This is a genomic window from Sulfitobacter sp. S223, from assembly GCF_025143825.1.
In the GTDB taxonomy this organism is placed as follows: Bacteria; Pseudomonadota; Alphaproteobacteria; order Rhodobacterales; family Rhodobacteraceae; genus Sulfitobacter.
The window spans coordinates 2,339,898-2,801,270 of the sequence record NZ_CP083560.1 but is presented as its reverse complement, the minus strand read 5'-3'; the positions used below and the strand labels follow the sequence as shown (position 1 = coordinate 2,801,270).

426 protein-coding genes, 3 tRNA genes, 7 pseudogenes and 3 riboswitches (1 of these 439 cut by a window edge) are annotated in these 461,373 nt (G+C 56.6%); of the genes and pseudogenes, 225 read left to right on the top strand and 211 right to left on the bottom strand.

Annotated features, from left to right (window positions below; all coding sequences use genetic code 11):
- Positions 1–28: 28 nt before the first annotated feature.
- The 7 genes from K3757_RS13385 (at position 29) to K3757_RS13355 (ending at position 4,535) form a co-directional block, all read left to right on the top strand.
- Positions 29–292, top strand: coding sequence for a Rho termination factor (locus K3757_RS13385; RefSeq protein ID WP_259996219.1), 264 nt, complete (start codon positions 29–31; stop codon positions 290–292).
- A 16-nt stretch (positions 293–308) separates the two neighbouring features.
- Positions 309–704: a cupin domain-containing protein gene (locus tag K3757_RS13380; RefSeq protein WP_259996217.1), complete on the top strand. Its 396-nt coding sequence runs from the start codon at positions 309–311 to the stop codon at positions 702–704.
- Positions 701–1,078, top strand: a complete 378-nt coding sequence (locus K3757_RS13375; protein ID WP_259996215.1) for a DUF6497 family protein — start codon at positions 701–703, stop codon at positions 1,076–1,078. The genes K3757_RS13380 and K3757_RS13375 overlap by 4 nt, the downstream gene beginning before the upstream one ends.
- A gap of 214 nt (positions 1,079–1,292) precedes the next feature.
- On the top strand, positions 1,293–1,439 hold the full coding sequence (locus K3757_RS13370) for a hypothetical protein (protein ID WP_259996214.1): 147 nt from the start codon (positions 1,293–1,295) through the stop codon (positions 1,437–1,439).
- An 81-nt stretch (positions 1,440–1,520) separates the two neighbouring features.
- Entirely contained in the window at positions 1,521–1,868 is a 348-nt protein-coding gene (locus K3757_RS13365) for a hypothetical protein (RefSeq protein ID WP_260001277.1), read from the top strand.
- 298 nt (positions 1,869–2,166) lie between these two features.
- Positions 2,167–2,373 carry a hypothetical protein gene (locus K3757_RS13360; protein WP_259996213.1) on the top strand — a complete coding sequence of 69 codons (207 nt, stop codon included), beginning with the start codon at positions 2,167–2,169 and terminating at the stop codon, positions 2,371–2,373.
- A gap of 116 nt (positions 2,374–2,489) precedes the next feature.
- Complete coding sequence (locus tag K3757_RS13355) at positions 2,490–4,535, top strand: acetyl/propionyl/methylcrotonyl-CoA carboxylase subunit alpha (protein ID WP_259996212.1); 2,046 nt, start codon at positions 2,490–2,492, stop codon at positions 4,533–4,535.
- 183 nt (positions 4,536–4,718) lie between these two features.
- Here K3757_RS13355 and K3757_RS13350 read toward each other — a convergent pair whose 3' ends face one another.
- Complete coding sequence (locus tag K3757_RS13350; RefSeq protein WP_259996211.1) at positions 4,719–5,171, bottom strand: DUF4174 domain-containing protein; 453 nt, start codon at positions 5,169–5,171, stop codon at positions 4,719–4,721.
- Positions 5,172–5,270: 99 nt separating this feature from the next.
- Between K3757_RS13350 and K3757_RS13345 the strand changes: the two genes are divergently transcribed.
- From K3757_RS13345 to K3757_RS13315, 7 genes are read left to right on the top strand one after another with little or no spacing between them, the layout of a single operon-like run.
- A complete protein-coding gene (locus tag K3757_RS13345; RefSeq protein WP_259996210.1) occupies positions 5,271–6,308 on the top strand; it encodes a hypothetical protein in 1,038 nt (345 codons plus the stop codon).
- Positions 6,256–8,400: a methylmalonyl-CoA mutase gene (gene scpA, locus K3757_RS13340; RefSeq protein ID WP_259996209.1), complete on the top strand. Its 2,145-nt coding sequence runs from the start codon at positions 6,256–6,258 to the stop codon at positions 8,398–8,400. The genes K3757_RS13345 and scpA overlap by 53 nt, the downstream gene beginning before the upstream one ends.
- Positions 8,397–9,011, top strand: coding sequence for a VOC family protein (locus K3757_RS13335; RefSeq protein ID WP_259996208.1), 615 nt, complete (start codon positions 8,397–8,399; stop codon positions 9,009–9,011). Before scpA ends, K3757_RS13335 begins: the two co-directional genes overlap by 4 nt.
- Positions 9,005–9,487, top strand: coding sequence for a GNAT family N-acetyltransferase (locus K3757_RS13330; protein ID WP_259996207.1), 483 nt, complete (start codon positions 9,005–9,007; stop codon positions 9,485–9,487). Before K3757_RS13335 ends, K3757_RS13330 begins: the two co-directional genes overlap by 7 nt.
- Positions 9,488–9,517: 30 nt before the next feature.
- Entirely contained in the window at positions 9,518–10,198 is a 681-nt protein-coding gene (locus K3757_RS13325) for a molecular chaperone DjiA (protein ID WP_259996206.1), read from the top strand.
- Positions 10,198–11,223 (top strand): endonuclease/exonuclease/phosphatase family protein, encoded by a 1,026-nt coding sequence (locus tag K3757_RS13320; protein WP_259996205.1) that lies wholly within the window; start codon positions 10,198–10,200, stop codon positions 11,221–11,223. Before K3757_RS13325 ends, K3757_RS13320 begins: the two co-directional genes overlap by 1 nt.
- A 37-nt stretch (positions 11,224–11,260) precedes the next feature.
- Positions 11,261–11,629 carry a hypothetical protein gene (locus K3757_RS13315; RefSeq protein ID WP_259996204.1) on the top strand — a complete coding sequence of 123 codons (369 nt, stop codon included), beginning with the start codon at positions 11,261–11,263 and terminating at the stop codon, positions 11,627–11,629.
- Here the strand turns inward: K3757_RS13315 and K3757_RS13310 are convergent.
- The 4 genes from K3757_RS13310 to K3757_RS13295 form a co-directional block, all read right to left on the bottom strand.
- Positions 11,626–13,194, bottom strand: coding sequence for a Ppx/GppA family phosphatase (locus tag K3757_RS13310; protein WP_259996202.1), 1,569 nt, complete (start codon positions 13,192–13,194; stop codon positions 11,626–11,628). The two genes, K3757_RS13315 and K3757_RS13310, sit on opposite strands and share 4 nt — an antisense overlap.
- Before the next feature lie 89 nt (positions 13,195–13,283).
- Positions 13,284–15,458 (bottom strand): RNA degradosome polyphosphate kinase, encoded by a 2,175-nt coding sequence (locus K3757_RS13305; RefSeq protein ID WP_259996201.1) that lies wholly within the window; start codon positions 15,456–15,458, stop codon positions 13,284–13,286.
- 49 nt (positions 15,459–15,507) lie between these two features.
- Positions 15,508–16,194 (bottom strand): chromosomal replication initiator DnaA, encoded by a 687-nt coding sequence (locus tag K3757_RS13300; protein WP_259996200.1) that lies wholly within the window; start codon positions 16,192–16,194, stop codon positions 15,508–15,510.
- Position 16,195: 1 nt separating this feature from the next.
- Positions 16,196–17,281 carry an AI-2E family transporter gene (locus tag K3757_RS13295; protein WP_259996199.1) on the bottom strand — a complete coding sequence of 362 codons (1,086 nt, stop codon included), beginning with the start codon at positions 17,279–17,281 and terminating at the stop codon, positions 16,196–16,198.
- Between the two features lie 254 nt (positions 17,282–17,535).
- On the opposite strand from K3757_RS13295, the gene pepT reads away from it, so the two are divergent.
- The 8 genes from pepT to K3757_RS13255 all read left to right on the top strand — a co-directional run bounded on the left by pepT (position 17,536) and on the right by K3757_RS13255 (position 26,260).
- Complete coding sequence (pepT, locus tag K3757_RS13290) at positions 17,536–18,780, top strand: peptidase T (RefSeq protein WP_259996198.1); 1,245 nt, start codon at positions 17,536–17,538, stop codon at positions 18,778–18,780.
- Positions 18,781–18,901: 121 nt separating this feature from the next.
- On the top strand, positions 18,902–20,254 hold the full coding sequence (gene proS / locus K3757_RS13285; RefSeq protein ID WP_259996197.1) for a proline--tRNA ligase: 1,353 nt from the start codon (positions 18,902–18,904) through the stop codon (positions 20,252–20,254).
- Positions 20,255–20,327: 73 nt separating this feature from the next.
- Positions 20,328–21,491, top strand: a complete 1,164-nt coding sequence (locus tag K3757_RS13280) for a PQQ-dependent sugar dehydrogenase (protein WP_259996196.1) — start codon at positions 20,328–20,330, stop codon at positions 21,489–21,491.
- 241 nt (positions 21,492–21,732) lie between these two features.
- A complete protein-coding gene (locus tag K3757_RS13275; RefSeq protein ID WP_259996195.1) occupies positions 21,733–22,227 on the top strand; it encodes a DUF2937 family protein in 495 nt (164 codons plus the stop codon).
- Positions 22,228–22,411: 184 nt separating this feature from the next.
- Positions 22,412–23,698 carry a lipoprotein-releasing ABC transporter permease subunit gene (locus K3757_RS13270; protein WP_259996194.1) on the top strand — a complete coding sequence of 429 codons (1,287 nt, stop codon included), beginning with the start codon at positions 22,412–22,414 and terminating at the stop codon, positions 23,696–23,698.
- Positions 23,691–24,374, top strand: coding sequence for an ABC transporter ATP-binding protein (locus K3757_RS13265; protein ID WP_259996193.1), 684 nt, complete (start codon positions 23,691–23,693; stop codon positions 24,372–24,374). The genes K3757_RS13270 and K3757_RS13265 overlap by 8 nt, the downstream gene beginning before the upstream one ends.
- Positions 24,375–24,469: 95 nt before the next feature.
- Entirely contained in the window at positions 24,470–25,216 is a 747-nt protein-coding gene (locus K3757_RS13260) for a hypothetical protein (protein WP_259996192.1), read from the top strand.
- A 63-nt stretch (positions 25,217–25,279) separates the two neighbouring features.
- Entirely contained in the window at positions 25,280–26,260 is a 981-nt protein-coding gene (locus K3757_RS13255; protein ID WP_259996191.1) for an Ldh family oxidoreductase, read from the top strand.
- A gap of 1 nt (position 26,261) precedes the next feature.
- On the opposite strand, the gene K3757_RS13250 is transcribed toward K3757_RS13255, so the two are convergent.
- Positions 26,262–26,942, bottom strand: coding sequence for a hypothetical protein (locus K3757_RS13250; protein ID WP_259996190.1), 681 nt, complete (start codon positions 26,940–26,942; stop codon positions 26,262–26,264).
- 184 nt (positions 26,943–27,126) lie between these two features.
- On the opposite strand from K3757_RS13250, the gene K3757_RS13245 reads away from it, so the two are divergent.
- Positions 27,127–27,522, top strand: a complete 396-nt coding sequence (locus tag K3757_RS13245) for a cytochrome c (RefSeq protein WP_259996188.1) — start codon at positions 27,127–27,129, stop codon at positions 27,520–27,522.
- A gap of 89 nt (positions 27,523–27,611) precedes the next feature.
- On the opposite strand, the gene K3757_RS13240 is transcribed toward K3757_RS13245, so the two are convergent.
- Both K3757_RS13240 and K3757_RS13235 read right to left on the bottom strand, forming a co-directional pair.
- A complete protein-coding gene (locus K3757_RS13240; RefSeq protein ID WP_259996186.1) occupies positions 27,612–28,484 on the bottom strand; it encodes a HEPN domain-containing protein in 873 nt (290 codons plus the stop codon).
- Entirely contained in the window at positions 28,481–30,442 is a 1,962-nt protein-coding gene (locus K3757_RS13235) for a DNA topoisomerase IV subunit B (RefSeq protein WP_259996185.1), read from the bottom strand. The genes K3757_RS13240 and K3757_RS13235 overlap by 4 nt, the downstream gene beginning before the upstream one ends.
- Positions 30,443–30,622: 180 nt before the next feature.
- Between K3757_RS13235 and K3757_RS13230 the strand changes: the two genes are divergently transcribed.
- Positions 30,623–31,291: a dimethylsulfoniopropionate lyase gene (locus K3757_RS13230; protein ID WP_259996184.1), complete on the top strand. Its 669-nt coding sequence runs from the start codon at positions 30,623–30,625 to the stop codon at positions 31,289–31,291.
- A 246-nt stretch (positions 31,292–31,537) separates the two neighbouring features.
- Positions 31,538–31,768, top strand: a complete 231-nt coding sequence (locus K3757_RS13225; protein ID WP_259996183.1) for a hypothetical protein — start codon at positions 31,538–31,540, stop codon at positions 31,766–31,768.
- A gap of 448 nt (positions 31,769–32,216) precedes the next feature.
- Here K3757_RS13225 and K3757_RS13220 read toward each other — a convergent pair whose 3' ends face one another.
- Entirely contained in the window at positions 32,217–32,396 is a 180-nt protein-coding gene (locus tag K3757_RS13220; protein ID WP_259996182.1) for a hypothetical protein, read from the bottom strand.
- 350 nt (positions 32,397–32,746) lie between these two features.
- Between K3757_RS13220 and K3757_RS13215 the strand changes: the two genes are divergently transcribed.
- Entirely contained in the window at positions 32,747–33,355 is a 609-nt protein-coding gene (locus tag K3757_RS13215; protein ID WP_259996181.1) for a carboxymuconolactone decarboxylase family protein, read from the top strand.
- On the opposite strand, the gene K3757_RS13210 is transcribed toward K3757_RS13215, so the two are convergent.
- Both K3757_RS13210 and K3757_RS13205 read right to left on the bottom strand, forming a co-directional pair.
- Positions 33,352–34,221 carry an alpha/beta fold hydrolase gene (locus tag K3757_RS13210; protein WP_259996180.1) on the bottom strand — a complete coding sequence of 290 codons (870 nt, stop codon included), beginning with the start codon at positions 34,219–34,221 and terminating at the stop codon, positions 33,352–33,354. The two genes, K3757_RS13215 and K3757_RS13210, sit on opposite strands and share 4 nt — an antisense overlap.
- Positions 34,214–35,392 carry a dienelactone hydrolase gene (locus K3757_RS13205; protein WP_259996179.1) on the bottom strand — a complete coding sequence of 393 codons (1,179 nt, stop codon included), beginning with the start codon at positions 35,390–35,392 and terminating at the stop codon, positions 34,214–34,216. The genes K3757_RS13210 and K3757_RS13205 overlap by 8 nt, the downstream gene beginning before the upstream one ends.
- A gap of 129 nt (positions 35,393–35,521) precedes the next feature.
- On the opposite strand from K3757_RS13205, the gene K3757_RS13200 reads away from it, so the two are divergent.
- Positions 35,522–36,892 carry an MATE family efflux transporter gene (locus K3757_RS13200; RefSeq protein WP_259996178.1) on the top strand — a complete coding sequence of 457 codons (1,371 nt, stop codon included), beginning with the start codon at positions 35,522–35,524 and terminating at the stop codon, positions 36,890–36,892.
- Here the strand turns inward: K3757_RS13200 and K3757_RS13195 are convergent.
- On the bottom strand, positions 36,889–37,290 hold the full coding sequence (locus tag K3757_RS13195; RefSeq protein WP_259996175.1) for a hypothetical protein: 402 nt from the start codon (positions 37,288–37,290) through the stop codon (positions 36,889–36,891). The genes K3757_RS13200 and K3757_RS13195 overlap by 4 nt on opposite strands.
- 197 nt (positions 37,291–37,487) lie before the next feature.
- Complete coding sequence (locus K3757_RS13190; protein ID WP_259996173.1) at positions 37,488–38,690, bottom strand: pyridoxal phosphate-dependent aminotransferase; 1,203 nt, start codon at positions 38,688–38,690, stop codon at positions 37,488–37,490.
- A gap of 136 nt (positions 38,691–38,826) precedes the next feature.
- Here K3757_RS13190 and K3757_RS13185 point away from each other — a divergent pair, with 136 nt between their 5' ends.
- From K3757_RS13185 to K3757_RS13175, 3 genes are all read left to right on the top strand, one after another.
- Positions 38,827–39,225 carry a helix-turn-helix transcriptional regulator gene (locus K3757_RS13185; protein ID WP_260001276.1) on the top strand — a complete coding sequence of 133 codons (399 nt, stop codon included), beginning with the start codon at positions 38,827–38,829 and terminating at the stop codon, positions 39,223–39,225.
- Positions 39,218–39,508 (top strand): succinate dehydrogenase assembly factor 2, encoded by a 291-nt coding sequence (locus tag K3757_RS13180; protein ID WP_259996171.1) that lies wholly within the window; start codon positions 39,218–39,220, stop codon positions 39,506–39,508. Before K3757_RS13185 ends, K3757_RS13180 begins: the two co-directional genes overlap by 8 nt.
- An 80-nt stretch (positions 39,509–39,588) precedes the next feature.
- Entirely contained in the window at positions 39,589–40,107 is a 519-nt protein-coding gene (locus K3757_RS13175) for a MarR family winged helix-turn-helix transcriptional regulator (RefSeq protein ID WP_259996170.1), read from the top strand.
- 105 nt (positions 40,108–40,212) lie between these two features.
- Here K3757_RS13175 and K3757_RS13170 read toward each other — a convergent pair whose 3' ends face one another.
- The gene (locus tag K3757_RS13170) at positions 40,213–40,668 is read right to left on the bottom strand and encodes a YHS domain-containing (seleno)protein (protein WP_259996169.1); all 456 of its coding nucleotides are present in this window, start codon (positions 40,666–40,668) and stop codon (positions 40,213–40,215) included.
- 173 nt (positions 40,669–40,841) lie between these two features.
- On the opposite strand from K3757_RS13170, the gene K3757_RS13165 reads away from it, so the two are divergent.
- Positions 40,842–41,663 carry a class II aldolase/adducin family protein gene (locus tag K3757_RS13165; protein WP_259996168.1) on the top strand — a complete coding sequence of 274 codons (822 nt, stop codon included), beginning with the start codon at positions 40,842–40,844 and terminating at the stop codon, positions 41,661–41,663.
- A gap of 42 nt (positions 41,664–41,705) precedes the next feature.
- Here K3757_RS13165 and K3757_RS13160 read toward each other — a convergent pair whose 3' ends face one another.
- The 5 genes from K3757_RS13160 to K3757_RS13140 all read right to left on the bottom strand — a co-directional run bounded on the left by K3757_RS13160 (position 41,706) and on the right by K3757_RS13140 (position 46,174).
- Entirely contained in the window at positions 41,706–42,422 is a 717-nt protein-coding gene (locus K3757_RS13160; protein WP_259996167.1) for a DUF1194 domain-containing protein, read from the bottom strand.
- Positions 42,419–43,159, bottom strand: coding sequence for a DUF1194 domain-containing protein (locus K3757_RS13155; RefSeq protein ID WP_259996166.1), 741 nt, complete (start codon positions 43,157–43,159; stop codon positions 42,419–42,421). The genes K3757_RS13160 and K3757_RS13155 overlap by 4 nt, the downstream gene beginning before the upstream one ends.
- The gene (locus K3757_RS13150; protein ID WP_259996165.1) at positions 43,126–43,560 is read right to left on the bottom strand and encodes a VOC family protein; all 435 of its coding nucleotides are present in this window, start codon (positions 43,558–43,560) and stop codon (positions 43,126–43,128) included. Before K3757_RS13150 ends, K3757_RS13155 begins: the two co-directional genes overlap by 34 nt.
- Before the next feature lie 77 nt (positions 43,561–43,637).
- Complete coding sequence (locus K3757_RS13145) at positions 43,638–45,086, bottom strand: surface lipoprotein assembly modifier (RefSeq protein ID WP_259996164.1); 1,449 nt, start codon at positions 45,084–45,086, stop codon at positions 43,638–43,640.
- Positions 45,083–46,174 carry a hypothetical protein gene (locus tag K3757_RS13140; protein ID WP_259996163.1) on the bottom strand — a complete coding sequence of 364 codons (1,092 nt, stop codon included), beginning with the start codon at positions 46,172–46,174 and terminating at the stop codon, positions 45,083–45,085. Before K3757_RS13140 ends, K3757_RS13145 begins: the two co-directional genes overlap by 4 nt.
- Positions 46,175–46,365: 191 nt before the next feature.
- Here K3757_RS13140 and thyX point away from each other — a divergent pair, with 191 nt between their 5' ends.
- The 3 genes from thyX (at position 46,366) to K3757_RS13125 (ending at position 48,730) form a co-directional block, all read left to right on the top strand.
- On the top strand, positions 46,366–47,286 hold the full coding sequence (gene thyX, locus K3757_RS13135) for an FAD-dependent thymidylate synthase (protein ID WP_259996162.1): 921 nt from the start codon (positions 46,366–46,368) through the stop codon (positions 47,284–47,286).
- Positions 47,283–48,191, top strand: coding sequence for a GIY-YIG nuclease family protein (locus K3757_RS13130; RefSeq protein ID WP_259996161.1), 909 nt, complete (start codon positions 47,283–47,285; stop codon positions 48,189–48,191). The genes thyX and K3757_RS13130 overlap by 4 nt, the downstream gene beginning before the upstream one ends.
- 236 nt (positions 48,192–48,427) lie before the next feature.
- On the top strand, positions 48,428–48,730 hold the full coding sequence (locus K3757_RS13125) for a hypothetical protein (RefSeq protein ID WP_259996160.1): 303 nt from the start codon (positions 48,428–48,430) through the stop codon (positions 48,728–48,730).
- Positions 48,731–48,784: 54 nt separating this feature from the next.
- On the opposite strand, the gene K3757_RS13120 is transcribed toward K3757_RS13125, so the two are convergent.
- Complete coding sequence (locus K3757_RS13120; RefSeq protein WP_260001273.1) at positions 48,785–48,991, bottom strand: cold-shock protein; 207 nt, start codon at positions 48,989–48,991, stop codon at positions 48,785–48,787.
- Between the two features lie 179 nt (positions 48,992–49,170).
- Here K3757_RS13120 and K3757_RS13115 point away from each other — a divergent pair, with 179 nt between their 5' ends.
- Entirely contained in the window at positions 49,171–49,491 is a 321-nt protein-coding gene (locus K3757_RS13115; protein ID WP_260001271.1) for an ArsC/Spx/MgsR family protein, read from the top strand.
- On the opposite strand, the gene K3757_RS13110 is transcribed toward K3757_RS13115, so the two are convergent.
- The 6 genes from K3757_RS13110 to K3757_RS13085 all read right to left on the bottom strand — a co-directional run bounded on the left by K3757_RS13110 (position 49,488) and on the right by K3757_RS13085 (position 55,424).
- Complete coding sequence (locus K3757_RS13110) at positions 49,488–50,036, bottom strand: DoxX family protein (RefSeq protein WP_259996159.1); 549 nt, start codon at positions 50,034–50,036, stop codon at positions 49,488–49,490. The genes K3757_RS13115 and K3757_RS13110 overlap by 4 nt on opposite strands.
- Positions 50,033–50,785: a DNA-binding domain-containing protein gene (locus tag K3757_RS13105; RefSeq protein ID WP_259996158.1), complete on the bottom strand. Its 753-nt coding sequence runs from the start codon at positions 50,783–50,785 to the stop codon at positions 50,033–50,035. Before K3757_RS13105 ends, K3757_RS13110 begins: the two co-directional genes overlap by 4 nt.
- The gene (locus K3757_RS13100) at positions 50,785–51,645 is read right to left on the bottom strand and encodes a DUF692 domain-containing protein (protein ID WP_259996157.1); all 861 of its coding nucleotides are present in this window, start codon (positions 51,643–51,645) and stop codon (positions 50,785–50,787) included. Before K3757_RS13100 ends, K3757_RS13105 begins: the two co-directional genes overlap by 1 nt.
- Before the next feature lie 72 nt (positions 51,646–51,717).
- Positions 51,718–52,020 carry a DUF2282 domain-containing protein gene (locus tag K3757_RS13095; protein WP_259996156.1) on the bottom strand — a complete coding sequence of 101 codons (303 nt, stop codon included), beginning with the start codon at positions 52,018–52,020 and terminating at the stop codon, positions 51,718–51,720.
- Positions 52,021–52,216: 196 nt separating this feature from the next.
- A complete protein-coding gene (gene thrS, locus K3757_RS13090; protein ID WP_259996155.1) occupies positions 52,217–54,163 on the bottom strand; it encodes a threonine--tRNA ligase in 1,947 nt (648 codons plus the stop codon).
- 85 nt (positions 54,164–54,248) lie between these two features.
- A complete protein-coding gene (locus K3757_RS13085; RefSeq protein ID WP_259996154.1) occupies positions 54,249–55,424 on the bottom strand; it encodes an MFS transporter in 1,176 nt (391 codons plus the stop codon).
- Between the two features lie 109 nt (positions 55,425–55,533).
- Between K3757_RS13085 and K3757_RS13080 the strand changes: the two genes are divergently transcribed.
- The 6 genes from K3757_RS13080 (at position 55,534) to K3757_RS13055 (ending at position 60,000) form a co-directional block, all read left to right on the top strand.
- Positions 55,534–56,808, top strand: coding sequence for an MFS transporter (locus K3757_RS13080; RefSeq protein ID WP_259996153.1), 1,275 nt, complete (start codon positions 55,534–55,536; stop codon positions 56,806–56,808).
- 50 nt (positions 56,809–56,858) lie between these two features.
- Positions 56,859–57,089: a hypothetical protein gene (locus tag K3757_RS13075; protein WP_259996151.1), complete on the top strand. Its 231-nt coding sequence runs from the start codon at positions 56,859–56,861 to the stop codon at positions 57,087–57,089.
- Positions 57,090–57,382: 293 nt separating this feature from the next.
- The gene (locus K3757_RS13070) at positions 57,383–58,129 is read left to right on the top strand and encodes an alpha/beta fold hydrolase (protein ID WP_259996146.1); all 747 of its coding nucleotides are present in this window, start codon (positions 57,383–57,385) and stop codon (positions 58,127–58,129) included.
- 43 nt (positions 58,130–58,172) lie between these two features.
- On the top strand, positions 58,173–58,598 hold the full coding sequence (locus K3757_RS13065; RefSeq protein WP_259996144.1) for a VOC family protein: 426 nt from the start codon (positions 58,173–58,175) through the stop codon (positions 58,596–58,598).
- Between the two features lie 17 nt (positions 58,599–58,615).
- A complete protein-coding gene (locus K3757_RS13060) occupies positions 58,616–59,224 on the top strand; it encodes a hypothetical protein (RefSeq protein ID WP_260001269.1) in 609 nt (202 codons plus the stop codon).
- A 65-nt stretch (positions 59,225–59,289) separates the two neighbouring features.
- A complete protein-coding gene (locus K3757_RS13055) occupies positions 59,290–60,000 on the top strand; it encodes an alpha/beta fold hydrolase (RefSeq protein ID WP_259996142.1) in 711 nt (236 codons plus the stop codon).
- Between the two features lies 1 nt (position 60,001).
- On the opposite strand, the gene K3757_RS13050 is transcribed toward K3757_RS13055, so the two are convergent.
- Together K3757_RS13050 and phaZ are read right to left on the bottom strand one after the other, a co-directional pair.
- Positions 60,002–60,571 (bottom strand): DUF6151 family protein, encoded by a 570-nt coding sequence (locus tag K3757_RS13050; protein WP_259996140.1) that lies wholly within the window; start codon positions 60,569–60,571, stop codon positions 60,002–60,004.
- A gap of 7 nt (positions 60,572–60,578) precedes the next feature.
- A complete protein-coding gene (gene phaZ, locus K3757_RS13045; RefSeq protein WP_259996139.1) occupies positions 60,579–61,862 on the bottom strand; it encodes a polyhydroxyalkanoate depolymerase in 1,284 nt (427 codons plus the stop codon).
- A 112-nt stretch (positions 61,863–61,974) separates the two neighbouring features.
- On the opposite strand from phaZ, the gene K3757_RS13040 reads away from it, so the two are divergent.
- The 3 genes from K3757_RS13040 to phaR all read left to right on the top strand — a co-directional run bounded on the left by K3757_RS13040 (position 61,975) and on the right by phaR (position 65,091).
- On the top strand, positions 61,975–63,780 hold the full coding sequence (locus K3757_RS13040) for an alpha/beta hydrolase (RefSeq protein WP_259996138.1): 1,806 nt from the start codon (positions 61,975–61,977) through the stop codon (positions 63,778–63,780).
- Positions 63,781–63,955: 175 nt separating this feature from the next.
- Positions 63,956–64,405 carry a phasin family protein gene (locus K3757_RS13035; RefSeq protein ID WP_259996137.1) on the top strand — a complete coding sequence of 150 codons (450 nt, stop codon included), beginning with the start codon at positions 63,956–63,958 and terminating at the stop codon, positions 64,403–64,405.
- 137 nt (positions 64,406–64,542) lie between these two features.
- Positions 64,543–65,091, top strand: a complete 549-nt coding sequence (gene phaR, locus K3757_RS13030) for a polyhydroxyalkanoate synthesis repressor PhaR (protein WP_259996136.1) — start codon at positions 64,543–64,545, stop codon at positions 65,089–65,091.
- 92 nt (positions 65,092–65,183) lie between these two features.
- On the opposite strand, the gene K3757_RS13025 is transcribed toward phaR, so the two are convergent.
- From K3757_RS13025 to K3757_RS12965, 13 genes are all read right to left on the bottom strand, one after another.
- Positions 65,184–66,344, bottom strand: a complete 1,161-nt coding sequence (locus K3757_RS13025) for a DegT/DnrJ/EryC1/StrS aminotransferase family protein (protein WP_260001267.1) — start codon at positions 66,342–66,344, stop codon at positions 65,184–65,186.
- Positions 66,345–66,452: 108 nt separating this feature from the next.
- Entirely contained in the window at positions 66,453–67,757 is a 1,305-nt protein-coding gene (locus K3757_RS13020) for an FAD-binding oxidoreductase (protein ID WP_259996135.1), read from the bottom strand.
- 35 nt (positions 67,758–67,792) lie between these two features.
- Positions 67,793–69,151: a glutamine synthetase family protein gene (locus tag K3757_RS13015; RefSeq protein ID WP_259996134.1), complete on the bottom strand. Its 1,359-nt coding sequence runs from the start codon at positions 69,149–69,151 to the stop codon at positions 67,793–67,795.
- Entirely contained in the window at positions 69,151–69,834 is a 684-nt protein-coding gene (locus K3757_RS13010) for a type 1 glutamine amidotransferase (protein WP_259996133.1), read from the bottom strand. The genes K3757_RS13015 and K3757_RS13010 overlap by 1 nt, the downstream gene beginning before the upstream one ends.
- A gap of 4 nt (positions 69,835–69,838) precedes the next feature.
- Complete coding sequence (locus K3757_RS13005) at positions 69,839–71,173, bottom strand: glutamine synthetase family protein (protein WP_259996132.1); 1,335 nt, start codon at positions 71,171–71,173, stop codon at positions 69,839–69,841.
- A gap of 98 nt (positions 71,174–71,271) precedes the next feature.
- Positions 71,272–72,078 carry an ABC transporter permease gene (locus tag K3757_RS13000; RefSeq protein ID WP_259996131.1) on the bottom strand — a complete coding sequence of 269 codons (807 nt, stop codon included), beginning with the start codon at positions 72,076–72,078 and terminating at the stop codon, positions 71,272–71,274.
- Between the two features lie 85 nt (positions 72,079–72,163).
- On the bottom strand, positions 72,164–73,045 hold the full coding sequence (locus K3757_RS12995; RefSeq protein ID WP_260001265.1) for an ABC transporter permease: 882 nt from the start codon (positions 73,043–73,045) through the stop codon (positions 72,164–72,166).
- Between the two features lie 108 nt (positions 73,046–73,153).
- The gene (locus K3757_RS12990; protein ID WP_259996129.1) at positions 73,154–73,891 is read right to left on the bottom strand and encodes a transporter substrate-binding domain-containing protein; all 738 of its coding nucleotides are present in this window, start codon (positions 73,889–73,891) and stop codon (positions 73,154–73,156) included.
- Positions 73,892–73,922: 31 nt separating this feature from the next.
- Positions 73,923–74,699 (bottom strand): ABC transporter ATP-binding protein, encoded by a 777-nt coding sequence (locus K3757_RS12985; RefSeq protein ID WP_259996128.1) that lies wholly within the window; start codon positions 74,697–74,699, stop codon positions 73,923–73,925.
- A gap of 110 nt (positions 74,700–74,809) precedes the next feature.
- The gene (locus tag K3757_RS12980) at positions 74,810–75,244 is read right to left on the bottom strand and encodes a TerB family tellurite resistance protein (RefSeq protein WP_259996126.1); all 435 of its coding nucleotides are present in this window, start codon (positions 75,242–75,244) and stop codon (positions 74,810–74,812) included.
- 26 nt (positions 75,245–75,270) lie between these two features.
- Positions 75,271–75,711 carry a TerB family tellurite resistance protein gene (locus K3757_RS12975; protein WP_259996125.1) on the bottom strand — a complete coding sequence of 147 codons (441 nt, stop codon included), beginning with the start codon at positions 75,709–75,711 and terminating at the stop codon, positions 75,271–75,273.
- A gap of 80 nt (positions 75,712–75,791) precedes the next feature.
- Positions 75,792–76,088, bottom strand: coding sequence for a DUF1330 domain-containing protein (locus tag K3757_RS12970; protein WP_259996123.1), 297 nt, complete (start codon positions 76,086–76,088; stop codon positions 75,792–75,794).
- A gap of 30 nt (positions 76,089–76,118) precedes the next feature.
- Entirely contained in the window at positions 76,119–76,898 is a 780-nt protein-coding gene (locus K3757_RS12965) for a 23S rRNA (adenine(2030)-N(6))-methyltransferase RlmJ (protein ID WP_260001263.1), read from the bottom strand.
- Positions 76,899–77,083: 185 nt separating this feature from the next.
- On the opposite strand from K3757_RS12965, the gene K3757_RS12960 reads away from it, so the two are divergent.
- Both K3757_RS12960 and K3757_RS12955 read left to right on the top strand, forming a co-directional pair.
- Entirely contained in the window at positions 77,084–77,557 is a 474-nt protein-coding gene (locus tag K3757_RS12960) for an NUDIX hydrolase (RefSeq protein WP_259996122.1), read from the top strand.
- 70 nt (positions 77,558–77,627) lie between these two features.
- Positions 77,628–79,112: an inorganic phosphate transporter gene (locus K3757_RS12955; RefSeq protein WP_259996121.1), complete on the top strand. Its 1,485-nt coding sequence runs from the start codon at positions 77,628–77,630 to the stop codon at positions 79,110–79,112.
- Between the two features lie 29 nt (positions 79,113–79,141).
- On the opposite strand, the gene K3757_RS12950 is transcribed toward K3757_RS12955, so the two are convergent.
- Together K3757_RS12950 and secG are read right to left on the bottom strand one after the other, a co-directional pair.
- On the bottom strand, positions 79,142–80,788 hold the full coding sequence (locus K3757_RS12950) for a CTP synthase (protein WP_259996120.1): 1,647 nt from the start codon (positions 80,786–80,788) through the stop codon (positions 79,142–79,144).
- Positions 80,789–80,983: 195 nt separating this feature from the next.
- Entirely contained in the window at positions 80,984–81,343 is a 360-nt protein-coding gene (gene secG, locus K3757_RS12945; RefSeq protein ID WP_259996119.1) for a preprotein translocase subunit SecG, read from the bottom strand.
- A 135-nt stretch (positions 81,344–81,478) separates the two neighbouring features.
- Here secG and nthA point away from each other — a divergent pair, with 135 nt between their 5' ends.
- The 3 genes from nthA to K3757_RS12930 are packed head-to-tail and all read left to right on the top strand — an operon-like array spanning position 81,479 to position 83,096.
- Complete coding sequence (nthA, locus tag K3757_RS12940) at positions 81,479–82,099, top strand: nitrile hydratase subunit alpha (RefSeq protein WP_259996117.1); 621 nt, start codon at positions 81,479–81,481, stop codon at positions 82,097–82,099.
- Complete coding sequence (gene nthB, locus K3757_RS12935) at positions 82,096–82,770, top strand: nitrile hydratase subunit beta (protein ID WP_259996115.1); 675 nt, start codon at positions 82,096–82,098, stop codon at positions 82,768–82,770. The genes nthA and nthB overlap by 4 nt, the downstream gene beginning before the upstream one ends.
- Complete coding sequence (locus K3757_RS12930) at positions 82,767–83,096, top strand: nitrile hydratase accessory protein (protein ID WP_259996112.1); 330 nt, start codon at positions 82,767–82,769, stop codon at positions 83,094–83,096. The genes nthB and K3757_RS12930 overlap by 4 nt, the downstream gene beginning before the upstream one ends.
- Before the next feature lie 32 nt (positions 83,097–83,128).
- On the opposite strand, the gene K3757_RS12925 is transcribed toward K3757_RS12930, so the two are convergent.
- Positions 83,129–83,524, bottom strand: a complete 396-nt coding sequence (locus tag K3757_RS12925) for a DUF6524 family protein (protein ID WP_259996109.1) — start codon at positions 83,522–83,524, stop codon at positions 83,129–83,131.
- A 164-nt stretch (positions 83,525–83,688) separates the two neighbouring features.
- Between K3757_RS12925 and K3757_RS12920 the strand changes: the two genes are divergently transcribed.
- Complete coding sequence (locus tag K3757_RS12920) at positions 83,689–84,981, top strand: adenylosuccinate synthase (protein ID WP_259996107.1); 1,293 nt, start codon at positions 83,689–83,691, stop codon at positions 84,979–84,981.
- Between the two features lie 71 nt (positions 84,982–85,052).
- On the top strand, positions 85,053–85,286 hold the full coding sequence (locus K3757_RS12915; protein ID WP_259996105.1) for a DUF2842 domain-containing protein: 234 nt from the start codon (positions 85,053–85,055) through the stop codon (positions 85,284–85,286).
- 79 nt (positions 85,287–85,365) lie between these two features.
- Here K3757_RS12915 and K3757_RS12910 read toward each other — a convergent pair whose 3' ends face one another.
- The 3 genes from K3757_RS12910 to K3757_RS12900 all read right to left on the bottom strand — a co-directional run bounded on the left by K3757_RS12910 (position 85,366) and on the right by K3757_RS12900 (position 88,889).
- Entirely contained in the window at positions 85,366–86,070 is a 705-nt protein-coding gene (locus K3757_RS12910; RefSeq protein ID WP_259996102.1) for a L,D-transpeptidase, read from the bottom strand.
- Between the two features lie 52 nt (positions 86,071–86,122).
- Complete coding sequence (locus tag K3757_RS12905; protein WP_259996101.1) at positions 86,123–86,461, bottom strand: hypothetical protein; 339 nt, start codon at positions 86,459–86,461, stop codon at positions 86,123–86,125.
- Positions 86,462–86,657: 196 nt separating this feature from the next.
- Positions 86,658–88,889 (bottom strand): hypothetical protein, encoded by a 2,232-nt coding sequence (locus K3757_RS12900; RefSeq protein WP_259996097.1) that lies wholly within the window; start codon positions 88,887–88,889, stop codon positions 86,658–86,660.
- Between the two features lie 138 nt (positions 88,890–89,027).
- Here K3757_RS12900 and K3757_RS12895 point away from each other — a divergent pair, with 138 nt between their 5' ends.
- Positions 89,028–89,720, top strand: a complete 693-nt coding sequence (locus tag K3757_RS12895) for a thiamine diphosphokinase (protein ID WP_259996095.1) — start codon at positions 89,028–89,030, stop codon at positions 89,718–89,720.
- Here the strand turns inward: K3757_RS12895 and K3757_RS12890 are convergent.
- From K3757_RS12890 to K3757_RS19130, 8 genes and pseudogenes are all read right to left on the bottom strand, one after another.
- Positions 89,656–90,576 carry a DMT family transporter gene (locus tag K3757_RS12890; protein WP_259996093.1) on the bottom strand — a complete coding sequence of 307 codons (921 nt, stop codon included), beginning with the start codon at positions 90,574–90,576 and terminating at the stop codon, positions 89,656–89,658. The two genes, K3757_RS12895 and K3757_RS12890, sit on opposite strands and share 65 nt — an antisense overlap.
- A gap of 84 nt (positions 90,577–90,660) precedes the next feature.
- Entirely contained in the window at positions 90,661–91,332 is a 672-nt protein-coding gene (locus tag K3757_RS12885; RefSeq protein WP_259996090.1) for a type 1 glutamine amidotransferase domain-containing protein, read from the bottom strand.
- 102 nt (positions 91,333–91,434) lie between these two features.
- A complete protein-coding gene (locus K3757_RS12880; protein WP_259996087.1) occupies positions 91,435–92,808 on the bottom strand; it encodes an L-serine ammonia-lyase in 1,374 nt (457 codons plus the stop codon).
- Positions 92,808–93,509: a glutathione S-transferase family protein gene (locus K3757_RS12875; protein ID WP_259996085.1), complete on the bottom strand. Its 702-nt coding sequence runs from the start codon at positions 93,507–93,509 to the stop codon at positions 92,808–92,810. The genes K3757_RS12880 and K3757_RS12875 overlap by 1 nt, the downstream gene beginning before the upstream one ends.
- Before the next feature lie 75 nt (positions 93,510–93,584).
- Positions 93,585–93,824 carry an isoprenylcysteine carboxylmethyltransferase family protein gene (locus K3757_RS12870; protein WP_260001261.1) on the bottom strand — a complete coding sequence of 80 codons (240 nt, stop codon included), beginning with the start codon at positions 93,822–93,824 and terminating at the stop codon, positions 93,585–93,587.
- The gene (locus K3757_RS12865; protein WP_259996083.1) at positions 93,825–94,079 is read right to left on the bottom strand and encodes a hypothetical protein; all 255 of its coding nucleotides are present in this window, start codon (positions 94,077–94,079) and stop codon (positions 93,825–93,827) included. It abuts the gene before it with no gap.
- Positions 94,080–94,218: 139 nt separating this feature from the next.
- Positions 94,219–94,545: a hypothetical protein gene (locus K3757_RS12860; RefSeq protein WP_259996081.1), complete on the bottom strand. Its 327-nt coding sequence runs from the start codon at positions 94,543–94,545 to the stop codon at positions 94,219–94,221.
- Between the two features lie 23 nt (positions 94,546–94,568).
- Positions 94,569–94,655 (bottom strand): annotated as a pseudogene (locus tag K3757_RS19130) (hypothetical protein); the annotation flags it as partial.
- Between the two features lie 606 nt (positions 94,656–95,261).
- Here K3757_RS19130 and rpiA point away from each other — a divergent pair.
- From rpiA to hflC, 4 genes are all read left to right on the top strand, one after another.
- On the top strand, positions 95,262–96,050 hold the full coding sequence (rpiA, locus tag K3757_RS12855) for a ribose-5-phosphate isomerase RpiA (RefSeq protein ID WP_259996079.1): 789 nt from the start codon (positions 95,262–95,264) through the stop codon (positions 96,048–96,050).
- Between the two features lie 11 nt (positions 96,051–96,061).
- A complete protein-coding gene (gor, locus tag K3757_RS12850) occupies positions 96,062–97,423 on the top strand; it encodes a glutathione-disulfide reductase (RefSeq protein WP_259996077.1) in 1,362 nt (453 codons plus the stop codon).
- Positions 97,424–97,503: 80 nt separating this feature from the next.
- The gene (gene hflK / locus K3757_RS12845) at positions 97,504–98,730 is read left to right on the top strand and encodes an FtsH protease activity modulator HflK (protein WP_259996076.1); all 1,227 of its coding nucleotides are present in this window, start codon (positions 97,504–97,506) and stop codon (positions 98,728–98,730) included.
- The gene (gene hflC / locus K3757_RS12840; protein WP_259996075.1) at positions 98,730–99,629 is read left to right on the top strand and encodes a protease modulator HflC; all 900 of its coding nucleotides are present in this window, start codon (positions 98,730–98,732) and stop codon (positions 99,627–99,629) included. The genes hflK and hflC overlap by 1 nt, the downstream gene beginning before the upstream one ends.
- Before the next feature lie 117 nt (positions 99,630–99,746).
- On the opposite strand, the gene K3757_RS12835 is transcribed toward hflC, so the two are convergent.
- The gene (locus K3757_RS12835) at positions 99,747–101,075 is read right to left on the bottom strand and encodes an aspartate aminotransferase family protein (RefSeq protein ID WP_259996074.1); all 1,329 of its coding nucleotides are present in this window, start codon (positions 101,073–101,075) and stop codon (positions 99,747–99,749) included.
- A 231-nt stretch (positions 101,076–101,306) separates the two neighbouring features.
- Between K3757_RS12835 and K3757_RS12830 the strand changes: the two genes are divergently transcribed.
- The 4 genes from K3757_RS12830 to K3757_RS12815 all read left to right on the top strand — a co-directional run bounded on the left by K3757_RS12830 (position 101,307) and on the right by K3757_RS12815 (position 107,148).
- The gene (locus K3757_RS12830) at positions 101,307–102,794 is read left to right on the top strand and encodes a DegQ family serine endoprotease (RefSeq protein WP_259996073.1); all 1,488 of its coding nucleotides are present in this window, start codon (positions 101,307–101,309) and stop codon (positions 102,792–102,794) included.
- 248 nt (positions 102,795–103,042) lie between these two features.
- Entirely contained in the window at positions 103,043–104,344 is a 1,302-nt protein-coding gene (locus K3757_RS12825) for a cytochrome c (protein ID WP_259996072.1), read from the top strand.
- A gap of 16 nt (positions 104,345–104,360) precedes the next feature.
- Positions 104,361–104,834: a (2Fe-2S)-binding protein gene (locus K3757_RS12820; RefSeq protein ID WP_259996071.1), complete on the top strand. Its 474-nt coding sequence runs from the start codon at positions 104,361–104,363 to the stop codon at positions 104,832–104,834.
- Positions 104,827–107,148 carry a xanthine dehydrogenase family protein molybdopterin-binding subunit gene (locus K3757_RS12815; protein WP_259996070.1) on the top strand — a complete coding sequence of 774 codons (2,322 nt, stop codon included), beginning with the start codon at positions 104,827–104,829 and terminating at the stop codon, positions 107,146–107,148. The genes K3757_RS12820 and K3757_RS12815 overlap by 8 nt, the downstream gene beginning before the upstream one ends.
- Before the next feature lie 94 nt (positions 107,149–107,242).
- Here K3757_RS12815 and K3757_RS12810 read toward each other — a convergent pair whose 3' ends face one another.
- Positions 107,243–107,779, bottom strand: a complete 537-nt coding sequence (locus K3757_RS12810) for a peptidoglycan-binding protein (protein ID WP_259996069.1) — start codon at positions 107,777–107,779, stop codon at positions 107,243–107,245.
- Between the two features lie 154 nt (positions 107,780–107,933).
- Between K3757_RS12810 and K3757_RS12805 the strand changes: the two genes are divergently transcribed.
- The 3 genes from K3757_RS12805 to K3757_RS12795 are packed head-to-tail and all read left to right on the top strand — an operon-like array spanning position 107,934 to position 109,400.
- Entirely contained in the window at positions 107,934–108,257 is a 324-nt protein-coding gene (locus tag K3757_RS12805) for a 2Fe-2S iron-sulfur cluster-binding protein (RefSeq protein WP_259996068.1), read from the top strand.
- Positions 108,258–108,276: 19 nt separating this feature from the next.
- On the top strand, positions 108,277–109,005 hold the full coding sequence (locus K3757_RS12800; RefSeq protein WP_311201733.1) for a VCBS repeat-containing protein: 729 nt from the start codon (positions 108,277–108,279) through the stop codon (positions 109,003–109,005).
- The gene (locus tag K3757_RS12795) at positions 108,996–109,400 is read left to right on the top strand and encodes a hypothetical protein (protein ID WP_259996067.1); all 405 of its coding nucleotides are present in this window, start codon (positions 108,996–108,998) and stop codon (positions 109,398–109,400) included. The genes K3757_RS12800 and K3757_RS12795 overlap by 10 nt, the downstream gene beginning before the upstream one ends.
- A 38-nt stretch (positions 109,401–109,438) precedes the next feature.
- Here the strand turns inward: K3757_RS12795 and purD are convergent, their stop codons facing one another.
- The gene (gene purD, locus K3757_RS12790; protein WP_259996065.1) at positions 109,439–110,704 is read right to left on the bottom strand and encodes a phosphoribosylamine--glycine ligase; all 1,266 of its coding nucleotides are present in this window, start codon (positions 110,702–110,704) and stop codon (positions 109,439–109,441) included.
- 72 nt (positions 110,705–110,776) lie between these two features.
- On the opposite strand from purD, the gene xseA reads away from it, so the two are divergent.
- Positions 110,777–112,270, top strand: a complete 1,494-nt coding sequence (gene xseA / locus K3757_RS12785; RefSeq protein WP_259996063.1) for an exodeoxyribonuclease VII large subunit — start codon at positions 110,777–110,779, stop codon at positions 112,268–112,270.
- A gap of 85 nt (positions 112,271–112,355) precedes the next feature.
- On the opposite strand, the gene K3757_RS12780 is transcribed toward xseA, so the two are convergent.
- Positions 112,356–112,751, bottom strand: coding sequence for a hypothetical protein (locus K3757_RS12780; RefSeq protein WP_259996061.1), 396 nt, complete (start codon positions 112,749–112,751; stop codon positions 112,356–112,358).
- Between the two features lie 168 nt (positions 112,752–112,919).
- Here K3757_RS12780 and K3757_RS12775 point away from each other — a divergent pair, with 168 nt between their 5' ends.
- On the top strand, positions 112,920–114,620 hold the full coding sequence (locus K3757_RS12775) for an NAD(P)H-dependent oxidoreductase subunit E (protein ID WP_259996059.1): 1,701 nt from the start codon (positions 112,920–112,922) through the stop codon (positions 114,618–114,620).
- A gap of 12 nt (positions 114,621–114,632) precedes the next feature.
- Here the strand turns inward: K3757_RS12775 and K3757_RS12770 are convergent, their stop codons facing one another.
- Positions 114,633–115,523 (bottom strand): lytic transglycosylase domain-containing protein, encoded by an 891-nt coding sequence (locus tag K3757_RS12770; RefSeq protein ID WP_259996055.1) that lies wholly within the window; start codon positions 115,521–115,523, stop codon positions 114,633–114,635.
- A 104-nt stretch (positions 115,524–115,627) separates the two neighbouring features.
- On the opposite strand from K3757_RS12770, the gene ftsY reads away from it, so the two are divergent.
- The 3 genes from ftsY to K3757_RS12755 are packed head-to-tail and all read left to right on the top strand — an operon-like array spanning position 115,628 to position 118,709.
- Positions 115,628–117,178 (top strand): signal recognition particle-docking protein FtsY, encoded by a 1,551-nt coding sequence (ftsY, locus tag K3757_RS12765; protein ID WP_259996054.1) that lies wholly within the window; start codon positions 115,628–115,630, stop codon positions 117,176–117,178.
- An 11-nt stretch (positions 117,179–117,189) separates the two neighbouring features.
- A complete protein-coding gene (locus tag K3757_RS12760) occupies positions 117,190–118,092 on the top strand; it encodes a DMT family transporter (RefSeq protein WP_259996052.1) in 903 nt (300 codons plus the stop codon).
- A 2-nt stretch (positions 118,093–118,094) separates the two neighbouring features.
- Positions 118,095–118,709, top strand: coding sequence for an inner membrane-spanning protein YciB (locus K3757_RS12755; RefSeq protein WP_259996051.1), 615 nt, complete (start codon positions 118,095–118,097; stop codon positions 118,707–118,709).
- A 53-nt stretch (positions 118,710–118,762) separates the two neighbouring features.
- Here K3757_RS12755 and K3757_RS12750 read toward each other — a convergent pair whose 3' ends face one another.
- Positions 118,763–119,197, bottom strand: coding sequence for a glutathione binding-like protein (locus K3757_RS12750; RefSeq protein WP_260001257.1), 435 nt, complete (start codon positions 119,195–119,197; stop codon positions 118,763–118,765).
- Positions 119,198–119,297: 100 nt separating this feature from the next.
- Positions 119,298–119,374: riboswitch (SAM riboswitch) on the top strand.
- Positions 119,375–119,468: 94 nt separating this feature from the next.
- Between K3757_RS12750 and metZ the strand changes: the two genes are divergently transcribed.
- From metZ to K3757_RS12725, 5 genes are all read left to right on the top strand, one after another.
- The gene (gene metZ / locus K3757_RS12745; protein WP_259996050.1) at positions 119,469–120,653 is read left to right on the top strand and encodes an O-succinylhomoserine sulfhydrylase; all 1,185 of its coding nucleotides are present in this window, start codon (positions 119,469–119,471) and stop codon (positions 120,651–120,653) included.
- 100 nt (positions 120,654–120,753) lie between these two features.
- Complete coding sequence (gene folE2, locus K3757_RS12740; RefSeq protein ID WP_259996049.1) at positions 120,754–121,848, top strand: GTP cyclohydrolase FolE2; 1,095 nt, start codon at positions 120,754–120,756, stop codon at positions 121,846–121,848.
- Between the two features lie 214 nt (positions 121,849–122,062).
- Complete coding sequence (locus K3757_RS12735; protein WP_259996047.1) at positions 122,063–122,341, top strand: hypothetical protein; 279 nt, start codon at positions 122,063–122,065, stop codon at positions 122,339–122,341.
- Between the two features lie 130 nt (positions 122,342–122,471).
- A complete protein-coding gene (locus tag K3757_RS12730) occupies positions 122,472–123,917 on the top strand; it encodes a TrkH family potassium uptake protein (RefSeq protein ID WP_260001256.1) in 1,446 nt (481 codons plus the stop codon).
- Positions 123,917–125,515, top strand: a complete 1,599-nt coding sequence (locus tag K3757_RS12725; RefSeq protein WP_259996046.1) for a 5-guanidino-2-oxopentanoate decarboxylase — start codon at positions 123,917–123,919, stop codon at positions 125,513–125,515. Before K3757_RS12730 ends, K3757_RS12725 begins: the two co-directional genes overlap by 1 nt.
- Before the next feature lie 79 nt (positions 125,516–125,594).
- Here K3757_RS12725 and K3757_RS12720 read toward each other — a convergent pair whose 3' ends face one another.
- Entirely contained in the window at positions 125,595–127,385 is a 1,791-nt protein-coding gene (locus tag K3757_RS12720) for a serine protease (protein ID WP_259996045.1), read from the bottom strand.
- A gap of 189 nt (positions 127,386–127,574) precedes the next feature.
- Between K3757_RS12720 and K3757_RS12715 the strand changes: the two genes are divergently transcribed.
- The 8 genes from K3757_RS12715 to glmM all read left to right on the top strand — a co-directional run bounded on the left by K3757_RS12715 (position 127,575) and on the right by glmM (position 137,969).
- Complete coding sequence (locus K3757_RS12715; RefSeq protein ID WP_259996044.1) at positions 127,575–128,504, top strand: glycine--tRNA ligase subunit alpha; 930 nt, start codon at positions 127,575–127,577, stop codon at positions 128,502–128,504.
- A 22-nt stretch (positions 128,505–128,526) separates the two neighbouring features.
- Entirely contained in the window at positions 128,527–129,063 is a 537-nt protein-coding gene (locus tag K3757_RS12710; protein ID WP_259996042.1) for a DUF6446 family protein, read from the top strand.
- Between the two features lie 29 nt (positions 129,064–129,092).
- On the top strand, positions 129,093–131,156 hold the full coding sequence (gene glyS, locus K3757_RS12705; protein WP_260001254.1) for a glycine--tRNA ligase subunit beta: 2,064 nt from the start codon (positions 129,093–129,095) through the stop codon (positions 131,154–131,156).
- Positions 131,157–131,222: 66 nt separating this feature from the next.
- Positions 131,223–133,790 carry a pyruvate, phosphate dikinase gene (locus K3757_RS12700; RefSeq protein ID WP_260001252.1) on the top strand — a complete coding sequence of 856 codons (2,568 nt, stop codon included), beginning with the start codon at positions 131,223–131,225 and terminating at the stop codon, positions 133,788–133,790.
- A 114-nt stretch (positions 133,791–133,904) separates the two neighbouring features.
- Entirely contained in the window at positions 133,905–134,597 is a 693-nt protein-coding gene (locus K3757_RS12695; protein WP_259996040.1) for a cell wall hydrolase, read from the top strand.
- Between the two features lie 93 nt (positions 134,598–134,690).
- Positions 134,691–135,614, top strand: coding sequence for a dihydroneopterin aldolase (locus K3757_RS12690; RefSeq protein WP_259996038.1), 924 nt, complete (start codon positions 134,691–134,693; stop codon positions 135,612–135,614).
- Between the two features lie 2 nt (positions 135,615–135,616).
- Complete coding sequence (gene folP, locus K3757_RS12685) at positions 135,617–136,618, top strand: dihydropteroate synthase (RefSeq protein ID WP_259996036.1); 1,002 nt, start codon at positions 135,617–135,619, stop codon at positions 136,616–136,618.
- Between the two features lies 1 nt (position 136,619).
- Positions 136,620–137,969, top strand: coding sequence for a phosphoglucosamine mutase (gene glmM, locus K3757_RS12680; RefSeq protein WP_259996034.1), 1,350 nt, complete (start codon positions 136,620–136,622; stop codon positions 137,967–137,969).
- A 63-nt stretch (positions 137,970–138,032) separates the two neighbouring features.
- Here glmM and K3757_RS12675 read toward each other — a convergent pair whose 3' ends face one another.
- Positions 138,033–138,953, bottom strand: a complete 921-nt coding sequence (locus K3757_RS12675) for a DMT family transporter (protein WP_259996032.1) — start codon at positions 138,951–138,953, stop codon at positions 138,033–138,035.
- A gap of 145 nt (positions 138,954–139,098) precedes the next feature.
- On the opposite strand from K3757_RS12675, the gene K3757_RS12670 reads away from it, so the two are divergent.
- Positions 139,099–139,242, top strand: a complete 144-nt coding sequence (locus K3757_RS12670) for a hypothetical protein (RefSeq protein WP_259996030.1) — start codon at positions 139,099–139,101, stop codon at positions 139,240–139,242.
- Positions 139,243–139,323: 81 nt separating this feature from the next.
- Here K3757_RS12670 and ilvC read toward each other — a convergent pair whose 3' ends face one another.
- Complete coding sequence (gene ilvC / locus K3757_RS12665) at positions 139,324–140,346, bottom strand: ketol-acid reductoisomerase (RefSeq protein WP_259996029.1); 1,023 nt, start codon at positions 140,344–140,346, stop codon at positions 139,324–139,326.
- 130 nt (positions 140,347–140,476) lie between these two features.
- On the opposite strand from ilvC, the gene K3757_RS12660 reads away from it, so the two are divergent.
- The 3 genes from K3757_RS12660 (at position 140,477) to K3757_RS12650 (ending at position 142,640) form a co-directional block, all read left to right on the top strand.
- Positions 140,477–140,932 (top strand): Lrp/AsnC family transcriptional regulator, encoded by a 456-nt coding sequence (locus K3757_RS12660; RefSeq protein ID WP_259996028.1) that lies wholly within the window; start codon positions 140,477–140,479, stop codon positions 140,930–140,932.
- Positions 140,929–141,384 (top strand): Lrp/AsnC family transcriptional regulator, encoded by a 456-nt coding sequence (locus K3757_RS12655; RefSeq protein ID WP_259996025.1) that lies wholly within the window; start codon positions 140,929–140,931, stop codon positions 141,382–141,384. The genes K3757_RS12660 and K3757_RS12655 overlap by 4 nt, the downstream gene beginning before the upstream one ends.
- 131 nt (positions 141,385–141,515) lie before the next feature.
- Entirely contained in the window at positions 141,516–142,640 is a 1,125-nt protein-coding gene (locus tag K3757_RS12650) for an aminotransferase class V-fold PLP-dependent enzyme (protein WP_259996024.1), read from the top strand.
- 392 nt (positions 142,641–143,032) lie between these two features.
- On the opposite strand, the gene K3757_RS12645 is transcribed toward K3757_RS12650, so the two are convergent.
- Positions 143,033–144,397 carry a sensor histidine kinase gene (locus K3757_RS12645; protein WP_259996022.1) on the bottom strand — a complete coding sequence of 455 codons (1,365 nt, stop codon included), beginning with the start codon at positions 144,395–144,397 and terminating at the stop codon, positions 143,033–143,035.
- Between the two features lie 2 nt (positions 144,398–144,399).
- Positions 144,400–145,068 carry a response regulator transcription factor gene (locus tag K3757_RS12640; protein WP_259996021.1) on the bottom strand — a complete coding sequence of 223 codons (669 nt, stop codon included), beginning with the start codon at positions 145,066–145,068 and terminating at the stop codon, positions 144,400–144,402.
- 138 nt (positions 145,069–145,206) lie between these two features.
- Between K3757_RS12640 and K3757_RS12635 the strand changes: the two genes are divergently transcribed.
- From K3757_RS12635 to K3757_RS12620, 4 genes are all read left to right on the top strand, one after another.
- A complete protein-coding gene (locus K3757_RS12635; protein ID WP_259996020.1) occupies positions 145,207–146,313 on the top strand; it encodes a tricarboxylate transporter in 1,107 nt (368 codons plus the stop codon).
- A 69-nt stretch (positions 146,314–146,382) separates the two neighbouring features.
- Positions 146,383–148,410 (top strand): tripartite tricarboxylate transporter permease, encoded by a 2,028-nt coding sequence (locus tag K3757_RS12630; RefSeq protein WP_259996019.1) that lies wholly within the window; start codon positions 146,383–146,385, stop codon positions 148,408–148,410.
- Positions 148,407–149,498 (top strand): 4-oxalomesaconate tautomerase, encoded by a 1,092-nt coding sequence (locus K3757_RS12625; RefSeq protein ID WP_259996018.1) that lies wholly within the window; start codon positions 148,407–148,409, stop codon positions 149,496–149,498. Before K3757_RS12630 ends, K3757_RS12625 begins: the two co-directional genes overlap by 4 nt.
- A 26-nt stretch (positions 149,499–149,524) precedes the next feature.
- Positions 149,525–150,493: a D-2-hydroxyacid dehydrogenase family protein gene (locus K3757_RS12620; protein WP_259996017.1), complete on the top strand. Its 969-nt coding sequence runs from the start codon at positions 149,525–149,527 to the stop codon at positions 150,491–150,493.
- Here K3757_RS12620 and K3757_RS12615 read toward each other — a convergent pair.
- From K3757_RS12615 to K3757_RS12605, 3 genes are read right to left on the bottom strand one after another with little or no spacing between them, the layout of a single operon-like run.
- The gene (locus K3757_RS12615; RefSeq protein WP_259996014.1) at positions 150,490–151,170 is read right to left on the bottom strand and encodes a transporter substrate-binding domain-containing protein; all 681 of its coding nucleotides are present in this window, start codon (positions 151,168–151,170) and stop codon (positions 150,490–150,492) included. The two genes, K3757_RS12620 and K3757_RS12615, sit on opposite strands and share 4 nt — an antisense overlap.
- Before the next feature lie 2 nt (positions 151,171–151,172).
- Entirely contained in the window at positions 151,173–152,204 is a 1,032-nt protein-coding gene (locus K3757_RS12610) for an AbrB family transcriptional regulator (protein ID WP_260001250.1), read from the bottom strand.
- A complete protein-coding gene (locus tag K3757_RS12605; RefSeq protein ID WP_259996012.1) occupies positions 152,204–152,854 on the bottom strand; it encodes a GntR family transcriptional regulator in 651 nt (216 codons plus the stop codon). The genes K3757_RS12610 and K3757_RS12605 overlap by 1 nt, the downstream gene beginning before the upstream one ends.
- 60 nt (positions 152,855–152,914) lie before the next feature.
- Between K3757_RS12605 and tcuA the strand changes: the two genes are divergently transcribed.
- Positions 152,915–154,384, top strand: a complete 1,470-nt coding sequence (gene tcuA, locus K3757_RS12600) for an FAD-dependent tricarballylate dehydrogenase TcuA (protein WP_259996010.1) — start codon at positions 152,915–152,917, stop codon at positions 154,382–154,384.
- A 259-nt stretch (positions 154,385–154,643) separates the two neighbouring features.
- Here the strand turns inward: tcuA and K3757_RS12595 are convergent, their stop codons facing one another.
- Together K3757_RS12595 and K3757_RS12590 are read right to left on the bottom strand one after the other, a co-directional pair.
- The gene (locus K3757_RS12595) at positions 154,644–154,937 is read right to left on the bottom strand and encodes a DUF1330 domain-containing protein (protein WP_259996009.1); all 294 of its coding nucleotides are present in this window, start codon (positions 154,935–154,937) and stop codon (positions 154,644–154,646) included.
- Between the two features lie 205 nt (positions 154,938–155,142).
- Entirely contained in the window at positions 155,143–156,519 is a 1,377-nt protein-coding gene (locus K3757_RS12590) for a M20/M25/M40 family metallo-hydrolase (protein ID WP_259996008.1), read from the bottom strand.
- Between the two features lie 311 nt (positions 156,520–156,830).
- On the opposite strand from K3757_RS12590, the gene hemA reads away from it, so the two are divergent.
- From hemA to ispG, 3 genes are all read left to right on the top strand, one after another.
- Positions 156,831–158,054 (top strand): 5-aminolevulinate synthase, encoded by a 1,224-nt coding sequence (gene hemA, locus K3757_RS12585; protein ID WP_259996007.1) that lies wholly within the window; start codon positions 156,831–156,833, stop codon positions 158,052–158,054.
- 119 nt (positions 158,055–158,173) lie between these two features.
- Complete coding sequence (locus K3757_RS12580) at positions 158,174–159,448, top strand: helix-turn-helix domain-containing protein (RefSeq protein WP_259996005.1); 1,275 nt, start codon at positions 158,174–158,176, stop codon at positions 159,446–159,448.
- 96 nt (positions 159,449–159,544) lie between these two features.
- Positions 159,545–160,669: a flavodoxin-dependent (E)-4-hydroxy-3-methylbut-2-enyl-diphosphate synthase gene (gene ispG / locus K3757_RS12575; RefSeq protein WP_259996004.1), complete on the top strand. Its 1,125-nt coding sequence runs from the start codon at positions 159,545–159,547 to the stop codon at positions 160,667–160,669.
- On the opposite strand, the gene K3757_RS12570 is transcribed toward ispG, so the two are convergent.
- Entirely contained in the window at positions 160,666–161,862 is a 1,197-nt protein-coding gene (locus tag K3757_RS12570) for a UbiH/UbiF family hydroxylase (protein ID WP_259996003.1), read from the bottom strand. The genes ispG and K3757_RS12570 overlap by 4 nt on opposite strands.
- Before the next feature lie 12 nt (positions 161,863–161,874).
- Positions 161,875–162,522, bottom strand: coding sequence for a pyrimidine 5'-nucleotidase (locus tag K3757_RS12565; protein ID WP_259996002.1), 648 nt, complete (start codon positions 162,520–162,522; stop codon positions 161,875–161,877).
- A 106-nt stretch (positions 162,523–162,628) separates the two neighbouring features.
- Between K3757_RS12565 and K3757_RS12560 the strand changes: the two genes are divergently transcribed.
- Complete coding sequence (locus K3757_RS12560) at positions 162,629–163,294, top strand: GntR family transcriptional regulator (RefSeq protein ID WP_259996001.1); 666 nt, start codon at positions 162,629–162,631, stop codon at positions 163,292–163,294.
- On the opposite strand, the gene K3757_RS12555 is transcribed toward K3757_RS12560, so the two are convergent.
- Together K3757_RS12555 and carA are read right to left on the bottom strand one after the other, a co-directional pair.
- Positions 163,291–165,168, bottom strand: a complete 1,878-nt coding sequence (locus K3757_RS12555) for a glycosyltransferase (RefSeq protein ID WP_259996000.1) — start codon at positions 165,166–165,168, stop codon at positions 163,291–163,293. The two genes, K3757_RS12560 and K3757_RS12555, sit on opposite strands and share 4 nt — an antisense overlap.
- Before the next feature lie 124 nt (positions 165,169–165,292).
- A complete protein-coding gene (gene carA, locus K3757_RS12550; RefSeq protein ID WP_259995997.1) occupies positions 165,293–166,450 on the bottom strand; it encodes a glutamine-hydrolyzing carbamoyl-phosphate synthase small subunit in 1,158 nt (385 codons plus the stop codon).
- 236 nt (positions 166,451–166,686) lie between these two features.
- Here carA and K3757_RS12545 point away from each other — a divergent pair, with 236 nt between their 5' ends.
- Positions 166,687–167,148, top strand: coding sequence for a GatB/YqeY domain-containing protein (locus K3757_RS12545; RefSeq protein ID WP_259995996.1), 462 nt, complete (start codon positions 166,687–166,689; stop codon positions 167,146–167,148).
- Between the two features lie 2 nt (positions 167,149–167,150).
- On the opposite strand, the gene K3757_RS12540 is transcribed toward K3757_RS12545, so the two are convergent.
- Both K3757_RS12540 and ctaD read right to left on the bottom strand, forming a co-directional pair.
- The gene (locus K3757_RS12540) at positions 167,151–167,633 is read right to left on the bottom strand and encodes a DUF2244 domain-containing protein (protein WP_259995995.1); all 483 of its coding nucleotides are present in this window, start codon (positions 167,631–167,633) and stop codon (positions 167,151–167,153) included.
- A 137-nt stretch (positions 167,634–167,770) separates the two neighbouring features.
- Complete coding sequence (gene ctaD, locus K3757_RS12535; protein WP_259995994.1) at positions 167,771–169,444, bottom strand: cytochrome c oxidase subunit I; 1,674 nt, start codon at positions 169,442–169,444, stop codon at positions 167,771–167,773.
- A gap of 296 nt (positions 169,445–169,740) precedes the next feature.
- Here ctaD and K3757_RS12530 point away from each other — a divergent pair, with 296 nt between their 5' ends.
- Both K3757_RS12530 and K3757_RS12525 read left to right on the top strand, forming a co-directional pair.
- Positions 169,741–171,021, top strand: a complete 1,281-nt coding sequence (locus tag K3757_RS12530) for a PAS domain-containing sensor histidine kinase (protein WP_259995990.1) — start codon at positions 169,741–169,743, stop codon at positions 171,019–171,021.
- A complete protein-coding gene (locus K3757_RS12525; RefSeq protein ID WP_259995988.1) occupies positions 171,008–171,439 on the top strand; it encodes a response regulator in 432 nt (143 codons plus the stop codon). The genes K3757_RS12530 and K3757_RS12525 overlap by 14 nt, the downstream gene beginning before the upstream one ends.
- Positions 171,440–171,443: 4 nt before the next feature.
- Here the strand turns inward: K3757_RS12525 and lipB are convergent, their stop codons facing one another.
- Together lipB and K3757_RS12515 are read right to left on the bottom strand one after the other, a co-directional pair.
- Positions 171,444–172,109, bottom strand: a complete 666-nt coding sequence (lipB, locus tag K3757_RS12520) for a lipoyl(octanoyl) transferase LipB (RefSeq protein ID WP_259995986.1) — start codon at positions 172,107–172,109, stop codon at positions 171,444–171,446.
- A gap of 41 nt (positions 172,110–172,150) precedes the next feature.
- A complete protein-coding gene (locus K3757_RS12515) occupies positions 172,151–172,828 on the bottom strand; it encodes a DsbA family oxidoreductase (RefSeq protein WP_259995984.1) in 678 nt (225 codons plus the stop codon).
- 238 nt (positions 172,829–173,066) lie between these two features.
- Between K3757_RS12515 and K3757_RS12510 the strand changes: the two genes are divergently transcribed.
- Positions 173,067–173,152 (top strand) — tRNA-Leu (locus tag K3757_RS12510).
- Between the two features lie 143 nt (positions 173,153–173,295).
- Here K3757_RS12510 and K3757_RS12505 read toward each other — a convergent pair.
- A complete protein-coding gene (locus K3757_RS12505) occupies positions 173,296–174,567 on the bottom strand; it encodes a flavin-dependent oxidoreductase (protein ID WP_259995982.1) in 1,272 nt (423 codons plus the stop codon).
- A 381-nt stretch (positions 174,568–174,948) separates the two neighbouring features.
- Here K3757_RS12505 and K3757_RS12500 point away from each other — a divergent pair, with 381 nt between their 5' ends.
- Both K3757_RS12500 and K3757_RS12495 read left to right on the top strand, forming a co-directional pair.
- A complete protein-coding gene (locus tag K3757_RS12500) occupies positions 174,949–176,757 on the top strand; it encodes an autotransporter assembly complex family protein (protein WP_311201732.1) in 1,809 nt (602 codons plus the stop codon).
- A complete protein-coding gene (locus K3757_RS12495) occupies positions 176,757–180,908 on the top strand; it encodes a translocation/assembly module TamB domain-containing protein (protein WP_259995980.1) in 4,152 nt (1,383 codons plus the stop codon). Before K3757_RS12500 ends, K3757_RS12495 begins: the two co-directional genes overlap by 1 nt.
- Here K3757_RS12495 and K3757_RS12490 read toward each other — a convergent pair.
- Entirely contained in the window at positions 180,902–181,402 is a 501-nt protein-coding gene (locus tag K3757_RS12490) for a flavin reductase family protein (RefSeq protein ID WP_259995978.1), read from the bottom strand. The two genes, K3757_RS12495 and K3757_RS12490, sit on opposite strands and share 7 nt — an antisense overlap.
- 219 nt (positions 181,403–181,621) lie before the next feature.
- Positions 181,622–183,574, bottom strand: coding sequence for an acetate--CoA ligase (gene acs / locus K3757_RS12485; RefSeq protein ID WP_259995975.1), 1,953 nt, complete (start codon positions 183,572–183,574; stop codon positions 181,622–181,624).
- A gap of 280 nt (positions 183,575–183,854) precedes the next feature.
- Here acs (K3757_RS12485) and K3757_RS12480 point away from each other — a divergent pair, with 280 nt between their 5' ends.
- The 3 genes from K3757_RS12480 to K3757_RS12470 all read left to right on the top strand — a co-directional run bounded on the left by K3757_RS12480 (position 183,855) and on the right by K3757_RS12470 (position 187,010).
- Positions 183,855–184,871: a C4-dicarboxylate TRAP transporter substrate-binding protein gene (locus tag K3757_RS12480; RefSeq protein ID WP_259995973.1), complete on the top strand. Its 1,017-nt coding sequence runs from the start codon at positions 183,855–183,857 to the stop codon at positions 184,869–184,871.
- Between the two features lie 109 nt (positions 184,872–184,980).
- On the top strand, positions 184,981–185,610 hold the full coding sequence (locus tag K3757_RS12475; RefSeq protein ID WP_259995971.1) for a TRAP transporter small permease subunit: 630 nt from the start codon (positions 184,981–184,983) through the stop codon (positions 185,608–185,610).
- Positions 185,610–187,010, top strand: a complete 1,401-nt coding sequence (locus tag K3757_RS12470; protein WP_259995969.1) for a TRAP transporter large permease — start codon at positions 185,610–185,612, stop codon at positions 187,008–187,010. Before K3757_RS12475 ends, K3757_RS12470 begins: the two co-directional genes overlap by 1 nt.
- A gap of 44 nt (positions 187,011–187,054) precedes the next feature.
- Here K3757_RS12470 and K3757_RS12465 read toward each other — a convergent pair whose 3' ends face one another.
- Positions 187,055–188,194 carry an AI-2E family transporter gene (locus tag K3757_RS12465; protein ID WP_259995966.1) on the bottom strand — a complete coding sequence of 380 codons (1,140 nt, stop codon included), beginning with the start codon at positions 188,192–188,194 and terminating at the stop codon, positions 187,055–187,057.
- Positions 188,195–188,314: 120 nt separating this feature from the next.
- Between K3757_RS12465 and K3757_RS12460 the strand changes: the two genes are divergently transcribed.
- The 12 genes and pseudogenes from K3757_RS12460 (at position 188,315) to ureG (ending at position 198,090) form a co-directional block, all read left to right on the top strand.
- On the top strand, positions 188,315–189,451 hold the full coding sequence (locus K3757_RS12460; RefSeq protein ID WP_259995965.1) for a DNA repair exonuclease: 1,137 nt from the start codon (positions 188,315–188,317) through the stop codon (positions 189,449–189,451).
- The gene (locus K3757_RS12455; RefSeq protein ID WP_259995964.1) at positions 189,448–192,090 is read left to right on the top strand and encodes an AAA family ATPase; all 2,643 of its coding nucleotides are present in this window, start codon (positions 189,448–189,450) and stop codon (positions 192,088–192,090) included. Before K3757_RS12460 ends, K3757_RS12455 begins: the two co-directional genes overlap by 4 nt.
- Positions 192,091–192,193: 103 nt before the next feature.
- Positions 192,194–193,045 (top strand): urease accessory protein UreD, encoded by an 852-nt coding sequence (locus K3757_RS12450; protein ID WP_259995962.1) that lies wholly within the window; start codon positions 192,194–192,196, stop codon positions 193,043–193,045.
- A 3-nt stretch (positions 193,046–193,048) separates the two neighbouring features.
- Positions 193,049–193,351: an urease subunit gamma gene (locus K3757_RS12445; protein WP_259995960.1), complete on the top strand. Its 303-nt coding sequence runs from the start codon at positions 193,049–193,051 to the stop codon at positions 193,349–193,351.
- 21 nt (positions 193,352–193,372) lie between these two features.
- Complete coding sequence (locus K3757_RS12440) at positions 193,373–193,540, top strand: hypothetical protein (RefSeq protein WP_259995958.1); 168 nt, start codon at positions 193,373–193,375, stop codon at positions 193,538–193,540.
- Positions 193,537–193,839: pseudogene (locus K3757_RS12435) on the top strand (urease subunit beta); the annotation flags it as partial. The gene K3757_RS12440 and the pseudogene K3757_RS12435, both read left to right, overlap by 4 nt.
- Positions 193,828–194,205 carry a lysozyme inhibitor LprI family protein gene (locus K3757_RS12430; protein WP_260001247.1) on the top strand — a complete coding sequence of 126 codons (378 nt, stop codon included), beginning with the start codon at positions 193,828–193,830 and terminating at the stop codon, positions 194,203–194,205. The pseudogene K3757_RS12435 and the gene K3757_RS12430, both read left to right, overlap by 12 nt.
- Positions 194,206–194,228: 23 nt before the next feature.
- Positions 194,229–194,552, top strand: coding sequence for an antifreeze protein (locus K3757_RS12425; RefSeq protein ID WP_259995956.1), 324 nt, complete (start codon positions 194,229–194,231; stop codon positions 194,550–194,552).
- Positions 194,553–194,556: 4 nt separating this feature from the next.
- Positions 194,557–196,266 carry an urease subunit alpha gene (ureC, locus tag K3757_RS12420; RefSeq protein WP_259995955.1) on the top strand — a complete coding sequence of 570 codons (1,710 nt, stop codon included), beginning with the start codon at positions 194,557–194,559 and terminating at the stop codon, positions 196,264–196,266.
- Positions 196,267–196,320: 54 nt separating this feature from the next.
- Positions 196,321–196,815, top strand: coding sequence for an urease accessory protein UreE (locus K3757_RS12415; RefSeq protein ID WP_259995954.1), 495 nt, complete (start codon positions 196,321–196,323; stop codon positions 196,813–196,815).
- Positions 196,781–197,449: an urease accessory protein UreF gene (locus tag K3757_RS12410; protein ID WP_259995953.1), complete on the top strand. Its 669-nt coding sequence runs from the start codon at positions 196,781–196,783 to the stop codon at positions 197,447–197,449. The genes K3757_RS12415 and K3757_RS12410 overlap by 35 nt, the downstream gene beginning before the upstream one ends.
- Positions 197,446–198,090 carry an urease accessory protein UreG gene (gene ureG, locus K3757_RS12405; RefSeq protein WP_259995952.1) on the top strand — a complete coding sequence of 215 codons (645 nt, stop codon included), beginning with the start codon at positions 197,446–197,448 and terminating at the stop codon, positions 198,088–198,090. The genes K3757_RS12410 and ureG overlap by 4 nt, the downstream gene beginning before the upstream one ends.
- On the opposite strand, the gene K3757_RS12400 is transcribed toward ureG, so the two are convergent.
- Positions 198,087–199,478, bottom strand: coding sequence for a M20 family metallopeptidase (locus K3757_RS12400; RefSeq protein ID WP_259995951.1), 1,392 nt, complete (start codon positions 199,476–199,478; stop codon positions 198,087–198,089). The two genes, ureG and K3757_RS12400, sit on opposite strands and share 4 nt — an antisense overlap.
- Positions 199,479–199,715: 237 nt before the next feature.
- On the opposite strand from K3757_RS12400, the gene tal reads away from it, so the two are divergent.
- Complete coding sequence (tal, locus tag K3757_RS12395; protein WP_259995950.1) at positions 199,716–200,657, top strand: transaldolase; 942 nt, start codon at positions 199,716–199,718, stop codon at positions 200,655–200,657.
- Positions 200,641–201,180, top strand: a complete 540-nt coding sequence (locus K3757_RS12390; protein WP_259995949.1) for a peptide-methionine (S)-S-oxide reductase — start codon at positions 200,641–200,643, stop codon at positions 201,178–201,180. Before tal ends, K3757_RS12390 begins: the two co-directional genes overlap by 17 nt.
- 9 nt (positions 201,181–201,189) lie before the next feature.
- On the opposite strand, the gene K3757_RS12385 is transcribed toward K3757_RS12390, so the two are convergent.
- The 8 genes from K3757_RS12385 to K3757_RS12350 form a co-directional block, all read right to left on the bottom strand.
- Positions 201,190–201,969, bottom strand: a complete 780-nt coding sequence (locus K3757_RS12385) for an SDR family NAD(P)-dependent oxidoreductase (RefSeq protein WP_259995948.1) — start codon at positions 201,967–201,969, stop codon at positions 201,190–201,192.
- Positions 201,966–203,066 carry an FAD-binding oxidoreductase gene (locus K3757_RS12380; protein ID WP_259995946.1) on the bottom strand — a complete coding sequence of 367 codons (1,101 nt, stop codon included), beginning with the start codon at positions 203,064–203,066 and terminating at the stop codon, positions 201,966–201,968. Before K3757_RS12380 ends, K3757_RS12385 begins: the two co-directional genes overlap by 4 nt.
- Complete coding sequence (locus K3757_RS12375) at positions 203,063–204,499, bottom strand: FAD-dependent oxidoreductase (protein WP_259995944.1); 1,437 nt, start codon at positions 204,497–204,499, stop codon at positions 203,063–203,065. Before K3757_RS12375 ends, K3757_RS12380 begins: the two co-directional genes overlap by 4 nt.
- Positions 204,496–204,777 carry a (2Fe-2S)-binding protein gene (locus K3757_RS12370; protein WP_259995942.1) on the bottom strand — a complete coding sequence of 94 codons (282 nt, stop codon included), beginning with the start codon at positions 204,775–204,777 and terminating at the stop codon, positions 204,496–204,498. Before K3757_RS12370 ends, K3757_RS12375 begins: the two co-directional genes overlap by 4 nt.
- Positions 204,774–205,673: a dihydrodipicolinate synthase family protein gene (locus K3757_RS12365; RefSeq protein WP_259995941.1), complete on the bottom strand. Its 900-nt coding sequence runs from the start codon at positions 205,671–205,673 to the stop codon at positions 204,774–204,776. The genes K3757_RS12370 and K3757_RS12365 overlap by 4 nt, the downstream gene beginning before the upstream one ends.
- Positions 205,674–205,681: 8 nt before the next feature.
- Positions 205,682–206,572 carry an SMP-30/gluconolactonase/LRE family protein gene (locus K3757_RS12360; RefSeq protein WP_259995940.1) on the bottom strand — a complete coding sequence of 297 codons (891 nt, stop codon included), beginning with the start codon at positions 206,570–206,572 and terminating at the stop codon, positions 205,682–205,684.
- The gene (locus K3757_RS12355) at positions 206,569–207,735 is read right to left on the bottom strand and encodes a CaiB/BaiF CoA-transferase family protein (RefSeq protein ID WP_259995939.1); all 1,167 of its coding nucleotides are present in this window, start codon (positions 207,733–207,735) and stop codon (positions 206,569–206,571) included. The genes K3757_RS12360 and K3757_RS12355 overlap by 4 nt, the downstream gene beginning before the upstream one ends.
- A 224-nt stretch (positions 207,736–207,959) precedes the next feature.
- The gene (locus K3757_RS12350; RefSeq protein ID WP_259995938.1) at positions 207,960–208,754 is read right to left on the bottom strand and encodes an IclR family transcriptional regulator; all 795 of its coding nucleotides are present in this window, start codon (positions 208,752–208,754) and stop codon (positions 207,960–207,962) included.
- 70 nt (positions 208,755–208,824) lie between these two features.
- Here K3757_RS12350 and K3757_RS12345 point away from each other — a divergent pair, with 70 nt between their 5' ends.
- Entirely contained in the window at positions 208,825–209,430 is a 606-nt protein-coding gene (locus K3757_RS12345) for a hypothetical protein (protein ID WP_259995928.1), read from the top strand.
- 13 nt (positions 209,431–209,443) lie between these two features.
- A complete protein-coding gene (locus tag K3757_RS12340) occupies positions 209,444–210,118 on the top strand; it encodes a protocatechuate 3,4-dioxygenase subunit beta (protein ID WP_259995927.1) in 675 nt (224 codons plus the stop codon).
- 22 nt (positions 210,119–210,140) lie between these two features.
- Here the strand turns inward: K3757_RS12340 and arsB are convergent, their stop codons facing one another.
- From arsB to paaG, 6 genes are all read right to left on the bottom strand, one after another.
- Positions 210,141–211,148, bottom strand: coding sequence for an ACR3 family arsenite efflux transporter (gene arsB, locus K3757_RS12335; RefSeq protein ID WP_259995926.1), 1,008 nt, complete (start codon positions 211,146–211,148; stop codon positions 210,141–210,143).
- Positions 211,145–212,410, bottom strand: coding sequence for an organoarsenical effux MFS transporter ArsJ (gene arsJ / locus K3757_RS12330; RefSeq protein ID WP_259995920.1), 1,266 nt, complete (start codon positions 212,408–212,410; stop codon positions 211,145–211,147). The genes arsB and arsJ overlap by 4 nt, the downstream gene beginning before the upstream one ends.
- Positions 212,407–213,405: an ArsJ-associated glyceraldehyde-3-phosphate dehydrogenase gene (locus K3757_RS12325; RefSeq protein WP_259995916.1), complete on the bottom strand. Its 999-nt coding sequence runs from the start codon at positions 213,403–213,405 to the stop codon at positions 212,407–212,409. Before K3757_RS12325 ends, arsJ begins: the two co-directional genes overlap by 4 nt.
- Entirely contained in the window at positions 213,402–214,247 is an 846-nt protein-coding gene (locus tag K3757_RS12320) for a helix-turn-helix domain-containing protein (protein ID WP_259995912.1), read from the bottom strand. Before K3757_RS12320 ends, K3757_RS12325 begins: the two co-directional genes overlap by 4 nt.
- Positions 214,248–214,332: 85 nt before the next feature.
- Positions 214,333–214,932, bottom strand: a complete 600-nt coding sequence (locus tag K3757_RS12315; protein ID WP_259995909.1) for a TetR/AcrR family transcriptional regulator — start codon at positions 214,930–214,932, stop codon at positions 214,333–214,335.
- 23 nt (positions 214,933–214,955) lie between these two features.
- On the bottom strand, positions 214,956–215,735 hold the full coding sequence (gene paaG / locus K3757_RS12310) for a 2-(1,2-epoxy-1,2-dihydrophenyl)acetyl-CoA isomerase PaaG (protein WP_259995905.1): 780 nt from the start codon (positions 215,733–215,735) through the stop codon (positions 214,956–214,958).
- A 363-nt stretch (positions 215,736–216,098) separates the two neighbouring features.
- Between paaG and K3757_RS12305 the strand changes: the two genes are divergently transcribed.
- The 3 genes from K3757_RS12305 (at position 216,099) to K3757_RS12295 (ending at position 219,309) form a co-directional block, all read left to right on the top strand.
- Complete coding sequence (locus K3757_RS12305) at positions 216,099–217,139, top strand: TRAP transporter substrate-binding protein (RefSeq protein ID WP_259995901.1); 1,041 nt, start codon at positions 216,099–216,101, stop codon at positions 217,137–217,139.
- Between the two features lie 92 nt (positions 217,140–217,231).
- A complete protein-coding gene (locus tag K3757_RS12300; RefSeq protein WP_259995899.1) occupies positions 217,232–217,816 on the top strand; it encodes a TRAP transporter small permease in 585 nt (194 codons plus the stop codon).
- The gene (locus K3757_RS12295; protein WP_259995898.1) at positions 217,813–219,309 is read left to right on the top strand and encodes a TRAP transporter large permease; all 1,497 of its coding nucleotides are present in this window, start codon (positions 217,813–217,815) and stop codon (positions 219,307–219,309) included. The genes K3757_RS12300 and K3757_RS12295 overlap by 4 nt, the downstream gene beginning before the upstream one ends.
- Positions 219,310–219,505: 196 nt before the next feature.
- Here K3757_RS12295 and cysG read toward each other — a convergent pair whose 3' ends face one another.
- The 11 genes from cysG to K3757_RS12240 all read right to left on the bottom strand — a co-directional run bounded on the left by cysG (position 219,506) and on the right by K3757_RS12240 (position 233,876).
- Positions 219,506–220,945, bottom strand: coding sequence for a siroheme synthase CysG (gene cysG / locus K3757_RS12290; RefSeq protein ID WP_259995897.1), 1,440 nt, complete (start codon positions 220,943–220,945; stop codon positions 219,506–219,508).
- Positions 220,942–221,877 carry a glycosyl transferase family 3 gene (locus K3757_RS12285; protein WP_259995896.1) on the bottom strand — a complete coding sequence of 312 codons (936 nt, stop codon included), beginning with the start codon at positions 221,875–221,877 and terminating at the stop codon, positions 220,942–220,944. Before K3757_RS12285 ends, cysG begins: the two co-directional genes overlap by 4 nt.
- On the bottom strand, positions 221,874–224,453 hold the full coding sequence (locus tag K3757_RS12280) for a nitrate reductase (protein WP_259995895.1): 2,580 nt from the start codon (positions 224,451–224,453) through the stop codon (positions 221,874–221,876). The genes K3757_RS12285 and K3757_RS12280 overlap by 4 nt, the downstream gene beginning before the upstream one ends.
- Entirely contained in the window at positions 224,450–224,785 is a 336-nt protein-coding gene (nirD, locus tag K3757_RS12275; protein WP_259995894.1) for a nitrite reductase small subunit NirD, read from the bottom strand. Before nirD ends, K3757_RS12280 begins: the two co-directional genes overlap by 4 nt.
- Positions 224,782–227,220, bottom strand: a complete 2,439-nt coding sequence (nirB, locus tag K3757_RS12270) for a nitrite reductase large subunit NirB (RefSeq protein WP_259995891.1) — start codon at positions 227,218–227,220, stop codon at positions 224,782–224,784. Before nirB ends, nirD begins: the two co-directional genes overlap by 4 nt.
- Before the next feature lie 3 nt (positions 227,221–227,223).
- Positions 227,224–228,921: an ABC transporter ATP-binding protein gene (locus K3757_RS12265; protein ID WP_259995884.1), complete on the bottom strand. Its 1,698-nt coding sequence runs from the start codon at positions 228,919–228,921 to the stop codon at positions 227,224–227,226.
- A 32-nt stretch (positions 228,922–228,953) separates the two neighbouring features.
- Entirely contained in the window at positions 228,954–230,036 is a 1,083-nt protein-coding gene (locus K3757_RS12260; RefSeq protein WP_259995881.1) for an ABC transporter permease, read from the bottom strand.
- 166 nt (positions 230,037–230,202) lie between these two features.
- Positions 230,203–231,573 carry a CmpA/NrtA family ABC transporter substrate-binding protein gene (locus K3757_RS12255; protein WP_259995879.1) on the bottom strand — a complete coding sequence of 457 codons (1,371 nt, stop codon included), beginning with the start codon at positions 231,571–231,573 and terminating at the stop codon, positions 230,203–230,205.
- Between the two features lie 246 nt (positions 231,574–231,819).
- On the bottom strand, positions 231,820–232,968 hold the full coding sequence (locus K3757_RS12250; RefSeq protein ID WP_259995877.1) for a CmpA/NrtA family ABC transporter substrate-binding protein: 1,149 nt from the start codon (positions 232,966–232,968) through the stop codon (positions 231,820–231,822).
- On the bottom strand, positions 232,965–233,549 hold the full coding sequence (locus tag K3757_RS12245; protein WP_259995874.1) for an ANTAR domain-containing response regulator: 585 nt from the start codon (positions 233,547–233,549) through the stop codon (positions 232,965–232,967). The genes K3757_RS12250 and K3757_RS12245 overlap by 4 nt, the downstream gene beginning before the upstream one ends.
- Positions 233,550–233,642: 93 nt before the next feature.
- On the bottom strand, positions 233,643–233,876 hold the full coding sequence (locus K3757_RS12240) for a hypothetical protein (protein WP_259995872.1): 234 nt from the start codon (positions 233,874–233,876) through the stop codon (positions 233,643–233,645).
- 519 nt (positions 233,877–234,395) lie between these two features.
- On the opposite strand from K3757_RS12240, the gene K3757_RS12235 reads away from it, so the two are divergent.
- From K3757_RS12235 to K3757_RS12200, 8 genes are all read left to right on the top strand, one after another.
- Positions 234,396–235,427 (top strand): LacI family DNA-binding transcriptional regulator, encoded by a 1,032-nt coding sequence (locus tag K3757_RS12235; protein ID WP_259995870.1) that lies wholly within the window; start codon positions 234,396–234,398, stop codon positions 235,425–235,427.
- Positions 235,428–235,545: 118 nt separating this feature from the next.
- Positions 235,546–236,838, top strand: coding sequence for a sugar ABC transporter substrate-binding protein (locus K3757_RS12230; RefSeq protein WP_259995868.1), 1,293 nt, complete (start codon positions 235,546–235,548; stop codon positions 236,836–236,838).
- 150 nt (positions 236,839–236,988) lie between these two features.
- Positions 236,989–237,927, top strand: coding sequence for a carbohydrate ABC transporter permease (locus K3757_RS12225; RefSeq protein WP_259995866.1), 939 nt, complete (start codon positions 236,989–236,991; stop codon positions 237,925–237,927).
- A gap of 12 nt (positions 237,928–237,939) precedes the next feature.
- Complete coding sequence (locus K3757_RS12220) at positions 237,940–238,773, top strand: carbohydrate ABC transporter permease (protein ID WP_259995865.1); 834 nt, start codon at positions 237,940–237,942, stop codon at positions 238,771–238,773.
- Between the two features lie 21 nt (positions 238,774–238,794).
- Positions 238,795–239,799, top strand: coding sequence for an ABC transporter ATP-binding protein (locus tag K3757_RS12215; protein ID WP_259995864.1), 1,005 nt, complete (start codon positions 238,795–238,797; stop codon positions 239,797–239,799).
- A complete protein-coding gene (locus tag K3757_RS12210; RefSeq protein WP_311201731.1) occupies positions 239,796–240,569 on the top strand; it encodes an L-iditol 2-dehydrogenase in 774 nt (257 codons plus the stop codon). The genes K3757_RS12215 and K3757_RS12210 overlap by 4 nt, the downstream gene beginning before the upstream one ends.
- 29 nt (positions 240,570–240,598) lie before the next feature.
- Positions 240,599–242,065, top strand: a complete 1,467-nt coding sequence (locus tag K3757_RS12205; protein ID WP_259995861.1) for a mannitol dehydrogenase family protein — start codon at positions 240,599–240,601, stop codon at positions 242,063–242,065.
- Between the two features lie 9 nt (positions 242,066–242,074).
- The gene (locus K3757_RS12200; RefSeq protein ID WP_259995860.1) at positions 242,075–243,001 is read left to right on the top strand and encodes a carbohydrate kinase; all 927 of its coding nucleotides are present in this window, start codon (positions 242,075–242,077) and stop codon (positions 242,999–243,001) included.
- Positions 243,002–243,150: 149 nt separating this feature from the next.
- Here K3757_RS12200 and K3757_RS19125 read toward each other — a convergent pair.
- A pseudogene (locus tag K3757_RS19125) lies at positions 243,151–243,355 on the bottom strand (integrase); the annotation flags it as partial.
- Positions 243,356–243,445: 90 nt separating this feature from the next.
- Positions 243,446–244,372 carry a LysR family transcriptional regulator gene (locus K3757_RS12195; protein WP_259995859.1) on the bottom strand — a complete coding sequence of 309 codons (927 nt, stop codon included), beginning with the start codon at positions 244,370–244,372 and terminating at the stop codon, positions 243,446–243,448.
- 102 nt (positions 244,373–244,474) lie between these two features.
- Between K3757_RS12195 and K3757_RS12190 the strand changes: the two genes are divergently transcribed.
- Entirely contained in the window at positions 244,475–246,910 is a 2,436-nt protein-coding gene (locus tag K3757_RS12190) for an FAD-dependent oxidoreductase (RefSeq protein ID WP_259995857.1), read from the top strand.
- A gap of 335 nt (positions 246,911–247,245) precedes the next feature.
- On the opposite strand, the gene ugpC is transcribed toward K3757_RS12190, so the two are convergent.
- Genes ugpC through ugpB form a run of 4 tightly spaced genes read right to left on the bottom strand, consistent with a single transcriptional unit; the run spans position 247,246 to position 251,414 of the window.
- On the bottom strand, positions 247,246–248,301 hold the full coding sequence (gene ugpC, locus K3757_RS12185) for a sn-glycerol-3-phosphate ABC transporter ATP-binding protein UgpC (RefSeq protein ID WP_259995855.1): 1,056 nt from the start codon (positions 248,299–248,301) through the stop codon (positions 247,246–247,248).
- Between the two features lie 3 nt (positions 248,302–248,304).
- The gene (gene ugpE, locus K3757_RS12180; protein ID WP_260001245.1) at positions 248,305–249,141 is read right to left on the bottom strand and encodes a sn-glycerol-3-phosphate ABC transporter permease UgpE; all 837 of its coding nucleotides are present in this window, start codon (positions 249,139–249,141) and stop codon (positions 248,305–248,307) included.
- A gap of 20 nt (positions 249,142–249,161) precedes the next feature.
- Positions 249,162–250,043 (bottom strand): sn-glycerol-3-phosphate ABC transporter permease UgpA, encoded by an 882-nt coding sequence (gene ugpA / locus K3757_RS12175; RefSeq protein ID WP_259995854.1) that lies wholly within the window; start codon positions 250,041–250,043, stop codon positions 249,162–249,164.
- 60 nt (positions 250,044–250,103) lie between these two features.
- On the bottom strand, positions 250,104–251,414 hold the full coding sequence (ugpB, locus tag K3757_RS12170) for a sn-glycerol-3-phosphate ABC transporter substrate-binding protein UgpB (RefSeq protein ID WP_259995853.1): 1,311 nt from the start codon (positions 251,412–251,414) through the stop codon (positions 250,104–250,106).
- A 178-nt stretch (positions 251,415–251,592) separates the two neighbouring features.
- Here ugpB and K3757_RS12165 point away from each other — a divergent pair, with 178 nt between their 5' ends.
- From K3757_RS12165 to urtE, 7 genes are all read left to right on the top strand, one after another.
- Positions 251,593–252,507, top strand: coding sequence for a LysR substrate-binding domain-containing protein (locus K3757_RS12165; protein ID WP_259995852.1), 915 nt, complete (start codon positions 251,593–251,595; stop codon positions 252,505–252,507).
- A gap of 298 nt (positions 252,508–252,805) precedes the next feature.
- Complete coding sequence (gene urtA, locus K3757_RS12160; protein ID WP_259995851.1) at positions 252,806–254,086, top strand: urea ABC transporter substrate-binding protein; 1,281 nt, start codon at positions 252,806–252,808, stop codon at positions 254,084–254,086.
- Positions 254,087–254,151: 65 nt separating this feature from the next.
- On the top strand, positions 254,152–256,101 hold the full coding sequence (urtB, locus tag K3757_RS12155) for an urea ABC transporter permease subunit UrtB (RefSeq protein WP_259995850.1): 1,950 nt from the start codon (positions 254,152–254,154) through the stop codon (positions 256,099–256,101).
- A 2-nt stretch (positions 256,102–256,103) separates the two neighbouring features.
- On the top strand, positions 256,104–256,571 hold the full coding sequence (locus K3757_RS12150) for a GNAT family N-acetyltransferase (protein WP_259995849.1): 468 nt from the start codon (positions 256,104–256,106) through the stop codon (positions 256,569–256,571).
- Positions 256,568–257,734: an urea ABC transporter permease subunit UrtC gene (gene urtC, locus K3757_RS12145; protein ID WP_259995848.1), complete on the top strand. Its 1,167-nt coding sequence runs from the start codon at positions 256,568–256,570 to the stop codon at positions 257,732–257,734. The genes K3757_RS12150 and urtC overlap by 4 nt, the downstream gene beginning before the upstream one ends.
- Positions 257,731–258,480, top strand: a complete 750-nt coding sequence (urtD, locus tag K3757_RS12140; RefSeq protein WP_259995847.1) for an urea ABC transporter ATP-binding protein UrtD — start codon at positions 257,731–257,733, stop codon at positions 258,478–258,480. The genes urtC and urtD overlap by 4 nt, the downstream gene beginning before the upstream one ends.
- Positions 258,473–259,168, top strand: coding sequence for an urea ABC transporter ATP-binding subunit UrtE (gene urtE / locus K3757_RS12135; protein ID WP_259995846.1), 696 nt, complete (start codon positions 258,473–258,475; stop codon positions 259,166–259,168). The genes urtD and urtE overlap by 8 nt, the downstream gene beginning before the upstream one ends.
- Before the next feature lie 27 nt (positions 259,169–259,195).
- Here urtE and K3757_RS12130 read toward each other — a convergent pair whose 3' ends face one another.
- The 5 genes from K3757_RS12130 to K3757_RS12110 form a co-directional block, all read right to left on the bottom strand.
- Positions 259,196–260,809, bottom strand: coding sequence for a GMC family oxidoreductase (locus tag K3757_RS12130; RefSeq protein WP_259995844.1), 1,614 nt, complete (start codon positions 260,807–260,809; stop codon positions 259,196–259,198).
- 136 nt (positions 260,810–260,945) lie between these two features.
- The gene (gene modC, locus K3757_RS12125) at positions 260,946–262,040 is read right to left on the bottom strand and encodes a molybdenum ABC transporter ATP-binding protein (protein ID WP_259995843.1); all 1,095 of its coding nucleotides are present in this window, start codon (positions 262,038–262,040) and stop codon (positions 260,946–260,948) included.
- On the bottom strand, positions 262,037–262,705 hold the full coding sequence (gene modB / locus K3757_RS12120) for a molybdate ABC transporter permease subunit (RefSeq protein WP_259995842.1): 669 nt from the start codon (positions 262,703–262,705) through the stop codon (positions 262,037–262,039). The genes modC and modB overlap by 4 nt, the downstream gene beginning before the upstream one ends.
- Before the next feature lie 3 nt (positions 262,706–262,708).
- Complete coding sequence (gene modA / locus K3757_RS12115) at positions 262,709–263,491, bottom strand: molybdate ABC transporter substrate-binding protein (protein ID WP_259995839.1); 783 nt, start codon at positions 263,489–263,491, stop codon at positions 262,709–262,711.
- A 60-nt stretch (positions 263,492–263,551) separates the two neighbouring features.
- Positions 263,552–263,761: a hypothetical protein gene (locus K3757_RS12110; RefSeq protein ID WP_259995837.1), complete on the bottom strand. Its 210-nt coding sequence runs from the start codon at positions 263,759–263,761 to the stop codon at positions 263,552–263,554.
- 264 nt (positions 263,762–264,025) lie between these two features.
- Between K3757_RS12110 and K3757_RS12105 the strand changes: the two genes are divergently transcribed.
- Both K3757_RS12105 and K3757_RS12100 read left to right on the top strand, forming a co-directional pair.
- A complete protein-coding gene (locus K3757_RS12105) occupies positions 264,026–265,552 on the top strand; it encodes a fused MFS/spermidine synthase (protein WP_259995835.1) in 1,527 nt (508 codons plus the stop codon).
- A 305-nt stretch (positions 265,553–265,857) separates the two neighbouring features.
- Entirely contained in the window at positions 265,858–270,540 is a 4,683-nt protein-coding gene (locus K3757_RS12100) for a choice-of-anchor L domain-containing protein (RefSeq protein WP_259995834.1), read from the top strand.
- 118 nt (positions 270,541–270,658) lie between these two features.
- On the opposite strand, the gene K3757_RS12095 is transcribed toward K3757_RS12100, so the two are convergent.
- Positions 270,659–270,874, bottom strand: a complete 216-nt coding sequence (locus K3757_RS12095) for a hypothetical protein (RefSeq protein ID WP_259995833.1) — start codon at positions 270,872–270,874, stop codon at positions 270,659–270,661.
- Positions 270,875–271,009: 135 nt separating this feature from the next.
- Here K3757_RS12095 and K3757_RS12090 point away from each other — a divergent pair, with 135 nt between their 5' ends.
- A complete protein-coding gene (locus K3757_RS12090; RefSeq protein ID WP_259995832.1) occupies positions 271,010–271,759 on the top strand; it encodes a Crp/Fnr family transcriptional regulator in 750 nt (249 codons plus the stop codon).
- 71 nt (positions 271,760–271,830) lie between these two features.
- On the opposite strand, the gene K3757_RS12085 is transcribed toward K3757_RS12090, so the two are convergent.
- From K3757_RS12085 to atpD, 11 genes are all read right to left on the bottom strand, one after another.
- Positions 271,831–273,015, bottom strand: coding sequence for an acetate/propionate family kinase (locus tag K3757_RS12085; protein WP_259995831.1), 1,185 nt, complete (start codon positions 273,013–273,015; stop codon positions 271,831–271,833).
- A 202-nt stretch (positions 273,016–273,217) separates the two neighbouring features.
- On the bottom strand, positions 273,218–274,969 hold the full coding sequence (locus K3757_RS12080; RefSeq protein WP_259995830.1) for an alpha/beta hydrolase: 1,752 nt from the start codon (positions 274,967–274,969) through the stop codon (positions 273,218–273,220).
- A 120-nt stretch (positions 274,970–275,089) separates the two neighbouring features.
- The gene (locus K3757_RS12075; RefSeq protein ID WP_259995829.1) at positions 275,090–275,938 is read right to left on the bottom strand and encodes a F0F1 ATP synthase subunit gamma; all 849 of its coding nucleotides are present in this window, start codon (positions 275,936–275,938) and stop codon (positions 275,090–275,092) included.
- The gene (locus tag K3757_RS12070) at positions 275,935–277,467 is read right to left on the bottom strand and encodes a F0F1 ATP synthase subunit alpha (protein WP_259995828.1); all 1,533 of its coding nucleotides are present in this window, start codon (positions 277,465–277,467) and stop codon (positions 275,935–275,937) included. Before K3757_RS12070 ends, K3757_RS12075 begins: the two co-directional genes overlap by 4 nt.
- Positions 277,457–278,191, bottom strand: coding sequence for an ATP synthase F0 subunit B (locus tag K3757_RS12065; RefSeq protein WP_259995825.1), 735 nt, complete (start codon positions 278,189–278,191; stop codon positions 277,457–277,459). The genes K3757_RS12070 and K3757_RS12065 overlap by 11 nt, the downstream gene beginning before the upstream one ends.
- A 4-nt stretch (positions 278,192–278,195) precedes the next feature.
- Positions 278,196–278,441, bottom strand: coding sequence for a F0F1 ATP synthase subunit C (locus K3757_RS12060; protein ID WP_259995824.1), 246 nt, complete (start codon positions 278,439–278,441; stop codon positions 278,196–278,198).
- The gene (locus K3757_RS12055; protein ID WP_259995823.1) at positions 278,441–279,139 is read right to left on the bottom strand and encodes a F0F1 ATP synthase subunit A; all 699 of its coding nucleotides are present in this window, start codon (positions 279,137–279,139) and stop codon (positions 278,441–278,443) included. Before K3757_RS12055 ends, K3757_RS12060 begins: the two co-directional genes overlap by 1 nt.
- Entirely contained in the window at positions 279,136–279,426 is a 291-nt protein-coding gene (locus K3757_RS12050) for an ATP synthase subunit I (RefSeq protein ID WP_259995818.1), read from the bottom strand. The genes K3757_RS12055 and K3757_RS12050 overlap by 4 nt, the downstream gene beginning before the upstream one ends.
- Positions 279,423–279,716 carry an AtpZ/AtpI family protein gene (locus tag K3757_RS12045; RefSeq protein WP_259995817.1) on the bottom strand — a complete coding sequence of 98 codons (294 nt, stop codon included), beginning with the start codon at positions 279,714–279,716 and terminating at the stop codon, positions 279,423–279,425. The genes K3757_RS12050 and K3757_RS12045 overlap by 4 nt, the downstream gene beginning before the upstream one ends.
- Positions 279,713–280,123 (bottom strand): F0F1 ATP synthase subunit epsilon, encoded by a 411-nt coding sequence (locus K3757_RS12040; protein ID WP_259995815.1) that lies wholly within the window; start codon positions 280,121–280,123, stop codon positions 279,713–279,715. Before K3757_RS12040 ends, K3757_RS12045 begins: the two co-directional genes overlap by 4 nt.
- Positions 280,120–281,571, bottom strand: a complete 1,452-nt coding sequence (gene atpD, locus K3757_RS12035; RefSeq protein ID WP_259995814.1) for a F0F1 ATP synthase subunit beta — start codon at positions 281,569–281,571, stop codon at positions 280,120–280,122. The genes K3757_RS12040 and atpD overlap by 4 nt, the downstream gene beginning before the upstream one ends.
- A 215-nt stretch (positions 281,572–281,786) precedes the next feature.
- On the opposite strand from atpD, the gene K3757_RS12030 reads away from it, so the two are divergent.
- Positions 281,787–282,206: a cupin domain-containing protein gene (locus K3757_RS12030; RefSeq protein WP_259995812.1), complete on the top strand. Its 420-nt coding sequence runs from the start codon at positions 281,787–281,789 to the stop codon at positions 282,204–282,206.
- 65 nt (positions 282,207–282,271) lie between these two features.
- Here the strand turns inward: K3757_RS12030 and K3757_RS12025 are convergent, their stop codons facing one another.
- On the bottom strand, positions 282,272–282,526 hold the full coding sequence (locus K3757_RS12025) for a hypothetical protein (protein ID WP_259995811.1): 255 nt from the start codon (positions 282,524–282,526) through the stop codon (positions 282,272–282,274).
- Between the two features lie 393 nt (positions 282,527–282,919).
- Between K3757_RS12025 and K3757_RS12020 the strand changes: the two genes are divergently transcribed.
- From K3757_RS12020 to K3757_RS12010, 3 genes are read left to right on the top strand one after another with little or no spacing between them, the layout of a single operon-like run.
- Entirely contained in the window at positions 282,920–283,867 is a 948-nt protein-coding gene (locus K3757_RS12020; protein ID WP_259995810.1) for a J domain-containing protein, read from the top strand.
- Positions 283,864–284,193: a hypothetical protein gene (locus tag K3757_RS12015; RefSeq protein ID WP_259995809.1), complete on the top strand. Its 330-nt coding sequence runs from the start codon at positions 283,864–283,866 to the stop codon at positions 284,191–284,193. The genes K3757_RS12020 and K3757_RS12015 overlap by 4 nt, the downstream gene beginning before the upstream one ends.
- Entirely contained in the window at positions 284,194–286,056 is a 1,863-nt protein-coding gene (locus K3757_RS12010) for a heavy metal translocating P-type ATPase (protein ID WP_259995808.1), read from the top strand.
- An 18-nt stretch (positions 286,057–286,074) separates the two neighbouring features.
- Here the strand turns inward: K3757_RS12010 and K3757_RS12005 are convergent, their stop codons facing one another.
- Positions 286,075–286,998, bottom strand: coding sequence for a hydrogen peroxide-inducible genes activator (locus tag K3757_RS12005; protein WP_259995807.1), 924 nt, complete (start codon positions 286,996–286,998; stop codon positions 286,075–286,077).
- A gap of 102 nt (positions 286,999–287,100) precedes the next feature.
- On the opposite strand from K3757_RS12005, the gene K3757_RS12000 reads away from it, so the two are divergent.
- The 5 genes from K3757_RS12000 to K3757_RS11980 all read left to right on the top strand — a co-directional run bounded on the left by K3757_RS12000 (position 287,101) and on the right by K3757_RS11980 (position 291,779).
- Positions 287,101–287,541: a Dps family protein gene (locus tag K3757_RS12000; RefSeq protein WP_259995806.1), complete on the top strand. Its 441-nt coding sequence runs from the start codon at positions 287,101–287,103 to the stop codon at positions 287,539–287,541.
- 74 nt (positions 287,542–287,615) lie between these two features.
- Complete coding sequence (locus tag K3757_RS11995) at positions 287,616–288,488, top strand: MBL fold metallo-hydrolase (protein WP_259995805.1); 873 nt, start codon at positions 287,616–287,618, stop codon at positions 288,486–288,488.
- 201 nt (positions 288,489–288,689) lie between these two features.
- The gene (locus K3757_RS11990; protein WP_259995803.1) at positions 288,690–289,913 is read left to right on the top strand and encodes an HlyD family efflux transporter periplasmic adaptor subunit; all 1,224 of its coding nucleotides are present in this window, start codon (positions 288,690–288,692) and stop codon (positions 289,911–289,913) included.
- On the top strand, positions 289,910–291,082 hold the full coding sequence (locus K3757_RS11985; RefSeq protein ID WP_259995802.1) for an FtsX-like permease family protein: 1,173 nt from the start codon (positions 289,910–289,912) through the stop codon (positions 291,080–291,082). The genes K3757_RS11990 and K3757_RS11985 overlap by 4 nt, the downstream gene beginning before the upstream one ends.
- Before the next feature lies 1 nt (position 291,083).
- Positions 291,084–291,779: an ATP-binding cassette domain-containing protein gene (locus K3757_RS11980; RefSeq protein WP_259995801.1), complete on the top strand. Its 696-nt coding sequence runs from the start codon at positions 291,084–291,086 to the stop codon at positions 291,777–291,779.
- A 24-nt stretch (positions 291,780–291,803) separates the two neighbouring features.
- Here the strand turns inward: K3757_RS11980 and K3757_RS11975 are convergent, their stop codons facing one another.
- Positions 291,804–292,184: a carboxymuconolactone decarboxylase family protein gene (locus K3757_RS11975; RefSeq protein ID WP_259995797.1), complete on the bottom strand. Its 381-nt coding sequence runs from the start codon at positions 292,182–292,184 to the stop codon at positions 291,804–291,806.
- Between the two features lie 344 nt (positions 292,185–292,528).
- Here K3757_RS11975 and K3757_RS11970 point away from each other — a divergent pair, with 344 nt between their 5' ends.
- The 3 genes from K3757_RS11970 to K3757_RS11960 are packed head-to-tail and all read left to right on the top strand — an operon-like array spanning position 292,529 to position 294,730.
- The gene (locus tag K3757_RS11970) at positions 292,529–293,281 is read left to right on the top strand and encodes an amino acid ABC transporter substrate-binding protein (protein ID WP_259995796.1); all 753 of its coding nucleotides are present in this window, start codon (positions 292,529–292,531) and stop codon (positions 293,279–293,281) included.
- A gap of 4 nt (positions 293,282–293,285) precedes the next feature.
- A complete protein-coding gene (locus K3757_RS11965) occupies positions 293,286–293,960 on the top strand; it encodes an amino acid ABC transporter permease (protein ID WP_259995795.1) in 675 nt (224 codons plus the stop codon).
- Entirely contained in the window at positions 293,957–294,730 is a 774-nt protein-coding gene (locus K3757_RS11960) for an amino acid ABC transporter ATP-binding protein (protein WP_259995794.1), read from the top strand. Before K3757_RS11965 ends, K3757_RS11960 begins: the two co-directional genes overlap by 4 nt.
- Before the next feature lie 87 nt (positions 294,731–294,817).
- Here the strand turns inward: K3757_RS11960 and K3757_RS11955 are convergent, their stop codons facing one another.
- The 3 genes from K3757_RS11955 to K3757_RS11945 form a co-directional block, all read right to left on the bottom strand.
- Positions 294,818–296,467: an NAD(P)/FAD-dependent oxidoreductase gene (locus K3757_RS11955; protein WP_259995793.1), complete on the bottom strand. Its 1,650-nt coding sequence runs from the start codon at positions 296,465–296,467 to the stop codon at positions 294,818–294,820.
- Complete coding sequence (locus K3757_RS11950) at positions 296,464–297,288, bottom strand: carbon-nitrogen hydrolase family protein (protein ID WP_259995792.1); 825 nt, start codon at positions 297,286–297,288, stop codon at positions 296,464–296,466. Before K3757_RS11950 ends, K3757_RS11955 begins: the two co-directional genes overlap by 4 nt.
- A 233-nt stretch (positions 297,289–297,521) precedes the next feature.
- Complete coding sequence (locus tag K3757_RS11945; RefSeq protein WP_259995791.1) at positions 297,522–298,169, bottom strand: TetR/AcrR family transcriptional regulator; 648 nt, start codon at positions 298,167–298,169, stop codon at positions 297,522–297,524.
- A gap of 61 nt (positions 298,170–298,230) precedes the next feature.
- Here K3757_RS11945 and K3757_RS11940 point away from each other — a divergent pair, with 61 nt between their 5' ends.
- From K3757_RS11940 to K3757_RS11925, 4 genes are read left to right on the top strand one after another with little or no spacing between them, the layout of a single operon-like run.
- On the top strand, positions 298,231–299,547 hold the full coding sequence (locus K3757_RS11940; RefSeq protein ID WP_259995790.1) for an NAD(P)/FAD-dependent oxidoreductase: 1,317 nt from the start codon (positions 298,231–298,233) through the stop codon (positions 299,545–299,547).
- On the top strand, positions 299,544–300,440 hold the full coding sequence (locus tag K3757_RS11935; RefSeq protein ID WP_259995789.1) for a bile acid:sodium symporter family protein: 897 nt from the start codon (positions 299,544–299,546) through the stop codon (positions 300,438–300,440). The genes K3757_RS11940 and K3757_RS11935 overlap by 4 nt, the downstream gene beginning before the upstream one ends.
- The gene (locus tag K3757_RS11930) at positions 300,437–301,366 is read left to right on the top strand and encodes an SDR family oxidoreductase (protein WP_259995788.1); all 930 of its coding nucleotides are present in this window, start codon (positions 300,437–300,439) and stop codon (positions 301,364–301,366) included. Before K3757_RS11935 ends, K3757_RS11930 begins: the two co-directional genes overlap by 4 nt.
- Positions 301,363–302,133 carry an SDR family oxidoreductase gene (locus K3757_RS11925; protein WP_259995786.1) on the top strand — a complete coding sequence of 257 codons (771 nt, stop codon included), beginning with the start codon at positions 301,363–301,365 and terminating at the stop codon, positions 302,131–302,133. Before K3757_RS11930 ends, K3757_RS11925 begins: the two co-directional genes overlap by 4 nt.
- A gap of 25 nt (positions 302,134–302,158) precedes the next feature.
- Here K3757_RS11925 and K3757_RS11920 read toward each other — a convergent pair whose 3' ends face one another.
- Entirely contained in the window at positions 302,159–302,749 is a 591-nt protein-coding gene (locus K3757_RS11920) for a rhodanese-like domain-containing protein (protein WP_259995783.1), read from the bottom strand.
- Between the two features lie 139 nt (positions 302,750–302,888).
- Positions 302,889–303,191 carry a hypothetical protein gene (locus K3757_RS11915; protein ID WP_259995782.1) on the bottom strand — a complete coding sequence of 101 codons (303 nt, stop codon included), beginning with the start codon at positions 303,189–303,191 and terminating at the stop codon, positions 302,889–302,891.
- Positions 303,192–303,404: 213 nt separating this feature from the next.
- On the opposite strand from K3757_RS11915, the gene K3757_RS11910 reads away from it, so the two are divergent.
- A complete protein-coding gene (locus K3757_RS11910; RefSeq protein ID WP_259995781.1) occupies positions 303,405–305,192 on the top strand; it encodes a histidine kinase N-terminal 7TM domain-containing protein in 1,788 nt (595 codons plus the stop codon).
- Positions 305,193–305,312: 120 nt separating this feature from the next.
- Here the strand turns inward: K3757_RS11910 and K3757_RS11905 are convergent, their stop codons facing one another.
- From K3757_RS11905 to K3757_RS11885, 5 genes are all read right to left on the bottom strand, one after another.
- A complete protein-coding gene (locus K3757_RS11905; protein WP_259995780.1) occupies positions 305,313–306,713 on the bottom strand; it encodes a cell wall metabolism sensor histidine kinase WalK in 1,401 nt (466 codons plus the stop codon).
- 515 nt (positions 306,714–307,228) lie between these two features.
- Positions 307,229–308,206: an ABC transporter substrate-binding protein gene (locus tag K3757_RS11900; protein WP_259995779.1), complete on the bottom strand. Its 978-nt coding sequence runs from the start codon at positions 308,204–308,206 to the stop codon at positions 307,229–307,231.
- Positions 308,203–308,943: an ABC transporter ATP-binding protein gene (locus K3757_RS11895; protein WP_259995777.1), complete on the bottom strand. Its 741-nt coding sequence runs from the start codon at positions 308,941–308,943 to the stop codon at positions 308,203–308,205. Before K3757_RS11895 ends, K3757_RS11900 begins: the two co-directional genes overlap by 4 nt.
- Positions 308,936–309,652 carry an ABC transporter permease gene (locus K3757_RS11890; protein ID WP_259995775.1) on the bottom strand — a complete coding sequence of 239 codons (717 nt, stop codon included), beginning with the start codon at positions 309,650–309,652 and terminating at the stop codon, positions 308,936–308,938. Before K3757_RS11890 ends, K3757_RS11895 begins: the two co-directional genes overlap by 8 nt.
- Before the next feature lie 88 nt (positions 309,653–309,740).
- Positions 309,741–310,334: a Ykof family thiamine-binding protein gene (locus K3757_RS11885; RefSeq protein ID WP_259995773.1), complete on the bottom strand. Its 594-nt coding sequence runs from the start codon at positions 310,332–310,334 to the stop codon at positions 309,741–309,743.
- 10 nt (positions 310,335–310,344) lie between these two features.
- Positions 310,345–310,450: riboswitch (TPP riboswitch) on the bottom strand.
- Positions 310,451–310,934: 484 nt separating this feature from the next.
- Between K3757_RS11885 and dusA the strand changes: the two genes are divergently transcribed.
- From dusA to K3757_RS11865, 4 genes are all read left to right on the top strand, one after another.
- Entirely contained in the window at positions 310,935–311,957 is a 1,023-nt protein-coding gene (dusA, locus tag K3757_RS11880; RefSeq protein ID WP_259995772.1) for a tRNA dihydrouridine(20/20a) synthase DusA, read from the top strand.
- 40 nt (positions 311,958–311,997) lie between these two features.
- Entirely contained in the window at positions 311,998–312,822 is an 825-nt protein-coding gene (locus K3757_RS11875) for a sulfite exporter TauE/SafE family protein (protein WP_259995771.1), read from the top strand.
- A complete protein-coding gene (locus K3757_RS11870; RefSeq protein ID WP_259995770.1) occupies positions 312,819–313,586 on the top strand; it encodes a hypothetical protein in 768 nt (255 codons plus the stop codon). Before K3757_RS11875 ends, K3757_RS11870 begins: the two co-directional genes overlap by 4 nt.
- A 178-nt stretch (positions 313,587–313,764) precedes the next feature.
- Positions 313,765–313,995, top strand: coding sequence for a hypothetical protein (locus K3757_RS11865; protein ID WP_259995769.1), 231 nt, complete (start codon positions 313,765–313,767; stop codon positions 313,993–313,995).
- A gap of 2 nt (positions 313,996–313,997) precedes the next feature.
- Here the strand turns inward: K3757_RS11865 and K3757_RS11860 are convergent, their stop codons facing one another.
- Genes K3757_RS11860 through ccmI form a run of 3 tightly spaced genes read right to left on the bottom strand, consistent with a single transcriptional unit; the run spans position 313,998 to position 315,949 of the window.
- Entirely contained in the window at positions 313,998–314,234 is a 237-nt protein-coding gene (locus K3757_RS11860; protein ID WP_259995768.1) for a DUF1289 domain-containing protein, read from the bottom strand.
- Between the two features lie 3 nt (positions 314,235–314,237).
- Complete coding sequence (gene ruvX, locus K3757_RS11855; protein ID WP_259995767.1) at positions 314,238–314,723, bottom strand: Holliday junction resolvase RuvX; 486 nt, start codon at positions 314,721–314,723, stop codon at positions 314,238–314,240.
- Positions 314,720–315,949, bottom strand: a complete 1,230-nt coding sequence (gene ccmI / locus K3757_RS11850; RefSeq protein ID WP_259995765.1) for a c-type cytochrome biogenesis protein CcmI — start codon at positions 315,947–315,949, stop codon at positions 314,720–314,722. Before ccmI ends, ruvX begins: the two co-directional genes overlap by 4 nt.
- A gap of 235 nt (positions 315,950–316,184) precedes the next feature.
- Between ccmI and K3757_RS11845 the strand changes: the two genes are divergently transcribed.
- The 9 genes from K3757_RS11845 (at position 316,185) to K3757_RS11805 (ending at position 324,370) form a co-directional block, all read left to right on the top strand.
- Entirely contained in the window at positions 316,185–317,429 is a 1,245-nt protein-coding gene (locus K3757_RS11845; RefSeq protein ID WP_259995763.1) for a sarcosine oxidase subunit beta family protein, read from the top strand.
- Between the two features lie 127 nt (positions 317,430–317,556).
- A complete protein-coding gene (locus K3757_RS11840; RefSeq protein WP_259995761.1) occupies positions 317,557–317,811 on the top strand; it encodes a hypothetical protein in 255 nt (84 codons plus the stop codon).
- 96 nt (positions 317,812–317,907) lie between these two features.
- Positions 317,908–318,231, top strand: coding sequence for a sarcosine oxidase subunit delta (locus tag K3757_RS11835; protein ID WP_259995760.1), 324 nt, complete (start codon positions 317,908–317,910; stop codon positions 318,229–318,231).
- Between the two features lie 58 nt (positions 318,232–318,289).
- A complete protein-coding gene (locus K3757_RS11830; protein ID WP_259995759.1) occupies positions 318,290–321,307 on the top strand; it encodes a sarcosine oxidase subunit alpha family protein in 3,018 nt (1,005 codons plus the stop codon).
- Entirely contained in the window at positions 321,300–321,869 is a 570-nt protein-coding gene (locus tag K3757_RS11825) for a sarcosine oxidase subunit gamma (protein ID WP_259995757.1), read from the top strand. Before K3757_RS11830 ends, K3757_RS11825 begins: the two co-directional genes overlap by 8 nt.
- Positions 321,870–321,909: 40 nt before the next feature.
- Positions 321,910–322,338 (top strand): hypothetical protein, encoded by a 429-nt coding sequence (locus tag K3757_RS11820; RefSeq protein WP_259995755.1) that lies wholly within the window; start codon positions 321,910–321,912, stop codon positions 322,336–322,338.
- Between the two features lie 337 nt (positions 322,339–322,675).
- A complete protein-coding gene (locus tag K3757_RS11815; protein ID WP_259995753.1) occupies positions 322,676–322,921 on the top strand; it encodes a hypothetical protein in 246 nt (81 codons plus the stop codon).
- A gap of 249 nt (positions 322,922–323,170) precedes the next feature.
- Entirely contained in the window at positions 323,171–323,770 is a 600-nt protein-coding gene (locus tag K3757_RS11810) for a superoxide dismutase (RefSeq protein WP_259995752.1), read from the top strand.
- 144 nt (positions 323,771–323,914) lie between these two features.
- The gene (locus tag K3757_RS11805; protein WP_259995751.1) at positions 323,915–324,370 is read left to right on the top strand and encodes a host attachment family protein; all 456 of its coding nucleotides are present in this window, start codon (positions 323,915–323,917) and stop codon (positions 324,368–324,370) included.
- A 30-nt stretch (positions 324,371–324,400) separates the two neighbouring features.
- On the opposite strand, the gene K3757_RS11800 is transcribed toward K3757_RS11805, so the two are convergent.
- Complete coding sequence (locus K3757_RS11800; protein WP_259995750.1) at positions 324,401–324,958, bottom strand: TIGR00730 family Rossman fold protein; 558 nt, start codon at positions 324,956–324,958, stop codon at positions 324,401–324,403.
- Between the two features lie 128 nt (positions 324,959–325,086).
- Here K3757_RS11800 and K3757_RS11795 point away from each other — a divergent pair, with 128 nt between their 5' ends.
- Both K3757_RS11795 and K3757_RS11790 read left to right on the top strand, forming a co-directional pair.
- Entirely contained in the window at positions 325,087–326,199 is a 1,113-nt protein-coding gene (locus tag K3757_RS11795) for a LysM peptidoglycan-binding domain-containing protein (RefSeq protein ID WP_259995749.1), read from the top strand.
- A gap of 167 nt (positions 326,200–326,366) precedes the next feature.
- Positions 326,367–328,118: an ABCB family ABC transporter ATP-binding protein/permease gene (locus K3757_RS11790; RefSeq protein ID WP_409202586.1), complete on the top strand. Its 1,752-nt coding sequence runs from the start codon at positions 326,367–326,369 to the stop codon at positions 328,116–328,118.
- 110 nt (positions 328,119–328,228) lie between these two features.
- Here K3757_RS11790 and K3757_RS11785 read toward each other — a convergent pair whose 3' ends face one another.
- The 3 genes from K3757_RS11785 to K3757_RS11775 form a co-directional block, all read right to left on the bottom strand.
- Positions 328,229–328,687, bottom strand: coding sequence for a DUF302 domain-containing protein (locus K3757_RS11785; RefSeq protein ID WP_259995745.1), 459 nt, complete (start codon positions 328,685–328,687; stop codon positions 328,229–328,231).
- Between the two features lie 98 nt (positions 328,688–328,785).
- Positions 328,786–332,625: an efflux RND transporter permease subunit gene (locus tag K3757_RS11780; RefSeq protein ID WP_259995743.1), complete on the bottom strand. Its 3,840-nt coding sequence runs from the start codon at positions 332,623–332,625 to the stop codon at positions 328,786–328,788.
- The gene (locus K3757_RS11775) at positions 332,622–333,857 is read right to left on the bottom strand and encodes an efflux RND transporter periplasmic adaptor subunit (protein ID WP_259995741.1); all 1,236 of its coding nucleotides are present in this window, start codon (positions 333,855–333,857) and stop codon (positions 332,622–332,624) included. The genes K3757_RS11780 and K3757_RS11775 overlap by 4 nt, the downstream gene beginning before the upstream one ends.
- Before the next feature lie 255 nt (positions 333,858–334,112).
- Here K3757_RS11775 and K3757_RS11770 point away from each other — a divergent pair, with 255 nt between their 5' ends.
- The 3 genes from K3757_RS11770 to der all read left to right on the top strand — a co-directional run bounded on the left by K3757_RS11770 (position 334,113) and on the right by der (position 337,776).
- Entirely contained in the window at positions 334,113–334,796 is a 684-nt protein-coding gene (locus tag K3757_RS11770) for a hypothetical protein (protein ID WP_259995740.1), read from the top strand.
- Positions 334,797–334,862: 66 nt separating this feature from the next.
- Positions 334,863–336,236 carry a PQQ-like beta-propeller repeat protein gene (locus tag K3757_RS11765; RefSeq protein WP_259995739.1) on the top strand — a complete coding sequence of 458 codons (1,374 nt, stop codon included), beginning with the start codon at positions 334,863–334,865 and terminating at the stop codon, positions 336,234–336,236.
- Between the two features lie 79 nt (positions 336,237–336,315).
- Positions 336,316–337,776: a ribosome biogenesis GTPase Der gene (gene der, locus K3757_RS11760; protein WP_259995738.1), complete on the top strand. Its 1,461-nt coding sequence runs from the start codon at positions 336,316–336,318 to the stop codon at positions 337,774–337,776.
- A gap of 38 nt (positions 337,777–337,814) precedes the next feature.
- Here der and K3757_RS11755 read toward each other — a convergent pair whose 3' ends face one another.
- Positions 337,815–338,522 carry a tryptophan-rich sensory protein gene (locus K3757_RS11755; RefSeq protein WP_259995737.1) on the bottom strand — a complete coding sequence of 236 codons (708 nt, stop codon included), beginning with the start codon at positions 338,520–338,522 and terminating at the stop codon, positions 337,815–337,817.
- 63 nt (positions 338,523–338,585) lie between these two features.
- On the opposite strand from K3757_RS11755, the gene K3757_RS11750 reads away from it, so the two are divergent.
- Positions 338,586–339,782: a DUF2235 domain-containing protein gene (locus K3757_RS11750; RefSeq protein ID WP_259995736.1), complete on the top strand. Its 1,197-nt coding sequence runs from the start codon at positions 338,586–338,588 to the stop codon at positions 339,780–339,782.
- Here K3757_RS11750 and serS read toward each other — a convergent pair.
- Positions 339,779–341,071, bottom strand: coding sequence for a serine--tRNA ligase (serS, locus tag K3757_RS11745; RefSeq protein ID WP_259995735.1), 1,293 nt, complete (start codon positions 341,069–341,071; stop codon positions 339,779–339,781). The two genes, K3757_RS11750 and serS, sit on opposite strands and share 4 nt — an antisense overlap.
- A gap of 205 nt (positions 341,072–341,276) precedes the next feature.
- Here serS and yajC point away from each other — a divergent pair, with 205 nt between their 5' ends.
- The 11 genes from yajC (at position 341,277) to K3757_RS11690 (ending at position 348,613) form a co-directional block, all read left to right on the top strand.
- Positions 341,277–341,555 (top strand): preprotein translocase subunit YajC, encoded by a 279-nt coding sequence (gene yajC, locus K3757_RS11740; protein ID WP_259995734.1) that lies wholly within the window; start codon positions 341,277–341,279, stop codon positions 341,553–341,555.
- Between the two features lie 31 nt (positions 341,556–341,586).
- Entirely contained in the window at positions 341,587–343,236 is a 1,650-nt protein-coding gene (gene secD, locus K3757_RS11735; protein WP_259995733.1) for a protein translocase subunit SecD, read from the top strand.
- A gap of 1 nt (position 343,237) precedes the next feature.
- Positions 343,238–344,206, top strand: a complete 969-nt coding sequence (secF, locus tag K3757_RS11730) for a protein translocase subunit SecF (RefSeq protein ID WP_259995731.1) — start codon at positions 343,238–343,240, stop codon at positions 344,204–344,206.
- The gene (locus tag K3757_RS11725) at positions 344,199–344,954 is read left to right on the top strand and encodes a sulfite exporter TauE/SafE family protein (protein ID WP_259995728.1); all 756 of its coding nucleotides are present in this window, start codon (positions 344,199–344,201) and stop codon (positions 344,952–344,954) included. The genes secF and K3757_RS11725 overlap by 8 nt, the downstream gene beginning before the upstream one ends.
- A 3-nt stretch (positions 344,955–344,957) precedes the next feature.
- Positions 344,958–345,311: an Mth938-like domain-containing protein gene (locus K3757_RS11720; RefSeq protein WP_259995726.1), complete on the top strand. Its 354-nt coding sequence runs from the start codon at positions 344,958–344,960 to the stop codon at positions 345,309–345,311.
- A gap of 5 nt (positions 345,312–345,316) precedes the next feature.
- Positions 345,317–345,937, top strand: coding sequence for a heme ABC exporter ATP-binding protein CcmA (ccmA, locus tag K3757_RS11715; RefSeq protein WP_259995724.1), 621 nt, complete (start codon positions 345,317–345,319; stop codon positions 345,935–345,937).
- Positions 345,934–346,590 (top strand): heme exporter protein CcmB, encoded by a 657-nt coding sequence (ccmB, locus tag K3757_RS11710; RefSeq protein ID WP_259995722.1) that lies wholly within the window; start codon positions 345,934–345,936, stop codon positions 346,588–346,590. The genes ccmA and ccmB overlap by 4 nt, the downstream gene beginning before the upstream one ends.
- Positions 346,591–346,640: 50 nt before the next feature.
- The gene (locus K3757_RS11705; protein ID WP_259995720.1) at positions 346,641–347,372 is read left to right on the top strand and encodes a heme ABC transporter permease; all 732 of its coding nucleotides are present in this window, start codon (positions 346,641–346,643) and stop codon (positions 347,370–347,372) included.
- A complete protein-coding gene (ccmD, locus tag K3757_RS11700; protein ID WP_409202545.1) occupies positions 347,369–347,533 on the top strand; it encodes a heme exporter protein CcmD in 165 nt (54 codons plus the stop codon). The genes K3757_RS11705 and ccmD overlap by 4 nt, the downstream gene beginning before the upstream one ends.
- Positions 347,520–348,059 (top strand): DsbE family thiol:disulfide interchange protein, encoded by a 540-nt coding sequence (locus K3757_RS11695; RefSeq protein WP_259995718.1) that lies wholly within the window; start codon positions 347,520–347,522, stop codon positions 348,057–348,059. Before ccmD ends, K3757_RS11695 begins: the two co-directional genes overlap by 14 nt.
- A gap of 161 nt (positions 348,060–348,220) precedes the next feature.
- Positions 348,221–348,613, top strand: a complete 393-nt coding sequence (locus tag K3757_RS11690; protein WP_259995716.1) for a hypothetical protein — start codon at positions 348,221–348,223, stop codon at positions 348,611–348,613.
- A 116-nt stretch (positions 348,614–348,729) separates the two neighbouring features.
- On the opposite strand, the gene acnA is transcribed toward K3757_RS11690, so the two are convergent.
- A complete protein-coding gene (acnA, locus tag K3757_RS11685; protein WP_259995714.1) occupies positions 348,730–351,516 on the bottom strand; it encodes an aconitate hydratase AcnA in 2,787 nt (928 codons plus the stop codon).
- Positions 351,517–351,743: 227 nt separating this feature from the next.
- Here acnA and K3757_RS11680 point away from each other — a divergent pair, with 227 nt between their 5' ends.
- Positions 351,744–352,454 carry a thioredoxin family protein gene (locus K3757_RS11680; RefSeq protein ID WP_259995712.1) on the top strand — a complete coding sequence of 237 codons (711 nt, stop codon included), beginning with the start codon at positions 351,744–351,746 and terminating at the stop codon, positions 352,452–352,454.
- On the opposite strand, the gene K3757_RS11675 is transcribed toward K3757_RS11680, so the two are convergent.
- From K3757_RS11675 to K3757_RS11645, 7 genes are all read right to left on the bottom strand, one after another.
- Positions 352,451–353,350 (bottom strand): lysophospholipid acyltransferase family protein, encoded by a 900-nt coding sequence (locus K3757_RS11675; protein WP_259995710.1) that lies wholly within the window; start codon positions 353,348–353,350, stop codon positions 352,451–352,453. The genes K3757_RS11680 and K3757_RS11675 overlap by 4 nt on opposite strands.
- A 68-nt stretch (positions 353,351–353,418) precedes the next feature.
- Positions 353,419–354,492: a flagellar motor switch protein FliG gene (locus K3757_RS11670; RefSeq protein WP_259995708.1), complete on the bottom strand. Its 1,074-nt coding sequence runs from the start codon at positions 354,490–354,492 to the stop codon at positions 353,419–353,421.
- Positions 354,493–354,630: 138 nt separating this feature from the next.
- Positions 354,631–355,149 (bottom strand): hypothetical protein, encoded by a 519-nt coding sequence (locus tag K3757_RS11665; RefSeq protein WP_259995706.1) that lies wholly within the window; start codon positions 355,147–355,149, stop codon positions 354,631–354,633.
- Positions 355,150–355,263: 114 nt separating this feature from the next.
- Positions 355,264–355,419, bottom strand: a complete 156-nt coding sequence (locus K3757_RS11660; protein ID WP_259995704.1) for an adenylosuccinate lyase — start codon at positions 355,417–355,419, stop codon at positions 355,264–355,266.
- 126 nt (positions 355,420–355,545) lie between these two features.
- Positions 355,546–356,850, bottom strand: coding sequence for an adenylosuccinate lyase (gene purB, locus K3757_RS11655; protein WP_259995703.1), 1,305 nt, complete (start codon positions 356,848–356,850; stop codon positions 355,546–355,548).
- A gap of 111 nt (positions 356,851–356,961) precedes the next feature.
- Positions 356,962–358,179: a bifunctional alpha/beta hydrolase/OsmC family protein gene (locus K3757_RS11650; protein WP_259995702.1), complete on the bottom strand. Its 1,218-nt coding sequence runs from the start codon at positions 358,177–358,179 to the stop codon at positions 356,962–356,964.
- A gap of 75 nt (positions 358,180–358,254) precedes the next feature.
- Positions 358,255–358,815: a hypothetical protein gene (locus K3757_RS11645; protein WP_259995701.1), complete on the bottom strand. Its 561-nt coding sequence runs from the start codon at positions 358,813–358,815 to the stop codon at positions 358,255–358,257.
- 157 nt (positions 358,816–358,972) lie between these two features.
- Between K3757_RS11645 and K3757_RS11640 the strand changes: the two genes are divergently transcribed.
- Positions 358,973–360,127, top strand: a complete 1,155-nt coding sequence (locus K3757_RS11640; RefSeq protein ID WP_259995700.1) for a PLP-dependent aspartate aminotransferase family protein — start codon at positions 358,973–358,975, stop codon at positions 360,125–360,127.
- 550 nt (positions 360,128–360,677) lie between these two features.
- Here K3757_RS11640 and dddP read toward each other — a convergent pair.
- Entirely contained in the window at positions 360,678–362,027 is a 1,350-nt protein-coding gene (gene dddP / locus K3757_RS11635; protein WP_259995699.1) for a dimethylsulfonioproprionate lyase DddP, read from the bottom strand.
- Between the two features lie 177 nt (positions 362,028–362,204).
- Between dddP and K3757_RS11630 the strand changes: the two genes are divergently transcribed.
- Positions 362,205–362,870, top strand: a complete 666-nt coding sequence (locus tag K3757_RS11630) for a DUF3445 domain-containing protein (RefSeq protein WP_311201730.1) — start codon at positions 362,205–362,207, stop codon at positions 362,868–362,870.
- Positions 362,871–362,903: 33 nt separating this feature from the next.
- Here K3757_RS11630 and K3757_RS11625 read toward each other — a convergent pair whose 3' ends face one another.
- From K3757_RS11625 to K3757_RS11610, 4 genes are all read right to left on the bottom strand, one after another.
- Complete coding sequence (locus tag K3757_RS11625; protein ID WP_259995697.1) at positions 362,904–363,329, bottom strand: glyoxalase superfamily protein; 426 nt, start codon at positions 363,327–363,329, stop codon at positions 362,904–362,906.
- A 222-nt stretch (positions 363,330–363,551) separates the two neighbouring features.
- Positions 363,552–364,355 (bottom strand): lytic transglycosylase domain-containing protein, encoded by an 804-nt coding sequence (locus K3757_RS11620; RefSeq protein WP_259995696.1) that lies wholly within the window; start codon positions 364,353–364,355, stop codon positions 363,552–363,554.
- Between the two features lie 238 nt (positions 364,356–364,593).
- Positions 364,594–366,003, bottom strand: a complete 1,410-nt coding sequence (gene glnA / locus K3757_RS11615) for a type I glutamate--ammonia ligase (protein WP_259995694.1) — start codon at positions 366,001–366,003, stop codon at positions 364,594–364,596.
- A 40-nt stretch (positions 366,004–366,043) separates the two neighbouring features.
- Entirely contained in the window at positions 366,044–366,382 is a 339-nt protein-coding gene (locus tag K3757_RS11610) for a P-II family nitrogen regulator (protein ID WP_259995692.1), read from the bottom strand.
- 167 nt (positions 366,383–366,549) lie between these two features.
- On the opposite strand from K3757_RS11610, the gene K3757_RS11605 reads away from it, so the two are divergent.
- Positions 366,550–368,304: an NAD(P)H-hydrate epimerase gene (locus K3757_RS11605; RefSeq protein ID WP_259995690.1), complete on the top strand. Its 1,755-nt coding sequence runs from the start codon at positions 366,550–366,552 to the stop codon at positions 368,302–368,304.
- Here the strand turns inward: K3757_RS11605 and K3757_RS11600 are convergent.
- Positions 368,301–368,822 (bottom strand): Hint domain-containing protein, encoded by a 522-nt coding sequence (locus K3757_RS11600; protein WP_259995688.1) that lies wholly within the window; start codon positions 368,820–368,822, stop codon positions 368,301–368,303. The two genes, K3757_RS11605 and K3757_RS11600, sit on opposite strands and share 4 nt — an antisense overlap.
- Before the next feature lie 150 nt (positions 368,823–368,972).
- Here K3757_RS11600 and K3757_RS11595 point away from each other — a divergent pair.
- Positions 368,973–369,056: transfer RNA gene (locus K3757_RS11595), tRNA-Leu, on the top strand.
- 247 nt (positions 369,057–369,303) lie between these two features.
- Here the strand turns inward: K3757_RS11595 and K3757_RS19120 are convergent.
- Positions 369,304–369,528 (bottom strand): annotated as a pseudogene (locus K3757_RS19120) (hypothetical protein); the annotation flags it as partial.
- A 420-nt stretch (positions 369,529–369,948) separates the two neighbouring features.
- Between K3757_RS19120 and K3757_RS11590 the strand changes: the two are divergent.
- From K3757_RS11590 to K3757_RS11565, 6 genes are all read left to right on the top strand, one after another.
- Positions 369,949–370,386 carry a hypothetical protein gene (locus tag K3757_RS11590; protein ID WP_259995687.1) on the top strand — a complete coding sequence of 146 codons (438 nt, stop codon included), beginning with the start codon at positions 369,949–369,951 and terminating at the stop codon, positions 370,384–370,386.
- 100 nt (positions 370,387–370,486) lie between these two features.
- Positions 370,487–373,111: a pentapeptide repeat-containing protein gene (locus K3757_RS11585; RefSeq protein WP_259995686.1), complete on the top strand. Its 2,625-nt coding sequence runs from the start codon at positions 370,487–370,489 to the stop codon at positions 373,109–373,111.
- A gap of 26 nt (positions 373,112–373,137) precedes the next feature.
- The gene (locus K3757_RS11580) at positions 373,138–374,193 is read left to right on the top strand and encodes a hypothetical protein (RefSeq protein WP_259995685.1); all 1,056 of its coding nucleotides are present in this window, start codon (positions 373,138–373,140) and stop codon (positions 374,191–374,193) included.
- Between the two features lie 114 nt (positions 374,194–374,307).
- Positions 374,308–374,493 (top strand): hypothetical protein, encoded by a 186-nt coding sequence (locus tag K3757_RS11575; RefSeq protein ID WP_259995684.1) that lies wholly within the window; start codon positions 374,308–374,310, stop codon positions 374,491–374,493.
- 307 nt (positions 374,494–374,800) lie between these two features.
- Positions 374,801–378,694, top strand: coding sequence for a factor H binding protein domain-containing protein (locus K3757_RS11570; protein WP_259995683.1), 3,894 nt, complete (start codon positions 374,801–374,803; stop codon positions 378,692–378,694).
- Between the two features lie 14 nt (positions 378,695–378,708).
- Positions 378,709–380,052 (top strand): surface lipoprotein assembly modifier, encoded by a 1,344-nt coding sequence (locus K3757_RS11565; protein ID WP_259995682.1) that lies wholly within the window; start codon positions 378,709–378,711, stop codon positions 380,050–380,052.
- Positions 380,053–380,335: 283 nt separating this feature from the next.
- Here the strand turns inward: K3757_RS11565 and gcvP are convergent, their stop codons facing one another.
- From gcvP to K3757_RS11545, 4 genes are all read right to left on the bottom strand, one after another.
- Positions 380,336–383,179 (bottom strand): aminomethyl-transferring glycine dehydrogenase, encoded by a 2,844-nt coding sequence (gene gcvP, locus K3757_RS11560; protein ID WP_259995681.1) that lies wholly within the window; start codon positions 383,177–383,179, stop codon positions 380,336–380,338.
- Between the two features lie 15 nt (positions 383,180–383,194).
- Positions 383,195–383,554, bottom strand: coding sequence for a glycine cleavage system protein GcvH (gcvH, locus tag K3757_RS11555; RefSeq protein ID WP_259995680.1), 360 nt, complete (start codon positions 383,552–383,554; stop codon positions 383,195–383,197).
- Between the two features lie 17 nt (positions 383,555–383,571).
- Positions 383,572–384,693 carry a glycine cleavage system aminomethyltransferase GcvT gene (gene gcvT, locus K3757_RS11550; RefSeq protein WP_259995678.1) on the bottom strand — a complete coding sequence of 374 codons (1,122 nt, stop codon included), beginning with the start codon at positions 384,691–384,693 and terminating at the stop codon, positions 383,572–383,574.
- A 166-nt stretch (positions 384,694–384,859) separates the two neighbouring features.
- Positions 384,860–384,945, bottom strand: a riboswitch (glycine riboswitch).
- A 359-nt stretch (positions 384,946–385,304) separates the two neighbouring features.
- Complete coding sequence (locus tag K3757_RS11545; protein WP_259995676.1) at positions 385,305–385,874, bottom strand: Crp/Fnr family transcriptional regulator; 570 nt, start codon at positions 385,872–385,874, stop codon at positions 385,305–385,307.
- Positions 385,875–385,952: 78 nt separating this feature from the next.
- Between K3757_RS11545 and K3757_RS11540 the strand changes: the two genes are divergently transcribed.
- Entirely contained in the window at positions 385,953–386,501 is a 549-nt protein-coding gene (locus K3757_RS11540; RefSeq protein WP_259995674.1) for a hypothetical protein, read from the top strand.
- Between the two features lie 233 nt (positions 386,502–386,734).
- Positions 386,735–386,888, top strand: a pseudogene (locus K3757_RS11535) (IS3 family transposase); the annotation flags it as partial.
- Between the two features lie 184 nt (positions 386,889–387,072).
- Here the strand turns inward: K3757_RS11535 and K3757_RS11530 are convergent.
- From K3757_RS11530 to K3757_RS11480, 11 genes and pseudogenes are all read right to left on the bottom strand, one after another.
- Positions 387,073–388,497 (bottom strand): annotated as a pseudogene (locus K3757_RS11530) (IS3 family transposase).
- Positions 388,498–388,584: 87 nt separating this feature from the next.
- Positions 388,585–388,743: pseudogene (locus K3757_RS11525) on the bottom strand (IS3 family transposase); the annotation flags it as partial.
- Positions 388,744–388,771: 28 nt separating this feature from the next.
- Positions 388,772–389,602, bottom strand: a complete 831-nt coding sequence (locus K3757_RS11520) for a hypothetical protein (RefSeq protein ID WP_259995673.1) — start codon at positions 389,600–389,602, stop codon at positions 388,772–388,774.
- A 441-nt stretch (positions 389,603–390,043) separates the two neighbouring features.
- Positions 390,044–390,565 (bottom strand): phage integrase central domain-containing protein, encoded by a 522-nt coding sequence (locus K3757_RS19040; RefSeq protein WP_311201729.1) that lies wholly within the window; start codon positions 390,563–390,565, stop codon positions 390,044–390,046.
- Positions 390,566–391,057: 492 nt separating this feature from the next.
- Positions 391,058–391,987: an AEC family transporter gene (locus K3757_RS11510; protein WP_259995672.1), complete on the bottom strand. Its 930-nt coding sequence runs from the start codon at positions 391,985–391,987 to the stop codon at positions 391,058–391,060.
- A gap of 71 nt (positions 391,988–392,058) precedes the next feature.
- Positions 392,059–392,862: an MBL fold metallo-hydrolase gene (locus K3757_RS11505; RefSeq protein WP_259995671.1), complete on the bottom strand. Its 804-nt coding sequence runs from the start codon at positions 392,860–392,862 to the stop codon at positions 392,059–392,061.
- Positions 392,859–393,665 (bottom strand): TatD family hydrolase, encoded by an 807-nt coding sequence (locus K3757_RS11500; RefSeq protein WP_259995670.1) that lies wholly within the window; start codon positions 393,663–393,665, stop codon positions 392,859–392,861. The genes K3757_RS11505 and K3757_RS11500 overlap by 4 nt, the downstream gene beginning before the upstream one ends.
- 28 nt (positions 393,666–393,693) lie before the next feature.
- The gene (locus tag K3757_RS11495) at positions 393,694–394,809 is read right to left on the bottom strand and encodes a DNA polymerase III subunit delta' (protein ID WP_259995669.1); all 1,116 of its coding nucleotides are present in this window, start codon (positions 394,807–394,809) and stop codon (positions 393,694–393,696) included.
- A 107-nt stretch (positions 394,810–394,916) separates the two neighbouring features.
- Positions 394,917–395,552 carry a dTMP kinase gene (tmk, locus tag K3757_RS11490; RefSeq protein ID WP_259995668.1) on the bottom strand — a complete coding sequence of 212 codons (636 nt, stop codon included), beginning with the start codon at positions 395,550–395,552 and terminating at the stop codon, positions 394,917–394,919.
- Positions 395,549–396,709, bottom strand: coding sequence for a D-alanyl-D-alanine carboxypeptidase family protein (locus K3757_RS11485; RefSeq protein WP_259995667.1), 1,161 nt, complete (start codon positions 396,707–396,709; stop codon positions 395,549–395,551). Before K3757_RS11485 ends, tmk begins: the two co-directional genes overlap by 4 nt.
- Before the next feature lie 17 nt (positions 396,710–396,726).
- Positions 396,727–397,608 carry an SPOR domain-containing protein gene (locus tag K3757_RS11480; RefSeq protein ID WP_259995665.1) on the bottom strand — a complete coding sequence of 294 codons (882 nt, stop codon included), beginning with the start codon at positions 397,606–397,608 and terminating at the stop codon, positions 396,727–396,729.
- Between the two features lie 201 nt (positions 397,609–397,809).
- Between K3757_RS11480 and K3757_RS11475 the strand changes: the two genes are divergently transcribed.
- Positions 397,810–397,899, top strand: a tRNA-Ser gene (locus K3757_RS11475).
- Between the two features lie 327 nt (positions 397,900–398,226).
- On the opposite strand, the gene K3757_RS11470 is transcribed toward K3757_RS11475, so the two are convergent.
- Complete coding sequence (locus tag K3757_RS11470; RefSeq protein ID WP_259995663.1) at positions 398,227–399,525, bottom strand: hypothetical protein; 1,299 nt, start codon at positions 399,523–399,525, stop codon at positions 398,227–398,229.
- A 287-nt stretch (positions 399,526–399,812) separates the two neighbouring features.
- Here K3757_RS11470 and K3757_RS11465 point away from each other — a divergent pair, with 287 nt between their 5' ends.
- Entirely contained in the window at positions 399,813–400,169 is a 357-nt protein-coding gene (locus tag K3757_RS11465; RefSeq protein ID WP_259995661.1) for a nuclear transport factor 2 family protein, read from the top strand.
- Positions 400,170–400,358: 189 nt separating this feature from the next.
- On the opposite strand, the gene K3757_RS11460 is transcribed toward K3757_RS11465, so the two are convergent.
- From K3757_RS11460 to K3757_RS11440, 5 genes are all read right to left on the bottom strand, one after another.
- Complete coding sequence (locus K3757_RS11460) at positions 400,359–401,630, bottom strand: Y-family DNA polymerase (protein WP_259995660.1); 1,272 nt, start codon at positions 401,628–401,630, stop codon at positions 400,359–400,361.
- A complete protein-coding gene (locus tag K3757_RS11455) occupies positions 401,627–402,061 on the bottom strand; it encodes a LexA family transcriptional regulator (protein ID WP_259995659.1) in 435 nt (144 codons plus the stop codon). Before K3757_RS11455 ends, K3757_RS11460 begins: the two co-directional genes overlap by 4 nt.
- A 181-nt stretch (positions 402,062–402,242) precedes the next feature.
- Positions 402,243–402,710 carry a type II toxin-antitoxin system VapC family toxin gene (locus K3757_RS11450; RefSeq protein ID WP_259995658.1) on the bottom strand — a complete coding sequence of 156 codons (468 nt, stop codon included), beginning with the start codon at positions 402,708–402,710 and terminating at the stop codon, positions 402,243–402,245.
- A gap of 93 nt (positions 402,711–402,803) precedes the next feature.
- Positions 402,804–403,262 (bottom strand): hypothetical protein, encoded by a 459-nt coding sequence (locus K3757_RS11445; protein ID WP_259995657.1) that lies wholly within the window; start codon positions 403,260–403,262, stop codon positions 402,804–402,806.
- Between the two features lie 16 nt (positions 403,263–403,278).
- The gene (locus K3757_RS11440; RefSeq protein WP_260001241.1) at positions 403,279–403,512 is read right to left on the bottom strand and encodes a recombinase family protein; all 234 of its coding nucleotides are present in this window, start codon (positions 403,510–403,512) and stop codon (positions 403,279–403,281) included.
- Between the two features lie 326 nt (positions 403,513–403,838).
- Between K3757_RS11440 and K3757_RS11435 the strand changes: the two genes are divergently transcribed.
- The 9 genes from K3757_RS11435 to K3757_RS11395 all read left to right on the top strand — a co-directional run bounded on the left by K3757_RS11435 (position 403,839) and on the right by K3757_RS11395 (position 411,898).
- Positions 403,839–404,438, top strand: coding sequence for a recombinase family protein (locus tag K3757_RS11435; RefSeq protein ID WP_259995656.1), 600 nt, complete (start codon positions 403,839–403,841; stop codon positions 404,436–404,438).
- 281 nt (positions 404,439–404,719) lie between these two features.
- Positions 404,720–406,198: an FAD-binding oxidoreductase gene (locus K3757_RS11430; RefSeq protein ID WP_259995655.1), complete on the top strand. Its 1,479-nt coding sequence runs from the start codon at positions 404,720–404,722 to the stop codon at positions 406,196–406,198.
- Positions 406,195–406,602, top strand: a complete 408-nt coding sequence (locus tag K3757_RS11425) for a hypothetical protein (RefSeq protein ID WP_259995653.1) — start codon at positions 406,195–406,197, stop codon at positions 406,600–406,602. The genes K3757_RS11430 and K3757_RS11425 overlap by 4 nt, the downstream gene beginning before the upstream one ends.
- Positions 406,599–407,642 carry a hypothetical protein gene (locus K3757_RS11420; RefSeq protein ID WP_259995651.1) on the top strand — a complete coding sequence of 348 codons (1,044 nt, stop codon included), beginning with the start codon at positions 406,599–406,601 and terminating at the stop codon, positions 407,640–407,642. Before K3757_RS11425 ends, K3757_RS11420 begins: the two co-directional genes overlap by 4 nt.
- The gene (locus K3757_RS11415) at positions 407,632–407,916 is read left to right on the top strand and encodes a hypothetical protein (protein ID WP_259995649.1); all 285 of its coding nucleotides are present in this window, start codon (positions 407,632–407,634) and stop codon (positions 407,914–407,916) included. Before K3757_RS11420 ends, K3757_RS11415 begins: the two co-directional genes overlap by 11 nt.
- A gap of 390 nt (positions 407,917–408,306) precedes the next feature.
- Positions 408,307–408,846 carry a hypothetical protein gene (locus tag K3757_RS11410; protein ID WP_259995647.1) on the top strand — a complete coding sequence of 180 codons (540 nt, stop codon included), beginning with the start codon at positions 408,307–408,309 and terminating at the stop codon, positions 408,844–408,846.
- A 369-nt stretch (positions 408,847–409,215) separates the two neighbouring features.
- Positions 409,216–410,205: an IS1595 family transposase gene (locus K3757_RS11405; protein ID WP_260001239.1), complete on the top strand. Its 990-nt coding sequence runs from the start codon at positions 409,216–409,218 to the stop codon at positions 410,203–410,205.
- Entirely contained in the window at positions 410,193–410,729 is a 537-nt protein-coding gene (locus K3757_RS11400; RefSeq protein WP_259995646.1) for a GNAT family N-acetyltransferase, read from the top strand. Before K3757_RS11405 ends, K3757_RS11400 begins: the two co-directional genes overlap by 13 nt.
- 767 nt (positions 410,730–411,496) lie before the next feature.
- Positions 411,497–411,898: a hypothetical protein gene (locus K3757_RS11395; RefSeq protein ID WP_259995645.1), complete on the top strand. Its 402-nt coding sequence runs from the start codon at positions 411,497–411,499 to the stop codon at positions 411,896–411,898.
- Between the two features lie 466 nt (positions 411,899–412,364).
- Here K3757_RS11395 and K3757_RS11390 read toward each other — a convergent pair whose 3' ends face one another.
- The 3 genes from K3757_RS11390 to K3757_RS11380 form a co-directional block, all read right to left on the bottom strand.
- Positions 412,365–413,003, bottom strand: coding sequence for a glutathione S-transferase family protein (locus K3757_RS11390; protein WP_259995644.1), 639 nt, complete (start codon positions 413,001–413,003; stop codon positions 412,365–412,367).
- A 21-nt stretch (positions 413,004–413,024) separates the two neighbouring features.
- The gene (locus K3757_RS11385; protein ID WP_259995643.1) at positions 413,025–413,969 is read right to left on the bottom strand and encodes a glutathione S-transferase family protein; all 945 of its coding nucleotides are present in this window, start codon (positions 413,967–413,969) and stop codon (positions 413,025–413,027) included.
- A 154-nt stretch (positions 413,970–414,123) separates the two neighbouring features.
- Positions 414,124–414,855: a GntR family transcriptional regulator gene (locus K3757_RS11380; RefSeq protein WP_259995642.1), complete on the bottom strand. Its 732-nt coding sequence runs from the start codon at positions 414,853–414,855 to the stop codon at positions 414,124–414,126.
- A 574-nt stretch (positions 414,856–415,429) separates the two neighbouring features.
- Here K3757_RS11380 and K3757_RS11375 point away from each other — a divergent pair.
- The 8 genes from K3757_RS11375 (at position 415,430) to K3757_RS11340 (ending at position 435,040) form a co-directional block, all read left to right on the top strand.
- Positions 415,430–416,524: a TRAP transporter substrate-binding protein gene (locus K3757_RS11375; RefSeq protein ID WP_259995641.1), complete on the top strand. Its 1,095-nt coding sequence runs from the start codon at positions 415,430–415,432 to the stop codon at positions 416,522–416,524.
- A gap of 120 nt (positions 416,525–416,644) precedes the next feature.
- The gene (locus K3757_RS11370) at positions 416,645–417,238 is read left to right on the top strand and encodes a TRAP transporter small permease subunit (protein ID WP_259995640.1); all 594 of its coding nucleotides are present in this window, start codon (positions 416,645–416,647) and stop codon (positions 417,236–417,238) included.
- 28 nt (positions 417,239–417,266) lie between these two features.
- Entirely contained in the window at positions 417,267–418,634 is a 1,368-nt protein-coding gene (locus K3757_RS11365) for a TRAP transporter large permease subunit (protein WP_259995639.1), read from the top strand.
- Complete coding sequence (locus K3757_RS11360; protein ID WP_259995637.1) at positions 418,631–419,971, top strand: amidase; 1,341 nt, start codon at positions 418,631–418,633, stop codon at positions 419,969–419,971. Before K3757_RS11365 ends, K3757_RS11360 begins: the two co-directional genes overlap by 4 nt.
- A 14-nt stretch (positions 419,972–419,985) precedes the next feature.
- On the top strand, positions 419,986–420,180 hold the full coding sequence (locus K3757_RS11355; RefSeq protein WP_259995635.1) for a hypothetical protein: 195 nt from the start codon (positions 419,986–419,988) through the stop codon (positions 420,178–420,180).
- Positions 420,177–421,136 carry a D-glycerate dehydrogenase gene (locus tag K3757_RS11350; RefSeq protein ID WP_259995633.1) on the top strand — a complete coding sequence of 320 codons (960 nt, stop codon included), beginning with the start codon at positions 420,177–420,179 and terminating at the stop codon, positions 421,134–421,136. Before K3757_RS11355 ends, K3757_RS11350 begins: the two co-directional genes overlap by 4 nt.
- A gap of 17 nt (positions 421,137–421,153) precedes the next feature.
- Positions 421,154–422,023, top strand: a complete 870-nt coding sequence (locus K3757_RS11345; protein WP_259995631.1) for an NAD(P)-dependent oxidoreductase — start codon at positions 421,154–421,156, stop codon at positions 422,021–422,023.
- A 978-nt stretch (positions 422,024–423,001) separates the two neighbouring features.
- The gene (locus K3757_RS11340) at positions 423,002–435,040 is read left to right on the top strand and encodes an Ig-like domain-containing protein (protein WP_259995629.1); all 12,039 of its coding nucleotides are present in this window, start codon (positions 423,002–423,004) and stop codon (positions 435,038–435,040) included.
- Positions 435,041–435,641: 601 nt separating this feature from the next.
- On the opposite strand, the gene K3757_RS11335 is transcribed toward K3757_RS11340, so the two are convergent.
- A complete protein-coding gene (locus tag K3757_RS11335) occupies positions 435,642–436,820 on the bottom strand; it encodes a cytochrome P450 (protein WP_259995627.1) in 1,179 nt (392 codons plus the stop codon).
- The gene (locus K3757_RS11330; RefSeq protein ID WP_259995625.1) at positions 436,813–437,703 is read right to left on the bottom strand and encodes an amidohydrolase family protein; all 891 of its coding nucleotides are present in this window, start codon (positions 437,701–437,703) and stop codon (positions 436,813–436,815) included. The genes K3757_RS11335 and K3757_RS11330 overlap by 8 nt, the downstream gene beginning before the upstream one ends.
- 78 nt (positions 437,704–437,781) lie before the next feature.
- Between K3757_RS11330 and K3757_RS11325 the strand changes: the two genes are divergently transcribed.
- From K3757_RS11325 to K3757_RS11310, 4 genes are all read left to right on the top strand, one after another.
- On the top strand, positions 437,782–438,564 hold the full coding sequence (locus K3757_RS11325; RefSeq protein WP_259995623.1) for a crotonase/enoyl-CoA hydratase family protein: 783 nt from the start codon (positions 437,782–437,784) through the stop codon (positions 438,562–438,564).
- 62 nt (positions 438,565–438,626) lie between these two features.
- A complete protein-coding gene (locus K3757_RS11320; protein WP_259995620.1) occupies positions 438,627–439,664 on the top strand; it encodes a TRAP transporter substrate-binding protein in 1,038 nt (345 codons plus the stop codon).
- A 67-nt stretch (positions 439,665–439,731) separates the two neighbouring features.
- The gene (locus tag K3757_RS11315) at positions 439,732–440,265 is read left to right on the top strand and encodes a TRAP transporter small permease (protein ID WP_259995618.1); all 534 of its coding nucleotides are present in this window, start codon (positions 439,732–439,734) and stop codon (positions 440,263–440,265) included.
- On the top strand, positions 440,262–441,590 hold the full coding sequence (locus K3757_RS11310; protein ID WP_259995616.1) for a TRAP transporter large permease: 1,329 nt from the start codon (positions 440,262–440,264) through the stop codon (positions 441,588–441,590). The genes K3757_RS11315 and K3757_RS11310 overlap by 4 nt, the downstream gene beginning before the upstream one ends.
- Before the next feature lie 59 nt (positions 441,591–441,649).
- Here the strand turns inward: K3757_RS11310 and K3757_RS19035 are convergent, their stop codons facing one another.
- From K3757_RS19035 to K3757_RS11290, 5 genes are all read right to left on the bottom strand, one after another.
- Positions 441,650–442,123, bottom strand: coding sequence for a hypothetical protein (locus tag K3757_RS19035; RefSeq protein WP_311201728.1), 474 nt, complete (start codon positions 442,121–442,123; stop codon positions 441,650–441,652).
- Between the two features lie 474 nt (positions 442,124–442,597).
- Positions 442,598–442,879, bottom strand: coding sequence for a hypothetical protein (locus tag K3757_RS19030; RefSeq protein ID WP_311201727.1), 282 nt, complete (start codon positions 442,877–442,879; stop codon positions 442,598–442,600).
- A gap of 86 nt (positions 442,880–442,965) precedes the next feature.
- Positions 442,966–444,738: a feruloyl-CoA synthase gene (locus K3757_RS11300; protein WP_259995614.1), complete on the bottom strand. Its 1,773-nt coding sequence runs from the start codon at positions 444,736–444,738 to the stop codon at positions 442,966–442,968.
- A 1-nt stretch (position 444,739) separates the two neighbouring features.
- Positions 444,740–445,513, bottom strand: coding sequence for an SDR family NAD(P)-dependent oxidoreductase (locus K3757_RS11295; protein ID WP_259995612.1), 774 nt, complete (start codon positions 445,511–445,513; stop codon positions 444,740–444,742).
- Positions 445,514–445,515: 2 nt separating this feature from the next.
- On the bottom strand, positions 445,516–445,983 hold the full coding sequence (locus K3757_RS11290; RefSeq protein WP_259995611.1) for a MarR family winged helix-turn-helix transcriptional regulator: 468 nt from the start codon (positions 445,981–445,983) through the stop codon (positions 445,516–445,518).
- A 66-nt stretch (positions 445,984–446,049) separates the two neighbouring features.
- Between K3757_RS11290 and K3757_RS11285 the strand changes: the two genes are divergently transcribed.
- On the top strand, positions 446,050–446,529 hold the full coding sequence (locus K3757_RS11285; protein ID WP_259995610.1) for a DUF3237 domain-containing protein: 480 nt from the start codon (positions 446,050–446,052) through the stop codon (positions 446,527–446,529).
- A 697-nt stretch (positions 446,530–447,226) separates the two neighbouring features.
- Here the strand turns inward: K3757_RS11285 and K3757_RS11280 are convergent.
- From K3757_RS11280 to K3757_RS11230, 11 genes are all read right to left on the bottom strand, one after another.
- Complete coding sequence (locus K3757_RS11280) at positions 447,227–448,618, bottom strand: 3'-5' exonuclease (protein ID WP_259995609.1); 1,392 nt, start codon at positions 448,616–448,618, stop codon at positions 447,227–447,229.
- A gap of 1 nt (position 448,619) precedes the next feature.
- Positions 448,620–449,141, bottom strand: a complete 522-nt coding sequence (locus tag K3757_RS11275; RefSeq protein WP_259995608.1) for a hypothetical protein — start codon at positions 449,139–449,141, stop codon at positions 448,620–448,622.
- 20 nt (positions 449,142–449,161) lie between these two features.
- Positions 449,162–450,979 carry a DUF294 nucleotidyltransferase-like domain-containing protein gene (locus K3757_RS11270; protein WP_259995607.1) on the bottom strand — a complete coding sequence of 606 codons (1,818 nt, stop codon included), beginning with the start codon at positions 450,977–450,979 and terminating at the stop codon, positions 449,162–449,164.
- Positions 450,980–451,039: 60 nt separating this feature from the next.
- Positions 451,040–452,839 (bottom strand): sodium:solute symporter family protein, encoded by a 1,800-nt coding sequence (locus K3757_RS11265; RefSeq protein ID WP_259995606.1) that lies wholly within the window; start codon positions 452,837–452,839, stop codon positions 451,040–451,042.
- A 5-nt stretch (positions 452,840–452,844) separates the two neighbouring features.
- Positions 452,845–453,102 carry a DUF4212 domain-containing protein gene (locus K3757_RS11260; protein WP_259995605.1) on the bottom strand — a complete coding sequence of 86 codons (258 nt, stop codon included), beginning with the start codon at positions 453,100–453,102 and terminating at the stop codon, positions 452,845–452,847.
- Positions 453,099–453,839, bottom strand: coding sequence for an adenylate kinase (locus tag K3757_RS11255; protein ID WP_259995603.1), 741 nt, complete (start codon positions 453,837–453,839; stop codon positions 453,099–453,101). The genes K3757_RS11260 and K3757_RS11255 overlap by 4 nt, the downstream gene beginning before the upstream one ends.
- A 3-nt stretch (positions 453,840–453,842) precedes the next feature.
- Positions 453,843–455,804: an acetate--CoA ligase gene (gene acs / locus K3757_RS11250; RefSeq protein ID WP_259995601.1), complete on the bottom strand. Its 1,962-nt coding sequence runs from the start codon at positions 455,802–455,804 to the stop codon at positions 453,843–453,845.
- Between the two features lie 23 nt (positions 455,805–455,827).
- Positions 455,828–457,603: an alpha/beta hydrolase gene (locus tag K3757_RS11245; RefSeq protein ID WP_259995600.1), complete on the bottom strand. Its 1,776-nt coding sequence runs from the start codon at positions 457,601–457,603 to the stop codon at positions 455,828–455,830.
- 85 nt (positions 457,604–457,688) lie between these two features.
- Positions 457,689–458,411 carry an acetoacetyl-CoA reductase gene (gene phbB, locus K3757_RS11240; protein ID WP_259995599.1) on the bottom strand — a complete coding sequence of 241 codons (723 nt, stop codon included), beginning with the start codon at positions 458,409–458,411 and terminating at the stop codon, positions 457,689–457,691.
- 178 nt (positions 458,412–458,589) lie between these two features.
- The gene (locus K3757_RS11235) at positions 458,590–459,774 is read right to left on the bottom strand and encodes an acetyl-CoA C-acyltransferase family protein (protein ID WP_259995598.1); all 1,185 of its coding nucleotides are present in this window, start codon (positions 459,772–459,774) and stop codon (positions 458,590–458,592) included.
- Position 459,775: 1 nt separating this feature from the next.
- Positions 459,776–461,373, bottom strand: partial view of a propionyl-CoA synthetase gene (locus K3757_RS11230; protein ID WP_259995597.1) — the 3' portion only. 325 nt of this gene lie beyond the right edge of the window; only the last 1,598 of its 1,923 coding nucleotides appear in the window; the start codon falls outside the window, past its right edge — the gene reads right to left on this strand; the stop codon is at positions 459,776–459,778.

Sequence of the window (461,373 nt, the reverse complement as noted above, 5' to 3'; positions counted from 1 at the left end):
TCATTGTTGTCTTCGAAAGGAGACAACAATGACCAAAGATCATGGAAGTTCCATCAAGGACGACGAAACCTACGAAGCCCTGCGCGAGCAGGGGGCGTCCAAGCAAAAAGCGGCGGCGATCGCGAATGCGCAAGCCAGCGATTCTCAAGAGCCGTCAAAGAAGGGCGGCAAACAGCCCCCTTACGAGGAGTGGACCAAGGACGACTTGTACGCGCGCGCGCAGGAGTTGGAGATCGAGGGCCGCTCGGATATGGACAAGGATGCGCTGATCGAGGCTTTGCGCAGAAATTGAAAGACGGGGGAGGGGCATGAGTATTTGGTCCACCCCCGGTTTCACAATCAGTCATGCCGACAGCGCTACGTTCGAGGGCGCGGGTCTACGCCCGTTCTTTGAATACCGGCAGCTTGGCGTGACAGAAGCAACCAATGGCAAGTTCGGCGCGCATGTGATCCGCGCAGTGCCGGGAATGGAAAGCCCGGGCACGTGGCATATCCATAAGCTGGACTTTCAGATGGTTTACGTCACTCAAGGGTGGGTGGTTTTCGAATACGAGGGCGAAGGCGAGCATGTCTTGCGCGCCGGTTCATGCGTGTTGCAGCCATCCGGTATTCGGCATCGCGAAGTTCGCCACTCCGACGATATGGAATTAATCGAGATCGTATCGCCAGCCGAATTTGCCACGCACACGGCAGATGCTCCATGAAGTTGGTTTATGCATTGGCATTCTTGGCCGGTCCAATGGCGGCGCAGGATGTCCCGTCAGGGCAACAAGTGCTGCTGCACGAAGTTCTTGTGGACCCGCAGGAGACAGTCACTTGGCTGCGTTTTCGATATCTCGCCCCGCAAATCGCTGCAGGCGACGCACAGATAACGTTCGACACAGCTGGTGAAGACATGCTGCATCTCTGCCGGACATTCGCAGTGGCCTATATGGCAGAACATGCGCTGAGTGCGGATAAGATCGTGATATCCTTCATGGACCGTATAACCGAGTTTGGTCAGCCAGATCCCGAGGCTATCCAGTATTTTGAGTCCTTCCGTGAGGAAGACGGTGTCTGCATATGGGACGACTACTGATGTACATACAATATCTTGCGGCACGGCCTTTTGGTCAGCGTTTAAATGCGGCTTTGGAGTCACAGAATTTGGCGACAGTTTTATCCACATATCCAGAGGCTTCGGACTTCGGTATAATCCGCAAAGGCCGTGCAACTGTGCGGCCTGCATTTATTGCGGGAAATACGGCAGGTTTCGAAAAACCATCCCGTACAACAAGTTACAGGAGCTACAGATGTCGAAGAACATCAAACTTTTGGCAACACTCGGCCTTATGGTCATGGTTGCCGCCTGTGCGCGTGAGCAGCAGGTCGAAGAATTTGTCGTGGTTGATCCAGAGCCGATCAGCCAAGAGCCCGTTTACACAGGCAAATATAAGTAAGCGACAAACAGCAGGACGGGCGTTCGCGGCCGTCCTGACCCGCCCCCTCAGCGCGGAGGGCGTAGCATGGCACTAGCTTACATGCTGAAACACCGTGGATTTCCGGGCCGCTTGCCCGGCACGGATTACCAATTCACCCTACGCCGCGCCAATCCCAAGGGCGCTACAGAGCTTACCCGCCGCGAGCGCCGGTCGGATCGCCGTCCACCGGACCGCCGAGCCGACGAAGCATTCTTTAAGGCGCTTTGGGAGAGTTTCGGCACCGAACCTTTCGAGCGTGGAAATCTGGACGCAGGTCGCCTGTCATGGCTTTTCGGCCGAGAGGTGATTCCCGCCACGGACCCCTTTGATCCTGCTGATTACGAAGCGATGCTGGTCATTGATCTGCAGGCCGCGCAGCAATCCTATCCGCACATCGTGGAAGAGTGATCGGCATGTTTTTGCGTAGCCACTCCATATTTAGGCGAACCTTGGCCGACAACCCTGCCGTGCATCTTGCGGGCTGGGCAGTTGGTCAAATTACGGACAGGGTAGCAGGCGTGATACGTCAGGGCAGTAGCCTTGTGCGTTTCCCGTCTCAAAACGAAACCCCCACTTTTGACGGGCAGCAGGCATGTCCCCCAGCCGCGCTGCCCGTCCTTTTTGGATTGTTTTTTGCTCAGGGACGGGAACGGAACAGCCGCCCGCGCGTATTGTTAGCGAACAACATCAAAAAGGAATACAAGCCATGGGCTTTCCGAAATTCGTACTCGCACTTACAGCCGCAGCAAGCCTCGCAGCCTGTGGGGAATCTTTGGGCGACCAAGCTCTTGGCGGCGCAGCAATTGGTGCAGGCGCGGCCGTTGTTACAAACGGTAGCATCGCGCAAGGTGCCGCATTGGGTGCAGGGGCAAACGTTCTTGCCTGCCAGACCGACCTGGTCAACTGCGACTAATCTGACGAACGGGCTTCGGCCCGTAACAATACACAAACCGAGACCCGCTCAGGCATTCAGCCTGCGCGGGTTTTGTCGTTCAACCAACCTCTTTCACCACCAAAAGGGACAAGCATATGTTCAATAAGATCCTGATCGCTAACCGCGGCGAGATTGCCTGCCGCGTCATCAAGACCGCGCGCAAAATGGGCATCCAGACAGTTGCGATCTATTCAGACGCCGACAAGCAGGCGCTGCATGTGCAAATGGCCGATGAGGCGATCCACATCGGCCCCCCACCTGCCAACCAGTCCTATATCGTGATCGATAAAGTCATGGAGGCCGTGAAGGCCTCTGGCGCGCAGGCTGTTCACCCCGGCTACGGTTTCCTGTCCGAAAACTCCAAATTTGCCGAAGCGCTTAGCGCGGCCGGTGTGGCGTTTGTTGGCCCCCCTGTTGGCGCGATTGAAAAGATGGGGGACAAGATCACCTCCAAGAAAATCGCCAAAGAAGCAGGGGTAAGCACGGTTCCGGGCTACATGGGGCTGATCGCGGACGCGGATGAGGCTGTGAAAATCTCGAATGAGGTCGGCTATCCGGTCATGCTCAAGGCTTCTGCCGGCGGTGGCGGTAAAGGCATGCGGATCGCGTGGAACGACGAAGAGGCCCGTGAAGGTTTTCAGTCTTCCAAGAACGAAGCGGCGAATTCATTCGGCGATGACCGTATCTTTATCGAAAAGTTCGTCACCCAACCGCGCCACATCGAAATTCAGGTGCTTTGCGACGCGCATGGCAACGGCATTTACCTGAACGAACGTGAATGTTCGATCCAGCGCCGTAACCAGAAAGTTGTCGAAGAAGCGCCAAGCCCGTTCCTTGACGAAGCGACGCGTAAAGCGATGGGCGAACAGTCTGTCGCGCTGGCACAAGCGGTGGGCTACACCAGCGCCGGCACGGTTGAGTTTATCGTGGACGGCGACAAGAATTTTTACTTCCTTGAGATGAACACGCGCCTTCAGGTGGAGCACCCTGTGACAGAGCTGATCACCGGCGTTGATCTGGTGGAACAGATGATCCGCGTTGCCAACGGCGAAGCGCTGACAATCAAACAGGAAGACGTGCAGATCAACGGTTGGGCCATCGAAAACCGTCTGTACGCCGAAGACCCGTATCGTGGCTTTCTGCCGTCCATCGGTCGCCTGACCCGCTATCGCCCGCCAGCAGAGATTGCCGCTGGCCCGCTGCTGGATAACGGCAAATGGCAGGATGATGCGCCCGCAGGTGAAACGGCCGTGCGCAATGATACCGGCGTCTATGAAGGCGGTGAAATCAGCATGTACTATGACCCCATGATCGCCAAGCTTTGCACATGGGCACCGACGCGTGGCGAGGCCATTGAGCGTATGCGTGTCGCGCTTGATAGTTTCGAAGTAGAAGGGATTGGCCACAACCTGCCTTTCCTCAGCGCAGTGATGGACCACCCGAAATTCGTTTCCGGTGACATGACAACAGCTTTCATTGAAGAAGAATATCCCGATGGCTTCGAAGGTGTGACACTTGCTGAAGGTGAGCTTCGACGTATTGCGGCTGCGACCGCCGCGATGCACCGTGTTGCCGAAATCCGCCGCGCGCGCGTTTCGGGACGGATGGATAACCACGAACGCAAAGTCGGATCAGATTGGAATGTTGCCCTACAAGATCACAGCTTTGACGTAACCATTGATGCGGACCATGACGGGGCCACGGTCACGTTCGAAGATGGCGCAGCGCTTCGTGTCGCGGGCGCGTGGACGCCGGGTGACCAGCTTGCCACGATGACAGTGGCGGATGCGCCTTTGGTCCTTAAAGTCGGCAAGATTTCCGGCGGCTTCCGTATTCGCACCCGTGGCGCAGACATCAAGGTCCATGTGCGCACCCCGCTGCAGGCCGAAATGGCGCGTATGATGCCTGTCAAAGTTCCGCCAGACACATCCAAACTGCTTCTCTGCCCAATGCCTGGTCTGGTGGTAAAACTGGATGTGGCCGTTGGCGACGAAGTGCAAGAAGGGCAGGCGCTTTGCACAATTGAAGCGATGAAGATGGAAAATATCCTGCGCGCAGAGCGCAAAGGTGTGGTGACCAAAATCAATGCAGGCGCTGGTGACAGCCTTGCTGTTGACGATGTTATCATGGAGTTCGAGTAAGGCTTTGATGCAACCTGCCGATCAGATGCTGATGGCTCCTATGATGCGCCGCGCCCGGAAGGGCGCGGGCAAACTTCTGGACGCTGTGACGTTTGTGATCATGCAGGTAACCGGGTTCAGTCAGCTGAAACCACGGTCTTTTGATCCTGCGTGCGGGCATCTTGGAAACTTGCCGGCAGTTGATCAGCCTTCGGGCGCTTCTTTTGCTTCGCGGATTTCACGCTGGCGCATGGGCATCTTGTCGATGCTGCGGGTGATTTCTCGGACATCCCACGGGAACGGTTTGCGCAGCTTTACACCGCCGTCTTTGCCGAGCAGCGTTAGCATGAAACCACGTGGGCGCATCCGCAGTCTGATCGCACTACGCGCGTCAGGATCGGTATCGATGATTACGACCACATCACGCTCTGTCAGTTCCTCGGCCCCTTTAACGATCAGCTCCATCTGTTCGATGAAGGCTGGGTCGTCCACGCTGTCGGCGAAGACGATTACGGGGCGATATTTCCACTTAAATTCGCTCAAATCCGTATCACTCGCCTCTCGAATGATGAGCGGAAGGTGGGGGCTGAACAGGGTCTGTGCCTGTCCGCTACCTGCAAATATTCCCATAATAACAGCGCCTAACAACGATTTCATAAGCTCTCCCTCTGGGGTATATATAGGTGTTAGTGACGCGATTGCGAATGTGGTTCGCGCCATTTTTACCATTAAGCTTGCCGCAAGGGATAGTGTCGCATGACTGCTGCAGTTTCCTTTTCACGGCTGCCCGGTGCAGCCCCATGGCGCAGAGGCATCAAACGGCTTATGGACATCATTCTTCATGTAGGGGCCCACCGCACTGGCTCGACTAGTTTTCAGCACTATCTGCGGGGTAATCGCGCGCGGCTTGCCGCTGAAGGCACAGCGTTGTGGGAGCCCCATATGCTGCGTAAGGGAATGTTTGACGGGCTGTTCGCCCAGCCCCGCATGCTGAATGGACGTGATCTGCAACGCCGCGCCATGGGGCGGGTGCGTCTGCATGCCGCACAGGCCAAACGTGTCGGTGCAGAGCGTTTGTTGGTCAGCGAAGAAAATATGATCGGCGCCCCACGCGCGTGTCTGCGCGCCGGATCGCTTTATCCCGCGATAGGGGAGCGGTTGGCCCGCTTGGACGCCGCGTTCGAAGGTCGGATCAGCCGAGTGATAATGAGTATTCGGGCACAGGATTTGTGGTGGTCGTCCGTTGCAGCCTATGGTGTCGGGCGTGGTCATGTCATGCCGGATGCCGCGCGGATCGGTATGCTGGCAGCGAATTCACGCAGCTGGCGTGACGTCATCACCGATATGGCCTGCGCCTTGCCAGAGGCAGAGATCAAGGTTTTGCCATTTGAACAATTTGCCGGACAAGCTGACCAAATGCTTGCCGAAGCGACTGGCAAGCCCGCACCGAAGCAGTTTGCGGAAAGCTGGCTCAACCGTTCACCTAACGTAGCCCAGTTGCGTACCAAGATGGCAGAAAACGGAACTTTACTGGCAGAATTGCCCGCGCACCTGGCGCTGCGCGAAGGTCGCTGGAACCCGTTTAACGCAGAACAGGCTGCTGCGCTGCGCGAAAATTACGCCGACGATATGATGTGGCTCACCGCTGGCGCGGGCGGGCTTGCAACACTGACAGAGGATTCCTCCCGCAAAAGAGCAGGCTTTAGCTTGCCACCGGGGGCACTGACAAAAGGACAGTCCCATGACCAACAAACCGACCCAAGCTTCCAAGGACGACTGGCGCAAACTGGCTGAAGCAGAGCTGCGCGGCCGTCCAGTTGAGGACCTGACGTGGAAAACGCTGGAAGGCATTGACGTCTCTCCGCTTTATACGGCCGAAGATCTGGAAGATGTGCCGCATCTGGGTGGCATTCCGGGGCAGGGGCCCTACACACGCGGCGTTAAGGCCACGATGTATGCAGGCCGCCCTTGGACGATCCGCCAGTATGCGGGGTTCTCTACCGCTGAGGAATCGAACGCATTCTACCGCCGTGCCTTGGCGGCGGGCCAGCAAGGTGTTTCGGTCGCGTTCGATCTGGCCACCCACCGCGGATATGATAGCGACCATCCCCGCGTTGAAGGTGATGTGGGCAAGGCGGGCGTGGCGATCGACAGTGTCGAGGATATGAAAATCCTTTTTGACGGTATCCCGCTTGATAAAGTGTCGGTATCGATGACGATGAACGGCGCGGTGATCCCGATCCTTGCGAACTTTATTGTCGCAGGGGAAGAGCAGGGCCATTCCCGTGCGGTGCTGTCCGGCACCATCCAGAATGACATCCTCAAAGAATTCATGGTTCGGAACACCTACATCTACCCGCCAGAGCCTTCGATGAAGATCATCGCGGATATCATTGAATACACTGCCAACGAGATGCCGAAGTTTAACTCGATCTCGATTTCCGGCTACCACATGCAAGAGGCCGGCGCGAACCTGGTGCAGGAGCTGGCGTTCACGCTGGCCGATGGGCGTGAGTATGTGCGCACGGCGATTGCGGCAGGCATGGACGTGGATAAATTTGCGCCACGCCTGAGCTTTTTCTTCTGCATCGGCATGAACTTCTTCATGGAAGCGGCAAAGCTGCGGGCGGCGCGCCTGCTGTGGTCGCGCATCATGGAAGAGTTCAAACCGCAGAACCCGAAATCATCCATGCTGCGCACCCATTGCCAGACATCCGGCGTGAGTTTGCAGGAACAGGACCCCTACAACAACGTCATCCGCACCGCCTATGAGGCGATGTCGGCAGTTCTGGGTGGCACACAGTCCTTGCACACAAACGCTCTGGACGAAGCAATCGCATTGCCGACCGAAAACTCCAGCCGCATCGCACGCAATACCCAGTTGATCTTGCAAGAAGAAACCGGCGTGACCAACGTGGTCGATCCGCTGGCTGGCTCTTACTATGTGGAAAAACTGACGCACGATATGGCCGAAGCGGCATGGAAGCTGATCGAAGAGGTAGAAGAGCTGGGCGGCATGACCAAGGCTGTTGCCTCGGGTATGCCAAAGCTCCGGATTGAGGAAGCCGCGGCACAGCGGCAGGCCGGACAGGACCGTGGCACTGATGTGATCGTCGGGGTGAACAAATACCGCCGCGACAAAGAAGACGCGATCGACATTTTGGATGTGGACAACGTCGCCGTGCGCGACAGCCAGATCAAACGTCTGAAAGCGATCAGGGCCAGCCGCGACGAAGCGGCCTGCACGGCCGCACTGTCGGAACTGTCACGCCGCGCCAAAGAAGGCGGGAACCTGCTGGAAGCAGCCGTAGAAGCGGCGCGTACCCGTGCCACCGTGGGAGAAATCAGCATGGCAATGGAAGATGAATTTGGTCGCCACCGCGCCGAAGTTAAAACGCTGGCTGGCGTGTATGGGGCTGCCTATGAAGGTGATGAAGGCTTTGCTGCGATCCAGAAATCGGTAGAAGACTTCGCCGAAGCCGAAGGCCGCCGTCCGCGTATGCTGGTCGTCAAAATGGGTCAGGACGGGCATGACCGTGGCGCAAAAGTGATCGCCACGGCCTTTGCCGATATCGGGTTCGACGTGGACGTAGGCCCGCTGTTCCAGACACCCGCCGAAGCGGCACAGGACGCCGTGGACAACGACGTGCACGTGATCGGTATCAGCTCTCAGGCTGCGGGGCATAAAACGTTGGCTCCCCAGCTTGTCAAAGCGCTGAAAGAGGCTGGCGCAGAGGATATTCTGGTTATCTGCGGTGGTGTTATCCCGCAGCAGGATTATCAGTTCCTGTACGACGCCGGGGTAAAGGCGATCTTCGGACCGGGCACCAATATCCCGAATGCGGCGCAGGATATCCTGAAGCTGATCCGCGAAGCGCGCGGATGATCGCATTTGACCATATTGCAGTGGCAGGAGAAACTCTTGCCGCTGCAACAGATCACGTAGAGGCCGCTTTGGGCGTGCCTTTGCAGGCGGGGGGCAAGCATGCGGTCTTTCATACGCATAATCGGTTGCTGGGTTTGGAAGACGGGCTTTATCTAGAAGCGATTGCAGTCAATCCGCAGGCGCCGACGCCCGACCGCCCGCGATGGTTTGATCTGGACCGCTTTAAAGGTGCGCCACGCCTGACCAACTGGATCTGCCGCTGCGACGATCTGGATGCCACGCTTGCGCAATTGCCCGAAGGATTCGGCAAGCCCGTAGATTTGCAACGTGGCGATCTGCGCTGGCGTATGGCCGTCCCCGCAAACGGGGTGCTTCCGTTCGACAATTGCGCGCCTGCTTTGATCCAGTGGGTGGGGGATGCCCATCCGGCCCCGCGTTTGATCCAGCAAGGCTGCGGTATTGAAACGTTGACCATCCGTCATCCTGAGGCAGCGTCACTTGCGAAGCTTCTCGGGCCGATACTCACGGATACACGCATCGCGTTCGAGGATGGCGCGGTGCAACTGCGTGCTGAATTCACCACACCGACCGGACCCGCGACACTATGCTGATCCGTGCGGTGTCCGAGGATGACATGCCACAGATCATGGATCTGTGGAACGCCATGATCCGGGACACCACCGCAACTTTCACAACGCTTGAAAAGACAAAGGCCGACCTGAACGCCCTCCGCGCAGACCGCCAAGATGCATTTTTGGTGGCTGAGGTTCAGGGCAGAATTGCGGGGTTTGTAACATGGGGACCTTTTCGGTCTGGACCGGGCTATGCCCAAACTGCCGAGCATACAATCATTACTGCCGAACCACGGCAGGGTGTGGGCCGCGCATTAATGGATGCTGCAATGACGCAGGCAAAGCGCCAAGGTTTGCATGTCATGATCGGTGGCATCAGTGGCGAAAATCCGTCCGCCATCGCCTTTCACCAGCGATTGGGGTTTGCAATGGCCGGTCAATTGTCTCAGGTAGGGCGCAAGAACGGGCGCTGGCTTGATCTCATTTTGATGAGCAAACCTATCGAGGCGCCCTGACAACAGGAGCCGTGCGCGTTAGGATAAACCATGTCGATCTGGAGCCGCATTTCTGAAGCAATTTCCGCGCTCACCTCTGGTGAGGGGTTGTCGACTGTTTTTGACCGTCTGCGTACGCCTCCAGAGCGCTCTGTCGCTTTCACAATCGCGGTGATCGCCTTGGGTGCCAAGATGGCAAAGGCCGATGGCCAGGTGACGCGCGATGAAGTCACCGCCTTCCGCGAGGTTTTTCAGATCGGGGATGCGGATGCGCAGGGCGCTGCACGGGTCTTTAATCTTGCGCGCACCGACGTGGCGGGCTTTGACGATTATGCGCGCCGGATTAAGGGTATGTTCAGCGAGGATGCGAGCATCCTATGTGATCTGATGGAAGGTCTGTTCCATATTGCGATGGCCGATGGCATTTATCATCCAAACGAAAACGCGTTTCTGGAGGAAGTGGCCAAGATATTTGCCCTTCCCGAAGGCAGCTTCGAGACACTGCGCGCACGCTTTGTGCCCAACAGCTCACCCTTACCGCATAGCGTTTTGGGCATCTCGCCCAACGCGACACTTGAAGAAGCGCGCGCAGCTTGGAGCAAGCTTGTCCGCGCCAACCATCCCGATGCGCTGACCGCACGCGGGCTGCCCGAAGAAGCGATCAAAATGGCAGAAAAGCGCATGATCGACATCAACCGCGCTTGGGAAACCTTGTCGGGCAAGGCGGCGTAATGCGGATTGCCACCTATAATGTCGAATGGTTCGCGAGCCTTTTTGACCGGAAGGACAGGCTTTACAATGATGATGGATGGTCGGCGCGCTGGCAGGTAACACGCGCACAGCAGACGCAGGCATTGGCCCATGTTTTCACAGCGCTCGACGCGGATGCCATTATGGTGATCGAGGCACCTGATGCCGGTTCAAAACGCGATGCGGTTGCTGCGCTTGAACGGTTTGCGGATTTTGCCGGGTTGCGTGCAAGGTCTGCGGTGATGGGTTTTGTGAATGATACCCAACAAGAAATCGCACTGCTCTATGATCCCGATGTGCTGAAAGTGACCCATGACCCGCAAGGGGATATGACCGGTGCAAAGGGCGCACGCGGGGCGCCGCGCTTTGACGGGGTGTTGCGGATCGATCTGGATATCGATGCTTCGGAAGACCGCGTCGTGTTTTCAAAGCCGCCGTTGGAGCTGGCTGTGGAAACGGTAGGGGGCTTTGCCTTTCGGATGATCGGTGCACATCTGAAATCCAAAGCTCCGCATGGCGCAAATGATGATTCCGAGGTCATGCAGATCGCCATTTCCAACCGGCGCAAGCAACTTGCCCAAGCGATCTGGCTGAGGACACGCATTGAAAACCATCTGTCAGACGGCGTGCCGCTGATGTTGTTGGGTGATCTCAATGATGGCCCCGGGTTGGATGCCTTTGAGAACCTGTTCGGCCGATCTTCGGTTGAGATCATTCTTGATACTCACGGTGTTCATCCGCTTTTTGATCCGCATGCGGCGCGTGCGCTGGGCCAGCGACTGGGGGCAATGCCAACCACGTCGCGTTTCTGGATCCGACCGGAAAAGCGGTTTTTGCAGGCCCTGCTTGACTACGTCATGGTTTGTCCGCAATTGCGTGCCCGAGAACCAGTCTGGCGCATCTGGCACCCGCTGGATGATCCTGATTGCTGGGCCAATCCCGAGTTGCGTGACGCGCTGGTGACGGCGTCGGACCATTTCCCGGTTACGATCGACATTGATCTGTAATTTGGTTTCCCGTCACCCCTCACCTATATTAGTCAGTATGAAACATAGATTTGCCTTATCTTTTGCCGCAGTACTTTGTGCCGCACCGACCTATGCCCAGGACGAACCATCACTGATGGAGCGGGGGGCGCAGTTGTTTTTTGAAGGTTTGATGCAGGAAATGGCACCTGCCTTGGATGAACTGACCGAATTGATGGAAGAGGCGGGACCAGCTTTGCAGGAGTTCATCACTCAGATGGGGCCGAAGTTGAAAACCGTGTTGGAGGATGTCGAGGACTGGAGCGACTATAGCGCACCAGAGGTCCTGCCGAACGGCGATATTATCATCCGCCGCAAGCCTGACGCACCTCAAGACTTGCCTGAAGATACCCCGCCTGTAGAGGTTGAACCGCAGATTGACCTCTAGCGGCTGACGGTTTTTACGACGGCCTGCGCCCCAAGTGAACTTGCCAGCGAGCTAAACCGCGCTTCTGCGACTTCACCGAATAGCGGCATCATGTCGGTGCTTAAACGCAGATGAAGTTCCTTTTTCTTCGGGTACCACCGCATTTCGCCCAGCTCTTCAAGCTTGTCCATCCAAAGCATTGCGCCGAACCGCAGGGCCTTACCTAGGATTTCGGCCTCGGCGCGGGTCTGTTCGTCAACCATGTCGAACAGGTCGGCAAAGCGGATGTTTTCACGCTTGTTGGAGTATCGGTGCATCAGGGCAAGGCCCATGAAAATACGTTCAGAGTGTTTCAGGCCGCCCAGATTTGCGCGCGTTGCGTTGTCAAAACAAACCTCGGCGCGGTAGTCAGGGTGCGCGCGCCAGCTCACGTCATGCAGCAGACACGCGGCTTTGATCAGGCGTTTGCGCGGCGCAGAGGCAGATTTGTAGATCGGCAAGATGAAGTTATACAGCACGCGCCCGAAACCGGGGGAACGCGCGTCCTTATCTTCGGCAAAACGGCACGCCTCTATCAGCGGATCGCGGTCGCGCAGGCGTTGGGGCATTTGCTCGTACAGCATGCCTTCGCGGATGCCATAGCTTGAAATGGCGATGTCTTTGGGTTTGAAGGTTTTGACCAGACGCGACAGCACTTCGCAGGCATAAGGCACCAGCAGGGCGCGGGCAGAGGAAACACCAGCCTCAACGCGCAGGGTCTCCATGTCTGACTTGCGGATGAATTCAACGGTTTCGCGCACCGATTTGCGCGTCATGCGGTATTCGTGCAGCACGTGCAGGGGATAGCCGCGACGGATCATATCGATCCGCGCAATCGCGCGCCAAGAACCGCCCACAAGGAACAAACGATCGCGCTGGCTGCCCATTTTTTCGGCGAGCCCGTGCATGATTTCCTTGATATGCGCTTCGCGTGCTTTGGCACCACCTGCAATATCGCGCAGCTTGAGCGGCCCGAGTGAGGACGTTACCCGCCGCCCAACGCGGCCACCTGAAATCTCCGCCAGTTCCAGCGATGAGCCACCAATGTCACAAACCAGTCCATAGGCACCGGGCCAGCCCAAAAGCACACCCTGCGCCGACAGCCGCGCCTCTTCCTCGCCATCAATGACCCAAATACGCAAACCGGTTTCTGCGCGGACTTCTTCACAGAATTCCCGGCCGTCCTTGGCATCCCGCACAGCGGCGGTCGCTACTACGGTTAGTTCGGATAGGCCCATACCCTCGGCCAGCTTGGTAAAGCGGCGCATGGCGGACAGGGCACGCACGCGTCCTTCGGGCGACAGATGGCCTGTATCGGCCATACCGGCACCCAGCGCACACATGATCTTTTCGTTGTAGAAATATGCAGGTGATCTGGCGGCACCGTCAAACACCACCATCCGGACCGAGTTTGACCCCACATCAACCACCCCCACACGGCGCAATGCACGCGCACCAGGGTCCTGAAACAAGGGCTTTCCAAACAGGCCCAAGTCGGCGACGCCGGTTTCAGGGACTGCGGCGGGCTGTGGTTTCGGTTCGGTCATGCGCGCTCCGGCTAGAGGGGCGGAAAGTTGGGGCAAACTGGCGCATACCCGCCTCTAGGTCAATCGCTAACCCAAGGGGAATAGCTGCGTTAATCTTCCGTGTGGGTAAGCTTTGGCACGTCTGATGCACCCGCAGAGCCGCGACCGGAAAGGGAGGGGTTCTCCATGAAGAAGCGGTGGCAACTGAAAGCGAACTGCCCTTCCGGGAGGGGCGGACGGGTAAAGCTGCCGTCCGGTGCCATCACCCAGCTCTGCGCAATATCGGCCAGATTGGCCGCCATGATCTGGCTGGTTATCTGGGCCTGCACGGTGGCATTCTCGATCTCGATCAGTGTCTCTACGCGGCGGTTAAGATTGCGCCCCATCCAATCGGCAGAAGACATAAATACGCGCGCCTTCTTGTGTGGCAGCCCGTAGCCGTTGCCGAAACAAACGATGCGGCTGTGCTCAAGAAAGCGCCCGACGATGGATTTTACCCGGATGTTTTCAGACAGACCCTTGATCCCCGGACGCAGTGCGCAAATGCCCCTGATCACAAGGCTAATCTGCACGCCTGCATTTGAGGCGGCATAAAGGGCGTCGATCACTTCGGCGTCCACAATGCTGTTCATCTTGGCCCAGATCACCGCAGGCTTGCCTGCGCGTGCGTGGTCGGCCTCGGCAGCAATCATTTCCAGCAAACGGGGTTTCAGCGTAATTGGCGAAATCGCCAGATTGTCGAGCTGCGCAGGCGGGGCATAGCCGGATAGATAATTGAACACTTTGGTCGCATCGCGGCCAAGTTTCTTATCGCAGGTGAACAGGGACAGGTCGGTGTAAATCCGTGCGGTGATCGGGTGATAGTTGCCTGTCCCGTAATGGGTATAGGTCACCAGCTCGCTGCCTTCGCGGCGCACCACGGTTGATATCTTCGCGTGTGTCTTGAGATCAATGAACCCGTAGACAACATGCGCGCCTGCGCGCTCAAGTCTGCGCGACTGACGGATGTTGGCCGCCTCGTCGAAACGTGCCTTCAGCTCGACCAGCGCTGTCACGGATTTCCCGTCTTCAGCGGCTTCGCACAGTGCTTCGACAATCGGGCTGTCGCGAGATGTCCGGTAGAGCGTTTGCTTGATGGCCACCACATCTGGATCCCGGGCTGCTTGCTGCAAAAAGCGGACAACCATGTCGAAGGTCTCATAGGGGTGGTGCAGCAGCATATCCTTTGAGCGGATCGCCTTGAACATATCTCCATCATGGTCGGTGACCCGTTCGGGGATACGGGGGGTGAATTGGGGCCACAGCAGATCAAGGCGGTCGTCGGTGACCAACTGGGATAAATCGTCAATGCCGATCATGCCCTCGATCTCGATCACATCCTGCGGTTTCGCGCCAAGTTCGTCCATGACCGTCGCAAGCAGCTTGGTCGGTGCTCCGGCAGAGTGGGTCATCCGCACAACTTCGCCGCGACGACGGCGTTTAAGGGCAACTTCAAACTCGCGCACAAGGTCTTCGGCTTCGTCCTCGACCTCAAGATCGCTGTCGCGCAGGACGCGGAATTCGAAATGTGCCTTTAGCTTATAGCCGGGAAACAGATCCGGTATTTTCAGGATAAGCAGCTCTTCGAGCGGCAAAAAGCGTTTGCATCCGTCCGGCGCTGGAAGCGACACAAACCTGTCGATTTGCGCGGGAATTGGCAGCAGTGCCTGCAATGGCTTTTTATCACGGCTACGCTCAAGCTGGAGCGCGAGGGCAAAGCCGGTATTGGGCAGAAAGGGAAACGGGTGCGCAGGATCAATCGCCAACGGTGAGAGGACGGCGAACACCTGATTTAGAAACACATCATCCAATGCTTCTTTGTCAGCCGCGCTTAGATCATCCAGCCCTTCAAGCATGATGTTCTGATCGTCCATTTCGCGCAGCAATTCCACCAGCACGCCTTGCTGGCGCAGCATCAGCGCGCGGGCGTCGTGATTGATCAGCACAAGCTGCTCTGCCGGCGTCAGGCCGTCGGCGGCGGGCGTGGTATTGCCCGCTTGTGCAAGTTCGCGCAGGCCAGCCACGCGCACGGTATAGAATTCGTCCAGATTGTCGGCCGAGATCGACAGGAAGCGCAGCCGCTCAAGCAGTGGCACGCGGGGGTTTTCGGCCTCTTCCACAACGCGCCAGTTAAAGCGGAGCCAACTCAGCTCACGGTTCTGGAAACGGGCAGGGCTGTCCAGATCAAGATCGGGCAGCTCAACAGGAGTATCGTAAGGCGCGGTAAGGAAATCGGCATCGGACATAAGGGGGCTTATCCAATATAAATGTAACGGCAATAAGACAGGATTGTTCTTAGTATCGCGCGTCTGTTTCGGCTTTGTCCAGCACTTGCGCGGCGAGTGCACGGGTGATGGGCCGTTTGCGCGCAAGGCTTTCGCGGTCAAGCGCGGCAACAAAGCGGTTGGCCGCAATAAACGATCGGTCCATTCGGTTCAGAAGGTAAGGGATCAGGTCGGATGGCGGTACCAACTGTCGGTCGGCCAGCAACTTGACCAGCACAGCGGACAAAAGCGCGTCATCCGGTGCGTCGATGGAAACCTCAAGCGCGCCTTGTAGACGGCTGACCAGATCGGGTAGCGACAGGCCCCAGTGAGCCACGGCGCCAACGCCTGTCAGCAGCAGCGAATAACCTTCTGCCAGAACCATGTTGTGCAGGTGAAACAGGGCAGTCTGGGCTTCCGAATTGCCGGAAATTTGCGGCACATCTTCCACTGCGATACTGGACTGGGCCAGTTTTGGCACATCGTCATCGCGTAGGTCGGTCGCATGGATCAGGCGTGCTTGGGCGGTGTCGGCCCAAACATGGGTCAGGTGGGTCTTGCCTGCGCCTTCAGGCCCCGTCAGCACCATCTTGCCGCCTGCCCAGTTACGCCAGTTTTCGATCATTGCAACGGCCATCGCATTGGATGGCGCGACCAGAAAATCGTTTCTGCCCCGCGCGGTACGTACCGGCAGATCAAACCCCAACTGCATGGCCATTTTAAAGTGTGTCTTCGTCTGGGATTGAGATATTTTGTTCGGTTCCCCGGTACAGCAGGCTTTGCTGGTACTGCTCGACGCCAAAGCGCGCAATCACACCCAATGCAGCGGCCATGGGCACAGCGACCAACATACCCACAAATCCAAAGAGCGTACCGAATACCGCCAATGCAAGGATCAGCCAGACGGGGTGCAACCCGACGGAATCGCCAACCAGTTTGGGCGTCAGAATATTGCCCTCAATGACTTGGCCGATCACAAAGATACCGCCGACAAGCCCGATCGATACCCAATCACCCCAGAACTGGAACAACGCCAGACCCAGTGCCAATGCGCCGCCAATAAGCGCGCCGAGATAGGGGATGAATGTGACCAAGCCTGCGACAAAGCCGACAACAAGGCCGAACTGCAAACCCACCAACATCAGCGCAATCGCATAGTAGGTGCCCAGAATAAGACAGACAGTGCCCATGCCACGGATGAAAGAGGCGAGCGTTTTGTCGATATCAGTCGCAAGATTGCGGATTACGTGCGCATGGTCGCGCGGCAACATGCTGTCGATGTGCGCAATCATCCGGTCCCAATCCAGCAGCATATAGACCGCCACGACAGGCACGATCACGAACAGCATGATGACGTTGATGATCCCCGCAGCCGAACTGAGCGCGGTATTCAAAAGCTCGCCACCGCGCTCTTGCACGGCTGTGCCCAATGAGTTCAGGGAGTTGCGAAGTGTCGACCCGTTGTCGAGAATGGAGGGGAAGCGTTCGGTCAGCGCAGCGGTAAAGCGCTTGGTCAGGTCGGGCGCTATTTCGAACAGGTTTACGGCCTGCGAAATCAGGGTCGGAAAAACCAGCAGTGCCATGATGACGAAGATCAGGATCGCAAGGACAGTGATCACTGCCGTCGACATGGCGCGGCTTAGACCCAAGTTTTCCAACCGGTCGGCAACGGGATCTAGGAAATATGCGATCGCACTGCCAAGCACAAAGGGCAAAAGCACGTCACCCATAAACCATAAAATCACCAGAAACACGGCTGCTGCCATGCCCCAGTATTTAATTTGGTCTCTGATTGGCAGGGCCATTTGTCTCTCCTGAGTGTTCATCAACACATCGCCCATGGGAGGCCTGTTTTCAAGGGGGCGCGCGTGAATTTGACGATGCTGAGGGCCCGGACGGCGCTAAATCGCACGCGTCTTTCTTTCTGTTTGATCTCCTGTTGCGAGAAGTGAGGTTTCGAGCGGCGCCATTGATTGACTTGGAGGGCTGGTACAGTGACTCCGCTTGACACTTTTCGCGCGCACAGCACCTTAGAACAAAAGAATGACAGGAGCCGCCCATGCGCACCCCATTTGATACCGAACTGCAAACCCGTCTGATGCGCTATGCCGCCATTGATACCCAATCAGACGAGAACAGCACCGCTCAGCCCTCTACGGCGCGCCAGCTTGACCTAAGCCACCTTCTGATTGCCGAGCTTGAGGATATGGGCGCAAGTGATGTGCGTCTGACCGACTACGGCGTGGTGCTGGCGACAATTCCGGGGAACACGGATGGGCCTGTTATGGGATTGTGCGCCCACGTCGATACCGCCCCGCAGTTTAACGCCACAGGCGTGAAGCCAAGGGTCATTCAAGGGTACAACGGCGGAGATATCTCTTTTCCCGATGCGCCAGAACGCCGTTTGGCGCCCGATATATCACCACATTTGGCGGATTGCGTGGGCCATGATCTGATCACGGCGTCCGGGACAACGTTGTTGGGGGGCGATGACAAGGCTGGTGTCGCGATCATTATGACAGCGGCAAAGCATCTGCTGGATAACCCCGAAATTGCCCATGGCGAACTGCGCCTGGCGTTTACGCCGGACGAAGAAATCGGGCGTGGCGTCGATGCGCGTTTGCCCGCCGATATGGCGTGCGACTTTGCTTATACCTTCGACGGCTCAAAGCCCGGCGAGGTGGAGCACGAGACTTTTTCGGCCGATCGGGCGATCGTGACGGTGACCGGCGTGTCGATCCATCCTGGCTGGGCCAAGGACAAGCTGGTGAACGCCATGCATCTGGCGGCCCGGATCATCGAAACATTGCCGCAAACGACGATGACACCGGAAACGACAAGCGGGGTTGAGGGGTTTATCCATGCCACCGACATAACTGGTGGTGCTGCCGAAACACACATCGGCTTTATTATACGCGATTTTGAACGGGACGGGCTGGAACAGAAGGGCGCAATCCTGCGCGCAGTCTGTGATGCTATTGCCAAGACCGAGCCACGTGCCACTATCACTTGCAAGATCACACCGCAGTACCGGAACATGCGCTATTGGCTCAAGAATGATATGACGCCTGTACATCTGGCGCATGAGGCCGTGCGCGATGTAGGGTTGGAGCCCATATCGGTGCCGATCCGTGGTGGGACCGATGGATCGCGGTTGACCGAAATGGGGCTGCCGTGCCCCAATATCTTTACCGGCATGCAGGAAATCCATGGACCGCTGGAATGGATATCGGTGCAGGATATGGCAAAGGCCACACAGGTCGCGCTGCGATTGGCGGCGCGCGCTGTGGAGGCCGTGGATTGAGGGGCTAGCCCCTCAAACACCCCAGGATATTTCCGGCCAAAAGAAATGGGGCGCGGGATGATGATTGTATTGGGTTCATGTTTGGCATAGGCAAATCGCAAAGTTGAATGAGGATTGCCCCATGCGTTTGAGCCGTTATTTCCTGCCTGTCCTGAAAGAAACCCCTTCCGAGGCGCAGATTGTCAGCCACCGCTATATGTTGCGGGCCGGCATGATCAAGCAAAATGCTGCTGGGATTTATTCCTGGCTGCCTTTGGGGTTCAAGGTTCTGCGCAAGCTCGAGAACATTGTTCACGAAGAGCAGGTTCGCGCGGGCCATGTGCCGATGCTGATGCCGACGTTGCAGTCTGCCGATTTGTGGCGCGAAAGCGGTCGCTATGACGATTATGGCGAAGAGATGCTGCGGATCAAGGACCGTCAGGGGCGCGACATGCTGTATGGTCCGACCAATGAAGAGATGATTACGGACATCTTCCGGTCGCATGTCGGGTCCTACAAAGATCTGCCGCTGACGCTGTATCATATCCAGTGGAAGTTCCGCGATGAGATGCGTCCGCGCTTTGGCGTGATGCGTGGCCGCGAGTTCTTTATGAAGGATGGATACAACTTTGATCTGACCAAAGAGGATGCGATGCACGCGTACAATCGCCACTTGGTCAGCTATTTGCGCACGTACGAGCGTATGGGATTGCAGGCGATCCCAATGCGCGCGGACAGCGGCCCTATCGGGGGCGATGATACGCATGAGTTCCTTGTTCTGGCGGACACCGGTGAGTCCGAGGTGTTCTATGACAGCGCGGTGACCGATCTGCGGTTCGGGGACCGTGAAATCAACTATGACAGCCATGCAGATTGTGCGGCGGTGATGGAAGAGTTTACTTCAAAATATGCCCGTACGGATGAAACGCATGATGAGGCCCTGTTCAACGAGGTCCCTGAAGAGCGGCGCCGTGTCGCGCGTGGCATTGAAGTCGGGCAGATTTTCTACTTTGGCACCAAGTATTCAGAGACCATGGGCGCGAAGGTGCAGGGTCCTGACGGGAAAGTTGTGCCGGTACACATGGGGAGCCATGGCATTGGCGTCAGCCGTCTGTTGGGCGCGATTATCGAGGCAAGCCATGATGACAAAGGTATCATCTGGCCAGAGGGTGTCACGCCGTTCCACTGTGGTATCGTGAACCTCAAGCAGGGTGATGAAGAGGCGGATGCCGCTTGTGAGTCTTTGTACAACAGCCTTGTAGCGCTGGGCCTTGATCCTCTCTACGATGACCGCAATGAGCGTGCAGGCGGCAAGTTCGCGACAATGGACCTGATCGGTCTGCCATGGAGGATCACCGTTGGGCCCCGCGGTCTTAAGAACGGTGTGGTTGAGCTGACATCGCGCCGCACCGGCGAAAGTGAAGAGTTGCCCCCAGAACAGGCGATCGAGAAGATCGCACAAATCTACAAGGGTTTGTCGGTCCACGGCATCTGAGCCAAATTTGCGGTGCGGGGTGGACCTCGCACCGTTTTGCGCCATCCTTATTAAGATCAAAGGAGGATGGGCAATGGGTAAGCTACTGACGTTTCTTATGGCGATGGGTCTGGTTACGGGCGCTTCGGCGCAGGGTGTTGAGCAGGGCAGCAAGAATGCACCGCAGTTCAGCCCCGCGTGGCCGACGCAGACACGCGCACCTGCCCTGAAAAGTGGCGTGTCTTTACAGATAGAAGTTTTGGCAGACGGGTTAGAAACTCCTTGGGGCGTCGCCGTGCTGCCTGAGGGCGGTTATCTAGTGACGGAACGGTCTGGCGCGCTGAGGCTGGTGCAGGATGGAACTGTTGGCGTGCCGGTGCGCGGAGTGCCCGAGGTATTGGCGCAGCGGCAGGGCGGGTTGTTGGACGTGGCGTTGGCCGAGGATTTCGAAACCAGCCGTGTGGTTTTTCTGACATATGCAAAGCCGATGGGCGGCGGGTTATCTGCCACGGCAGCTGCGCGCGGCGTTTTGAGTGCGGATGGTACAATGCTTAGCGACGTGCGTGATGTATTTGTACAAGATCCTCCGTCGCCGAATGCGATGCACTTTGGCTCCCGTGTGGTGCCTTTTGGTGGGCAGCTTTATATCACGACAGGTGAACATTTCAGCACGCGCGAACGGCAATTCGCGCAAGACCTGGACAAGACCTATGGCAAGGTACTGCGCATCAATCCCGAGGGCGGGGTAACAAAAGATAACCCATTTGACAGCGAAGTCTGGAGCCTTGGACACCGCAATGTCCAAGGGGCAGCGGTGCGCCCTTCGGATGGGAGCCTCTGGACGCTTGAACATGGTCCTGCGGGCGGGGATGAATTGAACAAGATTTCCGCCGGGGGCAACTATGGCTGGCCAGTGGTGAGTTATGGCGTGAACTACAACGGGTCGCCTGTTGGCAGTGGGGCGGCCTGGCGTGAGGGATTTCTTGAACCGCAATACTATTGGGATCCGGTGATCGCGCCGGGTGGATTCACGTTCTATGACGGTACTATGTTCGACGGTTGGCAAGGCAATGTTCTTGCTGCATCGCTGAACCCCGGGGGGCTGGTACGGCTGGCGCTGGAAGGGGACCGTGTCGTAGGAGAAGAACGTTTTCTGGCTGGCGACTTTCGTGTGCGGGATGTGGAGATTGACCGCGATGGGGCCATTCTGATTTTGGACAATTCTGAGGGGCGATTGCTCCGGTTGACGCCAAAGTAGTCTGTTGCCATGGCTGGGAACTGTGAAAGCTTTGCCTGCTTTGGAAAAAATCGTGATCACTAACTGCGATTGAGCAAGCGCTTTGTTGCTAATTCTGGCGTTTTGGATGGTAAGGCTTGCCTTCAAGGGTGGCAGTGGCCAGTTTCGATGATACTGAGGGGAACGTAGGCTGTTATGCCTGCGCCGAATGGTGCAAGATGTGCCCGTTTGGCGCGGTATTAATCTAGGTGGTGTACCGACTATGATCTTGCGCAGTATCACTTTGGCTGGCGGGCTTGTCGGCGCGGCAGCGACATCGCAGTTCCCTGAATTTTCGCAACAGTACATGCAGCGGCTTGGCGGAGCAGTGGATGCGCTGGAACAGGTCGTTGCAGATTTTGACAACTCCGCAGCCGCTTCTGACCTAAGCCGTGAAGAGGCGTTGGCCCAGATGCAAGGCACCGCGTTTCTTGAGCGGCGTGGCGCTGATATGCGGCGATCCATTACCCGATACGAACGGCTCAGCAGCGATCTGATGGCTCTTGAGGGGCAGGGGCCGTTTATGCGCGCCTACAACGCCGCGCGCTTTACTGATCAAGAAATCGCGCAGGCGGCATGGCGTGCCTTTCAGCCTGCGGTTCCGATGAACTTTGCCGGTCTCACCTTTGCCGGTGTGGGGTTTGTTCTGGGCGGCTTTGCCCTGACACTGGTGCTGGGGGTGTTACGCCTGCCATTTCGTCGCAGACGGGTGGCCTGATACGTCTTTCGCTGATCAGGATTGAAGCCATGAACCCGTCGATCTGCAAAAGCCCTCCAATCCTGACGGGCAGTCCTTTGCGCAGACAGGCCTGTTCCACTGTGTCAAAGCCTTGACCCTGCCCACACAAAGCCTCACCTTGCGCGAAAAATGAAAAACGCCCCAGTTTCGAGCAAGGACCACAATGGCCTCCAGTACCCCTCCCTTTGCCCCGTTTGAATGGATGATCGCCTGGCGCTATCTGCGTGCGCGCCGCGCCGAGGGCGGGGTAAGCGTGATGACATGGATCAGTTTGATCGGGATCACGCTGGCGGTATTTGCGCTGATCGCAACGCTTGCCGTACGCGCCGGATTTCGTGCGGAGTTTGTCGATACCATTTTGGGCGCCAATGCCCATGTCACGGTCTATGAAATGGGCGTGATGCAGCCCAACGGGGCGGTGGATCGCAACATTCGCGATTATGATGCGCTTGCGGCACAGGTTGCTACGGTGGATGGTGTAACCCGCGTGGCTCCGATCGTGCGGGGGCAGGTCATGGCGACTTTTCAGGGCAACAATGCCGGCATGGAAGTCTACGGCATTACCGCCGAAAATCTTGCCACTATTCCACGCATCGCCAACCCGCAAACCGCACAGGGAGATATCGGCCGCTTCAACGAAGGCATTGCAATCGGCTCTGGCATCGCGCGCAGTCTGAATGCGCAAGTGGGGGACCTGATCCGTTTGATCTCACCTGACGGGGTCAAGACCGCCTTTGGTACGTCGCCGCGCGTCAACGCCTATGAGGTGACCTACATCTTTACCGCCGGGCGCTATGATATCGACCGGACCCGCGCCTACCTGCCACTGTCTGAGGCACAGAGCTATTTCAACGCCGAGGGGGCTGTGAACGAGTTGGAGGTCATGGTCTCCGATCCTGATAACGTGGACGATCTAAGCGCGGACATCCTTGCCGCTGCCGGTGATACCGCGCTGATCTGGACATGGCGCGAGGCGTCTTCGGGGTTTTTGAATGCGCTGGATATCGAAGATAACGTGATGTTCGTGATTCTTTCAGTACTGGTGCTGATCGCAGCAATGAACATCGTTTCGGGCCTTATCATGCTGGTCAAGAACAAGGGCCGCGATATTGGCATCTTGCGCACAATGGGTCTGTCTGAGGGCTCGGTCTTACGGGTGTTTTTCATCTGCGGGGCGTTCACCGGCATTATTGGCACGGTGTTGGGTGTCATCCTTGGCTGTCTTTTTGCGCTATATGTGGACCAGATATTTGGCATGGTGAACTGGCTTTCGGGGGGCAACGCATGGGACCCTTCGATCAGGGGGATATATTTCCTGCCAGCCAAGCTTGAATTGGGCGATGTACTGTCGGCAGTTGGTCTGTCGCTTGGCCTATCCTTTATTGTAACGATCTTTCCTGCGCGGCGTGCGGCGCGGATGAACCCTGTTGAGGCGCTGCGTTATGAGTGATCCTGTCCTGCGACTGTCTGGCATAACAAAAGGTTACAACCACGGTAAACCGAACGAAGTCACCGTACTGCGCGGCATTGATGTTGAACTTGCGCGCGGCGAGGTTGTGGCGCTGGTTGCGCCATCAGGTGCCGGTAAATCAACCCTGCTGCATATCGCCGGTCTGCTCGATACGCCCGACGCTGGTACTGTTGAGATTGGCGGCACCGATATGACGGGAAAGCGCGATGGCACACGGACTGGGGTGCGCCGTAGCGATGTGGGGTTCATCTATCAGTTCCATCACCTGTTGCCGGAGTTTTCTGCCGCAGAAAACATCGTTCTCCCGCAGCTGGCCAACGGTGTTTCCCGTGCTGCCGCGTTGACCCGTGCGATGGAGCTGCTTGATCAGGTTGGCGTTGCGGCAAGGGCGGAGCACCGTCCCGCCGCCCTGTCAGGCGGCGAGCAACAGCGCGTTGCGTTCTGTCGCGCCCTTGCCAATAGCCCCAAGCTGCTGCTGGCAGACGAACCGACCGGCAATCTTGATCCGGAAACCTCCGAGACGGTCTTTGCTGCGCTCATGGCCTTGGTGCGCAGCACAGGTTTATCTGCGCTTATCGCTACGCATAACCTTGAGCTTGCAGCACGAATGGACCGGCAGATCCGGCTGGATCAGGGCATTTTGAGCAAAAGCTAAGGCAAACATTGGCCCGAAGCTGGCGTGTCCTTAACGCAATATTACCATATTTGGACGTTAAGGTCAGACCAATGTAGTAATAAACAGGCCCCGCTATGTCTCCTATTCTTGCCATGCTTCTATGCGCACTTGGCCCGCTGATGGTCACGTTTGTGAATTTTGATGATGACGATCCTGATGAGGGTGCCGACACTGAAGATGCGGTGGGTGCTGCTGCCGATGATCCCGTCGATACGATTGACATCGCAACATTCATCGAAAATGCCCGTTCCACCAGTGACAATACGGGTGATTTTGTTGGCAGCCGTGGCACTGATCAGGATGAGGAATTTGTTGCCGAAGCAGACCTTGCTGTCAGCCACGACGCGTCTGGCGGCACTGACAGGCTGACGGGCTCCAATCTCAACGATACGCTTGCGGGTGGTGACGGTACGGATGTGATCGACGGCGGCGATGGTGACGATGCTCTTTTTGGCGCCTTTGCGCGTGAAACCCGCGCTGATGACGAAGCTCCGGACACCCTTGATGGCGGAGCGGGAGACGACATGTTGTTCTTGGGTGACGGGGATACAGGTAATGGCGGCGCGGGCCGCGATGTCTTTATTGCCACGCAAGACGCGGTAGAAGTGATCCAGATCAGCGATTTCAATGTCGAAGAGGATGTCATTGCGATTGAAACCGAAACACCTGAAGAGGCAGATATCACTGAACAGGTGGTCGAAGACGGTGGCCTCCGGATTGAGCTGTCCACCGGCCTGAGCTTGCGCCTTGAAGGTATCAGCGCCGAATTACCTTCAGAAAGCATAGAATTCCTATCGGTGGAGCCGCTTTTACAAAGCTGATCGGCTTGACCTACGATGTTCATGCTGCTCTGTCATAACGGTCCCTGTACCGGAGCCTGACAGATGCCAATGATATCCCTAGACGAGATCGAGAAAACCGTGCGCCGCGCGTTGAGCGTGCATGGGGCAGACGCTTTTGCCGCTGCTGAGGTGGCGCGCGCTGTGCGCGCCGCAGAAAGTGTCGGCAACAAGATTTGCGGCCTCTATTATGTGGAAAGCTATTGCCAGCAGCTGCAGTCGGGGCGGGTATCAGGGACGGTAACGCCGAAGGTCATCACGCCACGTGCCGGCACGGTTGTGGTTGATGCAGGCTTTGGCTTTGCGCAGCCCGCTTTCGCTCATGCTTTGCCTGTTGCGTTGGATGCCGCACGCCGCGCTGGGGTCGCTTCTTTTGCAGTGGCTCATGCACATACCTGCACCTCGTTGGGCTATTTCACCCAGCAGATCGCGCAGGCAGGGATGATCGGTATCGGCTTCACCAATGCGTCGCCAATCGTGGCAGCCCCGGGCGGCAAGACCCGCGCGATTGGCACCAACCCCATCGCATTCTCGGTGCCCGACGGGCAGGGTGGGATCGCCATGCAGTTCGACCAATCAACCACCACCGTGGCGCTGGGTAAGATCACGATGGCCAAAGCCGCGGGGGAACGTATTCCCGAAGGTTGGGCGCTGGATGCAGACGGAAAACCGACTACCGATCCAGATGCGGCGATCAAGGGCACGCTCGTTTCAATGGGCGGCTACAAGGGCTGGGGCTTTGGCCTTATGGCCGAGGTGCTGGCAGCCGCGATGACCGGGTCCGTCCTGTCACGCGATGTCAAACCGCTGAAAGCGCCAGAAGGTGCGCCGCATGATCTGGGCCAGTATTATTTGTTGATCGATCCATCCGTCGCGTCAGATTTCGGAGAAAAGGTGCAGGCATTGGCGGATCACATCGCGCAGGATGAAGGTGCGCGCATGCCAGGCCAGGGCAAACAGACGATGGACCCTGTCGAGGTCGGCACCGAGACTTGGGCGCTCATCACGGGCCTTGCCACAGCTTAGCTCATTGGCAAATACGGTTGAGGTCCACACCGTCCCACGGCAGACCCACATCATAGGCAGGGCTTTGCGGCAGGGGTATCACCGGCATTACCTGCGCCACAAGGCTGTGCAGCCGCTTGGTCCGCGCCCCTTGGGGCTGTAGCGCGCGACAGCACACAAACTCCTCCACGATCGAACCTTGCTGCTCATATCCGAAATCAAGGAAATTGCGGTCCCTCAGGTCAAACAAATAAGGATCATCGCTTTGGCTATGCTCCGTCGCGGCCTTCAGGGGGGAATAACCTGTGACCTTGCGGTTCTGCCATTGCCAGACATGGGTCAGCTCATGGCTTAGCAGCATGGCCGCAACCAAACCGATCCGATCAGGGTAATCGGGCAGATAGTCCTCAAGGAACCAGTCCTTGTCAAAAAGAACCGTGTTATAGATCGCAACTGCCGCAGGTTTGGTGGTGATCACCGTCTCTTCTGGCGGATGGGGCGGGAAAATCAGCTCTCTACATGTCGTGCGCGGCCGCGGTTTGCGCTTGAACGTCACGGCCCGCGTGGGCGCCCCGTCGTGCAGGCGCACCCGCGAATAATCCAGCGTCGGTCCATGGATATCCGCCGCAAACGCCCGCTCTGCACTGGTAAGGGGGCGGCCACAGGCGGCAAGGAAAAGCAGTAAGATGAGGGCGGTACGCATGGCGCCATTAAGGCGTTGCGTAAACGTCAGTACAACCCCAAATCAGCGGTAGCAAAAGAAGAGCGGCACGTGAAAAAGTGAGTTTTTGATGCGATATTGCGGGGCATGACTGCATTTATTGACACAGATCAGAGCGCGGCGGGAAAGGTCGGTCCAAGCTTGAGGTAACTCAGGAGGAATTTATATGAAATTTCCAATCGCAACCATCGCTGCTTTGCTTCTTTCACCCGCCATCGCTTTGGCCCAAGACGCGCAAGCTGGCGCTGCGCTGTACGATCAACATTGCGCGGTCTGTCACGGCGCAGACGGGCGCGGCAAGGGGCCATTGGCTGCGGCACTGATATTGCAGCCTCCCTCCCTGCGCGACCTGTCCGAGCGTCACGACGGCTTCCCGACCCGCCGCGTGGTCATGCGCATCGACGGCAGCGACCCGCTGGTTAGCCACGGATCACCGATGCCGGTCTACGGCGAGTTCTTTGCGGGGGATGATACGATCCTCAAAACCGAGAGCGGCCAGCCGGTGATGACCAGCCGCGCGATTGTAGATTTGGTGGCGTATTTGCGGGGGATACAGGAGTAATCAATCCATGGCGGTATTTGTTGAATTTTTGCTTTCAGCGACAGACAGGTCAGTCTTGGCAATTCCTAAAGTGTAGCAGGGCCACTTGCCTATGACGAATTGGCGGATCTCCGAGAGCTTTGACGATCGCGTATCTCGTGCGCAATCTTTTCCAGATCTGTTTTGACGCTCCCAGGTATTCGCGAATTTCGCATCAACCAACCAAGATCTTCTATCTCGTCGTTCTCATTGAATAATTCAGCGTTATATTTTCTTATAGGGTAGCTGTTGCTGCGCATCGAAAAAACAGACTCAAAAGGTTGCTCCATGCTGAAGCAGCTGGGAAAAAATGCTAAGTTCTGATTTGTAATTATCTTCGACAAACCTTCGATACTACCTTGAAGATAGAAGAAAAGGTCTTTGAAGTGGAGGTTAGCTAGTTCCTGCTCTCCAGTGATACGTTTCAGAACGGCTTTGTCATTATCTAGAGGTCGTCCTGCTACAGTTCTCAACAGTAGAAAAAGTGCGTCGAGCTGATGTACCTCCAAACGCGCGTGCCTTACCCGAGGCGTTGCTCTATATCTGCTATTTGGATCACCATTTTCTGAGATTGAGCTAATGATTTTGACTGTGTCGGTGGGTTCAAGAAATTGTGAGTAGATGCCCTGAGCAGAAATGATTTCTACTGGGAGGTGCAGGTCCAGTGTTGCCGGAATTTGGCACCCCATTGGCGATTTCATGAGGAGTTCAAATAGCGCTACGAGGTCGTGCGCACCGTTGTTCTTTCCTTCACGTGTTGGCAATTTTCTTTTCAGTAGAGCCGCTTTGACGATTTTTTCGATACATTGAGCGGCGCTCCAGCAATACTGATGTAAAATTCCGTTCTGGTTTGCCCATCTTGCAACCAGATAGTCTTCTTCAGCACTTGTAATGAACCAGTCATCAACTAGTTTGCTTGCTACGGGATGTAGTCCCTCACTCAAACATCCAACTCCTCCACAAAGCGCGCGTTCTCCTGAATATACTGAAAGCGCAGTTCCGGCTTTTTGCCCATCAGACGCTCCACCAGATCAGAGGTCTGACCTGCCACATCTTCTTGCACGTTCACCTTGATCAGCTTGCGCGTCGCTGGGTCCATGGTGGTTTCTTTGAGGTCTTTTGCGTCCATCTCGCCCAGACCTTTAAAGCGCTGCACGTCGATCTTGCCTTTGCCGCCAAGGCCTTTTTCCATCAGCGCGTCTTTCTCGGCGTCATCGGCCACATAGACGCGGCGGGCGCCTTGGGTCAGACGGTAGAGCGGCGGGCAGGCCAGATAGAGGTGGCCGTGGTCGATCATCGGGCGCATCTGCGTGTAGAAGAACGTCATCAACAGCGCCGCGATGTGCGCGCCGTCGACGTCCGCATCGGTCATGATGATGATTTTGTCATAGCGCAGGTCTTCGAGGTTGAACTTTGTGCCCATGCCGACACCCAGCGCTTCGCACAGGTCGTTGATCTCGGCATTGGTGTTCAGCTTGCCTGATGCCGCACCCAGCACGTTGAGGATTTTGCCCTTCAGCGGCAGTAGTGCTTGGTTCACGCGGTTGCGGGCGCCCTTGCCGGAACCGCCAGCCGAGTCGCCCTCCACGATGAACAGCTCCGTGCCTTCGCGGCTCTTTGACGTACAATCGGTAAGCTTGCCGGGCAGGCGCAGCTTTTTGGTCGCAGATTTGCGCGCGGTTTCTTTTTCCTGACGGCGGCGCAGGCGTTCTTCGGCGCGCAGCACAAGGAAATCAAGGATCGCACCGGCGGATTTCGTGTCAGCCGCCAGCCAGTTATCAAAGTGGTCGCGCACGGCGTTCTCAACCATGCGCTGGGCGTCCACGGTGGCAAGGCGGTCTTTGGTCTGGCCGACGAATTCAGGTTCCCGGATAAAGATAGAGACCAGCGCGCACCCGCCCGTAATCAGGTCTTCGCGCACGATTGTCGCGGCCTTCTTGTTGCCGACCAGCTCACCATAGGCTTTGATGCCCTTGAGGATTGCGGCCCAAAAGCCGGCTTCATGGGTGCCGCCTTCGGGCGTGGGGACAGTGTTACAATAGGACTGGATGAAACCGTCACGCGCGGGCGTCCAGTTGATCGCCCAATTGACTTTACCGGGTTGGCCGAATTTCTCTTTGAAATCCACTGTCCCGCCAAAGGGGGCCTCGGCGTAGGTGGTAGATCCGGTCAACACTTCGTTCAGGTAATCCGTCAGGCCGTTGGGGAAGTGAAACGTGGCCTCTTGGGGCATGTCGCCATCGGGCAGGGCGGACTTCCAACGGATTTCAACACCCGAAAAAAGGAACGCCTTGGAGCGCGCCATCGAGAAAAGACGCGAGGGCCGTAGTTGTAGATTGCCGAAAATCTCAGGGTCAGGGTGGAATGTGACCGACGTGCCGCGCCGGTTCGGTGCAGCGCCGATTTTCTCGAGCTTGCCCTGCGGCACACCGCGCGAAAACTCCATTGCAAAAAGTTCACGGTTTTTGGCAACTTCAACGCGCAAGTGGTCACTCAGCGCGTTCACAACCGAGGAGCCGACACCGTTCAGACCGCCGGAAGTTTCATAATTGTCGCCAGAGAATTTGCCGCCTGCGTTAAGCGTACAAAAGATGATCTCAAGCGCGGATTTGCTGGGGTCTTTGGGGTGCGGATCAATCGGAATGCCGCGCCCGTTGTCGCGCACGGTGACGTGTCCATTATCGTGCAGCTCAAGCTCGATCCATGTGGCATGGCCAGCTACGGCTTCGTCCATCGAGTTGTCGATGATCTCGGCCACCATGTGGTGCAGGGCACGGTCGTCCTTGCCGCCGATATACATACCGGGCCGCAGACGCACATGCTCCATATCCTCCAGCACCTGAATCGAGGATGCATCATATTCGGTGCTGCCGGACTGCGCGCCAGAGAGAAGATCGGACATGGTGTGTGCCTGCTGCTGTTGCTTTTGATTGGCGGCTATTTTGACAGGCTACGGGCGGCGGGGCAATCGCCGTGATCGTCTAATCCACAGGCAAATACGGCGATCGTCGATGATTGTGCAGTTTTTTCTTTTCGGAAGGGTGCACTCGGGCTAGGCAATGACAATAGACGGAGCCGAACCATGGAAAATTCGCTTACTACCCAAACTCTGCGCGACATACCTGATTGGCGGTATCTGTTGCAAGAATATGAAGAACTATACCGCTACCTGCCTGCTGGCGGCAGCGACCGCATTCGCAGCCACCAGCGCAAAGTCCGCGAAGCCATTGGGCGTCTGATGAGAAACAATGCCGTTGTGCAGTTACAGCCAAGAGCGGAAAAGCCGGTCACGGCTCATTTGCGCAGGGCGCTGGATGAAGGGCGACAGGGGGTGCTGGCGCCAGTGGTACGCGCGCTGGACGCAATCGATTCACAACTCAGCTGGCAATATGGCTATGAGAAAGTTCCAAAGGGGCTGGCGAACAGTTATGCCTACGCCGAGCTTGCGGGGCAGAATGGCCCGGTCGTCAGTGATGAGATCATTCTTGGCGTGGTTTTGTTCGCGCCCGCATGCACCTATCCCGCTCATGCCCACAAAGGCATCACAGAAAGCTATGTCTGCCTCTCAGGGGCGGTGTCTGAAAACCACCAAGGCGTCTACGTACCCGGATCAATGATTTTCAACCCGCCAGATCATCTGCACCGCATCACCGTAGGTGACCGCGAGCCAGCGCTGCTGGCTTATGCATGGATCGGGGATAAGGCCGTTTTGCATGAACAGAAAATGGTGTTTACGCGCCTGCGCAAATGAGCGGTCCGATCATGATCCGGGCCGCCTGCGATGCGTCGGACTATCCTTTGATATAGGTCCGCAATGCAGTTTCGAGCCACTCTGACCAGATAAGCGACAGCCAGTGGCGAATTCTCTGTTGGAAGGCCGCGTTCCGGGTCAGATCGCCTAAGATCTCGCGCTGGTTCAACCATGCGTGGGGTCTGCCTTGCAGAACCAAGGTCTACGTTCTGGCTGACGTCGTCCACCAGGCCCTGCATACGGACCATGTCGCCGGTGTTTACGGTCACGATTAAGATTGTTGTGGCGTCGCATTCTGCGGGTGTGATTCATGCAGCCTGCCAAAAGCTGACGGCGCTGGGCAGCAGTGTTTTCTTGATCGACATGGTGCCCTATTCTTACACACGTAAAGTGATTGGTGAAATTCACCATGGAGCAAGAAGTTGCGCTTTCACCATGTTGCTTCTGCGCCAGCGTAGTCAGGGCCGGATAGAGTAAGGGCAGAAGGGATCATCGTCATGGTCGGCGATCCGCAGTCCGCCCTTCAAGGTGCGGCCAGACTCAACCCATGCCGGGCTGCAGCGTGTGGCGCGCCGGTGGCGTCGCGGTAATGTGTGCCGAGAATCGAGCTGTCCGTTAAGCGGCCATTGGCGAATTCGGCCTCTCGTACAGCTTGTCAGTGATCTTCAAAATGCCAATCTTCGCCGCGCAGTTTCGTCCCTGTTATGTTTGGCTTGAAACCCGGTTCCTCCATCTTGGCGATGTAGACGTTCCTGGGTCATTGCGTTGAAATTCACGCAAGCCCTGGCACGAAATGCTGGAGGCGCGCCAACGCGACGAAGGTTTCTGTAATCAAGCCAGTGCTTTGCAGGTGGTTTGGCCGGAGAATCGATGTTCGGCATTGTCACAGGGCGTGAATCCATCGGCGCAAATGGTAGCCTAGATTTCAGTCTAGGCGACGCAGACTGGTCACGTTGATCGCAGCGTCCGACTGCGCGTACTGTGTGAGTACGGAGAGTCCGGCCTCCATCGCGGCAATTGCAACTGTTTCCATAAGTTTTGTGAAGAACAGGTCATTGAGGTGCGGGATGATCACACCGATGATGCCTGTGGATTTCGGGTTCAAGCGCGTCGCGAAGAAGTTCGGCGGGAGACGCCTATCGTTACCGATAGCTCCTCCGTTATTTTATGCGGGGTTTGTCACGATGGCGATCCCACTGTTTTGTCGGGCAATAGCATTGCAAGCTTAGTGTGCTTGTCTAAAAACCGTCAGATGCGTGAATTTTTTCAGGCTTTCCTGCCTGAAGTGTACTCCGGCATTTTTGACTGTTTTAGTTTGAACGCGATGGGGCGCAGTGTAGCTGTGGCAGTTCGCGTATTGGTCTAAAGGCGCAGATGTTTGCGTGCAGAATATATACCTCACGCGCTTCACTGCTAAGATGGCACAGTAGCTCCTCTCGAACCGAAAGTATTCTTATGGCTTGGATCAGAACAATTCCTTTTGACGCGGCGACCGGCAAGCTTAGGCAGCTTTATGAACGGGTGACCGGGCCGGGGAATAATGTCGATAATATCATGATGATGCATTCCCTTCGCCCCCACACGATGGAAGCGCATATGGCGGTGTATAAGTACATTCTGCACCACAGTGGCAACACGATACCAAAGTGGTTTCTGGAGGCCTTGGGCGTTTGGGTGTCGCATCTCAATGGGTGCGCCTACTGCGTCGAGCATCACTTCGCCGGAATGAAGAGGTTGCTGGGCGATAATTCACGATCGGTTGCCTTGCGCGACGCGATTGAAGCAGACGACATTCCGGCCATGCCTCTGGACGCGCGCCAGCATGCGGCGATGCGCTATGCGCAAAGGCTTACACAGTGCCCCGCAGATATGGTCCAGATGGATGTTGAAGCATTGCGCATGGCCGGTTGGGATGACGGCGAGATTTTGGAGATCAATCAGGTCACCGCGTATTTCTCTTACGCCAACCGCACTGTGTTGGGGCTGGGCTGTTCAACCGATGGCGATATCATCGGGCTGAGCCCGAATAATTCGGACAATCCCGACGACTGGAACCATCGCTAGAGCCAGTCGAGAATTGCTTCTGCCACCTCTTGAGGCTTTTGATGATGTAGCCAGTGGTCCACGCCTTCGATCTCTACACGGGTAAGATCGGGCGCGTATTCCTCTAAACCTTCGGTTGCCGCGGACATCAATGCTGTGTCTGCTGTGCCCCAGACCAACAAATGCGGACACCGCACTTGCAGTCGCGCGGGATCGAAGGAGAGCCCGTTAATTGCCTCGCCTTTCTGCCCCAGCTTCAAAGGTGATGCGCGGTACCAGTTGATCATCCCGCGCAGCCCAGCAGCATCGCGCCACGCAGCCTTGTAGTTCGCCAACGTTTCACCAGAAAGCCATTCCATGCCCATATGCGCCGAAAACAACCCCATGAGTTTGGCAAAGTCATCAGCTGCCAAAATGTCTTCTGATCCTTCCCGCCGCAGGAAGTGGATGTATTGTGACGCGTCTGTTTGCGGGCCGCCCTTGGCCAGCTCGCGTTGGAACGGTGCAGGATGAACGCCGTTCATAATGATCAGTTTGGACACCAGTTCAGGATGGGAGATAGCCAAGGCGTAAGCCACCGATGCGCCCCAATCATGGCCAAGCACGATCAGCGGTTCATCCCCGATCAGCGCAACCATATCCGACACCAACAGTGCAGTCTTGTACTGTTCTACTTCTGCCGGACGCCAGCTTTGCCCATAGCCGCGCTGGTCAGGCGCTATGCAATGAAACCGCGCCCCAAGCAGCGGCGCAAGATCGGCCCAAGCCCCCGAATACTCTGGGAAGCCGTGTAGCATCAACAACCGCGGCGCGTTCCGGTCGCCCCAGTGGCGGACGAAAAATTGCTCTCCGTTCAGTTCGGTCGTTTCGGTCCATTGCTCAACCATTGTCTCTCTCCCTGTTTCGACTTTCGAACCGAAGGCCCGTTGAAGTGCCGTCGCGAAATCCCCTGAACCCGTCTTCCAGATAGGCCGCCATGTCTGTGTTCTGCTTCAGGTGCAGGCCGAAAAACGCTGTCGCGTAATGTTGGGCGATGTTGTTCATCACCACCGTATCCCAGACCGGATCGCCGTAATGTTCAAACGGTGCCCAGCCAAGTTTCCCAGACACTGCGTAAGAGGCTTCCGGCGCGGGATAAGGTGCTGCGGCGTTGTGGCCTGCATGTTGAAAGCTCAGCAAGTGTCGGTCCACGCCAGTGGCCGCTTCGAAAATGTCGCGCATTGCGCCGTAGCCCGAAACGGTATCGTTGGTACCAGCCATGATAAGCGCGGGTATTTTCAGGGCCGCCAGTCCTTCGGCATCCCACATACCGTAAAGCCCACCCCAAGGTCCGATGGTGATGATTGCTTTGAAGCGGTTATCCATCAGCGCTGTATGGCTGTTTGATCCGGCCACATGCCGTTCCAACAGGCGGGCAGGTGGGGCGCGCTGAAAATCCACGGCGGTTTTGGTCAGGCCTGCACCACCCGTGATAAGCGCACCATAACCGCCCATGGAATACCCGATCAATCCGGCGTTGCTGCAATCGACAAGCGCGCCGATGTCACCGCCCATAACGCCCATGGCCGCCAATATACCGCACTGGTCAAGCGGCCTGTGCAGCAATGTGCTGCCAAAATCGGCCTGATTGTCATAGGTGCTGCCGGTGTGATCGCAAGCCGCCACAACATAGCCTTCTGCCGCGAGGCTTTCGGCGAGATGCACCATCAGATAACGGTTGCCGGGGTAGCCGTGACTGATAACCACAAGGGGCGCGCGCAGGTCCTTGGCCGCTGGCGCGTCACGACGGGCCTGACCGGCCAACACCGCGCGTGTCTCTCCGCAGCGCAGCAGGGTGTCGTAGGTCCCGCCTGATTCAGTATCCGATGTTGCCGGATACCAGATTTCCAAGGGAAGCTGGCGTTCGGCGCCATCTGGCGCACAGGTGGCCACATCCGGTTGGTCCTGCAGCGTGATCATGGTGGTGCGGACACCGATCCGGAAAGGGCCGCGGGCAGCCAGTTCCGGTGCGTAGGGCGTGATCCGATCGATGCGGGTCTGGGGAGCATCTGTATTCATGAGGCAAGCCTAAGCCGATGCTGCTGCTCCACACAATCATTGCCTCTCTAAATGACGCAACATCACAATACCGTCTGCGCAATCAATTCACGACTTTCGCCGGAGAGTTCCTGAGCATAGACAGGGACTATGAAAAAGATCATGTCTCCCCGCGGCCACGCTAAGGCTATTGCGACGCTTGGATTGCCGCTTATTGGTGGGCATCTTGCCCAAATGGCGATCGGTGTGACCGATACCGTTATGCTGGGATGGTATGGCGTAGAGGCGCTGGCTGCTGTCACGCTGGCCTCTACCTATTTCTTTGTGATCTTTATCTTTGGCTCAGGGTTTGCTTGGGCTGTGATGCCGATGGTTGCTTCTTTTCAGGCGGAAGGTGACGAGGTTTCGATCCGCCGCGCCACGCGCATGGGCTTATGGTTAAGTTTTGGATTCGCGCTGCTGGCTTTGCCGCTGATGGTCTTTGCCGCGCCAATCCTGCGCCTGTTGGGGCAGGAGGAGGACGTGGTCATCCGTGGCTCCGGTTATCTGGCTGTCGCGGGCTGGGGCATTTTGCCTGCTCTTTTTGTGATGGTTCTGAAAAGCTATCTGGCTGCGCTTGAACGGACGCAGGTGGTGCTATGGATCACCGTTTTGGCGGCGATTACCAATGCTATGGTGAACTATGCCCTGATCTTTGGCAATTGGGGCGCGCCAGAGATGGGCGTTGTCGGCGCTGCGATTGCCTCTCTTAGCACGCAGGTCGTCTCCCTTGTCGGTGTAGTACTTTATGTGCGTATTTTCGTACCGCAACATGACCTGTTTGTCCGCCTTTGGCGTGCGGATTGGGACATGCTGGCACAGGTGTTCCGCCTTGGTTGGCCTATCTCTATTACATCTCTGAGCGAAGTCGGGCTATTCGCGGCATCGGCTGTTATGATGGGCTGGCTGGGGACAATTCCGCTTGCGGCGCATGGCATCGCGGTGCAGCTCGCCTCAATCACTTTCATGGTGCATCTGGGGCTGAGCAACGCTGGTACTGTGCGGGCGGGCAATGCTTATGGGCGCAGCGATTCCGCGCATCTGGCGCGCGGCGCAGTGGTTGTGACAGCAATATCGCTCGTTTTTTCTGTCATAACCGTTTCGTTGTTTTTCCTTTTCCCGCAAGTCTTCATCGGCATCTTTATCCTGCCGGACGACCCTGCGCGGGAACAGATATTGCAGATAGGCGTCGGCATTCTGTTTATGGCAGGGCTGTTCCAGCTTGTTGACGGGACGCAGGCCATTGCTCTTGGGGTATTGCGCGGTGTGCAGGATACGCGCATGCCAATGATCTATGCCGCCATCAGCTATTGGGCCATCGGTGTACCGACGTCCTATCTGCTGGGCTTTACGCTGGGTCTTGAGGGGATCGGCGTCTGGGCGGGTCTTGGCATCGGCCTTGGTGTTGCGGCGATACTGCTGAATGTCCGCTTCTGGCGCACAGTGTTGCCCGGTATCCGCCGCCGTCAGGCTGCTGTTTAGCCCTTCATGAGCCGATCTGCCTTTTTGCGAACCAACGTGCTGCGCAAGTCGTGCATCGCAAGTAGCAAATTGTCAGTCACGGCCTCAAGCTGTTCATCCGTAGCGCGTGATTGCACCCAATGGGTTGTGCTGTTGAGGTAGTCAATCGCGCGGAAAATATCGTCGATTTCGCGGTGGGCCAGTGTTTGGGCGCGTTCCACCATCCAGTTTTTGATCGCCTCGATATCAGCGGTGCTGAGTGTACGGTCGCCGTGCGGCTTGATTTCACCGTTGCGCATATTGACCACGGCAATCTGGTCCATCTCGATCCGTCGCTGGCGGTTTTCGGTATCCAGACGAAAGACAAAGGCTCCGTTATCACGTACTCGGAAGTAATATTCTGGCAACTTTTCAGCCATCGGGTACCCTCACCGCATTGCTCTGATAAGTGGACAATATCAGTCGCACCACAGGCAAAGCCACTCATTATTAGTTAGGCGCATTTCTGTCAGTTCACGACAATAATGCAAGCGTTTGCTGAAATGCACATAGTTTACGTGGTGTCACGTGACGTGAAGGCCCCAGCGCGTCAGGCGCATGGGGCCAGTACCAGGGGTTAGTGCAACCCGGCGCAGAACGCTGTGATCCGTTTGCAGGCTTCCACCAGATTTTCATCCGACGTGGCATAGCTGATGCGGAAGTTGGGGCTGAGACCGAAAGCGGCGCCAAATACAACCGCTACACCTGTTTCTTCCAGCAAAGCGGTCGCGAAGACTTCGTCATTCTCGATCAGGGTACCTGCGGCGGTGGTTTTGCCGATCAGGCCAGATATGGAAGGATAGACGTAGAAAGCGCCTTCTGGGACCGGGCATGTGATCCCTTCGATGGCATTCAGCGCCTCGACCACCAGATTGCGGCGACGCACAAACATCTCATTGTGCGGGGCAATATAGTCCTGCGTACCGTTCAGTGCTTCGATCGCGGCATACTGGCTGATCGAGCACGGGTTCGAAGTGGACTGGGACTGAACCTTGCGCATCGCCCCTATCAGTTTTTCCGGTCCGGCCGCATACCCAATCCGCCAGCCGGTCATAGCATAGGCTTTGGATACGCCGTTCACCGTCAACGTCCGGTCGTAAAGCCTAGGCTCGACCTGAGCAGGGGTGCAAAATTTGAAGTCGTCATAGGCAAGGTGTTCGTACATGTCATCGGTCATCACCCAGACATGGGGATGACGCAAAAGCACCTCTGTCAGCGCCTTCAGTTCATCCCAGCTATAGCCCGCACCGGTCGGGTTGGAAGGAGAGTTGAATATCAGCCATTTTGTATTGGGCGTGATCGCTGCCTCTAGCTGGTCGGCGGTCATCTTAAAGTTCTGTTCGATGCCGCATTCAACGACCACAGGCGTGCCGCCGGCAAGCAGCACCATATCAGGGTAGCTGACCCAGTAAGGCGCTGGAATGATGACTTCTTCACCCGGGTTCATCGTCGCCATCAGTGCATTATAAAGCACCTGCTTGCCGCCGCTGGACACGCTGACTTGTGCGGGAACATAATCCAGCTCATTGTCTCGTTTGAGCTTGGCACAAATTGCTTGCTTAAGCTCTGGAATGCCATCCACAGCAGTGTATTTCGTTTTGCCATCCGCGATTGCAGCAACAGCCGCGTCCTTGATATTTTGGGGGGTATCAAAGTCCGGTTCGCCGGCGCCCAAACCAATCACGTCTCGGCCAGCGGCTTTGAGCTCTTGTGCTTTGGTTGTGACAGCAATTGTGGGCGATGGTTTGACGCGGGCAAGTGTACGGGAGAGCAGTTCCATTTCGGCCTCGTTGCGCTATATGTAAGTGAATCCACTCATAGGGGGTCTCCCCGCAGTTGCAAGCATTCTGCCAGCGACTGTTGAAATACACGCGCCTTTGGCGCCCAAGGAGCACGTAATGACACATTCCGACGACATGCTTGACCAAACCGACTGGTACGCGCCGGAGGCGGCGACATTCGGTGACCGCGTAGCTGCCGCGCGCGAGGCGGCAGGCATGACGCAGGCGGTACTGGCCCGAAGGCTTGGTATTCGGGTACCCACATTGCATGCGTGGGAAAATGATATGTCAGAACCACGCGCTAATCGCCTGTCGATGTTGGCAGGTTTGCTGAACGTATCAATGATGTGGTTGATCAACGGCGAAGGTGAAGGTCTGGACGGCACCGGAGAAACGGGCGTGCTGACCGAAGACGCCGCTGATATACTATCAGAGATGCGCAGCCTGCGTGTCGAGATGCTGCAAAACACCAAACGGCTTGCCCAGCTTGAAAAAAGGCTGCGCGCACTGTTGACGGAGACTTCGGATGCTTGAAATACCAACCCCACAACGCCCGCAGAATGAACCACGCGAGGTCCGGGTCAAGCGCCTTGCCATGCGCTCCATGCGGCGCGGTATCAAAGAGATGGACCTGATCCTTTCCGCCTTTGCCACAGACAGTCTGGCTGACATGAACGATGCCGATTTGGACCTGTATGATGACATGCTCAACGAGAACGATCATGACCTTTATCAGTGGGTCACCGGCCAGATTGCGCCAAAGGCACAGTATGCCGCGCTGATCTCGGACGTTCAAACGCACGTTTCTAAAGGGTAATTTCGTTAGATAGCCTTTAACGAAATCTTCTGATTTATTCTGCATTCTTCTCTCAGAGCCACACAGAGTCGGAGAGTAGTATGAGTATTCAGGATCCCATTGGTCTGCCAATCAATGAGACAACAGCCCCACCCCAAAAAGGGTTTATGACCGGGTACCTGGAGGCGCTCTCATTAGTTGAGCGGCTTCACCGGTTGTTGTTGGACGTCATCAAGGACGAGTTCGAACGCGTTGGCGTATTGGAGATCAACGCCGTGCAGGCGTTGCTGCTGTTCAATATCGGCGACAATGAAGTAACCGCCGGCGAACTGAAGAGCCGTGGTTATTACCAAGGCAGCAACGTCAGCTATAACCTCAAGAAGCTGGTTGAAATGGGATACATGCACCACCAGCGCTGCGAGATCGACCGCCGCTCGGTTCGGGTGCGGCTGACAGAGAAGGGCCGCTCTATTCGCGATGTGGTCAATGAGCTGTTTCTGCGCCATGCAGGCGGGCTTGAAGATCGCGGTGTGCTGGGGCCTGCGGGCGTGATTGAGATCACTGCGGCGCTCAAACGGGTCGAGAGGTATTGGACAGATCAGATACGCTATATCTATTGATAGCGATCACTGCGGACCTCGAATGGGGCGCTTGGAGGTCAGGCGTGCGGCGTAGCTAGGCAATGGATTGCAGCAGTCGTTGGATGGCGGAGCGCTATGCCTCCGTCAATCCAGCAAATCCCAGCTATCCTGAGCCTGCCCAATTATGGGATCTGGACCTTCGTCAAACTTTTCGCCGCCGATGGGACGTGCAAAGAGGTAAAGCTTGCCTTCATAAATGCGCCAAACCTCCGGATCGCCGTTCACGACCTTCCCGAAGGACATTGCACGGGTACAAAAGCCACCGAATTGGGGCGCGAAGTCGATTGGCGCGGCGGCAAACATGTCCGCGTTATTTTGTGAGGAAAACTGCCATGTAGCACCGCTCCATGAGACAGTGTGAGTGGCTGCGCCAGTCTGTGCCGCCGCGATCTGCCAATAGGCTGTTGTGTCGTAGCCATCAATTGCAGCGCCTACGTCATTGATCGAGACCCGCACCGTGGCAGCGCTTAGCTGAAGGGGACTAAACGCAGCAATCGCTGCACCGGATAGCATCATTTTTCTACGCGAGAAAAGCGTCATGTCGCGCCCCCCTTATTCTATTTAATCTTAAGGATCGTAGCTGATATTTTTCTGCTTTGCAGAAACATCTGCGTGAGCAACCCTGCGTCATGCTGCGGCAGCATCGTTGACACACGGCAGGCGCGGATCACAAACTTCTCCTGACCCAACAGCAAATTTGACCGGAGAATGTAATGAACACACAAAGCGCCCTACGCTCAGGTGGCTTCGACATACCTGACCCGCAAAGCCTGCCAAGCCTGAAAGGCGAGGTGAGTGAAATCGAGTGGGATTTGCGCTGCCAGCTTGCCGCCACTTACCGCCTCTGTGCCCTGCACGGTTGGACCGATCTGGTGTTCACGCATATCTCTGCACGGTTGCCTGACGAGAATGGCGAAGAGCGATTCCTGATTAACCCCTATGGCGTGATGTTCGACGAGATGACGGCGTCTTGCCTAGTCAAGATCGATCTGCACGGCAATATTTGCTCCGAAACGCCGTATTTCATCAATCCGGCCGGCTTCACCATTCACAGCGCTATTCATGCGGCGCGTCATGACGCGGGCTGCGTGATCCATGTGCATACACCATACGGCGTTGCTGTTTCCGTCCAGAACAACGGGCTGCGCCGCTACACGCAGTTTGCTATGACGGTTTCGAACGACCTTGCATATCATGACTACGAAGGCATCGCGTTGGATTTGGACGAACGGGAGCGTATCGTCGCGGATATTGGTGATAAGAGCCTTCTGATGCTGCGCAATCACGGTACGCTTACAGTTGGTCCAAACTGCGCAATTGCTTTCTTGCGGATGTATTTCCTTGAAAACGCCTGCAAGACCCAGATCCTTGCGCAGGCTGCGGGCTCTGAGAACCTGCATGAAGAACCTCAGGCGATGGCTGACACGGTGTCGGGGCAGGCGGCTGGTGCCTTCACGCCGGGGATGGGCGATAATCTGGTTTGGCCTGGTCTTATGCGCAAGCTGGCGCGCCAGAACCCCGGTCACGACCAGTAATGCTGCGCCAAGGGCCCCTGTGTCGAAGAGGTCCTTGGCTGCCTATCTCATTGAGACAATGAGCCCGTCCAGTTCGCGCAACAGCTTTCGCTCCATCGCAGCGGCGTAATCCTCAAATCCCAAAGCAACTTCGACGAAGGCATCTGGCCCGACAATGACTTCGGCGGTGAAATAGGCGCTGAGTTCGGCAATCTCGCTTTGCCGGATATCGCCGTTCGCGGGATTGTCCGCACCGATCACGAGCGCATTAATGGTGATACCTTCGGACGCCAGTGCGGGTTTGATATTGCGCGGTCGCGGTCCAAGGTTGCTTTTGCCATCGCCAGAGATGTCCAATGTGCGCCGCCAGCACTGGCCGCGCTGCGCAAGCATTTTTGCGCCAACCATCATCGCCACACCCAAGGCTGTCCCGGGTGCCGAACCTTCGCGCCGCTGAACGTTGCCGAGCACCTCTGTGACGTCCGTCAGTGTTTGCGCATCGGTGATGCGGGTCCAAGGCACCAACGTGGTCTGCTCTTGCGGTCCGCTCCATTCAAAGACCAGTAGCTCAACCGGTGCTTCAGGCTGCTCCAGCAGCGCGGCGCGCACAGCCGAGCTGTTCAATGCCGTTGCCAACCCGCTTAGCTGCAACCGGTATTCACGCGCATCCACCGAACCCGAAACATCCAACCCCAGCGCTAATGCCTGACGGCAGGTCTGTGCGACCGAAGCTTGGGCCGCACCCATCGCAAGGAGTGCAACAAGGAGCGCGGTTTTCATCCGGCGTTTCCCTGATTTTGTAACGCACCAATTGCGGGGGGTGTCAGTTCACGCTCTAATTTGCGCTGCATCGCACCTTCGTAATCCTCAAAGCCGTCTGCGACAATAAGGAAAGCACCGGGGCCGTGGATCACTTCGCCGCGATAAAATGCAATCAGACCGACTTCACCCTCGAAATCGGCAGCATTTACCACCAAACCGTTGACCGTCACATCTTCAAATGGAAACTCGCGGTAAGCACTCTGTGGCCCGAAGCCTTCGTTGCTTTGCCCATCGCCTGCCATATCCAGCGTCTTGCGCAAGCAATCCGGTCCGCGTTCCAGCAGTTGCGCCCCGAAACCCAGCGCGTAACCCATGGCCGTGGGGAAATCGTTATGACTGCGCTTGGATTGTGCCACGGTTTCTGCGGCGCGGACCAATGTTGTGCGGCTGTCAATCAGGGTCCAGTCAAGAATGATTTCCTGATTGTAGCGCCCCGACCATTCGTACACAGCCAAAGCGACAGGCAGGTCAGCAGAGAAAAACGCGGCCTCTACCTCTGGCGCAGTCAATGCGGCCACCACACCACCGCGCTGCAGCGCGTCTTCTGTTGCATCTACGGAACTGGAAACATCAATCGCCAACGCCAGTGCAAGCCGACATTCCACTGCCACCGCAGGCAGCGCGGCGAGGGTGACCCCCGCCGCAAGGCCCAGTGTGCGGATCACCAATGGCCGGTATTGCTCATAGAGGTCCATGGTTCTGCAGGTGTCAGGGCATCGCCCTCTTGGAGAAGCTCGACCGAGATGTTGTCAGGGGACCGAACGAAAGCCATGCGCCCGTCGTGGGGGGGGCGGTTTATAGTAACGCCGTTGTCCATAAGGTGCTGGCAAGTGTCATAAATGTTCTCGACCGTGTAGGCGAGGTGACCAAAGTGTCGGCTGTCTGATGGCAGCCCGTCGTCACCGTCCCAGTTATAGGTCAGCTCCACATCCGCATGGCCGTCATCCATTCCGGGAGGGCAGAGAAACACCAATGTGAACCGTCCGCCTTCATTCTCGATCCGGCGGCGCTCAACCAGCCCAAGCAGTTTGTAGAAAGCGATGGAGGCATCGAGGTCTTTGACGCGAACCATTGTGTGCAGGTATTTGATGGGCATTGCAGGGCTCCTTTATTGAGCAATGTTATCTGCCCCATATCCTAGCACTGCGCGCGCCGCTGTCGAGGCGAGGGGCGCTAAAATGCGGATGCAATTCCAACGCTCAACCCGATGCGGTTCACGTCATAAAGACCAATATTGCTGTTGGTCGTGGACGCGCTCAGGCTGACGGTGGGGTTGAAACCCATATAGTCGATCTTATTGAAGGTCGCTGTTGCCTCGGCAGCGATCTGGAATTCGCGACGCCCGTTTGGTCCGTGGGGGGTCACATCGTAATCGCGAAAGCTGGTGCTAAGCCCGAGCTGAAGCGATGTCCCCATCACCTGACGGCCCAGAAGATAGCCGGAGCGCAGGCGGATTTCATCATATTCCAAACGCTCTGTGTCCGAACTGACCGACGTGATCGCTGCGCCAAGATACAGGCCATTTCCACCAGCCAGACGTTTGCTGACGCCTCCGCTGAGGCTGAGTTGTTCCTGATCAGCCCCGCGCTGGCCGCTTCGGATGTCAGTGCTTAGGCCGAAATCAAGCTTGGTTTTGGCATTGATGTAATATGATTGCCCGACACCTGCGCGCAGATATCGCTGATACCGTGCGCCGCCGTAGAAACTTTGGCCAATATCGGCTGTCAGGCTAAATTCCCCGCGCCGGTCCGCGCGCAGTTGTTTGTAACCGTAGCCCAACTGCACCGTGCCATAGGCGAAATCTCCGCCCGACACCTCAAGCGGGACTTCGCCGCGTGCAACACGCGCCGCGTCTTCCTCCGCTAGATCGTCCTTTGCAGAATTCGACAGATGGTAGGTGCGATAGGCGAGACCGATGCGCAGATCGTGGGCTGTCCGTTCTGTTTGGTGAAAACGGTAGCGTGATTGCAACGCAAAGCCGGTCTCAAGCCCCGATAGTGCCTGGCTGGAAGCGCCAAGAGCAACCTCGCTGTCACCCAGAATGGGATTGAGAATATCATACAGCAAAGTAGAGCTGTCATTCGCCGAGCCATTATTGATGTTAGAGCTTGGCTGGAATGTAAACGTCAGATTGGTCTGCCACGGATTGCGCTGCTGGACATAGCGAAAGTCCTGTGCTGCGCGATTGGCATGTGCCTTTGTTGGTGCAACCTGTGCGGCACGGCGTAGCCAGAATTGCGCGCGCGTGCGTTTGCCGTCAGACGAAAGCGCCTGCGCCATCAACATTGATGCGGTGAATTTTTGATTGTCTGACTTGGCCAGGCGCCACGCATCACGGGCGGCCCTTTGTGCATCAGCATATTTCGCACGGGCTCTCAGCGCTTGGGAGCGGATCAGCAAGGCTGTGACATCTTGCGGATCACGCTGCAGCAACGCGTCTGCAAAGGCTAAGGCGCGGCCATAGTCCTCGTTGCGCAAATTGAGTTCCGCAGCGCGGCGCATCTGCTCGACCGACAGTTGAACGGGCGCATCACTTGTTTGCTGCGCCAACGCAACAGGCGCAGCAGTCAAAACCGCCGCGCCCAGTGCCAATGCTTTAAGCTGCTGTTTTAACAGGCTCATGGCGTAACAGGATCACCCCGATAGACGATAAATCCGCCTGTATCACGCGTGTCTGCCGCTTCCAGAACGAAGACACCGACAATTTCGCTGGCATCATCGCCAGAGACAATCGCGTAATAGTTGCCTTCTTCGTAACCGACTGTCTCGCCATCTTCGCCGCGATATTGGCTCACGATTTCACCGACCAGATCGCCACTGTCCTCAAGAACGCCCGGCCCGATCACGAATTGAGCGACCGGGATTTCGGTGAGGTTGGGAGAGATGCTGTTGGCAACCGTGCTGGTGATGTCATTGCCGGCAAGGTCATAGACGCGGCGGTTACGGATCGTTCCGTCTACACCGGCACCTTCGTCAAAGTCGTCGCTGTCGATGATAATTTCAACATCTGCCGTGGTGTACTGCAATCCGCCATCCGCATTGAAGTCACGCAAACCGGCAGATTTGCCTGTGTATCGGGCTTGCAGGGTTTCTGGCAGAACCACGGAATCGTCGCGTTGGTAGACAAACCCGCCAAAGCCATACTGGATATAGTTTCCGGTCCGGATAATCGCAAACTGGGTCGTCGCGATTTCATTCGCATCGCCCGTCCGGTTTTTGCTGGTTCCATAGACCGCGCGGTACGTAAACTGGCTGATGTCATCACCAGAGATAGGGTCCTGCGCCAGTTCTTCAGCCTCATAGACCGCAAATCGGCCAAGGCCCGCACCTTCGTGAAAGCTGCTCACGGCTTCGCCGCGCACATATGGGCCGTCACCGTCAAAGGCTAGGTTGTTTACGGTGAACGTATCATCCGCGCTGTTGTAGCTGACCGAGTTGGCGAAACCGTTGCCGTAACCCGATGCAGATGAGGAATCTACGCGCGCTTCGCTGCGAAAGATCGTGGAGCCTGCTGTGGGGGACTCTGTGCCGGGAGGCACGCCATCAACCGCGATGCCATCACCGTCGGTTTCGCCACCGGTATCGGTGCCGCCGTCTGTACCGCCGGTTGTGTCGCCATCTGTTGCAGTATCCGTTTCTTCAAACGGGTTCCCGCCGCTGCATGCAGCCAATCCCGCAATCAATGCGAGGCTAATAATTTTGTTTTTCACAGGCCTGCCCTCAAAGCATTATTCTCGTTTTAAGCAACAATCACCGTCCGGCCCCCCGTTTGTCAACGCTGGCAAAGGGGCGTTACGCATAAACGGCACTACCATGACGAAAATACAATACCCTATATGGCGTTCACGCCGACCCATACACCAGATATAGTGAAAAGCGAATCCCACGGACAGGACACATCATGCCCATCAGCCCAGAACAACAAGCCGAAATCGATGCACAGCGCGCCACGCCACAACCTACCTTGCGGGCTGTCTCTCCGGGGATGGAGGCGCATCTGTATACAGCGCACGAAGTGCTCGACCACGGGTTTATCCGCGTCATTGATTACATGGGAGATGATGCCGCCATCTGTCAGGCCGCACGCGTAAGCTACGGAAAAGGCACAAAGTCCGTTCAGAACGACGAAGGGCTGATCCGCTATCTGATGCGTCACTGGCACTCCACCCCCTTCGAGATGTGCGAAATCAAGCTGCACGTGAAACTGCCCGTTTTCGTCGCGCGCCAGTGGATTCGCCACCGGACAGCCAACGTCAACGAATACTCAGCCCGCTATTCGATTCTCGATCGTGAGTTCTATATTCCCGCGCCCGAACATGTGAATGCGCAGAGCGTGGTGAACAATCAGGGCCGCGGTGGCGTGCTGGAAGGGGCCGAAGCCGCGCGCGTGCTGGAAATCCTGAAATCCGATTCCAACCGCGCCTATGACAACTATGAGGCGATGATCGGCGAAACCGGCCCCGACGGCGAAGCACAAGACGGCCTTGCCCGCGAACTGGCCCGCATGAACCTGCCCGCCAACGTCTATACGCAATGGTACTGGAAGGTGGACCTGCACAACCTGTTCCACTTCCTGCGCCTGCGCGCGGACGAACACGCCCAATACGAAATCCGCGTCTACGCCGATGCGATCTGTAAAGTCGTCGCCGACTGGGTGCCAGCTGCTTACGGCGCGTTCGAGGACTACCGTCTGGGCGGCGCGACCCTGTCGGGCAAAGCGCTAGACTGCGTGCGCCGCATGCTGAAAGGCGAAGAGGTCACGCAGGAGAATAGCGGGATGTCGAAGGGGGAATGGCGGGAGTTTGAGGGCGCGCTTAAGTGAGCGCTGGCCGCTCAGTTCGACTTTATCTAGCGGATGGAAAAGCGACAGGTATTCTTACCGCTGAAATTATGAACTGGACTGGGCATGTCCTTGCCGCTCCTCGAACACGGTTCGAAGGCGCCTTTGCTAGGGACGAACTAAAGCGAACCGGAATCTATTTGTTGATCGGCCCTGATGATGAAGGAAGTGATCTTTTAAAGGTTTATGTGGGGGAGGGAGACGAAATTGGAAAACGTCTTTACACTCACAATAAGGAGAAAGACTTTTGGGAGAGGTTTATAGCCGTAACCAGCAAGGACATGAATTTAACTAAGGCACATGTCCGGTATCTCGAAGGGAGGCTACTGACGCTTTTGAAAGAGGCCAGAAGAGCAAAGATTGAAAACAAGGACATGCCTCAATTTAATCTGCTGCCTGAGGCGGATATTGCAGATATGGAAACTTTCCTAGAAGAAATCCAACTGGTTTTACCCGTTGTAGGTGTCGAAGTTTTCAGGAAACCGGCATCTAGTAAGCCCGCGATAAATAAGAATGCTGAAACGACAGTATTCGAAGTGAAGTTCGAGTTAATTAATGCCAAGGCTGGTATCGTTGCTCAAGCACGAGAGGATGCTGGCGATTTTATCGTCGAAGAGGGGGCTATTGGAGCGTTGCGCGAAGCAATCTCTTTCAAAGATAAGATTAAATCTGTTCGTGATGACGCTATCAGAACTGGCCAGATCACTGCGCTTGACGAAAAGAACTTTCGTGTTGAACAGGATATTTCTTTTGGCAGCCCAAGCGCTGCAGCTGTATTTCTTTTTGGTACCAGTAGAAATGGCCGGACAGATTGGCTCGTTCGGGGCCAAGGCATGAATTATGGTGCTTGGAAAGACAGCATGATCGACAAAGCTTTGATCGAATAACTCGCTAGTAGTATTGCTTTACACTTATGCCCAATTTCAGATTGGGCAGCGCCCGAAATGCCCCCGTTTTGCTAAAGGCAAACCTTCGGTTTGACGCGGGCGCTTTGCTTCCTGCCCCTCGGTTCGGGCGCGGTGTTTCTTATTGAGGGGGCTTTTGCGGGCAGCGGCTGAAAAGGCTGGACTTGATCCGGCACATTCGCAAAACTGGCCTCGATACGCCTAAAACTGAGGTTATTATGTCAAAATTCACTGGATTGGCGCTTGTCGCTGCACTTGGGCTGGCAACGATCATGCCGCAGACCGCCAGTGCCGATGCCAAAATATACCCGTATAAAACATCGCAGAATTACTGCCCCACCGGCCTTCAGCCTGTGTCGATCAACGGGGTGATTTGTTGTGGAACGCCGAACCAGCACGTCAGCTATCAGTCAGCAATGTCGCATCCCGTGGCCAAGAAAAAGGTCCACAAGGTAAAACGCAAGGCATACAAAGCACGCGCCGATTGCCCCATCGGGAAAAAAGGCTGCACATACGATTAAGCCGTTAGTCCGGCCTGTGGGCTTCCGGCGCCTTTGCAGGCGCCGGCGCAGGCATTACAGAAGCTTGAGATCTGCGGCCATCTGGCGTCCGTCACGCCCTTCGGAAAGCTCGTAGCTAACCTTTTGATCGTCCGCGAGGCCCGTCAGCCCCGAACGCTCTACAGCAGAGATGTGGACAAATACGTCATTTCCGCCCCCTTCTGGGGCGATAAACCCATAACCCTTTGTCGTATTAAACCATTTGACGGTTCCCGTTGGCATCGCTTCCGCGCCTCCTGTTCCAGTATCGTCCCGCCCGAAGACGGGGCTAGGGGCCAAGGGCATCTTGACCTCCCCGCTTAATAAATGATTGGTCAATTTTGAAAAAAATCAAGGTGGCACGCATAGTTTTTCAACAATAGCGTGTTAGCCAAACCCATCTGAGGAGTAATTAGGCGATGATCACCCTATTCGGTCTAAAGACCTGCGACACATGCCGCAAAGCCTTGAAAGCCCTGCCAAACGCGACATTTGTCGATGTGCGCGAGGCCGGAGTGCCCGACGCCGTGATGTCAAAAGCGTTCGCGCAGTTCGGTGATGCATTGCTCAACACGCGTTCAACAACGTGGCGCGGACTGGATGACGAGGCGCGTAAGGCGCCGCCGCTTGATCTGCTGGCAGCGCACCCCACGTTGATGAAACGCCCGCTTATTCAGGTCGGTGACGCATTGTTTCTGGGCTGGACCGCCCAGACACAAGAGGCCGTGCAAAACGCGATCTAGGCGCGGGGGCGCAGGGCGCGGTCGAATGACAACGGGCCTGCACCTTTGATCACGATGACCAGCAGGGCAAAAATCCAAAGCGCGCGCTGGTCCATGATAACTCCGTCTGGAAAGCGGTCAAACCAGGCGCCCAACACTTTTGGGTCGCCCCAGCCTCCGTGGCCATAAAGGTCTGTCAGCGACTGCAGCACGACGAAACCGATCATGCCAAGCGCCGCAAGGCGGGTGAACAGGCCCAGCACAATTAGGGCGGGTAGGATGAACTCTGCCCAAGTTCCGGCAAGGACGAACAGCTTGTGCAGGACCGTGAACTGATCAGTGTCATATCCCACCGCCTCCATCATCCGCGGAAAGATCTGGACGTAAGCCCCTGTAGAGGGGGAGAAAATACCCAACAGCCCATCACCCAACTTGGTCAGGCCCGAGATCCAGAAATACATCAGCAGGATAGCGGCGAACAGGAGCCGCGCCAGTGTTGGCAGCACCCAGTCGGCGCGGTCCAGCGTATCGGTGAGTGAGCGGTAGGTATTTAGGAGAGCAGTCATATTGTGTCCTTGTCCGGGCTGCAAAAGGCATGAGCTTGGAGGGCGACAGCCAATGTGGCGGCAAAATCGAAATCGGGTGCGGCGGCTGTTGCCGTCTCGATCGCTTGGCCGAGCGGTTGTGTTTCTAAGGCCCTAAGCCATGTCGCCGCGCCAATGGGGAGCAGATGCACTTCAGGGTCAAAAGCAGGGCGCGTAATCAGGACCGCTTGGCCAATGGCGCGCGGTTTGGGGGCGTCTGTTTCTGTGGCACGCCGCCAGAGATCATGGACCGGCCAGCGTGAGCGGATAAGACGCGTTGCAGGAGCAAGGCGCAGCTCAAGCGTCGAAAGCGTTTCTGGCGGTTGTTGGAGGCTTTCAGGGTCGAAAGCGGTTGCATCTGCGGCGTGATACGACGCACGCAACGCCAGATCCAGATGCGCGACATCTGACAGGTATCCAAGATGCGAAAGGGGTGCGAACCCCTCAAGGAAGGCCGGAAAATCAGCGCCGTAATGCATCATCAACGGAGAGTGCGGCGGATGTTCGCGAACAAAAACAGGCGCAAGCGTGTCAAAGTTCTGTTGGCCTAACAAGGCCCGCACAGTTGGAAACGCCGACTTCATGGTATCAACCAGCGAGACGGTTACATTATTGCGATAAACGTTATACCGGCGACCAGCGGGCGATCCCAACGGGTCAACCAGGCCTTCGGGCACAGGGGCATCGGCATCAAGTAGTGCCGCGCGAAAAAGGGACTGAGTGACTTGCATCAGGTCACCTCTGCTCCTGCAAGGCAGGTGGCGGCGCGGTCGGCTTCGGCACGCAGCGTCGGCCAATCGGGTACATCTGTGTCCCACTCTACTAGAACAGGCTTCGGACCCGTTTGTTGTAGGGTGTACTCAAGCAGGCACCAAACAGGATCTACGACTGGCGCGCCGTGACTGTCGATCAGCAGCGGGGCTCCGGCGTCATCATGATCTTCGTCGTGTCCGCCGACATGAATCTCGGCCACAGCCGCAAGCGGATAAGCATCAATATAGGCTTGTGGGCTCAGGTTCAGGTTTGTGGATGAGATGAATACATTGTTCACATCCAGCAACAAGCCACAGCCGGTCTTCTGGACAAGTGCATCCAGAAAGTTGGTTTCAGAGAAGGTGCTTTCAGCAAAGGCGAGATAGCTGGACGGGTTTTCAAGCAGCATCTCGCGGCCAAGCGTCTCTTGTACCTGATCTATGTGATCGGCGACCCGGTTCAACGTTGCTTGGGTATAGGGTAAGGGCAGCAAGTCATTCAGGAACTCGGCACCATGCGTGGACCATGCCAGATGTTCGGAAAAGCTTGATGGATTGCTTCTGTCTAAAAGGATTTTCAACCGCTTCAAATGCTCGCGGTCTAACGGCGCTTCACCGCCAATGGACAGGCCGACACCGTGAACAGACAGGGCCAGATGTTCTGACAACGCACGTAGCTGGGCATGGGGCCGCCCACCGTCACCCATATAGTTTTCGGCATGAACTTCAATCCAGGTCACCGGTGCAGGTGACGCCATCAGATCATTGAAATGTTGGGGTTTGTAGCCCACGCCAACGCCATTTGGCAGTGGTCGCGCGGGGGAGGATTGGTCAAACATAGCAATGCACTCCTTATCCGGCAGAGGGGGCAGGGCCCTTCATTCGCGTCGGGCCCTGCGGATTGCGTGGCGTTATGCCGGCAGATCGCGTTCCAGAGCTTCCAGAGAACCTGCGCGTTCTGTGCCATCAGCCATAGCAGGCAGTTCGATGGCTTCGCAGGTGCCCTCATCGACCAATGTCCATGCGTTGCCCTGATAATCGGTGACGGATGTGCCTGCGCAGGTCGTGCCGGGGCCTGCGGCGCAGTCATTCTTCCCTGCGAGCGACACGCCGTAGCATTTTTCTTTGGAGGCGGCATTGGCTGTGGTTGCGACGCTTGTCATCGAAGCTGCAACAGCACCGGCAATGGCGAGTGTTTTCATGGTTGTGGACATCAGGTCTCTCCCTTTTTTGAGGTCGTGGTGAATATCGGTAGGTTCAGTTAAGCAGGACCGCTGCGGTAAATCTACTCACGAGGCAGTGTGTCACAGGTGTGTTAGATTTTTTGTGTTGAATGGGGCCAGTTGATCACGAAAAATCTGCGTTTTGAAACAAAAAGGGGGGCACAAGGCCCCCCGTCTGCGTCAATTGTTACAAAAAATCCGGTGGTGTCGCTTCGGTTTTCAGGGCCGCTGTAACATCACTGAGCGCCTGAACCGAGGTCTGCTTTTCCCCCAGGCGGCGGACCGAAACAGTGCGTTCCTCAACCTCACGGTTGCCGACGGCCAGAATGACCGGAACCTTGCCAACCGAATGTTCACGCACTTTGTAGTTGATCTTCTCGTTGCGAATGTCTGCTTCGGCGCGCACACCTGCTGCTGTCAGCTCTGCCACAACTTCGCGGACATAATCATCCGCATCCGAGGTGATAGAGGCAACGACAACCTGACGCGGTGCAAGCCAGAACGGCAGCTTGCCTGCGTGCTCTTCGATCAAAATGCCGATGAAACGCTCGAACGATCCCAGTGTTGCGCGGTGCAACATAACAGGGCGGTGTTTGCCCCCGTCCGCACCGATATATGTGCTATCGAGGCGTTCAGGCATTACAAAGTCAACCTGATGGGTGCCGCACTGCCAGTCGCGCCCGATAGCATCGGTCAAAACAAACTCCAGCTTGGGTCCGTAGAACGCGCCTTCGCCGGGGTTAATCTCTGGCTCGATCCCCGCTTTGCGGGTTGCTGACAAAAGGGCTGCTTCCGCCTTGTCCCACACTTCGTCGCTGCCTGCGCGCGTCTCTGGACGGTCAGAGAACTTCACTTTGAAGTTCTCGAAACCGAGGTCTTTGTAGATTGCCGACAGGAATTCGATATAGATCGCGGTTTCTTCTTCGACCTGATCTTCACGACAGAAGATGTGTCCATCGTCCTGCGTAAAGCCGCGTACGCGCATGATACCGTGCAGCGCGCCCGATGGCTCATACCGGTTGCACGAACCGAATTCGGCCATGCGCAGCGGCAGATCGCGGTAGGATTTGAGGCCCTGGTTAAAGATCTGTACGTGGCAAGGGCAGTTCATCGGCTTGAGCGCGTTGACTGTCTTTTCACGGGCATGCTCTTCGTCGACTTCAACGATGAACATGTTTTCCTGATACTTTTCCCAGTGACCGGAGGCTTCCCACAGCTTGCGATCAACGACCTGAGGCGTGTTCACTTCTACATAGCCGCCTGCGCGCTGTTTGCGGCGCATGTAATCTTGAAGCTGGGTGTAGATCATCCAGCCGTTGGGGTGCCAGAAAACCTGTCCGGGCGCTTCTTCCTGCATGTGGAACAGGTCCATTTCGCGGCCCAGCTTGCGGTGGTCGCGCTTGGCTGCTTCTTCCAGCATGTTCAGGTGGGCCTTCAGCTTTTCCTTGCCGGTGAAGGCAACGCCGTAGATGCGCTGCAGCATTGCGCGGTTGCTGTCGCCACGCCAGTAGGCGCCTGCAATGCTCATCAGTTTGAAGGCGTCACCGGGCAATTGGCCGGTATGTTGCAGGTGTGGACCACGGCACAGATCTTGCCAGTAGCCATGCCAATACATGCGCAAAGGCTCGTCGCCGGGGATGGCTTCGATCAGCTCGACTTTGTATGGCTCGCCCAGATCTTCGTAGTGCTTGATCGCGCGGGGACGGTCCCAGACCTCTGTGCGGACGGGGTCGCGGGCATTGATGATCTCTTTCATCTTCTTTTCGATCAGGCCAAGGTCTTCGGGTGTGAAAGGTTCCTTGCGGTCAAAGTCATAGTACCAGCCATCCTTGATGACAGGGCCGATGGTGACTTTGGTGTCGGGCCAGATATCCTGAACGGCACGTGCCATGACGTGTGCCAGATCATGGCGGACCAGCTCGTTGGCTTGCTCTTCGTCGGCCATGGTATGAATGGCGATTGAGGCGTCCTCTTTGATCGGCCATGCCAGATCGAAGTGCGCTCCGTTGACGGTGGCGCTGATGGCTTTCTTGCCAAGAGATTTGGAGATGTCGGCCGCGACCTCGCCCGCAGTGATACCTGCGTCGTAGTGTCGTGCGTTGCCATCGGGAAGGGTCAGTGCGATCTGGGCCATGCGGGCCTCCTCGTCAGTTTGGCGCCTACGAGACGCCCGGTTGCGGGTTATGTGGATGCGTATTTGACGGTCCGCGCGCGTGGCGTCAAGAGGCGGTGCTGCGCAAAGGGGGCAGACGGACCGATAGTGTTAAATGTACCAGCGCGACCGCAGCGCCAATGCCTGCGGCGATCCCCAAGGATTTCAACCCGTATCCTGCAATCATTCCGCCACCGATGGCCGATCCGATTGCGGCACCAAGATAAATTGCCGCAGCATTAAGCGCGAGGACAACAGGCGCGCGGTGTCCGGCCAGCCCGATTAACCGCCCTTGCTGTGCGGCCATAAAAGACCAGCTGCACATGGCCCAAAGGAAGACCAACACAAACAATTGCCCTAGGCTTAGCGGTAATAGCGAGAACATGGGCATCAGGCACATCTGCGCCAGGCACAGACCCGTCAGGGTCACGCGCCAGCCGAAACGGTCTGACAAAAAGCCCCCCATGATGTTGCCTGGAACTGCGCCCAGTCCAGAGATCACAAGGATGAGAGTAATACCGTCACGCCCGAATGCCATCGTCTCTGCCAGCAGCGGCGCGATATAGGTAAACAGGATGTACTGTGATCCGATAAAGGTACCGGTGAAGCCGATGGCCAGCATCAGTCTGCCTTCACGCATCACATCACGCAGGTCGCGTAAGGAGACGGGCTGGAAGCGCAGCCCGACAGGCACCCGCGTCCAGATCAGCCACATGCAGGGCAATGCCAGTGCAAAAACCAGCCAAAGCGCCCACCGCCAGCCAAACGTGTACCCGACCCAGCTGCCCGCTGGTACGCCTACCACCTGACTGATGGTCAGACCGAAGAACACTGCCGCCAACACACGTGCACGCTGCGCAACCGGATAGAGACCAGCTCCAACGGCCGCGGCGAGTGGTGTAAAAATTCCGGCACCTGCGGCGGCCAGAACCCGTGCCACGCTGAGCACGGTGAAATTCGGGGCAAGTGCGGAAAGGGCGGCGGCGAAGGCAAACATGCCAAAGGCTGCGGCCATCACCCGTCTGCGGCCCACAGTTCCAGTCATGGCAACAAGCAGGGGCGAAAGGATCGCATAGGCCACAGCGTAGACTGTCATCAATTGGCCCGCCTGCGCTGGGCTGCGCCCCAGATCAGCACCTAGCGGCTCCAGCATGCCGATGATCACAAAGGCACCGATCCCGATGATAAAGTTACAGGCGGAAAGAGTTGGGATCAAAAGGCGATCTGGCGGCGTTGTATCCATGCAAAATGGTGTATCATTAAACAATACCCCTGCAAGAGACAGCGCCAGAGCTGACAATGTGCCGTTACGGCACAGCCAGATGAAAAGTAGACCAAAGGACCCGACCGCCATGCAGCAGAACACTACCCAAAAAGCTTTCAAGGCGATTTCTGGCGCGGAAGAACCTGCCGACAGTCTCAGCGAAGAGGCGCAAAAGGCAGAGGCGGCAAATGGTTTGCGGCACGCCGCCTCCCTGAGCATGACAAAGGTTGCGGACGGTCTGATTGACCCCAAGCTCGTGCTTAGCTGGCTGCTGACATCGCTTGGCGCACCTGCTGTTTATGCCGGTGCCTTGGTGCCGCTGCGCGAAGGCGGTGCGCTATTGCCGCAGATCGCAATGGCAGGCTGGGTTCAAAACATGAAACATCGCAAATGGGCGTGGGTCATCGGCTCTGCCGGACAAGGCCTGTGCGCGGGCCTGATCGTTCTGGCCGCGCTTAGTCTGGAGGGTGCTGCGGCCGGTCTGGCCATTTGTGGGGCACTTGCTGCATTGGCACTTTTTCGGGCGCTCTGCTCTGTTTCTTACAAGGACATTTTAGGTAAGACCGTCGGGCAGGCACGTCGCGGGTCTGTGACGGGTCTTGCCGGTTCCGTCTCTTCCGTCGGTGTGCTGGTTTTTGCAGGGCTTCTGATTTCAGGTATTCTGCAAGAACGCGGTGCGGTTATTGCGGCGATTGGCCTTGCAGCCGCGCTTTGGGGCCTTGCGGCAGCACTGTTTACGACGCTGAAGGAAGAGCCGAGCGAAGCCAAAGGCGGAATTAAGGCGTCGTTCTCAGTGCTTAAGGACAATCCGGTTCTCTGGCGCTTTATTATCGTGCGGGGTCTGCTTGTATCGACGGCGCTTGCACCGCCGTATTTTGTCATTCTGGGCGGCGAGGACGGTGGTTCGCTTGGCGCATTGGGTGCCTTGGTGCTTGCCTCGGCGGCAGCGTCCTTGATCAGCTCTTATGTCTGGGGGCGCCTGTCTGATCAATCCAGCCGCCGCGTCCTGATGCTTACGGGGATTTGTGGTGCGCTGGCTATTGGCCTTGCCATCGTGTTTGCCCAAGCCGGGCTGGCCCAGACGGTCTGGGCTATGCCGGTTGCGCTATTTGCGTTGATGATTGCCTATCACGGTGTGCGACAGGGGCGCTCAACCTATTTGGTCGATATTTCGCCCGCCGACGAACGCTCAGCTTATGCGGCTGTGGCCAATACTGTGATCGGTGTGCTTTTGCTGGTGGCGGGTGTCGCTGGTGGGGGGGCCGCGCTGTTCGGTCCTCAGGTTGTGCTGGTATTATTTGCAGGGATGGCTTTGGCCGGAACGGTGGTGGCAAAAGGTCTGCCAGAGGCGGAGAGCGCTTGAACGCTGTGCACGACTGAGGCATTATCGGTGCATCTTTGAAAGGTCATCTAATGCCAAAGTATAACCGGAATTTCGATCTTACTCTCAGCGATATCGATCTGATCGAAGCGGCTCTGAACGTCGTGAAGCGTGACCTGTCACTTGGCCGCGAGGGGTCGCGTGCGTTGCTGCCCCAGACTGACGATGAAAATCATGTTCACGAAATAGATGATTTGCTGGGCCGACTGCATAATCAAAAGATATTCTTCCGCCCCAGCGACGAGCCCTATGTTAGTGGCTAGGCGGCAATGAACAAAGCCACAGCCGTGCGGATGGAATAGGGCACGCTGTCAAAAATAATGAGCGGGCTCTTGCGTTAGCTTTGGCGCACTGGCCACAGCGCGTCGCAAAAGCTTCACCCCGCAATACTGCAGAAGTCCCAGCTGTACGCCCAGTTTGCCCGGCGATTGCTTGTCGCGTTGCGGAAGCCAGTACATCGCCTGTCGTGACCAGGGTGATCTAATATATTTCGCGCGCGCGGTTGCTCTCCGGTTTGTGGCTGCGCATGATCACCCAAAAATTGGCGGAGAAGCATATGTCAGAACCATCATATCTAGAGACGGCACAAGGACAGCGTATTGCCTACCATTTGACCGAAGGGGAAGGCCCTTGTGTGGTGTTTCTTGGCGGGCTGAAATCTGACATGGAAGGCACCAAAGCGGTACATCTGGAGGACTGGGCGCGTGCCGAAGGTCGTGCATTCCTGCGGTTTGATTATTCAGGCCATGGTCAGTCGTCTGGAACGTTTGCAGATGGATGCATCGGGGATTGGCACGCTGACACATTGGCTGTGGTCGATGCTTTGACGGACGATGCGATTGTGCCGGTCGGCTCCAGCATGGGCGGTTGGCAGGCGCTACTTCTGGCACGCGCACGGCCCGAACGTTTGGCCGGTCTGGTCACCATCGCAGCAGCGCCGGATTTCACAGAAGATGGCTGGTGGGCGGGATTTGATGAAGCCCAAAAGACGCAGCTGCAAGAACAGGGCAGGGTTGAGCTGCCGTCCGATTACATGGAACCCTATGTGGTGACACGTCGCATGGTTGAGGACGGGCGCGATCATTTGGTCTTGCGCGATCCGCTTGAACTGCCATTTTGTGTGCGCATGCTACAGGGCACCGCCGATACCGCAGTTACTGTGGCGACCGCGACGCGTCTGCTTGAGCATGCGGCAGGCCCGGACATTCAGCTTTTGCTGGTGAAGGACGCGGATCATCGTTTCTCTGATGGACCATGTTTGAGCCTCATCGAGAAGGCTTTAGGGGACGTCTTAGCGTCCTGAGGCAATGGGTTGAAACAGAAATTCTGGTACGGAGGGCCGCATAATGGATCAACGGATCAGCCTGATTACCCTTGGTGTCGGCGATATGGATGGCATCGCCGCCTTCTACGAAGCGCTGGGCTGGCAGCGCGTGGAAACGCCGGATGGCGTGATTGCCTTTGATCTGATCGGCCAAACACTGGGGCTTTATCCGCTTGAAAAACTGGCCGAAGACATAGGGATGCCAGTAGGCGCGCTTGGTCGCGGGGCGTCCACGTTCTCTTACAATGTACGAACCAAGGAAGAGGTCGCGCCGCTGCTGTCGCGTGCCGAGGCGGCGGGTGGCACGATCCTAAAGCCTGCCGGCGATGTTTTCTGGGGAGGATATATCGGCTATTTCGCTGATCCCGAAGGGACAATCTGGGAGGTGGCGCATAATCCCTTTTCACCTCTTGGCGCGGACGGTGCGTTCCGTTGGAACGGGTATTGATGCGCAAACCGGCCAGAATGTGGAGCCTTGAGACACTTGGCCGTGTGCGCCTGTCTAAACATTTCTATATGCGTGACTTTCTGATGAGCGAAATCAGCGCATTCCACGGTGTACCCAACATCCCCGATACGCCCGATCTTGCTATCCGCCATGGTAGCCACCTGTGTCAGGAACTGCTTGATCCGTTGGAGGAAACCTTTGGCCGCGTTGCCGTGCGCTCTGGCTATCGGTCGGCGGCGCTGAATACTTATGGCAATGAGAACCGGCTCAACTGCGCGCGCAGTGAAAACCCGATTGAGTGTCATATCTGGGACTGGCCCGACCGTCCTATTGCAGGCGCATCGGTGGTCGTTCCGTGGTTTGCGGATCAATATGCGCAGGGCCGCGACTGGCGCGATCTGGCGTGGTGGGTCCATGACCATCTGCCCTATTCCGAGATGTGGTTCTTTCCAAAACTCGCCGCCTTCAACCTTGTCTGGCGTCCCGTGCCGCTGCGCACCATCTCCAGCTATATCTCGCCGCGTGGCATGCTGTTGCGCGCAGGGGATGAACCGTCCGACGATCTGCCTGCGCGCCAAGCGCGATACGCGGATTTCCCCCCATTGCGGGGCATTGCCTATCCCTGAGGGCTTGCACCCGCTGGCGTGGCACGGCATGCACGCGGGGCAGGGTAACCGGAGTGAGACACCCAATGAAAGAGCCACTGGTTCTATTGCCGGGAATGATGTGTGATGCGCGCCTTTTCGGGCCGCAAATTGCCGAGCTGTCGAATGATACAGCCGTCATGGTCGCGCCTGTAACGCAAGGTGAGCGGATTGAAGAAATCGCATCGGGGCTGCTGGATATCCTTCCCAAGCGTTTTGCGCTGGCAGGCTTGGCCATGGGGGGGGCCGTCGCGATGGAAATCATGCGGCGCGCACCCGATAGGGTCAGCCGCATTGCTTTGATCGACACGCACCCGCTGGCTGAAACACCTGTTTTGGCGGCCAACCGTGAACCCATGATCGTAAAAGTCCGCTCTGGAAGGCTGGATGAAGTGATGCGGTCTGAAATCGGGCTGAATACGCTTGCTCCCGGCCCCTACCGCGGCGAAGTTTTGGGGCTGGTAATGGAGATGGCGCGTACGCTTGGGCCCGAGGTATACATCCGTCAGGCCCGCGCGATGCAACGTCGCAAAGATCAGCAGGCCACGCTGCGCCGTTGCAAGGTGCCAGCGCTGGTGATGTGCGGTGCGTTTGACACGCTATGCCCCGTCAAACGTCATGAATTTATGGCCGAACTGATACCCTACGCAAAATTGCGCGTATTGGATGATGCGGGTCATTTGCCGACGCTGGAACAGCCAGAAGAAACAACAGCAGCCCTGCGTGAATGGCTCGCTCAACCTTACGTATTGCAGTAGTTCACAAAGGCAGGCGCGCGCGTTCCTCTGGGGTGGGGACGTAGATTTCTGCCACAGGCTTTCCTGTCGCGATGTCAAAGAACGGTGTCTGCTTCCAGCGGCCCGTTATCCGTGCGACCAAGGCGCGCCACATCGTTCCACCGTATAGTCGCACGACAGATGTGTGTTTTGACGACCCGTCAGGCTGCGGGACGAATGCCTCCATCGCGACCGGTCCAATCGCGGTTTTGTCGGCTAAAAGGTCCGTCATCACACCGGCAAGTGCGAATTTCGGGGTGGGTAGCATCGTGAACAGCGGTGCGCCACAGCAGGACGCGCGGTAGCGCAACAGTTTTTTCGGTGAGAATGAGAACACGGCCAGATTTTCCTGACCCTGTTCAAAGCTGATCTTATCGGGGGTCGTCTGGTACAGCTCGACACCGCGATCTTCGACATCAACGCCAGTGGTATACAAAACCGCAGCGCGGCAGGCCGAGCAATAGCAGCGCACATGATTGCCGGATGTTGGCGTGGCACCATGCAACGTGCCCTTTATCTCGCCGCAAGGGCAGGAAAAGGGCACGTCAGGCATGTCAGTATCAGGCCGCCGCGTTCTTGTTGGCCGGAGGCTTGGCCTCGGCAGCTTCTTCGGTGATGTCATTGGCATCGATGAAGTTCAGTACAAGCGGGCGAATGTTGGTGCGCCAGCTTTTGCCTGCGAAGATACCATAGTGACCAGCGCCTTCCTCGACGTGGCTTGCTTTTTTGCTGTCAGGCAGGCCGGTACACAGCGCGAGGGCAGCGATACACTGACCCGGCGCCGAGATATCGTCTTTGGAGCCTTCGACAGTTTTGACCGCCACGGTGGTGATCTTGCCCATGTCGACTTTCTTACCGTTCACAACGAATTCATTGTTGGCGATTTCACCGTTTTTGAAAATACGGTCTACGGTCGACAGATAGAATTCGGCGGGCATGTCCATCACAGCAAGGTATTCATCGTAGAACTTGTTGTGCTTGTCATGCTCATGCGCTTCGCCTTTGGCGACACGCTGGATCTGGTTGACGAACGCATCACGGTGCGTGTCGGGGTTCATTGAAATGAACGACGATAGCTGCAACAGGCCCGGATAAACCTTGCGGCCCACACCGGCATATTTAAATCCGACGCGTTGAATCATGGACTGCTCAAGCTGGCCCATCGTCACGGAGTGGCCGAAATCAGTCACTTCGGTCGGTGACGCACTTGGATCAATTGGACCACCGATCAGCGTTAGCGAGCGTGGCTGCGCTGCGGGATCTTCCTCGGCGAGATATGCAGTTGCTGCAAGTGTCAGTGGCGCAGGCTGGCAGACGGCAATCACGTGGGTGTCCGGGCCGAGATGGCGCATGTAGTCCACCAGATGCATGGTGTAGTCTTCGACGTCGAATTTGCCGGCGCTGACAGGAATGTCGCGCGCATTGTGCCAATCGGTGATGTACAGATCACAATCAGGCAGCAGGCTGATCACAGTTGAACGCAGCAGCGTTGCATAGTGGCCTGACATTGGTGCGACCAACAAAACCTTGCGGCGCTTTTGGGTGCGGCCTTGTACTTTGAAGTGCAACAGGTCGCCGAAAGGCCCGGCAATCTCGATCTGGGTCGAAACCAGCCGATCTGTGCCGTTGGCGCCTACGAAAGGGGGGATGTTCCAGTCGGGTTTGACCACCATGCGGCTGAACGTCCGCTCGGTGACTTCGCCCCATGCGCTTATCCACTCTAGGGCTGGATTGGGAAAAATGGAAAGCGCTGGGTAAGAAGCCATCGCGGTTGCCGAAGCGCCAAGCCACTGATTAGTGTTTCGGATTGTTTCCATCATATCGTAAGATGCCATAAAGCGCATTGCGGAACTCCTGTCTCAAAGCCCAAATTCGGGCTACACTAACGCTGGGACGTTAAAAACTGCCCGCCATGCGAAAATGCTGCAAGTGCAAACATAGGACGGAAGCGTTAAGATGACAACAAATTCCTCAGACACCGGTCAACCGTCAGCCGAGGCCCTTGCCCGCATGACCGAAAACCTTACCAAAGTCGAAGGACTGCGGGATCGCCTAACCGCAGTTCTGGCGAATAGAAATACTCATCAAGCGTCACTAGACGGTCCGAATCAGGAGCTTTTTGCCAAAGCAGCAAAAGCCTACATGCAAGAAGCGATGACCAATCCTGCCAAGCTGATTGAGCACCAGCTAGAGTATTGGACCAAATCTGTCACCCATTTTGTCGAAGCCCAGCAGGCGCTTGCCAGAGGGACTTTGTCTGCTCCGCAGGACCGCACCGGCACAGATCGCCGGTTCACCAACCCGATGTGGGAAAAGCACCCCTACTTCAATTTCCTCAAACAACAATACATGCGAAACTCCGAAGCGCTCGCGCAGGCGGTTGAAGATGTGGAAGACATGGAGCCGCATGAGAAAAAGCGTCTCAAATACTTCTCGCGGCAGATCATCGACATGATGAGTCCGACCAACTTTCTGCCCACCAATCCAGATGCATTGCAGCGCGCGGTCGAGACAGAGGGCGAGAGCCTGATCAAAGGGCTTGAGAACCTGATTTCCGACCTTGAGGCCAATCACGGGGAGCTGATCGTGCGCTTGGCAGACGAGGACGCGTTCGAGCTGGGCGGCAACATTGCCACGACGCCGGGGAAGGTTGTATTCCGCAATCGCATGTTTGAGCTGATCCAGTACAGCCCCACAACCGAAGAAGTTCACGGCACTCCGCTGGTGGTTTTTCCACCCTGGATCAACAAATTCTACATTCTTGATCTCAAGGAGCAGAACTCCTTGGTCAAATGGGTGGTCGATCAGGGATATACCCTGTTCATGGTCAGCTGGGTTAACCCTGATGCGTCATACCGCGATGTGGGCATGGATGATTATGTGCTGGATGGCTATTTGGAAGCTTTTGCACAGGTGAAAAAGATCACGGGCGAAAAGCGCTTGAATGCGGTTGGTTACTGTATTGCCGGTACGACGCTAAGCCTTGCGCTATCGCTGCTCAAGCAGCGGGGGGACGACACGGTAAAATCCGCAACCTTCTTTACTGCGCTCACGGATTTCTCGGATCAGGGTGAGTTCCAGCCATTCCTTACGGATGACTTTATTGAAGGGATCGAGGCGGAGACGAAAGACAAGGGCATCTTGCCCTCTATTGTGATGGCGCGGACGTTCTCGTTTCTGAGGTCGAATGATCTGGTCTACGGTCCAGCCGTCAAAAGCTATATGATGGGAGAAACCCCGCCAGCGTTCGATCTGCTCTATTGGAACGGGGATGGCGCGAACCTGCCAGCCAAGATGGCCATGCAATATCTGCGCGGTCTGTGCCAACGTAATGAGCTGGCCGAGGGCGGATACGATCTTTGTGGTCATCATCTGGTGCTGGACGAAGTCGACGTACCGCTATGCGCCATCGCCTGTGAGACAGATCACATCGCGCCTTGGAAGGATAGCTACCGTGGCGTCCAGAAAATGGGCAGCAAGGACAAGACCTTTATCATGACCCAGTCGGGCCATATCGCAGGGATCGTCAATCCGCCCAGCAAAGGCAAATACGGTCACTATACCAATAAGGACCTTACGCTAAACCATGAAGACTGGCTTGCCGGGGCGAAGTTTACCGACGGCTCATGGTGGCCCCGATGGGAGAAATGGCTGCGCAAGCGATCCGGTGCGATGATTCCCGCGCGAATTCCGGGTGAGGGCGGCCAAGAAATCTTGTGCGATGCACCGGGAACCTATGTTGCCGTAAAGGCAAGGGGCTGATTTTGAAGGCAGATTTTCCACAACTATAGCGAGATGCTGCATTGCAGAAAAAACTTGCAATGCTGCGGTGCAGCATCTATATTGTTTGCAGACGCGGCGCTTGGGTGACCCAAGGGCACGCAGAAATTCTAAAAGGGCGATGTTGCCCCGAATATGCAAACAAAGGATGACTATAATGGCTACCGCAAAAACACCCGACATGACTGCAATGCTCAAAGACATGATGGGCGCATTTCCAGTGGACACAACTTCCATGGAAGCATCTTTCAAAACATCCGCGACACTGAACGAAAAACTGTCCGGCGTTGCCCTGACAGCCGTTGAGAAATCCACAGAGATTTCTTCCAAGTGGACAAAAGACACAGTTGCTAAGCTGACCGACATGGCAAAAGCAAAGTCCGAGCCTGCTGACTACGCAAAAGCAATGACAGACTTCGCAACAGCTTACTCCGAAGCTGCTGCAGAGCACATGGCCGCTTTTGCTGAAGTAGCGAAAAAAGTTCAGATGGAAACAGTTGAACTGATGATGGCTGCTGGCAAAGACATGTCCGAAGAAGCAACATCTGCTATGTCAAAAGTTTCCGGCGACGTTCAAGCCGCTGCGAAAAAAGCGACATCTAAATAAGTCTGAATATCCAGACTCCCTGCTTTCTTCGGGAAGCTTTGGTTAAAGGAGGGGTGAGCTGCATGCAGCTCACCCTTTCTTTTTGCGTTTGCGGCGTCTAGGCTGCACTGCAGCACATCTTTTGCGGAGGAAAATACGTGGCAGATACAGGCAAACGCCTTCTGATCAAGAGATACGCCAGTAGGCGCCTCTACAATACTGAAACCAGCGACTATGTAACGCTTGAGGATATCGCGGGTTTTATCCGGGATGGTCGCGAGGTGCAGATCGTTGATCTGAAATCCGGCGACGATCTGACGCGCCAGTACCTGTTGCAGATCATCGCCGAGCACGAAAGCCGTGGCGAAAGCGTTTTACCCGTCGACGTCCTGAACGATCTTGTGCGCAGTTATATGACCGGCAAGGTCAGTGTCGTGCCGGAATTCCTTCAGCAGTCTTTTGCAATGCTGCGGGACGGGCAGGCAAAGGTAATGGAAAACATGACCTCTCTGAACCCGATCGCCAAGATGCCCGGTTTCGATGCCATGCAGGCGCAGCAAGAGGCGTTCATGAAGGCGATGACAGGTAGCTGGCCGGGTAAGACAAGCTCGGGACTGGAACCGTCCGAACCCGAAAGCAACGAAGATCTGGCTGCGATCAAGCGCCAGCTGGCTGAGCTTCAGGACAAATTGTCAAAACTGAAGTAATGACTGGCTGCCCGTGGCAGGGATGTCATGGGCAACTGTTCCGCCGCCGCTTGCGTGGCAGCGTTTCCCCCATTTGTTCAATAACCCGCTACTCAGGCAGCAGCCCGAGTGACATTTTCCAGCGCTTCCAGCAGGGTCGACGCGATGTTTTCGCAATGCTCTGTTGTGAAGTGAACGGGCAGTCGCACATCGCAGGCCCGCATCAGCACGGCGCGTGTGGCGGGCAATTCCGGCAAGTCCGGAATGAATTGCCAGTTCCAGAATGCCCGGGCATTGTCTGCACTTTGCCCGAACACCTGAACCTTGACGCCAGATGCAGCCGCGGCCGCTGAAAAGGCGCGGATCGTCTCATCGGACAGTCCGGTAAGGTTGAACTGGATCGAATCCGGCGCACGCACCTCAGGCGGAAGCGGCGCAGGCACGTCGATATAGGGAGAGGTTGCCAATCTGGCCGCAACCAGATCGTGGTTGCGCAGGCCATCTTTGATGCGGCGCGGCAATTCCGGCAATTGGGCGCGCACAAGGGCGGCTGACAGATTGCTAAGCCGTAAATTATAAAGCGGCAGCTTGTTCTGGTGCCGCGCAAAGGCGTCCTGCAACACAGGGTGCTTCTTCCAGTTATGCTCGTAAGCGCCGGACATGATGATGGCGCGGGCCACCAGATCGGCATCATCGGTGATCAGAATGCCGCCTTCGCCCGCATTGATCATCTTGTAACTCTGGAATGAAAAACAGCCGATTTTACCCAATGTGCCGATCCTGCGCCCGCTCCACGTGGTGCCAAGGCTGTGTGCCGCGTCCTCGATCAGGGGGACATCCGCTGCCTCACAGAGCGCCATGATCGCATCCATATCCGAGGTGTGGCCGCGCATATGGCTGATGATCACTGCTGAGACGTCAGGCAGCTTGGTTTTGAAATCTTCGATGTCGATGCGGTAGTTTTCGCCTACTTCGCATAGCACCGGCAAGCAATTCGCATGGATCACCGCAGAGGGAACAGCCGCAAAGGTAAAGCCGGGGATTAGCACACGCGCATCGCGGGGTAGGTCCAGCGCCATGAGAGACAGGAACAGCGCAGCCGAGCAGGAGGATACCGCAAGAGCAAAGCGGCTGCCCATCATTTCGGCAAATTCAGCCTCAAGCAGGGTCGCCGGTGCGTCACTGTCAGCAGTATACCGGAACAGGTCACCACTGCTGAGCAGCCTGTCAACTTCGGCACGCAGGCTTTCGGGAAGGGCTTCTGCGCTGTGCATATCGGGGCTATTCAATGGTCATAATCCTGATCGATTTCTTTCGCACAGCATAAATGAGCAAGCTGCCGTGGCAAGCGCGGTTTGGTTACAGCAATGTAAAAACGGCTCTTAAACGCCGAGCTTGTCACGCAGGGCGTACCAGCTCATCGCCATCACCAGCAGCGGAGACCGCATGGCGGGGCCACCTGGAAACGGTGTGCTGGGCAGGGCGGCAAGCGTATCAAAACCGTCACCGTCCCCTTCAATCGCGCGTGCCATCAGCTGCCCTGCATGGGTGGCGGTGCCAACGCCATGACCGGAGTATCCAGAGGCCGACAGCATATTGGCCCCCAAACGCGTCACGTAGGGCAAGCGCTTCATCGTGATCCCGAGGGTGCCACCCCAAGCATAGTCAATCTTCACGTCTGACAGGGACGGGAAAACCACTGACATTGGCTTGCGGACTTTGGAGGCAATATCACTTGGGAAGCGGTAGCCATAGCTTTCGCCCCCCCCGAACAACAGCCGACCATCATGGCTGAGGCGGAAATAGTTCACCACAAAGCGGCTGTCGGCTACTGCCACATCGCGCGGCAAAATATCTTTGACGCGTTCACCCAATGGCTCAGTTGCGGCAATGAAATTGTTGATCGGCATCACCCGCGCAGCAACGCGGCGGTTCAACCCGCCAAGATAGCCGTTGCATGCAAGGATCACGTGGTCGGCCACGACATGGCCTGCATCTGTCCGCACTGTGGCAGGAGCCCCCTGGTCGATATGGTGCACGGCGCTGCGTTCATGGATACGCACGCCCGCTGCCGCGGCAGCGCGTGCAAGGCCAAGCGCGAAGTTGAGCGGGTGCAGATGTGCTGCGCCCATATCCAGTATCCCACCGCGGTAATCGGGCGAAGGGCAGACGGATTTCAAGGCGGCTTGGTCCAGAGTTTCGATCTGGTCATACCCGTATTTGCCGGCCAGATGATCCGCGTAGCTGTGTAAATGCCGCACATCGGCATCGGTTGACCCAGTCCACGCCACGCCGGGTTTCAGATGGCAGTCTATCTGGTGTGCCGCAATCAGCGATTTGACAAGCGCCTTGGCGTCCTCGGCCATGTCCCACAGCTTTGCCGCTTCGGTGTCGCCCATCAGAGATTCAAGAGCGTCCTGTTCCATACGTTGGCCAGAGCCAAGCTGCCCGCCGTTGCGCCCTGACGCACCAAAGCCGACACGCTGCGCGTCCAGCAAAACCACATTGCGTCCGGCTTGCGCCAGATGCAGGGCCGCGGAAAGCCCCGTATAGCCTGCGCCAATGACACAAACATCGGCCTTTTGCGCCCCTTTGAGCGGCTCAAACGGGGCAAGCGGCGTTGCCGTTGCAGCATACCAACTTGGTGGATACGCGCCACGTTTGTCATTCGCAAAAAGCAGGTTCATCAGTGCAGCCCTCTATTGTGTCCCGCGATGCGGGATCAGACGTTCAGCAACAGATGCTCACGCTCCCAAGGGGAGATGACCTGTAGGAACTCGTCATACTCTGCTGCTTTCACGATGCCCCAGACGCGCGCGAAATCCGACCCGAGCACTTCGTGTAGCTCGGTTGCCTCGCTGAAGATGTCCAACGCTTCGCCCATTGTGCGGGGGATATCGCCATCCCCGTCATAGGCATCGCCCTTGAATTCGGGCAGTGGTGGCTTGCCTTCCTTGAGACCCAGATACCCGCAAGCCAGCGATGCCGCGATGCCAAGGTACGGATTGCAATCCATCCCGGCCAGACGGTTTTCGACGCGCCGTGCGTTCGGGCTGGAGATCGGGACGCGGATGCCTGTGGTGCGGTTGTCGCGTCCCCATTCCAGATTGATCGGCGCGGCGTGATCTTTCACATAGCGACGGTAGCTGTTCACATATGGTGCGATGACGGCCAAGGCTGCGGGCATGTGATTTTGCAGCCCCGCAATAAAGTGCATGAACGGCTCTGTTTCGTTGCCATCCGCATCAGAGAAAATATTCTTGCCCGTTTTCACATCCAGAACAGAGTGATGCACATGCATGGCCGAACCCGGCTCATCTGCGATCGGTTTGGCCATAAAAGTCGCGTAGCAGTCATGGCGCATGGCCGCTTCGCGGATCAGACGTTTGAAGTAAAAAACCTCGTCCGCCAGTTTGACCGGATCACCATGTAGCAGGTTGATCTCAAGCTGGCCTGCGCCGCCTTCCTGTGTGATCCCGTCGATCTCAAACCCCTGCGCTTCGGCAAAATCATAGATGTCGTCGATGACAGGACCGAATTCATCCACAGCAGTCATCGAATAGGCCTGCCGTGCCGCTGCGGGACGGCCAGAGCGGCCCATCATCGGTTTGATTTCCTGCGCAGGATCAAGGTTGCGCGCAGTAAGGTAGAATTCCATTTCAGGGGCCACTACAGGCTCCCATCCTTCGGCCCTGTAAAGCTCAACCACCCGCTTTAGCACGTTGCGCGGACTGAAAGGCACGACATTGCCGTCGCGGTCATAGGCGTCATGGATCACTTGCAATGTCCAGTCGCCAGTCCATGGGGCGGCGGTGGCGGTGGTCATATCAGGGCGCAGGATCATATCCCGTTCGATAAAGCCCTCGTCGCCTGCGGCCTCACCCCAGTTGCCGGTGATCGTCTGGTAGAAAATACTGTCCGGCAGATGAAAGCTGTCTTGCCGCGCGAATTTCGAGGCTGGAACGGCCTTGCCACGGGCAATGCCGGGAAGGTCTGGAATGATGCATTCCACCTCATCCAGATTGCGGTCTTTGAGGTAGTTTTGGGCCGCCTCGGGCAGCTGTTCTTTCCAATCGGCCATCAGGCCCTCGCTTTGCTCTTGAAAAATTGCGCCATATGCGCGGCGATATCGGTGTTGTTCACGGGAAGGGACAGGGCGCTGTTGGCCGCCTCAAGCTGGTTGTCCGGCACGACGCCCTTGCCCCGTGTGCGGATTAGCCCGTCAATAAAGTCGCTGCCAAATTCGGGGTGTGGCTGGATCGTCCAGATACTGTCACCATAAGCAAGCATGGCGTTGGCGCAAAAGTCCGAGGAGCCCACGACTCGCGCGCCTTCCGGCAGCTCAACCACCTGATCCTGATGCCACGCATTAAGCGCAACGGGCTTGCCGTCTAGCGTGTATTCAGTGCGGCCAACGGACCAGCCGCCGTCGAATTTGACAACTTTGCCACCCAGCGCTTGCGCAATGATCTGGTGGCCAAAGCAGACGCCGATCATGGGTTTTCCGGTGGCGTTGATGTCGCGGATCAAACCCTCAAGCGGCGCAATCCACGCGTGGTCCTCATAGGCGCCGTGTTTTGAACCGGTGATAAGCCAGCCGTCCGCGTCCTGCGGGCCTGCTGGGAACTCACCGTCCACGACGGAAAAAGTCTCAAAAACAAAATCGTTGCCATCCAGCAGACGTTGGAACATGACATCGTAATTACCGATGGTCTCGATCATGCCTTCAGGTGAATGGCCTGTACGAAGGATACCTATTTTCATGGGGTTACACCGTATCCAGATAAATTTCGACCTGCTCGGCCGGCTCAAGCTCTTCCATATAGTGTAACTCCTGTCGCTTGGTCAGGACAAGGTTCTGGATCAGCTCTGGTGCAAAGATGCGGGCGACCGCGGCGTCTTTTTCGAAAGTGTCGATCGCGCTTTGCCATGTGTGGGGGATCTGCGGCAGATCGGCAGCGTAGGCGTTGCCGGTGATAGGGGCGGGGGGCTCTTTCCCGTCTTCTATGCCGTTGATGGCAGAGCCAAGGACCGCAGCCAGCATCAGATATGGGTTCACATCGCCACCCGAGACACGGTGCTCGATCCGCCGAGCCGCGCTTGAACCCGAAGGGATGCGAATGGAGGAGGTGCGGTTTTCATAGGCCCAGCTCACGCCGGTCGGCGCGTGGCTGCCCGGCACCATCCGTTCAAAGCTGTTGGCATGGGGGGCAAAGATCAGCGCTGAACCTGCCATAGCCTCAAGACAGCCGGCAACGGCGTGGCGCATAACATCTGTGCCTTCGGGGCCGCCATTGTCAAAGACGTTATTGCCCTCGCTATCGAGAACAGAAAAATGCGTATGGAGGCCAGAGCCTGGGTAATCTGCATATGGTTTTGCCATAAAGCTGGCGGCAAAGCCGTGACGCCGCGCCAGTCCGCGCACGAGCATCTTGAACAACCATGCATCATCAGCGGCGCGCAGGGCGTCATCGCAATGCATCATGTTGATTTCGAACTGGCCAAGGCCCGCCTCTGAAATCGCGGTATCGGCGGGGATATCCATTTCTTCGCAAGCGTCATAGAGATCGGTGAAGAATTCATCGAACTGGTCAAGCGCGCGAATGCTAAGCGTCTCGGCGCCCTTGCGGCGTTTGCCTGATCGTGGGCTCAGCGGCACCTGCAACTTGCGGCCGGAATCGTCGATCAGAAAGAACTCAAGCTCGACCGCGCAGACGGGGGTCAGGCCGCGTGCCTTGAACCGGTCAAGTACCGCGCGAAGTGCGTGACGCGGATCACCGGCATATGGGCGGCCATCTTCGTGGAACATCCAGATTGGCAACAACGCAGAAGGCGCTTCAAGCCAGGGCATCGGCATGAAACCCCGCTCGGTCGGGTGGAGAACACCGTCGCGGTCGCCACTGTCGAAAACCAGCGGGCTGTCATCAATATCCTCACCCCAGATATCGAGGTTCAGCACAGAAAACGGAAAGCGCGTACCGTCCTGCGTAATCTTGTCGGCAAAGCGTGTGGGGATGCGTTTGCCGCGCGGCACGCCGTTAAGATCGGCAGCAGCCACACGGATCGTGCGGACGTTAGGATGTTTTCGAAGCCAGTTGTGCATAGGTCACCATTTGGTGCGCTGGCCATGACAGCACGCTCGGTTGAGCGCATCCGACGCCTGCGGCCAGCGCCGCGGGTTTTTTGATCAAATTATGCTTACTACCGTATCAGATTGGGGCGCAAGCGTATTTTTTGCCTGCGTTCGGCTGGCAGGTGACGGTTCAGCCGCCGGTTCACTAACCCGTAAACAGAGATAACCACCAGCGTTAGAATGATAAAATAGCCGGCAAGGATGGGGTAGGGGATGAACGGATTAAAGGTCTTATCCGCGAAATAGCTGGCGTAATAAAGCGCGTCGCCGCGTTGCTGCCAAGCTGGAAAGCTGGAGATATAGACCAAAGTTGTCGCGTGAAACAGAAAGATGGCCTCGTTCGTGTAGGCAGGCCAGGCAAGGCGCAGCATGGTGGGCCAGATTACCCGTTTGAAACGCGTCCAGCCGCTTAGTCCGTAGGCGTCAGCGGCCTCAACATCCCCCTTGGGGATGGATTGCAGCGCACCGTAGAAAATCTCGGCGGAATAGGCCGATGTGTTGAGGAACAGCACGATCGCCGCGCCAAGCCATGCTGAGGTAAAGGCGTCAAACACCGGAAAGACCGATTTGAGGCTGAGAAACACGAAGTAGGCAAAGAAGAACTGGATAAACAGCGGTGACCCGCGAAAGAAGAAGATGAACCATTCGGACGGTTTGCGCAGGATGCGTTTATCGCTCGCTTTGCCAAGGGCAAGGGCAGTGGCAAAAAAGAATCCTAAAACAAGCGCCGTTAGCCCGAAGTAAACGTTCCAGATCATGCCAGAGCCGATCAGGGTGAACTGCTCACATAGGGTGAAGTCTTCGCGCGGGAGCAGACGTTCGCCAATGCCGATGGCGCGCAGGCCGTAATCCTGAATGGTTTGAATACAGCTCATTTCTGTCGCTCCGGCAGGAGCAAAGCAGTTGCGGCAGGGCACGCTGAGCACGCCTGTTCGGCCGCTTTGATAAAGGACTTACCAATCACGCCAGTTTCCTTTGTGCTTCGCCGCCCGTAGTTGCCTGACCATGTGTCAGACGTTGCATCAGGCGGGCAATGACGATCTCGGAGATACGCGTAAAGATCAGATAGAACACCAGCAGCCCTAGGAAGTACCACATGCGCCAATCCGGGTGAGGGTAGTCGGTAAATCGTGTGGTCTTGGAGCCGCCAAGCTCGCGGGCCCAATAAACGATGTCTTCGACGCCGAGCAAAAACAGCAGCGGCGTCGCCTTAATGAGCACCATCCATAGGTTGCCAAGGCCAGGCAATGCGTAGACCCACATTTGCGGCACCAAAACGCGACGGAAAATCTGGCTGGGTGTCATGCCGTATGCCTCGGCAGTCTCAAGCTGGGCGTGGGGCACTGCGCGCATGGCACCAAACAATACATTCGCAGCGAAAGCGCCAAACACGATTGCGAAGGTCAGCACCGCAAGGGAAAAGCCGTATGCTTCGTGAACCCATTGCGGCGAGGTGCCCAGAGGCATCTTGGCAGCCTGACAGACAATGAAATCATTTCCCTGCCGGATCGGCTGGTCCCAGTCAGAGCAAAGCACCTTATGGCGCAGATATTCGACCCCCTGATCAAGCGCGATCACGAAGAAAAGGAAAAAGGCGATGTCAGGCACACCGCGCACGATCGCAATATAGGTCTTGCCGATCCAGCGCAGAGGCGCGATCCGGGACCGCGCAGCAGACGCACCGGCAAAACCGAATGCAAGCGCTGCAGGGGCAGTGATGGCCAAGAGGGTCAGCACAGTCAGCAAGGACCAATAGAGATTCAAATGCTTACCTGTCGTCAGGTAGCAGCTAAGCCATTTCAGGCCCTCAATCTGGGACGGATCGGTGCAGAAACTAAAAATCGGCATGCTCTTTTAGGTAGGGACGTCTGGTCGTGTGTCAGTAATCGAGTTTACTGACAAAATGAAGAAGGGGCGCGATGTGGCGCGCCCCTTCAATCTGTGATTGGATTATTCGTAAACGGTCGCGTCTTCGCCAAACCATTTGATGATCGCTGCGTTCAATGTGCCGTCTTCCTTCATGGAGGTGATGGCCGCGTCGAATTTCGCTTTCAGCTCGGTGTCGCTTTCACGCAGGCCCATGCCTACGCCGCCGCCCAACTGCACGTCATCGCCTGCAAAAACCAGCTCGCCGCCGGATTCGTCAACCGCTGGCACCAGCGCGTCTTTGTCTGCGAATACTGCGTCCGCTTCGCCGTTGCGCACAGCTGCTACGGTTTCGTCATACGTTGCAAATTCCAGCAATGTTGCGCCGCTTTCAGCGACATAACCTGCTTGAATGGTGCTTGCCTGCGCTGCGATCACACCACCGGTCAGATCCGCATCAGCGGACAGTGCGGCATAGGCAGAAGATGCTGGCGGGATGTAGTTCTGAGTGAAGTCGATGACCTGCTCACGTTCGTCTGTGATGCTCATGCCGGCGATGATGGTGTCATAGTTGCCGGATGTGAGGTTGGGAATGATGCTGTCCCACTCGTTTGTGACCCATTCGCAGGTCAGTTCGGCGCGCTTGCAAAGCTCGTCGCCGATCTCGCGCTCATAGCCGTCTACTTCGCCGGCATCGTTGATGAAGTTATAGGGGGGGTAGGCGCCTTCGGTGCCCATGCGGATGGTTTTTGCATGGCCGTCTGCGAAGGCGAAGCCCGCTGTCAGTGCCAGCGCGCCCGTCGCGAGGATAATCGTTTTCATGTGGTTTCTCCCAAGTGATACCGTTTACGGTTTATGCGGCGTGGGTTGCCGAAAGGAACCCGCGCAGTCGCTCTGATTTGGGTGCGCCGAACAGCGTCTCGGGGCTCCCTTGTTCTTCGATCAGGCCTTGATGCAGGAACACAACTGTGTCGGACACATCAGCGGCCAGTTTCATATCATGTGTCACGATCATCATGGTGCGGCCTTCGGCGGCAAGGTCCTTGATCACCTTGACAACTTCCTGCTCCAGCTCGGGGTCAAGCGCCGAGGTGGGTTCGTCAAACAGCAAGGCTTCCGGTTCCATACACAGGGCCCGCGCGATGGCGGCGCGCTGTTGTTGGCCACCTGACAGCTGAGCAGGGTAGACATCGCATTTGTCGCCGATACCGACCTTGTCCAGATAGGCGCGGGCGGCGGTTTCAACTTCTGCGCGGTCGCGCCCAAGCACTGTAAGCGGGGCTTCCATGACGTTTTGCAGGATGGTCATATGCGCCCAAAGGTTAAACTGCTGGAACACCATGCTGAGGTTCGTCCGGATGCGCAGAACCTGTTTGGGGTCGGCGGGGCGGCGGCTGTGGCCTGTACCGCGCCAGCTGACCGGCTCTCCTTTGAACAGCACGTCACCTTGCTGGCTGTCTTCGAGCAAATTACAGCAACGCAGCAGTGTCGATTTGCCCGAGCCGGAAGACCCGATCAGGGAGATCACATGCCCCTTGGGGGCAGCAATGCTCACGCCTTTGAGGACCTCCAACGAGCCATAGGCTTTGTGCAGGTCTCGAATCTCGATAACGGGTAATTCTGTGGTCACGTGTCGGCCATCTATCCTTGTTGCATCGCGAATATGATGTCAGAATCGCAAAACATGCAACGCGGAATGGTGAATGTCGGGTTGACGTATCGTTAGGTTAGCCTGATTTTTCAGCCGGCCACGCGTTTGCGGGCCTGTGCGCTGTCCATATCGGTGATGCCCAAAAGGTTTACGACCAGCCGGAGCAGCGCATCTTCTTCCTTGGCGCGCTCCCCATCGGCCAGCACGACCTTCCAAAGCGCCTCGACCACGGCAAGACGATCATCATATGCAACGGCTTCTTTGATAGAGCGTGTGAAGCGAACAGTATCGGGGGCCTCGGCCTCAAGGGTTTCGGCATCCTCCAGCAGCGCATCGCGGGCGCCGTCATCCAAGCCATAGCGGTCACTGATAATTCCTTGAATGCGCGATCTTTCCGCGCCGCTATAGTCATTATCAGAGCGGGCAACGCGCACCAGCAAAGCTGTCAGTGCCAGACGCGCATCGGTGTCAGGCAATTGGGCGGGGGCTGGATCTGTCAGCCTTCTGAGAAAATCTGCAAACATATGGGGTTATTTAGGTCGGACTGCTGCTAATACAAATCGCCAAGCGCGTTTTTTCGCGCGCTCTCAATATCTTTGTCGGTAAGGCCAAGAGCAGTCTCAATCGCCAACAGTTGCAGCTCTTCATCCTCGTCACGGCGACCGTCTGCCATGGCAACCAGCCACATCGCGTCTCCCAATGCCTTCCGGTCTGCGTATGCCACTTCATCGCGCAGGATTTTGGCGAACTCCGGCGTGCCGCGGGCGTGACGCTCCAGCGCTTCGCATTCGGCCCTTAGTTTTGCAGCTTCCAGCGGCTTCAGCTTGAAGGTCGCCGCAAGGATGCGGTCAATTTGCGCCACCTCGGAAGCGAGGTACTGGCGGTTGGCCAACGCGACCCGCACCAGAAGTGCTCCAAGCGCCAGCTGGGCATTTGGTTGTGGCAAGGGACGGGGCGAGGGCGCGCGGCGCGGAAAAAGACGTTCTAACATAGGCTTTCGTTATCCGAGATAACGCTGTTTGCCAAACCTAATATTGCGGCTTCTGGAAATCTCCGTGCCGCATTTTGTTTTCAGCCGTCATAACCCTCGATGATGATCAGGCTGCCGTCCGCCACGGCCATACGAATGTCTTTGGCGTTCTGGTATCCGGGGCTTTCATAGCAGGCGACTGCATCGGCATAGCTGGGAAATTCGATCACGACAGTGCGCGAGTTTGCGTTGCCTTCGCGCACTTGTTGGGTGCCGCCGCGCACCAGAAATTTTGCGCCATAGTCAGCAAAGGGCTTTGCATTGGCTGCGCGGTACTTTTCATAGATTGCCGCGTCACGAACATCCATGTTCCCGATCCAGTATCCCTTTTTCGACATTATCCGTTTCTCCCGTTCAGATTTATCGTTTCACCGCAGCTTGGCATAGCGGGCAGACAAGCTTTTTGCCTCTTCTGCCAGTCCGTAAGGCGGGTTTAGCACAAACATTCCGGAACCTACCATACCGTGCCCGGGCCGCGCAGGTGCAAAGCGGACCTCGTGGCGCAGCGCTTCTGTGTGCTGGGCGCTTAGGGCTTCCAGCATGGGTTCATGCACGCGGTTGGTCAGAATCGGATACCACAGCGCAATGATGCCGACATTCCATGCGCGGTGTAGTTTGGCGATGTGGCGGAAGATATCTGTGTAGTCAGTCTTTATTTCGTAGCTGGGATCAATCAGCAGCATGCCACGGCGCGGCGTGGGCGGGCAAAGAGCAAAGGCCGTTTCAAACCCGTCACGCAAATGAATTTTGGCGCCGGTGGGGGACATGGCCAGCTCAAGGGCGGCATGTTCGCGCGGATGTAATTCTGCCAGATGGATTTGATCAGTGGGCCTAAGCAGATGGGCGGCAATCAAAGGAGAGCCGGGATAGGCGTTTGGCCCATCTTCGGCCACGACCCGGTCAAGCACTTGGGCATAGGGGTGATCCGCGCCGAACCAGCCGCGCACTTGGGCGATGCCCGCCGCAGCCTCTCCGGTCTTGAGCGCCTCTTCCGCACCCAGATCATAAAGCGCCCGACCAGCGTGCGTTTCCAGATACGTCAGCGGTTTATCCTTGCGCGTGAGATAGGCAAGCATCCAGGACAACAGGCTGTGCTTGTGCACATCTGCAAGGTTTCCGGCGTGATATATGTGTTGATAACTGAGCATGTCAGGGGTGTATCCGAAGGGCGCGCGCATGCAATGTCAAAAACCAGCCTCAACCTTTGCTCTGCACCCCATCCACCGCGCATCAGCGCCGTTTGCCGCTGTCACCAGGTTAAGGGAATTTGAACTTTCTTTAGTCATATGGTAAAGTTACCCAAATAAGAAAAAAAGATTGAGTGGTCTACCGCATGAATGTCTCCCTTCGTAGGGTTTGGAACGTGTTTCCAGGCCCGTTATTGCAGCGTCCAAAGAAACTTCAGGTCGCAGCCCTTTGTCATCGTGGTGAAGGGGCCGAAACCGAATATCTGCTGGTAACCAGCCGCGATACCGGTCGTTGGATTATCCCGAAAGGCTGGCCAATTCGGGGCCTCAAATCGAATGAGACTGCTTTGCAGGAGGCATGGGAAGAGGCAGGCGTACGTCACAGCCGCGCATCCAGCACCCCGATCGGTCACTATAGCTATGCAAAACGACAGCCATCTGGTCTGGAAATTCCTGTGGAGACCTTGGTGTATTCTGTTGCAGTACAGGATTTGGCCAAAGAATTCCCCGAAGCGCATGAACGGACGCGGAAATGGGTCAGCGCAGAGGCGGCATCAAAGATGGTGGATGAGCCGGAACTCCAGTCAATTTTCCGCAACCGGATAGTTAAATCCGCCTGATCCTGATTGTTTTGTTGATTTTTGGTCCGATTGGACAGTATGACCGCTGATCAATCGGGGGCCATCAAACATGTCACAACAACAAGGCGATCCACGCCATCTTGAAACGCTGGATCGTGATCTAGCACGCTATTCCAATATTGAACTGGCAACGAGCTATGTCTCGCGGCCAATGGTGGGACCCGGCATCGCGCTGGTTTTCATCCTGATCGCAGGGCTCAGTGCGATGCTGTTCTTCGGTCAAACCAGCAATCTGATGATCGTAGTGATTGCGGCCTGTCTAGGCGCATACATGGCTTTGAATATCGGGGCCAATGATGTGGCCAATAACATGGGTCCGGCGGTGGGTGCGAATGCGCTTTCCATGGGCGGGGCCATCGCGATTGCCGTCGTATTCGAGAGTGCTGGCGCGCTGATCGCGGGCGGGGACGTGGTTTCGACCATCGCGAAAGGGATCATCGAACCGCAAAGCATGGGCACCGCGTCTGTGTTTATCTGGGCGATGATGGCTGCCCTGCTGTCCGCGGCTCTTTGGGTAAACCTTGCCACATGGGTGGGGGCGCCGGTCTCTACTACCCATTCGGTGGTTGGCGGCGTGATGGGCGCGGGCATTGCTGCGGCAGGATTTTCGGCGGTAAATTGGCCAACAATGGCAGGCATTGCTGCCAGCTGGGTGATCTCGCCGATGCTGGGTGGTTTGATCGCGGCAATGTTCTTGTGGCTGATCAAGTCGCGCATCATTTACCGCGAAGACAAGATTGCTGCGGCTCGTACGTGGGTGCCGATTCTGGTGGGGATCATGGCAGGTGCCTTCGCGGCTTATCTGTCGCTCAAGGGGCTGAAACAGCTGATCAAGATCGACATGTCGACGGCTTTGATCATTGGCGCCGCTTCAGGTGTCCTTGTCTGGGTTGCGATGATCCCTGTGATCCGCAAACAATCCGAAGGTCTGGAGAACCGTAATAAGTCGCTCAAGATGCTGTTCGGTATCCCGTTGGTCGTCTCTGCCGCTTTGCTAAGCTTTGCGCACGGGGCCAACGATGTGGCAAATGCCGTGGCACCACTTGCTGCAATTGTGCAGGCATCGCAGTCCTCCAGCTTTACCGAGGCAGTCAGCATTCCGTTCTGGGTCATGGTGATCGGTGCGTTTGGTATCTCGTTCGGCTTGTTCCTGTTCGGGCCCAAATTGATCCGCATGGTTGGGGGGCAAATCACCAAGTTGAACCCGATGCGCGCATACTGCGTAGCGCTTTCAGCCGCTCTGACGGTGATTGTCGCCAGCTGGCTTGGCCTGCCTGTCAGTTCGACCCACATCGCCGTTGGCGGTGTATTCGGTGTTGGATTTTTTCGTGAATGGGACGCAGAGCGCCGGATTCGAAATCAGCGTCTGTCGATGCCTGACAGAGCTATCTTCGCACCGGAAGAGCGGCGCCGCCGCAAGCTGGTGCGGCGCTCCCACTTCATGACGATTTTGGCGGCTTGGGTGATTACAGTGCCTGCTGCTGCGGCGCTGTCGGCTTTGATCTTTGTTCTGATCAACCTTGCGGTGGGATAACCCACCGCTGACGCGATATCGCGGCTGGGTTAAACCAGCCGCGACATTTCCTTGGCCGCTTTGATAAAGCCTTTGAACAGCGGATGCGGCTTGAATGGTTTCGACTTCAGCTCGGGGTGGAACTGCACGCCGATGAACCACGGGTGATCCGACCATTCAACAATCTCGGGCAACTTGCCATCCGGTGACATGCCCGAAAAGGTAAGACCGGCTTTTTCCAGCTGGTCGCGGTATGCTATATCGACCTCGTAGCGGTGGCGGTGGCGCTCATCAATTGACGTGGTGCCATAGACTTCCGCAACGCGGGAGCCGTCTTTAAGCGTGGCGTCATAGGCGCCCAGACGCATGGTGCCGCCTTTGTCGTCGCCGACTTTGCGCTCCACCTTGTGGTTACCCTGTACCCATTCTTTGAGGTGGTAGACCACTGGTTCAAAACGCTTTTTACCGGCTTCGTGATCAAATTCTTCTGAACCGGCAGTGGACAGACCGGCCACGTTGCGCGCGGCCTCGATCACGGCCATTTGCATGCCCAGACAAATGCCCAAATAAGGCACTTTGTTTTCACGCGCATATTGGGCTGCTTTGATTTTGCCTTCGGTCCCGCGTTCGCCAAAGCCGCCGGGCACAAGGATCGCGTGGAAACCGGCAAGATGCGACGCAGCATCGTCTGATTTTTCAAACAGCTCTGCATCCACCCACTCGATCTTGACGCGCACACGGTTCGCCATGCCGCCATGGGTCAATGCCTCGGCGATGGATTTATAGGCGTCTTCCAGCTGCGTGTATTTCCCGACAATCGCGACTTTCACTTCGCCTTCAGGATTGTGGATGCGATCATAAACATCATGCCAGACAGACAGATCGGGGCGTGGGGCAGGGGAGATGTCGAAGGCATCGAGCACCGCCTGATCAAGCCCTTGGGCGTGATAAGCCAGTGGCGCCTCATAGATTGATTTCAGATCATAAGCCGCAACAACGGCATCTTTGCGCACATTGCAGAACAGCGCGATCTTCTCACGTTCTTTTTCGGGAATTGGATGTTCGGACCGGCAGACAAGGATATCCGGCGCGATGCCGATGCTTTGCAGCTCTTTGACCGAGTGTTGTGTGGGTTTTGTTTTCAACTCGCCCGAAGCGGCAAGGTAAGGCAGCAGTGTCAGGTGCATAAAGATACACTGGCCGCGCGGCTTGTCGTGAGCGAATTGGCGGATGGCTTCAAAGAAAGGCAGGCCTTCGATGTCGCCAACGGTGCCGCCGATTTCACACAGCATGAAATCGACCTCGTCGTCCCCTACATGCAGAAAATCTTTGATCTCGTTGGTGACATGCGGAATGACTTGAATGGTTTTGCCCAGATAATCACCGCGGCGCTCTTTCTCCAGCACAGTCGAATAGACGCGACCGGATGAGATGGAATCGGTTTTGCGCGCCGACACGCCGGTGAAGCGCTCGTAGTGCCCCAAATCCAGATCTGTCTCTGCGCCGTCATCCGTCACAAAAACCTCACCATGTTCGAAGGGGCTCATCGTGCCGGGGTCGACGTTAAGGTAAGGGTCTAGTTTGCGCAGCCGGACCGAGAATCCGCGTGCCTGCAACAAAGCACCAAGAGCGGCAGAGGCTAGCCCCTTGCCAAGCGAGGATACAACACCGCCGGTGATGAAAATATAGCGTGCCATGTGAAGTCTCTCCCGTGCGCGTCTTGCGTCTGATTTGCGTCTGATGGGCCTGTCGGAAAGGCACCCAAAAGCGGTGCAAAAAGCGCACCATCACGGGAGTTCAGTCTAACAGGATTCGGATGGGCAAGGCAAGGCGATGGCCGCAACATGATGTTGCGCAATGTCGCAGTGCCTCAAGGTATTGAGTTTAGCCGATTAGTCGACGGTTGGAACCAGCGGCGCATTGTCACCTTCGGTCGGTGGCAGCAGGTTATCCAGATCCGGTGCGGTCGGGGTATCGTTCTGGTTCAGCGCCGGTGGCGATGCCGTCAGACGGTCCAATACGGAAACACCTGCCGACTTTTGTGCCGAAAGGATGGTCAACGAGATCGATGTGACCACGAAAGCGGCACCAAGAAGCCATGTCAGCTTGCTCATCGGGGTGGCCGCTGGACGACCGGAGTTGCTCCCGCCCCCACCAATGCCAAGGCCGCCGCCCTCAGAGCGTTGCAGCAGCACTACGCCGATCAGGCCAAGCGCAAGGATAAGGTGGATGATCAGGACGACATTTTCCATGGGATGCAGACTGCTCTTTTCTGGGTCGGTTTGGGGGTATCTAGGCAAGTTTGGCTATGGGGGCAAGGGAGGATGCACGGGGAAGTGCACGCAAGGCCATAGACAAGCCGATTGTTGCGGGGCAATCTGCCGTTTATGCCCCATGATATCCCTGATCACGATCACCCGCACGCCCTCTTGCCGCCTGAACCCGCCTTGCGCGTAAAGGCGCTGGAGACGATCCTAACACGGAAGGGGTTGGTGGACCCTGCCGCGCTTGATGAGATCATAGATACCTATGAAAACAAAATTGGCCCGCGTAACGGTGCACATGTGGTTGCAAAGGCTTGGCGCGAGCCTGATTTTGCCCAATCCCTGCGCGATGATGCGACGGCTGCGCTGTCTGATCTGGGGTACTTTGGCCGTCAGGGGGAGCATATGGTGGTGGTCGAAAACACACCGGACACACATAACCTTGTCGTTTGCACCCTGTGTAGCTGCTACCCTTGGCCATTGCTTGGTATCCCGCCGGGCTGGTATAAATCAGACGCCTACCGCGCCCGTGTGGTGCGTGAGCCGCGCCGCGTTTTGGCTGATTTCGGCCTGAGCCTGCCAGAAGACACCGCAGTGCGTGTGTGGGATTCGACGGCAGAGGTGCGCTATCTTGTTGTACCGATGAGACCGGATGGCACTGACGGCTGGAGCGAAGAGGCGTTGATGGACCTTGTGTCGCGTGACAGCATGATCGGAACTGCAGTGGCGGGCCCCCCGTCATGAGCCGCGTTCATGATATGGGCGGGCGGTTCGGTGATGGCGCCGTGATTCCCGAAGCGGAAGGCGTTATTTTCCACGCTGACTGGCATCCGCGCGCGCTGGCATTGACGCTGGCTGCGGGATCGCTTGGCAAATGGAATATTGATGTGTCACGTCACGCGCGGGAATGCCTTGCTCCAAAGGATTATATTGCCTTCAGTTATTACGAGAAATGGATGGGTGGTCTGGCCGCTTTGTTGGTGGATACCGGTGTGCTGACACCTGACGATCTTGCTGGAAAAACTGACGGGGAAATTAGTGATCTGGCCGTAAAAAAGCTGACAGCGGATCAGGTGGCTGGCGTGTTGGCGCGCGGCGGGCCTGCCGACCGCGACAGCGCTGTTCCGCCGAATTTCGCGGTCGGGGACTCGGTAATCACGCGCCGGATCGCTGAGAATATCTTGGTGAACGGGGGGCATACGCGACTACCTTCGTATGCTGCGGGCGCACGGGGGCGCGTCCTGATGTATCACGGCACGCATGTTTTGCCAGACAGCAATGCGCACGGATTGGGAGAGGCGCCCGAGCCACTGTACGCCGTGGTTTTTCCCGCAGCCGAGTTGTGGCAGCACCCTGAGCATCCGCGCGATGAAGTGGTGCTGGACCTGTGGCAAAGCTATCTGGCGCCCGCATGAGCAGCGCGCCCGAGCCTGTGTTCGAGGCACCTTGGCACGCGCAGCTATTTGCGCTCACGGTACATCTGAACGAGACAGGAACGTTCGACTGGCCTGACTGGGCCACGCGGTTTGGTGCGACGCTGGCCGAACATGGATTGTCGCGCGATCTGAATGGCGGGGATGACTATTTCACGGCGTGGTTGGTAACGCTGGAGGCGTTTCTTGAAGATATCGCGCTTGCCGATCCTGATGCTGTTGAAGACGTACGCGCAGCGTGGGAGCGGGCCTATTTGACAACGCCCCACGGTGCGCCTGTGACGATTGACGGCGCTGTTGAGCCCTGATGGCTCAAGCCGCCCCGCCCACCGTCCCGCATTCAGACATCCACGTCATCCACGTCGGCTTGACCTGAGAGGCCCCGGCGCACGATGCTCCAGCTGAGACCAATCGCGAGCACAAAGCTGAGCGCCCCGAGCCCGAGCCAGACATTCATGCTGGGGTCATTCAAGCGAAGCACCCCCAGATCGTAAAGCACCCAAAGACCTGCGCCAACCACGGCAAGAACAAGAACCATGCCGAATCCGCCTATGCTGCGAAGGGTGGCGCGCAAATAAATAATGTAGCCAATCAGCAGCACCAACCCTGCCAAAACCGCAATAGAGATGTTCATTCCGCCATAACTGCGTGCCCACTGAACATAGTTGTACTCGGTCGGGTTGAATGTCAGCGCAAGCAGAAGAAAGGCGCAAACCCAGCGCACTATAAAGCCCATTTCGGGTGGTCCTTTGTATCGTTTCACCGCAATATCGAAGGCGCGGGCGCAAAAGTCTATGCCCGAGCTTCAGTTTGCGGTTTCATGCACGCGCGTGCCCCGCTATACGGGCGCGGGTTTGACCGCACAAATGACAGGTCTGCCGCTGCTTTGAGAGGAATATCATGGCCAATGTTGTTGTCGTAGGCGCCCAGTGGGGTGACGAAGGTAAAGGCAAGATCGTGGACTGGTTGTCCGAACGCGCCGATGTAATCGCGCGCTTTCAGGGCGGTCATAACGCAGGCCACACGCTGGTCATCGACGGTGAGGTATATAAGCTGAGCCTGCTGCCATCAGGCATCGTGCGCGGCGGCAAGCTGTCGGTCATCGGCAATGGTGTGGTGCTGGACCCGTGGCACTTGGAAAAAGAGATTGCCCAGCTGCGCGGCCAAGGCGTGACCATCACGCCCGAAACGCTGATGATTGCTGAAAACACGCCGCTGATCCTGCCTATCCACGGTGAGCTGGATCGCGCCCGCGAAGAACAGACTTCGGTGGCCAAGATTGGCACCACGGGCCGCGGCATTGGCCCTGCCTATGAGGATAAAGTCGGCCGTCGTTCGGTGCGCGTGGCCGATCTGGCGGATGACGCCACGTTGGAACTGCGGGTGGACCGCGCTCTGGTGCACCATGATGCCCTGCGCCGCGGCCTTGGTCTGGAACCTGTTGACCGCGAGCGCCTGCTGGCCGATCTGCGCGCCATCGCGCCCACCGTTCTGGAATACGCAGCGCCGGTCTGGAAAATCCTCAATGAAAAACGCCGCGCCGGTAAACGCATCCTGTTCGAAGGCGCCCAAGGCGCGTTGTTGGACATCGATTTCGGCACGTACCCTTTCGTGACATCATCCAACGTGATCGCGGGACAGGCGGCAACAGGCACGGGAATCGGGCCCGGATCGATCGATTTCGTGCTGGGCATTGTTAAAGCCTACACCACCCGCGTTGGCGAAGGCCCGTTTCCGGCCGAACTGAATGATGCGGATGGTCAGCGTCTGGGTGAGCGCGGCCATGAGTTCGGTACAGTTACAGGCCGCAAACGCCGCTGCGGCTGGTTTGACGCTGTGCTTGTGCGCCAGACATGCGCGACATCCGGCGTGAACGGCATCTCTTTCACCAAACTAGATGTGCTTGACGGTTTTGAGACCCTCAAAATCTGCGTCGCCTATGAACTGGACGGCAAGCGGCTGGATTATCTTCCCACCGCCGCTGACCAGCAGGCGCGTTGCACGCCAATCTACGAAGAAATGCCGGGCTGGTCCCAATCCACCGAGGGTGCGCGTAGCTGGGCAGATCTGCCTGCAGAAGCGATCAAATATGTCCGCCGTGTAGAAGAGCTGATCGAATGTCCGGTTGCGTTGCTGTCTACGTCGCCAGAGCGTGAGGACACGATTTTGGTGACCGATCCCTTTGCGGACTGAGTGTCGCAATTGAAATTGGGGCAGGGCGGACCAATTGATGGTTTGTTCTGCCCTAAACCCGAGGAAATCTCATGGCTCTGAGCTATAAAGCCCGCCGCCGCTGGTCGCTGTTTGTGCTGCTGATCGGATTACCTGTTTATATCGTTGCAATGATCTGGGTGATTTCGCTGTTTGACCGTCCCCCGTTCTGGGTGGAGCTGCTTATCTATGTCGGGTCAGGCGTCATCTGGGCCTTTCCTCTTAAGGCAGTGTTCAAGGGCGTTGGGCAGGCTGATCCCGACGGGCCGCAAGACCCATTAGCCTGAGACAAAGACATTCTTAGTGTTTTGAAAAGGCGGGCTGTCAGCTCCGCCTTTTCTGTTGCGAGGCAATGTTTGGATTGCATTAATATAGCTGTGTGAGTTTGGATGGTTTGATCGAGGGAAGAACCGTCACATCTGCGCCGTGAACAGCCCGGTCGTTCAGGTGGATGACATCCTGATTCAACATCCTGATACACCCCGAAGACACTGGCTTACCCAACTCGCGCGAAGAAGCATCACCATGGACACGGTAAAGAGTATCCTTGCCGTTCTGAAACAGATACAGCGCGCGCGCGCCTAATGGATTTTCCGGTCCTGCATCCATGCCGCCATTCGCAACAGAGTAGGGCGCAAGCTCGGGGCGACGTGCCACCATAGTGTCCGGTACGTTCCAGCGCGGCCAGCTGCGCCAGAACTGAAGCCGGGCTGTGCCATTCCAGTCAAAGCCCGCTGCACCGACGCTCACACCGTAGCGAGTCGCGCTGTCGGGTGTTTCGACAAAATAAAGAAGGGCGGCATCAGGATCGATGACAATGCTGCCATGCGTCCGGTCAGGCCAGGGGTTGGTGACCTTCTGTCGCCAATACTCGGGCGATAGGCTGCCCTCTTCGATGGCTGGTATCGGGAATTTTTCATCTGTGATGGCCTGATAGAAATCAGGCAAAGGCGGGAAATTAGGCGCTGGCTGGGCAAGTGCGGCGCGGGTGGGTTCGTCGGGTAGTTTTTGACCACAAGCCACAAGGCCTGCCATACCGCCCATGGCGATAAAGTTACGTCTGCTCAACATGAGACACTCCATTCTTTCAGTTCGGGGATGGCGCTTTGCGCCGGTTTGCCGATTAGAAAGAGCGGGGAGGTGACCTTGGCGGAGCTGGTGATAGATCGCGCCACGCCGCGGCCTTTTGCGCGATCATCAAGCCACGGGAGGCTTCAAAATTCGGCTCCGGTTGCGTGGGAAGTACGGCGTGGTCCGTGCTGCACCGCGTACCGGGCAATGTGGCGATGCGGCACCGTTTCACTGCTGATTGTGCGGTCTGATCGCTTGTCACTTTTTGGCCGGATACTTCTGCCAGAGTGGTTACCGCAATTGTTTCGCCCATTTCCACACGCGTCGAGGCAGACCACGCCGCAGTGTAGGCCCCCCAGGGCAGAATGCTGAAAAGAAGCACGACAATCATGAGGGTTCTAAAGACACGCATACGCAGCGGAAATGAGCGAAAATGAAACGCGGGTCAATTGCGCTCACGCTGATTTGAATAGTCAGCGGGGAAAACTGCCGTGGAATGCCTTAACCTTGGACTGACTAGTGTGCCTCAAAAAGGATAAAGGCGGGCTGATTGGCCCGCCTATATGATTTGTCTGGTCTGGATAGGATCAGCCTACTGCGCGCGCATCCGGCTTGAACCCGATCTGTTCGGACGCCTGAAACCGACCGCCTTTGAGCTTTTCGATCTTGCCTTCGCGCAGCAGCTTGCCGAACGAACGCAGGCTATCTTCACGGGTGAAGTTTTCTTGTTCGACCTGACGCACTTTAGTCATCAGCTGCGGGCGAGAGAATTGTTCGTGGCCTTCAACAAACGACAAATATGCAGCTGCCGCTTCGAGAAGGTCAGGCAGCGATTCGGCACCCATCTCACTTGCAAAATCTGTAAAGCTTGCAGCGTCTATGTCTTTTGCGACGGGCGCGGGTTGCGGTGCAACTGCTGCAACACGGCGCGGTCTGACCGGCACAACCTTGCTTGGCTCCGAGACGTCAATGCGTTGTTCGGCAACCAGTTTCAGCGGTGCTGGGCGCTGCTCTGACGGACGTTCTGTCCGGCCACGTTCTCCGCTAACGGGACGGCGCGGGCGGACAACGCTGGCCAGATCGTCGCGGTAGGCTTCATCAGTTTCTTCATCATCCAATGACCCGCCAACAGCCTCATCCGCTTTTTTCGCGGCAACAGCAGCGCGAAGATGGGAAAATGCATCGCGGCGCGTGGCACTTTCGGGTTCTTCCATCTGCAGTTTGGTCTCTTCCATCAGGCGGGAGAGGTCAGCATCGGCGTTTGTGCGAATTTCGGCGCGCGCCGCGGAGGCGTCTTCGTCTTCTGGCGACTCTTCTTCGGCCAGTTCTTCAAGAGCTTCTTCAACAGTGTCGAATTCGACCGCTTCATATTCAAAGCCGAGGTCCTGATCCTGCTCTGCAGCCATATCCGCTTCAAGCTCTGCCAGCTCGCGCGCCAGATCCTCTTCGGCCTCATCACTTAGCGATGAACTGTCGGCAAGAGGCGCTTTGCGCAGCGGAGAAACAGCGGCCTGATCTTGCGCTTCATTCTCTTCCTCATCGTCGTATTCTTCCAGTTTGCCTGCCCGGATAGCGGCCTCTAGCGTAGCGCGCTTTACTTTCAGCACGCGTGTGCGTGGGGCGGCCGGCTTGGGCTCCTCAGCCTTCGGAGCAGTTTCTTCGACATCGAAGAAATTATCGTCTTCTGCATCATCGATGGCTTCTACGGTATCCATAGCGGCAAGGATGTTGCCGCCCATTTCATCCGTGTCATCAAAGGAATCGGTGTCGAACTCAGCTTCGTCAGCGGCCAGATCAGCTGAATCTGCTTCATCGTCCAGACGGTTCAGAATAGCGGTGATGTCTTCGTCTTCGTCCTCTGCTTCGTCTGAGTACGCGTCTTTATCAAGCTCTTGCGCGGTGTCCATCTCGTCGTCAGCGTCCAATGCATCTTCGAGATCGCGGAGCGTGTTTGTCAGTACATCATTGGTGACATCTGCGGTGTCTTCATCTTCTGCAAACGCTTCGGCCGATGGCGTTTCGACGGCTGTCGCTTCGATAGAACCGGCATCGGCGTGCTGGTCTTCTGAATAGTCAGGCGCGGCTTGTGCATCGGTTTGCTGGGATACGACAGCGCGGATCCGCTTGAGTTTGTCTGCGATGCTGTCAGCGCGGGCGCGTTCTTGTGTCGGTTCGTCTACTGCTTCGTCTGCGTCTTCAATCTCAGCCGGTTTTTCTTCGCGATCGGCAAAGAAAGCTTCGACATCTGCGTCTGGCAGGCTTGGCACGATGTCGGGTTCGTCTACTTGGACGGTTGTTTCGGTTGGCGCATCGTCGGGCAATTCATCCGAGGCCGTGACCTTGATGGACGTTTCATCTTCGATCGATACTTCGGGCTCTTCGGCATAGTCATCGTCAGACTCTTCGACCGCGTCATCCTGCATATCTTCAGCAGCGGTGTATGGCGCTTCAACAGCGGGTAGCTGGGGTTCATCGGTCTTGGCTTTTGCGACTGTTGCGTCGGCAACCGCTGCGGCCACGTCTTCTACGACATCGGAAGCAACAACAGACGCGGCCTGTTCGGTCTCTCTGGCTGACAAAACAATGCGCCCATCATCCTGTCGGGCCTCAACATTTCGCGAAATCTCTCGCTGGGCGATCCGTGCCAACATTTGTGCGTCAGGTTGTGGTGGCTCTGCCCCGAAATACCTGTCATCCGAAGCAAGATCGCGAAAATACTCTGCAATCGCCTTCATGGTACCAAAGGAATCATCGAATCCTTCAAGTGTGCACGAGAAAGTGCCATAGGATACGGTAAGAATCTTGTTATTATTGATCATCGGATGCTCGTCCTCTGCGTATTTGTTCCGATATGTTTACCATGATGTCCAAGACCAAAGCGGCTCCAAACTGTGCAAGCCACGGTATCATTGTGTGGCGTTATTGTGGTCGGTTTCCAATTCCGGCATGAAAGCCCTATGTCAAAAGCCATTGTTTACAGTTCCGATCCAATCACACTTCTAGGTGGGGGGCAGGCTAGCGCAGAAGATCTTGCCGAGGCATTAACCCTGGCGCCGAAACTTGTTGCTGTGGATGGCGGATTGGTTACCGCGCAATTGGCAGGCAGCCTGCCGGATGCAGTCATCGGAGATATGGACAGTGCCCCCCCAGAGGCACTTGCCCTTGTACCCGACGCGCGTCAGCATCGCATAAGTGAACAACAATCTACCGATTTCGACAAGGCTCTTCGTCACGTTGACGCCCCTGTGGTCGTCGGGGCAGGGTTTTGCGGCGGGCGCATGGATCACCAACTGGCTGCGTTTCATACACTTTTGGTCCATGCTGACCGCCCCTGCGTTCTTTTGTGCGGTGCGGAAGTGATCCTTCTTGCGCCGCCCAAGTTATCCTTGGAGATGGAGATCGGTGAGACCGTTTCATTGTTTCCCCTGCTTCGGGTCACGGGGCAAAGCAGCGGACTTGAATGGCCGATAGACGATCTGGTATTTGATCCGGCCCGCTTTATCGGCACATCCAACAGGTCGATGGGGGGCATTGATCTGTCCTTTGACGCGCCTGGTATGCTGCTGATTATGCCGCGTCGGTATCTCAGGCCACTGGTGGCACATTTCGTGCAAGGCGGCGTGCGCTGGCCTGCTCGCGAAGGACAATGAAAACCCCCGCTGCTACTGTCAGCATGATACCGAAACCCGCGAGTGCGTCGGGCCATTCCTTGAAAATCCAGAAGCCCACGGCAGCAGCAACGGGGATTTCAAGGTATTGCATCGGTGCCAAGGTTGCGCTGGGCGCAAAGCGCAAGGACCATGTCATCAACAAATGCGCCAGCGTGCCTAAAACACCGACGGCAGCAAGCAGCCCCCATTCGGTCCCTTCCGGCAGCACGATTTGCAGCGGGGCGAAGTCAATCGATATGCCAAATGCCATTATCGGCAAAAGGATCACCACAGCAATCACGCCACTTAGCGCCTGAAGCGCGATCGGGTCCACCTCTCTGGCAATCTGGCGGGTGGTGAGCATGAAGAACGCAAAGATAACAGCCACGCCAAGCGGCAGCAGGGCGATCCAGCCTACAGCCAGAAAATTCGGCTGAATGACAAACAGCGTCCCGATAAACCCGACGCCGCAAGCAACAAGCCTATGCGGGCCGACCTCTTCGTTCAGCACAAAGCGGCCCAACAAAAGCATGATGAACGGCATCACGAAAACAATCGCTATAGCATCTGCAAGAGGTAGGAATTGAAGGGCAGTGAACATGCCACCGATGCCAAAGATATGCAGAACGGTCCGCAGCACAGATAGCCTGACAGCGCGGCGATGCATGCGCCACTTCATTCCAGACAAGAATACCAAAGGGATCAGCAATACTACCTGTGCGGCAAAGCGGACAAGAACAAGTTGCCCCAAGGGGATTACCGGACCAAGCACTTTGGCCAGAGAGTCGCCCAAAGGTGCAAGGATACAAAATCCCAGCATCAGCAATATTCCCAAAGTCGGCTTGTCGGTGTTCATGCCATAGGGCTACGGCGGGACTTTCGCCATGACAAGAGCCGAGTGGGGAAACGCCGGGGCACGTCAGTACCCCGGCGGTTATGTTTAGATGAATTCAAGAAGCTTTTTCGCCGCTTCTTCTGAAGAGGCGGGGTTCTGCCCGGTTACCAGTTTGCCGTCGGATGTGACAAAGCTGGCCCAGTCGTCGCCGCTCACGTAGACGCCACCATTGGCCTTGAGCATGTCCTCGACAAGGAAAGGCACCACATCGGTCAGGCCAACGCCTTCTTCTTCACTGTTGGTAAAGCCGGTCACCTGTTTGCCGGCGACGAGCGGCTTGTCACCAATTTTTGTGTGCTTGAAGATCGCAGGCGCGTGGCAGACGGCACCGATTGGCAGGTCCTTGTCGGCGAAGCTTTCGATCAGGCGGATGCTGTCTGCATCTTCGGCCAGATCCCACAACGGCCCATGGCCACCGGGATAGAACACTGCGTCATACCCGTCTGCGGTGATGCCGGACAGCTTTTCTGTCGAAGCAAGGGCCGCTTGCGCTGCATCGTCGGATTTAAATCGGTCGGTGGCTGCGGTCTGCGCGTCTTCCGTATCGCTTTTGGGGTCAAGTGGCGGCTGGCCACCTTTGGGCGAGGCCAACGTGATCTCTGCGCCCGCATCCTTGAGGACGTAATAGGGGGCCGCAAACTCTTCGAGCCAGAAGCCGGTCTTTTCACCGGTGTCGCCAAGTTTGTCGTGTGACGTGAGGATCATCAGAATTTTCATGTCGGTATCCTTAAAACAGTTTCAGCACGCCAAATGCGTGCAAGTCGCAAATGAAACGCCTGAGACCTCATCCTGTTCCCGCAAAACGCTGATGACCAAGGGTCAGCAATTAGGAATATTCACGGCCAGACCGCCCAACGATGTTTCTTTGTACTTTTCGCTCATGTCGGCGCCGGTTTGGCGCATGGTTTCAATACAAGCGTCTAGAGGTACCAGATGGGTGCCGTCGCCGCGCAGAGCAAGCGACGCGGCTGAGACAGCCTTGATCGCGCCCAGACCATTGCGTTCAATGCAAGGAACCTGAACAAGGCCGCGCACTGGGTCACATGTCATGCCCAGATGATGCTCCAATGCGATTTCTGCGGCATTCTCCACCTGTTCAGGAGTGCCGCCCATTACCGCGCACAATCCCGCCGCAGACATGGCCGCTGCCGAACCTACCTCGGCCTGACAGCCGGCTTCTGCACCCGAGATCGACGCGTTGAATTTCACCAAACCGCCAATAGCTGCGGCGGTCAGAAGGAAGTCTTCGATATGACTTTCGGAGGCCCCCGGCACATGATCGAGGTAGTAGCGCAATGTGGCAGGCATCACGCCGGCGGCGCCGTTGGTCGGGGCTGTCACCACTTGGCCACCTGCGGCGTTTTCCTCGTTCACGGCCATGGCGTACACACTCATCCAGTCGTTGATCGTGTGCGGTGCGGACTGGTTCAGCCCGCGCTCTGCCAGCAGTGCCTGATGGATGCCCTTGGCGCGGCGCTTGACGTTGAGGCCACCGGGCAGGATGCCATCGGTTTCTAACCCGCGGTTGATACAATCGTTCATCACCTGCCAAAGGCGTTTGGAACCTGCGCGGAGATGGTCGGCGCCGCCGCGCGATTCCTCGTTGGCGCGCTTCATCGCGGCGATGGTTTTACCCGACCCGTTGGCCATCTCCAGCATTTCGGCGGCTGATTTGAAGGGGTAGGGGACAGGCGCGCCTTCGTCGGTGTCTTTGCCTGCGGCAAGCTCTTCTGCCGTCATGACAAAGCCGCCGCCGATGGAATAATAGACCTGCCGCATCGTGACATCGCCCTGCGCATCCGTGGCCATCAGGATCATCCCGTTTGCGTGACCGTCCAGCGGGGCGTCGTAATCAAACACCAGATCCCGTTTGGGGTTGAAGTTAAGCGGCGGCAGATCCGGCGCGTTGATTATGTGCGTGTCCGCGATCTCTTGCAGGACCTCTTCGGCTTTTTCAGCATCGTAGCTTTCGGGCGTGAAGCCAGACAGACCAAGAATCGTTGCGCGATCCGTAGCGTGCCCCACGCCGGTGAACGCAAGACTGCCGTGCAGCGATGCCCGTAATCCGCCAAAATGAAACGGAGACGCCCGCATCTGATCAAGGAACCGCGCGGCGGCAACCATCGGCCCCATGGTATGTGAGGAGGACGGACCAATCCCCACTTTGAACATATCGAAAACAGACAAGAACATCAGGTTGCACTCCCATGAGGCGGGTTGGCGTAAGTCGGAGAGGTAAAGGGCGTCGGCCCCAGACCTTCGGTAGATTTTAGTGCGGCGGTGCAGGGCAGAGCCTCAAGATGGCTGGCCATCTGCATCAGCGCGGGCAGGCGATCAGTCTTGAACCAGTCCCGCGCGGCACCAACCGGATACAGAGAGCACCAGCGTAAACAAGCTGCAATGTAGAAATCCAGACCTGTTGGCGCTGTCGCCCCCAACCAGTCAGGTCGCGCCGCTGCAGTTACTTCAAGCAGGTCCAATGCAGCCATGATCTGACCTTGCAGACCCGTCCGGAGCGCCTTTTGGTGGGCGGGTTCACCACCGATGTATTTGTCTGGATAGAACATCATCCGCAGGGCCGGATGCAGGGTGTTCGCCGTAAAGAACAACCACTTCAGATAATTTCCGCGCGCGGGATCTGTTGGGCCGGGGCCCAGCCCGCCGTGGGTATCGCCCAACCATAGCAGGATCGCACCTGTCTCGAACAACGGCCCCTGCGGGGTTTCCAGAACAGGTATCAGCCCGTTGGGATTGAGCGCGAGATAGGTCGGAGCGCGCTGGCCCTGAACGGCACGGTCCACCAGTTGGCTGCGGTACGGCAGGCCACGATGCTCCAATGCAAGGCGGATGATCAATGAAGCGTTGTCAGGCGCGTAATGTAGAACGTAGCTCATGGCATGTATCTGCCCGTGTGCGGCTGTGTGCGCACGCCTGAAAGCGACCCTGTGGCGCGCATTTCGGGCAGCGGGTCATCCGCGCAGGGCATTGTCCTCGACCCTGATGCGGTGGCCAAGCATCAGCGCGTTAAGCACCGTCCAAACCACAGCAACGCACCATAGCCCCAGAACCATCGGCGCCACGATGATCTCTGCCACTACAAGTATGTAGTTGGGGTGACGGAAATAGCGAAACGGGCCGCGCGCAACCAGTGTTTCGCCTTCAAAAACAATAACGCGCGTTGTCCAACGCCTATCGAGGGTGCCAAGTATCTAGATGCGAAAGACTTGTAGCAACGCATAAAGTGCAAGCCAGCCTAGATGCACCGGCTGGGACCATCCAAACACCACCAGCGCCGGTACCCTCGCGCTGTGCATTGCCGCTATCACTGGATAGTGGCCCGCCCCCACCTCATGCGCGCCGCGTGCCATAAGGGCAGCGGTGTTGCGCTTTGCGATCACCAGCTCGCCCAAGCGTTGCAGAATGATAAAGCCGAGAAATAGCGCGGTGGGAACTGGTATAGTCATGCCTTTACAGTGAAGGGCATGCAAGATGCCGTAAATCCTGGGCCAAGTGCCGCAAGCGCCATTCGGCCGGCGTGACCCTGCGCCAGAACGTCTTTCATCAATAACAATACCGTCGGCGCTGACATATTTCCTGCGGCCTTCAGAACGCGCCGCCGGGATGGCAGACAAATCGGGTGATGTTCTCAAAAGGCTCACCTGCGGCTTCCAGCATTGTGGTCACGGCACCTAGGAAGTGCTGTTGCACAAATTCCGGGGTCGAGCGTTCGAAGAGGACACCAAGGCCGGTGCTATCCAGATCCCAGCCCATTATGGCCGATGTGTCGGTCCGCATATGCTCTTGTCCGGCGTCCAGAGTGATCGCGCGGCTGCCTGCACGCAGAACAGCCGCTGCCGCGCCGTCGCCGAACAGACCGTGGCAATGATGTCCGCTTTTTGCAGTCGGTCTGTGCGGAATGACAGGCTGCATGGCTCAACCGCGACCAACAAGACTGTCTTATCTGGCTCTGCCAAGGCAAGCCCGCGCGCGATCGACAATCCTGTGAGGCCGCCTGCACAGCCAAGGTGGAACACCGGCAAGCGGGAAACATCGGCACGAAACCCGATCGCACGGGCAGCCTGCGCCTCAAGCGCTGGGTGGCGATGCCGGTTGAGGACACGGTGACAATTTTATCAACCTGATCGGCGCGCAGCACTGCGTCAGCCAGCGTTGCCGTCGCAGGGTCGATAAATAGTTGTGTGGCTGCGGGCAGGTAGTCGGCCATCCGGTCGGCCCATCCGTGATCCTGAGCATACCACTCCGGCGGTATAAACGCGCGCCGCATGTCAACGCCTGCATTTTGAACGCGGGGACAAGACGCCCGAAGGTGGCATATTTTGGCCCGAGAAGCTGGCGGGCATCTATCAGTACAGTGTTTTGAGGCAAGGGTGGGGCGGGAAGGCCCGGAAGGCTGACTTCCGTCACTTAAACAATCCATTCATTAAACAACTCTGTGTTAAGTTAAGCTGTTTTCAAAAGGTGAAGCTTGGACATGCAAGATAGGTCTCGATTGCCACATCTCAGACGGTTGAAAACGCCCTGGTGCTGCCGGATCATGATGACGTGATGAATGGGATATATTTGCCCCTCGCACCCCGCGCGCATCTTTCCTATAAGCGCTGGGATACTTCAAAGGGAGCTGCCCCATGTCCGGAGACCTTTCACCGATCGACAAAGCGAAATTTGTGGCTGCCAAGCGCGCGGCGCAGTTTGTAGAAGACGGTATGCGCGTCGGCCTCGGAACGGGATCGACGGCGGCATGGCTTGTGCGCTGTCTGGGTGAGATGGTCCGCGACGACGGCTTGAAAATTCGCGGGGTCCCCACGTCTAGCCGCACGGCACAATTGGCCCGCGAAGTGGGGATCGAGGTCATCTCGCTTGATGAGGCAAAATGGCTTGATATCACCATCGACGGGGCGGATGAGTTTGACGGTGATCTGAACCTCATCAAAGGCGGCGGCGGCGCGTTGCTGCAAGAAAAAATCGTGGCGACGGCCAGTGACCAAATGATCGTGATCGCAGACATCGGCAAAGAGGTTGAGCATCTGGGGGCCTTCCCGCTTCCGATTGAGGTGATCCCTTTTGGCTGGCAAACCACGCAGGCACTAGTCGAAGAAACGCTGATCTCAATGGACGTGCTGGGCCGCAGCAGCACCCTGCGCATGAATGGTCAGCGACCTTTTCACACTGACGAGGGCAACTATATCCTCGATCTCCATCTGAACCGTATCGGCAATGCGCGCCAGCTTGCACTGGTGATTAACCAGATGCCCGGTGTTGTCGAGAACGGTCTGTTCATCGACATCTGTGACACCGTTGTGATTGGCTATGGCGATGGCAAGGTGGAAGTGCGTGATATCAACGAGGGCACAGTCGACACAGAGCGGCTTGATTTCGTTGAAAGTGATAACCTGTTTTCCGACCTGAGCGACTGAGAGGCCAGTATATGAGCGATTTTGATTATGATCTATTTGTCATCGGTGGTGGCTCAGGTGGCGTCCGTGCCGCGCGTGTGGCTGCAAGTGAATACGGCGTAAAAGTCGGTCTCGCCGAGGAGGACCGCTATGGCGGCACTTGTGTCATCCGTGGCTGTGTTCCCAAAAAGCTGATGGTCTTTGCTTCCTCCTACCGTGACTTGTTTGCCGATGCGCGTAACTATGGCTGGGAGATCAACGACGGTCCGTTCGACTGGCACCTGTTCTCTGGCAAAATGCGCAATGAGCTGGACCGTCTTGAAGGTATCTACCGCAAGCTGCTTGATAATTCGGGCGTTGAGAAATTCGATGCCCGTGCCACCATCAAGGATGCGCACACCGTGACCCTTTCCACCGGTGAGGAAAAGACAGCAAAACATATCCTGATCGCGACCGGCGGCCGCCCCGTGCGCCCCGAGCTCGAAAACGGAGAACTTGGGCTTGTCTCTGACGATATTTTCCACATGGATGCACTTCCGCGGTCCATGTTGATTGTTGGGGGCGGCTATATCGCCTGTGAATTCGCCTGCATCCTGCATGGCATGGGCGTGGACGTTTCGATGTATTACCGCGGCGGCCAGATTCTGAACGGATTTGACGACGAAGCCCGCGGTCTGGTCGCCGAACAGATGCGTATGCGCGGCGTTGGTATGCACTCCGGTGCCAGCATCCTTGAGATGGATCAGCGCGATGGCGGTATCTGCGTCAAGTCAACGCTGGGCAATGAAAAGATGTTCGACAAGGTGTTCTTCGCAACCGGACGCCGACCCAACACCGACAACATGGGTTTGGAAGAAGTCGGCGTAAAGCTGGGGCGCAACGGTGCTATAGAGGTTAATGAATACAGCCAGACAGGCGTTCCGTCGATTTATGCTATCGGTGATGTGACGGACCGCGTGAACCTTACACCTGTTGCCATCCGCGAAGGGATGGCCTTTGTCGAAACAGTATTTGGTGCCAAGCCGACGCCGGTCGATCATGACCTTATCCCGTCAGCCGTATTCACACAGCCTGAAATGGGCACAGTCGGCATGACTGAGGAAGCCGCGCGCGAGCAAGAAGAGATCGAGATCTACGCGACGTCCTTCAAGCCGATGCAAACGGCCTTTGCGGAGCGTGAAGACCGTGTGATGATGAAGCTGGTCGTGTCCAAAAAGAACCGGACCGTTTTGGGCTGTCATATCGTCGCACCGCAGGCGGGCGAGATGATCCAGCTCGCGGGTATTGCGATCAAGATGGGCGCAACAAAAGAGCAATTTGACCAGACGTGTGCAGTCCATCCGACGATGGCAGAAGAACTGGTAACAATGCGTACACCGGTGCGTACATCTTGAATTCAACGTGTAAACGCCCAGTTTACACTTAAGACGAAAAGCCTGCTCCGCATTGGGGCGACTTAAAGAGGGAAATAAATATGGCTGGAAACACAGGCGGTCCTTGGGGCGGCGGTGGCAATTCAGGCGGCGGCAATAAGGGCGGCGGCAACAACGGTGGAGATCAGGGGGGCGGCAATCAGGGCGGCAACCGTGGTAACAGGGGCGGCGGTGAAAAACCACCGATCCCCGAGATCGACGAACTGGTTAAAAAGGGCCAGGAACAGCTGCGCGTTCTGATGGGCGGCGGTGGCCGTTCTAACGGAACGGGCGGTTCAGGCGGCGGTGGCGAAGGAGGGCCGGCGTTGACGCGCGGGACCGTCGGCATCGGTGTGCTGGTGGCAGTATCTGCATGGCTCTTTGCCTCCACTTACACAGTACGTCCCGAACAGCAGTCGATCGAACTGTTCCTCGGCAAGTTTTCGGGAATTGGTACCGAGGGTTTGAACTTTGCGCCGTGGCCCGTTGTCACAGCCGAAGTGTTTGACGTCACCACCAACCGCACCGAAACATTGGGTGTGAGCCGTGGCAGTGGTGACAATGACGGCTTGATGCTGACAACGGACGAGAACATCGTCGATATCGACTTTCAGGTGGTTTGGAACATCAAGGATGCAGAGCAGTTCAAGTTTTCGCTCCGCGATCCCGAAGCTTCTGTGCGTGCAATCTCTGAATCGGCCATGCGCGAAGTAATTGCACAGTCCGAACTGGCCCCGATCCTCAACCGCGATCGTGGTTTGGTCGAAGAGCAGGTCAAAGAGCTTATCCAGAATACTTTGGACAACCGTAAAACCGGCATCAACGTTCTGCGCGTGAACGTAAACAAGGTTGACCCACCAAGCCGTACTGTCAGCGTAACAGCGGCAAATGGCGCGGTTACGCAGGTTTCCGTTGTGGACGCGTTCCGGGACGTACAAGCTGCCGAGCAAGAGCGTGACCGTCTGGAACGTCAGGCGGACGCCTACGCCAACCAGAAAACGGCTGAAGCACGTGGTGAAAGCGCCAAGCTGCTGGAAGCTGCCGAAGGTTACCGCGCACGCGAAGTCAACGGTGCAATCGGTGAAGCAAGCCGCTTTGAGGCGGTCTTGACCGAATATGCCGCAGCGCCGGAAGTGACGCGCAAGCGTCTGTATCTGGAAACGATGGAGAAAGTATTTGGCGGCGTAGACAAGATCATTCTTGAATCGCAAACCGGCGCCAATGGCGGGCAGGGCGTTGTCCCCTATCTGCCACTTAATGAGCTGCGACGCAGCGGAGGGAACAACTGATGAATAAGACCAGCTTTCTGATCCCGATTGTCGCGATCATCGGGGCCGCGGTGCTGTCCTCGATCTTTGTGGTTGATGAGCGTGAAAAGGCGCTTGTGCTGCGCTTTGGCCAGATCAAACAGGTCATCACCGACCCCGGTCTGGGCTTCAAAGTCCCCATGATCGATGAGGTCGTGCGCTTTGAGGACCGTATCCTGACGTTGGAAACCCCTGTGATCGAAGTCACGCCTGCCGATGACCGTCGTCTGGAGATTGACGCTTTTGTGCTCTACCGCATTGATGATGTGGTTCAGTATCGTCAGGCTGTTGGTTCTGGTGGTGAAACCCGTGCGGCAAACGATCTGAGCGGTATTCTGGAATCCCAGATCCGTGCGGTGCTTGGTAGTCAGGGTGTGACGTCGAACACGATCCTGTCGCCAGAGCGTTCCGCACTTATGGACCAGATCCGCGTTCGTTCTGACGCACGTGCGAATGCGCTGGGCCTCAAGGTGGTGGACGTGCGTTTGCGCCAGACCAACCTGCCGGAGCAGAACTTTGACGCGACGCTGCAACGGATGATCGCCGAGCGGGAACGCGAAGCGACAGACGAACGCGCCCGTGGTCGCGAAGCTGCGCAACGTGTGACGGCCCTTGCAGACCGTACTTTCGAAGAGATCATCTCGGAAGCACGCCGCGATGCGCGTATCATCGAAGGTGAGGCAGACGCCGAGCGTAACCGCATCTTTGCGGAAGCCTATTCCAAAGACCCGGAGTTCTTTGAATTCTATCGCTCGTTGGCAGCCTATGAGGAATCGCTGAAAGGCGACAACTCCACCATGGTGCTGTCACCCGATAGCGAATTCTTCAACTACCTGCGGTCGGATCAGGGCTCACGCTCGGACGAGGGTGAATCGCGCTAAATCGCTCAGGCGTGTCTAGTTTATGAAAGGGGCCGCATGAAAATGCGGCCCTTTTTTTAGTGCCACGAAGGTGGGCAAATATCGCGGGCCTTGGTCCGCGTTTAACGACGATGCAGTTTAGCCCGTTACCAGATCGATCGCATTTGCCAGTTTGTCTACGATGATGTCGATTTCTTCTGGCGTTGATGTGAAACATGGTGCCAACAACACGTGATCGCCAGCCGTGCCATCGGCACAGCCCTGGGCTGGGTAGCAAATCATGCCCGCCTCCATGGCCGCTTGCTGCACCTTGCCTGCAATATTGCGGCTCACGTCAAACGGCGCTTTGGTGGCGCGATCTGCTACCAGCTCGGTGGTCCAGAACAATCCGCGCCCGCGAATATCGCCGACATGCGCATGCTGGCCCAGTCGTGCGCGCAGACTGGCCTCAAGCTGTGATCCAAGCCTGCGGACCGACCCCAACAGATCATGGGTTTCGATTTCGCGCATGACAGCCATCGCACCGGCCGTCGCGACAGCGTGGCTCATGTAGGTGTGACCATTCCAAAGTTTGCCCGAACCCGCGATGATCGCATCGCAGACTTTTTGAGAGGCCATTACAGCGGCAATGGGCTGATATCCTGCACCCAGCCCTTTGGCCATCGTCGTAATGTCGGCGCAAATGCCTTCCTGCTCCAGCGCGAAAAGCGTGCCGGTACGGCCCATGCCACACATCACTTCATCCGCAATATAAAGCACGCCGTAGGTGTCGCAAATTTCGCGGATGCGCTTGAAATAGCCGACGGGCGCTGGCTGTGTTCCCAAAGAAGCCCCCACAACCGGTTCTGCGACAAACGCACAGACGGTTTCCGGACCCAATTCCTGAATCTTTTCTTCAAGCTGGTTGGCCATCCGTAAACCGAAATCGGCGTCGCTTTCGCCGTCAAGCTGCAGCCGATAATTGTATGTCGCGTCAATGTGCTGCGTCTCGATCAACAACGGCGCGAAGGGCGCGCGGCGGCCCGCATGTCCGCTCACGGCCAGCGCGCCAAGCGTGTTGCCGTGATAAGAGGGCGCGCGTGCGATGATATGGGCACGGCCTGTTTCCCCACGCTCCACGTGATACTGACGGGCAAGCTTAAGTGCTGCCTCCATCGCCTCCGAACCACTGCCCAGATACATCACGCGCCCTTCTCCTGTTCCCGCAGGCGCATGAGCGACCAGGAAATCCGACAATTCCTCGGCCCATTGGTTTGTAAACAGGCCGGTATGTGCGAATGCGAGCGTGTTGACCTGATCGCAGATCGCCTTGCGCACGGCTGCGTTGTCATGGCCCAGAGAAGAGACAGCAGCCCCTCCACAAGCATCTAGGTAACGTTTGCCTTCGTCGTCAATCAGATAGGCGCCTTCGCCGCCGACAATGCTTGGCTGTACGGCTGTGAGACTACGACGTAGAACATGGCTCATGCTGGGATGCTTTCTTTAGATCGGGTGAGTCTTGTTTCTTATAGCATATGAGAGATCCTATGGTGCCGGAATTTCAAATCACCGCCTGCGCCCGTCACAGCATTGTCAGCAATGCTTGAAATCAGAACGCGAAGGCACATCTTTCATATTGCGGTTGGTGCAGTCACCATGCACTCTGCCGGTAAGTAAAATCGCCCCGAAGAGGGTCAGTTTTCGATCAGGAGACGATATATGCAGCCCAAAGCGGTCGCTCGGACAAAAGCCAACGCACCTTCACCAGCCCTGCGCGCAACGATCATTGCGCTGATGGCGCTTACGATGGTGGTGGCGCAAACCGTCATGGCACTGGCCAAGCCAGAAAGTCTGGCTCCGCTGGCAGAGAAGATCAGCCCGTCGGTCGTCAACATCACCACTTCCACTTTGGTGGAAGGCCGCACTGGCCCGCGTGGTATCGTTCCCGAAGGGTCGCCGTTCGAAGACTTCTTTCGTGAATTCCAAGACCGCAATCGCGGCGACGGCGAGGCGCCCGCACCGCGCCGGTCCTCTGCGTTGGGGTCTGGTTTCGTCATTTCCGAAGATGGTTATGTGGTCACAAATAACCACGTGATTGACGGGGCTGACGAAATCACAATCGAATTCTTTTCAGGGGCTGAGCTGATCGCCAAAGTGATCGGCACCGATCCGAATACGGACATCGCTCTCTTGAAGGTCGAAGCAGACCGCCCGCTTCCTTTTGTTAGCTTTGGCGATAGCGACGCGGCCCGTGTGGGCGACTGGGTTATCGCCATGGGTAATCCGCTGGGGCAGGGCTTTTCTGTATCGGCGGGCATTGTCAGCGCGCGCAACCGCGCCTTGTCCGGCACCTATGACGACTATATCCAGACCGATGCTGCGATCAACCGTGGTAACTCGGGTGGTCCTTTGTTCAACATGGACGGCTCTGTGATCGGCGTGAATACGGCAATCCTGTCGCCAAACGGCGGTTCCATCGGGATCGGCTTTTCCATGGCGTCCAATGTTGTGACGCGCGTTGTCGACCAGCTGAAGGAATTCGGCGAAACGCGCCGCGGCTGGCTGGGTGTACGCATTCAGGATGTGACGCAGGACGTCGCCGATGCGATGGGCCTCAAGTCGGCAACCGGCGCTCTGATCACAGACGTTCCCGAAGGCCCTGCAAAAGTGGCCGGTCTTAAGACTGGCGATGTCATCCTGTCCTTCGACGGGGTTGAGGTCGGCGATACCCGCGGCCTCGTGCGTCAGGTGGGTAACAGCCCGGTTGGCGCAACTGTGCGCGTCACAGTTATGCGCGAAGGAAAAAGCCAGACAATAGCCGTGGTTCTTGGTCGCCGCGAGGATGCCAACAGCGATGAGGAGCCTGCAGCTGAAGATGAGCCTGAAAGCTCAGAAGCACCGATGGTAACGTCGATGCTGGGTCTGACCGTGACACCACTGACACCGGAGATTCGTCAAGAACTTGGTGCTGGGGTTGACATGGAAGGGTTGGCTGTGACCGAGGTCGAGGAAGGCTCCGAAGCGTTTGAAAAAGGCTTGCGGGCTGGGGATATCATCACCGAAGCGGGCCAGCAGGAGATCAAAACCATTGATGATTTGAATGCGCGCATTGATGCCGCACGCGAAGCAGGGCGCAAATCGTTGTTGATCCTTGTGCGCCGTGCAGGTGATCCCCGCTTTGTCGCACTGACGCTCGACGAAGAATAATCTGTCGAACCCTTAATGCTTGAGGCGCCCTTCATGGGCGCCTTTTGCGTTTTGGGGCAGGGACATGCAGTGATCCCACCGGGCTTGCGTCATACTGGACCGTCCAGCTTTCTGGCGGCGCCAGGGAAACTTCTGATTTATTTCACGATCTATGGAACGGATCGATTGCTGGTTTGTTGTTTTGCCACACTAACACCGTCTTTGTGGGCGCGCGGCCACAGGCATTAAAGACCGAAGGAAACTGGCACATGGCAAGAAATCTCATCCTAGGAGGGCTTGCTGTAGTGGTAGGCGGCGCAGTTGGTTTCGGTCTTTATGCCTACAAATCCCCTATCGATCCGATCACGACTGCGCAGCTGGCTGAGTTTACCCCTGAGGAAGTTGAAAAAGGGCGTGTGCTTGCTTCTGCGGGATATTGTGCAACCTGTCATACCGCTGCCGACGGAGAGCCGTATGCCGGCAATTACGCCATGGAGACGGGGTTCGGTACGCTATACTCTACCAACCTGACACCTGATGTTGAAACCGGCATCGGCACCTATTCAAAAGAAGCGTTCCGCCGTGCCATGCACGAAGGCGTGGACCGTGAAGGCCGCCATTTGTTTCCGGCATTTCCTTACGACCATTTCACCAAAATGACCGACGAAGATGTGGACGCGATCTATGCCTACATCATGACAGAGGTTGAGCCCGTCAAAACCGTCCAGAAAGAGAACGAGCTGCCATTCCCGCTTAATCAGCGCATTCTTCAGGCTGGCTGGAAGATGCTGTTTGTGGATCAAGGCCGCTATGAGGCCGATGAGGACCATTCAGAAGAGTGGAATCGCGGAGCGTATCTGGCTGAGGGTTTGACACACTGTGGCGCGTGCCACACGCCGCGCAACGCCGTAGGGGCGGAAAAGCAATCAGAGCAATATGCCGGAGCCGAGATTGATCGCTGGATTGCGCCTGCGCTTACAGCGGAGAACCCGTCTTCCGTTGCTTGGACTGCGCCGGAATTCAAATCGTACCTGATGGAAGGTGTCACCAGCTATCATGGCATCGCTGCCGGCCCGATGGGACCGGTTGTGCATGAGGGTGTACGTGATCTCCCCGAAAGCGACATCGACTCACTTGCTATTTATCTGGCGGATCAAGTTGGCGCGACAGACGATGATCCCGCCCAAAGCGAAGTGGTGCTGGCCAGCCTGCGTAACAACCGGCCAGATCCTCAATATCGCCGCGAGCTGGGAGAACGCCTGTACGCAACAGCCTGCGCCTCGTGCCATTACAATGCGGAGCAGATCATGCAGGGTCGCCCTGATCTGGGCATTAACTCTGCTACCAATCTTGAGACACCCAACAACCTGATCCACGTAATTCTGGATGGGGTCAACGGGCCAGAAGGCATGGCGGGTGTCGTGATGCCGGGTTTCCGCAACGCGCTTGACGATGAGCAGGTTGCAGCCGTCTCCGCCTATCTGCGCGACAAGCGGGCGAACCGTCCTGCGTGGCCCGAACTTACCGCCACAGTAGCCGATATCCGTGAAAACGGTCCTAAATCGCACTAATACCGAAGGAAAAACTATGATAAAATTTGAGATTAACGGGCGCAGTGTAAGCGTCGATGCTGATCCGGATACGCCGCTTCTGTGGGCCATCCGTGATGAGATCGGTCTGACGGGCACAAAGTTCGGTTGCGGGATCGGGATGTGCGGGGCCTGCACAGTTCATGTCGGCGGCCGTGCGACACGGTCGTGCATCACACCACTTTCTGCCGTTGTAGACACCGAAATCACAACAATCGAAGGCCTTGATGCAGAGGCAAACCATCCCGTTCAGGAAGCGTGGCGCAATCTGCGCGTTCCACAGTGTGGGTACTGTCAGTCAGGGCAGATCATGCAGGCGGCCTCGCTTTTGCAGGATATTCCTGAACCAACCGATGACGATATTGACGCGGTAATGACTGGCAACCTGTGCCGCTGCATGACCTATCCCCGCATTCGCCAAGCTGTGCGCGACGCGGCCACCGCTATGAACGGAGCACAAGACAATGGGTAACAAATTGCTTACACGCCTCACCGGCTCCGATAAGCCTGCCGAAATGAACCGCCGCGGATTTCTTGTCTCGATGACAGCCGCTGGTGTGGCATTCGGTTTTCCGCGTACATCCAGCGCCGCGATGGATCCCGCAGCCGCAGACGGCGTTCCTGTTTCAAGCAACGGCGAAACATTCGAGCCGACATTATGGTATTGGATCGACAGTGACGGACGCGTCAACGTCAACATCATCCGTGCCGAGATGGGCCAACACGTTGGCACGGCCATCGCCCGCATCCTTGCAGATGAGCTGGAAGTCGCATGGGAAGACGTTTCGATCACCCACGTGGACACGGCCGAAAAATGGGGCACCATGGTCACTGGCGGAAGCTGGTCGGTCTGGCAAAGCTGGCCGGTCTACCGTCAGGCAGGCGCTGCGGGCCGCACGGCACTGATCGAAGCCGCTGCTGCCCAGTGGGGCGTGGATGCTGCAACCTGCACAGCGCGGGACGGCACCGTGACCGATGGCACAAACACAATCACGTATGCAGAGCTTGTCAGCGCCGGACTAGAGCGCAGCTTTACCGAGGATGAGCTGAAAGCATTGCCGCTCAAGCCACATTCGGAGCTGCGTCTGGTTGGTAAGGATGTGACCGCTCTTGATATCGAGAACAAGACAAACGGCAAAGCAATCTACGGATTGGATGCCAAGGTTGACGGGATGGTTTACGCCGTTCCGATGATCCCGCCAACGCGCCTCGGCTCATCGGTTGCGTCCATTGATGACAGTGGCGCGAAAGGCGTGAAAGGATATCTGCAAACACTGGCGCTGGAAGATCCATCAGGGACGGTGCCTGGCTGGGTTGTTGTTCTGGGTACATCGCTGATGGCTGCAAAATGGGCATCCGAAGCGGTAGATGTGACCTGGAACGCAGGCGATACAGCGGCCGTGACGGAAGCAGATATCAACGCCCGTTCACGCGAGCTGATCGCAGACGGCGCATCCGGGGGCATTCTGGCGACAGAAACGCCTGATACGGCAGCCGCTTTCGATACTGCGGCGGATGTGCTCGAAGCAGAATATGTCACGCAGACGGTTTTGCATTTTCAGCTTGAGCCGGTAAACGCGACTGTATTCCAGAACGAAGACGGTATTTGGGAAATCCACACTGGCAACCAGTGGCAGTCACTGATCATGCCAACTTTGTCGGCTGCGCTAGAAGCACCTGCGGATAAGATCGTTATGCGCACCTATATGTTGGGCGGTGGCTTTGGCCGTCGTTTGAATGGCGACTATACCATTCCTGCTGCTCTGACCTCAAAGGCGTTGGGTGGCAAGCCGGTCAAGCTTGTTTTCATGCGTGAAGACGATGCCAAGTTTGACAGCCCACGGTCCCCCAGTGTGCAAAAACTGCGGATGGCATTCGACGGAGATAACAAGGTCGTCGGGATGGAGCATCACGCGGCCGCCGGCTGGCCCACAGGTGTTATGGTTCCGTCGTTCATGCCCAAAGGTGTGAACGGAGAGCCTTATGACCCCTTCGCGATTGACGGTGCCGATCACTGGTACACCGTTGGTGCACATCAGGTTCGCGCAATCTCCAATGATCTTGCCAACAAGACGTTTCGTCCGGGCTGGTTGCGGTCGGTAGGGCCGGGCTGGACCAATTTTGCGGTAGAAAGCTTTATGGATGAGGCAGCGCAAAAAGCGGGCGTTGACCCGCTTGAGTTCCGCCTGCAGCACCTCAAGGCCGAGGGCTACAACGCGGGTTCCGCCCCGAATGCAGTCGGGGGCGCATCGCGTCAGGCCGCAGTGTTGGAAAAGGTCGCCAAGATGTCGGGCTATGGCAGCAGCGATCTGCCTGCTGATACGGCCATTGGTATCGCAACCACCTTTGGTCAATCGCGCAGCATGCCGACCTGGACTGCTGGTGCCGTACAGCTGCATGTCGACCGCGAGACCGGTGAACTTGACGTACAAAAGATGTGGCTCGCTTTTGACTGCGGCACAGTTGTTGATCCCGATAGTGCGCTTGCACAGTGCGAAGGGGCGGCCCTTTGGGGGCTCTCCATGGCACTTTACGAAGGCACAAAGATCGAAGACGGCAATGTAGAGGATCGCAATCTGGGGACCTATGCACCTCTGCGCATGATCGACACTCCAGAGATGGAAATTTCGTTCGTCGAGAGCACCGAAGTCCCTGTGGGTCTGGGTGAACCGGGTACGACAGTCATTGCACCGGCGATTGCAAATGCGATCTACAACGCAGTGGGCGCTCGTATGCGTCATTTGCCGATCAAGCCGGACGATATCCTGTCAGCTTTGAAAGCCTGACCTGAAAAGACAAAAGGCGCCCGAATTAAATCGGGCGCCTTTAGATTTTAGAGCCATCAATAATGTGTTGGTTTCTTGAGTGGTTGGCGCAGCCTCAAGGCTTGCGTTGTACTGCGACGATACCCAACTCTCTTGCGGTTTCGATTGACAATACATCACTGGGCAGCCCGCGCGCTGTCTGCACTGACAGTACCGCACGCCGCGTTGCATCATCCATGTTCCCGTTGACCTCACCGCTATACAAACCGCGCGCTTGTAGCGCGCGTTGCAGGGTTGAAACAAATTCGACAGTAAAGGCCGGCGGGCAGGGGATTTCGAACCAGCGGTCAGTGCGCGGGGTTACGATCTGTTGACGGCTCTCTTCACGGTAGACAGGCAAAGTTGCAATCGTGCCGTCTGGGTTCATCTTGGCAGGCGTCACAAGGACCTGTTCCGTTACAGTCTCGATCACTGCCGGTGTGGGGATTTTGCCCCAGCATGTGCCGGGCGGTGCGTCCGGAGGTGCCAATCCATTGCCAAGGATCGTACCGCTTTCGGAAACGGTCTGGCTTTGCAGGCAAGCAGACAGCATGAGCATGCCCAAAAGAGCAGCGAAGCGTATTGCGGTGTGGCGGTAGTAAACCTGTTTCATTGCCCAATGCCTTTGGGTCTGTGTTGTGTTGTCACATACTAGCGTGGTTTAGGGTAATTGCCCAGAACCCCGATTGCTTGTTGTAAAAGGGGGTGGCGCGCGGGCGGGGCCTTGCGTAGAAAAGGGCAAATTCATCTGGAAAAGGGCAGCTTTGATGGCCAAGATTACCTACGTAGAACACAATGGCACCGAACATGTTGTGGACGTCGCCAATGGCCTTACCGTCATGGAAGGCGCGCGCGATAACAACATCCCCGGTATTGAGGCCGATTGCGGCGGTGCCTGCGCGTGCTCTACCTGCCATGTCTATGTGGATGAGGCGTGGGTCGAAAGAATTCCGGCGAAGGACGACATGGAAGAGGACATGCTTGATTTCGCGTATGAGCCCGACCCCGTGAAGTCGCGCCTGACCTGTCAGATTAAGGTCACTGATGCGCTGGACGGTCTGCGCGTCAAGATGCCGGAAAAACAGATCTGATGCGCAAGAAGGGAGGGGCATGCTGATGCGGGGCGTGATCACGGCCGCCAGCGTGCTCTTTCTTGCGCTATTGCCTGCTGCAGGAACCGCACAGGCACGCCAAACACCATTACTGTCCGCAACCTATGCAGAGCCGACGATGCGCTATCCGCACGGCGTGTTAGGCGACACGATCGAGCACGGTGCGCTTGTGCTGAGCTATGAGGGAACGGACGACCGCATTGTTTTGCGGCTGCCCGATGATCGGGTGTTCGAGGACACCGAACCGCGCATGGTTGATGTGGACGGTGATGGCCAACGCGAGGTTGTAGTCGTCGAAAGTCATCAAACCCAAGGCGCGCGGCTGGCGATTTACAATGGTGCTGGGCTGGTTGCCGCGACACCCTATATCGGTCAGCGAAATCGCTGGCTTGCCCCTGTCGCCGTAGCCGATCTGGATGGTGACGGTTTTGTGGAACTTGCCTATATTGACAGACCGCATCTGGCTAAGACACTGCGCGTCTGGCGCTTTGCCGACGGGCAATTGACCTCTGTGGCCGCTTTAGAAGGGATGACCAATCACCGCATCGGAGAGCGTGACATTGCCGGAGGAGTGAGGCTGTGTGCCGGTGCCCCTGAAATGATTGTAGCGCGTGCCGACTGGCAGCGTTTGATGGCGGTGTCATTCGACGGAAAGACCCTTACAGCCCGCGATATAGGTCCGCACAAAGACCGCCGCAGCTTTGCCAAAGCGCTGGCATGCGACTGAAACTGCCTGCCCTGATATGTTTGCTGGGGCTTTCCGCGCTGCCAGTCCAAGCGCAAGAGCAGATGAAACCGGACGCATTCCTAGACCTTGTTCAGGGCCGCACGTTGACATTTACCAGCATGATTAATGGCGGCGAAGTCGGGGTCGAGCAGTTCTTGCGACGCGATTTGTCCGTATGGGCTGACAGGAGTGGCCGCTGCACTTATGGCCGGATCGAAATCCGTGGGCCATTGCTGTGCTTTGTCTATGAAGACGCGCCGGACCCGAACAATTGCTGGATACCGTTCAACGATGAGGGCACACTATTGGTGCTGTCCCAAAGCTCAAGAGAAGTGCAGCGCATTTCAGACATCAGCCAAGAGCCGGTCATCTGCGAAGGCGCTCCAAGCTCCTGATTGTGGTTCACCGTTGATGTATTCGGTGTTTGCGCCGTTTAGGTCAGCGCGCGCCAGCCGATATCACGGCGGCAAAACCCGTCTGGCCAGTCAATGCTATCCACAACAGCATAGGCATTTGCCTGCGCTTCTGCCAGCGTCTTGCCCCGCGCGGTGACGTTCAGAACGCGCCCGCCCACAGCAACAATATCGCCGTCACGCTCTGCCGTGCCTGCATGGAAAACCATGTTGCTGCTGTCTTCTGCCAGACCGTCAAGCCCGCCTATGACCGTTCCCTTTTTATAGTCACCGGGATAGCCTTCTGCGGCCATTACCACGGTCAGTGCATGGTCATCTGCCCAGTTCACCTTGATATCGGCCAACCGCCCTTCGGCAGCTGCGTGCATCAGATCGAATGCCTGCGCACCCAGTCGCATCATTAGAACCTGACATTCCGGATCACCAAAACGCACGTTGTATTCAACCAGCCTGGGCTTGCCGTCCTCGATCATTAGACCCGCGTAAAGCAAGCCCTGATAGGGCATTCCACGTTTTGCCATCTCCGCCATGGTCGGGCGGATGATCTCGGCCAATGCGCGTTCGGCTATCTCGTCTGTCAGCACCGGTGCGGGAGAATATGCGCCCATGCCGCCTGTGTTCGGGCCGGTGTCGCCGTCGCCGACGCGCTTGTGATCTTGCGCTGTACCGATGGGCAGCACGTTTTCACCATCGCAAAGCACGAAGAAAGACGCCTCTTCGCCGGTCATGAATTCTTCAATCACCACTTCGGCGCCTGCCGCACCGAACTGGCCGCCAAACATATCGTCCAGCGCAGCTTCGGCCTGCGCCACGGTCTCGGCAATGATTACGCCTTTCCCTGCCGCCAGTCCGTCGGCCTTCACCACAATCGGTGCGCCCTGGGCCTGAACATAGGATTTGGCCGCAGCGAGGTCGGTAAAATGCCCATAGGCAGCTGTAGGTGCGTCACAAGCGGCGCAAATTTCTTTGGTAAAGGCTTTGGATGCCTCTAGCGCTGCTGCGGCTTTGGAGGGGCCGAAGACAAGAATGCCGGCCTCTCGCAGGCGGTCCGCAACGCCATTGGCAAGCGGTGCTTCCGGTCCGATGATCACGAAATCGATATTATTCCGCTCGACGAATTCGACGACCGTGCCGCCGTCATTAATCTCGATGGCTGCACAATCTGCTATCTGTGCAATACCGGCATTGCCCGGCGCTACGATCAGCTTGTCACATTTGGGGTTCTGCAAAACGGCCCAAGCCAGACTGTGCTCGCGACCACCGCTGCCCAAGATCAGAATATTCATCGCACGCACTCCCTTGGCCTTACTTGCTGCGCGTTTTATGCTGCACGCGCGCCATGCACAAGGATGTGATAGATGGATCTGTTTGACGACCGCGAAGATGAAGGCCCCGCACAGGGCAATAGCCCGGAATATACGGTTGCAGAGCTTTCCGGAGCGATCAAACGGGTGATTGAAAATGAATTCGGTCATGTGCGCCTGCGCGCCGAGGTCGGCCGCGTAAGCCGCCCGCGGTCTGGGCATCTTTACCTGGACCTGAAAGATGACAGCGCCGTGATGGCCGGGATCGTCTGGAAGGGCGTCGCGTCAAAGCTGGATACCCAACCCGAGGAGGGGATGGAGGTGATCGTCACGGGGCGCATCACCACCTTCCCCGGTCAGTCGAAATATCAGATCATCATCGAGGATATCAAACCGGCCGGCATGGGGGCGCTGATGGCGATCCTTGAAAAGCGCAAGGCGGCGCTTGCTGCCGAAGGGCTGTTTGATCCTGCGCGCAAGAAACCTTTGCCCTATCTGCCCGAGATAATCGGCGTGGTGACATCGCCCTCGGGTGCGGTGATCCGCGATATCCTGCACCGTTTACGGGATCGTTTTCCGCGCAAGGTGCTGATCTGGCCGGTCGCTGTTCAGGGTGCAAAATGCGCCCCCGAAGTGGCCAACGCGATTGCCGGTTTTAACCGGCTTACGCCAGGCGGCGCTTTGCCGCGCCCAGATCTGATCATTGTGGCACGTGGTGGCGGTTCGGTCGAAGATCTTTGGGGCTTCAACGAGGAAGCTGTGGTGCGTGCTGCTGCCGCCTCCGATATCCCGCTGATCTCTGCTGTCGGGCATGAGACAGATACAACGCTGATCGACTTCGTATCGGACAAGCGCGCCCCGACCCCGACCGCCGCGGCCGAGCTTGCCGTTCCTGTCAGGATGGAGCTGATGGCCTATCTTGACCAACAGCACGCGCGAATGAGCCGCGCGCTCAGTCAGGGGCTGGTCCAGCGCGGCCAGCGCTTGCGTGATATGGCGCGTGCTTTGCCGCGCCCCGACAGCCTGCTTGATAGCCCGCGCCAACGCCTTGATCGCGCCGGTGATCGCCTTGCACGTGCCGCAGCATTGACGGATGCGCCTAGGCTGCGGTTGGAACGCGCGGCAGCGCGGCTTGATCCGGCCCTGATGACGGGTGTGCAACGACGCAAGATGCGGCTTGCCGACATTTCAGGCGGTCTGCGCCCTGTGACACTCCGTAACAGAATTTCCCAAGAGAAAGAACGCCTTGCAAGCCGGTCCATGCGGCTTGGACCTGCGCTTAGCCGTGAACGGATGTTGCAACAGGCCCGATTTGATCGCGCCGGTAAGGCCCTGTCAGATGTCGCGCGACGCCAGATTGATAGGTGGCGCAACCAGATTGACGCTGCCGAACGTCTGCGACTTACGCTCGGGTATGAGGCAACGCTTGAGCGGGGCTTTGCTGTTGTACGCAACGGCGAGACGCTCATCACGACCGCTCAAACCGCGCAAGAGTACACGTCGATGGAAATCCAGTTCAGGGATGGCAAACTGACCGTGAAACCTTAGCCAAGCATTTTCGGGCATTAGATAACCGGAGCGGACTGTTGAACCGCAAAGTAATGGCAAATCGATTCAGCGCTTCGCGGTCACGCTACACGCCAATCTTTGGCCCCAGACACAGCATCTCTTCGGTGCTTTCGTTGGCTTCGTATAGGGGGGTTACGGCAGGATCATTCTCGAACCGCGCGATCAACCCGCGCGTGCCTTGCTCAAAGCTCCAACATTGCGGTTCCGGCGTGTCATCGTACGTGAAGCAGATCAACCCGTCGGCTTCATACCATTCCCCGTCCTTGCATTGACCGTCCAGAAAAGACCACCGCACGCGGCGGTTCGGCAGATAAATCTCTGCGCCATATGGCTCTGGGCCATTCCCGTAATAAAGCGTTTTGCCGCGGGTGTAGGCGTCAAATTGCTCTGCGCTCATCAGGGATTGGGCAAATGCGGGCACAGGTAAAGAGAACAGAAGGATCAGGGTGAAAAATCTCATGTCCATGTAATGACAGAAGCCGACAGGCGGCACCAGAGGGGGCGCAGGTTTCCTATAGGGATCGGCACGGCCTCGCGCACCGCGCAAAGGGCTGCTGAACTGTCGCTTTTCGCCTCAACTGCGGGGGGCTGTTTTGCTAAACCAACCCAAGAAGCAAGGGGATGTGTAATGGCGCTGGATGCAGACAACAACAAGCCGGGCAAAGGTGTTTGGAAATCGGGCACAGGTAAGGGCCGCCGCCACACCAAAGGGCGCCAGCTTGATGATACCGCATGGGAAGAGGTGCGTGACCTGCTGGGAGCAGAGCCGCGTGACCGTGATCTGCTGATTGAACACCTGCACCTCATCCAAGACCGATTTGGTCACCTGTCTGCGGCGCATCTGCGCGCGCTGGCAGAGGAAATGCGCCTGAGCATGGCCGAAGTCTATGAGGTCGCCACCTTTTACGCCCACTTCGATGTCGTCAAAGAAGGCGAAACACCGCCACCCGCGCTGACCATCCGTGTTTGCGATTCGTTGGCATGTGAGCTGGCAGGTGCCCAAGCGCTGAAGGCCGCTCTTGAGGACGGCCTTGATCCGGCAGAAGTTCGCGTATTGCGCGCGCCCTGCATGGGGCGCTGTGATACGGCACCGGTGCTTGAGCTTGGCCATGCCCATATTGATCACGCTACCCCTGAAAAGGTCCATGCTGCGATAGCGGCGGGTCATACCCATGCCCATATCCCCGGATATGAAGGGTATGCTGCCTATGCTGCAAACGGAGGCTACGCGAAGCTCGCCGATCTGCGCCAGAATGGTGACTGGGAAGCCGTGCAGGAAGAAATACATGCCTCAGGATTGCGTGGTCAGGGCGGCGCAGGTTTTCCATCGGGCAAAAAGTGGGGCTTTGTGCGCGCCAATGAAGGTGTGCGGTATCTTGCCGTGAATGGCGATGAGGGGGAGCCCGGCACGTTCAAAGACCGTTACTACCTTGAGCGCACGCCGCATCTGTTCCTTGAGGGGATGTTGATCGCGGCATGGGCCGTGGAGGCAGAGCGCGCCTATATCTATATGCGGGATGAATATCCTGCCGTGCTGCACATCCTTGCGCATGAGATTGCCGCACTCGAAGAAGCGGGTATCGTAGACCCCGGCTATATCGAGCTGCGCCGCGGTGCCGGTGCATATATTTGCGGCGAAGAATCCGCGATGATTGAAAGCATTGAGGGCAAGCGTGGCATGCCGCGCCACCGCCCGCCCTTTGTGGCACAAGTCGGTATCTTTGGCCGCCCCACGTTGGTGCATAACGTCGAAACCTTGTACTGGGTCGCGCGCATTTGCCGTGAGGGGAAGGAAGTTTTGTCCTCGGTCGAAAAGAACGGCCGCAAGGGGCTGCGCAGCTATTCTGTTTCCGGTCGCGTGGCCAAGCCGGGCGTGTATCTGCTGCCGGCAGGTTCAACCATAACAGACATTATTGAGGCAGCAGGCGGAATAGCAGAAGGCCACACGTTCAAGGCCTACCAGCCCGGGGGGCCGTCCTCTGGTTTGCTGCCCGCCAGCATCAATGACGTACCGCTTGATTTTGATACCTTGCAACCGCATGGCAGCTTCATCGGCTCGGCGGCTGTGGTCATCCTGTCCCAAAACGACCGTGCGCGGGATGCGGCCCTTAATATGCTGCGATTCTTTGAGGATGAAAGCTGCGGACAATGCACGCCCTGCCGTGTCGGGTGCGAAAAAGCGGTCAAGCTGATGCAGGCCGATCGGTGGGATCAAGGGCTGCTGGAAGAACTGTCATCCGCAATGGTTGATGCGTCTATTTGCGGTCTGGGGCAGGCGGCGCCTAACCCCATCCGTCTGACCATGAAGCATTTCCCGGACGAGGTTTAATGCCTCGCGGGTCTACTTGTTCTGGACAACAAGGCACGAACACCGCTGGCGCTTAAGGCTTTTGCACAGGTCTTGAGCGCCATCGCGGGTGTTGCGTCCAATACGCGCAAAGAAATAGCCCTTTTTGCCCGAAACGCGGTTCTTTACGTAGATAAGATCAAGCTTTTCACGCCCTACCTGCGCGCGGCAACTGGCCGTTTGCGATTTGATCTTGGCGCGCGCGGCTTTTTGAGACGTGCCAAATCCCAGCTGAACGCCCCACGGCTTAACCGGTGGCGGCGCAGGCTTAGTCCGTTTCAGAGGCGTCAGGCGCCGGTTGCGCGCCATTTCGCTACAGGCTGGGTAGAAACCTTTGTCTGGCGCCAAACGGAAATCGTGATCCTTCGGTGGCGCATCGCGCCATTGTTCGGCGTTCAGGCCAGTGATGATCGGTACATAGTTGACGGTTTCGGGCGCTAGGCCCTTGCCCTCAAGAAAGCCCTCGGCACGCCGTTCGCCGCCGTTATAACCAATGGCGGCCATACCTTCGTTGCCATAGCGGCGCACCATTTCTGCCAGATACTGCGCGGAATGCTCCAATGCATCAGCAGGGTTATAGGGATCTTTGAGACCCCGTAGCAGGGCCGTCGAAGGAATGAATTGCGCAATGCCACGTGCATCGGCATGGCTCAGCGCGTTAGGATCGAACCTGCTTTCCTGCCAGATCAGGCGCGCGAAAAAACCGCTGTCCAAGCCGTGCCTCTTCGAGAAAACCTCAATCGCGTTGCAGGTATCATATACAAAGTGATCGGGCCTGATGCATTGCACGTGTCCCCACTTGCCGCTGCTACAATGGCCTGCGCGCGGATCGGCCAGCGCGGACCCCGCCCAAAAAGTAAACAACAAGAAAGCAACAAGGCGCATATGGTTGTGGTGGCGCGCTCTGGCACGGTTGTCAATCGCACACCCTTCCATCCGCTGCCTCAAGGGGTTAGATCAGGTAAGAAGCACAAGCCGGAGACCCTCGCGTGGCGTTTTTCAAAAAGCTCAAAGACCGTCTGTTCAAATCCTCGTCCAAGATTGACGAGGGGCTTGAGGCTATTGTCAGCGACGGCGGAGAAGCCGAAGCCGATGTATTACCCGTAGACGAAGTGATGGACGCCCCTGCGCAGGCGGTCGAGGAAATGCCTGAGGCAGTTGAACCTGACCCGGCAGAAGAAGCAAGGCTGCGCGAGGAGCGCGAAGCGGCAGAGCAAGCAGCGCGGCAAGTGGAAGAAAAGCGTAAGGCAGACGAGCAGCGCCGCGCCGCCGAAGCAAAAGCCGCTGCACAGGCGGTGGAAGACGCACGCGCCAAAGCTGACGCCGCAAAGCAAGCGCAGGTAGCCGCCGAAGCCGCTGAGGAAGATGAAAGACGCAAGGCAGCCGAGGCGGCGCAAGCGGCCCAGGCCGCTGCCGAAGCAGCACAGGCCGAACAGGACCGCCAGGCACGCGAGGAGGCGGCGCGCCTAGCTGCTGAAGAAGCACTTGCTGCGAAGCGTGCCGAAGAAGAAGCTTCAAAACGCGCTGAAGAAGAGGCCGCGCGTCAGGCGGAGGCAGCCGCCGCCGAGAAAGAAGCAGAGACGTTGCGCACGACGTTGACACCGGTCGCGCCGATCCTGTCCGAAGCAGCGCCAGAGTCCGCAGCGCCAAAACGCGGCATTCTCGGCCGCCTGATGGGACGCGGCAGTGATGCAGCCCCCGTTGTGCGCCGCGTTCTGGACGACGCGATGCTTGAGCAGCTGGAAGAGCTGTTGATTGCCTCGGACATGGGCGTCGATACAGCGCTACGCGTGACCGCCAACATGGCAGAGGGCCGGTTGGGCAAAAAACTGTCCGTGCAAGAAATCAAGGCCCTGATGAGCAGCGAGATTGCCCGCATCATGGAGCCTGTCGCAAAGCCGTTGCCGCTGTATGCAAAGGCACCTCAGGTAGTATTGGTTGTCGGGGTCAACGGGTCGGGTAAGACGACGACAATTGGCAAGCTTGCCAGCCAGTTCCGCGCAGCGGGCAAGAAGGTTGTGATCGCGGCGGGCGATACGTTCCGTGCTGCTGCGGTAGAACAATTGCAGGTTTGGGGCGAACGGGCAGGGGTTCCGGTGTTGACTGCGCCGCAAGGGTCTGATCCGGCCAGCCTTGCCTTTGATGCAATGGGCCGCGCAGAGGCGGACGGCGCAGACCTGTTGCTGATTGATACCGCAGGGCGGTTGCAAAACCGTGGTGACCTGATGGAAGAGCTGGCAAAGATTGTGCGTGTCATCCGCAAGAAAGATCCGGACGCACCGCATAACACGCTGTTGGTGTTGGATGCGACAACGGGGCAGAATGCCCTGAACCAAGTAAAGGTGTTTCAGGAAATCTCTGATGTCTCGGGCCTTGTGATGACCAAGCTTGACGGGACAGCCAAAGGCGGTGTGCTTGTGGCGCTGGCGGATAAGTTCGGCCTGCCAATCCATGCCATTGGCGTAGGTGAACAGATCGATGATCTGCAACCTTTTGACCCACAAGAATTTGCGGATGCACTGACAGGGCTGGATCGCTAAGTGCACCGTACATGACCGATTGGCTTTTAAGCATCGAGGGGACAGAGGCAGGGCATAGCGTTGCCTTGGTTCTTGCCCTTATGGCGGCGTTCTTGCACGCGGTATTCGGTGCGCTGCAAAAAGGGCGCCATGACCCTTGGCTGACCCGTGGCGCTATTGACGGCTCCTATTGCCTGATGGCTGCCCCCTTTGCACTGTTTGTCGTGCCGTGGCCGGAACCGCATATGTGGCCCATTTTTGCGGGCGCTTGGGTCATCCATTCCCTCTATAAACTGCTGCAAGCAGCCGCCTACACCAAGGGCGCCTATACGGTTGTTTACCCGGTTGTCCGCGGTACGGGGCCGCTGTTCACGGTGATCGGCGCCTATTTCCTCTTTGGTGAGGTGTTTAACGGTACACAATGGTTCGGTGTGGCCGTTTTGATGGCGGGTATTTTCGGGCTGGCCTTGTACAACATGATGTATCTGGTTTCAGAGCGTGAAACACTGAATGTCGCGCTTGGGCTTGCGGTGGTGACGGGGCTTTTTGTAGCGCTTTACACGACCTACGATGCCTATGGTATACGCGCGACAAGCAATCCGTTCACCTTCCTTGCGTGGTTCTTCATGATCGACGGGTTTCTATTTCCAATCCTTGCATTGCGGCGATGGCGCGCGATGCCGGATGCGCCTGCAGTCGGCCCGTTGATGCAACGCGGCGTATTCGGTGGCGTGATCGCTTTTCTCAGTTTTGGCTCAATTATGTTGGCCACTCGTCTGGATAAGGTCGGCGAAGCCGCCATATTAAGAGAGACTTCAACAGTATTTGCTGCCTTGATCGGGTGGCTGGTGCTTAAAGAAACAGTCGGCCCGCGCCGGATCGCGTTGATGTCGTTGATTGCTGTCGGCGCTGTAATAGTAGAATTCGGAGGCTAGTGATGGCGAACAAGCGTGAGATTAACCCGATCCTGAATCAGGTGCTGGAACTGGGCCCCACGCTTGCGTTCTTTGTCCTTTATATCAAGATCAAGGAAGATACGTTCACGATTGGCGGAACGGAATACAGCGGGTTTATTGTGGCGGCAGTGATCTTTGTGCCAATCCTGCTGGTCGCGATGGCGACTTTATGGGCGCTTACCGGCAAACTTAGCCGGATGCAGGTTTTCACAGCATTTATGGTGATCTTCTTTGGTGGCCTGACCGCCTGGTTCAACGACGAGCGGTTTTTCAAGATGAAGACAACAATCGTCTACGGGCTGCTGGCCACGATTCTCGGGGTGGGGCTTTTGCGCAGGCGCTCTTGGTTGGAATTTGTCATGGCGGATATGTTGCCCATGCAGCACGAGGGTTGGATGATCCTGACAAAGCGCCTGACGGGTGCCTTTCTGACGCTTGCGGTTGCAAACGAATTTATTTGGCGGACAATGTCGACCGATGCGTGGGTCAAGCTTGAAACCTTCGGCTTTCCGATGGCTTTGATGGCCTTCCTGTTCTGGCAATTCGCCCAGCTTCAGCCATATGTCATTGAAGAAGACGAAGACCCTGCGCACTGAGTAGTAGCTTTACGGATAATTAATGTGCACCAAATGATCGGTGGTGGAATAGCTTAGCCGCGCAGCTCGGCGAACAGGGCGCCACCTGCTTGTACGCCCTTTCGCCGTCCCATCAGATCAAGCCATCGCGCCATGTGAGGTTTGTCTTCCAGTGCTTGTTGCTGGCCTTCCCACAGCGATGCCCATCCCAAAATCGAAAAATCCGCGATCGAGACAAAATCGCCTGCAACATATTCATGTTGCGCCAGTTGTCGGTCCAGAACGCCATAAAGCCGTGCTGTTTCAGCGCGGTAGCGATCTTTCGCATAGGGGATATCTTGGGGCGGGTCAGCTTTTGGCGCGATTTTCAGAAAATCCGGTGCAATCTGGTCGCCCTTGCCGATATTAATCAGATGGGTTGTGTAGGGCAGACCCATTTCCTTAAGGCAAACAGAGACTTTCCAGCCGTTTGGTGTTGGCCAGTAGAATAGAGCAATGGGCGCGTTCATGTCTGTCGCCCTTGCGATGAGTACATCTGCCACTTTGCCGGTTTTTGCACGCGGGGCAAGGGAGGCGGGCTTTGCTTGACCTGCATCGCGCTTTGGCATAATTCAGCGCTGTGGCGATTTGTTACCGGATTGCGGGCCACGTTAAAGATTCCGCTAAAAGGTCAGGATGAAAGCCCCCTTTCGCTTGACCGCGTTTGGGGTTTTTTTGTGCCCGGCCCCGCATTTCGGGCGCACAAAAGGTCACACTGACTGTGTGCAAAGGAAGATGATCATGAGTAACACTTGGAAACCCGGCACCAAAGCTGTCCATTCAGGCACACGGCGTAGCCAATACGGCGAAGTGTCCGAGTCTATTTTTCTCACACAGGGCTTCGTGTACGAAAGTGCCGAACACGCCGAACAGAGATTTATCGCGTCCGGTGAGGATGAATTCATCTACGCGCGCTATGGCAACCCTACCGTCAAGATGTTCGAAGAGCGGATTGCGGCGCTTGAGGGTGCTGAAGATGCTTTTGCAACGGCGTCGGGTATGGCTGCAGTTTCTGGCGCGCTGACGTCGATGCTGAAGGCAGGAGATCACGTGGTGTCTTCGCGCGCCTTGTTCGGATCGTGCCTGTATGTGCTGGAGGACATCCTGACCCGCTACGGCGTTGAGGTGACGTTTGTCGATGGCACCGATCTGGCCCAGTGGGAAGCGGCGATCCGCAGCGACACAAAAGCAGTCTTTTTTGAATCCATCTCCAATCCCACGCTTGAGGTGATCGACATCGAAGCCGTCGCAAAGCTCGCTCACGCAAAGGGCGCGCTGGTGCTGATCGACAACGTCTTTGCCACGCCTGTTTTTTCGCGTGCGTTCGAACAAGGCGCGGATGTGGTGATTTATTCTGCCACGAAACATATTGACGGTCAGGGCCGTGCGCTGGGCGGTGTCATCCTTGGCAGCAAAGAATTCATTCGCAAAACAGTCGAACCCTACATGAAGCACACAGGTGGCTCTATGTCGCCGTTTACTGCGTGGATCATGCTGAAAGGGTTGGAAACCATGGGGCTGCGCGTGCGCGCGCAAGCGGCTTCCGCAATGGGTATTGCCAGTGCGCTGGCCGGGCATTCCGCGTTGGAGCAGGTGATTTACCCCGGGCTGGATAACCACCCGCAGAATGAACTGATCCAGCGTCAGATGGGGGCAGGGGGCACTGTGCTGGCACTGGATGTCAAAGGCGGCAAGGAAGCCGCGTTCAAGTTTCTCAATGCGTTGGAGATCGCGATCATCTCCAACAACCTTGGCGATGCCAAGACAATCGTGACCCATCCGGCCACCACAACCCACCAGCGCCTGCCGGACGCGCAGAAGATTTCTCTGGGTATTACGCCGGGTCTGGTAAGAATGAGTGTGGGTCTTGAGGATGAAAGCGATCTAATTGCCGACATCCGGCAGGCGCTGGACAGCATCAATTAAAGGCCGCCCGGTATTATTTCCCCGTTTAATACAAATATTTTTTTGGCAATATGGGTCAGGACGCCTACATATGGCTCCTGACCTACAAGGGGGCCGACCCATGAATATCGCAACACCGATCACTCCGACACCGGACCGTTCAGCGGCCGAGGCTGCGCTTGAAACACTGCGCCAATGGGCTGTTTCTGCTGACAAAGCCGATCTGGCCACACTGGATCCGGCGATTGTTCAACTCCTGAAAGGTGGTGAAGCGTATCCTTTGTTCGAGCGTGAATACCCCGCTGATTTTGAGATTGAGCCGGATTACAAAGAGAGCCTTCCTGATCTTCAGAATGGTCCTTCTAGCCTGATCAAAGGCGCAAAGCAGCAAATTCAGCATGTCGGCATCTCCAACTTCCGCCTTCCGGTACAGTTTGAGACACGTGATAATGGTCCGCTCACGCTCGAAACTTCGGTGACGGGAACGGTCAGCCTTGATGCGGACAAAAAGGGCATCAACATGTCCCGCATCATGCGGAGCTTTTACAAGCACGCGGAGCAGACCTTTAGCTTCAAGGTGATTGAAGCGGCGCTGGATGACTACATCACCGATCTGGAAAGCTTTGATGCGCGCATTCAGATGCGTTTTTCATTTCCGATGAAGATTTCTAGCCTGCGGTCAGGGCTGGAGGGCTACCAATATTATGACGTTGCGCTTGAACTGGTAGAGCAGGCTGGCGTCCGCCAACAGATTATCCACCTTGATTTTGTCTATTCCAGCACATGCCCATGCTCCCTTGAGCTGTCAGAGCACGCGCGCGCCACACGCAACCAGCTTGCAACGCCGCATTCGCAACGCTCTGTCGCGCGGATTTCCGTTTTGCTTGAGGATGGCGCAAACTGCCTGTGGTTCGAAGACCTTATCGAGGCATGCCGCCGTGCTGTCCCGACAGAGACCCAGGTCATGGTGAAACGCGAGGATGAGCAAGCCTTCGCAGAGCTGAACGCGGCCAATCCGATCTTTGTCGAGGATGCCGCGCGCCTGTTCTGTGAGCAATTATTGGCTGATGAGCGTATATCCGATTTCCGCGTTGTCGCGAGCCATCAGGAAAGCCTGCACAGTCATGACGCGGTAAGCGTCCTGACCGAAGGCCCGACATTCGCGCAAGCCAGCCTTGACCCAAAGCTGTTTAACACGTTGTTCCACGTAGGTTAAATCGATACGCAATCTTTGAACGTTGATGGTCGTCCCATTGTGGGCGGCCATTTTTGTTGGTGAAGTGATCCGTGTTCTCATGAGGCCCGCAAGACAAATGCATAAAACGCGCAGCGGCTATGCAGTTTTGAAGGTGGTGCTGCACTGCAGCGAAGCCTATCTCCTGAAGCAAGGGAATGATCCCTTGTTGAAAGAATAACTGAAGGCATATCAAATGACCTATCAATCCGCATCCGAGCACTTCGCCGCCCGCATCCCCGCCCGTGGCCAAAGCATTTCATCTGCCCCATTCCTGACCGCGCGTCGTGGTCTGGAACTGGTAGCTGCCATGTTTACAAGCATTGGCTCCGGTCTGGCGAAATCTGCTGACGCTTCCTCGCGCACTCGTAAGATCGAAATGCTGGAAGCCAAGTCTGACGAAGAACTGGCAGCGCTGGGCATCAAGCGCGAAGACATCACGGTTCATGTTTTTAAGGATCTCTTCTACGTTTGATCTTTAACGCATCACTAAAAGGCCCGTGCACAGATCCTCAAAGGGTGACGTGGCGGGTCTTTTGCGTTTTTGGGGCCTTGTAGGTGCGCGGTTGCTTGACACTGACGGCCGCCCGCGCCAACCCTGCGCAATGGACCTGCGCCCTGTTGGATATGTAATTGGCCTGTTGGTGGCCGTGTTGGGCGCTGCCATGCTGGTGCCTTTGCTGGTTGATTTGGCCGAAGGCCGTGGGCAGTGGCCGGTCTTCCTGCAAAGCTCTGTCATCACCATGCTGGGCGGCACGGCAATTGCATTGGCCTGTGCCAGTGGCGTGAAAGAAGGGCTGACCATTCAGCAGACCTTTTTGCTCACCACATCGGTTTGGGTGGCGCTGCCTCTTTTTGGCGCACTTCCATTTATCCTTGGTGAAACAGACGCGCGGCTGGTTGATGCCGTGTTCGAGGCCATGTCGGGAATGACCACAACTGGTGGTACCGTGTTTTCCGGGCTGGATGAGTTACCTAAGGGTTTGCTGATCTGGCGGGCCATTTTACAGTGGTTGGGTGGCATTGGCATCATTGTGGTCGCCATGGTTTTCCTACCGGAACTGCGCGTCGGAGGCATGCAGATTTTTAAATCCGAAGGGTTTGATACCCTAGGTAAAATCCTGCCTCGCGCGGGGCAGATCGCCACGCAGATTTCGGGTCTTTATGTTCTGTTCACTCTGATTTGTGCGCTCACCTACCTGTACTTCGGGATGAATGTGTTTGACGCAACTGCACATGCGATGACCACGATCTCAACGGGCGGCTTTGCGAATTATGACGCGTCTTTCGGTGTCTTTACCGGCCCGATTGAATATGTCGCCTCCCTTTTTATGATCCTCTCGGCGCTGCCGTTCGTCCGCTACGTCCAGTTGATCAACGGCAACCCGATGGCGTTGCACCGCGATCCGCAAGTGCGCGGGTTTGTTTTGACCATCTTCGTGCTGGTGCTGCTTTTGATCATTCTGCTTGAAGAAAGCGTGCATCTGGACAACGAACAGGCGGTGCGCGAGGCGCTGTTTAACGTGACCTCCATTATCTCTGGCACTGGCTATGCCTCAGTTGATTATATGCAGTGGGGCAGCTTTGCGGTGGCGCTGTTCTTCTTCATGGGGCTGATCGGGGGCTGCGCGGGGTCCACCGCCTGTTCGGTCAAGGTGTTCCGCTACCAGCTTCTATTTGCCTCGATCCGCGCACAGCTGCGCCGCATCCGATCTCCGCACGGGATATTCACGCCGCGCTACGATGGCAGACCGGTCAGCGAGGAAGTCTTGTCGTCAGTGATGTCATTCTTTGTTTTCTTCATCCTGTCATTGGGCGTGATCTCGGTCGCGCTGTCTATGACCGGTCTTGATTTCGTGACTTCTGTGTCGGGCGCAGCGGCTGCATTGGCCAATATTGGTCCCGGTTTGGGCGATATTATTGGACCGGCTGGTAATTTCGCCACGCTCAACGACCCCGCCAAATGGATTCTGACGGTGGCCATGCTGGTCGGTCGTCTGGAGCTCATGGTGGTTTATGTCATCTTTACCGTCAATTTCTGGAGAGCCTGATGCCCGATACACCCACCCGTCCGCTGGGCGCGCAGATATCCCACATGCTAAAAGCGCGCGGGGTTGATGTGATTTTCGGGATTCCCGGAGTTCACAATCAGGAAATGTACCGTGGCATCGAAGAAGCTGGGATTACCCACGTGTTGGCGCGCCATGAACAGGGCGCAGGTTTTATGGCCGATGGCTATGCCCGGGCAAGCGGCAAGCCCGGTGTGGCCTATGTGATTACCGGCCCTGGATTGTGTAATATCATGACACCGATGGGCCAAGCCTATAGCGATTCTGTTTCCATGCTGGTCATCTCAAGCTGTCTGGATGAAACATCAGCGCGGCGTGGGCAATTGCACCAGATGAAAGATCAACGCGCTGCGGCTGATACCGTTTGTGACTGGTCGCTTGAGGCAACAACACCGCAGGCGGCTTACCAGTTGGTCAACCGCGCCTTTCAAGAGATGCACAGCCAACGCCCGCGACCCAAGCACATTCAGGTGCCTATTTCAGTGCTGGAAGGGCAGGCCGTTGCCCATGACGCAGGTGATCTTGGTCTGAGCGATGGTACCGCGCAAATAGATCCTGTCGTGATCCGCGACATCTCACAGATGATTTCCAAAACTAAACGCCCCCTGTTGGTGCTTGGCGGTGGTGCTAAAGGTGGATCAGACGATATCCGCGCAATGCTTGCTCGCTGCCCGATCCCCGTATTCACAACCTATGCAGGGCGCGGGATTGTCGGGTCGGATTATCCTTATCTGTTTGGCAGCACACTGGCGCGGCCCGATAGCGCTGCGATCTTTGCCCAGTCTGATCTGGTGATCGCTGTCGGGACAGAGCTGGCCGAGGTTGATCTGTGGCGTGACAGGTTGGGGCAAAACGCAACGCTTGTGCGCATTGATATTGATCCTGAGGTTCTTTCGGACACGGCAGGTAACACACATCGGTTCAACGCAGATGCGCGCAGCGTGTTTCGCGAGCTTGCTATGGTCGATGACCTACCCATGCGGTTTGACTGGACGGTTGAAGAGCTCGCTACTGCCCGCGCGCGCTGGCGCGCGGAAACGGACGCAGAGCGTCCGGGGATTGTGCCGCTTTGTGACGCGCTGCGCGAGGCAATACCGCAAGACACTATGATCTATTCCGACATGACCCAATTTGCCTACGTGGCCAAAGAGGTCTGGGATATGGACCGCCCCGGCCATTGGCATCACCCTTATGGCTTTGGCACGTTGGGCTATGCCACGCCTGCTGCGATCGGCGGGGCGATTGCGCGAAAAGGCGCGCCGACACTGGCGATCATCGGAGACTACGGGTTTCATTATACAATGCAGGAACTGGGCGTCGCCGTCGAGCTGGGGCTGAGCCTGCCGATTATCCTGTGGGACAATGGCAAACTGGCCGAGATAGAAGACAGCATGGTGCGCGCCCAGATTGCGCCGAACGCCGTGGTGGCCCGTAACCCCGATTTCTGCAAACTGGCCGAGGCCTTTGGCGCAAAAGCGGCCGCGCCGCAGACGATTGGAGCGTTTCAAACCGCGGTAAAAGAGGCGTTCAATGCAGACGGTCCAACGCTGATCTACATCACACCTGCGCTCAAAGCCTGATACCTGAACCCACGAAAAAGGCCGGAGATTCGAACGCTCCGGCCTTGTTGTTGTGATGAGGTGCTTCAGCAGGTTTGAATTATTCCCAGCAGCTTACCAGCACTGTCATACCGCTTGCTTTCTCGGACAGCTGAAAGGCGGTCAGGCTCTCTGCGCCATCTTTCGCAGGGGCGGGCAGTTTGATGCCGGCATCTGTGCTTGCGGCGATAACCGTCTGCGCATTCAGGGCAAAACCCACTCCGTCGGGCAGCACAGGGCCGCCTTCCGGTTGTGAGGTCAGCATGCCGATCACAGCGCCTGTACGGTCCAGCACAGGACCGCCCGCATCGCCTGCGCGCACGGTCATCGCAAGGCGATTGATATTTGCCTCACCTTGAAGGCCGCGCACATCGGCCAGCGTGCCAAAGCTCATGGAGGGGGCGCTCAGCACCCCTTCAAAGGAATAACCTGCCAAAGCCACATCGCTTTGCAAGCGGGGGGGCTGCGCGGCGAAGCTGGCCACTGCCAGCGGGGCCAATGGCACTGTGGGTTTCAAAAGCGCCACACCGCGCGCTGTGTCGTCCGCAACCACTTGCGCATCGGTATCCCCGTCCAGCGTGATCCGTGAACAGCTTTGCACAGCGCCAGAGGTTGTCACTACGTCCCCTCCTTGCGTCACGAAAAAGCCGGAGCGGGACATCTTGGGTTTGCGGATCTGCAAACCTGACAGCAGATCAATGGACTGTTGGGATGTGTTGCCCGCAGAGGGGCTGAGGACGCCGGGCATACGGACAAAGCTACTGCGCATTTCTGCCAGCACGCGGCGGCGGCGCTCTTCGTCACCAGCGGGCCAGATCAGGGTAAAACCCTTTATCTCGCCGTTCTCCAGAGAGGCCTCTGTATAGCTGATCATGCGGCCATTTTCACCCACCAGCGTAAAGTTGGATTTGTTCCGTTCGCGTGGGCCGTCCAACGGCACAATCTCAAGCGTTTGCATGATTTCATAAAGGCCGAATAGCGTGTCCTGCGTGCCGGGCTGGCTGATAAGAAGGACCCGCGCATCAATGTCGCCGGTTTGTTTGTACTGTGCAAAGGGGGGCTCATAGCGGTCGAACGCGACAACGGCGGTTGGCAATGTCAGCGCGATACCGGCTTGTGCATCGCGCACGGTTTCCAGACCCAATCCTTGCAGAACGGCATTATACTGTTTTTCCAGCTCATCACGTTGCAAGGTTGTCAGTATGCCGGTTTTCTCGAAATTGTTGGCTTCTTGCCATGCCGCCATCGAATTGCGCGTACCGCGTCCGAAAGCGCCATCAATCGCAGCGGAATAGAAGCCTGCCCACTGCAACATCTTTTGCAGGTCTTTCTTTTCATCACGGCTCAGGGCCGCTTCGGAGCGTTGAGCCTGCGCAGGGGTTTCATCCGCGGGCTCCGGCTCTGGGGTGGGGGCAACTTCGGCTATTTGTGGAGCCTCGGCTTCGGGTGTTTCGGTTCGCTCTGGAACAGTGCTTTGAGGTGCATCAACCGCCCCGGTGCCAAGGACATTCGCCCCAACGGGCCAATATTGTTGGCGCAAACGGTTAGAAAGCTGAATAAAGCTGTCACGCGGGATCAGACCGTCATTTCGGTACTGGCGCAGAACGATCTCAGCGTCCGCACGGCGGTACGGTCCGACCACGATGGCGTACCAGCCGCCCCCGACGGCAAACCCGTTCACATCCTGCAACAGGGTTGTGTAGGCGCGCGCGCGATCCGTTGCACGTGCGAGCGATTGCTGTGCTTCAATCTGGACCCAAACAACTTCGTTTGGATCATTGGATTGGGCGCGGGCAGTACTCGTATAGGCCAGGAAAAGGGTGGCCAGACAGATCGTCAAAATTCGCAGCATCAGAAGGTCAGCTCTCAAAAAGTTACTTTTCGGCACATAAACAGTATTTTGCTGTGATTCCCATATGAGAAGCACCTGTTTCACGGACATTTCAGTTTGAGCGTAGTTCAGCCCTATGCCGTGTCGGCACTGATTGACCCTTGGCCGCCTGCACCATAGTAAGAGCGCCAAATGGCAAAGGACACCGAGATGGCCGATACACCCCGTTCGTTTCAGGAAATTATTCTGCGGTTGCAGAGCTATTGGGCACGCCACGGCTGCGCGATCCTGCAACCCTACGACATGGAAGTCGGGGCAGGGACCTTTCACCCTGCAACAACCCTGCGCAGTTTGGGTGACCAGCCCTGGGCCGCCGCCTATGTCCAGCCATCGCGCCGTCCGACTGACGGGCGTTATGGCGAGAACCCCAACCGTTTGCAGCACTACTACCAGTATCAGGTGCTGATCAAACCAAGCCCGCCCAATCTGCAAGAGCTATACCTCGGGTCGCTTGAGGCGATTGGTGTGGATATGGCTTTGCATGACATTCGCTTCGTCGAGGATGACTGGGAAAGCCCGACACTTGGCGCATGGGGCCTTGGTTGGGAAGTCTGGTGTGACGGCATGGAAGTCAGCCAGTTTACCTATTTCCAGCAGGTCGGCGGGCACGACTGTCATCCGGTTTCGGGGGAACTGACATACGGGCTGGAACGTCTTGCCATGTATATTCTCGGGGCAGATCACGTGATGGACATGCCGTTCAATGATCCCGATGCGCCTATCCCGCTGAGCTATGGGGATATCTTCAAGCAGACCGAAGAAGAATATGCGCGGTGGAACTTCGATGTGGCCAACACCGAAGTTTTGCTGCGCCACTTCGAAGAGGCCGAGGCCGAGTGCAAAGCCATTCTGGATCAGGTCCATGAGGACCCCAAAACCGGCAAGCGCATTGTGATGGCACACCCGGCCTACGATCAAGCCATTAAAGCCAGCCACATGTTCAACCTTCTGGATGCGCGCGGCGTTATCTCGGTGACTGAACGTCAGGCCTATATCGGGCGCGTGCGTGCGCTGACAAAGATGTGCGCGGATGCATTTGTGCAGACACGCGCCGGCGGCTGGCGCGAGGATGCGGCATGACTTACCTGACAGGAACCCGCACATGAGCGGCAAAATAATTGGGATTGCTATTATGGTCTCTGCTCTGATCGCAGGTGCGGCTTTGTACTACTTGCAGATTTACGGTTTTTACCAAGAGGTGGACGCGCCAGCGGACGGCATTTCGTTGATGTCGCTCTCCAGCGGTGAACCTGAGTCGATCCCGCTTGAGGGGTATCGGGCCATTGACGCCGAAAGCTCGCCTATCCGCTACCGCGCTTGTTTCACCACGCCCTACAGCCTTGCCTTGTTGACCGAGACGTTTCAGATGGTCGAGGACATGACACCGCGCAATGCGCCGGGCTGGTTTGATTGCTTTGACGCCGAAGCCATCGGTGCCGAACTCGAAGCAGGCACTGCTCTGACATTTCTAAGCGCAAAGAACGTGCATTTTGGCGTGGACCGTGTGGTGGCCATCACCGACGACGGGCGCGGCTATGTCTGGCATGAACTCAACGATTGTGGCGAAAAAGCCTATGATGGCACAATTGTAGGCGAGGAATGCCCCGCCTTGCCAAGTCAATCCGAGCCAACACAATAACGCCGATCCGGCAAACCAGAGGTATTCCAGTGGCTGATCTGCTGATTGAACTTTTTTCCGAAGAAATCCCCGCCCGCATGCAAAAACGTGCGGCGGACGACCTGAAAAAGCTGATGACCGATGGCATGGTAGAGGCAGGGCTGACCTATGCATCTGCTGCTGCTTTCGCCACGCCACGTCGTTTGTGCCTCACGGTTGAGGGCCTGCTGGATGCCAGCCCACGGACCGTGGAAGAGCGCAAAGGCCCCAAGGCAGATGCGCCCGAAAAAGCCATCGAAGGGTTTCTGCGTGGCGCAGGCCTGACGCGCGATGATCTGGAAGAACGCGACACGCCAAAGGGCAAAATCTTGTTCGCGAAGATTACCAAGGAAGGCCGTCCGGCGGCCGATATCATTGCCGAAGTGCTTGAGCAGACAATCCGCAATTTTCCATGGCCAAAATCCATGCGGTGGGGGGCAGGCACGCTGAAGTGGGTGCGCCCGCTGCATTCCATCCTCTGCATCCTCAGCCGTGAGGATGGCGCCGAAGTTGTGCCGCTGGACGTCGATGGTATCGTATCTGGCAAAAGCACACGGGGTCACCGTTTCCTTGCGCCGGATGCAATCACGGTAAACAGCTTTGACGACTACACAGCCAAGCTTAAACGCGCGTTTGTCGTGCTTGATCCCGCAGAGCGCCGCGATGCCATCTGGCATGACGCGACCAATATGGCCTTTGCCAGCGGCCTCGAAGTGGTCGAAGACGCAGGTCTGCTCGCCGAGGTCGCAGGTCTGGTCGAATGGCCTGTGGTTTTGATGGGCCGGATTGGCGATGATTTCCTGAACTTGCCGCCAGAAGTCCTGCAAACCTCTATGAAAGAACACCAAAAGTTCTTTTCCGTACGCAATCCCAAGACGGGGCGGATTGAACGCTTTGTCACGGTGGCCAACCGTACCACCGCCGATGATGGTGCGACGATCCTTGCGGGCAATGAGAAAGTGCTGAGCGCCCGTTTGGCCGATGCCAAATTCTTCTGGGATAACGATCTGCGGATCGCGAAATCCGAGGCGGGCATGGGCGCGTGGGTGGAAAACCTGAAAAACGTGACCTTCCACAACAAGCTGGGCACGCAGGCAGAGTTGATCGAACGCATGGCCGTGCTGGCCCGCGAACTGGCCCCGATGGTCGGTGCTGATCCTGATGCTGCCGAGCAGGCCGCGAAAATTGCCAAAGCCGATCTGTCTTCTGAAATGGTCTATGAGTTCCCCGAACTCCAAGGTCTGATGGGACGCTATTATGCGCAGGCCGCAGGTCTTAGCGATGATATCGCCGCAGCCAGCGAAGAGCACTACGCGCCCCTTGGACCATCCGACGATGTGCCGACAGCGCCGGTTTCAGTCGCTGTGGCACTGGCCGAGAAGATCGACAAGCTGACGGGATTCTGGGCGATTGATGAAAAGCCTACAGGCAGCAAAGACCCGTTTGCGCTGCGTCGTGCGGCCTTGGGCGTGATCCGGATTGCCCTTGAGAATGATCTTACCATCCCGTTAAATGACGTGCTGGATGCGTCACAGCATGATGCTGACAACGCCGACCTGCTTGCCTTCCTGCACGACCGCCTGAAGGTCTACCTCAAGGATCAAGGCATCCGTCATGACATCATTGATGCCTGCATCGCGATGGATGGCAATGACGATCTGACCCTTCTGGTCAAACGTGCCCGTGCGTTGTCTGATACGTTGAAAACCGACGATGGCGAAAACCTGTTGCAGGCGTTCAAGCGCGCCAACAACATCCTCTCCCAAGCGGAAGAGGCGGACGGGGTCGAGTATTCGTTTGGTGCCGATGCAAAGTTTGCTGACACGGATGAGGAGCGTGCGCTTTTCGCCGCATTGGATAGCGCAGAGGCCGTCATCACACCGGCTATGGCCGCGCAGGACTTCACCACAGCTATGTCGGCGATGGCAGATTTGCGTCCCGCGCTTGACGCGTTCTTTGATGCGGTGCAGATCAATACCGACAATAGCACTGTGCGCCGCAACCGTCTTAATCTGCTCAGCCGTATCCGCACGTTGTGTACGTCTGTCGCGGATTTGACGCGGATCGACGGCTGATTGTCAGCCATTTGACGTTGCGGCCCAGCAGGTGAGCAAATGCTTGCTCTGGGCTGTATTCAGCCTATGCTGCATCTGAAATCGAAGGATGCCGCAGTGCAGAATGATCCAGATACCACCCTTGTGACGCAGACCGCGCCGATTAATACGGTGACCCACGGCGGGCGGGCGAAGTGTTTGCAGCGGCTTGTGCGGTTGGACCTGCCTGTGCCGCGGACAGTGGCACTGTCTTTCATGACGATTGAACGTATCGCGCAGGGCGAATTGCCGGATGTCAGCGCGGTTATGGACGAATTTCCCGAAGATGCGTTGGTGTGTGTGCGCCCCTCCAGTCAGGATCCGGATTGGGGCGGGCCGGGGGCTGTGCTGAACATCGGGATGAACGATGCAAGGTTTGCCAGCTTTAGCAAGACCATGGGCGAAGAAGCAGCCGCCTCGATCTATACACGTTTCATCCAATCTTATGCGATTAATGTCGCCCGTCTCGATCCTGACATGTTTGACGACGTCGAAGGAGAGGGGCGCGCGGCGCTTGCGCAGACGCTTGAGGCCTATGAGCTTGAAACAGATGAGAAATTTCCGCAATTGCGCAGCACTCAGCTCGCAGCGGTTCTGCGTTCGATGGCCCGCGCATGGAGCGGTACATCGGCCCGTTTGCTGAGGCAGGCCAAAGGCGCGCCTGCAGATGCTGGCCTTGGGTTGGTTGTCCAGCAGATGATTTTCGGTGTCGGTGCGGGCAAATGTGGTTCTGGTGTTCTGCAACTGGTGGACAGCGAAACCGGTGCGCCGCAGGTAACGGGCCGCTATCTGAGCCAAAGTCAGGGGCGGGACGCGCTTGAGGGCGCCTCGGACGCGCTGTACCTGACCCGCGATCCACGCGGGCCCTCTTTGGAGGAAAAGCTGCCGGAAGCTTTCGAGACGCTGAAGACCTACGCAAGCCTGATGCGTCACCGGTTGCGCGCCGAGATGCAGGTGGAATTCGCGATCGATAACGGCGTTGTTCACATTCTTGACGGGGTGCGGGTTTCGCGTTCATCCCGCGCGGCCGTTCGTATTGCCGTAACTCTGGCCGAAGATGGCATCATCAGCCGAGAAGAGGCACTGATGCGGGTGCAGCCACGGTTGTTGACTGAGCTGCTGCACCGGCAGATTGATCCGTCGGCAAAGCGTGACATCGTGGGCAAAGGCATCGCAGCCAGCCCGGGCGCTGCAACAGGGCGTCTGGTGTTTGATTCTGCCGAAGCGCAGGCCAGTGCGGCACGCGGAGAGTCCTGCATTCTGGTCAGGCGCGAGACGTCGTCCGAAGACGTGCGTGGCATGCATGCGGCCAAGGCTGTTTTGACTGAACGCGGCGGCATCACAAGCCACGCGGCGGTGATCGGGCGTGGTATTGGTCTGCCCTGTGTTGTGGGCGCTTCCAGTCTGGTCTTCAATCAACGCGATAAAACGATCACGTCGAAAGATGGCCGCGTGTTTCATGCCGGCGACGAGATGACGGTCGACGGCTCCACAGGGCAGGTGCTGGCTGGTGCGGCAGCGATGCAAGAAGCTGCGTTAGATGATTATTTCAAGAAACTGATGGCTTGGGCGACCGATAGTGCCGACATCAAGGTGCGTGCCAACGCCGACACTCCGCAAGACGCGCAAACCGCACGCAACTTCAACGCCGAAGGCATCGGGCTATGCCGGACGGAGCATATGTTCTTTGACCGCGGTCGCCTGACCGTGATGCGCGAGATGATCTTTGCGGATACGTCCGACGGACGCCGCGCTGTGTTGGAACGGTTGCTGCCGATGCAGCGCGAAGACTTTACCCAGCTGTTCCAGATTATGCAGGGCACGCCCGTTTGCATCCGTCTGTTCGATCCGCCCTTGCATGAATTCCTGCCGATGGACGCAAGCGGTCAACGGGAGCTGGCAGAGGCGCTTGGCCTTCCGCGCTCTGATGTGACGCGGCGGATCGAGGCGATGCGTGAATACAATCCGATGCTGGGATTGCGCGGTGTGCGCTTGGGTATCACCGTGCCGGAAATCTACGAGATGCAAGCCCGTGCGATTTTTGAAGCAATCGTTGACGCCAGCCAGAACGGCGATTCCGTCATGGCAGAGATCATGATCCCGCTTGTTTCTGCGCGCCGCGAGGTTGAACTGGTCAAAACGGCCATCGATGCGGTTGCCCATGCCGTGCGCCAGGAGCGTGGCGTGGATTTTGCCTACCGGCTTGGCGTGATGGTCGAGACTCCGCGCGCGGCCTTGCGCGCGGGCGAGATTGCACCCTATTGTTCCTTCCTCAGCTTCGGCACGAACGATCTGACACAGATGACTTATGGTCTGTCGCGCGATGACGCGGGACGCTTTATGTCCGATTATGTACAACAAGGCGTTTTTGACGAAGACCCCTTCCACACATTGGATCACGACGGCGTCGGAGAATTGCTGACCCTCGGCGCACAACGTGGCCGCATGGCCCAGCCGGATATCACGCTTTCGGTTTGTGGAGAGCATGGCGGCAACCCCGAATCGATAGCATTTTGCCGTGCGGCGGGCTTCCATTACGTTTCTTGCTCTCCGTTTCGCGTTCCGGTTGCACGGCTCGCTGCGGCTCAGCTGGCAATCGCCGACAAGATACAGTGAGATTCCCGTCAGTTAGCCACAGGATGCGGAACCATTAGGCAATAGCTTGCCCAAACGGGGAGGCGCGGCTTGTTGCATTAGTGCAATCAGGCTAGGCGCGGCATTGGAATAACGATGCCGGAGAAAGTGACCATGTGGTCAGTGAAAAATCTACGATCAACGAAATTCGCCCTTGCTGCTTGTCTGATTGCTGTCGTGCCTGTCGGGGCCATGGCGAACAGCGCGGCCCAGAATCTTGCCAGAATCGAAGCCCGCGGTCTGGCTTCTGTTGATGTTGAACGGATGGCCAGCCTTGCCTCGCCAGAGGCGGTGCTGACACCTGTCTCCGCCAAAAAAGGTACAGTGCCGGATGTTGTCTTTTCCCGCGCGTGGCTTGCAAGCCAACCGAAGGCCACCGGATCGTCCGAGTTCAATTGCCTCGCCGAAGCGCTGTATTTCGAAGCGCGTGGAGAAACTGTCAAAGGTCAGTTTGCCGTAGCCGAAGTGATCCGCAATCGGGTCAAATCCGCTCGGTTCCCGAATTCTTACTGCGCCGTCATCAATCAAGGCACTGGCAAAAAGCACCAGTGCCAGTTCAGCTATACTTGTGATGGGCGTGCCGAAGTGATTGCCGAGCATGCAGCCTATGCCCGCGTAGCCAAAGTTGCGCGTGCCACGATAGATGGCAGATCGCCCGATATCACCAATGGCGCCACCTTCTATCACACCACGGCTGTTCGCCCCAGCTGGGCCCGTAAGTTCACCAACACCGCACGATTTGGCGTGCACCTGTTCTACAGCCGCGGTGTTCGGACAGCCAGCAACTGACGCAAAGCAGTGATGGTGGGGCGCATGCAGCCCTCGACGGCGGGGAAACTGCAGTATAAACGCGCCAGTAGCAGACCAGACGGGAGCGCGCCCATGTCATCCGAAACCCGCCTTGCCTTCGCCCATCCATCCGAACGGGCGGCAGCAACTTCAACGACCGATGCGCTGGACCGTATTTCGGTCCGCGATCATACCGTGGAAGTCGAAATCGGCGCCTTTCAGGCCGAGCGGGGGGTGCGGCAACGCATCTGTTTCAACATCGTCGTCGAAGTGCAGCCTCTTAGTGGGCCGATTGATGATGATGTGGATCGAATCCTTTCTTACGATCGTGTGACAGAGGCCATTCAAGCCGAGCTCGCGGTTGAACGTCTGGCTTTGTTAGAGACATTGGCGGAGCGTGTGGCAGAGCGGATTCTGCTGGAGCCGCAAGCGATGCGCGTCTTTGTCCGTATCGAAAAGCTGGACCGCGGGCCAGGTGCATTGGGGGTCGAGATTGTGCGCGCCCGTGACGGCGCCCCGCCCGCAGAAGTGGCACCCGGCGAAGCACCTCATCCTGAATTGGTCTTTCTCGGCAATGCAGCGATTGCTTCGGCTCACCTGAAGGGCTGGCTTGATCAGTTGCACGCACAGGGGCGCCCTTTGGTTCTATGTGTCGGTGCGTCAGATGTACCCGCGCCACAGGTTGATCATAAGATGGCGCAACGCCGGATTGATCTGCTGGCGATCGAACAGAATGCATGGGTGCTGGCCGCACGCGATGACCGCTGTGTGGTCGTTGAGACCCGGACCGAGCTCGACTGGGCAATGAAAAATGGACAAACCTGCGTCTGGGCACCGTCCAAAATTGTGCTCGACAGTGTGGATACGCCTTCGGCGCAGCCGCGCGATGCCGTAGCGCTTGCGGCTTGGTTCGCAGCGACGTTCGAGGCGCGCGAAATGATTGTAATCGGCGCTGATGTCCCGCAAGAGGCATGCGTCCCATTGCGTGCTGTGTCATTGGATTCCGCGACGCTCTGACCATGACAAAAACCTATTTTCGACCGATTGTAAGCTGTGACATCACGCGCCCCGAGGGTGCCCTGACCCTTGCGGGCGGATGGGGATGGTTCGCTGATGTTGAGGTATTGCAGCGCGGGCAGGCTCCGTTTGTCATTCCGGCAAAAGATCTGCCGGGCAGCGCAGCAGATGTTCTTGTTGCGCCGCGTCCGCAAAATTTCCAGCTGCCTCGCATCATGGGCATTGTGAATGCAACGCCCGACAGTTTTTCTGACGGGGGGCTGCACGCGGCAGCGGAGGATGCGGTTGCTGGTGGCCTTGCGATGGCGCAGGCTGGTGCGACAATCCTTGATATCGGTGGCGAAAGTACGCGCCCGGGTGCGCTGACGGTGGCGCATGACGAAGAGATAGCGCGCATCGTTCCAGTTATTGCTGGTGTGCGGGCTGCTGGGTTTGGCGGTGTCATCTCGGTTGATACTCGTAAAGCATCTGTGGCCGCTGCGGCAATTGATGCGGGCGCTGATCTGGTGAATGATGTGTCCGGCTTTACCTATGACCCTGACCTTGCTGGTGTGGCCGCGCAGGCTGGTGTGCCGGTATGTGTCATGCACGGGCCGGATGATCCCGCCACAATGCAAAACGACCCGCGCTATGATGACGTATTGCTGGACGTATATGATTTTCTCGAAAAGCGGATCACCGCGCTTGAGAGCCAAGGCATCGCGCGCGATCATATGATCGTCGACCCCGGTATCGGCTTCGGAAAGACCCAAGATCACAATCTGGCCCTGTTGGCTCGGTTAAGCCTGTTTCACAGTCTGGGTGTGCCGGTGTTGTTGGGCGCGTCGCGCAAACGCTTCATCGGCACCATCGGCAATGCACCGCAAGCGCGCGACCGGGCGTCTGGATCAATCGCCGTGGCTCTTGCAGCTTTTGCGCAGGGCGTGCAAATTGCGCGGGTTCACGATGTGTCAGAGACAGCACAGGCGCTTGCCCTTTGGCGAGCGTGCACCGGAGGAGAATGATATGACAAAGCTTTTCGGAACCGATGGTGTGCGAGGACGTGCGAATATCCACCCGATGACCGCAGAAATGGCGCTGCGCATTGGGGCTGCTGTCGGCCGGTATTTCCGCCGCGAAGGTGAATCCGCTGCGCACCGTGTTGTGATCGGCAAGGACACGCGGCTGTCCGGCTATATGTTCGAAAATGCCCTGACGGCGGGTTTGACCTCAACGGGTATGAATGTGCTGCTGTTGGGGCCTGTGCCAACGCCGGCTGTCGGGCTTCTCACCCGTTCCATGCGTGCCGATCTGGGGGTGATGATTTCTGCCAGTCATAATCCCGCGCAGGACAACGGGATCAAGTTTTTCGGGCCGGACGGTTTCAAGTTGTCCGATCAGGTGGAGGCGGAAATCGAAGCGCTGGTCGCCGCCGGAGTGGAGCCGACAGCCGCACCGGAGATCGGCCGCGCCAAACGGATCGACGACAGCCGCTTTCGCTATATCGAACGGGTCAAGTCAAGCTTTCCGCGCCAGATGCGTCTGGACGGGCTGAAAGTGGTGATTGATTGCGCCAACGGTGCCGCGCACCATGTGGCCCCAATGACCCTTTGGGAATTGGGCGCAACAGTGATCCCCGTGGGTGTGTCACCCAACGGGCATAACATCAATGACGGGTGTGGCTCTACCCAGCCGCAGGCAGCGGCTGAGACGGTGGTCGCGCATGGGGCAGATGTGGGTATTTGTCTGGATGGCGATGCGGATCGTGTGATTTTGCTGGATGAGAACGGTAAAATCGGGGACGGGGACCAGTTCATGGCGCTGATGGCAGCCCGTTGGAAGGCCGATGAACGGCTCAAGGGCGACGCGCTGGTTGCGACAGTGATGAGTAATCTCGGGCTAGAGCATTTTCTGGCGGAGCGTGGCGTTCGGTTGGAGCGCACAAATGTCGGGGACCGATATGTCGTTGAACGCATGCGTCAGGGCGGGTTCAATCTGGGCGGAGAGCAGTCAGGCCATATCGTGATGACGGATTACGCCACCACAGGCGACGGGTTGATGGCAGGGATGCAGTTTCTGGCAGAGATGATCCGCGCAGGCAGACCTGCCTCCGAGCTGATGCACCAGTTCGAGGCGGTGCCACAGTTACTGGAGAATGTCCGCTTTGCCGCAGGGCAAACGCCGCTGGAGGATGCGCAAGTGCAAGCCGCGATCGCGCAGGCCGAGAGCGATCTGGCGGGCGGCGGACGCTTGTTAATCCGCAAATCCGGAACAGAGCCTTTGGTGCGGGTCATGGCAGAGCATGAAGATGCAGGCCTGATGCAGCGTGCAGTGAGCAGTGTTGTCGCGGCCGTGGAAGACGCTGTCAAAACCTGACCCCTTACTTTCGTATCTGATTTGCTAGTAAGACCGGTATTGTTTGGCTCAAAGGACGCGCCGCTAGCGTTTGAAGAGCCGTCGCAAGGCGCCGTACTGGCTTAGGCCTACACCGATCAGGATCAGCGTCATTGCTAAAAGCAAAGAGTTGGGCAGGGCCTCTCCGAGGAAAATTGCGCCCAAAATCACAGACCAAGCCGGTACCTGATAGTTGACCAGTGACATGAATACAGGCCCCGCGCTGCGAACTACAAGCACCCGCAGGAAGTTTGCGCCCGCAGTTGGCACAAGCCCGAGAAAGACCAGAACACCCAGAATATGTGGCGATGGAACGGGCGGGGGGCCTTCTATTATGAAGGCGATGGGAATCGTCAGGCCTGCGCCGACAATCAACAACACTGTGGCCAGACCGATGGGATGTGCGGCGGGTAAGCGGCGCAACAGAATTGACCCGACCGCATAGCAGCTTGCCGCCAGCACACAGGCAATACGGCCGGCTGTTTCAAAGCTAGCGCCAGTGGTTTGAAAGGCCTGCGCGCCGATCAGGATTACAACGCCGACAAACCCGATGAGGAAACCTACGGTCTTGCGCGGTGTCATTTGTTCGCCCGGCACTGTGAAGTGGGCTAACGGCAGGACAATGAGGGCGACAGCCGCCATCGACACGCCCGCAAATCCCGACGTCACATATTGCTGCCCCCACGCCAGCAGCGAAAAGGGGACAGCAGAACTAAGACCGCCGATGACCAGCAAATTACATTTATCGGCTGTGGCTGTTTTCTCTTTAAAGAGAGGCCGGCCCATAAAGACCCAGATTGTGCTCATCAATAACGCAGCAAACCCGATACGAGAGGCTGCCAGCCAGAACGGCGGCATGCCACCGGCCAACGCGATTTCTGTCACCATGAAGGTGCCGCCCCATGTAAGGCCAAGGATCGCAATCATGAGCCAGCTGAGCGGAGTAATTTGGGGGGATGTGTTCATCGGTCCAGATAGGGGTAAAGCGGCAAGGGGGGCAAGGGCTGTCACACGTCACAAAATAAATGGGAACAAATACCGATCTGGTGCGTTCTAACCCATGGCTAAACGTGAAGCGTGAATTTTAACCAAAGTTGAGAGGAACGAATGAATGGATTGGACATCCCCCACAGCCGCTTTGGCCATTGTCGCGTTTGTCGCTGCATTGGCTTTCGCAATCTTCAGTAAACGTGATGTGGATAAACGGCTAAGAGATCAGTCTGCACGTCAGCAGACAGGCTCGAAAGACTGTTGAGCATCCGGTAAAGTCAGCGATGCACAATATAAAAAGGCCCGAGCGTTATCCCGGGCCTTGGTTTTTGATATACTAAATCGATTAGTTCTTTGATTTGTCGACCATTTTGCCTGCGGAAATCCAAGGCATCATGTCGCGCAGCTTGCCGCCGACGATTTCGATCTGGTGTTCGTCGTTTGCACGGCGGGACGCTTTCAGGGTTGGCTGGCCAACACTGTTTTCCAGCATGAAGTCACGCACGAACTTACCTGTTTGAATGTCGCTCAGAACGGCTTTCATGCGGGCTTTTGTTTCGTCGTAAGGGAGGATGCGCGGGCCAGAAACGTACTGACCATATTCTGCTGTGTTGGAGATGGAGTAATCCATGTTGGCGATGCCGCCTTCATAGATCAGGTCAACAATCAGCTTTGTCTCGTGCAGGCATTCAAAATAGGCCATTTCAGGCTCGTAACCTGCTTCAACCAGTGTCTCAAAGCCCATGCGGATCAATTCAACAATACCGCCGCACAAAACAGCCTGTTCGCCGAACAGGTCGGTTTCGCATTCTTCGCGGAAGTCTGTTTCGATGATGCCGGAGCGACCGCCACCGATGGCAGAGCAGTAGGACAGGCCGATTTCCAGCGCTTTACCGGATGCGTTCTGGTTCACAGCAACAAGGCAAGGCACGCCGCCGCCTTTGGTGTATTCGCCACGCACAGTGTGACCCGGACCTTTTGGCGCCATCATGATCACGTCAACGCCTGCTTTTGGCTCAATCAGGCCAAAGTGTACGTTAAGGCCGTGAGCAAACGCGATGGCAGCGCCTTCGCGGATGTTGTCATGGACGTATTTTTTGTATGTCTCTGCCTGAAGCTCATCGGGCATTGTGAACATGATCACATCGGCCCAAGCGGCCGCTTCGGCGATTTCCATAACCTTAAGGCCTTCGCCTTCGGCTTTGGCGCGCGAAGGGGAACCGTCGCGCAGAGCGACAACAAGGTTTTTCGCGCCAGAGTCGCGCAGGTTGAGAGCGTGGGCATGGCCTTGTGAGCCGTAGCCAAGGATTGCCACTTTGGCATCCTTGATGAGGTTTACGTCGCAGTCACGGTCATAATAAACGCGCATGATTTTATCCTTCAGTTTTGTTCTGGGGGCGACCATAGGGCAAATCACGGCGGTTGCTATCGTCGGAACATGATATTACAGCCGTATTTAAAGAAATTAATGCGTCGATTTGTCGATAGGTGGATAATTCATGCTTGATGATGCGGATCGAAGACTGTTGCGGTACTGGCAGGCAGAGCCGAGCCTAAGCCAGGGAGAGCTGGCTGAGCGCGCAGGTATGACGACGGGGCGTGCCGTACGCCGTATCGCAAGGATGCAAGAGCTGGGGATCGTGCAGGGTGTCAGCGCCGTGATCGACTGGGCCGCGCTTGGGTATGCTGTCGAGGTGTCGCTCAGGATTACGTTGGACAAGACCCAAGGCAACGCTTTTGACGCCTTCATGGCCGAAGCCCGCAAAGTGCCCGAGGTGATCGAATTGCAGACATTTCTGGGACGTGTGGATGTCCGCCTGTCGATCATTGCGCGGGACATGGCGCATTATCAGCAGATCTACCGCGCCTCCATCCTCACACTGCCGCATATATCAGAGATCGAAGCGCTCATGCATGTCGCACGCATCAAAGCAAGCGAGGGTCTGCCGCTATGATTGAGCTGGACGAGACTGATAGGCGGTTGCTGAAGACGCTTGCGCGGGACGCGGGGCAAAGCACCGGCGTTTTGGGGCGTCGGCTGGGGCTTAGCCAGCCGGCCACTTGGCGGCGGATCAAGGGGCTGGAGGAGGCGGGAGTCATCCGGAGCCGCCAGTTGCGTCTGGATGCAGAAAAGCTCGGATTTGGTGTAACGGTGTTTCTCGGGGTCAAGCTGGCCCTGCGCGGTCGGGTGAGTCTTGATGATTTCGAACGCGCGGTCACTGCGATCCCCGAAGTTCAGACTGTGGAGCATGTGCTGGGACTGTATGACTACCGCCTAAGGGTTGTCGCGCGCGATTTGCCGGATTTTGAACGGGTCCTGCGGCGGCGGATTATGACACTGCCTGGGGCAGGGGAGGTTGAGGCGAATGTCTTGCTGAGCGAGGAACGACTAGCCGGTCCTCTTTGATCTAAAGGAAACTTTTGGCAGCGAAACGCAGAGTGGGTGAAAAGAATCCCCGCATTCTTTTTCAGATAGACTTTGCTATCGTGGAACGCAGTTTCTATGCAGTTGGTAAAGAATTGGATGGAGAACGAAGAATGGCGTTGCTTGAAACAGTAGATCCGACAGGGTTGGAAGAATTTTCGGTTGTGTTCACGGACCGGTCGCTCAACTCCATGAGCGCGGCGTTCCAGCAGGTGATGCGCGATGTTCATGCATTGTTGTGCGAAGTATACGGCGCTGAGTCTGCCGTGATCATTCCCGGTGGCGGTTCTTACGGCATGGAAGCGGTGGCGCGCCAGTTTGCACGCGGCAATGATGTGCTTGTGGTGCGCAATGGCTGGTTCTCTTACCGTTGGAGCCAGATCATCGAGACTGGTGGCCTGACTGCGAACACGACAGTGATGAAGGCCCGTCCCCAAGGAAATGCAGCGCCTGCGCCCTATGCGCCCGCTGCGATTGAAGATGTGGTTGCCGCGATCCGTGAGCAAAAGCCGCAGGTCGTATTTGCCCCGCACGTCGAGACATCCGCAGGGGTTATCCTGCCCGATGACTACATCAAGGAGATGGCCGCCGCAGCCCATGAAGTCGGCGCGCTGATGGTGTTGGATTGCATCGCGTCTGGGTGCGCTTGGGTCGATATGAAAGCGCTTGGTGTGGATGTGCTGATCTCCGCCCCGCAAAAAGGCTGGAGCGCGCAGCCCTGTGCCGGCTTGGTCATGTTGTCAGAGCGCGGCGTGGCCCGTTTGGCGGAAACCACATCGGACAGCTTCGCCATTGATTTGGGAAAATGGCACGCGATCATGCAAGCCTATCTGAACGGCGGCCATGCGTATCACGCAACCATGCCCACAGATGCGCTGCGCGTGTTTCGCGACACAATGGTCGAGACCAAGGAATACGGCTTCAAACGCCTGAAAGAGGCGCAGTGGCGGCTGGGCGATGGCGTGCGCGCAATGATGGCCGAGAAGGGTGTGAAGTCTGTAGCGGCTGACGGCTACGGCGCGCCGGGTGTGGTGGTTTGCTATACCGATGATCCGGACGTGAAAACGGGTAAGGCCTTCGCCGCCGAAGGTATGCAAATCGCGGCGGGCGTGCCGCTGCAAGTGGGAGAGCCTGACAGCTTCAGTACTTTCCGCATCGGCCTGTTCGGGTTGGACAAATTGTATGATGTGGACGGCACGTTGGCACGGCTTAAGGCAGTCGTTGATAAAGTGCTTTAACGCAGAGTTGGAAGCGTGGCACAGGGCGTGTCCTATTAGGGCACGCCCTATCCATCTGCGAGAGGTTATTCGTCGCGGCTGGAAAGGCCCGACATGCGGACCAAGCCGACCTCGCGGTCCTCTCAACCAACGACCGCTTTCCAAATGCTGCTTCAGCAGCGTAAAGAACGTCGGGCCGTTTCCTGACATTCACTGCAAAGGGCAGATGGCAATGGCTTGATTGGCTTCGCCGACATTTATGCGTAGCCAAAGTGAGCGATCTGACTTGACTGGTAATATGTCAACTTTCGTATATTAGTATCGATCACGCGGCGGAGGATACTTAAAGGCAGTCGTCAAAACTAACCTTAAGCGTCTGTTTCTAATTCATAATATATGGGGTCATAATTTAATCAGCGGGCTAAAGGTATCGTTAGCTTGATCGACGCGCCTGTAGCACTTTCCAGAAGTTCCAGGCGCCCATCATGGTTTTCCATCACTCTGCTTGCGATGGGTAGCCCCAGACCGCTGCCTGGCCCACCGCCCGCTTGGGAAAAGCGACTGAGAGCTTCAATATGTCGATCTGCAGGTATGCCTGTGCCATCGTCACTGATAACCAGAATTGCATTTGAACCGTCCTGTGACAAATCCAGTGTAATCTGTGTCAGATCCGCTCCGCCGTGGATGATTGAATTGCTGAGCAGGTTCAGCACAGCTTCATGCAGCATGGTTGCATCTCCTGACACAATGACATCCGCTGAGGGAAGGGCATAGATTAGCTCTACATCACACTCGGGGTGTTGCTGACGGAATGCGATGCCGACGTTGCGGACAAAAGATCCGAGTTCGATGGGTAACCCTGAACATAGAATATCTGTGCCGCTTGCCCGTTCGAACGACAAAAGTTTATTCGTCAGATCGCTGGCTTCTCTAGCGGCAAGCAGCAATTCGGCACTACGCTTTTGTGCGGCTTTCGGGCTTGGCGCATTTTCAACGGCTTCAGCCAACGCGAGCACTCCCGCAACGGGGTTTCTGAGTTGGTGGGCAGCGTTAGAGATGAATTCATCCTTAGAGCTGATCCGCCGCGAAATGCGGTCTAGCAACGCGTTGAGCGTATTTACAAGTCCCTGTGCTTCTGCAGGCACGGCACGGCGTATAGGTTCAAGTTCACTTGGGCTGCGTTTTGCAATAGCGCGCTCCAGATCAAGCAGGGGGCGCAGTCCCAGCCCTACGCCGAACCAGACCACCACCGCCACACTGAGTACAAGAAGTGTAATGACAGCAAAGGAGCGTGATAGGACATCGCGCACAAAGCTGCTGCGCACATCCGCGCTTTGCCAAACGGTGATGCTGAAAACCCCCGCCACACCGCTTACGACAGTACTATCGCGATAGCGCAATACGCGGACCTTTTCGCTCTGATAGGTGCTGTTGAAATACTGCGGATCAGTTGGCTCGTCTGGAAGGACGTTTGGCAGGACCGGCGGCGTTGAGTAGCCGGTCACGAACACCCCGTCTGGCGCATAGACGTGATAGAAGATGAGCCCTCCGGAGGTGTCGTTCAAGAGCCGCTGAGTGGATGGGCTGATCGCGTCGCCATCAGACAAAGCCACATCGCGCGAGATTGCGAGCGCCGCTGACAATAGCCCCCGATCAAAAATGTTTTCGGCGCGATCTGTTGTCGTCCGGAATTGCCATGCAGCGGCGATGAGAGAGATGACCAGAAGCGGTGGCAGGATAATTAGGGTGAGCCGCGCGCGTAGGGACTTCAACTTCATGGTCATGTCCCGGCTGACATCTGATAGCCAATGCCGCGCCGCGTACGGATATTGATACCGTGTTGCTTTAGGCGACTGCGCAGGCGCGAAACATAGACTTCGACGACGGTCTCTTCGACATCTGCCCCTACGCCATAGACGTGATCCAGAACGGCGGTTTTCGAAACAGTGCGCCCCTCTGCCGCCAAGAGGCATTCAAAAACCGACATCTCGCGGCGAGGGAGGTCGATCTCGGTCTGTCCATCGAATAATTGCCGCGCAGCGGGGTCAAACTGCAACGGCCCGAAGGTGCGTAACTGTTGCTGTGGAATGTCCCGCCTGCGCAACAGGGCCCGCACGCGCGCCTCCAACTCTGCCATCTCGAAGGGTTTGATCAGGTAGTCATCGGCCCCCGCATCAAGGCCTGTCACGCGATCTTCTGTATCTGCCCGTGCGGTGAGCAGGATCACCGGTCTGGTATCTCCCCGCCCGCGCATCCGCTTGAGCAGCGACAGCCCGTCCGTACCTGGCAGGTTGATATCAAGGATGACCAGATCGGCCTGATCGTTGGTCAGATAGTCTTCTGCAGCACTGCCGTCATACAACACATCCACGGCATGGCCAGCGTCCTCAAGACGGTAGGTGATCCCCTTCGCAAGGCTGACGTTGTCTTCAACCAGTGTGATCCGCAATTTGAAAAATCCCGTTAATGCAAGTCTGGTGCAAGGTTCGCAGGTCAAAAGGAATACATCAACCGGGGGCGGACACCCTTGGAGCGATTCTAAAATGGCCCCTTTGGGAGAAGGGGCATACAAAACCGGGAGGAATATATGTCCACTTTTAAAACCACGCGCCGCGTGGCCGTGAGCCTTGTAGCCGCGGCTGCTGCAACATTTGGTCTGCAAGCGAATGCTGGCGGTCATGGCATTGATCTGGCGGGTAAAACCGTTGAATGGATTATTCCATTCTCCGAAACCGGCGGCTCAGCAAAATGGGCCAACTTCTACGCGCCATTGCTGTCCGAAGCGCTTCCGGGTCAGCCGACTGTTGTTGTGAAATTTATGCCAGGTGCAGGCTCGACCAAAGGTGCCAACTATTTCCAAGAGCAGTCCTACGAAGACGGCACACTGATCTTCGGTTCTTCTGGATCCACACAGTTTCCTTATCTGTTGGGCGATCCACGTGTGAAATTCGAATACTCTGACTGGAACGTGGTTCTTGCCTCTGGCACCGGCGGCGTGGCCTATCTGCCGCCAGAGCTGGCCGCGAAGATGGACGGCTTGGACGCCTCCGGTTTGCAAGACACAGATTTCATCTATGGCAACCAAGGGGCCACGCGCCTTGATCTGGTCCCAACACTGGCATGGGAAATGCTGGGCATGAACGTCGAAAGCGTCATGGGTATCAAGGGACGCGGTGACGGTCGTTTGATGTTCGAGCGTGGCGAAGCCAACATCGACTATCAGACGTCTTCTTCCTACCTGTCTGGCGTAACGCCACTGGTTGAGGCGGGTACTGCTGTGCCGATGATGACCTGGGGTGCCTTGGATGATGCGGGCAACATCGTGCGTGACCCCACATTCCCCGACACACCGACTTTCAAGGAAGTCTGTGATGCCACCGAAGGATGCGAGACCTCGGGCGAGAAATGGGATGCGTGGAAAGCGTTCTTTATTGCGGGTTTCCCTGCACAAAAGATGGTGTTCTTGCCCCAAGGAGCCACGGCTGACGCAATGGCAACCTACACGGCTGCTTTTGAGGCGATCAAGGCACGCCCTGATTTCGCTGAAATCTCCGGAAAGCGGTTGGGGAAATACCCTCAGATGACCGGTGCTGCGGCTGAAACAGCCAAAGCGAGCGCGACCAAAGTATCCCCAGAAGCCAAAGCGTTTATCGTGAATTGGCTTCAGGAAAAATACGGCGTTTCGCTGAACTAAACTTTCCTTTTTGAACGCCCCGCCCGCATGAGTGGGGCGTTTTTCCAAGGAAAGTGGGAGGATCATTTCATGGAAGTCATCATGGAGGCTTTGCCTGCATTCGGCGATGCGTGGACGTTGATATTGCAACCTGTTGTGTTGGGATATCTGGTCATGGGTGTGTTGATGGGGCTGTGCATCGGGGTGTTCCCCGGATTGGGCGGCATTGCAGGCCTATCGCTGTTGCTACCGTTTATGTTCGGCATGGACCCGATACTGGGTCTGGCGCTGATGATCGGCATGGTCGCGGTTGTCCCGACATCCGATACCTTCGCCTCTGTTCTTATGGGTATCCCGGGGTCATCCGCCAGTCAGGCGACTGTGCTGGATGGCTTTCCCATGGCCAAAAAGGGCCAGGCCGCACGCGCGCTTTCAGCGGCGTTCGCCTCATCCTTGTTTGGCGGGTTGGTCGGGGCCAGCTTTCTGACGGTGTTTATCCTGATTGCACGTCCAATCGTACTTGAGTTCCGCACCCCTGAATTGTTGATGATTACCATCTTCGGTCTGTCCATGGTCGGCATTCTTGCAGGTCGTATCGCGATCAAAGGGATTGTCGCGGCAGGCCTTGGCATGTTGATCGGCATGATCGGCGAGGGTGCCTCTTCGGGCGATCTGCGGATGTCATCCTACGACTACCCTTATCTGACTGACGGGTTGAAACTGGTGATTGTCGGTCTTGGTATCTTTGCCATCCCCGAGATCATCTCGCTGCTGCGTCAGGACCGCGCCATCAGCCAAGAGCCGCAAATCGGCGGTGGCTGGATCGATGGTGTCAAAGACTGGTTCGACAATATCTGGCTATCTGTGCGGTGTTCTATCATCGGGGTGATCGTGGGCGTTATCCCCGGTCTTGGCGGGTCCGTGGTCGACTGGATCGCCTACGGCCACGCGGTCCAGACGACAAAAGACAAATCCAACTTCGGCAAAGGCGAAGTGCGTGGCGTGATCGGGCCTGAGAGTTCGAATAACGCGAAAGAAGGGGGCGGGCTGGTACCCACCTTGCTCTTTGGCATTCCGGGCTCAGGCTCTATGGCGATTTTCATCGGTGCGATTGCCCTGCTGGGATCTGGCCAGATCGAAGTTGGTCCTGCGATGTTGAAGAACAACCTCGACATTACCTATGCAATCGTGTGGCTGCTGGCGCTGGCAAATGTGGTTGGCACAGTCATTTGTATCGCCGCTTCTGGTGGCATCGCAAAGCTGACAACTATTCGCTTTGTTCTGCTGGCACCCTTCCTGTTTATGATCATCAGCTTTGCGGCATTCCAGTCAGGCCAGAACCTGATGGACCTCGTGGCACTGTTTGCTATCGGGTTCCTCGGCATCCTGATGCGGCGGTTTGACTGGTCGCGACCGGCCTTCCTTATCGGTTTCGTGTTGTCCAATCCTGCCGAAACCTACGCAAACCAGGCCATCCAGATCGCGCAATCGCGCTTCCGCAAAGGGTTTGGTGAAGGGATCGACTATATTTTTTCACCCATCGTTGTCATCTTGGTGATTATCACAGTGATCTCTGTTGTGCTTGGGCTGCGTCAGGCGAAACACATCATGGCCGAAGGCGATATCACAGCAGGCCGCAAGCGTGCGCCGATGGTCTTCATGCTGCTGATCACCGCCTTTATCGGTTATGCGCTCTATGATGCGATATCGATCCCCAGCTACAGCCGCGACCGGACCTTCCCGATCTTTGTGGCAAGCATTTGCCTGATCGGCTGTGCTTTTCTCATCATCCGGATGATGCTCAAGCCCGAGACGGACACGATCTTTGCCGATCGCGAATTGAATGGCGAGGATGCAGACGCGACCCATGGATTGTGGCCAACGCTGGCATGGTTCGGGGCGCTGCTGCTGCTGACCTCACTGCTGGGCTTCATCCTCGCGCTGGCTATCTTTTTATTCGCCTTCATGGTGATCCGCGCGCGGGTCAGCATGGTATTTGCCGCCGGATATACCGTCGCGGGCATCGCGTTCATCTGTGCCATGGCATGGCTCTTGAACCGTGACTTTCCGCCCGGCCTCTTACAGGAATACTTTACCCTCCCATGGCCCTTTACATGACCCAGACAGAAATCCCTTTCCTTTTCATGCGCGGTGGTACCTCGCGTGGTCCCTACCTCAACCGCGCGGATCTGCCGGATGATCTGGAAACCTTGGCACAGGTACTCATCGCCATCGTAGGCTCAGGTCATCCGCTTAACATTGACGGGATCGGCGGTGGGGCTGCCGTGACAACCAAGGTTGCTATGCTTTCAAAGTCCGACGAAGAGTGGGCCGATGTGGATTATTTCTTTGCGCAAGTAAGCGTTGAGGACCGTTTGGTGGATTTCAAACCTACCTGCGGCAATATCTTGTCTGGCGTCGGCCCTGCGGCGATCGAAATGGGGCTGGTGGCAGCCCAAGACGGCGAGACGGCTGTTAACATTCGCGCCGTGAATACCGAAGCGCGGGTTGCCGCAGTTGTCCAAACGCCGGGTGGCAAGGTCAGCTATGAGGGCGATGCGCAGATTGACGGCGTGCCCGGGACCTCGGCCCCCGTGGCCTTGCAGTTCATGGAGACAGTGGGCGGCGTCACCGGTGCCTTTTTGCCCACGGGCAATCTGGTCGATGTCATCGACGGGATTGCTGTGACTTGCATGGATGTCGCAATGCCAATGGTGATCGCCAAGGCCAGTGATTTTGGCCTGACCGGATACGAAAGCGCCGCCGAATTGGACGAGAACCGCAGCTTTTTTGCCAAGATGGAAACCCTGCGCATCAAGGCTGGTGCGCTGATGGGGATGGGCGATGTGACTGAATCCGTTACGCCTAAATTCGGGCTTTTGGCGCCTGCGCGTGCTGGGGGGACTATCGCCACACGGTATTTCATGCCGTGGAAAACCCACCCGACGATGGCCGTAACAGGTGCGCAATGCCTTGCCGCTTGTGTGCTGACGCCGGGAACTGTTGCGGAAGGGATGGCAGCCAAGCCCAATGAGGTTCCTGCCCCTATCACGCTAGAGCATGCTTCGGGCAGCATAGATGTGGTGGTAGATTACGCGCAGACCGATGCCGGGTTTCAGGTCAAATCCGCAGGGTTGATCCGCACTGCACGCAAAATTGCGGCCGGAAACGTGTTTATCCCTACATCAGTATGGGCTGGCGTCTGACACCGTATTTAACAAGGAATAGGCCGATGAAAGTTCACATTCTTGACGATTGGTTCGACACGCTGCGCGGTTTGCCGTGCTTTTCGAAGCTGGCAGATCACGAAGTTACCGTCTGGACCGACCATGAACCTGATCCGGTGAAACTTGCCGCGCGGATGCGCGACGCCGAAGCGCTGGTTTTGTTTCGCGAGCGCACAAAAGTTGGCGCTGAGTTGCTTGCGGGTTTGCCAAACCTTAAGTTGATTTCCCAGCGCAGTGTCTACCCCCATGTGGATGTGACCGCTTGTACGGCGCATAGCGTCCTGCTGAGCTCCAACATGCACGCGGGCGCGCCGTCCTATGCCGCGGCAGAACACACACTTGCGCTGATCCTCGCCAGCTATCGCCAGATTCCACAGCAGACTGCGTCGATCAAGGCAGGCCATTGGCAATCCGGCGTTGGTCGCACGCTGCGCGGCAGAACGCTTGGGCTTTATGGCTATGGGCGCATCGCGGGTGCGGTCGCGGAATATGCCAAGGCTCTGGGTATCAATGTGCAATGGTGGGGATCAGAGGCGGGCCGCTCACGCGCGCACGCTGCGGGTGAAACGGTTGCTGCATCACGCGAGGCGTTTTTTGCGTCGTCAGATATTGTCAGCGTGCATGTACGGCTCAAGCCAGAAACACGCGGTTTAATCACCGCCACAGATCTGGCGCAGATGCAGCCACGCGCGCTTTTTGTGAATACATCACGCTCCGGCTTGGTGGAGACCGGCGCGTTGGAGGCCGAAGTGGCAAAAGGCCAACTGCACGCCGCAGTAGATGTATTTGATCACGAGCCGCTGACCGATACGTCGAACATCCTTCTGACCCATCCCAATGTGCTGGCCACCCCTCACATAGGTTTTGTTACCGAGGATGAATTTGATCTGCAGTTCTCTGACATCTTCGACCAGATCAACGCTTACGCGACTGGCGCGCCAATCCATATGATCAATCCAGAGGTCTATCCTTAGGCGTTTTGCGCGGCCGCGACGAACCCGTCTTTGATTGCGCGGTCCACAAAGTCATTGAGCGCCGCGATGCGCGGGTCTGTGTTGTCAGGCAGTACCATCGCTTGGCGCACGGAGGTCAAGACACCGGACAAAATGCGGATGTCGGGCGACCTTGCAAAAGCACCCTCCAGTGAGGCACGGACACCGGCCACGGCATCACATCGGCCTGCGCGGAATTCCTCAAAGCTTTCGGGCGGCGTACCCGAGCGTTCTAGCGCGGCATGTTGGAGGCTCTTGGTCAGATGCATATCATAGGCTGAGCCTGTCGATGTTAATACCTTTACGCCCGCAGCATCCACATCCTCTACATCTTTGAATGGCGCATCGCTGCGCACCGCATAGGTCGCCTCAATCACAATATAGGGCCGGGTAAAGGCGATTTTTTCGGCCCGCATCGGATCAATCGCAAGAAAGCCCACGTCCCACTTATCGAGGTATGCATCATCAAAGACTTTGCCTGCGCCGCTGTAGACAACGGGCTCCATCCGCGCGCCGATCTCTTGAGCCAGTCTTTCGGCCAGCGCGGGGCTTACGCCCGTCAGATTGCTGCCATCCTGCTGGACCAACGCGCGATTGCCAGTATTGATTGCCACGCGCAACACGCCGTCCCGTGCCAGTGTTTTCAACTCCGCTTGCATCGTTATTTCCTTTGTTCAGTGTCGACATCAAACAATCGTACGAAAAGCGGCGCACCAAGAATGACCACGAACATGCGTAGCACATGATGCGCCACCACAAAGGCCATATCTGCCCCCACGATCAAAGCCAGCACAGTCAACTCTGCCTGCCCGCCCGGCGCAAAGGCAAGGATCGTTTCCATTGGCGGGGCAAGGCCAGCAAGGTGAATGGTCTCGGCAAAGATGATGGTCAGCACCAGAAGGATCACGCAAAACCCTAGACCTGCCGTCACATCCGTGCGCACTTCGGCCATGGTGACACCTGCGTATTTGGTCCCCACGCTCATGCCGATAAAGAACTGCGCGGCCCAGATCGCCTCTGCCGGTGGGCGGTGGTTTAGAATTCCGGTCAGTGCAAATGCCGCGGCCAGCAGAAGCGGGCCCAGAATTGTAGCGCCAAACATGCCTGCCAGTTTTGCGATCTGCCACCCGGCGAGAGCGCAAAACACCATAAGCCCCAGTTGAACCGGTTCAATACTGGCTGCGGGGGCACCCGGAGGGTTGCTTAGATCAGCGTCCCAGACCCACGTCAGTAAAAACGGCAGCACAACGACAATCACCATAACCCGCGTGGCATGGATGAGCGACAGGGCGCGCACATCGCCGCCAGCTTCCTCTCCAAAGACAAGCATATCCTGTAAGCCGCCGGGCATGGAGGAATAGTAACTGGTCGCAAAATCAAAGCCCCAGAGCCGTTGAAAATATAGCACGCCGACCACTCCGATACAGCCGGTCATTACGGGGATCATCAGTAAGGTCGGCCACATCCCCACCATGGAACCCAGTAGGGTGGTTGTGAATGTCGCACCTACAGCTACGCCCAAAATAGTGCGCATTGCATCGTTCACCAGTTTGATCCCACGCATCGGCACACCGGCCAATGAGGCGATCAGGCAGGCAAAGATCGGCCCGAGCAACCAAGGCAGGGGCAAGTGCATAATCTTGAAAGCAAGAACACCAATTCCAGCGACCGCAAAAGCGTACAGACGCGGCATCACGATTGTAACACCTTGAGCCTGTGGCGCAGGGAGGTCTGCAAATGCGCCTCTGCCGCGTCACCCGCCGCCTGTTGATCCCCTGCGGCGATAGCTGTGATGATCTGTTCGTGCTGACTGCTGACCGTTTTGATCCGCGCTTCGTCATCCAGCGTGGTCGGCCCCAGTAAAATCAACGCATTGTTAAGCGCACGGGCCGAAGCCAGCAGAAAGCGGTTGCGGGTAGCGAGGTATATGCTGCGGTGAAAATCCTGATTAAGGGCGGCTGCGCGGGGGGTGTCTTGCCCCGCGCCATCAATTTGTTCGTTGATTTCCTTGAGGAGGTCGACCTCGGCGGGGTTTGCATGTTTGGCTGCCATCTCTGCAGCGGTACGTTCAAGGACGAGCCGCATTTCGTAGAGCTCAACGATTTCTGTGGTGCTCAGGGTGCGAATGACAGCGCCTAAACGGGGGCGATGCTCGACGATCCCGTCGTTCTCAAGCTTGCGCAAGGCTTCGCGCACCGGTGTGCGCGATAGGTCCAGTTTTTTTGCAACGTCTATCTCGCGCAGACGGTCACCCGGTAGGAATTCCCCCGCTCGAATCGCCGCATGCAAACGATGGTACGCGAGTTCTCCTTGAGACATGTCTTGCAATTCTGTGCTGTTCATCTTAGTGAGGTCCAAATTGTATCCGCTTGGATACAATATAGATGTGAAGAGGAAACACCAGTGTCAAAATCAGTGATTGTCGTCGGAACAGGTAACGCCGCCCTTTGTGCCGCGATCGCAGCGTTGGAAAAAGGGGCGCAGGTGACCCTGCTGGAAAAGGCCGATCAGGCTTTGGCGGGGGGCAATACGAAGTACACGGCAGGTGCCATGCGGTTTGCCTATGACGGGGCAGAGGATCTTTTGCCGCTGTTGCGCAACCCCGATGACCCTCGGGTGCAGAACGCTGATTTCGGGGGCTATGACACAGAGAAATTCGGCAATGACCTGTTGGGCTTCAACGACGGCCGTCCGCTGTCCGAGGAGCAAGAAGCGCTCGTCAACCTGTCGGGCGAAACGATGCGCTGGCTTGCTTCGCATGACGTGAAGTTCGAGCCGATCTATAGCCGACAAAGTTTTGAAAAAGATGGACGTCATGTGTTTTGGGGCGGCCTGACGCTGGCGGCAGAGAACGAAGGGGTTGGCCTTTTCGACATGGAGTTGGCGGCAGTTGAGCGGATGGGCGGTGTCGTTCGCTACAATAGTGCTGTCACAGGTCTGGTGACCGAGGATGGCCAGGTCGTTGGGGTGCGCGTCGGTGATGAGGTCCTGCACGCTGATGCTGTGATCCTTGCCTCCGGTGGATTTGAGGCAAATGACGAGATGCGGGTCAAACATATGGGCCCGAACTGGAAAGCCGCAAAAGTGCGTGGCACGCCGCACAATACCGGCGACGGGCTGACAATGGCAAACGAAGTAGGCGCTGCTGAATATGGTCTCTATGCTGGATGCCATGCAACTCCGATGGACTTGCATATGGCCGACTTCGGAAATCTTGACCTGCCTGCTGGCGAACGCAAAAACTACCGCAAAATCTCTTATTTCTTGGGCGTTATGCTGAATGCCGACGGTGCGCGCTTTGTCGATGAAGGTGCTAATTTCCGCAACTATACCTATGCGCAGTATGGTGCCGCCATTCTTGAGCAGCCAGGCCAGTTTGCTTGGCAGATCTTTGACAGCAAAGTATTCGAACTTCTCTATGCCGAATACAGGTTTCATGACGCCCATTTTGTGGAAGCTGAAACCTTGGAGGCGCTGGTGCCCCTGATGACTGGCGTAAACGCAGAGGCTGCCACCGCTACGCTTGACGCTTACAACGATGCGGTGGATGCCCAAACCGCGTTTGATCCAACCGTTCTGGATGGCAAAGCAACCGATGGCTTGACGCCGCCAAAATCAAACTGGGCCCAGAAAATCGACAAAGGACCCTTCCGCGCGTTTCCAGTCACTGGCGGGATAACATTCACTTATGGTGGATTGAAAGTAGACGCCAAGGGTGGCGTCCTAAGGGAGGACGGCTCAACAATTGCAGGCCTGTTTGCATGTGGCGAGATCGTCGGCGGCGTCTTTTTTGCGGGCTACCCGGGCGGGTCGGGCCTCACGTCAGGCGCTGTATTTGGCCGCCGTGCGGGGTATGGGGCATCTCAGGCATAATACAATCAATGACATCTGTGCCGTCGGCTGTTGAGTGCGGCAAAGACCGCTTCGGGAAAGCTGCCTTGCAGCGCTGAACGAATAGCTAACTTGCGTTCGGATCGGGATTACATGTTTTTAAATTCCGGTCTCCCGAAAGCCGACTTTAGCCGCGGCACAGAAAATTGTTAATTATGGGCTCGAGGCGGCCCTTCGCGGCGCCCGCGCAGAAGGCCGGCACCGAGGCTGGGTCGGCTGTGCGGACTTCGTAGAAATCTGGTTACTCCAGCCCATCGGTGAGGATGGCGTTCAGAGACGAGCCGGAGCGACGCAAGACCGCAAGGGACTGGAACTCGTCTGAATTCCAGAATGTCTCTGCGTGAACGCGGTCTGGGAACTCAATAATGAAAGCAGCGTCCGGCACCTTCCTGTCCCCCTCAAGGCATGCCGGATTGCCGCCGCGCACCCTGAACGCTCCATTATGAAAGCTCACCAAGTCGGGTATTTTCGCAAAATACTCTTCCATCCAGTCCCGGCTGTGAATTTCCATCTGCCCAATGATGTATACTGCCACAATGGTCTCCTGCGTTGCGCGTGACCGGATTATCCGGCCAGCTTAGCGCGCAAATGCATCATCTGGCAACGTTGCCTATCCAGTCCCGGTTCTTGAGCATGATTGACGGTGGCGGAGTACTCCACCCGAGGGGCTTATAGCTGCCATTGGGGCAAATCGTCAGTTTGTTGAAACTGCGCAATTCGCCCCAATCAAATTTGATCCCTCAGGTCAGAGCATCCAAAATCCGCGCCCAAGAACGGATGCCTTTGTGGAAGCTCTCCATGTCGTACTTTTCATTGGGTGAATGGATTTGATCGTCGTCCTTGCCAAATCCGATCAGGACGGGTGGCGTCTCAAGGATATTCTGGAAATGCCCTGCAATCGGGATCGAACCACCGCACCCGATAAAGGCAGCGGGGACGTTCCATTCATCGCTTAATGCCTTAAGAGCTTTGCCAAAGGCAGGATCATCGGTCGCCGTACCAGATGCCCGGCTGGCGCCGTGGTCTTTCCATTCAACCGTGCAATCTGCTGGCAGCATATCCTGCACCATAGCGCGAAAGTTCTCGCGGATGGCAAGGGGGTCCTGATCGCCCACAAGGCGGAAGGAAATCTTGGCGCTGGCCTGCGAGGGCAGGACGGTTTTGAACCCGTCGCCCTGATAGCCGCCGCCGATGCCGTTAACTTCGCATGTCGGACGCGACCAGATCATCTCGAGCGGGGTGCGATCCTGCTCGCCAGCCGGAACCGACAGCCCTACATCCCCCAGAAAGCCTGCGTGATCAAAGGCAAGGCCCTGCCACTGCGCTTCCAGCTCATCCGGTAGTTCCGGCACGCCATCGTAAAAGCCGGGGATCGTGATCTTTCCTTCGTCATCGTGCAAAGATGCAATAATGCGCGACAGCACGCGGATCGGGTTCATGGCGATTCCGCCGAACATGCCTGAATGCAGGTCCTTTGACGGGGCTGTGATGGTCAGCTCTTCACCCAGCAGGCCGCGCAGCATCGTGGTGATGGCGGGCGTGCGGCTTTGGAACATGCCGGTGTCGCAGATCATAGCGAAATCAGCGCGCAATTCTTCCGCATTCTCTTCCATGAAAGGCACCAACGACGGCGAACCTGATTCTTCTTCACCTTCGAAGAAGAAGGTGATGCGGCATGGCCACTCGCCTTTGACCTCTTTCCACGCCCGGAAAGCTTCGACAAAAGTCATCAACTGCCCTTTGTCATCGGCGGCGCCGCGTCCACGGATCACAGTCCCAGCATCTGTTTCCTCGATTGCCGGGTCGAACGGGTCACGATCCCATAGGTTCAGCGGATCCACCGGCTGCACATCATAGTGGCCATAAAACAGCAGGTGCGGCTTGCCGTTTTCAGGGCCGACATGGCCCACTACCATCGGGTGACCGGGGGTTGGGCGTTTTTGCGCGTCGATGCCAAGGCTTTGCAGGTCCGCCACTAGCCAGTCCGCAGCGTCCTGACAGTCTTGTTTAAAGGCGGGATCGGTGGAGATGGACTTGATCCGCAGCAAATCCAGCAACCGCTCGGTCGCGGCTGGAAGATCCTTGTCGATTTGGGCAAGCACGGCATCTAGGGACATGGGAAAGCTCCGTTAAAAGGGGATTTTCCGCGACCCTATCAGGCCTTACGCCCGTGTCCAGAGCGTGACAGCGCAGACAGGAGGCGGCTGCACTTATCAGGTCTTGGTCGCGCTAACGGGCGCTGTCCAGTGCGTGTCTGCTTACTGCAATCAAAGGCTATCTTGCTGAATCGGAACGCTTCTATCGCTTTGGGTCTGCCCTGCGACATTGCGTGCGTCCCTAGGCCATTGAACACAAGCGGTGAATTCTATATCGGTTCTAAGATGAGTGACTTGGGGGCTTGCAGTGCCCCTACCGGACGGAGACGCGTATGACCTATTCCGAACAGCTTGATCAGGCGATTGAGCGCCTGCATGACGAAGGTCGCTACCGCACCTTCATCGACATCGAGCGCCGCAATGGCAATTTTCCGCATGCCGTCTGGACCAAACCTGACGGAAGTGAAAAAGACATCACCGTCTGGTGCGGCAATGACTACCTTGGCATGGGCCAGAATGAAGTCGTGCGTCAGGCGATGCATGAAGCGATCGAGGCGACCGGCGCCGGATCGGGCGGCACGCGCAACATCTCGGGCACGACGGTCTACCACAAACGTCTTGAGGCCGAACTAGCCGATCTGCACGGTAAAGAAGCCGCACTGCTATTCACGTCGGCCTATATTGCCAATGATGCCACGCTTAGCACGCTGCCCAAGTTGTTTCCGGGGCTGATCATCTATTCGGACGCCTTGAACCACGCGAGCATGATTGAAGGTGTGCGTCGCAACGGCGGGGCAAAGCGTATCTTCCGTCACAACGATGTTGCGCACCTGCGCGAGCTGCTGGAAGCCGATGACAGCGATGCGCCCAAACTGATCGCGTTTGAATCCATCTATTCTATGGATGGTGATTTTGGCCCTATTGAAGACATTTGTGATCTGGCGGATGAATTCGGCGCGCTCACCTATATTGACGAAGTGCACGCTGTTGGCATGTACGGTCCGCGCGGGGCAGGGGTGGCCGAACGTGACCGCCTGATGCACCGTCTGGACATCATCAACGGGACGCTGGCCAAAGCCTATGGCGTCATGGGCGGTTATATCGCGGCGAGCGCGAAGATGTGCGATGCTATCCGATCCTATGCGCCGGGCTTCATCTTTACCACGTCACTTCCTCCAGCGGTCGCTGCCGGTGCTGCGGCCTCTGTCGCCTATCTCAAGCGTGCGCCAGAGCTGCGCGAAAAGCATCAGCAACAGGCAAAAGCACTGAAGTTGCGGCTTAAGGGATTAGGTCTGCCGATTATTGATCACGGCAGTCACATCGTGCCGGTAATTGTTGGCAACCCAGTTCACACCAAGATGCTGTCCGATATGTTGCTGGATGATTACGGCATATACGTTCAGCCGATCAATTTTCCCACAGTGCCTCGTGGAACCGAACGGTTGCGTTTTACCCCATCCCCCGTCCACGGCCCCCGCGAAATGGACGCTTTGGTGAACGCGATGGACGGTTTGTGGTCGCATTGTGCGCTGAATCGTGCCGAACAGGCGGGATAAGTCGTCAATATCTCGCTAATGCGATTGCGCTGTGATACTATTTTATCAACAAAGCGGTGTGGCGAATCAAATTCGGTTCGTCGGGGTGTACCGATAAAATAAGAGGCGAGGGCATTGGCATGATCGGGCGTTGGGCCTCCAGGAATGTTGAGCAAGAGGCGGAAAAGCAGTCTGGCTTTGACGCTTTTGAACTGCGTCTTGGTGATCTCATGCGCGGCGAGCGTGCAACGCTAGGCAAATCCCTTCTTGATGTTCAACGCGAATTGCGGATCAAAGCATCCTATATCGCTGCCATCGAAAACGCCGATCCAGATGCGTTTGACACCCCCGGTTTTATTGCAGGTTATGTACGCTCTTATGCGCGCTATCTTGGCATGGACCCCGACCAGGCATTTGCAGCCTTCTGCACCGAAAGCGGTTTCAGCGTGGCGCACGGCATGTCTGCCGAAGCCTCGGTTGTGCGTAAACCTACCCGCGAAGAGCGCCTGAACCGTCAGCAGTCCGAGCATGATATCTTTTCACGGCCGGTTATGCCTTTTGCGCCCGGCGGCAATTCTTTCATGTCGCGTATCGAACCGGCTGCAATCGGATCCATGCTGGTATTGATGGCGCTGATTGGTGCCATCGGTTTTGGCGGCTGGACAGTTCTGAAAGAAGTCCAGCGCGTACAGGTTTCGCCTGTAGACCAAACGCCGGTTGTTTTGTCCGATCTTGATCCGTTGCAAGCCAACGAAAACCTCGAAACTGCGATGGTTGACGGTGTCGCTACGCCGACTGCCTTGCAGGACGCCCCCCGTGTTGAGGCGCTTGACCGCCTGTATCGTCCGGCCGCACTTGATGTGCCGGTACTGGTGGCGCGTGATGCCCCGATCGCGTCCCTTGACCCGCGTACGAGCGGGTTGTTCGAAACAGCCTCCGCACCTGTGGCTCCCGCGGGCGATGAAGGTTTGATTGCTAGTGGTGTTGACACGGCTCTGGTCGAAGCACTTGGCGCGCAAACGGCACCAACCGGTCTGAGCGTTCCTCAGGTTCTGGAAGGTCCTGCACCTGCTGTGCAGGTTGTGGCAACAGGCGAGACATGGGTGCGTGTGACTGGTGCTGACGGAACCAACATCTTTGAGACGGTCATGCAGAAGGGCGACACATTTGATGTGCCATCCCTCGAAGAGGCGCCTTCGCTGCGCACAGGTCAAAGTGGCGCGGTCTATTTCGTGATGAACGGTGAATTTTTCGGCCCCGTAGGCCGACGTGGCAGCGTTACATCCAATGTGCCATTGCAGCAGCAGGCCTTGGCTGAGCTTTATGAGCCGGCACAGCCCGGTCAGGACAGCGCGTTGGAAACACTGGTTGCCGAATTGCGCGCGGCAGCGACACCCCCTGCTGCAGATCAATAACCCGCCGATCCCTTCCCTTTATTTCCTAGCTTGTCATTGCAGCCGACCCTCTGCATGGCTAGGTATGCCATGTCCCAAATGTCTGATGAGGTTGACATGTCGCTGAACCATATTCGTCCTTGGCGCAACATTTACCGCCGCAAATCGCGTCAGATCATGGTGGGGAACGTGCCCGTGGGGGGCGATGCGCCGATCACAGTGCAAACGATGACAAACACCCTGACCACCGATGCCCGCGCGACAATTGCCCAAATTCAGGCTTCGGCAGATGCCGGTGCTGATATCGTGCGCGTGTCTGTGCCCGACGTCGAAAGCTCTAAGGCGCTGAAAGAGATCGTGCGCGAAAGCCCGGTACCCATCGTTGCGGATATCCACTTTCATTATAAGCGCGGGATCGAAGCGGCAGAGGCAGGTGCTGCGTGTCTACGTATCAATCCGGGCAACATCGGCGACGAAAAGCGCGTCAAAGAGGTGATTAAAGCCGCGCGCGACAACAATTGTTCGATCCGCATCGGCGTGAATGCCGGCAGCCTTGAGAAACACCTTCTCGATAAATATGGTGAGCCGTGCCCGGATGCGATGGTCGAAAGCGGGCTGGACCATATCAAAATCCTGCAAGACAACGATTTTCACGAATTCAAGATCAGTTGCAAAGCCTCGGATGTGTTCATGGCCGCCGCCGCCTACCAACAATTGGCAGAAGCCACGGACGCGCCCATTCACCTCGGGATAACCGAGGCGGGAGGGCTGACATCTGGCACCATCAAATCTGCGATTGGCCTTGGTAACCTGCTGTGGATGGGTATCGGCGATACGATCCGCGTTTCACTGTCCGCTGATCCGGTTGAAGAGGTGAAAGTGGGCTATGAGATACTCAAATCGCTTGGCCTGCGCCACCGCGGTGTGAACATTATCTCCTGTCCGTCCTGCGCACGGCAAGGTTTTGACGTGATCAAAACGGTTGAGGCGCTTGAGAAACGGCTGGAGCATATCAAGACACCGATGAGCCTGAGCATCATTGGCTGTGTGGTGAACGGCCCCGGTGAGGCGTTGATGACAGATGTTGGCTTTACCGGCGGCGGGGCAGGTTCCGGCATGGTCTATCTGGCCGGCAAGCAAAGCCATAAGCTCGATAATGGGCAGATGATCGATCACATCGTCGAACAGGTCGAAGCCCGGGCAGCCAAGATCGAAGAAGAGACGGCAGCCGAAGAGGCCTAGCGCATCCCAAGACCCATCTGCATGAGCAGTTTGCGCACAGGGGCAGCTCCGTAAAGCGCGCCTAACCCAGCGGCGCGGGCATCGCGGGCCAAGGTGCTGCTGGCCTGACTGGCGCGGTTCAGCAGGTCAATGCCGCGGACCCGAAGCGTAATGTCGCCATAGCGGGCCTTGTGGTACGCTTCCAGCATCGCTGCATCGCCCAACCCGTCGCGGCGGGCTTCGGCCAGATCAAGCAATGTTGCGATGTCGGATAGCGACATGTTCAGTCCTTGCGCGCCGATCGGCGGCATAACATGTGCTGCTTCGGCGATTAGTGCCACGCGTTCCGCGCTCAGGTGATCTGCGTGCTGTGTGATGATCGGCCAGACTTGCCTTGGACTGACCAGTGTCAGATCTCCGAAATGATGGCACGACCTCAATGTAGCGGCCTCTTCAAAAGCGGCATCGTCCATTTCCAGCCGCTCTTGGGCCAGACGCCCGTCATCCATCCACACCACCGCAGAGCACGGCAGCCCGTCGCGGTCGGGTAGCGGGACCAACGTGAAAGGCCCACCTGTGCGGTGGATTTCCGTTGAGACATTTTCATGCGCAATCGGGTGCGTCACCGCAAAGACCAGCGCCTTTTGCCCATAGCGTTGTGTATGCACGCCGATCCCCGAGGCCTCACGCATCGGAGAGCTGCGCCCGTCGGCAGCGATCACCAGCTTGGTCTGCACCCGCACGCCATCGCTCAGGGTTACTTTGGCGCTGCCTTCGCGGGTGAACAGGTGCTTGGTACCCACGCCTGCACGAAAATCAACTGTGTCCAATTTCTCCAAACGTGCCAGCATCTCGCGGCGCAGCAACCAGTTCGGGAAATTCCAGCCAAAGGGCTGGTCGGAAATCTCGGACGCATCGAACTCTTTGGTGACACGCGGCGTTGGCTCTTCGCCTCCGGCATCAATGATACGCATCACTTGCAGCGGGGCAGCATGAGGTGCCAAAGGCTCCCACAGACCGGCCCTTTCCAATAGCTCTCTGGCGGGTTGCAGCATCGCTGTTGATCGGAGGTCAGCGCCTCTGGCTGCGCCATCGGTGACGGGCGGCGTAGGGTCCACGCAGATCACTTTGAAGCCAGCTGTGCCGAAGGCCGCCGCCGCGGTCAGCCCTGCAATGCCACCACCGGAGATGAGAATATCGCAAGTGTCGGTCATGGCTACGCCTTCCTACTTGATCAGTGTTTGCAGGAATGAAGATAGGTCGTTCGTGTGGTAATGCACATGCGGCGCGTCAGCGCGCGCGGGCGCAACATGCACGGTACGCATGCCCAAGTCATGCGGTACTTCCAGATTGCGTGGATCGTCTTCGAACATGGCGGCACTTAATGGCGTCAGTTGGTCTTGGCTGAAGACGGAGTCGAATGCGGCGCGCTCTGGCTTGGGCAGAAAGCCGGCATGTTCGACACCGTAGATTGCGTCAAACAAGCCCGACAGTCCACGTGCGTTCAACACGCGTTCGGCATAGGGCGCGCTGCCGTTGGTGTAGACGATGCGACGACCCGGCAGGGCACGAATGGCCGTTGCCAGTTTGGGGTCCGGCGTGAGGCTGTCCATTGAGATGTCATGAACGTCAACCAAATATGGTTCCGGATCAACATCGTGTTCGCGCATCAAACCGGCAAGTGTTGTACCGTGGGTATGCCAATAATGCTTGCGTAGGCGGTCGGCCTCTGCGCGGTCAACGCCAATGGCCTGCATCACCCAATCGGTCATCCGTACCTCAATCAGGTCGAACAATCGGGCCTCTGGCGGGTAGAGGGTGTTATCAAGGTCAAAGACCCAGGTGTTTACGTGGGAAAAGGCATCATAGGACATGGTGCTTTGGTAGGCGGGGCGACAGGTCAGCGCAAGGGGCGATCATGGCTAGGCGCGCTGGACGGCAAGCGTTAAGGTGATGTGAAATTTGATGAAAGGGCACACTATGCCCCCAGCGACCCCGCCCGGAAGGCCCGGCAACACAGACGGCTATTCGATGATCCTGGATGCGATCGACACAGGGGTATACCGCCCCGGTGATCGTTTGGTTGAGAGCGAACTGGCAGAACGTTTTGGCGTGTCACGGACTCCGATCCGCGAAGCTCTTCAGCGGCTAGAGACACAATCCCTGCTGGTGCGGGACGGGCGCAGCCTGATCGTTGCGTCACTGGACCATAACCAGATGGCAGAGCTTTATGTCGTGCGTGGTGAACTGGAGGGGCTGGCGGCACGGCTTGCGGCCCGTAACGCCACCGAAGAAGAAGTACGGCTGCTGCGCGAAATGGTGGAAGCGGACAACGCGCTCAAGGAGCATCCCGCGGCCCTGTCACGCGCCAACAGACGGTTTCACAAACAGATTCATCTGGCGTCCCATAACAGATTTCTTGTGCAGCAATTGGACCTTGTCCATCGGTCGATGGCATTGATGGCGACAACGTCATTAGCCGTTGTGGGCCGCGGTGCGATTGCACAAGAAGAGCATGACCGCATCGTGAGCGCGATTGAGGCACGAGACGGTGACGCCGCCGACGCAGCCTTGCGCGCGCATATTTCGGTAGCTTTCACGACAAGGCTCAAACAAGAGGCGGCGCGCCGCGAGGCGGAAAATTAATCAACGCTACCTGTTATGCCGTGCTCGGTCTTGTCCCAATAGAACGGCTCAAGCACCAGTTCCTTCATCGCCTTATAAGCGGAAATCGCGGCCATTGGGTAATACAGCGGCAAGGTGAATACGTAGGCCATGAGGTGGCGATGTTCGCGGCGCGAGACAGCAACCATCGAAATAGTGAGGTTGAGCATCTCAGCGCCGATGAAAAACCACATCATGAACTGCGCTGTAGGGGCGCCAAGTGTGCTGGTCACCGGATGCTCGAACCCTGCAAGTATCACCCAGAATGACCATAGCAACGGTCCGCAGGCGAATTGTGTGAAAGTTGCCAGCAATAGCGTTTGAACCCCGAGGAAGCGCAGCAAGCCCAGATCACGCAGTAAGGCACCCGGCGAGCGCATGTGCACCATCCACGTGATCAGAAACCCCTTAAGCCAGCGGGAACGCTGTTTGACCCATGGCCACGCCCGGCAGTTTGCTTCTTCATATGTGACGGTCGGGATCAATTCAGTGACATAGCCGTGTCGCGCAAGGCGGACCCCCAGATCGGCATCTTCGGTTACATTATGGGCGTCCCAGCCGTTTACTTTTTCAAGGATGTCGCGCTGGAAAAACAGGGTTGTCCCGCCCAGCGGGATCACAAGACCCAGATGCGCGACGCCCGGTAGGATCATGCGCCACCACGTGGCGTATTCAATGGCAAAACAGCGCGAGATCCAGTTTGACCGCGCATTATAATAGTCCAGAACACCTTGAAGACAGGCGACATTTTCCGGTGCATCCTGAAAACGGGTCACAACCTTTTCAATCTGGTCCGGCTCTGGCGCATCTTCTGCATCCCAAACCCCGATAATCGACCCACGGCAGAAATCCAGCGCGTAATTGAGCGCGCGTGGTTTGGTGGTCAGCTTATCAGAGTGGGGGACCTCGATCACGCTCATCCAACCGGGCATCTGGGTCGCTGCAATCGTTTCTCGCGTAACGGTATCATCCGCCTCCAGAACCAGCACAACTTCGAGCAGCGATTTCGGGTAGGTTAATCGGTTCAGTCGCTCTATCAGTTTGCCGGCAATTTCCTTTTCATTCAGCAGGGGAACGAGGACGGACACCTTGGGAAGAGGAAAGGCCTCACGCGGGGGAAGAGCCATACTATTGGTCGTCTGGGACATCTTTGTTGTTTGGGCCACAAAAGCTGCAAGCTTGAGTGTCGTGCTCATCGCCAGCGTTGCAAAGGCAAACAGTGTGGCAACCGTAAAGGTCCAAAGCGGCCAGATGATTAAGATCACAATTACCAGACCGAGGAGTGCAAAAGCGAAAGGTTTGCGTGATGAGGTATCGGGATTGAAGCCGCGGCAACTTTCGCGCGCGGGAACACGTGTCGCAGCTTTATGTGCCAATTCAACGCCGTAAAGCGTGCCAATATGCTGCCTGATTTGTTTCTCATCCACAAGAACCGGCAACATCCGCCGCGCCCCGGATCCGAGACAGGCGCGCAAGCGGTGAAAGTGATCGGGGTGGTTGACCCCGACCAACAGAAGATCGCCCATCTTCAGCCACGGGACACAGCGATGCTTGAGACACAGGCTTGATGGAAGAGTATGGCACAAGGATAGGTCCGGCGGATCAATCAGCAGATCAGCCACGGGGATGTTGTGCTGGCGGGAGACCATGTGCAGAACATCATGCGGAGAAGCGAGCCCCTCAGATACGAGAATTTCGCCCAGTGGGGCATCGATATGGCGCTGTAGATCCAGCGCATGCACAAGATCATTCTGCGATATGATGCCCGCGTTTACCATCACCCGTCCAAGCGGTAGCCGTTTCAAGGGGGGGCTGGCGGCTTGCGGGTCAGGCAATCGCAGGTAAAGGTCGCTCATCGCGGCCATCCTGAGATCGTTTCTAATTCGTTAAAACGATCTCAGGTAAGTATTAAAACTTGGTTAATGGCGCTTTGTTTCGCCTCTAATAACGGCTTCGGGCATGTCCTTGACGGACGGTGGCTCAGGCGCGTGCTGCCATGGCTGCGGCAAAGCGCTCAAACAGGTAGTAGCTGTCTTGCGGGCCAGGGGATGCCTCGGGATGGTGTTGCACCGAATAGACCGGGCGTCCTTCCATCCGAATACCGCAGTTTGAACCGTCAAACAGCGACCTGTGCGTTTCAACCACACCTGCGGGCAATGTCTGACCATCAACCGCAAAACCATGGTTCATAGAGGTGATTTCGACCTTGCCGGTATCAATGTCTTTGACTGGATGGTTTGCACCATGGTGACCGTGGCTCATCTTGACGGTGTTGGCACCAAGGGCCAGTGCAAGCATCTGGTGTCCAAGGCAAATACCAAAAACAGGCAGCTCCGTGTTGTTCAGGACATCCTTGATCATAGGCACCGCATAGGTTCCGGTTGCTGCCGGATCACCGGGGCCATTTGACAGGAATACGCCATCTGGCTGATGGGCCATTACCTCTTCGTAGGTCGCTGTCGCGGGCAGAACGGTCACGTCACAGCCTGCGGATGCAAGGCAGCGCAGGATGTTCCGTTTTGCGCCGTAATCAATGGCAACGACCTTATGCTTCGGGTCTATTTGCGGGCTGTAGCCATCCGGCCATGCCCAACGCATTTCGTTCCAGCGATAGGATTGTGCACAGGTCACATCTTTAGCCAGATCCATGCCCTCCAGTCCCGCAAATTCACGCGCAGCGGCCACAAGGGCGGCTACATCAAAGTTGCCGTCCGGATCATGGGCAAGCGCAGCATGTGGCGCGCCTTGCTGGCGGATAGCACGGGTAAGGCGACGGGTATCAATGCCGCCAATGGCAATCCGACCGCGTGAGGCAAGCCACGAAGACAGGTCTTGTGCAGCGCGCCAGTTGCTGGGGGCAGTGGGCATCCATTTCACGACCATACCCGCGGCGACCGGATCGGCGGTTTCGTCGTCTTCGGGGTTGGTGCCTGTGTTCCCGATGTGTGGGAAGGTAAATGTCACGATCTGACCCGCGTAAGACGGGTCAGTCATGATTTCCTGATAGCCGGTCATCGCGGTGTTAAAGCACATCTCGGCAACGGTTTGACCAACCGCACCAAACCCGGTGCCGTAAAAAACAGATCCATCGGCAAGTGCAAGGCAGGCAGTCGGGTGGGCAGGCGTAGCAGAAGCCATGGTCAAATCCTTCCGGAAGAGGGGCCACAAAGGGGCCCGGAACGGGGACGAAGTGCGGCGCACCTCATGCGGCAAACGGGTGCAACCTATAGCGGCCTTGGGGGAGGGTCAAGATTCGTGACGAAATGATTTGCGTATATATTTCAGTAACTTAGATCGAATTTAATCGCATTGCATGTGGCCCTGTGATTGGGTAGTGTCTGCGCTCTTGGACCGATCAGCTATAAAGGCATCTCATGGACCTGCGTACACGTATCAGTACTGACCTCAAACAAGCTATGAAAGATAAGGCAGCAGAGCGTTTGTCTACTCTGCGGCTTGTGAATGCGGCAATCAAGGATAAAGATATTGCGGCGCGTGCCGAAGGCAATGACGATGGCGTTGGCAATGACGAAGTGCTTGCGATCCTTGGCAAAATGGCCAAGCAGCGGATTGAATCCGCGCGTGCCTACGAAGAAGGCGGACGCCTTGATCTGGCAGAGCGTGAACGCGCGGAGATCGAAGTGATCGAGGAATTTTTGCCGCGCCAGTTGGACAAGGACGAAACCGCAGCAGCGGTAGATGCCGCTATGGCAGAAGTCGGCGCCTCCTCCATCCGTGATATGGGCAAAGTTATGGGTGTGCTAAAGGCCAAGTACACAGGTCAGATGGATTTCGGCCGTGTTGGTCCGATGCTCAAGGACCGTCTGTCCAACTAGGATCAGCGGCGCAATACGCGCTGTAGATCCTCAAAGAGCGCAATCCGCTCTTCTTCACTGAGAAATGCACCAATCTCCACTTCGCGGCCTTTGCCGCGCAGTGTGACGTAGTGGGGAACGGGACCTTCATCTTCGTATTTGGTGACTTGGGTCCAATAGCGATCACAGTCCCATTCTTGCACATCGCCTTTCGGATTGGTTCTGGTCAGGCGGGCCGTTACCTCGTCCAGTACCAGCTCCTCATTGATCTGACGGGCTTTGTGGTTGCGCTGCAAAGCCAGATAGATTCCCCACACAGCGGCCAGCGTGAACGGCAGCATCCCCCACAAGATGGGGGAGCCAAGAAGGGGAAGCACGGGGATCGAGATCAGTGTGAAGGTCGTCAGTACGAAGGCTGCCATACCGCGCGCAGGCAAAGAATTATGCGGCCACAGGCGCATGGTCTGTGGCGTGCTGTGTGGCGGTGATGTCCATTCGTACGGCATACGCTGAACCTAACAAACACTGCCGCCAGATCAATGCGACAAACTGTGAGGGGGCAGGGAAGGTTGCAATGGGTGGAATAGCAAAAAGGGCCCCAACCGCCGTTGGAGCCCTTTTACATTTTTACCGGATCAGCCGATTAGTGGCTGTGGACTTTGTCCCAGTCTTCGCGCTTTGGAAGCTGCTCGAACGTGTGCTCTGGTGGTGGGGATGGCAGTGTCCACTCCAGTGTATCCGCAAATTCGTTCCATGGGTTGTTGGCTGTGATGCGTGCACCGCGTGTCAGCGTCCAGGCCATAACACCGAAGAAGAAGATGAATGAACCGAAGGACAGGAACGCGCCAATGCTCGACCAGAAGTTCCAGTATGCGAATGCATCAGGATAGTCGATGTAACGGCGTGGCATACCCTGACGGCCCAGGAAGTGCTGTGGGAAGAACGTCAGGTTTGCACCGATGAACATCGCCCAGAAGTGAACCTTGCCTGCCCATTCGGGGTACATGCGGCCAGTCATCTTTGGCAGGTAGAAGTAGATACCAGCAAAGATTGTGAACACGGCACCCAGCGACATCACGTAGTGGAAGTGCGCAACCACATAGTAGGTGTCGTGGTAGTAGCGGTCCACAGCAGCCTGTGACAGCACGATGCCCGTAACGCCACCAACGGTGAACAGGAACAAGAAGCCGAATGCCCAGAGCATAGGTGTTTTGAATTCAACCGAGCCGCCCCACATTGTCGCGATCCAAGAAAAGACCTTAACGCCTGTTGGAACCGCAATAACCATTGTCGCGAGCATGAAGTATGCCTGCTGGTTCAACGACATGCCAACTGTGTACATGTGGTGTGCCCATACAACAAAGCCCAACGCGCCGATCGCGATGATCGCCCATACCATTGGCAGGTAGCCAAAGATCGGCTTGCGCGCGAATGTTGCAATCACGTGAGAGATGATGCCGAAGCCTGGCAGAATGATGATGTACACTTCCGGGTGGCCAAAGAACCACAGGATGTGCTGGTATAGAACCGGATCACCGCCGCCTGCTGGGTCAAAGAACGCGAAACCAAAGTTGCGGTCCATCAGCAGCATGGTGATCGCACCGGCCAGAACGGGCAGGGACAAAAGGATCAGCCAGCTTGTGACAAAGATCGACCATGAGAACAGCGGCACCTTGAACAGGGTCATGCCGGGGGCACGCATGTTCAGGAAGGTGGTGATCATGTTGATCGCACCAAGGATCGAGGAAGCACCCGAAACGTGAACCGCGAAGATCGCGAAGTCCATCGACATGCCGCCTTCTTTTACGGACAGCGGCGGGTACAGAACCCAACCAACACCGGAACCGGACTGACCATTGCCACCCGGCAGCAGCACAGAGCAGACAGCCAGTGAAGTACCAGCAACATACAGCCAGAAGGACAGGTTGTTCATGCGTGGGAACGCCATGTCAGGCGCGCCGATTTGCAACGGCATAAAGTAGTTACCGAAACCGCCGAAAAGGGCAGGAATAACCACGAAGAACATCATCAGAATACCGTGACCGGTAATCAGGACGTTCCAAAGGTGTCCGTTGGGCGTACAGGTAGCTGCGGAATCAGCGATGAAACGCGCGCCTTCCATACACATGTATTGAACACCGGGGTTCATCAGCTCTAGGCGCATGTAGATGGTGAATGCGACTGAGATGAATCCGACGAATGCGGAAACGATCAGGTAAAGAATACCGATATCTTTGTGGTTCGTGGACATGAACCAGCGTGTGAAAAACCCACGCTCGTCTTCATGATCATGCCCGTGAATGGCTGCGTCTGCCATGCGGTGCCTCCTTGGCTAGGTATTGATATGCAAAAGCGCCTTTTGATAGGCGCACTGCGGACTTGCAAAGTCTTCTAATTCCATGTGCTCCATAGAGCAATGGGCGCGATGGTCGCAGGGGGAAGTATTTTCAAGACCCCGCTGCGTTGTTTCCGTGCTTTTGCCGCTTTGTGCAGGGCTGCTAGGGGCATGTTGAAAATTTGAAGGAACACAGCACCCCCATCACGCTGCCACATTAACACGTTGGTAGGATTCTTTCGCAATTATGCGGGTAGCTCAGCCACAGGTAACCCGTTTTGACTTCGAATACTCCCTCATCCGAAAGTGCCTCCTTTGACGCCTTTCAGTCAAGTTTGACCGAAAGCACCGATCAGAGGCTTTCCATCGATCGGGTGGTGCAGTTGATGCCGGGATTTGTCTACGTATTCAATCATCAGACCTACTCCAATGACTATACCAACCGCTCCGTGGGAGAGCATTTGGGCTATTCATCCGAGGAAATTCGCGCGTTCGGCGCTGGAATGCTGATGCGGTTGGTCGATCCCGATGATCAGCATCTACTGGGGGAGCACATGGCCCGAATCGCGCAATTGGCTGATGATGAGTCAGCCACCCTAGAGTATCGCGTGAATACGAAGCAGGGGACCCAATGCTGGCTGCGCTCTGTCGATACAGTATTTGACCGGATGGATGACGGCAGCGTCCTTCGCCATATCGGCGTTGCTTCAGATATCACGGTTGAGAAAAATTCCGAGATGGCATTGACCCTTCTCAACGGTGAGCTGGAGCAAAAGGTGGCAACCCGGACCGAAGACCTGGGGCGCTTGAACGCGGCGTTGGAGAGCCGCATTAAAGAGCGCACAGCGGAACTTCAGGATGCCGTCGATGAACTTGAACAGCTCACCTATATTGCGACGCACGACCTAAAGGTGCCGGTCAATAACCTCGCGCGTCTGGGTCTGATGTTCAGGCGGGATGCAGGAAGTTTAACACCCGAACAGATTGAGCAGATTGACTGGATGAACCGCTGTACTGATCAGCTAAGCGCCAAGATAAAGGGGCTGGTGCTGGCTGCTCAGGTTCGGCTCAGCCATGGGTTGCCGAATGAGGTTTTGAATCTGCAGGAGTGCGTCAGTGGTTGCGTCAGTACGGTAGAAGAAGCAATGGGGCGTCATCAACTACCGGTGACGGCAGACATTCCACCGGAGCTATCTGTACATTTCCCACGCTTTGAGTTGGAGAGCATTCTGGTTTCGTTGCTGGACAATGCCGTCAAATATGCGGAACCCTCGCGTCCGTTGCAAATCCGGATACGCGCCGAACAGATTGACGGCCAAGTCGCTGTTAGCGTTGTGGACAACGGAACCGGTCTGGATCCGGAACGGGACGCACAAAAGGTATTCGGCCTGTTTCAGCGCGCCCATAAGACGCCTGCAGGTTCTGGCATCTCGCTTTATTGCGCGCAGCGCATGCTGCAACGGCGTGGCGGGGCGGTCAGCTTGACGGGTGCGCGCGCTTCTGGCGCCCAATTTACAATATTGATCCCTAAAAAGGAGGACACCAATGAAGCCGCTTGATCGCATTTTGCTGGTAGATGATGATGCCGTGACAAACATGATGCACCGCCGTGTGATTGAACGGTCGGGGCGTGTCCTTACGGTTGATGTCGCGACAGATGGCCAAGAGGCCTTGGATATCTTGCGCTCTGATTTGGCTGCGGAACGCTGCCTGCCAGAATTGATCTTTTTGGACATTAACATGCCCGGGATGGGTGGTTTCGAGTTTCTCGAACATTATGCGCAACTGGATTTGCAGAGTGATGTCCAACTGATCATTGTCATGTTGTCCACGTTCCTGTTGCGCAGCGATCACGACCGTGCCGAAGCCGATCCAAATGTATATGGATTCTGTGACAAGCCACTAAAGTTGGAAAAACTTTTGGAGATAGTGTCGGATTTTCAAAACCGCCGATACGCAAAACGCCCTGCCGCCTGACATTTCAGGCCGGCTGAGGGGCCTCGTTGAAAACGGTTTCAAAACTTTGCCGCAACGCAATGTCTAGATCATCCATCGTGACAGGCAGACCAAGATCGACCAAGCTTGTCACACCATGTTCGGTAATGCCGCAAGGGACAATGCCACTGAAATGGGTCAGGTCAGGCTCCACATTTATCGACACCCCATGAAAGCTGATCCACTTTCGTAACCGAATACCAATGGCAGCTATTTTGTCTTCTGCGGGCTGCCCATTCATTGCCAATGGCTTTTCAGGCCGTGCCACCCAAACGCCTACGCGGCCATCGCGGATTTCTCCGGTGACATTAAACTCGCCAAGCGTGGCAATGACCCATGCCTCAAGCTCTTGCACAAAACGGCGCACATCACGCCCGCGTTTTGCAACGTCCAGCATGACATAGGCCACCCGTTGACCTGGTCCGTGATAGGTATACTGACCGCCCCGTTTTGTCGCGAACACGTCAAATCGGTCAGGATCGGTCAGGTCCTGCGGTTTCGCGGATGTGCCTGCAGTATAAAGAGGCGGATGCTCAACCAACCAAATACATTCATTGGCTGAGCCGTCCAATATAGCGGCCACGCGCGCTTCCATCCAGCTTTCCGCGTCACGAAACCCAGTCAGGCCGGGGGAAGTAATCCATTCAATCATGAGGCTTTTCTAAAGTGGCTTGGTCAAGGAGGGAAGGGCGCTTAACTTTCTGCTGGTTCTAATTGCTCTGCCTTCACCTTTTCCAGCATTTGCGCATAGGTCTGTGCGCCTTGGGCACCGGTTAACAGGTATTTACCGTCGAACACGACGGCTGGCACGCCTGAGATACCTCTTTCAGTCCAAAATTGCTGGCGTGCACGGGTGGCGGTTGCATGGCTTGCGCTCTCCAGTACTTCGCGCGCGGCGTTGGCGTCCAGGCCAACAGTTGTCGCTACATCGACGAGCACATCATTTTGCGATACGTCGCGCCCTTCGGTGAAATGCGCCTCGAAGAGCGCCAGCTTAAGCGGGTGTTGCAATCCCGCTTCCTGCGCCCAGTCCAAAAGTTGGTGCGCGGCAAAGGTGTTCACGATGCGACTTTCTGGCGTGAACTGAAAATCAATCCCCAAATCCGCCCCGATCGCCTGCAACTGTGTGCGATTTTGCGCGCTTTGCTCGGCGGATGCGCCGTATTTTTCGGCGATATGCTCAGTCAGATTTTGCCCCTCTTCCGGCATTGCGGGGTTCAGCTCAAAAGGATGCCAACGGATGAATGCGCTGGTATCTGTCGCTCCAAGCGCTTGTTCCAACTGACGGAATCCAACAATGCACCAAGGGCACATCACATCAGAAATGATATCAATCTGTACAGGCTTCGTTTGGCTGGCATCTTGTGACATGTTGTGACCTTTCAATATCTGTTCCACCTAAACTCTGCTTTTTGCCGCTTGTTTTCAAGGTGTGGGGGCGTTGCGTCACGCAAGGTCGCGGGTGCTGCGATTGTGGTGTTCAACAGGGTCGAATTTCAACGAACCCGCCCAAGGTGCACCTTCTTCGATCGGCTTGTGCGTTTTGTTGCAATTTGCCTCTTGAGCTATGCTGCCGCCCGCGCTATTGCATCCGCACCATCCATGGCGTGCGGTCGTGGCGGAATGGTAGACGCGCAGCGTTGAGGTCGCTGTGGGGTAACACCCGTGAGAGTTCGAGTCTCTCCGACCGCACCAATGGATGAATTTCCCCAGATTTAGATTTTTTGATTTGTGCGGCCTGCCACGACTTTTCCGGGCGTGGTTGTTACGTTGTTAACGTAGATCCCTGATAATTTTTGCTTTGCCTTAGGCTTTGATGCCTTGAGGGAGCTGTCTGATTAGAAATCAAAGCGCACGTTGGCGGGAATGATGGGGGGGCGTTCGTTCGTTTCGGCGATACCGTAGCCTGCAATGCGCTTATAAGTGGCGGCATGCTCGGCCATTTCTTCGTTTGGAATGACGTCGTTGATATCGTCGAACTGTCCGCCGCATCGTTTCTCTACAATGTCGAGAATTTTGTCTGGTCCGGCGGTGCGGTTCATCAGGATAATTTTGGTCGTGGCTGGAAGCATTTCGGCTTCATACGCCAGCAGCGCGTCGGGGCTGAGCCCGTGCTGAAGAAACGCTGCAACCAGTTTGCGCGCATCTGTAATGCCTGCGCCCGCCCCGTTGGAGCCGACAGGGTATGCCGCGTGTGCCGCATCGCCCATCAATGTGGTGCGCCCGACTGTCCAGCTTTCTAGTGGATCACGGTCAACCATTGGGTATTCAAACACTTCCTGTGCGCCGCGTATCAGCGCAGGTGCATCCATCCAGTCGAATTTGATCTGCTCGAACGCGGGCAGGAAATCATCCAGATCGGCCTTGCGGCTATAGTCTTCCTTGCGAAATTTTATGCTCGGATCATGTTGCAGATTGCAGATCCAGTTGATGACGGCCAGCCCGGTTTCAGGGTCAGGCTTTGAGATCGGATAGGTGACAAAGCGCAGGCCGTCATGACCGATCAGCGCCATAGATGCACCAGAGAGGAACGGCTTGGCCAACGTGGTGCCGCGCCACAGGATCGCACCGCTCCATTGTGGTTCATCCTCATGGGGCTGCATCTGGCGCCTTATGGCTGAGTGGATGCCGTCCGCGCCAACCAAAACCGCGCCACGCACGCTTTTCGTTTCGCCTGATCGGTTCTCGAGGTTTAGCACGGCCTCATCGCCTTGCGTGTCAAAGCCGGTCGCGCGCCAACCTGTTTGAACCGCATCCGGTCCGGCACGGCGCAAGACTTCTTCGTATAACAACATGTGCAAGCGCCCGCGATGGACGGAATAGGCAGGCCAATCATATCCTGCATCAAGGCCACGAGGTTCCGTCCAGACATGCAGGCCCATTTTGGTGTAAAGCCCGTAGTCTTTAAGACGAATGCCCACCTCGTCGAGCCGATCTTCCAGTCCGAGGTCAAATAGCTCTCGGACAGCGGTTGGTTGCAGATTGATGCCGACCCCTAAAGGGCGCATTTCCGACGCGGCTTCAAAGACTTGGAAGGGGATGCCGACTTGATGGCAGCTGAGCGCCAGTGCAAGACCGGAAATCCCACCGCCTGCAATCAATACCGTCATTAATCTCTCCCCCGGAAGTATAAAGCGTGCGGGCAGGTCGTCGATCGTGATGGTCCGTGTCCCGACGGTTCTTTTAGCCGTGAATTAATGAGACCCGTTCCACGTGTTGTCAATTCACTAAGTCCGAGCGCAGGGAGGGTGCTTTTGGTGGATAACAGTCCAGAACGCTCTAACTTACTGTGTGGGCTAAGCGATATGTCGCCGATTTACGCTTTTGGACGATATATTGGGGGCGTGGGCTGTTTTGCTTCAACAAGTGGTTTGCGCCTCGGGGGGCTGGCGGGCTAAACAGAATGAAAAAATGCGTTTGTCAGCATCGTAGATTCAAGAGTTTGCAAGAAGCGGACCGGAATGCTGCGGTAATAGTTTGAGGGTTTGAGGGTGAAAGTAATTGCTCTGTCGAGAGTGCGTCGCGCTGCGGTAGCGTCGGTTGTTGCGTGGTTGGCGGCATCGGCGGCACATAGCGCCGAAGTGAAGGTGACAGGGATCGAGGACGACGATCTGCGCGCTGAAATCCGTGGTGGATCGCTTTTGGTTGATCAGACACTGCTGGAAGAAAATCCGCCCACAACAGCAGAAGTCCTTGCCGCTGCGCAGGCCGATTACAAGCGACTTCTGGCTGTACTTTATGACAACGGGTATTTCAGCGGCGTCATTAACATCACTGTTGACGGGCGCGAAGCCGCGACAATTCCGCCGGTCCAGCCCCCGGGCAATATTTCAAACGTCCGCATCAGTGTCGAACCAGGTCCGAAATTCCGATTTGGGCGGGCTCGCATTGCACCGCTTGCGCGCAAGACGGAGCTTCCTGAGGGATTTGCCGAAGGCGAAACTGCCAGTCTTGGTGTTCTGAAAAACACAGTGTCGGCGGGTGTGGAAGGCTGGCGCGAGCAGGGGCACGCAAAGGCGGCGCTTTCCAAACAGGATCTGACGGCCGACCACCCCAACCGCATCATCCGCGCTGATCTTGCCCTTGATCCCGGTCCACGCCTACGGTTTGGCCCGCTGATCGTACAAGGGGAAAGCGATGTCCGCCGCGAGCGTATCATCGACATCGCCGGTCTGCCGGAGGGGGATGTGTTTAGCCCCGAAGAAATTCGCCTTTCAACGGACCGTCTGCGCCGCACCGGTGCCTTCAGCGCTGTAGCGCTGAGTGAGGCAGAGCAGATCGGTCCGAATGACACCCTTCCTATCACCGCTCAAATCACCGATGCCCCTAAGCGGCGTCTGGGTTTTGGCGCCGAGCTTTCAACTCTTGAGGGACTGACCCTTAGCGCCTTCTGGCTGCACCGTAACCTGCTTGGCGGAGCCGAGCGTTTACGCTTTGACGCCGAGATTGCGGGTATTGGCGGTAACTCTGGCGGGGTCGACTATACGCTGTCTGCACGGTTTGAACGCCCTGCCACATTTAACGAAGACACGGATTTTTACGCGCTTGCCCAGTTTGAACAGCTGGACGAGGTTTCCTACTTCTCGCGCCAACTTGATCTGGAAGCCGGTATCAAGCGGATCGCGAATGAAAAGCGGACCTACACGTTGGGTCTGGGTCTTCGCACAGCCAAAACGCGCGATGTGTTTGGGGAGGATAAATATACTTTGCTGACCCTGCCGCTGACGGCTGAATTCGACTACCGAGATAACAGGCTGAGTGCGACGTCCGGCTATTACCTCAAGGCGAATGTACTGCCGTTCTTGGCGCTGTCAGGCTCGGACAATGGCATACGTAGCTTTGTGGACGCGCGGGGCTACAAGACATTCGGTAGTGCGCGCCCTATTACATTCGCGCTGCGCGGGCAGTTCGGCTCAGTTTATGGACCGGATCTGGCGGAGGCGCCTGCTGACTATCTGTTTTATTCAGGCGGTGGCGGTACGGTCCGCGGTCAGGAATACCAGTCCCTTGGTGTCCCTGTTGGTGCTGAGACCATTGGTGGCCGCAGTTTCCTTGGGCTTTCGGCAGAGGTGCGTGTCGGGGTGACCGACAGCATCGGTATCGTTGGCTTTGCTGATGCGGGCTACATCGGTGAAGAAGAGTTTTACGATGGTTCCGGCACGTGGCACTCCGGTGCGGGGCTTGGCTTGCGCTACAACACATCCATTGGGCCGATCCGGCTGGATGTGGCCGTGCCTACATCGGGACCGGACACAGGCAACAACCTTCAGGTCTACATTGGTATAGGGCAGTCCTTTTGATGCGTATCATCCGTTTTGCACTGCTGGCGCTTGCGCTTGTTCTTTCCCTTCCGGCTGCCGCACAGGATCAGGATGACAAAGGGTTTCTGGTAAGCAAAATACAGGAACTGCTGAGCGGGGCAGGCCGACAGGTCAGCATTGACGGCTTTCAGGGCGCGCTAAGCTCTGCTGCATCTTTCGACCGGATGACCATTTCTGACAGCGAGGGTATCTGGCTGACCCTTGAGGATGTCGTGTTGGACTGGAACCGGTCCGCATTGCTGCGCGGACGACTGGAAGTAGAAGAGCTAAGCGCCGGGCGTATCGACATCCCACGTTTGCCGAAAGGCGAAGAACAGGTGCTGCCAGACGCAGAAGCCACGCCTTTCACCCTTCCAAAACTGCCCGAACTACCGGTTGCGATTAATATCAACGCGATCAACATTGCGCAGGTGAATTTGGGGGCTCCTTTGGCGGGTCAGGCTGTGCAGCTTGAGATGAACGCGAACGCGACGCTTAATGATGACGGTCTTGATCTTGCGTTCAAAGCCAACCGCACAGACGACAAGCGCGGCGCGTTCGGCATGACAGCCGTTTTGGCGCGCGGTGCCGATACGCTTGATCTGCTGCTTGAGCTGAGCGAAGACGAAGGCGGGATCGTGTCAACGCTGCTGACTATTCCCGAAAACCCTTCGGTTGATCTGACGGTCAAGGCCAATGGCCCGCTGGACGATCTGACAACTGATATCAAGCTCGACACAGATGGCGAGGAGCGGCTTGCCGGTCAGGTGCAGGTCATCACCCAAGGCGATGCATCGGACCCTGACCGCCGGATCATTGCGGATATCGGCGGTGATATCACAGCAGTGGTTGTCCCCCAGTACCGCGATTTTTTCGGTCCCGATGTCAGTCTGACTGCTGATGCACTGATAGAGGCAGGCGGGGCGATCGTGCTTGATGCCTTTGATCTTGAGGCTGCGGCAGTTGATCTGTCAGGACGTTTACGGTTGTCGGATAAGAAGTGGCCGGCGTTTATCGACGTCGAAGGCACGGTTGCCCGCGCAGATGGCGCGGCGGTTCTCCTACCCGGCGGTGGCGGGGCAAAAGTAGACCGGATTGCGCTTAATGTAGATTATGACGTGCAGAAAAATGACGCTTATGAGGCCGTATTCGACATCACCGGCCTGACCACCAGTGCGGCCGAAGTCGAACAGACAACGCTGCGCTCTACGGGGACGTTGACGGGCGCGCTGGGCAATGTTGGTCAGTTGACTGGCTCCATGCAATACGCCGCGCAAGGCGTTGCTTTGGTTGATGCGGCCTTGGCCGAGGCTCTTGGCCAGACCATCAAAGGCACGAATGATATTTCCTATACCGAAGGCCAGCCTTTTCGGATCACCAACCTTGATCTGGAGGGCAGCGATTACAACCTCACAGGGAATATCGCCTTCAATGGTCTGGGAGAGGGCCTTGAGACAGAGTTGGATGCAAAGCTGGCGGCAACCGATCTTAGCCGTTTTTCAGCTCTTGCAGGACGCGAGCTGGATGGCGCTACATCCTTGGCGCTGAAAGGGAGCGTGACGCCGCTGAGCGGCGAATTCGATTTGCAGGCGATGGGCACGGCTGATGATATCAAGACGGGCATTGCGCAGGCGGATGCGCTGCTCGAAGGTCGGACAGATGTGCAAATGACAGCTGTTCGCAACGTCAACGGCACCTTCCTGCGCGGGGTTGAGCTGAACAACGCAGCGATGCTCTTTACCGGCGCGGCCGAGCTTTCTTCGGCATCGAGCCGTGTGGACGCAGATGTCATTCTGCGCGATATCGCGACCGTGCTACCGCAATACGAAGGCCGCGTAACGTTGAAGGCTAATGCGGTTGAAAACGGCGCTGGTTGGGTTGTTGATGTAAATGCTGACGGACCTTATGAGGCGGCAATCACGGTGGATGGGCTGGCGACGGGACCTGACGCAGCGCTGGATTTTACGGCCAAAGTACCTGACTTGTCCCGCTTCGTTGCGGCTGTAGAAGGCGGGTTGAACGCTGACGGTACCTTGCGCCAGACGCCCGAGGGGTGGTTGCTGCAAACGGATGCTTCCGGTCCCTATGATGCAACCGCACGGATCAATGGGTTGGTCACGCCGTCGCTCAACATCGGTTTCGATGTGGCCATGCCCGAGGTTTCGGCTGTGGCGCCACAAGTGAACGGCCCGCTCAAGGCGACAGGGCGCCTGCGCCAGACTGACAGCGGATTTGTGATCGAAACAGACGCCTCTGGTCCATACAACGCGAACGTGACTGTGAATGGGGCGCTGACACCAGCGCTTGATGTAGAGTTTGATCTTTCCGTCCCCAATGTGCAGCCGTTGGTGCCACAGGTGAACGGTCCATTGCGTGCCACGGGGCAGCTGCGCCAAACCGATCAGGGCTTTTTCATCGACACATCTGCCAGCGGCCCATACGGCGCGCGCGCGCTGGTCGAGGGGCTGGCCACAGGGCCAGACATGTCTCTTGATTTTGATGTGCGGGTGCCAAATGTGGCGCCTTTGGTTCCCGGCGTAGATGGCCCTCTTGCGGCTACGGGTACGCTGCGCCAGACGGCCAACGGCCTGGCGGTAGATACCAACGCGACTGGTCCCTATCGCAGTCGTGCGTCAGTAGACGGCGTTGTCACTGGCCCCGATGCGCGTGTGAATTTCAACGTAGCAGTGCCAAATCTGGCGGCGATTGTACCAAAGCTGAACGGCCCGCTTAGCGTGAATGGCAACGCAGCAAAGACAGGGCAGGGTTGGCAGATCGATACGTCCGCCAGTGGTCCTGCGGGAACCCGAGCGACGGTGGCTGGCTTGGTTGGCAATAACGGACAGCTTGATATCGCAATCAACGGCAATGCGCCATTGGGCCTTGCCGGACCATTCATTGCCCCGCGTAACCTGCAAGGGCAGGCGCGGTTTGATCTGGCACTCAATGGGCCAGCAGGTCTTGGGGCGTTAAGTGGTACCATTAAGACAGCTGGTGCAACGCTGACAGCCCCCAATTTGCGTGTGGCGCTGGAAGGGATCAATGCGAATGTCCAAATCGCGGATAGTCGCGCAGCGCTGGATGTCACTGCAAATGCGACATCAGGCGGACGCCTTGCGATAAATGGCGGTGTCGGGCTGGACGGCGGATTGCCTGCCGATCTTGATATTAGTCTGGACGATGTTGTTTTGATTGACCCACGGCTCTACCGCACTTCGATCAGCGGGGCGTTGCGTTTGTCCGGCCTGCTTTCAGGGGGCGCAGGTCTGAGCGGTGATATCACCATCGGAGAGACCAACGTAACCGTGCCGGCCACTGGCCTGACAAGCATCGGGGATATCCCGCCAATTACGCATGTTGGCGCGCCAACGGACAACCTTGCGACGCGCCGCCGCGCGGGCCTTCTTGAAGAGGGCGCAGCGAGTGATCCGGTGCAGCAAGGATCGTCCGGTCCAGGTCTGGGGCTCAATATCTCCGTAAACGCCCCGGGTCGCATTTTTGTGCGCGGTCGCGGCCTTGATGCAGAGCTTGGCGGGAACCTCCAAATCACTGGCGACACCAATAATATCATTTCCGCAGGCCGGTTCGAGCTTGAGCGCGGCCGTCTGGACATCTTGGGCAAACGCTTTGACCTAGAGGAAGGGTCGGCAGAGTTTCAGGGTGACTTCATTCCCTACATCCGCTTCGTCTCCACTACTTCGACCGAAGCAGGCACCGCCAGCATCATTGTTGAAGGCCCTGCCGATGCGCCTGTGGTGAGCTTTGAAAGTTCGCCCGCCGGCCCCCAAGACGAAGTCCTTGCTCAGCTTTTGTTCGGGCGCAACCTGTCAGAGATTTCTGCTTTTCAGGCGCTACAACTGGCCAATGCAGTGGCGACACTGGCAGGCCGGGGCGGCACCGGTGTGGTCGGCAATCTGCGGGACCGATTTGGTCTGGACGATCTGGATGTAACCACAACCGACAGCGGAGAGACGGCGCTTCGTGTGGGCAAATACATCAGTGACAACGTCTACACGGACGTCACGGCAGCCTCTGACGGAACGGGTGAAGTATCCTTGAACATCGACATTACAGACAGCCTTATAGGGAAGGCTACGCTGGGTTCCGACGGCGATTCATCTATCGGCCTGTTCTTTGAAAAGGATTATTGATCCGGTGTGAAACGGCCAAAGCGGCCACGCTTGAACAGCAGCCCATCGCGTTCGTCAGGCTGGACCGCAGCAGCTGTGATCTGGCCAAGGATGATGGAATGATCGCCCGCCGCGTGCACAGCGTAAGTGTCGCAATGGAAGGTGGCCAGGCACCCGTGCAAGGTTGGAGCGCCGTTTGGGCCTGCATCCCATGGATAGGGATCAAAATCATGGCCTTGGGACGCAAAGTGCTGGGCCAATGACATCTGTTCGGCGCTTAGGACGTGGATGCAAAAGGCCGATGCTGCGACAAAAGGATCGTGCCGTTTGGAAGACCGCGCCGCCGACCACAGCACCAGAGGCGGATCAAGCGATACCGATGAAAACGAATTGGCTGTCATCCCTAATGGACCAGCATCTGTTTGTGCCGTAATTAGGGCCACACCCGTGCCAAATTGCCCCAACGCACGGCGCAGGTCTGTGGTGCGGGCAGGGTCTGGCACAAAGCTTTTCATATTCTTCTCCATTCGGGCGAGCGGTGCCACGGTCGCTACTGATTGTCTAGTGTGCAGACATAGGCAGCAAGGTCGTGTGATGCACCGGCTACGTTCTCATCGCGTAACATAGCGTGGTTCTGTCAAAGAAAAGGGACATGCTATCGTTCGCCCTGACTTGGGGCGGAATGGAAAAAAGGCGCCCCGAGGGACGCCTTTTGATACTCAATGAGCAAGGGCTCACTTATTCATGCGGTTCTCGATCAGATCATCGACCACTGACGGATCTGCCAGCGTCGAGGTATCGCCCAAAGTGGCATGATCATTCTCGGCAATCTTGCGCAGGATGCGGCGCATGATCTTGCCTGAACGTGTTTTTGGCAGTCCAGGTGCCCACTGAATCAAATCGGGAGAGGCGATGGGCCCAATTTCGGTGCGAACCCAGTTGCGCAGCTCAAGGCGCAGCTCATCTGATGGCTCTTCGCCGCCCATAAGCGTGACATAGCAATAGATGCCCTGACCTTTGATCTTGTGCGGATAGCCGACCACTGCGGCCTCTGCCACTTTGGCGTGGGCAACCAGGGCGGATTCAACCTCTGCCGTGCCCATGCGGTGGCCCGATACGTTGATCACATCATCCACACGACCGGTGATCCAGTAATCGCCATCTTCATCGCGCTTGCAGCCGTCACCGGTGAAATAATAGCCGGGGTAGTCGGAGAAATAGGTTTTCTCGAAACGGTCATGATCGCCCCAGACCGTGCGCATCTGACCGGGCCAGCTGCTGGCGATGCACAGAACGCCCTCTACGGGGTTGCCTGTCAATTCCTCGGCCGTTGTGGGTTCAAGAACAATCGGCTTGATCCCGAAAAACGGTTTCATGGCCGAGCCGGGCTTGGTTGCGTGTGCGCCAGGTAGGGGCGTCATCAGGTGGCCACCGGTTTCGGTCTGCCACCACGTGTCAACGATAGGGCACCGTCCGCCACCGACGACATCATTGTACCAGTTCCACGCCTCCGGGTTAATCGGCTCTCCCACGGTGCCAAGAATGCGCAGGCTGCTCAGATCGGCACCTTTAACGAAATCATCACCCTGACCCATCAACGCGCGGATCGCCGTGGGCGCGGTGTAGAACTGGTTGACGCTGTGCTTCTCGCAGACCTGCCAGAAACGGCTGGCGTCGGGGTAGGTTGGTACACCTTCAAACATCACGGTGGTCGCGCCATTCGCCAGCGGACCGTAAACGATATAGCTGTGGCCGGTCACCCAGCCCACATCAGCGGTACACCAGAAGATGTCGCCCTCTTTGTAGTCAAAGGTAATCTCATGGGTCATCGCAGCATAGACAAGATAGCCACCCGTGGTGTGCACGACACCCTTCGGCTGACCGGTCGAGCCGGAAGTGTAGAGGATGAACAACGGATCTTCGGCGTCCATTGCCTCTGGTGCGCAGGTATCGGACGCTTCGGCTGCCAGCGCATTATAGTCGTAGTCGCGGCCTTCTTGCCACGTTGTTTGACCACCGGTGCGTTTAACCACAAGGCATTTAACGGAGTCCTTGCAATGCAGCAGCGCCTGATCGGCATTGGTTTTAAGAGCTGTCGCACGGCCACCGCGCGGGGCATGGTCTGCGGTGATCACAACCTTTGCGTCGCAGCCGTTTACGCGCGCGGCCAAAGCATCGGGAGAGAAGCCTGCGAAAACGATCGAATGGATCGCGCCGATCCGTGCACATGCGAGCATGGCATAGGCGGCCTCGGGGATCATGGGCAGATAGATGATGACACGGTCACCGCGCTTCACGCCCAGATCCTTGAGGATGTTGGCCATTTTGCAGGTGCCAGCGTGCAGGTCTTTATAGGTGATGTGTTGGGCTTCTTCTTCGGGGCTGTCCGGCTCCCAGATGATGGCGGTCTGATCGCCCCGTGTCTCGAGATGGCGGTCGATGCAGTTTGCAGCGACGTTCAGCTGTCCATCGGCGAACCAGTTGATCTTGACCGAGCCAAGCGTGAAATCCACATCCTGCACCTGCGTGAACGGCTTCATCCAGTCTACGCGGCTTGCTTGCTCTTTCCAGAACCCGTCGGGATCGGACATTGAGGCAGCGTACATCTCATCATATTTTGCCGCATCCACATGGGCGGATGCAGCTAGATCGGCATGAGGCGGGTAAGTTTTTGCAGTTTGCGACATGGAAAGGTCTCCTCCAGAGGGGCAGCTTGCGTCTTTTATTCTGCGCAATCTTGCCGGTGTTTGTGCGCAGCTTAGGGGTTGGAGGGGGGTAAGGGAACATTCAAGGGCGGGGTGGGGTGGCGTTTGTGTAAAGAAATTTCCGGAATTTGGTAAAGTCTGTAAATTGGCGGGGCATCTCTTTGGGCAGTTGCGGCGAAACAAGGGCTTGGCAGTGGGGGAGCTTGCCGCTAACTTGCTGCCCAAGTGCGCCAAACAAGGTGCGCATCAACGGGAGACTCCAATGAATAAATTTTTGAGCGGCGCAGCAGTCTGCGCCCTGAGCTTTGCTTTTGTTTCACAAGCTGCAGCCACCGAATGGAACGTATCTGTTTGGGGTAAGCGCCGCGCGTTTACAGAGCATGTTGAAAAGCTGGCCGAGCTGGTATCCGAGAAAACCAATGGCGAATTCACCATGAACGTCAGCTATGGCGGTCTGTCCAAGAACCGTGAAAACCTTGACGGTATCTCTATCGGTGCCTTCGAGATGGCGCAGTTCTGTGCTGGCTACCACCGTGATAAAAACCGTGTTGTGACTGTTCTTGAACTGCCGTTCCTCGGCGTCGAGAACCTTGATCAGGAACTGGCCGTTTCCAAAGCTGTTTACGCCCATCCAGCCGCCGCCGAAGAAATGGCGCAGTGGAACGCAAAGCTTTTGATGACCTCACCTATGCCACAGTACAACCTTGTCGGCACAGGCGAGCCGCGCAGCACTTTGGCTGATTTCGAAGGCATGCGCGTGCGTGCAACTGGCGGTATCGGTGATGCATTCGCCGCAGTTGGTGCTGTGCCTACCTCCGTGACATCCTCGGAGGCATTTCAGGCGATGGAATCCGGTGTTGTTGATACGGTGGCATTCGCCCAGCACGCCCACCTGAGCTTTGGCACAATCAACGAAGCCGACTGGTGGACAGCGAACCTGAACCCCGGCACCGTGAACTGCCCAGTGGTCGTCAACATAGACGCCTACGAAAGCCTGTCTGACGCCGAGCGCGAGGCGCTGGATTCGTCTGTTGACGAAGCGCTTGATCACTACCTTGCCAACTACGGTGAGCTGTTGAAGCGTTGGGATACGGTTCTGGAAGAAAAAGGCGTGACCAAAGTTGAAATCGCGCCCGAAGTCATTGCCGAGTTCCGCACAAAAGCGGCCGATCCGATCCGTGACAAATGGATCGCAGACATGGAAGCGCAGGGCATCCCGGGTCAGGAACTGTATGATCTGGTTGTGAAGACACTCGCTGACGCGAAAAGCGGTAGCTAATCGGTGGGCGGGGGCGACATGCGCCTCTGACCTCAGACACATAGGCTGCGCGTCCCTGCATGTTGGGATGCGCAGCCTTTTTCCGTAATTGAATAAGGGGGGTGAGCCCATGGCAGGTTCAGCTGCGGTGCTGGAAGATTCCAGCTTACTAAGCAAACTCGACCGCATGTTGCTACCGGTGGAGCGCTTTTGTGCGCTGCTGAGCGGACTTGCGATTTTCTCATTGATGTTTCTGGCAGCCTATTCGGTGACCGCGCGGAAATTCTTTGGAAGTCCGTTGATGGGCTACGTCGATTATATCGAGGCGGCGATGCCGATCATTGCGATCATGGGCGTTTCCTATGTTGCGCGTGACGGTACGCATATCCGCATGGATATTCTGGTAAATGCGCTCAAGGGCCGCGTCTTGTGGCTGTTTGAGCTGATCTCGGTCTTGTTGATGCTTTTGCTGATTGTCGGCCTAACCTACGGCGCATGGGAACATTTCGACCGCTCGTTTGATTGCGCCCGTCCGTGGTGTTCTCGTGACAGCTCGATCGATGTGAGCCTGCCGATTTGGCCGAGCAAACTGGTCGTGCCGATTGCCTTTGCGGTGCTGACGCTGCGGTTACTGCTGCAGGCATGGGGCTATGGGCGTGCTCTGGTGCTGGGGTTGGAAAATCCGGTCGCTGTGCCGCTCTCGTTGACGGTTGAACAACAGGCCATGGCCGAAGCGAAAATTCTCGAAGGGGCTGACTGATGGAACCTATTGAAATTGGCATCTACGTCTCAATCGGGATGTTGGGCATGGTTGTGCTGGGCATGCGCGTGGCGTTTGCTGCGGGCCTCGCGGGCTATGTTGGGTTGGTCTGGCTGCGCTGGAACGGGTTTGATTATGATCCGGACCGGTTTTGGAAAGCGGTAGAGATCAGCACCAAGATCGCCGGCCTGACGCCACACTCCAAGGTCAGCGCCCAGGTGCTTAGCCTGATCCCAGTGTTTATCATGATCGGCTATCTGGCCTATTACGCCAAGCTGACCACCGCGCTGTTTGAAGCGTGCAAGCGCTGGTTTGCATGGGTGCCGGGGGGGCTGGCTGTTTCGACCGTCTTTGCCACTGCCGGCTTTGCTGCCGTGTCTGGTGCTTCCGTTGCAACGGCTGCTGTCTTTGCGCGTATCGCAATCCCCGAAATGCTCAAGATCGGCTATAATAAACAGTTTGCGGCTGGTGTCGTGGCAGCTGGCGGGACATTGGCCTCTCTTATTCCGCCCTCTGCAATCCTCGTGATCTACGCGATCATCGTTGAACAGGACGTGGGCATGCTTCTGTTGGCGGGTTTCGTGCCGGGCGTGTTTTCTGCCATCGTCTATGCGGCTTTGATCATCGGGATCGCGGTGATCTGGAAAAACGTAGGTCCACCGGTCACCGGTTTCACGTGGAAGCAGCGGTTCGAGAGCTTGCCGCCCGCTTTGCCTATCGTGGCGGTCGTCGTCATCATCATCTTCTTCGTCTATAACCCGTTCGGTGACGCGTGGGGCACCCCGACAGAGGGTGGCGCCGTGGGCGCGTTTATCGTCTTCCTGATGGCGCTGTATCGCGGCATGCGCTGGGGGCAGCTTAAAGAAGCTCTGCTTGAGACTGCAAAGCTGACTGTAATGATCTTTACGATTATCTGGGGTGTGCTGATCTATGTGCGCTTCTTGGGGTTTGCGGAATTGCCGGATGCTTTTGCCAGCTGGATCACCTCACTTGAGATGAAGCCAATTGTTATCCTGATCTGCATTCTGCTGGCGTACGCCGTTTTGGGGATGTTCATGGATGCCATCGGGATGTTGTTGCTGACGCTGCCGGTTGTCTACCCCGCAGTGATGGCGCTGAACGGAGGCGAGAATGTCGCCGCTGTTGATAGTGCCTTTGGCATGTCTGGCCCAATGTGTGCGATCTGGTTCGGGATATTGGTGGTAAAAATGGCTGAGTTCTGCCTGATCACACCACCCATCGGTCTGAACTGTTTCGTTGTTGCCGGTGTGCGCGACGACCTAACCGTTCAAGACGTGTTCAAAGGGGTGACCCCGTTCTTCCTGGCGGATGCGGTTACCATCGCGCTACTGGTTGCTTTCCCTGGCATCGTTCTTTGGCTGCCGTCCTTGGCAGGCTAGGCACCGACTGAACCATGAAACGACTTCCGAGCACGCGTCCCCTTCTAGGGGGCGCGTGTTTCTTCGCCGGTTTTGCGAAGCGCATCCTGACCGCCGTTATCAAGGAAGTTGCTGAAGATCTTTAACGCCTCGACGTTTTCGCTCACAACTTTGAAGACCACCAGGAATGGCACCGCGATAAGCGCACCTGCAATCCCCCACAGCCAGCCCCAAACAACGACCGTCAGGAAAACCGCAACGGTGTTAAGCTCCAACCGCTTGCCAACTAGCCACGGTGTAATGAACTGGCCCTCGATTGTTGTCAGGACCATGTAGCCGGCGGGGACAAGCATAGCGTATCCAATGTAGTCAAACGTAATCAGCGCATATGCACCGGCGATGACTGCCCCCGCAACGCCGCCGACGTAGGGCAGGAAGTTCAGCAGGAATGCAGCAATGCCGAAGATATGTGCCCCAGGCAAGCCGATCACCCACATCAGGCTGCCAACGGCCAGTCCAAGACAGGCGTTGATAATTGTGATTGTGAACAGATACCGTGATACGCGCCGTTCGACATCGTATACAGCCGAAAGCGCACGCTTCTTGCCCGTGAGGGTCTGAAAGGATTGAACCAACTTGACGTAGAACATGTTGCCTGAAGCGAGCAGAAATGTCGCAAGGACCAAGGTAACGGCAATCGTACCGCCCAGCTTCACACCTGTGCTCATCGCGTTATCTAACAAGGTTGGTTGTTTGACGACAACCTCACGCGCAGCATCGTTGCCTGCGCTCATCTTGTCGACTTCTTCGGTCGCGCGGCGCACCGTTTCGACCGTGTTTGAAACGCCGCGCAGTTTGCTTTCTATCTGGCGGCCCATGACAGGAAGTTCATCGGACCAAATGGCGACCGTGCCAGCAGAACCACCTATGATGATCAGAATGACTGTGCCGGTAAGTCCGACCAACAGTACCGCCGAGATGCTGCTATGAATGCCTGCGCGACCCAACGTGCGCACAACAGGGCTAAGCGTGAGCGCCAGAAGCATCCCGAGCAGGATTGGAAGCACAAGATCCTTTGCGAAGTATGCAGTCACGAAAACTGCAATCAGGCTCAGCAACTGTAGTGAACGACGGATCGATGTGAGGTCTTCCAAAATGCGCGGTCCTTCAGGGTAATTACAAAAGATAACGCGTGGAAGCGTCATTTGGTTCACTCTTATTTTCAAAGGATAGGATCAGGGAAATATTACAGCAATCGTCGCTTGACCATCCGGCGCGCAAATGGCCAGACTGCGACCTCTGGTTATCCCGTTTGAAAGCCGCGCATGTTCCGATTTCTCCATACGTCCGACCTGCATCTGGGCAAGCCTTTTGGCCGCCACAGCGAAGAGGTGCGTGGCCGCTTGCGGCTTGCGCGGCACGAGGTCTTGGGGCGGCTTGCTGCTGCTGCGCGCGGGCAGGGGGCATCTGTGGTTCTGCTTGCGGGAGATACGTTTGATCAACAAACGCCAGCCCCTCAGGTGACACGTCAGGCCCTGAATGCGATGGCGCATGAACAGGACATCACGTGGGTTCTGATGCCGGGAAACCACGATAGCCTTGCAGCAACCGAGTTGTGGCGAACCATCAAACGCGACAAGCCCGATAATCTGCTGTTGGCCCTCACGCCGGAGCCGATCTCTGTCGCGGATGCCTACATCTTGCCTGCGCCCTGTACGACACGGAACCCGGGGCGCGACCTGACCACCGAGATGGCGCAACCGACGCCCGAAGGGGCGATCCGGATTGGTCTGGGCCACGGCGGTATTCAGGAATTCAGCAGCCTGGGAACGGTCGCAGCCGAAGGGCCAAGCGGTATCATCGCGCCCGACCGCGCTGCCCAGGCAGGACTGGATTACCTCGGGTTGGGCGATTGGCACGGCCAGGTCAGGGTCAACACAAACACGTGGTATTCCGGCACGCCGGAACCCGACAGCTTCAAACATCCGCATAATGGTAGTGCCCTGATCGTGAGCATCGAACAGTCCGGCGCCATTCCGGATGTCACGCCTGTGCAGACCGGTGGCATCCGTTGGCAACACATCGCGCTTGAACTGACACCGCAAGAAACGTGTACTGAAATCCTTGATGCTGCTCTCCCGCCGCTGGCCACGCGGCGTGATACATTGCTGCGCGTCAGCGCGCAGGGTCGTCTTGGCGTGCAGCAGATGCAACAGTTGCAGTCCGCACTGACCCGTGTCGCGCCAGATTTTCTGGACCTCTCGCAGGATCTGGACGCTGTGCTGCTGGCCCATGACGCCGCCGATCTGGAGGTGATCGACCCCTCCGGCGGCGCGCTGCGACAAACCGCAGAGGCGTTGGCCGCGCGTGCGCAGAATAGTGATCTCTCGGCAGATGACCGGCGTGTGGCCGCCACCGCACTTGCGCAGCTCTTTTCGTTTGTAGCTGGTGCCGACGCATGAAACTGCGCAGTCTCACTCTCACCAATGTTCGTAAGTTTGCAGGCCAAAGCGCAACCATCAGCGCCATTGGCGATGGCGTCAGCGTGGTGTCAGAAGCCAATGAGTTTGGCAAATCCACCTTCTTTGATGCATTGCACGCTCTGTTTTTTCTTAAGTACGGCGCTGCCACGCGTGAGGTGAAATCGCTTCAACCGCGCGCAGGAGGTGCGGTGCGGGTCAGCGCGCAAATCGAATTGCCTACCGGCAAATTCACGCTGGAAAAATCTTTTCTGGCGCAAAAGCGCGCGGTGGTGAAAGACGAAAGTGGAACGGTTGTTGCGCTCGATGATGAGGCGGAGCGCTGGATCGCACACTTGATGGGCAGCGGTATCGAGGGGCCAGCAGGCTTGCTTTGGGTGCGTCAGGGGACAACCGCGTTGGAACCGGGCGGCACCAGCGGTGCCGAGAAAACCGAAAAGGAACGTCTTCTTGGTGCGCGGCGTGATCTACTCTCTTCTGTGGCAGGTGAAATCGACATGGTCACAGGTGGCCGCCGCATGGACCGTGTTATCGAAGCCGCACTGCAGGCGCTTGGTCGTCTTGCCACAGCTACGGGCCAGCCGAAGGCAAACGGACCGTGGAAACAGGCACAGCAAGAGGCGCAAGCACTGGCCGAAAAGCACACCGAGCTTGACCGAGTTTGTCTGGAGTTGTCCGATGCGCTGGTTCAACGGCGCGAGGTCTCCGCGCGGCTAGAGGTGCTGGAAGCCCCCGGCGCTCAAGAGGCTTTGGCGGCTGGTCTGGAGGCGGCGCAGACGGCTCATAACGCTGCACAGGATCACGCAGAGAAATGCGCGCAGGCGCAAGATCAGGTGGCGCTGCGTCGGTTGGAAATGGAGGGTGCACAGGCCCGTCTGGATAAGCTGATCGCAGCAGCAGAAAGTTTTGAGAAAGCGGGCGAGCAGCTCTCGGATGCCCGGTCGGCGTTTGCTGATGCTGCGGAAAAAGGCACGACGGCTGATGCGGTTACCGATCGTGCGCAAACCGCTTTATCCGAAGCAACCGCGGCACTGACATTCGCGCAGGCCGCAAAAGAGGCTTTGCAGCACGAGTCATTGACCAAGAATGCTGTTGAAAAGTACGACAATCTTAAAGCCCGTCTTGGGCAGATGATGCAAAAGCGTGATGCGCTCGAGCAGGCGAATGCAGCGCTTGCGGCGCAATCAGTGACGGACCAAATGCTTGATCGGATCGAAGACGCCAACGCCAAACTTGCGCGCGCGCAGGCTGAGGCTGCAGCCGGTGGCGTGCAAATGTATCTGGAGTATGAGGCGGCAGAAAAAGTTTCGTCTAACGGCAAAGCGCTTGATGCGGGGGCGCACAGGGTTGGTCAGCGCGCGGTTTTTGATCTGCCGGGGATCGGGCGGATGACGCTTGATCCGGGCGATGCAGCTGCTGACATTATGGCCGTGGAAACGGCGCAAACTGCTCTTCAGGCAGCACTGGATGCAGTCGGGATGGCGGATGTGGATGCCGCACGTCGATCCGCAGCGCTGCGGCGGGAAACAGTGGCCGAGATTGCCTTGCTCAAGAATGTTCAAGAGACACTTGCCCCTGAAGGCATAGAGGCTTTGCAAGCCGCTGTTGCACAAGCTTTGGCAGCTGTGGACGCCTCCAGCCCTAGCCAAAGCAAAGCGCCGCTTGATCCGGTCGAGGTCGCTCAACGGTTAGAGGCAGCGCAAAAGGCAGAGCAATTGGCGCGGGTAGACTACGACACCAGCCGAGACACACGGGATGCCGCGCGCGCCGCGCTTGCGCGGGCACAGGCGTTGCGTGATGCGGCGCAAACCGGATTTGATCTCGCGGCAGCGGCCTACGGCGATCCGGATGCTTTTGAGGCCCGCAAAGCAGAAGCTGCCCGCGATTATGCGCTGTCTGCTGTGGCTGTAGAAGATGCCAATGTAGCATTGGATAGGTTGCAGAAAGCCGCCCCCGATCTGGCCAATGCGACAGCCGATCTGGCCCGTGCAACATCGGCGTTTGAAAACGCCCGTGAAGAACGCCTGCGCCTGAAGACAATAATTGCCGATCTGGGCGCTACGATACGCGCCCGTGCCGAGGACGGTGTCGAGGAAAAGCGCGAGGAGGTTGCAGGATTGTTGCAAGCTGCACAGGAACGCGCCGCGCGGTTTGAACATGAGGCGGCCGGCCTGATGCTGTTGGTCGACTCCCTGCGGGCAAAGCGGGGCGCCGCGCAAGAGGCGTACTTTGGCCCCGTGCAACAGGAACTGGCACCGTTGCTGGCTCTGTTACACGCCGATGCCGCGCTCAGTTTTGATCCGGCGTCGTTGCTACCTCAAGGGCTTGCCCGCGGAGGCGCGGACGAGCCGCTGGATATGCTCAGCGGTGGGACACAAGAGCAGATCGCCATTCTGACCCGCCTTGCGTTTGCCCGACTGTTTGCGCGTCAGGGTAAACCGATGCCGATTATTCTGGACGATGCGCTGGTCTATTCCGATGACAACCGCATCCTTGCGATGTTCACGGCACTGCATCGCGTGGCGGCAGACCAGCAAGTGATTGTGTTCTCTTGCCGCCAGATGGCTTTTGCCGGATTGGGTGGCACCCGTCCGGTGGTCGAAATCACTCAGGATCGCTGAACTGCCCGACATTTAAGCACTGCGCCTAAACACGCACCGTTTTGGGCTGAAAAGGCTACCACCCGATATGGCGCTGTGATCATCTTTGGTAAAAGAGAGATGAATGAGTCTGGATAATCACACCTTGCCCGATGAGGCCGCTGCTGCGCACTGCGCCGTCCCGCCGCGCGCGAGGGGGGCGGTTTCGCTGTTTGTCCATTCACGGGACGGCGGCACCCACCTGTCCGGATTGCGTCAGTCAGGATGCCTCAAGTGTATCCTGCCCAAAGTGTTTCGTTCTGACGCCGAGGCGGTGCTGGTAAATACCGCTGGCGGTGTTACCGGCGGGGATCGGATCGAAGTGGGTGCGACGCTGGACGAGGGCGCACACCTGAGTATCACGACCCAAGCGGCCGAACGCATTTACCGGACTGTTGATGGAACGACGGGCCAGATCGCATCGCGGTTCGACGTGGGCCAAGGCGCGCAGCTTAATTGGTTGCCGCAAGAAACCATTCTGTTCGATCGCGCGCGCCTGTCGCGCAAACTGGAGATAAATCTGAGCAAGGATGCCCGGCTGTTGATGTGCGAAACGCTTGTCTTCGGTCGCGCGGCGATGGGGGAGCGCGTGCATGATCTGCATTTGCTGGACCGCATTGATGTCAGTCGAGATGGTGTGCCGGTGTATCGTGATGGCATCCGGTTGAATGGTGATGCCAGCGCACTGCTTGGGCGTGCGGCTATGGCGAATGGCGCGGGCGTGGTGGCCACGCTGGCCTTTGCCGCGCCAGAGGCCGAACAAATGCTGGCAAAAGTGCGTGCGTTGCTGCCCGAAACCGCAGGTGCCAGTCTGCGCAGCCCCGGCCTGCTTGTCCTGCGCGCTTTGGCCGAGGATAGCCTGAGCTTGCGTCGTTTTATGATACCCGTGCTGGAATTGCTTTCCAGCCAACCGCTACCTGCTGTCTGGAGACTGTGACCCATGCAATTGACCCCCCGAGAAAAAGACAAACTATTGATCGCCATGGCCGCAGAGGTGGCGCGTAAACGCCTTGCCCGTGGGGTGAAGTTGAACCACCCCGAAGCAATCGCTCTGATCACTGATGCGGTGGTGGAGGGGGCGCGGGACGGCCGCTCTGTGGCGGATATGATGGAGGCGGGCGGCCATGTGATTACCCGCGATCAATGTATGGAAGGGGTGCCCGAAATGATCCACGACGTACAGGTCGAGGCGACCTTTCCCGATGGCACCAAGCTGGTGACCGTTCATAATCCGATCCGTTGATCCCGAATAGGAGACCCCGACATGAAAACGCTTTTTTCCGCTTTGCTTTTTGTCTTTACAGCCACTTTTGCCGCGGCACATGAGGGTGCGTATATGCACCACCACCTTGGTGAGCCCAACTGGCTGCCGCTGCTGGTCGGTCTGTTTGTGATCGCAGCGGCTGCGGTCATCGGCTGGGCACAGAAATGACCCCCGGTGAAGTCTTTGTGGCCTCCGGGTCGATCACTCTGAACGATGGTGCAGACGCGATAACACTGATCGTCGCCAATACAGGCGACCGGCCAATTCAAGTCGGCAGTCACTATCATTTCGCCGAAACGAACCCGGCGTTGGATTTTGACCGTACGGCAGCGCATGGTTTTCGACTTGATATCGCAGCTGGCACTGCGGTTCGTTTTGAGCCGGGTCAACGCCGCGAGGTTCAATTAATTCCCATTGGCGGTGCGCGGAAAGTTTTCGGGTTCAACAGCAAAGTCATGGGGCCTTTGGCGTTGGCCGCCGGGCTGCTGCTCGGATCGTTCTTTGCCCCTGTGGCGCAGGCGCAGACCGCAGCGGACTGTATTTCGCCGCAGGCACAGCAGATGATGAACGCCTGCGCCGCAAAAGAATATCAGGCCGTTGATGCCGCGCTGAATGAAGCATGGAAACCGGCCAAAACCTTTGCAGATGCCATTGGCCGGGGGGATGCGTTGTTGACTGCACAGCGCGCATGGCTGGCATACCGCGATGCTGCTTGCGAAGTACACGCAAGCCCCTATGAGGGGGGCTCGATACAGCCGCTGGTTTACAGCACTTGTATGACTGAACTGACTGTGCAGCGCACGCGAATGCTGCTTGATTTCCACGCTTATTAGATCACGCGCTCAGGAGAGCTGCTATGAAATATGAAAATATGCTACCCGATCCCTTCGCCTATCTCGCCAATACGGTGCAGGTCGCCCATATGCTGGCCGAGGCTCAAATGGTTGTCGGCATGCGCCTGATGGGCATGGCGGGCATCTGGTCTGTCCCCCAGGCAGAGGATTCGCGGATGGTGTCCGAAAAAGTGCAGGCGGTGACCCGCTCTGCGACAGATGCGGGTGCCGCGATGATGCGTGGCGAAACACCTGACAAAATCACAGCCGCCGCAATAAAGCCGTTGCGCCAGAAGACCCGCGCAAACGCAAAACGCCTTGGAAAACGTGGTCTCAAGAGGAGCTGAAAATATGCCGGTTCAAATCCCCCGCGCGCAATATGCGGCCATGTACGGCCCGACCACAGGCGACCGTATCCGCCTAGCTGATACCGATCTGGTTATCGAGGTCGAGCGTGATCTAACAACTTATGGCGAAGAAGTGAAATTCGGTGGCGGTAAGGTGATCCGTGACGGGATGGGCCAAAGCCAGATCAGCCGCGCAGGCGGGGCTATGGATACCGTTATCACGAATGCGCTGATTGTGGATCATTCCGGCATCTACAAAGCGGATGTCGCCCTCAAACACGGGTTGATCGCGGCCATCGGAAAGGCCGGTAATCCCGACACGCAAAGTGGCGTCGACATCATCATCGGGCCGGGCACAGAGATCATCGCAGGCGAGGGGCGCATCCTGACGGCAGGCGGCATGGATAGCCACATACACTTTATTGCGCCACAGCAGATGGAAGACGCGTTGCATTCCGGCGTGACAACTTGTTTCGGGGGTGGGACCGGGCCCGCGCACGGCACGTTGGCCACCACCTGCACGCCGGGTCCGTGGCACATCGGTCGGATGTTGCAGGCGTTTGATGGCATCCCCATGAACATCGGTCTGTCAGGCAAAGGCAACGCAAGCCAGCCCGAAGCGCTGGAAGAAATGGTGCGCGGCGGTGCCTGCTCTCTTAAGTTACACGAGGATTGGGGAACGACCCCCGCGGCGATTGATTGCTGCCTGTCGGTCGCCGACGACATGGATGTGCAGGTGATGATCCACACAGACACCCTGAACGAAAGCGGCTTTGTCGAGCATACCGTAGCGGCCATGAAGGGCCGCACCATCCATGCGTTTCATACCGAAGGGGCAGGGGGCGGTCATGCGCCTGACATCATCAAAATCTGCGGCGAAGACTACGTCTTGCCCAGCTCTACCAACCCCACGCGGCCCTTTACAGTCAACACCGTAGAAGAGCATCTGGACATGCTGATGGTCTGCCATCACCTTGATAAATCCATCCCCGAGGACATCGCCTTTGCCGAAAGCCGCATCCGCCGCGAGACGATTGCAGCAGAAGACATCCTGCATGACATGGGCGCGTTTTCCATCATCGCGTCTGACAGTCAGGCAATGGGGCGCGTGGGCGAGGTGCTGATCCGTACTTGGCAGACAGCTGACAAGATGCGCAAGCAGCGCGGCCGTCTGGCTGAAGAAACCGGCGATAACGACAACTTCCGTGTGCGCCGTTATATTGCGAAATACACCATCAACCCCGCCATTGCGCAGGGCGTCAGTCATGTCATTGGCTCGGTCGAGGTTGGCAAGCGCGCCGATCTGGTTCTGTGGAATCCGGCCTTTTTTGGTGTGAAGCCAGAAATGGTCCTGATGGCGGGCACCATCGTCGTGGCGCAGATGGGCGATACAAACGCCTCCATTCCTACGCCGCAGCCGGTTTATTCGCGCCCGATGTTCGGGGCCTTTGGCCGATCGCTCACGGAATCTTCGGTGACGTTCGTGTCGGGTGCGGCTCACGCCGACGGCATTGGCGCGTCTCTTGGGCTGGCCAAGCAAACCATTGCCGTGAAAAATACCCGCAACATCGGCAAGAAAGACCTGATCCTCAACAGTGCCCTGCCTCAGGTAGAGGTTGATCCGGAGACTTACGAAGTCCGCGCCGATGGCGTTCTGCTGACGTGTGAACCGGCAGAGGTGCTGCCGATGGCGCAGCGATATTTCATGTTCTGACGGGTCACACACAATGAAACCAAGCGACCAATCCACCCCAAGCGAAAGTGCATCATGACTGACTACCTGACCCAAACCACCCGCGCAGCAGGCACTTGGACCGGTTCGGTTCCCACATGCGAGCTAAGCTATGATGAACGTTTTTTGCGCCGGAAGGTGATCCAGACGACCGATGGGCGCAGTGTGCTGGTGGATTTGCCAAAGACAACGTCGCTTAACCACGGCGATGCTCTTGCGACTGCTGAGGGGCAGTTGATCGAAATCATCGCGGCCAAAGAAGAACTGCTTGAGATCACCGGTGACAATCTGGTGCAGCTGGCTTGGCACATCGGCAACCGCCATACACCTTGCCAGATCGAAGCGGATCACCTGCTGATCCAGAATGATCCGGTCATTGGACATATGCTTGAGCATTTGGGCGCAGTGGTCACAAAGGTGCAGCGCCCCTTCACGCCCGAGGGCGGAGCATATGGTCATGGGCGCACCCATAGCCATGAACATGGACACACGGCGCATGATCACAACCACAGCCATGACCATGCCCACTGATCCGATCCTTGTTCTCAGCCAGTGGTTTTCGCCGGCCTATCCCTTGGGAAGCTTTGCCTATTCGCACGGGCTTGAACTGGCGATACAGGAGGGCAGCATCAGCACTGCCGCGCAGCTGGAACTTTGGCTAGACGATCTGCTGCACCACGGTACGGGACATACTGACGCGATCTTTTTGCAGGCTGCCTATGCCTGTGACGATATTGCTGGCGTTGAGATGCTTGATGCGCATGCACGTGCTTTTTCTCCAAGCGCGGAGCGGTTGTTCGAAAGCGTCCAGCAGGGCGGTGCCTTTGCGCGAACCACCCGTGACATCTGGGGCCTTGAATTGCCGGACCTCCTGCATCCGGTTGCCGTAGGTTATGCAGCACGGCAGCTTGATCTTCCGGTCACCATGACGGCAACCCTGTATTTACAGGCATTCGTTGCAAACCTTGTGTCTTGCGCTGTGCGGCTTGTGCCGCTGGGCCAAACCGACGGGCAGGCGGTGCTACGCCGTCTTAGCCTGCTGTGTCCCCAGATCACTGCGCAGGCGGCTCGGGAGGGGTTGGACGGTTTGATGAGCGCCACTTTCGCCTTTGACATCGCGGCCATGCGACATGAAACACTCAACCACAGGATTTTTCGCACATGACCAAAATGAATGGCCCCCTGCGGGTCGGCATCGGTGGCCCTGTCGGGGCCGGAAAAACCACTCTTACTGCGGCTATCGCGCGCGCGTTGCATCCTCATCTGTCACTGGGGGTGATCACCAATGACATTTACACCCAAGAGGATGCCGAGGCGTTGATGCGTATGCAAATACTGCCTCAGGACCGCGTTATGGGCGTTGAGACAGGGGGCTGCCCACATACCGCGATCCGCGAGGACGCCTCGATCAATCTGGCGGCTGTGGCCGAGATGCAGCGCCGCCATACCGATCTAGATCTTGTCCTGATTGAAAGTGGCGGCGACAATCTGTCAGCGACCTTCAGTCCGGAGTTGGCAGACCTGACCCTCTATGTGATCGACGTGGCCGCAGGTGAGGAAATTCCGCGGAAAGGCGGCCCTGCCATCACAAAATCCGACCTGCTGGTGATCAACAAGACCGATCTTGCCCCGCATGTCGGTGCCTCGCTGGAGGTGATGGAGCGTGATGCAAAACGCATGCGTGGCGATTTGCCTTTTGTCTTCTGCGCGCTGCGACACGGGGAAGGCGCCGAAGCCGTGGTTCGCCACATCATTGCCGCTGGTGGTCTGTCGGTTCCTGCCTTTGCCCAATCCGAACCAGCCTAGTCTTGGTCGGGCGTGTTTTGCCCGATATCCCAGAACAGACCGGCCATAATTTGCATGGCCTCGCGGCAGACGGGTTTAAGTACGTGTTCATCCGGCGCGTGCTGGTTACAGCCCAGATAGCTGTGCGGAATCCAGATGGTTGGCAGGCCCAGAATATCGGCAAAGCAGTCATTGGGCAGCGAGCCTGCCAGATTAGGCAAAACATGGGGCGGTTTGCCGGTGGTGCGCGTGATGGAGTTCTCTACATACGCGACCCAAGGGTGGTCGGGTTCAAGTCTGGTCGCGGCAAAGATGCCGTTGTCCGCCCCTTCGATGAGGACCTGCTGAAAGCCATTGGCATCCAAATGACGACGTAAGGCAGGAAGGACCTCTTGCGCATCGGTGCCTACCACATAGCGCAGTTGGCATGAGGCCCGCGCGCTGCCTGAAATCGCATTCAGCGGTGCTTCGGGCGTGCCGGATTTCATCGCCAGAATGGTGAAGCTGTTCCAGCCATAGGCGCGCTCTGCCGGTGTTAAGGTTGCTTCGCCCCAATCGGTATCGACCCTTGGCTGCCCTTCGGCGGCGCCCACGGGCAGAGCGCGCAGTGCCTCGCGCACCGCATCGGTCAGGCTGGTTGGCCGCCATTCCGGTATCCGCAACTGACCGCGCGCATCGGTAATGCTGGCCAGCGCATGACACAGGATCATCGCCGGATCAGCCAGCAGCCCACCCCAATTCCCCGAATGATGCGCGCCGTCGCGCAGTTTCACCACCAGATCAAACCCGATGCCTCCGCGTGATCCCATGAACATCGTCGGGACATCCGCGCTCAACCTTGGCCCGTCCGACGCAATCAGAACATCCGATTCAAGCGTTTCTTTGTGCAACTTCATCATCTCGGCCAGACCGGGAGAGCCGATCTCCTCGCCTGTTTCCATCACGATCTTGACGTTGAAACCCAGCTTGCCGCGCACCGCGAGTACAGTTTCAAGGGCGGCAATATTCACTAGATGCTGGACCTTGTTGTCCGCAGCGCCGCGACCATAGAGCCTGTCACCCTCTTCGGTCAGTGTGAAGGGTTCCAACCCTGCGCGCCATTGGTCATCCTGCCCCAACACCACATCGCCGTGACCGTAAGACAGAACTGTTGGCAGGGCTGCATCCTCGATCCTCAGCGCAATGAGGAAGGGGCCGCCGCGTCCGGTAGGATTGTCATGCAATGAGCAGACGAAACCCATCGCCTCAAGCCTCGGGCGCATGGCGGTTTCGAGATAGCTGACAAGCACATCTGCTTGTGCGGGATTCTGGCTTTCGCTGCGGTAGCTTACCAAACGGGCAAGATCGGATTGTAGCGCGCCACTGTCGAAATAGCTGGCAGCTTGGGTTAGAGCGTTCGCACGGGACATCGGGCAGCCTTCGCTTTCTTGGGGGCAGGGTGGTCAGCCGTTTGTAACCGTTCATGCCGCATAAGGCACGACGCTTGATGCGTTCTGATTGCTATTTTCTTTGCATTTTCGCGCATTGCGCCCAAGCGGCGCGGGATGGATGGATTCACTGGCGCAGGTCCGCTACACCGAACCCAACATTGACGGATTCGACAAAGGCACCATGCCCGCGCCGGACGCAAAGCAAGGAAACATGATATGACAAATGTGTTGGATCAACTGCGCACCATGACGACCGTGGTTGCCGATACCGGCGAAGTAGCCGCTGTTAAAACCTATAAGCCGGTGGATTGTACCACCAACCCGTCGCTGGTTCTGAAAACGCTGGAAGACCCTGCGTCAGAGGAATTGGTAAAGCGCGAAATCGAAGCGGGCAAAAGTGCCGGTCTGAACGCCGAGCAGGTCACCGAAGTGTTGACCGTTGCCGTGGGCGCAGAGCTGGCAGCACTGGTTCCGGGCCGTGTTTCAACCGAAGTGGATGCGTGCCTGTCTTTTGATACCGATGCATCTGTCACACGTGCGCGGGCGATCATCGCTGAATACGCCAAGCGGGGCGTTGGCAAGGAAAAGATCCTGATCAAGCTTGCCGCGACGTGGGAAGGCATCCGTGCAGCAGAGATCCTGCAAGACGAAGGCATTGATTGTAACCTCACACTGCTCTTCTCGATGGCGCAGGCTGTGGCTTGTGCTGATGCAAAATCTTTCCTGATCTCACCTTTTGTGGGCCGCATCACAGATTGGTACAAAAAGGCCGAGGGCCGTGACAGCTATGCCCCCGATGAAGATCCGGGCGTGAAGTCCGTGCGCGCCATCTATGACTATTACAAATCCAACGGGATCAAGACGGTCGTGATGGGCGCCTCTTTCCGAAGCTCTGATCAGATCAAGGCGCTGGCAGGCTGTGACAACCTGACGATTGCGCCCAGCCTGCTGGATGAGATGGCCAAGGACACAAGCACGCTTACCCGCGTGTTGTCGCCCGAAAACGCAAGCGGTGTCGCTCCGGTCAAAATGACCGAAGCGCTGTTCCGCTGGGAAATGAACGCCGATCCTATGGCGACAGAAAAGCTTGCGGAAGGCATCCGCAACTTCGACGCAGACCACAAGAAACTGATCCGCATTATTGCGGCGCGGATGTGATCCGGTTGCGCTGCGCGTTTGCCCGCTTTTGACGGACGTGCAGCGCATCGGCTTTGGCGGCGGCTGCCATTGGTGTACCGAAGCGGTATTCAGCGCGCTGCGCGGAGTAGATCGGGTATCGCAGGGTTTCATCGTATCTGACCCGCCAAACGACAGCTATTCAGAGGCGGTAGAGATCGCCTTTGATCCGGTGCAAGTGCCAATGCAGGTGCTGGTTGATATTCATCTGCGCACACACGGCAGCACGTCGAACCACAAGATGCGCGGCAAATATCGCAGCGCTGTCTATGTTTTCTCACGGGCACAATCTGAAGAAGTCACAGACGTGTTGCGCCACTTGGCGCACGATTTCCCAGCGCCTTTGGTCACACAGGTCTTGTCCCATCGTGGGTTCAAACATTCTGACCCGCGGTTTCAGGACTACCAAGCGCGCAATCCCGAGGCGCCGTTTTGCACGCGCTACATCGATCCAAAGCTTGACCTGCTTCGGCAGCAGTATTCGGACTGGTTAAAGAAGCCCTGAGCGCGGCTCCTAAAAGCGCCCGCAATCCACTTTCATTTTGTCGCCTGTAATGGCCGATGACAAATCGCAGGCGTAATAAAGCGCTGCGCGGCCCACTTCTTCGGGGGTAACCCAACGTTTGAGCGCGGCAACATCCGTATAGTTCTGCCGCTCTATTTCTTCTACAGGTAGGCCTTCTGCCGCTGCGCGTTTGGCAAGAATACGGTCCATGTTCTCTCCCGAGACAGCGCCGGGCATCAGCGCATTCACCCGCACGCCAAGCGGACCCAATTCGCGGGCCATCGTTTCTGTGATGCCGATCAGTGCGAATTTTGATGCGACATAGGCTGATCGCATAGGGTACCCCTGAATACCCATCAGAGAAGACATGTTTATAATTGAGCCGGATTTTTGGGCGCCCATGATCTTGGCTGCGGCTTGCAAGACGTGCATTGCGCCGACCAGATTGACGTTCATGCAGGCCACCCATTCGGCCATATCCACATCAGCCACTGCTGCAATCGGGCCGGGCCCACCGGCGTTATTCAGCACAACATCGACGCGGCCAGTGATCCTGAGCGCTTCATCAAACATCGCGTCTACCTGATCCTGTTGCGAAACATCGCAGGTGATTGCGTGACCACCGATCGCATCGGCGACAGTTTTCAGCGGCTCAAGCCTGCGGCCAGTGACAAGCACAGTTGCGCCTGCTTGGGCAAAGATGTGCGCCGTTGCAGCGCCGATACCGGACCCTCCGCCGGTCACGATTGCAAGCTTGCCGTCAAGGCGGCTGGGGTCATTTTTCGTCATGTGAGTGCTTTCTCAAAGTCGCGGCCCGGGTCAAACAGGGGCAATTCAGGATCCCGCCCGAGGATGAAGTCGCCCATCAACTCGCTGATATAAGGGCCGATGGTATAACCGCCGCGCACACAGCCAAGCACGAAGGCATCAGGCACACCGGCAAGCGCGCCCGCCAGAGGATAAAAATCCGGTGTATTGGCTTCAAATCCGGTCCAGCTGCGCAATACGCGGGCATCCTTCAGGGCGGGCACCGCAAATTGTGCCAACGCAAGATTGGGCGATAGGCTTTCGGCGGTGACTTCGCCGCGTCCTGTCTGTGGCGTCCCGCGCCCCTGCCAGCCACCCCCGATAAGAACGGTGCCATTTGTTTTCTGTTTCATCGTCAAAAGGCCGGTGGCATGGCCGATGACATGGGACATGATCGTCGGCATTCTTTCGGTCACCGACACAGTGTTAATGCGCGCAGCCACGGGTAGATCGACGCCCAACATGCGGGCCAAGGGGCGCAGCCAGCCGCCTGCGGCAAGAAGAACGCGAGTGGCACTGACTATCCCGCCTTCCGTCTGGAGGGTGAAACCATGTGCGCTTCGGGTGATCTGCGTGACCGCGCATCGCTCGCGGTAGGGGATGCCCGCTGCGCCTAGCCGCGCGCGGTAATACTGTCCTGTCAGCGACGCATTTGCATACCCGTCCTCAGCGCAAAAGCTTGCGGCTTGCACCTTTTGGGACAGGTTCGGCTCGGCCTTGCGCAAGGCCTCGACAGAGATGAATTCAATTGGTGCGCCCGCCGCTGCTTTGAGTGTCTGCCGTTCAAGCAGCAATTCCGCTTCGCGGGGTGTGAAGGCAACGGTAAAGCCACCTGTCTTGTGAAAGCCGACCGCATCCCCCATCTGTTCCCACATTCGGTGCCCGCGCAATGCGTAGGGGATCAGGCTGACCCGCTTGATTTGCAGGCTCAGGGTGCCAGCATTGACGCCCGATGCACCCTGGCCCAAGTCCCCCATGTCCAGCAGGATAGGGCGCATACCGCCTTGCGCGACCCGAAGCGCTGCGCCGCATCCCATAATGCCGCCGCCGATCACGGCTATGTCGTATGGTTCACTCATAATGGCGCGGGTTTCGGGATTGGCAGATCATCATAGTCAAATCCCTCGGCTATCGCCGAGACGGGGACAGGGCGCAGGGGCGGGCGTGGTGTGGGAGGATGAATGTCGCCAACCGCGCGGGAAGTCTGGTTGGCGATCAGGCGGGCAATCGCGGTCTGGCAGAACTTGCCGCCACACGGACCCATGCCCGCACGCAAACCCGATTTGACCGCATTGGCGCTGCTGGCACCGGCGCTGATTTCCGCCGTGATTGTGGCACGCCTGATATCTTCACAACGGCACATGATCGTCTGCGCCGTGCTCCATTCGGCCATACCCGCGCGCGGAATGCTAAGCGCGGCCATGGCAATACCAAATCGCGACCGCGCCGCGTGACGACGACTGAGTGCGCGGATTCTCTGCACCAGACCTTTGGCCCCAAGATCACTTGCCGCTTTCAGCCCTGCCAGTGTGCCTTGGGTTTCCGCTGCATCCGCCCCGCGAATGCCAGCGCCATCGCCGCAAAGATAAAGTCCGCTTACATCGGTGCTTCCATCTACTGTGGCTTGCGGTATCCACCCGCCAAGCGCCGGATCATGACAAAGCGTGGCGCCCGCAAGTTGTGCCGCCTCGGTCGCTGGTATCAGGCCATGGCCCAGGCACAGGCTATCGGCAGACAAATGGCGCGCGGTGCCACGTGGTGCCCATGTGTGATCTACGCTTTGAACATTGACCGCGCTCACTGTCTGCTTACCCTCGACCGAGGTCACAGTATGTCCCCACAGCACCGGTACGCGCGCCAGTGTTAGGTCTGCGATCCACAGCATACCCCGCAGAAAAAGCTTGGGACGGCGGAGCAGCGCGGGAAGGACCTTGAGCCAGTCGCAGCGCCTGTTGGGGGTAACCACAGCGACCACCGTGCCGCCCAAACGGCGAGTTTCGCTGGCCGCATAAAAGACCAGCGGGCCGGTGCCTGACACGACAGTGGCCTGTCCTGGCGGGATTTGCTCTGACTTCATCAAGGCTGTGACACCGGCCAGCCCCAGTACGCCGGGGGTGGTCCAACCGGGTAGTGGCTGTACAAATTCCCGCGCGCCGCTGGCCAGCACAAGCGCGCGGGCTGAGTGTTGAGTGACCTTGTCGTCTGTCAGCAGATGCACAGCCCAGTCAGCGCCAACACGCTCTATCTGCCACAGACGCGTGCTGCACAGATAGGTGAGTTTGCCCGAGTTGGTTGCCGCCAAGAGCCGCGCCCGCAGGGCATCGCCCGCGCGGCTTTCTGGGGTTGTGGGGGTCGAGCGTATCGAGGCGGATTTTGCGCGCCAGACCTGTCCGCCTGCAGTGGCCTGTTCGTCGATCAACAGCACTGTCTTTCCTGCGCCTGCCGCCGCGAGTGCGGCATTTGTGCCAGCTGGTCCCGCGCCAAGCACGGCAATATCATAGGTGGCAGTCATTGACGGGAGTCCATGGAACCTATCCGCAGACCTTCACGCACTGCGACACGGCAGGCCTCAATGCTGCGGCCGTTGATTAAGACTGAGCATTCCTGACATAGGCCCATGCAACAGAACATGCCGCGCGCGGGGCTGCGCAATTGTCTGATCCCGTTGCGCAACAGGGCTGCTGTGAGGGTCTCTCCCTCCGATGCTGTGAGCGGTGCGTCATTGTAAAAGAACACCACCTGCGCAGCGCGCGTGATCTTATCCTGTTGAGAGGGGATCAGACGGATCATGAATAGCTTATCCCGAGCCGGTCAAAGGTCTGCCGGATTTTGTCTACGTCCGCTGGCGCCAGCGCCATGACCGGATCGCGCGGCACACCCGCGGGTTGGCCAATCAGGTTCAGCGCCGCCTTAAAGGCTGCTGGCCACGTGCCCAAGCCCATCAACATCTCATACAGCACTGTCAGCTCCATATGGGTCTTGCGGTATAAAGCATCGGGGGCAGAGGTGCCCATTGCCGCCATTTCTGACGGTTTGGTCGTTGTGAACTCTGGCCCTGTGGCGATGAAACCCTTGGCCCCCAGCGCAAAAGCGGGCAGGATATAGTGACAGGGGCCCGTCATAATCGCCATGCGGTTTGCCAGACGATCCAGCAGATGGGTGTGGTAGAAAAAGTCGCGTTGGGATTCTTTGATGCCAATGACGTTGTGTGCGTTCAGCAACCTCTCTGTCTGGTCAACCGTCAGGGAAAATCCCATTCTGCGCGGCGAGTTGTATAGAACCAGCGGTAATTTTGTCGCCGCAGATATTTTGTCAAAGCGGGCCATCAACTCGGGCTCTGATACTTTGAGAACATATGTCTGCGGCATCGACAACAGAACATCCGCGCCGTTTTCTTCGGCCGCATTGATATAGCTTACCGATGTTTCGATCACCGGCGCGGAAATACCCATCATCACATGCACGCGGCCTCTGGCGGTGTCTTTGGCCAACCGGACCAGACGGCCGCGCTCGGCCGCGCTAAGCGCCCAGCTTTCGCCGTTGTCTCCGGCTATGCAAATGCCTGTAGCACCCCGCGCGATGAGAAATTCGAAAAGTTCGACAAAGGCGTCTTCCATGATGTCGCCCTTCGGAGAGAAGGGGGTGGCAATGGCGGGGACATAGCCGTGAAGGTCATCTTTGTTCATGCCGGTTCCTAAATATCTGTCAGGTCACACTGAAAAATCGCGCCGTGTTGGGCATCAACGATAAACAAGTGTTTTGAATTGTCGGGATGAAAGGTCACAGACGTGGTCCAAAGCCCTTCTGGCAGGCGGACTTCGGCAATCGGATCACCCAACGCATCGAATACATATGCGCGCCCTGCTTGTGCTTGGGCGATGGCAATCCAGCCGTCGCGATTGCAGGCCAATCCGTCAGGGCCAAGCCCGCCGGACAGCTGCAAGAAGGTGCCGACCATCGGATAGCCTGTGTCGGGCAGCCGTGCTGAGAGGCGCCACACCTGATTGGCACGCGTCGCCGCAACATAGACCCACTCACCGTTCGGTGACAGACAGATGCCGTTGGAATAGGGGATGTTTTCCAACACAAGGCGCAGTTGGCCATCAGGCATCATGACATATAATCGGCCCGTAGGGTCACTTAGCGACGAACGTCCGCTATCGGTAAACCACAGCGCACCATCAGGGGCATAGGCCATGTCCGACAGGCCTAAAAAGGGATGGTCTTTCAGACCTGTGCTTATGACCGAATATTGCTCTGTGCCGGTTAGCTCGATCAGTCCATGGTGGTAATCTACGGCGATATGACGTCCATCTGACGCAATCCGCATCGCATGGGGTGCGCCGTCAATCTGGTGTTCCAAGTGCCATGCGCCTTGCGGCGCGACCCGAAAGACGCGGCCATACGGCACATCGCTTAGCCACAGATCGCCATGGCTGTCGAAAAAGGCACCTTCAAGAAATGAATGCATGGCATGACCGGGGCGTGTCATCTTCGCCCAGTCGGAAGGCATGCCCTTGTGGCGCAAGTGCTCTGGCAGTTTTGCAAATGGCTGTGCTGTCATGATCGGGGCGGGGCGCATCATCTGATAACCCCGATGTCCCGAAGGTGTTGGATGTCTGTCGCACTGCGTCCTGCTTCTGCCAAGACGGCTTCGCTATCCTGACCGTGGCGGGGCGGCGCTTTGGTCAGTGCCGGACCGCCCTGCGACATGTGGAACGGGGATAGGGGCAAGGTGACCGACGGATCATCGGGGCTGCCTGTAAAATACCCACGTGCCCGCAGTTGCGCACTGTCGACGGCTTCTGACAGCGGCTTGATCCGGTCACAAGGGAGATCATTCGCTCGCAGCACCGTGATCCATTCTTCACAGGTCCGACCTGCAAAAACGGCCGCTAGATCACGGTTGAGCTGTTCCGCGCACGCCCATACATCGGACCAATTGTTGATTGAAGAAAGGGCAGGGATTGGCTGTTGTAGGTTCGTCAGCACGCTCCCAAGGCGGCGGTATTGCGCGGGTGTGAAGACGCCCAACATCAGCTTGCCCTGTTTCGTATCGTAGGCTGTGATCCCCGCCTCCTTGGCTCGGACGGTGTGAGTGGCATGTTGCGCTGCCGCAGCTTCGGGTGCCATGAGATTCATCGCGACTTCGAGCATAGAGACAGAGATCGTGCAGCCTTCTCCGGTCATGTTGCGCTGGTTCACCGCTGCAAGGATTGCGAAGGCTGCGGAAAGGCCAGCGGTATAATCAACAAACGACACAGCAGGTTTATGCCCGTCTGACTGGTCGATGATGCCACTGCCAGCCTGAATGACGTTGTCATAGGCCCCTGTCTGCGCCAGCGGGCCGGTATCCCCATATCCTGTGAGCGAACAATAGATAAGCTGCGGGTTCAGCGCGCGCAAATCACAGGGGCCTAATCCCATCACAGCCAGCGCGCCTGTGGTGTAGTTTTCTACAAGAATATCGGCGTTCAGCGCCAGATCACGTAGTATTTTGGCACCTTCGGGAGTCGATAGATCAACTGCAAGCGCGCGCTTGTTTCCGCCTTGCACCTGATAGTTCAACCCCAAACCTTGTGCGTTTAGCGCATCATCGGGGCCGCGTTCTCTTGCGCAATCCGGCGCGTGCGGAGGTTCGATCTTGGTCACGTCTGCGCCAAGCAGTGCAAGCTGATAGGTGCAGTAAGGGCCAGCTAACACATGCGTGATGTCCAGCACCCTCAGATTTTTCAATGCACCGGACACCGATAGCTTTCCTTATTCATAGCGTGACTTGCCGTTTCCCTAACTGTATTGTATGCAAAACGTAGTTCAATATACAAGACTATAGATAAGTGCAGCAACATTCCGCCCCAAGAATGGGGTGCAGGTTTCAGGCGGTTTTGCAGAGGAGAGGGTATCGGTTGACTGACGACGTCCAAATGCGGTCTCTGGACGGTGTGCGCCTTCAGCCAGGCACCGGTGCGAGGTTACGCGCCGGTATACCCCAAACCACGGGAGATATGCTGCGCGGTTTCGGCAACGGCAGGCCAGTAAAAACTTTCGATCCTGGTTTCGTCAAAGGCACCATCCGGACCAGAGATGTTGACGCAAGCCACGATGCGCCCCCGGGCATCCCGCACCGGTGCCGCAACGCTGGAGCCTCCGGGTTCGCGAAAACCTTTGGAATAAACGTAGCCTTTGGCGACAACGTCGTGAACACGCTCAATCAACATGTCGGCGTCTGTGGGGGTGTGTACAGTCACCGCAGCCATGTCCTGACCGCTACAAAACGCGCGCAACTCTTCTTCGGACAAATCGCTCAACAGGCACCAGCCGATGGCCGAGGCATAGGCTTTTTGCCGCGTGCCAGTGACCATGTTGCTCACATATCCTGCGCGCGCCTGATGACTGCTGAGGTACAAAACGTCCGTCCCTTCAAGCACGCTCAGATGTGCGCTGATGTTAACCTTGTCGCGCAGGGCCGACAGATGCGGGCGGGCGATTGCGGTCATGGGTTGTTGGTTGAGATAGGCAAACCCGAGGTTCAGCACCCGCGCGCCCAGCGTATAGGTGTTCTTCTGTTCGGCTTCCTTGATAAACTCCATCTGGCGCAGCGTATAGACAAGGCGAAAGGCAGAAGACCGGCTGATCTCCAACGCGCGGGCGATTTCGCTCAGCGACAGTGGTTCGTCAGAGGCCCCGAGGGTTTCAAGCACTTTCAAACCGCGATGCAAGCCCGGAACGAAATAGACTGCGTGGTTGGCGGCTTCGGGCTGGGTCATATGGCTCTCTTGGTTTGTGGCCTGCGTTGTTTAGTATATAAAACAATCGTTGCGCAATAAAGGATAGCCGATGGATGCCGACGTAACCCCAAACATACTCCCCGCCACAAACGAAGACACGGTAGGGCCCTATTTTCCGATCTATTTCGAAGACCCCGAGCTGATGGACATCAGCCGATTGCATCATGGGCTGGTGGTAGGGCCGGAAGGGACGCCGATGATCTTGCGGGGCAGGGTACTGGACCGTCACAAAGATCTGGCGAATGGCGTCCTGCTGGAGTTCTGGCAGGCCAACGCCAAGGGTGTATACGATACGCCGGACAATGCCGGACACCCTGATTTGGACCCGTGGTTCCACGGCTATGGCCGCATCCGCACCGCCAGCGGCGCATTCGAATTCAAAAGCGTCAAACCCGGAGCAGCTGTGGGCCGCGCACCTTGTATGACGCTGACAATCTTTTCTGACGGGATCAGCCGCATCGTCACGCAATTGTTTTTTGATGATGAACCCGCCAACGCTGCCGACCCGTTGCTTGCTTCATTGCCGCCAGAGGATCAAGGCAAGCTGATTGCGCGTCACGACGGGCGCACCCGGAACGGCTATGAGGTGTATGTAATTGATATCGTGATGGCCGGTGAGGGTGAGACACCCTTCTTTGATGATTTGGCAAGCTAAGGGAGGAACGGGCATGGTCACTAGAGATCAAGGCAGATTGCTGCAAATCGGGCCGACGGACAACACGTCTGATCAACGCACGCCGCGGCAACGCTTGCGGCTGATCCCGGAGGCCGCGCGTGCGTCTTTTGTGCCATACGCGCCGGCCCGCGCCATGATCCGGCCGAATGAAGCTGATATGACCCGTATCGCCCCCAACCGTCCGCGCGCGCAAGGCCAGCCCATAGAGGTTTCCGGAACCTTGCGCAGTGAGACAGGCCGACCTGTCGCGGGCGCTTTGCTGGAGGTTTGGAGCGCGAATAGCTTTGGCCGCTATACCCACAGTGAGGATGGCAGCGGCCTACAACTTGACCCGAATTTCCTGGGGCTTGGACGCATCATAACGGATGAAGCCGGGCGGTACGCGTTCTGGACAATCAGTCCGGGTGCCTATCTGGCCCGACCCGATATCGGGCGCTGGCGTCCAAAGCATATCCATATTTCGGTCACGGGCGGTTCTTCGCGCCTGATTACGCAGATGTATTTCCCGCGAGAGGAAAACAATGCATCCGATCCTATGGCGATCCTGATGGGCGATGCCTTTGTGCGCAACGTCGGGCAAGAGTATGACACCCCTGATCGTGATGTCGATCAGGGCTACCGGTTTGATATCGTCGTTGGCGGGCGCAATGCGACATTTTTTGAATGAACTTGTTTGGGCATGACTGCCTTCATGAAAAGCGCGCCCGCGTTCGGTTCGCGAATGCAACCAATGTCAGCATTACCGGAACCTCAACCAGAACGCCGACAACAGTTGCCAATGCTGCGCCCGAGTTCAGGCCGAACAGGCTGATGGCAACAGCGACCGCCAGTTCAAAGAAATTCGACGTACCGATCAACGCGCAAGGGGCAGCAATGCGGTGCGGTACTTTCAGCGCAAAGGCCGCCGCATAAGCAATTGCAAAGATACCATAACTTTGCAGAATGATTGGCACGGCAATAAGCACGATGATGAACGGCTTGGACACGATCACCTGACCCTGAAGGCCGAACAGGATCATGACCGTGACAATCAGCCCGACCACCGAATAGGGTTTTACCCTTGCTTGGAACGCCGCGATCGCTTCGGCAGAGCCGAGGCGTTTGCGCGTTAGCAGTCCGGCAACCAACGGCAACGCGATGAACAGCACAACCGACAGGACAAGGGTGGACCACGGGACGGTCAGATCAGTGACCCCCAACAGAAACGCCACGATCGGTGCAAAGGCGATAACCATAATCAGATCATTCACCGACACCTGAAGCAGTGTGTAGGTCTCATCGCCGCGGGTGAGCTGTGACCATACAAAAACCATTGCTGTGCAGGGGGCAGCGCCAAGCAGGATCAGCCCGGCGATGTATTGCATTGCGTCTTCAGGCGGTATCCATGGCGCAAAGACATATTGAAAGAACAACACGGCCAAGGCAGCCATTGTGAAAGGTTTGATCAGCCAGTTTACCACCAGCGTGATCATCAACCCGCGCGGCTGCTTTGCCACGTCACGCAGCGAGGCAGGATCAACGCCGACCATCATCGGATAGACCATCGCCCAGATCAGCACCGCCACCACCAGATTGACGCTGGCCACCTCCGTGGCAGCAATGGCAGTGATCACAGACGGGGCGAAGTTGCCCAGCAAAATACCGGCCCCCATGGCCAAGGCAATCCACAGCGACAGGTACCTTTCAAAAATGCTCATGCAAGGGCACCTTTTTGTGTTTGAAGTTCAAGCCGGGAGACAGCCAGCCAGCTTAGAGCTATCATCGTAGCAGCAGTGGCGAGACACAACGCCAGTCCACCGAGCTGGTAAGTCAGGCCGGACAATACGGTCCCAACCAGTCTGCCCGCTGCATTGGACATGTAATAAAACCCAACGTCCAGCGTGACCCGCTTTGCATCGGTAAAGCTGAGTATCAAGTAGGAATGGAGCGCCGAGTTGACAGCAAACACCCCGCCGAAGATTAGCAGCCCCAGCACAATTGTTGCCGTAAGCGCAGGTGAGGCCGCTGGCACGAACCACACCAATGCCGCCAAGAACGCGGGCACAAAAATGAGCGCACCAACCCAGTGACGCGCTTGCAGCAGGATATCGCCCTCGGTTCGGGAGGTTGCGCGCAGGATGCGCGGGGCCCAGCCCTGCACGATGCCATATAGGATCGTCCAGACGGCCATGAAGCTGCCGATCATGAAAAACGCCGCGCGGTTGCCGTCTTCGCTGCCGTCCGACAGCACTGCGTAGAAATAGATCGGGATACCGACAACAAACCAGACGTCGCGCGCACCGAATAGAAAAAGCCGCGCGGCGCTTAGCCAGTTTATGTTGCGGTTCTTGGACAGTACTTCTGTGAATTTGGCGTCCTTGCGTCCGGTGGGCAGGCCCGTGGGCATTGCAAGAAAAACGCAAACAAGGATGGCAAACAGAACCACAGCCATGCCCAGGACAGACGTCACGAAACCGATGGTGCCCAGCAATAATGCACCCAGCAGAAAGCCAAAGCCCTTCACGGCATTCTTCGAACCCGTCAGGATCGCAACCCAGCGAAAAAGGCCCGCGCCATCGCTTGGGGCGAGGATCTTGACCGCGCTTTTAGCGCTCATCTTGGCCAGATCTTTCGCAACGCCCGAAAGACCCTGTACCAGCATCACGAAAATCACAGAGGCTGTGATACTCCAGCTTGGGTCAAGCCTTGCCAGTGCCAGCAGCGCGATGACCTGCAGCGCCAACCCAGCATAAAGCGTTTTAGTCAGACCGAAACGGGCAGCGATCCAGCCAGCGGACAGGTTGGTGATGACGCCTGCTATCTCATAGAGCACAAACAGATAGGCCAGCTGCACCGGCGAGAAGCCTAGCGTATGAAAGTGCAACAGCACCAGCATCCGCAGCGCGCCATCTGTCAGCATAAAGGCCCAATAGGCCGCCGTAACGGTGATATAAGCCGCAAGGCCCGCAGGACGTGTCACAGCTTGCCGCCCACCATCAGGGCCACATCAACCAGACGGTTGGCATAGCCGAATTCGTTATCATACCATGCGTAAATCTTCACCTGTGTGCCGTTCACAACCATGGTCGAGAGAGCATCAATGATGCTGCTGCGCGGATCGTTGGTGTAATCGGAGGAGACCAGCGGCCGCTCTTCGTATCCCAGAATGCCGTTCAATGGCCCCTCTGCCGCCGTTTTGAACAAGGCGTTGATTTCCTCCACAGTCGTCTCGCGGGACATCTCGAAAACGCAGTCGGTGATGGAGGCATTCAGCAGGGGCACCCGAACCGCATGACCATTCAGCTTTCCCTTAAGCTCGGGGTAAATCAGCGTGATCGCTGTGGCAGAGCCTGTGGTGGTAGGGATCAGATTTGTCAGAGCCGACCGCGCGCGGCGCAAATCCTTTGCGGGGCGGTCTACGATTGTCTGCGTGTTGGTGACGTCGTGGATCGTGGTGATCGACCCGTGCTTGATCCCGATCCCGTCGAGCAACACCTTCACTACCGGCGCGAGGCAATTCGTGGTACAGCTGGCGGCCGTGACAATGTGGTGCTGGTCGGGGGCATAGGTGTCGTCATTAACGCCGTAGACGATATTGGCCGTCGGGCCATCCTTGACCGGAGCCGAAATGATCACCTTCTTCACGCCAGCAGCAAAGTAGGGCGCGAGCTTGGCTTCGGTTTTGAAGGCGCCGGTGCAGTCAATCACAACGTCCACACCGTCAAGCGGCAACTCTTCGAGGTTGCGGGTACAGGTCACGGGAATGCGGGTGCCGTCGATGCTGATCGATGTCTCGTCGGCTGTAAACGCGGCTGGCCAACGGCCGTGGATTGAATCGAACTCCAACAGATGTGCATGCATCGCGGGGTCGCCCACCGCGTCATTGATAAAGGCGATCCTTGCACCTCTTTCCAGAAGTGGGCGAAGGGCAAGCTTGCCGATACGGCCAAGGCCGTTGATGGCATATGTGGTCATGATGTTGGTTCCTCTGTGGCGGGGGCCTTGCCAATGGCGTCTATCTGTTTTTGTAGCGATCCACGGTCCAAAGCTTCGAATGAAAGCGCGGCGAAGGCGGAAAGCCGGTTGCGCAGCGCGCCATAGGTCTGGTGAAAGGCCAGTCGTTTTTCCGCTTCGGTTCCCTGAGCTTTGACTGGGTCGGGCATGCCCCAGTGCCCCGAAACGGGTTGGCCGCGCCAGGTCGGGCATTCTTCATTCGCGGCGTGGTCACAGACAGTGAAGACGAAATCCATCACCGGTGCGTCCGGCCCCTGAAACTCTGTCAGGTTTTTGGACCGCAGGAGAGACACATCATGGCCCTTTGTCTCCAGCATCTCGACCGCAAAAGGGTTCAAGGTAGAACGATGTGCTGTGCCCGCCGAATAGGCTGTAAATTTGTCGCCAGCCAAGTCTCTCAAAACAGTCTCCGCGATGATTGAACGCGCGGAGTTGCCGGTACAGACGAAGAGTACGTTGAGTTTTCTGTCCTTAACCGGTGTCTGGAGGAATTCAGCGAATTGTGGTGGGCATAGGTCCGGTCGCCCACGACAGCAATCGGAAAAAAGTCCTGTTACAACTTCGCGCGTGGTTTCAAGGTTCACAGCATAAAGAAGCCGTGTGCCGTCGCGCCGTTGGCTGATCAGTCCTGCTTGCGTCAGCGCTGACAGATACACAGACGCGGTGCTGGACTTGAGCGAGAGGGCGGCGGCGATTTCACCTGCTGGCACCTCATCTGGACAACGCCGCATAAGCAGCCTGAACACGGCCATCCGTTGTGGGTGGCTCAGGGTCGAGAGGCGGTTGATGAGTATAGTTTCCATAATTCATGAATATATGAAGTTATGATTTTGGCAAGAGATTCTTTTTGCTGGCAAGAGGTTTTTCTACGGCCATGAATAGGGAGCTTCAGGACAGGCTCGGCGCCCCGCCGATGACAAGCTGCGCAATGATTTTGGCATGCGCCCTGCGCGTTTCGGCGTCCGCATTGCGGCACCATTTGTAGTGCCAGTTCAGCATCCCGAATACCGACATCGTCAGCGCCCGCATCTTGCCGCTGTCTGCCACAATATCGGGTGGGGTGATCAGGGTCAGGATCGTCTGGCCGTAACCAATGAGATCACTTTGGTGTTGGCGTAGAATCTGCTGTTGCTCTTTTGGCAGAGCTTTTGTCGCGTTCAACAATACTTCATGTTCCGCGTCTGCATCCTGATAGGCCAGCAGAACTTCGGTAATCATGTGCAGGACCTTGGCCTTCGGGTCGCTGCTGGGAAAGCTCAGGTTGCCAATGCGGTCGCGCAGGTAGCGTAGGTGGCTGTCCAGAATATCGAACAGAAGCGCCTCTTTGCTTGGGTAGTAATGGTATATGTTAGCTTTGGAGATGCCACATACCTGTGCAACTTCGGCCATTGATCCGCGGCCATATCCCACATCGGCGAACAAACGGGCGGCGGCGCGCAGGATGGCATCGCGTTTGTCGTCATGGTCTTGGGCAATGGGGCGGGGCACAGTGGTATCCTTTGTTGGTAAGGTCAGCGGCCTAGAAAGACGGGGGCGCGCTTATTGAGAAAGGCGCTCACCCCTTCGGCGTAGTCGATGCTTTCGCCGCAGGCTTTCATAAGGTCGGCTTCCAGCTCAAGGTGGTCGTCCAGCGTGTTTGTCGCAGCGGCATCTATGGCGCGCTTGGTGCTGGCGTAGCCAAAGGTTGGACCGGACGCCAGTTTAGCAGTCAGCGCACGGGCTTCTTCCATCAGGGCGTCATCGGGACACGCTTTCCAGATCAGCCCCCATTCAGCAGCCTGACTGGCGGTCAGCGGCTCTGACGTAAGCGCAAGACCGCGCGCGCGGGCAGGACCAAGCAATCGCGTCAGCTGCCAGCTGCCGCCAGTGTCCGGGATCAATCCGACCTTTCCAAAGCTCTGGATGAAACGGGCAGACTGCGCCGCAAAGACCATATCGCAGTTAATCGCAAGGCTTGAGCCCGCACCTGCGGCGACACCGTTGACAGCACAGACCACGGGCATTTCAAGGCCGCGCAATTGCCGCACGAGCGGCGCCCAGAACTGGCGCACCGTTTGGCCCAGATCAGGGGGGGTATCCATCTTGGCAGGGTCCCGTTCGCCCAGATCCTGACCTGCGCAAAAGCCGCGACCTGCGCCTGTCAGAAGCACTGCGCGCTTGGCTTTCGCGTCCTCAAGGGCAGCGCGGAGCGCTAGATGCATCTCTTCGTTGAAGCTGTTCAGTCTGTCGGGGCGATTAAGGGTGATTTCGACCCAGAGTCCGTGGTCTTCGATTTGGATTGTATCTGACATTGCATCCTCCCCTTTGGGAAATATCTTGCATAAACCAACCGGTCGGTCAATAAATAAGCAGATTCGATTTGGCCTTGTTACCCGACGACAGAACGCTGTTAACGAATGACATGGATTCTTCCAGTTGGTGCCAATAAACTGCCGACTTGAGGGACGCACGCTGCGATACCAAGCAGTTAGAACCGTGCAAAATACTTGCCAATCCGACGGATCTGGCACTGGATAACGATCTGCCTGCGATCTTTCTGGGATGGGGCAGAAAAGACCGATACCGGCGAACGCATCATAGAAATGCGCGCCTGAACGACTTAATTCGCGATGCAGATCCGCATCGTTCATAAACGGATCCAAGGGAGGAACCACATGACAAACCGTAGAACAATTCTGGGTGCTCTGGGCAGCGTTGCGATGCTTGCTTTGACGGCAGGCAACGCAATGGCGCAAGAAGTGACGCTGAAGCTGCACCAGTTTTTGCCGGCTCAGGCAAATGTGCCGAAACTTATTCTGGACGTTTGGGCGGATGGCGTAGAAGCGGATTCCGATGGCCGCATCAAAGTTGATCGTTTTCCTTCCATGCAGTTGGGTGGCGTGCCACCGGAGCTGTATGACCAAGTTGTCGATGGCGTTGCTGATGTGGTTTGGACAGTTGTCGGCTATACGCCTGGCCGTTTCCCTTCCACTGAAGTGTTTGAACTGCCCTTCATGGTGGCTGACGCGCGTGCGGCATCTTATGCCTATTACAAGATGTTTGAAGAACACATGCAGGATGAGTTCAACGACACACATATTCTGGGCACATGGGTTCACGGCCCGGGCATGTTCCACACCGCTGATCCGGTCGAGACCCCTGACGATCTGCGTGGGATGAAAATCCGCGGTGGGTCGCGTCTGGTGAACAAGCTGCTGGAAACAACAGGTGCCACACCTGTCGGTATGCCGGTCCCAGCGATCCCGGAAGGTCTGTCCAAAGGCGTCATCGACGGCACAACCATTCCGTGGGAAGTGACCGGCGCATTGAAGGTGCCGGAGCTTGTTGAGAACCACACGGAATTTGAAGGCCCCGCGCTTTATAATCTCACGTTTGTCCTGGCGATGAACAAGGGCGTCTATGACGGTCTTCCAGATGATTTGAAGGCTGTGATCGACAAGAACTCCGGTCTGGAATTCTCTGTCTTTGCCGGCGGTACACAATCTGATTCCGACGGCCCAGCACGTGAAATGGCCGTAGAGATGGGTAACAACATCATCACAATCGACGCGGCAACCGCCGAAAGCACATGGCTGCCAGTGGTTCAGCCGATTTATGCGTCATGGATTGCCGAGATGGCCGAAAAAGGCATCGACGGTCAGGCGCGGATTGATCAAGCACGTGCGTTGATGACGGAATACACCGCCAACAAATAAGAAACGAATGGCCGTAGCATGTTTTGCTGCGGCCGTTTTGCATTTTGCGGGCCTGATGTATTTGGTCCGCCCACTTTCAGGAACGGGGCAAGATGTATCCAGCCTTCATGAAGCTATCGCGCATTATGGCCTATCTTGGTGGCACGATGCTTGCTGTGTTGATCCTTTTGACCTGCTTGTCCGTTTTGGGCAGGTCGCTAAACGGGATGCTGCACTCTGATTTCGTCGAAGGTATCGCACCGGGATTTGCGCAATGGGCGATCAATCTTGGCGTTGGCCCCATAAATGGTGACTTTGAACTGATCGAGGCAGGCATCGCATTTGCCATCTTTGCATTCATGCCCCTGTGCACCTTGTCAGGTGCGCACGCGTCGGTTGATATCTTTACCCAAGGAATGTCGGGTCGGGTCAACAGGATCCTGAGCCTGATCACATCGCTGCTTTTTGCGGCAGTGTTTGTCCTGATCGCGACCCAGCTTTTCGGCGGTCTTCTCACCAAATACCGCTCGGGTCAGACCACATTTCTTTTGGAATTCCCACTCTGGTGGGCCTATGCGCTCAGCATGTTCGCAGCCGCAATCGCAGCCGTCGTTGCGGTCTATGTCGCAGTGATGCGTGTGTTAGAAACTTTGTCGGGTCATGATCTGTTGCCGACCGAAACAGGAGCAGACCATTGAGCGATATTGCAATCGGTATCCTGTCATTCCCGGCGCTTCTGGGACTGATCTTTTTGCGTGTGCCTATCGGTCTGGCGATGTTTCTGGCCGGCTTGGTCGGTATGATGCTTGTCACGGGTGATATTGGCCTGCCGCTTGCGCGGCTCAAATCCGAAACCTTCACCACCTATTCCAGCTATTCGCTGTCGATCATTCCGATGTTTCTGCTAATGGGGCATTTCGCAACATTGGGCGGTATGTCACAGGCGCTGTTCAAAGCGGCTGCGGGATTCATCGGCCACCGCAAGGGCGGGGTGGCAATGGCTGCCATCGGCGCCTGTGCGGGCTTTGGCGCGATCTGCGGCTCCTCCCTTGCGACAGCCGCCACGATGAGCCGTGTTGCCCTGCCGGAGATGCGCAAATACGGCTATGAGGGGGGCATCTCGACGGCGACCCTTGCGGCGGGCGGCACCCTTGGCATCCTGATCCCGCCCTCTGTTGTGCTGGTGATCTACGCCATCCTGACAGAGCAGAACATTGCGAAATTGTTTCTCGCGGCCTTCATTCCGGGGATTCTGGCGGCGCTTGGCTATGTCGTGGTGATCTCGATCTATGTGCGTATTTATCCCAACGCGGCGGGGACGCGCGGGCGCGTTCCTTGGGCCGAACGGCTCGTTGATCTGGTGCAGGTCTGGCCCGTGCTCATTGTCTTTGCTCTGGTGGTCGGCGGTATCTACCTTGGCTGGTTCACCCCCACCGAAGGGGCGGCTGTCGGCGCATTTGGCACAGGATTGATTGCGCTTTTAAATGGTGGGCTTACGCGCAAAACGCTGGCCGAAAGCTTTCTGGTGACGGCACGCTCCACGGCGATGATCTTTTTCATCGTGCTGGGCGCTGCATTCTACAACGGCTTTCTGGCGCTTACGCAAGTCCCGCAGGAGATTGCCGAGTGGATCGGCGGGCAAGGCTATAGCCCGTGGCTGGTGCTGGTGTGTATTCTGATATTCTACCTTGCCTTGGGCTGTGTGATGGACAGCCTATCTATGATCCTTCTGACGATCCCGATCTTCTGGCCGGTCATTCAGGGCCTCGATTTCGGCTTTGTCACAATGGCAGAACTGCACGCCCACCGCGCCGCTGATGCCTTTGCGGCGGGGGTGCAGCTGGCGCCTGACATGTTAGCCAGTGTGCAACAAAGCCTTGCGGACGGGGTTGAGCTGACACGTGACCAGATCAAAGCGATGGAAATTCGCAGCGTAAACAAAGGCGCGCTGTACCGGATCAATGAAGAATTGGTGGCGATCTGGTTCGGCATTCTGGTATTGATCGTGGTCGAAGTGGGCTTGATTACACCGCCCGTCGGCATGAACCTGTTCATCATCAACGCGATGGACCGCAAAACCCCGATGTCCGAGACCTACAAAGCGGTCATGTTCTTCGTCGCCTCTGATCTGTTCCGCGTGGTTCTTCTGGTCCTGTTCCCCGCGATCACATTGATCCTGATCCCATGGTAAGGGGTTAAGCGAGACGAACAGAAGGCGGTAAAAGACGCGGGCCTCCGCAATGCGGGGGGCTTTGTGTCGGAGCTATCAAACCGCGGGGAAAAGAGAGTTTACCCCGCGGCTGCGAATAGACAGACTTTGCCCTAATTTCTTTGACGGCGGTGGACCGTTGTAGCCGCAGATACGATCTACAGCGATAGGTGATATCTCACCCTCCCACGTGCAATGGAATGACAGCACTGCCACATGACGAAGGGTGATGACCTCCGGTATCTTGCTTCCGCTGATCATGTCGAACGTTCCTGCGTAATTTGAGTAGGAGAGTCGCGGTATCCGTGATGCCATGCGCCAAAAGCGTTGCAGGAAGCGACGCGATATCGCAGCTCGTGACAATCTGGGCATCCGTTTGCGCATGGGCGACGATCGTGACGTCAATGGCTTGGGGCGCGTGACGTGTGGCCAAATATGCGCTGATCTGCGGCGCCGCGCGAACGGCCATGTAAAGGGCAACGCACGTTCCCGGCGTGAGGGTGCGCAGGACCTCTGGCACCGCACATCCCTCCGAGACATGGCCCGTGGTGAGCACTAACGTGTCGATCTCTTCCCGCTCGGTCAGGGTCTGGCCACTGGCTGCCGCCACACCGCTCGCCGCAGTAACACCGGGTACGATTTCAACGGGGATATCTGCCGCACGCAGGGCCTCTATTTCTTCAAGCCCACGGGCAAAAATACCCGGATCGCCGCATTTGAGGCGCACAACCCGCGCTCCGCCCTTGGCAGCGGCAACGATTGTTTGCGTGATTTTCTCCTGTGGCCAGCTGTGGCAACCGGGCCGTTTGCCCACATAGATCCGCTCTGCATCCCGCCGCGCCAGTTCCAGAATGTCGGGGTCCACCAAACGATCATAGTAGATCACATCGGCCTCTTGCAGGCGCTGCACACCGCGTAGGGTGATGAGGTCTTTCGCCCCTGGCCCAGCCCCGACCAAGGCAACACTCCCGCCGGGCTCTTGTCCGAAATCACCTGTGGCAATGGCATGTTTTATCATATGTGCCGTTTCCCGCTGCGCCCCGCGCGCATGAGCACGGCGGGGTGCATCACCAAATACCCACCGCCACAAATCGCGTCGTGCGCGCGGGCCAAGGTGCTGTGCCGCACTGGCGCGCAACCGTCCCGCAAGGGACGCCAATGCGCCCAGTTCGGGCTCCAGCATCTGCTCGACTTGCGTTTTGATCTGGCGGGCCAGAACGGGCGCTGTGCCTTCTGTTCCGATCGCAACAACCACCGGATCGCGGTCCACGATCGAAGGCGTGATCACATCACATAGCGCGGGCTGGTCCACTACGTTCACCGTCGCGCCTGCCGTTTTGGCCAGCGCATGCAGCGCACCATCCGCACCGGGGCAGCCTGTGGCGACAAACACCAATGCGCTATCCCCGAAGTCTTGCGCAATTACCGCACCGCTATGTTGGGTGATCCGGCCAACGGCAGCAAGATCTGCCAACTCATCATCCAGCGCATCGCTGATCACGGTGATCGTGGCTTCGGTTTTGAGCATCAGTCGCGTCTTTTGCGCCGCTTGTTCGCCGCCGCCCACAATCACAACACGGCGGCCCGCCATCTGCAGGAACATCGGAAAAGTCTTCATGCGTAAATTCCTTCATCCATGGTGCGGTCCAGCCAAAGTGCATTCGCGTGGCCCTGCGCGGCGTTGAGGGTTAAGTTCGGATCAAGCGTCCAGAGCGCCAATGCGGCGGTGCCGGTCACCGTGGCTTCGGCAAACGGATCGCGCAGCGTCCCTTGCCAAAGCGCCCTCGGGTCGATCCTCGTGCTCTCTTCATGCAAGCGGCGGGTCTGGGACAGGATCGCGGGGGCTTTTTCCTGGATGTGCTGACCTTTGCGCAGGCCAAAACAGATAATGTCCTTGGAGGGATGGCGCTCGAACTCGCCGCCGCCGCCCTTGATGATGCTGAGGGTTTTCTGGCCCAATATCTCGGCAGCCTGCGCCTGCAGGCTGCGATAGGAGGGATGGAACACGCCCTGCACCGTGGCGGGGGCCTGCGCCGGATTCCACATGCGCAACACCGTGTTAATGCATGACCGCAAGCCCAGGTCTCTGCGCAAATCCAACAGGGAAAAGGCCTCTGGGCACAACTCGGCCAGCGGGTCATACCGCACCTGAGGTCCTGCCAGTGCACGGATATCATCCGGCTGTATTGCCATGTTCTGATAGGCATTGTGGCCGTGCATCGATATGCGAACACCCGTCTGCGCCACCAGCCGGGCCGCCAGCAGATAAAGCGGCGCGCCCCGACTACGCCCTGCGGCGTAGCTGGGCCAATCCAGATCAGCAGCCGGCAGTTGCCCCTTCGTATGCGCGCGCAGGGCGGCAGTGAAACCGGCGATCTCCTGTGGCTCTTCCCCGCGCAAACGCAGCACCATCAGCAGCGCGCCCACCGCCTCAGGCGCAGCCTTTCCTTGCAGGATCACGCTCATCGCATCTTGCGCCTCATCCAAGGTCATGGCGCGGGCGCGCCCCTTGCCCTGTGCGACGATCCTGACAAAAGGGGCGAGGGTCATTCTGCCGCCACCGGCAGGCTGTGCTGCGCCACCAGCCGTGCAAGCTCAGGCTTGCAAGAGCCGCAGTTGGTCCCCGCGCAGGTCACCTCACCCAAGGCCGCCACGGAAAATGCCCCCGCACCAATTGCATTGACCAGCGTGTTCTGACCCACGTTCAGACAGGCACACACGATTGCGCCGGGGTCGGGCTGGTTCTTGCCCATGCGCCCCGCCAATGCCTCCAACGGCGGCGTGTCTGTCCCGATATGCGCAATGGCCGCGCTGCGCGAGAGCGCCACGGCGCTATTTGCGACAAAGAATAGCGCTTGGATCATGCCTTGAGTGCTCAGAGCCACGCGCAGGATGCCTCCTGGGCCGCCCTCATAGACTGCCGCCTCCGCCTTTGGCAGTTGCGCGATGCTGCGGGCGGCCTCGATCCAGTCCGTTGGCGATTCAAGTGCTGCCATCTCGACCTGCCACCCCGTCGCCGTGCGCGCAATCGCGGCATAGGGCGTCGTGGCCCGCGGCTTCTGCGCGCAAGCCATGAAACCATACCACTTGGCCACAAAGGGAGAGACGCTCAAGCCCCTGCCACGTTTGAGCGCGGGCTGGCCGGAAAAAGGATCCGTGACCGAGGACATCAACGTATTCACCACAGCACCGCGCGCGGTCTGGCGGGTCCAGTGCATCGGTGCAAAAAGCTGTCCGCGTGCAACACGGTCGGTGACAAGGCTGCGCAAAATGGCGCTGCCTTGAGCCGTTTCGACCGCCATCAGATCGCCGTGGGATGTACCGACATCCGCCGCATCGTCTGGATGGATTTCCAGATAAGGCTCCGCCAGATGTGCGCCCAGTTTCGGGGATTTCCCCGTGCGCGTCATCGTATGCCACTGGTCACGGTTCCGCCCTGTATTGAGCGTCAGGCCTTTGTGCTCCAACGTCGGCGCCGTGATCGGTAGCATCCGCGCCTTGCCATCCGTGTGGTAGAATTTGCCGTCCGCGAAAAACCTTGCATCGGTGCGCGGCCATTGCGTGGGGATCAGTTTGGCGTAATCAACATCGGCAAAGATGCTCAGGTCCAGATCGCGGTCAAAGGGGCGCGCGGCCGCATCCAGTGCGATATATTCGGCAAAGACATCGGCGGAGGTATCATAGTCGAACGCCTCACCAAAGCCCATGGTCGTTGCTACATCACTGATAATGCGCCAATCAGGGCGTGCCTGACCGGGCGTTGGCAAAAACGCCCGCTGGCGCGAAATGCGGCGTTCGGAATTGGTGACCGTGCCGTCCTTCTCGCCCCAGCCTGCGGCAGGGAGCAGCACATCGGCCAGATCACCGGTATCCGTGCGCGCCATGATGTCAGAGACGGCGACAAATGGCACGTTTGCTATGGCCTTCGCCACATATCCCGCATCGGGCATCGAGACGGCAGGATTGGTGGACATCACCCAAAGCGCCTTGATCTTGCCCCGCGCACAGGCTTCGAACAGATCAACGGCCTTGAGACCCGCTTGGTCACAGATGGTGGGGCTGTTCCAAAAGGTTTGCACCGTGTCGCGGTGTTCGGAATTCTCGATGTCGAGATGATTGGCCAGCATATTCGCCAGCCCGCCCACTTCGCGCCCACCCATGGCGTTGGGCTGGCCCGTGACAGAAAACGGCCCCGCGCCGACCTTGCCAATGCGACCCGTGGCCAGATGACAATTCAGGATCGCGCCCACTTTGTCGGTGCCGCTGGCCGATTGATTTACGCCTTGCGAATAGACGGTCACGACCTTTTTGGTCCGCGCCCAAAGTTTGTAAAAACGGCCCAGATCTTCGGCGCTGATGCCGGATTGCAAAGCATCTGTGGCACGCGCCTGCGCCAGTGCGGCACTGCATCCGCCCACATGCGCGGTGACATAGTCCATATCGAGGTGGTCATGGTCGGCCAGATAGGCCAGCAACCCGTTGAACAGCGCCACATCGCCGTCAGGTGCCACGCGCAAATGTGCATCCGCCAGATCACAAGTTGCCGTGCGACGTGGATCAATGTTGACCACGCGCATGTTTGGCCGCGCCTCTTTCGCTGCTACGATGCGCTGGTAGAGCACCGGATGACACCACGCGAGGTTTGAGCCAACCAAAACAATGAGATCCGCTTGCTCCAGATCGGCATAGGTGCCGGGCACAGTATCCGTCCCGAAAGCGCGCTTATGCCCCGCCACCGACGATGCCATGCACAGCCGTGAGTTCGTGTCGATATTGGCCGAGCCGATGAACCCTTTCATCAGCTTGTTGGCCACGTAATAATCTTCGGTCAGCAGCTGGCCGGAGGCATAGAACGCGACGCTGTCAGGCCCGTGATCGCGGACCGCGTCAGAGAACGCCTGTGCGACGCGCTCCAATGCGCTATCCCAGTCCACTTCCATGCCTCCAATCTGGGGTGCGAGCAATCGTCCCTCCAGATCAATTGTCTCGCCCAGTGCGGCCCCCTTCGAGCACAGCCGGCCAAAGTTTGCCGGATGATCGGGATCGCCTTTGATCGTGCCGTCGGGCCCTGCCAAAACGCCACATCCAACGCCGCAATAGGGGCAGGTTGTCCGCGTCAGGCTCATGCGGCGGTGCGCGCCGCGAGGAAGGCCGCCTCCAACTCGATCCGCCCGTCTATGACGCGCGCGGGATAGGTGGCCACCTGACCCTCATCCAGTCCTTGGGCCTGACCCGTTTCAAGCGAGAACACCCAATTGTGCAGCGGGCAGGTGACGGAGGCGCCATGCACGATCCCTTCGGCCAAAGGCCCGCCTTTGTGTGGGCACCTGTTGTCGAGGGCATAGACCGCATCGGTGGCGGTGCGGAACACGGCCACACAGCCCTGAGCCGTTTTGACCAAACGCGCTCCACGCTGGGGGATGTCGTCAAGGGCCGCAATATCAATCCAGTCGCTCATTCCGCTGCCTCCAAGCCAAGCTGCGCAAGGGGCTGGTAGCTTTCGGCCTTGTCATTGACATGGGCCGCCCAAGGATCATGGCGGTAAATACTCTGGCTCAACTCGAACCGTTCCACCAAGGCGGCGCGTTCTGCCAGATCGGTGACGACACGCGTCTCGATCCAGTTCAGACCCACCTTGGCCATCCATTTGTAAATGCGGTCAAGGTATTTGGCGTTCTCGCGGTAGAGCTGCGTCATAGCCTTGATCACGTCTATCGCCTCTGCCTCAGAGGCCACCTGTACCAGCAATTCGGTCTCTTTGACGTCCATGCCAGCGGCACCGCCGATGCTGATTTGAAATCCGCTGTCGACACAGATTACACCGATATCTTTGCAGGTCGCCTCGGCACAGTTGCGCGGGCATCCCGACACGCCAAGCTTGAGCTTATGGGGTGTCCAAGAGCCGTGCAGCGTCTTTTCCAGCTTGATGCCAAGGCCAGTAGAATCCTGCGTGCCAAAGCGGCAATGATCCGTGCCAACGCAGGTTTTGACCGTGCGCAGCCCCTTGGAGTAGGCATAGCCCGACACCATGCCCGCATCGTTGAGATCCTTCCAGATCGCGGGCAGGTCCTCGCCTTTGACGCCCAGAAGGTCGATCCGCTGACCGCCCGTCACCTTGACCGTAGGCACCATGTATTTATCCGCCGCATCCGCGATCGCGCGCAGTTCGTCTGGTGTGGTGATCCCGCCCCACATGCGCGGTACCACGCTAAACGTGCCGTCTTTCTGAATGTTGGCGTGCTTGCGCTCGTTGATGAAACGCGACTGCGGATCATCGGTATAGTCCAGCGGCCAGTCTGCCAGCAGATAGAAGTTCAGGGCAGGGCGGCACACATGGCATCCGCACGAGGTTTTCCACCCGCATTCCTGCCAGACGGCAGGCATCGAGGTCAGCCGCTGTGATTTGATCATGCGGCGCACATCCTCATGGGTCATGTCAGTGCAGGCGCAGATACTGGCGGTGGCGGGCAGCACGAAATCATCGCCCAATGTGACCGCCAGAACCTGCTCGACCAATCCGGTGCAGGTCCCGCAGGAGGCCGAAGCCTTTGTCGTGGCTTTCACCGCCGCAAGGTCGGTCGCCCCGCCTGCGATGGCATCCTCAATCGTGCCTTTGCAAATGCCGTTACAGCCACAGATTTCCGCGTCACGCGGTAAGGCTGCAACGGCTGAGAGCGGGTCCGCGAGGGGGCCCCCCTGATAGGCAGGACCAAAGATCAGCGTGTCGCGCATCTCTACGATGTCGGTCTTGTCGCGAATAAGGCCAAAGAACCAATTGCTGTCGGCCGTATCGCCGTACATTACCGCCCCGATAATCACGTTATTCTCGATCACCAGACGCCGGTAAACGCCGCGTGCAGGATCGCGGAACACGATGTCCTCGCGCCCTTCACTCTCCGCAAAATCACCTGCTGAAAACAGATCGCATCCTGTCACCTTAAGCTTGGTCGACAGCTCTTTTTGAACAAACTGCGCCTCTTCCTCCAGCAGGGTCATTGCAGCCACCCGCGCCTGATCATAAAGCGGGGCAACAAGGCCAAAGATCGCGCCGTCATGCTCTACACATTCGCCCACGGCGAGGATGTCGGGGTCGGAGCTCACCATCTGGTCGTCCACGTGAATACCGCGCCCTACGGCCAGCCCTGCATCTTGCGCCAGTTTCACATTGGGCCGGATGCCGACCGCCATCACCAGCAGATCGCAGGGCAGCTCTGTCCCATCATCCAGCAACAGCGCGCGCACATGGCCGTCCTTGCCCAGTATCTCCTTGGAGTTGGCGGAGCATTTGACGGTAATGCCCTTGGCCACCAAAGCATTGCGCAGCAGATAGCCAGCAGCCTCGTCCAGCTGACGCTCCATCAGGTGGCCCATGATGTGAACCACTGTAACGTCGACACCGCGCGCCGCCATGCCCGCGGCGGCCTCCAAACCCAACAAACCGCCACCGATCACCACGCATTTGTGATCAGGCCCAAGGTCCATCATTCGCTCGGTATCTTCCAGATCGCGGTAGGCGATGACGCCTTCCAGATCGTGACCGGGCAGAGGGATCATGAACGGGTTCGATCCAGTGCCGAACAACAGCTTGTCATAGGCCAGCACATCGCCATTTTCGGCTGTGACGGTCCTGGCCGTGCGGTCGATGCTGGCGATCTTCTCTCCAAAGCGGCAGGTCACGCCATTCTCGGCGTACCATGCAGGCGTATGCGTCTCGATCTCGGCATAAGTCTTGTCACCCGCCAGAACGGGGCTGAGCATGATGCGGTTGTAGTTGCCGCGCGGCTCGGCGTTGAAGAGCGTGACCTCATAGGCGTTTGGTGCTGTTTCCAGCAAGGTTTCTAGCGCACGGCCCGTGGCCATTCCCGCCCCGATAATAATCAGTTTTTGTGTCATAATTTACTCCGCCGCGATGGGTTTTTTGGGGACTGGTTTCCCGGCCTTCTCGGATTTCGACGTGTTGCCGTGTTCGTATTCCTCAAGGAAATCAAGAACCTCCTGCCGGTAAGCATAGTAATCGGGATGCTCCAGCAGCGCCTTGCGGGTGCGTGGACGGGGCAGCTTCACATCCGTGATCTTGCCAATTGTGGCCTGTGGGCCGTTGGTCATCATCACAACGCGGTCGGCCAAAAGGATCGCCTCATCAACGTCATGGGTTACACAAACGGCCGTCACCTTGGTGCGCGACCAGACCTCCATCAGCACTTCTTGCAGTTCCCATCGCGTCAGGCTGTCGAGCATGCCAAATGGCTCGTCCAGCAAGAGCAGTTTAGGCGACAGCGCAAAAGCCCGTGCGATGCCAACGCGCTGCTTCATCCCGTTGGAAAGCGACGCCGCCCCCTTGTCCATACTGTCGGCCAGACCGACACGCTCAAGGTAGTATTCCACCACATCCTGGCGCTCGGCTTGGGATGCTTTGGGGTAAACTTTATCCACCCCGATCGCCACATTCTCCTTGGCGCTCAGCCACGGGAACAGGTTGGGTGACTGGAAGACAACGGCACGCTCGGGGTCCGCCCCCTCCACGTTCCATCCATCCAGTTTGATCGCGCCCTTCGAGATCGGGTTTAGGCCTGCCGCCATGGTCAGCACCGTCGATTTGCCACAGCCCGAATGCCCGATCAGCGAGATAAACTCGCCCTTGTTGACCTTGAGGTCAAAATCCTCAACCACTGTCAGCGGCCCTTTGGGCGTCGGGTAGACTTTGTGCAACTGCGAGAACGTCAGATAGCGTTCCTCAATCGGGCTTTTCTGCGCGTCTGCTACAACCTTTGGCACCGCATGAATTGGCGTGACATCGGGCAAGGTCTTGCTCTCTTCGACCTTGGCCTCGATCCCCACATCCATCAGATATTTGGTCACACTTGCGCGCAGCGCCTTGAACGTCTCGTCGTTGTTCATGGCCATCCGGTCGCGGGGGCGGGGGATACCTACCTCAATCGGATCGGCCAAAGTGCCATCAGGGTTGAGCGGCACAATACGGTCTGCAAGGAGGATCGCCTCATCCACATCATTGGTGATCAGGATGCAGGTCTTTTTGTCGCTCTCCCAAATCTCCAGAATTTCATCCGCCAGATTGGCCCGTGTCAACGCATCCAGCGCCGAGAGCGGCTCGTCCAGCAGCAGCATCTCGGGGTTCATCGCCAGTGCGCGCGCCACAGCAACCCGTTGGCGCATGCCCCCCGACAATTCCGCTGGACGTCGCCCGATTGCATGCGGCAGACCCACCATCGAGACGTAGTGATTGATCTTCGTCTCCCGCTCCGCCTTGCTGAGCTTGGGGAAAACCGCATCCACGGCCAGTCCCACATTGCCGCCCACTGTCAGCCACGGCATGAGCGAATAGGACTGGAAGATCAGCCCCCGCTCTGGTCCCGGTTCGGTGATGGGCGCGCCGCGATAGGTCAGCGTTCCGCTGTCGGGCATCTCAAGCCCTGCAATCAAGTTCATCAGCGTGGATTTACCCGTGCCGGAGAAGCCGAGGATGGCAAGGAATTCGCCTTCCTTCACCTCAAGATTGATGCCTTTGAGAACCTCGGCCCGCTCGGTGCCTACGCCAAAGCCCTTGTTCACGTTTTTGATGCTCAGAATGCTCATCGTTATTCCTTTCTGCGTCGCCCGAGCGCCGCTTACCGATTGGCCGAGAAGGTAAACATGGACTGGAGTGCGTACATCACACGGTCCAACAGGAAACCGATGATCCCGATGGTGAACACCGCCACCATGATCTTGGCCAAGGACTGGGATGAGCCGTTCTGGAACTCATCCCAGACGAATTTTCCCAGACCGGGGTTCTGCGCCAGCATCTCGGCGGCGATCAGCACCATCCAACCGACCCCAAGGCTCAGCCGCAGGCCGGTGAAGATCAGCGGCAGCGCCGAGGGCAGCACCAGCTTGGTGATCTTGGTCCATGTGTTCATCTTCAGGACGCGGGACACGCTCAACAGATCTTTGTCGATGCTGGCCACACCCAATGCGGTGTTGATCAGCGTGGGCCAGAGCGAGCAGAGAGTCACTGTGATCGCCGAGATCAGAAAGCTCTTGGAAAACATGCCGTCATTACTGGCATAAAGCGCCGAGACGATCATGGTCACAATCGGCAGCCACGCCAGCGGCGAGACGGGTTTGAAAATCTGGATCAGCGGGTTCAGGGCTGCATTGGCCGTCTTGGACAGGCCCGCCGCGATGCCCAGCGGAATGGCGATGATGGCAGCAATCAGAAACCCGAAGAAGACGGTTTTGATTGAGGTCCAGATTTGCGCGTAATAGGTCGGGCGCCCTGTATAGGCCCGCTCGCGCACGCGATCCTCTTGGCCGTCTGCGACAAGCTTGGCGTTGCGGGCATCTTGACGCTCATAGAATGCGGCTTCTTTCTCTCGCTCCCGAATGGCATCGGCATTGAGGGCTTTTGCCTGTTCCCAGACTTGCGCAGGCCCGGGCACAGCACCAAGGGATGTTTGCACTTTCGGTGCCAGTATGCCCCATGCGAGCAAGAAAATCGCAATCGCCAAGAGCGGCACGCCCAGTAGACGCCAGATTTCGCCCACCTGCGCGCGCGGGTTGTCGCCAGCGGCGGCTTTCAGGATCGGGGTGAGCCATGCAAGACCCAAGACCTGAAACCAGGAGTCGGCCTTGTTGATGCGGGTGAACAGGCGGGCGCGCTTGGCCTCGCGTTCGGCGGTCTGGATCTGCGTTGGATCAATGGCGGTCATGGTATGGCCTCTCTGGTCGGGGCTAATGTGCTGCGCTAGGGCGGTGTACCGGGGGGTACGGGTTGTGTGCGCGGGATGGCTGGGCGGATTGGGGGAAGCTTCCGCGCCGCAGCGTGCCTGGTTTTTGGGCAGGCGTGTGTGCTGCGGCGCGGCAATTCAGATGGGTTTAGCCCTGAATTTCGTTGTCGACGATCATCTGTTCGCCCTTCAGGCCGATGGGCAGGCTTTCAAGATAGGCGTTGGGCGTGCGCCCGTTATAGCCGATGCCATCAATGATATCCGCCGCAGGCGTCGGCGCTTTGAACCCGTCGCTGTCAAAGGGGAAGTCAGCCGCATTTGCCATATCTTCGTCTACCAGCATCCGGGCGGCTTTAAGATAGATGTCGGGGCGGTAGACTTCCTTGGCTGTCTCGATGAACCACTCGTCAGACTTCGGCTCTGCGATCTGGCCCCAGCGGCGCATCTGCGTGAGGTACCACACGGCGTCAGAATAGAATGGATAAGTCGCGTTATAGCGGAAGAAGACGTTGAAATCAGGGGCAGGGCGGCGGTCGCCCTTCTCGAATTCAAAGAAACCTGTCATCGAATTGGCGATGACCTCGGCATCCGCACCGACGTACTCCGAGCGCGACAGCATTTCGACCGCTTCCTCGCGGTTGGCATTATCATTCTCGTCCAGCCAGATCGCTGCACGGATCAGCGCCTTGGTCAGAGCGATTGTCGTGTTGGGGTTCTCATCCGCGAATTCCTTGGTGATGCCAAAGACCTTTTCGGGGTTGTTTTTCCACATGTCGTAGTCGGTAATGACCGGTACGCCGATGCCTTTGAACACCGCTTGCTGGTTCCATGGCTCCCCCACGGCGTAGCCGTAAATCGTGCCGGCTTCCATTGTGGCGGGCATCTGCGGTGGAGGTGTCACCGACAGAAAAACATCCGCGCCAATCGTGCCTGTTACATCCTCAGGGGAATAGTACCCTGGCTTCAGACCGCCAGCGGCCAGCCAATAGCGGATTTCATAGTTGTGCGTGGATACAGGGAAAACCATGCCCATGTTAAACGGCTTACCCTCTTCATCATAGGCTTCGACCACTGGGGCCAGTGCCTCGGCGCTGATCGGGTGTTGGGGGCGGCCATCGTCCATAAGCGGAACATTGGGCTTCATCTGCTCCCATATCTCATTGGACACAGTGATCGCGTTGCCGTTCAAATCCATCGAGAAAGGCGTGATAATATGCGCCTTGGTGCCATAGCCGATTGTGGCGGCCAACGGCTGCCCTGCCAGCATATGCGCGCCGTCCAGCTGTCCGTCGATCACACCGTCCAGCAGCACTTTCCAGTTGGCTTGTGCCTCAAGGGTCACAAATAAACCTTCGTCCTCGAAATATCCATTCTCATAGGCCACGGCCAGCGGGGCCATGTCGGTGAGTTTGATAAAGCCAAAGGTCAGCTCGTCTTTCTCAAGATCAAGCATTTCAGCATAGGCCGCTGTGGCCAGAAGGCTGGTAGCGGCAAGGGCGATAGGGAGTTTTGCAATCATCTTATGTGTCCTGTGATGGGACGGGCGGGGCCCGTAAAACGAAAAAAAGCCACACGTAAGTGGCACGGAGAAATCCATGCGTCTTACGAGCGGCTTTGCTCTTGAGAGGAATCCACCATCATTGGCGGGAGGTGTTAGGCGGCAGCGCCTGTGGTCTTCGTAGTACGTTGAACCGCCCTGACACGGTTCGCAATGTTTTTTCTGCAGTGCGGCACAAAAATACAAGCCGCCTCGCAGAGTGCCTATTTATTCAGCCGCATTTGATGAGAAATCGAACGTCCTGCCGTCAAAAAAAGCATCCGGCGCAAGAATCATCTGCCCCCGCGATGAGGCAACAGCGGTCTTTTCATTCATCGCGCCTTCGACTTTTTCCGATGCGCCGGGCAGGTCAGCGCCGATCGGGCCGAGGTATTTGCGGTAGAGATCAGTCCGGCAACAAGACATGGCTGCGGCGGTTCCGTCAGAGTCTGCGCCGAGCTGCTTGGCGATCCACGCGGCCTGACTGCGCCACGGAAACGACGCTGCATGATCATGAAACATCAAGAAATGCTCCACCCGTATGGGGGCAGCGCCAGCGGTTGGTGTGAGCATGCCTGTGACCGCAGGTTCGATGACTTCATGCGAAAGGTTCAGATGCTCGCTCCGGCCCAGCATTTCGACGGCCAACGGTTTGTTCTCTTCCAGATCAAGCCAGCGGGACGCCTGATAGACCGCGCGCATCAGTTTTTGGGTGGTTTCGGGGTTGTCCACTGTCCAATCATGACGCGCGGCCAGAACTTTTTCGGGCGCAAACCCCCAGACGTGAGATCCCGCCATGACGATATCACCCACTCCGCGCGCCACAATATCGCTGCCCCAAGGCTCACCCACCCAGAAGGCATCAACGTGCCCTTGTGCTACAGCTTCGGCCATGCGCGGGGGCGGTACGGTCACGCTCTCTACCGCAAGGCCCGGAGCGGCCGCTGTCCAATAGGACAGCAACAAGCGATGCATCGAGAAGGGAAACGGGACACCGACACGCAAGGGTCTTGGCCCCCACGCCTCAAGGCCTGCCAGCAGCGCATGAGGGTCGCCAAAGGTAATCTGCTCAAGGTGCTGCGCAAGCCGTGTAGTGACGCCAAATACCGTTCCATTTGCAGACAGGCCCATAAGCGTATCGATCTGCGCAGAAAGTCCGCCCAGTCCCAGCGTCATCGCCACCGGCATCGGTGACAGCATCTGCGCCGCGTCCAGATGCCCAAGGCCCAACATATCGCGCAAGGCGGACCACGACGGCTGGCGCATAAGATTAAGCTCCAAACCTTCTTCGGCGGCGAAACCCAGCTCGTGCGCGATGATCAGCGGAGCGCTGTCAACCAAAGGAACATAGCCACAGTTTAGGACAGTACGCGTCATCCGAGCAAGTCCGAGGCCGTGACAAGTGCTTGCGCCACGTCGATCACCTTGCGACCCTGATCCATGGCCGCTTTTCGCAAAAGCTTATAGGCTTCATCCTCGGAAAGACCGCGACGGCGCATCAGAATGCCCTTGGCGCGGTCGATGGTTTTACGGTCCTCCAGCGCCTGTTTAGCGGCATCCAGCTCTGACCGCATTTGCCGCATCATCTGGAACCGCGCGATTGCCGTTTCGATCACCGATTTGATGCGGTTCATCTGCAAACCGTCGACGACATAGGCGCTGACACCCGCGGCAAGGGCCGCTTGGGTCAGATGGGGATCGGTCTGGTCCACGAACATCGCAACAGCGCGGGATTTGGTGTTCGAGACAGCACCAATATGTTCAAGCGTATCACGGTCGGGGTTGGCCATGTCGATGAGCACAATATCCGGCGCATGCTCTTCTATGGATTGCTCCAGACCCGAAACCTGAGAGATCGCGTGCAGATCGGTCCACCCTGCCTCAAGCAGCGCGTCGATTATGTTTTTCGCTTTGGCTGCATCAGCTTCAACGACAAGGATACGAAGATCTTTTCTCACGCTGCTGATATCACAGGCATTCATTTATATGTACATTGCCCGACAGACCCAGAGGAATGCGCGCCGCGCAAATGCCCGTTTCTTCTGCTGTCTTTAAATGAAGTGCCGCAAAATTGTGCGCTTAGATATTTCAAGAGCTGCAGAAATCGCGCTGAAAAAAACCGGATGGTCCCAGTTGCTCTGAATGTCGATAGTGATCTCTCTGTAACGCGATGTTGCAGCTGCAAACGCAAAATACTGCGGGATCGCATTTTCAAAAAAAGGGGTATTCGCGTTGATCCGCTGCGTGAGCCACGAACGGCGGGTCTGATATTTGCTGTCGTTCACTACATCGCGCAAGAAGGCACAGACTGCGGACAAACCCGCCCTTGGATTTCAAGTCTTTGCTGACGCAGCATTGCTTTGTATGTGCGACAAGGATCTTGTGGTGATGCTGCGCAAGTTGCAGAAGCGGTCGTTCCCGGACCGTTTTCGCGACCCCGTCGGAGCTGCACTTTCGCGTCGCGGTATTTGAAATCTAAGGGGCGGGGAGAAGCGAGCTTTTGCTCAGGTTGCGCCAAGGCCTGCTTCCGGTTCGGGAACCAGCGTCCAGCAACACGAATTGGAGGATGTTGTGTTCCACACCATCGCCTTGGAGATTGCGCCTAGACACAGGACCGAAATGGGGCGGACTAGCATGGGTGGTGTCCTTTCGATTGTTTCTAGGTGAGCAAGCTTGGCACGTGAATACGGGGGTGCTGCGCAGAAAAATCTTTGCGCGCGACAAATTTTCTCTTTACAAGTATTTTTTCCATTGTTCACTTTAAGAAAAGAATTTGACACCGTGTGTTTGGAAAGCAGTGCTTGATGAGTGACCAGAAGATCAAAAACATGGAAGACTTCGCATCGGTCAGTGGGGTCTCGCGCCCGACGATCTCGAAGTACTTTAATGACCCCGCCAGTGTGCGCCGCTCAATCCGTGAAAAGATCGATGCCGCGCTGCAAGAGTATGACTATCGTCCGAATATCTACGCGGTGAACCAGAACAGGCGCCAGACCAAGAACATCGGTCTGGTCGTGCCCAATCTGACGGACCCGTTCTTTGCGGGCATCGCGCGGACCATCGAAGGTCTGATTGTAAAGGCGGGTTATAATCCGCTGTTGCTCAGCTCGCATGGCGGACCAGAACAGGAGATTGCCAACCTTGAGAGTTTGCGCGCGATCAAACCTGCGGCTGTGCTGCTTGCACCGTTAGGGCGAGCGTCGCGGCTTGAGCAAGTCGAAGAATTTGCCCATGGCGTGCCTACAGTGCTGTTTGACGCCAACCTAGAAGGCATCGGCAAGGCGTTTTTCGGCTCTGATAATGCACAAAGCGTCGATCTGATTGTGGACTATCTGTGCCGCTCCGGCGAGCCGCCCGCTTTTTTTGAGATGAAAACGCCGGTTAACCCCAACGCATACAAGCGCCGCAAGGCCTACATTGCCGCAATGACCCGGTTGGGGCACGCGCCGCACCTCGTACAGGTCGGCGGCGAGGGTTGGAATTTCGAAGAGATCGGTTTCGTCGAGGGCGGGCGTCTGTTGGACAGAAAGGAGCTGAAGACAAACACCGTGCTGTGCTCAAACGACCGGCTTGCCATTGGATTTCTGTCCGCCGCGTTTGAGAGGGGAGTGAAGGTAGGGCTGCTGCCGGATGCGGAACTTCGGATCGCTGGGCACGATGACCATCCGTTCTCGCGTTTTACCTGTCCCAGTCTGACCACGGTTTCGCAGAACTACGATGCGATTGCCGAACGAAGTGTAGAGACGGTTTTGTCTTTGATCGATTCTGAAGATCGCATCGACCAACGCGAAGAGACCCTATTTGAAGGCCGACTGGTGATGCGGAACTCTGCTTAAGCGATTGGAAGATATATGGGCATCGCAAATTCTTTTCGCGCGTAAAGATTGTGATTGACCCGAAGTAATAATACTTGCTAACGTTTGGGCATCACATCCTATCTAGGGAGGAATTTGGATGTCTCTTAAGCGCGCGCTCTACACTGCGACAGCACTTTCAGTTCTTACGGTCGGCGGCGCATTTGCCGGCGGTCATGCGAAGGAACTCACAATTGCGATCGTCAACAACGGCCACATGATCAACATGCAAAAGGTGGCGGAGGCCTACACCGAAGAGACCGGGGTCGAGCTGAACTGGGTCACGCTGGAGGAAAGCGTTCTGCGCGAGCAGGTCACCTCCGATACGGCTACCGGTGGCGGCCAGTACGACGTCATCAACATCGGCATGCAAGAAGCGCCTATCTGGGGTGCTGCCGGCTGGATCGAGCCGCTGGAGTTTGGCGCGGAATATGACGCCGATGACATCCTGCCTGCTATCCGCACCGGCCTGTCCCATGAGGGCACAATGTATGCCGCGCCTTTCTACGGCGAAAGCTCCATGGTTATGTATCGCAAGGACCTGGCCGACGCAGCCGGCGTAACAATTGCTGACAACGACAGCTGGGACAACGTGAAGGCGGCTGCGGCTGCTATGCATGACCCAGACAACGGCGTTTACGGTGCATGTTTGCGCGGAAAGCCGGGTTGGGGCGACAACATGGCGTTCGTCACAACAATGGTGAACTCTTTCGGCGGCGCATGGTTTGATGCTGATTTCAAGCCGACAATCAACTCTGACGAATGGAAGTCGGCCATCAACTTCTACGTTGATCTGCTGGGCAACTACGGCCCTCCCGGATCCGAAGGTAACTCCTTCAACGAGATTCTCGCGCTTTATAACGAAGGCAAGTGCGGCATGTGGATCGACGCCACAATCGCCGCGTCTTTCCTTGAGGTGGACGGTGTGGCTTACGCACAATCGCCAAACGCGGGTAACCCTGTTGGTGCGAACTGGCTGTGGGCATGGGCAATGGCTGTGCCGACAGGTACCGAGAACACCGAAGAGGCCAAGGCCTTTATCGAGTGGGCTACTTCCAAAGAGTATGTGCAGGCCGTGGGTAACCACCCCGACTTTGGCTGGGGCTCTGTCCCGACAGGTCAGCGTGCGTCTACATATGCTCTGCCCGAGTTCCAGGCTGTTGCAGATTTTGCCGCCGCGGAAATGGCAGCAATCGAATCCGCAGCACCAGAAGCGACAGACCTGAAGCCATACGTAGGTGTTCAGTTCGCAGCAATTCCCGAGTTCCCCGAAGTGGGTTCGGCCGTTGCACAGGAAATCGCGGCTGCCCTGTCCGGTGCCAAGACGGTTGACGAAGCGCTTGAAGCGTCCCAGTCCGCTGCCGAAGCGATCATGACAGAGGCCGGCTACTAAGCCTCAATCGGGGAAGGCCCTGGCGGGTCTTCCCCTACACGCCTGTTGCGGCCCCAGGTGCACAAGTTGCCGTAGCCCACGTATTCAAGCGATCTTGCATTCGCTAAGCTAAGATTGGCGCGGACCACCCGCCGCCTGAAGGACGAAGTCATGTCAAACCGATCTATACCGCGCTTGTTGCAGACGCCCGCCGTCGTACTCTTGTTGATCTGGATGCTGATCCCGCTGGGTATGACGCTTTATTTTTCTTTCATCCGCTATGTGCTGAACAACCTGCGCCGCCCCGAATGGACCAGTCCTTCGATCAGCAACTGGCGCGGTTTCGGTAACTATGAATTCGTTCTCAATTCCAAAGACTTTTTACTGGCGATCCAGAACAGCCTCTTCATCGTCTGCTCAATCCTGTTCCTGACCGTAGCCCTTGGCATTCTGATCGCGGTGCTGATCAACAAAGCCTTCCCTGGACAGGGTATCGTGCGCGTGCTGTTGATTTCGCCGTTCTTTGTAATGCCTGCGGTGAACGCGGTGCTGTGGATCAACATGATCCTTGATCCGGTTCTGGGCCTGCAGGGGCTGGCCGTGGGCGGCATCAACGATCTGATCGCCTCCTTGCAGGATGCGCCATTGGTGGGCTGGTTTTTCTCTCTCTGGCCGCAGCTTGAGCCGATTTCATTCCGTGCCACGCAGACCTCGGCCATTGCGGTGATCATCATGGTCACATGGCAGTGGACGCCCTTTGCCGTGCTGATTTTCATGACCTCACTGCAATCCGAAGACCAGCAACAGAAAGAAGCCGCCATTCTCGACGGTGCCGGCACGTGGTCGCAGTTCCGCTTCCTGACCTTGCCGCACCTTGGCCGTCCAATTGCGATTGTGGTCATGATCCAGGCGATCTTTCACCTGTCGCTATATGCCGAGATCGAGATCGTGAGCCGTGGCAACGGCAACAAGAACCTGCCCTATCTTATCGGCGAGTTCGCCAACAACAACATCGGTGCGGCCAGTGCGACCGGTATCTTTGCCGTCATCCTTGCCAATATCGTCGCCATCTTCTTGCTGCGCATGATCGGCAAGACGTTGATGGAATAGGAGACAAAGACCATGGCTATTGTTGCCCAACAGACCCGTTTCAGCCGATATGGCCGCCCGACACTGGCGTGGCTTGTGGCGCTGCTGTTTTTCTTTCCGATCTTCTGGATGGTGCTGACATCGTTCAAGACCGATGCAGATGCGGTAAAGCCCGAATTCCTGTTTTTCTTCACGCCCACGCTTGAGAATTACACCAACATGACCGCCAACTACGACTATTGGCGCTTTGCCACGAATTCGGTCATCACCTCGGTCTTTGCGACGTTGTTCGCGCTGGTGGTCGGCATTCCGGCGGCCTATGCGATGGCGTTCAATCCCGGCCGTGCCACCAAAGACGTGCTGATGTGGATGCTCTCCACCAAGATGCTGCCGGCGGCAGGGGTGCTCTATCCAATGACCTTCCTGACCAAGAGTGCAGGCCTGTTCGACACCCATTTTCTGGTAATCCTCGTGCTTGCGCTGATCAACCTGCCCATCGTGATCTGGATGTTGTTCACCTACTTCAAAGAGATCCCCAAAGAGATCATCGAAGCAGGCCAGATGGACGGGGTCAGCACATGGGGCGAAGTGCGCGAGATCCTCATCCCGCTTGCGTGGGGCGGCATCGCGTCGACAGCGCTATTGTGCTTCATCTTTTGCTGGAACGAGGCCTATTGGACTGTGCGTCTGACCACGACCGAAGCCGCTACGCTCTCCAAGCTGATTGAGGGCAACCGCGCGCCCGAGGGGCTGTTCTTTGGCCGCTTGTCCGCCGTATCTGCGGCAGCAGTGGGCCCCATCGTCGTGCTGGGATGGTTCTGCCAGAAACAACTGGTGCAGGGCCTGACCTTTGGCGCTGTGAAATAAACGGAATTCAAGGATACCTACATGGGACGCATTGTACTAGAACGTATCACCAAGAAGTTTGGTGACATCGAGGTTATCCCGCCACTGGACCTCACAATCGAGGACGGTGAATTTGCGGTATTTGTAGGCCCGTCGGGCTGCGGCAAGTCCACGCTGCTTCGCCTGATTGCAGGGCTGGAGGAAACCAGTTCGGGCCGCATTCTGATTGATGATCAGGATATGACCGAAATCTCGCCTTCCAAACGAGGGCTGGCGATGGTGTTCCAAAGCTACGCGCTCTACCCGCATATGACCGTGCGCAAGAACATCGCCTTTCCGATGCGCATGGCGGGCCTGTCCGAGGACGAGCAAAACAAACGTGTCGAGGCGGCGGCGAAATCGCTGAATCTGACCGACTACCTCGACCGCAAGCCCGGTCAGCTGTCGGGAGGTCAACGCCAGCGTGTTGCTATCGGCCGTGCGATTGTGCGCGATCCTTCAGCCTTCCTGTTTGACGAGCCGCTCTCGAACCTTGATGCGGCCCTGCGTGTCGGGATGCGTCTGGAAATCTCGGAAATGCATGCGCGTATGAACACCACCATGATCTATGTGACCCACGATCAGGTCGAGGCGATGACCATGGCAAACAAAATCGTTGTTCTGCAGGCGGGTGTGATCGAACAGGTGGGCAGCCCGCTTGAGCTTTACCACAAGCCGCGCAACGAATTTGTTGCGGGCTTCATCGGCTCACCCAAGATGAACCTCATCAAAGGGGCAGAGGCGGAAAAACAGGGTGCTGCTACCATTGGCATTCGGCCCGAACATACGGACGTCAGCCAAAGCGACGGGCTGTGGAAAGGCCGCGTTGGCGTGGCCGAACATCTGGGCTCGGATACCTTCATCCACGTCCATGACACAGGCCTTGCCGAGATGATCACCGTGCGGATTAACGGGGACCTTTCGGTGACACATGGCGATGATATCTATCTTACGCCCCAGCCGGACAAGCTGCACAGGTTTGACGCGCAAGGGCTACGGATAGGATGATGCGACTGGCTGGCAAAACAGCTTTGATCACAGGTGCCGCGCGCGGCATCGGGCGGGCGTTTGCTGCGGCCTATATTCGCGAGGGGGCGCGCGTGGCGATTGCCGATGTTGACGAGGCAGGCGCTGTTCAAACTGCCCGTGAACTGGGCGATGCGGCCTGGGCCGTGAAGATGGATGTGAACGATCTGACCAGCATCGAGGACGCCGTCCGCCGGACAATCGATGCTGTCGGGCACATCGACATCTTGATCAACAATGCGGCGATTTTCACGGCCGCGCCCCTCGCCGAGATCACGCAAGACGAATATGATCGTGCCTTTGACATCAACGTCAAAGGCACCTTGTTCACGTTACAAGCGGTCGCGCGCCATATGATTGCACGCGGCGAGGGGGGCAAGATCATCAATATGGCCTCGCAGGCCGGCAGGCGCGGTGAGCCATTGGTCGCGGTCTATTGCGCTACCAAAGCGGCAGTGATCAGCATCACGCAATCTGCGGGGCTGAACCTGATCGAGCATGGAATTAACGTGAATGCCATCGCCCCCGGTGTTGTGGACGGAGTGCATTGGGACCGCGTCGATGCCTTCTTTGCCAAATTTGAGAACAAACCCCTCGGCCAAAAGAAACGCGAAGTCGGCGCGGCAGTCCCCATCGGACGTATGGCCACAGCTGACGACCTGACCGGCATGGCGATTTTTTTGGCCTCGAGTGATGCCGACTACATTGTCGCCCAGACATATAATGTCGATGGCGGAAATTGGATGAGCTGATGAAAGATCTACCGCAAGGACGCGCCCTCATGAAACTTGGTAACGCGACATTAAACCAATTGCCTGAAACCGTGCTTCGACCGCACTATGACCGCGCGGCGCTCAGGCCCGGTATCGTGCATATCGGCCTTGGCAACTTTCATCGCGCACATCAGGCGTGGTATCTGCACCGATTGATGCAACAAGGCTGCGCACTGGATTGGGCAATCATCGGCGCAGGCGTGCGCCCCAACGATGCGCGCATGCGCGAGCACCTGCTGGCCCAGGACTGCTTGAGCACATTGATCGAGCTTGCGCCAGAATCGTCAGCAGCCGAAGTTATAGGCTCTATGATCGACTACCTGCCGATCGAAGAAAACAATGGCGCGTTGATCAACCGTATGGCCGCGGCGGACATTCGCATTGTTGCGATGACAGTCACGGAAAGCGGCTATTTTATTGATCCCGCCACAAAAGATTTTGACCAGAGCCACCCTGACATTGTGCACGACAGCCAGAACCCCGACACGCCGCGAACCGCTTTTGGCGCGATTATCGCAGCGCTGCGCCTCCGGCGTGATGCAGGCACAGGCCCGTTTACTTGTCAGTGCTGTGACAACCTGCTGGGCAACGGCAATGTGTTGCGCCAGACGGTTGTGTCTTTGGCCCGCATGTCGGACCCCGAGCTTGCCACATGGATCGAAACGCAGTGCAGTTTCCCCAATTCGATGGTTGACAGCATCGTGCCCGCCACCGGCCCGAATGAGCGGGCATTGGTCCATCAGCTTGGCATCGACGATCAGGTCCCCGTTACGCACGAAAATTTTCGCCAATGGGTGATGGAGGATGATTTTTGTGCAGGCCGTCCGGATTGGGACAAAGTCGGCGCGACGTTTGCCAAGGATGTGCATGCCTATGAAGCCATGAAAATCCGCATTCTGAACGGCGGGCATCAGGTGATATCGGTCGCGGGCGAGTTGTTGTCGGTGGACACGATTGCAGGATGTATGCAGCACGGCCTGATCGGTCCGCTTTTTGCCAAAGTCGCGCGCACAGAAATCGCGCCTTTGGTCGAGGCGGTTCCGGGCATGACACCGACAGATTATGTCAGCCTGGTTCACAGCCGGTTCTCGAACCCGAAAATCGTAGACACTACGCGCCGCGTGGCCTTTGACGGCTCTGCCCGCCACCCGGGCTTTGTCATCCCCTCCATCCGTGATGGGTTGGTGCAAGGCACACCTGTAGAGGGCCTGGCCCTTGTCGAAGCGATCTGGGCGCGCATGTGCCAGGGCACACGCGAGGACGGCACAATGATTGAGCCGAACGACCCGTCTTGGGATATGCTGACAGCAAAAGCCGAACAGGCGCGACGCACGCCATCGGTCTGGCTTGAGATGCGCCAGTTTTACGGTGATCTTGCGGATGCACCGCGGTTTGCGGACAGTTTTGACAGATACCTTCGGTTGATCTGGCAAGACGGGCTGGAAGCCGCGCTCTCCACTTATTTGGCAAGCTGAAAGATACCTATGATCCTGTGTTGCGGAGAAGCGCTGATTGACATGATCCCCGAGCCGACTTTTTCGGGCGACGACGGGTATGTGCCGCATACAGGCGGTGCCATTTTCAACACGGCGATTGCTCTGGGGCGGCTGGGATGCCGCACCGGATTGCTGAGCGGTATTTCGACAGACCTTTTCGGCACGCAATTGGTCGGCGATCTACGTGCAAGCAATGTCGAGACGGATCGCCTGATGCGCTCAGACCGGCCCACAACGCTGGCCTTTGTCCAGCTGACAGACGGACAGGCGTCCTATTCGTTCTTTGACGAAAACTCGGCAGGACGGATGATCGAACCATCCGATTTACCCCAAACCATTAACGATGTCTCCGCGCTATACTTCGGCGGGATCAGTCTTGCCTGCGAGCCGGGGGCAGATGTCTATGAGCGTTTTGCCCAGGCCCATGCCCAAAACTGCATAGTGATGCTGGACCCTAACATCAGGTCGGGTTTCATCAAGGACGAAGCGGGCTTTCGCCACCGTATCGAGCGAATGATGCGTCTGTCCGACATCGTGAAAGTGTCGGATGAGGATCTGCACTGGATATATTCGGGCGACGCCAGTTTGGACGACAAGGTCGCGCAGTTGTGTGCTTTGGGGCCGTCAGTTGTCATTCTGACTCGTGGAAGCGCCGGTGCACAGGCATGGCTACCGGACGGACAATCTGTGTGTGTCCCAAGCCGCAAGGTCGAGGTCGTTGATACAGTTGGCGCAGGGGATACGTTCAATGCAGGCGTCCTCGCGCATTTGTCTGATGCGGGGCTGCTCACAAAAAATGCACTTGCAACAGTGTCAGCGCAGGATCTTACGGATGCGATTGGTCTCGGTGCACAAGTAGCTGCTATTGTGGTATCTCGGGCGGGGGCCAATCCGCCGTGGAGAAGTGACCTTTAATTTATCTTCTTTGGGTTAGGCGCTGCTTACAACGTCCTGCGGCTCCGCTTGTTCACCGGATCGAATTGCCAAGATCAGGATCTTTTGGAAGGGGTCCGAACAGAGCCTGGGGATGATCTGTTTTGGCGATTTGCATGAATGACCGCTCTCTCCGCAGCTTTGGTGTGACGCAGCGAATGTGTCCCATATCCGCTGGGTTCCAGAGCAATCGCCGTCACCCCCTCACGCACGAGCCGACCATATTGCCGCGTTGAGATGTGCAGGCGGCCGTGGCGCGGCTCAGAAACATGTCGCGCAATTGATCATCATAGGTGATCTTACCCACGCAGTTTGCTCTCGATCGCGATATTGAACAGCGCAGGATCGCGTAGATAGCCAGCAATCCCAAGGCGTGCGGGCGGCACACTTGTTCGGCAACCCGGAGACTGCTGTTATTGCAGCGCATTAAGCTATGGATACAGTCAAATCCGCGCCCAATGGTCCCTCACATAACGCGACGCAGCTTTCGGCGAACGTCTGAACCAGTTTTCGTTTCGGTCCTGGTGCAAACCCCAGCGAGAGGGTGACGCCGCTGTTGCTGTCCTGGATCGGTAGGCAGCGTAAGCTATTTCCTGCATAGGTCGGCACGTCACGTGGTTTCATGTTCAAAAGGGAAATCCCGATCTTCGCGGCGACAAGCGACCGAACCATTTCGGTCGAATTTGCGGTTGCCACGATACGAAGGGCTTCTCCATCCTGTTCAAGAAGCTCCAGATAATACCCACGTGCAGCAGGGCGGTCCAACAGGATCAGCGGTTCGGCCACGATTTGGGACACGCGCACCGTGTTCTGCCGGGCAAGCGCGTGATCGGTTGCACATACGCAATACGTGGGGGCATGGATAAGCGGTTGCGTCTCGATTTGCGGATTGGGCAGTTCTTCGACAAACAGGATTACATCGAACTGCCCGTCCACCAGTCCAGTCTGGACAGAGTTGTTGTCGCCTTCTGTCAGGGTGAATGTCACGCTGGGATTGGCTTGCAGCATTTGAGCGGCAAGCATTGGCAAAAAAGCCGGAGCAATGGGTGCGTTGTATCCGATACTTAGATTGCCGGAGAGGTTTGATTGAAGGTCAGAAATGCCTGTGAGCAAGGCATCATACCGTTCCAGCAAATCATCGATACGCCGTCCGACATCACGGCCTGCGGCGGTCGGAAAGATGCCCTTGGCCCGCGCACGTGTGACAAGTGCCATACCGAATGAGGCTTCGGCCTGATCCAAAGCAGCAGCGATAGCCGATGGCGTCACGTGGGTGGCCTCGGCCGCGCCCGTGATGCTGCCGTGCATCAAAGCGGCCTGAACGTAGCGCATTGCACGCAGAGACAGTGACATAGCAATACCTCGGTTTTTGTGAGGATATATCAAGTATAAAACTATTTTTCAAAGGATTATACATTTGCCAGAGTATCCAGTGAAAACACTTGGGAGTCTGACATGAAAACACGGACCAAAGTCGTCGTCATTGGTGGCGGCATTGCTGGCTGCTCGACGTTGTATCATCTTACGCAGGAGGGATGGTCTGACGTGGTCTTGGTTGAACGTGATGAACTGACGTCCGGGACGACGTGGCATTCGGCGGCTCAGGTTACGAATTTCGGCATGACGCAGACGATGGTTGGTCTCAAGTCCCACTCCATCGCCCTTTACAAGAAACTACGAGACGATCCTGAATATCCCGTTGGCTATCACCACGGCGATGGCGGCATCCGCCTGGCCAACACAGAAGAACAGATGCAGGGGTATCGCCACTTTGCATCAATGGCGCGCGGTATGGGTGTAGAGTATGAGATTATCGATGCCGAGGAATGCGCGCGCCGCCACCCGCTGATTTCAACCGAGAACCTTCTGGGCGGGCTGTGGGACGGCGAGGACGGTGATATTGATCCTGCCCAGCTATGTCAGGCGCTTGCGTTTCATGCACGCAAGGCCGGGGCAGAGGTCTATCGCAATACACCTGTCACTGCGTTGACCCAGCACAAGGATGATACGTGGACTGTCCACACCGAGCACGGTGACATCGATTGCGACATCGTGGTCAATGCGGGCGGATACCGCGTGAACGAGATTGGCCGGATGATGGGTGTGCAGCATCCCGTCGCGTCAATGGAACATCAGTATTTCATAACCGAGGATATCCCCGCGATTGCGGAGGCCGGGCACCGTATGCCTCTCCTGCGCTGCCCTATCTCGGACTATTATTCCCGTCAGGAAAAGGGCGGCCTGCTGGTCGGGTTCTACGAACAGGACTGCAAAACCTGGGGGATGGACGGGATCAGCCCCAGCTTTTCGAACGATCTGTGTCCCGATGATCTGGATCGTGTGATGGACGTGCTGGAAGGCGCGTTCGAACGGATGCCTACCTTGGCCGATGTCGGCATAAAGCGGATCGTGAATGGCCCGATCACCTATACGATCGATGGTGCGCCTTTGGTCGGCCCGATCCCCGGAAAGCGCAACGCCTACTGCATCATCGGGTTGCGTGCAGGGCTTGGCGAAGGGGGTGGCCACGGATGGCTTCTGGCGCAGCAGATCGTGCAGGGCGAGGCGTGCTATGACACGTGGGTCATCGATCCGCGTCGCTTCACCGGTCATGCGACCGTCGAAATGACGGCGCTCAAGGCGATAGAGGACTACCAGAACGAATTCCGGTTTCACTTCCCGCACGAACATCGCCCCGCAGCACGAAACGCGAAAACAACGCCGCTGACGCCTGTTCTGGCCGCCGAAGGCGCTGAATTCACGGTCGTGAATGGATGGGAGCGTGTCGACTACATCAAGCCATCGCCTGACTTTCACCCCTCGCTGAGCTTCAATTTCGACGAGGCCTTCGATGTGGTCGCCGCCGAGGTCGCCAATGTCGCAACAAATGTAGGTCTGGCCGAAGTGAATGGTTTCAACCGTATCGAGATCACCGGAAAGGATCGTCACGCTTTCCTTGACCGCATGATCTGCGGGACCGTCACCAAACGCGACGGCCGCGTCGGGCTAGGGTATCTGTTGAACGACCACGGGTGCATCAAGGGCGAGGCTACGGTTGCCAATCTGCCCGCCACGGACCGCGGACCAGACAGGGTCTGGTATGGATCAGCCGCTGCGTCGGAGTACCACGACATGGATTGGCTCGCCGCGCATCTGAAGCACGACGAAGATGTGCACCTGCGCAGCCTGACCAACGATCATACGATATTGGTTCTTGCCGGACCGAAGGCGCGGGCGGTCCTGTCTGACTGCGCGCGCGGCGACTGGTCCGCCAAAGCATTCCCATGGCTGTCGGTCCGTGAATGTTGCATCGGCTTCGCACCAGCTGTGGTGATGGGCGTCAGCTTTTCAGGGGAATTGGCATATGAAATCCATGTGCCGAACGCATCGCTTTATGCAGTTTACCTTGCTTTGCGCGAGGCTGGACAGGCGCATGGTTTGAAACTCTTCGGCGCGCGCGCCATTGAATCCATGCGCATGGAGAAGGGGTTCCTTCACTGGAAAGCCGACCTGATTACCGAGTTTGACCCATTCGAGACGGGCCTTTCACGTTTCGTGAAGTTAGAAAAAACGGACTTTATCGGCAAAGCGGCCCTGCTGGAACGGCAGGCCGCCGGACCGCAAAGCCAGCTTGTCACGCTGAAGATTGACACCAACCACGCCCCGGCACATCCGGGCGCATCGCTGATGCAAGGCAACACGGTGGTAGGCACCATCACGTCCGGCGATTTCGGCCACCGCGTCGAAATGAACCTCGCATACGCGTTCGTAAAACCCGATTTTGCCACCGTCGGGTCAACAGTGCAGCTTGATCTATGCGGAGAACGCATCGCTGCGCATGTGATCGATAGCGGGCCCTATGACCCCAAATTCGAACGCATGCGGAGCTGAGAAGTCTTTCCAGAACCGTCCAAAAGCAGCCATTGGGCTAACCGCAGCGAACTGGCAATTTGTGCGCGACCGGCAAATTGAACGCCCGATCTATGCTGCGAATTGTACGAATGACCGCGAGTTCTACTATGCGGCGGCAAGGAGTTCTTCGCTGATGCCGCATTATTCGCGCTACGGGCGGACGCAGCGAGACATTTGAATTCACAAAACGGGTCGTTGAGGCTGTCTGTGATCCCCGATGATGACACAACTCAAAATTTGAGAGACCCAAAAAAAGAAGGGCCCGCACAGTTTTGCTACTGTGTAGGCCCTCTTTGTCTAGGGAAACAATTGCGTTAAGCGGTACGGCGCAGACCTGTCGCAACATCAAACAGGTGTGCCTTGCCGGGCTGAATGCGGAATCGCAGGTCTTCACGATTGTCGGCCATCAAGTGCACCCCTTGCTGGCTGACGGTAAAGCTTTGTGCGCTGCCTGACAGGCGGCCGTGCATCAGGGTGTTTGCTCCCAAAGGCTCTGACATTTGCACGCTGACCGAAAGAGGACCAGTGTCGTCGCGGTCCAGATGTTCGGGGCGCACGCCCAGCTTTACCGGGCCGTCCGGGCCAATCGCATCCGCTATGGGCTGGTCACCTATCATGACCTTGCCACCCTTCACGTGAGCATCGACGATGTTCATCGCAGGGCTCCCGATAAATTGGGCAGCGAACAGGGTGCGGGGCGTCTCGTAGACCTCTAGCGGCGTGCCGATCTGTTCGGCCACGCCCGCGTTCATCACGATCATGCGGTCGGCCATGGTCATCGCCTCAACCTGATCGTGGGTCACATAAAGCGAAGTGATCCCAAGCTTTGATTGTAGTTCCTTGATCTCAAGACGCATCTGCACACGCAGCTTGGCGTCAAGGTTCGAAAGGGGCTCATCAAACAGGAACACTGCGGGTTCGCGCACAATCGCGCGCCCCATCGCCACACGCTGACGCTGCCCGCCGGAAAGCTCTCTTGGCTTGCGGTCCAGTAGCGCGTCAAGCTGTAGCAGGCGCGCAGCCTCGGTCACTTTTTTCTCAATCTGGTCTTTGGGCAGCTTGGCGATTTTCAGGCCATAGCCCATGTTCTGGCGCACGGACATATGCGGATATAGCGCATAATTCTGGAACACCATCGCGATGTCGCGGTCCATCGGCTCTTTGTCATTTGCACGCTCCCCGCCAATCAGGATGTCGCCCGACGTGATAGTCTCCAACCCCGCAACCATACGAAGAAGCGTGGATTTCCCACAGCCAGAAGGGCCAACGATGACGATGAATTCGCCCTCGACTATTTCGGTGCTGATCCCGTGGATCACATCCGTTTTGCCAAAGCTTTTCTTGATGTCTTTGAGGGTAACGGTCGCCATTGATTATTTCTCGCTATCGACAAGGCCGCGAATGAACAGCCGCTGCATGCTCACTACGACAATAACAGGGGGGATCATCGCAAGGATGGAAGTTGCCATGATCACAGGCCATTCAGCCACATCATCGCCCGACGGGAACATCTGTTTGATGCCCATCACGATGGTGTTCATTTCGGGGTCTGTGGTGATCAGCAAGGGCCAAAGGTACTGGTTCCAGCCATAGATGAACAGGATCACGAACAGGGCGGCAATATTGGTCCGGCTCATCGGAAGAACGATATCCCAAAAGAACCGCATAGCGCCGGCACCGTCCACGCGCGCCGCTTCGGCCAGCTCATCCGGAATGGTCAGAAAGAACTGGCGAAACAGGAACGTCGCGGTGGCGGATGCGATCAGTGGAAAGATCAACCCGCTATAGCTGTTGAGCATACCAAAGCTTGCCACAACTTCGAAAGTCGGGACAATGCGTACCTCTACCGGCAGCATAAGCGTCAGGAAAATCATCCAGAAAAACATGTTTCGCCCCGGAAACCGGAAATACACAATCGCGAAAGCCGACAAAAGCGAGATCACGATTTTGCCAATCGCAATCCCCATCGCCATGATGAGGCTGTTCAGCAGCATCGTGGCCACCGGCACGTTCACGCCGGAAAACAGCGCCTTCGTGTAGTTTTCGACAAATTGGTTGCCGGGCCACAGGGGCATCGGCGGTTTGACGATTTCAGGCTGCGTCACGGTCGATGCAACGAAGGCAAGCCAGATCGGGAAGAAGATCACCAACACGCCGAGGATCATAAACACGTGCGTCAGCCACAGACCGGCGCCACGTTTTTCGACCATACCATGGGTTTCACGGGCCATCAGTAATGCACCCTTTTCTCTACAAATTTAAACTGGATGATGGTGAGAAGCCCGACAACGAACAGCAAGATTACAGACTGCGCCGAAGAGGCGCCCAAATCCTGGCCGACAAATCCGTCCGCAAAGACCTTATACACCAGAATGGTGGTCGATTGTTGCGGCCCGCCTGCCGTGATTGTGTGAATGACGCCGAATGTCTCGAAGAAGGCATAGACCACATTTACCACCAACAAGAAGAACGTGGTGGGCGACAGCAGCGGCAGAACAATCGTCCAGAAGCGCCGCCAGAATCGTGCGCCATCAATCGCCGCAGCTTCGATCACCGACTTTGGCACGGCTTGTAACGCCGCGAAAAAGAACAAGAAGTTATAGCTGATCCGACCCCAAGAGGACGCAACAACAACAAGGCCCATCGCCTCGCTGCCATTGAGAACGTGATTCCAGTCATAGCCAAGCTGGCCAAGGTACCATGAAACCACGCCGACGCGGGTGTTGAACATGAAAAGCCACAACACACCTGCGATTGCAGGGGCCACGGCATAGGGCCATATCAGCATGGTCCGGTAGGCACCGGAGCCTTTTATCAGGCGGTCCGCCAGCACCGCGAGAAAAAGCGCAGGAACCATAGAGCATAGGGTAACGAGGATCGAAAAGATCGCTGTGGTCACAAAGGACGCGCGGTAGAACTTATCTCCCAGCAGGTATTCGAAGTTGCCCAAGCCCACAAATTGGGAGGACAGGCCGAATGGATCGGGGATGAACAGCGATTGCCAGATTGCCTGACCCGCTGGATAGAAAAAGAACACCACAGAGATAAGGACCTGCGGTGCAATCAGCAGCGCAGGCAACATCCAGCCGCGAAAGATCACGCGTTTTTCCATCAATATGCCCCTAAAAATGAAAAGCAGGCCCGCAACGGGGCCTGCTCTTGGTCGTGTTGGTTAGCGATTGGCAGCTTCAAAACGGCGAAGCAACGCATCGCCGCGCTCTTTCGCGCTGTCCATGGCTTCCTGAGCGGATTTGTCGCCCGCCCAGATCGCTTCCATTTCTTCGTCGATGATGCCGCGGATCTGATCAAAGGAGCCCAAACGCAGACCTTTGGAGTTTGCTGTTGGCTGGTTCGCCGTCATCTGGATCACAGCCACATCGGTGCCGGGGTTTTCGTCATAGAAACCGGAGGCGCGGGTGGCTTCGCCTGCCGCAGTTGTGATCGGCAGATAACCGGTATCCTGGTGCCATTTCGCCTGAACATCGGAAGAGGACAGGTAGCTGAGGAATTCACCAACGCCTTTGTATTCTTCGGCTTCATGGCCTTCCATAACCCACAGCGACGCGCCGCCGATGATAGTGTTCTGCGGGCTGTTGCCGACACCTTCCCAATAGGGCAGGGGACGCACGTCAAATTCGAACTCTGCTTCGGACTTGATGCCCGCGTAGCCAGCCGAGCTTTCGGTGAAAAGCGCACATTCGCCAGACCGGAAGTTCGCGCCACCTTCATTGCGGCGGCCGGTGTAGATGAACTTACCATCCTTGGCCCACTCACCCATCGCCGTAAGGTGGGCCACTTGGGCTTCGCCGTTCAGCATCAGTTCGGTATCCGTCCCCGCAAATCCGTTGTCTTTGGATGCGAAAGGTACGTCATGATAGGCCGACAGGTTTTCGAGGTGGATCCAGCTTTGCCATGCGGTAACCAGCGGGCATTCCTCGCCACCAGCTTTCAGCGCCTCCAGTGTTTCGCCGACTTTCTGCCATGTGGACAGATCTGTGTCGGGATCTACGCCTGCCGCTTGCATTGCATCGCGGTTTACCCAAAGCACAGGTGTGGAGGAGTTGAAGGGCAGGGACAGCATGTCACCGTCTGTGGATGTGTAGTAGCCTTTGACCGCGCCGATATAGGCGTCCTGATCAAACTCGGCACCGCTTGCTGCCATGACTTCGAAGACAGGGCGAACAGCCCCTTTTGCGGCCATCATTGTTGCTGTGCCGACTTCGAACACCATCAGGATATGAGGCTGCTCTCCCGCGCGGAACGCTGCAATACCGGCGTTAAGTGTCTCGGAATAATTACCTTTGTGATTCTGGACGACGACATATTCGTCTTGGCTGGCGTTGAATTCTTCAACCTGAGTAGCAACCAATTCGCCCAAGCGGCCCGTAAATGCGTGCCAGAACTGTACCTCTGTTTCGGCCATTGCCGCGATGGGTGACAGAATTGTGGATACGGCAAGCGCGCCGATTAATGATTTCTTCATATTTCCTCCCTTTCACCAAAATGGTGATGTGTCATGAGATGCTTTGAGTCACTGACCTGCATCGGTTTTCGACTTCGAAACGATACACTTGCTTTGCTATAATTCAAGACCGCAAAATATTGAAAAAACATAACACCGTGTTATGGGTGCGGCGTTCTTCATAAGAGGTCTATTCATAGTGAAACAAATTCCGCGGTTACGTCAGCTTGAGGCCCTTATGGCGGCGGTGCGTTACGGTTCTGTGACACGCGCCGCAAAAGATTTGGGAATTAGCCAACCCGCGACCAGCAGGCTTTTGTCCGACCTTGCGCAGTCATTCGGATTTGCCCTTTTCGACCGCCGCGACGGGCAGTTGGTGCCGACGCAAGAGGTGCGGTTCCTGCAACCAGACATCCAGCGCGTCCTTGAACTAATGGAACAGATCGGTGAGGCCAGCCAAAGCATTACTGAGCGCAAGGCGGGTCATATACGTATTACGTGCCTGCCCGGGTTTGCCACCAGCCATCTCCCGATCGTGGTGGCGCAATTCTTGAAAGAGCGTCCCAACCTCAGCATCACCATTGAGCCCGACCGACCGGAGCGCATCCTTGAATGGATCATCGGAGAGAAGTTCGATTTTGGCATCACGGACAGCTTTGAGGGGCATCCAGCGGTGCAGAGCAAGGATATCGATGTGCGCACCGTGTGCGTGTTCCCCACCGGACATAGGTTGGAGACTTGTAAGGTCGTGACGCCTGCCGATCTGGACGGTGAACGTATCATCCACACCCGACGCGACAGCGCATTTTTCAAAAGCCTGTCTGACCTATTCAAGTCACAAGGATACCAATTCAACACGCTTGTAGAAATCCGTCAGTTCACGGCAGCCTGTGCGTTGATATCGCAAGGCATCGGTGTCGCGGTGATAAGCGAGCTGGATGCAGAAAAGATCGCGTCGGATGCCGTGCAGTTGCGCCCATTTGCTCCGACTCTGCCGCATCGGCTTTCGCTATTGCAGCCAACCTTAATGCGCCCGTCCTTGGTGGTGCAGGAATTCATTGAAGCATTCGAAGCCAGCCTTGAACCTTATCGTGTGACACCCTCAGGCGGCTGACCGTCATATTTGCTGATTAATTGATAGGCGTTGCGAAATTTAACTGCCTAATTTTCTGGCAGATGTCATTGGTGGGCCGATGAAACATGATGAATCGTGGCATAGGTTTTCGGGCTGGTTCTAACTGACGCTGCCCATCAAGGGCAAAACTGCCGCGTAGAAGGGCGTCCGGGAAGACTTCTCCCTCTACGCGACTGCAACAACACTGCTGCGCTATCTGGCTACACTGTTCAGAACGCTTTTGGAAAGTGCTTTTGGCACCTCTGAAAGTGCGCGCGGCGACAATAGGGATAAAAAAATGACATTGAAAATCACCTCTCTCTCGCTTGCTGTTCTGATGGGGACAACATCATTTGCCGCTGCTGAATGCGCTGATCCGATCAAAGTGGGCGTTCTGCATTCGCTATCCGGCACAATGGCAATCTCCGAAACGACCCTGAAAGATACGATGCTGATGCTCATCGAAAAACAGAACGCCGCCGGTGGTGTGCTGGGCTGCCAGATTGAACCGGTCGTCGTCGATCCGGCCTCTGACTGGCCGCTGTTCGCCGAAAAAGCACGTGAGCTTTTGACGGTGTCGGACGTCGATGTGATCTTTGGCAACTGGACGTCTGTGTCGCGCAAATCCGTGCTGCCGGTCATCGAGGAACTGAACGGCCTTCTGTTCTACCCTGTTCAGTACGAGGGAGAAGAAAGCTCCAAAAACGTGTTCTACACAGGTGCAGCGCCAAACCAGCAGGCGATCCCTGCGGTAGATTACTTTCTTGAAGAACTGGGTGTAGAGAAGTTCGCGCTGTTGGGCACAGACTATGTGTATCCCCGCACGACCAACAATATTCTTGAGCAATATCTGCAAGACAAAGGCATCGCAAAGGAAGATATCTTTGTGAATTATACGCCCTTCGGTCATTCCGACTGGGCGACAATCGTCGGGGACGTCGTCGCGCTGGGCGCAGATGGTAAACAGGTGGGTGTGATTTCCACCATCAATGGCGACGCGAATATCGGCTTCTATAAAGAACTCGCCGCGGCAGATATCTCTGCTGATGATATCCCCGTGGTCGCGTTCTCTGTCGGTGAAGAAGAGCTGTCGGGTCTGGATACCTCCAACCTAGTTGGCCACCTTGCGGCATGGAATTACTTCCAGTCGGCCGATACCCCTGCAAACGCCGAGTTCATCAAGGAATGGAAAGCCTTCGCTGGCGAAGAGCGTGTGACCAATGACCCGATGGAGGCGCATTACATCGGCTTCAACATGTGGGTGAATGCGGTTGAAGCGGCAGGCACCACCGATGTGGATGCCGTCCGTACGGCAATGTATGGTCAGGAGTTCCCGAACCTCACAGGCGGCACAGCTGTCATGCTGCCAAACCACCATTTGGCCAAACCAGTCCTGATCGGTGAGATCACCGCAGAGGGCCAGTTCGACATCATCTCTCAGACTGAGGAAGTGCCGGGCGATGCATGGACGGACTTCCTGCCCGCGTCAAAGGTTCTGACCTCTGATTGGAAGGACCTTGGTTGCGGCATGTACAACACTGAAACCAAGGCCTGTGTCCAGCTGACATCCAACTACTAAAACACCTCGCGCGGGGCCTGTATCCATGGGCCTCGCGCATCCTTAAATTCCGAAAGTCCCGCCTTATGCGCCCCCTTTTTCTGGCTCTTGCTGTTTGCCTTGCTTCCGTGACCAGCTCACAAGCTCAAGACCTGCAAGCCATCCTGCAAACCCATGCGGACGAGCTTGCCAAACCCTCGCGCAATTCGGTGGGGGTGGTGCTGGACGATCTGGTCGCTTCCGGTTTGCCGCAAGTTCCGACGTTTCTTGAGCAGTGGTCAGAAAAGAATGTCTGGCAGCAGGAAGATGGCATGTTCTTTATTGCACGTGAGCAGGGCGATGATCTGGCCCTGCGCGATGTTGATACGGGGGCGGAGACAACACAGCCGAAGCACAGCTTTACCCAGCTCAAGCCGAACGGAGGCGTGCGGCGGGTGATCGGAACGGCCCTTGTCCAGTTCCAGCTAAGCGATCCCGATCTGGCGCGGCGCGAGACGGCGGTTGCCTCAATCGCGCGCAGGCCGGATGCGACCCAGCTAGCACCGCTTCTTGCATCGATTGAAGGAGAGGTGGATGCCGCCCTGAAGGCACGCAAAATCCAGTTAGCCAATTTCATGTCTGCCAGCTTTGCCGATACACAGGAGCAGAGGATTGCGGCGATTTACAGCCTATCGACGGACACCAGTGTCGAGGCGCGCGCGGCGCTGAATCAAATCCTCAGCACAAAAGCAGGGGTGGCAACCAACCTGCCAGATAGCACCGAAGCTACACTGCCAGAAGGCAACATTGCGCGGGTAATCGACCCGACTGATACGCCGCTAGCCTATTACGCCCAAGCGGTAGAGGCTGGTCTCGCCCCGCAGATGACCACTCGGCAAATGATCCGCACCGCCTTGGAGGCGCACATCGATAATGGCCGTGTGGGTGGCGTGCCGCTGGCACAGTTGGACACCGATGACATGCGGGCCAAGGCCTACGCCGCGCTGGCCGAGGCAGAATTGGTCCCGCCTTTGGTTACAGAACAGACCATCGCATACACACTGCCATTCTACGCTTTCTACGAGATTTATGATGAACCTGACACCGCCGTGACAGATGCAGCAGAGGCAGCACTCGCGTCGGTCGAAGCGCGTGTCGGGGTGGCCCAGACCGTTGATCTGGCGCTTGATGGTCTGTCGCTTGCCTCGATCTACTTTCTCGCGGCCATTGGCCTTGCCATCACATTTGGTGTGATGGGGGTGATCAACATGGCCCATGGCGAATTTATTATGATGGGGGCTTATACGGGCTATGTGGTGCAGCTGTTCGTGCCCGATTACACCCTGTCGATCATCATTGCCTTGCCGCTGGCGTTTGCCATCACATTCGGGGCCGGTGTCGCGATGGAGCGGTTGGTGATCCGCCACCTCTATCACCGCCCGCTAGAAACATTGTTGGCCACCTTCGGCATCTCGATTGCCTTGCAGCAGTTGGCAAAGAATATCTTTGGCACGCAGGCGCGTCCGCTGACCTCCCCTGAATGGCTGGACGGCGCGCTGGTGTTTTCTGACGTAATCCAGATCAGCTATATCCGCATCGCGATATTTGTTCTGGCTCTGCTGTTTCTCGCGCTGATCCTTTTCGTGCTCAAACGCACGCGACTGGGGCTTGAGGTGCGCGCGGTCACCCAGAACCCCGGTATGGCCGCCAGCATGGGCATCAACCCCGACCGCATCAATATGATGACCTTCGGTCTTGGCTCCGGCATTGCGGGGATCGCGGGCGTGGCTATCGGGCTTTATGCCAAAGTGACCTCTGAAATGGGCGCAGATTACATCGTGCAAAGTTTTATGACCGTGGTTGTCGGCGGGGTTGGCAATGTTTGGGGCACGCTTGCTGGTGCCTCGATGATCGGCTTTTTGCAAAAGGGGATCGAATGGCTCAACCCCTCCAACACATTGGCGGCACAGACCTATATGATCCTATTCATCATCCTGTTTATCCAGTTCCGGCCAAAGGGCATCGTTGCCCTCAAGGGTCGCGCGGCGGCGGATTGAGTATGCGCATCGTAATTCTCCCCGCCCCGACGCCAGCTTTTGAGCATCTGGTCGATACCCACACCGTCTTTTGTGACAGTACCGCCCCCGCCGAAAGCTGCCATCGCTTGCCTGTATCGGCATTGTTTGGTCCTGATCTGACAGTCTGGGGCGCGTATGAAAGGGATGAACTGATTGGCATGGGGGCCCTGAAACGGCTGTCTGCCCACCATGGGGAAATCAAGTCCATGCACACGCGCGCCACTGCCAGAGGCAAGGGCGTGGCGCGTGCCATCATCCAGACCATCGTGACTGCCGGCCGCGAAGAGGGGCTCAAAACGCTTTCGTTGGAAACCGGCGCGCATCCCGCCTTTAGCGCGGCGCGCGGGCTTTATGCCGCGCACGGCTTCACTGAATGTGACCCATTCGGCGACTACGTTACCGATCCCCATTCGATCTTTATGACCATGACTTTGGAGGCGGATCAATGAACCGCTCTTTTATATCCCAAAACCCCAGTGTGATGTACTTTCTGGCAGCACTCGGGGTCTTTACCCTTTGCGTCGCAATGCTGTCCGAAGTCACTGGCATCGGCCTGATCTCTACCTCATTCGTCAAGGTCTTGGGTAAAACACTGTGCCTGTGTCTGATCGCGATCGCGATGGATGTCGTCTGGGGCTATTGCGGCATCCTGAGCCTTGGGCATTTCGCCTTCTTCGGCATCGGCGGGTATGCCATTGGCATGTGGCTGATGTATGCACGCACGGAAAGCATCGTGCTGGATAACCTTGCCGCGCAAACCATTCCGCCCACGCCCCAAGAAATATCAGACGCCATCGGCAACCAGATTTTCGGCGTCGTCGGCAGCGCGGAGTTCCCTCTGATCTGGAGCTTTGCAGACAGCCTGTTTCTGCAACTTGCCATGGTGGTTCTGGTCCCCGGCCTGTTGGCGCTGGTCTTTGGCTGGCTGGCCTTCCGGAGCCGCGTTACTGGCGTCTATCTGTCGATCCTGACCCAAGCCATGACGCTGGCGCTTTCGCTTTATCTTTTCCAGAACGACAGCGGGCTGCGGGGCAACAACGGCCTGTCGGGACTGCAAAACATTCCCGGCTTTGAGGATACCCCGCAGGCTGCCATATCGATTGTGTTCTTCCTTGCGTCTGCGGCAGCACTGGCAGCGGGCTATGTATTTTTTGCTTGGGTTGTCTCGGGCAAGATGGGCAGCGTGGTCAAAGGCATCCGCGATAACGAGGCGCGCGTGCGCTTTCTTGGCTACCACGTGGAAAGCTACAAGCTGTTCATCTTTACCATCACCGCTGTCGTCTCCGGCATCGCCGGTGCGCTTTACTATCCGCAAGCGGGCATCATCAATCCCGGTGAAATCGCACCGATTGCATCAATCTATCTTGCCGTCTGGGTGGCAATCGGCGGACGCGGGCGGTTGTACGGAGCTGTGATCGGCGCTGCATTCGTTTCGCTTCTCTCAAGCTGGTTCACCGGCGGCGGGGCACCAAACATCAACTTGGGCTTCTACACAATCCAGTGGACGGATTGGTGGCTGGTTCTGCTTGGCTTCAGCTTTGTGGCGGTCACTTTGTTCTTTCCCAAAGGCATTGGCGGATTGTTCGACTATTTGGTGAGGAAGCCGCAATGAGTATGCTGTTGGAAGTCTCGGGCGTCAGCGTCAGCTTTGACGGGTTCCGCGCCATCAACAATCTGTCAATCAACTTTGCCCCTGCCGAATTGCGCGCCATCATCGGGCCGAACGGCGCGGGTAAAACGACGTTCATGGACCTCGTGACAGGTAAGACCAAGGCGGACGAAGGCACCGTTATCTGGGGGGAGCGTAATATCTCGCTGCTGGGCATGTCAGAAAGCCAGATCGCGCGCGAAGGCATTGGCCGCAAGTTCCAGAAACCCACAGTATTCGAAGAACAGACGGTGCGTCAGAACCTTGCCATGGCATTGAAAAACCCGCGTGGACCATTTGCGGTTCTTATGCACAAAAAGACCGCTGGAAATGCCGCACGGATTGAGGAAGTCGCCGAAGAGATCGGTTTGTCTGATAGTCTGACCCGTCGCGCAGGTGAATTGAGCCATGGTCAAAAGCAATGGCTTGAAATCGGGATGTTGCTCGCTCAAGAGCCGCGGTTGTTGCTGGTGGATGAACCTGCCGCCGGTATGACAGTGGAAGAACGTGAAAAGACGACAGATATCCTGCGCCGCGCGGCACAGACGCGCGCCGTGGTGGTGGTGGAACACGATATGGAATTCGTTCGCCGCCTGAATTGCAAAGTGACCGTGCTGCACGAAGGCTCCGTTTTGGCTGAGGGCAGCCTTGATCACGTCACCTCAAACCCGCGTGTGATCGAAGTTTATCTGGGGCGTGCCGATGCTTGAAGTTCAGAACCTTGACCTGAAGTACGGGCAAAGCCAGATACTGTTTGATGTCTCCATGACCGCTGCAATGGGTCGCATCACCACCGTGATCGGCAACAACGGTGTGGGCAAAACCAGCCTGCTGAAGGCCATTGCAGGGCGGCATCCGGTGGCAGGTGGCACAGTGAGCGTAGAGGGGCGCGCGGTCAGGCTGGCATCGCCTGTGGATGCCGCACGCGCTGGCATTGCTTATGTCCCGCAGGGGCGCGAAGTCTTTCCGATGATGAGCGTACTTGAGAACCTAGAAACCGGATTTGCCTGTCTGCCAAAATCCGATCACGTCATCCCCGAAGCAATATTCGCGCTGTTTCCCGTCTTGAAAGAAATGAAGTCACGGCGCGGCGGCGACCTTTCCGGCGGCCAGCAACAGCAACTCGCAATCGCGCGGGCACTGATCACCCGTCCACGTGTGTTGTTGTTGGATGAACCGACAGAGGGCATCCAGCCCAATGTTATCCAGCAGATCGGGGATGCCTTGCAACACTTGCGCGCGCAAGGTGAGATGGCGATTGTGCTGGTCGAACAGAACGCCGACTTTGCCTTTCAGCAGGGCGACAATTTTGTGGTTATGGAGCGCGGGATGATCAAGCGGACCGCCGATAAAAAAGATTACTCCATTGCCGCCCTGAAAGATGATCTGGCTTTGTAACCCGGCAAAGGACACGTCCTTTGCGGCTTAGGAAGCGTCATCCAGGATCAGGTCGGACGCGCGATGCGCGAGCATCATCGTCGGCGCATTGGTGTTGCCGGATGTGATGTTGGGAAAGACAGACGCATCAACGACCCTCAGCCCGTCGATCCCGTGGACAGACAAGCGGGGGCTGACGACAGATGTGGCAGCGTCCGCCCCCATCCGGCAGGTGCCGACCGGATGAAACACCGTGCCGCAGCGTGCGCGAAAGTCGGCCAATATATCGTCTGGTGTCATGCGGAACAGATCGGGCTCCATCGCGCTTTGAACCAGCTTTTTGAGCGCGTCGGTGTTCATCAGTCTTTGGCACAACTGCCCGCCGGCGATGACCTGTGCACGGTCCTCATCGGTGGCCAGCGAATTGGGCCGGATCAGCGGGGGCGCATCCGGATCATTGGCGCTGATGTCGATGCGCCCGCGGCTTGTGGGCCGCGATGGCTGGAAGCTGATGATAAAGCCGGGGAACGGGTCCGGTTGCACCACGCTGCGTTTATCGCTGGGCGATGTAGAGTAGCTGACCGGATTGAAGTAAAGCTGCTGGTCGGGACGGGCAAGCGCCGTATCCGACCGGAAATAGCCGCCGCACTGGTTCACTGATAGGGCCAAAGGTCCACGCCGCTTCAACGCATATTGCAGTGCGGCAATCACCTTACCGTGAAACGGCCGCAGCGCATCATTCAGCGTCGCCTCAGTGGCGCGGAAGTAGTAGTTAACGCCAAGATGGTCTTGCAGATTGCCGCCCACGTGGGGCGCGTCCAGCAGAGGTGAAATGCCCAGTTCCTTCAATCTGTGTGCAGGCCCGATCCCCGATAGCTGCAAGATACGCGGAGAGGTGACAGCACCGGCTGACAGGATGATCTCACGTCCTGCACGCAGGGTTACTGTTTGGCCTTTGTGGCGCAGTTCAACGCCGGTGGCACGTCGGCCTTCAAACACGATCCGGTTGACCATAGCGCCCGTTAACAGGGTTACATTGGCCCGATTTAGCGCTGGTTTCAGGAAGGCACGCGCGGAATGCATCCGCCTGCCGCCACTGGTATTGATCCTGTAAACGGCAGCGCCTTCGCTCTGCGCGCCATTGATATTTGGCGTTCGCGGCAGGCCCAATTCCTCTGTCGCCGCAAAGAAGTGGCGGTTTACCTTGTGGATCTGGTCCGAGACATCCTGCACGTGCAGCCGCCCGCTGCCTGTACGACTGCCATCGGTGCCTAATTGGGTTTCCATTGCATCATAGGTGTCACGCACCGCAGACCAGTTCCATCCGGTGGCCCCAGCTGCTGCCCAGTCGTCAAAGTCATGCGGCAGGCCGCGTGCATAGACCAAGGCGTTTATCGCACCAGAGCCACCAACGACCTTTCCGCGAGGCCAATAACCGGCACGCCTGTCCAACGCCTCTTCCGGAGCGGATTGGTATTTCCAGTTCACATCTGGGTCAAAATAGGTTTTGCCATAGCCCAGCGGCAGTGCGATCCAGGGCGATCGACCGCGCCTGCCGGCCTCAAGAACAAGTACCTTGTGGCGGCCTGACGCACTTAGCCGTTCGGCCAGCACGCAACCCGCAGATCCGGCACCAATGATGATATAGTCGTAGTCCGCCATAGCTTCGCCTGTTCGTCTGATATCCAAAGAACCAAACCCGAAATCTATGGGCAATTGCCAGCAAAAAATGACCATATCGGCAGTAGTTTCCGCAAGGTAGGATATAGATCGAGGCAGCGGTCAAAGCGCGATGGCGTCACTTGGACTGTGTGGCGATCTGGTTGCGCGCCACAGACATCGCTTTGAGGATGACATGCACCTCGCTTCCGGTTTCGAGCGCAAGTGCCTGAACCGCGCGTCGGGTGATGCGGGCAAGGATTTGATCCTCGCCCAAGGCCAGTTCGACCATGACGCCTGGGCCATCGCCGGGGCGGATATCGGTAATAGTGGCAGGAAGAATGTTCTGTGCCGAAAGACCAGTTGGCCGTTCTCTTGCAAGGAGCACCTCGTGGGCCAGAATGCGCACCCTGACGCGCGCGCCAACCGGTGCTTCAATCCGCGGCAGCCAGATCGGCCCCGTCGCTGTATCAAGGCGGGTCATACCGTCCTCTTCTTGTTCCGCCACTAGGGCAGGCAACAGGGCGGCAACTTCGCGGATGCCCATTGTGCGCATGGCGTGTGGGTCAGACATGACCTCGGCTGTCGGGCCGTAGGCGACGGCGCGGCCCTCACGTAGGACAAGCACGCGATCTGCCAGCAGCTGTGCTTCGTTCATGTCATGGGTGACGATGATGGTCGGCATCGAGAGATGCTCCCGCAGACTGATGAGACTTGCCTGCAACTGTTCACGGGTGGCGCGGTCCACTGCTGAAAATGGTTCGTCCAACAGCAATGCTGCGGGGCGGCGGGCCAATGCGCGCGCCACTGCAACGCGTTGCTGTTGGCCACCAGACAGCTGCGCAGGCTTGCGATCAGCCAGATCATTCAACTGCACAAGGTCAAGCAATCGCAGTGCCTCAGTCATGCGCTGGACAGGCGGTAGATGATCGATAGATGTGATAATGTTACGGGCCGCGGTCATGTGCGGGAACAAGGCGTAGTTCTGAAATACCATGCCGACCCGTCTCTTGTGCGCTGCCAGATCAATACTTGCGCCTGTATCCAGCCAGGTTGCGCCGTTTACAACAATCCGCCCGTTATCTGGATGGCAGAGGCCGGCAATGCTGCGCAATAGCGTGGTCTTGCCAGAACCAGAGGGACCGACAAGAGCCAGCACTTCGCCGGGTGCCACGCTGAAGTCGACATTCAGAGGAATAGGACCATCTGCTTTTGCCATCACCTCAAGCGTCATGACAGCCGCCGTCCGACGCGCGCAGACAGCCAGTATGTCAGCGCAATGGTGAACAACGATATCGCAACCAGCGCTGCTGACATGACAGCCGCGCCGTGGGTATCAAAGGCTTGCACACGGTCGTAAATAGCGATGGCAATTGTACGCGTCTCACCAGAGATCGAGCCGCCAACCATCAAAACAATGCCGAACTCACCCAAAGTATGTGCAAACGTCAGCACCATCGCGGTCATCACACCGGGCCATGCCAGCGGCAATTCCACCCGCCACAGACTGCGCAGCGGGGACAGGCCACAGCACGCGGCGGCCTCGCGGACCTCGGGGGCGATCGCCTCAAACCCGCGTTGGGCGGGCTGGATGGCAAAGGGCAGGTTGAAAATCACCGAAGCAACAACCAGTCCTTCGAACGAAAAGACAAGTTGCTGGCCAAACAGGTCTTGCCATATCGCGCCAACAAATGAATTGCGCCCCAGCGACACAAGCAAATAGAAGCCCAGAACCGTCGGTGGCAGAACCAGTGGCAGCATCACCAGCGCCTCAAGCAGGCCCTTGCCCACAAAACTGCGGTAGGCCAAAAGCCGCCCCATGAACACCGAAACCGGCAGCAAGATGACTGCGGTCCATCCCGCCAGTTGCAGCGATAAAAAGAGGGCGCTCCAGTCCAATGCTTAGTCCTCTGGCCGCTTGAAGCCGTAGCTTTCCATGATGGCGCGTGCCTCCGGGCTATTCATATAGTCGTAAAATGCTTCGGCGACGGGGCCTGCGTCCTGTAGCAAAACCATGCGCTGGTGCAGCGGCGCATGCCAGTCCGCAGGGATAAGCGCATAGGTGCCCAGCGCCGACACCTGCGGCGCAAGTGCCAGCGAATAGGCAATGATCCCGCCCTCGGCATTCCCTGTCGTTGCAAACTGCGCGGCTTGGCTCACGTTTTCACCTAGCACCAACATCGGTTGCAGCGTTTGCCACAGTTGCTTGTGCTTGAGCGCTTCCATCGCGCGCACCCCGTAGGGGGCATGATCCGGGTTGGCGATAGCAAATCGCGTGATCTGTCCCTGCGCAAGGGCATTAGCCAGACCATCCATATCACCGTCCACCGTCAGTGCTGAACCGTGCGGGGCAATCAGAACGATGCGGCCCTGGGCATAGATAGCGCCGTCATCATGGGTTAGCCCATCCTGCGCCAAATCCAGAACGTAGCTTTCGTCGGCGGCCATAAATACTTCAAACGGTGCGCCTTCGCGGATTTGTCGTGCGAAATTGCCTGTCGAGCCAAAGTTCAGCCGCACGCGGTATCCGGTTTGCGCCTCAAAGCTTGCGGCGATGTCGGTGACCGCGAACTGGAGATCAGAGGCCGCAGCGATGATCGGCTCATCCCCTGCTTTTACCTCTGCACCAAAAGCGCAGAGACTGATCACACAGGCTGTTATCGCAAAGAGCAGGCGCAGGGTCATGGAGGTTCCTTGGAATATACCGCAGAACATATCAGTGACTGGGTAGCTGAAGGTCAATCGTTATTTCTTTCGGAGAATATCCCCCACCATGGATTTAAGCGTTTGAAAATGCGGTTCGGTTGCTTTGGCAGAGGCCGCTTCGGCGCGGCGGTATCCGGTCAACGCGGCGCGCCCTGCATCTGTCAGAACCGCGCCACCACCACCGGGGCCACCTTTGCCGCTGTGCAAGACGGCGGCGCGGAACATGGCATTAAGGGTTTCGAGCAGCATGCGCCAGCTTGTGACTCATGCCCATTTCACGCTCTGCTGCGGCGAGTGATCCGGTGGCTTCGATCCACTCTGACAGCTCGGTCTTCCGGGGGGCCGATCTCTCACCCTCGCCAAAGACGCTGCGCATGCGCAGGGCAGGGCGAAGTGTTTGTCTATCAAGTCGCTATCTTCCGTTGGTTCCACCACAAGGATCAAGTGCCATTCTGTGCCATCGGATCAAATTTCGATTGACGGCATTTTGTGGGACACGCACTTTCATACCAGATGGATAAACATATTTCCCCCCCGCTCATTCCCCTTTGGCTGCTGATCTTTCTTCAAGCGGCCATTTCGGCGTCCAGCCTTGTGGTTGAGATCGTCGCGGGCCGGATGATCGCGCCCTATGTCGGTATGAGCCTGTATACGTGGACCTCTATCATCGCAGTTGTGCTTGCCGGATTTTCGGTCGGGCATTGGTGGGGCGGGCGTATTGCGGCGCGCGCCACGGCGTCAGCCCTGAGGATGACCGGATGGACCATGGTCGCTGCGGCGGTCTTCACTGCGGCTGCGACCCTGCTGTTGCGCGCATTTGCAGGACCGGTGGTTGAAGGGATCGCTCACCCGCTTGTCGCCATTACCGCGCTGACGTCGCTGGCCTTTTTCCTGCCCTCTCTTTTCGCGGGTGTGCCTGCGCCGGTCTTGACTGTGGCGGCCATGCGCGGTCGCGATCAATCCGAACGGGCGCTGGGCGCAATGTTTGCATCAGGTGCGATTGGCGCTATTGCGGGCACGTTGATGGCAGGGTTCGTCTTTGTGCCGCTGCTGGGGTCGGTGACGACTTTGTTGGTGATTTCGGCGATCTATACGATTGCAGCGATGATGTGCTTTCGGTTGGGCGCGGTATCGCTCCGCGGTGCTGTGGCGCCCTTGATCGCGATTGCGATAGCAGGTTTCATCGGTATGCGCGCGCTGGCCTTGCCCGCCATCTGTGATCATGAAAGCAGCTACTATTGCATCAGAACTGTTGATTTGTCGGAAAATCCCGCCGATCCGGTTCACTTGATGGTGGTGGATCATTTGGCGCACGGCATCAGTGCAAAAGAAGCACCGCGCGTAATGTTCACACCGCATGCAGCGATGCTGGATGCCTTGCCGCGCATGCGGATGGGGTCTGCTGCCTTCACGTCCTTCCATATCGGAGGCGGATCATACTCGGTTCCCAGATCGTGGGCAGACCGCGACATTGCAGGCATTACCATCGCCGAAATCGACCCCGAAGTGACAGCCACCGCGATCGACAACTTCTGGTTTGATCCCACGACCGTGACGATCCTGCACAGCGATGCCCGCGCAGCATTGCGCCAGAGCGACCAGACTTTCGATGTAATCGTCGGCGACGCTTTTACCGATATTGCTGTGCCTGAACATTTGGTGACGCTTGAGTTCTTCCGGCTTGTCGCTGCACGGCTGTCGCCAAAAGGGGTCTATGCCATGAATCTGATCGACAGCGTTGACAGCCTTGCAGCCCTTTCCGCCGTGGTCGCAACCCTGCGCGAGGTGTTTCCCAGCGTCGAAGTCTGGACAGCAGCCGGACGGCCGGATGCAGGGGAGCGGCGGGTGTTTGTCCTGCTTGCCAGCGCGCAAGACAGCGCGCTGTCCGCGGTTGATACCCGTGCGCCGGAACTGACCCGGTTTCAAGCGCTTGATACCGGATTTATAGACAGCATCGTTGCGCGCCACGGATCACGCATTCTGACCGATGATCATGCGCCGTTAAGCTATCTGATGGGGTTTGACCGCGTCGTTGATTGACCCGTTCTGTTCAATCAAGCAGATCGGAAAATGACGTATTCGCGTGGCATGAAAGGGGCAAATTTCTCTTACTTTTGAGAAAAGCCCAAAGGTCAAATATGTCGAAATTTTGTTTCGAAATGGTGATGCGGCCGGTATTTACCCCGATTTACCTACCCTAGCGTGTAAATGGTCACGCTTTGGGCATGCCTGCGCCTAATTTTATTCAATTTATAGCCGCGTTATGCGCCCATTTCCCTGCGATATTCCGACTGTGAACGAGTGGCCGCGAAACGCGGCAAATTATGTGATTGAAAGAATACCGAATGGCGACTGCAACAGAGTTGAGGATCAGCACCGGCGCTGACGCGATCACCCTTGCCCAGACAATTTTTGGCAGTGGCGTCACTGTAACCAGCGCCACCCTGACCGGCGCTGCCGGAGCCTCTGCCACTTATACCGGCGCTGATGCTACTCTGGGCGGTATTGCCCCGGGGGATAGCGGGATCATCCTGTCGACAGGGCAGGCGGCGAATTTCACCAATTCGGACGGCACTACGAACACCAACATAGCAGAAAACGGCGCCAGCACCGACAATCTTAATGCCGGTGATGCACAGCTTGACGCAGTTACAGGTCAGGCCACGCAGGATGCTGTGGTCCTTGAAACCACGTTTACGACGACTGGTGACTACATCACGATGTTGTTCACCTTCTCTTCCGAGGAGTATCTTGAATACGTTAACGGTGGCGTAAACGATGCGTTCGGCGTTTGGGTCAACGGTACGTATGTGCCATTCAATCCGGTTCCCGGCGGTGTTGTTTCGATTGATACCGTGAACAGTACCACGGCGTCCAACCTGTATTTGGACAATCCGGTTGCTGCCGATACGTATAATACCGAAATGGACGGCACGACACTTGTGCTGTCGATCAAGGCTCCGGTCAGCTCTACCGGCCCGAACACGATGCGCATTGCGTTGGCCGATGGCGGCGACGGGTTCTATGATTCCAACGTTCTGATTGCGGCCAACAGTGTTCAGAGCGTCGCGCTTGTCTTCGATGACCAAATCACGATGGAGGCGAATACTGCGACGACTGTTGATGTTCTTTCCAATGACATCGATAACACTGGTTCTGGCCTGACCATCACCGAGATAAACGGGATTGCGGTTGTCACGGGCCAGACTGTGACCCTCCCGACGGGCGAACAGATCACCCTCAATGCCGACAACACGCTGACCATTCTGTCGGATAACGATCTTGGTTCAGAACCATTTACTTACGCGGTCGAGGATGGGGCAGGTAACGTTGATATCGGCTATGTCACGATTACGACCGAAGCGGATATTCCACTGAACTACGTGGTTGAGGGTACCTCCGGTGCTGACACGATTGATGCCGGATATGTTCTCGATCCTCAGGGCGACAGGATCGACGCAGGCGATGCGTTGGATGGCTCAAATGACGATTCCATTCAGGCTGGTGCAGGCAATGATATCGTCCGCTCAGAGCTGGGTGATGACACCATTGAGGCAGGTACCGGCAACGATAGCGTTGAGGCCGGGCTGGGCAATGACAGTGTTATCGCGGGTGATGGCAACGACACGGTTTTTGGTCAGGGCGGCGATGATACGCTGCTGGGGGGAGAAGGGGCCGACAGTCTTGATGGCGATGACGGCAACGACAGTCTTGATGGCGGTAGCGGCAATGACACCCTGATAGGCGACGCAGGCAATGACACATTGTTTGGCGGCGCCGGCAACGACGAAATCTATGTCTCGACCGGCAACAACTATATCGACAGCGGTACCGACAATGATCTGGTTTTTGGCGGCGATCTTGCTGACACGATCCTTGGTGGCACCGAACTGGACAGCCTGTATGGCGGCGGCGGCAATGATAGCATCAGCGGCGGCGGTGATGCTGACGTCATAAGCGGTGACGACGGAGACGACACCCTTTTGGGCGGGTCCGGCGACGATACAGTTTCAGGCGGTTCCGGCGACGACTTATTCCTGCTTGAGAACGGCTTTGGTAATGACCAGATACTCGGCGGCGAACTCGGTGAGATAGCAGGCGATACCCTTGATCTGAGCGCGGTTACCGATGCAACAACGGTTGATCTTACATCCTCAATCCCCGAAGCGGGCAGTGTTTCGGACGCCACGGGCACAGCGACGTTTCAGGAAATAGAGAACATCGTGCTGGGCGGTGGCGTTGATACGGTTGTCCTTGCTGATGGATCAGGGAGCGACGCTGTCACAGGGTTCACCGCGCCGACCGTGGATGGTTTTGGTGTATGGACTGGGGTAGACCAGCTTGACGTTAGCGGGCTGAGCGATCTGAACGGCGGTTTGGTGAACACCGACGATGTTACTGTTTCCGATACTGCCGGCGACGGGTCGGGGGATGCGATACTGACCTTCCCAAACGGCGAAAGCATCACGTTGATTGGTGTGTCAGCAAGCACGCTTACCGATCCGCTGGCGCTTGAGGCTATTGGTATCCCGCTGCCGAACTACATCGTCGAAGGCACCACAGGTGCCGATTTCATTGACGTGTCCTATACCGGTGATCCAGAAGGCGACATGGTGGATGCGGCAGATAATGCCACGGGTTCAAATGCCGATAGCATCGTTGCAGGGGACGGCAATGACACCGTATTTGGCGGACTGGATAATGACACCATAAGCGGCGGCACCGGTGCCGACCTGCTCTATGGTGAAGACGGCAACGATAGCATCGTTGGCGACGCAAATAATGACTCGATCTATGGTGGGGCCGGTGCAGACACCCTCAGTGGCTCTGGCGGAGCCGACTATCTACAAGGGGATGCAGGCGCTGACTCGCTGCTCGGCGGCGTCGGCAACGACAACCTGAACGGCGGTGACGATAACGATACCCTGAACGGCGGTGCCGGTAACGACAACATGACCGGTGGCGCGGGGGCTGACAGCCTTATCGGTAGCACAGGCAATGACAGCATGTGGGGCGGCACCGGTAATGACTTCCTTTCTGGCGGTGATGGCGACGATGCCATCTACGGCGGTGAGGGGAATGACAGCATCATCGCGGGCGCTGGCACCGACTACATCGCTTTGACCTCAGGCAATGACACGGTGTCTGCCGGAGATGATTCCGATAATATCAATGTGATCGCCGGCGGTTTTGCCGATGGTGCAGTCGTCACAGCTGATGGCGGCACTGGCGGTGTCGATAGTGACACGCTTAATCTGTCTTCCTGGTCTTTTTACCGTGCACTGACGGAAACGACAGATGCCGATGCCGATAGCACGTCTGGCAGCGTCGAGGTTCAGGACGCTGCGGGCAACTGGATCACAGTCAACTTTATAGAGATCGAGACCCTCAGTCTGCCGCCACCCGCCCCAGACTATATCGTCGAGGGCACGGCGGGGGATGACAATATCAACAGCTCCTATCTGGGCGATCCAGAAGGCGACATGATTGACGCCAACGATGCGCTGGATGGCTCCAACGATGACAGCGTTGAGGCGGGTGCAGGCAATGACACAGTGTCGAGCGGGGCCGGTGACGACACCATCCTTGCAGGCGACGGCGATGACCTTGTCCAAGCTGGCGATGGCGATGATCTTGCTTTCGGTGAAGCCGGCGATGATCTGATGTTCGGCTTTGATGGCTCCGATACGCTTATCGGCGGCGATGGCAGCGACATCATCAACGGGATGACCGGTGCCGATCTGATTGAAGGTGGCGCAGATGCAGACACCATCGTCGTTGAAGCGGCCTTTGGTGCCGATACGGTCTATGGTGGTGAAGACGTCAGTACCGGTAATGACTTTGATACGATCAGAGTGAATACATCGTCGATCGCGGACCCATTAACCGTGACTTTCAGCGAAGATGAAGCAGGCACGCTGACAGACGGCACCGACACGCTGGGTTTCTTTGAAATCGAACGGATCGAGCTTGGCAACAGCAATGACACGGTGGATGGCTCAGCCACGACCACTGGCATCAACGTTAACACCCGGGATGGCGATGACAGCATGCTGGGCGGTGACGGTGCCGATACCATAGATGCGGGCAGTGGTGCCGATACGGTTGTTGGCGGTCTTGGCGCTGATTCCGTGAACGCAGGGGCAGGTGACGACAACATTCAGGCGGCGCAAGGCGACACCATCAGCGGTGGTGACGGTGATGATACCTTTACTCTGGTCGATCTGGGCGATGCCGGTGCAGGCACAGTCACGATCGTTGGCGGTGAGGGCGGCGAGACAACTGGTGATAGGCTTGATCTAAACGGTCAGGCGGACCGCACCACGCTCAATATAACGGTGCCAAGCGAAGAGGCAGGTGGCCAGTCTGGCACCGTGCAGCTGTTGGATGGCACTGTTGTCAGCTTTTCCCAGATTGAGAACATTATCTGTTTTGTGCCGGGCACGCTTATCGCCACACAGGCTGGCCTGCGACGCATCGAAGATTTGAAGGTCGGCGATCCGGTTATCACTCAGGATAACGGCATCCAGAAGATCGGCTGGATTGGCAAAACCACGGTCAGCGGCCGGGGCCGCTTTGCGCCTGTGCGGTTTGCGAAATCTGTTTGGCCGGGTGCAACGGACGGCCTGACAGTGTCACCTCAGCACCGGATGCTGGTAAAGGGCTATCAGGCGGAGCTGTTATTTGGCCGGACCGAGGTGTTGGTTCCGGCGGTGCATATGATTGACGGCACAGACATCGTGCGTCAGCGCGTTGAGCGTGTCACATATATCCACATCATGTTCGAGCAGCACGAAATCATCTTTGCCAACGGTATTCCCGCCGAAAGCTTCCACCCTGCCAGCTACGGAGTAGACCAGTTGGCAGAGAATGCCCGGGAAGAATTATTTTCCCTGTTTCCAGAGTTGCGCAGCAACATGGGCGGCTACGGTGACACCGCGCGGATGACGATCAATGCCAAAGAAGCAAAAGTGCTTGGCGCATTTTCGGCTAGAAATGCTGGCGGTTTGCAGGCGTTGGTTAGTTGAATTGTCTAATGCAGTTCGGTGCGCTGGATCAGGGCGGCATATCGTCCTTGCCCTGTCCGTATGGGGAAACTGAAGCCGCGGCCAAAAGCGGTTAACCAAGGCCCGGTTTGGCGGCAATTCAGCCTATGTTGATCTTGTTGATCAGGGTTGCCACGGCTTTGTGTCTTTCTACCTCGGCAGGGGAGCCGGTTGCATGTTCATGCGCGGCTGCGGCATCTTTGAGGATGCCGATAATCTCGCGCTGGGGGAGTATTTTTGCGTCGTTCAATGCAAGTAATATCGCCTCGCAGATAGAGAGAGCGGCCATCCCTGAATGTGTGTTTTCCTCGGACATGGTTTCTCAGCCTTTCAAACTTTTCGCGCTGTGACTTTGCTATGCGCAGGGACTGAAGCAAAATAGGCAGAATTTTTTGTCGCCCGCGCTGATCGATATCAGTTCGAGCCGTTTGCTCTTTGGTAGGGAAAGCCTATGGCGCAAGAAAACGGGCATCTCATTGAAAGCAAAGCACTGGCGCGTAAGCTGGGGGCGTTTGTTGCACTTTCGGACGCTGAGCTGACCGTTCTTGATGGATTATATAAGCGGCGGCGCAGTTTTTCTGTCGGTCGTGATCTGGTGCATCAGGGTCAGACAGAGCAGGTCGCCTATATTCTCACCTCCGGTTGGGCCTGTTCGTATAAAATTTTGCATAACGGGGAACGCCAAATCGTCGATTTCCAGATACCGGGTGATTTTCTGGGCCTGCGTAGCATTCTTTTGCACACCTATGATCATAGCATTGAGCCTGTGACCGATATCGAAGTGATCGAGGTGCATTTACCCGATCTTCTGGCGGTCTTCGCGGCGCAGCCGCGCCTTGCCACAGCCGTACTTTGGGCGGCTTCACGGGACGAGGCGATGGTGGTTGAGCATCTGGTCGACGTTGGTCGGCGCGGCGCGGCAGAACGGATGGCACATTTCCTGCTTGAGCTTGGCGCGCGGCTGTCTCTGATCGGGATGGGAGATAGGGCAGGGTATGTCTGCCCGCTAACCCAGTATCTTCTGGCCGATGCCCTTGGTCTGAGTGCGGTTCATGTCAACCGTGTCCTGCGTCAATTGCGCGAAGCGGGTATGGTCACATTCCGCGATGGCATTGTCACATTCCACGATTATGACAGGATTGTGGAATTTGCAGCCTTCGAGACGACGTATCTTGATCAGGTCGGACCGTTCATGCCTTAGGTGCTGCGTTTCGCCGTGTCATCGGAACCTGCCTTGGAAGGTACGTCCACCAGTCAGCAGGCTGACGCAAATCAGCAGTTCGTAAGCGCATGTGTGGCGCGGGCAATGACGGCTTCCTCATCTGTCGGGATAACAAGCACGTCGATCTTGGCTCCCTGCGGACTGATCCGCACGGCATTCTGCGCATTTTCATCTGCGGCTATCTCAACACCCATCCATTCAAGATGGGCGCAGATGCCCGCCCGCACCATGGCAGAATTTTCTCCGATGCCGGCTGTGAACACCAGCGCATCCAGCCCACCGATTGACGTAACAAGTGCGGTCAGTTCACGCGCGGCGCGAAAGCAGAAAAGGTCGATGGCTTCGCGGGCATGAGGATCAGTGCTTGTTTCCAGCACGCCCATGTCATTGCTGATGCCTGACACGCCAAAGAGGCCAGATTCACGATACAACAGGTTTTCGATTTCCGTCGCCCCCATCCCCTTTGACTGCATCAGATACAGCAGGACGCCCGGATCGATCGCGCCACAGCGCCGACCCATGACCAATCCGTCCAATGTGGTGAAGCCCATGCTGGTTGCTGCGCTGCGCCCTTCTTTCAAGGCACACATGCTGGCACCACTGCCCAGATGTGCAACAATCACACGGCCATTCGCTTTGTCCTCGATATGCTTGGGCAGGACGCTGGCAATATATTCATACGACAGACCGTGAAAGCCGTAGCGTATGACGCCTTCTTCGGTCAAATCGCGCGGCAGGGCGAACATTTTGGCCAGCGGGTGCTGGGTTTGGTGAAAACTGGTGTCAAAGCACACGACTTGCATCAGGTCGGGGGCTGATGCCGCAACACAGGCAATTGCATTAAGGTTTTGTTCTTGATGGATTGGCGCAAGGGGGATCAATTCCGCCAGCTGTGCAATCAGTGCATCCGTGACAAGAGCAGGGCCTTTGAACTGGCGGCCGCCATGCACCACACGGTGTCCTGCTGCCTTGATCTTCACGTCACCAAGATAGCTGTTCAACCATTCCATCAACATGGCGATAACAGTGTCGGACCCCACTGCGTCATCCATCTTTGCAAAATCGCCCTGAGGGGCGCTGTTGCCCGCTGCATCACGTGCCGAGAAGGTCGGCTGGGTGCCGATCCCTGCAATCTGGCCACGCAGGAGTGCGCCTTTGTCGTCGTCTTTTTCCGGATAGACTGCAAACTTGAGGCTGGAAGAACCTGCGTTCAGTACAAGGATCGCGTTGGTCATAGGATGAATTCGTCCAATATGAGAGGTGATGCAGTAAGCAGTTGCGAAAGGTCCCCTGCGAGGTTGCACTATCGGTCGAAAGGGTCAAGCTTTGGCGCTTCGAATGCTGTACTCGCTCACGTCCCGATCAGCGCAAGAAACCCTGAAATTTCTCCGCACATGCCCGTCGCTTTGCCTTGCCGACAGCCGAATACCTGCGGCCTTACCGCTGCATCACATAGGTTCCGGGCGCATCACACAGCGGGACATAGTCACCCTTGGCTGTGCCCATCGGGGGGGGAGCCACAGGCGTGCCCGACCGCTCCGCCAGCCATTCAGCAAATGTGGTCCACCACGACCCTTCCTGAGTCGGATTTTCACTCATCCAGTCGCAAGGATCGCTGTAAGGGTCATCTGCAGAAGTATGCGCAACACGGTAGTGCCGGTTCGGATGGCCCGGCTCTGATACGATGCCCGCGTTATGGCCCCCGCTGGTCAGTACAAAAGTTATGTCAGTGTCGGTGAAGAGGTGGATTTTATAGACAGATTCCCATGGCGCTACATGGTCGTCTTCTGTCCCTACAGCGAAAATGGGCACGCGCAGATCCGACACAGCGACGGCCTTGCCTTTGACGCGATAGCGTCCTTCGGACAGATCGTTGTTCAGGAACATTTTACGCAAATATTCCGAATGCATCCGCGCGGGCATCCGTGTCGCATCCGCGTTCCAAGCCATCAGATCAAACGCGGCGCTGCGGTGCCCCAACAAGTACTCGCGTATGGCAGGTGCCCAGATCAGATCGCGGGCGCGCAAAAGCGCGAAGGCACCGGCCATCTGTTCGGATGACAGATATCCCTTCCGCGCCATCATGTCCTCGATCAGCGTTACTTCACTGTCGTTGATGAACAATCTCAGCGGCCCTGCTTCGGTGAAATCGACCTGCGCTGCAAGTAAGGTCACAGACGCAAGACGCTTGTCTTTGTCGCGGCCCATCGCCGCCGCCGCAATCGACAGAAGCGTACCGCCGAGGCAATAACCCATCGCATGAAGTTTTGGTGCTTTGGTGATCGAAAGCGCTGCGTCAATCGCCGCCATGACGCCCATTTCGCGGTAGTCCGCCATGCCTAGATCACGGTCTGAAACCTGCGGGTTTTTCCATGAAATCATGAACACCGTAAACCCTTGCGCGACAAGAAACGCGACCAGAGAGTTCTGGGCAGAAAGGTCGAGAATATAGTATTTCATGATCCACGCCGGTACGATCAGGATAGGCTCTGGCCGGACTTTTCCTGTCACGGGCGCATATTGAATGAGCTCGATCAGGTCGTTGCGCAGGACAACCTTACCCGGTGTCACAGCCAGATTATGCCCGATTTCAAAGGGGTGGGGGTCTTCAGGAAGTGCGTTGTTGGTTTTAGCGATCACATCATCGAACAGGTTCTTCGCGCCGCGAACAAGGTTCTGCCCCTGCTCGGTAATCGTGGCTGATATGACATCAGGGTTGGTTGGCGCAAAGTTCGACGGCGCGATGGTGTCAGAAACAAGCCCTGCCGCAAAAGCCATCAGGTTTTCATGTTCCGGGGTCACGCCATGCACACCGGTTACGGCATCTTGCCACCATTGCCACGACTGTTGGTGCGCGTGGCTTAAAACGTTGAAAGGATATTTCTGCCAGCCTTCTCCGGTAAACCGCCGGTCATCTGGTATTTCGGGTGTGCTCAGGCCAAGGCTTGCGGTCCAGATTGACTGAGCGTTTTGCATGCCCTGTTGTATCAGTTGCAACTGTTTGCCTGGTGAGACGGCCATATGGGTTGCCCAATCCATCCACGCCTCTGCCAGCACAGACGGCGAAACACCTGATGTGGCCGTGGCGACATTCGCGTGGGCGAAGCTGTCGATCGTGTCATAGACGTTGCTAGAGTTTGTAGCGACATTTGATGTGGTCGTATCCTTGCGGGGGGCTTTGCTGTCCAAAACTGAATCTCCTAGGTCGGCGGACGATGTCGCGCCCTGTCTTTGCGCCAAGTTAGCTTTGTTGCCGCAGTGCAGCTTTGATCTGGATCAGCGCAGCGTATTTTTCCAACCGTTTATTGATCATCGCGCTGGTTCGGCTGAGGCAGTGCCTGTTCCCAATTCAATAATCTCTGCGGTGATTGCTTCCTGACGGACACGGCGGAGCTTGGCCTGAAAGGTCTCAAGCTCACGCGCAATCTGGGCACCTGCCGATGCCATTGCTTCCATGCGCGCTTCGTTTTCGGAGGCAAAAGCATGCAGAGCAGCCTTGCAGACCTGAGCATTGAAGTAGTCTTGTCCCAGCGCGGCGATCAGCGGCTCTTCGGCCAGATGTGTCATCGGGTGTGTCGCGGTTGCAGGTGGCAGATTTTCCAGATCGATTGGAAACAGCGGTTGGCGCAGAAGCACAGGCCGTCCGTTCACCCACCCGGTAAACAGCGCATCGAGACAATTTATGCGCCTTTCTGCGACCGCCTGGTAGATTGCGGTTGTGATCCGATCGGCAAGCTTTGGAATTCCGGGCGTGTGCGAGGGCAGCGGGGCCGTCCAGTACGGCGCCAGCCCGCGTGCCTGAGCAATAGCGGCACCACGCGTGCCGATAAGGAACAGTAACTCCGGTTCGTCCTCTGTTGCGAAGGCTTCCAGAACCCGTTCGCTGAAAGCGCCGGCAAAGCCTTGTTCGGCGGTAAACACCAGCATCCCGCGTTTGGCTGATCCGCTGTCAAAGCTGTTATGAGGAGTATTCATGGAGGTATGCAAAACCGACGCCATGGCACCCGCGATTGTGTTGGCATAGCTGTCTACGGCCTGCACCTGTGTCCGCGCCACATGCGCGCGCGCACCGGCAATACCTTTCATTGCGTTGACCACTGCGCCGAGCTGTCGAATGCCTTCAATCCGCGCGCTGATATCAGCCAGCCGTTCGGTCATGGTACACCAGTCTCCGCGCTGCCGTCAGCAAGTGAATCCGCAAGATGGTTGAGCGCCTCCAGCACCTTATCGTGCATTTCAGGTTCAAGCTGGCCTGTCTGATCCATCGAGAAGTTGAAATCGGGAACCTCTTTGTCTAGCATGAGCGGGAGAGCCGCACGAAATGCCGGGATTACGCCAAGCGGAATGGCGTCCAACACACCGGATTGTACTGCAAGCATCAGAGCAACTTCATCACTTAAACGATAGGGCATATGCTGTGACTGTCGAAGGGTCTCTCTGATCCGCGCGCCACGTGTCAGCTGGGCACGGACGCGGCCATCGGGCATCCCACCAAAGCGCGTGAACACCTCCAGCTCCAGAAACTGCGCATAATCAAGCCGCAGCGTGCCTGCGGCCTTGCGCAACACAGGGGCTTGCGTTTTTCCGCCCACGCGGCTGACGCTTAGCCCCACATCCACTGCGGGCTTCTGGCCTTGATGAAACAGGGCAGCATCCAGCACGATCTGCCCGTCCGTGATCGAGATCAGGTTGGTTGGAATATAGGCAGACAGGTTACCGGAATCCGTCTCCGCAATCGGTAGCGCGGTCAGGGACCCGCCCCCGCGTGCTTTGGAAAGTTTAGCTGCACGCTCCAACAGTCTGGCATGGATATAGAAAACATCGCCGGGATAGGCTTCGCGGCCGGGTGACTGGCGGGTTAGCAACGCGATCTCTCGGTGGGTGGCGGCGTGTTTGGATAGGTCGTCGATCACAATCAGCGCGTGCTGGCCTTTGTCGCGGAAATACTCGGCCATTGTCATGCCGGCATAGGGCGCAATCCATTGCAGACCCGGCGCGTCAGAGGAGCCTGCGACCACAGCAATGCAGCGGGCGAAATTTCCCTGCGCTTGTAGCGCATCGATCGCGCGCCGCACGCTTGAGGTCTTTTGTCCGACCGCAACATAGACGCAGACCATATCGCTATGGGCCTGCGCGATCATGGCGTCGATCGCCAGCGTCGTCTTGCCGGTAGAATGGTCCCCGACGATCAATTCACGCTGTCCACGACCAAGGGCAAACAGCGTGTCCACCACCGTAATTCCCGTTTGCACAGGCTCGGTCACCAGATCGCGTTCAATAATCGACGGTGCGGGTTGTTCAATCGGGCGAAACAGATCGCTATGTATCGGCCCCTTGTCGTCCAGCGGACGGCCAAGCGGGTCCACGACACGGCCCAGCAACGTCTCTCCGACAGGCACGCGCGTGATCTCGCCGGTGCCAAAGACGGCGTCACCTGCCTGCACATCAGTGACCGCATCCAGCAGGACACACCCGATCAAATCAGGGTCCAGAACGCGGGCAAAGCCGACTTGGCCGCCTTCAAACCGCAGCACCTCGTCCAGCCGCACGTCTCGTAAACCTGAAACAAGCGCCACGCCATCGCCGATTTCTTCAACCCGCCCGCGGTGTTCTGTGCGTGGTCCCAAGGTTGCCTTCCGCAAGGCAGCGGTCGTGGCTTCGATCCAGGTCGTGCTGTCATGCGGCATCGGTCACCGCCTTTTGGACTTGTGTCAGGTCGGCTTGCCAACTGTTGCGTAGAACAAAGTGGGTGCTGCGCAGTTCAAGCCCACCTATCAGCGCGGGATCAGCGACAAATTCTAGCTCCGGTTCGGCACCCAATGCTTTGTGGATTGCTTTCACGATAGCATCGCGATCTGTCCCGATATTCTCCGGGGCCACGACCTCGATTGTAGACTGGCTGCTCAACAGCGCCGCCCGGTCGACGTCGGACATCCTCGTGATTGCATCGACAAGCTGCGCCAGAAAGGCTGACTGCGCAGTCGGGCCGTTCAGGTGTTCCAAAAGTTTGCCCGCGATCTTGAGTGATAGTTCAGAGGCGTGGGCAGCATGGGCCTTTTGTGCGGACAGTGTTTGCTTGTGAATGGATTCCTCAGCAGCTTTGCGCATTTCTTCGGCGCGGGCCTGCGCATTTGCCAGCGTTGCCTTGGCAGACGCTTCCGCCTCCGCTTTGGCAGTTTCAAGCAAGGCAACGCGCTCGGCTTTGATGTTGGCGCGGGCTTCGGTCACCTCTGCGTAGGCCGCATCGGCCTTTTCCCGCATGGCCTGCGCCGATCCTATCATCTTTTGGGCGGCTTCCTGACGCCTTGTGATGGACGCCGCAACAGGCCGCCAGAAGACACGGCTCAGAATCCAGACCAGAATTAGAACGTTGACTGCTTGCAGTCCCAGCCCCCAGAAATCGATCGTCATTGCCCTAACCCAGTAACGGGTTGGCAAAGAGCAGCAGCAGCGCAATAACCAGACAATAGATCGCCGTTGTCTCGATCATGGCAAGGCCGACGAAAAGGGTGCGTGAAATGCTGTTTGCCGCCTCGGGCTGGCGCGCAATGGCATCCATGGCTGACGCAACCGCGCGCCCCTCTGCGATCGCTGGGCCAAGCGCGCCGAATGACACAGCAAAGGCGGCTCCGAGAATGCTGGCAAGAGCGAGATAATCCATTATGTTTCCTTTTGATTTTCAGTGAGAGATTGCTTCGACGTGCCATCGGCAACGGTAGATGCGATGAAGACCATTGCGAGAACCGCAAAGATATAGGCTTGCACCAGCCCCGTAAGCAGATCGAGCGCCATCAGAGGGATGGGCACCAGTAATCCTGCCAGCGAGGCGACGATGCCAATGACGAAGACGCCGCTCATGACGTTTCCGAACAGACGCACGAACATGGAGAACACCCGCGTCAGGCTTTGCAGAATGTTAAGGGGGATCATCAAGGGATTAGGGGCAGCAAAGGACTTGAGGTAGCCGCTAACACCGTCCCCGCGCACGCCGAACCAGATCACAGAGACGAAAACCAGCAGCGCAAGAGCGGCATCTGTCTCCAGCTGTGCGGTCGGCGGCTCTACTCCCGGCAGAAGAGAGGACCAGTTCGCTGCAAGAATGAAGATGAACAATGTACCGATGAAGGCGCGGTAAGGGGCGGGCCGAGCGCCCGTGGTCTCAGCGATCTGCGTGTCCAGCGTGGCGACAATCAGCTCTATCGCGGCTTGCCAACGGGTAGGCCGCAGTGTCAATCGCCGGGTAAGCATATATGCGCCGAAAACAAGCAGCACCATGATGACCCATGTCGTCAAAATTGCTTGCGTGACGGGGATGGGGCCAAGCTCGAACAGGGCTTCGGATTCAAGCGGGGAATTCATGTGACTTCCCTTTGCGTCCGGCGCATCATCAGCGACTTTGCACATATCAGCCCCGCCAAAGCGGCAAGCAACGCAGGGCCGCCGGCAAGCACAGCGACGAAAAAGCCGACAGTGACCAGCGCAAGCCGACCAAGCGTCAGCGCCAGCGCCTTAAGCGGCGGGCCTTCACCGACAATGAGATTGGTAGTCTCCAGAAGGGAGCGGAAATATCCGTGCCCGATAAGAAGCCCGCCCAGAAAACTGACGGGAAGGGTCACCAATAGCGGTAGGGTTGTCAGATCAGTCATCTTGCATTCATCCATCTCCAGGCAGTCCAGCCACCAAGGCAAAGACCAAGCAACATCAACGGCGCGCTCCAGAAAACGCCGGTTTCAAATCGTGCATCAATCATGCGGCCCAGAAATAGACCTGCCAGTGTTGGCACCACGAATATCCAGCCCAACACGCCGATCTGTGCCAACCGGCGGCCCACAGACATGTCGCCCTCACGCAACCAGCGCGCGCGGCGGTCGCGGCGCAATCGGGTCTGCACGACAAGCGGATCTTCGGCGGTGTCGTCTTCGGATTGATTGCTCATCGGAACGCCCCTGTGTCTGCGCCTGCTTTCAAGCGGCTGACCATGTGGCGAATGGCGTTGAATTGCAGGCGCATTGTCTCGGTGTGTTCAACCCGTTCCGTGTTGGCGTCGGCTTGAAACCGCGCCAGAACCTCGTTGTCGAGAGTGCCAAGGTGCTCTCCGGTGATTGCCTCTCGGGTGGCTATTTCAACGTCAGAGCCGTCTGCTACAGTCATCACGCCCCCCCGCAGCGCGCAAAAATGCTCTGCGTCGGCAGTGCGCCAGCTAACAATAGAGATGGCAAGAGACGTGACAAAAGGGGCATGACCCGGAAGGATGCCAAAGCTGCCGGTCGCATCCTCGGCGCGCAGGCATTCAATGTCTTCATCGACGAGGGCGGCCAAGGGCGTGTTAATTCTCAGTCTCATGCCGCAGCCTCTTTTGCGGCTGCCGCTGCTGCCTCTTTCCGGCGCGCGTCCTCTAGCGTTCCAACCATATAAAGAGAGCTTTCAGACCAGTTATCGGCCACGCCGTTCAATATCGCGCGGCACCCGCTAAGTGTTTGTGACAGCGGAACACTGGCGCCGGGTGTGCCGGTAAAGGCTTCGGTCACCATGAAGGGTTGCGTCAGGAAACGCTGCAAACGTCTTGCACGTTTGACGATCAGGCGGTCCTCGGCGCCCAGTTCTTCTACGCCCAGCAGCGAGATGATGTCCGTGAGTTCCCGAAACCGTGCCAGCGCCTGCCGCACGTCTTCGGCAGTTTTGTAATGCAAGTCCCCCACCACCAGCGGATCCAGCAACATAGAGGAAGAGGCCAGCGGATCAATCGCGGGATAGAACCCCTCGGCTGCCTGTGCGCGGCTTAGCACGATGACGCAGTCCATGTGGCTGGAAATCGTGGTGACAGCCGGATCGGTGAAGTCATCGGCGGGGACGTAAACCGCCTGAATGGCCGTGACAGCAGACCCCGCGACAGAGGCGATGCGTTCTTGCAGACCGGCAACCTCGGTCGCCAATGTCGGCTGATACCCCACGCGTGAGGGCAGGCGGCCAAGCAGGCTTGATACCTCCGCGCCCGCTTGCACAAAACGAAAGACGTTATCCATCAGCAGCAGTACGTTCTGGTGTTTTTGATCACGGAAGTATTCCGAGATTGTCAGCGCCGTCAGCGGTGCACGCCAGCGCGCACCCGGAGGTTCGTTCATCTGGCCGTAAACCATGACGGTACGCTCCAGCACGCCAGAGTCGCGCATTTCGGTCAGCAATTCATGCCCCTCGCGGGAACGCTCCCCCACGCCTGCAAAAACAGAGATTCCTTCATATTTCTCGACCATGGCGCGGATCAGCTCCATCACCAGTACCGTCTTGCCCACGCCAGCGCCGCCAAACATCGCGGCCTTGCCGCCCTGTGCGAGGGGTGTCAGCAGGTCGATGACTTTGATACCGGTTTCGAACACGTCGGTGGTTCGGGTCTGGTTGCGCAGTGCCGGCGCATGGGCGTGGATCGACCGGCGCGGGGTATCATCGGGCAGGGCAGGGCCGTCGTCTTTGGGATTACCCACCACATCCAGAAGCCGCCCGAGAACGGGCGTGCCAACAGGCACCGCAACCGCACCGCCTGTCGCGCGCACGGACACTCCGCGGGCCAGTCCGGCAGTCGACTGGAACGCGACGGCGCGCAACCTGGTCAGGTCAAGATGGCTGTGCACCTCAATAATCAGCGGAGTAGGTCGGTCCCACTCTACAATCAGCGCTGTGTTGATCGCAGGCAGCTTGCCGCTGTCAAAAACAACATCCACAACTGCGCCTCTGACCGCATGAACAACGCCGACGGATTGTTGGGCGGGATCGGTGGTCAAATCAGGTTCTGGCATGTGTCCGGGTGGCTTTCTGAGTGGAATCGACACAGTGTTTTTAGCACAGAAGGAAATCGTGCATTCTGATCAGCGTCAGCCGTGCATCGATTTTTGGCACTCTTTATTAACAGGTCGCCGAGGGCCGCTCACTAACCCTGATCAGTGCGCGTGCGAATACAGTGGGAGAAACTGTCAGAATGCTGCCGGTCGGCGGCTTCATTTGGGAGAAAACCATGAATGGATACTTTGGAAATATCGAAGAGTTGGCCGAAGAGAATACCAATTTTCGTCAGGTCCTGTATTCGGGTACCAAGCTACAACTGGTTTTGATGTCGCTTGAACCGGGGCAAGAAATCGGCGGAGAGATACACGCCGACACCGACCAGTTTTTCAGGATCGAGGACGGAAAAGGGCGCTTTTTGGTAGATGGCACACCACATAAGATTGGACCCGGCGATGGTGTCGTGGTGCCAGCAGGCGCGCATCACAACGTGATCTGTACAGGGCATTTGCCGCTGAAGATGTACACAATATACGGCCCCCCGCATCATGAGGACCAGCTTGTCCAGAAGACGAAAGAAGAGGCGGATGCCTCTGACGAAAGCTTTGAAGGACAAGCCACGGAACAATCCGGCGACGTTGTGCAAGTATAGCCAGAGACCACGGCCCACATTCGGGCGCGTCTCCTATCCAGGTAATAGAGGCACGCAACAGTGCGCTATAGCGGGACGTTGTCAAAGAGATCATAATCGTCGGCATCGGGTGGAGCCTCTGCCGATGATGCTTTGCGCTGGGACGATTTTTCAGGGGTTTCCGTCACCTTTTCATCGGGATGGAACGCAGGTTTGTCTGATACCTGCTGCTTTGTTCTGTCGGTATCTGTCTCTTTCATGGCAATCTCGCTTTTATCAAAAGTTACAGTACACCACCTTTCGGCACTGACTGGCGGCAGCTTGGCATCTACAGATGTCATGGATGTGACAAACAGGAAAATTTACGGTTCTGGGTGTTCATGGAACGCGTTCTCGGCATTTCCAAATGCATGCGGCGCCCACAGCCCGATTTGAACCGCAGGCCGGTTTGCTGACACAAGTTCAGGATAGCTGCGACCAGATCTGACTGAATGCCCCCACAAATTTCGGTTGTTCGTTGGCTGACTTGTATGCAACCTTGATGGCCGGACCTGAGTGCAAAATGCTTTTTGGACCATCGGCAGAGCAGCCGCTCTAAAGAGACGCCAATGCGCGTGTCGCTAGCTAACATGGATCAGTGAAGCAGGCGGCGATGGCATGGCATTCAGGCAAAAGAGGCCATGTGCAGATCACGGATTTTGGTGGTCAGGCCGGGCCAAAGTAAAGGAACGCGAATGTCCAACGACCCATACGAAGCGCTTGGCCTAACCAAGACCGCCTCGGCAGATGATATCAAGAAGGCCTACCGCAAGCTGGTCCGCACCAGTCACCCCGATCTGCACCCCGATGATGCAGGCGCTGAGGCGCGGTTCAAGGCAATTTCAGCAGCCTATGATTTGTTGAAAGACCCCGAGACACGCGCGCGGTTTGACGCCGGAGAAATTGACGGGTCGGGGGCAGAACAGCCGCAGCGCCAGTACTACCGCGATTTCACGGATGCCCCCGAGAACAGATACCAGCAAAGCCACGGGTTTGGCGCTGATGCAGATCCAGCAGACATCTTTGCAGAGATTTTGCGCAACCGCGCGCGTCAAGGTGGCGAAGACAGGTTTGGCGGACGCGGGTTTTCTGCTGCGGGCAGGGATGCGCGCTATACGCTCAGTGTTCCGTTTCTGGATGCAGTACGCGGAGCAGACACTGGCATAACCTTGCCTGATGGTGCGCGCCTTTCGGTGAAGATTCCGCGCGGTACAGAGGATGGTCAAACTCTGAGGTTGCGTGGTAAAGGCGCGCCGGGTTTCGGCGGTGGGCCAGCCGGTGATGCGCTGATAACGATCTCCGTCGTTCCCCATCCTGTATTTGCCCGCGATGGAGATGATATTGTGCTGACGCTGCCCATCACCATTGATGAGGCTGTGCTGGGCGGCAAGGTTACGACACCAACGATTGACGGACCCGTCGGCCTTACCATTCCTGCCAATGCCAGTTCTGGCCGGATCTTGCGCCTGCGCGGACGCGGCGTTGCCAAGGCGGGTAAAAAGACGCCCGGCGATCAGCGCGTTGAGCTGAAAATCGTCGCACCGCCAGAAGCTGATGCCAGCCTAAAGGAATTCCTGACGGAGTGGCGCAAGTCCCAGAACTTTGATCCAAGGGCCGACCTGATGAAAGGAGCAGCGACATGACGGAGCGGTATTCTCAGGACGATGTTGTCGCGACTGTAACAAGGCTGACCCACACACAGTTGGTACGCTTTATCGACGGTGCTTTGGTTAAGCCACAGCGCGAGGAGGGAGTATATGTCTTCCTGCCGGTGGATATATCGCGGCTGGAACTATTGTGCGATCTCTCCATAGACATGGAGATGGATGATGTGGCGCTTGGCATTGTGATCTCTTTGCTGGATCAGCTTCACGCAGCGCGCAAGGATCTTGCCGATCTGGCTAGCGCCATTGATGTGCTGCCGACTGATTTGCAGGAAAATATCCTGACGGCCTTAAAGCAGCGCTAAATGGCTGAGACATCTGCGCCACTGGGTACGCTTTTTGCGGATCGATTGAAGGTCGGCCTTTTGGCTGTTGCTTTGGTGGGGCTTGTTACCGGCCTTTGCCTGTTGCTTGCCTCACTACCCGATCTGGCCAAGCTTGTGTTTGCGGCAGGTGTTGTGCCGGTCCTTGCGGGACTGGTCATCGACATCATTCGCAGTCTTTCGCGGGGCGAGGTCGGGCTTGATATCGTGGCCGCTCTGTCAATGTCGGCGGCGCTTGTTTTCGGCGAAACGCTTGCCGCTGCGGTGGTTGCGCTGATGTACGCGGGCGGTGCATTCCTTGAAAGCTTCGCCGAAGGCCGCGCCCGCCGCGAAATGAGCGATCTTCTGTCGCGCGTACCGCGTACCGCGACACGGTACGAAAACGGCGGTCTGGCCGAGGTGCCACTGGATGACCTCGCGCCGGATGATCTGATCTTGATCCATCAAGGGGATGTGGCACCCGTTGACGGTAAGGTGCAAAGCGATGCTGCGATGCTGGATCAGTCGGCGCTAACGGGTGAGGCAATGCCAGTGCGCCTGCTACGCGACCATGACGTGCTGAGCGGGTCCACCAACGCGGGGGACGCGTTTGATTTGCGGGTGACCCGGACAGCAGCAAACAGCACCTACGCAGGCATCGTCCGGTTGGTCGAGGCTGCGCAGGCGTCCAAGGCGCCTATGGCACGGCTTGCCGACCAGTGGTCATTGCTATTCCTCGTCGTCACCGTCTGTCTCGCTTTTGCGGCTTGGTGGTTTACAGGTGATCCTATCCGCGCAGTTGCTGTACTGGTCGTCGCCACACCCTGTCCGCTTATCCTGGCTGTGCCCGTGGCTTTGGTCGCGGGTTTATCAAGGGCGGCACATTTCGGTGTGCTGATCAAAGGGGCCAAACCACTAGAGGTCTTGGCCCGCATAAGAACGCTCATCCTTGACAAGACTGGCACGCTTACCGACGGGCGGCCGCAAATCGTGTCGATCTCGGCGAAAGGTGACCTGACGGAGGATGATGTTCTGCTGGCAGCCGCCGCGCTTGATCAGGCATCAAAGCACCCGATCGCGCAAGCGATTGTTGCGGCCGCTTTGGCGCGCGGCCTTGTGTTGCCTGCCCCTGAAAATATGGTGGAGACAGCCGGCGAAGGGATGGCAGGCACGGTGAACGGACGTGCTGTCGTCGTCGGCGGGATTGCCTTTGTTGACGCGCATGTTGAAGGCGCAATACCCGATACAGATGCCCTTGCGGCAGGTGTCGTTGTCGTTGCTGTCGCGATTGAGGGGCGCATTGCAGGGCAGATCGTCATGGCCGACCCGCTGCGTGAGGGCACAGAGGCATTGCTGGGCGGTCTGCGCAGGTTCGGTATCGACCGCATACTACTGGCTACAGGCGACCGTCGCGCTGTTGCCGAAGAGGTAACTGCGGGGCTTGGGTTGGATGCTGTCCGTTCAGAGCTGACACCGGACCAAAAGGTGCTGCTTGTCCTGACCGAGCGTAAGAACGGGCCGGTGATGATGGTCGGTGACGGGGTGAATGATGCGCCTGCGCTGGCAGCGGCGGACATCGGGGTTGCCATGGGCGCACGTGGGGCTGCGGCCTCTGCCGAGGCAGCAGATGTTGTTCTACTGGTGGATCATCTTGATCGGCTTTTGCCCGGGATCGAGATTGCGATCGGCGCGCGCAGGATTGCGCTGGAAAGCGTTGTGGCGGGCATCGGTTTGTCGATCATGGGCATGATCGCTGCCGCGCTGGGCTATCTCACGCCGGTGCAGGGGGCCGTTTTGCAAGAGGTCATCGATGTCGCTGTCATTCTAAACGCGCTGCGCGCGCTTAGGATCAATCCGAAAGTCTGATCTCGAAAAGGGCCGTTTTCAGGTTTTGTTACCTTTTATGCGTGGACGCACGGGCTGCGCAGCATGGGTCTGGCGCATTAGCTCTGCCAGTTTTTCAAACAGGTCTTCGCGGGCCGAATTTTTGCGCCAAGCCAGCACAACATGCCTTGGGCAGGCATCGGGTAACGGTGTCAGGTTGATGTCAGCATTTAAGGCAATGCCAGCATCGATGGCCAGATTGGGAAGCAGCGTAACACCCAAGCCTTCGGATACCATTGCGACAAGGGTGGTCAGGCTGGTTGCGGCAAAAGTCTCGTCTTGGGCAAGGTCTTTGTCAGGGTATGCTTGTAACGCGTGCCTTTGCAGGCAATGCCCCTTCTCCAACAGCATCAGCTGGCCTGCGTCTGACAGCGCGGCCAGTCCCGTACTTTGGGGGCGCGCCCCCCGAGAAGGGGTCGCCAATTGATATCCGTCTTCGAACAACGGCGCCGTTTCAAGCGTGCCGATGTCAAAGGGCAGGGCGATCAGGATTAGATCCAGCCGTCCCTTGTTCAGGCCTTCAATCAGGGATTCAGTCATTTCCTCGCGCAGATATAACCTGAGGTCGGGAAACTGATCTCGCACGAGTGGCAGCACCTGCGGAATGATATAGGGGCCGATCGTCGGGATTGCTCCGAGACGCAAATCACCAACTTCAGGGTTCTGATGCGCTTTTGCCAGATTTTCGATCTCCTTGGCGTCCAGGAGCAAAGATCGGGCGCGTTCGACGATTTCCATTCCCACGGAGGTGAGCATCACGCTGCGCCGCGTACGCTCGATAAGTTGTACACCAAGCCTGTCTTCAAGCTCTTTTATACCGGCGCTGAGGGTAGGCTGCGTGACAAAGCTGATCTGTGCGGCGCGTGAAAAGCTTGAAGTATCGGCGACGGCAATCAGGAACTGCAGATGGCGTAAGGTAAACATATAGATAAATCCTATTAATGACAAAAACATATTCAATTTGATCTATGTGAGGCAAGCGCCTATCTCTTGGGTATAGAAATGATAGCGATAGGAAACGATGATATGACCGATACCACCCAAAATATTGCCTCGCTGAACGCCGTGCTGGGAGAGACCTTTCGTCTTTATATCCAGACGCACGGATACCATTGGAATGTCGAAGGCCCCAATTTTCGCCAGTTGCACATGACCTTTGAAGAGCAATACCAGAATCTTTGGGCTGCGCTGGATGAGATCGCAGAGCGTATTCGCGCACTTGGTGCCTATGCGCCGGGGAATGTCGCGGCGTTGATGGCATTGGCTGGTCCTGAAGAGGAGCCCGCGCAATCAGCCGAAGATATGATCGCCAAACTGATCGTGGGCCATGAGGCTTTGACCAAGACACTGCGCGCAGCGATCAAAACGGCTGCCGCGGCCGAAGACGAAGTGTCCGTGGGCTTTTTGACTAATCGCTTGGAATGGCATGAGAAAGAGCTGTGGATGATGAAAGCAGGCGCACGGTGAACCCACACGATTAACGGATCAACAGGTTTGCCGTCACCGATTGTGACGGCAAACATAGATAAGGGAGAATATCCATGACTAACCCGATTGTGAAACCCTTCTGGGACGCGCCAACAGGCAGCTGGCAATATGTTTTCCACGATCCGAAAACCATGAAAGGAGCGATTGTTGACCCTGTGTTGGACTTTGATCCTCTTGCGGGTGCGACCTCTACCTCCAATGCGGAGCGGATACTGAGCTATGTGCAGGACACAGGCATAGAGATCGTGTGGATTCTTGACACGCACCCGCACGCTGACCATTTCTCGGCAGCGCCATGGTTGTCACAACAGTTGGATGCGCCAATGGCAATAGGTGCGCAAGTGACCGGGGTGCAGAAGCTCTGGAAAGACATATACAATCTGTCCGATGACTTTGCTGTGGACGGCAGCCAGTGGGACCAGCTGTTCGTTGATGGTGCCGAATTCATGGTCGGTGACGTGCCTGTCAGGGTCATGTTCTCTCCGGGGCATACTTTGGCTTCGATCAGCTATATCGCTGGCGATGCGGCGTTTGTTCATGACACGCTGATGATGCCCGATAGCGGATCATCCCGCGCCGATTTCCCCGGAGGCAGCTCAAAAGCGCTGTACCAAAGCATTCAGGGTATTCTGGCGCTTCCCGACGACACCCGCGTGTTTGTCGGACATGACTATGCGCCGAACGGTCGTGATCCGGCCTGCGTTGCCACAGTGGCTGAGCATAAAACGTCAAATATCCATTTCCACGATAACCCTGACGAGCAGTCCTTTCGGGCCCTGCGGGACAGTCGCGACAGAACTCTTGCCTTGCCAAAGCTGATGCTGGCGGCTTTGCAAGTGAACATCCGTGGCGGACGTCTACCTGAGCCTGAAGACAACGGGCGCGCGTATCTGAAGATTCCGATGAATTACTTTGAACCGAGATAGGTCTGCGGCGACGGATATGTGTCTGGTGCGGCCTAAGCGCGTGTATGGTTTTTCGGCGTTTCACTTTGGGAAATCGATCTACTTCTCTGCCGTTTGACTTGGATCAAATCTAAATTCGCGAAGTTGAATGTAAGGTGCGAACGACAGCGTTGTTGGATGAGTGTGTTTCATGGACAGCGTGCTGACAGGATCGGATATTGGATGAATGACCAACCGCCAAAGGATCTACCGCTTGAGATAATCAAGCACGAAGCGGGTGGTCCGGCAAACTTGACGAAGCGGCGGTGGTTCCGACCGCGCTATCTGCTGGTCTTGCTGATCCCTGTATTCCTGTTCACAGGCGGGGTGATCGGAATGTATTACCAGCCGCCCGGATTGCAGAAATTCTATGCAGTAACGGGATTGGAACCGGGGGGCGGCTCTGTTTCGCCGATTGCGCTGCCGCCGGAAATCGAATTGCCGCAGGACATGGTGGAAACCATGCGGGATACGGATGTGATTGGCTTGGCCCGTCTTATGCCGCGCGGTGACGTATCCATTGTTGCAGCACCTTACGGGGCAGGGGACGCGCGCGTTGCCGAAATTCTGGTGGCAGAAGGCGAGACGCTGCAGAAGGGAACGCCGGTCGCACGGCTGGACAATTACGAAGTGCTGCAAAGCGCCGTGTTGCAAGCAGAGGCTGCCGTTGCAATCCGAGAGGCAACATTGATGCAGACCCGATCCGCCGTACAAAACAGCCGTGACGAGGCACAGGCTGCGCTGGATCAACTCCGCAGTGCCGCAGCCGAGGCCGAAGCAGAGCTGGCGCGGGCAAGATCATTGTTTGAGCGGGGCGTCACTACACGGGCAACGTTGGATACTCTCACCGCCGGATCACAACAGGCTTCCTCTGCCGTAACAAAGGCCGAAGCGACATTGGCACGCTACGCCGCTGTCGCTGTAGAGGAGCAGCCGGATGTCATCGTCGCTGCGCGCAACCTTGACGCAGTGAACGCCGATCTGACCCGCGCCCGCCGTGACCTAGCCCGCGCCGATGTTCTGGCCCCGATAACGGGAACGGTGCTGGATATCCATGCCACGCCCGGTCAACGCCCGCCATCCGAAGGGATCATGGAAATGGGGCATATCGACCAGATGATGGCCGAGGTCGAAATCTATCAGGACCGCATCGTTCAGGTGCAAAAGGGCCAGCCGGTTGAGCTGGTCTCGACGGCGCTGGGCCAGACGTTTCAGGGGCAGGTTGCGTTCATCGGGCTGACCGTGGGGCGGCAGGGACTTGTGTCGGACGATACTGCGGCCAACACAGATGCGCGGGTGATCCGTGTCATGGTGGAGCTTGATGCGGCGTCATCCCTGCTTGCGTCCCGCTTTACCAATCTTGAGGTCATCGCCCGCATCGATACCCATGAAATCGCACGCAAATGACCCGTCTGCTGCATGCTATTCTGGGGCGTTTACCCATAGGCTGGCTGCAACTAACGCACAGTCGTGCGCGATTTGCAGCCGCGTTGGCAGGCGTTGCCTTTGCCAATGTGCTTGTCTTTGTTCAGCTTGGCATCATGAATTCAATGGCCACGGCGACGCTAAAGCCATACGACTTCTTCTCGGCTGACATTATGATCTCTGCCGGTGATGCGAATTCCATGACCGAGGGCGGAAATGTTGCCCGCCAATGGTTGCTGCAATCGTTGGCTGATCCCGATGTCGAATCTGGTATGGGCCTGTTTATCGGCACAGTATCGTGGCAACGCACAAACAGAACACTGGGCCTGACAACCTACGGGATCGACCCGATCCAACCGAAGTTTCTATCTTCCGATTTGGCAAGCAAGACTGCGGTGCTGCAACTTCAGGGGGCCGGCCTGATCGATCGCTTCAGTCGCGGGCTGCCGCGCGATGAAGCGGCCTCCATCCGTCCACAGACACCGCTGTCTTTTGAGGTCTCCGGCAATACGCTGACCTTGTATGACACGTTCGCAGGTGGCGGCGGCTTTGGCGGTGACGGGTATATGATGGTTTCTGACCAGACGTTTCTGACGCTGTTTGCGGCGCGATCTTCTTCTGCGCCCGACCACATTCTTCTGAAAACCAAACCGGGCGCCGATCCCGATCAAGTGGCTGCGCGTTTGCGCCTGTTGATCTCTGACAAGACGCTTAGGGTTCGTTCATATGCGGCTGCGGGACAGGAAGACCTTTCATACCAGCAGACAAAGCGGCCAACTGGCATCATCTTCGGCTTCGGCGTCATTATAGGCATCCTTGTAGGGCTGGTCATTGTGTATCAGGTGCTTTCCACGGATGTGTCGGACCACATGCGAGAGTACGCGACCTTCAAAGCGATGGGGTACAGTCATCTGTTTTTTCTGGGCATTGTCATCGAAGAGGCTGTTATTTTGGGGGTCTTTGGTTTCATCCCCGGTATCGCCGTTGGCACGGCCATTCTGACGGCGATGGCAGCGGCGACCACACTGCCGCTGAAAATGACCTTTGGCATGGCGCTGTCTGTGTTTGTTGGAACGGTCATTGCCTGCACGCTTTCGGGGGCAATCGCCACACGGCGTCTCGCGGCTGCTGATCCGGCGGATTTGTTCTAGAATGGCTGGGCAAAACAAATACCCCATTGCAGCCCGAAACCTCAATCACTGGTTCGGTCAGGGAGAGGCCCGCAAACAGGCGTTGTTTGATATCAACCTAGAAGTTGAAAGGGGCAGCCTGACCGTTTTGATCGGTCCGTCAGGGTCCGGTAAGACGACATTGCTGACCCTGCTGGGCTGCTTACGGGATGTGCAGGACGGATCGGTTCAGCTGCTGGGCCATGAGTTGAATGAAGCAAGCGGCGCGACGCTTATGTCGCTCCGGCGGCGATTGGGCTTCGTGTTTCAGGCGCATAATCTGCACAACAGCTTGACTGCGCGCCAGAACGTCGTAATGGGCCTACAGGTTCATGGCACGCTACCTGCCGGGCAGACTGATAAAGCCGCAAGTCATGTTCTCGGGCTACTGGGGTTGGGGGATCGGCTGGACTATTTGCCCGCCAATCTGTCGGGAGGCCAGAAGCAGCGCGTCGCAGTGGCCCGTGCGCTGATCGGCAATCCTGACGTCATATTTGCAGACGAACCAACTGCAGCGCTGGACCGTGAAAGTGGCGGTAACGTCGTCGCATTGATCAAACGCCTTGGCCATGAACGCGGGACAACCACGGTGATGGTCACCCACGATAGCCGTATCCTTGATCAGGCCGACCGGATTGTCACCCTTGAGGACGGACGCCTTGTCGATAAGGTCCGCTGACGGGGCTGCGGGGGTTTCCCCGGATCAGTCTTCCTCCAGCACCTTTCGGGCAACCCGGAAACATTCAAGAGCCTGTGGTACGCCGCAGTAGATGCCAATCACGTGGATGATGGCGCGCAGTTCGTCTTGGGTGACACCATTGTTGATCGCACCGCGGCAGTGGATTTCCCATTCGTGCATTTTTCCCAAAGCGCCGATCATTGACAGGTTCATCATGCTGCGGGTTTTGGGCTCTATCACATCGTCGCCCCAGCCAAAGCCCCAGCACCACGCTGTCATCGCTTCCTGAAACGGCCGCGAGAACTCATCCGCTGCAGCAAGGTTTTTCTCTACGTATTCAGCGCCTAAAGTGGCTTTGCGTTGCTCCAGCCCTTTCAGGAAAAGGTCTTCGTCAAATGCGCTCATTGGGTGCCTTTCAAATTGATGTTCCGTCAGCCACGACGTGGCCACGCGTCATTGCAAAAGGCGCGGTGGCCTTATGAAAACCATTGTGCTTGGCGCAGCAGGGCGCGTCTATAGCCGGATTGAAAAAGCACCTAACACGTACCCTGCATCAAGGTGACTTGTCGTGCGGCAGCAGACTTGATCGGGTGCAACCGCAGGCGTTGATTTTATTCTCTGAATGGTCCGAGACGAAGAACGTTGTCCCAATGAATCCGGTACACCTGCCACGATAGACTTGTTCGCGCCGACCCCGTTGAACCGCGCATTCTGCATGTTAGATCAGCCTTGAAAGAACGGAGTAAAACATGAAAATTTCAGTCGCAGTTACAGCACTTGCCCTGACAACTTCCTTCGGCGCGGCGCAGGCCGAGACGTTGAATGTCGGCATGTCGGGCGGGTACTTTCCCTTCACCTTCGTAAAGCTGGACAAGCTTCAGGGGTTCGAAGTTGATTTCATCAACGCCATCGCCGCGGAAACCGGAGACGAAGTGAATTTCGTCACCATGTCATTTTCCGGCCTTATCGGCGCATTGGAATCGGGACGGATCGACACCATTGCCAACCAGATCACAATCACGCCAGAGCGTGAGGCAAAATTCGCCTTTTCCCAGCCCTACGTTTTTGACGGCGCGCAAGTTGTGGTCAAATCCGGCAATGAGGACACGATCGCAAGCGTTGCAGATCTGAGCGGTAAAGCCGTCGCCGTTAACCTTGGCTCGAACTTTGAGCAATTGTTGGGCGAGCTGCCCAACGCGGGCGAAATCGACATCCGCACATATGAGAGCAACATCGCACAGGATACGGCCCTTGGCCGCGTCGATGCTTTTGTGATGGACCGCGTGTCCTCGGCCCAGCTTATTGCAGAAAGCCCGCTGCCGCTGGCCTTGGCTGGCAAGCCCTTCAGCGAAATCCGCAACGCGCTTCCGTTCCGGAATGACGATGACGGTGCCGCTTTGCGCAACAAGATAGACGCGGCAATCGTGACGTTGAAAGAGAACGGCACCTTGACCGGGATCTCGGAAAAGTGGTTCGGCACCGACATCACGGTCGCGGAGTAGGCAAATGCGAGCACTGGATTTCGAATACATGTGGGACATGGTGCCAGTTTTGCTGGGTTATGTTCCGCTGACGCTGTTCATGGCGTTGGTCGGTATGTTCTTCGCGCTCATATTTGCCTCTGTCATGGCGGTCGAACGGGTGTTCCGTGTTCCAGTGCTCGATTCATTTGTGCGCCTGTTCATCAGCTTCTTCCGTGGCACCCCGCTGTTGGTACAGCTGTTTTTATTCTACTACGGTCTGCCTCAGGTTTTGGCGTTTTTGACAACGATCAACGGGGTCACTGCCACGATAATGGGGCTCACCCTGCATTTTTCCGCTTATATGGCTGAAAGCATCCGTGCCGCGATCCTTGGAGTAGATCGTAGCCAGTGGGAGGCAGCCCAGGCTGTAGGCATGACCCAAGTCCAAATGATGCAGCATATCATCCTGCCTCAGGCTGCGCGCGTGGCGGCCCCGACACTGGTCAACTACTTCATCGATATGATCAAGGGCACGTCGTTGGCGTTTACGTTGGGGGTCACCGAACTTATGGGGGCGACGCAAAAAGAAGCGGCGGGCAGTTTCCTCTATTTCGAGGCTTTTCTGGTTGTCGCCGCGATTTACTGGATCATGGTCGAGGCTTTGTCCTTTGCGCAGCGCCATCTGGAGACCTATCTGAACAAGGCGTATGCAAGATGATTACTACAGCTGCCATAACCGTCAACGGACTGAACAAATCATTCGGCGACACGTCGGTTCTCAAAGATATCTCGCTTGAAATCCAGTCGGGCGAACGTGTCGTTGTCATCGGTCCATCCGGTACAGGGAAATCCACTTTGTTGAGGTGTCTGAACTATCTGGACCGACCTGAAAGCGGTTTAATCCGGGTGGGTGATCTAACGGTCGATCCGGCAAGCGCATCGCGGTCGGATATTCTGGGACTGCGCCGCCGCACAGCATTCGTGTTCCAGAACTATGCGCTTTTTGCCAATAAGACCGCGCGCGAAAACATTACGCAGGCACTGATCACGGTAAAGGGCCTGTCCAAGGTCGAAGCGAACGCACGCGCGGATGAGACCCTGCGCGAGACCGGTCTGATCGATAAGGCGGATGCCTATCCCGCAGCCCTGTCCGGCGGGCAGCAGCAGCGGATCGGCATCGGGCGTGCCATGGCGCTGGATGCTGATCTGATGCTGTTCGATGAACCGACCTCGGCGCTTGATCCGGAATGGGTGGGAGAGGTGCTGGACCTGATGCGTCGCGTCGCGGAAAAGCATCAGACGATGTTGATCGTCACCCACGAAATGCAATTCGCCCGAGAAATAGCCGACCGGATCATATTCATGTCCGACGGCCAGATAGTAGAACAAGGCACGCCGCAACAGCTGCTTGAAGACCCGCAAGATGCGCGGACCAAGGCATTTCTGCGCCGTGTCGGGAAAACCGGCGCAAGTGAGGGGCAATCCTGAGATTTGGTTGCCGCCGCATCATAACCGGACCCCGCAGCATCCATATCCGGCGAATGCCGATGACTTAGCGCAAGAATGCCTGTGACTCTAATTCAGTAAGGTCAGAGGGCCGTAATCGCTGTATGCGTCCCGTGGCGACGGGTTGTCTGGGTGCGATACGCCGCCGAAGTGGTTGATGATGCCGGACACGGCATTCAACGAGGTCTGGACAGCCCCTTCGACCCACGCGGGTGTCCAGCTAACACCGTCGCCTGCGATGAAAATGCCTTGCTGTTCAGGAGGCATGTCGTCCTGCATAAAATGGCCGAACATCCGGTGATTGTAACGGTAATGTCCGGGTAAGGCACCCTTGAACGCGCCAAGAAAGTTTTCGTCGGCTTCCCAGCTTACGGTGATCGGATCCCCCAGAATGTGGCTTCTGATGTCCAGTGTCGGGTAGATTTTGTTCAATGCTGACAACGCCAATTCTACGCGTTTTCCTGTGGGTAAGGGCAACACTTTGAGCGCGTCTGTCATCCATGAATAACTCAGGCAAATGACAGACGGTTTGTCCGGCCCGTTGTCGAACAAATACGTGCCGCGGGTCATCCGGTCGGTCAATGTCATCGACATGATGTCGCGGCCTGTCTCCGGATCTTTGTCCTTCCAGAAGGGACGGTCGACCATCACAAATGTTTTCGCTGATTGCATAAAGCGGGTGCGGTCCAGTGCCATCCACAAGTCTTGCGAAAACAGTGTCTCTTCGGTGTCGATCTGCGTGGACAACAGGTGGCTTTGGCAGGTGACCAGAACGGCCTCGAAATCTTCTGCGCGGCCCCATTTGTCGGTGACTTCGATTGCTGTACCGGATTGGCGACGAATACGCGCGGCACCGCTACGGGTCGCCCCACCATTGAGGCTCGAAAGGCTGGTGCCTGCGGGCCAATGGGTCAGTTTGTCAGGGCAATGTGTCCAGAGCTTGCGGGGGACCTGTTCAACGCCCCCGACGATGTAGCGCTGGTGATCGTCGCATTCGGTGACATTGACCCTCAGAATTTCCAGCATGGAATTCGGGAAATCTGAATCCCACCCGCCTGTGCCGAATCCAACCTGCCCGAAAACCTCGCGGTGGTGGAAGGATAGCTTTTGGAACGCATCCGAAGAGGCGACAAAATCATAAAAGGTGCGTTCATCCCATGCCTCAACCAGAGGGTCCCATATCTCTTTGATGCGCGGGATGTCACGGTCGCGGATGGCCTGTTTCAACGCAGTGAAATTCGCGCCATCTTCCAAAGCGGCATCATAGGCTTGGGCGACTTCGGTGAACAGTGCGGGCAGATCGGCGAGTGTTTTGGCGTAATGTGTCTCTCCCAGCAAATCAATCACGGTCGACCCCGCCGCAGGGGTCAGCGGGTTGGGGAAGGGGGCGCTTTCCAGCCCAAGCAAGTTGACGTAGTGATAGAAACCGGTTGAAGACACAGGGAAACGCATGCCCCCCAGTTCTGCGATGACACCGTCCACGCCCTCAAAAGGTTGCGAGCGCAGCCTGCCACCAAACTGACCGGATTCAAACAAGATGGGGCGCAGGCCCAGCTTCATCAATTCATAACCGGCAATGACACCCGCAGCACCCGATCCGATGATCGCGACCTTCGCGCCCAAGGCGCTTTGCGGCAAAGACCCAAGCCCCGAAGGGTGGCTAATCCAGTCGTCATACGCAAAGGGGAAGTCGGGGCCGAAAACAGTTACTGGGTTCATTTAGATATTCCGTATAGGTCTGGGCGGCGGTCATTTAAGTGAGATTGGTTCTGTCTCGAAGCCTGCAACTCGTCGCGGCTGAGCGTTGCGTAAAACAGGCCGGTATCGCTTTTGCCAGCGCGGATTCGGTCTGCGCCATCAGGGCCACAAATGCATGATAACCCGTTATAATTGAATGCGCCTTCATGGCCGTGATAGTTGCAGTAGGCAATGTAAATCGCGTTCTCTTCGGCCCGCGCGGGTACAATACGCGCAGCAACGCTGTCGAAGGGTTCCATATTGGCGGTGGGTGTCACGATAAGATCGGCTCCGCGCAGCGCAAGATCACGGGCAACTTCCGGAAATTCGATATCGTAACAAATCGCAAGTCCGACCCGCCAACCGCAAAGGTCGAAAACAGGTGAGAGGCTATTACCTGCTGTGAATTGCGCGCGGTCCACGTTCCCGAAAAGATGGGTTTTGTGATAAAGTGCAAGCTGGTGCCCCATCTTGTTAATGGCGATGCAGCTGTTGAAGTGTCGATCGCGATTTGGCGATGGCAATCCGATAACCAGAGCGATTTTATGTGAAGCCGCGAGGCGGCAAAGGTTTTTGCGTACATCCTCAAATAACGCTGCATGCGCACGGACCGCATCTGCCCCGATATTATATCCCCCGACAAACATTTCAGGAGAGACGAATAGGTCGGCCCCAGCGTTCGCTGCTTCGGCAACGGCGGATCCGAGACGCGCGAGGCAAGTCTCTACATCGCTACTAGGAGGCGTTTGCCACAGAGCAATTTTCATAGGCGTGCTTGCCATAAGGAAATCGTCATATGCCATGTCTGATACATCTGTCCAAAACCTTTGGTGAGGGGCATTCCGGTGTCCATTTGACGTTCTTGGATAGTTGAGAAATCTATGTAAAACCAGTGTTTGACCAACAGCACGACTTAATCCGATCGACCTTGGGCAAAATCCAGTTTGCTTTGCTTCAGAACGCGCTGTCGAAAGTAACATGCCTTTAACGTTAAGGGTACTGGCGGAAGATCGGCTTTATCAGGAGTTTTCCCGCCCTAGACGCGAAAACCTGCAGCGCAAAATCGAATGAGGTGGTCGATCTGCGAGTTTTCCAATTCGGCCCCTGCGCCGAGATCTCCGATACGATGCTGGGATGTCAGCAGTGCAAGCATGGCCGAGACTGAAAATACAAACGCTTCTGCTACCTGTTTTCTGGGGGTTTGGGGAAGCAACCCTGCAATCTGGTGCATGAACACTTCCGCCACTGGATCGAAGCATTCCTTTGAGATTTCGCGCCAGCGGTCATCGGCTGACACGAAGGCCACGAGGCGGGCGTAATGGTGCCAGCGGGGGTCTTCATCCGACAACTTGAAGAAGGGGCGAATGAAGGCAGAGATGAGGTCTTCAAGCGTTGGGTCGCCCTTTGATACTACGTGTTCGAGCGCTGTAAGACGTTCACGTGATAGGGTTTCTGCGCGGCGCGCGACCGTATGATGAAACAGGGCGTTCTTGCCGCCTCCGTGATGGTGGATTGTTCCGACCGGCTCGCCAGCTTCGGCGGCGATGTCCCGGATCGTTGCCCCGTCGAATCCCCTTTGTGCAAATATTGTTTCCGCGGCATCGAAAACGCGCAGCTTTGTCGCGAGTGCCCTTTGTGACGGCGCGCGCTTTCGTTTGCTCTTGGAGGTGTTCGTCTCAGTCATGAAAAGACCTTGCCTTAAGTTGAACATTTGTTCAAGCTAAGCGGAGACACGGGAGGACGCGATGGGAAATGCGCATAACCGACTTGCCTTGATCGGGGCGGGTCCAATGGGGTTGGCCGCGGCAAAGTTGCTGGTCGAGCAGGGGATAGACTTTCAGGGATTCGAGTTGAATTCGGATGTGGGCGGTTTGTGGGACATCGACGGACCACGCTCGACCATGTACGAAACAGCGCATCTGATTTCGTCCAAAAAGATGACCGAGTTCACGGATTTCCCGATGCGCGAAGAGGTGGCGGAATACCCGTCCCACCGCGAAATGAAGACTTACTTCCAAGAGTTTGCCCTGCATTTCGATCTGGCCAAGCACTACAACTTCGGCGCCGAAGTTCTGTCATGTTTACCGATGGGCGGCTCCGGTGACGGGTGGCAGATCACATGGCGCGATGATCTGGGCGAGCATCAGGAAAATTTTGCCGGACTTCTGATCGCCAATGGCACGCTTAGCACGCCGAATATGCCGTCTTTCAAAGGTGAATTCAGCGGAGAGCTGGTTCATTCGTCACAATACCGCTACCCAAGCCAGTTTAGTGGCAAGCGTGTCCTTATCGTCGGCGCCGGCAATTCCGGCTGCGACATTGCTGTGGACGCAATCCACCACGGTACATCAACGGATCTGTCGATGCGGCGCGGGTATTACTTTGTGCCGAAGTACGTGTTTGGCAAACCGGCTGACACGATGGGCGGTGCAATTAAACTGCCCATGGCGCTGAAGCGGATCGTGGATGGTGCAATCCTCAAATGGTTCGTGGGCAACCCGCAGAAATACGGGTTCCCCAAACCGGACTACAAGCTGTACGAAAGTCATCCGGTGGTGAATTCGCTGGTTCTTTATCATGCGGGTCACGGCGATATCAAAATACAGCCCGACATTGACCGGCTCGATGGCAAATCGGTGCATTTCAAGGATGGAACGTCCAAGGATTACGACATGATCCTTGCGGCAACTGGCTACAAGCTGGACTATCCGTTCATCGAAAACGCACATCTTAACTGGCAGGGCGACGCACCGCATCTTTATCTGAATTGCATGCATCCGGAACGGGACGATTTGTTTGTGCTGGGCATGGTTGAGGCATCTGGTCTTGGCTGGCAGGGCAGGCATGAGCAGGCGGAAATGGTGGTGCGCTATATCAAGGGGCTGCGCGAAGGAACGGACAGCGCCCTCGCATTGCAAAAAACCAAGGCGCAAGGCTTTGATCGCGCGACGGGGGGCATGGACTATATCGATCTGCCGCGCATGGCCTACTATGTTGATAAGGCGACATACCGCAAAGCAGTAACGCAATGGATCGGCAAGCTGGAAGGGAAGCAGGCATGATAGACGATGCCGCACTCCAGTTTTCTGCCGGGTCGCTGACCCTACTTAATGCAATCCTTGCGGTGGTAATGTTTTCCATCGCGATAGATCTCAACCCTCGCGATTTCAAATTGCTGGCAAGATCGCCCAAGCCGTTGCTTGCCGGGTTGATCTCACAGTTTGTTGTGCTGCCCGTACTGACATTCCTACTTGTCCTTGTGGCGCAGCCACAGGCGTCTGTCGCTTTGGGGCTGATATTGGTGGCGGCCTGTCCGGGGGGTAACATCTCCAATTTTATCACCCACCGTGCGGGTGGAAATGCGGCGCTGTCGGTGTCCATGACAGCCTTCGCGACCGTTGCTGCGATTGTGCTGACACCGCTGAATATCGCGTTCTGGGGAAGCCTGTATGCGCCTTCCGCCAAAATTCTGCGGTCCACAGCAATTGATCCTGTCAGTATTGCGATCACTGTCAGCCTGATGCTGATCCTGCCCCTTGTTCTTGGCGTGACATTGAATGCCCACCGCCCAGAACTGACGCGCATACTGCGCCAGCCGTTGCAGTGGCTGTCGATGGGGGTTTTTATTGCCTTCGTCGTCATTGCGCTTGCCGCAAACTGGGCTTTGTTTCTGGCCTTTGCCGGAGGCATTGCGGGTTTGGTCATCGTGCACAACGCGCTTGGTTTTGCCGGAGGCTACGCTACCGCGACCCTTGCAGGGTTGTCGCCTTTTGACCGCAGGGCCGTGACCATCGAGACAGGAATACAGAATTCCGGTCTGGGTCTGGTGTTGATCTTCGGCTTCTTCGGAGGACTTGGGGGGATGGCGGTGGTGGCTGCCTTTTGGGGTATTTGGCATGCCATTTCGGGTTTGACGCTGGCCAGTCTGATGTCCAGAACGGAGGCTGCGCGATGACCCGAATACTGATTACTGGTGGGGCAGGAATGGTCGGTCTGGCACTTGCTGATGCGCTGCCGTCCCGCGACATTGTGGTAACAGATCTGGCGCGGGCGGGGTTGCCGGAGCAGGTGTCGTTCCAGCGCATGGATGTTACGGGCAGTGACCCCGATACCATCATCGCAAAGGTGCAGCCGGAAGTCGTCGTGCATCTTGCCTCCATCGTGACCCCGCCGCAGGGCATGACCCGTGAACAGGCCTTTGCCGTGGATGTCACTGGTACGCGCAACGTGCTGGATGCATGTCTCAAGCACGGCGTCAGAAGACTTGTCGTGACAAGCTCGGGCGCGGCGTATGGCTATCACAAGGACAATCCTGTTCCGCTTGCCGAAGATGCACCTTGCCGGGGAAACCCCGAATTTCCCTATGCAGACCACAAGCGTCAGGTCGAGGAACTGTTGGCCGCTGCGCGCGAACAACATCCCGAGCTTGAGCAGGTGGTTTTGCGCATCGGTACCGTTTTGGGGGCCGGGACCGACAATCAGATCACGGACCTTTTCCGCCGCAAAAGGCTGCTGGCGATCAGAGGCAGCGACAGTCCGTTCGTCTTTATCTGGACCCACGATCTGGCACGTATCGTCAAGCGCGCGGCAACGGATGGTCCGGCGGGCATCTATAACGTAGCAGGCGACGGATGGCTCTCTCTCGATGAGTTGGCGAAGAAGCTGCGCAAACCGGTTTTGCGCCTGCCTGCGTGGGGGGTGAAAGCTGCGTTGGCCGTGGCACGGCCGCTGGGCCTGTCGCAATACGGACCGGAACAGGTCCGGTTCCTGCAATATCGCCCTGTACTGGACAATGGCAGGCTGAAGTCTGTGTTCGGTTATACACCAGATTTAACCTCTTCCGAGGTGTTCGATCTATGGCAACGTGAGGCAGGGCTATGAAGACCGCAGTAATCTCTGGTGGGAATGGTGGCTTGGGGCGTGCGTTGGCCGCGCAGCTTGAAGCGCAGGGCTGGCATTGTGTCCTGATGGACGTGAATATAGCGGGGCTCAAACCATCCAAGAGCCGCACACCGGTTGCTTTGGACCTGACGGACAATGCAGCGCTTGAACGCGCGGCGGCAGAAATCATCGCAGCAAGGCCGTCTATCGATATGGTGATCTATAATGCCGGCGTTTCACAGATCGCCTCATTCGAGGAAACCGATGCGGATAGCCATAGGCAGGTTTTCGAGATCAATTATTTTGCTGCAGTGGAAATGGCGCGGGCCTTTCTGCAGCCGATCCGCAGCAGCGGGGGCACGCATCTGGCGATCTCTTCGGTTGCTGGATTTGCACCACTGCACGGGCGTACTGCCTATGCTGCTTCGAAACATGCGCTACAGGGGTTCTTTTCGTCGCTCCGCTCAGAAGAAGCAGCCTTTGGCGTCAGCTGCCTGATTGCTGCGCCCAGCTTTGTTGCCACAAATATCGGGAATGCCGAACGTCGTGACGACGGAATTCTGCGGCCAGGGGCCGCGGCAGACGGAATAGACTATATGTCGCCCGAAGCGGCCGCCAAAGTAATCTTGCGTGGCGTTTGGAAGCGGCGGGAATTCATACCGGTGGGCCGAGTGGCGTGGCTTGCGTCATGGCTGATGCGGTTGTCACCAGAGCTCTACCAGCGGTCCATGCTGCGCAATTTGCGCGCGAACAATCCGGAAAACTAGACGGCCAAGATACCTGTAGCGTACGCTATTCGCCGCCGCTCACAGTGAGGCCAAGCAGCCGCCATGTCTGCATGCCGCCGCGATAATAGAAAATGCGGTTTGCTGGGTAGCCCGCCTTGACCATGTTACGGATCGCGCTGGGCGATTGACCGCACCAGACTCCGTTGCAAAATAGCGCGACAGGCTTTGCTTCTGTACAGTCCCAGCCGTCGAAATCAGGCTCGCAGCCCAACTGGGCAAGTTCGTCCACAACGTAGGTGTAGGGGATGTTGATCGCACCGGGTATCGTGCCGCTGGCAAACCAGTCAGGCGTACGGCTGTCTAGCACCACAGCCTGCGGGTTCTGCAGCATTTCGATCAGCTCCAGCTCTCCGATGGTTGTAACCCCTTCAGCAGGGGTATGTGGTTGAATGCAGAAATCGGGGCAGGGTCGGGAGGTCAGCGCCCAGTCACCGCTTATCCGGTTTTTGGTGTCCTGAATCCTGCTGATATCTACCATGCCGCTTTCGGTTGGCACGCTGACCGAGGGCATGTCCTTGGTGATATTGACATCAGACTGAGCTGCCGCAGTCCCGGCGAGGAGCGTCAGCGCGATTGCCCAAACGAAATTATTCATAACTTGATCCTCCAGAGTGTATCCGCAGCAATATCTATAGCTTAGCCTTTAGACCGTCTTCCGTCACGAAGTTTCACCTGATCTTCAGGTGGCGTACAGCCACTGTAGAATTGGGCAAACTTGTGACTGTGCCGAAGGTTCAATCACTCTCGATCTCGTTTTGAACCACCACGGGCGTTTCAAAATACTGAAAGCGGGGAGAGCTGCCAAAAGTTTCGGTCACCCGGATGCAAAACGCGTCTCCGTGGGCCTCCTGCGCGTCTTCGACACTGTCCCAAGTGTAAACTCCGCCTGCGATTCCAGCCTCCGGATCATAAAGGTAGTTCTTGCGGTGCAGTTTTGGGTGCTCTCGCCAGATTTTGGCGCTTTCCTCGAAAAGCGCTACGACGCGCTCGCGATCCATTTCTTTTAGAATATCAAAAGTTACGATCTCGGTGATCATTTGGGCCTCCCTTTCTAGGGCTAGGATGACACGCAGCTTCGCGCAGTACCAGCCGCGAGACCCCGTGATTGGCCAGCGGGACAGGGCAGGTAAGGGGGTAAGCTCGAAAGGATGCTCTGCTTAAAGCCCAGAATTCACACACTCCGGTCCAAATTCGGACACATCCATATGGTGATACCTATCAGCGGAGAATGGACCTCAGGTGAAGCAAAGATGACATGTTTTGAAGGAGTTGCGGGGCACCCGGTTTTCTGGTTCGTGATCGTCGTCAGCGCGGCAGCTGCTCTTGTCTTGCTTTGGGTGCTGAAATTCCAGAGGTTCAACGGAAAGACAGATTACACGCTCACCTTCGTCGCGACAATTTGGACTTTGATGATGGTCGGGTTGGAGGCTGCATCAAGCACCTTTTCCTGCCAATACCAATGGGCGGTCATGGCTTGGATCGGGCATGCTTTGCTGCCGATTGCCTGGTGTTATTTTATATTTGCCTACGTCGGCCATGCGGCATGGCTTAAGAAGCGTAGCGTTCGCGCAGCGCAGGTTATTATCCCGATAGCGATCTTTGCTTTTGCGTCTACGAACCCGTGGCACCACCTTGTCTATACGGAGGCTTCGGCTATTCCTTTGGGCAAGGATCATATAAGGTACGTTCACGGCGCAGGTTTCTATCTGGTCATTGCAGTCCTGTACTCATTCGTCGCGGCGACACTGTTTTGTCTTGCCAGTGCCTTCACCAAAGAAAATCGGACGGCGTGGCCATTGCTGGGTTTGCTGGTCGCAATTACCGTCACGCCCCTTGCTACGAATGCAGCTTACGTCGTTTTCGGCTTTACGGTCTTTGGTCTGGATCCGACGGCCTTTATGTTCACGCTTGGGACTCTGGGCTTCACGTGGATTCTGGCTACGAACAAGACGCTGGATATGGCGTTTGCCGGTCAGTCCGTATTGGCAAATACGATGAGTGAACCAGTCATCATGATCGACAGGCACCGGAAGATAGTTCTAAAAAATGCGGCTGCCAAGAGTGTGGCGTTTAGGCAGAGTTCTGCAACATTTCTGAGTGACATAAGCGCACATATCGAGACGCTCAGCGCACTGGAAACAATTCCTCACCTCAACATCAATCACCGGATATATGAGCCGCGGATTCGGGAGATAGAGAACCCGCTTGACCCATCGGACGCCATTCTGGGGTGGAGCATCACTTTTGTTGATATCACAGATCGCATCGGCATAAGCGGGGCATTGGAAGACGCGCTGAAGCGGGCGGATGAGGCCAACCGTGCAAAAGACGAATTTATTTCGGTTGTCAGTCACGAATTGCGCACACCCTTGACGTCGCTTATCGGTGGCTTGGCGCTTGCACGGAGTGGTCGCCTGGGGGATGTCGCCGATCCGGTTCAATCGGTGCTCGACATCGCGCATCGAAACGGAATCCGCTTGTCGCGACTGGTCGATAACATTCTGTTGGCCCAGAAGATCGACATCAATGCATTGAATTTGGATAACCGGCCAGTCGATCTTGGCCAACTCCTCGAAGAGAGCTTTAAAGAGAACGAAATGTTTGCCTCCGAGAGGGGCGTGCGGCTTGTTCTCGGGGACGTTGTACGTGCTCCGCTCATCACCGGTGACGCCTTTGCCATGCGTCAGATCATCGACAATCTGGTTTCGAACGCCATCAAGTTTTCTTTTGAAAATGGTATCGTTGAAGGCACGTTCAAGATTTTGAATGGGCAGGCACAGCTTGCAGTTACAAACACTGGACACGGTATTCCTGAGGGAATGGACGGTCAGGTGTTCGGTCGCTTCGAGCAGATTGAGAACGGCGCCCAAGGCTCCACGCAAGGGTCGGGGCTGGGTCTGCATATTTCAAAGAAGTTGGCCGGTCAGATGTCAGGCGACATCTTTTACGAAAGTGAAATGGGTGTCTCTACAACGTTTTACGTCACCTTCCCCGTGGTCGCCCAACAACAGGTCGAGCGGCAGCTGATCGCAAGCTGACGCAGTATCACTTTCTGATGGGTGGCAAGCAAGCAGTGCTGGCTGAATGACCGACTGTCTAAAGGCTAGGATGACGTCTTCTTGGATTATCACACCCGTCAGCCATGCATACCCTTTCCATCAGGCTGATACTGCCGACAACTGTGGGTGGCTTACCTGCGGGGCTTCGGCTCTTTTCAGTTCGATCGAGAATGTCGTTCCGACCCCAAGTTGGCTTGTATAGCGAATCTCACCATCATGCGCTTCGATGATGCGTTTAGAAATGCTAAGGCCAAGTCCCGTTCCTTGAAACTTGCGCCCATCGCCTGAATCCAACTGCGAAAATTCCGCGAAAACCAACTCCTCTGAATTAGCCGGTATGCCTACGCCCTCGTCGCGGACGGATAGGGTGACCGCATCGTCACTTTTATCCATCGAGATGGTGATGGTCCCACATCGTTCAGAGAATTTCGCAGCGTTGGACAGCAAGTTCATAAGAACCTGATCAATCCGCTTTCTGTCTGCGCAAACCCAATAATCACCGGGGCAATATTGAGTTCGCACCGAAACATTCATTTTTGCGGCATGGGGCTGAAAACGCTCCAATGCTTCTTCGACGAGTTCACACAGATCCAATTTCCTAAAATCAAACTTGATTTTGCCAATGTCGGAAGACTGAAGAAACAACAGGTCGTCAACGAGGTCTTTGAGCTTGTTGGTGTTGCGTGAAGCGATCTCAAGAAGATTGCCCATTTTTTCTGGCGGCTGCCCAAGTGAGCCGGAGTTTATCAGATCGAAAGCGCCCTTGATGGAGGTCAGCGGCGTGCGCAGTTCGTGGTTTACAGTCGCAAGAAAACGGGTTTTTGCATCGAGCGCTGCTTTGGTGCGTTTGTGCTCTTCTTCCAACTTCTCCCGAATTCTTAGATCACGGGAGTATCCGGACAGAAAATTCCTACCCAGCTCCATGATGAATCCCAACACGAAAATTATCGTGAAAAAATTGACCCACATATCCGAAGACAGAGGGGGGCGTACCATCCAGAGATCCCGGATCGGAATGAAAAGAATGGTCAAAATATAGATGCATAGACGCATCCCAAGAACCGAACGGAATTGGTTGCTGTTCATCGCCGAAAAAATCGTGGCAGACACAAGCATGAACAGCGGCAGGAAATGGCCATTCCCTACGCCCTGTTGCCGCGCGAGGGAAATGCAGAAAAGGGAAATGGTGATTGAGCTAAAGAACGCACCAAGGTGAATGGCGATCATCGCGCTCTTGAAGTTCTTTTGCTTCCACCTTTTATGCTTAACAATCAAGTAGAAGACATAGCTGTCATAAATCTCGAATATGGCGACAGCGACAAAGAAAATGGCCGCAATAACGGGATCGTAGTAAGCGCCGGACAAAAGGATAGCGGCAGAGTAAATTACGACTCTTTGTACCAAAAGGTGTCTGCCAACATTTGCGTAATCCCTAAGGCGACGTCTTTTTTGCCATGGGATTCTGATGTTTTCGCTAGATGCAGGGCTGTCATTAACCATGTTCTATGAATCCAGTTTATCAGGATAGGGCCCGAAAAGGCACCAAGCTTATCTCCTGCGGTGAATTTGTTCTAACACGTGTGTTCCGCAGGACAACTTTGACGGGAAAATCCGGCAATATTGTGGTGCAGATGTGTTGCTTTGGCCAAAAATGAAAGGAACGTTAACATTAGTATCTGCCCTTAAAACTATGATCAAAGGCTAGATGTCGGCGGGTGGTGACATGGATTTTGAGGTCTGCTACCGAAAGATTTCAATAACATGGAAGCAACTTTAGGTTGCGTTTGCTGCTTTTTATCAGCCTGATGCATGCCGTTTCACGGCGCGTCAATCTTGCCCGCTTTTTCGCACTACAAAGTTCGATCAACGACCGCTTGGGGTTGGACCCAAAGGGCAGAGCAATTTCTTGATCTACATCCGGGGACGGACCCCCGAATGCAGTATTTCCATTCGCTGAATGAGGTCTCGATATCTCTGGGGGTGCGCCTGAACACCAAAGATACCAAGGCCCAATATCAGTCTTTCATCCAGCTTTGATCAAACCAGTCAGACACATCGCCCGGCCAGACAAGGGGCTGTCCATCAGAGCCGCGCAATACCCCGCTACCATAGAGAAATTTAGCCATGTTCCCCAAACGCTCTGCATCAATCCGGCCGACTGTTGTGTTCCCGTCTGTTAAATATCCGCCCCGGTCGATGACTTGCATTGAACCGCGCACAAGGTCTTGATTTGGGAAGTCTCCGGCCTTGATCAAAATATCGGCAGCAGCCTGTGGGTTCTTGGCCGCCCATGTGTACCCTTTCGACGTCGCCTCCATAAAGGCATGCACGGTATCCGGATCGCTCTGGAGCATAGAGGTCTGGGCGCCGATGTAGCCCCCTTGTGGTTCGGGCACGCCGTAATCTGCATAGATGAAATGTGACTGATTGCGGCCCAGAAGTTCGCTGTTCACGCCTTCCCATGTTGCTACCTCCAGCGTGAAATCCACAGCACCGCTGGCAAGGGCTTCATAGGCTCCGGTACCCAGCGTTACGGTGTCATAGTCAGCCGTGCCGCCGTCGTTCTCTATCATGGTGGAGATCAACGCATCTTCCCACGCACTGCCAAATCCGGCGTATGTCTTGCCCTCCAGATCCGCCGGGCGCGTGATCCCGTCATTGTCGCTATTGTAGACCAGTCGTCCGGCTTCGCGCTGCATCGTGACCCAGAGTGCGGTGATGTCTGCACCGGCCGCCTTGGTGCTCATGAAACCGAGAGCAGTCATATAGGCGAAATCGACGGCTCCGGCAGCCAGCAGCGCGGTAGACGCACTTTCTGAATAGGGGAGGATATCAACCTCCAGTCCGGCGTCTGCGAAATATCCGTTCTCGCGTGCGACGATGAGCCCGATGTGGTTCGTGTTCAGCGTCCAGTCAAGGGCGATGCTTACCTCTTCTGCAAGGGCTGAATGGGACGTGAGGCAGGCGGCAACAGTAAGGGCGGCAATCTTCATGGTGTGTCCTTTAATAACATGGATTTGAGCGACGAACGGATATTGGCCAGCGTGGCCTCATTACGGTCGGCGCGGGGGATAGTGATTGGAATATCGGCACAGATGCGACCCGGGTTTCCCGCCATAACGAGCACGTGGTCAGCCATCTGGGTGGCCTCATATAGGTCATGTGTGACCATCAGAACCGACCGCGGCCGGTCTGAAAGGCGGTCGATGAGCCAGTCCTGCATCCGCAGGCGTGTCACCGCATCCAGCGCCGAGAAGGGCTCGTCGAGCAACAGCACGCGGGCCTCCTGAACGATGGTGCGTAGAAAGGCAGCCCTTTGTCGCATTCCGCCGGACAACTGATCGGGAAAATTGTCCTCGTGACCGTCCAGCCCGAAATCATGGAACAGGCTGCGCACCTTTTCACGAGCGGCCCGTTTTTGATGCCCCCTGACCTCTAGGCCAAGGCAGGCGTTCTCAACGATTGTGAGCCATGGAAACAGCGTATCTTGCTGGGGTTGATAGGCAATGTCCCTTTGCGGCAGTGTCTGGAGATTGCCATCGATATATGCGCTTCCCTGCGCCCGTAATTCGGAGGCCAGAACGCCGGCCAGCCATTTCACAACCGAGCTTTTGCCGCAGCCTGATGGGCCAATGATGCATGTCAGGCGACCCTCGGCCAGATCGAATGACAGGTCGCTAACCAGCGTGGTGCGTCCGGCTCGAATGGTAAGTGCCTGCACCTCAAGCATCGGTATTCCTCCGAAACCGATTGCCCGTTGCCCGCTCAATCCCACGGATCAGCGTCAGAAAAGCAAGGGTAAGAACGGCTGAAACAAGGACAGCCGACAGCACAAGGTCGGCGCGAAAATTGTTCTTTGCCGAGAGGATGTAGATGCCAAGCCCCCGCCGCGCGCCTGCATATTCAGCAAAGATGGTCGCAACGATGGCGTAAGTCGCAGAGATCTTCAGGCCCGCGAAGAAATGCGCGCGCGCCGAAGGCAAGGTGGCGCGGCGATAAACGGCCCATTTACTTGCGCCCATCGAAACCAGCTGGTCGCGAAACGCACGCGGCATGCTTGCATATCCAGCCATGAGGCTGACCACCATAGGAAAGAAGGTGACAAGGATCACCAAGAGAACCTTTGGCAACAAGCCGAAGCCGAACCACAGCACCATAAGAGGCGCGAGCGCTACAATGGGCACGGTCTGGCTGGCCACAAGAAGTGGCATCATGCCCCGACGCAGCCAACCGGAAAAATAAAGCAGGATGGACACCAGAAAAGCAAACGTCACCGACAGGCTGAAGCCCAAAGTGGCGACACTCAGGGTTGCCACTGCGTGTTTTCCGATCGCGGATCGTTCAATCCATAGACCGTTCAGCACATCCCGCGGTGCGGGCAGCACCAGCGGTGAGGCGTCCGACAGCGCCACATAGCCTTCCCATCCTGCGATAAACACGCAGGTCAGCAAAAGGGCCGGAAAAATATTCCTGAAATACACCATAACGCGCAAGACGCGGGCGGCATTGGCCCGCGCAGATGCGACCTTAGCCGAGGCTAGGGCTGTTGGCGGACGCGGTCAGGTCAATCGTCACGTGACCTTCAGCCGGACCAAAGCGCAGAAAAGCCTGACGCAGTGTTTCGAACACAGCGCCCGCATCGCCGCGCAAGCGGGTGCAGAAATTCTTGGATTTCAGGAACGTGCCGCTGCTTTTCAGGAACTCGATGCAGCCGTATATCTCTTCCATGTGATCGCCTGATCCCATGACATAAAGCGAAAACTGCACATCAATGAGGACGCCGGATGTGTGCGCATCCTTAACGGCCTCTGTTGCCAGTTCTTGCCGTTCAGCCAGCGTCTGATCCTGCGCGCGCTCCAGCGCTTCGCACCGGCAGCTGGGGTCATCGGGTTCGCCGGGGCATCCGCGCGACAGGGTCACGTGCATCGTCACATGCTCGGGCCGCTTGGCCGAGGCCTCAAAAAGATCGCGGATTGCGTCGAACAACGGCTCCGGTGCACCGACCACGAGCGTCGACATATCGTCTGTCTCGATCCTCAGGTCTTTTTCGTAAGGTTTCAGGGCGTGTAGCCCACTGGTGATGACGCCCAAAAAGTCGGACGTCATGGGATAAAGGGACACTTGCGCGCCTATGAACATGATAGCACCTCACTCCGCTGGTATTACCCAGATCAGCTAAAAAGGGTTCACGCTCTGCGCGCATCTCAGCTCCTGTCGGAGCACCCCCGGTTATGTGACCTCAACCTTGTCCAGGCGATTGAACATGTCAACCCGCCTTCGCAGTGTCATATTGCATAGCGCGTGTACCGAATAACTAACGGGAGCGGTGGTGAAGTTAATTAGCGATTTAAATTGGGTAATTTGCAGAAAGTTTCCCGAGAGCCCTAACATATCTACACAGAAAAGGACTTGTTTCCTCTTCATTCTGTTTGGGGGCAATCAACCCCGATTGAATTTTAGCCAGAGTGTCGTCACGCCATTTCATGGCCGCTTCAAGAGTTGAAAAAGTCCTGCCTGCGCTGACGGACCTTTGATCTTTTTCGAAGTTCAGGCCTGAAATGGGCGGAATGTGTTTCAGGTGGGCCCCTCACTTGGGGATGCAGTCCTTGCAAAAAGCTGCTACTCGGCAGCAAGCATTCTCGGAAAACCCCCGGAAACCACCGTAAATCGGGGTAAGCCACAGGAAATGCGGCAAAGTAACGAAACCTCGGAATTCCTGTTATGTATCTGAATTCAAGTGTAAAATCAGCCGCCCGTCTAAGCGTGGCGCCGATGATGGATTGGACCGACAGACACTGCCGCTACATGCACCGGCTGATGAGCGCGCATACGCTGCTTTATACCGAAATGGTGACGTCGCCAGCTTTGGTCCGCGGGCACGCGCTGCATTTGCTGGACCATCATCGCTCCGAACACCCTGTGGCGCTGCAATTGGGTGGTTCTGATCCCGATGAACTGGCCGAGGCAGCACGGTTGGGTGAGCAAGCGGGTTATGACGAGATCAACCTGAATGTGGGGTGCCCCTCTGACAGGGTGCAATCGGGCGCATTCGGGGCGGTTTTGATGAAAGATCCCGCGTTGGTTGCCCGGTGTGTGGCGGCCATGCGGCGGGCTGTGGCTGTAGAAGTCACGGTAAAGTGCCGTATCGGTGTGGATGATCAAAATCCGGAAGAAGTCCTGCCGGAATTCCTTAGCCGACTTGTTGGCGCCGGAATAGAGCGGGTGACGGTCCATGCACGCAAGGCTTGGCTGGACGGGTTAAGCCCAAAGGAAAATCGCGACATCCCGCCCTTGGATTATCCGTTGGTTCACAAGATGAAAGAACTTTTTCCCAACCTGCATATTTCGCTCAATGGCGGGATCACGACACTGGAAGCGGCTGAGGCTGCTCTGGACAACGGCATCGACGGTGTGATGATCGGCCGCGCGGCGTACCATCAACCAAGCGATATCCTGTGTCAGGCGGATCGGCGCATATTCGGCGACGGGAAGGATACGACCCCCGAAGCGATCGTAGGGTTGATGCTTCCTTATATTGAGGCGCATCTGGACGGGGGCGGGAAACTGTCACAGGTCACGCGGCATATGCTGGGGCTGTTTGCGGGCAGACCGGGCGCGCGCATTTGGCGGCGTGTGCTGTCAGAGGGCGCGCACCACACCGGTGCCGGCACTGCGCTTGTCAGTGAAGCTCTAAACCGGACGATGGAGCAAAGTGTTCTGGCAAGCCAGTCGCGCGCGGTGTAGCAACAAGGAAAATCCTTAGACGGCTGCGCAGGAGCTCAAGATGCCCGATACGTTATTGTTGATCCAAATGGCGGTGCTGCTGCTGGTAATTGGTGCCTTTGCCGGCGTGCTTGCAGGATTGCTTGGTGTCGGAGGGGGCATCGTATTGGTGCCAGCATTCTTCTATGCTTTCCAAACCCTTGGGTATGGTGGCGACCAGTTGATGCAGCTTTGTTTGGCGACCTCTTTGGCGACGATCATCGTCACCTCCGTGCGCTCTGTCTTGTCGCATAACAAGAAGGGGGCGGTCGACTGGGATATTCTGCGGAGCTGGGCGCCGGGCATTGTGATCGGTGCTGTGATCGGGATGTTCGCCGTTGCTGGGCTGCGTTCTTCTACATTACAGGCGATCTTTGGCGTGCTGGCGCTAATTGTTGGTCTGTATATGGGCTTCGGCCGGTCAGAATGGCGGCTGGGGCAGGCGATGCCACGCGGGATTGCCCGCGCAACACTGTCGCCGGGCGTTGGGTTTCTGTCTGTGCTTATGGGTATTGGCGGTGGCAGCTTTGGCGTCCCTTTGATGAGCCTTTACAATACGCCGATCCACCGCGCCGTTGCGACTGCGGCAGGTTTTGGTGTGTTGATCGCAGTGCCTTCGGTTATCGGCTTTTTGTTTGTCGAAATTGACCCCGCAACCCGTCCGCCATTCACGATTGGCGCGGTTAATCTGGTGGCGTTTGTGCTGGTGATTGCGATGACGCTGATAACCGCTCCGATGGGCGCGCGGTTGGCTCACGCGATGGATCCCAAGCCGCTTAAACGGGTGTTTGCAGTGTTTCTGGTTCTGGTTGCACTCAACATGCTACGCAAGGCCTTGATGGGGTGATCGGAGTGCGCGGGATTGGTCGGGACGGGTTTCGCGTCTTTGATTATGATCCGCGTACAGCGCGCTGGGCACGTGCTGCGCTAGAGCGCGCGCGAGATGTTGCTGCCCAAGAAGCACTGAGAGGGCCGGATAATCTACGGCACGGAAGGACGTGGTTTGTTGGTGTCGATGCGCTGCCAAACCATGCTGATGGCAGTATTGCAGGCGTTCCGCTGGAAGGGCCGTGGAAAGAGCATGTGCCGCAGTTGCCCCTGCATCCTGCGCAGCTGTCGATTATCTATCAAGGCTACCCGCAACAGGATCGGCATGAAAGCGATTCAAACCACCGCTTCCGCCGCGCCCGCGCCGCGGCGCATGTGGATGGCCTGTTGCCCATCGGTCCGGAACGGCGCCGCTTTGCCCGAGAGTATCACGCATACATCCTTTCCCTGCCACTGAATGATGTCGCGGCATCCCCGACGGTCGTTTGGCCGAAAAGCCAGCTGATCATGCAGAACGCCTTGCGCCATGCATTTGCGGGGCGGCCTCCGTCAGATGTGGACATCACCGAAGTCTACGCTGCGGCGCGCAAGCGGGTATTCGATGAAATCAGCCCTGTTCCGTTAATCCTGCGCCCGGGTCAAAGCGCACTTCTGCACCCTTTTGTGTTGCATGGCACGCAGGCCTGGGCAGACGAGACCGATACATCGGGCGAAGGCCGCGTGATTGCGTTCTTCCGCCCGGAATGTGCGGGTGGTGCGCAAGAGTGGCTGGCAACGCAGTGATACCTTTTTAGGCTCAACATCAGGTTTTTCTGAAAAGATGTCGCGGCGATGATGTCACTGTTTCACATCAGCAAATAATTAACTCTTAATTGCCATATTGTAGCCCAACATGATTGGGATGTATGTTTTCAGTAAGAGCCCCCGTTCAAGAGGGGCATGACAAATCAAGGGGCATCGAATGAAACAGATTATGACAGGACCGTTGGGGCGCATAGCGTACCATGACGCTTCCAGAACAGGCTCCGGGCAGTATCCTGCACTGAATTTGCCCGACCAGAATTTCGCGCGGGGTGATCTGCTGGTCGCTGCAAACGAACCTTATGCACCAAATGTGATTGGCCTTCCGCGCCAGACGCGCAGCCGCGCGGCCCTTGCGATGTTCGGAACACCGGAAAAGCGCGAAAACTAATCCTAGCTGTCGCGCGCAAGTCGCGCAGCACGGCCGCCGCGCCGTTTTGTAAACGCACCCGCCCTCGCTGGCAGCTCTGCCATCACAGCGCGTCGTGCTTCTGGTGTCATCCTTGACCATGCCCCGATTTCATCAATCGACCTAAGGCAGCCGGTACACAGACGGCTTTCGGGATGTACCACGCAAATCTTGATGCAGGGGCTTTCGACCTCGGCGCGCTTCCAGATTTCATCACTCATGGTTCAATTCCCCGATGTTGTGCGCAAGACGCTAAGCCGGTCCAATACCCCTTGCAGGATATAGCTTGCTGCGACGTGATCGATGACCTCTGCGCGACGCTTGCGTGACGTATCCGCCTCAAGAAGCGCGCGTTCAGCAGCGACAGTGGACAGGCGTTCATCCCAGTAACCGATCGGCAGGGCCGGGTGCAGGCGGTCAAAGTTGCGCGCAAACGCGCGCGTGGACTGGCATCGCGGCCCCTCGGAGCCGTCCATGTTGAATGGCAACCCAAGGATAAGTCCACCAATGTTGCGTCCTGTGATGATCTCGGTCAGTCGTGCGGCATCCAGACCGAATTTTTTGCGCTTTACGGTCTCTAGCGGAGTGGCGACGGACAAAAAGCTGTCAGTCACGGCAACGCCAATGGTTTTCTCTCCCAGATCCAGACCGATGAGGGCACGCATCGCAGGGACAGCCGTGGCAAAGTCTTCAATCTGTTCGTAAATCAATCGGTCACTCCCGCCTTGCGTCCGGCAGCGTTGATGAGTTCCAGCGCATCTTTGTCATCGGCGAACACGTCGATCGCATTTGCATAGATCGCCGCCGCACGCTGGCTTTCACCCAGCACGCCCAGCGAAGAGATCAGACGCGCCCAGTCTGTGGCAGGCCCCCCTTCGGTGCCAAGCCGCTCTGACAGGCCTTCAACCATACTGCCGATCATCTCCATCCGCTCTGCGGGTGTCATGTCTTGCGCATTCGCAACGTCGGCTGCTGTTGGGCCGCGTTCCGCAGTGCCGCCGATGGCAGGAATGGAGTAGCGCACGCCAGCCAACTGGGCCAGTTCTTCGATTTGCTCCAGAATTGGGGGTATCCACACAGCGTCTTCCGGCCCCGCACGCAACAAGGCGTCCCAAATGCGGAATGCCTGATCCGGTCTGCCGGTCTGGGCCAGCATCAGGCCAAGATAATATCGCGCAGGTCCGTTCTGCGGGTCTTTGTTCAAAGCGGCACGCAAACTCATTTCCGCTTCAGGAGACACATAGCCACCGGCCGAAATCACCTGCAATTCCCCCAAATCAGCCAAATCTTGCGCTGTGACGTCTGCTCCTTTGAGAGACAGTACCCGCTGCTGTGCTTCTTTGGCGGCAATGAAGTTGCCGATCCTGCGCTCTTGCTGGGCCAACAGAACATGGCCCTGAACGTCATCCGGGCGTCGCGCCACTGTGCTGCGCAATTGGGTCAAAAGCTCTTTGTATCGCGGGTCTATATCAATCGGATCTGCAAACGGTGGCAAAGAGGCCTCGGCCACTTCCTGCTTCGGGCGTGACAAGCGGACTTCTTCGGCAAAAGCGATCCGGTCTTTCAGTGCCATGTCACCATAACCGGGCGCGCCGAGCCACCAATAGCTGATGACGCTGCCCAATACTGCCACAGTGATAACAGCAAACGCGACATACGCAGGCGCGCGATCTGTACTTGCATGTTCAGCGCTTTGGGCCTTGTCGGCTGCGATCAAGCGGCGCGCAATTTCTGCATGCACGCGTTCAGCATCGGCTTTTGCGATCACGCCGCGCGCGACATCGCGGTCCACCTCGTCCAACTGTGCGCGGTAGACAGCCACATCGGAAGCTGCGCGCGATTCAACTTCGCGCTTTGCGCCTCTTAATACGGCGCGGATCAGAATGGCGGCCACCATTAGGGTGATTGCAGTGGCGACGACCCAGAAACTAAGCATTGGTATAGAAACTCCCGTAACTGCCCCCACATAGTACGCGCAGCCCCGACACAAAAGAGGCAAAGCCCCTCCGCGACGAATAGACCACCCCATAAGGTACTCCTTGCGGCCTATGTCGCAAAATTGATAAAGAGTGCCGCGCGGAGTATCCACTTTTCCGGCCACTCCCTCATGAAGAACCTAGCAGGGCAAACAAGGCCCGAATCCACTCTTTTCTGCCTCAGGGACACCAGCGATGAAAAAATACTCCGTATTTGCCGTGGCACGCGAAGCGATGCGCCATCACACCGGTTGGACCCGTGCGTGGCGCGATGCAGCCCCGAAAAAGCACTATGACGCGATCATCATCGGGGCAGGGGGCCACGGTCTGGCCACGGCGTATTATCTGGGCAAGAACTTTGGCATCACGAATGTAGCGATCCTTGAAAAAGGCTGGCTTGGTGGCGGCAACACGGGCCGAAACACAACCATCATCCGCTCCAACTATTTGCAGGATCCATCGGCGGCGATCTATGAAAAATCCCGCAGCCTGTATGAAACCATGTCGCAGGATCTCAACTATAACGTGATGTTTTCCCCGCGCGGGGTTATCATGCTTGCACAAACGGAACATGAGGTGCGTGGCTACCAGCGAACAGCCCATGCCAATATGCTTCAGGGTGTGAAGACAGAATTCATCAGCCCGCAGAAGGTAAAGCAACTGGTGCCGATCATCAATCTGGATGGTCCACGGTATCCTGTGTTGGGCGGCCTGTGGCAAGCGCGCGGCGGCACGGCGCGTCACGATGCTGTGGCTTGGGGCTATGCGCGCGCCTGTTCCGACATGGGCATGGACGTGATCCAGCGATGCGAAGTAACCGGTGTCCGTACCGAGGGCGGTAAGGTCGTGGGTGTCAGCACCAACCGCGGCGATATCGGCTGTGACAAGCTGGGCATGGTTGTGGCAGGACATTCCGGTCATCTGGCCGATATGGCAGGTTTCCGTCTTCCCATCGAATCTGTGGCTTTGCAGGCGCTGGTGTCAGAACCGATCAAGCCTTGCATGGATGTGGTCGTCATGGCCAACACTGTCCACGGCTATATGAGCCAGTCCGACAAGGGCGAAATGGTCATTGGTGGCGGCACGGACGGGTATAACAACTACACCCAGCGGGGATCTTTCCATCATATCGAGGAAACAGTGCGCGCGTTGATCGAAACCTTCCCGATGGTTTCCCGCTTGAAGATGCTGCGCCAATGGGGCGGTATCGTGGACGTCACGGGGGACCGTTCCCCGATTTTGTCCAAGACGCCGGTTGATGGTATCTTTATCAACTGCGGCTGGGGTACGGGCGGTTTCAAGGCCATCCCCGGTTCCGGCTGGGCTATGGCTGAGCTGATGGCCAAAGGCCGTTCACCACTCACCGATGCATTCGGGATGGAACGGTTTACCGAGGGTCGGTTTATTGACGAATCCGTTGCCGCAGGGGTGGCGCACTGATGTTTGCCGCTGGCATCCCCTCACGGCACAGCCGCTTTACCATTGGTCCGGTCCGGCGCTTTTCGTGGAACCAAAAGGCCAGTTCATATGTTTGTTCTTCAACAGAAGTTGAGGAAGGAATAGACCCTTGGAAAATCGTCAAGAGCCCGTCACAGAGCGTGAGCGCACAACCACAACGACCACCACAAACAGTGGCGGTGCAGGGATGGGTATCATCGTCGGTATTCTCGTCGTTGTCGTTGCTGGCCTTGCGTATTTCATGTTTGCAGGCAACATCGACACATCCGGTAACGGCGAAAGCGATGTCAACATCACCATTGATGGTGCTGGTTCTGCTGCTGAAGGCGCTGCCGACGCTGTCGAAGGCGCAGTCTCGGAATAAAACCAACTATATATGTTATTTTAAGGCCGTCGCTCGTCGCAGCGACGGCCTTTTTGCGTTCTTCTCCCGTCCTTTTGCCTCTCACGGAGCCATTTCATGCTGATCGTATCCTGCCCTTGCTGCGGTGTGACCGCTGAGGAAACCGAATTCCATGCCCACGGCGAGGCGCATATCACCCGTCACAGTATCGGGGCCTCCGATGATAAGGTCGAAGAATACCTGTTTATGCGTAAGAACCCCAAGGGCGTACATTTCGAACGCTGGCGGCACCAGAACGGCTGTGGCAAGTGGTTCCATATGGCCCGTGACACCATGACGCTTGAGGTCTTCGGCACCTATAGCGCCCAGACATACGCGCCACCCGAAGAGCTGCTGGCCGACATTGACGCAAAACGCCCCGGCTGGCGGACTGTTTCTTGATGCGCCGCGCTGTTTCCTCTTCTCATCCGCACTTCCAACCCGCGATGGAGCCTAAATCATGAGCACCCGTCTCGCCACAGGTGGCCGCCTGCTGAACAAATCAAAAGCCGTCAGCTTCCGCTTTAACGGCAAACACATGACAGGGTTCGAGGGCGACACGCTTGCCTCGGCCCTGTTGGCCAATGACCAGATGCTGGTGGGCCGTTCGTTCAAATATCACCGCCCGCGCGGGATCGTGGCCGCTGGCCCCGAAGAACCCAACGGCTTGGTGAACCTTGGCGAAGGGAGCAGTTTTGAACCCAACGCCCGCGTGACCACCACCGAACTTTTCGACGGGCTTCGCGCCGAGAGCCAGAACCACTGGCCCAGCCTTGAGTTCGACGTAGGCGCGATCAACAAATATCTCAGCCGCTTTTTGCCGGCAGGTTTCTATTACAAGATGTTCATCCACCCGCGTCCGCTGTGGAAACATGTGTATGAGCCGATCATCCGGCATTCAGCAGGCCTTGGCCGTGCGCCCAAAGAACGTGATCAGGACACGTATGAGCATTTCTATGCTTTCTGCGATGTTTTGGTGATTGGTGGCGGTGTTGCAGGTCTGGAAGCCGCGCGCGCAGCTGCTCTTTCCGGTGCCCGCGTCCTCGTGATGGAGCAGAACGCAAATTGGGGCGGCCGCACACCAGTAGATGGCGGAGAGATCAACGATGCGCCTGCACAGGCGTGGATCGACGCCACAGTGGCAGAGCTGGAGGGGATGGAGAACGTCACCCTGCGCACACGCACCATGGGCGCAGGCGTCTACGACCACGGTTATGTGCTGGGCTATGAGCGCCTGACAGATCATGCGCCCGAAGTTTCCGGCCCGCGCCACCGCCTGTGGCGTGTCCGGGCAGGGCATATCATCACAGCAACCGGCGCGATTGAACGTCCGCTCAGCTTTGCCGGTAACGATATTCCCGGTGTTATGCTTGCGGCTTCGGTCCGTGACTATGTGGTGAATTACGGCGTCTCTGTTGGCGATCGCACCGTTGTGGTGACCAACAATGATGATGCCTATCTGACAGCTTTCGCGCTGAAACACGCAGGGTTGGATGTTCCGGCAATTCTTGACGCGCGGGTACTGCCACAAGACAGCGAAGTCATGGCGCAGGCCAAAGCCTTGGGCATTCGCGTATTGATGGGGCAGGGCATTTCCTCGGTCAAAGGCGGAAAGCGGGTCACCGGTGTTGCGATCTGTTCACAGGCTGGCGAAGGCGCGGTACTGGAAGAAATCACCTGTGATGCGGTCGCGATGTCGGGCGGCTGGTCTCCGGTGGTGCACCTTTGGTCGCACTGCGGCGGCAAACTGAAATGGGATACCGTCAACGCCTGCTTCAGCCCCGATCCCGATAACGCCCCGCAAGGTGCGGACGGCGGGCAGTTTGTTTCGACCGCTGGTGCAGCGTCTGGCCTGTTCCAGATGGATGACCTGCTGAATGATGCCTTCGCTGCTGCGGATGGCACATTGCGCTGTCTCGGTAAAAAATTGCCGCGTGACGCCAAGGCCAGCAAGGCCGCGCCAAGTTCGGAAGCGCCGATGGCGCCGGTGTGGCTGATGCCTCAGGGTGCCAGTGTCAAACTGCGCGAAAAAGCGTGGCTGGATTACCAGAACGACGTTAAAGTTTCGGATGTCCGGCTGGCTGCGCAAGAAGGATTTGTTTCGGTTGAACATGCCAAACGCTACACCACATTGGGCATGGCGACCGATCAGGGTAAATTGAGCAACATCAATGGATTGGCGACCTTAGCTGGTGCATTGAATGAAGATATTCCGTCAGTCGGAACCACCACATTCCGTCCCCCTTATCACCCCATTTCAATGGCGGCCCTGGGCGGAGAGGCACGCGATGCGACCTTCCAGCCGATCCGCCGGACACCCATGCATGACTGGCATGAAACCAACGGGGCACAGTGGGAGCCTGTCGGCCATTGGCGCCGCCCATACGCGTACATTCGGCAGGACGAAAGCACCCATGACGCAGTGATGCGCGAAGTGACCAACACCCGCGAAAAGATGGGTCTGCTCGACGCGTCCACGCTGGGTAAGCTGATCGTCAAAGGGCCTGACGCGGGTGAATTCCTCGACATGCTCTACACCAATATGATGAGCACACTGAAGCCGGGCAAATGCCGCTATGGTCTGATGTGTAACGACAACGGATTCCTGATCGACGACGGCGTTGTTGCGCGCATCGATGAAGACACATGGCTGTGCCACACGACAACTGGCGGTGCAGAGCGTATCCATGCCCACATGGAAGAATGGCTGCAAACCGAATGGTGGGATATGAAAGTCTTTGTCGCCAACGTGACAGAGCAATATGCCCAGATAGCCGTTGTTGGCCCGAACGCCCGTAAGGCGCTGGAAAAACTTGGCGGCATGGATGTTTCGGCAGAGGCGCTTGGTTTTATGGAGTGGGCTGACGGTGTGATTGGGGGCTTCAATGTCCGCGTCTACCGGATTTCATTCTCTGGCGAGCTTTCGTATGAGATTGCCGTTGACGCGAGCCACGGACAGGCCTTCTGGGATGCTCTGATGGCAGTGGGGGATGAGCTGGGCGTAATGCCTTATGGCACTGAATGCCTGCACATCCTGCGCGCCGAGAAGGGCTTCATCATGATTGGTGATGAGACCGACGGCACCGTGATCCCGCAGGACCTGAACCTGCATTGGGCGCTATCCAAGAAAAAAGAAGACTATCTTGGCAAGCGCGCGCACCTGCGCTCTCATATGGCTGACCCGAACCGCTGGAAACTGGTCGGGCTGGAAACCACAGACGGCTCAGTATTGCCGGATGGCGCCTACGCCGTGGGAGAAGGCTCAAACGAGAATGGTCAGCGCAACATGATCGGGCGCGTCACGTCCAGCTATCACTCGCCCACTTTGGGTAAGGGTATTGCCATGGGTCTTGTCCACAACGGGCCCGATCGCATGGGCGAGGAAATTGAATTCCCCGGCACCGATGGAAAAACCTATAAAGCGCGGATCGTCGATCCTGTGTTCTACGATAAAGCAGGGGAGAAGCAGAATGTCTGAGCCGGTATCCGCTTTGAAGAACGCCATCTATCATGATGGAATTGTTAAAGTTTCCGAGGTTGGCAACGTTGGTATGATCACGCTGCGGGGCGATTTGGCCGCCAAGCCTTTGCAAAAGGCCGCCATAGCGGCTGCGGGTGTAAACATGCCGGATCAGGGCCACTGTCTGACCGAAGGTGCCGGTGGCATGGCGTGGATGTCACCGGACGAGCTTTTGATCATGTGCGCCTATGCCGACGCGCACGCCAAGCTGGCTGACTTGCAAGAAAAGCTGGCGGGCAGTCATGCGCTGGCGGCAAATGTGTCTGACGCACGTGCGATGTTTGAGGTGCGCGGCCCTCTCGCCCGTGAGGTAATGTCAAAGCTGGCGCCTGTGGATCTATCCCCGTCCGCGTTCACCCCCGGCATGTTCCGCCGTACGCGTTTGGCACAAGTGCCTGCAGCTTTCTGGATGCCGGAAGAGGACGTCTTTCGCTTGATTTGTTTCCGGTCAGTAGCGCAGTATGTGTTTGACCTGCTTAGCATTGCGGCACAGCCCGGATCAGAGGTAGGCGTTTATTGATGTGATGCTGCTCTGCCGAGAGCTTGAAAAAGGACTGGTCATGATTTTTTCTTCTTCGGTTTTGCGCGGCCTATGTGCGTTCGGAGTCATGATCAGCGCATTGCCTGCCGCGGCAAATGAAGCAGTGCATCTCATCTGCGAAACTAAAAACCCTTCCTCGAAAGACTGGGTGCCAGACGCGGTTATCGTCCGGATTGATCAGCGGACTCTGAATGCTGCAGTTTATGATCAATACACCAAAGAAGTGTTCAATGGGCCAGCAATGGCGGATTTCAGCCGCCCAACGACCAATCGGCTGAAATTGAGGTGGAAGTTGATCGGTGTGCGGGACAGTCAAAGTCGAAAGCAGAACGTCGATTTCAAGATGAACGTAAACATGAAGCGCATGACCTTCACCTACAGCGGATTGGGAGAGAGCTTCTTTACCACGCCGGGGGCTGCATCCGGGCGCTGCGTTGCAGTGAAATAGCCTAAGCAGATTTCTCCGCTGGACGATAAGGTCATCCTGCGTCCCCAAAATCTGGACATTTTCGCGAAGCGGGCGCTATCATCGCTATGGCAATGCGATCAGCGAAGTCGGGACATGCACGATTATTGAATGAAGAACTCGTAGAATTCTGTTTTGAAATTAAAGATATTTGCTGCCGCTTTGGCTGCTCTACTTGGTTCACCCGCGATCGAGGATGCTGCGTAGTATGAATCTGATATTGATGCCAGGCGCGCTCGGGGGCGGGTGTCCGACAAGATGGCGATCAACTTCGACGACAAGGGCACCGTTCGAGTAGTCGATGGCGTGTTGCTTCATTATGTCGGTGGCCCCGACGCAAGCGCGGGTACGCAAAACCGGTGATTTGGTAAGGCTGAAATGGACCATCGCAGGAGCAACGGATCATGTGGGCCAAGTAATCCCCACTCTCAGCTATACGGCAAAACTGGACCTCAAAATCCTTAGCGTGTCAGCGCTGGCAAAACCTGCCCGCTTCCCCGAGCGTTTCACTGGTAAAGGTCACTTTTTGCGGCGCAAAAGCGCCAAGGGCTTTCCAAAAAGCTAGCAAGCTTTGAACTCACGGTTCGAACCGCTGTAAATTCCGCAAGGATATGCGCAATATGCACGGCGCGGTTTGAGCAAACTCATCTCCAGACTTGTCTGGGGCAAAGGGCAGCCCCGCGAAACAAGGCCGAAACTGCCGTCGTTTCCGCCTTTGAAAGTGAGAAACCCAGTTCTTTGACGAGTTGACCTTGACGAAGGTCGGGTGCGCCCTTCATTTAGGGGATAGATAATGACCTTAATGGAGGCCCCAATGGCTTTTGAACTTCCCGATCTTCCGTATGCTCACGACGCGCTCGCATCTAAAGGCATGAGCGCCGAGACACTGGAATTCCACCATGACAAGCACCACAATGCTTACGTCGTGAACGGCAACAAAGCGATTGAAGGCACTGAATGGGCTGGCAAATCTCTCGAAGAGATCATCAAAGGCACATATGACGCCAACGCAGTTGCCCAGAACGGCATCTTCAACAACATTTCACAGCTTTGGAACCACAACCAGTTTTGGGAAATGATGGGCCCGGGTTCTTCCGCAATGCCGGGCGAGCTTGAAAAGGCATTGGTCGAAAGCTTTGGTTCCGTCGACAAATTCAAAGATGCTTTCAAAGCAGCAGGCGCGGGCCAGTTCGGTTCCGGTTGGGCCTGGCTGGTGAAAGACAGCGATGGCAGCCTGAAGGTTACCAAGACAGAGAACGGCGTAAACCCCGTCTGCTTCGGCCAGACCGCACTTCTGGGCTGTGACGTCTGGGAACACTCCTACTACATTGATTTCCGCAACGCGCGCCCTGACTACCTGTCGAACTTCCTCGACAACTTGGTGAACTGGGAAAACGTAGCCTCGCGCATGTGATATAGATTTGGCCCTTTAAAGAACGCGGCTAATCATTTCAAAGAACTCAAGCCCCGTATGCATCGCGCTGCGGGGCTTTTGCTTTGGAACTTCGGGCTTTGGCGCGGCGTTTTGTTTGTGACGTAGCAAAAAAGGAGATCCACGATGACGGCTCTGACCAAAGGCACATGGGTGCTGGTAACGGATAGCGAAAAGGCACTGTTCCTGCGCAATGACACTGACCACGAGGACCCGTTCCTGAAAGTTGTCAGCAAGGAAGTCCAAGACAATCCCCCTGCGCGTGAGCAGGCCGCAAACCGTCCCGGACGCTTCAACGACGGGCCGTCGACCCACCGGTCTGCCGTTCAGGACACGGACTGGCATGAATTGGCAAAGGAACGCTTTGCCTCTGATCTGGCAGACATTCTCTATGATAAAGCGCACAAAGGCGAATTTGACCGTTTGGTGATTGTTGCAGACCCCGGTACATTGGGCAGCCTGCGAGACGAGCTGCACATAGAGGTAAGTGACAAGGTTGTGGCAGAAGTCCCCAAAACCTTGACCAATCACCCGCTGGACGAGATCGAAAAGATCGTCAAATCAGCGCTCGAAGACGCGTAAGTCACGAAACTGCCGGATAGGGCATCGCGTTTAGGACGCGTTGATACGCTTTGCATAATCCTCAAGGGCCGATGCGCTGTCCGGCACCCAAGTCAAGAAATCCAGAATGCTGTCATCTGCAAATCCGCTTGTCGTTACGTGGTTCATCAATTGCTTTAATTTGTCCCAATAGCCATTTGTATTAACGATATAAATCGGCTTTTGGTGAAGGCCCAGCTGGCGCCATGTCAGTACCTCGAACAGCTCATCAAGCGATCCCGCTCCGCCTGGTAGGACAACCAGCGCGTCCGAGTTCATAAACATCACTTTTTTGCGCTCGTGCATGGTTTCGGTCACGATGTATCGGGTAAGATCGGTCTTTCCGACTTCCCATGCAACAAGGTGCGCAGGGATCACGCCGAAAGTATCTGCGCCTGCTTCCTGTGCCGCGCGCGCCACGCTGCCCATAAGCCCCACATCGCCTGCACCATAGACCAGCCGCCAGCCTTTGGCGGCAATGCCTTTACCCATAGCTTCGGCATCAGCGGTATAGGCGGGGTCAACGCCGGGACGCGACCCACAGAAGACACAAATCGATTTCACGGGCATTTAGGTGCTCCTACATCACGTTCAAGGGAATAATCAGCCCCGAGGTACTGGGCTTTTGACCCGTGATAGCGCGTCCGCTACAAAGGCTCAACGCGTGGATGACGTGATCCGGACAGGGATGCTGTTGAATGAGCAAAATTTGGGCAAGCCTCGGCGGCAATACAGGGGCGGTTATCGCTGGTGGCGGCATGGCTGCGGCGCTTTTGCTGGGGGCGTATATCGCGTTTGGCCGCAGTGGTGATGGCCCCGTCGTTAGCACGGTTTCCGCACCGCAGCCTGACGCGCCCGTTCAAACAGTCGAGCCAAAGCAAGAAACAGCCAGCGCTCAAGTTCCCAGCTTCGACGAAGTGCGCAGAGAACCTGACGGTACGACGATCATCGCCGGTCGGGCAGAGCCGATGAGCGATGTCAAAATCTTGCTCGACGGGGCCGAAGTTGCGACAGCCAAAGCCGATAGCACCGGTGGATTTGCCGCGATTGCCATGTTGCCGCCAAAGCAATCGGCGCAGATCGTAAGCTTGTCCGCCCAAGCCGAAGAGCAAAAGGCGGTAACGCCTTCACTTGATGAAATCATTCTTGCGCCGTCAAAGACCACGTCAACCAGTGATGAGACAGCCCCCAAGGTACAGATTGCCGAGGAGGGGACAAAGACGGAAGAGCCCGTGCAGCCAGAAGTGGTTACAGCGGCACCTGAACAGACCAAACCTGCCGAAGTGGCTGTTCTTAAGTCCGATGCCGAGGGCGTAAGCCTTTTGTCTGCAGCCGCGCCCCAGGCTATGACATCGGTTGCTCTGGATACCATTGGCTATTCCGAAGCGGGCGATGTGCAACTGACGGGGCGAGCGCAACCGGACACGACCAAAGTAAGAGTCTATCTGGATAACCGTTCGGTCGTTAGCCTTCCGGTTGATGAGCATGGGCGTTGGCGTGGGGATTTGCCGGATGTGGATGAAGGCGTCTACACGCTACGTGTTGACGAAGTGAGCGCGCAAGGCGCGGTCAGCAGCCGCGTAGAAACTCCGTTCAAAAGAGAATCCGCCGAAATTCTGGCGCAGGCTGCCGCATCTGCTGATGGCCCGATCAAATCAATTACCGTGCAGGCCGGTGCTACGCTTTGGGCGATTGCCCGTGATCGCTATGGTGATGGCACCTTGTACGTGAGGGTTTTCGAGGCCAACGTCGGTAGCATCCGCAATCCTGATCTGATTTATCCTGGACAGGTCTTCGATCTGCCGAACTGAGGTGGTCCTTAGCCTTGAACAGTCCTATGTAGTGGGGTGACTGCATAGGAATACCCATGACCGCTGACAGAACTGACCCCGCCCAGAAATCATCCGAACAGACCGCCGCGCGCAAACACGCCACGACCGAAGAAGACATTGCGGCCGAACAGGAGCGGCAATCGTCCATGCGTGTCCTGCGCAATGTGGCACCGTACCTGTGGCCCAAGGACATGGCCTGGGTGCGTAAGCGCGTTATCTGGGCGATGATCGCCCTTGTAGTGTCCAAAATGGTTACCGTCGCGACGCCGTTCTTTTACCGTGATGCGGTGGATGCGATGGCCGGAGAAGGCGCACCGATGTTTGCCTTGGGTGCGATCAGCCTCACCATTGCGTATGGCATGGCACGGCTTATGGGGGTGGGTTTCCAGCAATTACGAGATGCTATTTTCGCCCCGGTCGCGCAGCGCGCGCTGCGCATGCTGGCGCTTGAGACATTCAACCACATCCACCGCCTCTCCATGCGCTATCACATCACCCGTAAGACCGGCGGCCTGAGCCGCATCATTGAACGCGGCGTGAAGGGTGTGGAATTCCTGCTGCGGTTCTTGTTGTTCAGTATCGGGCCGCTGATCCTTGAGCTGGCCTTGGTGGGGATCATTCTGATGATCCTGTTTGACGTGACCTATCTGTTGGTCGTGGCAGTGACGATTGGCCTTTATGTTTGGTTCACGTTTGCCGTAACTGAATGGCGCGTAAAGCTGCGGCGCCAGATGAATGATCAGGATACCGATGCGAACCAGAAAGCCATCGACAGCCTGCTGAACTATGAAACTGTTAAATACTTCGGCGCAGAGGCGCGCGAAGCAGGCCGCTACGACGTGGCCATGGCAGGGTATGAGCAGGCGGCGATCAAGACCAACTATTCACTGGCCTTTCTGAACTTCGGACAGTCGCTGATTATCACTGTGGGGCTTGTTGCCGTGATGGTCATGGCGGCTTTGGGTGTCCAGAACGGGACGCTGACAGTTGGTGATTTCGTGATGGTGAACGCCTACATGATCCAAATCACTGTTCCGCTGAACTTCCTCGGGACTGTCTACCGCGAGATTCGTCAGGCTCTTGTCGACATGGGGCAAATGTTTGACCTGCTGGAGCAGCCCGCTGAAATCAACGATAAACCCGACGCGCCGGAACTTGTTGTCACAGGCGGAGAAGTACGGCTGGACGATGTCCATTTCGGCTATAACGCGGATCGCAATATCCTGAACGGTGTAAGCATCGTGGCAAAGCCGGGTGAGATGGTGGCGATTGTCGGTTCCACAGGTTCGGGCAAATCGACCATCGGTCGGCTCTTGTTCCGTTTTTATGATGTGCAGAAAGGCAGCCTTACCATTGACGGCCAGGACGTACGGGATGTGACGCAAAACTCATTGCACCGGCAGATCGGTGTGGTGCCGCAGGATACGGTGCTGTTCAATGATACAATCGGGTACAACATTGCCTATGGCCGCGACGGCGCCACGCAGGCCGAGGTTGAGGCAGCGGCCAAAGCGGCACAAATCCACGACTTTATCGTCGCATTGCCGGACGGATATGAGACGTCGGTGGGTGAACGGGGGCTGAAGCTGTCTGGCGGTGAAAAGCAACGTGTCGGCATTGCGCGCACATTGCTGAAAGATCCGCCGATCCTGCTTTTGGATGAAGCAACCAGCGCATTGGACAGCGAGACCGAGCATGAAATTCAGGACGCATTGCGGCAGGCTGGGAAAGGGCGCACGGTTTTGACCATTGCGCACCGGCTCAGCACAGTTGCCGAAGCTGACACGATTATCGTGCTTGAGAAAGGCGAAGTGGTAGAACGCGGCACCCATGATGCGCTGCTGGCGCAAAACGGGCGTTACGCCCAGCTTTGGCATCGTCAGCAGTCCGAAGAGTAGGGGCTGGACCGTAAGCTCATTGGCAGCCCTTCGGAAGGCACGTCATACTTTTTCCGCGCACCTGACTGACTATTGGTGCGCGGAACGAAAACAAGGCGCGTTTAGCAGTGTTATTCCGCCGCGACAGCTTTGGCGGTGAGCTTGTCCAATGCGCCTGTCATCATCGCAAGATAGGGAGCATCAACCGCAAGGCCGTGCTCTGAGGCGAGAGTGGACGGGTCATGGTAGGTGACTTGAACGACACCTTCGGCGTCAGCATAGGCAAGAACCCGTAGCGGCAGATCAAGCCCGGCGGTTTGCGCATCCATCATGGCCGGTGTGCCCAGCTTGGGGTTTCCGAAAATCAGCAGCTCGGTGGGCCGCAGGTCCATGTCCACTTTGGTGGCTCCTGCGGCATGGTCTATACGGGCGAAAACGGTCGCGCCCGCGCCGGTCACTGCTTCAGCAAGGCGGTCTATGGTGACAGCGACAGAATGCGGGCTGGTTTTGGATATCATCTCGGCCGAGGCTGGCAGGGCAGCAGCGCCGAGCACGGTGGCGGTGATAATGGGACGGAAATAGCGCAGCATGGAAAACATCCTTATTTCAAATGAACATCTGCACCAAAGCATAAGGCCCCCCGCGAATATCGCGAGGGGCCTTGCGGTCACTTCCCGGTGAACAGGCGTTACTCTGCCGGTTTGACATGCGCGGCTGGCGGGTCTTGATCCAGATTTTCGTCACTCCAGATCAGCTCCTGCGGGCTTTGACGGCGGGCGTTGCGTTGCAGCGCCCAGTCACGTGCGGCACGGCTGGCGCGGCCCATGGACATGCGCGCCAGCAGGCGTGCCACCCACATCGCATAGGTAGAGGCCCAGACACGGATCGCCAGCAATGATGGCGTCACCACCAGTGTCAGCACGGTCGCAATACCAAGGCCGAAGACAACCGCTGTCGCCAACTGCTTCCACCAAAGCGCGGTGGGGCTATCGATTGTATATCCGCCGTTGGCAAAATCGAGGCTTAGGCCAAACATCATAGGCGCAAGACCTGCCATCGTGGTTATGGTGGTCAGCAGCACGGGGCGAATGCGTGCCTGTGCTGTGCGGATGATCGCTTCGATCCGCGGCATGTACTGGCTGAACTCCTGATAGGTGTCGATCAGGATGATGTTGTTGTTCACCACGATACCGGCCAAAGCCACAATCCCCGTTCCGGTCATGATGATCGAGAATGTCTGATCCATGACCAGCATGCCGATCAGTACGCCCGTGGTGGACAACACCACCGCAATTAGAACCAGCACAGAGTTGTAGAAAGAGTTGAACTGGGCCAAGAGAATGATGAACATCAACCCCAGCGCGGCCGTGAAGGCAGAGCTAAGGAACGCTTGGCTTTCGGCCTGATCTTCCTGATCTCCGGTCCATTCATAGGAGATGCCGTCTGGCAGATCGGCGGTTTCGACCCATTTGGAAATCTCTGCGATCCGCTCGTTTGCGTTCACCGGCACAAGGCGCAGTTTCAGCGCGTTGTAGTCTTCTTGCAGGTCGATACCATCTGCCGCAGCGGTAAGATTGGTGATCTTGAACCCTGTCCCGCCAGTGTCGGTGAAATCTGCGTCCTCTCCGGCCGGGCGCAGGGTGGCGAGCGTTGGCATGGCGGCGGGATCATCACCCGCTTGGGCAACCTTGACGATCTTCATCAGGCCCGGTGTCACGTCCGCTTTGACGTCCATATACCGTTTTTGGTCGATGCGGCTGATCTCGGCCAATTTTGGCACGGCGGTGCGGGTCACAAAGTTTGACAGCGGGACCAGTCCGTCAATGGTGCGGACCTTGAGCGTATCAAGCGTTGAAAGAAGCCGGTCTTCTTCAGGCAGGCGCACGCGGATCTCAATCTCTTCATCCGATGTGTCCACCCGCATGGTATCCAGCAGCAGACCCCGCGTGACCAGTTGCACCATCGCTCCCACGCTCAGCACATCCGCTCCGTATTGACCGGCCTTTTCCACATCCACATCGATTTGCCAGTCAATGCCGGGCAGGGGACGCGTGTCTTCGATCAGGATCAGGCCGGGCACCGTGTTGAAATGATCGCGCGCCATTGCGGTCGCCGCCATTAGATCGTCAAACCGGTCGCCCTTGAATCGCAGATGCACAGGCTTGCCAGAGGCAGGCCCACGGTCAAGTGAGAGCACCTCGATCTGGATGCCGGGGATGTCCGATAGCTGTTCGGTCAGTTCCGCGATGACGATGTCCCCGTCAAGTTCGGGGCGTAGGGCGCGGTCTTCCCAAGGGACGGTTTCGAACTGGACCTGACCGATCAGGTCCTTGGGGGCCTGTGATCCGCCTGTGTTGCTATCCAGGCCACCTTCGCCGGCAAAAGAGAACGCGGTAGCGATACCGGGGTGACGGATCACAACCTGCTCTGCCTGCCGTAGCAGATCGTCCTTTTCGTTCAGCGACATGTTGCCGCGCGCAAGCACATAGACAATCGCCTGCTCGGGTTCTGATTCCACGAAGAACTCAACACCTTTGGAGTTGTTGGAAAAGAAGATCAGCGTGGTGCCCACAAAAACAAAGATGAAACCGCAGGTGACAAGTGGCATGACCGGATTGCCCGCAATGATTTCGATGAACTTGCCAAAGGGCGAGCGCTTGTAACCGGCGTAAATGCGGTCCGGCTCCTTGCGGAAAAGCTGTGAAGCCAACCAACGGCCCCACTTGCCGAGCCGCGTCAGCACTGCAAAGAGCGCCAGCAGCAGCAGCATGAAACCGCCCAAAGCCACCAGCAACACCACAGCCCCCACCAGCACCAAAGCAAAGACTTTGACGAAGGTTGGGATCACGGAAGTGAGCAGATCAAGCCCGTCCATGGCGCTAAACTGCGCGCCCATCCACTGGAACAACAGGCCCGGATCGCCCGCCTTGCCAGGTACCAGCAGCGACATCGCGGGAAAGATCATCACGAAAGCCGCAGGCAACAACAGCAGATGGAGATACCATGGCAGGCTCGCGATGCGCTCCATGTTGCTGGCCATCCAACGCTCCAACCGTCCTGTGACTCCGCCCATCACGGGCAGGTACACCAGCGCAACCACCAGTGAAGCCGAGAGCACGAAAATGAGCGTTACAGGCAGCATGCCCATGAATTCTCCGGGCACACCGGGCCAAAAAAGCATTGGCAAAAACGCGCAGAGCGTTGTCGCTGTAGAGGAGATCACCGGCCAGAACATCCGTTTGGCTGCCAGCACATAGGCCTCCATCGGGCCGATGCCTTTTTGCTGCTCCTGATCGGCGTATTCCACCACAACAATGGCACTATCCACCAGCATACCCACGGCAAGGATCAGGCCGAACATAACGATGTTCGAGATCGAAATCCCCATCAGCGCGAGAAACGCAAAACACAACAGGAACGAGGTCGGGATCGCGAACCCCACCAGCAAGGCCGCGCGGATACCAAGGGCGGCAAGCACCACGATCATCACAAGCGCAATCGCGGTAAACACCGATCCGAGCAGCTGCTGCACCATGCTGTTAACCACGCGGCTTTGATCGTTGGATGTGCCAACCTGCACAGCTGCCTTGAGCTCTTCTGGCCATTGTTCGCGGCTTTCTGCCACCAGCTTTTTGACCGCGCTGGCAGTGTCGATCAGGTTGTAACCCTTGCGCTTGACCACTTGCAGCGCCATCGACGGCTCTCCGTTGAACCGCGATGTTCCAAGACGGTCTTCGAAGGTCAGATGGATTTCCGCCAGATCACCCAGCGTCACAACACGGTCGCCGTTGGTCTTCACCGGCAAATTGTAGACATCGCGCGGCTCATCAAAGCTTGAGGGGATTTTCACCGAAAAAGTGCCGCTTTGGCTTTCGATCTCGCCTGCGGCGATCAACTGGTTGTTGTTCTGTACCGTCTGGATCAACTCCGCTGCGGTCACGTCATAGGATTCAAGCTTGAGCGGGTCGATCAACACTTCGAGCATTTCGTCGCGGTTGCCCGCGATGCCCGCTTCCAAAACGGCTTCGAGCCCCTCAAGATCATCCTGCAACAGCTTGGCATATCGTGCCATCGTGCGCTCTGGCACGGGGCCGGTCATATTAACAATGATGATCGGGAATTCGGAAAAGTTGATCTCGTTGATCGAATAAGTCTCGGCTCCTTCGGGGAATTGCGCCTCTGCGGTTCCCATGGCATCGCGCACATCGGCAATGATCGAGGTCTTGTCCCAGCCGAATTCGAATTCAAGCGCAAGGCCCGCATAATTTTCGGATGCGGTGCCGGTCATTTTCTTCAGCCCGTCCAGATCGCTTAGTTCGGTCTCCATGGGTTTGAGCAGAAGTGTCTCGGCATCCGCGGCGGAAATGCCGGGGAAGGGGACGGATACGAAAAGAGCCGGAATCTCGATGTCCGGCTCTCCTTCTTTGGGCAATGTGGTGTAGGCATAGGCACCCACAACAAGGCTTAGCAAGATAAAGGCCAGCACCATCCGGGCGCGCGAGGCGGCCCAATCGACAATTCCCGTCATTGCGTGACCTCCCGGAATGTCGGATCAACTTCGACGCCTTCAACAACGTATTCCTGTCCAACCACGATCACGTTCGCCTGCATTGGCAACCCGGTGACCCATACCCCTTTCGAAGTGTCGCGGATGATTTCAACGGCGCGGAAATCAACGATGTTGTTGTCATCGACCAATCGCATCCCCAGCGTGCCTTCGTCGTTTAACGTCAGCGCGCTTTGCGGCACCAAATGCGCATCGGCCCCTTCGGATGCGATGAGAATTTCAGCGGTCTGCCCGTCACGGATTTTCAGGTCGGGGTTCGGCACTTCGATCTCGGTCAGAAACGTGCGGGTCTGCGGATCGGCCGAACGCGAGATAAAGGTCACTTTGCCGCGCACCTCACCACCACCCGCTGCCAGTCTTGCGCCGGCCATAGCGCCTACTTGCACACGGTTGACTTGGGTTTCGGGAATAAAGCCAACCAGTTTGATCGGATCAAGCTGGATGATCGTGCCACACAGTGCGCCCGCCTGCAAAAGCGAGCCAAGCTCGGCTGTATCGCTTTCGAGCAATCCACCGAAGGGCGCTTCGATGACAAGGCGGTCCAACTCTGTCTGGGCGCCTGCCACTGCGGCCTGTGCTGCTTCGATGCCCGATTGCGCGGCGCTGAGGCCGGATTGGGCCGAGCTGACACCGGCCTCTGCCGTGGCAACAGCCGCATCCGAGCTTGCCAGCCGTGTGGTGGAAGCAAATCCACCTTCATTAAGCCGCGATGACGCGTTCTGGTTTATCTTGGCTTCTTCAAGGCGGGCTTGTGCCTCTTGCACGCGGGCCTGCGCTTCGGGAACGCGCGATTTCGCCTCGGCCAGTTGCGCGCGGGCTTGTTCAAGAGCGGCACGGCGCGTGCCTTCGTCCAATCGGCACATGATCTGGCCTGTTTCTACCTTGGCTCCCTTGCGCAGCGGCTCTGATACTACGATGGCGGATGTTTCTGCCTTTACGTCTACCTGCCGTGCTGCGGCTGTCTGTCCGCGTAAGACAACTGCGCTGTCGATGCTTTGGGCGTTCAGCCGTTCAACAACAACCTTGACCCGCTTTTCAGCTGATATCGGTGCCGCAACCGGTGTCTCGTTGGCTGCCTCGGCTTTCTCTTCTTCTCCGGCTCCGAAGAATGCCAAAAGCGTCGGCCGTTCGAGAATCGCCATATACAGAAACGCTGCCATGGCGATTGCGGCAAGAATGGGAAAGATACGCATGTGAAGCCTCTTTGTATGTCTGCGCAAAGTAGCCCTATTGCCGGATGCAAGAACCACAAAACTGCAATTTGGCCCGTGTGTAATGCATCACAGGTACAGGGCATAGTTAGGAATATAGGATTTCACACTATTTCTGCTGCAATCGCGCGGTCACGCGCTGATGCGCTGATTACCTGTGCAACAGGCTTGGGACTTGGCTTGCACCTGCGCGTTCGTTAAGAGAGGCAAAACAGGATAGGCAGGGGCCATAGCCGGATGAGTAATAGCGACGGATTTATCGAAGAAGTCACAGAAGAGCTGCGCCGCGACCAGATGATGGCAAAGCTCAAGCGCTATGGCTGGATCGGCGTGTTGGCCGTGCTGCTGATTGTAGGTGGTGCTGCATATTCGGAATACCGCGCTGCACAGGCGCGCGCGCAGGCTGAAAGCCTTGGCGATGCAATGTTGGGCGCGCTGGAAAGCGATGATGCGGCAGAACGTGTCGCTGCACTGGAAACAGTAGAAGCACCAAGCCCTACGGCTGACGCTGTTCTGGCCTTGCTTACCGCGTCTGAACAGGTGGCTGCTGATGACACGGATGCTGCTGTCGCCAGCCTAGAAAGTGTTTCGCTTAACGCCGAGGTGCCGCAGGTGTATCGCCAGATCGCCCAGTTCAAGGCGTTGACGCTTCAGGCCGAGACATTGGACGCTGCCACCCGCAAGCAGGGTTTTGAGGCGCTCAGTGGGGCCGGTGGCACATTGCGCCTACTGGCGCAGGAGCAACTTGCCCTGATTGCCATTCAGGAAAACGATCCGGAAACCGCGATCAGCACCTATCAGGGCATCCTGAGCGATGCAGGGGTTACACCGGACTTGCAACAACGCGCGTTGCAGGTGATTGTAGCCTTGGGCGGGGATCCTGATCTGAATGGTGCCCCAACGGACGACAATAACGGATAAGGATGCCGCAGGCCGGTCCCGTGTCATCGGAACCGGAAATGCGCCGCAGACCAGAGTGAGCAGGCAATGACAAATACAGACTTTTCCTTGCAGCGCAGCCGCCGGATGCCGCAACGTGCAGCACTTCTGGCGTTTCTGGGCGCAGCAGCATTTGTATCCGCTTGCACAGAGCCGGATGTCATCCTGCCCGGAGAACGCGAAGACATCCGTTCGGTTCTGCAAGATCAAACAGCCTCTTTGGAAACAGCGTCGACCTTCGAGGGCAACCAGTCTCGTACTATCGGTCTGCCAGCGGCCCGTGTGAACGCCGATTGGAGCCAGACCGCAGGCAGCCCTTCTGCGCGTGTCACCCATCCCGCTCTCGGCAGCAATTTGACGCTGGCGTGGTCGGCCAATATCGGTTCCGGTGATAGCCGCAAATACCGCATCACGGCTGATCCGGTTGTTGCTGGTGGCCGCATATTTACGCTGGATGCACAGTCTGTTGTGACGGCGACATCTACGTCGGGGGCGACCCTGTGGCAGGTGGATGTGCGTCCTGCGCGCGATCAGGAGGGCGATGCCACTGGCGGCGGTCTCGTGGTGTCTGGTGATACTGTCTATGTTTCGGCGGGTGTTGGTGTTCTGGCTGCGCTGGATGTCAGCAATGGTGGCGTGCGTTGGACCCAACAGCTTGATGCAAGCGGGTCTGGTACGCCGTCGGTTGCCGGTGATCTGGTCTATGTGACCGCTGGCGACAACGCCGGTTGGGCAATCAACCGCGGCGATGGCACCGTTGCATGGCAGATTGGTGCATCAGAGGACACAAACAACATCCTCGGCGCCCCTGCGCCTGCGATCACGGATGATCTGGCGATTTTTGCCTTCGGCTCTGGCGAAGTGCAGGCGGTGTTCCGCCGTGGCGGCCTGAACCGCTGGGACGCCTCCGTGCTGGGTAAACGTCCGGGCCGTGCGCTGAGCAATATCTCTGATGTGACCGCCGCGCCTGTTGTGTCGGGCGACCGCGTGTATCTGGGCAATCAGTCAGGCCGTATTGTGGCACTGGATACAGCATCTGGTGCGCGGATCTGGTCGGCTCCCGAAGGGGCCACAAGTGCGGTTTGGCCCATCGCAGGCAGCATTTTCGCCGTCAGCGACCTGAACGAACTGCTCCGCCTGGATGCTGCGGACGGGTCCAGAATCTGGGGCACGCCGCTGCCGAACTTCCTGAAGTCGAAGCCAAAGCGGCAGGTCGCCATTGTACCGCATCACGGACCCATCGTGGCGGGCGGGCGTGTTATCATCGCGTCCGGCGACGGCTTGCTGCGCAGTTTTGACCCGACAAATGGCGCGCTTGTTGGCTCGTCTGAAATTCCGGGTGGCGCGACAACGGCCCCTGTGGTGGCCGGCAGGACGCTCTATGTTGTGTCCGCCAAGGGGCAATTGCTGGCCTACCGTTAGGGCCTGTTACCAGACAGGGCTTTCTTAAGGCTTCGCTTTGCGCTATTGCGCGGGTCTAACGCCGTTTCGGAGCCTTTTGATGTCTTTCACCCTCGCGATCGTGGGCCGCCCCAATGTGGGCAAGTCTACGCTGTTCAACCGCCTCGTCGGCAAACGCCTTGCATTGGTGGATGACCAACCAGGCGTCACGCGCGATTTGCGCGAGGGAGCCGCACGGCTGGCCGATTTACGCTTTACCGTGATTGATACGGCAGGTCTGGAAGATGTCACCGACGACAGCCTTCAGGGCCGTATGCGCCGCCTGACAGAGCGCGCAGTGGATATGGCCGACGTGTGCCTGTTCATGATTGATGCGCGCACAGGTATCACGCCAACCGATCTGGTTTTCGCTGATATCCTGCGCAAACGCTCTGCCCATGTGATCCTTGCTGCCAACAAGGCCGAGGGTGCAGCAGCTGATGCCGGCGTGATCGAAGCCTATTCGCTGGGGTTGGGGGAGCCGATCCGCCTTTCTGCCGAACACGGCGAGGGGCTGAATGATCTCTACACCCACCTGATGCCGCTGGCGGATGCTTTTGCAGAAAAGGCTCGGGATGATGCGCCCGAAGTCGATGTGGATGTCAGCGACGAGGATGAAGACGAGGACGCCGTGCGCGTTCCGACCCGTGCAAAGCCGCTTCAGGTGGCTGTGGTGGGCCGCCCTAATGCCGGTAAATCCACACTGATCAACCAGATCATCAAAGAAGACCGCCTGCTGACCGGACCAGAGGCGGGCATCACCCGCGATGCGATCTCTCTGATGACCGTGTGGGACGATGTGCCAATGCGCATCTTTGATACGGCGGGTATGCGTAAGAAAGCCAAGGTTCAGGAAAAGCTGGAAAAACTCAGCGTCAGCGACGGTTTGCGCGCGGTGAAGTTTGCCGAGGTGGTTGTTGTTCTGCTGGATGCCGAAATTCCGTTCGAACAGCAAGATTTGCGCATTGCCGATCTGGCAGAGCGCGAAGGCCGTGCAGTGGTGATTGCGGTCAACAAATGGGACGTCGAGGAAGACCGTCAGAACAAGCTCAAAGAACTCAAAGAGAGCTTCGAGCGTCTGCTGCCTCAGCTGCGCGGTGCGCCGTTGATTACGGTTTCGGCCAAAACAGGCCGCGGCCTTGACCGTCTGCATCAGGCAATTATGCGCGCCTATGAGATGTGGAACCGCCGCGTGACCACGGCACAGCTGAACCGCTGGCTGTCTGGCATGATGGAGGCGCATCCGCCCCCCGCGCCGCAAGGCAAGCGAATCAAAATGCGCTACATGACACAGGCGAAAACCCGCCCGCCGGGTTTCGTGGTAATGTGTAGCCATCCGGACAAGGTGCCGGAAAGCTATAGCCGGTATCTGGTGAACGGGTTGCGCATTGATTTTGACATGCCCGGCACGCCCATCCGTTTGTGGATGCGGGGCCAGTCGGACGCGAACCCCTACAAGGGCCGGAAGAAAGCAGCGCCGTCAAAGCTGCGTAAGCACACGGACGGCAAACGCAGAGACTAAAGCATCACCGGAATTCTCAGGAATTCCGGCGATTTCTTTTAGCTGTTGCGCCATGCTTTAAAAGTTGGCCAGATCAGAGCTATTGCACCACCAGCCGCCAACGCAGCAACGGTCGCGTTGCTACCCATGTTATGGACGACAACCGCCACAAGCGCCCAGATAACGGCGATGCCATAGCTGGGTACGCGGCCCAGCTGCGACTGGACTGCCGACGCAATCACCAGCGCCAGAAAGATCGCTGCCAACGCAGCCGTTGTTGCATCCAGATAGCCGTAGCCAGCAGCAAGAAGCCCCAGTGACACACAAGACGCCGCGCTAAGCCATCCTGCATAAAGCCCTACGGGAAGTGACGCATACCAGCGATCGTCTACGGGGCTGCGGAACAATGCCACAAGCGCTGTAATCAGCATCACCCAGATTAGAACCGACGCCCAGATCGGGCTTGCCATAGCTACCGCCAGCCACACACTGCCAACTGCGAGCGAGGGGATAAGGGCCAGTCGCATCGGGTGCCACTGAGCGTCTTCGCGCCGCTTCCACAGGCCAAAACCCAATCCAACGACCAGCCACAGATAGATCACGCCCCAAATCGCAAACGCATAGCCTTCGGGCTGAACCGGAGGCTCGTTTTGCGGAATAGGGAACTGATCGGCGGAAAAACCTCCGAAATCAGGCACAAAGGCGGGGGAGATTGCAAAAAGGATTGCAAAAAGAAACGCTAAAATCGCGGCTGCACTACGTGACATGGGGACCTTTCTGGTCAAAACTGCGGCTTGCTAACCGACATATAGCACAAAGGAATTTTGCCAATGGCACGTATTGCGATTTTTTGCGACGGGACATGGAACAGCCCCACCATGCAACAGCCCACACATGTGGTGCGCCTGTTTCAGAAAACACGGACCAGTAACGCGCAACACACCCGATATTTCGAGGGGGTCGGAACAGGTGGCAGAGAAGTTGGCTTTCTCAGTAAAACCCTGATGAAGCTGGGCGGCGGTGCTTTCGGGTGGGGACTTAACGACAATATCAAACAGGCCTATGCGGCGCTGTGCGACCAGTATGAGGCAGGCGACGAGATTTTCATTTTTGGTTTTTCGCGCGGCGCATATACAGCACGCTCGCTTGCTGGAATGATCCGTAAATGCGGGATAATGGCTGATCCAACACCGGACAAGCTGGACGAAGCGTTCCGCCTGTATCGCAAGCCGGGCCCCGAGAACCACCCCGATGCGCTGCATGTGCTTCAGGCACGGCGCAAGCTATCGCCGCGCTTTGCCACATCACAGGCCGATCTTGACTGGCGCTTGGTCACGCCTTGGCGCAATGATCCTGACCAGATGCATAAAGTGGATATTGCCTATCTGGGGATTTGGGACACGGTCGGCTCACTTGGTATTCCTGCGCCGTTGGTCGGGCCGGTGGCGAACTTGTGGAACAGCAAATACCGCTTTCATGACACAATGCTCAGCTCGATGGTCAGGGCTGCGCGGCATGCTGTGGCACTGGATGAACGCCGCGTGTTTTACCGCCCGGCGCTTTGGGACAATCTGGAGGCGTCCCGCGACGATCCCGGCCTGAATAAGGGGGACCGCAGCCCGACGCGGCCTTATCAGCAGATTTGGTTCACCGGCACTCATGCGATCGTGGGGGGCTCCGCCCCCAAGGCGCGCGCCCTGACGGGGCAATCGTTGCTTTGGATTGCGGAGGGGGCTCAACAGGCGGGGCTGGATATCGATATGCAGGATATTCTGGACCGCGTGCCGGACCCGATGGCCGACAGCCATACGCTCAGCCAGCCGCCCTGGCTTTATACAGTGGCGGGAAATCTGTTGAAGTGGCGCCGTGGGCCGGGACATCCTGTTGACCTGCATGCCAGTGCGGACACCCGGGTTAAAGGGCGGCGCGACTACCGACCGCGCTCGCTCAAGAATCTGATGCCGGACTTGTTTGGCGATGCGCCGGTTGTGAAACCGACGCCGCCGCGCGACGGGCCGCAGCGTTAGGCCAGCGTGCCGTCCGTCTTCAGCGTGGTCTTACCGCCAAGATAAGGGGCAAGAACGTCTGGCAGTACCACGGTGCCGTCCTCTTGCTGGCCATTCTCGAGCACTGCGATCAGGCAACGCCCGACTGCAAGGCCGGAACCGTTAAGGGTATGCACGAACTGTGGCTTGCCACCTTCGGCGGGTTTGAACCGCGCATTCATCCGGCGGGCCTGAAAATCACCCGTGGTCGAGACCGAGCTGATCTCCCGATAGGCGTTCTGACCGGGCAGCCATGCCTCAATGTCATAGGTGCGGCGCGCGCCGAACCCCATGTCTCCGGTGCATAGGATCACGGTGCGGTAAGGCACGCCCAGTTTCTCAAGCAGACCTTCCGCGCAGGCCAGCATACGCTGTTGTTCGGCATCTGATTCCTCGGGCAGGGTGATGGATACCATCTCGACTTTTTCGAACTGGTGCTGGCGCAACATGCCAGACGTATCGCGCCCGGCGCTGCCCGCCTCTGAGCGGAAGCACAGCGTGTGGGCTGTCATGCGGCGTGGCAGATCGGCCGCTTCAAGCGTATCTCCGGCGACAGTGTAGGTCAGCGGCACCTCGGAGGTTGGGACAAGCCACATGCCTTCTTCGGTTTTATAACTATCTTCACCGAATTTCGGCAGTTTGTCTGTGCCATACATAGCTTCGTCACGCACAAGCACAGGGGTATTCACCTCTGTCAGGCCGTTTTCATCAACGTGTGTGTCGAGCATGAATTGCGCCAAAGCGCGATGAATGCGGGCCACGCCACGCTTAAGCATGACGAACCGCGCGCCGGATGTTTTGGCTGCGGTTTCGAAATCCATGGACGCTGCAACGGCTTCGATGTCGTAGTGTTCGCGCGGGGCAAAGTCGAATGATGGCACATCGCCCCAACGCTTGACCTCGACGTTGTCGTTCTCGTCTGCGCCTTGTGGCACATCATCGGCGGGCGCATTCGGGATACGGGCCAGCATATCTGTCAGCTGCGCATCAAGCTCTTTGGCTTCTGCCTGCATGGCAGCCACTTCTGCTTTCTTGTCAGACACAAGGGCGCGCAGGCGTTCGAATTCGGCCTCGTCGCCCTTGGCTTTTGCGGCACCAACTTCTTTAGATGCGGCGTTCTGTTCCGCCTGTGCAGCTTCTGCCGCCTGAATTTTTGACCGCCGCGCTGAGTCCAGCGCAAGGATATCCGAGGACAGCGGAGCATCTCCGCGCAGCGCCAAAGCGGCGTCGAAAGCATCGGGATTTGTCCGAATGGCACGAATGTCATGCATCTGTCTGTCCTTCTTGGAGTGAATCGTGTGGTCCGCGTTATGGCCGATTATTTCATGACAGGGTAGAGGGGCTGTTAAATCTGCTGTCAGGGGCTGCTTTTCGGCATTGCCGCGCCTTGCAAAGCGGCGCATCGGAGCATAGGTTCTGCCGAACTCGCGACACTGGGGAAACGTCCCCGCAAGCCGAACACAAAAGGACCTATCCATGCAAGGCATCCAGCAATTCATCCCGTTGATCCTTATCTTCGGGATCATGTACTTTCTGTTGATCCGTCCGCAGCAGAAAAAGCTTAAGGATCATCAAGCGATGGTTGCAGCCCTGCGTCGCGGCGATCAGGTTGTGACCCAAGGCGGGATGATCGGCAAAGTGGTCAAGGTCAAGGAAGACGGCGAGCTGGAGCTTGAGATTGCCGATGGCGTCAAGGTTCGTGTGATCCAGAGCACCATTGCAACTGTGATCAGCAAGACCGAACCGGCCAAGTAATCCCTAAGCGATAAGACAAAAGGCGGGCGACATGCTCCAGATATCCGTATGGAAACGCATCGCCATCTGGCTGACCTGTGCGGTCGGCCTTTTGCTGGCGATGCCCAATGCGTTCTACAGCCCGGTTGAAAGCCATAATGACGCGGTCAAGGCGATTGAGCTGTCGGGCAGCACACCCGAGCTTGAAGCGCAGCGCGCGCTCTGGCCTGATTTTCTGCCTAACGGGTTGGTTAATCTGGGTCTGGATCTGCGCGGAGGCGCGCATTTGCTAGCCGAAGTGCGCGTTTCAGACGTGTACGATGCCCGCCTTGAGGCCATGTGGCCCGAAGTACGCGATGCACTGCGTGGTCTAACCGCCGTGCGTCGTCAGGAAGCGCCCGCAGGTGAGTTGAAGGTGCGTCTTAACGACACCGACAAGATGGCAGAGGCCCTGTCAATCGTGCGTGGCCTTGCCCAGCCGGTCCAGACCCTTACCGGGGCGGGTGCAAACGATATTGATGTCTCTGGTGATACTGGCGTGATCACCGTTGTTTTGTCCGACGCGGAAAAAAGCGCGACAGATGAGCGGACCATGCAGCAATCGCTTGAAATTATCCGCCGCCGCATCGACGAAGTTGGTACCCGTGAGCCCACGATCCAACGACAAGGCGTGGACCGCATCCTTATTCAAGTGCCCGGTATCGGCTCTGCCGCAGAGCTGAAAGAGATCATCGGCACGACCGCCCAGCTCACGTTTAACCCCGTTGTCCGTCGCACGACGGATGGCGCTGAAAACGCCGGTATCGGCAACAAGACTGTTCCATCGCTGGATGAGCAGGGGCTGTTCTACGTCATCGAAAGCGCGCCTGTCGTAACCGGCGAAGAGCTGGTCGATGCCCAGCCTAGCTTTGATCAGAATGGCGCGCCTGCGGTCAGCTTCCGCTTTAACACGAGCGGTGCGCGTAAATTCGGCAACTATACCGCGGAAAACATCGGTTCTCCTTTTGCGATTGTGTTGGATGACGAAGTCGTCAGCGCGCCAACGATCCAAAGCCATATTGCGGGCGGGTCGGGCATTATCACCGGCAACTTCAACGTAGAGGAGTCGACCCGTCTGGCCGTCTTGTTGCGTGCAGGTGCCTTGCCAGCCAAGCTCGACTTCCTTGAAGAACGCACCATCGGTCCGGAATTGGGACAAGACAGCATCGATGCAGGCAAGATTGCGACGATAGTGGCCTTTGGTGCTGTGCTGTTCTTTATGTGGGCGGCGTATGGTCTGTTCGGTATTTTCGCCAATATCGCGTTGATCATCAACGTTGGTATGATGTTTGGGCTGCTCAGCCTGATCGGCGCTACCCTGACTTTGCCGGGCATTGCGGGTATCGTTTTGACGGTTGGTATGGCTGTTGACGCGAATGTGTTGATCTTCGAGCGGATTCGCGAAGAGCTTTTGACAGCCAAAGGTCCGGCACGCGCCATCGCATTGGGCTATGAAAAAGCGCTTAGCGCCATTCTTGATGCCAACATCACGACCTTCATCACGGCCGTGATTCTCTTTGCCATCGGCTCCGGTCCGGTGCGTGGTTTTGCGATCACGCTGGGTCTTGGTATTATCACGTCGGTTTTCACGGCAATTTACGTAACACGTCTGATGGTGGTCATCTGGTATGAGCGCCGCCGTCCCAAAACGATTGAGCTTTGATATGCGCCTCAGACTTGTAAAACAGAACACGAACTTTGACTTCTTCAGCCGCTGGAAACTCTGGCTGGGTATTTCGGGCATGATGATGGTCGTGGCACTTGTGTCCTTCCTGCTTCAGGGTTTGAACTTCGGGATCGATTTCCGGGGCGGCACGACAATCCGCACCGAAAGCCCGCGCCCCGTTGTGGTCGCTGAATACCGCGATGCCATAGCCACGCTGGGCATTGGTGATGTCACCATCACCGAAGTCTTTGATCCCCAGTTTCGTGACGATCAGAACGTGGCGATGATCCGCATTCAGGCACAGGATGATCAGGAAGCTGTCACAACCGAACTCATCCAGTCTGTTGAGGATGCGCTGTCAGCGGTGCGTCCGGACATCAAGTTTATCTCGGTTGAATCGGTAGGTCCGAAGGTTTCGGGTGAATTGATCAATACTGCGATCATGGCGGTGGTTCTCGCGATCGGGGCCGTGCTGGTTTATATCTGGCTGCGGTTCGAATGGCAGTTTGCGGCTGGTGCAGTATTGGCATTGATCCACGACGTCATCCTGACCATTGGTGTCTTTTCAGAGCTGCAAATCCGGTTTGATCTGGCGATCATTGCGGCGCTGCTGACGATCGTAGGCTATTCGCTTAACGATACGGTGGTGGTGTTTGACCGCGTGCGTGAAAACCTGCGCAAATACAAAAAGCGCCCTCTGAAAGAAGTGCTCAACATTTCCATCAACGAAACGCTGAGCCGGACTTTCATGACCTCGATGACCACTCTGCTGGCGTTGATCGCTTTGTTCGTACTGGGCGGCGATGTGATCCGTGGCTTCGTCTTTGCCATGATCTGGGGCGTTATTGTGGGTACATATTCCTCAATCTTCGTGGCCTCGGCCGTGTTGCTGTACTTTGGCGTAAAACGCGATTGGTCCAAGCCCGATGCCAATGCTGGCAACCAGTTCGCGAACATTGATGCCTGACATACTGGCCGCAGCCCCTGCAACACAGGGGCTGCTTTGGCTGGTATTGGCGGTTTGTATTGCAGGCCTTGTGCGCGGGTTTGCGGGCTTTGGGTCCGCGATGATCATTATGCCTGCGGCGAGCAGCGTCTTATCCCCGGTTGAGGCGATCATTTTTACAATCACGACAGAGCTGCTGGGCCCGCTGCCCAACGCACGCGCGGCATGGCGGGCAGGTAGCCTTGCTGACATCCGGCTTTTGCTTGTCGGCGCGGCTCTGGCCCTGCCGCTTGGTATCTGGATACTTAGCCTTATGGATCCGACCCGCTTTGGCTGGATCGTTTCGGCGTGCGTTCTGGTGCTGTTGGGATTGATGGTATCCGGCTGGAGATTGCGTGGCGCTCTGACACGGAAGCTGACCCTGTTTACCGGCGGTTTGGGCGGGTTCATGGCGGGTTTTGCAGGTCTTCCCGGGCCGCCTGTGATCATGCTTTATATGGCAAGCACGCTGCCAGTAGCTGTGATCCGCGCCAATTTCCTGCTGTATCTACTTGCTATTGATTTGATGCTGTTCGCCGCATTCTGGTTGTCGGGCATGATGAACTGGTCGGTCGCGCTGCTTGGGCTGCTGGTGGGCATTCCGAATGTGATCGCAAACATGATCGGGGCGCGGCTTTTTGACCCATCAGCAGAGCGGATTTTTCGCATCGTGGCCTATCTCGTCATAGCTGTATCGGCTACGGTTGGGCTGCCCCTATGGAAAGGATGAACCATGCGTTTGAATGAGATCGTCTTTAACGATGCCAAGCCCGTCGAGGGGTATGGCCCCGGATTTTTCCGCATTGGTGGCCAGGTTATTCACGGTCCGGTAATTGCCGCACCCTCTGGTACGCAAACGTGGGGCGGGCTGGACGACATTGAAGCACTTGAAGCGCTGATTGCGCAAAGCGATGTGATCTTTATTGGTACAGGCGCTGAAATCGCTCACCTGCCCACAGGTCTGCGCGCGCAGCTCGAAGAAGCGGGCGTGGGGGTTGAGACAATGTCATCTCCGGCGGCGGCGCGGACGTATAATGTTCTGTTAAGCGAGGGGCGCCGTGTCTCTCTTGCCATGTTGCCGGTCTGAGGCGCATGGGTCTGCGATTGACCAATGTTGCTGTTGCGCGGGGGGGCGTCCCTGTTCTTAGCGGCGTTTCATTCACCCTTGCGGCTGGCAAGGCGCTGATTTTGCGCGGGCCGAACGGGTCTGGCAAAACGACGCTGTTGCGCACAATCGCTGGCCTGCAACCCGCTTTGAGCGGCCATATCGAAGGCGCAGCAGATACGGTGGCATATGCGGGGCACGCAGACGGACTTAAGGCGATGCTAACCGTGGCAGAAAACCTGACTTTCTGGGCGGCTGTCTATGGCCACCATGATATTGAACCGGCGCTGAAGGCTTATACCTTGGGTCCTTTGAGGGACCGCCTGACGGGGACGCTTTCTGCAGGGCAGAAACGGCGTGCAGGTCTTGCGCGGTTGATGGTCACCGGCCGCCCGATCTGGGTGCTGGATGAGCCGACTGTATCGCTTGATGCGGATGCAGTCGGGCTGTTTGCAAATGCCGTGCGCAATCATCTGGGGGCAGGCGGCATGGCGCTGTTGGCCACCCACATCGATCTGGGGCTAAGCGACGCTCAGGTATTGGATGTGACCCCTTTACGCGCACAAGCAAGTGAGATGCACGGCGCCAGCGACGAGGCATTTTTGTGATCGCCCTGTTGATCCGTGATCTGCGACTTGCCTTTCGTGCAGGCGGAGGCTTTGGCCTTGGACTTGCGTTTTTTCTGATCCTTGTGGTGTTGGTACCGTTCAGCGTGGGGCCGCAAAGCGCGCTGCTGTCTTCTATCGCGCCGGGTGTCTTGTGGCTTGGGGCGCTTCTGGCGTGTCTGCTGTCACTTGATCGCTTGTTGGCGCTGGATTTTGAGGACGGCACGCTGGACGTTCTGGCAACCGCACCGCTGCCGTTGGAAGCCGCGCTCGCGGTCAAAGGGCTTGCGCATTGGATCACAACCGGCCTGCCTTTGGTCTTGGCTGCGCCTTTCCTTGGCGTGCTGTTGAACCTGCCACCAGAGGGTTTCGTCTGGCTGGTCGTATCCTTGTTGCTTGGCACGCCAGCACTGTCGATGATCGGCGCTTTTGGTGCGGCATTGACCGTTGGAATCAAACGTGGCGGTTTGCTAATGTCGCTATTGGTGCTGCCGCTCTATGTTCCAACTCTTATATTCGGGGCAGAGGCCGCGCGGCGTGGCGCGGTCGGTATGGCGGTGGACACACCGCTGTTGCTGCTGGCAGGTATCAGCCTTGGATCGGTCGCATTGCTGCCTTTCGCGGCTGCTGCTGCCCTGCGGATGACAATCAGGTGAGCGCACCGTTCCCCATTGAGCCTTCTTTCACGGAGTAATAGATACCTCTTATGTCACTTTGGAAATATGCAAATCCGGTCAAGTTTCTGGCTCTTAGCGCGCGCGTGCAGCCCTTTGCATGGGCGGCTGCGGCGCTCGGTATTCTCATCGGGCTTGGCTGGGGCTTTTTCGGCACGCCGGATGACTTCCGTCAGGGCTCAACCATCAAGATCATCTATATTCATGTGCCCGCCGCATGGATCGCGATCAACGCATGGATCATGATGTTGATTGCATCCCTGATTTGGTTGGTCCGGCGTCATCACGTCAGCGCCCTTGCAGCAAAAGCAGCTGCGCCAGTGGGGCTGGTCATGACTGTGATCGGGCTGGTGACGGGGGCTGTCTGGGGCCAGCCGATGTGGGGGACATGGTGGGCGTGGGATCCGCGCCTGACCTCGTTTTTGATCCTGTTTTTGTTCTATCTGGGCTATATCGCGCTTTGGGAAGCCGTCGAGGACCCTGATACCGCCGCCGATCTGACGTCCGTTCTGTGTCTGGTCGGGTCTGTCTTTGCTCTGATGTCACGCTATGCGGTCCTGTTCTGGAGCCAGGGTCTGCATCAGGGGGCGACACTGAGTCTGGATAAAGAAGAGAACATCTCGGATGTATTTTGGCAGCCGCTGGTGCTGTCGATTGCAGGGTTCACCCTGTTGTTTCTTGCGCTTGTGCTTTACCGCACGGGGACCGAAATCGCGCTGCGCCGGACGCGCGCGCTTAACGTAAGACTGGATAAGGCAGTATGATGCCCGAGCTTGGAAAATACGCGACCGAAGTCCTAAGCGCTTATGGTATTACTCTTTTGCTGATGCTGGCGCTGTTGGTGCAAACTTTGCGCCGGGGGGCCAAGGCACGGGCAGCCTTGCGGCAAGCAGAACAGGAGACTGCGCGTCATGGCAAAAATTAGTCCGCTGATGATCGCACCGCCGCTGATCTTTGCGGCCTTTGTCGGATTGGCCTTTGTTGGCATGTACCGCGAAAATCCCGAAGGTCTGCCTTCGACACTGGTGGGACAGACGGCACCGGGTGTGCCCGAACGTGCGCTGCGCAATTTCCCGCAAGCGACCCAGGACATGCTGGCGGGTGGGGAAGTGACGTTGGTCAACTTCTGGGCCAGCTGGTGCCCCCCGTGCCGTGCCGAACACCCAAAGCTATTGGAGATGGAGGCAAACGGGATCGACATCGTGGGCATCAACTTCAAGGACACCGAGGCTGCCGCGACCAAATACCTGCGCGATGATGACAACCCGTTCATCGGGATCGGTTTTGACCCCCAAGGCCGCACCGCCATTGACTGGGGCGTCACTGCCCCGCCCGAGACATTTATTCTGGATGCTGACGGAAAAATCCTGTTCCGCTTCGCAGGCCCTTTGATCGGGAGCGATTATGAGCAGCGGTTCTTGCCAGCTCTGAAGGCAGCTCAGGGAAACTGATTCTGCCATTCGACGCAGGACCTCGAAAGCGTGAGGTTCACTCCTCTGGCGAATGACAGCTATGCGGACTTTGCTGCCGTTCCGATACGTTTATTCAATGACCGCTTTGTTAAGGTGAATGCAAAGTTGCGATCATTGCCTTGGTCCGACATTATAGCAAAATGCATGATTTGACGCCTTGGAAAATTAGACCAGAGAACACGCATTCAGAGCGATTATTGGCGCTCGCACATTGCGTTTTCAACATGCACTACATCACTGAACATCACGCTTCTGAGGGGCCAATCAAGACCTTTGACAACAAGTGTGCAAGTGATCTTGAAAGGGCTGCCCGCGTTCTTGTTCAGTCTGGTTTTACCAACTTCATAGATGACATCGGCAGGCGAAGCGTCTTTGTGTGTTCACCTGCCGATTTTGAAAAGATTGCCTATGGTGAAGACGCGCGTCGCGTGGGTGTTGAAGAGGTATGCGAGGCGGTTCAGTGGTTGGCGGAAGGCCTCTTCAGGTCGAGCGAAGAAATTGACTATCTGGCGAGTTTGATCAAGCATCGATAGCGGACCTACATGATGGACGCAGCATCGTGCAAAGTGGGCTCAAAGCAGACCTTGGACAAAAAAAGCCCCTGCTGAACCCATCAGCAGGGGCTTTTGATCTTCACAGTCGCGTGTCGTTACTCTGCAGCGACACTCTTATTGGCCAGATCGCGCAGAACGTAGTGCAGAACGCCTCCGTGTTCGATGTACTCAATCTCGATCGCGGTATCGATGCGGCACTTGAGCGTGATCTCTTTGACCGTACCGTCGGCCATTGTGATCGTGCATGGCACTTCCTGAAGCGGCTTGATCGTGTCCAGACCGGAAATGCTGACGGTTTCTTCGCCTGTCAGACCCAGTGACTTACGTGTGTCACCGTTGGTGAATTCGAACGGGATAACACCCATGCCAACAAGGTTAGAGCGGTGAATACGCTCGAAGCTTTCCGCGATCACAGCCTTTACGCCCAGCAGGGCAGTGCCCTTGGCCGCCCAGTCACGGCTAGACCCTGCGCCGTATTGTTCGCCACCAAAGATAACCAGCGGTGTGCCAGCTTCTTGATGCGCCATAGCGGCATCAAAGATGGACGTCTGTTCGCCGCCCGGGCCCTTGGTGTAGCCGCCTTCAACGCCGTCCAGCATCTCGTTCTTGATGCGGATGTTGGCGAAGGTGCCGCGCATCATGACTTCGTGGTTGCCGCGGCGCGAACCGTAGGAGTTGAACTCGCGCACAGGGACCTGACGCTCAATCAGATACTGACCGGCAGGCGTTGTTTCCTTGAACGAACCAGCAGGGGAGATGTGGTCGGTTGTGATCATGTCGCCAAGGATCGCAAGAACCTTTGCGCCTTCGATGTTGGTGATGACGCCCGGGTCTTTGCTCATCCCCTGGAAGTAGGGCGGGTTCTGAACATAGGTTGATGCAGCAGGCCAGTCATAGGTCTTGGCATCTGTTGTCTCAACGCCCTGCCATTTTTCGTCGCCTTTGAAGACATCCGCGTATTTGGTCTGGAATGCTTCGCGTGTGACGGTTTTTTCAACCAGTTCGGCCACTTCTTGTGTCGTGGGCCAGATATCGCGCAGGTAGACGTCATTGCCGTCTTTGTCCTGACCCAGCGGGCTGTTTGTCATGTCGTGGTTCATGTCACCGACAAGCGCATAAGCAACAACCAGAGGAGGCGAGGCCAGATAGTTGGCGCGCACATCAGGGCTGATGCGACCTTCAAAGTTGCGGTTGCCGGACAGGATCGAGGTGCCGATCAGGTCATAGTCGTTGATCGCCTTGCTGATCGAAGGCTCCAGCGGGCCGGAGTTACCGATACAGGTCGTGCAACCGTAGCCAACAAGGTTGAAGCCGATCGCATCCAGATCGTCCTGAAGCTCGGCCGCTTCGAGGTACGCGGATACCACCTGAGAACCGGGGGCGAGCGATGTCTTGACCCAAGGTTTGCGGGTCAAGCCCAGTTCGCGCGCCTTGCGGGCAACAAGACCAGCACCGATCATCACGTAAGGGTTGGATGTGTTGGTGCAGGACGTGATGGATGCAATGACGATGGAACCGTCGTGCAGCTGGTAGTGGCCATCGTCGGTCATGACATAACCACGGTTGTGGTGACCTTCGTCTCCCGGAATGTCCTCTGGCTCTGGCTGGCCGCCTTCACCTTCCCAGCGCACTTCGGACGCTTTGCTGGCGTCTTTGCCTTCGCGTACACCTTTGACGTAATCGGCAAATGCGGTGTGAGCAGAAGTCAGTGCAATGTAGTCCTGTGGACGCTTGGGGCCGGAGATGGCAGGCACGATTGTGCCCATATCAAGCGACAGCGTGTCTGTGTAGATTGGCGCATAGTCATCGCCGCGCCACATGCCGTTCTCTTTGGCGTAAGCTTCGACCAGAGCAATGCGGTCTTCGTCGCGGCCGGTAGTGCGCAAGTAGCGCAGCGTTTCGCCGTCAATCGGGAAGAAGCCACATGTTGCGCCGTATTCTGGTGCCATGTTTGCGATTGTGGCACGGTCTGCCAGTGGCAGGTGATCCAGACCTTCGCCGTAGAATTCAACGAATTTGCTGACCACGCCTTTTTCGCGCAGCATCTCGACCACTTTCAGAACCAGATCGGTACCGGTGGTGCCTTCCATCATGCGGCCTGTCAGCTCGAAACCCACAACTTCGGGGATCAGCATCGAGATCGGCTGACCCAGCATCGCGGCCTCGGCTTCGATACCGCCAACACCCCAGCCCAGAACGGCCATGCCGTTGACCATTGTCGTGTGGCTGTCTGTACCTACAAGCGTATCAGGGTAGGCGACTTCGACACCGTCTTGGTCTTTGTCCGTCCAGACAGTCTGTGCCAGATACTCAAGGTTAACCTGATGGCAGATGCCGGTGCCCGGGGGCACAACGCGGAAGTTGTTGAATGCTTTCTGACCCCATTTCAGGAATGTGTAGCGCTCCATGTTGCGCTCATATTCGCGGTCGACGTTCATCTGGAACGCACGCGGGTTGCCGAACTCGTCGATCATGACGGAGTGGTCGATGACCAGATCGACAGGGTTCAGCGGATTGATCTGATCCGCGTCGCCACCAAGCGCCACAAGACCGTCACGCATCGCGGCGAGGTCAACAACAGCTGGTACGCCGGTGAAATCCTGCATCAGAACGCGGGCAGGGCGGTAGGCAATCTCACGCGGGTTCTTGCCGCCCTTGGCGCCCCATTCGGCGAAAGCTTTGATGTCGTCGACGGTGACTGTTTTGCCATCCTCAAAACGCAACATGTTCTCAAGAACAACCTTGAGCGCGGCGGGAAGCTTGGAAAAGTCACCCAGACCAGCAGCCTCAGCAGCAGGAATCGAGTAATAGGCGATGGATTGATCGCCTGATTTGAGTGTTTTACGGGTTTTGGCAGTATCCTGACCGACGATGATAGTCATATGTGGCTCCGAATAAGGGGTTGGCTACAGGTCGAACTTGGGGTCTGAATGGCCTATATCCACGCAGTTTTCAACCGAAATCACGGCAATTGTATACCGTTGTACACCAAAATTTCCACAATTCCGCCACAGCCGCTGATTACACAGCCTCTCTCGAAACCTTGATTGGTTATTTCATTGGCTGGGCCTTACCAATGGAGAGACTTCATTAATACGATTGGAATCACATGTACCGAGCCGTGAACATCCTGACAGCGGGCCTTTTGGCTGCTGGTTCAAGTTTTTCCACAGCAGCACTGGCCGAACAGCGCCCCGTGGTGGTTGAGCTGTTCACCTCGCAGGGCTGTTCAAGCTGCCCGCCGGCCGATGCGATTTTCAGCGAGCTGGGAGAGCGCGATGACGTCATCGCAATTGCCCTGCATGTTGATTATTGGGACTATATCGGATGGAAGGATGAGTTCGGCGATCCAGCACATGCCAACCGGCAACGTGCCTACGCCGCCAAAGCCGGGCGTCGGTCAATCTACACGCCCGAGACCATTGTAAACGGCCAGACCGATATCGTCGGGGCCAAGCCTATGGTGCTGTCCAAAGCGATTGCATCCTATAAGGAGGCCGGCGTACGCATGCGTCTGGATGTCGAGCGTGCGCAGGGGCAGGTGCAGATCAGTGGAACGGTGCCTTCAGGCACGGTCTCTGCGATGGAGGTACACATGCTTCATGTCATTCCGTCGCATGTCAGCAAGATTACCCGGGGCGAGAACCGATCCAAGACGATCGAATACACCAATATCGCCCAAGACATGAAAACGGTGGCAACGTGGGATGGAAAAAGCCCACTAAACCTATCACTGGAAGCATCCAGCGATCAGCCATTGGTAATTTTGGTGCAAGAAGCAGGCGCAGGCCCGATCGTTGCGGCAGCCCGTATCGATTAGGCCTTTGGCCGCCAACGACGGTGAACCCAAAACCATTGGCCCGGGTCGGCCTTTACCCGTTCCGCCAAACTATCGCTTAGTGCTTGGGTCATGGTCATTGCGTCAGTGGCTGGAATGGGTGCTTCAATAACTGTCTCGAAGCTTAGCCCGTCTGGCTGCCGGATACCGTAAAACGGGATCAATAATGCATCGTACCGCAAGGCGAGCTCTGCCGCCGAGATCGCGGTGTTCGCAGGCTGACCCAGAAAATCAAACAAGGGTGCTTTAAACACGTGCTGGTCAAACAGCAGCACTAGTTGTCCACCTTCTTTCAGGTGGCGCACAAAACCTGCGGTGCCACGACGACCTTGGGGGAAGACAGGGCCCCCGAAGGCCTCCATCGTCTTGACGTAATGGGCATTGAAATATGGATTCTTCATATTGCGGTAGAGCCCGCCAATGTTAAGCCCCCGTGCCACCAGCGCTGCGCGCGTCGCCTCATAGTTTCCGTAATGGCCGCTGACCAGAATGACGGGTTTGCCATGTGCGACCGCTTCTTCCAGCGGTCCAACGCCCGCGCCAGTCAGCTGGTTTGTGGCCATCCGCTCCGGAAAGTCATCGGCAGAGTAGTTTTCAATGAAAGTGCGCCCCACGTTGTTGAGGCATCGCGACGCGATCTTTTGCCTTTCATCGGCAGGCATGTCAGGCCAGATCAGCGCCAGATTATCGAGCGCCCGACGACGGTAACCTGCAAGCGGTCCGATTGCGTACTGCACCACCGCGCCCATCATCCGGACGCGCATCGCGTAGGGCAGAACCAACATCAGCCGGATCAATCCCACGATGACCAGATTGCTTAGATAGTGGCCCATCGTGCGCGCAAAGCCGGTTTTCTTTGAGGGGGAAGATGCGGACATAGGTTCCTGTTCAATATCACGTGGCCTTCAGACATAGTCCCAAGGCCGCGGTGCAACAAGGGGCGGTATCAGTCCTCCTCCTCTTCCTCGGGCTGGACCAAGACCAGATCGCCGCGGTTTTCCATGTCGCGGATGACGGCAACAATGGCCGACATCGCCTCATCCCCGTCAGACATTTTTATTTTGCCAGCCTCCGCAATATCTTCGCGCAATTGGTCTGCCATGCGGCCTGACATGTTCTCAAAGATAAAGTCACGCGAAGCACCGAACCCGATAGCCTCAGAAGCGGCCATCGCTGTGATGAGTGCGTCACCGTCAACTTCGCGCAGAACGCGTGGAATGTCGCGCGGCGCGATGCGCGCTGCGATATTTCCGAAGGTGAAGATCGTCTTGCGAACAGCATCAGCGAGCACCTGATCGGTCTCTTCCAGACCTGTCAGCACATCATCACGGGTGGGTGTCGAGGAAGAGTTGAGGATTGCCCCCAACCGCTCTGCCGCGCCGGTGTCAAATGCGGGCACCTTTTGCTCGTCCAACTGGGCGGCCAAGGACAGGCCAATACGGTCAACAGCATCTGGCGTAACATCACTTGTCAGAGAGACCGCATAGGTGATGCGCCGCGCTTCCGGCCCCGAAAGCCGACCAAGCAAGCCCGCAGCTACTGGAATATCCAGTTTTGACAGCAGTACAGCGGCAACTTCGGTGCTTTCGGACGCGATGATGTCATGCAGTTCTTGTTCCGACAGGGCGCGCAGACGTTTCCAAGGGTCACCTGCGGCGCGCACGCCCGCCTCTTTGCGCAAACGCGCTGCCGTTTCGCGACTGATCCGACCGTCCAGCGCATCCAGTGCCCCGGCAATGCCGCCCGGAAAAGAAAGGCCGATGGAATCAAGCGCCTCTGTGAACTCATCTACCACTGAGGCGAGGGTGACACGGTCTACAACCCGCATCGCACCCATCTGATGTGTGAGCTGTGCCTGCAATTCGGCGGGCAATTCTTCCAACGGTATGTCCGCCCCTTCGTTGATCAATAGCCGCACGACAATCGCAGCTTTCGCGCGTTTGCTCAGCGATGGCTGCGGAATGATCCGCGAAATCGGATGGGCATTGGATGTAGCGGAGAGGGAGGCAAGTTCGTTCATCGGCGCCGATCTTTGTGAAAGGAGGATGACACAGGTATCGGGGCTAAAAGTAAAAAATGGCTGAAGCCACTGAGGGTTCGAACAAAAAACGGCGCAGCCGCAGGGCTACGCCGTCTGGAATGGCTGGAAAATGTATTGTTACCAGTCGATAGGGCGTCCTGTCGCGATGGCGGTGCGCAGGGATGTTTCGGCCCAAGTCCCTGTGCCACCATGCGCGCGGATCTTGTGCAGTTGTTCAAGTGCTGCAGCGATATTTCCGTCCGCTACAAAACCCTGTCCCATATAGGCACGTGCCAGAACGTTGCCGGGGTTTTTGTTCAATGCGCGGCCGTAATATTCCATCGCGGCTTCGGCGTGGCCCATCTTGCGGTTGGTGAAGCCCATGTAGGTCAATGTGCGGTCATCGTCTGCAGGCATTTGCGCTAGCAGTACCTGCGCATCGGCATAGCGCCCATCATAGGAAAGCGCGCGCACTTCTTGGTAAAGCGCATCGGTGTCAAGCGTATGGCCATTCGTACTGACGCAGCTTTTTGTCTTCTTGTCATAAACAAAGCCGCTTTCACATTTCGGCTTTTTGGGGGGCGCGGGTTCTTCGCTATTCGCCAAAGCAGCGACTGGAAGACAGAAGGCGAGGGCCGAAGCCAACAGAAAACGCATGATAAAGGATACTCCGGAAAACACTGATATTTGATACTCAAGACGAAGTCGCGCGCGCAAAAGGAAACAGTCTACACGCACGACCCGATAGGAACGGTTGGCGGCTGCATGCCTTTAGGTAGTGGTTTCGACACAGCTGTTGCTGTCGGCGTCATAAACGGTACCGGCCCCGCAGGACATCGCTTGTTTGTCATAGTTGCAGCCTGCCGCAAAGCCCATCACAGGCAGCAGAACCAAGGCAGCGGTAGAAAGTGCAATCTTCATTCTCATGTCCATTACTCCTTTTTTGACATTGACCAAGGGTAACGCGAAACGGCGCGATTTCAAAAGAAATCGCGCCGTTCGTCAATTTGCCGCATCACAATCTTGCGAGATGATGCCGGGTTTGCGCAATAATCAGGCGCCAAAAACCCTCTTGAAGATCGTATCGACATGTTTGGTGTGGTAGCCCATGTCGAATTTCTCTTCGATTTCTTCAACGCTTAGGGCTGCCAGAACATCTTCGTCGGCCAGCAGTTCGGTTTTGAAATCCTTGCCGTCATCCCAAACCTTCATCGCATTGCGCTGGACCAGCTTGTAGCTGTCTTCCCGGCTTACACCTGCTTGGGTCAGGGCCAGCAGCACGCGCTGTGACATCACCAGGCCGCTGAACTTGTTCATGTTGGCCAGCATGTTGTCGGGATAGATTAGCATCTTGTCGATCACGCCAGTCAGGCGGTGCAGGGCGAAATCCAAAGTGATTGTCGTATCGGGACCGATCGCACGTTCGACAGAGGAGTGAGAAATGTCACGCTCGTGCCACAGGGCCACGTTTTCCATGGCTGGAATAACGGCCATGCGGATGGTGCGCGCCAAACCTGTCAGGTTTTCGGTCAGCACAGGGTTTTTCTTGTGCGGCATCGCAGAGGAGCCTTTTTGACCAGCAGAGAAGAACTCTGCGCCTTCCAGCACTTCGGTGCGCTGCATGTGGCGGACTTCGGTCGCGACGTTCTCGATTGAGCTGGCGATCACGCCGAGGCAGGCGAAGAATGCGGCGTGGCGGTCACGCGGGATAACCTGCGTGCTGATCGGCTCTGGTGTGAGGCCCAGCTTTTCGCAGACGTGCTCTTCGATGGCGGGGTCGATGTTGGCGAATGTGCCAACCGCACCCGAGATTGCGCCGGTTGCGATTTCTTCGCGCGCTGTTTTCAGGCGGCGCATGTTGCGGTCCATCTCGGCGTAGAAACGCGCGAATGTCAGACCCATTGTTGTCGGCTCTGCGTGGATGCCGTGGCTGCGGCCCACGCGTACAGTGTCTTTATGCTCAATCGCGCGACGTTTCAGCGCGGCCAGAAGCAGCTCCATATCTGCGATCAAAATGTCAGCGGCGCGGGTCAGCTGCACGTTAAAGCAGGTATCAAGCACGTCGGAGGAGGTCATGCCCTGATGCACAAACCGCGCTTCGTCGCTGCCTACATGCTCTGCAAGATGCGTCAGAAAGGCGATAACATCATGCTTGGTGACGGCTTCGATCTCGTCGATGCGGGCCACGTCGAATTCTACGTCTTTGGCTTTCCAGACGGCATCAGCGTTGGCGCGCGGGATCACACCGATATCGGCCATGGCATCACAGGCGTGCGCCTCGATCTCGAACCAGATGCGGAACTTGGTCTCTGGAGACCAGATTGAAACCATTTCGGGGCGGGAATAACGGGGGATCATTGGCACACCTTTTTGTGACACTGCAAGGGACACAGGGCCAATAGACCGATGTCGCGCCGAGAACAAGGTGCGTGGCGCTTCCAAAGCAGCGAACCAGCCGTGCGGCAGCGTCTATTCGACAAGTGCGGTGTGAATTTCCGACGTTCGCTCCAGCGTTCGGTGCACCGGGCAACGGTCTGCGATTTCCAGCAATCTGGTTCTTTCCTCGGGGCTTAGAGCGCCTCCAGTCAGGGTGATTAGGCGGTTAAATCTGTCGATTTTCTCACCTGAGCCTGTTGCAGCGTCCTGTGCGTGCACTTTGTCATGGCTGACATCAACGCGGACATGTTCCAGTGGCCATCCCTTGCGCCGTGCATACATGCGGATGGTCATAGAGGTGCAGGCACCAAGGCTTGCTGAAAGAAACCCGTAGGGAGACATCCCCATATTGGTCCCACCATAGGCCAGTGGTTCATCCGCGACCAAATGCACATGGGTGCCAGAGGAAATATCTTGCAGAAAGCCGTCAGGATCGGCCTCTGACACACGCACGATGCCTTCGGGGGTGCCGACGGGCGGCGCGGGCAGGGGAAGATGGATATAGCGCGCTGCCCATGAAGCAATCACATTGGCAGCATATTCCGCGTCCTCGGCTCGCGTGATCAGGTGGTCTGCATTGTCGAGCGAAACAAAGCTTTTGGGGTGTTTCGCAGCCATGAAAATCTGCGCGGCACTGTCCACGCTGACGACTTCGTCCAGCGGCCCGTGCATCACCAAAAGGGCGGTTTTAAGGTGGCTCAATACATCGCCCAATGCACCGTTGCCGGTATCTTCGATGAAGGATTTTCCGATGGTAAAGCTGCGTCCGGCCAGATCGACCTGCGCAGCGCCATCGCGGGCGATTTGCGGCAAAGCATCCGCGAAGTGCTGGGTCACATGGGCCGGATCAAAGGGCGCGCCGATCGTGACCACTGCCTTGATACCGTCAAGCTGGCTTGCAGCTTTGATCACCGCAGCCCCGCCCAGCGAATGACCGATCAGCAGGCTTGGCGGCATACCTTCCTGCGCTGCCCAAGTGGCGGCACAGACCAAATCATCGACGTTACTGGTGAAGGAGGTGTTGGCGAACTCACCCTCCGAATGGCCCAAGCCGGTAAAGTCAAATCGCAAGACGGCAATGCCCATGGCTGCCAGCCGTGCGGCGATGCGGCGCGCGGCCGCGATATCCTTTCCACAGGTGAAACAATGCGCAAAAAGCGCTGTCGCCAGATGTGGACCGGCAGGCATATCCAGCCGAGCGGCCAGTTGCGCGCCGTCATGACCGGGAAAAGAGACGCGCTTTACTGGCATGGGATAAAATCCTTCTATTTATTCTATGACCCCGCGTTCGGGGGATGGACGGGATCATGCGGTATGCCGCAAACCCTATGACGCTCTGTAGATCATGACATCAGGTGCGGCTTCGACTTTGCGGATGAACGTGGCGTAGGTCTGCTTGATGCGGGCGAGAGTGTCTTCACTCTCCCGCTCTTCGGGGCGCGTTGCGCGCGCGCGGTAAGGTTGCACATATAGATGCTGTCCGAAAAAGGTATTCAAGATCTGAAGGTTATCATGCAAGCTTTCGTATCTGACGCAAATACAGTCAAAGGGCTGCCGTTGCGTCCAGGCATCGAACATCTTTTCGTATCCCAACAGGTCCTCGACATAGATATCGGCCTCGTCGGGGGAAATGTCTTCTACACCGCAATTCTTGAAATGCCCCGCAGACCAGCGGTTGTGCCGCGTTGAAATGACGGATGCAACAGGGTCCCCGAACAGGAATATCGCCTTTGTGATCCCGGCCAATTCCTGCGGCGCCCGGGTGTGGGTCTTGACGATGGGGCCGTCGTAATCCTTTGGCGTCGTTCCGCCCCTCGGAAGGCCTGCGAGCGCGCGAAAGGTCATAGTCGTGCCACTTCTCGGAATTCCCGCGACTGCGATTTTCATTGACCGTTCTCCTGTTCCATATCTGCAATCTGGCGCAGCTGCCGCACCAGCACAAGGGACGAACACATGGCTCACGTCGGTGTGAGAAGTGTTTGCACAGCGCGTACACCAGACGTACACCGAGCGTACACACCCATGTCAAATGAAAGCCTCTGTCATGTCTCCAAGACCGTCCCACACCCTTCGTCCTGCCACTGTTGCCGCACAGGCAGGCGGGCTGCTGGATGACGCAACCGGTGGTGTCGTGCCACCGATTCACCCCGCAACAACTTTTGTACGCGACGAAAGCTATGTGCCGGCGGTGGACGGCAATGTCTATTCGCGTTCCCATGCGCCCAACGGGCGGATGGTCGAAGGGGTGCTGGCGCAACTGGAAGGCGCGCAGGAGGCGATGGTCTTTCCCTCTGGCATGGCGGCAGTAGCGGCGGTCTTCCGCACGTTGCCTGCTGGTGCCAGCGTTCTGGTGCAAAGCCAGATTTACTGGGGTACCACAGCGTGGATTCGTGCCTTTTGTGACCGCAGGGATATCACCTTGATCGAGATCGAGGCGGCAGACACAGACGCTTTTGCACAGGCCTGCGCCGACCATAAACCAGCCCTTGCATGGATCGAGACGCCTTCGAACCCGTGGTTGCGGATTGTGGATATTGCCGCTTGCGCGCAGGCTGTACATGCCGCCGGTGGTTTGCTGATCGCCGATATGACAACCTCTACGCCTGTGCTGACACGCGCCGTGTCCTTCGGGGCCGATATCGTCATGCACTCTGCAACCAAAGGGCTGAACGGACATTCCGATGTGCTGGCAGGTGCGCTGGCCTGTGCGGACGCAAATAGCGAAATCTGGCAAGCCATTCGTGCCGACCGTGATATGGCGGGCGCCGTGCTTGGTCCGTTCGAGGCGTGGCTGCTGCTGCGCGGTATGCGGACCCTGCCACTGCGGGTTGAGCGGATGTCATCGAACGCGCAGACACTGGCGTTATATCTGTCGGACCATCCGGCGGTCGAGGCCGTGCTTTACCCCGGTTTGCCATCTCACAAGGGGCATGATCTGGCCTGCACCCAGATGAAAGGTGGCTTCGGCCCGCTGTTGTCATTCGTGGTGAAAGGCGGCGCTGAGGCGGCATTGGCCGCGACTGCGCGCCTTCAGCTTTTCCACCGTGCAACATCTCTTGGTGGTGTCGAAAGCCTTGTTGAACACCGCCACACCATCGAGCCGCATACAGGTATTCCAGAGGGGCTGCTGCGCCTGTCGGTTGGCATCGAAGATGCGGGCGATCTGGCAGACGATCTGGGCCAAGCGCTGGGGCAGTAAAGGTCGGCAATAACGCATGACATGCAGGGCCATGTTCCTGAATGTCAAAGCTGGAGGCGGGCCCGTCAGGCCTTGGGAATGTGCAGACGCTTGCGGCGTGCCGCCGGATTGCGGGTGGCTGGTGCCATGGCTTGTGGCGGCGCAACAGTAGGCGCTGTAACCGTCAGCAGGTCGGCGGCAACTGTGCGGGTCGCATCCTGTGGCTTTGGTGTTGGATGTTGCGCCTGGGAAAGCTGGGCAACCTAATCGCTTATCTGGGAAATATGCTGTTTTCGGGATCGCATCTGCACGGCTACCAATGTGATTGCGATGCCCAGAATAATGCCGCCGCCGCCAAGCCCTGCGTAAGGTGCAATCCGCACCCTATGCAGTTTCGTGTCCAAGTGATCCCGCCAGATCAATCAACTACATGTCGCGTCAGTGGCTGGCAGGCCCGCAAATTTTGGATTGGGCACATCTTTCAGGCGGAAAGCCGAGGTCACCTTTGAATGGCTGATTGCAAAATGGTTTTGCACACTTGCAATAAAATGCACAAAAAGCCGTTAGCAGTTCAGCTTTGGCCCAGCCCCATCAATGCGGCATCAAACGGATAGGTGGTCAAATTCTCATAACCGTCTTCGGTGATCAAAACCTGATCTTCGAGCTTGATCGAAAAATTACCGCCCTCGGCACTGACCAATGCCTCAACACACAGCACCATGCCCGCCTCAAGAGGGTAATCATAGGCGCCCTCGACGGCTTGATCCGGATATGCAACCAATGGCCATTCATCGCATAGTCCAACGCCGTGCATGAGGCATCCGTATTTCTGCTTTTGAAACGGTGCATCCAGAACATGGGTGTTCGCCGATAGCTCCGGGATCATCACGCCGGGTTTGAGCATTTGCATGTTCGTCATGATGTGTTCGACCCCGTGCTGCATGGCATAGATCATCTCTGGTGGCGGGGCCTGATCACCGATCCACCAGCTGCGCGAGATGTCGACGCAGATGCCGTAGCTGCCGACTAGATCGGTATCAAAACTGATGATTTCGTTCGGTTGCGTGATACGTGGCCCACATTCCTGAAACCACGGATTGGTGCGCGGACCTGACGACAGCAGCCGCGTTTCGATCCATTCACCTCCGCGGCGGATGTTCTCGGCGTGCATGACCGCCCATATGTCATCTTCAGAGGTGTTGCCAAGCGGGACATTCGACCGCGCAAAATCCTCCATTGCACGCACTGAGGTTTCACACGCGTGGCTGGCGCAGCGCATCGCCAAGACTTCGTCAGCACCTTTGATGCTGCGGGATTTTTCGGTCACTTCCTCACCGTCCATGACCTCAAAGCCCGCCCGTTCCAGCGACCGCAAACCGTGCAGCATGATCTTGTCCACCGCTAGCCGCTTTTCGCCGCTGCCATGCTCTGCCACAAGATCGCGTATTTCCCCCGCGAGCACGTCCGCCGCCATACCAACCTTGTCGCCCCGATCAAAATAGAACAGGTCCGCGCCCGATCGTTGTTCGCGGACCAGCGGGTTGAATTCGCTCAGAAAAGGCGAGTTCTTATAATCCCAAATCACCATGTAACCGTCGGCACATAAAAGGACTGCGCGGAAAGGATTGTGCGTGTTCCACAGTTGCATGTTGGTGCTGTCGGTGGCGTAGCGGATGTTGAGCGGATCAAACATCAGCAACCCGCCATAGCCACGGGCAACGATATGTTGTGTCAGCCGCGCCCATCGATAGCGGCGCATGGCGTCCAGATTGGGCAGAACAAGCCCCGCGGCCTCCCATTCGCGAAACGCCAGTTGAGTGGGGCCGATTTCAACGCGGTCTGCATCGTTTGGGGAGCCATCGGGCAGGGTCGCGCCTTTGGTCGGGTCGATCTTGCGGGTCTCACGGTAGTGTTGGTTCATGATGCGGCTCCCTTCGTGACAAGGGTGGCGCAAAAATGCCTCCGTGCTTGAATGTTTGCGACACGGTGTCATGTCGCTTTTGCCTGCACTGCTATGCTGCGCTAACGTCTGCGCATGACTGTGATTTTACAAAATTCCCTTCCATCAGAGATGCAGACACAGACCGGATTGCCCGGAATGGCACCGGCGGCTGCGGATGATTGGTTGCGCGTTGACGAAGCCTATGGCGCGCAAATTCAGCGGCGACTGGAGCTATTTTCCCAAGCCCGCGATGCAGTTCTGTGGATGGAGCCGACAGCGCTGAATGCTGCGCGCGAGGTGCTGGCAGAAGCCTTGGCCGTGCTGCCATCGTTGGGGTTCACTGTGGGTGCAAGCGACGTGACTTGCCCTGACGGGCGCGTGGTCCCACTCGACCTCAATGAACCGCTTCTGACGCTGGGGATGCTGGTGCAGGAAGATATCTGCATCCTGCGCAAACACGGGGCAGAGCATGTTCTGGTGGGCGCTGTTCTGTGCTTTCCTGCCAGTTGGCGTCTGGCGGAAAAGGCGGGCAAGCCACTGATCGGTATCCATGAACCTGTGCAAGAGTATGACAATGATCTGGCGCGCCGCGTCCAGCGTTTGTTTGACGGGGTGCGGGCAGGGCGGCCTTTGTGGCGCTTTAACCGGCTTTGGTATGACGATCCTGAATTGCACCAGCCCCGCTCGGCCACAGCACCACGCCGGATTGAACCTGACCGAAAGGCCGCACCCTATATCCGATCGGAACGGCAATGCATTGTGCGGATGCCGGTCAGTGATGTCGTTGTGTTTTCGATCCACACGTTCGTAGTGGCAACGTAAAAGCGCCCGACATTGTGCCGGGCGCTTTCGGGGTCATTCTGGTGTGATCACGATATGCGGCTGACCGTTCGATGTCTTTTGCGGCGATACACCGTCCGCGTTGACCGCTGCGCGCACTTGTTGGCGCAAAGAGGTGAACAACTCGGACTCCACCACATCCACAGGCGCGTCGAAGCGCACAGTGAGTGACCAGTAGCTAGAGGATGACAGGCTTGCCGCCTTGATCATGCCCCGGAACGGGTGGCCCAGATAACGCCCTGAAACACGTTGGCCGGGGTGCCATTGAACAGCGCTTACATCTGCCTTGGCAGCAAGCGTGTTCCAGTCACGCATGCCCCATTGATGCGCAACCGTTTCCAAGGCTGCGGCATGGGTCATCTCGGTGCCTTTTGCGCTCAGTTCAGTACGCAGGCGTTTTGCTTGTGCTTTCAGCACATCGCGGGAAGGTATGTGTGTCATTGTCCATCACTCCAAAAGCGTGGCGTCTGAGGTGTCCGCATTGCCTGCATCCCACGGATTGGTGTGGTTGAGGACCGAGTATAAATAACAGGACTTCACCGAGGTGCGGACGGCAGGGGCCTGACCCTTGATCCGCAAATAGGGGCCGTGGATTAGAAACACAAGACCCCGACCAATTGCATGGCCGGGGTCTGTGACATCTTGGTTGTGGTGCGAAGCGGATCAGCCGTCGATTTTGGCGCCCATGATTGCAATCGCCTGCTGATAGACGGTGGCTGCATTCCACTGTTTGATCACTGCAAAGTTCGGTTGACCCTGCTGGTACCCTTGTCCGGGCTTCCAGCCTTTCTTGCGCAGGAAGTTAGCGGTTGAGGCCATCGCATCCGTTTGATTGTACAGATCTACGCGGCCGTCGCCATTGCCGTCAACGCCATAACGCAGCGCGTTGCCCGGCAGGAACTGGGTATGGCCCAGCTCACCGTGCTTGGCACCTTTGGTGTTGGAGGTGATTGAGCCACGGTCAACCAGCATCAGCGCCCCGATAGCATGGGGCGTGAAAAACGCGGACCGGCGGCAATCATAAGCCAGTGTCGTGATGGCGGATACAACAGCAGAGCCGCCCATGAAGCCGCCAAAACCGGTTTCCATGCCGTGGATGGCCAGCAGTACACCCGCAGGCACTCCGTATTGCTGTTCTAGCGATGAATAAAAGCCAGCGTTCTGCCCCTTGCGCTTGCGGCCTTGGCTGACGATCGTGTTCGCGCCGCGCACCTGCATGAATTTGTCCAATGTGTATTTGAACGATTTCTGGTTGCGGTCGGCCTGAATTGTCGCGGTTGCGTATTGCGCATTTGCAAGGGCGTCTAGGCCGCGCTGCTTTACGCCTGCTTTCTGCGCTTCGGAGGCAAAGGCCGCTTTCCATGCGCCAAATCCGCTGGCGTTATTGCCGCACTGGGCGGCAATTGCAGGGGCCGCGAGGGCACCCATAAAAGCGCCAGCAAGCATAATTTTTCTAGTGAAACGCATAATTGTTAATCCCTGATCTAAAGTTGGGCAGAGATTAACTGAGTGGTTTTGGGTTGCAAACCCCCTAGTTCGGTGTTGGCGGGCGGGTTTATGCCGAGCCGAGAGCCTAAAAAATCCTCGGTAATTTCATGTAGCTTAACGATGGTCTGCTGTCGGCCGCCTTCTGCTTTGGTTGTATGCGGATGTAAAGAAAAAGGCGCCCCGAAGGGCGCCCTTTAAACTTTAAAAATTGAAGAAATTAGCAGCTGTAGTACATGCCGAATTCAACAGGGTGAGGCGTGTGCTCATACTTGTGAACTTCTTCCATCTTCAGGCCGATATAACCTTCGATCTGGTCTTTGGTGAACACGTCACCGGCCAGCAGATAGTCCATATCCTTGCCCAGCTCGTCCAAAGCTTCGCGCAGCGAGCCACAAACCGTTGGGATGCCGGCCAGCTCTTCTGCGGGCAGGTCATAGAGGTTTTTGTCCATCGCTTCGCCCGGGTCGATCTTGTTCTTGATGCCGTCAAGGCCGGCCATCAAAAGAGCTGCGAAGCAAAGGTAAGGGTTCGCGCTCGGATCTGGGAAACGAGCTTCGACGCGCTTCGCCTTGGGGGATTCTGTCCATGGAATACGGACGCAGCCGGAGCGGTTGCGTGCGGAATAAGCGCGCAGTACAGGGGCTTCAAAGCCCGGGATCAGACGCTTGTAGCTGTTGGTGCCCGGGTTGGTAAACGCGTTCAGCGACTTTGCGTGTGTCAGAATGCCGCCAATGAAATACAGCGCTTCTTGGGACAGATCAGCGTATTTGTCGCCAGCAAACAAAGGCTTGCCATCTTTCCAGATGGACATGTTCACGTGCATGCCGGAGCCGTTATCGCCATAGATTGGCTTTGGCATGAACGTTGCGGATTTGCCGTAGGCGTGCGCCACGTTGTGAATCACGTATTTGTATTTCTGCAGCTCGTCTGCCTGTGTGGTCAGCGTGCCAAAGATAAGGCCGAGTTCGTGCTGGCAAGACGCCACTTCGTGGTGGTGCTTGTCAACCTTCATACCCAGACGCTTCATGGTAGACAGCATCTCGGCGCGCAGGTCTTGGGCTTCGTCGATGGGGTTCACCGGGAAGTAGCCGCCTTTGAGGCCAGGGCGGTGGCCCATGTTGCCCATCTCGTAATCGGTGTCGGTGTTCCAGGACGCGTCGGACGCATCAACTTCGTAGGATACCTTGTTGATAGAGTTGGAGAACTTCACGTTGTCAAACAGGAAGAATTCCGCTTCGGGACCGAAGTAGGCCACATCACCGATGCCGGAAGACTTCAGATATGCTTCGGCTTTTTCGGCTGTGCCGCGTGGGTCACGCTCATAGGATTCGCCTGTGTCAGGCTCAACAATGGAGCAGTGAATGCAGAGCGTTTTTTCAGCGTAGAAGGGGTCAACATATGCTGTCGAAACGTCGGGCATCAGCTTCATGTCGGAGGCTTCGATGGATTTCCAGCCCTCGATGGAGGAGCCGTCAAACATGAAACCTTCTTCGAGGAAGTCTTCATCTACCAGATCGTTAACGATGGTAACGTGCTGCAATTTACCGCGTGTGTCGGTAAAACGGATGTCGACATATTCGATATCCTCGTCTTTGATCCGTTTGATCAGGTCTGCATTAGCGCTCATGGCAATGTCCTTTTAGTTTTCGAGTTGTCACGTGTGGTGTTTACAGGGCGTCTGAACCGGTCTCGCCGGTGCGGATGCGGATCGTTTGCTCAACCGGAGAGACAAAGATTTTGCCGTCGCCGATTTTTTCTGTCTTGGCTGCGTTTACGATTGCTTCGATGGCGGCATCGACCTGATCATCATCAAGAACGATTTCCACTTTCACTTTTGGTAGGAAATCCACCACATACTCAGCGCCGCGATACAGTTCGGTGTGGCCCTTCTGACGGCCAAAACCTTTTACCTCGATAACAGAGAGGCCTTGAACGCCGACGTCCTGAAGGGCTTCCTTCACCTCGTCGAGCTTAAAGGGTTTGATGATCGCTTCGATCTTTTTCATGCTGACCTCCCTGAATGTTGCAACGCAGTGATTTCACCGCTGTTGGGGGGAATCCAGACGCGACACGACGGTCGCGACGGGGTAAGCTGGAAATTGACACGTCTCGCTCAAGAATTAGGCGTGATGATTAAAAAGTAGACGAAAGTGAATCGAGGGTCGGTGGCAAAATGACAGAGCTTTTGACAGCGCACCAAATGCGCGGAGTCGAACAGCGTGCAATTGGCGCGGGTGAGGTCACGGGACTGGCGTTGATGGAGCGGGCAGGGCAGGGCGTGGTTGATGCGATTCTTGCCCACTGGCCAGAGCGCAGGGGCGCGCCCGGCTATGCGATAGTGTTGTGCGGGCCGGGTAATAACGGGGGGGACGGCTTTGTCATTGCGCGTTTGTTGGACGCGCTTGGCTGGCGGGTCGATGTGTATTTCTATGGTGACGCGACCAAGCTGCCGCCCGATGCTGCTGCCAATTATGCGCGGTGGCAGGCGAAGCATCCTGTCTGGGCCCTGACGCAAGCCGGCCTGCGGACCCGCCAGCGCATTGGCGAGGTGACGCACTATATCGACGCGCTGTTCGGGATCGGGATAAGCCGTCCGCTCAGCGGAGAGCTAGGACATATTGTGGGCTATCTGGCGGGCAGCGGCGGCGACCATGGGTATTTTCAGCCACGTATGGTTGCGGTGGATGTACCATCTGGCCTTGATGCTGACAGCGGGCGGGTGCTGGGCTGCCCCGAACCTGTTCCCTCCAATTCCCGCGCAGCCTATGCGGCGCTGACAGTGACGTTCGACAGTCCCAAAGCCGGTCATTTTCTGGCAGACGGTCCGGCGCTATGCGGCAAGCTTGTAGTCTGTGATATCGGGTTGGAGGCTTACCGCAGCCTGAATGAAGGCAACGCTGTCCGTCCGGTCTCTCTTAGCCTTCAACCGCCGCTGGGTGCGGTTGAAGACCGTCGGAACTTAACGGCCGTAGATTCAAGCGGACTGCTTAGCAAGCAGCCCTATGGTCATAAATACGACCATGGCGCAGCACTGGTGCTATCGGGAGGTGTGGGCCGCGGTGGAGCCGCCCGCCTTGCGGCGCGCGGCGCGTTGCGTATGGGCGCGGGGCTTGTGACTGTTGGTTGTCCGCCCTCCGCATTGATGGAAAACGCTGTGCATCTCGATGCTATCATGCTGCGCAAAGTGGCGGACCATGCGGCCCTTCGCGCGATGCTGGCTGATGACAGTCGCTTAAACGCTCTCTGCATCGGACCGGGATTGGGGATGGGCGCGCGCGAAGCAGAGCTTGTGCGCACGGTGCTTGAGGCGCGCAGGGCATGTGTGCTTGATGCGGACGCCCTCACGCTGATTGCTCAAGATAGCGCACTGAAAGAACTTCTGCATGAGCGATGCGTGTTAACCCCGCATGGGGGTGAATTTGCGCGTTTGTTCCCTGATATCGCTGAAAACCTCGTGGGCCCAAAGCGTCCTGAACTACACGAATCTGACGCTCTGGCGGAGCGGCTGAAAGAAAATCTGAGTTTCATGCAAGAGCGGTTGGCATCGTTACGGAGCTATCAAAATGAGCTGGAGAACCAGACCGGGCCGCTTTATTCCAAGGTAGATGCGGTGCGTGATGCGGCAGCTGAGGCGGGTTGTACCGTGCTGCTCAAAGGGGCCGATACTGTGATCGCAGAGCCAAACGGGCGCGCAGTGCTTTGCGCAGCCCACTACGATCGCGCCGCCCCTTGGCTGGCAACAGCAGGGGCGGGCGATGTTCTGGCGGGCTTTATTACTGGCCTGCTTGCGCGGCGGTTAGATACGCTTACCGCAGCCAAACTGGGTGCGTGGCTCCATCAGGAGTGCGCACTTTCATTCGGCCCCGGCCTGATTGCAGAGGATTTGCCCGAAAAACTGCCGAAAGTATTCCGGCAGCTGGGTATTTAGGCGGCGTGCAGAACCTGACCGCGGGCGCGTGCGCCGTCTGCGGTGCTGATTTCAAGACCGTCAGCGTACAGAATATGCGGACCGTCACAGAAGATCTGGATCAGCGTCTGTTCCTGCATGCCAAGATCGCGAATGAATTCGCCATCTACCAACGTGCGGGCAGCGACCAAGGCGCGATCTGCGCTGAACATCGCTTGGGCGCGCCAGTCGCGGATCAAACACATCTGGTCACCCGCAAGAAGCGCGTCACGCTCTGGCCGTGTGTGACCAAGCGATCCTGCTGCCACAGCGATGGTATGGACCATGCGTTTGGTCCGCTGGATATGCTCTACGCGGGCAATCCCGCTGTCGCGTGTGATGACTTTATCGCCGACACTTACAAACTCTACAGGCATTTCGCCCTCAAGTGTCAGTAGCATAGTGCCTTGCAACAGCCCGGTATCGCGGGATGCATAAGGCGCGTATTGGCCCGTTTGTGGAATTGCTCCACCAACGCGCCTGACCGTATTCGGTTTCATGGGCGTCTCTCTTGTTATCTAACCTGCCTCAGGTTCTCTCAACAATATGACAAGATAATGTTTATGTCGCGTGTTTTTTTTGTCTCGCCTCTTTCATTGTGGTTTGTTAGTGACGTCTCAACCGCTTCGGAAATGTCCGACTCGGTCAGTGCGGGTGTGGCGGAATTGGTAGACGCACCAGATTTAGGTTCTGGCGCCTATGGCGTGGGGGTTCGAGTCCCTTCACCCGCACCACTATCTTAATTTTGGGTCATATTTAGCAATGATTTAGGGCCTTTTCGTATTTTTCAGCCCCCTTTTTCTGAATTTGCTGCTGTCGACCTCAATTTGCATTTTGTGTGCAGGTGTTGATTGAAGGAATCGTTCGGTAACTTATAAACATCACAAATGTTCGGCTGAAGATGTCAGCAACATTTTTGATATGGTGTATCATTCCGGTTGGCGGCCTTGAGAAAAGTGCTGAAAGGTTATGGGGTGTACAAATGACCCTGTATATCCATGAACGCATTTCGCCTTCGAAGTCGATAAGGCCGTTTGGCCTTGCCGCTTCCGCCCGCTTAGATCGTAGCTGAGGGGCCAGCGTGAATTTTACATACACTAAAACATCGAAGACATCGCTGTTCTGGGCGTCGATGAGCCGTTTCATATCCTCTAGGCGCCCAGCATCGTATCCACGGTCAGCATGCACCTTGAGGAATGTCTGACGTCAGCGCTTATGGATCCAAACAGGGCAATTTGCTAAAAGTGTGCTTGTTGCTCAACAGCAGGCACTGAGGAGTGGACCATGAGAAAGACAACAAAGAGCTCTGGCGAGAAGATCGCCAAAGACGTCAAGCGTGCCACGCGCAAACGCTATTCCTCCGAATAAAAGTTTCGGATGTGCGTCTGCTACCGTCGTTATGTTCTGGTCAAGATTTTTGACCCTAGTGCGTCCCGCAGAGCGGTGTCCTCGCTATTTCTGGATTGGCGCGTTCGATATTTTTTTCTGATTTAGATCAGGTATTTGGGAGGTTTTTCTTGGTCGTTGGACCGATTTTGTCTTTTGCGGAAAGTAGGAGGGAGGCGGTATCACTAGCCCATCCGCAAGCCCGGGCGGGCGGTGTCAAATTTTATGAGGATAGACACCATGATTACGTACGAAATACACAAACCGTTTATTATGCAGCTAGAGACAAATGACGTGCCATTTGTCAGCTTCGACCAATATAATAACTTGGTTAAGTTGTATCGCGATGACTTTTACGCTGCACAGCACGTTGACAGCTTCATTTGTGATATTGGAGTGGAATACAATGTCTGGACCGTTGAATGTCATAACCGGTATTATAGGCATCTTTGGTTTGATCAGATTGAGCGCCCGATCAGCATCAGCTTCGAGGTCGTGGATCTAAGGAAAAGCGCTACAATTCCTCTAAAGATCAAGATTTTTGATGCTGACGGCATATATTTTGAACAGGATCAGAGCATCTGTATTGAACGGCGTGTTGGTGATCGTTTTCTGATCAGTTCTTGGCGCAAAGTCGAGCCGGTACGAGCTTTCGTCCAGCGCGAAGTGAACGGCTGATAATCGGACCGCCTTGTTGTTTGCGAACTAGGCGGTCCTTTCTATGTTTCCGTTATTATAGTTATCTGATCCCAACTCTGCGTGCTTGGTTAGGAATGGTGTGAATAAAGACTATAGAAACATGATATCGACGGCACCGCCAAATGAAGCCGGTTCGTTCTCCCCAGGTCAGCTTATGCGAGACTTCATGTCCAGGGTCGGGTTGAGCGATTTAGAGGTGAGCGAGGAGATTTCGTCAACTTCTTACGGTGGCCGGAGCATTAGTTCTGAACTTGTTGCATCATGGTCAAATATCAGCAAACCAGTTAGTCGTCAGTGCCGGAAGCCCTTGAGGGACTTCATACGTCATATTTGTCATCATAAGGTGGCAACCCTATGGGACGAAGAATTCGTAAATTGTTGGGCGCGCTTTGAGGCGGCTAATGGCAATGCCCGGCGCATATTCATTGAACATCATCGGTGGATCAAAAGACGCTTCGCAGCAAACGTCGTGGGCGAGAACTTCCCGCTTAGGGATATCTATGTGCCAATCCACATCCTTCCAAAAGGAGTGAGAGAAGGCACGAATCCAGAGATTGTGGCCTATGGTGAAACCTTTCTTAGAGATTTTGCAGTAAAGCAGTCCGATCACAGCGTTGATTGGGTATTTGTTACCGGCGGGCCAGGGAGTGGCAAGTCTGCGCTTGCGCTAAATATTGCACAACTCCTCGCAGGAGAGCGAAAAGGGTTTACCCTATTTTTTCGTGGCACCCGCTTTGATGGGCAATCGTATATCCCGGATGAAGACCTGCCTGACGTTGTGGATGACAGGATCTCAATCAAACACTATTTCGAACAGTTCAGGCGAACGTCCGAAGATCGAATGACTTTGATCATCGATGGCTTGGATGAGATTGGTACTCAAAGCTACGCTGAGCCACGTGTTCTTGAAGTGATCAAATCCGTGAGAGCGGAAATATCTTTAGCGAAAAGTTTCGGCAAATCGGTACGGGTCATCGTATTCGGGAGAGACACCGTCACTCGAATGGTGGCTGATAAGCTTGCAGGTCTATGCCTGCTTTTCGAAATGGGTGATCTCTCAGGTGAACTGGTTGATGCCAGAGGCGAGAGGGTGATTTACGGAGAAGAGCTACGTGGCATCTGGTGGCGGAAATATTTGAAAGCGAAGGGGTTAGAGCCAGATGAAAAACTGCCTCGTTACCTCGATGACCCAACCGAAAGTTTGTTTGATCTCAGCAAGGAGCCTCTGCTTTCCTTCCTGATTGCTAGATCTGCCTGGCCTGCCCCCCCGTACGACGTGAAGTCCGTCGTCGAGCAAATTGACCGGCATACCTCCCAAAAGAACCGCAACCAGATATACAGCGACATAATAGAGAAGGTTAGAAAAGGCGAAGACTGGGGCGACCTAAAGTCCGAGCTGCTTCCGAGCGCTGACTTCACAGATATTCTTCAGCACATGGCGGTAGCGACTTGGCAAAACGGCACCTTAAGGGCGGTAAGCATTAAGGAAATTCAAGATGTTATAAAAAATGGAGATCCATCGCTGATCAGGAAGTTTGAGAAACTCCAGCAAAATTTAGGCGACGATGGCGACCCCACACTTATAACAAGCTTTTATTATAGGTTCCAAGATCGACCAATGTCTCAGGGGTTGATTGGAAACCCTAGGGATTACGAAATCGAATTTACGCACAAGACATTTTCCGAGTATCTTCTCACTACATTTTTGTTCGATGAATTCGAGGCCCTAATGCTCGCACACGGTACGGGGTCGTCGGAGGTTGCGCAGGCATCAGCTCAGCGCCGTTGGATGGCATATGTCATGTCGGGTCCCCAGCAGCGTGAGATTGGACTTTTTGCAAGAGATGAGGCCGTGCTCAGGCTTGAAAAATACGACTGGTCGATTTGGAATCGAGCAAAGTCAGTTTCAACGCTCATGAAGAGCCTGATACAATTAGAAGATGCCCCTCACGGTACATGGTTTTCAAAGGTAAGCTCTTCCGAGCGGCTTCAGCGCTCATTAGCTGCACTGATGTTATTCTGGGGAGCGTTAAATCAAGCGCGGTATGCTCAGTCTCACGTGCGATTAAAAATCGAGAAAACCACGTTTGATGGCCCTGATTTCCATCTTAGCACCCCATCCTTCACCCTTAACAAGACAGGCTCGGCAGTAACTGGAGATCCATTTCCAGACACGTTCTCGGTCAGTGCTCTTGCTGGGATCACGTGGGAAGACGGGGATACTCCAGGTTATTACGCATCCGGAGGCGAGATCACAGGCTCCCATTTCGCTAGATGTGCGATCGAGGGAAGCGTGTGGTCATCAGTTTTCTTTGTTCAAGTCCGGTTCTTGTCCTGTAACATAAGTCGCAGCCGATTTGTGTTAAGTCCAATGGAGGACTGCCGCCTTGAAGATACAACCGCATCCCATTCAGTATTCAAGGACGCGCTTATACTAGAGACTGAGCTCGAAAACGTCGACTTTGAGCAATCTACTTTTTCTGGAATCCGCTTCATGAAATGCGAATTTACCGATGTTCAGTTCGACAGGTGTAGCTTCCATAACTGCGAGTTTGTGGACTGTACGTTTGATGAATGTTCCTTCGATCAAGCCAATTTCTCCTTGGTAATTATGCGCCAGTGTAGTTTTTCAGAATGTTCATTTGGCAAAGCAGACTTCGAAGGTGAAACCATTGAGGGTTGCCATGGCCTTACCATTGGCTAAAGAAGGTGGTCAGGTTTGGAGGGACCATGGACCAAAAATTAGTATTACAGGCGGTAGAAGCCATTCAGAACCCTGCGAAATGGGAACGGGTGTTGCAACACATCATGAGTGCAACGGGCGCAAAAGCTGCCATGATTACCCTTCGCGACGGAAAAACCTGTCAGATTGTAAACGATGATGCCTTGGAAAGAGATTTTCACTCACCTCTGATCCAGGGGTTCCCGATCGAGGCTGTCGTATATTATTTGCAGGAACTCAGAACCATTGACCCTTGGGCGGAAGCGCAGATTTCCCATTATCCTCAGCGGCCTCTTCTTATGTCGCAAATCTGCAATCCCGATGAGGTGCCAGACCAAAGGTTTTTCTCATGGCTTAGAGACTTTGGGATTAATGACACCGTAGCGTTCGAGCTGAACAGAATGCCGGGATACTGGACAGCGTGTAATCTGTTTATCGAAAGCGGTGATACCGCGACGGGTCTGAAAGCCCTTGAATATGCCAAGGAGCATCAGAGCTTTTTGGCAAAGGCATGGGAATCCAGCCAGCAGGTGGTTCGGTCAAAGCAATCCGGTCGAGCTGCCTTGGATCATATGTCCAAGCTCGAAATTCCTGCCTGCATTACTGGTCCCAATGGTGAAGTTGAGACAACAAACTCAGCTTTTGATAAGATGATTGAAATCAAACAGATTGTCACTCATGGCACCACTAGAAGGCTTTCGGTCCCACGTTCAGCTCGTGTCATTGGGGATGCTACATGGCTTGAACGTGGGTCAAGAGACCTCGATCAATCATCTGAGGTACTTACGGTGTCGGTATCCACTTTTGACCCAGACCCTCTCTACAACGGTAAACGTGAAGGCTGCTGGCTGGTTTCGTTTCGTATGGATAATGGGTTTAACGCGTCAGTCGACGAACTCAATCTTTTAACAGAGCAAGAGCGCCACCTACTCGAAAGCGTTCAAGCTGGCGACAACGTTGCCGCAGCAGGTGAAAAAATTGGCGTCAAGCGATCACGTGCGTTCGATATTTGGGGCTCTGTAAAAGCGAAGCTGGACATTAAAAACGCGCATCAGGTTCGGTGATACATATTCCTGAAATTTATTACAGCTGACCGGACCCGAGTCCGTTGTCGGTCTTTCCCTAAACAAGTTACTTAGTTTTTCGTAAGTTAAGTTTACTAGATGGGAAAGATGCAAATGAAAAAGATCACAGGCTTGGGGCTCTTCTTGGCAGTAGTTGGTGGATCAGCCATGGCTGCGGGCGTTTCCGGCATCGCCGAGAATGGCAAGTCTGCATCTGGTAAAACCATTTACAAAGTTACTTGCTGCGATGAGAGCGCTTTCGGATCTATTGGTCAGGTAGCCAATGGTACGACGGTGTGATCGTTCAAGGCGGGCAGTCTTGTAACCTGAGCGACCAAGCTGCCTTTTCATGCCGGTAAGCTGAAATTTACTTACCGGATCGGAATTTCAAAAAAGTTGATTTTATAACGGAATCTGTCTCCTCCAACCTGGGAGTTACCTTGAGAAGGGTCGCTATCGGTTGAGGGGAGATGGATCATTTTCATTTACGAGCCGCCTGAAAGCGTATCGGGGAGATAAGCATCGACCGGCGTCTAACTATGTAGAAGCGATCACTAGCGATCATGAGAATGGCAGATGGACAAAATTTGGATAAGGAAAATACATTTTGACTCGGAAAACCCTTAGTTTCTTCGCCATACCCTTTCTTGTTTCCTTGCAGGTAACAGCCGCAAGTGGAGAAGTAGCCACTGGTGCGGCAACGGATATCGCTTCTTGGGGATCATCTACGGTTTTGAAGCAGGCGCAAGGCGAGGCGGTGACTGCTGCTATTGATATTGTCATGAATGGGTTGCTGAAGCTGCCGTACATTGATGCGAGCGCCAAAATAGCTATTCGAAACAGTCGCTCAGCAGTCATAAAAGGTATAAAAGACCGTGCTACGATAAAGTTGCTAAACGTTGCGAAAAAGCCGACCTCAATGAGCATAGCCAAATATGTCGGAGGAGCTGTTGCAAGTGCCGTTAGCTCTGCTGCTGCCGAAGAGCTGACAGATTTGATGATCAAGAATTCAGGTTACGGACCAGGTGTAGCAATTACCGCAGCGCTTCAAGAAAACATGATTAAAACGACAGCTAATGCTCTGCTTTCGGGAGGTAATCTTGGCCAGTTTGCTCTGTCTCAAACGGTTCTCGCGGTCGAAAATACCGTCAACGCAGGCTTTCAGGCAAATGAGGCTAGCGAAGATGGTATTGTAGCAGATCGTGCTGCCTTGCGAGAAGCATTGACCGACGCTCATGGAAGAGCCGTAAACTCTCTATTGGCTGGAGAGAGCGAATTTGAGGTCCTGCGCGATTTTGATAACACGGTTGATGATATTAAAACAAAGCCTCCAAGTCGGCGTCTGGGATGGTTTTCACCGTTTAAGAAGAAAGAGTATTTTAATTACGTAAATCAGAAAGTTTCTGAGTATCAGTGGGGAATTAGATCCGAGGTCGTTGATTTTTCTACGGACCTGAAAGAAATCACCCAAACAGTTGAAGTTGGAAGTTCAGCGTTTTCAGAAAATATTGCGGAACTTTCTCAAACGGCAGAGATTATTCTGTCTTCTCCAGCTAATCGAAATTCCACCATCGACATATCCCGAGGGTTCGAGTTGCCAAGCCTTCAGGCTGCACCGGTCCAAAGTGAAACTGCCCAAGGAGGGGTGGGGCAAGAGTTCACAGCACTTTTGGGAAGCGATCTCACAATTGAGCGATCGATTACTGTGGCCGAAGCAGCTGCCCCTGATGGTGGAGATACCCCAAATCAACCTACTGCTGAAGAAATTGCAGCTGCCGAACGCTTAAAGGCCGAGATGCTGGCTACTGAGCGTGTTGAAGCGGAGCGTTTGAAGCAGGAGAGGTTGGAAGCCGCGCGGTTGGAGGCAGAACGTCTGGCGCAATTTCGTTTAATGCGGATTTCCCAGCTTGAAGCTGAACGCGACAGCCTTTCATTGACGCAGCAAGATGCTGCTGCTCGATATAAAGAACGCGACAATCGGCTGACGATATTGCGGTTTGAAGAGTTGCCGAAGGTGGAAGCGATTTCTGGTCCGGTTCGTGATCGTATTGCTGCTTTGCGTACGGAGCAGAGCACAACAGGACTAATCGCTTCGGATCAACAGCTGCTGCTAGATCTGGTTGCTTATGAAGGCGTGCTTCAATCCGAGCAAGAACGCATTGCGCGAGGTATTAGCCAAGCCCAAGCAGCGATAGCCCGTTACGAAGTTACTTTGGCCGACGTCGGCGCGCGACTTGAAGCAAATGCGGCTAATTTGGCGGGGCCAGACTACAACATCGAAGACGACTACACCCCACCGACCTTTGTGGCTGAGGGGCTAACGGACTGGACGGGCTATTCTTACGAAATTCCTGCGTTTAACGCGACCAAACCTATGGAAAGCACCCTGTCGAATGTGATCGGGCATGCCGTTTCCATCCCGGCAATTAATGGGGTTGGCCGTGCGGAAGTAGACCTTGTTGCTGAGGACAACACTATTCTTGATCAAGGAATACCGGGGGCAATCGTTGAGTTAGAAGGCGAAAGCAGTCGGTCTCTCGATGGGTTTGCGCATCTATACTTTGGCGACGGGATCGATGAACACGGTGATGAATCGCAGTGGATATATGGTCAGGCCTCTACGCCTGAGGAGTTTGCGCTGCGATCAGGGACCGCCACCTTCAATGGCGGTGTGTTAGGTTACTACGCAGCCGGGACCGCGACCGATTATACGTTGTACCCAGAAAGTGTCTTTGGGGAGCTTGAGCTGAACATTGATTTTGGCACAAAGCTTCTTACCGGAGAGGGGCGCATCGAAGTTGATAATGAAGCCGCGAATTACACCACCGAATTATCCTTGAAGGAAGCCGCCATTGCGGAGAAAGGCACTGGGCTTACCCGCTCACTTGGCTTTGATGCGAGAGCTTCTCTCGACAACGGACGCTCGGCAGACGGTAACTTTGTCGGAACCCTATATGGCTCTGATACATCCGAGGCGGCGGGATCATTTGCTTTGAAGCTTCCCGGAGGGTTCGCTGCAGGCGTTTGGGCTGTCGGTGAAAACTATGTTCCTGGAGAGGGCAGCGAGGAAGATGGTTTTAGCGGTGCTTTTGTATTGGGCTACTCCGCAAGTGAAACAGGACACGGCACCTTCTGGCAGGATGTGAGCGACATTTATGAGGGCAAAATTACGTTTCCCGGCGGCAACTCCGGTGAAGATACTCAGGTGAACATTGCGACTACTTTTGCCGCCGAAGGTTATTCCCATGTTTCTTGGGGAACCTGGGTGTCTACCGGCGCAACCCCGAGTTTATTTTCTGATGCCGGTCTTTGGGTGGACGTTGATAATGTCACCAATTCTATCTCCCTTCAAAATAGGTCCGGTGTTGCACAGTACGGCGGCGAGATCAGAGGTGGTTACGCTGGTCAGGGAGGCGTTGAAGAAGAAGCTACGGGCTTGATTAACATCACTGCTGATTTTTCCGAGCAAAGCGTTGGAGGTCAATTCCAGTTTGGCCGCTCGTGCAGTGGCGCTGGCCTCAATGGATGCGCCGTGGCCACTGAAGTAAATACATTTGATGAGCCTATTAACGACTATAGTGGTTCCGGTTTCGGAAACCATGGAAGAGTCGGGATGTCTGGTGTCATTGGCGTCTTTGGCGGTGCGAATGGTCAAGAAGTGGGTGGCCATGCTTGGGTTGTTGCGGATCAGGGCCAATATGTTGGAGTGTTTCGCGCAAGGGAAGGGCTCTCCTTTGGTGATTTTGTAACACCAACGGTCACAGACGCTGGTGGTGTCGCCGAGGGTGGTTCAGGAAATACGAGTACAGGCGACGGGGGCTTTGGTTTCAACGATGAGCCTGAATACGAAAATTACCGTGGTTTTAGCGCATATGATGGGACTTTAATTAGCGGTGCCGAGTACGTCTTGGGGACTGTCGCAGCGACGTCGGTTTCGGACAAAGGTGTTGTCGCCTTCCAAAATACAGATGTGACGGTTGATGCATCAGGTAAATATGCCGACCCAAAAGGCAATGAGTATAGCTATGTGGCTTGGGGACAGTGGGACTTTGAGATGAACGGTGCGGTGGCTGAAGTTGACGGGGAACTGGTTGCAAACTCCCGAGCGAACTGGCTGGTGTATGACCCTACAACCAATCTTCAGCAGACCGGTACAGCGACCTACACAGGAGCTGCGTTTGGAGAGGGTACTGGCATGGCAGCTGGACGGGTGCGCGGCGACATTTCCCTAACGGCTGACTTCGCTAAGGACAACGTGACTGGGAATATGAATCTAAAGGACAACAACGGAGCTAGCTGGGCGAATTCAACTTTCGACGCGCCGATCCGGCGCGACGCGGATAGCAGCGGTTTTCAGGGTGATCTCTCCGGCAGTAATGTGAGTAGTGGCGGGATATTTGGTGGCTTCGCTGGACCTAATGCTGAAGAGGTCGGCGGAGGCTGGCAGATTGATCATGTCAATGGATCAAGCGCCAACGGCATCTTTCGAGCACAGAACTAAAGGAATTTTAGAGCATGAAGTACTCTTTCACGATAGTATCACTGTGTGCTGCTCTGGCCGCACAGGTACATTCCGCCCAGGCTGCCACGCCAGCCGAGTTGCAGCTTGTTCAGGATCTACTTGCCGCTGGGGAGCCGACGAAAGCTTTCGGTTTGTTGCAAGCCGCACATGATCCTGCGACCGCGTCTACCCAGGAATTCTTTCTGTTGGGGGTCGCAGCTAAGCAAGCCGGTCAGCTTGGTAAAGCTGAAAGGTATCTCGGTTCGGCATTGCAACGCGAACCAAATGCAGGACGTATTCGTCTCGAACTTGCAGAAGTTCTGTTCCGTTTAGGCAAATATGATAAGTCTCGGGCGGAGTTGGTGGCAGTCCTTGGTATGAACCCGCCAGAACAGGTTCGGCAGAATATCGATGGCTTCATTGCACAGGTCGATGTAGCTCGCACGAATCCAAATGCCGGTCCAAAAGGTCCACAAAAAAACTGGAGCGCGTATGTCACTGTAGGTTTGACTTCAGATAGTAACGTTAATGCAGGTCCAGATAGCGACACTGTATTTCTTTACGGTTTGCCCTTCACTTTGTCATCAGGTGCACAAGAAACTCAGGATACCGCAGTTTTTGCGCGTGCTGGGTTTTCCCACCAAAAGATCCTCAACAATAATTTGGCTTGGCGGAGTGGCGCGCACCTCAGCTTCAATAACTACTTTGAAGCCAATGCTTATGACACGACGACACTTTCCGTTTCCACAGGGCCGAGTTTCAGGCTGAGTGATCAGCTCGGGTTATCTGTTCCGGTTACATACAATATTCAGCGCTATAACGAACAGGACAACTGGTACTCTCAAAGCTGGGGCATCGCGCCGCGTTTACAGTATGCCGCCCGAAATGATCTGCAGTTTTACGTAGACACGTCGATTTCCCGCAAGCGTTTCAACGGCAACGCTGATCGAGATCTCACCGCGTTCACCATCAACCCTTCTGTGAATCTTCAGCTAAAAGAGAATGGTAGCATCGCTGTTGGTTTGCAATATGGGAGTGAAAGTTCTGGATTGGATGTCTATTCCAACGATGTCCGCGGGATGTACGTAGGGTACCAGCATGTTTTTCGGGAACAGGGTATAAGAGCAAGCCTAAAGGCATCCTATACAGATACCGAGTTTGAAGGCGTCCAAGCGGCCTACACGCAAGCACGACATGACGTCTCAAAGAGGATAACAGCCACGGTTTCATATACACTTCCTAACATGAACAGCACGAGTGTTCTGGGAAGCTTGAGTTACGAAAATAATAAAAGCAATTTGGATATTAACAATTTTGAGCGGACATTGCTTTCACTTAGCCTGACTAAAAAGTTCTAGTTCCGTCCTGCCGATCGACGTTTCAGCTACCAAAATGCTGTGTGGAGAATGCATGTCTGCTTGTACGGGCCGCACCGCAGAAGTGGCAAGGCATGCTCAATGGCCGCAATGGGCCGTTCGCGTAACTTTGTAAATACGCTACCTGCGCAGAATTGACCTTCGCCGTTGCTGCGGCGAAGGTCTTCACTGAGCCCGAAGTATCTGATGCTGCAAGTAGCGCAAAAGGTTGCCAAGGACGAAATGCGGACCTTCGCTACGAGTGATGAGTCTTTCCTAGTTTGTATTAATCACCAGCATCAGAATAGTGTTCCATCGGAGGGCAGCTGCACGTCAGGTTTCTGTCGCCCCAAACATTATCGACGCGGTTTACTGGGGCCCAGTATTTATCCACCCTGAATGCGCCAGGAGGAAAGCATCCCGTTTCCCGCGGATATGGTCTATCCCAGTCCTTTACCAGGTCCTCCATGGTGTGAGGTGCATTCTTCAACGGATTATTCTCTGGGTCGACAACGCCGTTTTCTATGTCTGCGATTTCGGCTCGAATGGCGAGCATGGCATCGCAAAATCGGTCAAGTTCGGCCTTGGTCTCGGATTCTGTAGGTTCGATCATCAAGGTGCCTGCCACGGGCCAACTCATCGTGGGGGCGTGGAAGCCGCAGTCGATCAGCCGTTTGGCGATGTCATCCACGGTGACATGGGCGCTAGTGGCAAACGGCCGCGTGTCGATGATACATTCATGCGCGACCCTACCTGTGGGCCCCTTGTAAAGGACGTCAAATGCCCCTTCGAGCCGTTTGGCAATATAGTTGGCGTTCAAGATTGCAACGCGCGTCGCCTGCGTTAACCCCTCACCGCCCATCATCAGGCAATAGGCCCAAGAAATCGGCAGCAATGATGGTGACCCAAAAGCCGCCGCAGACACCGCCCCTTCGCCGGATGTCGGATCGCCGGGCAGATGCGGAATGAGGTGGGATTTGACGCCGATTGGCCCCATGCCGGGACCGCCGCCACCGTGAGGGATGCAGAATGTCTTATGTAGGTTCAAATGGCTCACGTCGCCGCCCAAATCGCCGGGGCGCGACAGTCCGACCATGGCATTCATATTGGCCCCGTCGATATAAACCTGACCGCCGTGGTCATGCACGATCTTGCAGACGTCGTTGACGGTTTCTTCAAACACGCCGTGGGTGGATGGATAGGTGATCATGCAGCCTGCAAGGTTGTCCTCGTGCTCCTTAACTTTGGCGCGGAAGTCATCCAAATCAATGTCGCCATTGGCGGCTGACATAATTGGTACAACTTTCCAGCCCACCATCTGAGCCGAGGCAGGGTTTGTCCCATGCGCGGACATCGGGATTAGGCAGATATTGCGGTGACCTTGGCCGTTCGCGCGGTGATAGCTGGCAATTGATAACAGGCCTGCGTATTCACCCTGCGCGCCGGAATTGGGCTGCATTGAGATTGCGTCATACCCTGTCACATCACAGAGCTTGGCGGACAAATCATCGATCATTTCCATATAACCCGCCGCCTGATCGCGGGGAATGTAGGGATGCAAAAGCGAGAATTCGTCCCATGAAACCGGCATCATCTCAGCAGCGGAATTGAGCTTCATCGTGCAGGACCCGAGCGGGATCATCGCGCGATCAAGGGCGAGGTCGCGGTCAGCCAAGCGGCGCATGTAGCGCATCATTTCGGTTTCGGCGCGGTTCATGTGGAAAACCGGATGAGTGAGGTACTCCGTGGTACGGATCAGTTTTTCCGGCACGTGATAATGCGGCGTATAATCTTTGTCTTCGCGGTCGATACCAAAGGCTCGCCAGACGGCCTCGATCGTAGCTGGGCGGGTGCGTTCGTCCAGCGTGATGCCCACTTGGGTGGTGCCAACGGCCCGCAGGTTAATGCCTTCATCTACCGCTGATTTCATAACCGCAGCTTGCAGCGGGCCAACCTCGACGGTGATCGTGTCAAAAAACGTGGCGGGACGCACGTCAAAGCCCGCGCCTTTGATCCCCTCGGCCAGTCGTGCGGTCTTGCGATGGATCCGTTGGGCAATCGCCTTAAGGCCCTCAGGCCCATGAAAAACGGCATAGAAACCAGCCATAACGGCCAATAAAGCCTGTGCTGTACAGACGTTCGACGTCGCCTTTTCACGGCGGATATGTTGCTCGCGGGTTTGCAGCGACAGACGGTAGGCGCGATTGCCGTGACTGTCGATGGAAACACCAACAAGCCGACCCGGCATCGACCGGGCATAGTTTTGTTTGGTTGCCATATAGGCGGCATGAGGACCGCCGTAGCCGACAGGCACACCAAACCGTTGCGTGCTGCCTACAGCAATATCGGCGCCCATCGCACCAGGTTCTTTGAGCAACGTCAGCGACAGAGGGTCGGCGGCGATAATACCGATGGCTTTGGTGTCATGTAGTTTGGCGATCTCTGGGCTGAAGTCGCGCAGGTGTCCGAAGGTCCCCGGATACTGGAAGATCGCGCCGAAAACGGTAGTTGCGTCCAGATCATCTGGGTTGCCCACCGTAATCTCTATACCTAACGGCGCGGCGCGTGTTTTCATCACCGCGATGTTTTGCGGATGGCAATTTTCGTCGATGAAGAACCCATTAACCTTCGTTTTGGCAACCCGCTGCGCCATGGTCATCGCCTCGGCACATGCCGTCGCCTCATCAAGCAAAGAGGCGTTTGCAATCTCTAATCCGGTCAGGTCAGAAACCATGGTTTGGAAATTCAATAGCGCCTCAAGCCGACCCTGCGAAATCTCAGGCTGGTAGGGGGTATAGGCCGTGTACCAAGCGGGGTTTTCGAAGATATTCCGCTGGATTGCAGGCGGCGTGACCGTGCCATGATAGCCTTGCCCAATCAACGAGGTCAGGACCTTGTTCTTAGACGCTGTGACCTTCATGTGATGCAGTAACTCACGCTCTGACATCGGTTTGCCAAAATCTAGCGGCTTGGCCTGCCGGATTTTGGTGGGAAGTGTGTCAGAGATGAGCGCATTCAGATCGTCAGCCCCCACAACTTTCAGCATCTCCGACATTTCGGCGGGCGACGGTCCGATGTGGCGCCGGTTGGCGAAGTCATAGGGCAGATAGTCGGTGGGGGTGAAGGTCATGGCAGGCTCCGAAAATTAAGCGATCAGGGAGTTATAGGCGGCTTCGTCCATCAAGCTGTCCAACTGTGACGGATCAGAAGGTTTGATTTTGAAGAACCAGCCAGCACCAACCGCGTCTTCATTTGCCAGTCCGGGATTGTCGGCAAGGGCGGTGTTCACCTCGACGATTTCGCCGTCAATCGGGGCTGTGATGTCGGAGGCTGCTTTGACGCTTTCGATTACGACGACCTCTTCGTCTTTGGTGACAACGGTGCCGACTTCGGGCAGTTCAACGAACACGATATCGCCCAATTGGGTTGTTGCGTGTTCAGTAATGCCCACCACGACAATGTCGCCTTCGGGGCGTAGCCATTCGTGCTCTTCAGTGAATTTCATATCTGTTCTCCGTCAGTTTATCGTTTGAAATTAGCGGGTGTGAAAGGAAGCGACGTTAGGGTCAGCGGCAAGCGTTTGCCGCGAAGTTCACCATAGACTTTGGCGCCCTCGATAGCATGCTCTGCGGGCAGATAGCCCATAGCAATGGGCGCTTCGACTGTGGGTCCAAAGCCGCCTGATGTGATCTTTCCAATTGCTGTTTCGTCATCAGCTTGTGCAAAAAGCGGCACACCTTCACGCATTGGCGCGCGCCCCTCGGGCAATAGGCCCACCCGTTTTGTAGCAGCACCATGCTTCAGTTCAGCCAAGATAACATCCGCGCCGGGGAACCCTCCCATACGGTCGCCACCATTGCGCCGCACCTTTTGGATCGCCCAATTAAGTGAGGCTTGGATCGGCGTCGTTTCAGCGTCGATATCATGTCCGTAAAGACAAAGCCCGCCTTCCAGACGCAAGCTATCGCGTGCGCCAAGACCAATCGGTGCGACATCTGGGTGGGCCAGTAGCTCTTGTGCCAGCGCAATTGCCTGCGCGGCGGGCACTGATATTTCATAGCCGTCTTCGCCCGTATATCCTGACCGCGACACCCAGCATTCGGCACCCGCAAGCGACAGGGTAGCCACATCCATGAACCGCATGCTTGAGGCTTTTGGATTCAGCGCAGACAGGACCGCTTCGGCAGCGGGTCCTTGCAGCGCGAGCAGTGCGCGATCGGTGATTTCGGTGACTGAGACACCGTTTAGGTTGGCTTTCATATGGGCAATGTCATCGGCCTTGCAGCCTGCGTTCACGACCATAAAAATATGGTCACCACGATTTGCCAGCATCAAATCATCTAAAATTCCGCCGGCGTCATTGGTGAAGAAACCGTAGCGCTGACGATCTTGATCAAGCCCAAGGATATCAATTGGTATCAAACTCTCCAACGCGGTTGCCACTGCCTGGTAATCTGCGCCAGTGATGATCACTTGCCCCATGTGACTGACGTCAAAAAGCCCTGCTTTGCTGCGGGTTTGCAGGTGTTCCTGCATGACGCCCATCGGGTATTGAACAGGCATGGCGTAGCCCGCAAAAGGCACCATTTTGGCGCCGAGTGCGAGGTGCAGGTCATGCAACGGCGTATGAAAAAGGTCAGACATCAAATGGCCTCTATCTATGACGGGCCGTTCAGACAATGAAACATCCTGCGGCACCACTTTGACGCAAAAGCTTAAGCTTTCACGCGTGATGCCCCCTCTGTCCATGTGCCTGAGATTGCTATCCCTTCGGCGGACACAAATTAACGTGCCTCTCTCCAGAGTCTTGGTATCGGCGTCGGTCCGGTTGCCTGAGAGTTTCCGGGGCGGTTGCTCCTTCGGCACCAGTTGATCTGGTTCTCCCGACGTCGATCTGCGTGCATGTAGTCGGTTTTAGACCGTGCTGGCAAGAAGTTTGTCACCGCGCCCGCTCAAACATGATCCTTAATGCTGCCTAAGATTGTTTTCTTCCTAGCTTTGAGGGTCGCCATTAGAATACCAGCTTGGCAGTAGGGATATGCCCGAGGTTCCCAGCATTCGTATCGATGCTGCTGGATCGATTCTGGTCTTTTCCGCTTACAGCGAAGATTGGGCATGGCGGACCGCGTTGCAGCATCGCGCACCATCACCGGAGGTCCACCTTGAGCGGAAAGCAGTCATTGGTGCAGCGGCAGCGAAAGCTCACTTCGTCCGCATAGCGGACCTCTCTGCAAAGCGCAGCGAGGGTCCGCTTCCTAGCTGTTAATCGCACGCAACCGGCTCATGGTGACCGGAGTGATCCCTAAGAAGGATGCAATCAAAGCATGGGTGAAGATGTCTTCGTAGCCCGGGAATGCTTGGCGAAACCAAATGAGCCGCTCAGCCCCTCCCAAAGCGGCGAGGCACCACTCTCGATCCACCTTCCGGCTTAGCTCTTGCTGCAGAACACCATTCGCCCAATTTCGGACGGGCTCAGATGAGATCATCATATTTGAAAGCAGATTGCCGTCGATCCTTGCAAGTGAGGCATCGGTCGGGGCCGCGATCGACACGAGCGACATACCGTCCCGCGTTCGCGCGATGTTTGGTGTAACAACACAGGGGCCCACGTAAAACCCGACGCAAACTTCTTTGCCGTCCTTGTCACAAATACTGCTGGCCAAGCACCCTTCCAAAAGAATGAATTCATCTGTTTCGGGTTGTTCTTGCCGAGCAAGGTGTGCCCCTTTTTTCAAGCGCTTTGGTTTCCAATGCGAAGCAAATTCGTCCGCGCAAGCAATATCTGACAGGTCAGGTGATTGCGTCAGAAACGTCCGTAAATCCATCTTTGTGTGCCTTATCAAATGATAATGCGGGTGGCTGCGCATGAGGGCATGTGTTGCACAGTTCAAGGAGATTACAAAATGACAAATAGATTTCAGTCAAAGCATATCGGAATGCTCGCAGCTGTCTCTGGATTGATAGGCGCGTCAGTTTATCTGCTGATGATCAACGTCACACTCGCCCACATCGAAGCAGTCTCAGGGCACATCCCTTTCGACATGCGCCCTTTTGGCTATGGCCCCACAGAGGCCGCGACGCTTCTTAAAGCGTTAAGTGTGGAAGGGCGTAATTATTATCTCAGTCATCAGCTACCTCTGGATATACTTTATCCGGCGATGCTCGCACTGACTTTGATCGCCACGCTCTGCTTGTTTGCAGAACGAATGCCAAACGGAAAACTTGTCCGCTTTGGCATAGTCTTTTCGGTTGGCAGTGCTCTATTCGATTATATTGAGAACCTTGGTATTTTAGCCATGATTTGGTGTTGGCCAGACGTTTTAGCTCCACTGGTATATGCCACCAGTACAGCTACAATTGCTAAATCCGCTCTCACGACAATAGCTGTTTTATTGGTACTTCTCGTAGGAGTTATCTGGATGCGCATGCCGAAAGCCGACCTTCGTCTTTAGTCGCGCAACGGCAGCTTTCGCCCGCATAACGGACCTCTATGCAAAGCGTAACAAAAGGTCCGCAATCCGCCCCTTGTGTCGATTTATAGGAAGCTGAAACTTCCGGCCCAAAGCCGACCTCCAGTACCCGAACACGATGCTGCAGCAGTCCGCATTGCCGACTTTCCCTGTGGCCTGAGCTCCTAAAACCCCCACAAATTTATTTAGAGTTGGCCTGACAAAAGGACGGACAAATGAAGGCACGACTTACGGACGAACAGATAATAGCGATGATCGAAGAACAGGAAGCTGGTGAGAAGACCGCTGACGTATGTTGGCGGCATGGAGCCGTCCGACGCGAAGCGGCTGAGGGCTTTGGAAGACGAGAACGGCAAGCTGAAGAAGCTGTGGACCTGTCGCGCTATCGTGCCGCCCCAAGTGGCTGTGTAAGCCACCTTCCGATCGAAAGCGACCGGGCTTTTCCAACCCGGTGCCGAGTGCGTCGGCGTGGGTGATAGTGTCCGTCGTCAGAGTTTTTGGAACCAATGGCGGCCTAATCTAAGAGAGAGTTTGGCTCATCTGGTTTGTTTGATTATGCGGCGCGTTGTCTGTGATGCAAGCGTCGCGTTTCGAGCGTCTTTCGTTTGATCCTTTCCACTGCCCGGCAGGGTTATGCGCAGCATGATCCCGAGAGGGGCGTTGTTTTAGAATGGCTTTGTCACGCCCGAAGTAGACGTCAGCGGGTGTGACGTTGCTGATGCTCTCGTGGTAGCGCTGGTGATTGTAGTGATCGACGAAGGCTTTGATTTGGCGTTCGAGATCACCCGGCAGGAAGTAGTTTTCCAGCAGGATGCGGTTCTTTAAGGTCTGGTGCCAACGTTCGATCTTTCCCTGTGTTTGGGGATGATATGGCGCGCCACGCGAGTGCTTCATGCCTTTGTCTTGCAGCCATTCTGCCAGATCGCCCGAGACGTAACTGGATCCGTTGTCACTGAGCAGACGTGGCTTGTGAACGACGTGAACTTGGTCACAGCCAGACGCCCGAAGGGCGAGGTCCAGGGTATCCGTCACGTCTTCAGCCCGCATGTTGGTGCAGAGCTTCCAGGAGACAATATAGCGGCTGTAATCGTCGAGGACGGTGCTGAGGTAGAACCAGCCCCATCCCAGAACCTTGATGTAGGTAAAGTCGGTCTGCCAGAGCTGATTGATCGCTGTGGTTTTATCTTTGAATTCGTTAGCGGCCTTGATCACAATGAAAGCTGGGCTGGTGATCAGGTCGTGCGCCTTCAAGATACGATATGTCGAAGCCTCTGATACAAAGCAACTTTCCTTGTCAGTGAAGGTCACCGCCAGCTCTCGCGGTGACAACTCCGTCTCCCTCAACGCCAGTTTGACCACCTTGCGACGCACTTCGTCGGGGATGCGGTTCCAGACGTGCTTTGGCTTAGGAGATTGATCCTGCAACCCGGCCTCGCCGCGCTGCAGGTACCGATCGTACCAACGATAGAACGTGGTGCGGGGGATGCCCAGTTTGGCCAGCCTTAGACGCGCTGACAGGTGGCTTTCTTCGACCAGGCGGATGATCTCTAACTTCTCTGATGCAGGGTATCTCATTCGGGGTCGCCCCCACCGTCGAACATGCTTTTTTTGAGAAGCCGCAGTTCGAGCGTTTGCTCCGCCACGACCTCTTTCAAATCACGCGCTTCACGGCGTAGATCCTTCACCTCATCGGTGTTCGCCGCACGTGCAGTGTCGCCCGCCAGGCGCCGCTTACCGGCCTCCATGAAGTCCTTGGACCACTTGTAGTAAATGCCCTGCGATATGCCTTCGCGACGGCAAAGCTCAGCAATGCTATCCTCGCCGCGCAGGCCATCCAACACGATCCTGATCTTCTCTTCAGAGGAATGCTGCTTGCGTCCCTCCCGGGACATTGCTGCGCAATGCCCTGCCGGGCAGTGGTGGCGCGCTTGATGTCTTTGACGATCTTCTCGCCGGGTGTCTTCGTTGTCTTTCTCATCGCCCACTCCTTAGTGGCTACGATGAGCAACAAACCCTCTCTTAGCAAACCGCCCTATTTGGACCCATCAGCGCTGACGTCAGACAGGTGATAGAACCCATTGATGTATTCGAAGATGGCGATCTCTGCCTTGCGCCATGTCTCCCAAGGATGCCGCCAGATCAGCTCTGCTTTGATCGTTTTGAAGAACGTCTCAACGGCCGTATTATCATAGCATTTTCCTTTGCCGCTGATTGACACATTGAAGGTAGTGGATGCAGTGTGGTTCGGAATGCTAGTCGGCTTTTGTCTTCCAGTAGCGATAAAATGCTTGGCGAAGTGCATCGTCGCTCTTTGTTTTGTGTTTGGCAAATGACGTCACAAAATTCGCGCTTAAAACCTTGAAGGGAAAGCCTTCTGGTTTGTTAATATAACCATGTACTTCGCAAAATGCCTTTACGTCATGGCTCATCTCTGTCGGCTTTTGGTGCTCAATTTGATCAGTGTCGGAGCTCCATAGAAGCCCCGGAATAGGCCTTTTAAGTACAAAGTCAGTTGGTAGGTGAACATACGAGGCAAGGGCCTCAATAGTTGGAAGGGAACTTTTGGGCCATAACCATTGGGAACCTGCAAGTCTCTTTTTCTCATCATATCTCTGCACTGCGTTAAAGTAGCTTTCGGTGATGCCTCTTCCGTTTGCGCTTGGATCGATAAGGTCAGTCGGAGTAATTACCTTCATTTCTTCCGGGTCGATGTGCTGAAAGTATCGATGTGGCGCGTAGTTCGCTGGGTCGTCGCCTTGCCGCTTACTGTGATCAAAAATCCAGTCGGGCGTTTCAACTATAGTTTCTCTCCATTTTACTAGCAAAGCAGTCTTGACGCCCCGAGCACCTATGGCGTCACAGGCAAATCGCCAAAAAGCCCCGATGTAAAACCGCTCCGCTCTCCTGCGGTCATCATCTGTCTCAGACAGGTCAAGCAATTCTACAGAGAGATTTGGCGTTCGTTGTGCCATAGCAATCCGGTTTTTCTGACTTACCAGGACCAGCTCTTGTCGGTTTTGTTCGCACAAAGACCGTATCCAGCCTCTGATTTGAGCAGCAGGTACGAAATCATCGGGGTTCATGATTGGCTCGTAGGCAAGTTGACAACATTATTGGTCTCACAGCCCGAAACAAATATGCTCCAACGTTCCATTAAAATGCGGCGCTTATCGATTAGGTCAGTGCGGCGGTAAGCCCGCTCTACTTTACTTGCAACAGAGTGAGCTAAGCATTCTTCGGCAACAACTCGTGGGGTATCCGTCTGCTCCTCTACCCAAGTTCGAAAGGATGAGCGGAAGCCATGTGGCCGTGCCTCCATTTTCGCTCGTGACATGTACGCACCCATCGTCGCGTCTGCCTTTCATCATATCTGTCGGTATCGTTCAGATCGCCTTTGCACAGTCGAATTGTTCGATGCGAGCAAAGCGCAAGGGGGATGATCTGACAGCGGTTAGGATGAACAGCCGCAATGCCAGTTGGGTGGTCGTGCCCTCATCAAGTGTCCGGTAAAAGGCCGGGGTTTCTTAGCATGAAAGAGCGGGGATGTTTTTTACCTTTTTGTCTTGCTGACCTAGCAGCAGCTTTGCCTTTTCGGCGGCTTGCAGGTCCACTGATAGTCCCAGCGCGGCTGCATGTCGGAAACATAAGTGGAGGCGACCCAGAGCCTTTACTGCTGTGTCGGGTTTGGTCTTCCAAATCGGGCGAAGAGTATTGCGTATGTCGATCTGATCAATTTCGGAGATGGGCATCTCTCCCAGTTTGGGCAGTACATGCAATTCCAATGGTGACATCCACCGGCCAGCTTTGCCATCCCCCTTGAGGCTTGCCTTGTGGTTCTCGAAGGCATCGGATGCCACATCACGCAAGATATGAAGATTGCGTTGAGAGGCGCGACGATCTGCTTCGCGCTGCTTAATTGGATCTTTGCCCTCTGCGGCGACCCTGCGCCATTTTTCGGCAAGGGTACGGGCTTCCTTCAGGACCACACGGGGGTAAGGGCCAAGCCCCATCTCACGACGTCGCCCGTGGACATGAAAACGAAGCACCCGCTTTCCATTATTTTCGTCGGAATTGACAAGCCATAGACTGCCGTCGTCACCGTACTTTCCGGTTGGAGCAGATTATATCGCTATTGCCGCTAGCTTATCTAATCCCCGCGCCATGCAGTCCCCTTACCGGTCCCCCCAATGCCAATTGCTTAGGTTGAGACAGTAGTGAACACACTGGGGCACTAAGTGTCAGATAAATATAAGATAAGAAGATTTTAAGCTGCAAGTTGGGACAGCAGTGAACAGCGCGTTAGTGCCCTTCACCCGGACCATTTCAAGTTTTGCAGCTGGAAACAGCTGTTGTTGAGCGAAATCTTTCGATCTTTCTCTCGCAGGCGATGATGACCTTGAAGCTGTCGGCGTAAACGGTCCGCACGAGCGCAGCCTTGTTCGTGTCTTTGAGGTCTATTGTCGAGCAAGATTTCATAGTTTTTCCACACCGGGTGGTGCGGTCAATCCACGTCCGGGTTGCTCTTGGCAGTGAATAATTTAGCCAAGTACGGTCAGCCAAATCCAGACGGTAAAGATTGACGATGCGGTTGCGATCAGCACCGATGACGCAGCGACCCGGCGGCTGCGGCCATACATATTGGCGAAAATATAGGCGTTGAAGCCCGGTGCCATCGCCGCTGTCAGAACGCCTGCGCGGAACAGATCAGTCGGCACCGATAGGGCAGAGCCCATCAGCCACACAATCGCAGGGTGCACCACCAGCGCGATCAGGCAGACCATGGCGATGGCCTTCATGTCTCCCTCGGGCTTGTACTGGATCAATACGCCCCCCAGTGCGAATAGCGCGGCGGGCAGGGCCGCGCGCACGACAAGCGACAGGGCATCATCCACGACCGATGGTATAGCAAGGCCGCTCAGGTTCACTGCGAAACCTGCCAGAATGCCGATGACCAGCGGATTGTGAAACATCGCCCGCCCGATGGAACGCGTCAGTGCAAGACCGCTTTGCCCACGGTTGCGCACGAACTCCATCACAGTGATCCCCAGCCCGTAGCAAAAGGGCGAGTGTATAGCGATGATCATGTAGTTGCCGGTCAGACTGTCTGCCCCGTAGGCGCGTTCTGATATCGGCAGGCCCAGCAGAACAGAGTTGGAGAACAGGCAGCAAAAGCCGATCGCGACGCAATCCTCCCAGTCACGCTTGAAAAACAGGCGCGCGCCAAAGGTGCCAAGGGCAAAACAGATTGCCGCCCCGATGTAAAAGCTGAACAACAGCCCCGCGTCAAAAGAGGCGCCTAAATCAAGGTTCGCGATGGCCTGAAACAGCAGGCAGGGCACTGCAAAGCTTTGGGCGAAGCGCAGGACACCATCCACACCCGACACCGGAAAATAGCCTTTCCACACCGAGAAGTAGCCAAATCCGATTACCAGAAAAACTGGCAGGATAACGTCTAAGAGGGTTTGCATAATCGCGGTTCCAGGCAGCGGTATAAGGTCTGCCTGCACCGCTTCGTGCAGACGAAAAGTGGGGCGGTGGATCAGGTAAGATCAAATTCCAATCGCATCCCGTCATAGGCGGGTTCGATGTGATCTGGCGTTTCGGTCATCAGGGTCGCGTAGTCGAGATCGTTGTGCATGTTTGTCAGAACGGCCTGTGTCGGCTCCATCCTTTCGATCCACTCAAGTGTCTGTTCCAGATGGCTGTGCGTTGGATGCGGATCGCGGCGCAGGGCATCCACGATCCAGCAGCGCAGCCCCTCAACGTGGTGCCATATGTGATCCGGTATGCTGGCCACATCCGGCAGATACGCGACGCCGTTAAAGCGAAAGCCCAAGGCATCCATGCCGCCATGCGGCACCAGAAACGGGACAAAGCGCAACTCGCCACCCGGGCCATTCACCACCACATCGCCCTCCATCAGGTTCATATCCAGAATTGGTGGGTACATTGATCCCTTTGGTTGGACAAAAGCGTAGCCAAACCGGTCCATCAGGGCATCATGGGTTGGTTGATCCGCCCAGACAGGCAGGCGCGCGCGCATGTTGATAACGATCATCCGCAGATCATCCATGCCGTGCACATGATCCGCGTGGGCATGGGTGTACAAAACCGCATCCAGCCGTCCGACTCCGGCGTCCAGCAACTGGCTGCGCATGTCCGGTGATGTGTCGATCAAGACCGAAGTCGTGCCAGCATCGCTGATCCGCTCAACCAACGCCGAGCAGCGGCTGCGCCTGTTACGGGGTTCCTCCGGATCACACGCCCCCCAAAGCCCGCCAAGGCGCGGCACCCCGCCTGATGACCCGCATCCAAGAATGGTAACGCGCATCTTATCCGTCATTGGGGAGCCTCATATGCGGCAACTTTTGTGAATAGGCGTTCAAAATTGGCCTCGGACCGGGCGGCAAAATCGGCGTAGTTGATGCCGAATGTCTCAGCCGCGCGGCGCGCGGTATGAGCGGTGAATGCGGGCTCATTGCGTTTGCCGCGGTGGGGCGGCGGCGCAAGGTAGGGGCTGTCCGTTTCCACCACAATCCGGTCAAGCGGGGCGGCGGCGAAAATATCGCGAAGCTCCTGGCTTTTTGGAAATGCAGTGATGCCCGACATGCTCAGGTAGAACTCCAGATCAAGTGCTGCCCTAGCCAGTTCCGCAGATGAGGAAAAACAGTGCATGACGCATGTATAAGCGCCGTTCGCATGCTCTTCGCGCAGGATACGCGCCATGTCCTCGTCGGCATCGCGGCTATGGATGATCAGCGGCAGACCTGTTTCTCGTGCTGCAGCGATATGGATGCGCAGGCTGTCTTGCTGCATCTGCGCGCTTTCGGCGGTATAATGGTAATCAAGGCCGGTTTCGCCAATGCCTACCATCTTGGGATGTTTGGCTATGGTCAGCAGCTGATCCAGCGTTGCCATCGGCTCTGACGCCACACTCATCGGGTGGGTGCCTGCAGCATAGAATACAGGCGCATGGGCCTCTGCAATGGCGCGCACTTCGGGTTCGTTTTTCAGCTTTGTGCAGATGGTGACCATCCGCGCCACGCCGGCCTGTGCCGCGCGGTCAATTACGTCGGGCAGTTCCGCAATCAGTTCGGGAAAGTCGAGGTGACAATGGCTGTCGGTGATGTGGGGTGTATCGGTCATGGGGCTCCGGTGGCGTTGGCAGGATATGTTAGCGGGGGGCAGCCTTTGCCATCTTTGTAAAGGTATCTAGAACGAGCGCCGCAGGGTCAAGGTTGACCGCAATTCCGTGCCGCGCGCGGGCACTGATCTCGGCGGCGAGATCGGCCCAGACGCGGGCCTGATGTGGATGCGGGGACAGGCGTGCGAGAACGTCGGCTTCGCCCTGTGCGGCTGGTGGCTGTGGCGCGATACCGGTGGCCCCGGTACGGGCAAGGCGGCTTAACAGCAGATCAATGAGGGTGAAAAGCAGGTCGCGCTTTGCCTCACCGCCCTTCGACGCGGCAAGCTCGGCCAGTTTGAGCGCGCGCGCCCGGTCCATGCGGGGCAGTGTATCCATAAGCCCGACCAGTTCTGCGTACATAGACGCACCGCCCAGCAGCGACAGGCGCATCGCCCCGCCAACTGATCCGCCGGACAAAGCGGCAAGCGCATCTGCATTCGCCGCCTGCACACCCGCCTGTGCCATCGCTTCGGCGACCTCGGCGGCATCCAGCGTGCGTAGGGGCAGCGTGCGACACCGCGAGCGGATCGTAGGCAACAGCCCCGACGGTTGGTGAGAAATCAGGATCAGCACCGCACGGGCAGGCGGTTCCTCCAGCATTTTTAATAGAGCGTTGGCGGCGGTGGTATTCATCAAGTCGGCATCATCAATGATAACAACGCGGTAGCCGCCATCAGGTGCGGACATCTGGAAAAAACCGTTCAGGGCCCGGATGTCATCCGCAACGATTTCCTGCCTCATCTTTTTGGTGGTCGGGTTGATGGTTCGGGTCACATTGCGAATGCGGCCTTCGCCGCCAGAAGCCACCCGCTGTGAAACAGGATGGTCGACAGGAATATCAAGCGTTGTCGGCGGGTCAGGTGCGAACATGCCACCGGTGTCGGGTTCCGGGGTTGCCAGCAAGAAACGCGCGATCTGCCATGCAAGCGTGGCTTTGCCCACGCCACGCGGACCCGTCAGCATCCAAGCGTGATGCAAGCGGCCTGTATTGAAGGCGTCGACAAAGGCGGTTTGCGCCGCCTCCTGTCCGATCAGGCGGGGAGTGTCGCGCGGGTGGGGGGCACCATCTAGGCGTTCCGGTTGTGGGGCTGCTTCATCGCTCATGTCAGCGGTTTAACGGGGATTGGCAGGGTTGGAAATGGGGCGCGGTCGTATCAGCGGAGCAGGGCCTGTATTTTTGGAAATTCCTGCCCGTTCGTTTGGAAAGGCCGTCAGGTTTGCGCTGCCAGTACCGCGTCTGTAGCGGCGCAAATGTCTGCCGCGACAGCGTCAATGTCTTGCCCACCATCGATCACCCGAAACCGGCCGCTAAATTCTTCGGCCAGGGCCAGAAACCCTGTTCGCATGGCTTCTTGCAGGCTGGTACCAAAGTCCTCGAACCGTTCCTCGGTCCCCTGTCTACCCTTGGCGCGCTTGAGCCCTTCGACAGGGTCCATATCGATCAAGATGGTCAAGTCAGGCTCGACCCCGATCATCAGGGTGTGAAGGCTGTCTACGACACCCCGCAAGTCACCACGGCTAAGGCCTTGATACATGCGTGTACTGTCGGCAAAGCGGTCACAGATCACGATTTTGCCCGCTGAAAGGGCAGGGCGGATGAGGCGCTCCAGATGATCGCGGCGTGCGGCTGTAAACAGCAGTATCTCGGTCTCGGCTGACCAGCGGTCAGGGTCACCCTGCAAAACAAGCGCGCGGATTTCCTCGGCCCCCTTGGACCCACCTGGTTCACGCGTAAGAACAACCTCGTGGCCCTGCGCGCGCAGGTGCTCGGCCAGCCGCGCCACCTGCGTGGATTTGCCGGAACCGTCAATGCCTTCGAAGCTGATGAAAAGCCCTTGCTTGCTCACGAAGCCTCTGGGGCGGGGCCAGCATTGATACGGGCAGCCAGATGTCTGGCCGCTGCAACCACACGGCCGACAAAGCCGTGGCGCATGACGTCACGGTCTGCAATCAGCGGTATCCGCGTTTCGGACAGACCTTCTGGCGTGATGATCAATTCACCGATCTGGTCGCCCTTGGCGATAGGGGCTTTAACGGGACCGTTGTAAACAACTTCGGTTTTCAGGGGTGAAATCGGATTGACGGGCAAGAGCACCGACAGGTCCTCGGCCAGTTCAAGCCCGACAGACGGCTCGGCGCCAATTGCTACTTCGGCCTGAGCGATTTGTGTGCCGGCCTTGCCTAGCTCTGTCTGGGTAAAGCGCCGGAAGGCCCAGTTCGTCACAGCCTCGGATTCAGCTGCGCGGGCTTGCGCGCTTTCCAGTCCGGACAAAACAAAGATGATCCGTCGATCCCCCTGTTTGGCAGACCCGACAAGGCCATAGCCGGCCTCTTCTGTGTGGCCGGTTTTAAGACCATCGGCCCCGATGCCCAGTCCCAAAAGCGGGTTGCGGTTGAACCGGTTGGCGGATTCAGACGGGTCAAACAGAAATTCTTTTTGTGCAAACATCGGGTAATATTGCGGATAATCTTTGATCAGCTTACCTGCGATCAGCCCCAGATCGCGCATGGACATCCGGTGACCCGCCTTGGGCCAGCCGTTAGAGTTTGTGAAGGTCGAATTCGTCATGCCAAGCTGCTGGGCGCGCATGGTCATCTGACGGGCAAATTTGCTTTCTGTGCCGGCCAAAGCTTCGGCAATCACGACACAGGCATCATTGCCTGATAGCACGATGATGCCCCGGATCAGATCTTCTACCCGTACCCGTTCACCGGCCTTCAGGAACATTGTCGATCCACCGTATGCCTGCGCTGCCTGAGACACGGGCAATTCCTGGTCAAGATCAAGTATCCCGTTATCGATCGCCTCGAATGCCATATAAAGCGTCATCAGCTTCGACATGGAGGCCGGTGGCAAAGGCTGGTCGGCGTTTTTGGTCATCAAAACTGTGCCGCTGTTGAAATCGAGCACAAATGCCGATGTTGCGCGGGTGTCAAATGCATGGGCACTGACAGATGAGAGCATCAGTGCCAGTGCTGCCAAAGAATGTTTCAGTCCGCGCATATCGGTACCTCTTGGTGTCAGCTGGAAACGGCGTAGGCGTCAGTGAAGCCTTCGGATTTGATAGTCGAAAGGATCTTGGCCTGCTCGGCATTTGTTGCGGCAGGGCCCACCACAACGCGCCAGAAGGTTTTGCCGTTGATTTCGCTTTGCTTGACTGTCGGTGCAAGTCCGGCGCCGCGCATCTGCTTGGCGGCACGTTCGGCATTTGCCTCAATGCTGAAAATACCGATTTGGATAAACGGCTTGGACAGGCGGGATGCCTGAACTGGTGCCGCCGGGGCCGGGGCCGGGGGCGGTGTCGGCGCCGCCGCAGCAATCGCGGCTTCCGCGGTTGCTGCTACGGGATCAAGCGGTGCTGACGTCACATCAGGCGCGGCCTGAACCATCGCATCGGCTTCTGTAATAACAGGTTCTTCGGATTGTTCCTGAACCTTGCGCAGGGCGGTGACATTCAGCTTTTCCGGTGCCCCTGCAAGGATACCAAGAGAGGCTGCCGCATCTGATGAGATTTGCAAACTTGGACCGGGAATATCCCGTTCACGGCGGAAAAGAGCGCCGACAACAAATTTGCCATTGGTCTGGTTGCGGATAATGACCCGTTCTGGTTCGTCTACATCCGGATGTGCGACCCAAACGCCACCAAGGCTGGGCCGTCCATCCCACAGGCCCTCGTCTGTGACAGAAAAGATTTCAGGCGCTTCGACATCACGTTCGATTGTCGGGCCACTGGCAGCCGCAGCCAATGCGACATTGCTGTCACCTTTAGTCGTCGGCAGGGCGAATTTCCCTTGTTCGTCACAGCCGGTTAATAAAGCGGAAACCACAAGCGTACCTGCCAAAGCATACACGCGGCGGCCGTGAAGCGCCTTGCCCAGACCTGATTTGAATTGACTGCCCATAATCTCTCGTCCTTGCCTGCGTGCGCGCCCGTTTGAATGGCACGCATCTAAACCCCTTTGCGGGGCATTTGCGGCACTCTAGCGTGCCAAAGCCCTGCACGACAAGAGATGCCCGACTGCATCGGCAATTTTCCCCGCTGCCCCGCGTGAATTTTGCCCGATTGCAGAATCATTTCCAGGCATTTAGGAAGCCCGCACTGCGGAGGTTTGGCAGAGTGGTCGATTGCACCGGTCTTGAAAACCGACGGGCGTGAGAGCGTCCCCAGGGTTCGAATCCCTGAGCCTCCGCCAGCCCACACAATTTTATGATTTTAAATCAATGAGGTATGTGAGGTATTTGTTTCGAAAACCCACATTTGAGCCCACACTTTGAATGAGCTGTGGTTGGCTCATATCGTACCATATTGGACAAAGCACTATGGCTTTCAGCGTACTCACGGCCCAGAGCCGACCTTGAGCGAGGCCTTCGGATGCTGCAGTCGCAGCCCGCCTAGCGGACCTTGGTCGAGATCGCAGCATTTCAGGATGTCAGATGACCGCAATGCGGACAAAGCCGACGTCAAAGTAACGCGTTTGAACGTCGGCTTTGGCAGAATTCGTGCCAATTCTGTGGTCGTATCAACCTTTGTCGATAACTTTGCCAACAACTTCTGTTACGGAGTCCGAGACCTTGTCCACTAGCGTTTTGATCGTCCCTTCGTCCATCTTTACCGCCTCGCCCGAACTTCGCGCGTTTTGTTGTCCGAACATACGCCGCACTAACTCAGCTTTGATAGCCTGTTGTTCGCCGATCTTTAGGCTCGCAATGAACGGATCCAGAGCCTGCGTTTCGAGGGCGTAGGAACGAAGTGATTTTTCGTTGTTTCGATGCATGGTGGACTGACGAGACGTGTAGCCTGCTGCATAGAGCAAGATCGCTGTTAGAGATGAAACTGTAAGAATGTCGGGCCAGTTGATCGCACCTTCTTCCGTCGTAGCGAATCCAATCACGTACTTGGTTCCCAACCACAGGACAGCGAGGCCAAGGCAAATCAGTGATCTGTTACGCCAGCGGTCAGCCTCGACTTTTTCATCCTTGGCACTCTTATGGTACCCGCCCGCAACAGTTTCGTCTGTTACAAGGTCGTGAAGCGTTCTAATCGCAGCCTGCTTTTCCTTAATGTCTTTACTTGCATTTTCGCGTGCTAATCTGAATCCATCAAATGCCGCGTTGAAACGAGCATTTTGGATTTCTACAATGCCTGTTCTTTCCTGTTCGAAAGCATCTTGTTGCGCTTTCAAAGCGACCGCAAACTGCCTGTCGCGTTCGATTTGAGCATCGGAATGATCCTGCACACGCACCGTCTGCTTTTCGACGAAGTCGTCCTGCCACTCTGCCAATTTATCGTTAGTAGACTTGTCTAATACGTCAAAGGACCTTGAAAGTACCTCAGCTTTTTCACTCACCGCCGTCAATGCCGCTTCGTGCTTGGTGAACCGCTCATCTGTTTCATTGGCGGTAGCTTCGATTGAAGACATGAAAGACCTCAAAGCTTGTTGCGCGTTTGCAATAACTTCCTGAGATTCCAGCGGGCGGGACATTGCTGCTAAATTGTATATCTTGGGTATTTGTGTCGTTGCTTGGTCATTGGCAGCGCGAAGTTGTGAAATGTCAGGATTGTCAGAGTAGGCCCTTAACTGATTTAAAACGTGTTGGTTAAAGTGCTGCTGCAACTGATCTAACCATTGCTTAGGATAGAATTCATGGTCCAGTCCCGCGACGAGCTGGTGCAAATTGTCCATTACATTTTTTAGTCTTCGCCGTTCGTCTTCAAACGCCGCATCGGTGTCTTCTACTTCTGTTTCCAGATATACTTCGGCTTGGCTCAATAGCTCGTGGATTGGGTGGTTCTCAAATTCGTCTGACCAACGCGACACTTAATACTCCTGAACATGACTTGTTGTAATACCAAGTAGATCATACGCCATTCAACTAAAAGATGTAACATTTTAAAGCCGACGTTCGTCGCGTCGCAGAAGCTCGGTTACATGGGCTCACTGCCGCCATTCGCTGCGGTTGCATACGAAATTAACGTCAAATCATTGGGCGAGCGGCTGCAATGCGGACATGCTGCGCTTGCCCATGCAGATGCGAACGGCAGCTTAAGCTGATATGTGCTTTGGACACACGGTACGAAGCATGAGGCGACTCGATGGATCTTGGAATGGAAGACAGAAACACGCTTATGGCACTTGAAGAGAGCCTGTGGCTTGCCAATACCCGCTTCGATCCTGACTTGATGGACAAAACCTTTGCGGAAAGTTTCGTGGAATTCGGGCGCTCGGGCCGACGTTATGAACGGGCCGAGATGATTTTCGAAAGCACCCCCCATGCCGTGATTGACGCTGAACTTCCTCTTCAGCACTATGCCTTAGAGCTCATCGCACCTGATGTGGCCTTGGCAACCTACACGAGCATAGTGAGATATGGCGAGAGGGTCGAACGGGGCCGCCGCTCATCCATCTGGGTCAAAGTTGAAGGCCGCTGGAAGTTACGCTTCCATCAGGGAACCCCATATTAACTGAGGGCCCTGTCTAAGTCGAACTTTCAGGGCGTCTGCACAACAAAAGCTGACATTGGCGCTAACTGCAGCATCCGTAACTATGGGCTCACTGCCGTCATTCGCTGCGTTCTGAATGAAGGTCCGCTTACAGATTGTGGGGCTGTGAATGCTTTAGAGAAGATCGATCAGCTCTGTTTGAATTGACGGTTATCTGACGACAGGAAGGTCAGAGAGTCTCGTGGTATAGCGCGGACTACGATGATCGGCCCGCAGCTGCCACGGGCGTTTCATCCTTTCGCTCGCAAGCACCATCGTTTTTTTACCGAACCGGTCATTTACCCGATCGAGTGCTGACATCAGTGCCGCAGATTTTGGCCGAGCTACATCGAACAGGGTCCGCGGACGATCTTCGAACCGCACCAGATCATCCAGCAGTACGCCGGCCTTCGTAAAGCCGAACGACCCGACCTTTCCTTTCGGCCAGGCCGCCTGCGCGCATCGACGTGCCGCATTAACCAAATCGAAGGTATCTGAGGACATTGGCATCAACCGCGTCGATCGCGACCCCGAATATTGCGGCCGGTCCTGCCGGTGTCGATTTGTGTGATAGAAAACCGTCAGCGTTCCGGCCACCAAGCCATGCCGCCGTAGTTTCTCAGCGGCTCGTGTCGCATGTGCGGTGATTGCTTGGAACAGCGTATCGAAGTCCGTCATGGGTGTGCCTGCGGATCGTGTAACGGCCATACCTTTGCGCTGTGGCTCTACCTCGTCAAAGGACAGGCAAGGCTCTCCCTGAAGTTCAAGCACGGTGCGCTCGAGCACTACCGTCCCAACAGTGCGCGCTTGTCGCAGCGGCATGCCTCGCAGGTCTGCGGCTGTATAGATCCCCACACCGTGCAGTTTTTTTTGTGTCTGGCGCCCCACACCCCAGATGTCTCCGACCGGCACCATCGGCAGAATGAGGTCCGCAAGCGTCTCATCCATCATATCCAGCACACCCGCGAAAATCGGATTTTTCTTGGCCACGTCATTGGCGCATTTCGCCAGCGTTTTGGAGGATGCAATGCCAACCCGCACAGGGACGCCGATACGTTTGAGGACTTCGGATCGAAGGGCACGCGCGTGGGCCGTGCGGTCCTTGAAGCCGGTGAAATCCAGAAAGCACTCGTCAATCGAATAGATTTCCACGTTAGGCGTGAAGTCTTCGTAGACCTCGACGATCCGCTTGCTGATATCGCCGTAAAGGGTGTAGTTCGAACTGAACACCCGGATGCCGTGGGCTGCAACCTTGTCCCGGATCAGGTGCAGGGGTTCCCCCATCTTGATCCCGAGCGCCTTGGCCTCGTCACTGCGGGCGACTGCGCAGCCGTCGTTGTTCGAAAGCACGATGACGGGCACGTTCTTCAAGGTAGGGTCAAAAATCCTTTCGGCGCTGACATAAAAGTTCGCGCTATCGCTGATCGCGATGGGCTTCTTCACGCCAGATCATACCGCCGGACGACACCTGCAATCACGCCCCAGATCTCGCTGTCTTCGGTGAGTTCAATATCTGGAAACTGCTCATTGCTGTTCGCCGGTGCAAGATAATACTGATCGCCGCGCTTGCGCAGGATTTTTGCGGTGACAGCACCTTCAACAACGGCCAGAACGGCCCGACCAAGGCGCTTCTTACCCGCACGGTCTACGGCGATGATGTCGCCGTCACGTATCCCTACATCCCACAGACAGTCGCCCTCAACGCGCCACCAGAAAGTCGACGCTGGATGCCGCACGACCCACGCCATAGGATCGATTTCATCTTCGAGGTCGTCCCCCGCAGGCGACGGAAATCCTGCGCTGACAGGCATAGTGACCAAGCGCATCTGGAAGCCATTGGCAACGACAGGTCGTTCGACGCGATGCACCGGCATAGAGACTCCTTAATGTTCATGTTTTGTTCTAAATCTGCTATATGACCCGCAACTGTCAAGACCGTTCCCGAAACACTGTCAGATTTATATGCTGCCCGGATTGAACTTCATGCCTTAAAGAGTTCGCACAATAGCAAGGCCATATGCCGATTGTAATTTTGGTATGATGTGGCGTACGGCGTCATATTTTACATAGCAGACGTAGCCGGCTATCGATTTCTGCACTTGGAAGAAATACGGCGTCGTCATCGCGCCAGCACTCCAAGGCGGAGATCAGAAGCTCAACGTCGCAAATCTCCGCCGTATATAGCTGATCGACAATCCAGAGCACACCATGCACCCGCACATTGCGTGCGGCAGCCACTTTTCGAAGCAGGGCATCACCCGTTAGCAGGATTCCGTTTTCCTGACAGGTTGCGGTCATCAATGCGAAGCAGTCGTTTGCTGAGAGGCGGCTATGTTCCCGTTTCAGTGCAAAGACCTTTGCTACCTCTTCGCTGGGCAGATCATATGTCGCAAGTCCGCCATCTTCGAGCATACGCCATTCCTGTGGTGTGAAATCGAGAAGCTCCTCCACGCGGATCGGTAGCGGGACGATGAACCTATAGGCGATCAGATCGAGGCTTTGAAGGGTCAGGCAGAGCGCCAATCACAGACAGGCATTGGCGCTCTGCCTGACCAACACGAGAAGGTGGCAGAGCCACCCAAGCGCGGTCTCTGGGCGCGTCTGGTAGTATAATGGCTACTTACCGGTCGCTTTTGCAATTCCGACAGATACATAGTCTTCTATTTCCGAAATAATCAGATCTGGTTCCTTCAACTGGGCTTCCGCTTCATCTAGACGTCTCTCAAGTATTCTGATGCGGGAGTTAAGCAAAGAAACAGCGTCTTCTGTTTCAGACTCCAGAGTTTCAAAAGTTCTTTTAGCTTCCATACCTGCAAAGCCCTCCACTACATATTGCTTCCCGTTAACGCTAAGATTAAACACGCTTTCCAGCATAGGTTCACATTCGACACCGGGCCAGTTTGCTGTACTCATTCCCAAAATCCTTCCTGTGTACTCTACATCAAATTCGTCAACGACTTGTCCGGTGAATGCTTCAACTGCTTGGATGCAGGCCAAAATGTTACCGGCCTCACCAGCGAAAGCTTCTGCTGGTAGATTTAGGGCAAGGGCTAGGGCTAAGAGTTTGGATTTCATAGGGTCATTTTCTATATTAGGTGTTTGTTGTAACGTATGTCATTTGAGAGATATTGGAAGGCCGTCGTTCCATTCGCGGCCATCGGCCTCTGTCGCCAATGGCTTCCACTATATCGAGTAAGTCACGTAGAGAACGAGCCAATCTATCAAACTTGGTGACAATGACGATATCACCTTCACGGAGCTGATCGACCAGCTGATCCAACTCAGGCCGCTTTCGCGCCGTTCCAGTTATCTTGTCGGCAAAGATACGTCGGATCCAACTTCCTTCAGGGCGTCGAGTTGTGCATTGAGGCTCTGGTCATCAGTAGATGACACGAGCATATCCAATAATCCTGATTATAGAGTGCCACAAACACCCCAAAACCAGACCAGTTGTTGAAGGTTTATGGCAGATGGTGTCCGATAGGGGATCGTTCACCGGACGCTGAAACATCGGTAGGCCGGCCCCAGTGTTTACAGCAAAAATAGATTCTCATTTGACTGGTACGGTGATAGTCTCATTGACGGGGCCTTCTGCGTTACACATGAGCGCAACCAGAACTCACTCGCCAATTTCGATCTAAGGGTGCTTTTATGTCTGATATCCGCATTGGCTATGCCCGCTGCTCGACCGACAAACAGGACCTCGCGGCACAACGTGCGGCACTCCTCGATCTCGATGTGGCGGAAGACCGGATTTACACAGATCATGGCCTGACCGGCACGAACCGGGAGCGGCCAGGCTTGGCGCAGGCCCTATCCGCTGTCCGCGCGGGGGACACATTCGTTGTGCCAAAGCTGGACCGGTTGGCACGCTCGGTCCCGGACGCCCGCGCTATCGCGGATGAATTGGAGAAGCGCGGTGTAAAGCTCGCCTTGGGTGCGTCGGTCCACGATCCAACCGATCCGATGGGTAGGATGTTTTTCAACATCTTGGCCACTTTCGCTGAGTTCGAGGCTGATCTGATAAGAATGCGGACCAAGGAAGGCATGGCTATTGCGCGCGCAAAGGGGAAGCTGAAGGGCAAGAAACCAAAGCTGTCGGATCGTCGTCAAACGGAACTGCGCCGCATGCACGATACGGGCGACTACTCTATCAGCGATCTGGCAGAATTATTCGACGTGTCTCGGCCAACCGTCTATCGTGTCTTGCAGCGGACACCGAGCGCAGACGCACCCTCAACTGCGGTGTAGCGGCCATTCGCTGCACGGCGCATGAACTTACACAACGCGGGACAAAGGGTGAATTCGCCGCAGTTGCATCAATGTCTGCTTAGAGCAGCTTAAATCGTGTTTGTTTTTTTTGCAGCCCACTGAAACAAACGCGTATCGCGGGACCCTCTGTTGGACTTCTTTCCCATCTGACGGATCGCCAGCACTGTTATGGGAATCCATACTTTTACTGCGACCATCGCGGTGCAATAAGGTGAACGCAGTTGAAGTTGTGAAGGTAAGACATGGCATTCGTTAGGAAAATGAGCCGACGGGCAGCACTTTTGGGGGGTGGCATGGTGGTCGGTGGCGTGCTCACCAGGTCATTCTCTGCATCAAATCCGACGCTTGATGGGACCAGGTCCATTCAACCGGCTGGCGCTGCAGGGACATTGAACGACGCAAGCGAATTGAGCGAGACACCGATCTTTAAGCATATCATCGTCAAAGACGATCCTGGAGAACCTTTAATCGCATCGATCCGCGCAGAATTAGACGACGCCCGCACCAATAACCGTCCTGTCAATGTCGGTGCGGCACGTCATTCCATGGGCGGGCAGGCTATCCCCCGCAATGGTCATGCGATCACATTTGAAAACGACCTTGTCGAAGTGGACACCGCCAACCAGACGATGCGTGTACACGCAGGTGCCCGCTGGCGAGACGTGATCGCTACCACCGATCCGATCGGTTTTGGCCCGCGCGTGATGCAGTCAAACAATGACTTTGGTGTTGCGGCCACGTTCTGCGTGAATGCCCATGGATGGCCCGTCAAAGAGGGCCCAATGGGAAGCACCGTGCGCGCGTTCGACATGATTTTGCCGGACGGCAGCCTTGTGAGGTGTTCCCGCACCGAAAATGCCGATCTTTTTGGCCTGACAATGGGAGGCTATGGTCTGACGGGGATCATCACCCAGATGGACGTTGATCTTTTGCCAAACCAACGGCTTGAACCCAGTTTCCAAGAAATGCCAGCCGAGGCATTCGGGGAAAGTTTCATGGCTGCGCTTGCGGACGAAACGGTCAAGATGGCCTATGGTCGGCTGAACGTGCAGCGGGCCAGTTTCATGGCTGATGCCCTGCTGGTTACCTATCGTGCCAGCACCGATCAAAGCGACCTTCCTGCAGCGAGCGGATCGGGCGTCGCCGCAAAGCTCGCAAGTCGCATTTATCGCGGGCAGCTTGGGAATGAGTGGATGAAGCGACTGCGTTGGTGGTTTGAAGCCGATCTTGCGACCAAACTGGCCAGTGGGCCTGTTACGCGCAACAGTCTTATCAATGAACCTGTCGTTACGCTGGATGACCGTAATAGTCACCGTGTGGATATTTTGCATGAATATTTCATCGCGCCCGCCCGCTTTGCGGAATTTGTCGCAGTTTGTCGCGCCGTCATCCCGGGATCCTATCAGGAATTCCTGAACGTGACTTTGCGTTTCGTGGACACGGACCCCGACAGTTGGCTTGGCTATGCCACAACCCCGCGCATCGCGGCCGTGATGTCGTTCAGCCAAGAATTGACCGCCCGCGCGGAGGCCGACATGCAACGTATGACCCAAGAGCTGATCGACGGGGTTATTGCGATTGGCGGGACATATTACCTGCCTTACCGACCGCATGCGCGCGCCGATCAATTTGCGCGGGCCTATCCGCGCGCGCCGGAATTCACAGCCGCGAAACGCGCATTGGATCGTGATCTTATCCTGCGCAACAACCTTTGGGACAGCTATTTGGAGGCCCTATGACCTTGATCCAGAAATTTGCACTTGGGTATTTCGTCATTCTCATGGCTGCCGCGGGTCTAAACTATATCCCGGGGATCACCGATGACGCGGGGCTGGCATTTGGCATCTTCGCGCTCGATCTGTTCGACGATATGCTGCATTTGGTTTCGGCCATCTGGGCGCTTACAGCGGCACTTTGGGGGGCCAGAAGCAGCAAGATATTTCTGGTCATATTTGGCGCGCTGTACCTTGGAGATGGGGCTCTGGGTTTTCTGACAGGCTGGGGCTATTTGGATTTTGGCATCTTCACGAACCCCTCGGACGGCTTATCGTTCACGATTTTCCGGGTCCTTGCGAACCTGCCGCATATCGCACTTGGCGGTGTGGCACTTGTTGTGGGGCTGCGGTTGGGGCGCACTTTATGAGGCGTTTTCTGATACGTGCTTTGCTAGCCTTGCTGTTTATTGTGATTGGGCTGTTGGCGCCTGTGGGGTACAATGAGCTGGCTTGTCGCCCAGACAACATCCCTTCAGATTACGTGGCGATCGTGCCATCAGAGCACCACCGACCCGAAGGGCGCACGCTGCTCACCTATCCTGAATGGCACATCGTCCATGCTTATGATGACTATGCAAAGGTCATCAGCACGGGCGATCCGCATGACTACGCCTATTTACCTGCCATTGCCGGATTTTGGTCGTCACTTTGCAGCCTGTCCAAAGCAGCTGGACCACACGGAGGCTTTCCGAGCGAATTCAAATCCACCGTTTACACAATTGGTGTCAGCTTCACCGCAGAGCTTTTGGCAAAGTCACTATACGAAGAGACCATCGGGCGCGTGGCAACCGTCATCAGGGGAGAAGACCGCGCGCCATTGGATGATCTGACCGCGCAGCAGGCCGAACAATACGCCCAGTTTCTGCGCCAAACCCCTTGGTACCAATGGGATTTCCAGCGCGCCGCTACAGCCCTTCACATTGATGCAACGGATGCGTTTCGCGATCGCGAAAGACGGTTTGCGGTCGGTTTGGAATATGGCGTGAAAACCCGCTACGCCGCTACCATTGCATCTGCCGTCGCAGACATGGAACCGGACGCCCTGCGCCTGCGGATGATTGTCTCGGGCTTGGGGGCAGATGATCTTTCCGCCTTTAACGACGTGGACGTTATCTCGGCGCGCGACACAGGTGTCGAAATTGACACACCACGCTACCGCGCGCTCACGCTGCTTTTGTATCAATTTGCCCTCGCGGGGGGTGATTTTGTTGAGATTGCGGGAAACGATGACATCCTTTTCACTGTGACATCTGATGCCACACAGCTCAGCGAGGCGCTCTATAGTTTTGCGCGCCAAGGCTACGGCGACACCCGTCATTTGATCCTGTTGCCCGTCCGTGAATTAGCAAATGCATTGAGACAGTTAGATGAACGCGGCCTGACGTTGGAACACATCCATGACTATTAAAACATGGGCCGCATCGCTTGGTTTTGTTGTGATCGGGTGGGTCGCACTTCAGCTGGGGGTGATGTTTTTTACCGACGCGGCACCCGGTGCTATGGTCTTGTTTCCCAGCGAAGGGTTCATATCCCGACTACCCGACAACACGGGGATTGTAGACATCGGAACCAAGTGGATCACGGTTGCGTCGGATGATCCAAGTCTGGGCAGAAAACTATATGCAGCTGGCGCATTGATCGTTCTACCGGCCGGATTGCCTCGATGTTTGCCACTGCGATAGATTTGGAATGAACATAAGTGTCCGGCGAGCCGCGTTAAAATATGCCGAAACCTGGCATTAAATCCGCTGCTCGAGCACAATGCATCAAGCAAAGGCCAGATGGCTGCCTCGGAGGCCAATTCCCGAAACATGCCCGCACGCTTCGCACAGCTGGCCATTTGTTTACAATGCAGTATCGGTAAGTTTGGGCTCATTCCTCCCATACGCTGCATCCGCACATGTTCCAAAAACGGCCCTTTTTGGAACGGGTGTGCAGACGCAATGAATGATCGGTTCGTGCTCACTTTGACCGATGCTCCAGTTTGAAAGCTGGCCTTTCTGGCAACCATTAGAACTGTTGCAATAATCATTGACCAAGACGGTAAGCTTCAGCAAACCCTGCAGACGAAAGTGTCACTGGGGGAATATCCTATCAAACTCTTATGGATAATTTGGTTTTTCTTAACAGTGTTTTGGGTGAGTGCTGTTCTCATTGCATTTGATGGTGACAGGCCATCTCTCGCTCAAGTTTGGCTGATCGCATCAACACGCAATCCGCCGCTCAATGACTACCTTGAAGATCCGGAAATGCTATGCCGATTAATCTCAAACCAAGAGGCCGAAATTCTTGACCAACATGCTGACCCGATACCAGAATATGACGGGTATGCTGTTCCTGCAGACCAACGTGACGCAGTCTTGGAAGCCTGGCTTGAAGACATAACGCGGCTTAACGCAAGGCGCTTCGATGGTCCTCCGGCTGGGTTTGTTTGGTTTTGTGATCAGCAAGACTATGTCGGGGCTGCCATAATACGCTCAGACGAAACGCGACCGTTGCGAGACGCAATCGATGTCAGTAAAAAATTTGCGGTAATATTATTGTCTGTGCCACTCGCCGGCATGTTAATTGGGCTCTTTCTTTTTTGGACGCCGTTTCGGCGAGGAGCGTAAATATCCATTTCAAAGAGATCACGCACCCGCCCTTAACGGCAATTACGACCGCACAGCAGGCCTTACTGCTGTTCCCAAAACGCTCCTTTTTGGCACGACCACAAAACACCTCGTTTGATGCTGCCATAGACCCCGTTCAAAACCCATGTGGTTGTTGAAAGTTTTCCCACTTATCCACGAGAAAAAGCGGCTGAAAATATAACCCTCTGATTGTTTACCTTTTCGCAGTGCTTGTATGTCATTTAACGTGAAAATGGTGCGGCGGCTTCGTCGTGGGTAAGAATAGCCAATATTGCCATTTCCCCGAAATCGCTGAAGAGGTATGCCTTGATCAAAGAGATTAAATCCCTTCCTGACGTCTGGCGCAAGATGCCAAGTGAGCATCACGCACGTGTCTTTCTCGAAAGTATCATCTGGGCCGGCGGTCGGTATTGTCCGCATTGCGGAGGTTTGCGTTCGATCAAGTTGGCGGGAGAGTCGAGCCGCCCAGGGCTCTATCAGTGCAGCGAGGCCGAGTGCCGTGGCCAGTTCACTATCACCACGAAAACACCCCTCCACGCCACCAAGCTCGATCTGCGGATCTGGATCTCTGCGATGTTCATTGTGCTCACATCGAGCAAGGGGATTTCGTCCGTCGTGATGGCGCGCCTGCTTGGTGTGAACCAGAAGACAGCGTGGAAGATGGGGCACGCTATCCGCGAACTGATGGATGACCGGAACGGCGAACTGCTGCCGCTGGAGGACATCGTGGAGGTGGATGAAGCCTACGTGGGCGGCGCCCCGAAATCACTCTCGGGGGCGTATAATCCAAGGGGAAAAGGCACCGGTAAGCCAATGATCTTCGTCGCGGCCTCGCGGGACGGCCAGGCGCGGGCGAGGGTTGTTGCGGATGATCAGAGAGCCACTTTGGAACCCGTCCTCCTGGAGTGGATTGAACCGACGACAACGACGCTGATGACGGACGGCAGTACCAGTTATCCCGGTATGCGGAAGACGATGGCATCCCATCATCGCGTCATCCACAGCAACGACGAATACGCGAACCCCGAGACCGGCGCTCATGTGAACACGGCCGAATCTGTGATCTCTCAAGTTCAGCGGGCACTGGTCGGCGTGTATCACAATCTCGGTCGCCAGCATCTTCAGCGATATCTCGATGAGATCGTTTGGCGTTGGAACCATCGGGAGCAGGTTCGCGATGTGGTCAAACAGTGGACCACGAAAGCCGGTGTTGATCGTGAGAAGTCCACGACGATCTGGAAGCCGATCCCGGTGCTCGACCAGATGCGGGTGCTCCTTCAAGGAGCCGTGGGTAAGCAGATGCGCCGCTCGAAGGAATATGGACTATGTTGGCCGTGAGTGAGGGCTTCACGCGAGAGGGCGATGCAATGACTGTTTTGGAGTTTTCGACGCCGCGCTGTCGGGTGGATCGTGTGCTTCCTGAGGATCAAGTGGCGATTGTCGCGCTTTACCTTGATCCCGCGGTGCGCCGGTATCTCGGAGGGCCTTCCTCGCCGGAAAGAGCAGCGGAGGGTGCTAACGCCGCAATGCAAGATAAAGATCGATCATGTGCTCGAGCAGTGCGACTTGTTGGGGAGGAAAACCTCGCTGGACTCTTGTTCCTTGGACCACATCATGATGGGATAGATATCGAAGTATCGTATTGCTTTGCTCCCACCTACTGGGGCAAAGGCATCGCATCCGAGGCTGTCAGCGGATTGATGCAACGCGTCAACAGAGATCTTGGGTTGCGTCGGGTCGTGGCAGAGACTCAAAAGGACAACGAAGCATCTCGGAAACTCCTGGAAACAGTCGGGATGCGTCCAATTCGAGAGCTGGTTCGATTTGGTGCGCCGCAAATCATCTACGCCATTGAGGTATGAAGAAATGTTGAGGGACATTGTCGCCGCCAGCTTCGTAATCTAATGCATTGTGATTACTGCTTTGTTTGGTGGATAGGCGGGAAAGTTTTTGTCTCCACCGTAATAGCAGACTTTAGCATCATCGCAGAAATTCGGTAAAGAGGGCTCTTTGCCGACTTTCGCCGCGATTGCACATCGAAAAAGCTGGGTCGCAGCCCTGAGCGTCCGCTTTCTTCAAATTGCCCAGTTTAGTTTGCGGGCGCAGCGAAGGTACGCAATCCGCCCAAGGTTTCGTTTGGCCATGTCCGCTTTGGGCTGGGAGCAGCCATTAGACGCGTTTCACACTAACGGCGGCCTTGGGCCGTTCATGTCGGTCGACACAATGGGCGGGGAGCGGACCTTCGCTGCGGCTGCAAACCAGATTGGACAACTCAAAGAAAGCGGACGTTCACTGCGGCGATCCAGTTTGTTCGACATGCAAGCGCCGCGAATGACGGCAGTGAGCCCAGACTGTGAATTCGATTTTCTCGCTGCGTGCGATCGCAACACAAAAATTGGCGCGCCTGCGTAACGTATAGCGCTGCGCCGCGGCGAGGAAACCAGCCATTGAAGCTCTTTGCAGCGAAGTTGGTTTAGGGAATTCCGCAAGTTGCGGGACTTTTCTGCCGTTCGTTGCAACTGTTCCAGTGTGCTTTTCTGGATAATTAAAACAAGGACTTGCCCGACACCTTCATTTCGATCAGTAACGAATTAAGACAAAATTTGATAGCGATTATAAGGGTAGTTAGATGGCGTGGTTTTGGTGGGTTTTGATCGTTGGTGCAGCACTTTATGTCTACTCCAAAAGGCGCGGTGGCGCAGGGGAAATCGATGGTAAAGATGCCTCACTGCTTAACCCATGGTTTAGGTCAGAGGGCATTGAGCCAAGTTCTGTAACCTACAGCACGTATAACGATAAAAATATTATCAGCGATGGTGCGGAAAAAATTTACGTTGGTATGGGTTACCAAGAAGGCAAAACTGTCGGGTTTTGGGCTGAGGTTGCGGTCGCTACCGTTCTCGACGCCAATACTATCCAGCCCGGTGCTGCCAGTTATCATAGTGCAGATGCGCGAGCAGCAAGCTACGAAGGCAGTCTTCTAAAGCACAAGCTCACTGAAAGATCACTGAAAATTACAATGAACATGTAGCCTAAAAATTCTTAATTGTCGTGGCCTGCAATCGCTTAGAGGGTCTTCTGCTCACCGTCCTAATAACCACCGCTTGCTGAACGTGTTGCCGAACCGGCCTATCGCCCAGTTGCAGCGGGGGTCTGGAAGGTCCCGCAGTGCTGCCTCTCGCCCTACGGTTGGACGATAATTTTGTTTGCAGCGCAGCGAACGTCAGCAACGAGCCCGACTCAGCCATTGTGATTTTGTGCTGCGTGCGCTCGCAGCGTGAAAAATGCGGCAGGAGCGAAAACTGCGGTGCCGTCGCGCGGCGAGAAAACCGGTCATTGGTGCGGTCCGCAGCATGGTTCAAGTGTCGAATTTACGGGTCGCGGGACGAAGCTGCCGTAGACCGTGTGCTTATCAATGGCTGCTTCTGCGATTTTCGACCATTGCCCCATGAGCCATTTGAGTGCCTAAATGCAACGGCACATTCCAACATAGTGGCTCATGGCATGGGCACGTCAGTCGTGAATTTCGGCACGGAGTATCCGGCCTGTACAGCTGGGCGGGCGGCGATGCGCAGGTACCAGTCTTTGACATTCGGGAAAGCGTTCAGATCAACCTCTTGCCATTCAAACCGTGACACCCACGGCCAGCAGGCCATATCAGCGATCGAATACATGCCGCGCCCGATCCCTGCGATGTAGTCACGACCCTCTAGCCGTCTGTCCAACACGCCGTACAAACGCAACGCCTCAGCGCTGTATCGTTCCTCAGCATAAGCAGATTTGCCTTTGTTATATTTCACAAAGTGGTGCGTTTGGCCCAACATCGGGCCTAGGCCCCCCATTTGCCACATCAGCCATTCCACCATGCGCCAGTACTCGTCACCGTCACATTGGAATTGACCGTATTTATCGGCGAGGTACATCATGATCGCGCCGGTCTCCATCATCTGGATGCCTGTGTCGTGATCCACAATCGCGGGGATGCGGTTGTTAGGTGCGATCTTTAGGAAATCGGGTGCGAATTGCTCGTCCTTGGTGATGTCGATCGCGTGGGCGGCATAAGGCACGCCCAACTCTTCGAGCAGGATCGATACCTTGCGGCCGTTGGGCGTGGTCCAAGTGTAGAGGTCAATCATGGTGTGGTCCTTGGTTTGGGATCAAACGATATCAATACGGTAGCCGGATCGCGGGAAGTGGACGCAGACTGTGCCAACATCATCCGCTGTGCGCTCAATCGTGACTGTTTCGGCATCGGCGTAGCGCAGTGTACCTGCAACAGGCTGTTCGCCGCCATTTACGTCGGGGGTGACAGTGACGGATTGCCCGACGATCAGGCCTTGCGGTTCGTTTGGCGCCACGCCCGTCGCCGCAAGGGGCACGTGCGATTTTGCCTGCTCAGTCGCGTCTTGGGGGTCCATTGGTCGATATGTCCCGTGCCCGATGGCGCGGACATTGTCCTCCCATCGCACGAGGTTGGTGAACTCTGACAAAAATGACGGCCCGCCCGACCAGCGCCCTCGCAAGAACCAGACGACATGGTAAAACTGCGCATCAATCGCGGATGCGTCCGGCCCGAGCAAGAAATCACGCCCATCCGCTAGTTGCGCATCCAGCCATGACAGTGGTGCGCGCACTTGGGCTACAAGATGGGGCAGGTCGGCGTTGGCTTTTTTAAGCCCTGCGGCCCAGTCTTCGCCTAGATATAACCGCCCACGATCTGCGGCGAAATCTTTGTCTAGACTGTCACCTGCGGACCCAAGAACATGCCGAACGGTTAGATCGAAAAGCGCCCCGTCGGTCCAGCGGCTGAGGCACCACATCAACCCCTGATCGGCGGTGGGCATGAAGCTGGGCGACGGATACCGGCGCTCAAGTTCACGAATAATGCATTGACTGTCGCAATAGATGTCCGCGCCAATCTGCACCACAGGCGTGCGCCGATAACCACCGGTCAGCGCGGTCAGGTTTGGCTTTGGCGGTAGGCGCGGAATTTCAACGCTGCGCCACGCCAGCCCCTTGATACCAAACGCAACGCGTACCTTTTCGGCTACGGGCGACTGGGGGTAGGCGTGGAGGATGATCTCGGAGCTTGGGTTGGACACGGGCGGATTCCTCAGGTTTGAATTTCATGCATTCGGGGGCCACGACAGGATAGGTATGCATCCCGATCTGGGAGTTGCGCAGCATATCTGCCAGATTGGTGTGCTGGGCCTTAAGGGCTGAAAGACTGGACACAGATAGGTTCCCCTCCTGGGGTTATGTCGATGCGACCAACGCCAACCCCTGCACGTCTTTGACGAGGGTGGGCTGAACATCGGTCAGATAATTGAAATTGATAAGCGCAAGGCGGGCGTGCTCGCGCACCAATGCCTCTGCGCGCGCGCCTTCGCGGTTTGTGATGGCTTCCAGGATCGCGCGGTGTTGGCGCTGAGCATAGCGCAAAGAATCCTGAAAATCGGGGATCGCGGCCTGTTCGCTGAGGAATGCGGAGGGTGAAGCAAGAGGCAGCAGGCTCATCCTTTCAATCTCACGCCGGATAAGCGCGCTGCCCGAAAACTTCGCCAAAAGCGCGTGGAATTTCGCGTTACGGCGCACATAGCATTCAAAATTCACACCGTCCGAGGCCTTTAAGGCGCGATCAATACCTTCCAATGCATCATTTGCTTGGCCCAGCAAATCAGCGCTTACGCCGCGCTCGGCGGCCATGCGCGCTGCGGTGCCTTCAATGACGCCGCGCAATTCGATCGCATCAGCAATGTCGTCGCGGGTAAATGTTGCGACACGGCAGCCGCCAGTCTCGATCCGTTCCAACAGTCCTTCGGCGACAAGTCGGTCCATTGCCTGACGCAACGGAGTGCGCGACGTCCCAAGCTGTTTTGCCACTGCGACCTCGGGCAAGCGCTGCCCGCCCTCAAACTCCCCGTTTATCACAAGGGAACGCAATCCAAAGAGGGCGCGGTCAAGCTGGCTGAGGTTTCCAATGGACACAAAGTAATCCTAGCGGTTTGGTTCGGCAGGTGCCGAGCGGTCTGAGTTAGATTGTATACAGAATTTGAATCTGACAAGTGAGTCGGTCCCGATTTGAAGGAAATTCGACAATTTCGTGCAGAAAGATGTATACAATTGGTGTTGAATACACTGTTCTGAAATTAATTTGCATCACGAATTAGCCGCTGCGAAACGCCCTCCCGTGCCTTGGAATTGGACAAAAATCTTGACCAAACCGCAGAGCTTGGCAGCGGAGCAAATCGAGTAAATTCAAAGAATTGCGCCCGGGTTTGTGACATTCATGAACTGTACCCACCGGCTTGCTGTCCAAAACAAGTTAGCGCGAACAGGTCAGGCCATGACCTATCCACCACATACGTACGAGCAAATGAAATGCTTGTTTAGAAAAAAACTTGTTCTTAGGGTTCTATTGATTGGGGGATAATGCGCCGCTGAGGGCCGCACTGGGAGGGTGCGTTTCTTTGCAAATTGGGCAGTCCCTCAAATCTGAAAATGAACCGATACATTGCTCCTGCTTGTTGGAGTGATTGATCGTCATTCCTTGGGAGGAACTATGAAAGATACAATAAACCGCAGAAAATTTCTGCGCGGGTCGGCTGTTGCCGGCGCCGCAGCATTGGCCACACCCGCAATTGCAGAAAGCCACGGTACAACGATCAAGATGCAGGCAGCCTGGGGCGGCGGTATCTTCCTTGAGAACGCACAGTCCTTTGCGGCACGCGTCAACGAAATGTCTGGCGGGTCTTTGACAATCGAAGTTCTGTCCGTGGACTCCGTTGTGAAGACATCCCAGATGCAAGACGCGGTTCACCGCGGCGTTCTGGATGCGGCACATTACGTATCCGCATATTGGTACGGCAAATCGAAATCCGCATCTCTGTTCGGCACAGGTCCTTGTTTTGGCTGGTCTTCACAGGAAATGCTCGGCTGGATCCACGCTGGTGGTGGTCAAGAACTGTTTGACGAACTGATGGAAGACTTGCAGCTGAACGTTGTGTCCTTCTTCAACTCGCCTATGCCAGCCCAGCCGCTTGGCTGGTTCTCTGAAGCGATTACCGATGCGTCCCAGATGAACGGTCTAAAGTACCGCACAGTTGGTCTGGCCGCGGACGTTATGCTGGAAATGGGCATGTCTGTTGTTCAACTTCCTGGTGGCGAAATCCAGCCTGCAATGAAATCCGGCCTGATCGATGCGGCCGAATTCAACAATCCGACATCTGACCGTGACTTCGGTATGCAGGATGTGTCCAAAGACTACATGCTAGCATCCTACCACCAGAGCCAAGAGTGCTTTGAGGTTACGATCAACAAAGACGTCTGGAACGGTTTGTCGCCCGAACATCAGGCGATCATCCGCAACGCATCTATGGCGGAAAACTCCGGCTTCTATTGGGGCAACACAAAGCGTTACTCCGATGACCTGATCAAGCTTCAGGAACAGGACGGCGTGAACGTTCACCGCACTCCACAGGCTGTTCTCGAAGCTCAGCTGGCGGCATGGGACACGGTTGCTGACCGCATCGCAAGCGAGGATCCGTTCTTTGCACGCGTGATGGAATCCCAGAAGACCTACGCCAAAGAAGTGATGGGTTACCTGAATCTCAACCAGCCTGACTACAAACTGGCATACGATCATTACTTCGCTTAATTGCGAATTGGTTTAACAATGTCCGGGTGCCTCATTGGCGCCCGGGCAATGTGCACTTGAAATCACTATGGCCGGGCCGCAAAGAATGCCCGCCTGATCTGTGAGGGGAGCAACAGTCACATGAAATTTGTCCATGCAATTGAAGGTCTTAGCCTTTGGGTCGGTCGCGCCTTTGGCTGGTGTATCCTGATCCTGACATTGTCCGTGTCCTACGAGGTTTTTGTGCGATACGTCCTCAACTCGCCCACTGTCTGGGCGTTTGACATGATGATCCAAATGTATGGCGCTTTGTTCTTGATGTGCGGGGCTTACGCCTTGGCCCAAGACACCCATGTGCGAGCCGACGTGTTGTACCGTTTGTTTCCAGTAAAAGTTCAGGCGTCATTGGATTTTGTCCTTTATTTCCTTTTCTTCTTCCCCGGTGTGCTCGCGCTTGCATGGTACGGCTGGGAAATTGCATCTGACAGCTGGCGCTACAAAGAAGTGAGCTTTAACAGCCCCGCCAGTATCCAGATATATTTCTTCAAATCATTGATCCCAATGGCCGGTTTCTTGCTCGTGTTCCAAGGGGTGGCCGAACTGGTGCGCTGTGTGATGGCGTTCCGTACGGGTGTGTGGCCCGAGCGGCTGGTCGATGTGCGTGAGACCGAAGACATTCTGTCGGACGCCGATCTTGAAACGATCAGCTCCTTCGCCCGTGACAACAACAAATAGCCCCAAGCGCTTCTAGAAAGATAAAAAGATGACAAACCCCGAAGTCGCGCTGATGATGTTGGCGCTGTTTATTGTTCTGGTTCTCCTTGGTTTTCCGATTGCCTTTACGCTGCTCGCGATGGGTGTCGCGTTTGGCTATTATGCCTACCACCGTGAGGGATCGGTTGAGGTCTTCAGCGACATTTTCAACAACAACATCTTCTACCTGGTGAACCAGAACACTTATTCAGTCATGGAAAACCCGATCCTCGTGGCGATCCCGTTGTTTTTGTTCATGGGTTATGTCGTGGAACGAGCGAACATCGTCGATAAGTTGTTCTTCTCGCTCTATATGGCTGCGCGAAACCTGCCTGGTTCACTAGCGATTGCGGCCTTGCTCACCTGCGCGGTTTTCTCGACAGCCTCCGGCATCGTAGGCGCGGTTGTGACGTTGATGGGCTTGCTGGCCTTCCCCGCGATGGCAAACGCCAACTACGACAAAAGCTTTGCCGCGGGTGTGATTTGTGCGGGCGGGACCTTGGGAATTCTGATCCCGCCGTCGATTATGTTGATCGTTTATGCCGCGATTGCGGACCTGTCCCCGCTGCGCCTCTATGCGGCTGCAGTCTTCCCGGGATTGTTGCTGGCAGGCCTTTATATCGTCTATGTTATCGTGCGCGTGTACTTTAACCCTGCATTGGCGCCAAAGCCGACGATGGAAAACCCACCCCCGCCGCGCGAAATCTATCTTGATCTATTAAAATCTTTTGTCCCATTGACCGTGTTGATCGCATTGGTTCTGGGTTCGATCCTTGGTGGTCTGGCCACGCCTGCCGAAGCTGCCGCAATGGGTGCTCTTGGTGGCATGGTCTTAGCGGTTCTGTACCGTTCGATGACATGGACCAAGCTGAAAGAAAGCGTGTTCCTGACGGCCAAAGCCACCGCAATGGTCTGTTGGTTATTCGTCGGGTCATGGACCTTTGCGTCGGTGTTTTCCTACCTCGGTGGCCACGACATTATCGCTGATTTCGTTGGCGGTTTGGACATGGAGCCATGGCAGTTCTTGATCCTTGCACAGCTGATCATCTTCTTGCTGGGCTGGCCGCTGGAATGGTCCGAGATCCTGATCATCTTTGTGCCGATCTTCCTGCCACTTCTCGAAGTGTTCGGTGTGAACCCATATTTCTTTGCGATGCTGATCGCGTTGAACCTGCAAACGTCGTTCCTGACCCCGCCCATGGCCATGTCGGCCTATTATCTAAAAGGGGTGCTAAAAAACCAGATCGAGCTGATGGAAATTTTCCGTGGCATTATGCCTTACCTCGGGATTGTGATCCTGACGATGTGCTTGATGTATGCATTCCCCGGTATCGCGCTGTGGTTCCCTGACTACCTCTTCGGACCCTACATCCCGTGATCAAGAACAGCTACACCTTAACAGCATCCGAGGCGCTGGCTGCCATTGCGTCGGGTCGTCTTTCGTCGGTCGAACTGGTGAAATCCTGTCTTGCGCGAATTGCTGAAACGGATGGCGCGATCAAAGCATGGGCGTTTTTGGATGAAGGCGCAGCACTTGCGCAAGCCGCAGAATGTGACCGCATTCGCATCGCAGGGCTGGCGACGGGCCCGCTGCACGGCATCCCTGTCGGGCTCAAAGACATCATCGACACCGCCAAGATGCCCACGCAACGCGGCAGTGTGATCTTTGAGGGCCGCCAGACAGACAACGTCGCCCGTCTGGTTGAGCTGCTGCGCGAGGCGGGGGCGGTGATCATGGGCAAAACAGTGACGACCGAATTCGCGTTTGTACACGCGAATGAAACACGCAACCCACACAATCCCGATCACACACCAGGTGGATCATCGAGTGGGTCGGCGGCGGCTGTGGCTGCACTGCATGTGCCTCTGTCAATTGGAACACAGACCAACGGATCTGTCATTCGGCCCGCATCTTTTTGCGGTGTCTTCGGGTTCAAACCCACGCGCGGTGTCATTTCGCGCGATGGGATTTTGCAAACGTCTGTGTCGTTAGATCAGGTTGGTTGCTTCGGACGCTCGCTTGCGGATGTGGCTTTGCTGACGGACGCGATTGGTGGATATGATCAACGCGACGCCGTCAGCTTTGCGCGGCCACGCCCGAATATGTCGGCAGGCGCTGCGGCAGATGCGCCCGTGACGCCCGCGCTGGCGTGGTTTGATTTGCCGTTCAATGACCGCCTGTCAGGTGATGCTTTGGACGGGATTGATGCGGTTATTGAAATCCTCGGGCCATCGGTGGAACGCATGGCGGCGGCGGACACACTTTCTGATCTTGTTGCCGTTCAAGCCACCATCCACGAATACGAAATCGCCCAGCATCAGGCGGAGGTGTTCGAGACACATTGGGACCAGATCAGCGACACGCTACGACCCGTCATCACCCGAGCGCGCACGATCACGAAAGCGCAGTATGACGACGCCTTGGCGGTCAAAACCTCTGCCGAAGGGTTCTTCAAAGCCTTTTTTATGGACTACGATGCTATCATCGCGCCCTCGGCTGCGGGTGAGGCCCCGATGTTCGGCAATGGTACGGGCGATCCGATTTTTTGCACACTTTGGACGCTGGCGGGATTGCCCTGCATCAGCTTGCCTATGCTGGTCGGGGAAACAGGGCTGCCCATTGGCGTGCAGCTGATTGGACCCGCTGAAAAAGACGATCGGCTGTTGCGCACGGCGCGCTGGCTGCAAATCCATCTTGCTGACGCAGCAGAATAACGAAAGGAAAAACCATGTCATACATCACGAAATTGATTGTGGGCCTGATTGGCACGGCGGGCTTGTGTATTTTTATCGGCGGGCTTTCCCAAAGTATCTCGACCGGATTTGCGGGCTTTGTGGGGGGATCTCCCTTCATGATCATCGCCATCGTTGTTTGCGGTATGGCGGTTTATGATTTCTACGATGAATGTATCCGTAAGAAATGACAAAAAAGCGCCTCTGGATCACCCGCCGCCTGTCTGACGCGACGCTGGAACGTGCCGCGCGCGACTATGAAGTTGTGATCAATCACGATGATACGCCCGGAACCGCCGAGGACATCATCGCCGCAAGTGCCGAGTTTGATGCGATCATTCCGTGCCATTCAGAACACTTCTCGGCCGATGTGGTGGCGCAGCTTGATCCGCGATTGAAGATTTTGGCGAACCATTCTGTGGGCGTTGATCATTGCGATCTACCGGCCTTGGCCGCACGCGGTATCACGGTGACGAACACGCCCGATGTGCTGTCTGACGCCACCGCAGAGCTTGCGATGCTTTTGATGTTGGGGGCCGCCCGTCACGCGGTCGCCGGGGATCGACTTGTGCGCACGGGCGGTTGGGACAGTTGGTCGCCTGCGTTTATGGTCGGCAAGCAAGTGACAGGTGCGCGTGTTGGCATCATCGGCATGGGCCGTGTTGGGCGATCGTTTGCCGCCAAGGCACGCGGGTTCGACATGGATGTGCATTACTATAATCGCAGCGAATTGTCGGCGGACCTTGCGCAAGGTGCAACGTATCATTCAACGATTGAAAGCCTGCTGGGCGTTGCGGATTTCTTGTCCCTGCATTGCCCCGCCACTCCCGAGACAACCGATCTGATGAATTCTGAACGGTTTGCGATGCTGCCTCCTGGGGCGGTCGTTGTGAACACCGCGCGCGGGGCATTGATCGACGAAGACGCGCTGATGGCGGCGCTTGATCGCGGGCATGTTGTGGCGGCTGGCCTTGATTGTTTCAAGGTTGAACCGGGCGGAAACCCTGCGCTTTCGTTATACGACAATGTCTTCATGCTTCCCCATATCGGAAGCGCGACCCGAACCACGCGCGACGCTATGGGCTTTCGTGCTTTGGACAATCTGGACGCCTTCTTTGCCGGTCAAACACCGCAGGATCAGCTTTAGTAATTATGGATAAATCGATGACAAAAATGACTTTTCTGGGCCTCGGCGTCATGGGCTATCCAATGGCGGGGCATCTGGCCAAGGCGGGCCACGCTGTGACCGTTTACAATCGCACGACTGCAAAGGCGGAAAAATGGGCGGCAGAGCACGGCGGCAGTTTTGGCAAAACACCTGCCGAGGCCGCACAAGGCGCTGAAATAGTGATGGCCTGCGTGGGAAATGATGATGATCTGCGCGCCGTATGCCTTGGCCCCGAAGGTGCGTTTGCGACCATGTCAGAAGGCAGTACATTCGTAGATCACACGACAGTTTCCGCCGCAGTCACAGCCGAGCTTTATGCCACCGCCAAAGACCGCGGGATCGCGTTCGTAGATGCACCCGTGTCCGGCGGTCAGGCGGGTGCCGAAAACGGCGCATTATCGATCATGTGTGGCGGCGATCAGGCCGATTATGACTGGGCCGAACCTGTCATGAACGTCTATTCTAAACTGTGTCGTCGCATTGGCGACAGTGGGGCAGGCCAGATGACCAAGATGTGCAACCAGATCGCCATCGCGGGTTTGGTCCAAGGGCTGTCCGAAGCCATGCATTTCGCGTCCAAAGCGGGGCTTGATGGCGCCGCCGTGGTTGAGGTGATCAGTCAAGGCGCTGCCGGGTCATGGCAGATGTCCAACCGCTACGAGACCATGTTGGCCGATCATTTCGAACATGGTTTTGCGGTTGACTGGATGCGCAAGGACCTTGGAATTTGTCTGTCTACGGCGAACGAAAACGGGGCATCCTTGCCCGTCACTGCACTGGTTGATCAGTTTTATAAAGACGTCCAAAAAATGGGTGGTGGGCGTTGGGATACTTCAGCGCTTTTCAAACGGCTTCAGCAAACCTGATGGTCAGGAGCAGATGACAGCGCAGATGGAGAAGGAATCCGTTGAATTCGCGGCGCAGCAGGAACCGCCCTAATTCGCAGAAGTCGTGTCCGCCAAGATGCAGGAACGGATGCCGGTATTTAAGTGATCGCAGGCCTGCCCACTGGCCTCGCTCATACTGGCACACAGCAGAGTTGAGGCCGGAAGGTCGCAATTCGATGATCGGCCTGAGTTTATTCATCAACACAGTTGAAAGCGGGTAGGCGCGCGCGATCGCCCGCGCCTACGTAATTCGGGACGGGGGCGGCTGAACCAGTCGCTGGTAGCTGATCGTTTTGATGTGCAGATGAGCGCAGAAATGATTCGGGAGCCAACTCCCTTCAGGGCGATTGATTAACGGATATGGACGAACGACGATTTGATCAGAAGTTTATTGCGCTATCGGAGATTTTGATCAGATTTCCTGAAAGCGGGCCTGTTCCTGCGGCAGCATGTCGCGCTTCTGTCTAATTAAATCCCGCGAAAATAACTCGCTACACGTAAAAGGGGAATGACGCCTACGCGTAATTTGACCTGCGCGACCAGCTTCAAAATTCTATCATGGGTAGTGATCTCGGCGGACATACAATCTATGAGCCATTTTGGGAGTCCAGAATAAAATTGACAACCTACAGGCTTGTGATCCCTATTTATTAATAATTAAGAATTTCTATTTGAATTTTTTGCGTTGGCTTATTTTTTCATAGCCGCGTTCTCGTGGTCAAAATATTACGGCCATACTATCCAGTTTAGAGAGTTATATTTGTTATTATTGCGGGGGTATTCCCCTCGAATGCTCAATTTCTACAATCAAAAATACTATAATTTCAGCGACTTAAACTATTTCATCAAGTTATTTTCGGCCTTTTCTGCCTCTGGGGAGCGCGGCTGGCCTTCATAGATATCGTCTGCTGCCCCAATTGGGGCGCGCACGATATTCTGCCCGGGAGAATTTTCACAATGGCTATTAATTTCAATCAGGTCGGCTCTTTCCAAGGTATTTCCGATGGCCCCAATGTCATCAGCAATCCGACATCACTACAATTCGGACCGGATGGCCGTTTGTACGTTGCGGAACAGAACGGCACGGTGAATGCCTTCACAGTCACGATTGAAGATGGCCAATATGTCGCCACCGATCACGAAGCCCTGACGCTTGCGAGCGGGCTTGGCGTTGTGACCGGGTTGCAGAACCACAACGATGATGGATCGCTGTCTGGTGAGGCGAACAGACAGGTGACAGGGATCGTGGTGGCGGGCACGGCCGAAAATCCCGTGCTCTATATTTCATCAAGCGATCCGCGGATTTCCTCGAACGGCGAGGTTAACTTGGACACAAATTCCGGTATCGTCACCCAAGTAAGCTGGACCGGTACAGAATGGGTGCAGCTGGATCTGATCCGCGGTTTGCCGCGATCCGAAGAGAACCACGCCACCAACGGTATGGTGCTTAGTCCGGATGGCGAAACTCTGTATCTGGCCGTGGGTGGCAATACCAATAACGGCGCACCATCGTCTTTCTTCTCATATACAGGGGAATACGCCCTTTCCGGATCTGTTCTGGAGATTGATCTGGTCGATCTCGCATCGCGCCCCGTTTTGCAGGACGCTGACGGCGGCCAAGGCGGCACAGTTCGGGACTATGTTTATGATCTGCCGACGCTGGATGATCCCAGCGTTGCGAATGACGGTGTGCGCGAAGACGCTAACGGGATGGATGTGAACGGACCGTTCGGGGGCAATGACGGATTGAACATGGCTGTGCTGCCTGCGGATGCGCCTTTGCGCATCTTTGCTGACGGGTTCCGCAACCCTTACGACTTGGTCATGTCGCCTTCGGGGCAACTCTACACTGTTGATAATGGATCCAACGGCAATTTGGGGGGCGATCCGGTTGTTGTGGATGGCGAGGCATCCCAGCAGCCCAACAACGGTGGCACGGGCGCTGCCGAACCTCTGTTCTTGATAGAAGATGGTGGTTATTACGGCCACCCGAACCCGGCGCGGTCCAATCAAAACCTGTCGTGGACAGTCTATGATGATAACGGGAATCCTGATGGTTCCGTGACGCCAAACACCGTAAGCGACCTGTCTGCGCTTGTGCCGGATGGCGTGCAGATCGCAGACGGTTTCCTGATTGATCCATCCAAGTTCACAGGCGATCCTGTACGCTTGGCAGAAAGCGGTGTTCGGGTCCCGCATAGCAGCGTGGAATCGAATTCGTTGGTGACAGTGGGGTCGTCGAGCAACGGTCTTGTCTACTACAATTCCAATGGGACAGCCTTTGATGGCGCGCTGGATGGATCGCTGCTTGTCACGCAGTTCAACGATAACCTCACGGTTCTGAATTTGAATGATGCCGGCACCGCTGTTGAAGCACTGGTTGATCCTGGTCCTGATGGCATCTTGGGGACTGCTGATGACTTTGTGCCCACCGGTGCAGGCGACGGCACCTATCAACTGCCGGGTTTTGCGGGGAATTTGATCAACCCGCTGGATGTGACAGTTGCGCCTGATGGCAGTATCTGGATTGCCGAAATCGGCTCGAATGACATCAGCGTTTGGGTGCCCAGCGATGTGGTGCTTCCCAATGATAATGATTTTGACAACGATGGCCTTCTAAACGCAGTTGACCCGTTTACCCGTGACGACACCAACGGAACCTCTGTCCTTATTGAGGGCAACCAGACCTATACATGGAGCTTCGCTGCCTCTGGCGTAGGGGATGATTTCCCCGGCCCTGACGGCTATGGCGGCGGTTTGACGGGTGTTATGGTCAACGGCACCACGGATTTCGAGGCCTTTTTCCAAGAGCCGTCCAGCGCGCCCGATCAGGACGTTAACCTTGATAACGTGAAATTTAACACCGCTGCTGGGGGGGGGGCGACTGTTATCGAAACCGTGTCGAACGGTGATCCCTTCACCGGATCAAATAGTGGTGAATTCCTGTTCCACACCGGCGTGGTTCTTAGCGATGCAGTCGACACGCTCAATATCCGGTGGTCATTCTTCAATCCGGGCGATGCATTTACCGGCACGTACCAGCAGATAGGCGGATACATCGGCACCGGCGATCAGTCCAATTACCTTAAGGTTGTCGCAATCCAGCACCCGAATGGGGAAATTCAGGTGACGCTTGAGGACGGCGATGCGGTTGCCGCGGATCAATTCATTCAAGCAGATGGTATTTTCGATGTCACCGAGGCAGAGGCCAAGAAAATCTTTGCCGAGCTGGACATCGATATCGTGGCGGAAACTGCCACAGCAACAATCACGTATGAAACCGCCACCGGAACCTCAGTGGTTGTTGGCACGCCGATATCGCTCAGCGGGACGGCCGTGCTGGATGCCATAAAAGGTGACAGTTCTGTGCAGGGGCAGCAGACCGGCCTTGCCGTTGGTCTGTTCGCGACCAACAACGGAGAAGCCGAAGCAGACGCCTTTCAGGCTGTGTTCGATGATATCCAGATCAGCGCCACAGAAACCCCGACAGCCCCAATGGCCGAAGATGATCTGATCTCCACCGGTTTGGATGAGGCGATCACCGTGTCTACCAGCCAACTATTGGTCAACGACACAGACGCAAATGCGGATGATACTCTTACCATCACAGCGGTCGGTGATGCGGTTAACGGTACTGTTTTGCTTAATAACAACGGAACAGCGGGTGATCCTTCCGACGACAGCATCACCTTCAGTCCTACGGCGGGCTTTCAAGGCGAGGGCAGCTTTAGCTATACAGTCACGGATTCCGATGGTCTGACGGCCACTGCTTCGGTGACCGTGGGCATCGACAATGAAACGGTTCTTTACCGCGTGAATGCAGGCGGTGCCGAGATTGCATCCCTTGACGACGGGCCGAATTGGTCCGCGGATACCGACACCGCAAACAGCGCTTTCCTGATTGATGCGGGTGAAAATAACCTCAACGGTTTCAATGTGGCTCCCGGTGCGTCTGTGGGGCCAGAAGTGCCTGCCGCAATTTTCCAGACCGAGCGTTGGGATCAGGCCGGTGGGACGGAAATGCAATGGGGTTTTGATGTCGGTGTCGGTGTCTACGAGGTGCGGCTATACATGGGCAACGGGTATACTGGGACAGGGACGCCTGGAACCCGGGTATTCGACGTTGCTATCGAAGGTGCCGTTCTTCCCAATCTTGACGATATCGACCTTAGCGCCGGTTTCGGTAACCTTGTCGGTGGGGTAATCTCGAACGAGGTCACGGTCACAGACGGGCAGCTTAACATTGAATTCTTGCATGGCGTAGAAAACCCGTTGATCAACGGGATCGAGATTATCAAGCTGGCAGGTGCGGACGTTGACCCCACCGTGTCGATCATAAGTGGTGATCAGGTTGTTACCGAAGATATCGGACAGGTACAGATTTCACTGGCCACTGATATCACAGTGCCGGCTGCAGAGACCGTCGATATTACCTTTGAAATAGTGCCCGGCGGTGCCACGCCTCTGGAAGACTATTCATACAGCGATGCGTCCGCGAGCTATGATACTGTCACAGGTATTTATACTGATACGGTCTCCATTGCCGGCAGTTCGTCCGACGTCACATTCTTGGTAAACATCTTGCAGGATGCCTTGCCTGAGGCAAATGAAGCGTTTTCCATTAATATCCTGAGCGTGGGTCCGAACGCCAATATCGGTGTGGCCACAGCCAGCGTAACAATTGAGGACGACGACACGGTGACAGAACCGGGTCAGGTCCTGTTCCGCATCAACTCCGGTGGCGCAGAAGTTGCTGCGACCGATGGCGGACCAAACTGGTCCGAGGATAGCGGTGTCAACCCGACACCGTTCCTTGTGGCGGGCGGTGGCAATACCTTTGCGTCGACGGCGACTATCACAGTTGATCCGGCGGATGTTAACGGCGCCCCATCGGCCATCTTCGATACTGAGCGTTGGGACCCTGTCAGCGCCACAGACGACGCAGAAATGCAATATGAATTCGGCGGGCTTGTGGCTGGTGATTATACCGTGAACCTGTATCTGGCCGAGGGGTCAGCCACACAAAGCGCTCCGGGTGAGCGGTCCTTTGACGTGGCCGTTGAAGGAGTGGTGCCAACAATCTTTAGCGCAATTTCGCCGTTTGATACCAATGGCAATGCGGCGTTCGTCCTGTCCTACACGACGGCAATCACCGATGGCGTGCTTGATCTGGATTTCCTGCACGGCGCGGTGAACAACCCCGCTGTCCGTGGTATTGAAATTCTTGCTGCCGGTGCGGCGGATCCAGCGGATACGGTGAACGGTTTGGCCGTTTCCGGAGGTGACTTCTCTTCTGACGCCGATGCGCCGGATGCGATCCTGCTGCCTGCTGGCGGCAGCACAACAATTGTTTCCAATCTGGAAGGCTCGAACGCCGACCGTGACTTCATCACAGTCGAAATCCCTGACGGCTACCGTTTGGCAGATGTGCTGCTGGACAATTATGTGGCTGATCCCGGAAACAGTGGTTTCTTAGGCCTCAAGCTCGGTGATGATCTGACACTTGATCCTGCGGTCCCCCAGCTCGGCCAATCCCCTGACGGAGTTGTCGAACCCGGTGACCTCAACGGCGGTCTTGTCTTCAACGAGGGGTTTGTTGGTAATGACCTACTGTCGGCTTTGAACGATACCAGCTCGGGCTTTGCCGGATTTGACATCGACGCGCTGACCGGCAATGTGACTTTCTGGTTGAATCAGGGTGGCGATGCCAGCCACACGACGCTGACTTTTGTGACCGAAGCGATCCCCGCAACAGGTGGGCAGATCGTTGCGGCAATCAATGCCGGTGGACCGGCTTTGACGCAGGACGGCATAGACTTTTCGGCTGACACCGCCTTTTTGAACGGCTTGGTTTATGTAGACGGAAACGGCGGCAATGGACCTCAAACCGTATTCGACGGTACGATCTATGAGACCGAACGCTATGGCGGTGCCCCGACCGATCCCGCACTTGACTACGTCATACCGGTGGCAGCGGGTGCGTATAGTCTGGAACTGCATTTCGCCGAAATTTTCCAGCCGATCAATGCAATTGGCGGGCGTGTCTTTGACGTTTTTGTCGAAGGGCAGCTGGTAATCGATGATCTGGATATCCTTGAACAAACCGGTGGTGACATCAACCAGCCCTTTGTGCTCACGCTTCCTGAAACCTTCTCTCCTGATGTGTACGGTGATCCGGACGCGATCGATATCAGCTTTTCGGCCTCTGTCGATAACGCCAAGATTAGCGGTATTGTGGTCCGCGAAGCCGAAGTCGAGCCTGAACCAACGGGCGGATCGGCAATCCTCACAATCAATGATGGTCAAGACAACATCGAAACGTCGAACTTCGGCAACGGGTCGTTCCAGATCACTAACAATGGTAACAAGAACATCTCCTTTATCGAGATTGATGTCAGCGACGCAGTCTTGGTTGACGCGGTCTTTGATCCTTTCGGTATCGCCGGAGACAGCACAGCAAAAATACTGACGCTGAATAACGGCACTGACGGAGGCACCGGACTGGTGGTTCCCACAGATACAAACGGCGGCGGCGGATTTGACGAAGATGCGATCGGCATCGTGTATCTCGGGTCTGGCGGGGCAGATGGATATGAACGCATCCGCCTTGAGTTCACGGACTTCAATCCAGGTGAGACACTGACTTTTGGCCTCGATATGGATCCCAATTCCATTGCCGGTTCCAGCAAATCCACGCTGGATAGCGGGGCGCCGCTGCAAAATGCCGGCGGGAACAACATTTGGGATGTCGGCGGAATTGGTGGTGCCGAACTTGCTGGCAGCCTGTTTACCGTTGGCTATAGCGACGGTACCGGTTCTACCGGCCAGTTGCAGGGGCAGGGGACCGGTGAACAGATTGGTGCATTGGCCCTGTCGACTCAGGATAGCGACAATCTTGAGGTAAATATCTCTGTTAGCGGCATCGCTGCGGGGGATGAGGGCACCTATGGCGACGGCGGACCGCAGATCCTGATTTCAGGACCGGCGGGCGAAACAGCACGGGTCATGGTGCTTAAAGGTATGATTGTGCCTTTCACCAACGAATTCACGGACACAAATGGCGCGGCCTTCGATCCGGTCAACGTCTATCATGATCGCCTTGACCAACAGTTGCAGGCGCTGGAGGATTCCGGGTTTCCGGCCAACAATGCGGTGGAAATACTATATGTGGATGTTCCGCTGGACGGCTCTGTTCAGGATATTTCCAGCCTGTTCGACTTCACTCAGGTTGCGAACTTTGATCTTTCGGTTCCCGATCAGGTCAACGAATTCGGTGAGCTGAACGAAGCGCACTTGCCATTGGGCATTGTCGCCAGCGTGATTGACGTGGTGACAGACGCGTCCAAAGGGCCGGTCACGTCGCCGATCCACCTCACCTATGCTGAAAACGCAGCGCCTGTGATAAACCCGATCGCGGATATCGAGATCGGAGAAGGCGCAGAAGCGGCATTCTCAATTCAGGCGACTGACGCGGATGGTGACGCCATCGCCCTTTCTGTTGCTGTTTCGAATGACGCTGAGGGGACTTTCGTCGATCCTGCGCAGTATTCTTTCGCTGATAATGGCGATGGGACCGGCAGTTTCGCATGGACCACAGCCGAACCGGATGATGGTGCCTACACGATCACGGTCACGGCAGATGATGGGACATCAACAACCACTGAAACGCTGGCGTTGATCGTCAACGAGAAAGCAGGCCCACAGCCGGGCGATGTTCTTTACCGCGTGAATGCGGGCGGTGCCGAAGTTGCTGCCTCTGATGGCGGACCAAACTGGTCCGAAGACCTTCAAGACAGCAATTCGCCATACCTCGTCAACCCCGGTTCCAACAATGATTTCCCGGGCAGTGGTACCCCTGTTTCGGGTGTCGACATATCCTTGCTTTCCGGCACCGGCGCAGTGGCCGAGATGATGGGGGTCGAGCGTTGGGATTCGATTAACGACGCAAACGGCGAGATGGCTTGGGCCTTTGACGTGGCTGCAGGGACCGAGGTTGAGGTCCGCATTTATGTGGCCGAACTTTACGCGGGCTTGCCCGACCTTGACGGAAGCGGCGATGCGACTGGCGACAGGGTGTTTGATATCAGCGTAGATGGTGTTGTGCCTGCGGCATTTGCGGGCATCGACCCTTACGCGCTTGCGGGCAATGCGTTCAGCACAGGCGCTGTGGTATCGCACACAATGGTGAGTGACGGGACAATCGATCTGGAATTCCTCCACCTTTCTGAAAACCCCGCCATCAAGGGTATCGAGATTATTGTGGCGGGTGATACGGATACGGCCGCTCCGACAGCCGATCTGACGGCTCCGGATGTGACCACCACGGGGGACAGCTATACCTTCACTATCGCATATAGCGATGCGACAGCGGTTGATGTGTCAACGCTCGACTCTCTCGATGTTACTGTGTCCAACGGCGCGCTTGCATTCAGTACGACCGCGACGCTTCTGTCGGTTGATGTGCCTTCGGATGGCGCAACCAGAATAGCCACCTATCAGATCACGCCTCCAGGCGGCAGCTTTGATCCGGCTGACAACGGTACCTACACAATAACCCTTAATGATGGTGAAGTGGCTGATATTCTGGGCAATGTCACCAGCGAGACTGTGCTTGGAACCTTTGACGTAAACGTCCAGCCAACCGATCAGGTTGAGGGCGGTAGTCTTGGCATCCTTGTTACGCCGGGTACGGACCTTGACGCGTCCACCTATGCTGCGGGTAGTTTCCAGCTTACCAACAACAGCGCTGCCGGTGTGCAGATCGCTCAGGTGTCCTTCGATCTGTCGACGGGTATTCTACCGGATATGGTATTTGATCCCACTGGCTCGGGGGGGGATGCAACCGCTTCGCCCTTCACCCCCAATGCCGGAGCCGCAGCAACTGGTCTGGTCATGCCAGCCGATCCGGCATCCGATCCGTTTTCCCAGCCGCGAAATGGCGGCTTTGACGTCCTGACCATCGATTTCACAAACTTTGACCCCGGAGAGACGTTTACTTTCACCACAGACATCGATCCGAATTCTATCCAAGGGGTGCCGGGCGCGGGAAATGCCGGTTCTGTCTCCGGTTATGAATTGATCGGTAGCACAGTCACCGTGACGTTCACTGATGGCACCAATACCGAAGTATCGCTTGGCTCGCTGCTTGATGAAAGCGTATTCGACCTGCCAGGTGGGTCTTTGGGTGGTAGCCAAGGTGTTGTCACGACTGAAGCGGTCATCGCAGCCCCGACCTTGTCGGTGGTTGGCGCTGGGCCAGATCAGGTTGCCTCGCTTGCGGGTACTCAGGTGGATATCACGTCTTCCGACTTTACGGTCGAAGTTACCGGTCCTGCGGGTGCGACCGTGCAGATACTCCAGATGGATACGCGGCTATTTATCGCCAGTGGCGCGCCTGCGTTCGGCATCGCGGCGGACGAGCTGGCATTCTACGCCAATGAGGCGATGGGCGGTAAGGCTCTGGCTTCGGTCACACTGGATGCCAACGGTGTGGGTCTGGCGGACCTGTCGCTGCTTGATACCGACGGAGGTGCGACGCCAGATGGCGGTTTGAACGCACTGGTGGCTGTTGTGACCACGGGTGACGGTCAGGTGGGTCTGTCCAGCACACCACTTGTGGTCAAGACTGCCGCGCCTCTGATCTTTGACGCGCCGGGTGCTGTTACGTTCGACGGTATCGCAGGCGATGTGATCGAATTGCCGCACGATGAAGCCTACGAAATATCCCAAGGCACGATCGCCTTCTCCTTTATCGCGGATACCACCAGCGGGCCACAGGGGCTCTTTTCGAAGGATGCTTCCGGTTATGTGGGGGGCGGCAATCATGCTGTGATCTACCTTGATGGAAATACCCTGACAGCACGCTTCCAGAATGGTGCCAGTGAAACCATCCTTACCTCCAGCGGGATAGCAGTAGGCCAGGAATATGAAATCGCAGCCACCTTTGGCGCATCGGGTGTGACCCTTTGGGTGAACGGGAATGCGGTCGCCTCTGATCCGCTGGTTACGGACTGGGGCCTAAACGTCGAGGCAATCCAATGGGGGGGCCGTGGCTGGGCAAGTGCAAGCGGCGACTTCGGCTTTGACGCGCCCTTTAACGGTATTCTGGCAGATCGCCAGATTTACGCGCAGGAGCTTACGGCCTCGCAGATTGCGGCCTTGGCCGCGACATCCACGGCCTCGAACTCGCCGCCCACAGCGCAACCGGACGCAGTGTCTGTGGACGAGGATCAAGCCGTTGTCTTTAATCCGGCAGACAACGATGTCGACCCCGACGGTGATCCCGTCACTGTGGTAAGCGTTGTGACCGATCCGTCCAACGGGTCTGCTGTTCTGGGTCTTGGCGGTGATGTGACCTACACGCCAGATGCAGATTTCAACGGCACAGACAGCTTTGACGTGCAGGTGGCGGATGGCATCGGCGGCTTCGCCGTCTCGACCGTTACTGTGACTGTGAATGCGGTGAATGACGATCCCACAGCCAACGATGATGTGGCCTCTACTGTGATTGATACAGCGGCAGTCATTGACGTGATATCGAACGATGTCGATCCCGATGGCGATGCTTTGACAGTTGTGGCGGTGAGCGATGGATTGCTTGGTAGCGTGGTCGCCAACGGCGATGGGACTGTCACCTATACACCGAACATCGGTGTGACAGGCGAGGACAGCTTTACCTACACCGTCGAAGACGGCAACGGCGGCACAGCCGATACTGCAACGGTCACAGTCTCGATACTGGAGGCGCCGAACCAGCAGCCGGTCGCTGTGGATGATATCGTTGCTACGGATGAAGATACGTCGATCATCTTTAATCCTGCCGATAACGATACCGACGGCAATGGCGATACGGTTGTGGTCGCAGCGATCCTGACAGATCCGACAAACGGGGCGGCTGTGTTGAACACAGACGGCACAGTGACCTACACGCCAGACGCCGATTTCAACGGAACCGACACATTCGAAGTGTCTGTGGTAGACGGCAACGGTGGCAGCGACAGCGGGCTTGTGACTGTCAACGTGGCTCCTGTGAATGACGGGCCGGTCGCATCTGATGACATTGCCTCAGTGTCGCAGGACACTGCTGTTATCATTGATGTGCTAAGCAATGACGTGGACGTGGACGATGACTCGCTGTCTATATCCGACGTCAGCCAAGGCGCACACGGCAGCGTAGAAGTGAACGCCAACGGTACGGTAACCTACACCCCGACCACTGCAGGTTTTTCAGGTATTGATAGCTTTACCTATGAGGTCTCCGATGGTGCGTTGACCGATACAGCCACAGTAGAGATCGAGGTGACAAGTATCCCGATACCTATCGTGGATGTGCCGGGTACCTCTGTGTTCAACGGTGCGAACAACAGCGTTCAAGAAATCGCGCATTCCGGGCTCTACTCGATTGCAGAAGGGACACTCAATTTCTCCTTCACCGCAGCCGATACCATTGGCCAGCAAGGTTTGTTCTCTAAAGATGCGTCCGGATACGTTGGTGGGGGCAACCACTTTGCGCTCTATCTGCAGGGCAGTACGCTGACCGCTCGTTTCCAGAACGGCACGGCTGACGCCATCTTTACAGTTCCCAACATCCAAGCAGGGGTCACTTACGATGTCGCTGCCAGCTTCGGGGCAGGGGGTAGCACTCTTTATCTGGATGGCGTGGCAGTGGGAAGTAATCCGCTGGTGATGGATTGGACACAGAATGTCGAATACATCCAGTGGGGAGGTCTCGGATGGGCAAGCGCCTCTGGTGCGGCAGGCTTTGTGTCGCCCTTCGCGGGGACAATCACTGACAAACAACTGTATGATGTGAGCCTTACGCCAGATCAGATCGCGACACTGCATGCTGACGGGCCGCCAAACGCAGATCCAGTGGCTGTAGATGATGTGATCTTTTTGGATGAGGACACCATGATCACGTTTGACCCAACAGCTAACGACTCTGATCTCGACGGGGATAGCCTAACTGTTGCCGAAGTATTGTCGGAGCCGACGAATGGGACAGTCGTGTTAAATGGCGATGGCACTGTCAGCTACACACCTGATGCTGATTTCTTTGGGACCGATAGCTTCGACTTTGTCATCGCTGACGGTCGCGGCGGTACGGATGTGTCGAACGTCAGCGTTTCGGTCAATGGGGTTGAAGACAATCCTGTAGCGAACGATGATTTCGCGAATGTTTTGCAGGGTGAAGCGGTACTCATTGATTTATTGGCAAATGACACGGACGCAGACGGTGATGCGCTGAGCATCCTCTCTATCGTCGATCCCGCTAACGGGTCCATCGTCAATAATGGTGATGGAACTGTGTCTTACACGGCCAGCGATCCGGACTTTGTTGGCACTGTTACCTTCGAATACGTTCTGTCTGATGGGGACGGCCCAACGGATATGGCCACTGTCAGCATCGGTGTTACGACAGAACCGGTCTTGCCAACCGCGGTGCTGGAGCAGCTTGGAATTCGGAGCTACGATGGTAGTGCGGCACAGGTGCAGAATATCGCGCCCTCAGAGACCTTCGAATTCAGAGAGGGTACCATCGCCTTCTCCTTTATTGACGACAATCCGGGCGTTCGTCAGGGTTTGGTCGTCAAGGATGCGTCAGGCTTCGTGGGCGGAGGCAATCACTTTGCAGCATACATCGAAAATAGCGATCTGATTGTACGCTTCCAAGATGGCGCGAATAGCTCGACGCAGGTTTTCGAGAATTTGAACGCTGGTCAGGAGTACGAGGTGGCTGCTGTGTTTGCCGATGAGGGTGTCCAGCTCTGGGTCGATGGCGTGTTGCGAGGCGAGCAATCAGGCCTTGTATCCTCATGGGAGACCAATCAGGAATTCCTGCAGGTCGGGGGCCTTGGTTGGGCAAGCGCCACAGGCAACGGTTCTTTCACCAATCCGTTCTCAGGAGAAATTGCGGATCTGCAGATATTTGACGCAGCACTAGAAGAGGCGCTTATCGTCGGTCTGGCGGAAGATTCGTCCTTCGATCTTCTCTAGGGGACTGTCTCGGGGGATGGGTGTCGGAACAGATGACATGCATCCCCTATCCTTCGCTATTCAGGTAATTTGAAGGGGCATCGCTAGCCTGTTGCCAATCCCGCCTATCAATAATCCAAAGAGCGGATAGGTTTCCAAATAGTCCAGTAAGACGCGCCAAATTTCATTCTCAATTCTTTTAAATAATACAGCGTCGGTCTAAACGCCAAGCGGCGTCTTTGGCAGCTTTTGTGCCACATTCGGCATAGACGGTACGAGGCTTTGAAATGCCCGCTCTGCCCTACGAGCATTGTAGCTGCGCCTTTGCAGCGTATGATCGCAATCCGCCCTTACTATCGAGTGCCGCTTACGGCCGATAGCAGTCTTTCGCTGCGCTATACGCTAAGGTCAGCTGTGCGGACTGAGCTTCCTTTTTGCTCATGCAGCAATTGCCTTCGCAGCATCGCTTTTCGGATGCGGCATGCCATCTGCTGCTGCGTTGCAACGGAAATCACCATAGCAGTCATTAAACCCCCGATAAGACGCTAATTCATCCCATCTTTTCTGTGGAGGAGGGTGCACAGGCATGTTTTATCTCCGGGGTTTCTCAAAATGTCCGGGGTCAGTTCAGCAATACGGGTATTTGAATAGGTCCGCGAAAGCCGAAACCGCGCCAAATCACAGCGTCTGGATCTGGTAGGGACATGTTTGGGAAGTGGTCGAACAGCAGCGGCAGCATGACCTGCGCCACCGCGCGGCGCGCCACATGCGTTCCCTGACAGAAATGCGGGCCGTTCCCGAAGGATTGGTGCAGGATCTTGTCACGGTAGACGTTAAAAATCTCGCCGTCCTCAACGACATCCTCGTCACGATTGGCGCTAGCCTGGATGGTCATGACCGTATCACCCTTCGGAATGATGTACCCCCTGATCTCCGTGTCTTGCGTCGCAAGCCGGGACGAGGCAGAGATTGGCGCGACCCAGCGCACACCTTCTTCAAATGCTTTGTCCCAGTCGCCATTCCTCTTGACTTGCGCGAACTGGTCAGGATTGCTCAGCAGCCCCACGACGATTGTATTCAAGGCATCGCGCGGCTCGTTGATGCCACCGCCGATGGCGATCTTGATATTGGCGTAGATCTGTTTTTCGTCGATCGGGTCATCTGCATTCAGCATGACCGAAAGCGCGGAGTTGTTCGGCTCTGCGCGGTGCCGGTCTTGCAGGCTGTCAAAGAGCGCGTGCATTTCCTCATTGGCGCGGTCCGCGCGTGCGAAGGGTTCATCGCGCCAGCCGAAATTGCCCGCACCGTCGATCAGGGCCTGGCTCCAACGCTGCATCTGTTCGTCCGATGCGTCCTCGATCCCCAGAAGCACTGCAAGACCACGCGCGCAATATGGGCCCGACAGCGCCGGAAAGAGATCGACCACCTCGCCGCGCGGCAAGCGTGCCACGTAGTCCTCCGCGATCTTCTGGTACTGCGGCACCCAATCGTCGCGGATCACCTTGGGCGCAAAGGCGGGTGCCATGGCCATGCGCTCGCGAAGATGCTCGGCGCCATCCTTGCGCATCAGCGTGTGCGCCCAGAAGGCGCGTTTCATCGGCGTGTTCGGATCATCAGAACTGAATAGCTCCGGGTTATCCTTGACGTATTTCGTATCAACCGCCTTGGTCAGCAAGGTGCGGCCCGCCGCCTTGACCCGGACGACCGGGGCTTCGGCACGCAGGCGGCGATAGATCGGGAAAGGATCGCGGTCGAGCGCATGGAGGGTAATTGCTTCGTCCAGCGGAGCGAGATCAGCCATCACTTTCTCCCAGCAATCGCAGGGCGTTCTCTTTCAGGATCATCGGGCGCACCTCGTCCTTGAACGGGGCATTCTCAAAATCGGCAAGCCAGCGGTCTGGCGTGATCGCGGGCCAGTCAGAACCGAACAGCATCTTCTTTTTCAGGATCGAGTTGGCGTAGCGGATGAAGGTTTCAGGAAAATACTTTGGACTCCAGCCACTCATGTCATAGTAGACATTCGGCTTGTGCTGGCAGACGGCCAGCCCTTCTTCCGTCCAGGGAAAGCTGGGATGGGCAAGAATGATCGGCATGTCTGGGAAATCGACCGCCACATCATCGAGATACATCGGATTGGAATATTTGAGCCTCATTCCCATGCCACCCCGCATACCCGATCCAACGCCGGTTTGGCCGGTATGAAACAGCGTGATCACCCCTTCTTCGGCGCAGGCTTCCAGCACAGTATAACACGCCTCGCGATCATTAGGGAAAAACCCCTGCATCGTGGGGTGGAACTTGAACCCCCGCACACCAAAGTCGCGCACCAGGCGTTTGACTTCGCGTGCGCCGGCTTTGCCCTTGTGTGGATCGATGGAGGCGAAGGGGATCAGAATATCGTCGTTTTCGGCGCAGATGCCAGCAACCTCTTCGTTGGAATAGCGGCGAAAGCCTGTCTCGCGCTCTGCATCGACAGGGAAGATAACAGCGGCGATGTTGCGCTCTCGATAGTAAGCGGCGGTATCCTGAACCGTCGGCAGCATTCCATCTGCTCCTGCCGGGTTCTTGAAGTATTTGGCCATCCCGGCCTGAAATTCGTTGTAACCGTCATCGCGGCCGTGGTTGCAGGGTTCTTCTGCGTGCGTGTGAAAATCGATTGCCTTGACGGCGCTGAAATCAACCATGATGTGCCTCCCTGCAAAAATGCTATACAGCAGAACCGTTAACCTATACAACAAATTTACAAGTAAAAGGATCTGTGTATGGCGGGCAACTCGGGGAAAAAAGATGCAACGCGCGTCGAGATTGACGGCGACATCGCAACGGTCACTTTTGATCGGCCCGAAAAGCGCAATGCCATGAATGACCAGTTGATCGCTGAGCTTGACACCTTTTTTTCCAATCCACCCGAGGGTGTGAACGCAGCCATCCTGCGCGGAGAAGGCGGGCATTTCTGTTCAGGTCTGGATCTGGCCGAGCATGAGCATCGCGCCCCCATTGAAGGTGTCTATCATTCGCGCAATTGGCATCGCGTTTCGGACGCCATCGAGTTTGGCGGATTGCCGGTCGTCTCGGTCCTGACTGGTGCTGTAATTGGCGGCGGGCTTGAAATCGCGGCCTCGACCCATGTTCGTATCGCCGAGCCGGATGTGCGGTTCCAGCTGCCGGAGGGGCGGCGCGGGATATTCGTAGGCGGCGGTGCGACAGTGCGCGTGGGCCGTTTACTGGGCGCGGATCGAATGCGGGAAATGATGCTGACGGGGCGCAACTACGGAGCCGAAGAAGGCCTTGCGCTTGGGCTGTGCCACTACTCTGTCGAGGCTGGCGAAGGATACGATCTTGCGAAAAAACTTGCGCGCAAGATCGCAGATAATGCACCTTTCTCGAACTACCTGATGATGCAGGCAATCCCGCGCATTCAGGACATGCCCCGCTCTGAAGGGTTATTCACGGAAAGCCTCGCTGCGGCAATGTCGCAAACGTCTGATGGCGCGAAAGAAGGGCTGCGCGCATTTTTGGAAAAACGACCGCCGAAATTCAGATAACCAAGACAGATGAACGGAAAAACCGTCACTGCATCACCTTTGTCTCACTGGGAGGAGAAGACATGAAGAAACGTAGCTTTGTCAAAACAGCGATTGCCGGAGTGGTAACCGCCGCCGCATTGGGCGGCTCGGCCTATGCGCAAGAGGTCACTCTGCGCTTGCACCAGTTCCTGCCACCCCCTGCGACGGTGCCTGCCAAGATCCTCAAGCCCTGGGCGACTGCGGTGGAGGAGGCGTCTGGCGGTCGCATTGCGATCCAGCATTTCGATGCCATGTCTTTGGGTGGCCGTCCGCCCGAACTGATGGATCAGGCGCGCGACGGCGTTGTCGATCTGTCCATGACTGTGGTGGGCTATACGCCGGGCCGCTTCCCGCGAACAGAAGTTTTTGAACTACCCTTTATGATGACAAACCCTGTCGCCACCGCGTCCGCCTATTGGGAGATGGTCGAGACGGATTGGCAAAGCAATGAGTACAAGGACGTCAAAGTTCTTGGCGCATGGGTGCATGGCCCCGGTGTTGTCCACTCTAAGGACGGTGTTAACAGCCTTGAGGATATGAAAGGTCTGACCGTGCGCGGCCCGACCCGTATCATCAACGATATGCTCTCTGAGCTGGGCGCAGAGCCTGTTGGCATGCCGCTGCCCGCAATCCCCGAGGCGCTGTCCAAGGGCGTTGTCAAAGGCACTGTCATTCCATGGGAAGTGACCCCTGCGATCCGCCTGTCGGAGCTGGTGACGAACCACACGGAGTTCTCTGGCGACGAAGCGCTTTATGCGGCAACAATTGTTCTTGTGATGAACAAGGCCAAGTATGAGGCGCTGCCCGATGATCTCAAAGCGATTATTGATGCAGAGTCAGGCGCAAAACTGTCCAAGTTCGCCACTCAGGTAATGTGGGACGAGGACGCACCAGCGCGTGCCATTGCAGAAAAAGCTGGCAACACCATTGTTGAGCTCGACGCAGCAGAGGTCGCGCGCTGGAAAGACGCAGCGGGCCCCGTGATCGAGCGCTGGATTGCTGACATGGACGGCAAGGGCCTCGATGGCTCAGCGCTAATCGAGCAGGCCAAAGCGCTGATCAAAAAGCACGGCGGCTAATAGTTGACGACATCAGGGCAAGGGAGCCATTAGGCATCCTTGCCCTATTTGAAGGGCAAAAAAAAAGATGTATCACGCACTCGACAAACTGGCGCAAGCGCTTGCGCGTGCTCTGGCTTTGGCTGGTGGCGTGGTCCTGTTGGGCATTACCTTGCTGACTTGCGTTTCGATCATCGGGCGTGTCTTTGTGCCCCTGGACATCGGGCTGGGACCCATTCGCGGCATTTATGACATGACGGAGATCGGCATGGCCGCCGCCATCTTCGCCTTTCTGCCTTGGGCGCAGTTCAAGGAAGCCCATGCGCGCGTCGATCTGTTCCAGTTCGCAATGCCGCGTAAGGCCGATCAGTTTCTTGACCTGCTGTTCAATGCTGGGATGGCCTTCGTGGCGGCGGTTGGAACCTATCGGCTCTACCTCGGTATGCAGGACAAGCTGTCGTACGGTGAAACGACGCTGATTGCCCAGATTCCTGTCTGGCAGGGATATGCCGCGGGCCTTATCGGCGCGGTGGGCTTTGTCATCGTCTCCGTGTTTTGCACGTTCCGTGCCCTGCGCCGGCTGGCCGGGTATGTGGACAATCCCGAAGGGATTCAGGCATGACCAACATCGAACTGGCGATCTGGTCCCTGCCGGTACTGTTGATCCTTGTTTTCTTGCGCGCGCCCATCGCACTTGCCATGATCGGCGTTGGTGTTGGTGGCACGTATCTGGTAATCGGGACGCCCATGATGACGCTCAACCAGCTCAAGACGCTGACCTACGGCACCTTTTCCAACTATTCGTTTTCAATCATCCCGCTGTTCTTGCTGATGGGTCAGTTCGCCACGCTGTCTGGCATGTCCACATCATTGTTCAAGGCCGCAGAGAGCTTTCTGGGTCACCGCAAAGGTGGTGTGGCTATGTCAGCCATCGGGGCCTGCGCGGGCTTTGGCGCGATTTGCGGGTCATCGCTGGCGACGGCGGCAACTATGGGGCAGGTCGCCTTGCCCGAGATGAAGCGCTATGGTTACCCCGACAGCCTGTCCACCGGGGCGCTGGCGGCGGGGGGCACCCTTGGCATTCTGATCCCGCCCTCTGTGATCCTTGTGATCTACGCAATCCTGGCGGAGCAGAACATCGCCAAACTCTTCGTCGCGGCGTTTATCCCCGGCATTTTGGCCGCCATCGGTTACATGATCGCGATTTCAATCTGGGTGCGCGTGCGGCCCAATGCAGCCCGGTTGAGCCCGCGTGTGCCATGGGGGCAACGCATGGTCATGCTTGGAAAGATCTGGCCAGTTATCCTGATTTTCGTGGCTGTTGTCGGCGGCATCTACGCAGGTATTTTCACCCCAACTGAAGCTGCGGCTGTTGGCGCGGCGGGCACATTCATTGCCGCGTTGGCAAGTGGTGAAATGACATGGCCGCGCCTGACGGAATCCATCCTGTCCACGGCCAGCGCATCAGCGATGATCTTTCTGATCATTTTGGGCGCGGGCATCTACAACAACTTCCTGTCGCTCACACAATTGCCGCAAGAAGCTTCTGCCTGGGTTGGCACACAAGGTTTCTCACCGTGGTTCGTGCTAACAATCGTTCTTATCATGTATCTTCTGTTCGGCTGCGTGATGGACAGTTTGTCGATGGTCCTTTTGACTGTACCGATAATTTTCCCGATCATGTCCGTGCTCGACTTCGGGATGAGCGTGAACGACTTCGGCCTCTGGTTCGGCATTCTTGTGCTGATCGTCGTGGAGGTCGGATTGATCACACCGCCCGTAGGGATGAATCTCTTCATCATCAACGGGATGTCCAAGACCACACCCATCAGCGAAACCTACAAAGGGGCGCTGCCCTTCGTGATTACCGACATCGTCCGGGTCGTGATATTAGCGTCTTTCCCGGCGGTCACGCTCTGGCTGGTCTGGGTCATCGACGCACTTTAGGCGAGTTACTCTCGTGAGGAAGCGCGGCCCCCCTCATCTGTCCGACTTGGAAACGGGCTTTACCCAGAGGCGCTAACCCTGAGACCTTTTTCGATAATGGTCGGCACGGCGTTTAGTGTTTCGACAGCAAAGCCAGCCGCAGCCTTGTAGCCAGCCATAAACGCGGCGTGCTCCGCCTGCGGGATCACGCCATCAATGCTGTCGAACATTCCGCCACAGCGTTCATCGACGATATTGAGCAATCCGAACGGCCCTGCACGCCTGTTGCGCAAAACAAGCTCGGATACTGGGCCGCACAGTTCTTGGTCATAGGCTGCGAGGGCCTCGGCGTTCACCCCATGCTCCAGAATCTTTGCTGCCAGAACCCGCCCGTCCACAGTGGCTTGCGTCGCGTCGTTGGAACCGGCCGGATACATCGCGTGCGCGGCGTCGCCAAGCAAGGCGACATTCCCGTCTTGCCAAGTGGGAATGGGGTCGCGGTCGATCATACGGTTTTCAAAGGCTGTCTCGGCTCCGCGCAACAGCGTGGGCACATTCAGCCAATCTCAGTTACAGTCTTCAAAATGATGGATGAATATATCGATACTGGTTGGCTTGAACCAACCGCTTTCGCGACCAGCGGGATCGTCATAAGTGACCTCGGAAATCCCCCTGATCCAGTGCAGTCCGTCGGCATCAGGGGGTGAGGTTGGATATATCACCACGCGTTGTTAGTGGGTGCGCAGCCCTATGAATGGTTAGCCGGTCCCGATCGGTCTGGACCGTGTTGTCCCACGCAACATGATCGCGCCGCCCCAGTGAATTGGGGACTGGTAAGGGTGCATCTGCGCACCGATTCCTGAATGAATGCTGTCGGCACCAATTAAAAGCGCCCCGCTTTGTGTTGTCTGTCGTCCGGCCGCCATTCCAATCGTAGCAATGATGCCGCCATCAGCATTGTTCTGGTAGCCCAAAACACGCGCCCCTAATTTCTCTGTATCGGGGCCAGCGCGGGCGATCAGGTTTTGTTAAAGGACCAAGTGAAACTGGCCGCAATGCGGCGCGTACTGATGCCATGCACAACCAACGTCCAATCCGCGCGGTTTGGCATAGATGTCCTTGCCGTTCAGGCCGACCAACGCCCATTTCTTCGCAGGTATGCCAACCTGATCCAACTCATTGGTGCTAAAACCCATTTGGAGAAGCTCGCGCACACCGTTCGGCCGAAGGTTGATCCCAAAGCCAAGAGGGCGAAGCTGTTCGACTGTCTCGAAAATAATGGTGGGCACACCGATCTGATCAAGCGTCAAAGCCAGCGCCAGTCAACCAATGCCTTCTCCTGCGATAAGTACGGTCTGATCAGAGAATGGCCTACTCCATTTTATCGGGACCCGAACTAAACGCTCAGTATCTCGGGATTGCCCCCAAACAGCTCGGCAATCTTGCCTGCGTTGTTGGCACGCATAGCACGTTGGTTGAGCGAGCCTTTTTCGGTGACCTCGCCTTTGTCAAGGCTGGGCTCATCGCGCAGGATTGCGGCGCGCCGCACGCGGCTGGCTGAACCTGTGGCACGCTGGGCCGCGCTGCGCAGCTTGTCGTGTAAAGCAGCATGCAGCTGATCCGTTTCCATGTGCTTGGCCTGTTCTGACAGCAGCAAGAGCGCGCCGAGTTCGGCTCGGTTCTCACCGGTGATCACAGCATCGCGAACAAGCCCGTCCATGGCATCGACGAGCGCCGAACGTACTGCGCCAACAGCAACCCATGTGCCAGTGTTCAGCTTGAAATTTTCAGCAACGCGCCCGTCAAAAAAGAAGCCCTTGGTGAAATCTGCCGGATCAGCAGGGCGCAGGGCATCGCCCATGCAATAGTACCCCTCATCGTCAAACGCTTCGGCTGTACTCTGTGGATCGCCAAAATAGCCCGGTGTGATGCTTGGCCCTTTCAGGCGCACCTCAAGCTTTCCGCCGTTCGGGACAAGTTTCATGGACAGCCCCGCCGAGGGCACACCAACATTGCCTGAGAAGTCCTGCACATCCGTGCAAGTCAATGCAAAAGGGGCCGTTTCCGTCGCGCCCAAACTGCTGGACAGAAGAACCTCCCGTCCGGTTGTCTTGCGCCCAATCGCGCGCAACCTGTCCCACGTGCGTTGCGCCATCCCTGCGCCTGCGTAAAACATCATGCCCAGCTGGCTGAAGAACGTCTTCGCAAGGGTCGGGTCAGCTTCGAGTTCGTCAATCAGCATATCCCAGCCGACAGGGACGTTGAAATACCACGTGCAGGCCACTTCACGCAGATTGCGCAGGGTTTCGTCAAAGGCACCGGGGGCGGGTTTGCCTTCGTCGATGTAGTAGGTGCCGCCGTTTGTCAGAACGAGGTAGGAAACCTTGTTGCCCGCTGCAGTGTGGTTCCAAGGCGCCCAATCCAACACGACAGGCGGGCGTTTTTCCAAAAAGCGATAGCAATCGCGGACCATTGCCTGGTTTGCGCAGATCATGCCGTTGGTGTTGATAACGGCCTTGGGGTTTCCTGTTGAACCGGAAGTGAAGAGATATTTGACAACGGTAGTCGAAGTTACGGTTGCGCGTGCTCGGCCCGCAGATGGCCCATCACCTTGTAACATATCAGCAAAGGGCACCGACGATGCCCCGCGCAGTGCGATCACCTCCCGCTGCGGCGAAGAGATCGACGCAAGTGCCGGGGCAAACTGATCGCCATCCTCGGCGTAGACTGCGCCCGGATTCAGGAGCGCTGCGATGTCCTTAAGCTTGCTGTGATCTTTTGAGACCAGAGAATAGGCGGGGCTGACAGGGGCAAAAGGAATACCGACGTAAAAACATGCAACCCCGAGAAGCCCATGCTCCAGAGAATTACCTGACAGGATCAAGAGCGGCCTGTCAGGTCCCAGCCCCATCTCCAGCAGGTGTGACCCGATTTGGCGCGCAGCGGTGCGCGCCTCACCGTAGGTGATCTTGCGCCAGTCCCCCTGACCATCGCGCCGTGCGAGCCAGGGCTGATCCGGCGTGGCGTCAGCCCATTTGTCGAGATAATCCGCCAGAGTTGGCAAATGCTCAGGCAGAGCTTTGGTTTGCTCCATGAGGATCGTGCCGTCGTCGCGGGTGGTGATGTCAAACGTCGGCGACCAGAAATCGTTTGGGTCCAGCGCGCTCATACTAACGAGGGGCCATGCGTATGGCGCCGTCCAAGCGGATGGTTTCACCATTGAGCATGGAATTTTGGGTAATGTGGCTTACCATTGCGGCATATTCAGTAGGATCGCCAAGCCTTGATGGAAATGGCACCTGCGCCCCGAGCGAGGCCTGTACCTCCTGTGGCAGTTCATCAAGAAGTGGTGTCAGAAACAGGCCCGGCGCGATCGTGCAGACGCGTACACCCTTGTCAGCCAAGTCACGCGCCATGGGCAAGGTCATCCCGACAATGCCGCCCTTTGAGGCGGAATAGGCAAGCTGACCAACTTGCCCGTCAAAAGCCGCCACGGAAGCGGTGTTCACGATAACGCCGCGCGCGCCATCGGGTGCGATCGGCTCTGCCGTGCACATTTGTGCAGCCGCTTGACTGGCGCAATTGAAACTGCCCATCAGATTAACCCTCAAGGTCTTTTCGAACAATCCCGGATCGTGGGGGGCACCACGCGAGACCGTCTTGGCCGCGCCGCCGATCCCGGCACAGTTCACCAAAACGCGCAATGACCCCATTGTATCCTGAACATCTGCGATGCCCGCTGCGACGGAGGCGGGATCGGCGACATCAACTTTGACGAACCGCCCACCAATCTTGTCCGCATGCGCGCGACCCGCCTCTTCATTAAGATCAAACAGAGCGAGTTTGAGCCCGTCGCAGGCCAGCTGTTCAGCTGTCGCCGCGCCAAGTCCTGACGCGCCGCCTGTTACGATTGCCGTATGTCCGGCCCAATTCTGTAAGCTCATTTTCATTCTCCTCTACGGCGGATTTTTTTCAACAGGGACAAGAGCTGCGCTTTTTCGGCTTCCGTCATGTTGCTAAACAGGCTGTCTTCATGCGCGCGTACCGCCTCAATTGTCTCACGATACAGCTGACGTCCCGCTTCGGTGGGGACCAACGCCTGGACACGCCGGTCAGTTGGCACTTGCACGCGTGATAAACAGCCCTTCGCCTCCAACTCGTCTACAATTGCGACAAGCCCTGATCGTTCAATCCCCATCATCCGCGCCAACTCACTCTGCGTGATATTGGGGTGATCGTTGGTCAGGGAGAGTGCGGAAAACACTCGGGCAGAAAGACCGTCCTTGCCCATTGCGTCGCGAAAATCCTCTTTGACGACGATGTATGCGCGCTTGAGATTATAGCCGACGAGTTCTTCCAGATCAGGTGTTTTGAGATCATTGTTGGCAACGATCCGTGGCGTGTGCTTGGCCATAACCAGCCTCCATTTAGACATAGTCACAATACGCCCAAGTTGTTACATTGGTAAACAGTTATTCCTATGAAAGGCTTTGCGATGGACCTGCCGACACCAAAATTGGACGAGGTTTGCACGCTGTATGTTGAACTGGATGTGATCCGCGAAATGGGCGCGGGCCGTGCAGGGCACCGGCGGATCATTCCAATTGTGGGCGGTACGGTCACGGGCGCGCGTCTGGCAGGGCGCATCCTGAATCTTGGTGCCGATTGGCAAACCATCTTTGCGGGAGGGCTGGCCGAACTTGATACGCGGTACGCGGTGGAAACCGATGATGGAGCCATCATCGAGATTATTAATTACGGGTTTCGTCATGGGCCGGAAGAGGTGCTTGCTGCTGTGGCGCGCGGCGAAGAGGTTGACCCGACCGCCTATTACATGCGCACGCACGCACGGCTGGAAACGGGCGATGAGCGTTATGACTGGGTGAACCGGACGCTGTTCGTCGGTGTCGGCGCTCGGTTTCAACAAGCGGTGCAGGTCACGCTATACGCACTGACCTGACTTTTACTGCATCCCGAACGGGGTGTGCACCTTCACCCCAGAATAGCATCAGCCAAACTATATTAAGACTTACGCGAATGGCCGCTTCTTGCGCTGCGCAGCGGCATTCAGTTTTTCGCTCATACCGCATTTTTCACGCTGTGAGCACGTGCAGCGTAGAAGTTAAATTCACACAATGGGCGCACTGCCGTCATTCGCGGCGCAAAGCACCATTGGTCGCAATGCGGAAAGCCGGCCGTTCGCTGAGCTGGTGGCTAATGTCTCAGTTGCGCGGCCTTATGTATCAAACGCACCAACAATATATCTTATAAAAACAACGCTGTGAATCCATAATAGGGTATGGCTCCTTGCTTAGAACAAGCGCCCATGCCGAGGGGATTTATGGAGCCCAGATTATCTGGACTAATCAAGAAACGTGGCGAGATAGCAGGCAAGCACAAGGTCGCGCTAAAGGCCGCTGATGCCCTTAAGGCCGATCTGGACGCATAGACCGTGCGCTGGTCCTGTGCGTGCCTATTTTACCAACTTTCCGCGGTGCGGGGTATGACTGGTACCGGAAGCCTATGAAAATGTTAGTTGAAATTTTGCCGAAAATCGGAAAATGACAGCTATCCGCCGCCATTTGAGCTTACGAGGCTTTGTAATGACAAAAAACCGCGACGGGTCAGCTGGCGAAACATGACGCTTTAGATCGCATTCAGGTATTAAGTATTTTGCGATACTTGTTCATCGTATTTCGGAGCTCGCCATAGGTTTGAATGTCTCGGCCTTCGAATATGGCGATCATAGCGACCAGAGCACGAGCTGTCGCGACTGCGTCACCCATGGCTGTGTGCCTCTGGGTTTGTGGAATACAGACCCCAAGCCGGTCACAAATTGCATCAAGGGTGTGGACCGCCGAACCACCAAATATTGCGGCCGACATAAGCACAGTATCCAGAACGGGATGATCAAAACGCAGGCCGGTCTTCTGGGTTTGTTTGTGCAGAAACGCCATATCAAAAGCAGCATTATGCGCGACGAAAACAGATTCCTTCGAAAAGGCGTGAAACTCTGTACAAACGGCACTGAAGTAGGGCGCATCAGTAACCATCTCATTGCTTATGCGATGAACGTCTGTAGATCGTTTCGGAATTGTCATTTCCGGATTGACCAAGGTTTCAAAGGCTTCACCTTGAACGATTTTGCCGTTCACAACACGAACCGCACCCAATTGCACAACCTCGTCAGTGACGGGGTCCAGTCCGGTGGTTTCGGTATCGAACACGACATAGACCAAATCGCGCAGGAGCGTATCGGATAGGCTATCTGACTGTGCAGAGTTCAATAGATCGAAATCATAGGTCAGGGGGCGCGCCGCAGAGGGTTCAAGCGGCTCAAGCATCAAAGTGTACCCGCCATCGGGTCCATAGGTTCGGATGGTGCCCGAATAGACCCTGCCGCACTGCGATACCACGGTGACATGCATATGCTCGGTGCCTGTGTCCTGCATCTGCGACAGTGCACTGATGATGGCGGGAGCGTCGAAGTAGTCAAACAGGGATGTCTTTAACCGCGCAGCCCCGACCCGCTCCATCAAAGCAGCAGCCTGTCCATCGTATAGCACAATCTGATGATCCGCAGTGGCGAGGAAGGTTGCGACGGGAATATCGGACAGGATTTTCACAAGTTGATCGCGCTGCGCCGTCACTTCTGCAAGCTCCTTCGTGGTAGCTTCCGATCGCGCCCGCATGACGTTCTCAAGAATAGTACCCATAGCCGAAGCAGCAGGGGCTAGATCACCGAGGTATTTGGCATCTGTGACATCAATTGGCGTGCTGACATCGGCATGCGCGCGGACCCGCAGACTGGCTGCAATCGATTCAATAGGCTTGCTGACGTTGTCGTCGAACAACAACCAGATAAATGCCACGAGGCCCGTGACTCCGAAGCCAGCAATCAGCCCTGTGGTTACAAAAGCGGACAAGGCTTCCGGCACGCCCAGTTGGCGAAACCCAATCCATAACGCGGACAGGGTAATGGCCAGACTGCCAATTGCGAGCAGACAAAAGAACAGCAAAATCCGTGTGCGCAAACCGAGATGTTTCATGTCAGGTGCCCGCGCAGGCAACCCGCAACAAAGGGGCGTCTGCATCCATGGGGAGCCAATCTGCGTTCAACACTGTGCCGTCTGATCCAAAATTGACACCATCAACCAGATCGGCGCGGGCATTTGCGGCACAGTCAAACAACGCGGGAATTTTCGCCGTGCGCGCCCAACGCCCATAGATGATCAGATCAACGATCCTTTGGTCGGGATGGTCAGGATGGGTGCGCGCCGTCGCCTGATCAACGGCCATAAATCTGCTGACAAACGGTTTCACGTAAGTCCAAGGGCGGTAAAGCCGGATTTCTTTTACCGTTTCGGCGACAACAAACCCTTCGGGCATATTGGCTTGTGCACGATTGAACCAGCTGTACTCGCTTGAGATTGTGGCGATCAGCATGGCCAAACCGGCCGACGCTGGAACCAGCCACGACGGCAGCCGACCTTTGAGGGTGCGGTTTATGGCCCAGACCAAAAGCGCGGTCGCGATGCCCGCGACGATTGTGCCGATGAGTTCGAAAAACATGGACTTGCTTCCTTCTTCTTTTAGGCGAGCGCCCCGCGCCCTTGCATAAGGGCGGATTGCATTGTTTTGATCACAACAAAGGCATCCCGCAAATGACTTCGCTCAAAACCTGAAAGTGTCGCGGGGGGCAGAAAGTTGTCCGGTGCTCTGCCTTGCTTGATCAGGTTCGCCTGATGTTCCAGCCGCGTTTGTGCGACGAAGTCATAGGCGTCAATCAAATCACTGCCGCCGCTTTCGCTGATGATGCCGGCCGACAAAGCCGCTTCAAGTCGTGCGCGGGTGTTTAGGGCTGGCAGCTGTCCTTGAAGGGCGTACATGCGCCCAAGATCGACTACCGGGATCACGCCATTCAGCTTGGTATCGATGGTATTGCGATGCTCGCCCGCGCGGATCGTTGTCAAACCGCGTAGCAGCCCAAGAGGTGTCGCGTGGGTCAAGGCGTTTGTCGCCATGTGGGCCGTGAAGATCGAATTGCCAGCGGCGGCATTCAAGGTTTGTGCGTGCAAGTCATCAAAAAGAGATTCATCCCCGCCAATGGGACGCAGGTCGAACATGACGGACGCAAGCATCTGTGCCTCTTTGCTGGGACTGGCAATCCAACCTTTGAAGTAGTCTTTCCAAACGGAGAGTGGTTGTTGCCAAAGCGGGTTTGTCGCCATCATATCGCCTGGACAATAGACGTAACCACAGGCGTTCAAGCCGTCGCTCACAAACTGCGCAAACGGTTGAAAGTACTCTAGATCAGTGTCGCTGGTCCCGTCCTCAAGGATCAGGCAGTTGTCCTGATCCGACACACCTGTTTGCTCTTGCCGTCCTTGTGATCCACATGCCAGCCACAGATATTTTGCGGGCGGCGGGCCGAATTTTTCTTCGGCCAGTCGCAGCAGGCGGCGGGTGACCACGTCAGCGATATCCGTAATCATGCGCGTTACAGCGTCGTGACGATTTCCCGCAGCAACAAGCTGGACAAGCAATCCGGGGATGCGGGCGGTGATCTCTGCCAGATCCGCAGCGGATCTTGCATGGGCCGCTTGTGCGACCAGGCTTGCGGCATGGGAGGCCTGAAAACGGGTGAGGTCGGTCTGTGTGACAATCCCAACGAGCCGACCGGCAGAGACCACAGGCAAGTGACCCAAGCGGTATTCCATCATCAGGTGCAACACATCCGATCCGATGGCGGAGGGGGGCAGCACACGCGGATTGGCGGTCATGATGCTGGAAACGGGCGTGTCTTTGGGTAAATCCTCAGCAACGGCTTTGTTAACGATGTCGCGCAGGGTCACAATCCCAACCAGACCGCCATCGGCTACGACACAAAGGCACGATATCCGCCCGTCCCGCATGATGCGTCCGGCGGTTTTGATTGATGTGTCGGGCGAACAGACGGCAGGACCTGTCGCCATAAGAGCCTCTACGCGGACACTGGTTAGATCAGCCTTGCGTGATGGTGCAGCGGGGCCGCTACGGTCAAAGAACCGCTGGAACGCTTCGTGTTGCGTCAAAAGCGAACGAAACAACGCGGCAGGGATACATAGCAGGCGGCAATCTTCGTCGGCGGTGGCGGTGGTGACGGCAATTTTGTCGCGCAACAGACCACGTTCGCCAAATGAATTTTCGCGGTTGAGCAAGGAAAGAGGCGCGCCGCTTGCATCAGTGATCGAAACTTGACCACTTCCGATGATATAAAGACCTTTCAGATGGTCTCCGCAGGCATAGATTTGCTGACCTTTGCCAACATTAATCCATGTGCTTTGCTCAAGAATGTCATTGCGTGCGTCACTAGACAGCACGTCATAGGGGTGCAGGTAGGACAGAATGGATGGTTGATCTATCGACACAAGTGCAGCCCTTTCGTGGGATGTGGTTCTGGCGCAGAAATTGCGCCAGAACCTTTTGTTTTAGTGATCTACCGCACCGCCAGCGCCTGCTGGTACACGCACGCTTTCAACCAGATCCTTGATCTCTTGCGGGGTGTCTTTGGTGGCCATGGACACACCATAAGCAACCGCAAAGTTGATCGCCGCACCTACTGCACCGATTGCGGTGGACTGGATGCCAAACAACGACCCGTCAACCGTATCGGGGAACGAGTTTGTCCCGGCAACGAACAACCAACCCTTGTGCAGGAAGATATAGACAAGCGTAAAGATCAGACCGGACAACATGCCGGCAACTGCGCCTACGTTGTTCACCCGCTTGGAGAAGATACCCATCATCAACGCCGGGAAGATCGACGCCGCTGCAAGACCAAAGGCCAAGGCCACGGTTTGTGCCGCAAAGCCTGGGGGATTCAGGCCAAGGATAGTCGCAACAACGATGGCAACCGCCATGGCAATGCGCGCCGACAACAGCTCTGCCTTCTCTGACATGTTGGGGGCGAATTGACCTTTCAGCAAGTCGTGGCTGACAGCGGATGAAATCGCCAGCAGCAAACCAGCCGCTGTGGACAAGGCAGCTGCAAGGCCACCCGCGGCAACAAGGCCGATAACCCAGCTTGGCAAGCTTGCGATTTCGGGGTTGGCAAGCACGAGGATGTCACGGTTGAAGTTGGTCAGCTCGTTGCCTTCCCACCCGTTCGCCGCCGCACGCTCGGTCATCGCTTCGGATTTGTCGTTGTAGTACTGGATACGACCGTCACCGTTTTTGTCTTCCCAATCGAGAAGACCGGTTTTCTGCCATGTTTCCATCCAATCATAGGCTGCGTCTTCTTCGATCATCTGAACAGACACCGCGTCGCCATTTGTACCGTCAGGCCACATCAGATTTGTGATGTTCAAACGTGCCATCGCACCAACAGCAGGAGCCGTGAGGTAAAGAAGTGCGATGAAGACCAATGCCCAACCAGCGGACCAGCGGGCGTCAGACACTTTCGGAACGGTGAAAAAGCGCATGATGACGTGGGGCAGACCAGCTGTACCAATCATCAACGACAGCGTGAACAGGATCATGTTCAAGTTGTCTTTGTGCGCTTCTGTATAGCTGGCAAAACCCAGTTCGGTCACAACTTGATCAAGCTTTTGCAGCAGATAAACGCTACCTTCGCCGCCTGTGTTGGCGGTTTCACCAAACAGGCCAAGGCCCGGGATCGGGTTGCCTGTCAGCTGCAACGAGATGAACACAGCCGGAATCGTATAGGCAAGGATCAGAACAACGTATTGAGCAACCTGCGTGTACGTCACGCCTTTCATGCCGCCGAACACCGCATATGCAAACACAACGCACGCACCGATAAGAAGACCAGAAGTATTGGAAATCTCAAGGAAGCGACCGAATGCAACGCCGACACCTGTCATTTGACCGATCACATAAGTCGTAGATGCGATGATCAGACAGATCACGGCAACCAGACGTGCAGTTGGAGAATAGAAACGGTCGCCAATGAATTCGGACACGGTGTATTTACCGAACTTGCGCAAGTAAGGTGCCAGAAGCAGCGCCAGCAAAACGTAGCCGCCAGTCCAGCCCATCAGATAGGAAGAGTTGTCGTATCCGGTGAAGGCAATCAAGCCAGCCATCGAAATGAACGATGCCGCAGACATCCAGTCAGCCGCAGTCGCCATACCGTTGGTAACAGGGTGAACGCCGCGGCCAGCGGCGTAAAATTCAGACGTGGACCCCGCCCGGGCCCAAATCGCGATGCCGATGTAAAGCGCGAATGACGCGCCTACAAACAGCAGGTTAATGGTAAACTGTTCCATGCTGATTATTCCTCCACACCGTGTTCACGGTCCAACTTGTTCATACGCCATGCGTAGAAAAAGATGATCGCGAGAAAAACGAGGATAGACCCCTGTTGGGCAACCCAGAAACCAAGGTCGGTCCCGCCGATTTGAATGCCCGAAAGCAACGGCCGGAACAGAATTCCAAAGCCGAAAGGGACAATGGCCCAAATGATCAGGCTTATCTTAATTATTCGCATATTGGCGGTCCAATATGCCTTTGGATCGGGTTGTTCACTCATTGTGTTTCCTCCATTTGAGCTGTTTTTGAATTCTTGCTTGCCGCGTGAACACCGCGGACGTCTACCACAATTGGGCGCACGATCTGGCGTAGGGCTTCGGTGATGGCGGCAATGTCACCCATGGCGTCCAATGCCTGCAGGGTGCCTGATTTCTCATAAAACGCAATAAGCGGCGCAGTTTCATTGTGATAAGCCACAAGGCGTCGGCGCACCGTTTCCGGGTTGTCATCCGCGCGACGGCGGAACTTTTGTCCACCGCATTTATCGCAGGTACCGTCCACAACAGGGCGCTTGAACGTCTCGTGATACCCTTCGCCACAGCCGTCACAGGTGTGACGGCCCGAAATGCGTTCCACCATCGCATCGTCTTGAACCTCAAGACTGATGGCTGCATGCACCTGCGAGCCGTAGGATGCCAGAAGCTCTGACAAGGCTTCGGCCTGCGGGATTGTCCGCGGGAAACCGTCGAGGATTACGCCAGCTGCACAATCAGGATCGGCAAGCCGGTCGCGCAGGATGTTGATGACGATCTCGTCGCTCACCAATCCACCGGATTCCATCACGGATTTGGCTGCTTTGCCCGCAGGGGTGCCCGCGGCAACAGCTTGTCTCAACAAATCCCCTGTGGATAGCTGAACCAGACCGAATTGGTCTTCCAGAACCTTTGCCTGGGTTCCTTTGCCTGCACCTGGTGGTCCAAGCAAAATAAGAACCGGTACGTTGCTATAGTCACGCATGTCTCACTCCTTGTTCATTCTGTTTTCAATCAGGTCATCCACCACGGTTGGATCGGCCAGCGTTGACGTATCGCCCAGTGTACCAAAGTCGTTCTCCGCAATCTTGCGCAGGATGCGGCGCATGATTTTGCCAGAGCGGGTCTTAGGCAGGCCCGGTGCCCATTGGATCAGGTCAGGCGCTGCGATCGGGCCAATCTCTGTGCGAACCCATGTGCGCAATTCCTTGCGCAACTCATCGCTGGGCTCTTGCCCGTTCATCAAGGTCACGTAGCAATAGATGCCTTGGCCCTTGATCTCGTGGGGGTAGCCTACGACAGCAGCTTCGGCGACTTTTGCATGCGCGACCAGCGCGCTTTCAACTTCTGCCGTACCCATCCGGTGGCCGGATACGTTGATCACGTCATCGACGCGTCCAGTTATCCAATAGTCGCCATCTTCGTCCCGACGACAGCCATCACCTGTGAAGTAGTACCCCTTGTAGTCGGAGAAATACGTTTGCTCGAACCGGTCATGATCACCCCAGATGGTGCGCATCTGGCCGGGCCAGCTGCCCTTCAGGCACAGCACGCCTTCGCAGGCAGTTTCATGGATTTCTTCACCTGTTGTTGGCTCTAGCACAACCGGCTCGACGCCAAAGAACGGCTTCATCGCCGATCCCGGTTTCAACGCATGCGCGCCGGGCAGGGGGGTCAGCAGGTGACCGCCGGTTTCGGTCTGCCACCATGTATCGACGATGGGCAGCTTTCCTTTGCCGACGACATCGTTGTACCAATTCCAAGCTTCGGGATTGATCGGCTCGCCCACGGTGCCCAGCACCTTGAGGCTGCTGAGGTCGCATTTCTCGACAAACTCTGGCCCTTGGGCCATCAACGCGCGGATTGCAGTCGGGGCAGTATAGAACTGGGCGACTTTATGTTTTTCACAGACCTGCCAGAAACGGCTGGCATCGGGATAAGTCGGCACACCCTCGAACATAAGCGTCGTCGCACCATTGGCCAGCGGGCCATAGACGATGTAGCTATGGCCTGTGACCCAGCCGACATCGGCGGTACACCAGTATACGTCACCTTCGTGGTAGTCGAACACCAACTCCTGCGTCATCGCGGCATAAACCAGATACCCGCCGGAGGTATGCACAACACCTTTCGGCTGACCCGTGGAGCCGGACGTATAGAGAATAAACAGCGGGTCTTCCGCACTGACCTCAACAGGGGGGCAGTCCGCAGATGCATCGGCTGCAAGCGCGCTATAGTCCAGGTCACGCCCGTCAACCCAGGTCGTCTGGCCGCCGGTGCGTTTCACAACAAGGCATTTGACCGTGTCTTTGCAGTGCAACAACGCGGCGTCTGCGTTTGATTTCAAAGGTGTTTGCCGCCCGCCACGGGGCGCATAATCCGCCGTGATAACAATCTTTGCGTCCGATCCGTTGACCCGCGCTGCCAATGCGTCAGGCGAAAAGCCCGCAAACACGATGGAGTGGATCGCGCCAATCCGTGCACAGGCCAACATGGCATATGCTGCTTCTGGGATCATCGGCAGATAGATCACAACGCGGTCGCCCTTGGTCACGCCCTGGTCCTTGAGCACATTCGCCATCCGACAGACTGCGTCATGCAGCGCCTTATAGGTGATGTGTTGCGCTTCCTCATCCGGGCTGTCGGGTTCAAAGATGATCGCAGTCTGATCGCCGCGTGTCGCAAGGTGCCGGTCGATGCAATTTGCCGATACGTTCAGGGTCGCATCAGCGTACCAGTTGATGTGCACATTGCCCAAGGTGAAGTCGACGTCTTTGACGGATGTATAGGGCTTGATCCAGTCGATCCGCTTGCCTTGCTCACCCCAGAATTCATCGGGGTCTGCAAGCGATGCGGCATACATCTCATTATACTTCGCTTCATCAATATGCGCGTTCGCGACCAGTTCGGCGCTGGGCGCATATGTCTTCAACTTCGCATCTGCTGACATTTTGTATCTCCTCCAAGAGTTAGTTAATCGGCTGTGACGTATGAACCGGGGGCGGCTTCTATTGCCTTGTATTTCCCCTTTTTTGCGGGCTTGCGCGCTGGAACCGTCTTACTGTCACGGGCGTCCAGCCACCGCGCCCAGTGCGGCCACCATGACCCTTCGTGCACCTCGGCCTGCGCTTCGAACTCATCCGGGGATGCGGGATAAGTTGCGCTGGTCAAATAGTTGTATTTGGGGCGTTCGGTGGGCGGGTTAATCACCCCCGCGATGTGGCCGGAACCGCCAAGGACAAATTCGACCTCGCCGCCCAGAAAATCGGTAGCGGGATAGACCGACCGCCAAGGTGCGATGTGGTCCAGTTGCGTTGCCAGAATAAAGCACGGCGTTTTGATCTTGGTGATGTCGATCTTGACGCCTTTGAGTTCAAGCGCATCGGGCTTGCGCAAACCGTTCTGCAGATACACCTCTTCGAGATACCAAAGCAGCATGGCTGACGGCAGGCGTGTGGAATCCGAATTCCACGACAGCAGGTCAAACGCGCGCGGCTTCTGGCCGCGCAGATAGTTCGACTCCACAAAGGACCAAATCAGGTCCTTTTCACGCAACATAGAGAACATGTCTTGCAGGTGATGGGCGTCAAGATAGCCTTTTTCGGCCATGTGATGGCGCATGCTTTCCAAACGGTCGTCGTCAACGAACACACCAATCTCGCCGACATTTTCAAAGTCGACCATCGTGGCAAGCGTGGTAGCAGACGCAATCCGATCATCGCCAATCTCCGCCAGATAAGCGAGCATTGCGGTCACCAGAATGCCACCAATACAGAACCCGAGGACGTTCGCTTTTTCCTCACCGGTGATGTCGCGGATGACATCTAGTGCGGCCAGCGGACCTTCGGTCATGTAATCCGCAAAATCCTTATCCGCATGGTCCCGTGTCGGGTTGACCCATGACACTACAAAAACGGAGTGACCCTGATCCAGCATGAACCGGATCAGGCTGTTTTCAGGTTTCATATCAAGGATGTAGAACTTGTTGATCCATGACGGCACAAACAGGATCGGTGTTGCATGTTGCTCTTTGGTCGTCGGATAATATTGGATCAGCTGCATCAAATCGTTCTGGAAAATGACCTCGCCTTTGGTGGTGGCAAGGTCAACGCCGACCTCAAATGCGTGCTCGTCGTTGGTCGCGATATCAAGCCGTCCCTCGCCGCGTTCAAGATCGGTCAGCAGGTTTTCAAGACCTGCCAACAGGCTTTCGCCTTTGGTTTGCATTAGCTCTTTACGCGCGGCGGGGTTGGTCGCCAGATAGTTGCTGGGGGACATCGCGCTCATCATCTGGCGGGTATAAAAACTGACGCGCATGTGGTCTTTGGAGCCATCAGGCAGCCTGTCAAGCAAACCGTCTGTAGCACGTTCAAAGGCCAGAAACACATCGCGGTAGCTGCGCGAGACAGGATCATCGGACCAGCTTTGATCCTTGAAGCGTTTGTCCTTGACCGGTTCATCAGAGCCCATCCCGAACATCGCCTGCCAGGCGGCCATCATTTCAGTACCGACGGTCTTTTGGATATCCATCAACTTGGAAGGGTCAGACATCATGTCGGTCCAGAACGTGCCATAGGCCTTGGCAAGGGTCCCGGCATCCATCAACGCATATTCGGCCCCCGACGCCTGCGCGACTGCGTGGCCCTGCATCTGGGCGCTTGCAATCATAGCGCGATTGGTCAAGCGCGCCAGACGCTCGGTCTGTTTGGCGATCTCGGTCTTTTCGGCAGATGTCACGTCGTCTTGCATAGCGAAAGATCCCTTGGTGTTACGGCCTCCGGTAGACCCGTCCGGTCGGACGCCATTACCGCGCCCGACCGTTATTCAGGTGCGTTTACGCAAAGAACTGTGCGCCGTTGGCGGATATGGTTGATCCGTTGATGAACTGCGCGTCATCGGATGCCAGAAACGCTACGCACCGTGCGATTTCTTCGGGCTCACCCAGACGACCCGCAGGGATCTGGGCGATGATGGAATCCCGCACCTTTTCGGGAACGGCCATGACCATTTCCGTGGCGATATAGCCGGGGCAGACCGCATTTGCCGTTATGCCCGCGCGCGCGCCTTCCTGCGCCAGAGATTTCACGATGCCCAGATCACCTGCCTTTGTCGCGGCATAGTTTACCTGAGCGAACTGGCCTTTCTGACCGTTCACAGAGCTGATGACGATAACGCGGCCGAATTTGCGTTCGCGCATGCCGGGCCAGATCGGGTGGACCGTGTTGAAGACGCCGGTCAGATTTGTGCCAATGACCTGATGCCACTGTTCGGGCGTCATTTTGTGGAACGGCGCATCGCGGGTAATGCCCGCATTTGCGACCACCACATCAATGGGACCGATGTCTGCTTCGACCTGTGCGATGCCGGCGGCGCTTGCGTCGTAATCCGCAACATCCCATTTATAGGCTTCGATGCCGGTTTCGCGACTAAATGCGGCGGCAGCTTCGCTGTTGCCTGCATAGCTCACGGCAACTATGAAACCTTCGTCCTGAAGTTTTTTAGAAATAGCGGCTCCGATGCCGCGTGTTCCGCCTGTTACAAGTGCTGTCCGGGTCATAAGTCTCTCCAAATCAAATTCCGTGCTCGGGACGAGCCGTTTTCGTATCGTTCAATGTCCGACCGGACATGCCGGTCACCTAAAAAATTCGCCGTCTGATGCGAAGTCGCGTGATGCAACAGACGGCGACAGGTGCCCTACCGCCATACAGGGACGAAAGACGGTAAGGTCAGGAAGTTCACTTGAGGCTTTCAATGGCTAGGGCGATGCCTTGCCCGCCACCGATGCACATGGTGATCAGGCCATAGCGACCACCGATGCGTTCCAGCTCATACATTGCTTTTATTGTGATGATTGCGCCGGTAGCGCCAATCGGGTGACCCAGTGCAATCGCGCCGCCATTCGGGTTCACCTTTGCTGTATCAAGGCCAAGACCCGCGTTCACGGCACAGGCTTGTGCGGCAAAGGCTTCGTTGCTCTCAATGACGTCGAACTGATCGACAGTCATGCCGATCTTTTGCAACAACTGCGTCACCGCAGGGATCGGACCAATACCCATCACTTCGTGGCGCACACCGGCGTGGCCATACCCGAGGATGCGCGCACGGGGCTTCAGTCCCGCTTTTTCAGCCGCTTCCGCAGAGGCAAGAACCATTGCCGCGGCCCCATCGTTCAAACCGGAGGCATTGCCCGCAGTGACAGAGCCGTCTTTGCGGAACGCGGGACGCAATTTGCCGAGCGTGTCTAGTGTCGTGCCGGCTTTTGGGTGCTCATCTGTGTCAAACGCCACGAGGTCACGGCGCACTTTAACATCAACAGGAAGAATCTGGCTCTTGAAGCGGCCTGCCTCGATTGCTGCCAAAGCGCGGCGCTGGCTTTCAACCGCAAAGGTGTCCTGATCTGCACGTGTGATGCCATGCTCATCCGCTACGTTTTCCGCGGTGACGCCCATGTGTCCCACACCGAAGGGATCGCTGAGCGCACCGATCATCATGTCGGTCATGGACATATCGCCCATTTTCTGACCCCAGCGGATGGTTTGCGATGAATGAGGCGACCGCGACATGTTTTCGGCGCCCCCTGCCAGTGCGTAATCCACATCACCCAGCATGATGTGTTGCGCCGCAGAAATGATGGCCTGCGCGCCGGACCCGCACAGGCGGTTTACGGTCAGGCCCGGTGCATCCTCGGACACACCCGCATCAACGGCAGCAGCGCGGCCCATGTACATATCGCGGGGTTCGGTATTGATCACATGGCCAAAAACCGAATGCTGGATTTGGGCAGGGTCGACCTCACTGCGCAACATCGCCTCTTTGGCAACAGCCGCGGCTAGGGCAGAGGGGGCAGTGCCCGCAAGCGAGCCGCCAAAAGTACCAATTGCGGTGCGTACACCATCCAGAATAACTACGTCGTTTGCCATGTTAAGCTTCCTTTTGAATGTCAGGGTTCTCGGAGAGGGTTTCGCCGATCCCTGCAATTCTCGAGGCAATGGCATCTAGAGTTGCAGGATCATCAATTGTTGCGGGCAGGTTCCACGGTTTGCTGTCAGCGATGGCAACCATGGTGCCGCGCAGAACTTTGCCGGATCGTGTCTTGGGCAGAGCATCAATCACGATGCACCTCTTGAAGGCTGCCACAGGTCCGATCTCTTTGCGGATAAGCGCGACACATTCTTTCGCGATCTCTTCCTCGGAACGGTCAATGCCGTTGTTGAGGCATACCAGCCCAAGTGGCTGCTGGCCCTTCAGGGCATCGCCAATTCCGATGACCGCACATTCGGCGACATCCGGGTGGTTGGACAGGACTTCTTCCATGGCGCCGGTTGACAGCCGATGGCCCGCTACGTTGATCACATCGTCCGTGCGCGCCATTATATAGAGGTAACCTTCCTCGTCCTTGATGCCTGCATCGCCGGTTTCATAGTAGCCGGGGAAGGTCTGAAGATAGGCGGACCTGAAACGGTCTTCGGCATTCCAAAGGGTCGGCAATGCTCCGGGTGGCAGGGGCAATTTAATGGCGATCGCCCCCAGCTCACCCGCTGCCACTGGGTGGCCACCTTCGTCGAGGATATCAATTTCATAGCCCGGCATAGGTACGGCTGGTGATCCAAGCTTGACGGGCAATTCTTCAATTCCAAGCGGGTTGGCCGCGATGGCCCAGCCGGTTTCTGTCTGCCACCAGTGATCAATCACCGGTTTTTGAAGATGCTTCTGTGCCCATTTGATCGTGTCAGGGTCGGCCCGTTCACCCGCAAGAAACAGCGATTGCAATCCGCTCAGATCATAGTTGCCCACGTGTTCGGCATCGGGGTCTTCGCGTTTGATCGCCCGGAGCGCTGTTGGTGCGGTGAACAGGACTTTGACAGCGTGATCTTCGATCACCCGCCAGAACGTACCCGCATCAGGCGTGCCAATCGGCTTGCCCTCAAACACAACAGTCGTACACCCCGCCAGCAGCGGCCCGTAACAGATATAGCTGTGGCCAACGACCCAGCCGACATCAGAGGCCGCCCAAAACACATCGCCGACAGTGACGTTGTAGATGTTCTTCATCGTCCACTGCATGGCAACCATGTGGCCACCGTTGTGGCGCACAACGCCTTTCGGCTGGCCGGTCGTACCCGATGTATACAGGATGTAGAGAGGATCAGCCCCACCAACAGGGGTGCAGTCCACGGGTGCCGCCGAGGCCTCCTCCAAAGACCAGTCAAAATCAAAACCGGAAACCATCTCCGCTTCACTCTGGGGCCGTTGCAAAATCAACGTGAAGTCTGGTTTGTGGTCTGCGCGGGCGATCGCGCCGTCGATCAGCGGCTTGTAGGCGATGATCCTTTTTCCCTCAATGCCAGCCGATGCAGCCAGAATGGCTTTGGGGGCAGCATCGTCGATCCGAACGGCAAGTTCGTGTGCAGAGAAGCCGCCAAACACCACGGAATGAACCGCTCCGATCCGCGCACAGGCAAGCATCGCAATTAACGCTTCGGGGATCATGGGCATATAGATGATGACCCGGTCACCCT

Coding starts and splice junctions, on each gene's coding strand:
- K3757_RS13385 (WP_259996219.1), top strand. CDS start 29: ATGACCAAAGATCATGGAAGTTCCATCAAGGACGACGAAACCTACGAA.
- K3757_RS13380 (WP_259996217.1), top strand. CDS start 309: ATGAGTATTTGGTCCACCCCCGGTTTCACAATCAGTCATGCCGACAGC.
- K3757_RS13375 (WP_259996215.1), top strand. CDS start 701: ATGAAGTTGGTTTATGCATTGGCATTCTTGGCCGGTCCAATGGCGGCG.
- K3757_RS13370 (WP_259996214.1), top strand. CDS start 1,293: ATGTCGAAGAACATCAAACTTTTGGCAACACTCGGCCTTATGGTCATG.
- K3757_RS13365 (WP_260001277.1), top strand. CDS start 1,521: ATGCTGAAACACCGTGGATTTCCGGGCCGCTTGCCCGGCACGGATTAC.
- K3757_RS13360 (WP_259996213.1), top strand. CDS start 2,167: ATGGGCTTTCCGAAATTCGTACTCGCACTTACAGCCGCAGCAAGCCTC.
- K3757_RS13355 (WP_259996212.1), top strand. CDS start 2,490: ATGTTCAATAAGATCCTGATCGCTAACCGCGGCGAGATTGCCTGCCGC.
- K3757_RS13350 (WP_259996211.1), bottom strand. CDS start 5,171: ATGAAATCGTTGTTAGGCGCTGTTATTATGGGAATATTTGCAGGTAGC.
- K3757_RS13345 (WP_259996210.1), top strand. CDS start 5,271: ATGACTGCTGCAGTTTCCTTTTCACGGCTGCCCGGTGCAGCCCCATGG.
- scpA (WP_259996209.1), top strand. CDS start 6,256: ATGACCAACAAACCGACCCAAGCTTCCAAGGACGACTGGCGCAAACTG.
- K3757_RS13335 (WP_259996208.1), top strand. CDS start 8,397: ATGATCGCATTTGACCATATTGCAGTGGCAGGAGAAACTCTTGCCGCT.
- K3757_RS13330 (WP_259996207.1), top strand. CDS start 9,005: ATGCTGATCCGTGCGGTGTCCGAGGATGACATGCCACAGATCATGGAT.
- K3757_RS13325 (WP_259996206.1), top strand. CDS start 9,518: ATGTCGATCTGGAGCCGCATTTCTGAAGCAATTTCCGCGCTCACCTCT.
- K3757_RS13320 (WP_259996205.1), top strand. CDS start 10,198: ATGCGGATTGCCACCTATAATGTCGAATGGTTCGCGAGCCTTTTTGAC.
- K3757_RS13315 (WP_259996204.1), top strand. CDS start 11,261: ATGAAACATAGATTTGCCTTATCTTTTGCCGCAGTACTTTGTGCCGCA.
- K3757_RS13310 (WP_259996202.1), bottom strand. CDS start 13,194: ATGACCGAACCGAAACCACAGCCCGCCGCAGTCCCTGAAACCGGCGTC.
- K3757_RS13305 (WP_259996201.1), bottom strand. CDS start 15,458: ATGTCCGATGCCGATTTCCTTACCGCGCCTTACGATACTCCTGTTGAG.
- K3757_RS13300 (WP_259996200.1), bottom strand. CDS start 16,194: ATGGCCATGCAGTTGGGGTTTGATCTGCCGGTACGTACCGCGCGGGGC.
- K3757_RS13295 (WP_259996199.1), bottom strand. CDS start 17,281: ATGGCCCTGCCAATCAGAGACCAAATTAAATACTGGGGCATGGCAGCA.
- pepT (WP_259996198.1), top strand. CDS start 17,536: ATGCGCACCCCATTTGATACCGAACTGCAAACCCGTCTGATGCGCTAT.
- proS (WP_259996197.1), top strand. CDS start 18,902: ATGCGTTTGAGCCGTTATTTCCTGCCTGTCCTGAAAGAAACCCCTTCC.
- K3757_RS13280 (WP_259996196.1), top strand. CDS start 20,328: ATGGGTAAGCTACTGACGTTTCTTATGGCGATGGGTCTGGTTACGGGC.
- K3757_RS13275 (WP_259996195.1), top strand. CDS start 21,733: ATGATCTTGCGCAGTATCACTTTGGCTGGCGGGCTTGTCGGCGCGGCA.
- K3757_RS13270 (WP_259996194.1), top strand. CDS start 22,412: ATGGCCTCCAGTACCCCTCCCTTTGCCCCGTTTGAATGGATGATCGCC.
- K3757_RS13265 (WP_259996193.1), top strand. CDS start 23,691: ATGAGTGATCCTGTCCTGCGACTGTCTGGCATAACAAAAGGTTACAAC.
- K3757_RS13260 (WP_259996192.1), top strand. CDS start 24,470: ATGTCTCCTATTCTTGCCATGCTTCTATGCGCACTTGGCCCGCTGATG.
- K3757_RS13255 (WP_259996191.1), top strand. CDS start 25,280: ATGCCAATGATATCCCTAGACGAGATCGAGAAAACCGTGCGCCGCGCG.
- K3757_RS13250 (WP_259996190.1), bottom strand. CDS start 26,942: ATGCGTACCGCCCTCATCTTACTGCTTTTCCTTGCCGCCTGTGGCCGC.
- K3757_RS13245 (WP_259996188.1), top strand. CDS start 27,127: ATGAAATTTCCAATCGCAACCATCGCTGCTTTGCTTCTTTCACCCGCC.
- K3757_RS13235 (WP_259996185.1), bottom strand. CDS start 30,442: ATGTCCGATCTTCTCTCTGGCGCGCAGTCCGGCAGCACCGAATATGAT.
- K3757_RS13230 (WP_259996184.1), top strand. CDS start 30,623: ATGGAAAATTCGCTTACTACCCAAACTCTGCGCGACATACCTGATTGG.
- K3757_RS13225 (WP_259996183.1), top strand. CDS start 31,538: ATGTCGCCGGTGTTTACGGTCACGATTAAGATTGTTGTGGCGTCGCAT.
- K3757_RS13215 (WP_259996181.1), top strand. CDS start 32,747: ATGGCTTGGATCAGAACAATTCCTTTTGACGCGGCGACCGGCAAGCTT.
- K3757_RS13210 (WP_259996180.1), bottom strand. CDS start 34,221: ATGGTTGAGCAATGGACCGAAACGACCGAACTGAACGGAGAGCAATTT.
- K3757_RS13205 (WP_259996179.1), bottom strand. CDS start 35,392: ATGAATACAGATGCTCCCCAGACCCGCATCGATCGGATCACGCCCTAC.
- K3757_RS13200 (WP_259996178.1), top strand. CDS start 35,522: ATGAAAAAGATCATGTCTCCCCGCGGCCACGCTAAGGCTATTGCGACG.
- K3757_RS13195 (WP_259996175.1), bottom strand. CDS start 37,290: ATGGCTGAAAAGTTGCCAGAATATTACTTCCGAGTACGTGATAACGGA.
- K3757_RS13190 (WP_259996173.1), bottom strand. CDS start 38,690: ATGGAACTGCTCTCCCGTACACTTGCCCGCGTCAAACCATCGCCCACA.
- K3757_RS13185 (WP_260001276.1), top strand. CDS start 38,827: ATGCTTGACCAAACCGACTGGTACGCGCCGGAGGCGGCGACATTCGGT.
- K3757_RS13180 (WP_259996171.1), top strand. CDS start 39,218: ATGCTTGAAATACCAACCCCACAACGCCCGCAGAATGAACCACGCGAG.
- K3757_RS13175 (WP_259996170.1), top strand. CDS start 39,589: ATGAGTATTCAGGATCCCATTGGTCTGCCAATCAATGAGACAACAGCC.
- K3757_RS13170 (WP_259996169.1), bottom strand. CDS start 40,668: ATGACGCTTTTCTCGCGTAGAAAAATGATGCTATCCGGTGCAGCGATT.
- K3757_RS13165 (WP_259996168.1), top strand. CDS start 40,842: ATGAACACACAAAGCGCCCTACGCTCAGGTGGCTTCGACATACCTGAC.
- K3757_RS13160 (WP_259996167.1), bottom strand. CDS start 42,422: ATGAAAACCGCGCTCCTTGTTGCACTCCTTGCGATGGGTGCGGCCCAA.
- K3757_RS13155 (WP_259996166.1), bottom strand. CDS start 43,159: ATGGACCTCTATGAGCAATACCGGCCATTGGTGATCCGCACACTGGGC.
- K3757_RS13150 (WP_259996165.1), bottom strand. CDS start 43,560: ATGCCCATCAAATACCTGCACACAATGGTTCGCGTCAAAGACCTCGAT.
- K3757_RS13145 (WP_259996164.1), bottom strand. CDS start 45,086: ATGAGCCTGTTAAAACAGCAGCTTAAAGCATTGGCACTGGGCGCGGCG.
- thyX (WP_259996162.1), top strand. CDS start 46,366: ATGCCCATCAGCCCAGAACAACAAGCCGAAATCGATGCACAGCGCGCC.
- K3757_RS13125 (WP_259996160.1), top strand. CDS start 48,428: ATGTCAAAATTCACTGGATTGGCGCTTGTCGCTGCACTTGGGCTGGCA.
- K3757_RS13120 (WP_260001273.1), bottom strand. CDS start 48,991: ATGCCAACGGGAACCGTCAAATGGTTTAATACGACAAAGGGTTATGGG.
- K3757_RS13110 (WP_259996159.1), bottom strand. CDS start 50,036: ATGACTGCTCTCCTAAATACCTACCGCTCACTCACCGATACGCTGGAC.
- K3757_RS13105 (WP_259996158.1), bottom strand. CDS start 50,785: ATGCAAGTCACTCAGTCCCTTTTTCGCGCGGCACTACTTGATGCCGAT.
- K3757_RS13100 (WP_259996157.1), bottom strand. CDS start 51,645: ATGTTTGACCAATCCTCCCCCGCGCGACCACTGCCAAATGGCGTTGGC.
- K3757_RS13095 (WP_259996156.1), bottom strand. CDS start 52,020: ATGTCCACAACCATGAAAACACTCGCCATTGCCGGTGCTGTTGCAGCT.
- thrS (WP_259996155.1), bottom strand. CDS start 54,163: ATGGCCCAGATCGCACTGACCCTTCCCGATGGCAACGCACGACACTAC.
- K3757_RS13085 (WP_259996154.1), bottom strand. CDS start 55,424: ATGGATACAACGCCGCCAGATCGCCTTTTGATCCCAACTCTTTCCGCC.
- K3757_RS13080 (WP_259996153.1), top strand. CDS start 55,534: ATGCAGCAGAACACTACCCAAAAAGCTTTCAAGGCGATTTCTGGCGCG.
- K3757_RS13075 (WP_259996151.1), top strand. CDS start 56,859: ATGCCAAAGTATAACCGGAATTTCGATCTTACTCTCAGCGATATCGAT.
- K3757_RS13070 (WP_259996146.1), top strand. CDS start 57,383: ATGTCAGAACCATCATATCTAGAGACGGCACAAGGACAGCGTATTGCC.
- K3757_RS13065 (WP_259996144.1), top strand. CDS start 58,173: ATGGATCAACGGATCAGCCTGATTACCCTTGGTGTCGGCGATATGGAT.
- K3757_RS13060 (WP_260001269.1), top strand. CDS start 58,616: ATGTGGAGCCTTGAGACACTTGGCCGTGTGCGCCTGTCTAAACATTTC.
- K3757_RS13055 (WP_259996142.1), top strand. CDS start 59,290: ATGAAAGAGCCACTGGTTCTATTGCCGGGAATGATGTGTGATGCGCGC.
- K3757_RS13050 (WP_259996140.1), bottom strand. CDS start 60,571: ATGCCTGACGTGCCCTTTTCCTGCCCTTGCGGCGAGATAAAGGGCACG.
- phaZ (WP_259996139.1), bottom strand. CDS start 61,862: ATGCGCTTTATGGCATCTTACGATATGATGGAAACAATCCGAAACACT.
- K3757_RS13040 (WP_259996138.1), top strand. CDS start 61,975: ATGACAACAAATTCCTCAGACACCGGTCAACCGTCAGCCGAGGCCCTT.
- K3757_RS13035 (WP_259996137.1), top strand. CDS start 63,956: ATGGCTACCGCAAAAACACCCGACATGACTGCAATGCTCAAAGACATG.
- K3757_RS13025 (WP_260001267.1), bottom strand. CDS start 66,344: ATGCACAGCGCAGAAGCCCTTCCCGAAAGCCTGCGTGCCGAAGTTGAC.
- K3757_RS13020 (WP_259996135.1), bottom strand. CDS start 67,757: ATGAACCTGCTTTTTGCGAATGACAAACGTGGCGCGTATCCACCAAGT.
- K3757_RS13015 (WP_259996134.1), bottom strand. CDS start 69,151: ATGGCCGATTGGAAAGAACAGCTGCCCGAGGCGGCCCAAAACTACCTC.
- K3757_RS13010 (WP_259996133.1), bottom strand. CDS start 69,834: ATGAAAATAGGTATCCTTCGTACAGGCCATTCACCTGAAGGCATGATC.
- K3757_RS13005 (WP_259996132.1), bottom strand. CDS start 71,173: ATGCACAACTGGCTTCGAAAACATCCTAACGTCCGCACGATCCGTGTG.
- K3757_RS13000 (WP_259996131.1), bottom strand. CDS start 72,078: ATGAGCTGTATTCAAACCATTCAGGATTACGGCCTGCGCGCCATCGGC.
- K3757_RS12990 (WP_259996129.1), bottom strand. CDS start 73,891: ATGAAAACGATTATCCTCGCGACGGGCGCGCTGGCACTGACAGCGGGC.
- K3757_RS12980 (WP_259996126.1), bottom strand. CDS start 75,244: ATGTTTGCAGATTTTCTCAGAAGGCTGACAGATCCAGCCCCCGCCCAA.
- K3757_RS12975 (WP_259996125.1), bottom strand. CDS start 75,711: ATGTTAGAACGTCTTTTTCCGCGCCGCGCGCCCTCGCCCCGTCCCTTG.
- K3757_RS12970 (WP_259996123.1), bottom strand. CDS start 76,088: ATGTCGAAAAAGGGATACTGGATCGGGAACATGGATGTTCGTGACGCG.
- K3757_RS12965 (WP_260001263.1), bottom strand. CDS start 76,898: ATGCTCAGTTATCAACACATATATCACGCCGGAAACCTTGCAGATGTG.
- K3757_RS12960 (WP_259996122.1), top strand. CDS start 77,084: ATGAATGTCTCCCTTCGTAGGGTTTGGAACGTGTTTCCAGGCCCGTTA.
- K3757_RS12955 (WP_259996121.1), top strand. CDS start 77,628: ATGTCACAACAACAAGGCGATCCACGCCATCTTGAAACGCTGGATCGT.
- K3757_RS12950 (WP_259996120.1), bottom strand. CDS start 80,788: ATGGCACGCTATATTTTCATCACCGGCGGTGTTGTATCCTCGCTTGGC.
- secG (WP_259996119.1), bottom strand. CDS start 81,343: ATGGAAAATGTCGTCCTGATCATCCACCTTATCCTTGCGCTTGGCCTG.
- nthA (WP_259996117.1), top strand. CDS start 81,479: ATGCCCCATGATATCCCTGATCACGATCACCCGCACGCCCTCTTGCCG.
- nthB (WP_259996115.1), top strand. CDS start 82,096: ATGAGCCGCGTTCATGATATGGGCGGGCGGTTCGGTGATGGCGCCGTG.
- K3757_RS12930 (WP_259996112.1), top strand. CDS start 82,767: ATGAGCAGCGCGCCCGAGCCTGTGTTCGAGGCACCTTGGCACGCGCAG.
- K3757_RS12925 (WP_259996109.1), bottom strand. CDS start 83,524: ATGGGCTTTATAGTGCGCTGGGTTTGCGCCTTTCTTCTGCTTGCGCTG.
- K3757_RS12920 (WP_259996107.1), top strand. CDS start 83,689: ATGGCCAATGTTGTTGTCGTAGGCGCCCAGTGGGGTGACGAAGGTAAA.
- K3757_RS12915 (WP_259996105.1), top strand. CDS start 85,053: ATGGCTCTGAGCTATAAAGCCCGCCGCCGCTGGTCGCTGTTTGTGCTG.
- K3757_RS12910 (WP_259996102.1), bottom strand. CDS start 86,070: ATGTTGAGCAGACGTAACTTTATCGCCATGGGCGGTATGGCAGGCCTT.
- K3757_RS12905 (WP_259996101.1), bottom strand. CDS start 86,461: ATGATTGTCGTGCTTCTTTTCAGCATTCTGCCCTGGGGGGCCTACACT.
- K3757_RS12900 (WP_259996097.1), bottom strand. CDS start 88,889: ATGATCAATAATAACAAGATTCTTACCGTATCCTATGGCACTTTCTCG.
- K3757_RS12895 (WP_259996095.1), top strand. CDS start 89,028: ATGTCAAAAGCCATTGTTTACAGTTCCGATCCAATCACACTTCTAGGT.
- K3757_RS12890 (WP_259996093.1), bottom strand. CDS start 90,576: ATGAACACCGACAAGCCGACTTTGGGAATATTGCTGATGCTGGGATTT.
- K3757_RS12885 (WP_259996090.1), bottom strand. CDS start 91,332: ATGAAAATTCTGATGATCCTCACGTCACACGACAAACTTGGCGACACC.
- K3757_RS12880 (WP_259996087.1), bottom strand. CDS start 92,808: ATGTTCTTGTCTGTTTTCGATATGTTCAAAGTGGGGATTGGTCCGTCC.
- K3757_RS12875 (WP_259996085.1), bottom strand. CDS start 93,509: ATGAGCTACGTTCTACATTACGCGCCTGACAACGCTTCATTGATCATC.
- K3757_RS12865 (WP_259996083.1), bottom strand. CDS start 94,079: ATGACTATACCAGTTCCCACCGCGCTATTTCTCGGCTTTATCATTCTG.
- K3757_RS12860 (WP_259996081.1), bottom strand. CDS start 94,545: ATGCAGCCTGTCATTCCGCACAGACCGACTGCAAAAAGCGGACATCAT.
- rpiA (WP_259996079.1), top strand. CDS start 95,262: ATGTCCGGAGACCTTTCACCGATCGACAAAGCGAAATTTGTGGCTGCC.
- gor (WP_259996077.1), top strand. CDS start 96,062: ATGAGCGATTTTGATTATGATCTATTTGTCATCGGTGGTGGCTCAGGT.
- hflK (WP_259996076.1), top strand. CDS start 97,504: ATGGCTGGAAACACAGGCGGTCCTTGGGGCGGCGGTGGCAATTCAGGC.
- hflC (WP_259996075.1), top strand. CDS start 98,730: ATGAATAAGACCAGCTTTCTGATCCCGATTGTCGCGATCATCGGGGCC.
- K3757_RS12835 (WP_259996074.1), bottom strand. CDS start 101,075: ATGAGCCATGTTCTACGTCGTAGTCTCACAGCCGTACAGCCAAGCATT.
- K3757_RS12830 (WP_259996073.1), top strand. CDS start 101,307: ATGCAGCCCAAAGCGGTCGCTCGGACAAAAGCCAACGCACCTTCACCA.
- K3757_RS12825 (WP_259996072.1), top strand. CDS start 103,043: ATGGCAAGAAATCTCATCCTAGGAGGGCTTGCTGTAGTGGTAGGCGGC.
- K3757_RS12820 (WP_259996071.1), top strand. CDS start 104,361: ATGATAAAATTTGAGATTAACGGGCGCAGTGTAAGCGTCGATGCTGAT.
- K3757_RS12815 (WP_259996070.1), top strand. CDS start 104,827: ATGGGTAACAAATTGCTTACACGCCTCACCGGCTCCGATAAGCCTGCC.
- K3757_RS12810 (WP_259996069.1), bottom strand. CDS start 107,779: ATGAAACAGGTTTACTACCGCCACACCGCAATACGCTTCGCTGCTCTT.
- K3757_RS12805 (WP_259996068.1), top strand. CDS start 107,934: ATGGCCAAGATTACCTACGTAGAACACAATGGCACCGAACATGTTGTG.
- K3757_RS12800 (WP_311201733.1), top strand. CDS start 108,277: ATGCTGATGCGGGGCGTGATCACGGCCGCCAGCGTGCTCTTTCTTGCG.
- K3757_RS12795 (WP_259996067.1), top strand. CDS start 108,996: ATGCGACTGAAACTGCCTGCCCTGATATGTTTGCTGGGGCTTTCCGCG.
- purD (WP_259996065.1), bottom strand. CDS start 110,704: ATGAATATTCTGATCTTGGGCAGCGGTGGTCGCGAGCACAGTCTGGCT.
- xseA (WP_259996063.1), top strand. CDS start 110,777: ATGGATCTGTTTGACGACCGCGAAGATGAAGGCCCCGCACAGGGCAAT.
- K3757_RS12780 (WP_259996061.1), bottom strand. CDS start 112,751: ATGAGATTTTTCACCCTGATCCTTCTGTTCTCTTTACCTGTGCCCGCA.
- K3757_RS12775 (WP_259996059.1), top strand. CDS start 112,920: ATGGCGCTGGATGCAGACAACAACAAGCCGGGCAAAGGTGTTTGGAAA.
- K3757_RS12770 (WP_259996055.1), bottom strand. CDS start 115,523: ATGCGCCTTGTTGCTTTCTTGTTGTTTACTTTTTGGGCGGGGTCCGCG.
- K3757_RS12760 (WP_259996052.1), top strand. CDS start 117,190: ATGACCGATTGGCTTTTAAGCATCGAGGGGACAGAGGCAGGGCATAGC.
- K3757_RS12755 (WP_259996051.1), top strand. CDS start 118,095: ATGGCGAACAAGCGTGAGATTAACCCGATCCTGAATCAGGTGCTGGAA.
- K3757_RS12750 (WP_260001257.1), bottom strand. CDS start 119,197: ATGAACGCGCCCATTGCTCTATTCTACTGGCCAACACCAAACGGCTGG.
- metZ (WP_259996050.1), top strand. CDS start 119,469: ATGAGTAACACTTGGAAACCCGGCACCAAAGCTGTCCATTCAGGCACA.
- folE2 (WP_259996049.1), top strand. CDS start 120,754: ATGAATATCGCAACACCGATCACTCCGACACCGGACCGTTCAGCGGCC.
- K3757_RS12735 (WP_259996047.1), top strand. CDS start 122,063: ATGACCTATCAATCCGCATCCGAGCACTTCGCCGCCCGCATCCCCGCC.
- K3757_RS12730 (WP_260001256.1), top strand. CDS start 122,472: ATGGACCTGCGCCCTGTTGGATATGTAATTGGCCTGTTGGTGGCCGTG.
- K3757_RS12725 (WP_259996046.1), top strand. CDS start 123,917: ATGCCCGATACACCCACCCGTCCGCTGGGCGCGCAGATATCCCACATG.
- K3757_RS12720 (WP_259996045.1), bottom strand. CDS start 127,385: ATGCTGCGAATTTTGACGATCTGTCTGGCCACCCTTTTCCTGGCCTAT.
- K3757_RS12715 (WP_259996044.1), top strand. CDS start 127,575: ATGGCCGATACACCCCGTTCGTTTCAGGAAATTATTCTGCGGTTGCAG.
- K3757_RS12710 (WP_259996042.1), top strand. CDS start 128,527: ATGAGCGGCAAAATAATTGGGATTGCTATTATGGTCTCTGCTCTGATC.
- K3757_RS12700 (WP_260001252.1), top strand. CDS start 131,223: ATGCTGCATCTGAAATCGAAGGATGCCGCAGTGCAGAATGATCCAGAT.
- K3757_RS12695 (WP_259996040.1), top strand. CDS start 133,905: ATGCCGGAGAAAGTGACCATGTGGTCAGTGAAAAATCTACGATCAACG.
- K3757_RS12690 (WP_259996038.1), top strand. CDS start 134,691: ATGTCATCCGAAACCCGCCTTGCCTTCGCCCATCCATCCGAACGGGCG.
- folP (WP_259996036.1), top strand. CDS start 135,617: ATGACAAAAACCTATTTTCGACCGATTGTAAGCTGTGACATCACGCGC.
- glmM (WP_259996034.1), top strand. CDS start 136,620: ATGACAAAGCTTTTCGGAACCGATGGTGTGCGAGGACGTGCGAATATC.
- K3757_RS12675 (WP_259996032.1), bottom strand. CDS start 138,953: ATGAACACATCCCCCCAAATTACTCCGCTCAGCTGGCTCATGATTGCG.
- K3757_RS12670 (WP_259996030.1), top strand. CDS start 139,099: ATGGATTGGACATCCCCCACAGCCGCTTTGGCCATTGTCGCGTTTGTC.
- ilvC (WP_259996029.1), bottom strand. CDS start 140,346: ATGCGCGTTTATTATGACCGTGACTGCGACGTAAACCTCATCAAGGAT.
- K3757_RS12660 (WP_259996028.1), top strand. CDS start 140,477: ATGCTTGATGATGCGGATCGAAGACTGTTGCGGTACTGGCAGGCAGAG.
- K3757_RS12655 (WP_259996025.1), top strand. CDS start 140,929: ATGATTGAGCTGGACGAGACTGATAGGCGGTTGCTGAAGACGCTTGCG.
- K3757_RS12650 (WP_259996024.1), top strand. CDS start 141,516: ATGGCGTTGCTTGAAACAGTAGATCCGACAGGGTTGGAAGAATTTTCG.
- K3757_RS12645 (WP_259996022.1), bottom strand. CDS start 144,397: ATGAAGTTGAAGTCCCTACGCGCGCGGCTCACCCTAATTATCCTGCCA.
- K3757_RS12635 (WP_259996020.1), top strand. CDS start 145,207: ATGTCCACTTTTAAAACCACGCGCCGCGTGGCCGTGAGCCTTGTAGCC.
- K3757_RS12630 (WP_259996019.1), top strand. CDS start 146,383: ATGGAAGTCATCATGGAGGCTTTGCCTGCATTCGGCGATGCGTGGACG.
- K3757_RS12625 (WP_259996018.1), top strand. CDS start 148,407: ATGACCCAGACAGAAATCCCTTTCCTTTTCATGCGCGGTGGTACCTCG.
- K3757_RS12620 (WP_259996017.1), top strand. CDS start 149,525: ATGAAAGTTCACATTCTTGACGATTGGTTCGACACGCTGCGCGGTTTG.
- K3757_RS12615 (WP_259996014.1), bottom strand. CDS start 151,170: ATGCAAGCGGAGTTGAAAACACTGGCACGGGACGGCGTGTTGCGCGTG.
- K3757_RS12610 (WP_260001250.1), bottom strand. CDS start 152,204: ATGCCGCGTCTGTACGCTTTTGCGGTCGCTGGAATTGGTGTTCTTGCT.
- K3757_RS12605 (WP_259996012.1), bottom strand. CDS start 152,854: ATGAACAGCACAGAATTGCAAGACATGTCTCAAGGAGAACTCGCGTAC.
- K3757_RS12590 (WP_259996008.1), bottom strand. CDS start 156,519: ATGTCCCTAGATGCCGTGCTTGCCCAAATCGACAAGGATCTTCCAGCC.
- hemA (WP_259996007.1), top strand. CDS start 156,831: ATGACCTATTCCGAACAGCTTGATCAGGCGATTGAGCGCCTGCATGAC.
- K3757_RS12580 (WP_259996005.1), top strand. CDS start 158,174: ATGATCGGGCGTTGGGCCTCCAGGAATGTTGAGCAAGAGGCGGAAAAG.
- ispG (WP_259996004.1), top strand. CDS start 159,545: ATGTCGCTGAACCATATTCGTCCTTGGCGCAACATTTACCGCCGCAAA.
- K3757_RS12570 (WP_259996003.1), bottom strand. CDS start 161,862: ATGACCGACACTTGCGATATTCTCATCTCCGGTGGTGGCATTGCAGGG.
- K3757_RS12565 (WP_259996002.1), bottom strand. CDS start 162,522: ATGTCCTATGATGCCTTTTCCCACGTAAACACCTGGGTCTTTGACCTT.
- K3757_RS12560 (WP_259996001.1), top strand. CDS start 162,629: ATGCCCCCAGCGACCCCGCCCGGAAGGCCCGGCAACACAGACGGCTAT.
- K3757_RS12555 (WP_259996000.1), bottom strand. CDS start 165,168: ATGAGCGACCTTTACCTGCGATTGCCTGACCCGCAAGCCGCCAGCCCC.
- carA (WP_259995997.1), bottom strand. CDS start 166,450: ATGGCTTCTGCTACGCCTGCCCACCCGACTGCCTGCCTTGCACTTGCC.
- K3757_RS12545 (WP_259995996.1), top strand. CDS start 166,687: ATGGACCTGCGTACACGTATCAGTACTGACCTCAAACAAGCTATGAAA.
- K3757_RS12540 (WP_259995995.1), bottom strand. CDS start 167,633: ATGCCGTACGAATGGACATCACCGCCACACAGCACGCCACAGACCATG.
- ctaD (WP_259995994.1), bottom strand. CDS start 169,444: ATGGCAGACGCAGCCATTCACGGGCATGATCATGAAGACGAGCGTGGG.
- K3757_RS12525 (WP_259995988.1), top strand. CDS start 171,008: ATGAAGCCGCTTGATCGCATTTTGCTGGTAGATGATGATGCCGTGACA.
- lipB (WP_259995986.1), bottom strand. CDS start 172,109: ATGATTGAATGGATTACTTCCCCCGGCCTGACTGGGTTTCGTGACGCG.
- K3757_RS12515 (WP_259995984.1), bottom strand. CDS start 172,828: ATGTCACAAGATGCCAGCCAAACGAAGCCTGTACAGATTGATATCATT.
- K3757_RS12505 (WP_259995982.1), bottom strand. CDS start 174,567: ATGACGGTATTGATTGCAGGCGGTGGGATTTCCGGTCTTGCACTGGCG.
- K3757_RS12495 (WP_259995980.1), top strand. CDS start 176,757: ATGCGTATCATCCGTTTTGCACTGCTGGCGCTTGCGCTTGTTCTTTCC.
- K3757_RS12490 (WP_259995978.1), bottom strand. CDS start 181,402: ATGAAAAGCTTTGTGCCAGACCCTGCCCGCACCACAGACCTGCGCCGT.
- acs (WP_259995975.1), bottom strand. CDS start 183,574: ATGTCGCAAACTGCAAAAACTTACCCGCCTCATGCCGATCTAGCTGCA.
- K3757_RS12480 (WP_259995973.1), top strand. CDS start 183,855: ATGAATAAATTTTTGAGCGGCGCAGCAGTCTGCGCCCTGAGCTTTGCT.
- K3757_RS12475 (WP_259995971.1), top strand. CDS start 184,981: ATGGCAGGTTCAGCTGCGGTGCTGGAAGATTCCAGCTTACTAAGCAAA.
- K3757_RS12470 (WP_259995969.1), top strand. CDS start 185,610: ATGGAACCTATTGAAATTGGCATCTACGTCTCAATCGGGATGTTGGGC.
- K3757_RS12465 (WP_259995966.1), bottom strand. CDS start 188,194: ATGACGCTTCCACGCGTTATCTTTTGTAATTACCCTGAAGGACCGCGC.
- K3757_RS12460 (WP_259995965.1), top strand. CDS start 188,315: ATGTTCCGATTTCTCCATACGTCCGACCTGCATCTGGGCAAGCCTTTT.
- K3757_RS12455 (WP_259995964.1), top strand. CDS start 189,448: ATGAAACTGCGCAGTCTCACTCTCACCAATGTTCGTAAGTTTGCAGGC.
- K3757_RS12450 (WP_259995962.1), top strand. CDS start 192,194: ATGAGTCTGGATAATCACACCTTGCCCGATGAGGCCGCTGCTGCGCAC.
- K3757_RS12445 (WP_259995960.1), top strand. CDS start 193,049: ATGCAATTGACCCCCCGAGAAAAAGACAAACTATTGATCGCCATGGCC.
- K3757_RS12440 (WP_259995958.1), top strand. CDS start 193,373: ATGAAAACGCTTTTTTCCGCTTTGCTTTTTGTCTTTACAGCCACTTTT.
- K3757_RS12430 (WP_260001247.1), top strand. CDS start 193,828: ATGGGGCCTTTGGCGTTGGCCGCCGGGCTGCTGCTCGGATCGTTCTTT.
- K3757_RS12425 (WP_259995956.1), top strand. CDS start 194,229: ATGAAATATGAAAATATGCTACCCGATCCCTTCGCCTATCTCGCCAAT.
- ureC (WP_259995955.1), top strand. CDS start 194,557: ATGCCGGTTCAAATCCCCCGCGCGCAATATGCGGCCATGTACGGCCCG.
- K3757_RS12415 (WP_259995954.1), top strand. CDS start 196,321: ATGACTGACTACCTGACCCAAACCACCCGCGCAGCAGGCACTTGGACC.
- K3757_RS12410 (WP_259995953.1), top strand. CDS start 196,781: ATGATCACAACCACAGCCATGACCATGCCCACTGATCCGATCCTTGTT.
- ureG (WP_259995952.1), top strand. CDS start 197,446: ATGACCAAAATGAATGGCCCCCTGCGGGTCGGCATCGGTGGCCCTGTC.
- K3757_RS12400 (WP_259995951.1), bottom strand. CDS start 199,478: ATGTCCCGTGCGAACGCTCTAACCCAAGCTGCCAGCTATTTCGACAGT.
- tal (WP_259995950.1), top strand. CDS start 199,716: ATGACAAATGTGTTGGATCAACTGCGCACCATGACGACCGTGGTTGCC.
- K3757_RS12385 (WP_259995948.1), bottom strand. CDS start 201,969: ATGACGAAAAATGACCCCAGCCGCCTTGACGGCAAGCTTGCAATCGTG.
- K3757_RS12380 (WP_259995946.1), bottom strand. CDS start 203,066: ATGAGTGAACCATACGACATAGCCGTGATCGGCGGCGGCATTATGGGA.
- K3757_RS12375 (WP_259995944.1), bottom strand. CDS start 204,499: ATGACTGCCACCTATGATATTGCCGTGCTTGGCGCGGGACCAGCTGGC.
- K3757_RS12370 (WP_259995942.1), bottom strand. CDS start 204,777: ATGATCCGTCTGATCCCCTCTCAACAGGATAAGATCACGCGCGCTGCG.
- K3757_RS12365 (WP_259995941.1), bottom strand. CDS start 205,673: ATGAACAAAGATGACCTTCACGGCTATGTCCCCGCCATTGCCACCCCC.
- K3757_RS12360 (WP_259995940.1), bottom strand. CDS start 206,572: ATGATGCGCCCCGCCCCGATCATGACAGCACAGCCATTTGCAAAACTG.
- K3757_RS12350 (WP_259995938.1), bottom strand. CDS start 208,754: ATGACCCAGCCCGAAGCCGCCAACCACGCAGTCTATTTCGTTCCGGGC.
- K3757_RS12345 (WP_259995928.1), top strand. CDS start 208,825: ATGGATGCCGACGTAACCCCAAACATACTCCCCGCCACAAACGAAGAC.
- K3757_RS12340 (WP_259995927.1), top strand. CDS start 209,444: ATGGTCACTAGAGATCAAGGCAGATTGCTGCAAATCGGGCCGACGGAC.
- arsB (WP_259995926.1), bottom strand. CDS start 211,148: ATGAGCATTTTTGAAAGGTACCTGTCGCTGTGGATTGCCTTGGCCATG.
- K3757_RS12325 (WP_259995916.1), bottom strand. CDS start 213,405: ATGACCACATATGCCATCAACGGCCTTGGCCGTATCGGCAAGCTTGCC.
- K3757_RS12320 (WP_259995912.1), bottom strand. CDS start 214,247: ATGGAAACTATACTCATCAACCGCCTCTCGACCCTGAGCCACCCACAA.
- paaG (WP_259995905.1), bottom strand. CDS start 215,735: ATGTCAGATACAATCCAAATCGAAGACCACGGACTCTGGGTCGAAATC.
- K3757_RS12305 (WP_259995901.1), top strand. CDS start 216,099: ATGACAAACCGTAGAACAATTCTGGGTGCTCTGGGCAGCGTTGCGATG.
- K3757_RS12300 (WP_259995899.1), top strand. CDS start 217,232: ATGTATCCAGCCTTCATGAAGCTATCGCGCATTATGGCCTATCTTGGT.
- cysG (WP_259995897.1), bottom strand. CDS start 220,945: ATGAAGACTTTTCCGATGTTCCTGCAGATGGCGGGCCGCCGTGTTGTG.
- K3757_RS12285 (WP_259995896.1), bottom strand. CDS start 221,877: ATGACCCTCGCCCCTTTTGTCAGGATCGTCGCACAGGGCAAGGGGCGC.
- K3757_RS12280 (WP_259995895.1), bottom strand. CDS start 224,453: ATGAGCCTGACGCGGACAACCTGCCCCTATTGCGGCGTTGGATGTGGC.
- nirD (WP_259995894.1), bottom strand. CDS start 224,785: ATGAGCGACTGGATTGATATTGCGGCCCTTGACGACATCCCCCAGCGT.
- nirB (WP_259995891.1), bottom strand. CDS start 227,220: ATGACACAAAAACTGATTATTATCGGGGCGGGAATGGCCACGGGCCGT.
- K3757_RS12265 (WP_259995884.1), bottom strand. CDS start 228,921: ATGAGCATTCTGAGCATCAAAAACGTGAACAAGGGCTTTGGCGTAGGC.
- K3757_RS12260 (WP_259995881.1), bottom strand. CDS start 230,036: ATGACCGCCATTGATCCAACGCAGATCCAGACCGCCGAACGCGAGGCC.
- K3757_RS12255 (WP_259995879.1), bottom strand. CDS start 231,573: ATGATTGCAAAACTCCCTATCGCCCTTGCCGCTACCAGCCTTCTGGCC.
- K3757_RS12250 (WP_259995877.1), bottom strand. CDS start 232,968: ATGACGCGTACTGTCCTAAACTGTGGCTATGTTCCTTTGGTTGACAGC.
- K3757_RS12235 (WP_259995870.1), top strand. CDS start 234,396: ATGAGTGACCAGAAGATCAAAAACATGGAAGACTTCGCATCGGTCAGT.
- K3757_RS12230 (WP_259995868.1), top strand. CDS start 235,546: ATGTCTCTTAAGCGCGCGCTCTACACTGCGACAGCACTTTCAGTTCTT.
- K3757_RS12225 (WP_259995866.1), top strand. CDS start 236,989: ATGTCAAACCGATCTATACCGCGCTTGTTGCAGACGCCCGCCGTCGTA.
- K3757_RS12220 (WP_259995865.1), top strand. CDS start 237,940: ATGGCTATTGTTGCCCAACAGACCCGTTTCAGCCGATATGGCCGCCCG.
- K3757_RS12215 (WP_259995864.1), top strand. CDS start 238,795: ATGGGACGCATTGTACTAGAACGTATCACCAAGAAGTTTGGTGACATC.
- K3757_RS12210 (WP_311201731.1), top strand. CDS start 239,796: ATGATGCGACTGGCTGGCAAAACAGCTTTGATCACAGGTGCCGCGCGC.
- K3757_RS12205 (WP_259995861.1), top strand. CDS start 240,599: ATGAAACTTGGTAACGCGACATTAAACCAATTGCCTGAAACCGTGCTT.
- K3757_RS12200 (WP_259995860.1), top strand. CDS start 242,075: ATGATCCTGTGTTGCGGAGAAGCGCTGATTGACATGATCCCCGAGCCG.
- K3757_RS12195 (WP_259995859.1), bottom strand. CDS start 244,372: ATGTCACTGTCTCTGCGTGCAATGCGCTACGTTCAGGCCGCTTTGATG.
- K3757_RS12190 (WP_259995857.1), top strand. CDS start 244,475: ATGAAAACACGGACCAAAGTCGTCGTCATTGGTGGCGGCATTGCTGGC.
- ugpC (WP_259995855.1), bottom strand. CDS start 248,301: ATGGCGACCGTTACCCTCAAAGACATCAAGAAAAGCTTTGGCAAAACG.
- ugpE (WP_260001245.1), bottom strand. CDS start 249,141: ATGGTCGAAAAACGTGGCGCCGGTCTGTGGCTGACGCACGTGTTTATG.
- ugpA (WP_259995854.1), bottom strand. CDS start 250,043: ATGGAAAAACGCGTGATCTTTCGCGGCTGGATGTTGCCTGCGCTGCTG.
- ugpB (WP_259995853.1), bottom strand. CDS start 251,414: ATGAAGAAATCATTAATCGGCGCGCTTGCCGTATCCACAATTCTGTCA.
- urtA (WP_259995851.1), top strand. CDS start 252,806: ATGACATTGAAAATCACCTCTCTCTCGCTTGCTGTTCTGATGGGGACA.
- urtB (WP_259995850.1), top strand. CDS start 254,152: ATGCGCCCCCTTTTTCTGGCTCTTGCTGTTTGCCTTGCTTCCGTGACC.
- K3757_RS12150 (WP_259995849.1), top strand. CDS start 256,104: ATGCGCATCGTAATTCTCCCCGCCCCGACGCCAGCTTTTGAGCATCTG.
- urtC (WP_259995848.1), top strand. CDS start 256,568: ATGAACCGCTCTTTTATATCCCAAAACCCCAGTGTGATGTACTTTCTG.
- urtD (WP_259995847.1), top strand. CDS start 257,731: ATGAGTATGCTGTTGGAAGTCTCGGGCGTCAGCGTCAGCTTTGACGGG.
- urtE (WP_259995846.1), top strand. CDS start 258,473: ATGCTTGAAGTTCAGAACCTTGACCTGAAGTACGGGCAAAGCCAGATA.
- K3757_RS12130 (WP_259995844.1), bottom strand. CDS start 260,809: ATGGCGGACTACGACTATATCATCATTGGTGCCGGATCTGCGGGTTGC.
- modC (WP_259995843.1), bottom strand. CDS start 262,040: ATGACGCTTGAGGTGATGGCAAAAGCAGATGGTCCTATTCCTCTGAAT.
- modA (WP_259995839.1), bottom strand. CDS start 263,491: ATGACCCTGCGCCTGCTCTTTGCGATAACAGCCTGTGTGATCAGTCTC.
- K3757_RS12110 (WP_259995837.1), bottom strand. CDS start 263,761: ATGCTGCTCGAAACCCTTAATGCCATGTTCCGCGCCGCCGTCTTGCAC.
- K3757_RS12105 (WP_259995835.1), top strand. CDS start 264,026: ATGGATAAACATATTTCCCCCCCGCTCATTCCCCTTTGGCTGCTGATC.
- K3757_RS12100 (WP_259995834.1), top strand. CDS start 265,858: ATGGCGACTGCAACAGAGTTGAGGATCAGCACCGGCGCTGACGCGATC.
- K3757_RS12095 (WP_259995833.1), bottom strand. CDS start 270,874: ATGTCCGAGGAAAACACACATTCAGGGATGGCCGCTCTCTCTATCTGC.
- K3757_RS12090 (WP_259995832.1), top strand. CDS start 271,010: ATGGCGCAAGAAAACGGGCATCTCATTGAAAGCAAAGCACTGGCGCGT.
- K3757_RS12085 (WP_259995831.1), bottom strand. CDS start 273,015: ATGACCAACGCGATCCTTGTACTGAACGCAGGTTCTTCCAGCCTCAAG.
- K3757_RS12075 (WP_259995829.1), bottom strand. CDS start 275,938: ATGACCGAACGGCTGGCTGATATCAGCGCGCGGATTGAAGGCATTCGA.
- K3757_RS12070 (WP_259995828.1), bottom strand. CDS start 277,467: ATGCCGCATGACAGCACGACCTGGATCGAAGCCACGACCGCTGCCTTG.
- K3757_RS12065 (WP_259995825.1), bottom strand. CDS start 278,191: ATGACGATCGATTTCTGGGGGCTGGGACTGCAAGCAGTCAACGTTCTA.
- K3757_RS12060 (WP_259995824.1), bottom strand. CDS start 278,441: ATGGATTATCTCGCTCTTGCCAGCATTCTCGGAGCCGCCTTTGCTGTG.
- K3757_RS12055 (WP_259995823.1), bottom strand. CDS start 279,139: ATGAATTCCCCGCTTGAATCCGAAGCCCTGTTCGAGCTTGGCCCCATC.
- K3757_RS12050 (WP_259995818.1), bottom strand. CDS start 279,426: ATGACTGATCTGACAACCCTACCGCTATTGGTGACCCTTCCCGTCAGT.
- K3757_RS12045 (WP_259995817.1), bottom strand. CDS start 279,716: ATGAGCAATCAATCCGAAGACGACACCGCCGAAGATCCGCTTGTCGTG.
- K3757_RS12040 (WP_259995815.1), bottom strand. CDS start 280,123: ATGAGACTGAGAATTAACACGCCCTTGGCCGCCCTCGTCGATGAAGAC.
- atpD (WP_259995814.1), bottom strand. CDS start 281,571: ATGCCAGAACCTGATTTGACCACCGATCCCGCCCAACAATCCGTCGGC.
- K3757_RS12030 (WP_259995812.1), top strand. CDS start 281,787: ATGAATGGATACTTTGGAAATATCGAAGAGTTGGCCGAAGAGAATACC.
- K3757_RS12025 (WP_259995811.1), bottom strand. CDS start 282,526: ATGACATCTGTAGATGCCAAGCTGCCGCCAGTCAGTGCCGAAAGGTGG.
- K3757_RS12020 (WP_259995810.1), top strand. CDS start 282,920: ATGTCCAACGACCCATACGAAGCGCTTGGCCTAACCAAGACCGCCTCG.
- K3757_RS12015 (WP_259995809.1), top strand. CDS start 283,864: ATGACGGAGCGGTATTCTCAGGACGATGTTGTCGCGACTGTAACAAGG.
- K3757_RS12010 (WP_259995808.1), top strand. CDS start 284,194: ATGGCTGAGACATCTGCGCCACTGGGTACGCTTTTTGCGGATCGATTG.
- K3757_RS12005 (WP_259995807.1), bottom strand. CDS start 286,998: ATGTTTACCTTACGCCATCTGCAGTTCCTGATTGCCGTCGCCGATACT.
- K3757_RS12000 (WP_259995806.1), top strand. CDS start 287,101: ATGACCGATACCACCCAAAATATTGCCTCGCTGAACGCCGTGCTGGGA.
- K3757_RS11995 (WP_259995805.1), top strand. CDS start 287,616: ATGACTAACCCGATTGTGAAACCCTTCTGGGACGCGCCAACAGGCAGC.
- K3757_RS11990 (WP_259995803.1), top strand. CDS start 288,690: ATGAATGACCAACCGCCAAAGGATCTACCGCTTGAGATAATCAAGCAC.
- K3757_RS11985 (WP_259995802.1), top strand. CDS start 289,910: ATGACCCGTCTGCTGCATGCTATTCTGGGGCGTTTACCCATAGGCTGG.
- K3757_RS11980 (WP_259995801.1), top strand. CDS start 291,084: ATGGCTGGGCAAAACAAATACCCCATTGCAGCCCGAAACCTCAATCAC.
- K3757_RS11975 (WP_259995797.1), bottom strand. CDS start 292,184: ATGAGCGCATTTGACGAAGACCTTTTCCTGAAAGGGCTGGAGCAACGC.
- K3757_RS11970 (WP_259995796.1), top strand. CDS start 292,529: ATGAAAATTTCAGTCGCAGTTACAGCACTTGCCCTGACAACTTCCTTC.
- K3757_RS11965 (WP_259995795.1), top strand. CDS start 293,286: ATGCGAGCACTGGATTTCGAATACATGTGGGACATGGTGCCAGTTTTG.
- K3757_RS11960 (WP_259995794.1), top strand. CDS start 293,957: ATGATTACTACAGCTGCCATAACCGTCAACGGACTGAACAAATCATTC.
- K3757_RS11955 (WP_259995793.1), bottom strand. CDS start 296,467: ATGAACCCAGTAACTGTTTTCGGCCCCGACTTCCCCTTTGCGTATGAC.
- K3757_RS11950 (WP_259995792.1), bottom strand. CDS start 297,288: ATGGCATATGACGATTTCCTTATGGCAAGCACGCCTATGAAAATTGCT.
- K3757_RS11945 (WP_259995791.1), bottom strand. CDS start 298,169: ATGACTGAGACGAACACCTCCAAGAGCAAACGAAAGCGCGCGCCGTCA.
- K3757_RS11940 (WP_259995790.1), top strand. CDS start 298,231: ATGGGAAATGCGCATAACCGACTTGCCTTGATCGGGGCGGGTCCAATG.
- K3757_RS11935 (WP_259995789.1), top strand. CDS start 299,544: ATGATAGACGATGCCGCACTCCAGTTTTCTGCCGGGTCGCTGACCCTA.
- K3757_RS11930 (WP_259995788.1), top strand. CDS start 300,437: ATGACCCGAATACTGATTACTGGTGGGGCAGGAATGGTCGGTCTGGCA.
- K3757_RS11925 (WP_259995786.1), top strand. CDS start 301,363: ATGAAGACCGCAGTAATCTCTGGTGGGAATGGTGGCTTGGGGCGTGCG.
- K3757_RS11920 (WP_259995783.1), bottom strand. CDS start 302,749: ATGAATAATTTCGTTTGGGCAATCGCGCTGACGCTCCTCGCCGGGACT.
- K3757_RS11915 (WP_259995782.1), bottom strand. CDS start 303,191: ATGATCACCGAGATCGTAACTTTTGATATTCTAAAAGAAATGGATCGC.
- K3757_RS11910 (WP_259995781.1), top strand. CDS start 303,405: ATGACATGTTTTGAAGGAGTTGCGGGGCACCCGGTTTTCTGGTTCGTG.
- K3757_RS11905 (WP_259995780.1), bottom strand. CDS start 306,713: ATGGTTAATGACAGCCCTGCATCTAGCGAAAACATCAGAATCCCATGG.
- K3757_RS11900 (WP_259995779.1), bottom strand. CDS start 308,206: ATGAAGATTGCCGCCCTTACTGTTGCCGCCTGCCTCACGTCCCATTCA.
- K3757_RS11895 (WP_259995777.1), bottom strand. CDS start 308,943: ATGCTTGAGGTGCAGGCACTTACCATTCGAGCCGGACGCACCACGCTG.
- dusA (WP_259995772.1), top strand. CDS start 310,935: ATGTATCTGAATTCAAGTGTAAAATCAGCCGCCCGTCTAAGCGTGGCG.
- K3757_RS11875 (WP_259995771.1), top strand. CDS start 311,998: ATGCCCGATACGTTATTGTTGATCCAAATGGCGGTGCTGCTGCTGGTA.
- K3757_RS11865 (WP_259995769.1), top strand. CDS start 313,765: ATGAAACAGATTATGACAGGACCGTTGGGGCGCATAGCGTACCATGAC.
- K3757_RS11860 (WP_259995768.1), bottom strand. CDS start 314,234: ATGAGTGATGAAATCTGGAAGCGCGCCGAGGTCGAAAGCCCCTGCATC.
- ccmI (WP_259995765.1), bottom strand. CDS start 315,949: ATGCTTAGTTTCTGGGTCGTCGCCACTGCAATCACCCTAATGGTGGCC.
- K3757_RS11845 (WP_259995763.1), top strand. CDS start 316,185: ATGAAAAAATACTCCGTATTTGCCGTGGCACGCGAAGCGATGCGCCAT.
- K3757_RS11835 (WP_259995760.1), top strand. CDS start 317,908: ATGCTGATCGTATCCTGCCCTTGCTGCGGTGTGACCGCTGAGGAAACC.
- K3757_RS11830 (WP_259995759.1), top strand. CDS start 318,290: ATGAGCACCCGTCTCGCCACAGGTGGCCGCCTGCTGAACAAATCAAAA.
- K3757_RS11825 (WP_259995757.1), top strand. CDS start 321,300: ATGTCTGAGCCGGTATCCGCTTTGAAGAACGCCATCTATCATGATGGA.
- K3757_RS11820 (WP_259995755.1), top strand. CDS start 321,910: ATGATTTTTTCTTCTTCGGTTTTGCGCGGCCTATGTGCGTTCGGAGTC.
- K3757_RS11815 (WP_259995753.1), top strand. CDS start 322,676: ATGTCGGTGGCCCCGACGCAAGCGCGGGTACGCAAAACCGGTGATTTG.
- K3757_RS11810 (WP_259995752.1), top strand. CDS start 323,171: ATGGCTTTTGAACTTCCCGATCTTCCGTATGCTCACGACGCGCTCGCA.
- K3757_RS11805 (WP_259995751.1), top strand. CDS start 323,915: ATGACGGCTCTGACCAAAGGCACATGGGTGCTGGTAACGGATAGCGAA.
- K3757_RS11800 (WP_259995750.1), bottom strand. CDS start 324,958: ATGCCCGTGAAATCGATTTGTGTCTTCTGTGGGTCGCGTCCCGGCGTT.
- K3757_RS11795 (WP_259995749.1), top strand. CDS start 325,087: ATGAGCAAAATTTGGGCAAGCCTCGGCGGCAATACAGGGGCGGTTATC.
- K3757_RS11790 (WP_409202586.1), top strand. CDS start 326,367: ATGCGTGTCCTGCGCAATGTGGCACCGTACCTGTGGCCCAAGGACATG.
- K3757_RS11785 (WP_259995745.1), bottom strand. CDS start 328,687: ATGCTGCGCTATTTCCGTCCCATTATCACCGCCACCGTGCTCGGCGCT.
- K3757_RS11780 (WP_259995743.1), bottom strand. CDS start 332,625: ATGACGGGAATTGTCGATTGGGCCGCCTCGCGCGCCCGGATGGTGCTG.
- K3757_RS11775 (WP_259995741.1), bottom strand. CDS start 333,857: ATGCGTATCTTTCCCATTCTTGCCGCAATCGCCATGGCAGCGTTTCTG.
- K3757_RS11770 (WP_259995740.1), top strand. CDS start 334,113: ATGAGTAATAGCGACGGATTTATCGAAGAAGTCACAGAAGAGCTGCGC.
- K3757_RS11765 (WP_259995739.1), top strand. CDS start 334,863: ATGACAAATACAGACTTTTCCTTGCAGCGCAGCCGCCGGATGCCGCAA.
- der (WP_259995738.1), top strand. CDS start 336,316: ATGTCTTTCACCCTCGCGATCGTGGGCCGCCCCAATGTGGGCAAGTCT.
- K3757_RS11755 (WP_259995737.1), bottom strand. CDS start 338,522: ATGTCACGTAGTGCAGCCGCGATTTTAGCGTTTCTTTTTGCAATCCTT.
- K3757_RS11750 (WP_259995736.1), top strand. CDS start 338,586: ATGGCACGTATTGCGATTTTTTGCGACGGGACATGGAACAGCCCCACC.
- serS (WP_259995735.1), bottom strand. CDS start 341,071: ATGCATGACATTCGTGCCATTCGGACAAATCCCGATGCTTTCGACGCC.
- yajC (WP_259995734.1), top strand. CDS start 341,277: ATGCAAGGCATCCAGCAATTCATCCCGTTGATCCTTATCTTCGGGATC.
- secD (WP_259995733.1), top strand. CDS start 341,587: ATGCTCCAGATATCCGTATGGAAACGCATCGCCATCTGGCTGACCTGT.
- secF (WP_259995731.1), top strand. CDS start 343,238: ATGCGCCTCAGACTTGTAAAACAGAACACGAACTTTGACTTCTTCAGC.
- K3757_RS11725 (WP_259995728.1), top strand. CDS start 344,199: ATGCCTGACATACTGGCCGCAGCCCCTGCAACACAGGGGCTGCTTTGG.
- K3757_RS11720 (WP_259995726.1), top strand. CDS start 344,958: ATGCGTTTGAATGAGATCGTCTTTAACGATGCCAAGCCCGTCGAGGGG.
- ccmA (WP_259995724.1), top strand. CDS start 345,317: ATGGGTCTGCGATTGACCAATGTTGCTGTTGCGCGGGGGGGCGTCCCT.
- K3757_RS11705 (WP_259995720.1), top strand. CDS start 346,641: ATGTCACTTTGGAAATATGCAAATCCGGTCAAGTTTCTGGCTCTTAGC.
- ccmD (WP_409202545.1), top strand. CDS start 347,369: ATGATGCCCGAGCTTGGAAAATACGCGACCGAAGTCCTAAGCGCTTAT.
- K3757_RS11695 (WP_259995718.1), top strand. CDS start 347,520: ATGGCAAAAATTAGTCCGCTGATGATCGCACCGCCGCTGATCTTTGCG.
- K3757_RS11690 (WP_259995716.1), top strand. CDS start 348,221: ATGCATGATTTGACGCCTTGGAAAATTAGACCAGAGAACACGCATTCA.
- acnA (WP_259995714.1), bottom strand. CDS start 351,516: ATGACTATCATCGTCGGTCAGGATACTGCCAAAACCCGTAAAACACTC.
- K3757_RS11680 (WP_259995712.1), top strand. CDS start 351,744: ATGTACCGAGCCGTGAACATCCTGACAGCGGGCCTTTTGGCTGCTGGT.
- K3757_RS11675 (WP_259995710.1), bottom strand. CDS start 353,350: ATGTCCGCATCTTCCCCCTCAAAGAAAACCGGCTTTGCGCGCACGATG.
- K3757_RS11670 (WP_259995708.1), bottom strand. CDS start 354,492: ATGAACGAACTTGCCTCCCTCTCCGCTACATCCAATGCCCATCCGATT.
- K3757_RS11665 (WP_259995706.1), bottom strand. CDS start 355,149: ATGCGTTTTCTGTTGGCTTCGGCCCTCGCCTTCTGTCTTCCAGTCGCT.
- K3757_RS11660 (WP_259995704.1), bottom strand. CDS start 355,419: ATGAGAATGAAGATTGCACTTTCTACCGCTGCCTTGGTTCTGCTGCCT.
- purB (WP_259995703.1), bottom strand. CDS start 356,850: ATGATCCCCCGTTATTCCCGCCCCGAAATGGTTTCAATCTGGTCTCCA.
- K3757_RS11650 (WP_259995702.1), bottom strand. CDS start 358,179: ATGCCAGTAAAGCGCGTCTCTTTTCCCGGTCATGACGGCGCGCAACTG.
- K3757_RS11645 (WP_259995701.1), bottom strand. CDS start 358,815: ATGAAAATCGCAGTCGCGGGAATTCCGAGAAGTGGCACGACTATGACC.
- K3757_RS11640 (WP_259995700.1), top strand. CDS start 358,973: ATGTCTCCAAGACCGTCCCACACCCTTCGTCCTGCCACTGTTGCCGCA.
- dddP (WP_259995699.1), bottom strand. CDS start 362,027: ATGAACCAACACTACCGTGAGACCCGCAAGATCGACCCGACCAAAGGC.
- K3757_RS11630 (WP_311201730.1), top strand. CDS start 362,205: ATGGCACCGGCGGCTGCGGATGATTGGTTGCGCGTTGACGAAGCCTAT.
- K3757_RS11625 (WP_259995697.1), bottom strand. CDS start 363,329: ATGACACACATACCTTCCCGCGATGTGCTGAAAGCACAAGCAAAACGC.
- K3757_RS11620 (WP_259995696.1), bottom strand. CDS start 364,355: ATGCGTTTCACTAGAAAAATTATGCTTGCTGGCGCTTTTATGGGTGCC.
- glnA (WP_259995694.1), bottom strand. CDS start 366,003: ATGAGCGCTAATGCAGACCTGATCAAACGGATCAAAGACGAGGATATC.
- K3757_RS11610 (WP_259995692.1), bottom strand. CDS start 366,382: ATGAAAAAGATCGAAGCGATCATCAAACCCTTTAAGCTCGACGAGGTG.
- K3757_RS11605 (WP_259995690.1), top strand. CDS start 366,550: ATGACAGAGCTTTTGACAGCGCACCAAATGCGCGGAGTCGAACAGCGT.
- K3757_RS11600 (WP_259995688.1), bottom strand. CDS start 368,822: ATGAAACCGAATACGGTCAGGCGCGTTGGTGGAGCAATTCCACAAACG.
- K3757_RS11590 (WP_259995687.1), top strand. CDS start 369,949: ATGATTACGTACGAAATACACAAACCGTTTATTATGCAGCTAGAGACA.
- K3757_RS11580 (WP_259995685.1), top strand. CDS start 373,138: ATGGACCAAAAATTAGTATTACAGGCGGTAGAAGCCATTCAGAACCCT.
- K3757_RS11575 (WP_259995684.1), top strand. CDS start 374,308: ATGAAAAAGATCACAGGCTTGGGGCTCTTCTTGGCAGTAGTTGGTGGA.
- K3757_RS11565 (WP_259995682.1), top strand. CDS start 378,709: ATGAAGTACTCTTTCACGATAGTATCACTGTGTGCTGCTCTGGCCGCA.
- gcvP (WP_259995681.1), bottom strand. CDS start 383,179: ATGACCTTCACCCCCACCGACTATCTGCCCTATGACTTCGCCAACCGG.
- gcvH (WP_259995680.1), bottom strand. CDS start 383,554: ATGAAATTCACTGAAGAGCACGAATGGCTACGCCCCGAAGGCGACATT.
- gcvT (WP_259995678.1), bottom strand. CDS start 384,693: ATGTCTGACCTTTTTCATACGCCGTTGCATGACCTGCACCTCGCACTC.
- K3757_RS11545 (WP_259995676.1), bottom strand. CDS start 385,874: ATGGATTTACGGACGTTTCTGACGCAATCACCTGACCTGTCAGATATT.
- K3757_RS11540 (WP_259995674.1), top strand. CDS start 385,953: ATGACAAATAGATTTCAGTCAAAGCATATCGGAATGCTCGCAGCTGTC.
- K3757_RS11520 (WP_259995673.1), bottom strand. CDS start 389,602: ATGAACCCCGATGATTTCGTACCTGCTGCTCAAATCAGAGGCTGGATA.
- K3757_RS11510 (WP_259995672.1), bottom strand. CDS start 391,987: ATGCAAACCCTCTTAGACGTTATCCTGCCAGTTTTTCTGGTAATCGGA.
- K3757_RS11505 (WP_259995671.1), bottom strand. CDS start 392,862: ATGACGGATAAGATGCGCGTTACCATTCTTGGATGCGGGTCATCAGGC.
- K3757_RS11500 (WP_259995670.1), bottom strand. CDS start 393,665: ATGACCGATACACCCCACATCACCGACAGCCATTGTCACCTCGACTTT.
- K3757_RS11495 (WP_259995669.1), bottom strand. CDS start 394,809: ATGAGCGATGAAGCAGCCCCACAACCGGAACGCCTAGATGGTGCCCCC.
- K3757_RS11485 (WP_259995667.1), bottom strand. CDS start 396,709: ATGCGCGGACTGAAACATTCTTTGGCAGCACTGGCACTGATGCTCTCA.
- K3757_RS11480 (WP_259995665.1), bottom strand. CDS start 397,608: ATGGGCAGTCAATTCAAATCAGGTCTGGGCAAGGCGCTTCACGGCCGC.
- K3757_RS11465 (WP_259995661.1), top strand. CDS start 399,813: ATGGAAGACAGAAACACGCTTATGGCACTTGAAGAGAGCCTGTGGCTT.
- K3757_RS11455 (WP_259995659.1), bottom strand. CDS start 402,061: ATGCCGGTGCATCGCGTCGAACGACCTGTCGTTGCCAATGGCTTCCAG.
- K3757_RS11445 (WP_259995657.1), bottom strand. CDS start 403,262: ATGAAATCCAAACTCTTAGCCCTAGCCCTTGCCCTAAATCTACCAGCA.
- K3757_RS11435 (WP_259995656.1), top strand. CDS start 403,839: ATGTCTGATATCCGCATTGGCTATGCCCGCTGCTCGACCGACAAACAG.
- K3757_RS11430 (WP_259995655.1), top strand. CDS start 404,720: ATGAGCCGACGGGCAGCACTTTTGGGGGGTGGCATGGTGGTCGGTGGC.
- K3757_RS11425 (WP_259995653.1), top strand. CDS start 406,195: ATGACCTTGATCCAGAAATTTGCACTTGGGTATTTCGTCATTCTCATG.
- K3757_RS11420 (WP_259995651.1), top strand. CDS start 406,599: ATGAGGCGTTTTCTGATACGTGCTTTGCTAGCCTTGCTGTTTATTGTG.
- K3757_RS11415 (WP_259995649.1), top strand. CDS start 407,632: ATGACTATTAAAACATGGGCCGCATCGCTTGGTTTTGTTGTGATCGGG.
- K3757_RS11405 (WP_260001239.1), top strand. CDS start 409,216: ATGCCAAGTGAGCATCACGCACGTGTCTTTCTCGAAAGTATCATCTGG.
- K3757_RS11400 (WP_259995646.1), top strand. CDS start 410,193: ATGTTGGCCGTGAGTGAGGGCTTCACGCGAGAGGGCGATGCAATGACT.
- K3757_RS11395 (WP_259995645.1), top strand. CDS start 411,497: ATGGCGTGGTTTTGGTGGGTTTTGATCGTTGGTGCAGCACTTTATGTC.
- K3757_RS11390 (WP_259995644.1), bottom strand. CDS start 413,003: ATGATTGACCTCTACACTTGGACCACGCCCAACGGCCGCAAGGTATCG.
- K3757_RS11375 (WP_259995641.1), top strand. CDS start 415,430: ATGAAAGATACAATAAACCGCAGAAAATTTCTGCGCGGGTCGGCTGTT.
- K3757_RS11370 (WP_259995640.1), top strand. CDS start 416,645: ATGAAATTTGTCCATGCAATTGAAGGTCTTAGCCTTTGGGTCGGTCGC.
- K3757_RS11365 (WP_259995639.1), top strand. CDS start 417,267: ATGACAAACCCCGAAGTCGCGCTGATGATGTTGGCGCTGTTTATTGTT.
- K3757_RS11355 (WP_259995635.1), top strand. CDS start 419,986: ATGTCATACATCACGAAATTGATTGTGGGCCTGATTGGCACGGCGGGC.
- K3757_RS11350 (WP_259995633.1), top strand. CDS start 420,177: ATGACAAAAAAGCGCCTCTGGATCACCCGCCGCCTGTCTGACGCGACG.
- K3757_RS11345 (WP_259995631.1), top strand. CDS start 421,154: ATGACAAAAATGACTTTTCTGGGCCTCGGCGTCATGGGCTATCCAATG.
- K3757_RS11340 (WP_259995629.1), top strand. CDS start 423,002: ATGGCTATTAATTTCAATCAGGTCGGCTCTTTCCAAGGTATTTCCGAT.
- K3757_RS11335 (WP_259995627.1), bottom strand. CDS start 436,820: ATGGCTGATCTCGCTCCGCTGGACGAAGCAATTACCCTCCATGCGCTC.
- K3757_RS11330 (WP_259995625.1), bottom strand. CDS start 437,703: ATGGTTGATTTCAGCGCCGTCAAGGCAATCGATTTTCACACGCACGCA.
- K3757_RS11325 (WP_259995623.1), top strand. CDS start 437,782: ATGGCGGGCAACTCGGGGAAAAAAGATGCAACGCGCGTCGAGATTGAC.
- K3757_RS11320 (WP_259995620.1), top strand. CDS start 438,627: ATGAAGAAACGTAGCTTTGTCAAAACAGCGATTGCCGGAGTGGTAACC.
- K3757_RS11315 (WP_259995618.1), top strand. CDS start 439,732: ATGTATCACGCACTCGACAAACTGGCGCAAGCGCTTGCGCGTGCTCTG.
- K3757_RS11310 (WP_259995616.1), top strand. CDS start 440,262: ATGACCAACATCGAACTGGCGATCTGGTCCCTGCCGGTACTGTTGATC.
- K3757_RS11300 (WP_259995614.1), bottom strand. CDS start 444,738: ATGAGCGCGCTGGACCCAAACGATTTCTGGTCGCCGACGTTTGACATC.
- K3757_RS11295 (WP_259995612.1), bottom strand. CDS start 445,513: ATGAGCTTACAGAATTGGGCCGGACATACGGCAATCGTAACAGGCGGC.
- K3757_RS11290 (WP_259995611.1), bottom strand. CDS start 445,983: ATGGCCAAGCACACGCCACGGATCGTTGCCAACAATGATCTCAAAACA.
- K3757_RS11285 (WP_259995610.1), top strand. CDS start 446,050: ATGAAAGGCTTTGCGATGGACCTGCCGACACCAAAATTGGACGAGGTT.
- K3757_RS11280 (WP_259995609.1), bottom strand. CDS start 448,618: ATGAAACATCTCGGTTTGCGCACACGGATTTTGCTGTTCTTTTGTCTG.
- K3757_RS11275 (WP_259995608.1), bottom strand. CDS start 449,141: ATGTTTTTCGAACTCATCGGCACAATCGTCGCGGGCATCGCGACCGCG.
- K3757_RS11265 (WP_259995606.1), bottom strand. CDS start 452,839: ATGGAACAGTTTACCATTAACCTGCTGTTTGTAGGCGCGTCATTCGCG.
- K3757_RS11260 (WP_259995605.1), bottom strand. CDS start 453,102: ATGAGTGAACAACCCGATCCAAAGGCATATTGGACCGCCAATATGCGA.
- K3757_RS11255 (WP_259995603.1), bottom strand. CDS start 453,839: ATGCGTGACTATAGCAACGTACCGGTTCTTATTTTGCTTGGACCACCA.
- acs (WP_259995601.1), bottom strand. CDS start 455,804: ATGTCAGCAGATGCGAAGTTGAAGACATATGCGCCCAGCGCCGAACTG.
- K3757_RS11245 (WP_259995600.1), bottom strand. CDS start 457,603: ATGCAAGACGACGTGACATCTGCCGAAAAGACCGAGATCGCCAAACAG.
- phbB (WP_259995599.1), bottom strand. CDS start 458,411: ATGACCCGGACAGCACTTGTAACAGGCGGAACACGCGGCATCGGAGCC.
- K3757_RS11235 (WP_259995598.1), bottom strand. CDS start 459,774: ATGGCAAACGACGTAGTTATTCTGGATGGTGTACGCACCGCAATTGGT.